Annotated in this window: 431 protein-coding genes, 5 tRNA genes and 8 pseudogenes (2 of these 444 running past the window's edge); 165 read left to right on the top strand and 279 right to left on the bottom strand. The window is 65.9% G+C overall.

All coding sequences use genetic code 11. The annotated features are described in order from the left end of the window. On the bottom strand, positions 1-1876 hold the 5' portion of the coding sequence (locus tag QFZ46_RS14025) for a beta-galactosidase (protein ID WP_307362555.1). 185 nt of this gene lie to the left of the window's left edge; 1876 of the gene's 2061 nt are visible here — the first part of the coding sequence; the start codon lies at positions 1874-1876; the stop codon falls past the left edge of the window. A gap of 63 nt (positions 1877-1939) precedes the next feature. On the opposite strand from QFZ46_RS14025, the gene QFZ46_RS14020 reads away from it, so the two are divergent. Genes QFZ46_RS14020 through QFZ46_RS14010 form a run of 3 tightly spaced genes read left to right on the top strand, consistent with a single transcriptional unit; the run spans position 1940 to position 5836 of the window. Further along, positions 1940-4270 (top strand): glycosyl hydrolase family 95 catalytic domain-containing protein, encoded by a 2331-nt coding sequence (locus tag QFZ46_RS14020; RefSeq protein ID WP_307362554.1) that lies wholly within the window; start codon positions 1940-1942, stop codon positions 4268-4270. Further along, on the top strand, positions 4267-5223 hold the full coding sequence (locus QFZ46_RS14015; RefSeq protein WP_307362553.1) for a LacI family DNA-binding transcriptional regulator: 957 nt from the start codon (positions 4267-4269) through the stop codon (positions 5221-5223). The genes QFZ46_RS14020 and QFZ46_RS14015 overlap by 4 nt, the downstream gene beginning before the upstream one ends. 4 nt (positions 5224-5227) lie before the next feature. Further along, on the top strand, positions 5228-5836 hold the full coding sequence (locus tag QFZ46_RS14010) for a YesL family protein (RefSeq protein WP_307362551.1): 609 nt from the start codon (positions 5228-5230) through the stop codon (positions 5834-5836). 54 nt (positions 5837-5890) lie between these two features. On the opposite strand, the gene QFZ46_RS14005 is transcribed toward QFZ46_RS14010, so the two are convergent. From QFZ46_RS14005 to QFZ46_RS13990, 4 genes are all read right to left on the bottom strand, one after another. Beyond that, a complete protein-coding gene (locus QFZ46_RS14005; RefSeq protein ID WP_307362550.1) occupies positions 5891-7648 on the bottom strand; it encodes an ABC transporter substrate-binding protein in 1758 nt (585 codons plus the stop codon). A gap of 53 nt (positions 7649-7701) precedes the next feature. Beyond that, positions 7702-8676, bottom strand: a complete 975-nt coding sequence (locus QFZ46_RS14000) for a carbohydrate ABC transporter permease (protein WP_307362549.1) — start codon at positions 8674-8676, stop codon at positions 7702-7704. A 13-nt stretch (positions 8677-8689) separates the two neighbouring features. Then, on the bottom strand, positions 8690-9688 hold the full coding sequence (locus tag QFZ46_RS13995) for an ABC transporter permease (protein WP_307362546.1): 999 nt from the start codon (positions 9686-9688) through the stop codon (positions 8690-8692). Between the two features lie 238 nt (positions 9689-9926). Continuing rightward, positions 9927-11444, bottom strand: coding sequence for a glycoside hydrolase family 43 protein (locus tag QFZ46_RS13990; protein WP_307362544.1), 1518 nt, complete (start codon positions 11442-11444; stop codon positions 9927-9929). A 150-nt stretch (positions 11445-11594) separates the two neighbouring features. Between QFZ46_RS13990 and QFZ46_RS13985 the strand changes: the two genes are divergently transcribed. After that, positions 11595-12569: an acetylxylan esterase gene (locus tag QFZ46_RS13985; protein ID WP_307364609.1), complete on the top strand. Its 975-nt coding sequence runs from the start codon at positions 11595-11597 to the stop codon at positions 12567-12569. Positions 12570-12627: 58 nt separating this feature from the next. Further along, positions 12628-13125 (top strand): VanZ family protein, encoded by a 498-nt coding sequence (locus QFZ46_RS13980; protein ID WP_307362542.1) that lies wholly within the window; start codon positions 12628-12630, stop codon positions 13123-13125. Between the two features lie 22 nt (positions 13126-13147). On the opposite strand, the gene QFZ46_RS13975 is transcribed toward QFZ46_RS13980, so the two are convergent. Next, the gene (locus QFZ46_RS13975; protein ID WP_307362540.1) at positions 13148-14239 is read right to left on the bottom strand and encodes a hypothetical protein; all 1092 of its coding nucleotides are present in this window, start codon (positions 14237-14239) and stop codon (positions 13148-13150) included. A 353-nt stretch (positions 14240-14592) separates the two neighbouring features. Here QFZ46_RS13975 and QFZ46_RS13970 point away from each other — a divergent pair, with 353 nt between their 5' ends. Beyond that, complete coding sequence (locus tag QFZ46_RS13970; RefSeq protein ID WP_307362538.1) at positions 14593-16056, top strand: sugar transferase; 1464 nt, start codon at positions 14593-14595, stop codon at positions 16054-16056. A 45-nt stretch (positions 16057-16101) separates the two neighbouring features. Further along, positions 16102-17961, top strand: a complete 1860-nt coding sequence (locus QFZ46_RS13965) for a DUF4012 domain-containing protein (protein WP_307362536.1) — start codon at positions 16102-16104, stop codon at positions 17959-17961. Between the two features lie 4 nt (positions 17962-17965). Here the strand turns inward: QFZ46_RS13965 and QFZ46_RS13960 are convergent, their stop codons facing one another. From QFZ46_RS13960 to QFZ46_RS13945, 4 genes are read right to left on the bottom strand one after another with little or no spacing between them, the layout of a single operon-like run. Beyond that, positions 17966-18994, bottom strand: a complete 1029-nt coding sequence (locus tag QFZ46_RS13960; protein ID WP_307362535.1) for a MauE/DoxX family redox-associated membrane protein — start codon at positions 18992-18994, stop codon at positions 17966-17968. Then, positions 18994-19260, bottom strand: a complete 267-nt coding sequence (locus QFZ46_RS13955) for a hypothetical protein (RefSeq protein WP_307362531.1) — start codon at positions 19258-19260, stop codon at positions 18994-18996. The genes QFZ46_RS13960 and QFZ46_RS13955 overlap by 1 nt, the downstream gene beginning before the upstream one ends. Further along, entirely contained in the window at positions 19257-20120 is an 864-nt protein-coding gene (locus QFZ46_RS13950) for a hypothetical protein (protein WP_307362529.1), read from the bottom strand. The genes QFZ46_RS13955 and QFZ46_RS13950 overlap by 4 nt, the downstream gene beginning before the upstream one ends. A 9-nt stretch (positions 20121-20129) precedes the next feature. Then, positions 20130-21332: a glycosyltransferase family 4 protein gene (locus tag QFZ46_RS13945; RefSeq protein WP_307362526.1), complete on the bottom strand. Its 1203-nt coding sequence runs from the start codon at positions 21330-21332 to the stop codon at positions 20130-20132. A 97-nt stretch (positions 21333-21429) separates the two neighbouring features. Here QFZ46_RS13945 and QFZ46_RS13940 point away from each other — a divergent pair, with 97 nt between their 5' ends. Genes QFZ46_RS13940 through QFZ46_RS13930 form a run of 3 tightly spaced genes read left to right on the top strand, consistent with a single transcriptional unit; the run spans position 21430 to position 25615 of the window. Next, a complete protein-coding gene (locus QFZ46_RS13940) occupies positions 21430-23475 on the top strand; it encodes a glycosyltransferase (RefSeq protein WP_307362524.1) in 2046 nt (681 codons plus the stop codon). Beyond that, a complete protein-coding gene (locus QFZ46_RS13935; protein ID WP_307362522.1) occupies positions 23472-24515 on the top strand; it encodes a glycosyltransferase in 1044 nt (347 codons plus the stop codon). Before QFZ46_RS13940 ends, QFZ46_RS13935 begins: the two co-directional genes overlap by 4 nt. Next, entirely contained in the window at positions 24512-25615 is a 1104-nt protein-coding gene (locus QFZ46_RS13930; protein ID WP_307362519.1) for a glycosyltransferase, read from the top strand. Before QFZ46_RS13935 ends, QFZ46_RS13930 begins: the two co-directional genes overlap by 4 nt. Positions 25616-25715: 100 nt before the next feature. Here QFZ46_RS13930 and QFZ46_RS13925 read toward each other — a convergent pair whose 3' ends face one another. Further along, on the bottom strand, positions 25716-26219 hold the full coding sequence (locus tag QFZ46_RS13925; RefSeq protein WP_307362517.1) for a hypothetical protein: 504 nt from the start codon (positions 26217-26219) through the stop codon (positions 25716-25718). Positions 26220-26362: 143 nt separating this feature from the next. Between QFZ46_RS13925 and QFZ46_RS13920 the strand changes: the two genes are divergently transcribed. Continuing rightward, positions 26363-28165 (top strand): ABC transporter ATP-binding protein, encoded by a 1803-nt coding sequence (locus QFZ46_RS13920; RefSeq protein ID WP_307362515.1) that lies wholly within the window; start codon positions 26363-26365, stop codon positions 28163-28165. Positions 28166-28180: 15 nt separating this feature from the next. On the opposite strand, the gene QFZ46_RS13915 is transcribed toward QFZ46_RS13920, so the two are convergent. Next, positions 28181-29065 (bottom strand): glycosyltransferase family 2 protein, encoded by an 885-nt coding sequence (locus QFZ46_RS13915; protein WP_307362513.1) that lies wholly within the window; start codon positions 29063-29065, stop codon positions 28181-28183. A gap of 67 nt (positions 29066-29132) precedes the next feature. Here QFZ46_RS13915 and QFZ46_RS13910 point away from each other — a divergent pair, with 67 nt between their 5' ends. Further along, complete coding sequence (locus QFZ46_RS13910) at positions 29133-29975, top strand: alpha-1,2-fucosyltransferase (protein WP_307362510.1); 843 nt, start codon at positions 29133-29135, stop codon at positions 29973-29975. A 23-nt stretch (positions 29976-29998) separates the two neighbouring features. Here QFZ46_RS13910 and QFZ46_RS13905 read toward each other — a convergent pair whose 3' ends face one another. Next, a complete protein-coding gene (locus QFZ46_RS13905; RefSeq protein WP_307362508.1) occupies positions 29999-30940 on the bottom strand; it encodes a glycosyltransferase family 2 protein in 942 nt (313 codons plus the stop codon). Further along, positions 30933-31922 carry a glycosyltransferase family 2 protein gene (locus tag QFZ46_RS13900; protein ID WP_307362505.1) on the bottom strand — a complete coding sequence of 330 codons (990 nt, stop codon included), beginning with the start codon at positions 31920-31922 and terminating at the stop codon, positions 30933-30935. The genes QFZ46_RS13905 and QFZ46_RS13900 overlap by 8 nt, the downstream gene beginning before the upstream one ends. 106 nt (positions 31923-32028) lie before the next feature. Between QFZ46_RS13900 and QFZ46_RS13895 the strand changes: the two genes are divergently transcribed. Further along, a complete protein-coding gene (locus QFZ46_RS13895; RefSeq protein WP_307362502.1) occupies positions 32029-33081 on the top strand; it encodes a glycosyltransferase family 4 protein in 1053 nt (350 codons plus the stop codon). Then, positions 33078-33737 carry a hypothetical protein gene (locus QFZ46_RS13890; protein WP_307362500.1) on the top strand — a complete coding sequence of 220 codons (660 nt, stop codon included), beginning with the start codon at positions 33078-33080 and terminating at the stop codon, positions 33735-33737. The genes QFZ46_RS13895 and QFZ46_RS13890 overlap by 4 nt, the downstream gene beginning before the upstream one ends. A gap of 211 nt (positions 33738-33948) precedes the next feature. Here QFZ46_RS13890 and QFZ46_RS13885 read toward each other — a convergent pair whose 3' ends face one another. The 4 genes from QFZ46_RS13885 to QFZ46_RS13870 are packed head-to-tail and all read right to left on the bottom strand — an operon-like array spanning position 33949 to position 38939. Continuing rightward, positions 33949-34845, bottom strand: a complete 897-nt coding sequence (locus tag QFZ46_RS13885; RefSeq protein ID WP_307362498.1) for a hypothetical protein — start codon at positions 34843-34845, stop codon at positions 33949-33951. Beyond that, complete coding sequence (locus tag QFZ46_RS13880; RefSeq protein ID WP_307362495.1) at positions 34842-36029, bottom strand: glycosyltransferase family 4 protein; 1188 nt, start codon at positions 36027-36029, stop codon at positions 34842-34844. The genes QFZ46_RS13885 and QFZ46_RS13880 overlap by 4 nt, the downstream gene beginning before the upstream one ends. Beyond that, on the bottom strand, positions 35983-37557 hold the full coding sequence (locus tag QFZ46_RS13875) for a polysaccharide biosynthesis tyrosine autokinase (protein WP_307362493.1): 1575 nt from the start codon (positions 37555-37557) through the stop codon (positions 35983-35985). The genes QFZ46_RS13880 and QFZ46_RS13875 overlap by 47 nt, the downstream gene beginning before the upstream one ends. Next, positions 37533-38939, bottom strand: coding sequence for an O-antigen ligase family protein (locus QFZ46_RS13870; protein WP_307362490.1), 1407 nt, complete (start codon positions 38937-38939; stop codon positions 37533-37535). The genes QFZ46_RS13875 and QFZ46_RS13870 overlap by 25 nt, the downstream gene beginning before the upstream one ends. Before the next feature lie 214 nt (positions 38940-39153). On the opposite strand from QFZ46_RS13870, the gene QFZ46_RS13865 reads away from it, so the two are divergent. From QFZ46_RS13865 to QFZ46_RS13855, 3 genes are all read left to right on the top strand, one after another. Further along, entirely contained in the window at positions 39154-40332 is a 1179-nt protein-coding gene (locus tag QFZ46_RS13865; protein ID WP_307362488.1) for a glycosyltransferase, read from the top strand. Between the two features lie 122 nt (positions 40333-40454). Next, the gene (locus QFZ46_RS13860; RefSeq protein WP_307362485.1) at positions 40455-41765 is read left to right on the top strand and encodes a UDP-glucose dehydrogenase family protein; all 1311 of its coding nucleotides are present in this window, start codon (positions 40455-40457) and stop codon (positions 41763-41765) included. A 31-nt stretch (positions 41766-41796) separates the two neighbouring features. Further along, positions 41797-42546, top strand: coding sequence for an arsenate reductase/protein-tyrosine-phosphatase family protein (locus tag QFZ46_RS13855; RefSeq protein WP_307362482.1), 750 nt, complete (start codon positions 41797-41799; stop codon positions 42544-42546). A gap of 39 nt (positions 42547-42585) precedes the next feature. On the opposite strand, the gene QFZ46_RS13850 is transcribed toward QFZ46_RS13855, so the two are convergent. The 4 genes from QFZ46_RS13850 to wecB (QFZ46_RS13835) form a co-directional block, all read right to left on the bottom strand. Beyond that, positions 42586-43683 carry a DegT/DnrJ/EryC1/StrS family aminotransferase gene (locus QFZ46_RS13850; RefSeq protein ID WP_307362478.1) on the bottom strand — a complete coding sequence of 366 codons (1098 nt, stop codon included), beginning with the start codon at positions 43681-43683 and terminating at the stop codon, positions 42586-42588. 78 nt (positions 43684-43761) lie between these two features. Beyond that, positions 43762-44757 (bottom strand): Gfo/Idh/MocA family protein, encoded by a 996-nt coding sequence (locus tag QFZ46_RS13845; protein ID WP_307362475.1) that lies wholly within the window; start codon positions 44755-44757, stop codon positions 43762-43764. Beyond that, on the bottom strand, positions 44757-46052 hold the full coding sequence (locus tag QFZ46_RS13840; RefSeq protein ID WP_307362472.1) for a nucleotide sugar dehydrogenase: 1296 nt from the start codon (positions 46050-46052) through the stop codon (positions 44757-44759). Before QFZ46_RS13840 ends, QFZ46_RS13845 begins: the two co-directional genes overlap by 1 nt. 65 nt (positions 46053-46117) lie before the next feature. Then, positions 46118-47182 (bottom strand): non-hydrolyzing UDP-N-acetylglucosamine 2-epimerase, encoded by a 1065-nt coding sequence (gene wecB / locus QFZ46_RS13835; RefSeq protein ID WP_307362470.1) that lies wholly within the window; start codon positions 47180-47182, stop codon positions 46118-46120. A 162-nt stretch (positions 47183-47344) separates the two neighbouring features. On the opposite strand from wecB (QFZ46_RS13835), the gene QFZ46_RS13830 reads away from it, so the two are divergent. From QFZ46_RS13830 to QFZ46_RS13815, 4 genes are all read left to right on the top strand, one after another. Then, positions 47345-48799 carry a polysaccharide biosynthesis tyrosine autokinase gene (locus QFZ46_RS13830; RefSeq protein WP_307362467.1) on the top strand — a complete coding sequence of 485 codons (1455 nt, stop codon included), beginning with the start codon at positions 47345-47347 and terminating at the stop codon, positions 48797-48799. 275 nt (positions 48800-49074) lie between these two features. Then, the gene (locus tag QFZ46_RS13825) at positions 49075-49857 is read left to right on the top strand and encodes an AraC family transcriptional regulator (protein WP_307362465.1); all 783 of its coding nucleotides are present in this window, start codon (positions 49075-49077) and stop codon (positions 49855-49857) included. 190 nt (positions 49858-50047) lie between these two features. Next, positions 50048-50683, top strand: coding sequence for a hypothetical protein (locus QFZ46_RS13820; protein ID WP_307362462.1), 636 nt, complete (start codon positions 50048-50050; stop codon positions 50681-50683). 15 nt (positions 50684-50698) lie between these two features. Further along, positions 50699-51724, top strand: coding sequence for a MauE/DoxX family redox-associated membrane protein (locus tag QFZ46_RS13815; RefSeq protein ID WP_307362459.1), 1026 nt, complete (start codon positions 50699-50701; stop codon positions 51722-51724). Positions 51725-52148: 424 nt separating this feature from the next. Here the strand turns inward: QFZ46_RS13815 and QFZ46_RS13810 are convergent, their stop codons facing one another. From QFZ46_RS13810 to QFZ46_RS13735, 16 genes are all read right to left on the bottom strand, one after another. Then, the gene (locus QFZ46_RS13810) at positions 52149-53297 is read right to left on the bottom strand and encodes a hypothetical protein (protein ID WP_307362457.1); all 1149 of its coding nucleotides are present in this window, start codon (positions 53295-53297) and stop codon (positions 52149-52151) included. Positions 53298-53378: 81 nt separating this feature from the next. Further along, complete coding sequence (locus tag QFZ46_RS13805; RefSeq protein WP_307362455.1) at positions 53379-54596, bottom strand: hypothetical protein; 1218 nt, start codon at positions 54594-54596, stop codon at positions 53379-53381. A 35-nt stretch (positions 54597-54631) separates the two neighbouring features. Further along, a complete protein-coding gene (locus QFZ46_RS13800) occupies positions 54632-55936 on the bottom strand; it encodes a lipopolysaccharide biosynthesis protein (RefSeq protein ID WP_307362453.1) in 1305 nt (434 codons plus the stop codon). Then, positions 55929-57293 carry an O-antigen ligase family protein gene (locus QFZ46_RS13795; RefSeq protein ID WP_307362451.1) on the bottom strand — a complete coding sequence of 455 codons (1365 nt, stop codon included), beginning with the start codon at positions 57291-57293 and terminating at the stop codon, positions 55929-55931. Before QFZ46_RS13795 ends, QFZ46_RS13800 begins: the two co-directional genes overlap by 8 nt. A 92-nt stretch (positions 57294-57385) precedes the next feature. Then, positions 57386-58204, bottom strand: a complete 819-nt coding sequence (locus QFZ46_RS13790; RefSeq protein WP_307362449.1) for a glycosyltransferase — start codon at positions 58202-58204, stop codon at positions 57386-57388. 423 nt (positions 58205-58627) lie between these two features. After that, entirely contained in the window at positions 58628-59755 is a 1128-nt protein-coding gene (wecB, locus tag QFZ46_RS13785; RefSeq protein WP_307362448.1) for a non-hydrolyzing UDP-N-acetylglucosamine 2-epimerase, read from the bottom strand. Position 59756: 1 nt separating this feature from the next. Continuing rightward, a complete protein-coding gene (locus tag QFZ46_RS13780; RefSeq protein WP_307362445.1) occupies positions 59757-60851 on the bottom strand; it encodes a polysaccharide biosynthesis C-terminal domain-containing protein in 1095 nt (364 codons plus the stop codon). Further along, positions 60848-61894 (bottom strand): polysaccharide biosynthesis protein, encoded by a 1047-nt coding sequence (locus QFZ46_RS13775; RefSeq protein ID WP_307362442.1) that lies wholly within the window; start codon positions 61892-61894, stop codon positions 60848-60850. Before QFZ46_RS13775 ends, QFZ46_RS13780 begins: the two co-directional genes overlap by 4 nt. After that, complete coding sequence (locus QFZ46_RS13770; protein ID WP_307362440.1) at positions 61891-63135, bottom strand: glycosyltransferase family 4 protein; 1245 nt, start codon at positions 63133-63135, stop codon at positions 61891-61893. The genes QFZ46_RS13775 and QFZ46_RS13770 overlap by 4 nt, the downstream gene beginning before the upstream one ends. Then, positions 63132-63815 carry a sugar transferase gene (locus tag QFZ46_RS13765; RefSeq protein WP_307362438.1) on the bottom strand — a complete coding sequence of 228 codons (684 nt, stop codon included), beginning with the start codon at positions 63813-63815 and terminating at the stop codon, positions 63132-63134. Before QFZ46_RS13765 ends, QFZ46_RS13770 begins: the two co-directional genes overlap by 4 nt. A 1-nt stretch (position 63816) precedes the next feature. Beyond that, positions 63817-65028: a polysaccharide pyruvyl transferase family protein gene (locus QFZ46_RS13760; RefSeq protein WP_307362435.1), complete on the bottom strand. Its 1212-nt coding sequence runs from the start codon at positions 65026-65028 to the stop codon at positions 63817-63819. After that, the gene (locus QFZ46_RS13755) at positions 65025-65735 is read right to left on the bottom strand and encodes an HAD family hydrolase (protein WP_307362432.1); all 711 of its coding nucleotides are present in this window, start codon (positions 65733-65735) and stop codon (positions 65025-65027) included. Before QFZ46_RS13755 ends, QFZ46_RS13760 begins: the two co-directional genes overlap by 4 nt. Beyond that, on the bottom strand, positions 65728-66717 hold the full coding sequence (locus tag QFZ46_RS13750) for an ATP-grasp domain-containing protein (protein WP_373457650.1): 990 nt from the start codon (positions 66715-66717) through the stop codon (positions 65728-65730). Before QFZ46_RS13750 ends, QFZ46_RS13755 begins: the two co-directional genes overlap by 8 nt. A 5-nt stretch (positions 66718-66722) precedes the next feature. After that, positions 66723-67838, bottom strand: coding sequence for a DegT/DnrJ/EryC1/StrS family aminotransferase (locus QFZ46_RS13745; RefSeq protein WP_307362428.1), 1116 nt, complete (start codon positions 67836-67838; stop codon positions 66723-66725). Positions 67839-67852: 14 nt separating this feature from the next. Beyond that, on the bottom strand, positions 67853-69724 hold the full coding sequence (locus QFZ46_RS13740; RefSeq protein ID WP_307362426.1) for a polysaccharide biosynthesis protein: 1872 nt from the start codon (positions 69722-69724) through the stop codon (positions 67853-67855). A 161-nt stretch (positions 69725-69885) separates the two neighbouring features. After that, complete coding sequence (locus tag QFZ46_RS13735) at positions 69886-71037, bottom strand: hypothetical protein (RefSeq protein WP_307362423.1); 1152 nt, start codon at positions 71035-71037, stop codon at positions 69886-69888. A gap of 108 nt (positions 71038-71145) precedes the next feature. On the opposite strand from QFZ46_RS13735, the gene QFZ46_RS13730 reads away from it, so the two are divergent. Both QFZ46_RS13730 and QFZ46_RS13725 read left to right on the top strand, forming a co-directional pair. Next, positions 71146-72501 carry a polysaccharide biosynthesis tyrosine autokinase gene (locus QFZ46_RS13730; RefSeq protein WP_307362421.1) on the top strand — a complete coding sequence of 452 codons (1356 nt, stop codon included), beginning with the start codon at positions 71146-71148 and terminating at the stop codon, positions 72499-72501. Between the two features lie 117 nt (positions 72502-72618). Next, the gene (locus tag QFZ46_RS13725) at positions 72619-74058 is read left to right on the top strand and encodes a polysaccharide biosynthesis tyrosine autokinase (RefSeq protein ID WP_307362419.1); all 1440 of its coding nucleotides are present in this window, start codon (positions 72619-72621) and stop codon (positions 74056-74058) included. A gap of 32 nt (positions 74059-74090) precedes the next feature. Here QFZ46_RS13725 and QFZ46_RS13720 read toward each other — a convergent pair whose 3' ends face one another. Both QFZ46_RS13720 and QFZ46_RS13715 read right to left on the bottom strand, forming a co-directional pair. Next, a complete protein-coding gene (locus tag QFZ46_RS13720; protein ID WP_307362417.1) occupies positions 74091-75140 on the bottom strand; it encodes an acyltransferase family protein in 1050 nt (349 codons plus the stop codon). A gap of 205 nt (positions 75141-75345) precedes the next feature. Beyond that, positions 75346-77157 (bottom strand): sigma-70 family RNA polymerase sigma factor, encoded by a 1812-nt coding sequence (locus QFZ46_RS13715; RefSeq protein ID WP_307362415.1) that lies wholly within the window; start codon positions 77155-77157, stop codon positions 75346-75348. Between the two features lie 326 nt (positions 77158-77483). On the opposite strand from QFZ46_RS13715, the gene QFZ46_RS13710 reads away from it, so the two are divergent. Beyond that, positions 77484-78218, top strand: coding sequence for a hypothetical protein (locus QFZ46_RS13710; protein WP_307362413.1), 735 nt, complete (start codon positions 77484-77486; stop codon positions 78216-78218). Positions 78219-78277: 59 nt separating this feature from the next. Here the strand turns inward: QFZ46_RS13710 and QFZ46_RS13705 are convergent, their stop codons facing one another. Continuing rightward, complete coding sequence (locus tag QFZ46_RS13705; protein ID WP_307362412.1) at positions 78278-78847, bottom strand: hypothetical protein; 570 nt, start codon at positions 78845-78847, stop codon at positions 78278-78280. A gap of 191 nt (positions 78848-79038) precedes the next feature. Beyond that, positions 79039-79749: a helix-turn-helix transcriptional regulator gene (locus tag QFZ46_RS13700; RefSeq protein ID WP_307362410.1), complete on the bottom strand. Its 711-nt coding sequence runs from the start codon at positions 79747-79749 to the stop codon at positions 79039-79041. Positions 79750-80218: 469 nt separating this feature from the next. Here QFZ46_RS13700 and QFZ46_RS13695 point away from each other — a divergent pair, with 469 nt between their 5' ends. Together QFZ46_RS13695 and QFZ46_RS13690 are read left to right on the top strand one after the other, a co-directional pair. After that, complete coding sequence (locus QFZ46_RS13695) at positions 80219-80449, top strand: hypothetical protein (protein ID WP_307362408.1); 231 nt, start codon at positions 80219-80221, stop codon at positions 80447-80449. Next, a complete protein-coding gene (locus QFZ46_RS13690; RefSeq protein ID WP_307362406.1) occupies positions 80446-81402 on the top strand; it encodes a helix-turn-helix domain-containing protein in 957 nt (318 codons plus the stop codon). Before QFZ46_RS13695 ends, QFZ46_RS13690 begins: the two co-directional genes overlap by 4 nt. A gap of 2 nt (positions 81403-81404) precedes the next feature. Here the strand turns inward: QFZ46_RS13690 and QFZ46_RS13685 are convergent, their stop codons facing one another. Beyond that, positions 81405-81848, bottom strand: a complete 444-nt coding sequence (locus tag QFZ46_RS13685; RefSeq protein ID WP_307362404.1) for a GtrA family protein — start codon at positions 81846-81848, stop codon at positions 81405-81407. Between the two features lie 57 nt (positions 81849-81905). Between QFZ46_RS13685 and QFZ46_RS13680 the strand changes: the two genes are divergently transcribed. The 4 genes from QFZ46_RS13680 (at position 81906) to QFZ46_RS13665 (ending at position 85610) form a co-directional block, all read left to right on the top strand. Next, complete coding sequence (locus QFZ46_RS13680) at positions 81906-82688, top strand: glycosyltransferase family 2 protein (protein ID WP_307362401.1); 783 nt, start codon at positions 81906-81908, stop codon at positions 82686-82688. A gap of 1 nt (position 82689) precedes the next feature. Then, entirely contained in the window at positions 82690-84201 is a 1512-nt protein-coding gene (locus QFZ46_RS13675; protein ID WP_307362400.1) for a hypothetical protein, read from the top strand. Positions 84202-84314: 113 nt separating this feature from the next. Then, positions 84315-85031 carry a signal peptidase I gene (gene lepB / locus QFZ46_RS13670; protein WP_307362398.1) on the top strand — a complete coding sequence of 239 codons (717 nt, stop codon included), beginning with the start codon at positions 84315-84317 and terminating at the stop codon, positions 85029-85031. An 87-nt stretch (positions 85032-85118) separates the two neighbouring features. Further along, positions 85119-85610, top strand: a complete 492-nt coding sequence (locus QFZ46_RS13665) for a hypothetical protein (protein ID WP_307362396.1) — start codon at positions 85119-85121, stop codon at positions 85608-85610. A gap of 134 nt (positions 85611-85744) precedes the next feature. On the opposite strand, the pseudogene glmM reads toward QFZ46_RS13665, so the two are convergent. The 3 genes and pseudogenes from glmM to rplM all read right to left on the bottom strand — a co-directional run bounded on the left by glmM (position 85745) and on the right by rplM (position 88080). Further along, a pseudogene (glmM, locus tag QFZ46_RS13660) lies at positions 85745-87104 on the bottom strand (phosphoglucosamine mutase). Positions 87105-87118: 14 nt separating this feature from the next. Further along, a complete protein-coding gene (gene rpsI / locus QFZ46_RS13655) occupies positions 87119-87604 on the bottom strand; it encodes a 30S ribosomal protein S9 (protein WP_307362395.1) in 486 nt (161 codons plus the stop codon). A gap of 29 nt (positions 87605-87633) precedes the next feature. Next, positions 87634-88080, bottom strand: a complete 447-nt coding sequence (gene rplM, locus QFZ46_RS13650; protein WP_307362394.1) for a 50S ribosomal protein L13 — start codon at positions 88078-88080, stop codon at positions 87634-87636. A gap of 246 nt (positions 88081-88326) precedes the next feature. Between rplM and truA the strand changes: the two genes are divergently transcribed. Together truA and QFZ46_RS13640 are read left to right on the top strand one after the other, a co-directional pair. Further along, a complete protein-coding gene (truA, locus tag QFZ46_RS13645) occupies positions 88327-89178 on the top strand; it encodes a tRNA pseudouridine(38-40) synthase TruA (protein WP_307362393.1) in 852 nt (283 codons plus the stop codon). A gap of 47 nt (positions 89179-89225) precedes the next feature. Next, positions 89226-89894, top strand: coding sequence for an endonuclease/exonuclease/phosphatase family protein (locus QFZ46_RS13640; protein ID WP_307362390.1), 669 nt, complete (start codon positions 89226-89228; stop codon positions 89892-89894). Between the two features lie 29 nt (positions 89895-89923). Here QFZ46_RS13640 and QFZ46_RS13635 read toward each other — a convergent pair whose 3' ends face one another. The 4 genes from QFZ46_RS13635 to QFZ46_RS13620 all read right to left on the bottom strand — a co-directional run bounded on the left by QFZ46_RS13635 (position 89924) and on the right by QFZ46_RS13620 (position 93499). Continuing rightward, positions 89924-90676, bottom strand: coding sequence for a hypothetical protein (locus tag QFZ46_RS13635; protein WP_307362387.1), 753 nt, complete (start codon positions 90674-90676; stop codon positions 89924-89926). Positions 90677-90830: 154 nt separating this feature from the next. After that, positions 90831-91508, bottom strand: a complete 678-nt coding sequence (locus tag QFZ46_RS13630) for a methionine ABC transporter permease (protein WP_307362384.1) — start codon at positions 91506-91508, stop codon at positions 90831-90833. Beyond that, a complete protein-coding gene (locus QFZ46_RS13625; protein WP_307362382.1) occupies positions 91505-92581 on the bottom strand; it encodes a methionine ABC transporter ATP-binding protein in 1077 nt (358 codons plus the stop codon). The genes QFZ46_RS13630 and QFZ46_RS13625 overlap by 4 nt, the downstream gene beginning before the upstream one ends. A 3-nt stretch (positions 92582-92584) precedes the next feature. Next, entirely contained in the window at positions 92585-93499 is a 915-nt protein-coding gene (locus tag QFZ46_RS13620; protein ID WP_307362381.1) for a MetQ/NlpA family ABC transporter substrate-binding protein, read from the bottom strand. A gap of 88 nt (positions 93500-93587) precedes the next feature. On the opposite strand from QFZ46_RS13620, the gene QFZ46_RS13615 reads away from it, so the two are divergent. Next, positions 93588-94901 (top strand): M20/M25/M40 family metallo-hydrolase, encoded by a 1314-nt coding sequence (locus tag QFZ46_RS13615; protein ID WP_307362378.1) that lies wholly within the window; start codon positions 93588-93590, stop codon positions 94899-94901. Positions 94902-94907: 6 nt separating this feature from the next. Here QFZ46_RS13615 and QFZ46_RS13610 read toward each other — a convergent pair whose 3' ends face one another. Genes QFZ46_RS13610 through QFZ46_RS13600 form a run of 3 tightly spaced genes read right to left on the bottom strand, consistent with a single transcriptional unit; the run spans position 94908 to position 98361 of the window. Further along, entirely contained in the window at positions 94908-96029 is a 1122-nt protein-coding gene (locus QFZ46_RS13610) for an aminopeptidase (protein ID WP_307362376.1), read from the bottom strand. Then, positions 96026-97570, bottom strand: a complete 1545-nt coding sequence (locus tag QFZ46_RS13605) for an FGGY-family carbohydrate kinase (RefSeq protein WP_307362373.1) — start codon at positions 97568-97570, stop codon at positions 96026-96028. The genes QFZ46_RS13610 and QFZ46_RS13605 overlap by 4 nt, the downstream gene beginning before the upstream one ends. Continuing rightward, positions 97567-98361, bottom strand: a complete 795-nt coding sequence (locus tag QFZ46_RS13600) for an inositol monophosphatase family protein (protein WP_307362370.1) — start codon at positions 98359-98361, stop codon at positions 97567-97569. The genes QFZ46_RS13605 and QFZ46_RS13600 overlap by 4 nt, the downstream gene beginning before the upstream one ends. 245 nt (positions 98362-98606) lie before the next feature. On the opposite strand from QFZ46_RS13600, the gene QFZ46_RS13595 reads away from it, so the two are divergent. Both QFZ46_RS13595 and QFZ46_RS13590 read left to right on the top strand, forming a co-directional pair. Next, entirely contained in the window at positions 98607-99407 is an 801-nt protein-coding gene (locus tag QFZ46_RS13595; RefSeq protein WP_307362368.1) for a DeoR/GlpR family DNA-binding transcription regulator, read from the top strand. A gap of 58 nt (positions 99408-99465) precedes the next feature. Further along, on the top strand, positions 99466-100281 hold the full coding sequence (locus tag QFZ46_RS13590) for a BtpA/SgcQ family protein (RefSeq protein ID WP_307362367.1): 816 nt from the start codon (positions 99466-99468) through the stop codon (positions 100279-100281). Positions 100282-100365: 84 nt separating this feature from the next. Here QFZ46_RS13590 and QFZ46_RS13585 read toward each other — a convergent pair whose 3' ends face one another. From QFZ46_RS13585 to QFZ46_RS13560, 6 genes are all read right to left on the bottom strand, one after another. Next, a complete protein-coding gene (locus tag QFZ46_RS13585) occupies positions 100366-100989 on the bottom strand; it encodes a DAK2 domain-containing protein (protein ID WP_307362364.1) in 624 nt (207 codons plus the stop codon). A gap of 2 nt (positions 100990-100991) precedes the next feature. Beyond that, entirely contained in the window at positions 100992-101993 is a 1002-nt protein-coding gene (locus QFZ46_RS13580) for a dihydroxyacetone kinase subunit DhaK (RefSeq protein ID WP_307362362.1), read from the bottom strand. Next, on the bottom strand, positions 101990-103105 hold the full coding sequence (locus QFZ46_RS13575) for an ABC transporter permease (protein ID WP_307362360.1): 1116 nt from the start codon (positions 103103-103105) through the stop codon (positions 101990-101992). The genes QFZ46_RS13580 and QFZ46_RS13575 overlap by 4 nt, the downstream gene beginning before the upstream one ends. Beyond that, on the bottom strand, positions 103102-104121 hold the full coding sequence (locus QFZ46_RS13570) for an ABC transporter permease (RefSeq protein ID WP_307362358.1): 1020 nt from the start codon (positions 104119-104121) through the stop codon (positions 103102-103104). The genes QFZ46_RS13575 and QFZ46_RS13570 overlap by 4 nt, the downstream gene beginning before the upstream one ends. Further along, a complete protein-coding gene (locus QFZ46_RS13565) occupies positions 104121-105617 on the bottom strand; it encodes a sugar ABC transporter ATP-binding protein (protein ID WP_307362356.1) in 1497 nt (498 codons plus the stop codon). Before QFZ46_RS13565 ends, QFZ46_RS13570 begins: the two co-directional genes overlap by 1 nt. A 79-nt stretch (positions 105618-105696) precedes the next feature. Further along, on the bottom strand, positions 105697-106737 hold the full coding sequence (locus QFZ46_RS13560) for a substrate-binding domain-containing protein (protein ID WP_307362354.1): 1041 nt from the start codon (positions 106735-106737) through the stop codon (positions 105697-105699). Between the two features lie 195 nt (positions 106738-106932). On the opposite strand from QFZ46_RS13560, the gene QFZ46_RS13555 reads away from it, so the two are divergent. After that, complete coding sequence (locus tag QFZ46_RS13555; RefSeq protein ID WP_307362352.1) at positions 106933-107670, top strand: DeoR/GlpR family DNA-binding transcription regulator; 738 nt, start codon at positions 106933-106935, stop codon at positions 107668-107670. Between the two features lie 102 nt (positions 107671-107772). Further along, positions 107773-109854 carry a DUF2156 domain-containing protein gene (locus tag QFZ46_RS13550; protein ID WP_307362350.1) on the top strand — a complete coding sequence of 694 codons (2082 nt, stop codon included), beginning with the start codon at positions 107773-107775 and terminating at the stop codon, positions 109852-109854. 14 nt (positions 109855-109868) lie between these two features. Here QFZ46_RS13550 and QFZ46_RS13545 read toward each other — a convergent pair whose 3' ends face one another. Further along, the gene (locus tag QFZ46_RS13545) at positions 109869-110240 is read right to left on the bottom strand and encodes a winged helix-turn-helix transcriptional regulator (protein ID WP_307362349.1); all 372 of its coding nucleotides are present in this window, start codon (positions 110238-110240) and stop codon (positions 109869-109871) included. A 93-nt stretch (positions 110241-110333) separates the two neighbouring features. On the opposite strand from QFZ46_RS13545, the gene QFZ46_RS13540 reads away from it, so the two are divergent. Next, positions 110334-111188: an SDR family oxidoreductase gene (locus tag QFZ46_RS13540; RefSeq protein ID WP_307362348.1), complete on the top strand. Its 855-nt coding sequence runs from the start codon at positions 110334-110336 to the stop codon at positions 111186-111188. A 59-nt stretch (positions 111189-111247) separates the two neighbouring features. On the opposite strand, the gene rraA is transcribed toward QFZ46_RS13540, so the two are convergent. Beyond that, positions 111248-111715, bottom strand: coding sequence for a ribonuclease E activity regulator RraA (rraA, locus tag QFZ46_RS13535; protein ID WP_307362346.1), 468 nt, complete (start codon positions 111713-111715; stop codon positions 111248-111250). Here rraA and QFZ46_RS13530 point away from each other — a divergent pair. The 3 genes and pseudogenes from QFZ46_RS13530 to QFZ46_RS13520 all read left to right on the top strand — a co-directional run bounded on the left by QFZ46_RS13530 (position 111702) and on the right by QFZ46_RS13520 (position 113295). Beyond that, a complete protein-coding gene (locus tag QFZ46_RS13530; protein WP_307362344.1) occupies positions 111702-111854 on the top strand; it encodes a hypothetical protein in 153 nt (50 codons plus the stop codon). The two genes, rraA and QFZ46_RS13530, sit on opposite strands and share 14 nt — an antisense overlap. Before the next feature lie 87 nt (positions 111855-111941). Continuing rightward, a pseudogene (locus tag QFZ46_RS13525) lies at positions 111942-112745 on the top strand (serine/threonine-protein kinase); the annotation flags it as partial. A gap of 250 nt (positions 112746-112995) precedes the next feature. After that, positions 112996-113295 (top strand): hypothetical protein, encoded by a 300-nt coding sequence (locus QFZ46_RS13520; protein ID WP_307364716.1) that lies wholly within the window; start codon positions 112996-112998, stop codon positions 113293-113295. Positions 113296-113313: 18 nt separating this feature from the next. Here the strand turns inward: QFZ46_RS13520 and QFZ46_RS13515 are convergent, their stop codons facing one another. The 5 genes from QFZ46_RS13515 to QFZ46_RS13495 all read right to left on the bottom strand — a co-directional run bounded on the left by QFZ46_RS13515 (position 113314) and on the right by QFZ46_RS13495 (position 117702). Further along, positions 113314-114024, bottom strand: a complete 711-nt coding sequence (locus tag QFZ46_RS13515) for a ThuA domain-containing protein (RefSeq protein WP_307362341.1) — start codon at positions 114022-114024, stop codon at positions 113314-113316. Between the two features lie 64 nt (positions 114025-114088). After that, the gene (locus tag QFZ46_RS13510; RefSeq protein ID WP_307362339.1) at positions 114089-115186 is read right to left on the bottom strand and encodes a Gfo/Idh/MocA family protein; all 1098 of its coding nucleotides are present in this window, start codon (positions 115184-115186) and stop codon (positions 114089-114091) included. Between the two features lie 202 nt (positions 115187-115388). After that, positions 115389-115562, bottom strand: a complete 174-nt coding sequence (locus QFZ46_RS13505) for a hypothetical protein (protein ID WP_307362336.1) — start codon at positions 115560-115562, stop codon at positions 115389-115391. Positions 115563-115750: 188 nt separating this feature from the next. Further along, positions 115751-116881 (bottom strand): Gfo/Idh/MocA family protein, encoded by a 1131-nt coding sequence (locus QFZ46_RS13500; protein WP_307362334.1) that lies wholly within the window; start codon positions 116879-116881, stop codon positions 115751-115753. Next, complete coding sequence (locus tag QFZ46_RS13495) at positions 116878-117702, bottom strand: sugar phosphate isomerase/epimerase family protein (RefSeq protein WP_307362333.1); 825 nt, start codon at positions 117700-117702, stop codon at positions 116878-116880. The genes QFZ46_RS13500 and QFZ46_RS13495 overlap by 4 nt, the downstream gene beginning before the upstream one ends. A 113-nt stretch (positions 117703-117815) precedes the next feature. Between QFZ46_RS13495 and QFZ46_RS13490 the strand changes: the two genes are divergently transcribed. Next, a complete protein-coding gene (locus QFZ46_RS13490; protein WP_307362330.1) occupies positions 117816-118412 on the top strand; it encodes a TetR/AcrR family transcriptional regulator in 597 nt (198 codons plus the stop codon). Positions 118413-118554: 142 nt separating this feature from the next. Here the strand turns inward: QFZ46_RS13490 and QFZ46_RS13485 are convergent, their stop codons facing one another. Next, positions 118555-119313 (bottom strand): SDR family oxidoreductase, encoded by a 759-nt coding sequence (locus tag QFZ46_RS13485; protein ID WP_307362327.1) that lies wholly within the window; start codon positions 119311-119313, stop codon positions 118555-118557. Further along, positions 119310-120332, bottom strand: coding sequence for a zinc-dependent alcohol dehydrogenase (locus tag QFZ46_RS13480; protein WP_307362325.1), 1023 nt, complete (start codon positions 120330-120332; stop codon positions 119310-119312). The genes QFZ46_RS13485 and QFZ46_RS13480 overlap by 4 nt, the downstream gene beginning before the upstream one ends. A gap of 152 nt (positions 120333-120484) precedes the next feature. Here QFZ46_RS13480 and QFZ46_RS13475 point away from each other — a divergent pair, with 152 nt between their 5' ends. From QFZ46_RS13475 to QFZ46_RS13465, 3 genes are read left to right on the top strand one after another with little or no spacing between them, the layout of a single operon-like run. After that, positions 120485-122839 carry a glycosyl hydrolase family 95 catalytic domain-containing protein gene (locus QFZ46_RS13475; protein WP_307362323.1) on the top strand — a complete coding sequence of 785 codons (2355 nt, stop codon included), beginning with the start codon at positions 120485-120487 and terminating at the stop codon, positions 122837-122839. Positions 122840-122855: 16 nt separating this feature from the next. Beyond that, positions 122856-123554, top strand: coding sequence for a ThuA domain-containing protein (locus tag QFZ46_RS13470; protein WP_307362321.1), 699 nt, complete (start codon positions 122856-122858; stop codon positions 123552-123554). Then, positions 123539-124645 (top strand): Gfo/Idh/MocA family protein, encoded by a 1107-nt coding sequence (locus QFZ46_RS13465; RefSeq protein ID WP_307362318.1) that lies wholly within the window; start codon positions 123539-123541, stop codon positions 124643-124645. The genes QFZ46_RS13470 and QFZ46_RS13465 overlap by 16 nt, the downstream gene beginning before the upstream one ends. An 18-nt stretch (positions 124646-124663) precedes the next feature. Here QFZ46_RS13465 and QFZ46_RS13460 read toward each other — a convergent pair whose 3' ends face one another. After that, a complete protein-coding gene (locus QFZ46_RS13460; RefSeq protein WP_307364607.1) occupies positions 124664-127018 on the bottom strand; it encodes a glycoside hydrolase family 2 TIM barrel-domain containing protein in 2355 nt (784 codons plus the stop codon). A 354-nt stretch (positions 127019-127372) separates the two neighbouring features. On the opposite strand from QFZ46_RS13460, the gene QFZ46_RS13455 reads away from it, so the two are divergent. Next, positions 127373-128698 (top strand): enolase C-terminal domain-like protein, encoded by a 1326-nt coding sequence (locus QFZ46_RS13455; protein WP_307362316.1) that lies wholly within the window; start codon positions 127373-127375, stop codon positions 128696-128698. Here QFZ46_RS13455 and QFZ46_RS13450 read toward each other — a convergent pair. Then, positions 128653-129459, bottom strand: a complete 807-nt coding sequence (locus QFZ46_RS13450) for a FadR/GntR family transcriptional regulator (RefSeq protein WP_307362313.1) — start codon at positions 129457-129459, stop codon at positions 128653-128655. The genes QFZ46_RS13455 and QFZ46_RS13450 overlap by 46 nt on opposite strands. Before the next feature lie 121 nt (positions 129460-129580). Between QFZ46_RS13450 and QFZ46_RS13445 the strand changes: the two genes are divergently transcribed. From QFZ46_RS13445 to QFZ46_RS13430, 4 genes are all read left to right on the top strand, one after another. Further along, a complete protein-coding gene (locus QFZ46_RS13445; protein WP_307362310.1) occupies positions 129581-130315 on the top strand; it encodes a ThuA domain-containing protein in 735 nt (244 codons plus the stop codon). A 392-nt stretch (positions 130316-130707) separates the two neighbouring features. Continuing rightward, a complete protein-coding gene (locus tag QFZ46_RS13440; protein WP_307362305.1) occupies positions 130708-131691 on the top strand; it encodes an ABC transporter permease in 984 nt (327 codons plus the stop codon). Positions 131692-131696: 5 nt separating this feature from the next. Then, positions 131697-132650 carry a carbohydrate ABC transporter permease gene (locus tag QFZ46_RS13435; protein ID WP_307362303.1) on the top strand — a complete coding sequence of 318 codons (954 nt, stop codon included), beginning with the start codon at positions 131697-131699 and terminating at the stop codon, positions 132648-132650. A 2-nt stretch (positions 132651-132652) separates the two neighbouring features. Then, positions 132653-134752 carry an alpha-galactosidase gene (locus QFZ46_RS13430; RefSeq protein WP_307362302.1) on the top strand — a complete coding sequence of 700 codons (2100 nt, stop codon included), beginning with the start codon at positions 132653-132655 and terminating at the stop codon, positions 134750-134752. 67 nt (positions 134753-134819) lie between these two features. Here the strand turns inward: QFZ46_RS13430 and QFZ46_RS13425 are convergent, their stop codons facing one another. Continuing rightward, the gene (locus QFZ46_RS13425) at positions 134820-138101 is read right to left on the bottom strand and encodes a glycoside hydrolase family 2 TIM barrel-domain containing protein (protein WP_307362300.1); all 3282 of its coding nucleotides are present in this window, start codon (positions 138099-138101) and stop codon (positions 134820-134822) included. A gap of 599 nt (positions 138102-138700) precedes the next feature. Between QFZ46_RS13425 and QFZ46_RS13420 the strand changes: the two genes are divergently transcribed. Further along, positions 138701-140212 (top strand): extracellular solute-binding protein, encoded by a 1512-nt coding sequence (locus QFZ46_RS13420; protein WP_307362297.1) that lies wholly within the window; start codon positions 138701-138703, stop codon positions 140210-140212. A 230-nt stretch (positions 140213-140442) separates the two neighbouring features. Here the strand turns inward: QFZ46_RS13420 and QFZ46_RS13415 are convergent. From QFZ46_RS13415 to QFZ46_RS13375, 9 genes are all read right to left on the bottom strand, one after another. After that, positions 140443-140516: transfer RNA gene (locus QFZ46_RS13415), tRNA-Met, on the bottom strand. A 34-nt stretch (positions 140517-140550) separates the two neighbouring features. Continuing rightward, positions 140551-140622, bottom strand: a tRNA-Thr gene (locus tag QFZ46_RS13410). A 66-nt stretch (positions 140623-140688) separates the two neighbouring features. Beyond that, positions 140689-141774, bottom strand: a complete 1086-nt coding sequence (locus tag QFZ46_RS13405; protein ID WP_307362294.1) for a peptidoglycan DD-metalloendopeptidase family protein — start codon at positions 141772-141774, stop codon at positions 140689-140691. 190 nt (positions 141775-141964) lie between these two features. Continuing rightward, the gene (locus tag QFZ46_RS13400) at positions 141965-142759 is read right to left on the bottom strand and encodes an inositol monophosphatase family protein (RefSeq protein ID WP_307362290.1); all 795 of its coding nucleotides are present in this window, start codon (positions 142757-142759) and stop codon (positions 141965-141967) included. Beyond that, positions 142756-143970 (bottom strand): hypothetical protein, encoded by a 1215-nt coding sequence (locus QFZ46_RS13395; protein ID WP_307362287.1) that lies wholly within the window; start codon positions 143968-143970, stop codon positions 142756-142758. The genes QFZ46_RS13400 and QFZ46_RS13395 overlap by 4 nt, the downstream gene beginning before the upstream one ends. 95 nt (positions 143971-144065) lie before the next feature. After that, on the bottom strand, positions 144066-144863 hold the full coding sequence (locus tag QFZ46_RS13390) for an enoyl-CoA hydratase/isomerase family protein (protein WP_307362286.1): 798 nt from the start codon (positions 144861-144863) through the stop codon (positions 144066-144068). Positions 144864-144912: 49 nt separating this feature from the next. Then, a complete protein-coding gene (locus QFZ46_RS13385) occupies positions 144913-145407 on the bottom strand; it encodes an FBP domain-containing protein (protein WP_307362284.1) in 495 nt (164 codons plus the stop codon). Positions 145408-145432: 25 nt separating this feature from the next. Then, on the bottom strand, positions 145433-146305 hold the full coding sequence (locus QFZ46_RS13380; RefSeq protein WP_307362282.1) for a bile acid:sodium symporter family protein: 873 nt from the start codon (positions 146303-146305) through the stop codon (positions 145433-145435). A 61-nt stretch (positions 146306-146366) separates the two neighbouring features. Next, entirely contained in the window at positions 146367-146966 is a 600-nt protein-coding gene (locus QFZ46_RS13375) for a hypothetical protein (protein ID WP_307362280.1), read from the bottom strand. A 145-nt stretch (positions 146967-147111) separates the two neighbouring features. On the opposite strand from QFZ46_RS13375, the gene QFZ46_RS13370 reads away from it, so the two are divergent. Next, positions 147112-147885, top strand: a complete 774-nt coding sequence (locus QFZ46_RS13370; protein ID WP_307362278.1) for a hypothetical protein — start codon at positions 147112-147114, stop codon at positions 147883-147885. 114 nt (positions 147886-147999) lie between these two features. On the opposite strand, the gene QFZ46_RS13365 is transcribed toward QFZ46_RS13370, so the two are convergent. The 8 genes and pseudogenes from QFZ46_RS13365 to QFZ46_RS13330 all read right to left on the bottom strand — a co-directional run bounded on the left by QFZ46_RS13365 (position 148000) and on the right by QFZ46_RS13330 (position 162238). After that, positions 148000-148081 (bottom strand) — tRNA-Tyr (locus QFZ46_RS13365). Between the two features lie 87 nt (positions 148082-148168). Then, complete coding sequence (locus QFZ46_RS13360; protein ID WP_307362276.1) at positions 148169-149089, bottom strand: PfkB family carbohydrate kinase; 921 nt, start codon at positions 149087-149089, stop codon at positions 148169-148171. 120 nt (positions 149090-149209) lie between these two features. Further along, a complete protein-coding gene (gene rpoC / locus QFZ46_RS13355) occupies positions 149210-153085 on the bottom strand; it encodes a DNA-directed RNA polymerase subunit beta' (RefSeq protein WP_307362274.1) in 3876 nt (1291 codons plus the stop codon). A gap of 41 nt (positions 153086-153126) precedes the next feature. Beyond that, a complete protein-coding gene (rpoB, locus tag QFZ46_RS13350; protein ID WP_307362273.1) occupies positions 153127-156621 on the bottom strand; it encodes a DNA-directed RNA polymerase subunit beta in 3495 nt (1164 codons plus the stop codon). A 220-nt stretch (positions 156622-156841) separates the two neighbouring features. After that, positions 156842-158534: pseudogene (locus QFZ46_RS13345) on the bottom strand (ABC transporter ATP-binding protein). 1 nt (position 158535) lies between these two features. Next, a complete protein-coding gene (locus QFZ46_RS13340) occupies positions 158536-159486 on the bottom strand; it encodes an ABC transporter permease (protein ID WP_307362271.1) in 951 nt (316 codons plus the stop codon). Next, entirely contained in the window at positions 159483-160487 is a 1005-nt protein-coding gene (locus QFZ46_RS13335) for an ABC transporter permease (RefSeq protein WP_307362269.1), read from the bottom strand. Before QFZ46_RS13335 ends, QFZ46_RS13340 begins: the two co-directional genes overlap by 4 nt. Before the next feature lie 77 nt (positions 160488-160564). Continuing rightward, a complete protein-coding gene (locus QFZ46_RS13330; protein WP_307362267.1) occupies positions 160565-162238 on the bottom strand; it encodes an ABC transporter substrate-binding protein in 1674 nt (557 codons plus the stop codon). Positions 162239-162419: 181 nt separating this feature from the next. On the opposite strand from QFZ46_RS13330, the gene QFZ46_RS13325 reads away from it, so the two are divergent. Further along, entirely contained in the window at positions 162420-163673 is a 1254-nt protein-coding gene (locus tag QFZ46_RS13325; RefSeq protein ID WP_307362265.1) for an LCP family protein, read from the top strand. A gap of 16 nt (positions 163674-163689) precedes the next feature. On the opposite strand, the gene QFZ46_RS13320 is transcribed toward QFZ46_RS13325, so the two are convergent. The 4 genes from QFZ46_RS13320 to QFZ46_RS13305 are packed head-to-tail and all read right to left on the bottom strand — an operon-like array spanning position 163690 to position 168327. Then, entirely contained in the window at positions 163690-165207 is a 1518-nt protein-coding gene (locus QFZ46_RS13320; RefSeq protein ID WP_307362263.1) for a glycoside hydrolase family 3 protein, read from the bottom strand. Beyond that, the gene (locus QFZ46_RS13315; RefSeq protein WP_307362260.1) at positions 165204-166040 is read right to left on the bottom strand and encodes a carbohydrate ABC transporter permease; all 837 of its coding nucleotides are present in this window, start codon (positions 166038-166040) and stop codon (positions 165204-165206) included. Before QFZ46_RS13315 ends, QFZ46_RS13320 begins: the two co-directional genes overlap by 4 nt. Next, on the bottom strand, positions 166037-167017 hold the full coding sequence (locus tag QFZ46_RS13310; protein ID WP_307362259.1) for a carbohydrate ABC transporter permease: 981 nt from the start codon (positions 167015-167017) through the stop codon (positions 166037-166039). Before QFZ46_RS13310 ends, QFZ46_RS13315 begins: the two co-directional genes overlap by 4 nt. Before the next feature lie 23 nt (positions 167018-167040). After that, positions 167041-168327: a sugar ABC transporter substrate-binding protein gene (locus QFZ46_RS13305; protein ID WP_307362256.1), complete on the bottom strand. Its 1287-nt coding sequence runs from the start codon at positions 168325-168327 to the stop codon at positions 167041-167043. Positions 168328-168475: 148 nt separating this feature from the next. Between QFZ46_RS13305 and QFZ46_RS13300 the strand changes: the two genes are divergently transcribed. The 3 genes from QFZ46_RS13300 (at position 168476) to QFZ46_RS13290 (ending at position 170492) form a co-directional block, all read left to right on the top strand. After that, complete coding sequence (locus tag QFZ46_RS13300) at positions 168476-169342, top strand: spermidine synthase (protein WP_307362254.1); 867 nt, start codon at positions 168476-168478, stop codon at positions 169340-169342. 82 nt (positions 169343-169424) lie between these two features. Then, positions 169425-169952 carry a hypothetical protein gene (locus QFZ46_RS13295; RefSeq protein ID WP_307362253.1) on the top strand — a complete coding sequence of 176 codons (528 nt, stop codon included), beginning with the start codon at positions 169425-169427 and terminating at the stop codon, positions 169950-169952. Positions 169953-169997: 45 nt separating this feature from the next. Continuing rightward, positions 169998-170492 carry a SprT-like domain-containing protein gene (locus QFZ46_RS13290; RefSeq protein WP_307362251.1) on the top strand — a complete coding sequence of 165 codons (495 nt, stop codon included), beginning with the start codon at positions 169998-170000 and terminating at the stop codon, positions 170490-170492. A 9-nt stretch (positions 170493-170501) separates the two neighbouring features. On the opposite strand, the gene QFZ46_RS13285 is transcribed toward QFZ46_RS13290, so the two are convergent. From QFZ46_RS13285 to QFZ46_RS13240, 10 genes are all read right to left on the bottom strand, one after another. Next, positions 170502-171158 (bottom strand): 2-phosphosulfolactate phosphatase, encoded by a 657-nt coding sequence (locus QFZ46_RS13285; RefSeq protein WP_307362249.1) that lies wholly within the window; start codon positions 171156-171158, stop codon positions 170502-170504. A 128-nt stretch (positions 171159-171286) separates the two neighbouring features. After that, positions 171287-172744 (bottom strand): ABC transporter permease, encoded by a 1458-nt coding sequence (locus QFZ46_RS13280; protein ID WP_307362246.1) that lies wholly within the window; start codon positions 172742-172744, stop codon positions 171287-171289. Continuing rightward, complete coding sequence (locus tag QFZ46_RS13275; protein WP_307362244.1) at positions 172741-173502, bottom strand: ABC transporter ATP-binding protein; 762 nt, start codon at positions 173500-173502, stop codon at positions 172741-172743. The genes QFZ46_RS13280 and QFZ46_RS13275 overlap by 4 nt, the downstream gene beginning before the upstream one ends. Before the next feature lie 95 nt (positions 173503-173597). After that, complete coding sequence (locus QFZ46_RS13270) at positions 173598-174233, bottom strand: response regulator (protein ID WP_307362242.1); 636 nt, start codon at positions 174231-174233, stop codon at positions 173598-173600. Continuing rightward, positions 174230-175444, bottom strand: a complete 1215-nt coding sequence (locus QFZ46_RS13265; RefSeq protein ID WP_307362239.1) for a sensor histidine kinase — start codon at positions 175442-175444, stop codon at positions 174230-174232. The genes QFZ46_RS13270 and QFZ46_RS13265 overlap by 4 nt, the downstream gene beginning before the upstream one ends. Before the next feature lie 60 nt (positions 175445-175504). Beyond that, on the bottom strand, positions 175505-176296 hold the full coding sequence (locus QFZ46_RS13260) for a class I SAM-dependent methyltransferase (RefSeq protein WP_307362236.1): 792 nt from the start codon (positions 176294-176296) through the stop codon (positions 175505-175507). A gap of 43 nt (positions 176297-176339) precedes the next feature. Then, entirely contained in the window at positions 176340-177500 is a 1161-nt protein-coding gene (locus tag QFZ46_RS13255) for an AMP-binding protein (protein WP_307362234.1), read from the bottom strand. 11 nt (positions 177501-177511) lie between these two features. Continuing rightward, a complete protein-coding gene (locus tag QFZ46_RS13250) occupies positions 177512-178423 on the bottom strand; it encodes a 1,4-dihydroxy-2-naphthoyl-CoA synthase (RefSeq protein WP_307362233.1) in 912 nt (303 codons plus the stop codon). A gap of 85 nt (positions 178424-178508) precedes the next feature. Continuing rightward, positions 178509-179474, bottom strand: coding sequence for a permease prefix domain 1-containing protein (locus tag QFZ46_RS13245; protein ID WP_307362231.1), 966 nt, complete (start codon positions 179472-179474; stop codon positions 178509-178511). Position 179475: 1 nt separating this feature from the next. Next, complete coding sequence (locus QFZ46_RS13240; RefSeq protein WP_307362229.1) at positions 179476-179808, bottom strand: PadR family transcriptional regulator; 333 nt, start codon at positions 179806-179808, stop codon at positions 179476-179478. 77 nt (positions 179809-179885) lie between these two features. On the opposite strand from QFZ46_RS13240, the gene QFZ46_RS13235 reads away from it, so the two are divergent. Together QFZ46_RS13235 and QFZ46_RS13230 are read left to right on the top strand one after the other, a co-directional pair. Beyond that, positions 179886-180902, top strand: coding sequence for a GNAT family N-acetyltransferase (locus tag QFZ46_RS13235; RefSeq protein ID WP_307362227.1), 1017 nt, complete (start codon positions 179886-179888; stop codon positions 180900-180902). 168 nt (positions 180903-181070) lie between these two features. Then, a complete protein-coding gene (locus QFZ46_RS13230) occupies positions 181071-182048 on the top strand; it encodes an o-succinylbenzoate synthase (RefSeq protein ID WP_307362226.1) in 978 nt (325 codons plus the stop codon). Positions 182049-182083: 35 nt separating this feature from the next. On the opposite strand, the gene QFZ46_RS13225 is transcribed toward QFZ46_RS13230, so the two are convergent. After that, a complete protein-coding gene (locus QFZ46_RS13225; RefSeq protein WP_307362224.1) occupies positions 182084-182716 on the bottom strand; it encodes a TetR/AcrR family transcriptional regulator in 633 nt (210 codons plus the stop codon). Positions 182717-182844: 128 nt separating this feature from the next. Between QFZ46_RS13225 and QFZ46_RS20010 the strand changes: the two are divergent. The 3 genes and pseudogenes from QFZ46_RS20010 (at position 182845) to QFZ46_RS13205 (ending at position 188423) form a co-directional block, all read left to right on the top strand. After that, positions 182845-185662: pseudogene (locus tag QFZ46_RS20010) on the top strand (efflux RND transporter permease subunit). After that, positions 185659-187755 (top strand): YhgE/Pip family protein, encoded by a 2097-nt coding sequence (locus QFZ46_RS13210; protein WP_307362222.1) that lies wholly within the window; start codon positions 185659-185661, stop codon positions 187753-187755. The pseudogene QFZ46_RS20010 and the gene QFZ46_RS13210 overlap by 4 nt, the downstream one beginning before the upstream one ends. 80 nt (positions 187756-187835) lie before the next feature. Then, positions 187836-188423 carry a 2'-5' RNA ligase family protein gene (locus QFZ46_RS13205; protein WP_307362221.1) on the top strand — a complete coding sequence of 196 codons (588 nt, stop codon included), beginning with the start codon at positions 187836-187838 and terminating at the stop codon, positions 188421-188423. Positions 188424-188438: 15 nt separating this feature from the next. On the opposite strand, the gene ccsB is transcribed toward QFZ46_RS13205, so the two are convergent. The 6 genes from ccsB to QFZ46_RS13175 form a co-directional block, all read right to left on the bottom strand. Then, a complete protein-coding gene (ccsB, locus tag QFZ46_RS13200; RefSeq protein WP_307362219.1) occupies positions 188439-189428 on the bottom strand; it encodes a c-type cytochrome biogenesis protein CcsB in 990 nt (329 codons plus the stop codon). A 9-nt stretch (positions 189429-189437) separates the two neighbouring features. Then, a complete protein-coding gene (gene resB / locus QFZ46_RS13195; protein ID WP_373457649.1) occupies positions 189438-191168 on the bottom strand; it encodes a cytochrome c biogenesis protein ResB in 1731 nt (576 codons plus the stop codon). Beyond that, positions 191149-191904 carry a cytochrome c biogenesis CcdA family protein gene (locus QFZ46_RS13190; RefSeq protein ID WP_307362213.1) on the bottom strand — a complete coding sequence of 252 codons (756 nt, stop codon included), beginning with the start codon at positions 191902-191904 and terminating at the stop codon, positions 191149-191151. The genes resB and QFZ46_RS13190 overlap by 20 nt, the downstream gene beginning before the upstream one ends. Beyond that, positions 191901-192551 (bottom strand): TlpA family protein disulfide reductase, encoded by a 651-nt coding sequence (locus QFZ46_RS13185; RefSeq protein ID WP_307362212.1) that lies wholly within the window; start codon positions 192549-192551, stop codon positions 191901-191903. Before QFZ46_RS13185 ends, QFZ46_RS13190 begins: the two co-directional genes overlap by 4 nt. A gap of 9 nt (positions 192552-192560) precedes the next feature. Then, on the bottom strand, positions 192561-193814 hold the full coding sequence (locus QFZ46_RS13180) for a glycosyltransferase (protein WP_307362211.1): 1254 nt from the start codon (positions 193812-193814) through the stop codon (positions 192561-192563). Positions 193815-193935: 121 nt separating this feature from the next. Continuing rightward, positions 193936-195036, bottom strand: coding sequence for a fatty acid desaturase family protein (locus QFZ46_RS13175; RefSeq protein WP_307362208.1), 1101 nt, complete (start codon positions 195034-195036; stop codon positions 193936-193938). Between the two features lie 164 nt (positions 195037-195200). Here QFZ46_RS13175 and QFZ46_RS13170 point away from each other — a divergent pair, with 164 nt between their 5' ends. Then, a complete protein-coding gene (locus QFZ46_RS13170) occupies positions 195201-195329 on the top strand; it encodes a hypothetical protein (RefSeq protein WP_307362204.1) in 129 nt (42 codons plus the stop codon). Between the two features lie 124 nt (positions 195330-195453). On the opposite strand, the gene QFZ46_RS13165 is transcribed toward QFZ46_RS13170, so the two are convergent. The 3 genes from QFZ46_RS13165 to QFZ46_RS13155 form a co-directional block, all read right to left on the bottom strand. Beyond that, complete coding sequence (locus tag QFZ46_RS13165) at positions 195454-196074, bottom strand: GrpB family protein (RefSeq protein WP_307362202.1); 621 nt, start codon at positions 196072-196074, stop codon at positions 195454-195456. Positions 196075-196229: 155 nt separating this feature from the next. Beyond that, complete coding sequence (locus QFZ46_RS13160) at positions 196230-196871, bottom strand: HAD family hydrolase (protein WP_307362200.1); 642 nt, start codon at positions 196869-196871, stop codon at positions 196230-196232. 206 nt (positions 196872-197077) lie between these two features. Continuing rightward, positions 197078-197707: a histidine phosphatase family protein gene (locus QFZ46_RS13155; RefSeq protein ID WP_307362198.1), complete on the bottom strand. Its 630-nt coding sequence runs from the start codon at positions 197705-197707 to the stop codon at positions 197078-197080. Positions 197708-197796: 89 nt separating this feature from the next. Here QFZ46_RS13155 and aspS point away from each other — a divergent pair. Continuing rightward, positions 197797-199579, top strand: a pseudogene (aspS, locus tag QFZ46_RS13150) (aspartate--tRNA ligase). A 102-nt stretch (positions 199580-199681) separates the two neighbouring features. Here aspS and QFZ46_RS13145 read toward each other — a convergent pair. Then, the gene (locus QFZ46_RS13145; protein WP_307362196.1) at positions 199682-200050 is read right to left on the bottom strand and encodes a DUF5684 domain-containing protein; all 369 of its coding nucleotides are present in this window, start codon (positions 200048-200050) and stop codon (positions 199682-199684) included. Positions 200051-200121: 71 nt separating this feature from the next. On the opposite strand from QFZ46_RS13145, the gene QFZ46_RS13140 reads away from it, so the two are divergent. The 7 genes from QFZ46_RS13140 (at position 200122) to QFZ46_RS13110 (ending at position 207884) form a co-directional block, all read left to right on the top strand. Then, entirely contained in the window at positions 200122-200628 is a 507-nt protein-coding gene (locus tag QFZ46_RS13140) for a GNAT family N-acetyltransferase (protein ID WP_307362194.1), read from the top strand. A gap of 147 nt (positions 200629-200775) precedes the next feature. Then, positions 200776-201927 (top strand): ABC transporter substrate-binding protein, encoded by a 1152-nt coding sequence (locus QFZ46_RS13135; RefSeq protein ID WP_307362191.1) that lies wholly within the window; start codon positions 200776-200778, stop codon positions 201925-201927. Then, positions 201906-202850, top strand: a complete 945-nt coding sequence (locus QFZ46_RS13130; protein WP_373457648.1) for an ABC transporter permease — start codon at positions 201906-201908, stop codon at positions 202848-202850. Before QFZ46_RS13135 ends, QFZ46_RS13130 begins: the two co-directional genes overlap by 22 nt. Next, positions 202847-203641, top strand: a complete 795-nt coding sequence (locus QFZ46_RS13125; protein WP_307362189.1) for an ABC transporter permease — start codon at positions 202847-202849, stop codon at positions 203639-203641. Before QFZ46_RS13130 ends, QFZ46_RS13125 begins: the two co-directional genes overlap by 4 nt. Then, entirely contained in the window at positions 203638-204720 is a 1083-nt protein-coding gene (locus QFZ46_RS13120; protein ID WP_307362188.1) for an ABC transporter ATP-binding protein, read from the top strand. Before QFZ46_RS13125 ends, QFZ46_RS13120 begins: the two co-directional genes overlap by 4 nt. Before the next feature lie 132 nt (positions 204721-204852). Further along, positions 204853-206871 carry an aldo/keto reductase gene (locus tag QFZ46_RS13115; RefSeq protein ID WP_307362185.1) on the top strand — a complete coding sequence of 673 codons (2019 nt, stop codon included), beginning with the start codon at positions 204853-204855 and terminating at the stop codon, positions 206869-206871. After that, entirely contained in the window at positions 206850-207884 is a 1035-nt protein-coding gene (locus QFZ46_RS13110; RefSeq protein ID WP_307362183.1) for a LacI family DNA-binding transcriptional regulator, read from the top strand. Before QFZ46_RS13115 ends, QFZ46_RS13110 begins: the two co-directional genes overlap by 22 nt. Before the next feature lie 13 nt (positions 207885-207897). On the opposite strand, the gene QFZ46_RS13105 is transcribed toward QFZ46_RS13110, so the two are convergent. The 9 genes from QFZ46_RS13105 to QFZ46_RS13065 all read right to left on the bottom strand — a co-directional run bounded on the left by QFZ46_RS13105 (position 207898) and on the right by QFZ46_RS13065 (position 212831). Then, a complete protein-coding gene (locus tag QFZ46_RS13105; RefSeq protein WP_307362180.1) occupies positions 207898-208653 on the bottom strand; it encodes an amino acid ABC transporter ATP-binding protein in 756 nt (251 codons plus the stop codon). Next, positions 208650-209435: an amino acid ABC transporter permease gene (locus QFZ46_RS13100; protein WP_307362178.1), complete on the bottom strand. Its 786-nt coding sequence runs from the start codon at positions 209433-209435 to the stop codon at positions 208650-208652. The genes QFZ46_RS13105 and QFZ46_RS13100 overlap by 4 nt, the downstream gene beginning before the upstream one ends. Positions 209436-209460: 25 nt before the next feature. Beyond that, positions 209461-210279: an ABC transporter substrate-binding protein gene (locus QFZ46_RS13095; protein ID WP_307362175.1), complete on the bottom strand. Its 819-nt coding sequence runs from the start codon at positions 210277-210279 to the stop codon at positions 209461-209463. Positions 210280-210394: 115 nt separating this feature from the next. Beyond that, positions 210395-210697, bottom strand: a complete 303-nt coding sequence (locus QFZ46_RS13090) for a Dabb family protein (protein WP_307362172.1) — start codon at positions 210695-210697, stop codon at positions 210395-210397. Beyond that, on the bottom strand, positions 210694-210951 hold the full coding sequence (locus QFZ46_RS13085; protein ID WP_307362170.1) for a glutaredoxin family protein: 258 nt from the start codon (positions 210949-210951) through the stop codon (positions 210694-210696). Before QFZ46_RS13085 ends, QFZ46_RS13090 begins: the two co-directional genes overlap by 4 nt. After that, on the bottom strand, positions 210948-211250 hold the full coding sequence (locus QFZ46_RS13080; protein WP_307362166.1) for a rhodanese-like domain-containing protein: 303 nt from the start codon (positions 211248-211250) through the stop codon (positions 210948-210950). The genes QFZ46_RS13085 and QFZ46_RS13080 overlap by 4 nt, the downstream gene beginning before the upstream one ends. 115 nt (positions 211251-211365) lie before the next feature. Continuing rightward, positions 211366-211464: a 30S ribosomal protein bS22 gene (locus QFZ46_RS13075; RefSeq protein ID WP_003792170.1), complete on the bottom strand. Its 99-nt coding sequence runs from the start codon at positions 211462-211464 to the stop codon at positions 211366-211368. A gap of 127 nt (positions 211465-211591) precedes the next feature. Then, positions 211592-211783 (bottom strand): helix-turn-helix domain-containing protein, encoded by a 192-nt coding sequence (locus QFZ46_RS13070; RefSeq protein ID WP_033105127.1) that lies wholly within the window; start codon positions 211781-211783, stop codon positions 211592-211594. Between the two features lie 115 nt (positions 211784-211898). After that, entirely contained in the window at positions 211899-212831 is a 933-nt protein-coding gene (locus QFZ46_RS13065) for a TetR/AcrR family transcriptional regulator (RefSeq protein ID WP_307362163.1), read from the bottom strand. Between the two features lie 101 nt (positions 212832-212932). Here QFZ46_RS13065 and QFZ46_RS13060 point away from each other — a divergent pair, with 101 nt between their 5' ends. Beyond that, the gene (locus QFZ46_RS13060; protein WP_307362160.1) at positions 212933-213823 is read left to right on the top strand and encodes an ATP-binding cassette domain-containing protein; all 891 of its coding nucleotides are present in this window, start codon (positions 212933-212935) and stop codon (positions 213821-213823) included. Beyond that, a complete protein-coding gene (locus tag QFZ46_RS13055) occupies positions 213820-214635 on the top strand; it encodes an ABC transporter permease (protein WP_307362159.1) in 816 nt (271 codons plus the stop codon). Before QFZ46_RS13060 ends, QFZ46_RS13055 begins: the two co-directional genes overlap by 4 nt. Positions 214636-214664: 29 nt before the next feature. Here the strand turns inward: QFZ46_RS13055 and QFZ46_RS13050 are convergent, their stop codons facing one another. Beyond that, entirely contained in the window at positions 214665-215081 is a 417-nt protein-coding gene (locus tag QFZ46_RS13050; RefSeq protein ID WP_307362158.1) for an ArsR/SmtB family transcription factor, read from the bottom strand. 97 nt (positions 215082-215178) lie between these two features. Between QFZ46_RS13050 and QFZ46_RS13045 the strand changes: the two genes are divergently transcribed. After that, a complete protein-coding gene (locus QFZ46_RS13045) occupies positions 215179-216609 on the top strand; it encodes a TrkH family potassium uptake protein (RefSeq protein ID WP_307362157.1) in 1431 nt (476 codons plus the stop codon). Further along, positions 216602-217273, top strand: coding sequence for a potassium channel family protein (locus tag QFZ46_RS13040; RefSeq protein ID WP_188437730.1), 672 nt, complete (start codon positions 216602-216604; stop codon positions 217271-217273). Before QFZ46_RS13045 ends, QFZ46_RS13040 begins: the two co-directional genes overlap by 8 nt. Before the next feature lie 31 nt (positions 217274-217304). Here the strand turns inward: QFZ46_RS13040 and proC are convergent, their stop codons facing one another. Next, on the bottom strand, positions 217305-218144 hold the full coding sequence (gene proC / locus QFZ46_RS13035; protein WP_307362152.1) for a pyrroline-5-carboxylate reductase: 840 nt from the start codon (positions 218142-218144) through the stop codon (positions 217305-217307). 78 nt (positions 218145-218222) lie between these two features. On the opposite strand from proC, the pseudogene QFZ46_RS13030 reads away from it, so the two are divergent. Then, positions 218223-219196: pseudogene (locus QFZ46_RS13030) on the top strand (cation diffusion facilitator family transporter). Between the two features lie 16 nt (positions 219197-219212). On the opposite strand, the gene tadA reads toward QFZ46_RS13030, so the two are convergent. Then, positions 219213-219668 carry a tRNA adenosine(34) deaminase TadA gene (gene tadA, locus QFZ46_RS13025; RefSeq protein WP_307362151.1) on the bottom strand — a complete coding sequence of 152 codons (456 nt, stop codon included), beginning with the start codon at positions 219666-219668 and terminating at the stop codon, positions 219213-219215. 109 nt (positions 219669-219777) lie between these two features. On the opposite strand from tadA, the gene upp reads away from it, so the two are divergent. After that, the gene (upp, locus tag QFZ46_RS13020) at positions 219778-220410 is read left to right on the top strand and encodes a uracil phosphoribosyltransferase (RefSeq protein ID WP_307362148.1); all 633 of its coding nucleotides are present in this window, start codon (positions 219778-219780) and stop codon (positions 220408-220410) included. Between the two features lie 15 nt (positions 220411-220425). On the opposite strand, the gene QFZ46_RS13015 is transcribed toward upp, so the two are convergent. The 3 genes from QFZ46_RS13015 to nadE all read right to left on the bottom strand — a co-directional run bounded on the left by QFZ46_RS13015 (position 220426) and on the right by nadE (position 225240). Further along, the gene (locus QFZ46_RS13015) at positions 220426-220794 is read right to left on the bottom strand and encodes a VOC family protein (protein WP_307362145.1); all 369 of its coding nucleotides are present in this window, start codon (positions 220792-220794) and stop codon (positions 220426-220428) included. Positions 220795-220854: 60 nt separating this feature from the next. Then, positions 220855-224334, bottom strand: coding sequence for a TM0106 family RecB-like putative nuclease (locus QFZ46_RS13010; RefSeq protein ID WP_307362143.1), 3480 nt, complete (start codon positions 224332-224334; stop codon positions 220855-220857). Positions 224335-224421: 87 nt separating this feature from the next. After that, a complete protein-coding gene (nadE, locus tag QFZ46_RS13005; RefSeq protein WP_307362142.1) occupies positions 224422-225240 on the bottom strand; it encodes an ammonia-dependent NAD(+) synthetase in 819 nt (272 codons plus the stop codon). A gap of 101 nt (positions 225241-225341) precedes the next feature. Here nadE and QFZ46_RS13000 point away from each other — a divergent pair, with 101 nt between their 5' ends. Beyond that, positions 225342-226295, top strand: a complete 954-nt coding sequence (locus QFZ46_RS13000) for an aldo/keto reductase (RefSeq protein WP_307362140.1) — start codon at positions 225342-225344, stop codon at positions 226293-226295. Between the two features lie 10 nt (positions 226296-226305). On the opposite strand, the gene QFZ46_RS12995 is transcribed toward QFZ46_RS13000, so the two are convergent. The 5 genes from QFZ46_RS12995 to QFZ46_RS12975 all read right to left on the bottom strand — a co-directional run bounded on the left by QFZ46_RS12995 (position 226306) and on the right by QFZ46_RS12975 (position 233162). Continuing rightward, positions 226306-229335 carry an AAA family ATPase gene (locus QFZ46_RS12995; RefSeq protein WP_307362137.1) on the bottom strand — a complete coding sequence of 1010 codons (3030 nt, stop codon included), beginning with the start codon at positions 229333-229335 and terminating at the stop codon, positions 226306-226308. After that, positions 229335-230489 (bottom strand): exonuclease SbcCD subunit D, encoded by a 1155-nt coding sequence (locus tag QFZ46_RS12990; RefSeq protein ID WP_307362135.1) that lies wholly within the window; start codon positions 230487-230489, stop codon positions 229335-229337. Before QFZ46_RS12990 ends, QFZ46_RS12995 begins: the two co-directional genes overlap by 1 nt. A gap of 57 nt (positions 230490-230546) precedes the next feature. Next, positions 230547-232004, bottom strand: a complete 1458-nt coding sequence (locus QFZ46_RS12985; protein WP_307362132.1) for an MFS transporter — start codon at positions 232002-232004, stop codon at positions 230547-230549. Positions 232005-232331: 327 nt separating this feature from the next. After that, positions 232332-232796, bottom strand: coding sequence for a DIP1984 family protein (locus tag QFZ46_RS12980; RefSeq protein ID WP_307362131.1), 465 nt, complete (start codon positions 232794-232796; stop codon positions 232332-232334). A 57-nt stretch (positions 232797-232853) separates the two neighbouring features. Next, positions 232854-233162, bottom strand: coding sequence for a GNAT family N-acetyltransferase (locus tag QFZ46_RS12975; RefSeq protein WP_307362130.1), 309 nt, complete (start codon positions 233160-233162; stop codon positions 232854-232856). 328 nt (positions 233163-233490) lie between these two features. Between QFZ46_RS12975 and QFZ46_RS12970 the strand changes: the two genes are divergently transcribed. Genes QFZ46_RS12970 through QFZ46_RS12950 form a run of 5 tightly spaced genes read left to right on the top strand, consistent with a single transcriptional unit; the run spans position 233491 to position 236472 of the window. Beyond that, the gene (locus QFZ46_RS12970) at positions 233491-234198 is read left to right on the top strand and encodes a winged helix-turn-helix domain-containing protein (protein WP_307362128.1); all 708 of its coding nucleotides are present in this window, start codon (positions 233491-233493) and stop codon (positions 234196-234198) included. A gap of 58 nt (positions 234199-234256) precedes the next feature. Beyond that, positions 234257-235228 (top strand): DNA-3-methyladenine glycosylase family protein, encoded by a 972-nt coding sequence (locus QFZ46_RS12965; RefSeq protein WP_307362126.1) that lies wholly within the window; start codon positions 234257-234259, stop codon positions 235226-235228. Positions 235229-235265: 37 nt separating this feature from the next. Then, on the top strand, positions 235266-235475 hold the full coding sequence (locus QFZ46_RS12960) for a hypothetical protein (RefSeq protein ID WP_307362124.1): 210 nt from the start codon (positions 235266-235268) through the stop codon (positions 235473-235475). 54 nt (positions 235476-235529) lie between these two features. Then, entirely contained in the window at positions 235530-236018 is a 489-nt protein-coding gene (locus QFZ46_RS12955) for a methylated-DNA--[protein]-cysteine S-methyltransferase (RefSeq protein WP_307362122.1), read from the top strand. A 43-nt stretch (positions 236019-236061) separates the two neighbouring features. After that, positions 236062-236472, top strand: coding sequence for a VOC family protein (locus QFZ46_RS12950; protein ID WP_307362119.1), 411 nt, complete (start codon positions 236062-236064; stop codon positions 236470-236472). 2 nt (positions 236473-236474) lie between these two features. Here QFZ46_RS12950 and QFZ46_RS12945 read toward each other — a convergent pair whose 3' ends face one another. From QFZ46_RS12945 to sigJ, 3 genes are all read right to left on the bottom strand, one after another. Next, on the bottom strand, positions 236475-237944 hold the full coding sequence (locus QFZ46_RS12945) for an MFS transporter (protein WP_307362117.1): 1470 nt from the start codon (positions 237942-237944) through the stop codon (positions 236475-236477). 71 nt (positions 237945-238015) lie between these two features. Beyond that, a complete protein-coding gene (locus QFZ46_RS12940; protein ID WP_307362115.1) occupies positions 238016-239350 on the bottom strand; it encodes a M20/M25/M40 family metallo-hydrolase in 1335 nt (444 codons plus the stop codon). Between the two features lie 48 nt (positions 239351-239398). Next, positions 239399-240280, bottom strand: a complete 882-nt coding sequence (gene sigJ, locus QFZ46_RS12935) for an RNA polymerase sigma factor SigJ (protein ID WP_307362113.1) — start codon at positions 240278-240280, stop codon at positions 239399-239401. Positions 240281-240466: 186 nt separating this feature from the next. On the opposite strand from sigJ, the gene QFZ46_RS12930 reads away from it, so the two are divergent. The 3 genes from QFZ46_RS12930 (at position 240467) to QFZ46_RS12920 (ending at position 243221) form a co-directional block, all read left to right on the top strand. Beyond that, positions 240467-241207 (top strand): SDR family oxidoreductase, encoded by a 741-nt coding sequence (locus QFZ46_RS12930; protein WP_307362111.1) that lies wholly within the window; start codon positions 240467-240469, stop codon positions 241205-241207. 216 nt (positions 241208-241423) lie between these two features. Then, positions 241424-242209, top strand: a complete 786-nt coding sequence (erm, locus tag QFZ46_RS12925) for a 23S ribosomal RNA methyltransferase Erm (RefSeq protein ID WP_307362108.1) — start codon at positions 241424-241426, stop codon at positions 242207-242209. A gap of 4 nt (positions 242210-242213) precedes the next feature. Beyond that, positions 242214-243221, top strand: a complete 1008-nt coding sequence (locus tag QFZ46_RS12920; RefSeq protein ID WP_307362107.1) for an FUSC family protein — start codon at positions 242214-242216, stop codon at positions 243219-243221. Between the two features lie 12 nt (positions 243222-243233). On the opposite strand, the gene QFZ46_RS12915 is transcribed toward QFZ46_RS12920, so the two are convergent. After that, the gene (locus QFZ46_RS12915) at positions 243234-243719 is read right to left on the bottom strand and encodes a MarR family winged helix-turn-helix transcriptional regulator (RefSeq protein ID WP_307362105.1); all 486 of its coding nucleotides are present in this window, start codon (positions 243717-243719) and stop codon (positions 243234-243236) included. A gap of 40 nt (positions 243720-243759) precedes the next feature. Between QFZ46_RS12915 and QFZ46_RS12910 the strand changes: the two genes are divergently transcribed. Continuing rightward, positions 243760-244686: a DMT family transporter gene (locus QFZ46_RS12910; protein WP_307362103.1), complete on the top strand. Its 927-nt coding sequence runs from the start codon at positions 243760-243762 to the stop codon at positions 244684-244686. Between the two features lie 4 nt (positions 244687-244690). Here the strand turns inward: QFZ46_RS12910 and QFZ46_RS12905 are convergent, their stop codons facing one another. Then, positions 244691-245635 (bottom strand): LysR family transcriptional regulator, encoded by a 945-nt coding sequence (locus QFZ46_RS12905; RefSeq protein ID WP_307362101.1) that lies wholly within the window; start codon positions 245633-245635, stop codon positions 244691-244693. Positions 245636-245723: 88 nt separating this feature from the next. On the opposite strand from QFZ46_RS12905, the gene QFZ46_RS12900 reads away from it, so the two are divergent. Together QFZ46_RS12900 and QFZ46_RS12895 are read left to right on the top strand one after the other, a co-directional pair. After that, complete coding sequence (locus tag QFZ46_RS12900) at positions 245724-246953, top strand: hypothetical protein (RefSeq protein ID WP_307362099.1); 1230 nt, start codon at positions 245724-245726, stop codon at positions 246951-246953. After that, the gene (locus tag QFZ46_RS12895; RefSeq protein ID WP_307362097.1) at positions 246950-247756 is read left to right on the top strand and encodes an alpha/beta fold hydrolase; all 807 of its coding nucleotides are present in this window, start codon (positions 246950-246952) and stop codon (positions 247754-247756) included. Before QFZ46_RS12900 ends, QFZ46_RS12895 begins: the two co-directional genes overlap by 4 nt. Here QFZ46_RS12895 and QFZ46_RS12890 read toward each other — a convergent pair. Then, the gene (locus QFZ46_RS12890) at positions 247746-248693 is read right to left on the bottom strand and encodes a LysR family transcriptional regulator (protein ID WP_307362091.1); all 948 of its coding nucleotides are present in this window, start codon (positions 248691-248693) and stop codon (positions 247746-247748) included. The two genes, QFZ46_RS12895 and QFZ46_RS12890, sit on opposite strands and share 11 nt — an antisense overlap. A 70-nt stretch (positions 248694-248763) precedes the next feature. Between QFZ46_RS12890 and QFZ46_RS12885 the strand changes: the two genes are divergently transcribed. Then, positions 248764-250494 carry an L-aspartate oxidase gene (locus QFZ46_RS12885; RefSeq protein ID WP_307362088.1) on the top strand — a complete coding sequence of 577 codons (1731 nt, stop codon included), beginning with the start codon at positions 248764-248766 and terminating at the stop codon, positions 250492-250494. 78 nt (positions 250495-250572) lie between these two features. Further along, complete coding sequence (locus QFZ46_RS12880; RefSeq protein WP_307362086.1) at positions 250573-251007, top strand: VOC family protein; 435 nt, start codon at positions 250573-250575, stop codon at positions 251005-251007. A gap of 21 nt (positions 251008-251028) precedes the next feature. On the opposite strand, the gene QFZ46_RS12875 is transcribed toward QFZ46_RS12880, so the two are convergent. The 6 genes from QFZ46_RS12875 to QFZ46_RS12850 form a co-directional block, all read right to left on the bottom strand. Further along, positions 251029-251412, bottom strand: a complete 384-nt coding sequence (locus tag QFZ46_RS12875) for a VOC family protein (protein ID WP_307362084.1) — start codon at positions 251410-251412, stop codon at positions 251029-251031. A 102-nt stretch (positions 251413-251514) separates the two neighbouring features. Beyond that, complete coding sequence (locus QFZ46_RS12870; RefSeq protein WP_307362083.1) at positions 251515-252129, bottom strand: hypothetical protein; 615 nt, start codon at positions 252127-252129, stop codon at positions 251515-251517. After that, positions 252126-253037 carry a carbohydrate ABC transporter permease gene (locus QFZ46_RS12865; protein WP_307362082.1) on the bottom strand — a complete coding sequence of 304 codons (912 nt, stop codon included), beginning with the start codon at positions 253035-253037 and terminating at the stop codon, positions 252126-252128. Before QFZ46_RS12865 ends, QFZ46_RS12870 begins: the two co-directional genes overlap by 4 nt. Next, positions 253034-253978: a carbohydrate ABC transporter permease gene (locus QFZ46_RS12860; RefSeq protein WP_307362081.1), complete on the bottom strand. Its 945-nt coding sequence runs from the start codon at positions 253976-253978 to the stop codon at positions 253034-253036. The genes QFZ46_RS12865 and QFZ46_RS12860 overlap by 4 nt, the downstream gene beginning before the upstream one ends. A 61-nt stretch (positions 253979-254039) precedes the next feature. Further along, positions 254040-255350, bottom strand: a complete 1311-nt coding sequence (locus tag QFZ46_RS12855; protein WP_307362079.1) for an ABC transporter substrate-binding protein — start codon at positions 255348-255350, stop codon at positions 254040-254042. 78 nt (positions 255351-255428) lie between these two features. Then, positions 255429-257279, bottom strand: coding sequence for a glycoside hydrolase family 2 protein (locus QFZ46_RS12850; RefSeq protein WP_307362077.1), 1851 nt, complete (start codon positions 257277-257279; stop codon positions 255429-255431). Positions 257280-257499: 220 nt separating this feature from the next. Between QFZ46_RS12850 and QFZ46_RS12845 the strand changes: the two genes are divergently transcribed. Continuing rightward, positions 257500-258492, top strand: a complete 993-nt coding sequence (locus tag QFZ46_RS12845) for a LacI family DNA-binding transcriptional regulator (protein WP_307362075.1) — start codon at positions 257500-257502, stop codon at positions 258490-258492. 116 nt (positions 258493-258608) lie between these two features. On the opposite strand, the gene QFZ46_RS12840 is transcribed toward QFZ46_RS12845, so the two are convergent. The 4 genes from QFZ46_RS12840 to QFZ46_RS12825 are packed head-to-tail and all read right to left on the bottom strand — an operon-like array spanning position 258609 to position 260896. After that, positions 258609-259373, bottom strand: coding sequence for an ABC transporter permease (locus tag QFZ46_RS12840; protein WP_307362073.1), 765 nt, complete (start codon positions 259371-259373; stop codon positions 258609-258611). Between the two features lies 1 nt (position 259374). Next, positions 259375-260166: an ABC transporter ATP-binding protein gene (locus QFZ46_RS12835; protein WP_307362071.1), complete on the bottom strand. Its 792-nt coding sequence runs from the start codon at positions 260164-260166 to the stop codon at positions 259375-259377. Then, a complete protein-coding gene (locus tag QFZ46_RS12830) occupies positions 260163-260534 on the bottom strand; it encodes a DUF1048 domain-containing protein (protein ID WP_307362070.1) in 372 nt (123 codons plus the stop codon). The genes QFZ46_RS12835 and QFZ46_RS12830 overlap by 4 nt, the downstream gene beginning before the upstream one ends. 2 nt (positions 260535-260536) lie before the next feature. Beyond that, positions 260537-260896: a PadR family transcriptional regulator gene (locus QFZ46_RS12825; RefSeq protein ID WP_307362069.1), complete on the bottom strand. Its 360-nt coding sequence runs from the start codon at positions 260894-260896 to the stop codon at positions 260537-260539. A 121-nt stretch (positions 260897-261017) separates the two neighbouring features. On the opposite strand from QFZ46_RS12825, the gene QFZ46_RS12820 reads away from it, so the two are divergent. Then, positions 261018-261911 carry a TrmH family RNA methyltransferase gene (locus QFZ46_RS12820; RefSeq protein WP_307362067.1) on the top strand — a complete coding sequence of 298 codons (894 nt, stop codon included), beginning with the start codon at positions 261018-261020 and terminating at the stop codon, positions 261909-261911. A 148-nt stretch (positions 261912-262059) separates the two neighbouring features. Beyond that, positions 262060-262872: a phospholipase gene (locus QFZ46_RS12815; RefSeq protein WP_307362065.1), complete on the top strand. Its 813-nt coding sequence runs from the start codon at positions 262060-262062 to the stop codon at positions 262870-262872. Positions 262873-262911: 39 nt separating this feature from the next. Here QFZ46_RS12815 and QFZ46_RS12810 read toward each other — a convergent pair whose 3' ends face one another. After that, entirely contained in the window at positions 262912-263796 is an 885-nt protein-coding gene (locus tag QFZ46_RS12810; protein WP_307362064.1) for a hypothetical protein, read from the bottom strand. Positions 263797-263890: 94 nt separating this feature from the next. Beyond that, a complete protein-coding gene (locus tag QFZ46_RS12805; protein ID WP_307362063.1) occupies positions 263891-264730 on the bottom strand; it encodes a helix-turn-helix transcriptional regulator in 840 nt (279 codons plus the stop codon). Between the two features lie 126 nt (positions 264731-264856). On the opposite strand from QFZ46_RS12805, the gene QFZ46_RS12800 reads away from it, so the two are divergent. Continuing rightward, entirely contained in the window at positions 264857-265795 is a 939-nt protein-coding gene (locus QFZ46_RS12800) for an SDR family oxidoreductase (protein ID WP_307362061.1), read from the top strand. Positions 265796-265803: 8 nt separating this feature from the next. Here the strand turns inward: QFZ46_RS12800 and QFZ46_RS12795 are convergent, their stop codons facing one another. Together QFZ46_RS12795 and QFZ46_RS12790 are read right to left on the bottom strand one after the other, a co-directional pair. Beyond that, a complete protein-coding gene (locus QFZ46_RS12795; protein WP_307362059.1) occupies positions 265804-266880 on the bottom strand; it encodes a DNA polymerase IV in 1077 nt (358 codons plus the stop codon). A 62-nt stretch (positions 266881-266942) separates the two neighbouring features. After that, on the bottom strand, positions 266943-267728 hold the full coding sequence (locus tag QFZ46_RS12790) for an NAD(P)H-dependent oxidoreductase (RefSeq protein WP_307362057.1): 786 nt from the start codon (positions 267726-267728) through the stop codon (positions 266943-266945). Between the two features lie 80 nt (positions 267729-267808). Between QFZ46_RS12790 and QFZ46_RS12785 the strand changes: the two genes are divergently transcribed. Next, positions 267809-268156 carry a winged helix-turn-helix transcriptional regulator gene (locus tag QFZ46_RS12785; RefSeq protein ID WP_307362055.1) on the top strand — a complete coding sequence of 116 codons (348 nt, stop codon included), beginning with the start codon at positions 267809-267811 and terminating at the stop codon, positions 268154-268156. Between the two features lie 215 nt (positions 268157-268371). Here the strand turns inward: QFZ46_RS12785 and QFZ46_RS12780 are convergent, their stop codons facing one another. Genes QFZ46_RS12780 through QFZ46_RS12765 form a run of 4 tightly spaced genes read right to left on the bottom strand, consistent with a single transcriptional unit; the run spans position 268372 to position 271048 of the window. Then, positions 268372-268992, bottom strand: coding sequence for a dihydrofolate reductase family protein (locus QFZ46_RS12780; protein WP_307362053.1), 621 nt, complete (start codon positions 268990-268992; stop codon positions 268372-268374). Further along, on the bottom strand, positions 268992-269498 hold the full coding sequence (locus QFZ46_RS12775; protein ID WP_307362051.1) for an SRPBCC family protein: 507 nt from the start codon (positions 269496-269498) through the stop codon (positions 268992-268994). Before QFZ46_RS12775 ends, QFZ46_RS12780 begins: the two co-directional genes overlap by 1 nt. Before the next feature lie 3 nt (positions 269499-269501). Then, positions 269502-269843: an ArsR/SmtB family transcription factor gene (locus QFZ46_RS12770; RefSeq protein ID WP_307362048.1), complete on the bottom strand. Its 342-nt coding sequence runs from the start codon at positions 269841-269843 to the stop codon at positions 269502-269504. A gap of 47 nt (positions 269844-269890) precedes the next feature. Continuing rightward, positions 269891-271048 (bottom strand): MFS transporter, encoded by a 1158-nt coding sequence (locus QFZ46_RS12765; RefSeq protein ID WP_307362045.1) that lies wholly within the window; start codon positions 271046-271048, stop codon positions 269891-269893. 192 nt (positions 271049-271240) lie between these two features. On the opposite strand from QFZ46_RS12765, the gene QFZ46_RS12760 reads away from it, so the two are divergent. Beyond that, entirely contained in the window at positions 271241-272038 is a 798-nt protein-coding gene (locus QFZ46_RS12760; RefSeq protein WP_307362042.1) for an alpha/beta hydrolase family esterase, read from the top strand. Positions 272039-272302: 264 nt separating this feature from the next. On the opposite strand, the gene QFZ46_RS12755 is transcribed toward QFZ46_RS12760, so the two are convergent. The 5 genes from QFZ46_RS12755 to QFZ46_RS12735 all read right to left on the bottom strand — a co-directional run bounded on the left by QFZ46_RS12755 (position 272303) and on the right by QFZ46_RS12735 (position 277901). After that, entirely contained in the window at positions 272303-272746 is a 444-nt protein-coding gene (locus tag QFZ46_RS12755) for an NUDIX hydrolase (RefSeq protein ID WP_307362040.1), read from the bottom strand. A 151-nt stretch (positions 272747-272897) separates the two neighbouring features. Further along, positions 272898-273830, bottom strand: coding sequence for a carbohydrate ABC transporter permease (locus QFZ46_RS12750; RefSeq protein ID WP_307362037.1), 933 nt, complete (start codon positions 273828-273830; stop codon positions 272898-272900). Beyond that, on the bottom strand, positions 273827-274849 hold the full coding sequence (locus QFZ46_RS12745; RefSeq protein WP_307362034.1) for a carbohydrate ABC transporter permease: 1023 nt from the start codon (positions 274847-274849) through the stop codon (positions 273827-273829). The genes QFZ46_RS12750 and QFZ46_RS12745 overlap by 4 nt, the downstream gene beginning before the upstream one ends. An 89-nt stretch (positions 274850-274938) precedes the next feature. Next, on the bottom strand, positions 274939-276231 hold the full coding sequence (locus tag QFZ46_RS12740) for an ABC transporter substrate-binding protein (protein WP_307362031.1): 1293 nt from the start codon (positions 276229-276231) through the stop codon (positions 274939-274941). 32 nt (positions 276232-276263) lie between these two features. After that, complete coding sequence (locus tag QFZ46_RS12735) at positions 276264-277901, bottom strand: GH39 family glycosyl hydrolase (protein WP_307362029.1); 1638 nt, start codon at positions 277899-277901, stop codon at positions 276264-276266. Positions 277902-278064: 163 nt separating this feature from the next. Between QFZ46_RS12735 and QFZ46_RS12730 the strand changes: the two genes are divergently transcribed. Together QFZ46_RS12730 and QFZ46_RS12725 are read left to right on the top strand one after the other, a co-directional pair. Further along, the gene (locus QFZ46_RS12730; protein WP_307362027.1) at positions 278065-279105 is read left to right on the top strand and encodes a LacI family DNA-binding transcriptional regulator; all 1041 of its coding nucleotides are present in this window, start codon (positions 278065-278067) and stop codon (positions 279103-279105) included. Between the two features lie 289 nt (positions 279106-279394). Then, a complete protein-coding gene (locus tag QFZ46_RS12725) occupies positions 279395-279694 on the top strand; it encodes an HNH endonuclease (RefSeq protein WP_307362024.1) in 300 nt (99 codons plus the stop codon). A gap of 67 nt (positions 279695-279761) precedes the next feature. Here the strand turns inward: QFZ46_RS12725 and QFZ46_RS12720 are convergent, their stop codons facing one another. Then, a complete protein-coding gene (locus QFZ46_RS12720) occupies positions 279762-280040 on the bottom strand; it encodes a hypothetical protein (protein ID WP_307362023.1) in 279 nt (92 codons plus the stop codon). A 78-nt stretch (positions 280041-280118) separates the two neighbouring features. On the opposite strand from QFZ46_RS12720, the gene QFZ46_RS12715 reads away from it, so the two are divergent. After that, positions 280119-280700: a helix-turn-helix domain-containing protein gene (locus QFZ46_RS12715; protein ID WP_307362022.1), complete on the top strand. Its 582-nt coding sequence runs from the start codon at positions 280119-280121 to the stop codon at positions 280698-280700. 64 nt (positions 280701-280764) lie between these two features. Here QFZ46_RS12715 and QFZ46_RS12710 read toward each other — a convergent pair whose 3' ends face one another. Then, positions 280765-281211, bottom strand: coding sequence for a GNAT family N-acetyltransferase (locus QFZ46_RS12710; protein ID WP_307362019.1), 447 nt, complete (start codon positions 281209-281211; stop codon positions 280765-280767). Positions 281212-281551: 340 nt separating this feature from the next. On the opposite strand from QFZ46_RS12710, the gene QFZ46_RS12705 reads away from it, so the two are divergent. Next, positions 281552-282361: an RNA polymerase sigma factor gene (locus QFZ46_RS12705; protein ID WP_307362018.1), complete on the top strand. Its 810-nt coding sequence runs from the start codon at positions 281552-281554 to the stop codon at positions 282359-282361. A 350-nt stretch (positions 282362-282711) separates the two neighbouring features. Then, entirely contained in the window at positions 282712-282918 is a 207-nt protein-coding gene (locus tag QFZ46_RS12700; protein WP_307362015.1) for an ABC transporter ATP-binding protein, read from the top strand. Between the two features lie 24 nt (positions 282919-282942). Here QFZ46_RS12700 and QFZ46_RS12695 read toward each other — a convergent pair whose 3' ends face one another. The 7 genes from QFZ46_RS12695 to QFZ46_RS12665 form a co-directional block, all read right to left on the bottom strand. After that, positions 282943-283098, bottom strand: coding sequence for a hypothetical protein (locus QFZ46_RS12695; RefSeq protein ID WP_307362013.1), 156 nt, complete (start codon positions 283096-283098; stop codon positions 282943-282945). Next, positions 283095-283769 carry an FAD-dependent oxidoreductase gene (locus tag QFZ46_RS12690; RefSeq protein WP_307362010.1) on the bottom strand — a complete coding sequence of 225 codons (675 nt, stop codon included), beginning with the start codon at positions 283767-283769 and terminating at the stop codon, positions 283095-283097. The genes QFZ46_RS12695 and QFZ46_RS12690 overlap by 4 nt, the downstream gene beginning before the upstream one ends. Then, positions 283736-284863 (bottom strand): glycosyltransferase, encoded by a 1128-nt coding sequence (locus tag QFZ46_RS12685; RefSeq protein WP_307362008.1) that lies wholly within the window; start codon positions 284861-284863, stop codon positions 283736-283738. The genes QFZ46_RS12690 and QFZ46_RS12685 overlap by 34 nt, the downstream gene beginning before the upstream one ends. A gap of 312 nt (positions 284864-285175) precedes the next feature. Further along, on the bottom strand, positions 285176-286096 hold the full coding sequence (locus QFZ46_RS12680) for a CPBP family intramembrane glutamic endopeptidase (RefSeq protein ID WP_307362006.1): 921 nt from the start codon (positions 286094-286096) through the stop codon (positions 285176-285178). Positions 286097-286295: 199 nt separating this feature from the next. Further along, positions 286296-286913, bottom strand: a complete 618-nt coding sequence (locus QFZ46_RS12675) for a response regulator transcription factor (RefSeq protein ID WP_307362004.1) — start codon at positions 286911-286913, stop codon at positions 286296-286298. After that, positions 286910-288037 (bottom strand): sensor histidine kinase, encoded by a 1128-nt coding sequence (locus QFZ46_RS12670; protein ID WP_307362002.1) that lies wholly within the window; start codon positions 288035-288037, stop codon positions 286910-286912. The genes QFZ46_RS12675 and QFZ46_RS12670 overlap by 4 nt, the downstream gene beginning before the upstream one ends. After that, positions 288037-288321 carry a hypothetical protein gene (locus tag QFZ46_RS12665; protein WP_307361999.1) on the bottom strand — a complete coding sequence of 95 codons (285 nt, stop codon included), beginning with the start codon at positions 288319-288321 and terminating at the stop codon, positions 288037-288039. Before QFZ46_RS12665 ends, QFZ46_RS12670 begins: the two co-directional genes overlap by 1 nt. Before the next feature lie 162 nt (positions 288322-288483). On the opposite strand from QFZ46_RS12665, the gene QFZ46_RS12660 reads away from it, so the two are divergent. From QFZ46_RS12660 to QFZ46_RS12640, 5 genes are all read left to right on the top strand, one after another. After that, positions 288484-290040: an alpha/beta hydrolase gene (locus QFZ46_RS12660; protein WP_307361997.1), complete on the top strand. Its 1557-nt coding sequence runs from the start codon at positions 288484-288486 to the stop codon at positions 290038-290040. Between the two features lie 44 nt (positions 290041-290084). Continuing rightward, on the top strand, positions 290085-290828 hold the full coding sequence (locus QFZ46_RS12655; protein ID WP_307361995.1) for a MerR family transcriptional regulator: 744 nt from the start codon (positions 290085-290087) through the stop codon (positions 290826-290828). A 190-nt stretch (positions 290829-291018) separates the two neighbouring features. Beyond that, positions 291019-291924 carry an NADP-dependent oxidoreductase gene (locus QFZ46_RS12650; protein ID WP_307361994.1) on the top strand — a complete coding sequence of 302 codons (906 nt, stop codon included), beginning with the start codon at positions 291019-291021 and terminating at the stop codon, positions 291922-291924. Between the two features lie 146 nt (positions 291925-292070). Next, on the top strand, positions 292071-292793 hold the full coding sequence (locus tag QFZ46_RS12645) for an alpha/beta fold hydrolase (RefSeq protein ID WP_307361992.1): 723 nt from the start codon (positions 292071-292073) through the stop codon (positions 292791-292793). A 165-nt stretch (positions 292794-292958) separates the two neighbouring features. Continuing rightward, positions 292959-294089, top strand: a complete 1131-nt coding sequence (locus tag QFZ46_RS12640; protein WP_307361990.1) for a Gfo/Idh/MocA family protein — start codon at positions 292959-292961, stop codon at positions 294087-294089. A gap of 72 nt (positions 294090-294161) precedes the next feature. On the opposite strand, the gene QFZ46_RS12635 is transcribed toward QFZ46_RS12640, so the two are convergent. The 4 genes from QFZ46_RS12635 to QFZ46_RS12620 form a co-directional block, all read right to left on the bottom strand. Then, positions 294162-294989 (bottom strand): alpha/beta fold hydrolase, encoded by an 828-nt coding sequence (locus tag QFZ46_RS12635; protein WP_307361988.1) that lies wholly within the window; start codon positions 294987-294989, stop codon positions 294162-294164. 184 nt (positions 294990-295173) lie between these two features. After that, a complete protein-coding gene (locus tag QFZ46_RS12630) occupies positions 295174-295785 on the bottom strand; it encodes a TetR/AcrR family transcriptional regulator (RefSeq protein WP_307361985.1) in 612 nt (203 codons plus the stop codon). A gap of 67 nt (positions 295786-295852) precedes the next feature. After that, complete coding sequence (locus tag QFZ46_RS12625) at positions 295853-296944, bottom strand: Gfo/Idh/MocA family protein (protein WP_307361984.1); 1092 nt, start codon at positions 296942-296944, stop codon at positions 295853-295855. Positions 296945-297045: 101 nt separating this feature from the next. Further along, the gene (locus QFZ46_RS12620) at positions 297046-298017 is read right to left on the bottom strand and encodes an aldo/keto reductase (RefSeq protein ID WP_307361982.1); all 972 of its coding nucleotides are present in this window, start codon (positions 298015-298017) and stop codon (positions 297046-297048) included. Positions 298018-298240: 223 nt separating this feature from the next. On the opposite strand from QFZ46_RS12620, the gene QFZ46_RS12615 reads away from it, so the two are divergent. The 5 genes from QFZ46_RS12615 to QFZ46_RS12595 all read left to right on the top strand — a co-directional run bounded on the left by QFZ46_RS12615 (position 298241) and on the right by QFZ46_RS12595 (position 302174). Next, positions 298241-298483 carry a hypothetical protein gene (locus QFZ46_RS12615; RefSeq protein WP_307361980.1) on the top strand — a complete coding sequence of 81 codons (243 nt, stop codon included), beginning with the start codon at positions 298241-298243 and terminating at the stop codon, positions 298481-298483. Then, positions 298483-299640, top strand: coding sequence for a sensor histidine kinase (locus tag QFZ46_RS12610; RefSeq protein ID WP_307361977.1), 1158 nt, complete (start codon positions 298483-298485; stop codon positions 299638-299640). Before QFZ46_RS12615 ends, QFZ46_RS12610 begins: the two co-directional genes overlap by 1 nt. After that, the gene (locus QFZ46_RS12605) at positions 299637-300254 is read left to right on the top strand and encodes a response regulator transcription factor (protein ID WP_307361976.1); all 618 of its coding nucleotides are present in this window, start codon (positions 299637-299639) and stop codon (positions 300252-300254) included. The genes QFZ46_RS12610 and QFZ46_RS12605 overlap by 4 nt, the downstream gene beginning before the upstream one ends. Before the next feature lie 445 nt (positions 300255-300699). Then, positions 300700-301620: a CPBP family intramembrane glutamic endopeptidase gene (locus QFZ46_RS12600; protein WP_307361973.1), complete on the top strand. Its 921-nt coding sequence runs from the start codon at positions 300700-300702 to the stop codon at positions 301618-301620. A 107-nt stretch (positions 301621-301727) separates the two neighbouring features. Continuing rightward, the gene (locus QFZ46_RS12595; protein WP_307361971.1) at positions 301728-302174 is read left to right on the top strand and encodes a hypothetical protein; all 447 of its coding nucleotides are present in this window, start codon (positions 301728-301730) and stop codon (positions 302172-302174) included. 57 nt (positions 302175-302231) lie between these two features. Here QFZ46_RS12595 and QFZ46_RS12590 read toward each other — a convergent pair whose 3' ends face one another. Next, positions 302232-302885 carry a TnsA-like heteromeric transposase endonuclease subunit gene (locus tag QFZ46_RS12590; protein WP_307361968.1) on the bottom strand — a complete coding sequence of 218 codons (654 nt, stop codon included), beginning with the start codon at positions 302883-302885 and terminating at the stop codon, positions 302232-302234. A gap of 530 nt (positions 302886-303415) precedes the next feature. Here QFZ46_RS12590 and QFZ46_RS12585 point away from each other — a divergent pair. Further along, positions 303416-303844, top strand: a complete 429-nt coding sequence (locus QFZ46_RS12585) for a MarR family winged helix-turn-helix transcriptional regulator (protein ID WP_307361967.1) — start codon at positions 303416-303418, stop codon at positions 303842-303844. A 91-nt stretch (positions 303845-303935) separates the two neighbouring features. Continuing rightward, positions 303936-305540, top strand: coding sequence for an SPFH domain-containing protein (locus QFZ46_RS12580; protein WP_307361964.1), 1605 nt, complete (start codon positions 303936-303938; stop codon positions 305538-305540). A gap of 48 nt (positions 305541-305588) precedes the next feature. Here the strand turns inward: QFZ46_RS12580 and QFZ46_RS12575 are convergent, their stop codons facing one another. After that, positions 305589-306350 (bottom strand): GntR family transcriptional regulator, encoded by a 762-nt coding sequence (locus QFZ46_RS12575; RefSeq protein ID WP_307361962.1) that lies wholly within the window; start codon positions 306348-306350, stop codon positions 305589-305591. Positions 306351-306475: 125 nt separating this feature from the next. Between QFZ46_RS12575 and QFZ46_RS12570 the strand changes: the two genes are divergently transcribed. Next, a complete protein-coding gene (locus QFZ46_RS12570; protein WP_307361960.1) occupies positions 306476-308311 on the top strand; it encodes a PTS transporter subunit IIC in 1836 nt (611 codons plus the stop codon). Then, positions 308311-309006: a sugar isomerase domain-containing protein gene (locus tag QFZ46_RS12565; protein ID WP_307361958.1), complete on the top strand. Its 696-nt coding sequence runs from the start codon at positions 308311-308313 to the stop codon at positions 309004-309006. Before QFZ46_RS12570 ends, QFZ46_RS12565 begins: the two co-directional genes overlap by 1 nt. A 62-nt stretch (positions 309007-309068) precedes the next feature. Here the strand turns inward: QFZ46_RS12565 and QFZ46_RS12560 are convergent, their stop codons facing one another. From QFZ46_RS12560 to QFZ46_RS12550, 3 genes are all read right to left on the bottom strand, one after another. Then, positions 309069-309803, bottom strand: coding sequence for an ABC transporter permease (locus QFZ46_RS12560; RefSeq protein ID WP_307361955.1), 735 nt, complete (start codon positions 309801-309803; stop codon positions 309069-309071). Continuing rightward, on the bottom strand, positions 309800-310561 hold the full coding sequence (locus tag QFZ46_RS12555) for an ABC transporter ATP-binding protein (RefSeq protein WP_373457676.1): 762 nt from the start codon (positions 310559-310561) through the stop codon (positions 309800-309802). The genes QFZ46_RS12560 and QFZ46_RS12555 overlap by 4 nt, the downstream gene beginning before the upstream one ends. Positions 310562-310646: 85 nt before the next feature. Further along, the gene (locus tag QFZ46_RS12550) at positions 310647-311234 is read right to left on the bottom strand and encodes a TetR/AcrR family transcriptional regulator (protein ID WP_307361949.1); all 588 of its coding nucleotides are present in this window, start codon (positions 311232-311234) and stop codon (positions 310647-310649) included. A gap of 85 nt (positions 311235-311319) precedes the next feature. On the opposite strand from QFZ46_RS12550, the gene hrpB reads away from it, so the two are divergent. After that, on the top strand, positions 311320-313893 hold the full coding sequence (gene hrpB / locus QFZ46_RS12545; protein WP_307364603.1) for an ATP-dependent helicase HrpB: 2574 nt from the start codon (positions 311320-311322) through the stop codon (positions 313891-313893). Between the two features lie 149 nt (positions 313894-314042). Here the strand turns inward: hrpB and QFZ46_RS12540 are convergent, their stop codons facing one another. Next, positions 314043-315530: an L-serine ammonia-lyase, iron-sulfur-dependent, subunit alpha gene (locus tag QFZ46_RS12540; RefSeq protein WP_307361946.1), complete on the bottom strand. Its 1488-nt coding sequence runs from the start codon at positions 315528-315530 to the stop codon at positions 314043-314045. A gap of 57 nt (positions 315531-315587) precedes the next feature. Between QFZ46_RS12540 and QFZ46_RS12535 the strand changes: the two genes are divergently transcribed. From QFZ46_RS12535 to QFZ46_RS12525, 3 genes are all read left to right on the top strand, one after another. After that, entirely contained in the window at positions 315588-316337 is a 750-nt protein-coding gene (locus QFZ46_RS12535; protein ID WP_307361943.1) for a GntR family transcriptional regulator, read from the top strand. Positions 316338-316490: 153 nt separating this feature from the next. Then, positions 316491-318701, top strand: a complete 2211-nt coding sequence (locus QFZ46_RS12530; RefSeq protein WP_307361941.1) for a metallophosphoesterase family protein — start codon at positions 316491-316493, stop codon at positions 318699-318701. Between the two features lie 63 nt (positions 318702-318764). Further along, complete coding sequence (locus QFZ46_RS12525) at positions 318765-319514, top strand: HAD family hydrolase (protein ID WP_307361938.1); 750 nt, start codon at positions 318765-318767, stop codon at positions 319512-319514. Here QFZ46_RS12525 and QFZ46_RS12520 read toward each other — a convergent pair. From QFZ46_RS12520 to QFZ46_RS12490, 7 genes and pseudogenes are all read right to left on the bottom strand, one after another. Further along, on the bottom strand, positions 319511-320758 hold the full coding sequence (locus tag QFZ46_RS12520) for an FAD-dependent oxidoreductase (protein ID WP_307361934.1): 1248 nt from the start codon (positions 320756-320758) through the stop codon (positions 319511-319513). The genes QFZ46_RS12525 and QFZ46_RS12520 overlap by 4 nt on opposite strands. Before the next feature lie 37 nt (positions 320759-320795). Further along, complete coding sequence (locus QFZ46_RS12515; protein WP_307361930.1) at positions 320796-321785, bottom strand: C-terminal binding protein; 990 nt, start codon at positions 321783-321785, stop codon at positions 320796-320798. Between the two features lies 1 nt (position 321786). Next, positions 321787-323071: pseudogene (eno, locus tag QFZ46_RS12510) on the bottom strand (phosphopyruvate hydratase). After that, positions 323064-324077, bottom strand: a complete 1014-nt coding sequence (locus QFZ46_RS12505) for a phosphotransferase family protein (protein ID WP_307361928.1) — start codon at positions 324075-324077, stop codon at positions 323064-323066. Before QFZ46_RS12505 ends, eno begins: the two are co-directional and overlap by 8 nt. Positions 324078-324164: 87 nt before the next feature. Then, positions 324165-325298 (bottom strand): FAD-dependent monooxygenase, encoded by a 1134-nt coding sequence (locus QFZ46_RS12500; RefSeq protein WP_307361925.1) that lies wholly within the window; start codon positions 325296-325298, stop codon positions 324165-324167. 72 nt (positions 325299-325370) lie between these two features. After that, positions 325371-326408 (bottom strand): VOC family protein, encoded by a 1038-nt coding sequence (locus QFZ46_RS12495; protein WP_307361923.1) that lies wholly within the window; start codon positions 326406-326408, stop codon positions 325371-325373. A 34-nt stretch (positions 326409-326442) separates the two neighbouring features. Next, on the bottom strand, positions 326443-327441 hold the full coding sequence (locus QFZ46_RS12490) for a fumarylacetoacetate hydrolase family protein (RefSeq protein WP_307361922.1): 999 nt from the start codon (positions 327439-327441) through the stop codon (positions 326443-326445). Positions 327442-327550: 109 nt separating this feature from the next. On the opposite strand from QFZ46_RS12490, the gene QFZ46_RS12485 reads away from it, so the two are divergent. Further along, positions 327551-328189: a TetR/AcrR family transcriptional regulator gene (locus tag QFZ46_RS12485; RefSeq protein ID WP_307361920.1), complete on the top strand. Its 639-nt coding sequence runs from the start codon at positions 327551-327553 to the stop codon at positions 328187-328189. Between the two features lie 120 nt (positions 328190-328309). Here QFZ46_RS12485 and QFZ46_RS12480 read toward each other — a convergent pair. After that, positions 328310-328382, bottom strand: a tRNA-Arg gene (locus tag QFZ46_RS12480). Between the two features lie 75 nt (positions 328383-328457). Continuing rightward, entirely contained in the window at positions 328458-329018 is a 561-nt protein-coding gene (locus QFZ46_RS12475; RefSeq protein WP_307361918.1) for an asparagine synthase, read from the bottom strand. 129 nt (positions 329019-329147) lie between these two features. Between QFZ46_RS12475 and QFZ46_RS12470 the strand changes: the two genes are divergently transcribed. Further along, positions 329148-329984, top strand: coding sequence for an SDR family NAD(P)-dependent oxidoreductase (locus QFZ46_RS12470; protein ID WP_307361915.1), 837 nt, complete (start codon positions 329148-329150; stop codon positions 329982-329984). Between the two features lie 62 nt (positions 329985-330046). On the opposite strand, the gene QFZ46_RS12465 is transcribed toward QFZ46_RS12470, so the two are convergent. From QFZ46_RS12465 to QFZ46_RS12430, 8 genes are all read right to left on the bottom strand, one after another. Further along, entirely contained in the window at positions 330047-330670 is a 624-nt protein-coding gene (locus QFZ46_RS12465) for a GntR family transcriptional regulator (RefSeq protein WP_307364600.1), read from the bottom strand. A 119-nt stretch (positions 330671-330789) separates the two neighbouring features. Continuing rightward, positions 330790-331431, bottom strand: a complete 642-nt coding sequence (locus QFZ46_RS12460) for an NADPH-dependent F420 reductase (protein ID WP_307361913.1) — start codon at positions 331429-331431, stop codon at positions 330790-330792. Positions 331432-331506: 75 nt separating this feature from the next. Then, positions 331507-331866, bottom strand: coding sequence for a sulfurtransferase (locus tag QFZ46_RS12455; protein WP_307361911.1), 360 nt, complete (start codon positions 331864-331866; stop codon positions 331507-331509). Further along, positions 331748-332377, bottom strand: a complete 630-nt coding sequence (locus tag QFZ46_RS12450) for a sulfurtransferase (RefSeq protein ID WP_307361909.1) — start codon at positions 332375-332377, stop codon at positions 331748-331750. The genes QFZ46_RS12455 and QFZ46_RS12450 overlap by 119 nt, the downstream gene beginning before the upstream one ends. A 111-nt stretch (positions 332378-332488) precedes the next feature. Beyond that, positions 332489-332932: a Fe-S cluster assembly sulfur transfer protein SufU gene (gene sufU, locus QFZ46_RS12445; RefSeq protein WP_307361906.1), complete on the bottom strand. Its 444-nt coding sequence runs from the start codon at positions 332930-332932 to the stop codon at positions 332489-332491. Next, positions 332929-334227 (bottom strand): cysteine desulfurase, encoded by a 1299-nt coding sequence (locus QFZ46_RS12440; protein WP_307361903.1) that lies wholly within the window; start codon positions 334225-334227, stop codon positions 332929-332931. The genes sufU and QFZ46_RS12440 overlap by 4 nt, the downstream gene beginning before the upstream one ends. Positions 334228-334270: 43 nt before the next feature. Beyond that, on the bottom strand, positions 334271-334447 hold the full coding sequence (locus QFZ46_RS12435; RefSeq protein ID WP_307361902.1) for a hypothetical protein: 177 nt from the start codon (positions 334445-334447) through the stop codon (positions 334271-334273). A gap of 60 nt (positions 334448-334507) precedes the next feature. Continuing rightward, positions 334508-334840, bottom strand: a complete 333-nt coding sequence (locus QFZ46_RS12430) for a DUF6804 family protein (protein WP_307361900.1) — start codon at positions 334838-334840, stop codon at positions 334508-334510. 126 nt (positions 334841-334966) lie between these two features. On the opposite strand from QFZ46_RS12430, the gene helR reads away from it, so the two are divergent. After that, positions 334967-337108, top strand: coding sequence for an RNA polymerase recycling motor ATPase HelR (helR, locus tag QFZ46_RS12425; RefSeq protein WP_307361899.1), 2142 nt, complete (start codon positions 334967-334969; stop codon positions 337106-337108). A gap of 5 nt (positions 337109-337113) precedes the next feature. Here helR and QFZ46_RS12420 read toward each other — a convergent pair whose 3' ends face one another. Together QFZ46_RS12420 and QFZ46_RS12415 are read right to left on the bottom strand one after the other, a co-directional pair. Then, complete coding sequence (locus QFZ46_RS12420; protein WP_307361898.1) at positions 337114-337425, bottom strand: hypothetical protein; 312 nt, start codon at positions 337423-337425, stop codon at positions 337114-337116. Further along, positions 337422-338300 carry an SDR family oxidoreductase gene (locus QFZ46_RS12415; protein ID WP_307361897.1) on the bottom strand — a complete coding sequence of 293 codons (879 nt, stop codon included), beginning with the start codon at positions 338298-338300 and terminating at the stop codon, positions 337422-337424. The genes QFZ46_RS12420 and QFZ46_RS12415 overlap by 4 nt, the downstream gene beginning before the upstream one ends. A gap of 169 nt (positions 338301-338469) precedes the next feature. Here QFZ46_RS12415 and QFZ46_RS12410 point away from each other — a divergent pair, with 169 nt between their 5' ends. Together QFZ46_RS12410 and surE are read left to right on the top strand one after the other, a co-directional pair. Further along, positions 338470-339468, top strand: coding sequence for a 1-phosphofructokinase family hexose kinase (locus QFZ46_RS12410; RefSeq protein ID WP_307361894.1), 999 nt, complete (start codon positions 338470-338472; stop codon positions 339466-339468). Next, positions 339465-340286: a 5'/3'-nucleotidase SurE gene (gene surE, locus QFZ46_RS12405; protein WP_307361893.1), complete on the top strand. Its 822-nt coding sequence runs from the start codon at positions 339465-339467 to the stop codon at positions 340284-340286. Before QFZ46_RS12410 ends, surE begins: the two co-directional genes overlap by 4 nt. Here the strand turns inward: surE and QFZ46_RS12400 are convergent. Beyond that, a complete protein-coding gene (locus QFZ46_RS12400; protein WP_307361890.1) occupies positions 340208-340558 on the bottom strand; it encodes a DUF7882 family protein in 351 nt (116 codons plus the stop codon). The two genes, surE and QFZ46_RS12400, sit on opposite strands and share 79 nt — an antisense overlap. 78 nt (positions 340559-340636) lie before the next feature. Between QFZ46_RS12400 and QFZ46_RS12395 the strand changes: the two genes are divergently transcribed. The 5 genes from QFZ46_RS12395 to QFZ46_RS12375 all read left to right on the top strand — a co-directional run bounded on the left by QFZ46_RS12395 (position 340637) and on the right by QFZ46_RS12375 (position 342922). Continuing rightward, entirely contained in the window at positions 340637-340951 is a 315-nt protein-coding gene (locus QFZ46_RS12395; RefSeq protein ID WP_307361889.1) for a DUF7882 family protein, read from the top strand. 87 nt (positions 340952-341038) lie between these two features. Continuing rightward, a complete protein-coding gene (locus tag QFZ46_RS12390) occupies positions 341039-341536 on the top strand; it encodes a hypothetical protein (protein WP_307361887.1) in 498 nt (165 codons plus the stop codon). Between the two features lie 88 nt (positions 341537-341624). After that, on the top strand, positions 341625-342038 hold the full coding sequence (locus QFZ46_RS12385) for a CBS domain-containing protein (RefSeq protein WP_307361883.1): 414 nt from the start codon (positions 341625-341627) through the stop codon (positions 342036-342038). 9 nt (positions 342039-342047) lie between these two features. Beyond that, complete coding sequence (locus QFZ46_RS12380; RefSeq protein WP_307361882.1) at positions 342048-342566, top strand: CinA family protein; 519 nt, start codon at positions 342048-342050, stop codon at positions 342564-342566. An 83-nt stretch (positions 342567-342649) separates the two neighbouring features. Then, on the top strand, positions 342650-342922 hold the full coding sequence (locus tag QFZ46_RS12375; RefSeq protein ID WP_307361879.1) for a DUF7218 family protein: 273 nt from the start codon (positions 342650-342652) through the stop codon (positions 342920-342922). On the opposite strand, the gene QFZ46_RS12370 is transcribed toward QFZ46_RS12375, so the two are convergent. Further along, on the bottom strand, positions 342900-344177 hold the full coding sequence (locus tag QFZ46_RS12370) for an FAD-binding protein (protein ID WP_307361878.1): 1278 nt from the start codon (positions 344175-344177) through the stop codon (positions 342900-342902). The genes QFZ46_RS12375 and QFZ46_RS12370 overlap by 23 nt on opposite strands. Positions 344178-344229: 52 nt before the next feature. Next, on the bottom strand, positions 344230-344796 hold the full coding sequence (locus tag QFZ46_RS12365) for an NADPH-dependent FMN reductase (protein WP_307361877.1): 567 nt from the start codon (positions 344794-344796) through the stop codon (positions 344230-344232). A 285-nt stretch (positions 344797-345081) separates the two neighbouring features. On the opposite strand from QFZ46_RS12365, the gene QFZ46_RS12360 reads away from it, so the two are divergent. Genes QFZ46_RS12360 through QFZ46_RS12350 form a run of 3 tightly spaced genes read left to right on the top strand, consistent with a single transcriptional unit; the run spans position 345082 to position 347236 of the window. Further along, positions 345082-345759 carry a DUF6766 family protein gene (locus QFZ46_RS12360; protein ID WP_307361874.1) on the top strand — a complete coding sequence of 226 codons (678 nt, stop codon included), beginning with the start codon at positions 345082-345084 and terminating at the stop codon, positions 345757-345759. Further along, on the top strand, positions 345756-346238 hold the full coding sequence (locus QFZ46_RS12355; RefSeq protein ID WP_307361871.1) for a transporter substrate-binding domain-containing protein: 483 nt from the start codon (positions 345756-345758) through the stop codon (positions 346236-346238). The genes QFZ46_RS12360 and QFZ46_RS12355 overlap by 4 nt, the downstream gene beginning before the upstream one ends. After that, positions 346235-347236: a cation transporter gene (locus QFZ46_RS12350; protein WP_307361869.1), complete on the top strand. Its 1002-nt coding sequence runs from the start codon at positions 346235-346237 to the stop codon at positions 347234-347236. Before QFZ46_RS12355 ends, QFZ46_RS12350 begins: the two co-directional genes overlap by 4 nt. A gap of 30 nt (positions 347237-347266) precedes the next feature. Here the strand turns inward: QFZ46_RS12350 and QFZ46_RS12345 are convergent, their stop codons facing one another. From QFZ46_RS12345 to QFZ46_RS12290, 12 genes and pseudogenes are all read right to left on the bottom strand, one after another. Continuing rightward, positions 347267-347404 carry a methionine/alanine import family NSS transporter small subunit gene (locus tag QFZ46_RS12345; protein ID WP_307361867.1) on the bottom strand — a complete coding sequence of 46 codons (138 nt, stop codon included), beginning with the start codon at positions 347402-347404 and terminating at the stop codon, positions 347267-347269. Next, positions 347401-349023, bottom strand: a complete 1623-nt coding sequence (locus QFZ46_RS12340) for a sodium-dependent transporter (RefSeq protein ID WP_307361864.1) — start codon at positions 349021-349023, stop codon at positions 347401-347403. The genes QFZ46_RS12345 and QFZ46_RS12340 overlap by 4 nt, the downstream gene beginning before the upstream one ends. Before the next feature lie 42 nt (positions 349024-349065). Further along, complete coding sequence (locus QFZ46_RS12335; RefSeq protein WP_307361862.1) at positions 349066-349881, bottom strand: DeoR/GlpR family DNA-binding transcription regulator; 816 nt, start codon at positions 349879-349881, stop codon at positions 349066-349068. A 16-nt stretch (positions 349882-349897) separates the two neighbouring features. Next, positions 349898-350695: a triose-phosphate isomerase family protein gene (locus QFZ46_RS12330; RefSeq protein WP_307361860.1), complete on the bottom strand. Its 798-nt coding sequence runs from the start codon at positions 350693-350695 to the stop codon at positions 349898-349900. After that, entirely contained in the window at positions 350688-351161 is a 474-nt protein-coding gene (locus QFZ46_RS12325) for a ribose-5-phosphate isomerase (protein ID WP_307361858.1), read from the bottom strand. Before QFZ46_RS12325 ends, QFZ46_RS12330 begins: the two co-directional genes overlap by 8 nt. Next, a complete protein-coding gene (locus tag QFZ46_RS12320) occupies positions 351158-352912 on the bottom strand; it encodes a dihydroxyacetone kinase family protein (RefSeq protein ID WP_307361857.1) in 1755 nt (584 codons plus the stop codon). Before QFZ46_RS12320 ends, QFZ46_RS12325 begins: the two co-directional genes overlap by 4 nt. 93 nt (positions 352913-353005) lie before the next feature. Continuing rightward, positions 353006-353995, bottom strand: coding sequence for a D-ribose ABC transporter substrate-binding protein (locus tag QFZ46_RS12315; protein ID WP_307361854.1), 990 nt, complete (start codon positions 353993-353995; stop codon positions 353006-353008). A 49-nt stretch (positions 353996-354044) separates the two neighbouring features. Then, positions 354045-354479, bottom strand: a complete 435-nt coding sequence (locus QFZ46_RS12310; protein WP_307364598.1) for an ABC transporter permease — start codon at positions 354477-354479, stop codon at positions 354045-354047. Further along, a pseudogene (locus QFZ46_RS12305) lies at positions 354424-354945 on the bottom strand (ABC transporter permease); the annotation flags it as partial. The gene QFZ46_RS12310 and the pseudogene QFZ46_RS12305, both read right to left, overlap by 56 nt. A 219-nt stretch (positions 354946-355164) precedes the next feature. Further along, complete coding sequence (locus QFZ46_RS12300) at positions 355165-356688, bottom strand: sugar ABC transporter ATP-binding protein (protein ID WP_307361853.1); 1524 nt, start codon at positions 356686-356688, stop codon at positions 355165-355167. Next, positions 356685-357356 (bottom strand): DUF2291 domain-containing protein, encoded by a 672-nt coding sequence (locus QFZ46_RS12295; RefSeq protein WP_307361851.1) that lies wholly within the window; start codon positions 357354-357356, stop codon positions 356685-356687. The genes QFZ46_RS12300 and QFZ46_RS12295 overlap by 4 nt, the downstream gene beginning before the upstream one ends. After that, entirely contained in the window at positions 357353-358387 is a 1035-nt protein-coding gene (locus QFZ46_RS12290; protein ID WP_307361849.1) for a zinc-dependent alcohol dehydrogenase family protein, read from the bottom strand. The genes QFZ46_RS12295 and QFZ46_RS12290 overlap by 4 nt, the downstream gene beginning before the upstream one ends. Positions 358388-358653: 266 nt before the next feature. On the opposite strand from QFZ46_RS12290, the gene QFZ46_RS12285 reads away from it, so the two are divergent. Next, the gene (locus QFZ46_RS12285) at positions 358654-359700 is read left to right on the top strand and encodes an NAD(P)-dependent alcohol dehydrogenase (protein WP_307361847.1); all 1047 of its coding nucleotides are present in this window, start codon (positions 358654-358656) and stop codon (positions 359698-359700) included. 1 nt (position 359701) lies between these two features. On the opposite strand, the gene QFZ46_RS12280 is transcribed toward QFZ46_RS12285, so the two are convergent. The 17 genes from QFZ46_RS12280 to QFZ46_RS12200 all read right to left on the bottom strand — a co-directional run bounded on the left by QFZ46_RS12280 (position 359702) and on the right by QFZ46_RS12200 (position 371317). Then, positions 359702-360340: a flavodoxin family protein gene (locus tag QFZ46_RS12280; RefSeq protein WP_307361845.1), complete on the bottom strand. Its 639-nt coding sequence runs from the start codon at positions 360338-360340 to the stop codon at positions 359702-359704. Further along, positions 360333-360497, bottom strand: coding sequence for a hypothetical protein (locus QFZ46_RS12275; protein ID WP_243228339.1), 165 nt, complete (start codon positions 360495-360497; stop codon positions 360333-360335). The genes QFZ46_RS12280 and QFZ46_RS12275 overlap by 8 nt, the downstream gene beginning before the upstream one ends. A gap of 171 nt (positions 360498-360668) precedes the next feature. Then, positions 360669-360851, bottom strand: coding sequence for a hypothetical protein (locus tag QFZ46_RS12270; protein WP_307361843.1), 183 nt, complete (start codon positions 360849-360851; stop codon positions 360669-360671). A 93-nt stretch (positions 360852-360944) separates the two neighbouring features. Beyond that, on the bottom strand, positions 360945-361427 hold the full coding sequence (locus QFZ46_RS12265) for a GNAT family N-acetyltransferase (RefSeq protein ID WP_307361840.1): 483 nt from the start codon (positions 361425-361427) through the stop codon (positions 360945-360947). Further along, positions 361417-362742 (bottom strand): APC family permease, encoded by a 1326-nt coding sequence (locus QFZ46_RS12260; RefSeq protein ID WP_307361838.1) that lies wholly within the window; start codon positions 362740-362742, stop codon positions 361417-361419. The genes QFZ46_RS12265 and QFZ46_RS12260 overlap by 11 nt, the downstream gene beginning before the upstream one ends. A gap of 58 nt (positions 362743-362800) precedes the next feature. Beyond that, positions 362801-363790, bottom strand: a complete 990-nt coding sequence (locus tag QFZ46_RS12255; RefSeq protein ID WP_307361836.1) for a YihY/virulence factor BrkB family protein — start codon at positions 363788-363790, stop codon at positions 362801-362803. 68 nt (positions 363791-363858) lie between these two features. Continuing rightward, on the bottom strand, positions 363859-364170 hold the full coding sequence (locus tag QFZ46_RS12250) for a DUF7882 family protein (RefSeq protein ID WP_307361834.1): 312 nt from the start codon (positions 364168-364170) through the stop codon (positions 363859-363861). A gap of 41 nt (positions 364171-364211) precedes the next feature. Continuing rightward, the gene (locus tag QFZ46_RS12245; RefSeq protein WP_307361832.1) at positions 364212-365321 is read right to left on the bottom strand and encodes an FUSC family protein; all 1110 of its coding nucleotides are present in this window, start codon (positions 365319-365321) and stop codon (positions 364212-364214) included. Positions 365322-365327: 6 nt separating this feature from the next. After that, positions 365328-365480 carry a hypothetical protein gene (locus QFZ46_RS12240; protein WP_307361831.1) on the bottom strand — a complete coding sequence of 51 codons (153 nt, stop codon included), beginning with the start codon at positions 365478-365480 and terminating at the stop codon, positions 365328-365330. Between the two features lie 121 nt (positions 365481-365601). Next, positions 365602-366405: an SDR family oxidoreductase gene (locus tag QFZ46_RS12235; protein WP_307361829.1), complete on the bottom strand. Its 804-nt coding sequence runs from the start codon at positions 366403-366405 to the stop codon at positions 365602-365604. Then, positions 366395-367540 carry a baeRF2 domain-containing protein gene (locus QFZ46_RS12230; protein WP_307361827.1) on the bottom strand — a complete coding sequence of 382 codons (1146 nt, stop codon included), beginning with the start codon at positions 367538-367540 and terminating at the stop codon, positions 366395-366397. Before QFZ46_RS12230 ends, QFZ46_RS12235 begins: the two co-directional genes overlap by 11 nt. Further along, positions 367533-367796, bottom strand: coding sequence for a hypothetical protein (locus QFZ46_RS12225; protein ID WP_307361826.1), 264 nt, complete (start codon positions 367794-367796; stop codon positions 367533-367535). Before QFZ46_RS12225 ends, QFZ46_RS12230 begins: the two co-directional genes overlap by 8 nt. A gap of 115 nt (positions 367797-367911) precedes the next feature. Continuing rightward, on the bottom strand, positions 367912-368214 hold the full coding sequence (locus tag QFZ46_RS12220) for a DUF2188 domain-containing protein (protein WP_307361823.1): 303 nt from the start codon (positions 368212-368214) through the stop codon (positions 367912-367914). Positions 368215-368379: 165 nt separating this feature from the next. Beyond that, on the bottom strand, positions 368380-368550 hold the full coding sequence (locus tag QFZ46_RS12215; RefSeq protein ID WP_307361821.1) for a hypothetical protein: 171 nt from the start codon (positions 368548-368550) through the stop codon (positions 368380-368382). Between the two features lie 82 nt (positions 368551-368632). Beyond that, a complete protein-coding gene (locus tag QFZ46_RS12210; protein WP_307361819.1) occupies positions 368633-368995 on the bottom strand; it encodes a hypothetical protein in 363 nt (120 codons plus the stop codon). A 220-nt stretch (positions 368996-369215) separates the two neighbouring features. After that, positions 369216-370163: an NADP-dependent oxidoreductase gene (locus QFZ46_RS12205; RefSeq protein WP_307361817.1), complete on the bottom strand. Its 948-nt coding sequence runs from the start codon at positions 370161-370163 to the stop codon at positions 369216-369218. Positions 370164-370174: 11 nt separating this feature from the next. Continuing rightward, entirely contained in the window at positions 370175-371317 is a 1143-nt protein-coding gene (locus tag QFZ46_RS12200) for an NADH:flavin oxidoreductase (protein ID WP_307361814.1), read from the bottom strand. Between the two features lie 90 nt (positions 371318-371407). Between QFZ46_RS12200 and QFZ46_RS12195 the strand changes: the two genes are divergently transcribed. Further along, on the top strand, positions 371408-372157 hold the full coding sequence (locus QFZ46_RS12195; RefSeq protein WP_307361812.1) for a class I SAM-dependent methyltransferase: 750 nt from the start codon (positions 371408-371410) through the stop codon (positions 372155-372157). A gap of 54 nt (positions 372158-372211) precedes the next feature. Here the strand turns inward: QFZ46_RS12195 and QFZ46_RS12190 are convergent, their stop codons facing one another. The 5 genes from QFZ46_RS12190 to QFZ46_RS12170 form a co-directional block, all read right to left on the bottom strand. Next, positions 372212-373198, bottom strand: coding sequence for an aldo/keto reductase (locus QFZ46_RS12190; protein WP_307361810.1), 987 nt, complete (start codon positions 373196-373198; stop codon positions 372212-372214). A gap of 100 nt (positions 373199-373298) precedes the next feature. Beyond that, positions 373299-374621, bottom strand: coding sequence for a phenylacetate--CoA ligase family protein (locus tag QFZ46_RS12185; protein WP_307361808.1), 1323 nt, complete (start codon positions 374619-374621; stop codon positions 373299-373301). Then, positions 374618-375460 (bottom strand): SDR family NAD(P)-dependent oxidoreductase, encoded by an 843-nt coding sequence (locus tag QFZ46_RS12180; RefSeq protein WP_307361806.1) that lies wholly within the window; start codon positions 375458-375460, stop codon positions 374618-374620. Before QFZ46_RS12180 ends, QFZ46_RS12185 begins: the two co-directional genes overlap by 4 nt. Positions 375461-375517: 57 nt before the next feature. Next, entirely contained in the window at positions 375518-376594 is a 1077-nt protein-coding gene (locus QFZ46_RS12175; RefSeq protein WP_307361804.1) for a hypothetical protein, read from the bottom strand. Beyond that, complete coding sequence (locus QFZ46_RS12170; protein WP_307361802.1) at positions 376591-377145, bottom strand: UGSC family (seleno)protein; 555 nt, start codon at positions 377143-377145, stop codon at positions 376591-376593. The genes QFZ46_RS12175 and QFZ46_RS12170 overlap by 4 nt, the downstream gene beginning before the upstream one ends. Positions 377146-377295: 150 nt before the next feature. Between QFZ46_RS12170 and QFZ46_RS12165 the strand changes: the two genes are divergently transcribed. Next, positions 377296-378372: a zinc-dependent alcohol dehydrogenase gene (locus tag QFZ46_RS12165; RefSeq protein ID WP_307361800.1), complete on the top strand. Its 1077-nt coding sequence runs from the start codon at positions 377296-377298 to the stop codon at positions 378370-378372. 69 nt (positions 378373-378441) lie between these two features. On the opposite strand, the gene QFZ46_RS12160 is transcribed toward QFZ46_RS12165, so the two are convergent. From QFZ46_RS12160 to QFZ46_RS12130, 7 genes are all read right to left on the bottom strand, one after another. Beyond that, complete coding sequence (locus QFZ46_RS12160; protein ID WP_307361799.1) at positions 378442-380049, bottom strand: ABC transporter substrate-binding protein; 1608 nt, start codon at positions 380047-380049, stop codon at positions 378442-378444. A 55-nt stretch (positions 380050-380104) separates the two neighbouring features. Beyond that, on the bottom strand, positions 380105-380887 hold the full coding sequence (locus tag QFZ46_RS12155; protein ID WP_307361796.1) for an ABC transporter ATP-binding protein: 783 nt from the start codon (positions 380885-380887) through the stop codon (positions 380105-380107). Continuing rightward, the gene (locus QFZ46_RS12150) at positions 380877-381824 is read right to left on the bottom strand and encodes an ABC transporter ATP-binding protein (protein ID WP_307361794.1); all 948 of its coding nucleotides are present in this window, start codon (positions 381822-381824) and stop codon (positions 380877-380879) included. The genes QFZ46_RS12155 and QFZ46_RS12150 overlap by 11 nt, the downstream gene beginning before the upstream one ends. Further along, positions 381824-382741 (bottom strand): ABC transporter permease, encoded by a 918-nt coding sequence (locus QFZ46_RS12145; protein ID WP_307361792.1) that lies wholly within the window; start codon positions 382739-382741, stop codon positions 381824-381826. Before QFZ46_RS12145 ends, QFZ46_RS12150 begins: the two co-directional genes overlap by 1 nt. Then, the gene (locus QFZ46_RS12140) at positions 382738-383736 is read right to left on the bottom strand and encodes an ABC transporter permease (RefSeq protein WP_307361789.1); all 999 of its coding nucleotides are present in this window, start codon (positions 383734-383736) and stop codon (positions 382738-382740) included. Before QFZ46_RS12140 ends, QFZ46_RS12145 begins: the two co-directional genes overlap by 4 nt. Positions 383737-383921: 185 nt before the next feature. Then, the gene (locus tag QFZ46_RS12135; RefSeq protein WP_307361787.1) at positions 383922-384749 is read right to left on the bottom strand and encodes an IclR family transcriptional regulator; all 828 of its coding nucleotides are present in this window, start codon (positions 384747-384749) and stop codon (positions 383922-383924) included. Positions 384750-384806: 57 nt separating this feature from the next. Further along, positions 384807-385790 (bottom strand): amidohydrolase family protein, encoded by a 984-nt coding sequence (locus tag QFZ46_RS12130; protein ID WP_307361786.1) that lies wholly within the window; start codon positions 385788-385790, stop codon positions 384807-384809. 196 nt (positions 385791-385986) lie between these two features. Here QFZ46_RS12130 and QFZ46_RS12125 point away from each other — a divergent pair, with 196 nt between their 5' ends. Further along, positions 385987-386784, top strand: a complete 798-nt coding sequence (locus QFZ46_RS12125) for an IclR family transcriptional regulator (RefSeq protein ID WP_307361785.1) — start codon at positions 385987-385989, stop codon at positions 386782-386784. 47 nt (positions 386785-386831) lie between these two features. Here the strand turns inward: QFZ46_RS12125 and QFZ46_RS12120 are convergent, their stop codons facing one another. The 5 genes from QFZ46_RS12120 to QFZ46_RS12100 are packed head-to-tail and all read right to left on the bottom strand — an operon-like array spanning position 386832 to position 391906. After that, a complete protein-coding gene (locus tag QFZ46_RS12120; protein ID WP_307361783.1) occupies positions 386832-388013 on the bottom strand; it encodes an acyl-CoA dehydrogenase family protein in 1182 nt (393 codons plus the stop codon). Then, entirely contained in the window at positions 388013-388891 is an 879-nt protein-coding gene (locus QFZ46_RS12115; RefSeq protein WP_307361780.1) for an amidohydrolase family protein, read from the bottom strand. The genes QFZ46_RS12120 and QFZ46_RS12115 overlap by 1 nt, the downstream gene beginning before the upstream one ends. After that, complete coding sequence (locus QFZ46_RS12110; protein WP_307361779.1) at positions 388888-390492, bottom strand: AMP-binding protein; 1605 nt, start codon at positions 390490-390492, stop codon at positions 388888-388890. The genes QFZ46_RS12115 and QFZ46_RS12110 overlap by 4 nt, the downstream gene beginning before the upstream one ends. After that, the gene (locus tag QFZ46_RS12105; RefSeq protein ID WP_307361777.1) at positions 390489-391424 is read right to left on the bottom strand and encodes an SDR family NAD(P)-dependent oxidoreductase; all 936 of its coding nucleotides are present in this window, start codon (positions 391422-391424) and stop codon (positions 390489-390491) included. The genes QFZ46_RS12110 and QFZ46_RS12105 overlap by 4 nt, the downstream gene beginning before the upstream one ends. Further along, positions 391421-391906, bottom strand: a complete 486-nt coding sequence (locus QFZ46_RS12100; protein WP_307361774.1) for a MaoC family dehydratase — start codon at positions 391904-391906, stop codon at positions 391421-391423. The genes QFZ46_RS12105 and QFZ46_RS12100 overlap by 4 nt, the downstream gene beginning before the upstream one ends. Positions 391907-392073: 167 nt before the next feature. Between QFZ46_RS12100 and QFZ46_RS12095 the strand changes: the two genes are divergently transcribed. From QFZ46_RS12095 to QFZ46_RS12065, 7 genes are all read left to right on the top strand, one after another. Next, positions 392074-393177, top strand: a complete 1104-nt coding sequence (locus QFZ46_RS12095; RefSeq protein ID WP_307361772.1) for a hypothetical protein — start codon at positions 392074-392076, stop codon at positions 393175-393177. Between the two features lie 32 nt (positions 393178-393209). Continuing rightward, positions 393210-394490, top strand: a complete 1281-nt coding sequence (locus QFZ46_RS12090) for an aconitase X catalytic domain-containing protein (RefSeq protein WP_307361770.1) — start codon at positions 393210-393212, stop codon at positions 394488-394490. Further along, the gene (locus QFZ46_RS12085; RefSeq protein ID WP_307361768.1) at positions 394487-394894 is read left to right on the top strand and encodes an aconitase X swivel domain-containing protein; all 408 of its coding nucleotides are present in this window, start codon (positions 394487-394489) and stop codon (positions 394892-394894) included. Before QFZ46_RS12090 ends, QFZ46_RS12085 begins: the two co-directional genes overlap by 4 nt. Before the next feature lie 133 nt (positions 394895-395027). After that, the gene (locus QFZ46_RS12080) at positions 395028-396125 is read left to right on the top strand and encodes an ABC transporter substrate-binding protein (protein WP_307361766.1); all 1098 of its coding nucleotides are present in this window, start codon (positions 395028-395030) and stop codon (positions 396123-396125) included. 82 nt (positions 396126-396207) lie between these two features. Next, complete coding sequence (locus tag QFZ46_RS12075) at positions 396208-397041, top strand: ABC transporter ATP-binding protein (RefSeq protein ID WP_307361764.1); 834 nt, start codon at positions 396208-396210, stop codon at positions 397039-397041. Next, entirely contained in the window at positions 397041-397838 is a 798-nt protein-coding gene (locus tag QFZ46_RS12070; RefSeq protein WP_307361763.1) for an ABC transporter permease, read from the top strand. The genes QFZ46_RS12075 and QFZ46_RS12070 overlap by 1 nt, the downstream gene beginning before the upstream one ends. Positions 397839-397871: 33 nt before the next feature. Beyond that, entirely contained in the window at positions 397872-398783 is a 912-nt protein-coding gene (locus QFZ46_RS12065) for an IclR family transcriptional regulator domain-containing protein (RefSeq protein WP_307361761.1), read from the top strand. A 17-nt stretch (positions 398784-398800) separates the two neighbouring features. On the opposite strand, the gene QFZ46_RS12060 is transcribed toward QFZ46_RS12065, so the two are convergent. Together QFZ46_RS12060 and QFZ46_RS12055 are read right to left on the bottom strand one after the other, a co-directional pair. Next, positions 398801-400207, bottom strand: a complete 1407-nt coding sequence (locus QFZ46_RS12060) for an FAD-dependent oxidoreductase (RefSeq protein WP_307361759.1) — start codon at positions 400205-400207, stop codon at positions 398801-398803. Next, positions 400204-401904: a dihydroxy-acid dehydratase gene (locus QFZ46_RS12055; protein ID WP_307361757.1), complete on the bottom strand. Its 1701-nt coding sequence runs from the start codon at positions 401902-401904 to the stop codon at positions 400204-400206. The genes QFZ46_RS12060 and QFZ46_RS12055 overlap by 4 nt, the downstream gene beginning before the upstream one ends. An 86-nt stretch (positions 401905-401990) precedes the next feature. Between QFZ46_RS12055 and QFZ46_RS12050 the strand changes: the two genes are divergently transcribed. The 5 genes from QFZ46_RS12050 to QFZ46_RS12030 all read left to right on the top strand — a co-directional run bounded on the left by QFZ46_RS12050 (position 401991) and on the right by QFZ46_RS12030 (position 406951). Next, positions 401991-403304 carry a Bcr/CflA family efflux MFS transporter gene (locus tag QFZ46_RS12050; RefSeq protein ID WP_307361754.1) on the top strand — a complete coding sequence of 438 codons (1314 nt, stop codon included), beginning with the start codon at positions 401991-401993 and terminating at the stop codon, positions 403302-403304. A gap of 46 nt (positions 403305-403350) precedes the next feature. After that, positions 403351-403902: a UGSC family (seleno)protein gene (locus tag QFZ46_RS12045; RefSeq protein WP_307361753.1), complete on the top strand. Its 552-nt coding sequence runs from the start codon at positions 403351-403353 to the stop codon at positions 403900-403902. 31 nt (positions 403903-403933) lie between these two features. Then, positions 403934-404176 (top strand): hypothetical protein, encoded by a 243-nt coding sequence (locus QFZ46_RS12040; RefSeq protein ID WP_307361750.1) that lies wholly within the window; start codon positions 403934-403936, stop codon positions 404174-404176. Between the two features lie 105 nt (positions 404177-404281). Beyond that, positions 404282-405427: a zinc-binding dehydrogenase gene (locus QFZ46_RS12035; RefSeq protein ID WP_307361748.1), complete on the top strand. Its 1146-nt coding sequence runs from the start codon at positions 404282-404284 to the stop codon at positions 405425-405427. A gap of 30 nt (positions 405428-405457) precedes the next feature. Next, complete coding sequence (locus QFZ46_RS12030; protein WP_307361747.1) at positions 405458-406951, top strand: CoA-acylating methylmalonate-semialdehyde dehydrogenase; 1494 nt, start codon at positions 405458-405460, stop codon at positions 406949-406951. A 69-nt stretch (positions 406952-407020) separates the two neighbouring features. Here the strand turns inward: QFZ46_RS12030 and QFZ46_RS12025 are convergent, their stop codons facing one another. The 6 genes from QFZ46_RS12025 to QFZ46_RS12000 form a co-directional block, all read right to left on the bottom strand. Beyond that, positions 407021-407809 carry an ABC transporter permease gene (locus QFZ46_RS12025; RefSeq protein WP_307361745.1) on the bottom strand — a complete coding sequence of 263 codons (789 nt, stop codon included), beginning with the start codon at positions 407807-407809 and terminating at the stop codon, positions 407021-407023. Beyond that, positions 407806-408588, bottom strand: coding sequence for an ABC transporter permease (locus tag QFZ46_RS12020; protein ID WP_307361744.1), 783 nt, complete (start codon positions 408586-408588; stop codon positions 407806-407808). The genes QFZ46_RS12025 and QFZ46_RS12020 overlap by 4 nt, the downstream gene beginning before the upstream one ends. Then, positions 408585-409409 carry an ABC transporter ATP-binding protein gene (locus QFZ46_RS12015; RefSeq protein WP_307361741.1) on the bottom strand — a complete coding sequence of 275 codons (825 nt, stop codon included), beginning with the start codon at positions 409407-409409 and terminating at the stop codon, positions 408585-408587. Before QFZ46_RS12015 ends, QFZ46_RS12020 begins: the two co-directional genes overlap by 4 nt. Continuing rightward, positions 409390-409734 carry a hypothetical protein gene (locus QFZ46_RS12010; RefSeq protein ID WP_307361738.1) on the bottom strand — a complete coding sequence of 115 codons (345 nt, stop codon included), beginning with the start codon at positions 409732-409734 and terminating at the stop codon, positions 409390-409392. Before QFZ46_RS12010 ends, QFZ46_RS12015 begins: the two co-directional genes overlap by 20 nt. 7 nt (positions 409735-409741) lie before the next feature. After that, the gene (locus QFZ46_RS12005; protein ID WP_307361735.1) at positions 409742-410446 is read right to left on the bottom strand and encodes an ABC transporter substrate-binding protein; all 705 of its coding nucleotides are present in this window, start codon (positions 410444-410446) and stop codon (positions 409742-409744) included. A 61-nt stretch (positions 410447-410507) separates the two neighbouring features. Then, on the bottom strand, positions 410508-412151 hold the full coding sequence (locus tag QFZ46_RS12000) for a thiamine pyrophosphate-binding protein (protein WP_307364596.1): 1644 nt from the start codon (positions 412149-412151) through the stop codon (positions 410508-410510). A gap of 125 nt (positions 412152-412276) precedes the next feature. On the opposite strand from QFZ46_RS12000, the gene QFZ46_RS11995 reads away from it, so the two are divergent. Beyond that, on the top strand, positions 412277-413200 hold the full coding sequence (locus tag QFZ46_RS11995) for a LysR family transcriptional regulator (RefSeq protein WP_307361732.1): 924 nt from the start codon (positions 412277-412279) through the stop codon (positions 413198-413200). Positions 413201-413299: 99 nt separating this feature from the next. On the opposite strand, the gene QFZ46_RS11990 is transcribed toward QFZ46_RS11995, so the two are convergent. From QFZ46_RS11990 to QFZ46_RS11965, 6 genes are all read right to left on the bottom strand, one after another. Continuing rightward, positions 413300-415753, bottom strand: coding sequence for a glycoside hydrolase family 3 N-terminal domain-containing protein (locus tag QFZ46_RS11990; protein WP_307361729.1), 2454 nt, complete (start codon positions 415751-415753; stop codon positions 413300-413302). 2 nt (positions 415754-415755) lie between these two features. After that, the gene (locus QFZ46_RS11985; RefSeq protein WP_307361727.1) at positions 415756-416592 is read right to left on the bottom strand and encodes an ABC transporter ATP-binding protein; all 837 of its coding nucleotides are present in this window, start codon (positions 416590-416592) and stop codon (positions 415756-415758) included. Beyond that, the gene (locus tag QFZ46_RS11980) at positions 416589-418367 is read right to left on the bottom strand and encodes a dipeptide/oligopeptide/nickel ABC transporter permease/ATP-binding protein (protein WP_307361725.1); all 1779 of its coding nucleotides are present in this window, start codon (positions 418365-418367) and stop codon (positions 416589-416591) included. Before QFZ46_RS11980 ends, QFZ46_RS11985 begins: the two co-directional genes overlap by 4 nt. After that, on the bottom strand, positions 418364-419302 hold the full coding sequence (locus QFZ46_RS11975; protein ID WP_307361722.1) for an ABC transporter permease: 939 nt from the start codon (positions 419300-419302) through the stop codon (positions 418364-418366). The genes QFZ46_RS11980 and QFZ46_RS11975 overlap by 4 nt, the downstream gene beginning before the upstream one ends. A gap of 53 nt (positions 419303-419355) precedes the next feature. Beyond that, positions 419356-420900 (bottom strand): ABC transporter substrate-binding protein, encoded by a 1545-nt coding sequence (locus QFZ46_RS11970; RefSeq protein WP_307361719.1) that lies wholly within the window; start codon positions 420898-420900, stop codon positions 419356-419358. Between the two features lie 96 nt (positions 420901-420996). After that, positions 420997-422583 (bottom strand): arylsulfatase, encoded by a 1587-nt coding sequence (locus tag QFZ46_RS11965; protein WP_307361716.1) that lies wholly within the window; start codon positions 422581-422583, stop codon positions 420997-420999. An 86-nt stretch (positions 422584-422669) separates the two neighbouring features. Here QFZ46_RS11965 and QFZ46_RS11960 point away from each other — a divergent pair, with 86 nt between their 5' ends. From QFZ46_RS11960 to QFZ46_RS11950, 3 genes are read left to right on the top strand one after another with little or no spacing between them, the layout of a single operon-like run. Further along, positions 422670-424307: a sulfatase family protein gene (locus QFZ46_RS11960; protein WP_307361713.1), complete on the top strand. Its 1638-nt coding sequence runs from the start codon at positions 422670-422672 to the stop codon at positions 424305-424307. Positions 424308-424309: 2 nt separating this feature from the next. After that, positions 424310-426061, top strand: coding sequence for a sulfatase (locus QFZ46_RS11955; protein ID WP_307361710.1), 1752 nt, complete (start codon positions 424310-424312; stop codon positions 426059-426061). Next, on the top strand, positions 426061-427521 hold the full coding sequence (locus QFZ46_RS11950; RefSeq protein WP_307361708.1) for a DUF1593 domain-containing protein: 1461 nt from the start codon (positions 426061-426063) through the stop codon (positions 427519-427521). The genes QFZ46_RS11955 and QFZ46_RS11950 overlap by 1 nt, the downstream gene beginning before the upstream one ends. 60 nt (positions 427522-427581) lie before the next feature. On the opposite strand, the gene QFZ46_RS11945 is transcribed toward QFZ46_RS11950, so the two are convergent. Both QFZ46_RS11945 and QFZ46_RS11940 read right to left on the bottom strand, forming a co-directional pair. Continuing rightward, positions 427582-429087, bottom strand: a complete 1506-nt coding sequence (locus tag QFZ46_RS11945) for a sulfatase family protein (RefSeq protein ID WP_307361705.1) — start codon at positions 429085-429087, stop codon at positions 427582-427584. Between the two features lie 51 nt (positions 429088-429138). Then, the gene (locus QFZ46_RS11940) at positions 429139-430176 is read right to left on the bottom strand and encodes a LacI family DNA-binding transcriptional regulator (RefSeq protein WP_307361703.1); all 1038 of its coding nucleotides are present in this window, start codon (positions 430174-430176) and stop codon (positions 429139-429141) included. A gap of 128 nt (positions 430177-430304) precedes the next feature. On the opposite strand from QFZ46_RS11940, the gene QFZ46_RS11935 reads away from it, so the two are divergent. Genes QFZ46_RS11935 through QFZ46_RS11925 form a run of 3 tightly spaced genes read left to right on the top strand, consistent with a single transcriptional unit; the run spans position 430305 to position 431999 of the window. Next, on the top strand, positions 430305-431273 hold the full coding sequence (locus tag QFZ46_RS11935; RefSeq protein ID WP_307361701.1) for a formylglycine-generating enzyme family protein: 969 nt from the start codon (positions 430305-430307) through the stop codon (positions 431271-431273). Continuing rightward, a complete protein-coding gene (locus QFZ46_RS11930; protein ID WP_307361700.1) occupies positions 431270-431647 on the top strand; it encodes a YidH family protein in 378 nt (125 codons plus the stop codon). The genes QFZ46_RS11935 and QFZ46_RS11930 overlap by 4 nt, the downstream gene beginning before the upstream one ends. A gap of 10 nt (positions 431648-431657) precedes the next feature. Continuing rightward, a complete protein-coding gene (locus tag QFZ46_RS11925) occupies positions 431658-431999 on the top strand; it encodes a DUF202 domain-containing protein (RefSeq protein WP_307361698.1) in 342 nt (113 codons plus the stop codon). 56 nt (positions 432000-432055) lie between these two features. On the opposite strand, the gene QFZ46_RS11920 is transcribed toward QFZ46_RS11925, so the two are convergent. The 11 genes from QFZ46_RS11920 to QFZ46_RS11870 form a co-directional block, all read right to left on the bottom strand. After that, a tRNA-Ser gene (locus QFZ46_RS11920) sits at positions 432056-432147 on the bottom strand. A 36-nt stretch (positions 432148-432183) separates the two neighbouring features. Continuing rightward, positions 432184-432744, bottom strand: a complete 561-nt coding sequence (locus QFZ46_RS11915) for a gluconokinase (RefSeq protein ID WP_307361696.1) — start codon at positions 432742-432744, stop codon at positions 432184-432186. Positions 432745-432751: 7 nt separating this feature from the next. Beyond that, positions 432752-433990: a D-mannonate dehydratase ManD gene (manD, locus tag QFZ46_RS11910; protein ID WP_307361692.1), complete on the bottom strand. Its 1239-nt coding sequence runs from the start codon at positions 433988-433990 to the stop codon at positions 432752-432754. Between the two features lie 25 nt (positions 433991-434015). Next, the gene (locus QFZ46_RS11905) at positions 434016-434783 is read right to left on the bottom strand and encodes a sugar phosphate isomerase/epimerase family protein (RefSeq protein ID WP_307361689.1); all 768 of its coding nucleotides are present in this window, start codon (positions 434781-434783) and stop codon (positions 434016-434018) included. Beyond that, positions 434780-435694, bottom strand: a complete 915-nt coding sequence (locus QFZ46_RS11900; RefSeq protein ID WP_307361687.1) for a carbohydrate ABC transporter permease — start codon at positions 435692-435694, stop codon at positions 434780-434782. The genes QFZ46_RS11905 and QFZ46_RS11900 overlap by 4 nt, the downstream gene beginning before the upstream one ends. Further along, the gene (locus tag QFZ46_RS11895; protein WP_307361685.1) at positions 435691-436677 is read right to left on the bottom strand and encodes a carbohydrate ABC transporter permease; all 987 of its coding nucleotides are present in this window, start codon (positions 436675-436677) and stop codon (positions 435691-435693) included. Before QFZ46_RS11895 ends, QFZ46_RS11900 begins: the two co-directional genes overlap by 4 nt. Positions 436678-436679: 2 nt before the next feature. Further along, positions 436680-437954 (bottom strand): ABC transporter substrate-binding protein, encoded by a 1275-nt coding sequence (locus tag QFZ46_RS11890; protein WP_307361682.1) that lies wholly within the window; start codon positions 437952-437954, stop codon positions 436680-436682. Between the two features lie 59 nt (positions 437955-438013). After that, on the bottom strand, positions 438014-438868 hold the full coding sequence (locus tag QFZ46_RS11885) for a sugar phosphate isomerase/epimerase family protein (protein WP_307361679.1): 855 nt from the start codon (positions 438866-438868) through the stop codon (positions 438014-438016). Between the two features lie 51 nt (positions 438869-438919). Beyond that, positions 438920-440203 carry a mannitol dehydrogenase family protein gene (locus tag QFZ46_RS11880; RefSeq protein WP_307361678.1) on the bottom strand — a complete coding sequence of 428 codons (1284 nt, stop codon included), beginning with the start codon at positions 440201-440203 and terminating at the stop codon, positions 438920-438922. Then, complete coding sequence (locus tag QFZ46_RS11875; RefSeq protein ID WP_307361677.1) at positions 440200-441363, bottom strand: Gfo/Idh/MocA family protein; 1164 nt, start codon at positions 441361-441363, stop codon at positions 440200-440202. The genes QFZ46_RS11880 and QFZ46_RS11875 overlap by 4 nt, the downstream gene beginning before the upstream one ends. Then, positions 441360-442214, bottom strand: coding sequence for a sugar phosphate isomerase/epimerase family protein (locus tag QFZ46_RS11870; protein ID WP_307361676.1), 855 nt, complete (start codon positions 442212-442214; stop codon positions 441360-441362). Before QFZ46_RS11870 ends, QFZ46_RS11875 begins: the two co-directional genes overlap by 4 nt. A 146-nt stretch (positions 442215-442360) precedes the next feature. On the opposite strand from QFZ46_RS11870, the gene QFZ46_RS11865 reads away from it, so the two are divergent. Continuing rightward, positions 442361-443392 (top strand): LacI family DNA-binding transcriptional regulator, encoded by a 1032-nt coding sequence (locus tag QFZ46_RS11865; RefSeq protein WP_307361675.1) that lies wholly within the window; start codon positions 442361-442363, stop codon positions 443390-443392. Between the two features lie 42 nt (positions 443393-443434). Further along, entirely contained in the window at positions 443435-444832 is a 1398-nt protein-coding gene (gene uxaC, locus QFZ46_RS11860) for a glucuronate isomerase (RefSeq protein ID WP_307361673.1), read from the top strand. A 23-nt stretch (positions 444833-444855) separates the two neighbouring features. On the opposite strand, the gene QFZ46_RS11855 is transcribed toward uxaC, so the two are convergent. Together QFZ46_RS11855 and QFZ46_RS11850 are read right to left on the bottom strand one after the other, a co-directional pair. Continuing rightward, positions 444856-445749, bottom strand: coding sequence for a nucleoside hydrolase (locus QFZ46_RS11855; protein ID WP_307361671.1), 894 nt, complete (start codon positions 445747-445749; stop codon positions 444856-444858). Then, entirely contained in the window at positions 445746-446507 is a 762-nt protein-coding gene (locus QFZ46_RS11850) for a FadR/GntR family transcriptional regulator (RefSeq protein ID WP_307361668.1), read from the bottom strand. The genes QFZ46_RS11855 and QFZ46_RS11850 overlap by 4 nt, the downstream gene beginning before the upstream one ends. Positions 446508-446633: 126 nt before the next feature. Here QFZ46_RS11850 and QFZ46_RS11845 point away from each other — a divergent pair, with 126 nt between their 5' ends. Both QFZ46_RS11845 and QFZ46_RS11840 read left to right on the top strand, forming a co-directional pair. Then, the gene (locus QFZ46_RS11845; RefSeq protein ID WP_307361666.1) at positions 446634-447599 is read left to right on the top strand and encodes a TIGR03885 family FMN-dependent LLM class oxidoreductase; all 966 of its coding nucleotides are present in this window, start codon (positions 446634-446636) and stop codon (positions 447597-447599) included. Continuing rightward, complete coding sequence (locus QFZ46_RS11840) at positions 447596-449260, top strand: alpha-amylase family protein (RefSeq protein WP_307361663.1); 1665 nt, start codon at positions 447596-447598, stop codon at positions 449258-449260. Before QFZ46_RS11845 ends, QFZ46_RS11840 begins: the two co-directional genes overlap by 4 nt. 76 nt (positions 449261-449336) lie before the next feature. On the opposite strand, the gene QFZ46_RS11835 is transcribed toward QFZ46_RS11840, so the two are convergent. Continuing rightward, positions 449337-449744, bottom strand: coding sequence for a RidA family protein (locus QFZ46_RS11835; protein WP_307361660.1), 408 nt, complete (start codon positions 449742-449744; stop codon positions 449337-449339). A 212-nt stretch (positions 449745-449956) separates the two neighbouring features. Between QFZ46_RS11835 and QFZ46_RS11830 the strand changes: the two genes are divergently transcribed. The 6 genes from QFZ46_RS11830 to QFZ46_RS11805 form a co-directional block, all read left to right on the top strand. Continuing rightward, on the top strand, positions 449957-451321 hold the full coding sequence (locus QFZ46_RS11830; RefSeq protein WP_307361658.1) for an MFS transporter: 1365 nt from the start codon (positions 449957-449959) through the stop codon (positions 451319-451321). After that, positions 451318-452112, top strand: a complete 795-nt coding sequence (locus QFZ46_RS11825; RefSeq protein ID WP_307361656.1) for a sugar phosphate isomerase/epimerase family protein — start codon at positions 451318-451320, stop codon at positions 452110-452112. Before QFZ46_RS11830 ends, QFZ46_RS11825 begins: the two co-directional genes overlap by 4 nt. Then, positions 452070-452963, top strand: coding sequence for a phosphogluconate dehydrogenase C-terminal domain-containing protein (locus tag QFZ46_RS11820; RefSeq protein WP_307361653.1), 894 nt, complete (start codon positions 452070-452072; stop codon positions 452961-452963). The genes QFZ46_RS11825 and QFZ46_RS11820 overlap by 43 nt, the downstream gene beginning before the upstream one ends. A gap of 1 nt (position 452964) precedes the next feature. Beyond that, a complete protein-coding gene (locus QFZ46_RS11815; RefSeq protein WP_307361650.1) occupies positions 452965-453720 on the top strand; it encodes an SDR family NAD(P)-dependent oxidoreductase in 756 nt (251 codons plus the stop codon). Positions 453721-453824: 104 nt separating this feature from the next. After that, positions 453825-454877 (top strand): LacI family DNA-binding transcriptional regulator, encoded by a 1053-nt coding sequence (locus tag QFZ46_RS11810; RefSeq protein WP_307361648.1) that lies wholly within the window; start codon positions 453825-453827, stop codon positions 454875-454877. 38 nt (positions 454878-454915) lie between these two features. After that, positions 454916-455225 carry the start of a hypothetical protein gene (locus QFZ46_RS11805; protein ID WP_307361645.1) on the top strand. 1442 nt of this gene lie beyond the right edge of the window, so the window shows 310 of its 1752 coding nt (coding positions 1-310); it begins with the start codon at positions 454916-454918; its stop codon lies off the right edge, out of view.

Here is a 455225-nt window from a genome sequence, read left to right as displayed (position 1 = left end):
GTTCGGCCGAGCCGCCGAGCACGCCCTCCACTCCGGTCGCGGCGAGTGCGCCGCCGATCACGAGCGACAGTGCGGAGTCGGACACGACCGTGCCGAGATACCAGGCCGCGCCCTCGCCGACGCGATTGCGCGTCACAGCGGGGAGGCCCGTCAGATCGCCGTCCGCATAGGAGAGCAGCACCTCTGCGCCCTCGGCGCGCAGCCGCTCCGCGAGGATGCCGGCGGTGTGCACTGATGCCGTGGCATCCGTCCACTCGCCCCCGGCAGTGCCGCTTCCGATGAGCGCGGTCGGCTCGTCCGGCATCCCGCCCCATTCCTCGCCGCTCACGCCGACCAGATCGCGCAGCAGGACGGGCGCGCGGCCCTGCAGCACCTGCGCGTTCTCGTCTGCGACCCCGCTGAACGGCCCCACGACGATGTGCGCACCGCGCTCGGCCGCACGGCGCAATGCCTCCGCTGTCTCCGGCCGGAGGATGTACGCATGCGGGACGAGCACGACGTCGTATCCATCGAGATCGGATGCCGCACCCACGACATCGGCAGCGACACCGCGACGCCATAGCTGGCGGTACCACCGGGTGGTCTGCTCCATCGTGTCGAGCCGCTCGGTCGGCCGTGCGGGTTCTTCCCCGGCCCACCACGACGCCCAATCGAACAGCACCGCCACGCTCGCGCCGACACGGGCACCGAGCACGCTGCTGAGCCGACGCAGCTCCTCTCCCTGCCGCATGACGCCGCGGAATACTTCGGAGTCCGCGCCGGCGTGCGGCAGCATCGCCGAGTGGAACCGCTCTGCGCCCGCCCTGGCCTGGCGCCACTGGAAGTAGCAGATGCCGTCAGCACCGCGAGCGACGGCCTGCAGAGAATCGCGGCGCGCACGCTGGGGCGTCTTGGGCAGATTGCGGGGGCGCCACGACGTCGCGCTGATCGCCTGTTCCATCAGCATCCAGCTGCGGCCGTCGCCGAGCGAGCGCATCAGGTCCTGGATGAGCGCCGTCTCGACCGGAGACTCCGCTGATGCCGGGTCCGGGTACTGGTCATCGGCGATGACATCCACGTCGTCGGCCCAGGATCGGTAGTCGACGTGGGCGAAGAACCCCATGAAGTTCGTCGTGATCGGCTGCAGGGCGCCTGCGTCGCGGATCGCGTCACGCAGCTCGCGGTAGCAGACGAGCATCTGATCGGATGTGAAGCGGCGGAAATCCAGCGATTGGGTGGGGTTCACGAGATACGGCATCCGACGAGGCGGAAGAATCTCCTCGAACTCGGCATATCGCTGCGACCAGAACGCCGTGCCCCACGCCGTGTTGAGCGCATCGATCGTGGCGTAGCGCGCACGCAGCCAGGCGCGGAACTCCCTCGCGGCCTCTTCGCCATGGTCGATCTGACCGTACTCGTTGCCGACGTGCCACATCCGCACCGCCGGATGCGCGGCGTATCGGGCGGCGAGGTCGCGGGTGATCGCGAGCGCATGCTCACGGTAGACCGTGGACGACGGCGAGAACTGGTTGCGGGAGCCGGCGACCAGGCGCACTCCGTCGCGATCGACGGGCAGCGTGTCGGGGTGACGGATGCCGAGCCACGGCGGCGGTGATGCCGTCGGGGTCGCGAGATCGACCGAGATACCGGCGTCGTGAAGCAGATCGAGCACCTCATCCAGCCACCCGAACTCACGAGCACCCGGGGTCGGCTCGATCAGCGCCCAGCTGAAGACGCCGACGGTCACGAAGTTCACCCCGGCCTGCTGCATGAGGGCGACGTCTTCGCGCCAGACCTCACGCTCCCACTGCTCCGGGTTGTAGTCGCCGCCGAAGAGGATGCCGCGGTCGGCGGTGAGTTCGTCGAAAGCGCGTCGCGCAGTAGTCGTCGATGACATGAATGCAGGTTCTCCGGATCGGATTGTCGAAGCGTTTCAACAACGAGAACATATACTAGCGACGTGCTGTTGTCCACGGAGACCCACGACGCTCTCCACGCTCTGCGATACCGGAGCCCGTCGCGCCTGTGGACCGACGCTTTGCCGGTCGGAAACGGTCTTCGTGGTGCGATGTCCGCCGGGCTGGTCGGTGGCGAGCGACTCTGGCTGAACGACGCGACGGCATGGTCGGGGGTGCCCGATTCCGACCCGATGAAGGGTATCGATGACCGTGGTCCGGACGCGCTGGATGCGGTTCGCGAGGCTGTGGATGCCGACGACATCGCCACCGCCGAGCAGCTCCTGCGCCGCCAGCAGAGCACGTGGGCGCAGGCCTATCTGCCGCTGGCGACTCTCGATCTCGAAGTCGACGCGGATGCTGCGGACGACGACGATCTGCTCCGCACGCTGGATCTGACCACCGGCATCGCCACGCACGCCTACGCCGCCGCTGCGGGCCGCGTGAGGCATGAGACCTGGGCGGATGCCGTCACCGGCGTGATCGTGCATCGAGTGATCGCCGACGCACCGGTGCGCGTGAGCGTGCGCATCGACAGCCTGTTGCGGCGGCGCAGCGGGCCGAGCGTACGGAACGGCGTGCTCAGCGCCGAGTGGTTCCTCCCCGTCGATGTGGCACCGGGTCACGAGCATCCGCCCGAGCCGATCCGCTACGACGTCGAACGCGGACGGATCGGTGCGGTCGCCATCCATTCCTCCGCTCCCAGCACGCTGGTCGACGGGATGCTGCGCACCGCCGCATCCGCAGAGCACACATTCACGATCGGGACGGCGACGTCTTCGGCGGATGGGACCGCTTCGGCGGATGCCGCCACGGCAGCGGCGAACGCCAGGGGCGATGCCGAGGCGCTGCGCGCGGCGCACATCTCCGCGCACCGAGAGCTGTACTCCCGCTGCATGCTCGAGCTGCCCTCCCCCACTGATGCCCTCGACCTCGACACCGACGAGCGCATCCGGCGTGCCGAGCAGCATCCTGACCCCGGCCTCGCCGCTCTCGCGTTCCACTACGGCCGGTACCTGCTGATGTCATCGTCCCGGCCCGGCGGACCTCCCGCGAACCTGCAGGGCATCTGGAACGCCGAACTGCCCGGCCCCTGGTCGAGCGCCTACACGACCAACATCAACCTTCAGATGGCGTACTGGCCGGCCGAGGTGACGAGCCTCGCCGAATGCCATCTGCCACTGCTGCAGTTCATCGGCGACGTCTCGCGCACGAGCGGGCACGCCGTAGCGCGAGAGCTGTACGGCGCAGACGGCTGGGTCATGCACCACAACTCCGACATCTGGGGCCATGCGGCCCCGGTCGGCGATGGTCACGGCGATCCGGCATGGGCGTTCTGGCCGCTCGGCGGGGTATGGCTGGTGCTGCACCTGTGGGAGCGCCATCGCTTCGGCGGCGACCTGCGCCGGCTCGCCGAGGACTGGCCGGTGTTCGAGCAGACCGCGCGCTTCGCGCTGAGTTGGGTCCGATCCGACGGCCGGCGCGCCTGGACATCACCGTCGACCTCGCCCGAGAATCAGTATCTCGATGCCGACGGCACGCCGCGGGGTGTCGGCGTCTCATCCACCATGGACGTGATGCTGCTGCGCGAGCTCGCCGACGCGTGCACGCGCATCTCGACGATCCTCGGGCACGACGACGCCTGGGTACGCGAACTGGCCTCACTGGCGGCGTTGCTGCCGGATCCGCGCGTCTCCGAGCGCGGGATGCTGCAGGAGTGGGCGGATCGCCGAGAGGACGCCGACCCGCATCACCGGCACCTCTCGCACCTGATCGGGCTGTTCCCGTTCATGCAGATCACGCCGGAGAGCGCGCCGGAGCTGGCCGCGGCCGCCGCCGCATCGATCATCGGTCGCGGAGCCGAGTCGACCGGCTGGGCTCTTGCGTGGCGGGCGGCGATGTGGGCACGGCTCGGCGATGGCGAGCGCGTGCATCAGCAGGTGCGCATGGCACTGCGCTCGGCGGCGGATGCCGGAAGCACAGAGCATCGTGGCGGCCTGTACCGCAACATGTTCAGCGCGCATCCGCCGTTCCAGATCGACGGCAACCTCGGTCTCACCGCTGCGATCGCCGAAGCGCTGGTGCAGTCGCAGGAAGACAGCATCCGCGTGCTGCCGTCGCTGCCGCCCGGATGGCCCGACGGATCGGTTCGCGGCATCCGCACGCGCGCGGGCGTCACTGTCGACGTGGCCTGGGCGTCGGGACTCGTCACTCGGATAGCATTGCGCAGCACTGAATCGCGTCGCATCCACCTGAGCGCACCCGGTATGCGCGAACAGCTCCACCGGGTCGCTCCCGGTGAGCCCACGATCATCGAGCCGAAGGAGCCCGGATGACCACGATCGCCGATGTCGCCAACGCGGCAGGAGTGTCCATCTCCACCGTGTCCTACGTGATGAGCGGCAAGCGCACCATCTCGCAGGACACGAAGGAGCGCGTCGAGCGCGCGATCGCCGAGCTGCGCTACAGCCCGCACGCCAGTGCACGCTCACTGGCGTCGCGTTCCACGAGCGTCATCGGGCTGCAGGCGCCGTTGCGCTCCGGCGTCGATGTGCACGTCGTCATGGAGATCGTCACCGGGGTGGTCCGAGAGGCACGCGAGCACGCCTACGACATCCTGCTGCTCACCGGGGATGACGCCGGTCTCACACTCGCTGCGAGGGCGTCGCGCGTCGACGCCCTGCTCGTGATGGACGTCGAGTCGGATGACCCGCGCCTCGGAACGCTCGCGCAGCTGGACATGCCGAGCGTCCTGATCGGTCTACCCGCCGGCGCGGAGTCGGTGTACTGCGTCGACTTCGACTTCGAGGCCGCGGGCCGGCTCGCCGTTGAGCGTCTCGTCGCTCTCGGCCACTCGCGCATCGCGCTGTTCGGCGCGCCGGCCGAGGTGCTGGCCCGCCACACCTCGTACGCCGACCGGTTGGTGCGCGGCTTCCTCACCGCCTGCGATGCGCACGGCGTCGACGGCACCGTGCATCCGGTCCCCAGCAACGCCGAGGCCACCGCGGTGGTCGACGGCGTGCTGGCCGAAGCGCCAGGCATCACCGGCATCCTGTTCCACAACGAGGGTGCGCTGCCGCATGTCGCAGCGCGACTCGTCGACGGACGCGACGTCATCGCCTTGTGCCCCGCCGATGTCGCGCAGTCAGTGGCAGGACTCGCCGACAGCATCGATGTGCCGGCCGAGGACATCGGCGTGGCGGCCACCCGCGCCGTGCTCGGGCTGCTCGGAGGCGAAGAGCAGGCGCACGTGCAGCTGCTCCCGCCGAAGCTGAACTCCCAGGCGTGACACCGTGAAGATCAACCCGGAGAACCGCAACCTCCAGGGGATGACGTCGTTTCTGGGCCTGATCGCCCTGAACGTGCTCTACCTGATCACGTGCCTGCCGATCGTGACCATCGGAGCCGCGACGAGTGCGCTGTACGAGGTGATGATCCGCTACTCGGACGACGAGAGCGGACGGCCGTTGAAGGACTACTTCCCTGCATTCGGACGCAATTTCCTGCGCGCGACCATGCTGTGGCTCGCCCTGCTCGTGCCGTTTCTGCTGCTCGTCGTCGGCGCCGTGTTCTGGTCGGGCCATCCGAGTGTCATCGCCGGCGCTGCCATGGTGCTGGCGATCATCGCCGCAGCATATGTGTTCGCGGCGTTCCTGTATGCGATGGCGCTCACCGCGACCTATGCGAACACGTTCCGCCAGACGTTGAAGAACGCTTTCCTGCTGCCCCTGGCCGAGCCGGTGCGCACGCTCGGAGTCGTGCTCATTCCGATCGCCGTCGTGTGCATCACGATCGCCGTTCCGGTGTTCGGCATCATCCTCGCCACCATCGGATGCTCCATCGGCGCCTACGTCTCAGCCTTCCTGTTCCGCAAGGTCTTCGAGCGCCGCCGGGCCGCGTGAAAGCGGGCCCCGAAACCGAAGTCCCGGGGCCCGCCGCATGACACGGTCAGCGGATCACTCGGCGAACTCCTCCGCCACTGCCTCGCGCTGCTTGTTCTGATCCTTCGCAGTGGCGAGGTCGACCTCGAGCACCTTGTCGTAGCCGAGGCCACTGGCCTTCTCCTGCAACTCGGCGAAGAGCGAGTCGAACTTCGCATCGCTCTCGGCGAAGACCGCCTGCCACGAGTACTGCACGATGATCGCCTTGACCTGGTTGCGCAGCGTCTCGATCTCGGAATCGTCCGTGGGGATCGTGTAGCTGGCACCCGGTGCCACGAGCAGCTGGTCGTTGTTCTCCAGATACTCCATGGTCGTCGTCGCGCCGCCCATGTGCGCGGACCAGTCATCGGTCAGCGGGTTCGCCGTCAGTTCCTTGTACGAGTCCCAGAGCTTGTAGCTGTAGGGGAATCCCGTGTCGGGGTCGGTCTCGATCGGCAGCACCACGCTGACGTTCAGAGTGGAGACGCCGTCGATGTAGCTGCCGCCACCCCACTCCTCCGGCACCGTCGCATCGCCGTTGAGGAAGACCTCCTTGCCGAAATCGGTCAGCTCGGGCTCGCCGGCGCTGTTCATGTCCCAGGTCAGTCCCTGCGGGCCGGCAGCCCCCATCGTCTGGCTGCTGTTGGCGAGCGATCCTTCGGCCGTGTACAGCCAGTCGATGAACGCCGCGATGCGCTCGGGGTCTTCCGCCTGCGAACCGATCGCGAGCACCTGCTTGCCGCCGTACGCCTCCGCGCCGTACGAGAAGATCTCCTGATCCTTGAGCGGGGCGATCATGAACCCCTTGCCCTGGGCCATGTTCTCCTCGGTGTTGTAGGCCGACTGGCCCAGCCACGGCCACCAGGTGAACAGCACCTGACCGTTCTGCATCTTCGAGAACAGCGTGTCGTAGTTCTGCGTCGTCGACTCGGGGTCGACGAGACCGAGCTCGTTCGCCTCGTGGAAGAAGTTCAGCACCCGCTCGTACTGACCCCCGTCATCGAGGATGCCCTCGTAATCGGAGCCGTCCGCCTTCGCCAGCGCGAACTGCACCTCGTCGTACCCGTAGTAGGTGATCGGCTGCTTGGCGTTGTTCATGAAGTTGCCGTCCCAGTCCTTGAACAGCGACAGGGCGTAGACCTTCTGGCCGTTCGGCGCAGTCGGCTCGAGGTCCTGCATCTGCTTCAGGATCGGCAGCAGGTCCTCAAGGGTGTCGATCTCCGGGTAGCCGAGTTCCGCGTAGAGATCCCAGCGCAGGAACGGCCCGAACGTCGAGTCGATCCCCTCCGACGGCTCCGTCGGAAGGAGGCTGGAGACCGAGGTCGGGAACGCGTACGTGCCATCCTTCTCCTCGTTGAGCTTCTCCACGGCAGCGTCGAAACGACCGGTGTTCTCCATCGCCGGGTAGTAGGCCGCAGAATCCGCGACGAGTCCGCCCTCGATGAGCTGGTCGAGCTTCTCACCCTTGTCGGTGATGATGAGGTCGCCGAGGTCACCGGCGGAGACCCTGGTGTTGTAGAGCGTGTCACCGCCACCGGCGACGTTCGGCGCGATGATGTTCAAGTTCATGTTGAACTTGTCCTTCACGATCTTGCCGAACCAGCCCTCCTGCATGCCCATGTAGTTGGCGAGCCCGTCGAACACGTCGATCGTGATCTCGTCCTCCCACTTCGTGGGGAACGAGTCGATGGCCTCGGTGTTCGTGTCGGTGTCTCCACCGCCGGTGCAGGACGTGAGCAGTCCGACCGTGAGCAGGGCGGCGACGCCCGCTGCGATTTTCCGCTTCAGCTTCATTGCTTTCCTTACTTTGTAGGTGCGCAGACGCACTTGATGAATGCGAAGGCGCGTCAGCCCTTGACGGCGCCCAGCATGATGCCCTTCACGAAGAAGCGCTGGAACAGGGGGTAGATGAAGATGATCGGCAGCACGACGACCACCGACACGGTCATGCGGATGGAGGTCGGCGTCTGCGATGTCGCCGCGCCCACGATCGCGCCGAGGTCACCGCCGGCGTTCTGCGCGGCTTGGGCGAGGCTCGATGCCTGGTTGATGAACATGTAGAGGAGGTACTGCAGCGTGTACAGGCTCTGATCGGTGATGTAGATCAGGGTGTCCTGGAAGCTGTTCCACTGCGCCACTGCCGAGAAGATCGCGACGGTCGCGAGGATCGGCGTCATGTTCGGCAGATATACGCGGAAGAAGATCTGCACGATGTTGGCACCGTCGAGCTCAGCGGCCTCCTGAAGAGATTCCGGCATCGACTCGACATAGGTCTTCACGAGGATGATGTAGAACGGCTGCACCATGAACGGCAGCACGTACACCCAGAAGTTGTTCGTCAGCCCCAGGTTCTTCATGACGATGAAAACCGGGATCAGCCCCGCACTGAAGTACATCGTCACGATCACGAAGCGATACCAGAACTGCCGCGCCCACATGCGGCTCTGCGTGAACATAAAACCGAGGAAGGCGGATGCCAGCACCGTGGCCACTGTGCCGATCACGGTGCGTGCGACGCTGACCACCGCGGCAGTGCCGAGGCCGTTCAGCTCGAAGACCTGCCGATAGTTCTCGAGCTGGAAGCCGATCGGCCACAGGCGAACATCGCCGAGCGCCGAGACGTCGTTCGCGCTGACCGAGTTGATCACCAGGAAGTAGAACGGGTACGCACAGATCACCACGAGGAGCGTGAAGACCGTGTAGTTGACGATCGCGAAGGCGTAGTCGCCGGGTGAGCGCTCTGTCTTGCGCACCGGGCGAGGCGCGGGCTTCGGGGGTCGCGGCGTGTGCAGCGGGGGACGAGAAGTGGAGATGGCAGTCATGTCGGATCCCCTCTCAGACGATCGATTCGCCGCGCACACGCTTGGCGATGCCGTTGACGGTGAACAGGAGGACGACCGAGATGATGCTCTTGAGCATGCCGATCGCGGTGGCCATCGACAGGCTGTTGCCCGTCATGCCGATGTTGTAGACGTACAGGTCGAGCACCTGGATCGACTCTTTGTTGAACGCGTTCTGGAACACGAAGTACTGCTCCATCCCGTTGTTCAGCAGGTTCGCGACAGACAGCAGCAGCAGCACGAGGTACGTGGGCATCAGCTGCGGCAGCGTGATGTACCACATGGTCTGAAAGCGGCCGGCTCCGTCCATGCGTGCCGACTCGTGCAGTGCGGGGTCGATGCCGCTGATCGCGGCGAGGTAGATGATCGCTCCCCAGCCGAGGCCTTTCCAGATGCTCCAGAGCGTCATGGTGATCCAGACGTTCTGGTCGCTGTCGAGGAACTTGATCGGCGCGGTGATCAGTCCGAAGTCGGCGAGCACGTTGTTGACGAGGCCAGAGCTCGAGAACAGCGAGAACGCGATCATGTAGACCAGCACCCACGAGATGAAGTTCGGCAGGGTCGTGAGCGTCTGCACCGCGTTGCGGAACCACGGCGTCTTCACCTCGTTGAGGAAGATCGCGAACGCGAGGGGAAGAACCGAGGTCGCGATGCCGAGGAAGCTGATCGCCAGGGTGTTCAACAGCACCTGGCCGATCTGGGCGAGCTGGGTCGGCGAACTGACCAGCAGCTCGAACCACTGCAGGCCGACGAACTCGCTGCCGCCGAGGCCGAGCGCGGGCTTGTAGTCGAAGAGCGCGTAGATCCAGCCGTAGAGCGGGAAGTACGAGAACAGGAACACGAGCACGAGGAAGGGCACGATGCACAGGAACATCCGGTACGACCGGCGCCCCTGCGCCTGCTTCTCGTGGCGGCGCTTGTCGCGCCTGCCCCCTTCTGTACGCTCTTCGATCTGATCGGCGACCGTTGCGGTCACCGAGGTCGCGATCACCACGCCGCACCTGCGTGCCGCGTCTGAGTCGTCCGAGCCGCCTCGTGCTCGGCGTCGTTTCGTCGCATCTCACTCCCTCGTGGTTCCGACGCGGTCCCGGGGATTCCAAAAGAAATCATCGAACCGCTTCGATAGCATAAATCATCCGTACACCCATCCGTCAAATGCGTCGCAGTGGCGCGGCGGTCCGGGTTGGGAGCGCTCCCAATCCTCCGTTCGGCATTCACTGCGACGGCCATGATCAGTGGGCGCTGTGCGCGGTCGGGGCGTATCGCACTTCTGCGAATCGCACGGGCGAGATCGTGGCGCGCAGACCAATCACGCGTCCGACGAATCCGCTCGCGACCTCCGTGGAGAGGTAGCGTCCATCGATCCGGACGAGCTCCTGCTCCCCGGCCGCATCCGCGACCGAGAACACAAGGTCATCGGGACCGCCGAACGTGCCATCCACTGCCTCGGTGCGCAACGTGACGGGAGCCGCCAAAGGCTGCGAGATGGCGAGCACCTGCCGCACTGGCCCGATGGCCAGCTCCACCTCGGCATGACCGTCGACGAGCCGCAGTTCCGCCCAGTGCCGATCGTCCATGCGCACGCGCAGCGCCGCACCGTCGAGACCGGAGGCATCGGCCTCGAAGCGCCAGGTGCGATCCCTGGCGCGCACCGCCAACAGTGACGGCGCAGCCTCCGCCTGCCCTGCATCCGTGATCGCATCGGGCCGGATCTCGATGCCGCCACCTGGCAGGGGAATCGCGATCGCGTCCGGCGCCGCGCCGGGTGAGACCCAGCGCACATCGAGATCGGGCTGGTCGAAGCGGTCGGTAAACGCAGTCTCCGGTGGCGGGATGCGGAACCGGTCAGGGACGACGACCGGCCAGTCGTCCTGCCAATCGACCCCGGCGAGGAAGGTCTCGCGTCCGTTCACGTGATACAGCGGCGTACCGCCGTGCGGGCGGACACCGAGATACACCATGGCCCAGGTGCCGTCAGCGCGCTCGACAAGGTCTCCGTGGCCCGCGTTCTGCACCGGGAACACCGTGCTGCGCCTCGTGAAGATCGGGTTGCCGTCGAACAGCTCGAACGGCCCGGTCGGCGAGGCGGAGCGGCCGACACTGACGCAGTGGCCGCGTTCGGTGCCGCCCTCGGCGTAGAGCAGGTACCACCAGTCGCCGCGTCGGAAGAGGTGCGGAGCCTCGGGGTGCGCCAGTCCGGTGCCGCGTGTGATCGGACGGGGGTCCTCCAGAGCGATGCCGCGTTCGGGATCGATCCGTACCTGGCCGATCCCGGTGACCCTCGGATCGTTCGAGCTGAACGTGACGTAGCAGTTGCCGCGATCGTCCCACGCGATGTCGGGGTCGATCCCGCGGATGCCTTCGATCAGCAGCGCGGGCCCCCACGGGCCTTCGATCGCCGGCGCGGTGGTGAGCAGCTGACCGGCATCGCCGGAGACATCGGTCGTGATCATCCAGAAGCGGCCGTCATGATGCCTCAGAGTCGGCGCGTACACGCCACCGCTGGCTCGGGCACGCCCGGCCGGGAAGAGCGGATCGCCGTCGAGTGCGTGTCCGACCTGGCGCCACTCCAGCAGATCACTGCTGTGCCACAGCGGTACGCCAGGCGAGTACTCGAACGACGACTGCGCGATGTAGTGGTCATCACCCACTCGGCAGATGGTGGGATCGGGGTAGAAGCCCGGGATGATCGGATGCCGAGCGGCATCGACGAGAGCGGTGGGGGCAGCGGGCTGGCGGTCGTTCGGCACTGTCGCTCCACTCATCATCGGGTCGGAATACGCGCGGCGACCTCGGGCACTGAGATCGCGTCGAAACGCTTCGATCACGATAGAGCCAATCAGCCGAAGGTGCAAGGCCAATCGGCGAAGCGTTTCGATGAGGTGCGCTACGGTGTTCCGGTGGCCCTTACCGACCTTCCTCTGGATGACCTCCGCACCTTCCGGCCCGACGTGGCGGAGCCTGACGATTTCGACGCATTCTGGCGTCGAACGATCGATGAGGCCCGTGCGCTCTCGAGCCCGCCGACGCTGACCCCGGCCGAGACGCCGATAGACCAGCTCGTGATCGAAGACCTGATCTTCAGCGGTTTCGGCGGAGAACCGATCCGCGCCTGGGTCACCCGTCCTCGCGATGCGGCTGATGCAGCGCCGCGCCCAGCCGTCGTCGAATTCATCGGCTACGGCGGGGGCCGGGGGATCGCCGGCGAGCGGCTGCAGTGGGCGGCAGCCGGATACGTGCATGTACTCATGGACACGCGCGGCCAGGGCTCGAACTGGGGCAGCGGCGGCGACACCCCCGACCCGCACGGCTCCGATTCCGCGTCGACGGGATTCATGACCAGGGGCATCTCACGCCCCGACGAGTACTACTACCGGCGCGTCTTCACCGACGCCGTGCGGGCGGTCGACACCGTGCGCGAGTTCGATTTCGTCGATGGCAATCGCGTGAGCGTCACGGGCTCCAGCCAGGGCGGCGGCATCTCGCTGGCGGCCGCGGCGCTGCACCCCGATGTGTTCGCGGTCATGCCTGACGTGCCGTTCCTCTGCCATTTCCGCTGGTCGGTGGATCGCACGCCCGATCATCCGTACCGCGAGATCGAACGATATCTGGCGGTGCACCGCAATCGGGTCGACGATGTCTTCCGCACCCTCTCGTACTTCGACGGTGTGAACTTCGCCAGGCGAATTCGCATGCCGGCCCTGTTCTCCGTCGCGCTGATGGACGGCATCGTGCTGCCCTCCAGCGTGTTCGCGGCATACAACCGACTGGCGTCGACGGATGCCGAGATCGAGGTGTACCCGTACAACGGGCACGAGAGCGGTCAGACCGAGCAGTGGTTGCGCCAGACGCGCTGGCTGGCTGAGCGCATCTGATCACGCCGACCCCGATGACACCGAGCCGACGCACAGCCCGCCTCGGTACGCTCTCCCTGTGCCCAAAGTGTCGATGCTCGCGGTGATCTCGCGCATCATCCTCATCCCCTACACGATCGCTCTGGCGTTGATCGTGTGGCTGCCCGGTGATCAGGCGAGCCGCGTGACGGGCATCGTCGGACGGCTCGCGCGATCGCTCGCCCACCGGCTGGACATATCTTTCCTTTACACCTACACGGTGCTGGAGTTCCTCGCGAACATCGCGCTGTTCATCCCGTTCGGACTGCTGCTCGCCCTTGGTTGGTCCCGGCTGAAGACCTGGCATCTGGCCCTGCTCGGTCTGGTGACCAGCGGCGCGATCGAGTTCGTGCAGCTCTTCCTGCCCACGCGCTTCTCGACGGTCTCCGACCTGGTCGCGAACACCGCGGGCGCGGTCGTCGGCTGCCTCTTCGTGCGCGTCATCGGGCGGCTCGCGACGACGCCCGCTTCCACCGCGCGGTACGAGCACGACACTCCCCCGCCCGACGTGAGCGAACAGCGGAATCGGGCGGCCTGACCGCACGGCGCGGTGGCTCGTGTTACGAGCGCGGCACCGGAATGACGGATGCCGACACGAGCCCAGCGTCGGCGAGCTCCACGAGAACTTCGCGCACCGCCCCGGATGCGTCTCCGCTGGGCGGCGTACCGTGACTGTCGAGCACGGCGCTCACCACTCGGTCGAAATCAGCGGACTCGTTCGCGGCGCGCAGCACTGCGGGAGCAATGCCCTCGAGCACACGCAGCGTGCTGTCGGAGAACGCCACCACGGCGTCGCCGTAGTCGACGGCGTCCGCTGTCGTCGACGCCCCATCGGCGTCGATCGGATGCATCCGCATCCGCGTCCAGTGCGCGGGCTCCGGCTCAGATGCGAGCAGCCGATCGATCATCGCGGGCACGTCGGCAGCCTCCGCATATCGCAGCAGACGCACGCCGCCGACACGATCGCAGAGCTCGGCGAGAGCGCACACCGTCCCGTCGTACTCGAGCAGGTAGCTGGACTGCGCGGCGAGCAGCGGCGCGGCATCGGCGAAGTGCAGATGCTCGACCACGGGCTCGATCGCGCTCGGATCACGGTCGAGCAGCACGATCGCCGCGAGTGTCAGCTCTGCGTCCGGAAGTTCACGCAGTCCCGCATCCGCAGGCGCGACCTGATCCTTCGGCGCGCCCGCGCGCACGACCGAGAGCGGCTTGCGGTACGGCAGCACACGGAGTTCGTGGTCGAAGGCGATCGTCTCGTCCGACACGTAGCCGAATCGCTGCGCGAGTGTGCGGCTGAGGGTGGTCTTGCCCCGGCCGGACGGCCCGACGAAAGCGATCACGCGTCCGTCGTCGAGCGCGATGCCCGCGGCGTGCAGCATCATCAGGCGGCCGCGGTTGTGGGCGAGCGCATCGAGAGTCACTCTGGTCGACAAGGACTCCAAGCGCCGTTCGACATCACCGCTCGTGTCGACGTCGATCCGCGCATCGGAGGCCGGGTCGGCAGCCGACGCAGCGGCAGCGGAACCGGGTTCGATCGCGGCGCCTGACCACGACCGCCGGATGCGGGCGACCACGTCCTCCGGAACCTCTTCGTCGAACGCCAGCTCGATGCGGGCACCCAGCGCTGACACGGCGAGCGTCGACCTCGTCACCACGGCACCCTCCCCCAGAATCACGCCCAACGGTACTACAGACAGGAGCACTGCTTCGGCGGGTGCGATCTGCGGGTATCGCAATCCCGGCTCCGGGGCTAGACTGCGGGTCTGGGCCTCCGGTGCGAACCGGGGGAAAGCGGCGTTTGCTGGGGCAACGCTGACATCGTCTCCTGTTCTGCAGGAGGCAGCTTCCGACGTTGTCGGGAGCAACTGGGGCGCGCATTCTCTGGGGAGGGATTGTGGCATTATCTGGGGAAGCCATTCTGACGCCGCGACTGCGGAGGCAGAACAGAAGCACAACTGGGGCATTGCCGACGGCGATCGCCGCGGCACCGCCTCTCACTCGAGCGGTGCCGACGACAGCGGAAAGCGCCGTCGTCGCGGCGCAGGCCGGGAGATGGCAGCGTGATTACGCATGGCGCCTGCTGCTGACGGACTCGCTGATCATCGTGGGGGTCGTGTTCGGTGCCCAGGCCCTGCGCTTCGGCCAGAGCAACGCCGACCTGTACATCCCAGGCGTCACTGGTGCGGGTTTCGACGTCGCATACACGGCTGTCTCTGCGGTGTTCGTGCTCGCGTGGATCTGCGGGCTGCGTCTGTATGACACCAGGGACGCCAAGGTCGTCGGCAGCGGCTGGGCGGAGTACCGCCGAGTCGTCGATGCCAGCATCCGCGTGTTCGGCCTGCTGGCGATCTTCGCCTTCCTGCTGCACATCGACGTCGCACGCGCGTACCTGCTACTGGCTCTGCCCGCAGGCGTGACGGCGCTCGTGGGCAGCCGCTGGCTGTGGCGGCGCTGGCTGGCCGCCCAGCGCGATGAGGGCCGATTCCTCTCTCACGCGGTGATCGTCGGCGAGCACGCCAAATCTCTGCACATCGCTCGGGAGATGCAGCGCGACAGCACCTCAGGACTCGTGATCACCGGTGCGCTCACCGAACGAGGACCGGGCGTGGAGCTGCTGCCGGGCATCCCCGTCGTCGGCAGCCTTGAGGATGCCATCGCCGGCACTGAACTCGTCGGCGTGGATGCCGTGGTCTACAGCGGTTCCGATCTGATCAGCCCGGCACAGCTACGACAGTTCGGCTGGGATCTGCAGTCGCGCAATGTCGACCTCATCGTCGCCGCCGCACTCACCGACATCGCCGGTCCCCGCATCCATGCCAGGCCTGTCGCAGGACTCTCGCTGATCCACGTCGACTACCCGGCCTTCACCGGTTCGCGGTACGCGGCCAAGCGCGCGTTCGACGTCGTCGTCTCCTCGCTGGCGCTGGTCGCGCTGAGCCCGCTGTTCCTGGTGCTCGCCGTGATGGTGCGGCGTGACGGCGGCCCGGCACTATTCCGTCAACGCAGGGTCGGGCTCGAGGGACGGCGCTTCACGATGCTCAAGTTCCGCACGATGGTGACCGATGCCGAGCAGCGCCTGCCCGATCTGCTCGCCGCATCCGAAGGCAACGGCGTGCTCTTCAAGATGCGCAGCGATCCGCGGGTGACCAGTCTCGGGCAGAAGCTCAGGCAGCTCAGCCTGGATGAGCTGCCTCAACTGGTCAACGTGCTGCGCGGCGACATGTCGCTGGTGGGGCCGCGCCCTCCGCTCATGAGCGAGGTAGACACGTACGAGAAGTGGGTGCAGCGGCGGCTGCTCGTCAAACCGGGGATCACTGGCCTGTGGCAGATCAGCGGCCGGTCCGATCTGTCGTGGGATGACAGCATCCGCCTCGACCTCTACTACGTCGAGAACCGGTCGCTGACAAGCGATGTGGCGATTCTGTGGCGGACCTTGCGCGTGGTGCTGCAGCGACGGGGGGCGTATTGAGCACTCCCGCAGGAACGACCTGCCTCGTGCTCGTACGATGAGTTCATGACGACCAGAGCAGCCGAGCGCGCCCGCCGCGCCGACCGACCGCGCCGCCCCCTGCTTCGCAGCTTCCGTCTGTGGGTTCCAGTGGGCATCGTTCTGCTGCTGATCGTGATCGCCGTCGTCGGTCTTCTCGTCGGCAATCGTCTCTATGACCGGGCGATGGCTGCCAAGGACTCGCTCGAGCAGGCGCTGCCGCTCGCATCGACCGCCAAGGACCAGATCCTCGCCGGCGATTCAGAAGGCGCGAGTGCGACCGCGGCAACGCTGTCGGCACTCACCGCGGATGCTCGGAAGCAGACCGATGACGAGATGTGGAAGAACCTCGAGTGGGTGCCGTTCGTCGGACCCAACCTCCACGCGGTGCGCACCGCGGCCGTCGTCACCGATGATCTGGTCAACGACGCCCTGACGCCGGCGACGAGCCTGAGCCTCAAGGCGCTCACCCCGGTGGACGGTGCCATCAACCTCGCGGCGATCACCGACATGCAGGCGGCCGTGACACAGGCGGCGGATGCCGTCGAGAAGGCCGCGACCGATCTCGACTCGGTCGATCGGGACGCGCTCATCCCCCAGGTGGGTGGCGCGCTCACGCAGCTGACCGATGCGGTCGACGAGATGCAGCCGCTGCTGGGACCGGCCAAGGACATCATCGGCATCCTGCCGACCGCACTCGGCGCAGAGGCACCGCGCAACTATCTGATGGTCTTCCAGAACAACGCCGAGTCACGCGGCACCGGCGGTAACCCGGCCGCGATCGTGATGATCACCGCCGACCAGGGCCGGATCAGTATCACCCAGCAGGCGTCAAGCGCCGATTTCGCCAACGGACGCCCAGAGCCGGTCACCGCGCTGAACCCCGAACTGGAAGCCCTGTACGGCGACAAGGTCGGCCGCTGGATCTCCGACACCACGATGAGCCCCGACTTCAGCGAGTCGGTCGAAGTCATCCGCGCGTACTGGGCCGAGGCCTTCGGCACGCCGGTGGATGCCGTCGTGTCGTTCGACCCGGTGGCCCTCAGCTACCTTCTGCAGGCCACAGGTCCCGCCGTTATCCCCGCGGAGCCGTTCGAGATCGACGGGGAGACCGTGCAGTTGCTCGACGAGCCGATCACCCTCACGAGCGAGAACGCTGTGCCGCTGCTACTGAATGAGGTGTACTGGATGTTCCCCGAGGGGTATCAGCAGGACGCCGTCTTCGCCGCGGCCGCACGATCGATCTTCGACATCATCACATCGGGCAGCGCGGATCCCAAGGCACTTGTGGACAGCCTCGCCCACGCGGTCGACGAGAACCGCCTGCTGTATTCCCCCGCCACAGAGGCTGAAGCCGCGCTCGTCGGCGAGTCGAAGCTGTCGGGCCGGCTGCCCAGTACCAACGAGGAGCGCACGCTGGTCGGCGTCTATGTGAACGACTTCACGCAGAGCAAGCTCGACTACTACATGCAGCTCGATGTCGCAGCGTCGTCGACCCAGTGCACCGCACCCGACAGCCCGACGTTCACCACGACGGCGACGCTGACGAACACCGTGACACCGGAGCAGGCGCCGGAACTTCCACGTCCGATCGCCCCAGGAAACTACTTCACCAAGGGCACCGTCGCCACGTATCTGGTGTTCTACGGGCCGGTGGGTTCGACGTTCACGGGTGCGACGGTCGACGGACAGCCGGTGGAGGTCGGCGGGGTTCAGCACCTCGGCCGCGGCGCGGTCAAGATCGCCGTCGAGAACCTGCCGGCTCAGACCCACACGGTCGAGGCGACCTTCACCGGCGCCGCCGGCGAGTACGGTCCGCTCGACATCCAGCACACCCCGATGGTGCGTACCGTAAGCGAGCAGCTCACCGCAGAAGGCTGCGGCTGACGCTTCAGTGCTGCGGCCGCACCCCGTGCAGGCTCTCGTAAATATCGCCGACGAACTCGGAGACCTCGTCGAACCCTGACACCGGCCCGCCTGCCAGGTAGCCGTCGGCACCGATGAGCACGGCCGTCGGCGTCGCCCAATCGGCGATCGAGCCCTGCACGTAGAAGTACGGATCGTGCAGAGACTGCGGCTCGGTGAGCTCGGTGAGTGCACTGTTCTCCGGAGCCGGCCACAGCAGGAACCTCACCGACACCTCCGGCAGCAGCTCGCGCCAGCCCGGCGTCGCCTCAATCACTGGGCGGCACGCCCCGCAGTCCTCCTTCACTGCGAGCAGCAGCATCGGGCCCCGCGCGGCGAGTTGGCGCAGATTCACCGTGCTGCCGTCGGCCAGCGTCACGGGCACAGCGGGCGTACGGGTGCGGATGTACTCCGCCGGGTCGGCATCGCTCCCCGCGGCGCCCTCAGCGCCTTGCGTGTTCCGGCCTCCGATCGTCGGCACTCCGGCGTCGAGGGCGCTGGCGACGGATGCCGGGTGCCACAACACGAGCGCGACTGTGAAAGCGCCCGCCGCGATGCCGACCAGCCACGACCACTGGTCTCCGAGTGCGGCGAGCGGCCCCCCGAGCAGCGGCGTGCTCCAGGTGACGGCGGTCGCGAAGACCGCCAGGAGCAGGAACCACGCATTGCGCACCACGGTGACAGCCGTGATCGGCTCGCGTGCGCCGAAGCAGGTGCATGAGGCGTCCGCGCCGGCGGCCAGACGGCGCGTCACGAGCAGTAGATACGCGCCGAACAGGATGACGGCGCATGCCGACGCGAGCGCGCCCAGCACCCCGCCGAGGGCCAGCAGCGCGGCGGCCAGCAGCCCCTCTCCCCACGGGTGCAGCCGGATCAGCCAGCCGCGGCGCAGAACGGCGGGAACACCGAGCTCCTCCCATGCGGCGGCGTCTTCCGGTTGCCGCAGCTTCGCCACCCCGCTGGCGACGAGCACGCCAGCGAGGATGAGCGGGGCTGCCATGAACTCCGGTTCCATCAGAATTCCTCCTCATGCAGCAGTTTCACGTCGATCAGCGCGTGCGTGAACAGCACTGCATCCGAGTGCGCGTCATCTTCCGTGCAGATTCCATCTTCGATCAGCCGTACCGCCAGGGCGTGCAGGTCCCGCCCCGGGGCAGCACGCCACACGGCCGCCGCGATATCGGCGAGCACGACGACCGGCCCGTCGGGAAGGGCCGCAGCGAACACGCGGATGCCATCGTCTATCACGCCGACATCCGGGGCCTGAGCGAAGCGCGTCATGATCGCCCCCGTGGTCGCGGTCGGATGCTCCGCAACGCCGCGTCGATTCGCCGTGCAAAGGCGAAGAGCACGTCGATGGGACGGGGTTCCCGGCCCAGTTCGTGCGCGAGCACTGCACGGTTGACCCGCGGCGCCTGCGCGGCCGTGCGCAGCGCGTCTCCGAAGGTGGGGGCCGCTTTGATCCGACCCCACCACTCCGCGAGCCGTCCACCGCCTTGCGACACCGTCTTCCAGAGCAGGTACTCCCGCCGATCGCGATATCGTTCCAGATCGCCGAGGCCGGCGCCGAACGCGACCTCGGCGTGCAGCATCCTCACCAGCCTCGACCGGCGGATCCGCGCCTCCTCGCCCTGAGCGGACCACAACGCGCGCGCCTCTTCTCCCAGCACGTCGAGATCGCGCGCGGCATTGAGCACGAACAGCACCGCCTGCGCATCCACCGATGGAACCGCGCATTCGATCCCTGCAGCGAAATGGGTGCCGTGCCCTGCCCACAGCACGTCGAACGCGTCCTGATCGGGCAGAGCGATCCCGGGAAATCGACGATGCAGGTCGACGTAGCCCCACTCCGCGTGATGATAGGTCTGCGCATGCCCGAACGGCGACCCCTCGGTGAAGGAACTGTAGAGCGTCCAGTCATGGCCGATCAGCGCATCGTGCATGGCCGGAACCGAGAGCGGATCGACGATCGCATCGACGTCGGTCCCGCTTCGTCTACGTCGGCGCAGAGTGCTGTCCAGAGTCGACCCCTTGATGTGCAGCACGCGGATGCCGAGGCGTCGTGCGATCACCTCGATCGCGGCACGGCTGAACTCGATCCGCACATCGAGTGAGATCGGGGTCGTCTCCATCGAGTCCACGGCGTCAGCTTATGCCCGACGACCCGGCCGCACGCGGCGCACGTCGTGGAACACCTCGGCGTGTGCCGCGGCGACGGCGGCATCGTCGAGCAGCCCCGGCGTCTGCGCAGCCGCAGCGCTCAGACGCTCGCACTGCGCGGGATCGTCGGCCAGCTCACGCAGCACCCTGGTCAGCTCGTCCACCCTGCGCGGCGGTACGGTTCGTCCGTTGACACCGTCGTCGACCCACTCCACAGGCCCGCCTTCGGCGGCGACCACGGTGACGGCGCCCGCGGCGAGGTACTGCAGCACGTTCTGCCCCATCGGCTCGGCGCGGGTGGAGTACTGCACCGCGATGTCCCAGCGCGCCAGCAGCGCGGCGGTGTCGTCGACGTGCCCGAGCAGGCGCACGCGGTCTGCCATTCCGAGTTCTGCAGCGCGCTCGCTGAGCCGCTCGGCGAACCCGGCCTGCTCGAACGGCGCTCCCCCGGCGAGTTCGAGTTGCGCCGTCCCGGTCGGGAACGCCGCAGCGAACGCCTCGAGCAGTTCGAGCTGTCCCTTCCAGGGATCGATGCGTGCCAGCATCCCGATCCGCAGCGGACCGGCCGGTCGCGCCTGCCGCGTCCGGCCGAGGGAGAGCGTCAGTCCGGATGCGCTGTGGATGACGACTGCCGCCACCCCTGGCCGCAGGAACGGAAGGGCCCCGGCGAGGGTGGTCCGGGAGTTTCCGATCACGGCATCCGCCCGCGGCAGCACGACCTTCGTCATCAGGCGATACCCGAGCGCACCGAGGCTCTCCTCGTCGATCATGTCGCGCAGCTGCACGACCAGCGGCGTGCGCGAGAGCTGAAGGGCCAGAGCCGCGTACGCCGCGGCCCTGGTGCTGTTCGCGATGACGACGTCGGCCGTTCGGACATTCGGGTGGGTTCGGGTGAGCACGGCCTGATACAGCAGACGTGCGGCGAGCGCGGCCAGCCGCAGGGGCGACGAGCCGCTGCCCCCTGCGCTCTGACGCACCCCGCGCGTGCGTCGGATGACTGACGATGGCAGCTCGGCGAACACGTCATCCTCGTCGATCGCCGGCACAAGCACCGCCGGAATCCATGCGTGTTCCGAGGCGGACTGCTCTGCGGCGAGCAGGCGCACGAGAGCGAGCTCGGCGCCGCCGCGCACGGTGGTGTGATCGAGATGCACGACGCGCAGAGTGCGCGCACTCGAGTACGAGTTCCCCACGTTTGCCTCCCCAGAAGGCTGCTATCCGTCCCGCACTCCCCAGCGCATGGATGGACGGATAGTGTTGCTCACACAGAGCATATCCTGGGGAGGCAATGTGCGGGTACTTCGGATTTCGCACAGCGCCGCGGTCGCCGCATGGCGGGGTCGGGAGCGGGCCCTCCGCCGGCGGGGCGATGATGTCGCGCTGATCACTGCACGGCGCTGGCATGCGGGCGGCGTCTGGGTCGAGCTGGATGCTGGCGCTGACGAGAACGTCATCCCCGCCCGCGCTTTCGGGACTCATCCGGCGCTGTTCGTCTATGACCCACGGCCGCTGTGGCGCGCTCTCGGCGAGAAATGGGACGTGATCGACATCCACGAGGAGCCGTTCGCCCTCAGCACCGCCGAAGTGCTCGTGGTGCGGATGCTGCGGCGAAACAGTGCTCCGGTCGTGCTCTACACCGCGCAGAACCTGCAGAAGCGCTACCCGGCGCCGTTCCGCTGGCTGGAGAGGTGGGCGCTCGGCCGCGCCGGCGGCATCTCGGCGTGCAACACCGAGGCGGCACGGATCGCAGAGGCCAAGGGCTTCGCCGGTCGCGCTCGAGTGATCCCGCTCGGAGTGGACACGGTCTCCGAAGCAGATCCGACTTCGGGAGTCGCTGCGGCCGGCGCTGACCCGGCAGATGGCCGAGACACCGACCGCATCACGGTCGGGATGCTCGGGCGCCTGGTGCCGGAGAAGGGCATCGCCACGCTTCTCGACGCCCTCGCGCTCGACCCTCGGCTGCACGCGCGGATCGGCGGATCCGGGCCACTCGAGAGCAGCCTGGACGACTGGACGGCACAGCGCGGGATCGCGGATCGCGTCGCCGTGATCGGGGCAGTCGATCCCGCACGGGTGGAAGATTTCTACCGTTCCATCGACGTGCTGGCGGTGCCGTCCGTGCCCCGGCCGGGGTGGACCGAGCAATTCGGCCGCGTCGCGGTCGAGGCCATGGCGATGGGGGTGCCGGTGGTTTCCAGCGACGCCGGCGCCCTGCCAGACGTCGTCGGCGGTGCGGGCATCGTCGTGCCGAGAGAGGATCCCACCGCTCTCGCCGCAGCGCTGGTCGAAGCCGCCGGTCCCCGACGCGCCGAGCTGGTGACCGCCGGGCGGGCGCGCGCCGCGGAGTGCAGTTGGGACAGCGTGGCCGGCGCGTACCAGGACCTGTACCGGTCGGTCGTACGCGGTGCCGCGAACGGTTCACCAGTGGCCGAGAACGCAGAAGTTCCTGGCCCCGTCGAGATCATCGTCGTGGCGTACGGGGCGCCGCAGATGCTGCGCAGAGCGCTCGAGCCCGTCGCCGGGCTCGCCGTGACCGTGATCGACAACTCCTCGCTGCCTGAGATCGCTGCGCTGTGCCGCGATCTCGGCGTGCGCTACCGCGATTCCGGAGCGAATCTCGGATTCGGTGCGGCGGTGAACCTCGCTCTGACCGACCGTCTGATCGCCGGCGCCGATCTACTGCTGCTGAACCCGGATGCCGAGATCGACCCGGCAGGCATCGAGCAGCTGCAGCGGGCGCTCCGCGCCGATCCGTCGCTCGCCAGCGTCGGGCCGGCCCAGGTCGACGGCGACGGCCGTCGTGCTCGAGTGGAGTGGCCGTTCCCCACCCCGCACCGGGCGGTCATGGATGCCGTGGGCCTCGGACGTTTCCAGCGCGGAGCGCACTTCGTGATCGGGTCGGTTCTGCTGCTGCGTGCCGAGGCGCTCGCGCAGGTGGGCGGCTTCGACGAGCGCTTCTTCCTCTACGCGGAGGAGACCGACTGGGCCTATCGTGCGCACCGACTCGGCTGGCGGCACCGCGTCGTCGACGAAGTGACCGCACGGCACATCGCCGGCGGCACGAGCACGGATCCGAGGCACCGCGAGGCATACTTCTTCGCGTCGCAGGAGCGCTACTTCCGCAAGCACTTCGGCACCGCCGGGTGGGCAGTCGCCCGCGTCTCCGGATGGGCCGGCGCGCTCGCACGGGCAGCCGTGCTGCGCGGAGAACGCCGCACCCAGGCGCGACGTCGCGCGGCGAACTACCGACTGGGTCCGATCCACGTCGAGGCGCGCTTCCGTCCGGATGCCGTCCACGAACGCCCGGTCGGAGAAGGGCAGGAGGCGACACGGTGACGCCGCTGCGCATCCTCCACACCATCGCATCCGACCGCTTCGCGGGTGTGGAGCAGTTCGTGAGGCGTCTCGCCGCCGCGCAAGCCGAGCACGGCCATCATGTGACAGTGGCCGGCGGTGCCCCCGGGCACATGAGCTCGACGCTGGAGCGGGCCGGCGTCCACGCGGTCCCCGCGCGCACCGCGCTCGACGTCATGAGAGCAGTGCGTCGCACTCCCGCCGATGTGGTGAATTCGCACATGACGGCGGCGGACGCGGCATCCGCCATCGCCCTGCTCGGCCGCCGGACCGCGCTCGTGTCGACCCGGCATTTCGCGGGACGACGCGCACACGCGGGTCCCCTTTCGATAGATCCGTTCCTCCGCCGAGTCGATGCCGAGATCGCGGTGAGCAGGGCCGTGGCCGCGGCAACGGGCATGGCGAGCACGGTGGTGCACCCTGGCCTGCCCGCCGCCACGAACACCTCGGACGATCAGCCTCGTCACCCCGTTGCGCGCCGCATTCTCATGGTGCAGCGGCTGCAGCCCGAGAAGCACACCGCGATCGGCGTACGGGCGTTCGCGACATCCGGTCTCGCTGCCGAGGACTGGGGGCTCCTCATCCTCGGTGAAGGACCCGACCGCGCCGAACTCGAAGCGCTCATCGCCGAGCTGGGCCTCCGCGATTCAGCCCTGCTGATCGGCTTCCGTGACGATGTGCCCGAACTCCTGAAGTCCTCTTCCCTGTTGCTGTCGACGTGCCCGGTCGAGGGGCTCGGGCTCGCCGTCCTCGAGGCCATGTCGTTCGGACTCGCCCCCATCGCCGCCGGTGCGGCCGGTCATCTCGACCTGCTGGAGGGACTCGACGAGCGCGCGCTGTTCCGTCCCGACGACGTGGCTGACGCCGCGACGGCGCTGCGTGCCTTCGCAGACGATCCGGATCGTCGCCGACGGCTGGCGGCCGCGGCGCGCGAGCGCGCGCTCTCGGAGTTCTCGATCGAGCGTCAGGTCGCCGGCACCGACGCCGTGTACCGCGACGCGATCGCCGGGAGGCTCGCATGAATGATCTCATCGTGCTCTCCCTCGAGCGTTGGGATGCCGTATGGCGCCGCAACCAGCACCTCATCGCCGGGCTCGTCGCCGCCGATCCGATGCTGCGAGTGCTGTTCGTGGAGCCGCCGGACGATCCGCTGCATGATCTGCGCGGGCGACGCGGGCCGCAGTTCGGTACCCCGCTGACGCCCATCGGCGAACGGCTCTGGACATTGCGGCCGGTGAAGTGGCTCCCCCGACGATGGGACGCGGGCGGCGATGACCGCAGGGCACGGGCGATCAGACGGGCGGCGGCGCAACTCGGCTTCACGACACCGCTGCTGTGGGTCAACGATCCGGCCGCTGCCGGAATCGTCGCGCTCACCGGTTGGCGTTCGCTCTACGACATCACTGACGACTGGCTGAGTGCTGCTCGTCCGGCAGCTGAGCTCGAGCGGATCGCCGCAGGCGAGGCTCTGCTGCTGAATCGTGCCGACGCGGTCGTCGCGTGCTCTCCCGAACTCGTGCGTCGAAAGAGCCCGCAGCGCGACGACATCCATCTGGTGCCCAACGGCGTCGATCTCGAGGCATATCGCGCGCAGGCCTCCCGGCCAGGCATCATGCCGCCGGCACCGGTCGCCCTCTACCTCGGCACCCTGCATGACGACCGTCTCGATGTGGAGCTGTGCGTGCGCGTCGCCGATGAGCTCGCAGACCGGGTACGGCTCGTTCTGGCGGGGCCCGATCTACTCAGCGCGGCCGACCGCGACCGGCTCGACGCCGCAGGCGTGCTGCGCCTCGGATCGGTCGCTCGCGACGATGTGCCGGCGTTCCTGCAGCATGCCGACGTGCTGATCGTGCCGCACCGGGTCACGACGTTCACCGACAGTCTCGATCCGATCAAGCTGTACGAGTACCGGGCTGCCGGACGTCCGGTCGTCTCGACCGCGGTCGCCGGGTTCCGCGATAGCGCGGACCCGCGCATCCGGATCGCCGGCGGGGATGACTTCGCTCACGCGGTGGGAACTGCGCTCGAGTCATCAGTGCCGGAGGGGTCAGCAAGCGCCGCCGACATCGACTGGAGCGCACGAGTGCGTCAGATGGGTCAGATCCTGACGTCGATCCGCTGAAGTCGTGGCAGATCGGCTGATCAGGCAACAGCAGCCGCGGTCAGGCAGGATCCAGCGAGGCCGCTGCCCGATCAGGCAGCCTGCCGAACAGCGGTGCTGGTTACTTGCAGCAGTCCGGCGGTGTGGCCGGAACCGTCACGGTGACCTGAATCGGTGCGTGCTCCATGTCGGAACCGTCGATCTCGTGGCCCCATGTGACGCTGAAGCCGAGCTGGAAGTCGAGGTTGGCGCTGTTGCCGCTCGTGGCGTTGAAGTTCACGTTGAGTGAGCCGCCGGCTGGAACCGTCCACGGCAGCGGCGGGATCGGGTTCAACCCGAACGCGATACCGCTGGTGTTGACGTTGATGACGATCGCCGTCACGTAGATGGTCTTGTCGCTCGGATTGTTCACCGTCGCGGGCACACTGTAGCCCTTGACGATCGGAGCGCAGCTGTTGCCCGGCGCCTTGCACGCGGCGCCTGGTGTGATGGTGGGCGTATCGCCGGATGCCGCGAATGCCGGCACCGGCGCGGCTATCGCGATCGCCGGTAGAGCCCAGGCCATCGCCTTGGTCACGGTTCGGCGGCTGATGCCCTCCGAAGTGGTCGCTACTTTGTCAACCATGAGGTTCCCCAATTGTCCCCGCCGCCACCCCGGGCTCTCCCACAGAGCACTGAATGAGTGACGACGCGCTAATCTTAGCCTAGTGTCGGCCTTTTGGAACAGGGTGTTCTGACGAGAAGATCCCCGCCATCGAAAGGTGAAGAATGAGCACCTCTCCAGGCATACCGACGATGCTGCGCCGTCTGCTCGTCGTGACCGGCGCCAACCCGATCGCCTGGATCGCCGGAACGGTGTTCGCCTCGCTCGCCCTGGCCGCGCTCGACACCATCGGCGTCGCAGCCATGGTCCCGCTCATGCAGCTGGTCACCGGCGAGACCGGCGACAGCTTCGTGATCGACGCGGCCGCAGACGTACTCGGCACGACCGACGTCAACACGCTGCTGCCCGCCGTCGCAGGCCTGGTCGCCGTGGCGTTCATCCTCAAGAGCATCGGAGCCCTGGTGTTCCGGTGGTGGCTGATAGGTCGCACCTCGCGGGTGTCGGCACGCGCCTCGTCCGAGCTCATGCGGCGCTTCGTGCTCTCGCCCTTCGCCAAGCACCGCTCCCGCGCGATCAGCGAGACGTACTGGAAGATCACCGACTGCACCTCGCAGGCCGCCAGTGTGCTTCTGGGCGTGGTGAGCCTGTTCAGCGACTTCCTCGTGCTCGCGGCGATCACCGTCGTGCTCGCTGTGAACTCGCCCGTGGCGACGCTGCTCACCGTCGTCGTGTTCGGACTGCTCATCGCGATCACGCAGCGCGTGCTGCGCCCGCGCCAGTTACGCATCGGCGAGCAGACCGCGCAGGCGAGCCTGGAGAGCTGGCAGTTCCTGATGCCCGCCCTCGACGGCTTCCGCGAGACCCGGCTCGCCTCAAGCGCTGGAACCCTGGTCGACGGCTTCCGCACGACGCAGCTGCACCGCGCCGACCTCAACCGCACGCGCTCGATCCTCGCCGAGATCCCCCGGTATTTCCTCGAAGTCGCGTTCATCCTCGCGATCATCGCAATCGCCTGGGTCCTCACCGCGATCGGACAGGGCGCACAGGTGCTGCCCGTGCTCGGCCTGTTCGCCGCCGCATCCATGCGCGCACTGCCGACAATGACACGGATCACGTCGAACTTCGCCACGGTGCGCAGCGGCCAGGCCGGCCTGCGCATTCTCACCGAGACTCTGGACGAGCTCAGCGCCGACGCCCCGCATGAGGAGCAGCGCCGCGACGAGCGCCGCTTCCTCGGCGACATCCAGTTGCAGAACGTCACGTTCCGCTACGAAGATGCGGATGCCCCGACGATCGATGACCTGAGCCTGAGAATCCCCGCCGACCAGACGACGGCGTTCGTCGGCTCGAGCGGTGCGGGCAAGAGCACGCTGCTCGATCTGGTGCTGGGATTGCTCACGCCGACGAGCGGAACCGTGACGAGCGGAGGCCGCCCGATCAACGAGGATCTCGCCGCCTGGTACGCGGAACTGGGCGTCGTCCCGCAGGACGTCTTCCTCACGAACGACACCCTGCGCGCGAACATAGCCTTCGGCGTCGCGCCGGAGAACGTCGACGACGAGCGCCTCCGGTCTGCATTGGAGATGGCGCAGCTGCGCGACCTGATCGACCAGCTCCCCGAAGGCCTCGGCACCGCCGTCGGCGACCGCGGCGTGCGACTCTCGGGCGGACAGCGCCAGCGCGTCGGTCTCGCCAGGGCGCTCTACCGTGAGCCGAGCGTGCTGGTGCTCGATGAGGCCACCTCGGCGCTCGACAACGCGACCGAGCACGAGATCGCGCAGACACTGAACACCCTGCGCGGCCGGATGACGATCATCGTGGTGGCGCATCGGCTGTCGACCGTGCGCGGCGCGGACGAGCTCATCTACCTCGACTCGGGCACTGTCGCCGCGGCCGGGACGTTCGACGAGGTCAAGGAGCAGAACCCTGACTTCGCGCGCCTCGTCGAACTCGGCAAGCTGGAGTGAACACGCGATGTTCCGTCACGAGCGGATGCGCCGCACCACGGCCTGAGCTGACGACCACGGCGTCAGCAGCACGTAGCCGACCAGGCGTGCGGCGTACGCGCCGTCGCGATGGCGTACAGCCGTGATCAGCTCACCGAGGTTCTCGTCCGCCGCTTCGTGGCGCATCTTCTGCAGACGCTCGTCCAGCGCTGCAACGATCGACTGCTGCCCGCGGTCACGCGCCTCTTCGCGAAGACGGCGCACCGAACGGGGCGCGCTCAGGCGTCCGTCGAGCATCCGCCTGCTGACGTTGCCGGAGTGACGGCGGTAGCCGACCAGCGCATCGTCAACGGCCACTGATTCGCCGTGCATCAGCAACCGGCGGATGAGCTCGTTGTCCTCGCCGATGCGGATGCCGGGGTGGAAGCCGCCGATCTCCTCGAAGATGTCATGGCGCACGAGCAGTGTGGTGATGCGCGGCAGCGGAACGGCACCGCGGAGCATGTCGAGTGCGGGCACCTGCCTGACCCGCCAGCCCGTCCCGAAGGCCGTGCCGTCGGCGTCGATGTACCAGCCCCCGGTGTGACTCGCGATCGCGTGCGGCGCGGCATCCAGAGCGGCACGCTGCGCCTCGATCCGACGCGGATGCCAGACGTCGTCGTCGTCGAGGAAGATCAGCCAGTCCCCCGAAGCCACCGCGGCCCCAGCGTTCCGCGCGGTGGAGACGCCCTTCCCCGGCGAGCGCAGATATCGCAGACCGTGCTCGCGGGCGAAGCGCTCCAGGGCGCCGTCCGGTGCGCCGTCGTCGACGAGGATGATCTCGTGAACGGCGGAGGTCTGCGCCTTCACGGAGTCCACGGTATCGGCGAGGTACGGACCGCCGCGGTTGGTCGCGATGATCACGCTGATCGTCTTCGACATGCACGCTCCCCTCGCTCGAACCATGAACCACTCGGGTCACGGGTCAACGACCCATAGGCTATCGAGCATGCCACGCACGACGCCGTCCACGTTCATGGAGCGGGCCTTCGCACACGCCCGCTGGCGCGTGCGTCGGGCGTTCACCGTGGCGGTCGATCGGGTGCGACGCGGCGACCGCACGGTCATCAGGACGCCGCCCGCCGGCCTCCGCTTCGGCAACTGGATGTACCTGTGGCTCGACGCGCACCAGAAGTCCGCTGCCGGCCACCCTACAGTCGTTCTGGCAGCACCGGGCATGCAGCCCTGGCTCGAGGCCTTCCCCCGGCTGCGCGCGCTGACGGTCGCGCACGAAGAGATGCGATTCCACGACCGTCGCGAGTGGAACGACCGTGACTGGCGACAGGTGTACGGCACCGACTTCACCCGCGAGTCGCTGCAACGGTTCGTGCGCGAGTGCATCGCCGACGGCATTCCCGAAGGCCCCGCCGAGCGCATCGTGATCAACGTGCGCCGCGGCGACTACTACGCACGCCCCGAGCTTCGTGAACTGTACGGGTTCGATCAGGTCGGTTACTTGCGCGCCGCGCTCGCGGAGTTCGAGAGCGTCGATGATGTGCTCGTCGTCTCGGATGACGCCGACTGGTGCCGCGCGAACGTCGCTCCGCTGGCACCCGCCACGGCGAGGTTCGAGTACGCCGAACCCGATCCGGTGGGCAACTTCCTGAGCGTGGCCGGCGCACGGCGCATCATCGGCACGAACTCCACGTTCACCTATTGGGCGGGGTACGTGGCAGACGCGATCCGCCCGGATGCCGAGATCGTGATGCCGCTGTTCCACAGCAGGCTCGAGGACCACACCGACGCGCACCAGCTCGATCCGCGGTGGACAGCGCTGCCCGGATTCCACTGAACAGCGCGCATGCCCGTTCGTCTTCAACTGCGGCGAGCGCGACCCGTGACCGTGCTGATCGCGCCGCCGAGGAATGCGAGCGGCGCCCGACGCAGCCCCCAGGCCGCGCTTCGGGCGGCATCGCCGAGGTCGCCTCGTCGCAGTTGCCTCGGTGCGTCGATGCCGGCGATCCTCGACTCCGAGCGACGGTAGCGCTCCAGCCGCTCGGTGAAGTACCCCGCGACCTCCGTGGCGCCGCGTCCGCGTGCTGCCCACCGTTGGCGATCGATCATGTCCTCCATCGCCAGTCTGCGCAGTCGCACGTTCGCGGGTGCCATCGAGGTCATGTTCGACGAGTGCCGTCTGTAGCGCACCAGCAGTTCGTCGATGTAGATGAGGTCGCCGCGCAGCGCCAGGCGCAGACCGAGTTCGAAGTCGACGAGGATCGGTATCTCGGGGCTGTGCCCGCCGATCGCCAGGAACTGGTCGCGCCTGATCATGAGCGTCGGCCCGAGCGGCGTAGGTGCCGTTCCTCTGAGGATGTCGGATGCCGGAGTCTGGCGCGATCGCCAGTCGGCCCCGAATGCGGCCCCTGCGGCGTCGATGTGCCGGTACCCCGAGAAGGATGCCGGTGCCGACGGCGTCTCCAGATGATGTGCCGCGTGCACCGCCAGGCGTTCCGGCATCCAGATGTCATCGTCATCGAGGAACGTGATCAGAGCCCCACGTGTGCGCTCGACGCCGATGTTGCGGGAGAGCCCGGCCGTGGCCGAATGCTCGATCGTGATCATCGACATGCGCGGATCGTCCTGGATCAACGCCTCGACGCGCTCGGGATGCGCGGCGCCGTTGTCGACGACGAGCAGTTCCCAGTCCTGGAACGTCTGATCGCGAACACCCTGCAGTGCGGCGGCGAGGTACTCGCTGTCGTGGCCGAGCGCCAGCACGATACTGACGAGCGGAGCGGGCGCACTCGTGTCACCCACCGTCCACACCCCTCCTGGCGCGAAGCGGTGCGTTGATCGTCGCCGCACGATCGACCGGTCGCACGGCCGCCCACAGTCCCGCCGCAGTGCCGGCCAGGTCCACCGCCGCGCGGATGACGCCTCCGCCGAGGCCGCGCACCCGCGCGCCCGTCGAGTCCTTCGACCCCCACTCGCGCACACCCGTGAAGGCTTCGCGCCCGGCGCCGGAGACGACCGAGCCGAGATAGCGCGTCAGGTGCGGATCCGACCACCCGAGCGTCGTGCGCAGCAGAAGCACGTGGTTGCGCGCACCGTAGAACCGGTACCGCCGATCGAAACGGCGCCCCTTGGCGTAGTCGCCGGCGACGTGCAGCACAGCGGCATCCGGGGCGAACACGATCCGGTGCCCGGCCTTGCGCACGCGCAGCGCAAGATCGCTGTCCTCGCGCAGGCAGGTGCCGGGGTAGTAGTCGTGGATGCCGCCGATCTCAGCGATCACGCGGGTACGCACCGACATGTTGGCGCCGAGCATGTGATCGGCATCCAGGATGCGTCCTGGGTCGGCACCGAAGTTCCCGGCCAGGCGGCCGTTCGGAAGGAACCTGCCGATGCGGTCGTGCCCCTCGAGCTCCTCACCGGCGCGACCGTTGCTCGCTCGCCCCCCGACCGCACCGACATCGTCAGGCTCGTAGGCCGCGAGAAGCTCGGCCAGCCACTGCGGTTCCGCGTACGCGTCGTCGTCGATGAAGGCGACGACGTCTTCGGTCGCATCGACCGAGCCGATCGCGCGCGATGCGGCGAGAGTACCGGCGCCGAGGTCGTTGCGGCGGTACTCGACCCCGGGGAAGTCGTCGACGACGGCACGGGTGTTCTCGTCCGGTGAGGCATCCACGACCACGATGCGCCGGGGTTCAACGGTCTGCCGCCCGAGATGCTCCAGGCACGTGCGAACGTGATCCGGGCGGCGATACGTCGCCACGACCACCACTGCATGACGCGCCATCGTCCACACTCCCCTGGTGCAACTGCCCTGATGCGCAGAACCTCCCCTGATCCCGCACTGCCTCGACTATAGCGACCGCGACCCGCCGGCACGCTAGATTCAGCCCATGCCCCAGCTCTCCATCACGACGATCGCGACGGATACGCCTATGGGTGCGCAGGCGTACCAGCGCCAGGTCACGTCGCGGGCGGCGGAGGCGCTGGCCGCGACGGGCGAGCCCTGGTCGGTGCGCGAGCACACGGTGCGTTCGCTGAGGTCGTCGCTGCCGGGTGATCGACGTCTGCCGCTGGGTCGGCTGGCGAGGGCATCCGCATCGACGAGGGCCGTAGTCGGGCGGTTGCTGTACCGGGGCGACGACGTCTCGCACCGTATGACGCTCGAGCTGCCGCCGTCCCCGCATGCCGACGTGGTGACCCTGCACGACGTGGTGGCATGGCGCTTTCCCGATGAGTCGGCGCCGGTCGCCGCGGCGGCCGAAGAGCTGCGGCGCAGCGCCGCCGTCATCTGCGTCTCGGCTTTCACCGCGGCCGAGGCTCAGGAGCTGCTGGGAATCACCGATCCGCACGTCGTGCCCAACGGCGTCGACCCTCGTTACTTCGATGCCGCTCCGCTCGCCGCTGCCCTGCTGAACGGGCTCGGACTCGACGGACGGTACGTGCTGCACGCCGGCGGCGCCGCCCGCCGCAAGAACCTGCACGCCCTCGCCGAGGCGTGGCCGCTCATCCGCCGTGAGCGGCCAGATCTGCGACTCGCTCTCGCGGGGCCAGAGCATCCCGAGCGCACCGCACTGTTCGAGGGCCAGCCCGGAGTGCACCTGCTGGGGCGACTGCCGGACGAGCTCATGCCTGGCCTCGTCGCCGCGGCGGCGGTCGTCGCCGTACCGTCGCTGTACGAGGGCTTCGGGCTGCCTGTGCTCGAGGCGATGGCCGCGAACGTCCCCGTGGTGGCGGCGGACACGAGCAGTCTGCCGGAGGTCGCCGGCGGCCACGCGATCCTCACCGGACCGGATGCCGCCGCGATCGCCAGCGGCATCATCGATGCGACTTCGGGCGACAGCACGCTGGCCTCGATGCTCGTGGCCGGCCGCGCGCACGCCGCCGAGTACACCTGGGAGCGCAGCGCCGCCGCTCACGCCCGCATCTGGAGCGCCGTGCGATGAGCACGCAGAACACCGTGCTCGCGTTCGTCACGAGTATGCGGCATCCGCACAACAGCACCGACTACCCGGCAGTCGAAGCCATGCTGCGGGAGTCGTTGACGGCGTGGCTGGGTCAGAGCGACCCGCGGTTCGTCATCGTCGTGGTCGCGAACAGGCTCGTCGATCTGCCACGCGATGATCGCGTTCACGAGGTGCAGGTGTCGTTTCCTCCCCCGTCGGATGCGCGTACTCCCCGCACGGGAATCGCTGCCGTGCTGCGAGACAAGGGCACGAAGAATGCGATCGGCCTGGCCCGCGCCAGAGACCTCGGCGCGGACTACGTGATGTTCGTGGATGCCGACGACTTCGTCTCGCGCCGCCTCACGGCGTTCGTCGCTGCGAAGATCGGTGCGCCGGGCTGGACGATCACGGACGGATGGCGCGTGCAGTTGCAGCGCCGCGCAGTCCGCCGCCACTCCGGTGACTTCCAGCTCCAGTGCGGGTCGTCGCACATCGTGCGTGCAGACCTGCTGCCGCCGACCACGGCCGGTGTGACGGCGACGCAGGAGGAGCTCTACGACGAGCAGGGCGACCTGCTCGAACGCTGGCTCGGGTCGCACATGCACATTCACGACGACCTGCCGCTGTCAGCGCTACCGTTTCCCGGCGCGCTCTAGAGGGTAGGCACGAGCCAGTCCCACTCCGGCAACGCGCTGGGCGGCGCCGGCAGGCCCATCACTCGCGGCATCGCCGAGGAGTTCGGTGTACCTGCGACGGGGTGGACGCCGTGGCGCGTGGCACGCGCGATGCTCCCGTCGTCGCGCGCCGTGCGCGAGCGGTTGCGGCTGCTGCCCAACCGCAACCACCGGTGACGTCGTTGCGCCGGCGTCAGCCCCGCAACGCCGACACGATGCCCACCGGGAATGCCCGTTGCCCGAGCGACAGCCCAGACGCACGTCCGATCGCCGCTTCCAATCCGTCGTTGAGTCGCGCGACCCGCTCTGCATCAGCGGCCCAGGCCGTCGCCGCCAGTTCCTCGAGCGGTTGCGACGCGTCGAACTCCCGGTACCGCGAGCGGCCGGGAGTGACTGCCGCCTCGTAATCGCGGAACTTGAATTCGCCGCCGTCGAGGGGCGGGTCCAACGTGGTCCAGATCGCGGGGAGGCCGTAGGAATCCGCGGTGATGAGCCCGTGAAGCGACGTCGTGATGACGGCCCGGCTCGCGGCGATCTCACCCACCGCCGCCCCCGCCCGTTGATGCACGTTCACGACTCGCGCCATATCGCCCGCCGCGCGCACGCGTTCGGCGAGCGCGACGTGCGGACGATGGTGTCCGTGCGGCACGACGGCGATCCGGCCGTCGCCGTCGGGGCGGGCCCGGTGACGGGAGACGAGCAGACCTGGATCCCCGTAGGCGGGTTCGTCCTGCAGGCCGATGCGCTCGGCGGTCATCGGGCCGCGCACGGCGAGGACGGATGCCGCGGGCAGAGGATGCCGCTGATCGCGCATGAGGCCCGACCCCCAGATCGCTCCGGAGAACTCGGGCGGCAGGAACTCGAGCAGGCTGCCCACACCGACCAGCCTGGCCGAGCGAGGTTCGCGATACTGCGGCACGAGCCCGTAGCGCGGCAGCAGCCACGGCGTCAGGTCGTCACCGAAGTTGGGGTGTCCGTCCCACCAGAACGTCGGCACGATGTGCCCGCCCCACGCGGCCCGTCGACCGAGTGCTGATCCGAAGCGCCCCAGTTGCCTGAGCCGCCGGCGCGCGGCGCCGTGATACTTCACGTCGCACGCTCCGCGCCGACGGTGCCACGGAACAACCGTGCGTACGACTCGGCGATGCGCGCCCATTCGAATTCCGGCAGCCGCGCCCGCCCGTTCGTAGCGAGTGTGCGACGAAGCGTCTCATCGCGCAGTATCCGCCTCATCGCCGATGCCAGACCCTGCCGATCGGTCGGGTCGACCAGAAGCCCGTCCTCAGCGTCGCGGACGAACTCCGCAGCCCCTCCGCGCGAGGTCATCACCAGCGGTGCACCACCACGCCAGGCTTCGAGTGCGACGATGCCGAACGCCTCTGAACGGCTCGGTACGACGACGGCTGTCGCCGCCGCCATGCGGGCTGCGACGACTTCTGCCGTCCCCTGTCCCGCCATCCGGACACGTCCGCCGACGTCTGCACGATCGATCTGCTCCTGCAGCACTGCGCGTTCCGGCCCGTCGCCGATGATCTCGAGTTCTGCATCGGGAAGATCGGCCTCGACGAAGGCATCGATGAGCAGGTCGAAGCCCTTCATGCGCCCGAGCCGTCCGACGGCCACGAACAGATTGTCACGTCGCTCCACGCGCCCGATGACCGGCGCGGAGCCGACCCCGTTAGGAATGACCACCCCACCGCGAAGCCCGAATCTCGCCCGCAGATCAGCGAGCACATACTCGCTCGGCGCGGTCACCGCAGAAGCGGCGACGACGGCATCCCGCAGCCCCCGTCTCAGCAGCGCCGAGCGGGCGTAGACGCCGTTGTCGTCACCGAGGGTCTCGCCGTGCGAGGTGACGACCAACGGCACCCCGTATCGCCGATGGAGGCCGAGCGCGTACAGCCCGTTGGGCCCGAAGCACTGCACCGACAGCACGTCAGGGTGGAATTCGCGCACCGCCCGCGCCCACTTCGACAGCGCTCCGGGCGCCCGCACCGCGAATCGCACCAGGTCGCGGGCGCTTCGCGCGGGCAAGGGCGTCGGCAGGTACCGCACGCCGAACGACCGTGCCGAACGCGTTCGCTCGCCACGATCGACCGTCCACACCTCGACCTCGTCACCGCGCGCCTGCAGCTGCTCGGCCACTCGCGCCACGTGCTCTTCCACGCCCCCGACGAAGGGGGCGAACGACGACGCGATCAGTGCGACACGGATGCCGGGCGGCGCATCACCTCTTCGGTGCACTGCGTCCGCCGGGACGTTTGGTCGGCGCATCGGTGTTCGCCGGGCGGAGGAGGTCTTCGATCGTCATCGCCTCGTCCGCCTGGTACGACTCCGCAGGGTCAGCTGGCGCACGCCGTGGCCCGGCTGCCTGTCTCCCGCTCCTGCGGGGACGCGGTGTCTTCTCGACCGCTTCGTCTTCGGGAGATCGCGCTTGATACCCGTAGCCGTAGCTCGCACCAGAGCTGGAGAGCGCGACGCGGTTGAGCACGACGCCGAGCACCCGCCCATGCACCTTCTCGATGGCATCCATCGCCTTGCCGACGATGTCGTAGGTGCTCGATCCCGCCGCGATGACGAGGATCGCGCCGTCGGCCTGGTGCGTCAGGATCGCGCCATCGGTGATGGGCACCAGGGGCGGCGCATCGATGATGACGGTGGCGTGGTCGGCGAGCTGGTCGAGCAGCGACTTCATTCGCTCCGACCCGAGCAGCTCGCTGGGGTTCGGTGGAGTGGTACCGGCGCCGAGCACGAGAAGCCCCGGCATCCCGGGCGCGCGCTGCAGCACATCGGACAGATCGGCCCGCCCGGCCAGCACATCGGTGAGTCCGGCGCCGTGGTCCAGGCCCATGGTGCGCGCGACCGTCGGGCGACGCAGGTCGCCGTCGACGAGTACGACGTGCTCGCCGTTCGCGGCCAGTGTCGCGGCCAAGTTCGCGGCGACGGTGGACTTTCCCTCACTGGGCAGCGCACTGGTGACGACGATCCGCCGGGGCGGGTGGTCGACGTCCATGAACTGCAGGTTCGTGCGCATCACGCGCAGCGACTCGGAGACCGCGAACGAACTCTTCGACGAGCCATCCTTGTCCGTGATGAGCCGCTGGTGCTTGTCGAGCCCCGAGATCGAGGGGATCGCACCGAGCACCGAGACGCCGAGCCGCTGTTCGACGTCGTCGGCGGCGCGGATCCGTCGATCGGAGTAGGCGCGCATGAAGGCGAAGGCGATACCGGCGGCGAGGCCGATGATGCCGCCGATAACGACGGCCGAGCGCGTGTCGGGGAACGCAGGAGCCTCGGGCAGCGCCGCGGACTCACCGAGGATGACTGTGACCGGCGATGACCCCTCGGTCCCGTCGCCATCGAACTCGTCGATCGTGGCGGTGAGCCCGCGCACCCACGCCGACGCGAGGTCGCGTGCGGCTTCGGGGCTCGATCCCTGTGCCGTGATGCGAAGGATCGCTGTGCGCGCGGGGTTCTCGACCGTGATGCGCCGGACGAGCTGCTCAGGGGTGGCGGCGAGGTCGAGTTCGGCGGCGGCGTGCTCGGCGACCGTGCGCCACAGCGCCATGTCGAGGTACGTGTCGACCTTGGCCTTGGCGATCGCGTCTTCCGCGCCGGGTGCGACGACCACACCGGCATCGGTTCCCATATCTCGCGACTTCACGAAGCCGCTGGCCGACGCCTCGTACACCGGCGTCTGCAGCTTCGCCCAGCCGTAGCTGACGCCGAGACCGATCGCCGCGAGCAGCACGATCGCCAGTGCGTGCCGCCGCAGCGCTATGAAATAGTCGCGGAGTTCCATGTGCCCCCCAGGGTCTTGGATTTGATCTTACGCACGCGTGTGAATGCGGCGGGTTCGGATTCTCGTGGTGCCTGTGCGGCCTCGAATGCCTGCGCCCCCAGGCAGATTCCGGCGATGAGGAACGGGATCGACACCTGCGCCGAGACCCAGAACAGGTCGAACTGCGCCTGCACGATGCGCGCGAGTACGGAGCCGAGCGCCAGCATCCCGAATCGCGGATCCACGCGCCAGAGCACGACGATGAATCCGACCCACATGATCGTGAAACCGACGAGGCCCACCACGCCGGCCGAGGCGATGACCTCGAGCTCGGCCTGCGGGGGCTGGAAGTTGGCGGTCGGATGCACGTACCAGTACCGCAGGCCGTGACCCACGAGAGGCTGATCGAGCCACAGGTGGTAGACCTCTTGCAGCCAGTTGAGACGCTGATACACGGAGTTGTACTTGTCCTGGGATTCGATCTGCTCGACGACGCTCTGGACGAGCAGCACCACGCCCGGCAGAGCGAGCAGGAAGGCGAGCACCCAGTGCTTCGCGCCCCCTTGGCGCAAAACGTAGATGAGCATCACGACGATGAATCCGATGATCGCCTGACGCGATTGCGTCAGCAGCAGGGCGACGACGCAGAGCCCGAACGTGATGCGAGCCCAGCGCTTCGGCACGCGCATCCAGTCCGGATTCAGCCAGGCCGCGAAGGCGACGAAGGCCAGCGCTCCCCCGGCGAAATTCTTGTGCATCGGCCATGGCCAGGCCGGGTAGACCGGCCCGAGGTCGCCCCTGGCGAAGTTCATGCCCGCGGTGAGGAGCGTGCCTGCGGCGATCACGGCGCCGACGATGAGGATGAGCCGCATCGCGATGGGTGCTTTCCCCGCCCGCCCGATCGCCCAGCCGAGGATCAGCGCGCCGGAGATGAGCAGCCACGCGTGCACCCACTCGATGAGGTTCTGCTGGAACGGGTTGATGATCACGGTGAACACCGTGCTGAACTGGTAGACGAGGTTCAGCCGGAGCATCGCCCGCATCGGCGGAGTGTGCTCATGGTGGCCGAGGAGCACGGCGACGCCGAAGCCGGTGGCGAGTGCCGCGTCAGACACGGTGAGGTCGCCGCCGCCGAGTCCGATCCGCTCGACGACGAAGATCGCAGGCGTCGCCATGAGCATCGTCGCGATCGGCATCGACCAAGTGATCACGGCGGCGATCATGAGCACGCCGATCACGATGGCGGTGATGGCTCCATTGGCGAGCCCGCGTTCGAGCACGAAGTACACCGCGCCGATGACGGCGATGGCGAACAGTGCCCATCGCCACGCGTCCGCCCACAATTCCGCCAGCCACCGGCGAATCCCCGATCGCCGGCGGGACGGATCCCCACCGATCCCCATTGAGTCAGTATGACACCGGCATCGTCGAGATGGTGGTCACGATTTCGCACCGTGCCTGCGATTTCGTTTCCGAACGTCGACGAGATGAGGCATGATTAGCACATCGATGCCCTGTGGGAGGGTCATCGATGACGATGCCCTGTGGGAGGGCTGTCGTTTTGTTCTCTGGGGAGAGGCAGTTCAGCATGCGCAGTTGTGATCTGGGGTGGCTGCGATGAGCGGCCTGCTCGTGACCGAATGGATCGAGCGATCGGGTGGCGCGGAGCGCGTGCTCGACGTGATGGGGAATGCCTTCCCCGATGCCGACATCCGCTGCCTGTGGAGTGATCCGCTGTCGGCGTTCCCGACACGGCAGCTCGATCAGTCGTGGCTCGCGCGCACACCGCTGCGCCGCCACAAGGCACTGGCTCTGCCGCTGATGCCGACGCTGTGGCGCCACGTCAATGCCGAATGGGCGTACGACTGGATGCTGGTGAGCTCCTACGTGTTCGCCCATCATGTGCGCCTGGTGGGGCAGGACATCCCCAAGTACGTCTACGCGCACACGCCGGCTCGGTACATCTGGAATCCCGAGCTCGACCGCCGCGGTGACAATCCGCTCGTACGTACAGTCGCGCCGATCTTCCGCAGCATCGATCGACGCCGTGCGCAGGAGGCGACGGCGATCGCGGCGAACAGTGAGTTCGTACGCGATCGCATCCGCCGGGCGTGGGATCGGGATGCGACGGTCATCCACCCTCCGGTCGCGGTCGAGCGCATCCTGTCGCGCGCCGACTGGCGCACCGGGGTGACCGATGATGAGGAGCGCCGGATCATCGATCGGCTGCCCGATTCATACGTGCTGGGCGCCTCGCGCTTCATCCCGTACAAGCGTCTCGATCTCGTGATCGAGTCCGCTGCACGTGTAGGCCTTCCCGCGGTGATCGCGGGCTCGGGGCCGGATGAGGAGCGACTGCGTGCAGTGGCCGCCAGGGTCGGGGTTCCGGTGCTCTTCGTGATCGCTCCCTCTGATGCGATGCTCTACGCGCTCATGCAGCGCGCAGCGGTGTTCGTCTTCCCGGCCGTCGAGGATTTCGGCATCGTGCCGGTCGAGGCGCAGGCGGCGGGCGTGCCCGTCGTCACCGGTCCGGTGGGCGGTCAGATCGAGACGTACGTCGACGGGGTGAGCGGTATCACCGCAGCGTCGACGGATGCTGCAGACCTCGCCGATGCGATCAGCGCAGCGATCTTCCTTCCGCGATTCAACGCCCGCACGGCGACGGCGCGCTTCCACGAAGACATCTTCACCACGAAGATCCGTCGCTTCGTGGGCATTGAACGCGAAGTGAGGCAGTTGCGCCCCTCGCACTCGTCGCAGTGGCCTTCTTCACGACGCTTCAGGCCAGCGGCCTGAGCAGCCGCCCGGTCTTCCAGAGGTAACGAAACAGACACCTCCCGGCCATCGAAACGTCCTGAATGCCGCGTGTGCGGACGGGATGATGAGGCCAATGTTCGTCCGAGAGAGGAACTATCATCATGCGACTTTCGGTCATCGGCTGCGGATACCTGGGGGCCGTGCATGCTGCGGCGATGGCGTCGATCGGGCATGAGGTCGTCGGCATCGACGTCGACTCCCGCAAGATCGACGCGCTGTCTGCGGGCACAGCGCCGTTCTTCGAACCGGGGCTGCCGGAGATCCTCGACGACGGCATCCGTTCCGGTCGCCTGTCGTTCTCGACAGACATCTCCGCGGCGGCCGGCGCGGCCGTGCACTTCATCGGCGTCGGCACCCCGCAGCAGGCCGGCGGCCACGCGGCAGATCTCACGCATGTGAACGCTGCGATCGACTCGCTGCTCCCCCACCTGGCGCAGGGCGACATCGTCGCCGGCAAGTCGACGGTTCCGGTGGGCACTGCTGCTGAGCTCGCTCCGAGGATCGCGGATGCCGGTGCCACGCTGGTGTGGAACCCGGAGTTCCTTCGCGAGGGCTGGGCAGTGCAGGACACGGTCGATCCCGATCGTCTTGTCGCCGGAGTTCCAGCCGGAGCGACGGGCGAGCGCGCGGCAGCCATCCTGCGCGAGGTGTATCACCCGGCCATCGCCAAGGGCACACCGTTCATCGTCACGGACTATGCGACTTCAGAGCTCGTGAAGGTCTCGGCGAATGCCTTCCTCGCCACGAAGATCTCCTTCATCAACGCGATGGCCGAGATCGCCGAGGTCACCGGCGCCGACGTCACCCAGCTCGCCGATGCGATCGGCTATGACGCGCGCATAGGACGCCGCTTTCTCGGCGCGGGAATCGGGTTCGGTGGCGGATGCCTGCCGAAGGACATCCGTGCGTTCGCCGCGCGCGCAGAAGAGCTCGGCCGCGGCGAATCGGTGAACTTCCTGCGAGAAGTCGACGCGATCAATCTGCGCCGTCGTGATCGCGCCGTGCAGCTGGTCGTCGACGGACTCGGCGGTCGCGTGTTCGGCAAGAAGGTGACGATGCTGGGCGCTGCGTTCAAGCCGTTCAGCGACGATGTGCGCGATTCGCCGGCGCTGGATGTCGCCGTGCGTTTGAACGGCCTCGGCGCGAAGGTAGTGGTGACCGATCCGCAGGCGATCGAGAACGCTCGGCGTCTTCACCCGCAACTGACGTACGTCGACGCCAGAGACGATGCGATCCGTGATGCGGATGCGGTCGTCATGGTGACGGAGTGGGACGAGTACCGGCGCGAATTGACGCCGGAGCACGCCTCGTCGCTCACGGCGGGCCGTGTGGTGGTGGATGCCCGCAACGGATTCGATGCCGCCGCCTGGCGCGCGGCCGGCTGGAAGTACTTCGGGATGGGGCGGCCGTGATGCCGCCGATCCGCGACGTTAGGCTGGAAGTGTGATTTCGCAACCTCCCAGTGAGCCTCCCGCAGGCATCAGCCGCCGTGAATGGCGCCGACGTACCGCGGGAGCTTCGACGCCGGCGAGCACGCCGTCGTCCGGCCCGCTGCCCGGGCTCTTCGCGTCGACCGAGAGCGCAGCTGCCCGCCCCCAGAACGCTCGCCCGACCATCCTGACCGTCTGCACCGGCAACATCTGCAGGTCGCCGATGGCGGAGATCCTGCTGCGGCGCAGTCTCGAGCCGCTCGGCGTGCACGTGCACAGCGCGGGGACCCACGCGCTGGTGGATCATGCGATGCCCGAGCCCGCTCAGCAGATGGCGATTGCGCTGGGCGCCGACGCAGGAATCGTGGATGCCCACCGCGGGCGTTATCTGGTCGAGCCCATGCTGCAAGACGCCGATCTGATTCTGACGATGAGCCGTGAACACCGCTCGCGTGCGGTGCAGATGATGCCGCGCAGCCTGCGCAGGGTGTTCACGATTCGCGAATTCGCTCGACTGGCGTCGACTCTCAGCACCGAAGATGCGCGCGCCGCAGCGGATGCCGCAGGCAGTGACCCTCGCGAACGCCTGCGCGCCGTCGCTCTCGCGGTCGCCGACCAGCGTGGCCTGTCGGAACCGATCGCTGACGAAGACGATGTGATCGACCCGTACCGGCGTTCACGCGAAATCTACGAGCAGTCGGCTGCGGAGCTGACTCCCGCGATCGCAGAGGTGGAGCGGATCGTCGGAGCAGCGCTCGGCTGACGCTGCGGGTCGGCCCCGCAGCGTCGGGAAGAGCAGCTTTCAGGCGCCTGCTCCGGCTACGGTGTTGACGGCGGTGACGATGCGTTCGAGATCGTCCTGGGACAGGGACGGGTGCACCGGGAGCGAGGCGACCTCGCGGGCCGCACGCTCCGTCTCGGGTAGATCCAGGCCCGGCGCGTATGGTGCCAGCGAGGGCAGACGGTGGTTCGGGATTGGGTAATACACACCCGCACCCACACTGTGCTCGCTCTTCAACGCAGCCACGAACCCGTCCCGATCCTCCGGAACACGGATCGTGTACTGGTGATACACATGCACCGCACCCTCCGCGACCGGTGGGGTCACCACGCCTTGCAGGTTCGCATCCAGGAACGCCGCATTCGCCTGACGCGTCTTCGTCCACGCATCGACCTTCGTCAACTGCACCCGACCGATCGCCGCATGAATATCCGTCATACGCGCGTTGAAGCCGATGATCTCGTTCTCGTACTGCCGCTCCATACCCTGATTACGCAGCAACCGCAGCCGGCGGGCGATCTGTTCGTTCGCCGCGGTGACCATGCCACCCTCACCACTGGTCATGTTCTTCGTCGGATACAGGCTGAACATCGCGAACTCACCGAACGAACCCACCGGGCGACCATCCAACGCCGCACCATGCGCCTGCGCCGCGTCCTCATACAACGCCACACCCCGTGCCGCCGCCAACACTTCCAGCTCCCGCATCCTGGCCGGGTGCCCATACAGGTGCACCGGAAGTATGCCCTTCGTCTTCGGGCCGATCGCCGCAGCAACCGCCTCCGGGTCCAGGCTGAACGTCTCCGGCTCAATATCCACGAACACCGGCGTCGCCCCCGTCAACGCGACCGAGTTCCCCGTCGCCGCGAACGTGAACGACGGCACGATGACCTCATCCCCCGCACCGACACCCGCGGCCAACAGGCCAAGGTGCAGGCCCGCCGTCCCGGAGTTCACCGCGACAGAGGGACGACCCGGCACGAAATGCGCCGAGAACTCCTCCTCGAACGCCGCCACCTCCGGCCCCTGCGCGACCATGCCGCTGCGCATGACACGATCAACCGCCTCCCGCTCCTCATCACCAATGATCGGCTTCGCCGGAGAAATGAACTCGCTCACACAGACTCCTTCATCAAAATTTCATCACTCTCAATGAACCGCGAGCCCGCCGAACGACGTGCTCCGTCCAACCAGGGCTCAGTTCGACCCGAGATTCACGGCGACACCGGTACGCGCAGCATCCAGCGCCGCCTCGACCACGACGAGCGTGCGCTGCCCTTGAGCCATCGTCACGACGTCGGTCTGCTTTCCGAGCACAGCGTCGCGGAACGCCTCGTGTTCGATGCGGAGCGGCTCACGCTTCGCGAACGAGTAGCGGGTTATGTCGCCCTCGGAGACCCCGCGGAAGCTCGATACAGAAGCCCATTCCGACGCGATGGTGCCGTTGGCATAGAAGGTCAGGTCGCCGACCGAGGTGTCTGCGACGAAGGCGCCCTTCTCCCCCGTGACGACGGTGAGACGCTCCTTCATCGGTGAGAGCCAGTTCACGATGTTGTTCACGATCACGCCCGACGTGGTGCGTCCCATGATCGTGATCATGTCTTCGTGCTCGCGTCCGCTCTTGAACGCGGTCTGCGCGTACACATGGTCGTAGTCGCTCTGCACGACCCACGCGGTCAGATCCACGTCGTGAGACGCGAGGTCTTTCGCCACACCGACGTCGGCGATACGAGCAGGGAAAGTGCCCTGGCGACGTGTCACGACCTGGTAGATAGCGCCCAGCTCATCGGCTTCGATGCGACGGCGCATCTCCTGCAGGGCGGGATTGAAACGCTCGATATGTCCGACAGCTCCGATGAGGCCTTTGGCTGCGAACGCGTCGACCATTCGCTGACCGGCCTCGAGCGTGTGCGCGATCGGTTTCTCGACGAGTGTGTGAACGCCCGCTTCAGCGAGTCGGAGCGCAGCATTCTCGTGGAACGCCGTGGGGACGGCGACAACAGCCAAATCGATGCCGGTGTCGATGAGCGCATCGATGTCAGGAAGAATCGGCAGATTTCCCGCGACACCGTGGGGATCACCACCAGGGTCGGCGATGGCAACGAGATCGACGCCTTCGAGTTCGCGAAGAACACGCGCGTGGTGTCGGCCCATCATGCCGACGCCGAGCAGGCCCGCACGCAGATTGGCCATCAGGCTGCCGTTCCGACGACGATGCGGGGTGTTCCGACCCAGCGGGCGGGATCGGTGGCATTGCGGCCGTCGACGAGGAGCTTCACGCCGGGAAGGCGTTCGGGTCCGAGGTCACGGTATTCGGCGTGGTCGGTCTGCAGAACAGCCACGTCGACATCACCACCGAGCGCATAGGGTTCGAAGCCGAGCGCACGCAGCTCGTCGTCGGTATAGATCGGGTCGTGCACGACAACATCCGCGCCCCGCTGCGTGAGTGCCTGCACGGTCGGGAAGACACCCGAGAACGCGGTCTCCTTCACACCACCCCGATACGCCGCCCCCAACACAACCGCCTTCAGCCCCGTAAGGTCCCCGAGAATGCCCTCCGCCTGAGCGACCAGGCGCTCCGGCATCGACGCATTCAACTGCCGGGCGACACGCACGATGTCCGCATCAGGGTCCGTGGACAGATACAACCGCGGATACACCGGGATGCAATGCCCACCCACCGCGATACCTGGACGGTGAATGTGACTGTACGGCTGCGAGTTGCACGCCTCGATCACCTTGTACACATCGATCCCGTTCGCCGCCGCGAACAACCCGAACTGATTCGCCAAACCGATGTTCACATCCCGGTACGTCGTCTCAGCAAGCTTCGCCATCTCCGACGCCTCCGTCGTGCCCAGATCCCACACCCCATTCGGACGCGGAAGATCCGGACGCTCATCGAACTGCAACACCGCCTCATAAAACGCCCGCGCCAACCGGTTGCCCTCATCAGAGAGCGCACCGATCAACTTGGGATACTTCCGCAGATCCGCGAACACACGACCAGTCAGCACCCGCTCCGGCGAATACGCCAAATGGAAGTCCTTACCCTCCACGAGACCGGAACCCTCCTCCAGCATCGGCTTCCACCGATTACGAGTAGTCCCCACCGGCAAAGTCGTCTCATACGACACCAGCGTCCCCGGCGTCAGATGCTCCGCCAACGACCTCGTCGCCGCATCCATGTACCTGAAATCCGGCTCCCACGTCTCATCATTCACAAACACCGGCGCAACCAACACCACCGCATCAGCCCCCGGGATCGCATCCGCATAATCAGAGGTCGCACGCAGCCGACCCGCAGGAATGAGTTCTGACAGCTTCTCCTGGAGGTGCGCCTCACCGGGGAACGGCTCGAGGCCTTCGTTGATGGTGTTCACGGCAGCCTGGTTCACGTCCACACCGATGACTTCATGACCGGAGTCGGCGAACTGGACGGCGAGAGGAAGCCCGATCTTTCCGAGGGCGACAACAGCTATGCGCATGATGTTCAGTCTAGGAGTTTGTATGACGTACTCAGGTTCACGCCAGCGGCAGGCGTCGTGCCCAGTCAGAAGGCTCTGGCGAGTACGGCTATGACGCGTTCGGCGGCGTGCCCGTCACCGTATGGTGTGGCATCCGTATTTGTCGGGCGATCACGAGTCACGGCCGTAGCGATCTCTCCTGCAGTGTTCGCAAGTACATTCCAACCAAGTTCGATCGTTTCGACCCACTCCGTCTCCGTCCGCACCGTGGTGCACGGTACTCCGAGCAGAAACGCCTCTTTCTGCAACCCACCCGAATCGGTCACGATCCCTGCCGATGACAACGCCGCCGCTATCAAGTCGGGATACGCCAACGGCGCATGCGCCACCAAGGATCCCTGCGTCAGCTCGATCCCATGAGACGCCGCCTTCGCGACCACCCGCGGATGAGCAAGAAGAATCACTGCCTTATCCAACGCGGCGAGACCAGCCGCGACCTCCGCCAACCGCTCGGGATCATCTGTGTTGTCCGCTCGATGGATCGTCGCCACGTAGTAATCGCCCGGCGTCAACCCCAGCTCATCCACCAACGCCGATTTCGCACCCGAGAGCTGATCGCGCACCTCGAAAAGCACATCCGTCATCACATCGCCCACCAGCACGGTCCGCGCGGACAGCCCCTCACTGGCCAAGTGATCGACTGCGACCTGTGTCGGAGCGAGCAGAAGGTCAGCAGCGTGATCAGTCATCACTCGGTTGTGTTCTTCCGGCATCCGCCGATTGAAGCTGCGCAACCCTGCCTCCAGATGCGCGACGGGAATGTGCATCTTCACCGCACTCAATGTCGCCGCGACCGTCGAGTTCGTGTCCCCGTAGACCAGAACCCAATCAGGACGGTGCTCATCGAGCACCCCGTCCAAAGCCGCGAGCATTGCTCCCGTCTGCACCCCGTGCGAGCCACTACCGACTCCCAGATGCACGTCCGGCACGCCTATACCCAGATCCTCGAAGAACACATCAGACAACATCGGGTCGTAATGCTGCCCCGTATGCACTATCACGTGCTCTACACCGGCGGCCCTCGCCGCCTGATGAATCGGCGCAAGCTTCACGAACTGAGGACGCGCACCCACGACGCTGAGAATCTTCACGACAGAATTCTACGGGTCACGGGGTCACGGAACTTCCGACGGAATCACGCGCGGGTGCTGTATTCAGAACCCTCCGCATGCGTACGACGCTCCGATCACCCGTATGCTCGTTCCAATGCACTCCCGCGCGTGATCCTGCGGGACACGTGAGGGGAACGACTGGTGGAACTGAGCGACTACATCCGCATTCTGCGCGCGCACTGGGTCGTGATCATCATCGCGACGATCGTCGGCGCCAGTGCGGCCTTCGGCTGGAGCGCACTTCAGCCGCGCGTCTATTCGGCGGACACGACTGGAATCGTCACCTCGACGTCGGGTGATGGCTCGAGCGGCAGCGCACTGGTCGGCAACCAACTGGCTCAGAGCCGGGTCAAGTCGTACCTCAACCTTGGCTCGTGGCGCGCGGTCGCCGAGCACGCCATCGATGATCTCGATCTGGATGCGACACCAGAGGCCCTCGTCTCTCGCGTCACCGTGACGAATCCCGTCGACACCACGGCGTTGATGGTCACGGCCAAAGGTCCCACTCCGGCATCCGCTCAGCAGCTCGCCGAGGCATGGATGCGGGGCATGGCGATCGAGATCGAGAAGCTCGAGGGCGGCACAGATACTGCTCCCGCAGCGGTAACCCTGATCGTCGGTGACTCCGCCCGGCTCCCCACCTCCCCGTCGTCTCCCAATACCCGCCTCAACATCGTCATCGGCGCGATCGCCGGGTTGGCGCTGGGACTCATCTACGCCTTCATACGGCACACCGTTGACCGCCGTGTGCGCCACCCTCGTGACATCGAGCGCGAAACGGGGGTGTCAGTGATCGGCACGCTCCCACTCGAGAAGACGATGTCGGAGGGTCGCCAGGTGATCGATTTTTCTCTCGACGCGCAGCACGGCGTCTCACACCACACCGTGGAATCGATGCGCGAGCTGCGCACCAATCTGCAGTTCATCGACGTCGACAACCCCCCGCGCGTCATCGTCGTGACGAGTTCCGTTCCCGGAGACGGGAAGTCCACCGTCGCTGTGAACCTCGCCTCAAGCCTTGCAGCCGCCGGGCAGTGGGCAATGCTCATCGACTGCGACCTTCGACGCCCCGTCGTCGCCGACATCTTCGGCATATCAAATGACGTCGGGCTGACCGACATCTTGGCAGGGCGGGCAGAGCTCAATGATGTCGCGCACCGGCCAGACAAGAACACACCGCTCGTCGTCATCGGCGCGGGCCGTATTCCACCGAACCCCAGTGAGTTGCTGGGGTCCGCCCGAATGCGCGAGTTCGTCACGGAGCTCAGCAAGACGGCTGTCGTCATCCTCGACTCGCCACCGGTACTTCCGGTCACGGACGCCGCCGTGCTCGCCGCGAGCGCGGATGGTGTGATCATCGTCGTCTCGTCCGGCAAGACGACGTTCGACATGCTTCAGCGCGCCATCAGCAGCATCACTCGAACGACAGGTCGGGTGCTCGGCGTCGTGCTGAACAAGGTGCCCCGCAAGGGCGCCGAGTCGGCCTACTACGGCCGTGAGTACTACGGTGCGTACGAGCGCTACGGCAGGGATGAGCCGAGCACGGAAGATGCGACGCTCCCCGAGCCAGGGGTGCGTCGCCGCAGTGCGTCGTAGCGCTAGTCGTCCGGGGAGGCACCGGGTCAGTGTTTGACCTGTCTGCCAATGGCCATCGTCCGGTCTGAGCACGTGCGTCCCCACCACGGTATGGCATAGCGATAATCTGTCGAGCATCAGGCGGGGGCCGCTGAGCCCTACGGATACGCAGAAAGGTGCCCATCGTCATGCCAGGAAAAGTGCGGGAGATCGGCCACCTTGCGTTCGCTGCGCATGGCTTCCGTAGCCTCTCCGGAAAACTGAATGTGAATGCGCGCGAGCGTATCTGTGGTGCCGTGTCCCTCTGGTCGATCTGGGGCGACGCGGCAGAGTTCATCGTGCATCCGGACCCGGAAGAGCACCATCTCTCGTTCGTCTTCGTCGAAACCGGTACTTTCACTTCACGATATGCAGACGAACCTTGGCTGGCTTTCGAGGCTGGTTTGATCGTCGCACCGCACGGCATCGCTCGCCAAGTGAGGTTCAACGAGTCGTGGCGGGTTCTCATCGCGCAGATGCCACGCGCAGCCCTCACAGCATTCGTACCGCAACTGCCCAACGCGGTGAGTGCTTTTCCGGACCGCAGGCTGCTTGATCAGGCCATGAAGTCGTTCCTCACCGAAGTGATCGATCGAAATGAGTCGACTTCAGCCATCGAGCGATACGCGATCGAACAGCTCGTCATGGAGATGGGCGGAGCTGTGCTGCTCGATCGCCTCGGCACAGGTGGAGTGCATGGGAGCCCGCGCGCTGTGCTTCGGGATCGTGCCCTCGCCGTGATAGCCCAGCAGGGTGCTGACCTCAGCTTGACTCCCAGTCGCGTCGCGCACGACGTCTCGTCATCTCTGCGCCATCTGCAGTCGATCTTCGCCGAGGCCGGAACGACCGTCGCCGGCGAGATACGCCGGCAGCGCGCTCGCCTCGCACGGTCGCTGCTGACGGACAGCCGTTACGACGTGTTGACGGTGGAGCAGGTGGCGCAGCGGTCGGGCTTCGGGAATGCGATGAGCCTCCGCCGTGCACTCCACGACGTCTACCGCGCGAGCCCGAGAACGCTGCGATCGGGGCGCGGACAATGACGATGATCGAACATTCCGCGCAGCTATAGAGCAAACAGCGCGCAGTTGTTTGGAAGTCTCGATTTGCGATGAGCCGTACCCCTAGGTTGATGGCTACGGGGAGGCTCCGGGGGATGTAGCACTATCGCGTCGCCTCACCGTTCACCCTGCGGCGACGCCGCACATCCACCAGTAACCAGGAGTAATCACAATGACTGAAGAGAACAAGGGCTTTTCTCGCCGTACCGTCGTCAAGGGCGCCGCATGGTCGGTTCCGGTTATCGCCGCAGCTGTTGCGACCCCGCTTGCCGCAGCGTCGGTCACGCCGACTTGGAACGGCACCGTCACTGGCAACTGCGCCGGTGACTACGACATTTCCGTGCTGACCGGCATCGTCGGCGCTGGTCTCGTCGGCGTCGTGCAGACGGCTCTTGGGGTGCTCGGACTTGAGCCGAACGCGACCCGCGAGTTCACCATCACCGCCACGACCGGAGACATTCCTGCGGGCACGGTCTATGAGCTGACCGACCCCAACGCCCTGCTCACTGTTGGTGGCCTGGAGTCTGTCATCGGTGCGGGTGTCGCTGGCATCGCCAGCACCACCGGCGGTTTCGTTCTTACCCTCGCTGCCCCGATCCCCCAGGGCACTTCAGTCACGGTTGACGTATACCGGGCGCTCGTGAATGTTGGTGTACTCAGCAGCTTCACGCTGACTCAGACTACGGCCGATGCCGTTCCTGGCGACAACACTTCCACCCTCAGCAGCCTCGCTGCGGTGGCCGTGAACCTCGGCGACCTCGGCATCCCGTTCGTGACTGGTTCTCTCGCAGTCCAGACTTGCGGCTAGCATTAAGCTGACATCGTGATAACGGATCCCGTCGAGTTCATTCTCATGTTCTCGACGGGATTCGTTGCTTTGGTGCTCCTGATCTCGGGAGCCGCAAAGATCGCGAACTCTGCGGATGTTCTCGCCAGCATGTCTGCACTGAGGGTGCCCGTTTTCGCACGGCGACGTTGGATTGCCGCGGCTGTACCTGCATGGGAGATCTGCCTCGGTCTTGCGTTACTCCTCGCCCCTGGCTGGATGCGAGTTACGGCTGCCGTCCTTGCGGCGTGCACATTCGTCGTGTTCACACTGTTCATTGCTGGCGTCCTCTCTCGCGGCGAAGAGGTCGACTGCGGGTGCTTCGGCCCTCTGGCCATAAACGACCGTGTCACAGCATGGACGATAGCTCGGAACATCCTGTTGATCATGCTGTCGGTAGCAATCGCAGTGACCGTCAGTAACGGATCTTCATTCGTTCTTGAGTTCTTTGGTGCGGACATTGTTTCGCTCCTCGCTGTCGCCCTAGCATGGGCGCTCGTAGTCGCTGTCCTGCTGCTGACGGCGCTGTTGCATGCGCGACGCTCCCAGCGCGACACAATAGCCAATGAGGATTCCCTCCCCCTGTCTGCTGTCGCTGAGGTCGGTGTCCGGATTCCCGACGCCGAGCTGGTGAGCTCAGAGAACGTCACAATTCCGCTCCATGCTCTGGGATCCGGCTCGCCGGTATTGCTCGTCTTCCTATCTGCTGAATGCAGTAGCTGCGCCGTCATTGCCCGACGGCTCGATGAATGGCAGAAAGCGATTCGACCTGTCACCTTGCGCGTCGCGACGTCGTCGCGGCCCGATGTCCTCAGAGAGCGGATGCCAGACGCGCTGCCGTTCGCGTACTTTGGGTCGCTTTCCGCCAAGCGCGCGCTCGGCGTTCAAGGTTCGGCTGCAGCAGTTCTGCTTGGTGGTTCAACCCACCCTCTAGTTGCGTCACCAGTCGTTCGCGGTGAGGCAGAGATCGACGCGCTGGTTAATGGCATCTTGGACGCGCAATCCGCATCGACTGCTTCCTGAGAGATACAGACCGCGATCGCATTGCAGCGCCGCCACAAGCACCTGAAAGGAACATCGCGCGCAGTGATGACGCGCAGTTCCTGCGAGGTCGTGGTTTTGCACCGAGCCGCGCTCCTCGATCTATGGGCACTCAGCGGCTTCGTGCGGATGCAGCGGTGCGGCATCGGCCCGCCCCTCCCCTGCGGCTATACCGCGCACCGACCAGCCTTCTCGTCCGCGCCGTTGCGACCGTGATCCAGACTCGACTACGCCGGTCGCCGGTGATCCGGGAGAGCACCCATTCAAAGAGTGCGGTTCCGACCAGGCACGACCAAGTCCAGCCGATGAGGCGCATCCCCATCATGAAGATTCTTGGCACAACGCGCTGCGCCGCGTCTGCACGAACGGGCTGCGCCGAAATTGCCATCACCATAGCGAACAAAGTTCAGCGTGAATCACGTCTCCGGGCCAAGCCCGCTATCAGGGCTCGGAGTCCGTGGTCCGCCCGCCTGATTCGCAAGTGCCAAATGTTCGTTAGGCCAGAATCGCGCGCTACGGGGCCAGCCAAAAGGCTCTCACGAGTCGGCCAGAAAATCCGACCCGCCGCCCTCAGCCTTCTACGTAGAGGCAGGGTGCGCAGCGCTGCAACATACCCGCGGAGCGCCGTCGGTTGCGTCCGCCAGGCCCAGTCAACTGGGACTCTCGCATTTGCATAGTCGATCACGCGTTCCGGAAACACCTTCATAAGTGGTTCCTTCAACGCGAACTCCGCGCCAGTGCTTACTGCGACGTTCACCGCTGGCTCCCCAGCCAGTGAGAGTATATGGGCAGCACGGTCAATCTGGTTGGAATCTGCTTCCCTACCGCCAACAGGCCTGATCTCATTCAACGCGCCGATGACGGCATGCATCGCTCGAGTTGGCGTCCGCCCCGTATAGCCGGCGAAAATTCTGGCTTCCGTGGAGTTCAGCAATTGAGCAAAGGCCTCCGAGGGCGCGACTGCCATCCCCGGGAACCAAGTGTGGACATCAACGGCGCAGCCCCACTCGGGTGCGCGCAACGTTAGTGAGTGGAGCACTGCAGTACCAGTGAAGGCTGAGAATGCCGGGCGCCACCCCCAGGGCTGCATCGCTCGCGCGAACCTCTCCTCGGCTCCTGGTTCAACCCAACAATCCACATCCCCTGAGTGCTCCCGAACACGCAATCCTTGAGAATGCAACGTCGGCCCCTTGATGAACACCAACTCAACACCGGCGCTCTCAGCGACTCGTCCAAGCAGTGAATAAGTAAGCTCGTGAAGGGGCGAAGACATCCAGGGAGTGCTGATCTGCCGGACGCGCGCCGGATGCTCAAGGTCGCGCGAGGCTATCCCCATACTCTCCAGCTCTTCTAAGATGAGCGCTTCATCAGGATCGATCTCGTCTGCGTCAACGGCCTGCACGACGAGCCTCTCCCACATCGCCGCGCCGCTTCCCCAAAGCATCACCGGAATGGCCGGTCGGGCTGGGGCAACCAGATAACGATACCTACTCCTCCAGAGCTCGGTGTCGCGAACATCGAGCGCACCGAAGCTTATGGCTACCCAGGAGGACATGTACTCACTCTTCCACAGTGCAAATGGGCGCTCGAAAGCCCTCCCTCATTGAATGCATCCTCGGACCAGCTCACGCTGCAATCACTCCGATCTAATCCAGTGGTGTTGGAGCATCGTCGCGCTCATGGCACCGTCGTGTACTACACCTACAAAGTGCTGGCCAGCGGCCGCGATCTCAGCCATTCGTTCATGGTCGCCTACAAGGTCCTTGAGAACCGTGTATATGGTCTCCGGCGTTGCTTCAAGAATCGGAAGTTCCAGGCCCGTGTGCTCGACGACGAAAGCCCGAACGCGTTCAGTAACATGCCCGAGCACAACCTTTCCGGCTGCCATTGACTCGCACGCAGCGACTCCGTAGGAACCGAGCCGAAACTGGTCCAGAACAATATCTGCTCGGAGAACTTCATCGCGGACCTGTGCGGACGGCACACCGGAGACTTCCTTGTATCTGATTACCCCCTCCTCAGCGAGCCGCTCAACAGCTCCGCGGATGAGATGGCTCCCTTTAATCGAGGACTTACTCGGCGTGTGGAGCACTAGAGGGCGTTCGACCTCGTCCACGCGAGAGCTGCTTTCCCTAATGGTAGGAGACCAATGTGTTGGATCGACAACTACCGGAACCCAGATCCCATGCGGATAATCCCCAACCAAATCGGGGGTCGAGACGAAAACCGGTGCAGCAGAACGTTCCAGTAGCGCAAAATTTCGATCGACGCGCCGTTGAATTCGATCGACGTACGTATCATTATCGAAAAATGGTGAGAACTCAGTCGTCTCCATATGATGTCTCGGCGAACGAATATCCGAGCCGTGACAAATGAAAGCAACTGAAAGACCATGAGAACGGAAGAAGTCCTTCTCGGCTTCGATGTCGTACCCGAAACGTAAACCGAAGATCGGCACCTCGGCCTCGACCAGAAGGTGCGTGAAGGAATCGAGGACGTGCGCGACTTCTCTGTCCTGCCAAACCCTGCTGTACCGATTGACGTCGTGTGGCACGGCACGATCCGTAGGAAACCTGAGCCCTCCGGGAAACTCGATCGTGAGGTTCACAGCCTCCGCATCGGCGATATGAGAGCTAATTGCCTGCGCCCAGGCGTGCCCCTGGCCAGCGTAATTTGTCGGTGCCACTAAAACACGTAGACGAGCTGATGGAACCGGGACAGGGAGCGGAATAGCCAACGGACGGCGCTGAATGATTAGGAGCCGAGTCCAGTCCGAAAACCGTTGCATCGCCGATCCGACGATGGAGTCAAACGCACCATTGAGCCAACTCGGCGCGTGATACAGCCGTTGCATCAACCACACCTTCAGCCAAGATCGCCCTGTCACCATCACCCCTTAAGGTTTGCGGCACCGGCAAGATACCGTCGATCATCGGCCCGTGCTGCGAAGAGCGCAAGCACGAGAAGTCCAACCAGCAACGCCGCCATAAGAATGCTGGTACACCAGACTGCGAAAAGGAGATCGTCACGTAGCATCGACAACATCAGAATCGGCGCAAGCGTGTACGCCACACCGAAAATCGCCTGTCGCCCCTGCGTACCTGTGACTACGAATACCGACGCGATCGGGGACGTTACCAAGTTTACGAAGAGCCAAGGCACCAATGCCTGCGCATAACGCCCCGCGTCCGCCCAGGACTCACCGAGCAGAATAGGCAGAAACCATGGGCATAGCAAAAAAATCACGATGAAGATCGGAAGAGTAAAAAGCGCCACACGAGTAGTCGTTGAGAGAACGATTGAGAAAAGCCGACCTCGATCTTGATGCGACATCCTTTGGAAATACACCTGGTTGAGCGCTGAGCCGACAAGACCTACTGGCGCCTGTACGCTACGCCAAGCCATGGAGTACTGGCCGAGCGCCTGCTGAGATTGGCCGCCAATAACTAGATTGATGCCCGTGTTCCTTATCCCATCGAGCAATGCCGTCGGGGCGTTCAGTAGCGGCATCTTCTTGTAACGCCTCAATGCAACTAGAACCCGTTGTCCGCTTATCCCCTTGCGTTCTATTGAACTAATCCCCTGCTGCGAGAGAAGGTAGACGAGGGCGATGAGCTGCGCGACGAGTAGTCCGATGATCAGCCCCCGAACATCTCGTAGCATCAGCCATCCAGCGACAGCCTGGAAGACAACTGTGGAAGCACTGAAGATAATACGGTATCTACCCAACGTCGAGAATCCGTTATGGCGCGTGTGCCACAAGCTGAGGATTGATATCTCACCGAGCAAAACAACGTGGAGCGGAAGCGTCAGTAGCCAGTATTTGTATTCTGTAGCGTCAAGAAAATGGGCAAACGAATCAAGGAAGACGAGCATGCTGATCTCGAGCAGGATTGCGACGAGCCAGAGAAGACGTCGTGCCAAACTTTTCAGCGCGAGCGCATTGTTCCGCGACTTTGGGAGCAATATTGCATACTCGTATCGGCCAGTGGCGACGAGCGACACCAGCGTCGCCGCCGATACGTAGATCGCCAGAAACCCGAAGGCGGTCGGACCATAAACGCGACTAAGAATGGGGATCCCCAGGATAGTGATGACCTGGGCGATGAGGTTGCTCGAGCTCAACGTCAGGAGATGCCTGGCAGATGGGCTCCTCAGCGACTTGCGAAAAGCCCGGGTGATGCGCTCACGCATAATACCGACGCACGCCCGCTCTGGCCCGAGCCGCACGAGATCGCGGCTTGGCTCTCAGGGCCGGATCTGTCTCGCTGACCGAAGCCATTCGTCCTAGCGCCACCAATGCGCAAATATAGATCCACGCGGCTGGCGCACCCAGGAATGTGCTATGCAAAGTTGCAGCGAACGGCAGGAATACGATCAAGAGAAGTTGAGCGAGCCCCAACACGTAATCCCGATCCCGCACCGACTGAGCAGACCGCATCAACTTCCACCCATAAATACCCGATTGGATAAGTAGGAGAGCAAACAGGAAGAAAACAATCACGCCGTACTGGCTCAGTATCTCGATTAATCCGTTGTGCGGGTTAATGATCGAGTTTGTTGGAAAAATGTCCCGGCGCGTCTGCATCAAGGACTCATACACATCCGGCCCGATACCAATGAGCGGACTCTCAGCGGTGAAGATCAACCCATTCCGCACAAGATTGAACCTCAACAAGAATGACCCGTCGTCGGAGTCCGTAAAAATACTACTCTCACGCAGTCCATTGACGACTGTATTTCCGTCTGGCGTGAGCATTTGGGCAATTATAAGTGCAGCAGCCACAAGTAGCAGCAACAATCGACCAACGTGTTGATTCTGCAACAGCTTCCACAACGTAATTGTGATCACAATCAATAGGCATGTCAGCCCAGTACGACTATTGGTCTCGAGCATGAAGTAAAGTGTCGACGCCTGGAGCAAGCAGTATAAGAACCGCACTGAGCGCTTATTTGCAGAGAGAGCGTATGGCATGAAAACGATGCTGCTCGCCAATAGGAACAGTCCGAATCCGTTTGGGTTACCGAAAAGACTCGATAAGCCTACATCTTCAAGCGCGTATCCCCTGGTGATCAAGAAGTTATTCTGAGGCACATACCCAAAGAACTTCTCCAGTATCGCTACTGCTGCAGATAGCAGGTACGCGGCAGTCCACCCAACAATCACCGCATCAAAAGTACGGTAGCTCGCTCGAATTGTGGCCACACCGAGTAATATCACGATTCCCGAAAGAGAAATGGCGACTTCAGTCCCGAGCGGAACACCGCGAAGCAAAAGATGAACAAGAGTTACCGTAACCCAAGCCAGCACCAATAGAATGGTCGTTCGCGCCAGTTGGCTTATCTTTCGATGAGGTCGAAGAATAACAAACACACCGACAATCGCGAAAAGCGCACTTGTCACCACGTGTGGCGTAACGCCGCTGATGGAAACGGCGCCGGCCATGACAGCGGTAATAGGAAATATGAACAGCAGTAGTGCCATTCCTCGGGATATCTTCTGCTCCGCCGCCTTATTGGTCTCATCGGCAATTGAGTTCGTCGTTATCATGTGGCGGGCTCAGTCCGCTCTCGACGATGTGGCAATGGAAGCTCGCTCTTCATCAGAACCTTGCCTCAGAACTAGCGTGCGAAGCGACACAGTCAGTCATTATTGGCGCCAGTAATATTGTGCGTCAGCGCTAGCGCATCTCGAACGCGCGAGAAGTCGGACTCCCATGTGAGGCTGGTGTTCCCGAGATTTCGGCAACGACGACTCATCTCCTCGATATCAGCGTTCTCATGAATGTGCATAAGCGCGTCCGCGATCGCTTCGGCGGTGACTGAAGTAAGCCAACCCACCTCATTCTCTGTAACGAAAGCACGATTTTCAGGTAAATCACCTGCGAGGACGGGCCTGCCCGATGAGACGCATTCTAGAATCTTGTTCGACAGGCCGTCGTTTCCGGGGTCATCAGGTTCGTAGAGGACGATCCCGACATGTGCGTCCATATATGTCTTCGAAACTCTGTCGCTGTCAACTGCTTCTCTCCAGGTGATCACGTCGCCTGCACCAGAACGACGCGTAAGTTCCTGTAGCTCCGCAAGATACGACTGCTCTCCCGGGCCTACGATCTCAAGTTTGATTCTTGCGCCGCGTGCAGAGCAAATCGCAAGCGCTTGAATGAGAATCTCATACGCCCGCCCTCGAAATATTGAGCCGATGACGACGCAGCGAAGCTCATGAGCTTCGACAGGGTCCGCGTACGGCGCCCGCCAAGAAGACAGCGGTGCATTCCTCAGAGGAATCACTGCTCCGAAACCCCATTCACGGAGACGATTTGCGTCACTCGGAACTGCGACGGTCGCGATCGCTCCACGACGCGCCAACGCTCGAAGAGAGAACGGTTCAAACTTGCTGAACACCGACGCGAGCGAGTCAGTTGCGGTCACTAGTCCAGGCCGCTCTGCGATATCGATCATGACACGAGAGCCGTACCGCCATCTATGTGTCAAAGCGATTAGGGCCAGTGCGGGATTGGTGACGATGACCACTTCCGCTGGAGTCCTGAGCGCTATCCAAAAGAGGCGGACGAAAGCCGGGAGATACGCTAAGAAAATGTTGGCAATCTTCGAAGCAGCTGTCCCAGACGCCCGCCTTGGTCGAACTCGAACCTGATGTACAGCCACTCCGTCTGATTCGAATGTTCCGGCGCGATCGACACGACCAACGCGACCTGCGCTCTGTAGCGCCAAGTATCGGACGCGAAGAGAGCGGGCGAGCTCACGTGCCGTCTTTCGCGGGCGGGTTGCGAAGCGAATACTCCCGAGAGACACCACCAACACGGTGTCAGAGCCGTTCTGTTCTTCGACACCGTTCACGTGTGTGATCCCTCTTTTCTGATCCTACGCATGTAAGCCCAATCGGGCGCGGTGTGAGTGGGTGTTCGAAAGGATGAACGCCGTCGCCCGCCACGCAGTATTGCTGACCTCGTAACCAGCCGGCATCGAGGCTACATCAGCTGACGCAGACAAGCGAGCTGCGACAGATTGCACAATGTTTCCAGGTGCGAGTCCGGTAGTGATGATGGCGCCAGCATCAAGCGCTTCCGGCCGCTCGATGAAATCACGTACTGTTACGGCTGGGAAGTGGAGGATGCTTGATTCCTCGCTGATCGTGCCGCTGTCTGAAAGGACAAGCTTCGCCTCCTGCTGCAGTTTGTTGTAGTCGTGGAAACCGAACGGCGGATGGAAGACGATCCCTTCAACCGCCGCTGAGTCATCGAGTTCCTCGATGCGCTTGCGGGTTCGGGGGTGTGTCGATACCAGGATCGGCAGACCGAACTCCGCGCGGAGCGCCTGTAGCGCGTTGATGGCCGACCGCAATCGATCGGGATTGTCTACGTTCTCCTCTCGGTGCAGACTGACGAGGAAGTACTCCCCAGCCGCCAGGCCCATACGTTCGACGGCATCGCTTTGATCGATCTGCACGCGGTTCTGATCCAGCACCTCGCGCATCGGCGATCCGGTGAGGAGAATCCTCGAAGGGTGCAGGCCCTCTGCGAGCAGATTTCTGCGAGCATGCTCGGTGTAGACCAGGTTGTAGTCGGCGACGTGATCGACGAGACGCCGGTTCGTCTCCTCTGGCACGTTCTCATCGAAAGAACGGTTGCCCGCTTCCATATGGAACACCGGAATCTTCATGCGTTTGGCAATGACCGCAGAGATACAGCTGTTGGTGTCACCGAGTACAAGAAATGCATCGGGACGCTCTTCGAGCAGGACCTGCTCAGTCTTCGCGAGAATCGATCCCAACGCAGCGCCGAGCGACGATGTGTCCGCTTCGAGGAAATGGTCGGGCCGGCGCAGACCGAGGTCTTCGAAGAAGACCTCGTTGAGTTCGTAGTCGTAGTTCTGTCCCGTATGGACGAGAACCTGATCGGTGTGCTGATCCAGTAGCTTGATCGTCGCGGATAGTCGGATGATCTCTGGTCGCGTTCCGACCACAGTCATCACCTTGAGCTTGTCAGCCATGTCACACTACCTCGGGAATCGTGTCAGGGTTCTGGGGGTCGAAGATGTCGTTCGTCCAGAACGACGTGTACAGGGTGTCGTTCCCCACGTTCGTGATGTTGTGAGCCCACATCGTCGGCATGTCGACCGCACCCGGAGCATCTCCAGAGACTTCGAACGACACGACATCGTCGGAGAAAAGACGTCGCAGCGAAATTCGTGCCCTCCCCTGCAACACGGTGAATCGCTCGATCTTGCGCCGATGGAAATGGTCGCCTCGGGTCACTCCCGGCACGGTCGTCGAGAATGAAGACTGACCAGGGCCACCGTGCGAGCGGATGATCTCAAAGAACGATCCACGCGCGTCAGCATGCCGGGTCAGTGAGATCGGAGCCTGCGCGGGGAATGTGAACGAACGATAGGTGTTGAAGAGATCCCGGTCGAAGTCGCTGTCGACGTCGGGAATCTCACCGTCGTTGTACAACGCTGCGTAGCGCTGCAACCGTCCGAGCAGTCCGGTCACCGTCTCTGTTTCCTCGAGATCAGACTGAGCCTCGGGTCGAGCGGCGCCGGTCAGCAGATCCGCGGCGTTCTGTGCGTGCAGAAGGGTCAGTTCCTTGTCGTTCTCGACCGTCGGATTCTCGCCGTTCGCGATCAGGTGGCAGAACGTTGCGGTCACCGCGTTATAAAACGGGCGACCGTGCTCCCCGAACAGGTTCGGGAGTGACACATTCACGAACTCTGCTCCGATGTCCGAAGCAGCCGCGGCGAGCGTCTCCGCGGCACGCGCCTTCGCCTCGCCGTAGACGGATCCGTTGCCGACCTGCGTCGAATTCGCGTACGCCACCACAGGTGGTGGGTTGTCCGCAGCGCGAAGAGCGGCGGCGAACTGCTCTGCGAACGCGACGTTTCCTGCAAGTACCTCATCGTCGTTCGCGCGATTCACGCCGGCGATATGGATGGCACGCGCACTGCCGTCGACTGCGGCTACAGCTCTCTGAGCGTCGAACTCGTCGCCGAGAGAAACAGCATCTACGGTCACGCCCGTCTCATGAAGCGCCGCCTTGGTGTGCCAACCGAGAAAACCACCAGACCCGGAAACGGCGAAATGAGTCATCCGCTGGTCTCTTCCACCGCGATGCCGGCAAGACGCAGCTCCTGGCGCACCTCGGGCAGGGTGAGCAGAAGTTGCTCCACCTCTTCGACGGACATCTGCGCCACAGTGTGAGAATCGTAATCCTCGAACTTGGCCTGCGTTGTGTCGCCTTCTTCGAAGTAGGCACTGTAGTTGAGATCACGCTTGTCCGCCTCGACGCGGAAGTAGTCGCCCATGTCTCGCGCACGCGCGAGCTCTTCGCGCGTGGCCAGCGCTTCCGAGAGTTTCTCCGCGTGCCGAGTGCCGATCACCTCGAGCTTCGCGTTCGACTGGAACAGATTGAGAACTGCTTGAGCGAGCGTGCCGATCGAGCATGCTTTCGCCTTGCGAACGAACAGGTCGCCCTGCTGAGCGTTCTGGAACGCGAACTCGACGAGATCGACCGAGTGCGCGAGCGACATCATGAAGCGCGTCATGTCGGGGTTGGTGACTGTGATGTTCTTGCCGGACTTGAGCTGCCGGATGAACAGCGGGATTACAGAACCACGCGAATACATAACATTCCCGTAGCGCACGCAGGAGACTGTCGTCACCGCGTTCGGGTTGTTCAGCCCGTGCGACTGAGCGACCTTCTCCATGAGGGCCTTGGACATTCCCATGGCGTTCACCGGATAGACGGCCTTGTCAGTGCTGAGGCACACGAGCGACTTGACACCGCTCCGGTCCGCTGCACGGACCACGTTCTCACTTCCCGTCACGTTCGTTCGAACTGCCTCCATCGGGAAGAACTCGCAAGAGGGCACCTGTTTCAGGGCAGCCGCATGGAAGACGAAGTCCACATCGCGGCTGGCACGCTCGACGCTGTCATAGTCGCGGATGTCACCCACGTAGAACCGCAGGCGACTGTCTTTGATCTCGTGGCGCATGAGATCTTGCTTGGCTTCATCACGGCTGAAGACTCGGATCTCTGCCACGTCTCGATCGAGGAGCTTTCGCGCCACTGTGTGCCCGAATGAACCGGTTCCACCAGTGACGAGTATTTTCGTGCCAGCGTACGTCGTCATTCTTCTATTCTCCCGTGGTCTTCTGGGGCGTCGCGCTTGGCGATCGCGGCCAGGATGGTTTCGATCGAGGTCACCGCGCGTTCCTTGGTCAAGTACGCGTCGTAGAATTCCCGAGCGCGTTCTCGGAATGCTTGTCTCTCTTCAGATGTCGTCGCGTAGGCCAGGCGGAATGCGTCCGCGAGCGATTCGACGTTCTCCGGCTCAGCAGCCATCCCGAGTCGGTTCTCGACGACCAGGCGCGACACATCCCCCGGTACGGTGGTGATGACCGGAACCTGATGAGCGAGTCCGGCCTGGAACTTCGATGGGATCGTGCCTGCGAAGATGTCCAGATTCTTGAGCGGAACTACCTGAAAATCGGCCTGCTCGTAGATATCGACGATGTCATCTGGAGGTACTTTCCCCAGGAACTCGACCCTGTCCTGCAAGCCCAGCTCATTGGCGAGTTCCTTCAGGCGAGTATCCAGAACGCCGGCCCCCGCGACGAGAAGCCGGACGTCCTCGAGATCCTTCAGACGTGCCGTTGCCTTCAGCACCGTCTCCAAGTCCTGCAGGGCACCGAGGTTGCCTGCGTACAGCAGAACGAGCCCCGACCGGGTCTTGTGCGGCGCCGAAGCGGTGCGCTTCGAGTCCCGCGCCCAGTTGTAGACCAGGTGGACGCGATCGGCGGATGCGCCCCGTTCCACGAAGAGCTTCTGTGCGCTTGGGGCGATAGCGACCACGGCCGCCGCAGACGCATAGACCGTACGCAGCCATCGGCTGATGGCACGGTCCGCGAAATTGCCGACGGGCCCCGGAAGGAAACCCGACCCGGTAACCGACTCCGGCCAGATGTCCTGTACGTGGTAAAGGTACGGAATGCCGAACTTCTTCGACCAGAGATAGGCGACATGTGCGGCCGTCGCCGGAGTGCCATGGACATAGATGACGTCGGCATCTTTCACGAACGACGATGCGAACCGCGCGGACAACGGGAAGCTCAGATAGTTCGCGATCCTGCCGATGGCGTTCCGGGAGTGACTCGCGAAGATCGGCACTCGCCGGACTCGCACCGGACCTCGTGACTCGACGTGTCTCAACTGCTGACGGTACTCGCGAGGGACTTTGCCGGTGTCGTAGTGCGGAAACGCCGTCAGGACTCGAACGGAGTGCCCCCGTCGTGCGAGTTCTTGCGAAAGCTCATCTGCGATTCGCCCTGGCTTGTCCGGTGGAAAGTACTGCGAGACGATGGCGATCTTCATGCGTCGTCCTTCTTCTCGCCGATGTGCCGCCGAAGGTCGCCATTGTGGGCGCTCAACTCGTCGTGCTTCTCGAATCGAATACCCGCCCCGGATACGACGACGTTGAGAGTCTTAGCCATGATCTTCACGTCGAGACCGAGGCTCACGTTTCGAACATACGCCAGGTCCATCGCGATCTTCTGATCCCAAGTCAGCGAATTACGACCCTTCACCTGCGCAAGCCCGGTCATACCCGGTCGGACGTCCATCCGTTTGCGCTGATCCGCGTCGTAACGCTCAACCTGATATTGCAATGCCGGTCTGGGCCCGACGAGCGACATGTGTCCGAAGAAGACATTGAACAGTTGCGGCAACTCGTCGATGCTCGTGCGCCTCAGAATCGCGCCTACGCGTGTCACGCGCTCGTCGTTGGTGAGCTCGTTTCCCTCCGCGTCGTAGCTGTCCTCGAAGGTCAGCATGCTGCGGAACTTGATGATGCGGAAAGTTCGTCCGTGGAGGCCCGGACGGTCTTGAAAGAAGAAAGCAGGCCCCCGCGACGTCGTCTTCACCAGAACCGCGCTGACAAGAATGACGGGCGACAACAGGATGATGGCGATTGCGCTCCCGAAAAGATCGAGAAGCCGCTTACCGAAACGAGCGTAGAAACCCGTCTCGGCCGTCCGCGTCGAAGAAGTACTCATGTCAGTTGGCTCCCTTGAGGTATGTCTCACGTGCCGCGCGCAACTTCGTACCTGTACGAGGGAAGGCAGCGGAATGATTTTCGCGCTGGCGTCGTGTGATCCCTTCGAAGTCGTCGACGACGGCGTTCAGTCCCTCGACATAATCCATGAAGAAGTAATCTCGTAGATCGTGAGGCTGTCCCTCCAGGACGCCCTCGAGCGCGCCCACGTTCTTGCCGTAGTAATACTGCTTGTCCCCAAGCACGTCCTTGAGCACGCTGACGAACGGCGTCCCCACGGAGAGCGCGAGTATCACCGCGTGGTATCTGCTGGAAATGACCAGCTCCGCGTCGCGTACGAGCGCGACGGCGTCTTCGATCGGCAGATAGCCGCGTTCAGTGATGTCGAACATTTCGACGCCGTCGAGGCGCTCCGCAAGGAGTCGTCCCTGGTCGACCCCGCCGTGGCCCACGTTGAACGGGACGAAAACGACCCGAAGCTCATGGTCATTCGCCATCCGCTGCACGAACCGCTCAAAATGGGCGAGGTTGTCTGCGATGAAATCAGTCGGAAGATAGGTCTCAATCACGACGTATCTGTCGGTCTGCGGTTCCCGCGTCGGCGCGAGTCTTTCGTCGATGAAGAGCAGATCATCAGGCAGCGTATGGATCTGTTCGGGGTGAACGCCAGCCTGGTTCAACCAATGCGGTGAGAGAATCGTGTCCCGTGCGCCGAATCGGGCATTCGGCAACGATCCGAAGAAGCTCGCAAAGAACTCCGTGTCGCCGCGGAAGGGCCCATAACCGTTTGCAGTGAATACGACCGGAACGTTCATCGTTGCCGCAACGAGTGCTGGCGCGATGATCTGGACCAACCGCTCAATACGATGTGGCTGCGTCCATAGCGAATTGAAGTAGCCACCGCCGTTGACGTACAACGTGTCCATGCCTGCGACTGCGGCAGTGACTTCATCGATGTTCTCGATCTCGCGCAGGATCTCCATCGGGGTCAGAAAGCGAGTATCTCGTCCGCTGGAGAATGCACCTCGACGCAATTTGACCTCAACGAGCCGGACCTGGCGGTCCTCGAAGTAGTCGTCACGAATCTTCTCGACGAACGGCCTGTCATATACGAAGATCGTGGTGTCCTGCGCATCGAGCGCGTACACATTGTTGACGAGCATCGCGTAGTCGCCGAAGTTGACGTCCGAGTACGGGCCTGTGAATCCGATCACTGCGGCAGTGTTCCTTTCTCTCGACGGGGCTGATTGCCCGCCGCATGTCGTGCTGTCGCACCGGTCGTGGGGAAGGCCGAAATCGTCTCGTCTACGACGACCGCGTCATCGACGACGTAGTGCAGACCGAGCGGCCTGCGAACGCGGACAGTTCGCCAACCCAGCTGATGAGGCGCGTTGAAGTCCTTCATCGGATTGTCGCCGAAATAAACGAACTCGATACCCGGACCAGGGAACCTGGATTCGATGAGACGGAACGCGTTCTCACTGGGTTTCGTCCACCCCTGGCCGTGCTCGCCGGTCACAACGATGTTGTCGAGAACGTCGTCGATTCCCAGAGCGTGGAGTTTTCGCCACTGCCCCTCGGCATGCCCGTCCGTGATCACACCGGTTCCGACTGCGTCGTCGGGAAGATTCTGCAGATAGGACAGCGCATCGGGCTGGAGTTCGATCGCAGGATCATGGTTGCGGTACTCCTCGATGAAGACTCGAGTCGCGTCGGTGGGCAGCGCGAAGTGCGCGGCCACTAGGTCGAAGGTGTTTCCGCGCGTACCCCGCTCGAACAGCGACCAGGCATGCTCGCCGATACCGTCAATCCCGTAGCGGTCTCGAGAAACATCGCCGATGTGCATGAACCCGCTGCGAACATAGTCCCGCTCGAGGTAAAGCGTGTCATCGAGATCGAAAACATAGACCCGATCACCCATCGATGCTCCGCACATCGAATCCCGACACGATCACCTCGGTGTCGTAGCGCAGAAGCAGCGTGCCCGCTTCCCATTTCAGCTCCTCGACGTGCTCGCCTCGTCCGTCTCGGAGGAGAGCATCGAAGAAGTTCGCACCCGCAAGGTGGGCGAGCGGGTAACCGCCACCGAATCGCGGGTTTATCTCGATGATGTTGATTTCACCACCCGCTGGGTCGTAGAACACCTGCACGTTGAGCGCACCATATGCGCCCGGTAGCTGGTTTGCGACCTTGCGTGCCACGTCGATCACCGCCGGATAGTCGACGGTGACTCCCTTCGAGACCTCGCCGCCGCGTACCTCAATGCGTCGACGCGGAACGATGGCGAGCACACGCCCACTCAGTCCGACCGCGAAGTCGACGGTCACCTCGAACCCGGGGGCCTTCGACTGCACGATGTAGCTCTCATCGAGGCCCTCTAGGTCCAGCAACTCGATCGAGTCCGCGATCACGACGCCGATACCGGAGGAGCCCGAGCGCGGCTTCGCGACCACGGGGCCTGTAAGCGATCCCTCTGGCAGATCGGTCACCTCGAAGGTGTCGACCGTGGGAAGGCCGCGTTCCCTCAGCCACCTGTACAAGGACCATTTGTCCCAGCCCAGGCGAGTCACCTCAGGAGACGACACCCAGATGTCGATGCCCTGCTGCGAAAACACGTCGCGATGGTTCGCGTAAACCTCGATCTCGGGATCGATCGTCGGAATGATCACGCCGACGTTGTGTTCCACGGCGATCGCCAAAGTCCGCGATATGAACTCAGGATCTCTGACGGGCGGAACCTGCTCGAACTCATCAGCCAAGCGTCCTGCTGCGGAAAGCAGCGACACGTCGGTCGCGACCACTCGAGACCGCTCAACATGCAAGGGCTGCTGCTGCAGGAGCGTCACCAACGATCCTCGGCGCCCAGCACTCGACAGCAGCCAGGCTGACTTATCGTTGTCCACTCTCGTCACCGGCCCGACAGGAAGCCGCGGATCGTCGTGAGCACACGCTCACGTTGTTCACCGCTGAGCGCCGAGCCGCTGGGCAGCGTCAGGCCCCGCTCGAAAAGCGACTCCGACGTGCCATCTATCTCCCCGCGGGATGATTCGAACACAGGCTGTTTGTGCATCGGCTTCCACAGGGGGCGGCTCTCGATGTTCGACGCAGAGAGAACCTCGGTCAGGTCGTGCGGTGTCCAGCCCGTGGTCGACTCATCGACGACGATCGACGTCAGCCAGACATTGTCGTCTTCGTCGCCCGCGGCTCCAAAGACCTCGACCCCGTCGACGTTGGCAAACAGTTGCTTGTAGAGCTCGCGCATCTCACGACGCTTCGCGATCATCTCGTCGAGACGAGACAGCTGTGCGCGTCCGAGCGCCGCCAGCAGATTGCTCATGCGGTAGTTGTACCCGATGTCCGTGTGCTCATAGTGAACGACAGGTTGCCGAGCCTGAGTCGCCAGGTAACGCACATGCTTCGCGAACGATTCGTCGTCGGTGAGCAGCATCCCTCCGCCCGACGTGGTCATGATCTTGTTGCCGTTGAACGAGACGATCGATGCGCGACCGAAGCTGCCCGCAGCCTTGCTGGCGTGCGTAGCCCCGAGCGACTCGGCAGCATCCGAGAGCACCGGTACATCGAACTCGTCAGCAATCGCAAGAATCGATGTGTAGTCGACGGCTTTGCCCAGCAGGTCTACGGGAACGATCGCGGCAACGGTCTCGTTCGCCGCTCGCAGCGAGACGAGCGCTTCGCGCAGCAGCGCGGGATCCATGTTTCCGGTCGACGGATCGGCGTCGATGAAATAAGGTTCAGCGCCCGTGTAGACGATGGCATTGGTCGTGGCCGCGAACGTCATGGTCGATGTCACCACGACGTCGCCGGGCTTGACGCCCAACGTCAATAGCCCGAGGTGCAGAGCAGCAGTACCGGAGCTGAGTGCGACACCGTGCGCTACCCCGACTCGCGCGGCGAGTTCGCGTTCGAACGCGTCGACGTCGGGGCCGAGCGGAGCGATCCACCCGGAGCGCATGGCGGCGAGGACCGCGTCTTCCTCGAGCTGCCCGACGTCGGGGGAAGACATGTAGATTCGTTCGCTCACTTCGGGTTCTCCGTGTTGGTCAAGCGCACTGGCTCGATGATGGCGGTGTCGTTGTTTCGTGGCTCCGAGACCATGCGTGCTTCCCAGCCCGCCTTGTCCAGCCGCTCGGGCGAGATCGGGTCAGCCGTCGTATGCGAGACCTTGGGATGGAACGGCCTCTCGAGATCTTCGCGGGTACCCACCAGTACCTCATGCAGTTTCTCACCGTGACGAAGGCCGGTGAACACGATCTCGATGCTCTTGCCCGACATCGCGATCATGCGCTTGGCGACTTCGAGGATCGATACCGGCTCGCCCATGTCGAGGATGAGAACCTCTCCCGTGCGCCCGATGCCGCCGGCCTGGATCACGAGCTGGCAGGCTTCAGGGATCGTCATGAAGTACCGCGTCACATCCGGGTGCGTGACTGTCAACGGCCCCCCGGCCTCGATCAACGCCTTGAACGTCGGAAGCATGGATCCGCGGCTGCCGATCACGTTGCCGAAGCGCACCGACAGGTAACGCATTCCGGTCTGCTCCCCCGCCCAGGCCGTGAGCTTCTCCGCGACGCGCTTGGAATGCCCCAGCACGCTGGTCGGGTTCGCCGCCTTATCGGTCGAGATGTTGACGAATGTGTCAACGCCGACTGCCTGAGCGGCCTGAAGCACGTTGAGCGTGCCGAGCACATTGGTCTTCCAGGCCTCATCCGGATACTGCTCGAGCATCGGCAGATGCTTCAGCGCCGCGGCGTGGAACACGACCTCGGGGCGACGGGCAGCGAAGATCTCGTTGAGAGTCTCGCTCTCCCGAATATCTGCAAGTACGACATCCTTGGTATCGAGAAGCCCATGGCCGGACGTGCCCAACTGCGCCAGCTGCAGACCGGTCTCGTCGCGATCGAGCATGATGAGTTCGCTCGGGCCGTACTTCGCCAACTGCCGGCACAGTTCAGAGCCGATTGAACCCCCGGCGCCGGTGATGAGCACACGTCGACCGGTGACGTACCCCGCGATGAGCTCCACGTTGGTGTCGACGGGGTGACGGCCGATGAGGTCTTCGATGCTGATGTCGCGCACGTCGGCGGCCGACTCTTCCCCGCTCACCAGATTCGAAAGTGTGGGGGTCACCGAGACGGTCAGTCCCGCTGACGCTGCGGCATCAGTGAGGCGCCGAAGAAGCGCACTGTCGGCACGGCCGATCGCGATGACGGCCGCTTTTGCGCCCGTGCGCTCGGCTGCTTCGGCGATCTGGCTCGTGCGACCGATCACGGGCACGCCGCGCAGCCGCAGGTTCTTCTTCGCCGGGTCGTCATCGAGGATGCCGACAGCGCGGATAGGAGAGGTGGGATCGGTCGTGATGTTGTGGAGAAGGGTGTCGCCCAGATAACCGGCGCCGATGATCAGAGCCGGCGCGGCAGCGTCACCTGGCTTGCGGTTGCGTTCGAGCATTAGCCGGGCCAGGTAGCGCACGCCGAACATCATCAGCAGCACGAAGGGGAACGCGAGGATGACCGTACCGCGGGGGACGTTGACCAGAGGGCCGATTGTCATGACGATCACGGCCAAGACGAACGCCTGCGCCGTAACGGCCAACCCGAGAGTGCGCACCTCTTCGAAAGACCCGTACGTGAAGCGGCCACGGTAGAAGGCGAGGAAGTAGCCCACGCCGACCTGCAGTCCGGCGGCGATGACCGCCAGCACGAGCGTCGCGATCCAGCCAGTAGCTGACGGCTCGAATTCGAAACGCAACACGACTGCGGCCAGGATGCCGACGACCCAGGCCAGACTGTCAACAATGGCCGCGGCCATGCGCCGCCGACGCTGCGCGACAGACACGATCGTGATCGATCCGGTGTCCGTGTGCACGATGCTGTTCTCTGCTGACTTCACTCTTTATTGCCCTCCGACGAATGCAGCAGTCACTGCGGCGCAAACAGCTAGTCCCCCGGGTACGTTCAGCTGATTGCTAATTCGATTCCATCGTGGCACAGAACCCGGCCCCGTCGTTGCACGCTTCCCTGCATTACACGCGCCATCTTTGTACGCGCCGATCAACCGTCGACCAGCCCGCCTCCTCCAAGCGGATCTGTGCCAGGCTCCGTCGCGGGATCGGTCGGTGCCGGCTCCGGTTCCGGTTCTGGCTCCACGGGATCCGGCACAGGTGCCGGTGTCACCGGTCGCTGATTGTTCTGCGAGCGTTCGCGTTCTCGTTGCTCGAGCTCACGCACACGCAGGTCGTCTTCACGCAAAGCGACCACCGCGTCACGGAAGGCTGTCAGGGCCGCAGCGCCGGAGGCTCCGCTCAGCGGAGTCGCGTTCGCGGTCGCCGCCGCCGCGGTGACGGCATCCCGCAGTTCCTGGCCAGCTACCGGATGCGCTTCGTTCTCGGCCGCGGCATACGCGGTGAGGCTCGTCGCGAATGTCGTGAGCTGATTGGCGTAGGTAGTGTTCAGATTGTCCACTGCAGTCCGGGCGGTGCGAATTGCGTCGGACACTTCGTCCACCGCGGTCGAGGCCCCCTGCACCTCATTGATCGCATCGGCAACGCTCGCGAGCGACTTCTCATCGACATTGCCACGTTCATACGGCGCCGGCGCAGGCGGAACCACGGCCTGCTCAAGCGCTGCACGATAGCCGTCGACCGCCTGAACTGCGGTCGCAAGAGCCGCCGGGTCGGCAGTCTCCCTACGCTCGTCGCTCGCTGCCAGCTCTGTCAGTGCGGTGCGGATCAGGGCAGAGTCCGAGAGCCCCGTCACGATGCTCTCTTCGAGGCGCGTCGCCGACGTCGCGACCGAGTTCTCCGCCGCGGCAAGTACCTCTTCATCTGCCGCGAGCACCTCAACCGCATCAGCTGACGGGTCGGCACTCGCCATCTGCACGCCCGTGAACACAGCGGTCGCGGCGACCACCACGACAGCGGCACTCGCCGCGACCGTGTTGACCCAGTCGATGCGACGATGCCGGCGCGGCTTCTTGAGCTTCGCGCTCTTCGGGGCATCGACGTACATGGCGGTCGGAGAGCTGTTCACCACCGCCGAGTCGACCAGATTCACAAGCTTCACGGCATCCGCGCCGGCGCTGCGGGTTCGCGTCTCTTCACGAGGGCGACCGACCAGCGCCTCCAGCAGGGGGTCAGCACGTGCCGAATCATCCGCCGCGCGGGCGGGCAGATCGAGATCGGGGATCTCGTTGCTCGGAGACATGGACTCACCGTTCTGGAATGCGTGTGCGCGCCGGTGGCGGCGGCGACGTGGACTAACCTCTGAAAGGATACCCGGCGGCCGCCGACAACGTATGGAGAGTGGAGCGCGATGACCGTGCAGGACTATGTGCGCCTTCTGCGGCGCAATCTCGTCCTCATCATCTCGCTGACCCTCATTGGTCTCTGCATCGGAGTGCTCGTCGCGCTCACGACGCCGACCAGATACAGCACGTCGGCGCAGCTGCTCGTCTCGGCCCAGACCGCCGACGGCGCGACCCCGGCCGACCTGAATCTCGCACGCGGCTACGCGCAGCAGGCGGTCACGAGCTACATCGACATCATCCCGAGCTCGCTCGTGCTGCAGCCGGTGATCGATGACCTCGGGCTCGATACCACCGTCGCGCAGCTGTCGTCGCGCGTGAGCGTCTCGGCGGCCACGGCCAGCACGGCGATCACTCTCACTGTCACGCATCCGAACCCCGGTCAGGCCGCGCGCCTCGCCAACGCGATCGGCGAGAGCTTCGCCACCGTCGTCGCCGAGGATCTGGAACGCCCCGTCGACACTAGGCCCAGCATCGTCCGCATCGACACGCTCGAAGCAGCATCCGTGCCGGTGTCGCCCTCTGCGCCGAATATTCCGCTCACGGTGACCCTCGGTGCGCTGCTCGGGCTCGCTGTCGGTGTTGGCGCCGCTGTGCTGCGCTCGGTGCTCGACACCCGCGTGCGCACGATCGACGACGTCGAACGTGCCGTGTCAGCTCCGATACTGGGCGGCATCGCACTCGACCCGTTGGCGAAGAGCCGCCCCCTATTGGTCGCCGCCGCGGGGCGCGACCCTCGCGCCGAGGCATTCCGGTCGCTGCGCACGAACGTCAAATTCCTCGCCCTCGACGGCGACCCGATGGCACTGGTGATCACGAGCGCCGGCCCCGGCGAGGGAAAGTCGACCACCGCAGCCAACCTGGCGATCGCATTCGCCGAGTCCGGTTCACGGGTCGCACTCATCGACGCCGACCTGCGACTGCCGCGCATCGCCGACTACTTCGCGATCGAGGGCGGTGTCGGGCTGACCGAGGTGCTCATCGGACGGCTCACCGCCAGTGATGCGCTTCAGCACTGGGGTCGCGGCGCGCTGTTCGTGCTGCCTGCCGGCACCATCCCGCCGAACCCGGCAGAACTTCTCGGGTCGTCGGCAATGACCTCGCTGCTCAATGATCTGAAGGCCGCCTTCGACGTCATCATCCTCGACGCGCCGCCGGTGGGACTCGTCACGGATGCTGCGGTGCTGGCCCGGTTGACGCAAGGAGCCATCCTCGTCGCAGCATCCGGAAAGACGCGCAGCAACCGCCTCAGCGAGGCGGAGGCCACCATCGAGAAGGTCGGGGCGCAGGTCGTCGGTACCGTGGCGACGATGCTGCCCACCAAGGGTGCGGACCGCACGGCGTATGGAGTGTACGGCGCGTAGCGCGCCGGTGCGGGGAGCAACACCCACGTCGTGGAGCCGTGACGCCGCAGAGGCCTGTGGAACAATGACTGAAGCTTTCGTAAGAACCTGACAATCAACGCAAGGGAACCAGACCGCGTGGAACTTCGCGATTACGTACGCATCCTGCACAAGAACTGGATCATCATTCTCGTGCTGCTGCTCGTCGGCCTCGCCGGTGGTGCCGCGTACGCCTTCACCCAGGCGCCGAAGTACGTGGCGTCGACACAGCTCTATGTGTCCGTGCGCACCGAGGGCGCCGCGACCGGCGACCTCGTGCAGGGAACGACCTTCGCGCGTCAGATGGTCACCAGCTACGTCGATGTCATCGGCACGGCGATCGTGCTCGACCCAGTCATCGACGAACTCGGGCTCGACACCTCGGCGTCCGCGCTCGCATCGCGCATCACGGCGACCACTGCGCTCAACACAGTGCTGATCGACATCACCGTCACCGACACGGATCCTGAACTCGCCGCGAAGATCGCCGATCAGACGGCGGCGAGCTTCGCCGACGTGGTGCAGACCGACCTGGAACGCCCGGATGCCGAGGGCGGCGCCAGCCCCGTGCAGATCACCATCACCGACCCCGCTGCTGTGCCCACCAATCCGTCCAGCCCGAACATTCCCCTGTTCATCGTGCTGGGTGGGCTGCTAGGCCTCGCCGCAGGTATCTCATTCGCGGTACTGCGCACTGTGCTAGACACACGCATCCATACGCTGCACGATCTCGAGCTCATCACCGACAAACCCATGCTCGGCGGGATCGCCTACGACCCCGACGCGCAGAAGCGCCCGCTTATCGTGCACGTCGATCCTCGCAGCCCACGGGCCGAATCGTTCCGCTCGCTGCGCACGAATCTGCAGTTCCTCGACATCGACAACGCCTCGCGCACGTTCGTCATCTCGAGCGCCGGCCCTGGCGAGGGAAAGTCGACCACGACCGCGAACCTCGCGATCGCTCTCGCCGAGACGGGTGCGCGCGTGGCCTTGATCGACGGTGACCTCAGGCTCCCCCGTGTCGCCGACTACATGGGCGTCGAAGGCGGCGTGGGCCTCACCAACGTGCTCATCGGCCAGGTCGAGATCTCAGACGCACTTCAGAAGTGGGGAACGAACGAGCTCTACGTGCTCGCCAGCGGTCCAGTGCCGCCCAACCCGAGCGAGATGCTCGGGTCGACGGCCATGGACCGCCTGCTGGGGCCGTTGGAAGAGTACTTCGACTACATCCTCATCGACGCTCCCCCGCTGCTGCTCGTCACCGACGCGGCGGTCATCGGCAAGAAGACACGTGGCGTCATCCTCACGGCGGCATCGGGCAAGACCAAGAAGCCCGAGCTCTCCGGAGCGATCCGCACGCTCGAGACCGCCGGCGTGAACCTGCTCGGAGTCGTCGTGACCATGCTGCCGACCAAGGGCCCGGACAGCTATGGCTACGGCTCATACACGTACGGTGCGAAGACCGATCACGGTCAGGATCCCATCCAGCTGACGCAGGCGGAAGCGAAGCCGAAGAGACGCGCTCGGGTCAAGGCCTGAGGTCAGCCTTTCGAACTCTCTGACGGCGCTGCTCAGCGCGACCGGCGACGTTTGGGGCGGCCGGTCACCCATCCCAGTACCCATTCCACGGGGCCTGGGCCGACGAACCGCCACCACAGCCAGCCGACGATCAACGGCAGCACGACGACGCTGAGCCAGCCGAGCGGTGAGTTCTGCTCGGGTCGCCCGTTGAGAGCGTGCGCCCACCAGGCGATGATTCCGACGTGCAGCAGGTACAGGCTCAGTGCCACCTGGCCCCACGCGCTCAGCGGTGCGAACACGGCATCTCTGATTCGGGCCGCGCCTTTGAGGCGCATCTCGGCGATGAGGACGACCACGACATACGTCGCGAAGACGAGCCCGACGTCGCGCAGCGTGTCGAGGTAGTCCCCCGACTTCACATCCGCCACGAGAAATCGTCCGCCGACCATGCTGGCCAGGTAGGCGATCGGCGCGACGATCGCCATGGTCCAGAGCACTCGATCACAACGGATGCCGTGGCGCAGCAGGATCGCGCCCAGCAGGAAGAACGGCAGCAGGTTGACGAGCCGATACGACGGACCGAGCGCCACCCAGTTCGCCACTTCGATCACCGGTGTCGGCTGCGAGTAGATCCACGCCGCGCCCCGCGCCCACTCGAGGACCGGCTGACTGGCGACAGCGATCACAGCGGTGACGATGATCAGCGCGCGGGTGCCGAGAAGCAGCAGCGGCGCACCGACGAGCAGGAGCAGACCGAGGTACTGGAGAACGACCGCGACCCAGCTTCCCCACGTCATCATCCACACGCCGAGCGCGATCAGTGCGACACCGCGCAGCGACTGCTGCAAGATGGTGCGCCCGACACCGCCCTTGCGGTTCCACACGATCTGCGCGGCCATGCCCATCACCAGCGCGAACAGCGGCGAGGCGAGAGCGTTGATGTTGCCCATCACGAACGCCAGCGCGCGCGGCACATCCGGGATCATCGGCACCGCGTGCGCGATCAGCATCGCGACAATAGCCACTCCGCGAAGAACATCGGGGACGACGAGCCGCTTGACGCGTGAGCGGAGTGGGGCGTCGCGGGTCTCAAGATGCATGCTCGCCATTATGCCGAAGGCGCGACCTGGTCTGCTGTTGTTCGGTGCAACTCCCTACTCGCCCCCCGGCTTCATCGTCGAAGCGGAGCGGCCGCTTCGACGATGGCGTAGAGAGTTGCACCGATGGGTGCGCCAGCCGGGGAGAACGACTTAGCGACATACCCATCTAGAAGGAGAACGAAAGACGCGAGAGGTGACGTCTCTGCTACGGGTCGGTGAGGTCAAAACTCATATCTTCGGGGTCGGGACCCCACGGACCCCAGATGACGTCCGGGTCATACACGTCAACGACGTCTTCGAATGCCGGACCCCAGAAGCCGTCGGCATCGTACGCGCTGAACGAGAAGTAGTACCAGCCCGGTGCGTGCATCCGCAGGCGCTTCACGGTGTAGCCGGTCGCGTCGAGCTCGACCATCGCGAAGTCACCGGTCATCGAGGAGACCTGGACGACACCGTTCGGCGGTCCGGTGATGGCGATCACGATCCCTGTGGTCGATGCTTCGTCCACATGCATGTCTTCTTCGCCAGTGGTGTTCTCGAGCCCCTCGACCACGATGGGCAGGATAGTGAAGGTGCCTGTCACCGCGGGCGACTGCGAGGTCTCATCGAACGCCCAGACTCTGTACTCGTGCGGTCCCGTGCCAGACACCAGGTCGCGAGGATCGAAACTCCACGACCCGTCCTCGGTCGAAGCAGCGGTGTACTGACGGCCGCCGTACTCGACGGCGACTGTCGATCCTGGTTTCGCCGTGCCCGTGATCACCGGGGCGTAGTACCCGGTGTACTGCCGAGGCGTGGCGATCTCGGGGGTCAGTGAGTTCGCTGGATCATCGGGGCCCGGCGGAGGAACCTCCGACGGCTTCGGCGTCGCCGGCTGCACCGGGAACTCGAACGTCGGGTCGGAAGTCAAGTCGATCGACTCGATCGTCGGATCCGTGTTCCACCGCCCCAGCACGGGCGGAGCAGGGATGATCGTCGGATCTTCGGGCACCCTCGTCGGATCATCGAGTACCAATGCACTTTCGCGAAGCAGTTCGAGGATGTTCTCCGGAGAAGGGTCGCTACTGACCGAACTCGAGGATGCCGGGGCGGCAACGACCTCGGCCGGTGGCCCCGTGAGCCATGTGCTGAAGATGACCCCACTGATCGTCAGCGCGCTGAGACCCGTCACTATGACGCCGGCGCCGATCGCCGCCGTGGACCCGCCCAGGAATGCGAAAGTCGCCACCGCAGAACTCGTTGGCACCAACGCCGCAGCCGCCGGCAGAGCCGTCCCCAACGCACCGAACCCGGCCGCCGCCAAGGTGGTGTTCTCCAGGCGCACGGCCGCACCGCGCATTCCATGAAGCAGATCGCTGCACACATCGCACGACGCAACATGGGCAAGAACCTCGGCACTCACGACTTCATCGGCAGGGTTCGAGAGATGCGCGGGGAGCAGCCGCGCGACATGGCTCTCATCCTCGCGCAGTGCAAGAGGTATCTGTCGTGTGAGCCAGTTCGTCTTCAGCCCGGCTCTGGCACGTCGCTGGAGCGCGGATACCGCGTTCGGTTTGATCCCCAGCTCCTCAGCGATCTGCGGCCGGCCGACCTCCGCGACCTCGGCGAGCCACAGTACGCGCTGCCACCGTTCGGGCAGTTCTTGAAAAGCCGAAAGCAACTCTGACGCAGCGGATGCCGTCTCGACGACACTGAGCGCGTCACGATGATCGATCTGCTCGACATCGACCGCGTCCACGACCTGGCTCGCATCCTTCGACCAGCGGATCGCCGTGTTCCGCATCACAGCTTTCAGATAGGAGCGGAACGCGAACTGCGGCCCCTTGGGAGTCGTCGTCACCTGCTGATAGATCGCCAGGAACGACTCCGACACGAGGTCCTCGGCGCGCGAAGGGGACAGCCGCCCCGCATATCGGAGCGCTGCGTTCACATGCCGGGTCCACAACGCCACATACGCGTCGCGCTCACCGCCCCGCAACGCGCTGAGCAGCTCGGCATCACTACGAACATCATCCACGAATCTCCCCCAGAAACGTGTCTGCGCCCATCGAGGACGGGCGATCGCAACACCCCGTCAGCTCGCCGCGAGCAGCAAACGTTGACTCTAGAAAGAAGTCTGCCCTGAATCAGTGGTGACGGGAAACCTCAGAAAAAATCTTGCGCGGAATGTGCGCAATGGCGTCACCTCCTATGAGCTCCCGACTCCTTACGAGTGTTGGTTGTATTTCATCTATCAAATGGGAGAGAACTATGCAGGACACTCAATCGGCTTCCGGGCCGGGACACCTCGCGTCCGCCAGCGACGTCGGAACGCCGGAGAAGCGCGGAATACCAAGGCGGACGGTGGTGAAGGGAGCCGCCTGGTCGCTTCCTGTCATCGCTGCCGCGATCTCGACGCCGCTGGCCGCAGCCTCCACGGCAGCCTGCTCCGCCAGCCTCACCACGAGCACGGCCACCTACGCGCGCCTCAGTACGACTGCCTCCGTGTTCACCTGGACCGACGTCTTCGGGGACGGCAAGGATCTGACACTCACGCTTGCCGCTGTCCATAACGGCGTGTCGAACATGACGATCAATTCGACGAACAACCTCACCCTGGATAGTTCCCTGCGCGGAGGAGAGACAGAGCCCAGCGTGTGGTTGGCGCTCGACACGGCCGATCTTCGCAATATCGGCGGAGGTGAACGGGTGACGTTCAGTTTCGCACTCGATGGCGCACCGGTGACGGTCAATGACCTGACCTACAAGATCAAAGACGTGGACGGCATGCTCGCCCAGGATGGTCGTGGAGGCGCGGAGCGCGTCTCGGTCTCCAGCGGCACTGGCGCCTACAATTCCGCGTGGATTCAGGGTGCGGGAACCGGAGTCGACCCGTGGAGGCTGAACACCAGCGTGCCGACCGTCGAGGTCGCGAACGGCAGCTCCGATGGAAATGTCAGCGTCACCGCCACCGCGATCAGCGCTTTCGATCTCACCTTCATCGCCAACAACTCCGGCCGTGCCATAGGAGAAAGGCCGCCCCAGAACATCTGGATCGGACCGCTCGTGTTCACCGCGGTGAATCCGGCCTGCATCTGATGACGGCAACGGCCTGGTCCCGGTGGGATACCGGAACCAGGCCGTTGCGAACCTGCTCGTCAGGCCGGATAGCTCGCTGACGCCGCCACAGCGAGATTGTCGTTGATGTTCGCTGCCGACACCGCCACTGTGCCCTGAATCGGATTGCGGGGCGTCGGCACACCCTGAACGAAGGTGCCGGAGTACTTCGCAGGAGGCATCGCTATGACCGTGTCGGACTTCACCGTGACCGAGTCGCTGGTGAACCTGACCTCCCAGGTGCCGGACGAGTCGACATCGACGAATGCGACGGTCCAGACCGCGCCACCGTAGGCGATGACCTCGCCCTGTGCGAACGCCGTACCGTCTGGCTTCACTATCGCACCGGTCGACCAGGGGCCGGTCAGCCGATACGAAGCCGTCAACGCGCCGGTCGACCATTCACCAACGACGTTCGAGATCTGGATACCCGACGTCGAGAACTGTCCTGAAGCGGTGCCCGAGGCGCCGTCAGCACTGATGCCGCCGCCCACAAGCGCTGCAATGGTCGCCTGCGACGCGCTGGCGGCCGCCAGCGGTGCCGCGACAGCTGCAGCGATGACCGGTACTGACCAGGCTGCGGCCTTGACGGTCGTACGACGGCTGATCATCGGCGTTACTTTCTGCGGGACGTCCGATTCTTGGGATGACGATGTCATCTGTGTTCCTTCCCAGGCTTGATACCGCAGTTGCGGTCGATTCAATCCAATCGATCGGGCGGGAGCCCTAAGGACTTGGCGCCTGCAGACGTCGTTCTGGGTATGGAGGATGTCGTTTCAGGTATGAGCGAGGTCGTCGACGCTCATGCAGCCCGCTCAGGCTTCAGCAGCTCTGGATCGTTCCTGTTCCCGCTCCCAAGAGATCGTGCCGCACGCGTCGGCGAGACATGGCCTTCCGCCGCCATCGCCCGCGCAAGGCTCGAGCCGCTGCTGAAGCCCACCATTTCGGCGACCCGATCGATGCTCAGCACGTCGCGCTTCTGGTCGCGCAGAACGGCGATTGCCTGTTCAACGCGCGCTCGGCGGAGCTCACGCCCGATCGTCGTTCCGCGTTCGCGGAAGACCCGCTGCAGCTGCCGCAACGACAACCTCACGTCCTGTGCGACGGCGGCAGGAGTCAATAGGGGATCAGAACACCGTACGACGATCACAGCGAGTGCATCGGTGAACGGCTGCGGATGACCTAGGGCCAGCGCCGGACGGTTGGTCTCGATCAGCAATCCGACGAACATCTCCTGCAACAGGTGCTCGAAATGATAGGCGCTGAATCCATTGAGGTCGGGGTCGACTGCATCTCCCGCACGCACGATGAAGTCGACGACCGGCGCCAGCAACGGACTTTCGGTCAGTCGCCATGCAGCGCTCGCAGGCAGCGGAAGGCCCCGCGCTGCCGCAGCAGGAATCACCAGAGTCGTCACCGTCGTACGGCTTTGCGCGACAGCATCCGCCGGTTGCTGCGTCACGAATACCGAACCAGCGGTGAGGAGTATGGATCCGGTCGTCGCTGCTTTCACGACCAGTTCGCCCGAACGCACGAGGTGCAGACCCAGAACCGGTTCCCGAGTGAAGGCTTCTGAGTGCAGCTTCGCTGCGGAGCCACGCGCGATGTCCCTTTTCAGTATGCGTACCGACCCGAAAACTGCGGCGCGCGTGAGTTGGCGCGCAGGTGCGATCCCCAAAACTGTCCCCAATCAATGTCCCCGATCCACATGCACAGCGGATCGATCAGCACCCCCGTGCCGACTTCGAGCGTTCAAGAGCATCGACCGCGGCGCATGGGTTCCCGACCTTCCCCACGGGCGACTCGACGTGGCCTGAACGGCCTTCAGGAAGAAGGAGTCGAAATGCAGACAGAAGTGTCGTGGGAGCAGTGAGGCGGATCGGAAGCAGGTCGGCATCACTTATGACGATCAATCGACTCCTTCTCTTATAGACGTCTGCCGCTCAACTGTCAGCCGTCCGATCGCACATCGGGAGAGACGAATGGATCGCCAGGTACAAGACCGTCAGACCTTTCGGGGCGGGCTGCACGCCTCTCCCCCGCCCGGCACGTCCAAAGCCGATCGCCGTCGGCGACGTCGACAGGAACGCCGGCTGGCGCGCCATTACCGAAGCGAGAGCCGCTTCGTGACCCGACTCAAACAGCTCGCAGTCGGGGTGATCCTCACCGCGGGGTCTCTTCTGCTGGTCTACGCGTTCTTCATCTACAAGTGAGCGGGACGAGAAGCCAGACCGCAACGCGGGCACTGAGCCCCGAAGGTCACGGCACCGCAGTTCTGCACCTTGACTCGGCGCGCGACATCAACGTTCGAGACCTTGTGCCGCACGGCATCCGCGTCGATGGGATGAATACGTTGCGGATTCGAAAGCATGCGATCGACGACATCGTGCTCCTTTCGCTAAGAGGCACCGCGAGCACTGAGTTGTCGATCGAAACGCACTCCAAGCATCCCGATGACGCGCTCTTCCTGTTCGTCACGAGCAGGGGATTCAGCCGTCGGCCCTGGCAAGAGGTCGAACCGCAGAGCACTCTCATACTCGCGCCGAGCGGGGCGAACGTGAAGCTGACTTGCGGCGGGCGCTGGGACGTGATCGTCGCCCTGTCACCGCGTGCATCAATCGAGACCATGGTCGAGTCGCTACCGACGAAACCGCGAACGTATCCTGATCGACGAGTACTCGATCGAAGCATGCAACGGTTTGTCGAAGAGCTGCTGGATGCCGATACGGCGCCGACGAGCATAGAAAGGTACGCGATCGCACAGCTGTTGGCCGAGATGAGCGGTGCCATCCTGCTCGACCGATTCGGCTTGGCCGGGCAGGAGCATCGAGATACTCCAGTCACCCGCGCGATCGCGCTGATCTCGCAGCAGTGCACCGACCCTGACCTCACTCCTGCCGTTGTGGCGCACGCTGTCCACACCTCTCTGCGGCTGCTTCAGATTGGATTCGCCGAGGAGGGCAAGACGATCGCGAGCGAGATCCGGTGGCAGAGAGCCCGGGTGGCCCGCGCCCTGCTCACGGACAGTCGGCACTCCCACCTCAGCGTGACCGAGATCATGGAACGCGCCGGGTTCCGCACAGCCATGAGCATGCGACGCGCCCTCGACCAGGAGTACGGGGCGACGCCGCGAACGCTGCGGCGGCAACCGTCGATGAACGGGTGAGGTCAGCTCGTCGGAGCAACCCGGAAAACCACCTTGTGGTAGAGCACGAACCGGATCAGCACCACGATCACGATGCTGATGAGGTTCACGACGTTGAGCGCGAGCGCGCCGGTCGCGTGACCCACGATGGCCTCCAGTGCCACGACGCCCAGCCAGACGAGGGCGGCACCCAGCAGCGTGCACGCCAGGTTCACTCCCACGAACAGCACCAGCTCCGAGACGCGTCCGCGCCGATCGCGGTGACGGAACGCCCACTCCCGGTTGCCGATGTATGCGTTCACGAGTGCGACGAGCGAAGCGACGATCTTCGAGAGCACCGGGTCCCAGCCCCAGACGAACACGAGCAGGTTGAACACCGCGATCTCGATGACCGTGCTGAGCGCACCGACCACGAGGAAACGGCTTCCCACGCCCACAAGGCGGCGCAGACGGGCAGGGATCTTCACTCGACTAGGCTACTTCGTGCGCGTACTCTCGCCGCACACGCCCGCCGAGGAACCTCTTTGACCTTCTCCCATCTCGCCATCGTCATGCCGGCATACAACGAAGCCGAAGGCATCCGGGGCTTCGTCGACGAGATCCGCGAGCACGTCTCACCGCTCGCCGCCCATGTCTCGTTCGTCATCGCCGACGACCGCTCGACCGACGACACCGCGCACGTCTTCGACGATGTGGCAGACGTGGACGTGCAGACCCAGTCGGCCAACCGCGGCCACGGCCCCACTGCTCTGGCTGCATACCGCGCAGGGCTGGCATCCGATCCTGATCTGCTCGTGCACGTCGACGGCGACGGCCAGTTCCTCGGCGCCGACTTCGTGCGTCTCATCGCAGCCGCGGAGTCCACCGGAGCCGATGTCGTGCACGGCGTGCGCGACGGCCGCACCGATCCTTGGTACCGGCAGGTGCTCACCGGCGCCGTCGGACTGCTCATCGCCGCAGCATCCGGTCGCCGCATTCCCGACGTCAACACTCCCCTGCGCGCCTACCGCCCCGCCGCACTGAGCGCCTTGGTGGATGCCGTGCCCGCCGACGCGAGCGTGCCGCACGTGCACTTCTCGCTCGCCGAAGCCCGCGGCGGCTTCACCGTTCGCTACGTGCGTGTGGCCAGCATCCCGCGCCGTGGCGAATCGACCAGCGGCACCATGTGGGGTCGCGCGGCCGGGGTTCGGCTGCCTCCCAAGCGCCTGCGGCAGTTCGCCGTCGCGGCCCTGCAGGAGGTCTGGACTCTGTCCCTGCGTCCATCGGCGCCGCTGCGCAGCATCCGACGACCAGGATCCGCCGACTGATATGACCAGGGCGCGTTCCGTCGTCTTCTGGGTGCTGGCCGCAGCCCTGCTGGTCGGGCACGTGCTCGTCGCCTGGCAGAGCCTCACCGTTTGGCGGTTCTGGGAAGACGAGGCCTTCAACCTCACGGTGCCGCGCAATCTGCTCGCCGGTCTCGGCTATGCCAGCGACGGCGCCCTCTCCGGATCGATCATCACCCTGTTCGACGCGCGCATATCGACCGGCCCTGCCGTGCTGCTGCCGGTCGCCGCTCTGCTCGCCACCGGAATCGACCCGGTGCTCGCGGCACGCCTGGTGCCTCTTGCCTACTGGATACTGCTGCTCGCCGGTCTCTGGGTGCTCGGACGCCGCATCGGCGGACGCTGGGCAGCCCTCGTCGCGGTCGCAACGCCCCTCGCATTCACGACATCGGCCGGCGTATCGCCCATCCAGGGGCCGGCCGACCTGCTCGGTGAGATTCCCGCGGCGGCGCTGCTCGTCTGGGCGCTCGTCGTGCTGCCACGACGTGCGTGGCTCGCGGGGCTGCTGGTCGGACTCGCCGTGCAGGCGAAACTCATCGTTCTGCTCGCGCTACCCGCATTCGCCGTCGCGCTCTTCCTGCTCTCTCCCGGCTCTGGTTGGGCGCGCGTAGGCGCTTTCGTACGCCGCTCTTGGGTGCCGCTGCTCTTCGTGGCGCTGCCGACGTTCCTGTTCGAGCTCGCCGCGCTGCTGACGTTCGGCTTCGGCGGATTCATCGAGCACCTGCGCGCGCTGCGCGACTTCGTACGCAGCGGTGGACAGCTCGGCGAACCGACCACGATCGCGCAGAAGCTCACGACGCTCGCGGAGTCGTGGTCGGTACCGGTGTGGGTTGCGGTGATCGTCGCGGCGGTCTCTGTCGTGCTGATCGTCGGAGGGCTGTGGATTTCGCGCAGGGTGCCGGATGCCGTGTCGGATGCGGGGTCGGTGTCGGATACGGGTGGTTCAGCCTCGCCAGGCGCGAGCTCGCGTTCGTCCAGCGCCGTGCTGTACATCGCGACGGCCGCCGTCGGCGGACTCGCCTTCGTCGCGTGGTGGGCAACCGCATCGCACCTGCCGCTGTGGGTACGGCATCCGGCTCCTGGCGTGTTCGCGTTCTTCCCTATCCTCGCGGCCGGCGCGGTGTGGGGAGCTCAGCAGATGCTGCGCGTGCAGCACCTTCGCATCGTGTCTGTGGTCGCTGCATCCGTCATCGCGCTCGGCGTGGGTGCGGGAGCTGCCGTGCACGCGGTCGCTGCGACTCAGCCGCCGTGGCTCACGCTCGAGACACAGCGCGCCGCCGTCGCGCCACTGAAGGAATGGGTCGAGGAGAACGACGTCGAATGGCTCGCCGCGGAGCCGTGGGGTGCGGCAGTCGCTCCGATCGTGCTCATCGGCGCGCACGTGGGTCTGTTCGACGCCGCGTCCATGACGGACGTGCCGCGCCTCACCGGGATGGAGTGCGCCACCGAGGTCTTCGTAGACGGCGGCATGTTCCAGATCTGCGCTGCACCGTAGCGCAGACGTACGCTATCGCCGGGCGAGGCGTGCCCGGCTCGCAGAGTCCGTGAAAGCGCGCCGCGGCATCCGTTCGTCAGCGCGACGCAGCATGCGCCCGGTAACGTGGGGCTGTGACGACCGACGCTCCCGCCGCTTCCGCACCCCGGCCGATCTGGCGACGAATCGTCGGCAGCACCTGGTTTCACCTGATCGCCGCGTTCGTCGTCGCAGGGCTGCTGCTGACCTTCGTCGCGAAACCGTATCTGGTGCCTTCCGCGTCGATGGAGTCGACCCTGCAGCCCGGCGATCGGCTCATGGTCAATCGGCTCGCCTACGTCGGATCAGAGCCGGCGACAGGCGACATCATCGTCTTCGATGCCGACGAGACCTGGGGCACGCACGCCACTGAGTCCGAACCCTGGTGGAAGGCTGCGGCCCGATGGGTCGGTGAGGTCACCGGCTTCGGCCCGTCCGGTCCCCACACGCTCGTGAAGCGGGTGATAGCCGGGCCAGGACAGGTCGTGGAGTGCTGCACCGCATCCGGCGCTATCACCGTCGACGGCGTCGCACTCGACGAGACGTATCTGGGGTCAGATTTCCCTTTCGAGGCCGGAACACTCGACTGTACGACGGAGCCGGCATCGCTGCGCTGTTTCGACGCGGTGACGGTACCCCCCGGGTCGTATCTCGTGCTCGGCGACAACCGTGCCAATTCTTCGGACTCGGCGGCTCATTGCCGCGGTGCGCCGGATGCGGACGATTCGTGCTGGCGTTGGGCGACGCGCGACGACGTCGTGGGCAAGGTCAGCCTGATCCTCTGGCCGATCGGGCGCTGGGGCGCACTGTAGGGGCAACCGCTCAGGCTCGGTGCCACCGCCGGCCGCTTCCGTTTCACGTCTCTACCCGCGGGTCGCACGCGCGAGTACTCTGAGCGCATGACCGACGCGCTGGCGGGTTGGAGCGATTTCAACGTCGCGATGGCGGGCGCGAGCGCAGCCCTCGCGGGCCTCGTGATCGTCGCCGCGAGCGTGAACATCGACAAGATCATCAAGGCCGGCACGCTCACAGCGCGGCTGGGCGCTGCGATCGCTTCACTCGTGCTGGCTCTCGTCGCATCCGCCGTCGGGCTCGTCCCACGAGTCGACCCGACCTGGTATGGAATCGTCGTTCTCGTCGGTGCCCTCACCGCCGGTGTGTTCCAATTCCACGCGACCCGCGTGATCATGGTCGACTCGGAATCGCAACAGCACGGGCGCGTCGCGAAGGCGGTGCTCGGGTGGCTACCGGTCGCCGGGTACATCGCGGCGGGAGTCGCGTTGGCGCTGGGGAGTTCGAGCGGACTCGTCCTCGCCGCAGCCGGGTGCCTGCTGGCGATCGTCACGGCGATCGTGGTGTCGTGGGTCGTCCTCGTCGAAGTACTGCGGTGAGTTCTCGACAGAGTCGCGACGGAGTCCTCCGCCGAGCCGTCAGAGGCTGAAAGAAGAGTTTCCGGGCATTCCGGAAGCTCGGGAGCCCGGAAACTCTTCTTCGCAGGCCTCGAGCAGTTCGGGACCGCCGGCACTCAGAGCGCCAAACGCTCCTTGACCACATCCGCGAGGCGCTGTGCGTAGGACTGAGCGGATTCAGCATCCGCCGCCTCGACCATCACTCGAACCAGCTGCTCGGTGCCGGACTTGCGCAGCAGCACTCGCCCGGTGTCTCCGAGTTCCGCCTCGACAGCGGCGACAGCATCCTGCACGCCCTCGTCGTCGGCGCAGCGATCCTTGTCGACGTCGCGCACGTTGATGAGCACCTGCGGGAAGACGGTCATGATCGACGCGAGCTCGGCGAGCGTCTTCTTCTGGCGTGCCATCTCGGCGACCAGATGCAGGCCCGACAGCACGCCGTCGCCGGTGGTGGCGAACTCGCTCATGATGACGTGGCCGGACTGCTCGCCACCGAGCGCATAGCCGCCGGCGTTCATGTCTTCGAGCACATAGCGGTCGCCGACAGCCGTCTGGCGCACGGTGATGCCGTTCGCCTTCATCGCCTTGTGCAGGCCGAGGTTGCTCATCACTGTCGCGACGAGCGTGTCGTCTGTGAGGTGTCCCCGCTCCTTCATCGCCACCGCGAGGATGGCCATGATCTGGTCGCCGTCGACGACGTTGCCGTCGGCATCCACCGCGAGGCAGCGATCAGCGTCGCCCGTCGTGCGCGATGCCGACGTCGGCGCCGAGACGCACGACCGCTTCTGCGAGATTGTCGAGGTGCGTCGAACCGACACCGTCGTTGATGTTGATGCCGTCGGGTTCGGCGCCGATGACGGTCACGTTCGCGCCGGCGTCGGTGAAAGTCTCAGGTGAGACGCCGGACGCTGCGCCATTCGCGCAGTCGAGAACGACGTGGATGCCGTCGAGCCGGTGCGGCAGCGAAGCAAGCAGGTGCAGCGCGTAGCGGTCTTCCGCGTCGGAGAACCGCTCGATACGGCCGACGGAGACACCGGTGGGCTGAAGCTTCTTCCCCGCCATCGCGGCTTCGATGCGCTGCTCGACCTCATCGGGGAGCTTCACGCCGCCGCGGGCGAAGATCTTGATCCCGTTGTCGGGCGCGGGGTTGTGCGACGCGGACACCATGACGCCGAAGTCGGCATCGTGGTCCGCGACGAGGAACGCCAGGGCCGGAGTGGGGATGACACCGGCGTCGAGAACGTCGACGCCGGATGCTGCGAGGCCTGCAGAGACTGCGGCCACGAGGAATTCACCGGAAATGCGCGGGTCGCGGGCCACGACTGCGGACAGTCGCTTTCCCTCTGACTTGCGTGCCTCCGCGGTGCGGCCCTGGCCCAGGACGACAGCTGTCGCCTGGGCCAGGGTGAGCGCGAGGTCGGCGGTGAGGATGCCATTGGCAAGTCCTCGAACGCCGTCCGTGCCGAAAAGCGGCATCGGGGCTCTCGTGCTTAACGCTTCGAGTACTGAGGCGCCTTGCGGGCCTTCTTGAGACCAGCCTTCTTGCGCTCGATGACGCGGGCGTCACGAGAGAGGAAGCCGGCCTTCTTGAGGGTCGCGCGGTTGTTCTCCTCGTCGATGCCGTTCAGCGAACGGGCGATGCCGAGACGCAGTGCGCCGGCCTGGCCCGAGTCGCCGCCACCGGAGATGCGCGCGATGACGTCGTACGCACCGACGAGGTTCAGCACCGTGAACGGGTCGTTGATCAGCTGCTGGTGCAGCTTGTTCGGGAAGTAGTCCTCGAGCGTACGGCCGTTGACCGTGATGACGCCCGAGCCGGGGACCAGACGCACGCGGGCGATGGCCTGCTTGCGACGGCCGACAGCTGCGCCGGGAACGTTGAGAACCGGACGGGGAGCCGCCTCGGTCTCAACGGTCTCCGGGCTGGAGGTCGAGTAGTTCTGAGGGGTTTCGGTGGTGTCCTGAGTATCAGCCACGAGAATGTCCTTAGTAGTCTTAGCGGCGCTTACTGGGCGACCTGGTCGAGGGTGTACGTCTTGGGCTGCTGAGCGGCGTGCGGGTGCTCTGCACCGACGTACACCTTGAGCTTCGTCAGCTGCTGACGACCGAGGCTGTTCTTGGGGAGCATGCCGCGGACGGCCTTCTCGACAGCGCGGATCGGGTTCTTGGCCAGGAGCTCCTCGTAGGAGACCTTCGTGAGGCCGCCCGGGTAACCCGAGTGGCGGTAGGCCATCTTCTTCTGGAGCTTCTGACCCGTCATCGCGACCTTGTCGGCGTTGATGATGATGACGAAGTCACCCGAGTCGAGGTGGTTGGCGAAGGTGGCCTTGTGCTTGCCGCGCAGGAGCGCTGCGGCGTGCGAGGCGAGGCGACCGAGAACGACGTCGTTAGCGTCGATGACGACCCAGTCACGCTGGATCTGCCCGGCCTTCGGGGTGTATGTGCGCGTCACAATAGTGCTGCTTTCTTGTTTCGAACGGAGAGGTTCGTGAATCCCACTCCGGGGTGGTTTTTCCCTAAGGGGTCAAACACGCCAGTGGAGGGCTCACGTTCGCGGCACTCTGCAGTCGAGTACCAAAGGGATAGCTTACGGCATCCGAGCCCCAAACGGGAATCGGCCGTGCACAGGTTCGGCCGTGGGAACCCGCCCAGCGCCGGCAGCCACTCGGGGCCGACACTTCCCGTCTAGGCTGGTTCCGTGCGAATCCGGCTCGACATCGCCTACGACGGCACCCACTTCCGCGGTTGGGCGAAGCAGCCGCAGCTGCGCACGGTGCAGGGCACGCTCGAAGCTGCGCTCGCACGCATCGTCGGCTCTGACGTGCAGTTCGTCGTCGCCGGGCGGACGGATGCCGGAGTGCACGCCGCCGGCCAGGTCGCGCACGTCGATCTCGATGACGAGCAATGGTCGCGCATCGAAGCGCGGCACGGTCGAGCGGCCCGTGATCCCGCAGGCTCCGTCGCCGGACGCATCCGCGGGGTGCTCGGCGCCTATTCCGATGTCACCGTCCACCACTCCTCCATCGCACCCGAGGGGTTCGACGCCCGCTTCTCCGCCGTGTGGCGGCGGTACCGGTACCGCATCGCCGATGACGTCGCCGGTTACGACCCCGCGCGCCGGTTCGACACCACCAGCGTCCGCGGGGAACTCGAGATCCAGGCGATGGATGCTGCGGCGCAGAGCCTCATCGGCCTGCATGACTTCGCCGCCTACTGCAAGCCTCGCGAGGGCGCGACGACGATCCGCACGCTGCTCGACTATCGCTGGCGACGCGACGCCGATGGGGTGCTCGTCGCCGAGGTGAAGGCCGACGCGTTCTGCCACAGCATGGTGCGCGCACTGGTCGGAGGATGCGTCGCGGTCGGCGAGCAGCGCCTCGACGTGAGCGATCTCGTGCTGCTGCGCGACGCGCTCGAACGCACCAGTGAGTTCAAGGTGCTCGCGGCCCGTGGTCTGACACTCACCGAAGTCGGCTACCCCGCCGACGACCTGCTCGCCGCGCGCGCCGAGCAGACACGCGCCCGGCGCGACGGCGACAGACCCGACTGAATAATCGGGCAGACCACCCCCAGCCGAACGCAGTAGCGTGGACAGCGATGAAGGTCATCTCTTACAACCTGCGCAAGCATCGTGCGGCGACCGAGCTCAAGGAGCTCGTCACCGAGCACGAGCCCGACATCCTGTGCCTGCAGGAATGCGACGTGCAGGCGCTGCCCGACGAGATCTCCGGGCTCGCGTTGGCGGATGCCACGCAGGGCAACCGGCTCGGGCTGGCCCTCTACTACCGGATGAACACCTTCCGTCTGCAGGAGATGCGTACGTTCGAGCTGAAGAAGTCGCTGCATGATCGCGTCCTGAAGCCGGCGCACGAACGTGTGCTGGGTGCGCGTCTGCAGGACATCGACGACGGTCGGGAACTGATCGTCGCATCGTTCCACGCGGCGCCGCTCACCGCGCTGAACTCGTTACGGCGCAACCAGATCCGCGCAGCACTCACCGAGCTCGAGTCGATGGGGCGCGGCATGCCGGTGCTCATGGTCGGCGACTATAACTACCCCGTGTTCAAGGAGAACCTCGGACAGACTGTCCGTGACCACGGGTACACGCTGACGCTCAGCGACGAGCGGACGTACACCCGCTACCGGGTGTTCAAGGGCCACTACGACTTCGCGACGTCGAACGGCTTCACGATCGACAGCATCCAGACCCTGCCGCAACGTTCGAGCGACCACCGCCCGATCCTGATCACGGCCGCCGTCGACTAGCGCCGCGGCGGCCGTGACCAGGCCTTCACTCACGGGTAGTTCGGGGACGGCGTCGCCCAGCCGTCGTACGGGGCGAACCTGAACGTGGGTTGCGTGGTGACTCCGACGGTCGCGTCCGCGATGACCCCGGTCGTCTCCATCGCCACAAGAGAGCGGTTGATTGCGGTCCCGGTTGGCGAGCAGGGATTCGTGAACCGGGTGCGGGTGATCGCGTACGGCGCCGACCCCCCAGAACTACCGGTCACATTCAATTCCCAGGTGATGGTGATGACGGCTCCCGGAGGAAGCGGCGCGGTCGTCACGTACCGTACGCTCGCAGTCTGATTCTGACCGGAGTTGATCGGCCCTGTCGAGCTCTGGTCGTACGTGGGCGCCCCGAGATACACGCCGCCCGTGACCGGCGTTGCGTTGCTGACGGTCCACGTCCTTGTGTTGTCGAGCGACAAAGCAAGCGTGATCTGCCCTCCCGCCGGCAGGGGTTCCGTGCCCGCGTAGGTGACCGTCGACTGCATGAACATCGTGGTGTTCGTCGCGAAGTTGCGCGCCGGCAACCCAGAGGCTGTGGTCGTGCGGTAGGGCGGCATCGAGACGACTTCGGTCTTCACGGTCAGCGGCGAGAATGCCCCTGCCGCAAGTCTGTCATCGCACGTCAGGCTCGCCGCATGTGCCGGCACCGCAGTCGCCACGGCGATGATGGGCAGAGACCATGCCGCGCCCTTGACGACTGTGCGGCGGCTCACCGCTCGCGGTTGCACCGACTGCTCGTTACTGTTCTCGTTCAACGCATTCTCCCCTTTGATTACAGCCGTCGGGCGAGGTAGCCCCCGCACGTACAACAGCTCCTGAGAAGAAGGAGGCGGTTGGGTATCAGAAGTGACGCGGCGGCGGCAAATTAGGCGACGGCGGGGATGAACCGTCCGCTGTACAGGCCCGCGCCTACCGGCGCAGCACGCGCTGCGCGAGCCAGTTGCCGAAGATCTGGCCCACCTGCACGATCACGATGATGATCGCCACGGTGACCCAGGTCGCCTGCTGGTCGAACTGGTTGTAGCCATAGATGATCGCGAAGTTTCCGAGTCCGCCGCCACCGATGTAACCGGCCATCGCCGACATGTCGACGACTGCGATGAACATGAACGTGTACCCGAGGATCAGCGGCGCCAGCGCCTCGGGGATCACGACGCCGAACAGGATCGACAGTCGCTTCGCACCGATCGCGAGCGCAGCTTCGACGACGCCAGGGTCGACGGCGACGAGGTTCTGCTCGACGACCCGCCCGATCACGACCGCAGCCATGATCGTCATGGGCACGATCGCCGCTTCGGTGCCGAGCGTCGTCCCCGCGACGAGTTTGGTGACGGGGCCCACGGCCGTCAGGAAGATGATGAACGGGATCGGCCGGATGACGTTGATCACCAGGTTCATCACGTTGAAGACGACTTTGTTGCCGAACAGGTTCCCCGGCCGCGTCGCGTACAGCACCGCGCCGATCAGAAGCCCGGCGACGCCGCCGATCACAAGGGTGACGGCGACCATGTAGATGGTCTCCTGGATCGACTGCAGCAGCACCGGCGTCAGCGAATCCCAGTTCGCGAGCGGGTGGATGCCGGTCATGCGACGCCCTCCGATCCGGATGATGATGAACCGGATGAGGGCACCGCTGCATCAGCGCGCAGCACCGACACCTTCGTGCGCCCCGAGAGTTCCCCGACGGCTTCGGCGACAGCATCCGCCCCCGCCTGCAGACGATAGGTGAGCGTGCCGAGCTGTCGCCCACGGATGTCGGTGACGCCTCCGAACACGACCGCGCGGCGCACGCCGTGCTTCTCGAACACCTCGTCGATGTTCTCGCTGGTGAACTCGTTGACGTCGACGCTCACGAGTGTGCCTCCGCCGATGATGAGGGAATCCAGGGTGTCGCCCGTCGGCACCCCCTGAGTGACAGCGGCGACGAAGCGCTCGGTGAGCTCTGCACGAGGATGCGCGAACACGCGATACGTGTCACCGCTGTCGACCACGCGACCGCCGTCCATCACGACGACCTGATCGCACAGCTCATGCACGACCGAGATCTGGTGCGTGATGACGACGATGGTGATGCCGAGGCTGCGGTTGATCTCCTTGAGCAGCGCCAGCACCTCGCCGGTCGTCTGCGGGTCAAGGGCGCTGGTGGCCTCGTCCGCGAGCAGCAGCTCGGGGTTCGCGGCGATCGCACGGGCGATGCCGACGCGCTGCTTCTGCCCGCCCGACAGCGCGCGCGGATACCGACTCGCCTTGTCGCCGATGCCGACGAAGTCGAGCAGTTCGGTGACGCGCGGTCCGATGTCGGCGCGCTTCCAGCCTGCGACCTTCAAGGGGTACGCGACATTGCCGCGGACCGTGCGCGAGTTGAAAAGGTTGAACTGCTGGAAGATCATGCCGATGCGTGCGCGGAGCCCCCGCAGCTCGGTCTCGGACGCGCGTCCGACGTCGACGCCGAGCACGTTCACCGTGCCGGCGGTGGGCTTCTCCAGCCCGTTGATCAACCGGACGAGCGTGGACTTTCCGGCCCCGGAGTATCCGATGACACCGACGATGGAGCCGCGCTCGACGCCGAGGTCGACGTCTTCGAGGGCATCGACGACGGGCCCCCGCCGCGTTCCGGGGAACGCTTTGGAGACCCGATCGAACGAGATGATGTCTGTCACTGGTTACTTCGCCGCGCGCAACTTGTCTTCGAGGCCGGTGAGCTCTTTCTGCAGGTCGGCTGCGGTCCAGTCGCCCTTGAACTGCAGGTTGCCCTGGTTCAGTTCGGTGACGGCTTCTTCGACCTCGGGCGAGTGGTACGCCTCGATGAGCTTCTCCCAGCGCGGGTCGTCCTTGTTCTCTTCCTTCACGACGAAGGCGTTGATGTACGGCGCGAGCTCGGGGTTGTCGAGGTCTTCCTTGAAGATGATCAGGTCGTCGCCGAGCCCGCCCTTCTGGGCCTGGGTGTTGTTGACGATGGCGGCCTGGGCGCTGCCGTCCTTGAGAGCGGTGACCGTCTGGTTCGAATCGACGGGCAGGATCTCGATCTTCTTGGAGGTGATGTCTGCCTCGGTCGAGAAGGCATCACCGCCGTCCTCGAGCTCGAGCAGCCCTGCGCGCTGCAGGTTCAGCAGGGCACGGGCCAGGTTGGTGGGGTTGTTCGGCAGCGCGACGGTCGCGCCCTCGGGGATCTCCTCGACGCTCTTGTACTGCTCGGAGTACAGCGCCAGCGGATACACGGCGGTCGCACCGACCGGCACGAGCGTGCCGCCGCTGTTGACGTTGAAGTCGGAGAGGAAGATCAGGTGCTGGAACAGGTTCACATCCAGCTCGCCGTCCTGAACGCCCTGGTTCAGCTGCACGGCGTCGGTGATGGTGCGCACCTCGAGCTCGATGCCCTCTTCTGCAAGCTTGTCCTTGAGGATCGTCCAGTGCTCTTCGGTACCGTCATCCGCACCGAGCACGATCTTCGTCTCATCTGCGCCGGTGTCGGCAGGCTCTTCGCTTCCCGCGCACGCTGCCATCGACAGGGTCAGCGCGCCGGCTGCCAGCACGCCGATGGCGGAAAGGATCTTGTTCTTCGCACGGGAGTTGTTCACGAGAGAGAGTGAATCACGCGCTCAGCGCATCTCCGATTCGGACGGTAATGGCGCGTAACGCGCCCGGTCCGCCCCATACGCTGGGCACGTGACCCTGAGCCGGCTGGAGGAGGAAGCGCTCGGTTTCGTGCGCGACCTCATCCGTATAGACAGCATCAACACCGGCGACCTCTCGACGATCGGCGACGGCGAGACGCGTGCTGCGCGGTTCGTGCAGGCCAGCCTGGAGGAAGCGGGGATCGAGACCTCTTTCGTCGAACCCGTTCCGGGGCGCGGGAGCGTGATCGCCCGCCTTCGCGGGACGGATCCGGATGCCGGCGCGCTGATCGTGCACGCCCACCTCGATGTGGTACCGGTGAACGCAGATGCTTGGACCCATCCGCCGTTCAGCGCGGAGATCGAGGACGGACTTCTCTACGGCCGCGGTGCCGTCGACATGAAGAACTTCGCTGGCGTGATCCTGGCGGTGGCGCGGCACTTCGCACGTTCCGGCATCCGCCACCGGCGCGATCTGATCTTCGCGTTCCTCGCCGACGAGGAGAGCGGCGGAGTATGGGGCGCGTCGTGGCTGGTCGACAACAGACCGGACCTCTTCACGGGCGCGACCGAGGCGATCAGCGAGGTCGGCGGATTCTCCGTGCCGCTCGTCGATGATCGCCGCGCCTACCTGTTCGCGACGGCGGAGAAGGGCGTCGGCGGATTGCGCCTGATCGCGCGCGGCGAGGCGGGGCATGCGTCCAGACCGCTGCCGAGCGATCCCGTGCCTCAGCTCGCCGGAGCCGTCGCCCGGATCGGCGCGCACCGCTTCCCCGTCGTGCGCACGCCGGCACTGTCGCGGTTTCTCGCCGTGTTCGGCGAGGCGCGGGGCGTGACGTTCACAGACGAGAATCTGGATGCCGAACTGGAGGATCTCGGATTCGTCGGGCGGGTGATCGCTGCGGCAGCGCGGAACACGGCAGCGCCGACGGTGCTGCGCGCCGGAGACAAGAGCAACATCATCCCCGGAAGCGCAGAGGCGCTCGTCGACTACAGGGCGCTGCCCGACGGCGAGGACGACCTGCTCGCCGAGGTCGAGCGTCTCGCCGGCGAGACCGTCGAAGTGGAACGTCTTCGGTCCATGAAACCGGTCGCGTCTCCCGTCGACGGCCCGTTCGTCGAAGTGATCTCCGCTGCTCTGACAGCGGAAGACCCCGATGGGGTCGTGGTGCCCTATCTGCTGCCGGCATCCACAGACAACAAGCACTTCGCGCGTCTCGGCGTGAACGGCTACGGCTTCGTGCCGCTTCGCGTTCCCGACGACTTCGACGTCTATGGACAGTTCCATTCCGCGGATGAGTGCGTGCCGGTGGAGAGCCTGTACTTCTGCGCGCGAGTGACCGCGGGGATCCTCGCGACGGCGTAGCGAGCGCTAACCTGCCAGCCCCGGCCAGACGACGCGTCCTGCATCGACGATCGGGCGGCCGTCGATCGCCAGTGTCCCTGGTCCGCCGACCGCATCGACGCGAAGATCCTTGACGATGTCCCAGTGCAGCGTCGACTCGTTGATACCGCCGCACTGCGGGTACGCGCGCCCCATGGCGATGTGCACGGTGCCGAGGATCTTCTCGTCGATGAACAGATCCCCCGTCCATTGCTGAACAGTGCTGCTCAACCCGATGCCCAGCTCTCCGACGCGGTGAGATCCCTCGTCGGTGTCGATGAGAGCGCGAGCGACCTCGGCGCCTCGATCCGCGCGCACCTCGACCACGCGTCCCGCCTCGAATCGCAGGTACAGGTTCTCGAACACCTCGCCGGCGAAGACAGTGGCCCCGGGAAAGGTGATGTGACCATCCACCTGGTCGTCGACGGGTGCCGTGGCGACCTCACCGTCCGGAAGATTGGCTTCTCCAGCGAACAGGGCCGCCGTGCGCCCTTCGATCCCCAGGCGCAGTTCGGTGTCGGTCGACGTGATGGTGACAGTGGTGCCGGCGTCGATCGCATCGCACACCGATTGCCAGCGGGTCTTGGCTGCATCCCAATCGTCCAGAGCTCCGGCGAAGAAATCATCGAGCAGCGCCGTGGGCGCCACTCCGATCTGCTCCGCCCAGGCCGGGGTGGGTATGCGCACGATCGCCCATCGTGTGTTCTGCCAGCGCAGCGTCGAGATCGCGCCCTTAGCCCGCCGTTGCGCGGCCAGGCGCTCCGGGAAGTCTGCGGGTCGTGCCGCTTTCGACGGCTCTGGCCACAGCATGGAGCGGAACGAGACGTGCACGGTCGACCACTTCATCGCCGCGGCTTCCACGGCCGGCGGCTCCGCGATCTGCTCGAGTGCGGAGTGGGCGAGTTCCTCGATATCGGCCAGCTCCGGCTGGTACACGGTCTGCACCATCGCACCGCGGCGCATCGCCACTCGGATCAGCGCATGCGCCGCCGGCAGCGCCGAGTCGTCGTTGACGAAGATGCTCACGCGATCCCCCGAAGCGACTGCCAGACGCTCGGCGAGGTGCTCGCCCAGATCGGCCCAGCGAGGGTCTGATGAAGCGTCGGTCATTTCTGGGTCTCCGTTTCGTCGGCTGTGCGGGGATCGGACAACACGGAGACGATCTCGCGCGTCGCGGTGTCGAGAAGCTCGAAGGCCGCGGCCTGGCGGGCGTAGAGATCGGCGAACTCCGCGCGCGGGGCCACCGTCCGCTGCACGCTCACCCAAGCGGAGATGCTCTGGACGTCATCGAGGATGCCCACGGCCATCGCCGCGAGCATCGCGTCCCCGAAAGAGGCGCCGAGCCCGGGCACGGCTTCCTGCGTGAGTCCGGAGACGTCGCTGACCGCCTGCAGCCAGACGGCGTTCTTCGTGCCACCGCCGACAGCGCGCACGCGCCGTGGTTCGAGGCCGTCATCACCGAACCTGCGCAGCACCCGGCTCACGCCCTGGGCGATCGACTCGACGACGGCGCGCGCCATGTCGCCCCTCGTGTGCTGCATCGTCAGACCGATGAAGCCGCCCCTGGCCTGCGGGTCGCCGCTAAGGTATGGCAGGGCAACCAGGCCGCGGGCACCCTGAGGAGATGATTCCGCCGCGACGGTGAGTGCGGAGTAGAGCTCATCGCTGCCGCCGGAGTGCGGGTCGAGCAGGTTCGCGAACCACCGGGTGAAGCTGCCGGCAGTGGGGAGGCTCGCCGCCACCAGATGACTTCCAGGGAAGAGGAACGGCGCAGGCCAGAGAGTGTTCGAGCTGTGCGCGTGGTCGAGCACCTCGATGATGAAGTGCGACGACCCGTACATGATCATCATGTCGCCCGGTTCGGCGACTCCCGCGCTGAACGCTTCGGCGACCGCATCCGGCGCGCCGACCAGCACCGGTGTTCCGATCGCCAACCCGGTCGCCGCCGCGGCATCGGAATGGATGCGGCCTGCGATCTCGCTGGACCATGCGGGCTCGGGCAGCTGCTCTCGCCGCAGCATCGTCGGCGCACCGTCAAGGTTCCACGTCATGACGCGACGATCGTAGAACGGGTGGAAGTACGCGGCAGTGGCGTGATCCACACGCCACTGCCCCGTCAGCCGACCGACCACGAATGTCTGGCAGGTGACGAAGCGATGTGCACGCGCGAAGATCTCCGGCTCGTTCTGCTCGATCCAGAGGATCTTCGGTCCGGCCGACTGCGAGCTGAGCGGTGTGCCTGAGCGCGCGAGGATCTCCTCCCGCCCGAACGAGCGATTCAACTGGTCGATCTGATCCTGCGCCCTCGAGTCGACGGCATACAGCATGGCGTTGCGCAACGGCTCCCCCGCCGCATCGATCGGAAGCACGCAAGGACCGATGCCGCTGACGGCGACGGCGCGGACGGCTGCCGCGTCGACGCCAGAGCTCGAGAGCAGCGCTCGGGCGATCTCGACGAAACCGTCCCACCACACGCTGCGCGGATCGTGTTCGACCCGCCCCTGACCTGGAGTCAGCACCGAATGCGGCCTGCGGTGCTGAGCGACGATGCGGCCGTCAGCTGCCACCAGGACACCCTTCGCCTCATATGTGCCGATGTCGACGCCCATGACGACGGCGGATGCCGAGTCTTCAGCCGCTTCGGAATTCACGCACTTCCTCCGTCCGTCATGGCGCGCGGTGGCCGACCGTGCGCGATGATCGCGCCGCGCCCCAGGCCCTCGGGCCGTGCGACCTCCGCACCGGCTTCCTCTGCGATCAGCGCGCCTGCGGCCCAGTCGTACACGAACAGGTCCGTCTCGACGAATGAGGCGAAGACCCCCTCCGCGACGAGGCACAGTGCGTATGCCGCCGTTCCCAGGCTGCGCATGTCATCGTAGTCGCGCATGCGCTCGCGGATGTCATCGAGTTGGCGGATCCGCGCCTCGGGGTCGTACGACAGCCCGACTCCGAGCAATCGCGGCGCCCCGGGTGCGGGGGTCGCTGTCAGCTCGACCGCCGTCCCGTCTGCGAAGAGTTTCTGTGCGCCGGCGCCGACAGCCGCCGCATATGTGGTGGCGCTCGCAGACAAATGGATCGCCCCGGCGAGCCATTTCTCGCTAGTGGAGTCGTATACCGCCACCGACGTGCAGTGCAGCGACAGACCGTGGACGAAGTTGCTGGTGCCGTCGATGGGATCGATGAACCACTCGAGCCCGGTACTGCCGGTTCCCGAATCCGGCAGTTCCTCACCGACGATGCGGTCATCCGGGCGGGCAGCGGAGAGGTGCTCACGGATGCGCAGTTCGACAGCGCGGTCCACTTCGGTCACCACGTCGCCGGGGATCTCCTTCGCGATGGCGGTTCGCGGAACAGATGCGTGCGTCAGCGCCTCACCGCCAAGCTGCGCGGCGGTGGTCGCAAGCGTGCGGAGCTCCTGCAGTGTCGGAGTGCTCGTTGCCATGCTGACTCCCCACCCTCTGTTAGATATTCACGCGAACGATGCGTGACCGCTGTTAGCCAATCTCATCATACGTCGTTGCCCGACGAGCACAAGGAACGGTCCCAGTTCGCTGTGAACGAGAGGAAGCACCTCCTCTCAGGTCATCGATCACCGCCACGCCGAAGACTGGACGCGAGGGAGCATTGCGTGCAAGACTGTTGAATCGTGTGAGATATTCACACTCAACGGATCGAGGAGGATGCCACGTGGTCAAACCTGGTAACAGCCGAACTCAGCAGATCCGTGAGCGGCTCCTCGCCGACGGCGAGATCGAGTTCAGCGTCCTGGCCGCCGAGTTCGGCGTCTCCGAGATGACCGTACGACGCGATATCGATCTGCTCGAAGCCGAAGGGCTCGTTCGCAAGGTGATCGGCGGCGCGATCGCCCTCAGCAAGATCTCTGAGCCGACCTTCGAAGCCCGCTCGCATCTCGATGTCGCGAGCAAGCAGCACATCGCCGAATACGCGGTCGCCCAGCTCTCCCCGCATGAGACCGTCGTCCTCGACAGCGGAAGCAGCGCCCTGGCCGTGGCACGCGCAGTGCGCGGACGGGAACTGGGGCTCACCATCGTGACGCCGAGCCTGCTCGTCGCGACCGAGCTCCGATCCGAACCCGATACGACGATCCTCCTCACCGGAGGGCTGTTGCGGCCCGGGGAACTCAGCCTGATCGGTGCTGAAGCGGTCGAGAGTTTTCGCCGCTACAACTGCGACACCTTCATCATGGGGGTCGCGGGGATCCACCCTCGTCGAGGATTCACGGACTATCACCGAGATGAGAGCGCGGTGAAGCGCGCAGCGATCGAGGCGTCAGACAGATTGATCGTGCTCGCTGACCAATCGAAGATCGGACGCGCTCAGCTCAGCAGCATCGCCCCGCTGTCTGCTGCCGAGCTGATCGTGACGGATGCGGCATCCGACTCCCCCGCGCTCAGCGCGGCCACCGCCGCCGGCGTCTCCGTCGTCAGCGTGACGGCGGCGCCCGGAGGCGCCGTCACGACCACGTGATGATGGCGCATCCGATCTCCTGCTCTCCACCCACCACTCCAACGAAGAAGGAACACTCATGACCACCTGGCTCGATGATGTCTTCACCGCCCCCAAGCCGATCATCGCCATGCTGCACCTCGAAGCGCTGCCGGGCGACCCGGGGTACGACTCGAAAGCCGGCATCCGCGCCATCGTCGACCGTGCGCGGGAAGAACTCGAGGCGCTCCAGACCGGCGGCGTCGACGGCATCATGATCTCCAACGAGTTCAGCCTTCCCTACCTCACCAAGACCGAGCCGATCACTGCGATCTCGATGGCGCGCATCATCGGCGAGCTGCTCCCCGAGCTTTCGACCCCATACGGGGTGAACGTCCTGTGGGACGGCCAGGCATCGATCGATCTCGCCCTGGCGACCGGCGCACAGTGGGTGCGCGAGATCTTCACCGGGGTCTATGCCTCCGACTTCGGACTGTGGAACACCAACGTCGGCGAGATCGCGCGCTACCGTCAGCGAATCGGCGCGGGAGACGTGAAGATGCTGTTCAACATCGTTCCGGAATCGGCGGCGTACCTCGCCGAACGTGATCTGCGCTCCATCGCGCAGAGCACCGTGTTCGTCGCATCCCCTGACGCGCTGTGCGTCTCGGGTCTGACCGCAGGAGCCCCGACCGACACGCAGGCGCTGCGCGTCGTCAAGGATGTCGCCGGTGACACTCCCGTGTTCGTGAACACCGGAGTGCGCCCGTCGAACGTCGCCGAGCAGCTCTCCGTCGCCGACGGCGCCGTCATGGGCACGTTCTTCAAGGAGGACGGCAAGTTCGAGAACCGCGCCAAGGTCGAGCGTGTCCAGGAGCTCATGAGCGCCGTGAAGGACTTCAGGAACACCCTCTGATGCGGAACGAGATGAGGGCCGAAGCGGTCATCGCCTCGGCCCTCATCTCGGCCGACGAACGTCGACAACGGATACTGACAGCGCCTATTTCACGTCGACGCCAGCGATCTTCCACGACTCGACGAACCGCTGCAGTGCCGTGGCACCAGGATCTGCCATGCCGATGCTGCGCTCCTGCAGCCACGAAGCGCGTCCGCGGCGCGACTGGAGGTGCTTGGTGTTCTCCACCGCTGCTGCGGCGGCGGTGATCGCAGCATCCAGCGCCTCGTCGGCATCGGTCTGATCGACGAGGGCGTCCGCGACCGCTGCGAGGCCGTCGAGGATCGTCTTGTCGCCGATCTGCGTCTTGCCGCGCTGAGCGATGCTGGTCGCGGCGGCTGCGGCGAAGGCCTGCGCGTCGGCGATCGTCACATCCGCGACGTCTGCCCACACTCGTGATCCGGCAAGCAGCGCACCGGCCACCAATGCGGCCATGGTCGATGGGTTCGCATTGGCGAAGGCCTTTGCGCTCGCCCTCGCGATATCGACAGGAGTCGCTTCGGCTGGGAGCTGTTCCAGTGCGGCGATCACTGCGGCAGAGCCCGCCGAGATCGTGATGCCGAGATCGCCATCGCCCAGGGCCTGGTCCAGATCTCGCAACTCGTCCGCCGAGTCGATCAGCACCGCGAGGCTGCCGCGGATGCGGTCGTTCAGTTGTTCGGCTTCCATGTTCAACCCTCCTGGAAGAACGGCGACTTCGCGGGCGCTTCGAGCAGCGCAAGTCGCTCATCGTTCAGTTCGAGCAGCGAGATCGAGGCGCCGGCCATCTCGAGGCTCGTCGCGTACTCGCCGACGTAGTTCTTGGCGATCTCGATGCCGGACTCCGCGAGGATCTGGTGGGTTCGGCGGTACAGCACGTAGAGCTCTTCCAGCGGAGTCGCTCCGAGACCGTTGACCATGACAGCCACGCGAGCGCCGGACTTCAGATCGAGGTCGGCGACGAGCGCCTCGACCACGTGATCTGCTATCTCATCCGCGGTCTCAAGCGGCCCGCGACGGCTGCCGGGTTCCCCATGGATGCCGATACCGATCTCCATCTCACCCTCTTCGAGTTCGAAACTCGGCCGGCCGGTGGTCGGAAGGATCGTGGGCGCGAGTCCGATCCCCATGGTCGCGGTGTGCTCGATGACGTCCTCGGTGATCGCTGCGACCTCGTCGAGGGAATCGCCACGCTCGGCGGCGGCGCCCGCTGCCTTGTAGGCGAAGATGATTCCCGCCACGCCACGCCTGTCGAGCTTGCGCTCCCTGGGCTGGCTGGCCACGTCATCACGACCGAGGACCGTGCGCGTCGAGATGTCCTCGAGCTCGGCGAGATCGGCCGCCAGATCGAAGTTGAGCACGTCGCCGCCGTAGTTGCCGTACAAGTACAGAACTCCGGCGCCACCGTCGACTGCCTTCGTGGCTTCGAAGATCTGATCCGAGCTCGGCGAGCTGAAGACGTTTCCGATGGCGACGGCTGAGCAGAGTCCGGTCCCGACGTACCCCTTGAAGAGAGGCAGATGGCCGGAGCCGCCGCCGGTCACGATTCCGACGTGCCCCTGGCGCGGGGCATCCGCACGTGCAAGCACTCGCAGATCGTCACCGGGCGTCTTCACGAGGTCGGGGTGTGCGAGGAGGATTCCTTCGACGAACTCGTCGACGAACGACTCCGGTGCATTGATGATCTTCTTCACGGCCGTGTGCCGTCCTTTCCTCGTTTCGCGGTGGCGATCGCCACCGTCTCGCTGGACGACCCTGGCGAGGCCCGCCGTCGGCGACGGAATCTGAGCTGGTCGAAGACCATCACCGCGATCAGCAGCACGCCTTGAGCGATGGCGTACTCGTATGCCGACAGTCGCAGGGCCGTGAACCCGCTGGAGACGACCTGCAGGGTGAGAGTCGCCAGCACGACGCCGGTCACTGTGGCGAAACCGCCGTTCGGGTTGGTCCCGCCCAGAACCGCGATGACGATGGCCAGCAGCACATAGCTCGAGCCGTAGTCGGCGCTGGCCGACGGGTTCCGCGAGAGGAAGACCAATCCGGCGATCCCCCCGAGCAGCCCGCTGATGATGTACGTGAGCATCAACGTGCGGCGCGCGCTGATGCCGGAGTATCGCGCGGCGACCGGGTTGGCGCCTTGCAACTGAATCTTCCGTCCGATCGGAGTCCGATCGACCACGATGGCCAGCAGCACCGCGACGATCAGCAGGATCAGGAACAGCACGGGGATCCCGATGACCGTCGCCTTGCCGACCATCTGCAGCGCCGAAGGCGCTCCCGAGATAGTCAGTCCGCCCGTCCACACCAGCGCAAGCCCGTTGAACAACTGCATGGTGCCGAGTGTGGTCAGGATCGGCGTGATTCCGACCACGCTGATCAGCACGCCGTTCACCGCGCCGAGAAGCGCTCCCATCACCACGCCGGCGAGGATGATGAGCCCCGAAAGCGACTCTGCCGTCTGTGCACCAGCGCCGACCGAGATCGCCGTGTACAGCGATGACACCGTGATCGCGGACACGTTCGCGATCGCCACGATCGACAGATCGATCCCGCCAGTGAGCATGGCGAGCATCATGGCCAGGCCGATCAGGCCGATCTCGGGAGCCGCGACCCCGATGTTCTGAAGGTTCACCGGGTTGAGGAACACCCGCGGATTCATGATCGCGAAGAACGCGAACGTGATCACCAGAAGCAGCACCATGCGACCGGCGCCGCGCGGCACCTGGATTCGGGAGACGATGCCGGCGAAGCCGGCATCGAGTTTCTGATTGGCGTCACGCAGGCCGTTCAGGTCGTTGCCGCTCATGCCTTGCTCACCTCCTCCTCGACCAGGACGGGTTGCCGCCTGGATCGCATCGCCGCCAGTGCCTGGATCGAGACGCCGACGATCAGCAGCATGCCGACTGCGGCACGCTGCCAGGTGCTCGGCACACCGATCAGCACCAGGTTGTTGTTGATGAGCTGAACCAGTACGACGCCCAGCACCGTGCCGAACACCGATCCACGACCGCCGAAGATCGACGCGCCACCGAGGACCACGGCCGCGATGATGTCCAGTTCCGTGCCCACCAATGTCTGCGGGTTGGCGTTCTTGCCGAGGATCACGAAGATCACGCCTCCGAACGCCGCGAGCGCACCCACGAGCACGTACAGGATGACCTGAGTGCGAACGACCTTGATGCCGACGCGTCGCGCCGCCTCAGCGTCTCCGCCGATCGCGAAGATGCTTCGGCCGAACGTCGTGTACTTCAGCATCCACCAGATCACGACGACGATCATGACGACGGGAACGAGCATCCCGTGCAGGTAGCCGGCCCCCGGAACGTCGAGGAGATGCGTATCTCCCGCCTCGGCGACACTGTCGGGCAGTTTTGCGGCCGAGATGTAGGTGGATCCGATGTACGTCAGCAGAATGCCCTTGATGATGCCCTGGGTACCCAGTGTCACGATCAGCGTCGGCAGCCGGAACCGCGCGATCACCACGCCGTTGAGCAGGCCCCAGAGCGCTCCGATCACGATGGCGATGGCGAAGACGCCGACGATGGAGGGGTCGAAGCTGGCCTCGGAAGACCACGCGACGGTCGTATAGGCCGCGAAGATGGCGATCGCGGGGAAGGAGACGTCGATACCGCCCGAGATCATGATCAGCAGAACTCCCAGCGCGAACACCAGGGGAACCAGGGAGCTGCGCGCGAGGCTGAAGAACGTGCCCGGGGTGAAGAACGCCGGGCTGGCGATCGACATGAGCACGATCACCACGATGATCACGGCGAGGAGCACGCCCTCGTTGTTCGCGCCGCGCAGGCGTCGCAATATCTGCATCAGGCGGTCATCCTCATCTGAATGTTGTCGACGTCGATCTCGTCGCCGGCGATCTCTGCAACGATGCGACCGGCGCGAACGATCAGCACACGGTGGCAGCTCGTGACCAGCTCGGGGATGTCATCCGAGATCACGATGATTCCCATCCCCTCGGCCGCCTGTTCGCGAAGAATCGCGAAGATCTCTTCCTTGGAGCCGATGTCGACCCCGACGGTGGGACCGTTCAGCATCAGAACCGACGGCTTGCGATCGAGCCATTTCGCGATCACGACGCGTTGCGCGTTTCCTCCAGAGAGACTTCGCACCGGCGCCTGGACATTGGGAGCCTTGATCCGCAGACGAGCGAACAGGTCGGCCATGGAGCGTGCGATGCGCCTGCGATCGAGCACCAGCGCTCTGCTGCGGTACTTGTCGAGCGACGAGGCCACCATGTTGTCGGCGATCGACTTCTCCAGAAACAGGCCCTGCGTGAGGCGATCCTCCGGGACATACCCGATGCCCGCCTTCACGGCATCCGCAATCGAGCGGATGCGCCCCTCGCGTCCGTTGATGACGATGGTGCCCGTGTCGGCCGGGGCGACGCCGAACAGAGCTTCAGCGATCTCGCTGCGCCCAGATCCGAGCAGACCTGTGATGCCCAGGATCTCGCCGGAGGCGAGACTGAAGCTCGCGTCGCTGAATGCCCCCTCCCGTCCGAGACCCTCGACCACGAGCAGCGGCTTCCGGTCTGGAGCGAGATCATCCACGAGACGCTCTTCGCTGACCTCGCGTCCGGTCATCGCCTTCGCGATGGAACGCGCGGTGAAATCGACGGCTGCGCCGGATTCCACCACAGCGCCGTTGCGCACGACGGTGACGTGCTGAGAGATGGCGAGCACTTCATCGAGCTTGTGGCTCACGAACACGACGGCCACGCCGCGCTCCTGCAAACGCCTGACGATCGTGAAGAGTCGCTGAACCTCCGAGTGGGTGAGGGCCGTGGTCGGCTCATCCATGATCAGCACGCGAGCCTCACCGACCAGCGCGCGGCAGATCGCGATCAGCTGCCGGTCGGCGACGGACAGATCTGCGACGTCGGCGTCGAGGTCGATGCGCAGCCCCAGGTCGGTGACGATCGCCTCAGCCGCGGCACGGATGCGCTTGCGCGACGAGATCTTGCGCCGGTCGGCCAATTCACTCAGCATGGCGATGTTCTCGGCCGCCGTCAGATTGGGGAAGAGCGAGAAGTCCTGGTAGATCACCTGGATGCCGGCACGGATCGCGCTGCTCGGCGTCGTGTGCGGGTGGGACTCGCCATCGATGACGATCTCTCCGGAATCCGGGCGCTCGACACCGCTGATGATCTTGATGAGAGTGGACTTGCCGCTGCCGTTCTCACCGGCGAGGCAGTGGACTTCGCCGGACACGAGCGACAGCGAGACGCCGTCGAGCGCGCGGACGCCACCGTAGGTCTTGATGATGTTGCGAACCTGCAGCACTGGTTCGGAGGATGTCATGAGATCAATTGCTCCTTCGTGGCGCTGCGCGGGAGCGTGCAGTCAGCACACCCCCGCGCAGTGATCGGGATCCTCCGGATCAGAAGTCGTACTCGTCCACGTTGGACGAGTCGACAGCCAGGCCGGCATCGCCGGCGAACACGTTGTCATAGCCTTCGAGCTTGACGAGCGACTCGTATCCGGGAACGCCGAGGTCAGTGCCTTCCTCGATGGTCCCGCCCTCGACGAGGATCTGAGCGATCGCCAGCTGCGCCTTTCCAGCCATGGCCGGATCCCAGAAGAAGATCTTGTCGATCGCACCGGATTCGAAGTAGCTGCTGGCCACTGACGGAATCGAAGTTCCCATGACGCAGACGCTGTCGGCCTTGCCGGCTTCTTCGACAGCGCGGGCGATGCCGACGACGTCAGTGCCGGCCGAGCCCTGGAAGCCCTTGATGTCCGGGTACTTGGCGAGCAGCTCCTTGGCCTTGTTGTAGGCGACCTCCTCGTTCTCCTCGGACTCGATGGGGTCCTCGAGACGCTTCATGTCGGCGAAGTTGGTCGTCTGGTTCTCCAGCGCGCCGTCGACCCACTCACTGTGCGAACCGTTGGTCAAGCGGCCGACGAACTGCACGTAGCCGCCTTCCTCGGACATGCACTCGGCGAGGTTGTCCATGATCTGGGCGCCATAGGCACGGTTCTCGAAGCCCTCGATGTCGATGTCGACGTTCTCGATCCCGGCAGCCTCATGCGCGACGACGACGATGCCGGCCTCCTTGGCGTCCGCCAGCACGCTGGCAACGCCTGCGACGTCGTTGGGGACGACCGTGATGGCAGCCGGCTCCTGAGCGATCAGGTTCTGGATGATGTCGACCTGACCTTCGTTGGTCGCCTCGGCCGGGCCCTCCTGACGAGCATCGACACCGGTCTCCTCGGCCCACTCGTCGACGCCGACCTCCATGCGGTCGAACCACCCGATGCCCGTGGCCTTGACCACAGTGACGTACGCGCCTTCGGCCGCGGTGCCACCATCAGAGGTTCCTCCGTCGCCCGAATCGGTGCCAGCGGTGGTTCCGCAACCTGCGAGCGCCAATACAGCGGCTCCCGCGAGTAGGGCGAATGCAGGACGATTGCGCTTCATGCTCACTCCTTCGTGACGGCTCGGGTCTGTGTGGTGCAAGGTTCCGAGCTCTCGGGTTTTTCTTGAACTTAGCGCGGCCCCGCGCACGCGTCAATCGATATCGCGCAATTCGTGCGCGATATCGCGCATGAGTACTGGCACAAGCGCGCAGTACGCGCGCTAGACTCGTGCGAAAGGCAGGGAGAGGACCTCGCAATGTCGCGTCAGGCTCGGATCGTGGAATTACTGGTCGAGCAGGGTTTCCAATCGGTCACCACGATGTCCGACGCATTCGGCGTCACTAGCTCAACGATCCGTCGAGACCTTCAGATCCTTGAGGATCGTGATCTGGTCCAGCGCACGCACGGCGGCGCTGTGCCGGTCCGCCAGACCGTGACGCCCAACGATCTGAAGGGCACACTGCACCGACGCGAGAAGGTCGCGATAGGAAAGGCCATGGCCGACCGCATCCTCGACGGTCAGACGGTGTTGCTCGACAGCGGGACCACGACGCTGGAGGTGGCGAAGAACCTGTCCAGTGCTCGCAACACCATCGTCACGAACGACCTGAAGATCGGCATGGTCATCGCCGAACGCCAGAGCGCTCATCTGATATTCATCGGCGGAGAACTGCTCCCGACGGATATTTCGATGTGGGGACCGACCTCGGTGCAGCAGGTGCAGAATCTACGCGTCAACGTCGCGATCTTCGGATCCGACACGGTCATGGAGGACGGGCTTTACAACACGTCCAGTTACGAGATCGAGCTGAAGCGAGCGATGCTGTCGATCGCCTCCGAAGCGTTCTTCGTCGCCGACAGCTCGAAGTTCGGACGCGAGGGAGTGTTCAAGTGCTTCGACCTCGAGCCGTTCACCGCCGGCATCACTGATTCGCGCCTTGACCCCATGCGTGCAGCCCACTTTCCGCTGCCACTGATCCGCGCCGAGATCTAGTTCGCACCCAGCAACGCTCTCGCTCTCCGCGACCCGATCCGGCATCCGCTGTTCTTGCCTCGACCGTTGCCCCGGGCCGTGGGACGTCGATACGTTTGCAGCATGAGCAACGCCGAGGCACCGACGAAATCTCCCGCGATCCTCGGCCTCGCCCGTCGGATTCCGGCGACTCTCATCTTCGTGGCGGTGATCCTCATCGTCGGCGTCGCCGGTCAGGGACTCTGGCGGCCGCTCGCCGGCACTCCCCTGTTCGACGCGGTGGCCTACGGGCTGCCTGCCCTCGAGCAGGGCAGGTGGTGGACGCCGATCACCGGCACATTCTTCGTGATCCAGCCGTGGGTGTACATCCCCACCATCCTCGGATTCTGGGGCATGGCGTACCTCGAGCATCGCCGCGGCTGGCGGGTCGCGCTGCTGTACTACTGGTTCGGCCAGCTGTTCGCGATCCTCGGATCAGCGCTGCTGCTCGCCGGCGGACGCGCGCTGCCGTGGCCGTGGGCGCAGCAGCTCGCCCAGACGCTCGACGTCGGTGCCTCAGGCGGCACCATGGCCTGCATCGCTGCAGCGATCGGGCTGTTCGCCGCACCATGGCGGCAGCGGGCGTGGTTCGTCGTGCTCGGGTTCGCGGCGATCAGCCTGCTGTACCTCGGAAGCCTCGCCGACTTGGAACACGCGCTGGCCATCCTTCTCGTGTTGTCCGTCGACCGGTCGTTGCGGGTGCAGCGCACGACAGTCCACGAACAGCGGATGCTCGCCGTGAGCATCGTCGTCGCACTCGGCGTCATCCAGCTGATCGTGATGCTCGTCCCGACCAACGGCCCCTTCGGGGAGACCGATCTCTGGCTCGAGACGGCGCTGCCGGACGTGCTGTTCGACACCGCAGTGATCCTCCTGATCGCGATGGGTCTGTGGCGCGGACGCCGCTGGGCCTGGATCATCGCGATCATCCTCGCCGCGATCAACATCCTGATCGGAGCCTTCGCGATCCTGGCGCGCGTGCTGCTGCTGTTGGTCGACGACGGCTCGGTGCAATCGATGCAGGGAGACCTGGATGTCACGGTCTCCGCCGGGTTCCTCTGGTTCGCCTATCTCATCTTCCTCATCGTCACTCGCGCCGCGTTCCGCGTATGGCGGCGCGCCCGCAGCCTCGGCGGAGCCCCGGTGAGCGTCGACGAGGTCAAGCAGATCATCCGGCAGGACGGCGGCGGCACGCTGTCGTGGATGACCACGTGGGACAACATGGAGTACCTGCGCACGTCGTCGGGCGGGATCGTGCCGTTCCAGTTGCGCTCCGGAGCGGCCATCGCGCTCGCCGACCCGCTCGGCCCGCCAGAAGGGCATGCGGATTCGGTGCGGGAGTTCATCGCCGCGGCCGAGGAGCACGCCGTCACACCCTGCTTCTTCAGCGCATCCGAACGCACGCGCGAGCAGCTTCCCGAAGGCTGGCAGGCGCTCACCGTCGCGGATGACACGATCATCGACCTCGCGGGGCTCACCTTCCAGGGCAAGGCGTGGGCCCGCGTGCGCCAGTCATTCAGCCGAGCCGAGCGCGAGGAGATGACGTTCCGTCTGACCACGCTCGCCGAGGTGAGCTGGGGCACCAGGCAGCAGCTCAGGGCGATCTCGGAATCATGGGTCGGCGACAAGGGCCTTCCCGAGATGCGCTTCACGCTCGGCACGCTGCACGAAGCCGAGGATCCTGAGGTACGCCTGGCCCTGGCGATCTCGCCCGAGGGCGACGTCGACGGCCTGCTCAGCTGGCTCCCCGTCTACGGTGCGGGCGGACGGATCACCGGGTGGACGCTCGACCTCATGCGACGGCGCGACGGCGGCTTCGGCGCGGTGATGGAGTTCCTGATCGGGTCGTCTGCGAAGGCGTTCTCGGAGGAGGGCGCGGAGATCCTGTCATTGTCGGGCGCACCGCTCGCGCACGAGTCACCGGTGGACGAGGGCGCGATCGCATCACTGCTGTCGAGGATGGGCGGGATGCTGGAGCCGGTGTACGGATTCCGCTCGCTGCACCAGTTCAAGAAGAAGTTCAATCCTCGCTACGAGCCGATCTACCTGCTCTACCGCGACGAAGGCGACCTCGCACGAATCGGCAGCGGCCTGACCAGGGCGTTCCTGCCGGATGCGACGCTGCGTCAGCTGACCGCGGCCGGCGTCGATCTGATCCGCAGTTGACCCGCCGGGCCTGCTCAGGCGCCTTCGCGGCCCAGCATCCCGTCTGAGTTGTCGGCGACCCAGGCGACCAGCGGGAGCATGCGCTCCATGAGATCGACTCCGAGCGGAGTCAGGCTGTACTCGACGTGCGGCGGCACCGAAGGGAACGACTCGCGGTGCACGAGCCCGTCGGCGGCGAGCGTGCGCAGGGTCGAGGCGAGCATCTTCTCGCTGATGCCGTCGACCTCGCGCCGCAGCTCTCCCCAGCGGCGGGTGCCGTCGGACAGGCTGGACAGCACGAGCACTCCCCATTTGCTCATGATGTGGTCGAGAACCACTCGCGTGCTGCAGCCGTCTTCGAAGACGTTCGGAATGGATTCCTTTATCTGCGCAAAACTGACGTTCATGTGGGTACCTTACTTCAAAGTGGGTACCCTCTGATCGGAATGCTGTGGATCGTGACCGGTTGTCATCGAGGACCGTTCATCGAAAGGAACCTCATGACCATTCTCATCACCGGTGCCACCGGACAGCTCGGCCGCCTCACCATCGACAGCCTCCTCACGCGCGGCGCCGACCCGCAGACGCTCGTCGCCGGCGCACGCGACCTGTCGAAGGCTGCGGATCTCGCCGAGCGCGGCATCCGCGTCGTGACGTTGGACTACGACGATGCAGAATCCGTCAGCGCCGCGCTCGACGGCGTCGACTCCGTGCTCCTCGTCTCGGGCTCCGAGGTCGGCAAGCGCACCGCGCAGCACAAGGCCGTCATCGACGCGGCGAAGGCCGCCGGCGTCACCAAACTCGTCTACACGAGCGCACCCAAAGCGACGACGAGCGACCTCGTTCTCGCCCCGGAGCACAAGGCGACCGAGGAACTGATCGCCGACTCCGGCGTCCCCGCCGTCATCCTGCGCAACAACTGGTACACAGAGAACTACGCCGGCAACGTGGCGCAGGCTGCGACATCGGGCGTGCTCGCCGCGAGTGTCGGAGACGGCAGAGTCGCATCGGCGAGTCGACGCGACTACGCGGATGCGGCGGCCGTCGTACTCCTCGAAGAGGGCCACATCGGCGAGGTGTACGAGCTCGCCGGCGACGTCGCCTGGAACTTCGACGAGCTCGCCGCCACGATCGCCGAGGTCGTCGGGCGCCCGGTCGAGTACCAGGCGCTGTCGTCCGAAGAGCACGCCGCGACACTCGCCGCTGCGGGGCTGGATGAGGGCACCATCGGCTTCGTGACGGCTCTGGATGCGGGCATCCGCGGCGGTGCGCTCGCCGACACGGACGGCACCCTCGCTCGTCTCATCGGACGCCCGACGACACCGCTCGTAGAGGGTCTGCGCGCCGCGGCCTGAACCTCGGTCCCCCGGGCCGGGGCCGGTCGCCCGGGCCCGGGCCGGTGAGGTGGGGGCGCTCAGCGCTCGACGAGGATGCCGTCCGCATCGCTGTGGAGATGCGCACCGACGTGGAAGACCACTCCCCCGAACGACACGTCGACGTCGACCTCGCCGGCGCCGAGCTTGGCGCTCTTACGGGGGTTCGTGCCGAGCGCCTTCACCCCGAGATCCAGACCGTTGATCGCGACGCTGTCGCGGATCGCTCCGTTGATGACGACACCGGCCCAGCCGTTCGCGACGGCGGACTCGGCGATCATGTCGCCCATCAACGCGGTCTGCAGCGAACCACCGCCATCGACGACCAGCACCGCACCATCGCCCGGAGTCGCGAGTATCGTCTTCACGAGCGCGTTGTCCTCGACGCAACGGATCGTGCGGATGGGGCCGTCGAAAGCGGTTCGCCTGCCGAAGCTGAGGAACTGGACCGGGAGGGACTGGAGTTCGTCTCCGAACTCGTCGTAGAGATCAGCCGTGGCTTTGGTCATGGCGTCATTGTGGCATGGCGATGCTCTTCGATTGAACCCGATGCTCGCGGGTGCGGCCGTGACGCGGTCGCACGGGCTCGTCGTCGGCAACAGCCTGCGACTGCGGGCGTTCCGGCTCACGTCGAAGCACGTCCGATGAGCCGTGTCAAGGCAGAAGACGACGCGGCGCGGACTTCCTAGAGTCGGCGGAAGTGCGGTACCCGAGCCGCGCGACATGGAGTGAGCCATGGATGCGATAGATGAGCATGCGACCGAGATTCTGCTCGACGGACGTTACCGTCTGGGACCCTGCCTCGGTCGGGGCGGGATGGCCGCGGTGTACCGCGCCGAGGACACGCTTCTCGGACGCACTGTGGCCATCAAGCTGCTCGGCGAGGCGGATGAGGGAACATCAGCCGACGAACGGGTGCACAGCGAGACCACGGTCCTCGCATCGCTGAACCACCCTTCGCTCGTCACGCTCTATGACGCGAGACTGGATCCTGGGCACGCTCGATACCTGGCGATCGAGTACGTCGACGGGCCGACGCTCGCGTCGCGCCTCTCTGATGGGCCGCTGTCTGATTCGGAGGCCGCTTCGCTCGCCGGAGATCTGTCGGAGGCATTGCAGGTCGTCCATGAGTCCGACATCATCCACCGCGATCTGAAACCGTCGAACGTGATGCTGGCGCGGGATCCGCGACACGGACCGGGCTGGACGGCGAAGCTCATGGACTTCGGCATCGCGTACAGCCTCGCGGATCCGCGGGTGACTTCACCGGGCATCGTCGTGGGTACGGCCGCCTACATGGCACCAGAACAGGTCAGAGGGGCAGAGCTCACACCCGCGGTGGACATCTACTCGCTCGGGCTGGTCCTGATCGAAGCGCTGACCGGTGAGCCCGCATTCCCGGTGATGGGGAAGGTGCAGACGGCGCTTCGCCGGCTTGAGGAGACTCCCACCGTGCCGGATTCGCTCGGCCCGCGGTGGGTGGCGCTTCTCACCCGGATGACCCGCGTCGATCCCGAGCTCCGCCCCTCCGCGCGGGAGGTGGCGCAGGCGGCGGCCTTCCTGAGCGATGACCCGTCGCCTCTGGGACTGCGCACGGTGCCGCCCACGATCCCGTCGACTCTCTTGCCGATCACGACCGTGGCGCCAGTCACCGGTCCCACGGGAGGAGATCGTCGGGCCGCTCACCGACCCCCGACGCCACGACGTTCACATGGCCCGGGGCCGCAGCGCACTCCCCACGGCCCGGCGCCGCGCCAGTCGCAGGTCGCGCGCGGGAGCGATCACCACGATGTCCGCCGTCGCGGCGGCGATGATCGCCTTCTCAGGGTTCTGGGCGTTCTCCCTTCCGGACGAATCACCCGAGCGGATCGCTTCTCGAATGTCGGCGGACGACGTTTTCACATCCCCCGCCCCCGCGACCGATCAGCCGCCAGCGCAGGATCAGCCCGATACCGATTCCGACACCACGGACGCGCCCGCGAACGAGGTCACCGAGGGCGAGGGGGAGGAAGACGCGAATCCGAACAAGGGTCCGGGGAACAACTCGGGCGACCGGAAGGATCAGGACGACGACAAGAAGGGGAAGTGACCCGATCGGTGCTGAACCTCAGCGCGCCGTCGTCGTTCTGCTGGCCCAGAGCATCCCGCGTTCGACGATCGTGCGCACGTTGGCGTCCTCGAGCACATCCACGCTGTGGCCCGGTGTGGCCACGAAGATCCGGCCCGCGCCCCACTGCCGCGTCCAGACCGCCGGTGACGTGATCGGACGATGCCACGGATGGTACGGCTGAACAGGGTGCGTCGTCGTCGCGAGAACGTCGATGAGGTCATCGTGCAGCACCCAGTACTGCTCGGTCGTCAGTTCGAAATCTGCGATGCCCGCCGTGATCTCGTGCGTGCGCCCGAGATCGGTCATCTCGACCGTGTACGACAGGTAGTTGTCGGTCTCATCGCCAGGGCGCTCTGCCGGCGGCCTGCCGGGATGGGTGGCGAACTGCCCGCCGATGAGGTGCAGGTAGTTCGAGTTGGCGCGGTACGAATCGGCGATGCCGCCGTGCCACCCGGCCAGGCCTGTTCCCGCTTCGACGGCGGAGCGAAGCCCGGCGAACGCATCCTTCGAGATCTCCGACATCGTCACGGACTGGACGATAAGGTCGATGCTCCCCATCGTGTCGGCATCCGCATAGACCTCGTTCGACTCCTCGATGCGCACCTCGAATCCCGACTTCTCCAGGAACGGGATGAACAGCTCCGTCGTCTCAACGGGGTGATGGCCCTCCCATCCGCCACGGACGACAAGCGCACGTCGATCGGTCATGAGGTCATTCCTTTCACTGCCGAGAATCGGCTGTCAGAGCGGGCGGTCTCCACCACGGTCAGGGCTACCATCGGTCGGGGGATGACCCCGCGGGCACGGATTCCGGCCGCTCGGTCGTGCTCGTCAGCTCCACGACCCGACGCTCGCGTCCGGCGACGAGCACGGCCTCCATGATCTCCAGTACATGGAAGGCGAGCTGCCCGGAAGCCCGATGCGGCCGCCCGGTCTCGATCGCCCTGGCCATGTCGGCGAGCCCGACGCCTCGCCCGGCGTCGGCGTAGCCACCGGAGACCGGAGCCACCGTCCACTCCGGAGCCTCGGCGGTCCACACTTCAGTCGGGTCGGAGAATCTGTTCGGATCCGCCACTGAGATCGTGCCGGCGGTCCCGTAGATCTCGATCTTGGGAGCCCTCGACTGCCAGACATCGAAGCTCACCGTGATCGTCGAGCTGACGCCGCTCTCGTGGAAGAGGATCGCGGAGACGTGAGTGTCGATCGACACGTCGAGCGGAGTGCCCTGCAGCGGTCCGGTGCCGACGGAGCGGCTGCGATCTGAAGTGCTCACTGACCCCGCCACCGAGATCACCGGCCCGAACATTGTGACGAGCGTCGTCAGATAGTACGGTCCCATGTCGAAAAGCGGTCCCCCGCCCGGCTGGTAATAGAACTGCGGCGACGGATGCCATGACTCGTGTCCTGGCGATGTCCACTGGGCGGCCGCACCGACCGGGGTGCCGATCTTCCCGTCATCGAGCAGGTTCCGTGCCGTCTGCACGCCGGTTCCGAGGACGGTGTCGGGTGCGGATCCGACCCGTAGACCCGCGGCGTCCGCAGCCTGCAGCAGTTGCGCCGCCTCCTTGATACCGAGACCGAGGGGCTTCTCGGCGAACACGTGCTTGCCTGCGGCGATCGCACGCAGACCGACCTCCACGTGCGCGGCGGGGATCGTCAGATTCAGTACGGCATCGATCCTGTCGTCCGTGAGCAGAGCGTCGACACTCAGCTGCTCCACGCCCTGTTCGCGCGCGACTTCACCCGCGCGCGCGGCGTTGAGGTCCGCAACCGCGACGAGCACCAGGTTCGACAGCTTCGGCAACTCTGCGAAATACTGCTCTGCGATCTTGCCGACGCCGATGACGCCGATCCTCATCGGATTGGGCATGGATGTTCCTTCGGATCGGCGCGCGACGGCCGTCCTTCAGTTCGCGGCGCGGCTGATGCCGTCGCGAACGACGAGCGACGTCGCAAGATTCAGTGGACGCCCTGCAGGTTGTCGATGCACCGATTTGTTGTCGGCTCCGACATTGCTGGGCGAGACCAATGTACCGAACTTCGAACGGTGAGGTCCATCCGGGAATCTCCTGTCACGGCAGATCGGACAGATCGACATCCTCGTCGTCGTCATCGTCATCGTCATCGTCGTCGTCATCAGCGGCGCGGTCGCTGTCCGGACCGAGATCGGGGTCGACGTCTTGGCCTGGGAGGACGCCGTCCTCGTCGGGCAGGGCGCCTTCTTCATCGGGGAGCGAGTTGGACATGGCTTTCTCCATTCTGGTCGGAATCAGTTCCGCACCAGACTCGCGCTGCCCGACGGTTTCGGCAGCCCCATTGACATGCGCCGCGCGTCGTGACCGCACACGAGGAAGGTTGAAAGGAGGAAAGTGCCGGTCATCGTGCTGCGTGACCGACACTTTCCTCCTTTCAACGCCCGCAGAGGGAGCGATCCCTATCCCAGCGTCACCGCGAACGGATCGAAGTCGACCGGCATCGCCGGCACTTCGCCGACAGTGCTCTCGATCTCGAGGTACTGGCCGGTGGCCGCGGAAGCCTCCGCCGACAGCAGCACGTCGAGGACGTGATAGCCGAGCTCGCCCGTCGCGATGTGCGGACGCTCGGCAGCGATGGCGCGCGCCATGTCGAGCACGCCGAGGCCTCGCCCGACGACGGTGCCCTGCTGCTCGATGTCGGTCCACTCCTGCACCGTCGACATGCCGTCGCGCAGCACTCCGAGCGGCTTGACGTACGCGGTCCGGCCCGAGAAGGTGTTCGGGTCGGGCATGACGAGCGTGCCCTCGCTGCCGTGGATCTCGATCACGCCGTGGCGCTCGAGTGCCGAATCGAAGCTCAGCAGATGCGTGCCCTGCTGGCCGCCTTCGAAGGTGGAGAGCACCTGAACGGTCGACGGCACCTCGACGGGGAAGCTCTCCCCCGCGCGTGGTCCGGTGTGGATCTGCCGTTCGGTGCGCCACCGTGAACCGCGCGCAGCGACGCCGGCGATCGGGCCGAGCAGACTGACCAGGGCCGAGAAGTAGTACGGCCCCATATCGAGGAGCGGGCCCGCCCCTGCGGCGAACAGGAACGCCGGTTCCGGATGCCACAGGTCGGGGCCCTGCGTCTGGAACGCGGTGTTCACGAACTGCGGAGTCCCGATGATGCCCTCGGCGATCGCACGCTTGGCGGTCTGGAAGCCCGGCCCGAGGATCGTGTCCGGCGCCGACCCGATGCGCACGCCCGCGGCATCGGCGGCGCGCAGCAGCTCACGCGTGCTCTCACGGTCGAGCCCGAGGGGCTTCTCCGTCCACACGTGCTTGCCCGCGGCGACCGCGCGCGAGGAGATCTCGATGTGCGTGGCGGGGATGGTGAGGTTCACGACGAGCTCGACGTCGGGGTTCGAGAGCACGGCATCCGCGTCTCCCCACGTCGGCACGCCATGCTCCTCCGCCTTCGCGCGTGCACGCTCCGGCATCAGGTCGCCGACCGCGACGACGCGCACGTCGGGGAACGAGGTGAGGTTCTCGAGGTAAGTCTGGCTGATGACGCCCGTGCCGATGATGCCGACGCCCAGAGGAGCACTCATGCGACGAATCCGCCTTCACGCAGGAAGGTGAAACCGGCGGCGATGTCTTCGAAGACGTCGCCGGGCGCGTGGTCGTACTCGATGACGGCGAACTTGATGTTCTCGTTCGCACGCAGGGCGTCGGCGAGGGGCACGTCGCCCGTTCCCGGATGCCGCTGGTCGAGGCTGTCCGACGAGAACTTGGCGCCTTCCGGGCCCCACGGGTTCACCGCAGGGATGATGCCGTCCTTCACGTGGACCGCGTTCAGGCGGCTGCCGAGTTTTGCGGCCAGTGCCGTCACATCCTGCCCGCCGGTCTGCGCCCAGAAGAGGTCGAGTTCGATCTGGACCCGCTCATCCGTGAGTTCGACGAAGCGCTCATATGCGGTCTGGCCGCCGAACGAGGCGACGAACTCCTGCGCGTGGTTGTGGTACCCGACCGACAGACCGAAGGTCGCTGCGACCTCTGCGGCGTGGTTGAGCCGTTCGGCGATGTCGGCGACGCCGTCTTCCGTGACCCACCGCTCCGGTGCGACGAACGGGTCGAAAACGGTCGTCATCCCGATGGTGGCGGCGGCTTCGAAGACGATCTCCGGCTTGGGCGTCGGGATGGAACCGTCCGGCGTCCACAGCTCGTCAGAGAGCAGCGGCGCGTGTCCGGTCGAGGCGACGATGCCGGTCGCGTCGAAGGCCGCGCGGATCTCCGCAGGACGCCCGACGAAGTCGTACGCCTCCACCGTCGTGAAGCCGATCGCGGCGAGTCGTTCGAGTGAGCCGTGCATGTCGGTCGAGAACTCGCTGGCAAGCGAATACAGCTGCACTGAGGCGAGAGGCAGAGCCATGATTCTTCCTTTTGTACGTCGTTGTGAGGATGCCGCGTTGGCGGTGCGATGAGATTATCACAAAACCTCCACGTGGAGGTTAATTTCTTCGAGTCTCGGATATGTTGTGACGTATGGACTCAGAGCCGGTGATCGGACGGCGCGGTGCGCATGCCAAGGGCGTCGCTCGGCGGCAGGAGATCTTGGATCGCGCCATCGAGGTGTTCCGCGAGCGCGGTGCCGACGGCACCTCTCTGCGACGGATCGCCGAGGCCATCGGAGTGTCGCACGCGGCGTTGCTGCACTACTTCGATTCGCGGGAACAGCTGCTCGTCGCGGTCTATGCGCACGCCGAGGCACAGCGTGCGGCGGGCAACACGTCACCAGTCACCCCCGGGGTCGATTCGATGGTGGTTGCCGCCGTCCAGAACGTCGAGGTCCCCGGTCTCGTTCAGCTCTACTCGACGCTCGTCGCGGCAGCCCTCGAGAGCGGCAGCGAGGTGGCTCGGGAGTACTTCTCCACCCGATTCGAGCGCCTGCGCGCTGAACTGACGACGAGTTTTCGCGAGCAGCAGGCATCCGGCGCGATCCGCGACGACGTGCCCGCTGAGCACCTCGCCGCGCTCGTCATCGCCGCATCAGACGGACTGCAGATCCAGTGGCTGCTGGAATCGTCGGTCGAGTTGGAGGCAACGCTGAGGTCGATAGCAACGCTTTTACAGCCGCTGTGAAGCGGCGGAGCCGCGCCCGGATGACTTGAGCTACGCACGCTTCCGCGAGTCCTCACGGCCGTCGCCCAACAGCGGCTGCATGCCATCCTCGCGTTCCTTGCCTCGCCGACACTCACTCAGCCCGAGGGGCTAGTCGGTCATATCAACGCCCGAGCCATCCGCCGTCGACGGGCAGGGTCACTCCCGAGACATAGGCGGACGCCGGTGCGGCGAGGAACACTGCGGCTCCGCCGATGTCCGATGCCGCACCCCACCGCCCCGCGGGGATGCGATCGAGGATCGCTCGCGAGCGCGCCGGGTCGTCTTGCAACGCGCGAGTGTTGTCGGTCGCGATATAGCCCGGGGCGATCGCGTTGACGGTGACGCCTCGAGCCGCCCACTCGTTCGACAGTGCTTTCGTGAGGCCTGCGATCGCTGACTTCGCCGCCGCGTAGCCCGGCACGTTGATGCCACCCTGGAACGCGAGCAGGGAGGCCGTGAAGATGATCCTGCCCCGCCGGCGATCGAGCATGCCCTGCGCGAGGGCCTGGGTGAAGGCGAACTGACTCGACAGGTCGACCTGGATGACCTCGTCCCACCATTCGCTCGGATGCTCGGCAGCAGGAGCACGGCGGATCGTGCCCGCGTTGTTGACGAGGATGTCCACGGGCCGGTCCCGGAGTTCGGCACCGAGCGCCGCGACCGCCGCAGGGTCAGCGAAGTCGCAGGCGAATGCCTCGAACGCTCGTCCGCGAGCGGCCACGGCGTCCCCCACCGAGCTTCGCGCCGGATCGATGGACGCGCTCACGGCGATGATGTCCGCCCCCGCTTCGGCAAGGGATTCGGCGATCGCGTAGCCGATGCCGCGCGAAGCGCCCGTGACGACGGCGAGACGTCCCGTGAGGTCGAACGCCCCGGTCACTCGCCTGCTCCGACGTCGACGAGGATCTTGAGCGCATTCCCCTGCTCAAGATCGTCGAAGGCGGACTGGACCTGCGAGAGAGGGACGACCTTCGTGATCAGCAGCTGTGTCGGGATCACTCCGTCCGCGAGAAGCTCGACCGCCGTGTCGAAGTCGCGTCGCTCGTAGACGCGGGCACCGAGCAGACGCAGTTCACGCCAGAACACCCGCTGCAGGTCGATCGGGCGCGGAGTCGGATGGATCGCGACGACCACGATCGTGCCGCGGACTTTGGCCAGCGACGTCGCCCCCAGCACGGCGGCGGCCGCACCGGAGACCTCGAAGACGACATCCGCCCCCGCACCCCCGGTCCACCGATCCACCCAGGCGTTCTGATTCGTCACACGCGGATCGAGCGTCTCGAAGCCCAGCGCGGCGATCTGCGCGCGCCGAGCCGACACGAGTTCGATCACCGCGACGTCGGCGCCGAGGTGGCGGGCGACGCTCGCGATGAGCAGTCCGATCGGCCCGCCGCCGATCACGACGACCTTGTCGCCGGGACGGAGCTCAGAACGGCGCACGTCGTGCACGGCGACCGCAGTCGGCTCGGCGAGGGCCGCGATATCCAGGGGCATGTCATCCGGCAGACGGATCAGCCACTCGGCTCGGACGTTCCACTGCTGCTGCAAAGAGCCGGGAGAATCGATTCCGACGAATTCGAGATTCTGACAGATGTGCCGGTGTCCGGCAAGGCACGCGGGGCAGCTGCCGTCCCATTGCAGAGGCATGACCGTGATCCGGTCGCCGACCGACCATCCGTCGACGTCCGCCCCGATCCTCTCGACGGTGCCGCTCATCTCGTGCCCGAAGACCAGAGGCGTCGTCACCCGCCCGTCCATGGATCCGTGGATGATGTGCATATCAGTGCCGCAGAGGCCCGTGAACGCAACGGCGACCTGCACCTCTCCGGCGGCGGGGGCGCCGATCGACTCCTCTGCAACCTCGACACGACCTGATCCGATGTACGACACGCTACGCATAGCAACTCCTGCAACATTGAAAGATTCGATGAATTCATCATATCGCGAAGAGGAAATCACGAGAGTGTCCCTTCTTCCAAGAATTCATTGGATGACTTCCTGTAGGGTGGGATCACGCAATCGTGCAATGTCCGCAAGGAAGGAATCGCGCCGTGCCCATCAGAACCGGATTCTGGAGCTCATCCACTGCTCTGGATTGGGAGCACGGTCTCGTCGCAGGCACGGGCTCACTCGGCGCCGTGCTGTCTGGTGCACCCGCGCGTCACATCGTCCACATCTGCCATGAGGAGTTCTTCCTACCGGTGAACTCGGCGATCGCCGCGCCGCGCATCGCCTATCGGATCGATGAGGTCCGTGCGGCCGTCCTCTCCGAGGACTCGGATACCGCAGCCCGGATCACGTCCCTCGCCGCCGCGAAGGACGGATACGACGGGCGGATGATCTGGACCGACCCGTTCGTCCCTGTGGCCGCGCTTTCGTGGACCCCTGACGGGCCGACTGAGGAGTCGACCTACCGTCGGGTCGGAGACTTCACGACGGGTCGCGTCGAAGTTGAATGGGTCACCACTGCCGGCGAATGGAGCAGCATCGCGCTGATCCCCGACCGTGCCGATGGCACCTTGACTCTCGAACTCTTCTCCACCCGTGAGGTGGACGGCGTGCTGTCCCTCGACTTCGGCCCCGACGAGCCGGGGCTCGGCGATTACCCGTCGACGGACTACGGCATCTTCCTGACACCGTCCGAGCCTCTGTTCGAAGGCGGCCGACTGATGGTCGACGTCGAGGTCGACGCGGAGACCCTGCCCCCATTCGTCCGCGAGCATCCACCAAGCCTGTCGCAGCCCACCGGCGCGCGGGTCGAGGTCGACGTTTCCGTTGATCTCGACCCCCGCCCCGTGGACGGCGGTGTGCGGGTGCGGGTCCCGGCGGGCGCGACCGTGAGCCTGCCGATCCGGGTCGAGCTGTCCGGCGGACTGGTCGGGTCGACACCATCGTCGACGGCCTCGCATGCCTCGCTGTTCGCGGCGTCCTCGCTCGATCTGCACAGCGGCGTGGAGGACTCGGTCTCGTACGACGCCGTGCTGGAAAGCGCGCGCGCAGGAGACGCAGGCTCCGTGCTCGCGGCGCTCGAGCTCGCCTTTGCTGCAGGGCGCCACACGATCATCTCCTCGACCGGGGTGCTGCCTCCTACGCTGGTCGGCATCTGGCAGGGAACCCGACGGCCGGCCTGGTCGGGAGATTGGACGCAGAACGGCAACGTGCAGCACGGCGGAGTGGCTTCCCTGGTCGCATCAGGCACCCCGGAGCTGTTCACGTCCTACCTACGGGCGATCTTCCGCCACGTCGAGGACTACGCCGAGAACGCAGAACGGGTGTTCGGCGGCGAGGGCTGGCTGCTCCCCGCGCGCTTCGATTCGCACGGGCGCAGCAATCATTTCGCCGCGGCGCATCCCCATCTCTACTGGATGGCCGGGGGCGCGTGGGTGCTGCGCCTCGCGTGGGATCAGTTCTCCGCGACCGGGGACCTCGAGACGTTACGCGAGTATGCGTGGCCGCTTGCCCGCAACGTCATGGCGTTCGCGACATCGGTCGTGTTCGCGGACGACACGGGAACCCTCCACCTTGCACCGTCGTACTCTCCGGAGAACACTCCGGCCAACCGCACCAATCCCCTCGCGGTCGACGCGACGATGGATGTCGCTGCATTCCGCGACGCCGTGCGCCTCGGCATCCGGATCGCCGACCTGTTGGGTGAGGACGTCGACCGCGCAGCATGGGAATCGTTCGCCGATCACCTTCCGCCGTACCGCGTCGCGGACGGCGGGACGTTCGCCGAATGGCTTGATCCGGCGTTCGACGAGCAGCTTGCGCACCGTCACGTCTCACAGCTGTACCCGTTCTGGTACGAGGAGGATCCCGCGGCCCAGACGCCAGAGCTCCGCGCGGCGGCGCTCGAGACGATCCGCCGGAAGCTGGGATGGCGGGATGAGCGACCCTGGGCCGGACGGGACGGCCGCCAGGAGATGGCGTTCGGTCTGGTCGGACTGGGTCTCGCGGCAGCTCGGCTCGGCGATGCGGAGGCAGCGGTGCGGTGCGTCGAATCCCTCGCCCGCGATTTCTGGCGTCCCAACGCCGTGTCCACGCACGACGGCGATTCGATCTTCAATGTCGACGCGAGCGGGGGGCTGCCCGCCGTCGTGATCGAGATGCTGGTCCAGTCGCAGCCCGGATCGCTGACGCTTCTGCCGGCGCTGCCCGCGTCATGGCCTTCCGGCTCTATCCGGGGCGTGCGTGCGCGTGGTGGCGTCGTGATCGACGAGCTGACCTGGGACGCCGACGGCGCGACGGTCTCCCTCGAGCTCGTGCCCGGCTCTGATGCGACCCGCCACGGTGACATCGTCACGGTGAGCGGTCTGGGCACCGCCCTATCGGTAGACCTGTCGCACGGACCACGCACCGTCAGACTCGAGCGCACTCCCGAAGCCCAGCCGCCTGCTGGTCACTGAACCGAAAGCCAACAACATGCAGCAGAACAAACAGGCCCTCATCGTACGCGGAGGATGGGACGGACACGAGCCCGTACAGACCACCGACTCGGTGATCCCGTTCCTCGAAGGACAGGGATTCGAGGTCCGGGTCGAAGAGGGGACGGCCGTCTACGCCGACGCCGAGATCATGGCCCCCATCGACCTCGTCGTGCAGGTAAACACAATGAACACCATCGCCGATGCGGAGCTCTCCGGGCTGATCGCGGCCGTTGTCGCGGGCACCGGACTCGCCGGATGGCACGGCGGCATCGCGGATTCATATCGCAACAGCGCCGACTACCTGCAGCTGATCGGCGGGCAGTTCGCCCATCACGCGGCGGTGCCGAAGGAGGAGCGGACGGGTGATCAGGCCGACAATTATCTCGACTTCACCGTGAACATCGTGCCTGAGCGGCGCGATCACCCGATCGTGTCGGGCATCGAAGACTTCAGGCTGCACACGGAGCAGTACTGGGTGCTCTCCGACGCCTACAACGACGTCCTGGCGACGACCGAGATCGTGCACCGCGACTTCGACGCCTGGCATCACCCGTTCACGACTCCGGTGGTGTGGACGCGGCTGTGGGGTGCGGGACGGATCTTCGTCTGCACCGGCGGTCACAAGCTCGAAGTGCTGGATGAGCCGCCTGTGCGGACGATCGTGGAAAGGGGACTGCTGTGGGCAAGTCGTTGAACGGGGACGCTGTCGCTCCGCTGAGAGTCGGAGTTGTCGGCGTCGGCTTCATCTCGGGGATGTACTTCGAGACGCTGCGGCGGATCCGAGACGAAGTGCGCCTCGTCCGTGTCGCCGATCTGGACATCGAGCGCGCCACGACCGTCGGCGCCGCCGAGGGAGTACCCGGCGGCAGCGTCGACGATCTCCTCGCGGATCCGGAGGTGGACATCGTGCTCAACCTCACGATCCCCGCGGCGCACGCGGACATCTCTCTGCGTGCCCTTGAGGCCGGAAAACACGTCTACGGCGAGAAGCCGCTCACGGTGACGCTCGCGGAGGGACGCACCGTGCTCGAGCTCGCACAGCAGCGAGGGCTCTGGGTGGGCTGCGCTCCGGACACGGTTCTCGGAACCGGCATCCAGACCGCCCGTCGTGCAGTGGATGACGGGCTCATCGGACGACCGATCGCGGCGACGGCGACCATGGCGATCCCAGGTCACGAGGCGTGGCATCCGAATCCCGACTTCTACTACGCGCCCGGAGGTGGGCCGCTCTACGACATGGGCCCGTATTACCTGCACGCACTGATCACACTTCTCGGCCCGGTCGCGCGGGTGTCGGCTGCCGCATCGCATCCACGTGACGAACGGGTCATCGCCACGGGCCCGCGCGCCGGCGAGCGCGTTCCCGTGCTCACCGAGACGCACATCACCGGCCTGCTCGAGCACGTCGGAGGCGCGACGACGACTCTCACGATGAGCTTCGACACCGTGGGTACCCGAGCGGTCCCGATCGAAGTACATGGTCTCGAGGGATCGCTGATCGTGCCAGACCCGAACGAATTCAACGGGACTACGCTGCTCAAGGTCCGAGGCAAGGACTGGGAACCCCTTCCTGTGTCGGCGGGTTACGAGGACAGCGCCCGCGGTTTCGGTTTGCTCGATTTCCACCGCACCGCGGCCGGAGACATGCCGCGCGCGGACGCCGGCATCGCGTTCCACGCTCTCGAGATCATGGAGACCATGATGACCGCCTCCGTCGAGGGACGGCGGCTGGATCTCGGTCCTGCGGCGGATCGGCCGACGGCGGTGCCCTTGACCTCTCTCTGAGGGGTGCAGGCCGGCGCGTCAGACCGCCTGCACCTCGACGGAAGCGGATGGCAGTCCCGGCGCGGAGGCGATCACCACGATGCGACCCGCCCCCGTCGGGCGGACGACAGCGAGCGCGCGCCCGTCGTAGAGGCGATGGCGGGAGCCGCTGAACGATTCCTCGGTCTCGGGTCGTGCGCTGCCGAACCCCTGGAGCTCACCCGGACCATCGATGTCGACCTCGACCTCCAGGTCGCCGTCGGTCGCCCGTACTCCGACGTCGTCCACGAGCTCGACGACGACGAACGCGAGGCGCTGTCCGCCCGTATCCGGCGTTGAGAGCTTTGCCCTCAGCGCGAGTCGACGGTCGGTCCCGGCGGTCTGCAGCGCCGCCCGCTCGGCCGGTAGTCCGTCGCGCAGGGCGACAGCCTCCAGCCTGCCCGGCGCGTACGGAACTGCGAACAGCGCGCGGTAGCCGTGTGAGGCGCCCGCGGGCTGTCGCCCGAGCGACGATCCGGCGACGAACAGCTCCACCTCCGCCGCGTCGCAGTAGATCTCGACCTCGAGAGGATCCGTTCCGGCATCCGGCCACGTCCAGGACTGAATGCTGTCCGTCCACGACCATGGAGCAGCCTTCATCTCACGCCCGCGGGTGTGCGGCCGCCGCACAGCGATGAAGGGCTCGGCGCGCAAGCCGAAGACGATTTCGCGATAGTAGGACGCGGGGCGCCGTTCACCCGTGATGTCGATGTCGCCGGCGAGCGAGATGAGGAAGGGGTACGCGCCGAGCGCCCCGCTGCCAGGTTGGTCGTCCCTGTAGTGCATGCGCCCGAGGCCGGGCTCACCGAGATAGTCCCACCCGGTCCACGTGAAGTCGCCGATGACATGAGGGTTCGCCAGGACGAGCCCCCACAGGCGGTCGATCCGGGTCGGGAAGGTCTCCGACCCGACGATGACGCGGTGCGGGTACCGCTCATGATCGAGCACGTAGCGGGCGTCCTGGTAGTTCATCCCGGCGATGTCGAGCGCGCCGTAGGCTTCTTCCGTCAGTTCGGCGACGGCATCCGTGAGGGCCAGAGAACTCATACGGTCCTCGAGACTCATCGAGCGGGCGTTGATCTCGGCCACGGGGTCCAGTGATGCCCCGCCCAGCCGTTCCGGATCGATGTCGATCGCGCCGTCCATCACGAACAGCGCGCCGTTGACGGCCGCAGTCACATAGCGGGTCGGGTCCAGCGCACGCGTCGCCGCCGCCAGCGCCCTGGTCAGTTCGCTGCCCGATCGCGTCGCCGCCTCGGGAATCTCGTTGCCAATCGAGTAGATGATGACGCAAGGATGGTTACGGTCCTTGCGGACCATCGCCTCGAGGTCGGACCGCCAGCGCTCGAGAAAGACGTCGGAGCCGTCCTCGGGCGACTTCGCCCTCGTCCAGACATCGGTGAGCTCGTCCATCACGAGCATCCCGAGCCGGTCGCAGGCGTCCAGCATCGCCCTGCTCATCGGTTGGTGGGCACTGCGGATCGCATTGAAGCCGGCAGATTTGAGGATCGCGACCCGACGCTCCTCCGCGGCATCGAACGTCGCCCCTCCTATGACCCCGTTGTCGGCGTGCACGCAGGCCCCGCGGAGCTTCACTGGCTGCCCGTTCACCCGCAGGCCGCGGCGAGCGTCCAGATGAAGTGACCGGACTCCGAAGAGCACGTCTCCGTGGTCCGTCTGCCCCTCGCCCCCGGCACCCGAGGTGAGACGCGATGTCACGCGGTACAGGTCGGGGCTATCAACGGACCAGCGCAGCGGCGCTTCCACCAGCATTCGCTGACTGACTTCCGCCTCGCCGCCGGCGGGCACGCTGACCCTGGTCCGGTCCACGCCGACCAGGTCATCCGAAGGGCTCGTGATGCTCGTCTCCAGCCACCTCACGACTGGGACGGATTCGAGGTTGCGCACCGTCGTGATGATCTGCACGAGCGACGCCTCCGCATCGTGCTCCGGGGTGGTCACGACGACGCCGTCCAGCGGAACGTGCACCCGCGGACCCACGGCGAGGTGCACGGGTCGGATGATCCCGCCTCCCGTATACCACCGAGCATCGCGGTCGGCACGAGCCTCGACAACGATCTCGTTCTCGACGCCGTAGCGCAGGAACGCGTCGAGCTCCACCACGAGAGAGGTGCTTCCGGACGGCTGCCGGATGGCGAGGTCTCCGTTCACGAAAACCGCGGCCGAGCGGTGGATGGCCTCGAATTCGAGGACGACGTGGCGATCCCTCCAGTGCGCGGGAGCGAAGATGCGTGTGCGGTACTCCCACTTTCCGCCGGGGAAGTATCCCGAGGCCATCTGGTGGGCGTCCGGGACGCGCGCCATTGCAAGCACCGCGTCGTGAGGGATGACCACTGGCCAGGGATCCCTCGAGGTCCCGTCGGTGACATCCCGGTACTCCCACGGCTGTGAATACGCCTCCCGTTGCACCCTGCTCTCCTCCTCGTCGATGAAACGTCACGCTAACATCGCGGATAGCATGTGTAAACATCTGATCTTTAACGTGGGGAGTGGCGGTAGCATTAGAAGGGTCGCGAGCGCCGTGACGCAGAGAAAGAAGACCCCAAGGCGCCGAGATAGCAATAAACTCAACGGAAAAGCGACGCGAGCACTCGAGTAGCGCGACGATCAAGGTAGAGAGAACCCCTCTACAAGAACGGTGATAGATCGAATGATGCTCGATCTATCACGAGCAAGAAGGGACGATTAATGGCGATCATCACCGGGGTGCGCGTGCACGACATACGCTTCCCCACCTCGCTTGAGGCCGACGGCTCCGATGCGATGAACAAGGACGGCGACTACTCCGCCGCCTACGTCATCCTGGAGACCGACGGCGACCTGCGCGGCCACGGCTTCACCTTCACGATCGGGCGCGGGAACGACCTGTGCACCGAGGCAGCCCGGCAGCGCGCCCAGCCACTGATCGGCCGCGATGTCGACGCACTCCTCGACGACCTCGGCGGGATATACCGCGAGCTCGCATCCGACTCGCAGCTGCGCTGGCTGGGTCCGGAGAAGGGCGTCGTCCATCTTGCGATGGCGGCGGTGATGAACGCCCTCTGGGACATGGCCGCCCGGCGTGCCGGGGTGCCGTTGTGGCGGCTCCTCGTCGAGATGACCCCGGAACAGCTCGTGGATGCCGCGGATCTGAGGTATCTGTCGGACGCCTTGACCCGACAAGAGGCCCTCGATCTCCTCCGCGCATCGGCGCCTCTTCGCCAGCAGCGCATCGCAGAACTGGCATCCCGTGGCGGCTACCCCTGCTACACGACCAGCGCCGGTTGGCTCGGCTACTCCGACGACAAGCTGCGCACGCTCCTGCAGGAGGCGGTGGACGACGGATACCGCCACTTCAAGCTGAAGGTCGGCGCCGACCTAGAGGAGGACCGTCGGCGACTGCGTGTGGCCCGCGAGATCGTCGGGTGGGACGCCGAGATCATGATCGACGCCAATCAGGTCTGGGACGTTCCCCAGGCGATCGACTGGATCAAAGAGCTGGCAGAATTCCGGCCGCTGTGGATCGAGGAGCCGACGAGCCCCGACGACGTGCTCGGGCACGCCGCCATCCGCAGGGCGGTCAGCCCGATCGGCGTCGCGAGCGGTGAGCACGGCATGAATCGCGTTCTCTTCAAGCAGATGTTCCAAGCCGAGGCGATCGACTTCTGTCAGCTGGACTCTGCCCGCCTGGCCAGCGTGAACGAGATCCTCTCCGTCTATCTCATGGCCCACAAATTCGGAGTCCCGGTGTGCCCGCACGCGGGTGGCGTCGGGCTGTGCGAGCTCGTGCAACATCTTTCCATCTTCGACTTCGTCGCCGTCTCAGGATCGCTGGACAAGCGCCTCACCGAGTACGTTGATCACCTGCACGAGCACTTCACCGATCCCGCCGTCGTCGCCGGCGGACACTACGTGCTTCCTTCGAAGCCGGGATACAGCGCAGAACTGCACGAGGAGAGCATCCAGCGGTACGAGTTCCCGACCGGCAGCTACTGGTTGGAGTCGGAGGCCGAAGAGGTGCTCGTCGTCTCGTGACCGCCTGGGCTCTGATGCGCTGGAGGCACGTCGTCCTTCACGGGGTGGTCGGCTGCGAAGACTTCGACGCCCAGCAGATGCGCGGCCATACGGATGCGTGCACGCTCGGCATCGCGCGTGCGAAGGGCAGCCAGAATGGCCCGGTGATCGGCGTGCGCCTCACCGAGGGAGTCCCGTTCCGTGATCGCGCGCCAGAGGCGCCCGCGCAATGTGCGTGTCATGAGGCTGTCGATCAGCGCCGACAGGGCCGCGTTGCCGCTCGCGACTGCGATCCGGTGGTGAAACGCGGCATCAGCATCGATGAAGGACTCCGGCTCGAGTTCACCCGTGATCAGTCCGGCATCGATTTCGGCGAGGATCTTCTCCAGTTCCTCGAACTCGTCCTCAGTGAGCCGTACCGCGGCCAGACCTGCCGACTCGGTCTCGAGCACGCGACGGACCGCGAGGAGGTCGACCGACTGGTTGGCCTCCTGCAGCCCCGCCCAGAACTCGAGGTGCCGCAGGAGCGAGCTCGCGTCGAGCTGCGTCACATACGTGCCATCGCCCTGTCTCGTCTCGAGCACACCGAGCGTGGCCAGCGAGCGCACGGCTTCACGAAGCGAGCCACGGGAGACCCCCAGCTGCGCGGCGAGTTCCTTCTCGATTGGGAGTCGGTCCCCCGCTCGCAGCTCACCCGAGGCGATCATCCGCTTCACATGGTCGATGACGTGATCCGATCTCGAAAGCGAACCCGTCGGAAAGTCTTCTGTCTCAGCTGCCACGTTCTCAGTGTACGCGGCGAGACGGAAATAGGTTCGATCAAAGTCGGACGCGCGAGCAGATCGGTACGGATCGCTTTGGCTGACGCAGAACTGCGCATTCGCGGTGGAGTAGCGTGGTTGCATGGTCACTGAAGCCCTCACAGTCCTCATCTGGAACGAGTACATTCACGAGACTCGCGATGAGAACGTCATACGAATCTACCCTGACGGCATGCACCACACGATCGGAGCAGCGCTGACGCGCCTGCTTCCCGGGGTCAACGTACGCACGGCCACCCTCCCGGAGCCGGAGCACGGACTCACCGAGGAGGCGCTCGCAGGGACGGACGTGCTGCTGTGGTGGGGTCATGCCGCGCATGACGCCGTCGAGGACACTGTCGTCGAGCGGGTGAAGCAGCACGTGCTCGGTGGGATGGGGCTGATCGTGCTGCACTCCGGTCACTGGTCGAAGGTCTTCACAAGCCTGCTCGGGACGACCGCGACGCTGCAGTGGCGGAGCGCGGGCGACCGCGAACTGGTCTGGACGATCGCGCCCTCGCATCCGATCGCGGAAGGTGTTCCGAATCCCATAGTCATCGCGGAACAAGAGATGTACGGCGAGCCTTTCGACATCCCTGTGCCCGAGGAGATCGTGTTCATCAGCTCATTCAGCGGCGGCGAGGTCTTCCGCTCGGGTGTGACCTTCACGCGCGGGCGCGGGCGGATCTTCTACTTCAGCCCTGGCGACCAGGACTATCCGGTCTACCATCACCCCGACGTGCAGCGCGTGATTGCGAATGCCGCCCGATGGGCTTCGCCCCGCTCACGCGAACGTCGAGTGCCGTCACTCCGCGGCCCCGTGGCTCCCGTCGTCTAGACGCCCCGCTCGACGCTTCCCTGAATCAGACCTCGCGCGCGAGTGCGGCCACGTTGAAAGATTGAATCAATCTGCATCTTTGGCGACTCGAACCAACGGCGTGGGCGCAGTGATGTCTTCGAGAAACTGGGATGTCGAACGACAGGGAGTGTGCCCGGAATGCCGGAATAACCGGGCATCTCAGGCTCACAGACCGGATCTATGCAGCCTCGGCCCGGGCGCATAGCGACCTAATCGAGACGCGAGCGTCGGGAGCGATTGACAGACATTGATCTGACGTTTATCGTAAAGTGTGCTGCATCGACTCAGAGAGGAGACCTGATGAACATCCGACTGAGGTCGCTCGCCCGTTCCACTTCCCCGAACTCGCCCCTCAAACTCGTGAGGTCCGCATGGTGAGCCCGCCGGGCGTCGGCCTGGACGTCGGCGGTGTCACCCGCAAACTCCGCGACCGGGGCAACTCCCGCGGATTGCGCGGTTTCAAGCGCAGCTGGCGTCGGCATTGGCAGCTCTATCTGCTGATCCTGATTCCGATCGCCTACTTCGTCATCTTCAAGTACGTGCCGATGGCGAATGCCATCATTGCTTTCAAAGATTACAACGTTATAGACGGCGTCTGGGGAAGCGACTGGGCTGGGATCAAGCACTTCGAGCGCTTCTTCAACAATCCGATGTTCTGGCCGGTGCTGCGCAACACCTTCCTGCTCTCGGCCTACGTCGTCCTGGCAAGCTTCCCGATCCCGATCATCCTCGCGCTCGCGCTGAACGAAGTTCGCTTGCGGTTCTTCAAGAACACCGTGCAGATGGTCACATACGCGCCCTACTTCATCTCGACGGTCGTGGTCGTATCGATGACCATCCTCTTCCTCTCGCCGCGGTTGGGCATCGCCGGACACGTGACGCAGTTCTTCGGCCTGGGATCCATCGACTTTCTGAGCGATCCGGACTTCTTCCGGCACATCTACGTCTTCAGTGACATCTGGCAGACGATGGGATACTCGGCCGTCATCTACCTGGCCGCGCTCGCGGGGATCGATCCCACTCTGTACGAAGCCGCGCGAGTCGACGGCGCGAGCCGCTGGCAGAAGATCCTCAACGTCGATCTGCCGGGCATCATGCCCACCGCGATGATCGTCCTCGTCCTCGGGGTCGGAAACGTCATGGCGATCGGCTTCGAGAAGGCATACCTGCTGCAGAACAGTCTCAACATCTCGCAGTCCGAGATCATCGCGACATACACCTACAAGGTCGGCTTGCTCAGCGCCGACTTCAGCCAGGCGGCGGCGATCGGACTGTTCAACGGAGTCATCAACCTCGTGCTGCTGCTCGGAGTGAACGCGATCGTGAAACGACTGACGGGAAACGGACTGTGGTGAACACGATGCTGAAAGAAGCCCCCGACAAGGCCAGCAAGAAGTCCCGACTCTCGAAGTCGCGTAACGACTTCAGGCCGACGCGCATCAAGGAGCCTGTGGTCGACCGGTGGTTCATGGCCGGCGTGTACATCCTGCTCACCACTTTCCTGCTCGTGGTGCTGCTGCCGCTCATCTACATCGTCGCCAGCTCCTTCAGCGATCCGCTCGCGGTGTCGTCGGGCCAGGTCACGTTCTGGCCGATCGACTTCACCCTTGAGGGGTACCAGCGCGCGCTCAGCGACAGCTCGATCCTCACCGGATTCGGCAACTCGCTGTTCTACACCATCGTGGGTACCGCGATCAGCCTCGTGCTCACGGTCGCGATCGCCTATCCCCTGTCCCGACAGGATTTCTGGGGTCGCCGCGGCATCACGGTTTTCGTGGTGTTCACGATGCTCTTCGCCGGCGGCATCATCCCGATGTACCTCGTCGTCCAGAACCTCGGTCTCCTCGACACCCGATGGGCGATCATTCTCCCGCAGGCGGTCGGCGTCTGGCAGGTGATCATCGCCGTCGCGTTCTTCCGGTCATCGATCCCCGACGAACTGTATGAGGCGGCCCAGCTGGATGGCGCGAGTGATCTGCGCTTCCTCTTCTCGACCGTCCTGCCGCTGTCCAAGCCGCTGCTCGCGGTGATCGCACTCATGTACGCCATTTTCCAGTGGAACTCTTATTTCGACGCGTTGCTCTACCTGCGCGACCCGGATCTCTTCCCGCTCCAACTGGTGCTCCGCAACGTGCTGATCCTCAACCAGGCCGCCCCCGGTCTGGACGCGGCCGCCGCCATGGAGCGGCAGCAGCTCGCCGACCTGATGAAGTACTCGCTCATCGTCATCTCGACGGTGCCAGTGATGCTCGTCTACCCGTTCGTCGCCCGCTTCTTCAACAAGGGCATTCTGATCGGAGCGGTCAAGGGGTGACCGTGGACCAACACACCATCACCTGGCGACCCGGCGCGATCGAGCTCGATATCTCGTCATCGGCTGATGAGCCGCCGATGGTCCAGCGGTTCACGCGCTCCGGCGACGAGAGCGCCTCCGACCCGGCATCCGCTCTGCCGATCGCCGAGGTCCACCTCGGCGGCGAGGGCTCGGGCATCCTGTCGTCGGAACGCCTCATGGGCAGCGCCGTGGGGCGCAGACTGCGCTTCGTCGACCACCGGGAATGGCACGAGGCCGGGATGGCGCATCTCGAGGTGACCGCGCAGGACCCCGTGACGCGCGTCAGCGTGATCTCACGGTGGTCCGCTTGGCCGGACCTGCCCGTCGTCCGATGCGAGACCGAGATCGTCGCAGGCTCGAAGGCCGTCGAGCTCCGCGCGGTCTCGTCCGTCGCGCTCGGCGGTATCTCGTCACCGGGAGCGCACTGGTGGCTCGACTACGAGGTCGGGTTCGCGCACAACACGTGGTTCCGTGAGATGGTCTGGCAGCGTCGCACCCCGGCTGAACTCGGACTCGACGACTCAGGGCTGGACCAGTGGGGCATCACCGGCTCCCGCGCGTCGTTCGCCATCGGGCAGCGCGGAAGCTGGTCGACCGGCGGTCACCTGCCGATGGGCGTCCTGCGAGCGCGGGATCAGTCACGATCTGTGCTGTGGCAGGTCGAGCACAACGGAGCCTGGCGCTGGGAGCTCGGAGACCAAGGCGGCGCGCTGTACCTCGTGGCGAGCGGACCGACCGACCAGAGCTCGGCATGGATGCGCCGCCTCGCGCCCGGAGAGCGGTTCCGCTCCGTTCCGACGACCCTCGTCCTCGCAGTTGATGACGACGAGCTGTTCGGCTCCCTCACCCGCGCGCGGCGCCGCGTACGTCGTCCGCACCCGGACAACGAGGCGCTGCCGGTGATCGTGAACGACTACATGAACGCCCTCATGGGCGATCCCACGAGCGAGAACATGCCGCCGTTCATCGACGCCGCGCGGCGCGCGGGCGCGGAGATCTACTGCATGGACTCGGGCTGGTACACCGACGGGGCGACGTGGTGGAACGATCTCGGCTCGTGGGAGCCATCGCTGCGCCGATTCCCCGACGGCCTGCAGGCGATGACGAGTCGGATGCGTGCGGCCGGCATGGTGCCGGGGCTGTGGCTCGAGCCTGAGGTCGTCTCGGTCTCGAGCCCCGTCGCCGACACTCTGCCGCTGGAGGCCTTCTTCCAGCGGGACGGGCAGCGGGTCATCGAGTCCGGTCGGCTGCAGCTGGACTTCCGGCATCCGGCCGCTCTCGCCCACATCGACGGCGCGGTCGAGCGACTCATCGTGGACCTGGGTCTCGGCTACCTGAAGTTCGACTACAACATGGACGTCACGCAGGGCACCGACGTGGATGCCGACAGTCCCGGTGACGGGCAGTTCGGTCACCAGCGCGTGCTGCTTGACTGGGTGCGGAACCTCATGGACCGGCATCCCGGACTCGTCATCGAGAGCTGCGCGAGCGGCGGACAGCGGATGGATGCTGCAACCCTCGCGGTGCACCCCATCCAGTCGACGAGCGACAACCAGGACCCGCTGTTCACCGCGGCGATCGCCGCGTCCGCGCCCACCGCCGTCACTCCCGAACAGGGGGCCGTGTGGGCCTACCCCGACCCGTCGTGGTCCGACGAGCGGATCGCGTTCTCGCTCGCGAACACGCTGCTGGGGCGCGTGCACCTCGGCGGTCGGCTTGATCTTCTCTCGCCGCCGCAGATGGAGCTGGTCCGGGAGGGGCTCGCCGCGTACCGAGAGACGCGTGACCGACTCACGACGGCTCTGCCGTTCTGGCCCCTGGGCCTGCCCGGCTGGCACGACCCCGTCGTCGCCCTCGGCATGCGAGACGACGAGCGTGAACTGCTCACCGTCTGGCGCCGATCGGGGCCCACCACCGTCCGGGTCCCGCTCGCGGCTCACGCCGGACGTGAGATCGAGGTGGAGATCGTGTTCCCGAAGGGCCTTCCGACGCGGGCGACCTGGGATGGCCCTGCCGGCGAGCTCGTGATCGAGCTGCCGGACGAGCCCGCGGCGCGCACGCTTAGCCTACGGCGCATATAGCCGTCGAAACCGGCGTCCCGCCTGGTGGATCCCCTCCGACGAGGCGATCCACCAGAGGCTTATGCGGTCACACCGACACGCTGCTTTCCGGGCTCGGCTGCGGGGCGACAGCGGGCGAATAGGACAGCTCGGTCTCTACGAACTCCCTGGCCGCCTCTGCGGGGTCATCCCCTGCGCGGAGCGGCAGCATCCGGTAGAGATGCTGATACGGGCCCTTGGCGGGCGTGTTGCTGTACCTGTCGGGGCGCGTCATGACATCCCAATTGCCGCCCTGCATACCTTCCTGCGCAGCATCGACACGCACCACGGTACGGTTCGACGGAGCAACCTCGTGCCAGTGCCGGCGGTCCGCGAGCTCATCCGGACTGTTGGGTTGGGCGTTGAAGAACATGCTCCCGCCGGCGACGAACAGCACACCGGTGCCGTCATGGTCCACGACCGCCACCCAGCGGGTGTCCGCCTTGTTCCCGGAGTCCTGAGGGCGGCTGTAGCGGGTGACCTGCTCCGTGACGGTGCCGGAGTACCGCCCGAAGAATGCGGAGGAGCGTCGGTCGGCAGTCGACTCGAGCGGTCCGCGGCCGTACCAGTGAATGGTGTCGAACTCCTTGCGGAGTCCGAGCGTGGTGCCGATCACCTGTGGATTAGGCGTGCCCGTCACCGGCGCGAGTCTCGACAAGACGTCGACCTGTCCGTTGCCGTGGATCGTGTAGACGATCGACTGCGGTGAAGTGGTGATCTCATCGTTCGGACGGAAGGGCACTTTCGTGGTGACGGTGCCGCGGACGGTGATCCGTGCCGCCCCCGGCATCGGCCTCACCTCGATATCGTCGACGGCCCATTCCTCGCCGACGCCGCGCCACGGCTGCGACGGCTCCGGACGCTTGACTCGAATGTCGGGGATTGCCAGCTCCGGGTCGTTCGGCGTCCGCCAGAAGTTCGGCATCAGGTCGCTCGCGAGCAGCTCCCGCTCGTCGTAGCGCAGCGACGTGAGACGTCCTGTGTCTCGGGAGACCACAGCTTCGAACCGGTCGCCGCTGACGCGGATCGAGCCGGCGTCATCGACCACGTGGACGGGCGAAAGATCTTCGGCGGCGACGCGGGTCGCATCAGGAGTCGCAACCGGGACGTCGAACTGTGCGCGGGCGACGACGTGCCCGCGCTCGGTCCAAGGGGTGACCTCTGCGAGAGTGAGCGAGATGTCCAGCCGGTACTCCGCCTCGGGGCGCGGGCTCTCGGGAATCACGAGCGGAAGCGTGATCTCGGAGCTCTCGCCTGGCCCGATGGCCAGCTCCGCACCTGGAACGGTTCCCTCCTGAAGCGGAATTCCGTCCTCGGTCAACGACCATTCGAGCGTGTGCCCCTCAAGGCCCGTGAACAGGTGCTCGTTGGAGATCGTGATGGTCGGGGTCGGCAAAGCGGGGGCGGTGACGGTGACCGGCTGGTATGCGAGCTTCGCTTCCGCGAGCTTCGCCGTGGGCGTGAGATCGGCGAGCGCCAGCCCGCTCATATGCGCGCTCTCCTCATTCGGGTCGTCGCCCCAATCACCGCCGTAAGCGATGAACTCCGCCCCGGGAGTCCCCGGCATCGGCCACCACAACCCTTTGTCGGCCCAATCCCAGAGGAAACCGCCGAGCACCAGCCCCGGATGCTCCCGAATGGCGGCCCAGTACTCGTCGAGGTAGCCGGACGTGTTCCCCTGGCCGAATGCGTATTCGATCAGTAAATACGGCCTGGGGTCGCGCTGTGCTCGGGTGATCAGTTGGGAGACGGGCGGGTAGAAGTCGCCGTCGAAGTCGGAGAGCTCCGTCGGGACGATGATCGACCCTGAGCCAGTGGGGTCTTGGTAGCTGACCGGGCGGGTCGGGTCGTGCTCTTTGGCCCAGTCGTACATGGCTCGGAGGTTGGATCCGACGCCGGACTCATTGCCGATCGACCAGGCGATGACGCACGCGTGATTCTTGTCACGATCGACCACATTCTTCATCCGCCACAGCAGCGGGTCCCGTAGTTCCGGACGGTCACCGGGGATGTTGGGCTTGCCTGCTGCGTCGACGCTGTTGATGTGGGTCTCGTTGTTGGCTTCGTCGAAGATGTACAGCCCGTACGCGTCGGCATATTCGTACCAACGGGGATCGTTCGGGTAATGCGAGGTGCGTACGGCGTTGATGTTGGACTGTTTCATGAGCCGGATGTCGGCGATCATATCCGCGCTGGAGAGCGTGCGTCCGGTCCGCGGGTTCCACTCGTGACGGTTGACACCTCTGATCGACAGCGGCTGCCCGTTGAGGAGAAGCACACCGTCAGCGATCTCGACCCGCCGGAAGCCGACGCGTGTGGAGATGCGCTCGACGACCGCCCCGGTCTCGTCGCAAAGTTCGAGGACCAGTGTGTAGAGCTCAGGGTGCTCGGCCGACCACAGACGCGGCTGCCGAACCGGCGCCGCCAGAGCCACGGTGGAATCGACCCCGACACCAGCGAGCTGTACGCGGGCGGCCTCTACCCATACTTCGGCCGCCGACACCTCGATGCCGTCGAAGAGCCGCCCCCGGACGTTGTATTCGAGCCCGGCGCTTTCACCGGAGTAGTCGCGGATGTCCGCGGAGATGTCGAGCACGGCGTCGGCGAATGCATCGTCCAGCTCGGTGCGGACAGTGAAGTCGCGGATCAGCACCGGAGATCGGGAGATCAGAGAGACGCTGCGGAAGATGCCGGAGAGCCGCACGCTGTCCTGATTCTCCAGGTAGGAACCGGTGCACCACCGATAGACCTCCACCGCGATCAGGTTGCGTCCCGGACGGAGATGGGCGGTGATCTCGAATTCGCCGGGCGTGTAGCTGTCTTCGCGGTACCCGATCTTCTCGCCGTTGATCCATACGTAGTAGGCGGATTCCACACCGTCGAACCGAAGGAAGGTGCGACGCGGCGCCCATTCCTCCGGAAGTTCGAAGGTCGTGCGGTACTGACCGACAGGGTTGTACGAGGTCGGGGCGTGCGGGTAGTCGCCGTGCGGATCGGGCTGCTCGCCGTTGCCGTTGGCCCCGGTCCACGGCAGGACGGTGTTCGTCCCGATGGGGAAGTCGTATCCGTGCAGCTGCCATGAGGAAGGCACCGGGATCGTGTCCCAATCCGCGTCGTCGACACGGTCATCAGTGAAGTCGAGCTTCCTCGACCCCGGGTTCTCCGACCAGCGGAACTTCCACTCGCCATCGAGGCTCAAGCGATACGGCGAGCCGAGCCGATCAGCGCGCATGGCCTGCTCGTGCGTCTCGTATGGCATGAGCGAGGCATGAGCAGGCTCGGTCCCCCATTCGTAGACGGCAGGGTCGTTCCACTCCGGTGTGTTCGTCATCTTGTGTCCTCTGCTGGTGTCATCGAGTCGGGTCACGTGGACGGCGTTTCGATGATGCCCATTCCCTCGCGCGTCTGCGCGAGACGGAGTCATCAGATGTTTAGCTTAGCGCAATTCCGGCGCGTGGGCGGGAACAGATACGACTTCTTGTCCCTCTCCTGCACCGGTTCCCGTGCGGCGGGACCGTCAACTCTCTCTGCACTAGATGCGGTCGCTGCTTTTCGCGAGATCCCGGAAAGTGAATATTGACAGCGAATGATCAGACGTTTACCGTGAAGTGCATACCTGCAACGCCGCAGAGCGGAACGTCCGGATGATGTGCCACTGGCGGCCGCCTGCGACTTCCGATCAAGAGCAGACGGATGCGGGTTCGGCTCGAGTCTCTACCCGTTCAGGATCACTCCCTGCAACGTTCCCACCCTCAATCAGGAGGCAAGACATTGTCCAGACATCACATATCCGACACGATGCGATACAGCCGTCGCTCAGTCGCAGGCATCGCCGCAGTAGGGGTGTTGGCCGCCGCACTGGTCGGCTGTTCGCCAAGTGAAGAAGACGACCAGAAGGTCATCACCATCTTCGGCGAGCAGGGTGGCCAGATGGATCTCAACACCAACTCGTTCACCCTCCTCATGGAGGAGAAGTTCGACGTCGATATCCAGTTTGAGACAACCGGCTACGAATCGGGGGCAGCAAACGAGGCTCGCCAGGTCTCCTTGGCGGGCGGCGACCTGCCCGAGGCATACATGCTCGTCCCCTGGGCTTCGCAGTTCAACAAGGCAGAACTGCAGCGCTACGGCGATCAGGGCGTACTCCTGCCCCTGAACGACCTCATCGACGAGTATGCGCCGAATATCGCTGATGCCCTCGCCGCTGAGCCCGGTTTCGAGACGCTCGCCACAGCGCCCGACGGCAAAATCTGGGGTCTTCCGCAGTGGAATGACTGCTACCACTGCTCGTACCCGTACAAGTTCTGGATCAACACAGAGTGGCTGACCACGCTCGGACTCGATGCGCCGACAACGCCTGACGAGTTCTTCGACGTCATGATGGCCTTCAAGACGGGCGACCCCAACGGCAATGGTGTTGCGGATGAGATCCCGATCACCGGCAGTGCCCAGTGGTCGGTCGTGCCGTACATCATGAACGCGTTCATCTCCAACTCCTTCAACACCGGAGCCGGCGCGAACGGGCAGCCCGTCTCGCTGGGGCTCGACGGCGACACCGTGCAGATGCAGCCGATGCAGGACGGATGGCGGGAGGGCCTGAAATTCCTCAACAAGCTTTGGGAGGCAGGGCTCATCGACCCCGCGGCATTCTCGCAGGGCGACGACACCATGCAGGGCTTGGGCAACAACGCCGAAGCGGTGATCCTCGGCGGTGCCACAGCCATCCATTCCGGAATCTTCGTGAGCGTCGGGCAGGAAGACGGTCGCGACAATCAGTACTTCCCGATTCCGCCGCTCGAAGGCCCAGCGGGGCCGCACGCGACGTATCAGCTACCGAGCATCCCCGGTGCCACGTTCGTCGTCACGAAGGCCGCCGATGAGACGGAGCAGAAGGTGATCATGGAGATGATGGACTATCTCTTCACCGAGGAAGGGCACATGCGAGGCGAGTTCGGCGAAGAGGACATCGGCTGGCGAGCTGCTGACGAGGGCGAGGTCGCCCTCGACGCAGAACTCGAAGCGACCTTCTTCGACATTCTGGTGGATGAGGAGAACGAAGCCGACTACAACGGCAGCTGGGGTCCGATGGCCCAGGTGTTCGAGACGACGGAATTCCGAAACGCGCAGGTGGCGCCACTCGACATCAACACGCAGCCGGGCTATGAGCGTCGACTCTTCGAAGCGACCAAGCTCTACGAAGGAAAAGACTCCGACGCGATCTTCCCGTACTGGGACCTTTGGGTCCCCGTCGAAGAAGGCAACGAACTGTCCACGCTGACAGCCAACATCGAGAGCAACGTGGCGACTTCGACCGCCGAGTTCGTCACCGGAGTGCGTGACCCGAACAGCGACGGCGATTGGAATGGGTACCTGGACGGCCTCCAGGGCCTCGGCATCGACCGCTACCTCGAGATATGGCAGGCCGCATACGACGCGAGCTGACCGCGAGCAACGATCGGGGGGCGAGGTGCATGCTTCGCCCCCCGATTCTCTGGTTGCGCTGGCTGCTGCTGATCGGACTCGTGCTGGTACCTTCCCCCGTTCAGCGCGTCGGGCGTTCAGCTTCTTGGGCGCCATGGCCGATGACGGACCAGCGGCCCCGTCCTCGCCGCTATCCCTGCGAGCACTCCAGATACGCAAAAACCCCCGGATTTCCCGGGGGTTTTCATCTGTAGCAGGAGCGGGGCTTGAACCCGCGACCTCACGATTATGAGTCGTGCGCTCTCACCAACTGAGCTACCCTGCCGCATGGCATCCAACTCGCGAAAGCGAATGCTGCGAGCCCCGAGTCAGGATTGAACTGACGACCCCTTCCTTACCATGGAAGTGCTCTACCACTGAGCTATCGGGGCATTGTCACCCGCGAGGGCAACCACACGAGAATACCATTTCTTCGGCGTTCTCAAAAACTGAGGCGGTCAGTAAGACTTGCGTCCTGCGTTCGCCTGCAGCCACGGAAGCGGATCGATCGTCGAGTCGTTGACGATGAGCTCGAAGTGCATGTGCGCACCGTATGAGCGACCGGTGTTCCCGACCAGCCCGATGATGTCCCCGACCTTGACCGTCTCACCCGCGGCGACCCGCAGAGAGCCGTACTGCATGTGCGAATAGTGGCTCGTGATGAGCGCGCCATCGATGACATGATCGATGTACACGGTGACTCCGTAATTGCCGCCGGACTCCGTCGCGATGCGCACCGTTCCGTCGGCTATCGCCTGCACGGGGGCCCCAGCACCGGGCACGAGGTCGATACCCTCATGCAGGCGCCCGTCGCGCATGCCGTATCCGTAACTCATGCCCACACCGACGATGAACGGCCACTGGATGGCAGCACTCGGGTCGTTCGTGTAGACGGTGTTCGAATAGGCGATGCCCTGCTCCGCAGCGAGGTCGACGCGCGACAGCGTCGAGTAGTCCTCGGTGCGCTGGATCGCTTCGTTGCGCACATCGGACGACGCGACATACGCCTGGATCTCATCGTCGGATACCTCGGATGCTGCGCCAGCAGTCGCTGCGACGAGAGAGGTCGTCGACTGCATCGGGATGCCCTGGGCTGCTGCGACGGCTTCGGCGGGCAGTGTCATCGACACGGCGAGCAGACCCGCGATCCCCATGATGCCCACCGTGGCGCCGGCCGCGAGGATCTTGCGACGCGAGCGGGGCTTGCGGGGTGCGACGTGCACGGCGGTCGCTTCGGCCGGAAGCACCGTCGCCGTGGGGCTGGGCGCCTGACCGGGTGCCGGCTGCTCACCTGCCAGAGCACGGAATGCACGGGATGCTGCGATGAACGCATCCTCGGCGGACTCGGCATTCTCAGCGGACGCAGTGGAGTCTTCGACGATTGGTGCCGGCGGCGTCGCGACGACAGCTTCATCGACGTTCTCAGAAGCGACGATCTTCGTCTCGCCCGTCGCTGCGCGCTGACGGTCACGAATGGCCCGCCGGGAAAGAACCGGAATGACGACCTCGACCTGAGTCGTCTCTTGAACGCCTGTCAGGGTCACGTGATCCGCTGCCTGACGTCGACTGGAACGGCGCGAGGGCGCAGGCTCAGCCATAGGTGTGTCAATGGGCAAAACGGTTCTCTCGGGATTCGTCACGCTGGGGGGCTAATGACCTTCGATGTTCGGGCAACGAAGGTAACGATCGGGTAAACACTACCGTGCTCGCGCTGAGAATGCCATGTGCGGATCCTCAAATCCCCTTGTCGAGAATGCCGGAGATCCGGGCGTGCAGCGGCGCCCCGGCCGCGATCAGCATAGGACGAGCGGATGCCGTGTCGAAGCGGGTGACCACGCCACCGGCTTCCGAAACCAGAAGCGCTCCTGCCGCGAAGTCCCACGGCTTCAGTCCTCGCTCGAAGTAGCCGTCGAGGCGACCCGCCGCAACGTAGCTCAGGTCCAGCGCCGCCGATCCGCTCCGACGCAGGTCGCGCGCAAGCGGCATGATCTGGCGCACCGTCACCAGATCTCCGTCGTGCGTTGCCGGGTCGTATCCGAATCCCGTCGCGAGCAACGCGCCCGCTGGAGTCTCGTCAGTCACAGCGAGCCGCACATCGCCGAGCCACGCACCCTCACCGCGTGCAGCAGTGAAGAGTTCTCCCATCACCGGTGCGTACACGGCTGCGGCGATCGGCCGCCAGCTGTTCGGATCAGCACCACCCTCGACTGCCGCGACGCTCACGCTGTACGCGGGCATGCCGTACGCGTAATTGACCGTGCCGTCGATCGGGTCGACCACCCAGGTCACACCGCTCGTGCCCTCGCCGCCGCCGGACTCCTCACCGAGGAACCCGTCATCGGGACGCTCGGCGTCCAGTCGCGCGCGGATCAGTGCCTCGACCTCGCGATCAGCCTCTGTGACGATGTCGGCGAGAGTCGACTTCGTGGCGGCGAGCAGGAAGCCGTCGGCCCGTCTGAGCCGTGCGAGCTCTCCCGCCTCACGCGCGATATCGGCCGCGAGTTCTTGAAGGCTCAGCACCGGGGTCACTGCGGCGGCGCAGGAGGCGGCGGCGGGAAGGCGCCCGGTGACGCTGGAGGCTGCTGCTCCGCCGGAGGCGGCGTCGTCGGGGGCAGGTCGGGAACCGGCGGAACGTCCGGCATCGGGGGCACGTTCAGAACAGATGTGTCTCCGGCGATGCCGTCGGGAGCGGCGGGCGCGCCTGCGGGCGGGACCGGCAGGCCATCCGGACCGATCGGAGCGTCAGGAGACGAGACGAAGGCCGGCTGTGTGGGCGACGGCGCGTACGGCTGCGGGGTTGCCGCGGGGCCGGTTTCAAACGTCTGGGATGCCGCCTGCTGTGCGTGGCCGTCTGGCTGCGCCGGGTACTGATTCGGATCCTGGTACTGGCCGAAGTACTGGTTCGGTTCGGGGAACTGGCTCTGCTGAGCGGTCGGGTATCCGGTGTAGTAGGCGTTCCAGTCCGGCGAGCCGTCCTGCAGCACAGGGAGCGGGGTCGCACCGTCGGCATACGTCGGCCACTGCTGCTGTGCCGGCTGCTGAACCGGTGCCGCGATGGCAGGAGCAGAAGCGTAGGCCTGCGGCGCATAGCCTGCCGGCACCGCCGGCGTCTTCTTCGGCGCGAAGAGCGCGTTGAGCAGCGGGATGAGCGTCGTGCCCACCGCGGCGAGAATGGCCAGGGCGACGACGATGCGCCAGTAGAGGTCGCCGTACTCGAACGTGTCCGGAAGGGTGAGGTAGATCACGAGCATCGCGACGAGCAGCACCAGAACCGCGATCGTCGTGTAGTAGATGATCGTGGTGAACGTCGTGACGTAGCGCTTCGCTGCAGGAGTGAACAGTCGCACGTGCAGCAGGGCGAGCTGCAATATGCCGACGACGAGCAGCAGTTGGAAGAAGCGTGCGATACCGCCGGCGTACTCCCCCGGCTCCTCAGGCAGCCAGATCTTGATGGCGCCGACCAGAAGCGCGACGATCCAGGTGATCATGCTGGCGAGCGCCAGCCAGTCCGGCCGCTTGGGTGCGAGTCCCGCCTCGAGGATCGCGACGCCGGCGAACCCCGCAAGCAGCAGGATCGTCAAGAACGCGCGACCGATGATGCCGTCCTGATCGCCGATCAGCACCCACACCACGCAGACGAGAGCGGCCGCGATGAGCGCACCGATGGCGATCCAGATCGCCCCTCTGATCAATAGGGAGGCGTTCGCCTTCCCCTTGGTTTCTGTGCTGACCTCTGACATGGCGTTCCCCTCTTCGGCCGAATGCTCTCATCCTGCCACGCCGCACGTCGCGAGCGCAGTGCTCGCGTGCGTCTGTGCGAAACTCGCGTCTGACCTCAGCGCGCCTTCTTCATGGATGCCGCGGCGAATGCCGCAACACGAGCCTTGGCATCCGGGGTGTCGAAGGATGCGCCGATGGAACGCGCTTCTTCTTCAAGCTGCTCGACGAACGAGCGCTCCGGGCGCGAGCGCACCAGGCGCTTCGCCTGCCCGTAGGCGCCGGCTGCGCCGGCAAGCCAGAATCCTGCGATCTCCTCTGCCCGCTCGCGCACACGGTCGGCCTCGTCCGCAGCATCCACGCCGCTCACGACCTCGGCGACCAGCCCCCATTCCTTCGCCTCCTCGGCGGTGAGGAGGCGATCCTGCAGCACCAACTGCAGCGCACGCCGCTGACCGACGGCTGCGGAGAGCTGTGCAGACACCGACAGGTCGGGAGTGAGACCGATGTTCGCGTAGAGGCTGCCGATCTTGGATCGCGCACCGACGACGGCGTAGTCAGAGCAGAGCAGGATGCCGAGGCCACCCCCTGCCGTGGTCCCATGGGCTGCGGCGACCACGGGGATGGCCGACTCGGTGAGCGCGCGTATGCCGGCATTGATCACGCCGGCAAGATCAGCGATATCCGAGCCTGCCCCCATCGTGGTCGCCATGTCGAGCACGTCGCCGCCCGCGCAGAACGCAGGACCCGATGCATCCAGAAGGATCGCCTTGACGTCGTCCCGCGAGGTGGCCTCGGTCGTGACATCGCGCCACGCTCGAGCGAGGTCGGCGTTGAACGCGTTGAGCCGCGTGGGACGATTCAGCGTCAGTCGCGCCAATCCCCCATCGACCGAGAACAGTATGGGATCGCTCATGGCATCTCCTTCGAAGCACGGGATGGAACAGTCGCGCCCAGCGTATCCGTCAGCTCTGACCGTCCAGAACTCTGTTGGCGAAACCCTCCATACGCCGCCGGGTGCCGTCGAGACGGGTGTCGATCTGACCCGGGACGCGGATCTCGTTCGGCGCGAGCGGGTGCGCGAGGCGCACGTTCTCATGACACGAGAGGTCGGCGCAGATGTATGTTCCGACGCTGTCGCCTCGACGTCCGGCATCCCCCGCCCGGCGCGCGGAGAACAGGGCGACCTGGCCTCCGGGCTGCATCGTGTGACATATGTTGCACATGCCAGTGCGGCTGCGACCCGGATCGGTCGATTGCAGCACGACGCCGATCAGACGCCCGTCGGTCTCGACGAGCACACAGCCGAGTTTACTGGATGCCGGATCACGCCAAGCGAGGAAATCATGGAAGTCCCAGTCAACGAGCAGGAAGTCGTGCGGCATCTCGATGAGCCGCAGCTCCTCCGGTGAAGCGTTGACGAACGACGCGCGGACATCGGATTCGGTGAGCGCTCGCATCGCTCCAGTCTAGGAAGTCCCAGCGCTATGAGGCCATCGCGGCCTGCGGTTCACGCCCCCGGATGAGGAAACCGAACCCGAAGGCGACGAAGAACATCAGCACACCGTAGACAGCGGCCGGCAGGCTGAGCTCGGTCGATCCCAGCACGCTCTGCGCGATGACGATCGCCAGCGTCGCGTTGTGGATGCCGATCTCGAACGAGGTCGCGATGGACTCCCTCTTGCCGATCTTCAGCATCCGCGGCACCCAGAACCCGATGGAGAGACTGATGAGGCAGAACAGGATCGTGATCAGGGCGAGCTGTGCGAAGTTCGCCGCAAGGAGCGCCCAGTTGGATGCCACCGCTCCCGCGATCACGACGATGAGAATCACGACGCTGGCGATGCGCACCGGTTTGTCCATGGCTTCGGCGAACTTCGGCCAGAACCTGCGCACCAGCATCCCGAGCGCCACCGGCAGCAGCACGATCGCGAACACCTCGAGCGCCTTCGCCCACTGCAGACCCAACTGATCGTCGAACGGCTGGAAGTAGATGATCGCGAAGTTCGTGATCAGCGGGAGCGTGATCACGGCGACCACTGAGTTCACCGCTGTCAGCGAGATGTTCAACGCGATGTCGCCACGGAACAGGTGGCTGTAGAGGTTCGCCGTGGTGCCGCCGGGCGATGCGGCGAGCATCATCATTCCCACCGCGAGCACGGGTGGCAGTTGAAACAGGAGTACGAGCCCGAAGCACACCGCGGGCAGGATGAGCAGCTGGCAGGCCAGCGCCGTGAGCACGGCCTTGGGCTGTTTCAGCACGCGCGTGAAGTCGCCGATGGTGAGGCTGAGCCCGAGGCCCAGCATGATGATGCCGAGGGCAACCGGCAGTCCGATGGTGGTCAACGCTGATCCCATGGGACTCAGTATGGCGGCTATCGGTGCTCAGTGCCGCTCGATCTCGACAACGTCTTCACCTTCATTGCACAACGCTCGGGTCGAGCGCTTCCACGATGATGGGCGCTTCGGCATCCGGCATCCCGACGGCCCAGATTCGCACCTTGGATCCGATGGCGGGAATCTGCGTCTGCAGAAGCGTCTCGCCCTGGTTGTCGGGATTGCTGCGGTGCCAGCGTGCATGGACCTGCACTCCCGCGGCGTCCGTGACCATGAGCGCGAAGGATGACGCGCCGCCATTGTCGAGCAGAGAAACGGCGCGGTCTGTGACGCGGCCTTCTGTCAGCGTGGCATGCTGCCTGATCTGCGCCCATCGCTGAGTCAGAAGAGACTCCATGCGTGACAGTCGACCCGACTCCACCACTGCCACAGCACAGCCGATGATGAAGAGTGCGGGCATGAGGGTGAAGATCACGTTGAACCACCACGGCGAGTCGCTCGTCCACAGGTTGATCAGCAGGATCGCTGTGCCGATCGACGCGAGCGCGAGGAGCGCCCAGATCACCCATCGGCCGACCGCGGGCGTCCGCTTCCCGAAGCCGATCGTCTCCGGCGCTCCCGTGTCGACGTCGAACGACCTGAGCAGGTGCACGACGTGCCCGACCGGTGCCTCGAGTTCCACGATTCGCCTCCACTGCGCTCGATGTGCTTCACATCGTAGAGTGCGCAGGTTGCACGGAGGATTCGACGAGTGAGGCCCGATGTCGAAGGCCCATGTCAGACTCCTCCCGAGCCGGCAAACCTGCACGGCGTGAGGGGGGAACAACGTGGAGTGGCTGAAGACCGGTGTGGAGCTTTTCGAAACGCTGAAGAAGCGCGTCGACGGGCCGTACTTCGTCGCGTGTGCGGGTGTCGCAGCCCTCACCCTCGAGTCGATCGACTCGCACAGGCGTCCCACCGACGTCCTCATTCAGGTCGCGGACTGGTTGGGGCTCGACACTGTGGCCGCGTGGCTACGGAACGCACCTCCGATTCTTGCGGGTCAGGACGATCGAGTGTTCTGGGCCGCCACCATCGTTCTCTGTGCAGCATTCGTCGTGCAGGTGTGTCGTCCCCTGTTCCACGCGAGATTCGATGTCGACGGGGTCAATAGGGCGGCATGGCACCAGTCAGGCACGAAGCTGACCGCAACTCTCTGGGTGGTGGCGGCCATCGGCGCACAGAACGGGTCTTTCTCCCGCCTGGTCCCGTTCCTTACGGCGGTCACGTGGTGGGCGGCCGTCGTCGTCGGGATCATTCTGGGAATCGGAGTGATCGTGTACGTGTTCACGCGTCTCCTACGCCTCGACCCGGGCGTCGTGTCGCGCCCGATCTGGAAGTTCATCGCGAGAACAGTAGGAAGCCTTCTCTTCTCCGTGTTCTACGCTCTGGCCTCGCTGGCGTGGGTGTTGATGTACCCGTTGGTCGTGATTGTGCGCTGGGCCTTCTCGCTCACTCACGACGATGACAACGACAGCGCAGAACTGGAAGAGCGCGTACCGACGGGCGCGGTTCGTCTTCCTGCACACGCTCAGGCGGCTTTCGCTGCGCGACCGGCGTGATAAGTCGTGCGAACCGATCCGTGATGGCGGGCGAGGGACTCCGGTGCTCGCTCCCGCCTCGTCTGATGAACGACTGAAGGCCCCCGCTGTGCGGAGGCCTTCAGTTCTGTTCGGTGGCGAGTGAGGGATTCGAACCCCCGAATGCGATGCAGTCTGATTTACAGTCAGATCCCTTTGGCCGCTTGGGTAACTCGCCAAGTGCACACCCGTCCAGCTTGTACAGCCAACCGGGGGCGCGAGAATCAAGCATACCCGCCAGAAGCGGGTGTAAGAAATCGGCAGGTCAGCTCCCCTGAACCCCGCGTTCGCCGCCCTCGAGCGACTCGGGCGTGCGCAGCAGACCGCCTTCCGCACGGCATGTGGCAGCGGCGACATCCATGGCGCGATCGAGCAGCCTCTGCCATTCTTCCGCGGCCTTCGGACGCGCCCCGATGAGCCCCTCTGCCACCGCGGAGAGCGTGGCGTCTCCCGCCCCGACCGTGTCGACTACGGGGCCTGGTAGGTCGGCGATCGGAGCGGTGAGGATGCCGGCGTCCGCCTCGAGCACTGCGCCGTCCTTGCCTGCCGTCGCCAGTACGGCGTCGGCGCCCAATGCGCGCAGACGGGCGCGCAGCGCATCGAGATCTCCGTCATAGAGCAGCGCGGCGTCGTCCGCGCCGACCTTCACGATCGCGGCATCCGCGACAAGGCGCTCGAAGCCGCGCACGAACTCGTCGCGATCGCTGAGCATGCCGGAACGCGGGTTCGGGTCGATCGCCACCCTTACGCCCGCGAGGGCATCCGCGACAGCATCCACCTCTGCGGGCGCATCGAACGGGAAGCAGCTGATCACCGCGAGGTCGGCGTCGGCAAGCGCCGTGCGCGCCTCATCACCGTAACGGATGCTGCGTTGCTGAGCCGCCTCGTTGAAGACGTAGGTCGGCTCGCCGTTTCGATCGCGCTGCACGATCGCCCTCGACGAGCCGAGCGGAGCATGGCTGGAGATCAGAGCCACATCATGATCAGCGAGATACTCGCGAATATGGGCGCCTGCCTCGTCATCGCCGACCATCGCGATGAGCGTCGTCGGCACGCCGAGCCGGCGGAGTCCGACGGCGACGTTCAGGGCCGCGCCGCCCACCAGCTCGCGCACACCGCCGCGGTCATGGATCTCGTCGATGAGAGCGTCGCCGATCACGACGGCACTCTGAGTGTTCTGCTGCATCCTGCAATTCTGGCCTAGGACTGGCATCGGCCGACGCCGTCGACGCGCCACCGCCTGGCCCGTGTGCACGAAGAAGGCCCCAGGGCGAACCCTGGGGCCTTCTTCAGTGGATCAGAACGCTCAGTTGTAAGTACCGGGCGTCACGTCATCCGTCGAGAACGCGTCGAAGTCGACGTAACCGAAGTCGCCCTCGGCGTACGCACCGTCGGATGCGAAGATCCGGTTCGGGTAGCGCTCGCTCTTGGCTTCCTCCGTCGCCTCGACCGTGACATCGCGGTACTTCGCGAGGCCCGTTCCGGCGGGGATGAGCTTACCGATGATGACGTTCTCCTTGAGACCGACCAGCGGGTCGCGCTTGCCCTGCATGGCAGCCTCGGTGAGCACGCGAGTCGTCTCCTGGAACGACGCAGCCGACAGCCACGACTCGGTCGCAAGCGACGCCTTCGTGATACCCATCAGCTCCGAACGGCCGGATGCCGGACGCTTGCCCTCTGCGACAGCCTCGCGGTTGATCGCCTGGTAGCGCTTGAGGTCGACCATCTCACCCGGAAGCAGGGTCGTGTCGGCGTGATCGACGACGGTGACCTTGCGGAGCATCTGACGGACGATGACCTCGATGTGCTTGTCGTGGATCGGCACACCCTGCGAGCGGTAGACGCCCTGGACGCCACCGACGAGGTAACGCTGCACCTCGCGGGCACCCATGACACGCATGACCTCCTTGGGGTCCAGCGTGCCAACCAGGATCGGCTGACCGACCGTGACGTGCTGGCCGTCCTCGACGAGAAGCGTCGCACGCTTCAGCACCGGGTAGACAACCTCTTCGTCACCGTTGTCGGGCGTGAGGATGACCTTCTTCGCCTTGTCGGTCTCGTCGATCGTGATGCGGCCATCGGCCTCTGCGATCGGCGATGCGCCCTTCGGCGTACGAGCCTCGAAGAGCTCCTGCACACGGGGCAGACCCTGGGTGATGTCATCCGCCGAAGCCGAACCACCGGTGTGGAACGTACGCATCGTCAGCTGGGTACCGGGCTCACCGATCGACTGAGCGGCGATGATGCCGACAGCCTCGCCGATGTCGACGGTCTTACCCGTCGCGAGCGAACGGCCGTAGCACTGCGCGCAGACACCGACAGCAGAATCGCAGGTCAGCACCGAACGCACCTTGATGGTGTCGACGCCGAGCTCGACGAGCTTGTCGATCAGGACGTCTCCGACGTCATCTCCGGCAGAAGCGAGAACCTCGCGCTTGCTGTCGATCACGTCAGCGGCCAGCGTGCGAGCGAACACCGAGTTCTCGACGTTCGCATCGCGCACGAGCTCACCCTGCGAGTTCGGAGCGGCGATCGGGAGCTCGAGGCCCTTCGACGTGCCGCAGTCCTCTTCGCGGATGATGACGTCCTGCGAGACATCCACCAGACGACGGGTCAGGTAACCCGAGTCGGCAGTACGCAGAGCGGTGTCAGCCAGACCCTTACGAGTACCGTGCGTCGCGATGAAGTACTCCGCCACCGACAGACCCTCGCGGTACGAGGAGATGATCGGACGCGGGATGATCTCACCCTTGGGGTTGTTCACCAGACCACGCATACCCGCGATGTTGCGGATCTGCAGCCAGTTACCACGAGCACCGGAGGACACCATGCGGTTGATGGTGTTGTCCTCGGGGAAGTTCTCGCGCATCGCGACCTGAACCTCGTCGGTTGCCTCGGTCCAGATCTTGATGAGCTCCTGACGACGCTCGGCGTCGGTCGTGAGGCCCTTCTCGTACTGGGACTGAACCTTCGCAGCCAGCTTCTCGTGCTTGGCGACGATCTCCTTCTTGTTCGGCGGCGTGAGCACATCGCTCAGCGCAACCGTCACACCGGAGCGTGTTGCCCAGTAGAAGCCGGCATCCTTGATGCGGTCCAGCGTCGCCGCCGTCTCGACCTTCGGGTACTCCTCGGCCAGCTTGTTGACGATCTGCGACAGCTTGCCCTTGTCGGCAGGCTCGCGCACGAAGGGGTAGCCCTTCGGGAGCGTGGCGTTGAAGATCGCCTGACCCAGCGAAGCGTCGACGAGGCCGTGGCGCTCGTATCCCTCAGGCGCCTGTCCTTCGAGGAAGGTCAGGCCGTGGATACGGATGCGGACCTTCGCCTGCAGGTCGAGGGTGCCCTCGTCCTTGGCGAGGATCGCCTCGGAGACAGAGCCGAATGCACGGCCCTCACCGGCTGCGCCCGCCTTCACCACGGTGAGGTGGTGCAGGCCGATGATCATGTCCTGCGAAGGCAGGGTGACCGGGCGACCGTCGGACGGCTTCAGGATGTTGTTCGACGCGAGCATCAGCACGCGGGCCTCGGCCTGAGCCTCGACCGACAGCGGCAGGTGCACAGCCATCTGGTCGCCATCGAAGTCGGCGTTGAACGCCGCACACACGAGCGGGTGGAGCTGGATGGCCTTGCCCTCGACGAGCTGAGGCTCGAAGGCCTGGATGCCCAGGCGGTGCAGGGTTGGTGCACGGTTCAGCAGCACCGGACGCTCGCGGATGATCTCCTCGAGCACGTCCCAGACCTCGGGACGGGTGCGCTCGACGGCACGCTTGGCTGCCTTGATGTTCTGCGAGTGACCGAGGTCGATCAGGCGCTTGATCACGAACGGCTTGAACAGCTCGAGAGCCATCTGCTTGGGCAGACCGCACTGGTGCAGCTGCAGCTGCGGGCCGACGACGATGACCGAACGGCCCGAGTAGTCGACGCGCTTTCCGAGCAGGTTCTGGCGGAAACGACCCTGCTTGCCCTTCAGCATGTCGCTGAGGGACTTGAGGGCGCGGTTGCCGGTACCGGTGACGGGGCGACCACGGCGACCGTTGTCGAACAGTGCGTCGACGGCCTCCTGCAGCATCCGCTTCTCGTTGTTGACGATGATCTCGGGGGCACCGAGGTCGATCAGACGACGAAGACGGTTGTTGCGGTTGATCACACGACGGTAGAGGTCGTTGAGGTCGCTGGTGGCGAAGCGGCCACCGTCGAGCTGCACCATCGGGCGCAGCTCCGGCGGGATGACCGGAACGACATCGAGAACCATGGATGCCGGGCTCATGCCCGTCTCCAGGAACGAGCTGACGACCTTCAGGCGCTTGATCGCGCGGATCTTGCGCTGGCCCTTGCCCTCGGAGATCTGCAGGCGCAGGTTCTCTGCTTCGGTCTTCAGATCGAAAGCAGCCAGGCGACGCTGGATCGACTCCGCACCCATGTGGGCCTCGAAGTACTGACCGAAACGGTCCTGCAGCTCGTGGAAGACGTCGTCCTCTGGACGAAGAGCGCCGACCTGGAGCGTGCGGAAGTCTTCCCACACGCGCTCGAGCTTGGCGATCTGCTCGTCTGCACCCTTGCGGGTGAGAGTCATCTCCTTCTCGGCGGCGTCCTTGACCTTCTTCTTGGCGTCGGCCTTGGCACCCTCAGCCTCAAGAGATGCGAGCTCCTCCTCCAGCTTGGTGAGGCGCTCGGCGATCTTCGCGTCGCGACGATCCCCCAGCGTCTTCAGCTCGAGGCGGATGTTGTTCTCCTGCGTGGCCAGGTCGCGGTGACGAGCATCCTCATCGACCGAGATGACCATGTAGGCAGCGAAGTAGATGACCTTCTCGAGGTCCTTCGGAGCCATGTCCAGCAGGTATCCGAGGCGTGACGGGACGCCCTTGAAGTACCAGATGTGGGTGACGGGCGCGGCGAGCTCGATGTGACCCATGCGCTCACGACGGACGGAGCTCTTGGTGACCTCCACGCCGCAGCGCTCGCAGACGATGCCCTTGAAGCGGACGCGCTTGTACTTGCCGCAGGCGCACTCCCAGTCGCGGCTGGGTCCGAAGATCTGCTCTCCGAAGAGGCCGTCCTTCTCGGGCTTGAGCGTGCGGTAGTTGATGGTTTCCGGCTTCTTGACCTCACCGTATGACCATCCGCGGATGTCGTCAGCGGTGGCCAGGCCGATGCGAAGCTCATCGAAAGTGTTTGACTCGAGCACTAGTTCTCCTGTGTCTCAATAAGAATTCGTTATCGGCCGGATCAGATCTCGTCGATCGAGGCGGACTCGAATCGGCTGGAGATGTTGATACCGAGCTCCTCCGCTGCGCGGAATGCTTCGTCGTCGGTGTCGCGGAGGTTGACCGTCGTGCCGTCGGCCGAGAGGACCTCGACGTTCAGGCAGAGCGACTGCATCTCCTTCATGAGCACCTTGAACGACTCGGGGATGCCGGGCTCCTGGATGTTCTCGCCCTTGACGATCGCCTCGTACACCTTGACGCGGCCGAGGATGTCGTCGGACTTGATCGTGAGGAGCTCCTGGAGTGCGTAAGCCGCACCGTAGGCCTCGAGGGCCCACACTTCCATCTCACCGAAGCGCTGGCCACCGAACTGCGCCTTACCACCGAGCGGCTGCTGGGTGATCATCGAGTACGGGCCAGTGGAGCGGGCGTGGATCTTGTCGTCGACCAGGTGGTGCAGCTTCAAGATGTACATGTAGCCCACCGAGATCGGAGCCGGGAACGGCTCGCCGGAGCGGCCGTCGAACAGCTGCGTCTTACCGGTCGAGTCGATCAGGCGGTCACCGTCACGCGTCGGCAGCGTCGAGTCGAGAAGACCTGCGATCTCCTGCTCCTCTGCACCGTCGAACACCGGGGTCGCGACCTTAGTGCCGGGGGCTGCCTCGAAGGCGTCCTTCGGCAGGTTCGTCGCCCAGTCGGGGTTGCCCTCGACCTTCCAGCCCTGCTTGGCGATCCACCCGAGGTGGGTCTCCAGCACCTGACCGAAGTTCATTCGACCGGGGATGCCGAGCGGGTTCAGAACGATGTCGACCGGGGTGCCGTCCGGAAGGAACGGCATGTCCTCGATCGGCAGGATCTTGGCGATGACACCCTTGTTGCCGTGGCGGCCGGCGAGCTTGTCGCCCTCGGTGATCTTGCGCTTCTGGGCGATGTAGACCACGACGCGGCGGTTGACGCCGGAGCCGAGCTCGTCGTCGCCGTCTTCGGCGTTGAACTCCTTGACAGCGATGATCGTGCCCTGCTCACCGTGGGGAACCTTCAGCGAGGTGTCACGGACTTCGCGGCTCTTCTCGTTGAAGATCGCGCGGAGCAGACGCTCCTCGGCCGACAGCTCGGTCTCGCCCTTCGGCGTGACCTTGCCGACGAGGATGTCGCCGGGGCGGACCTCGGCGCCGATGCGGATGATGCCGCGCTCGTCGAGGTCCTTCAGCAGCTCAGGGCTGACGTTGGGGAGGTCACGGGTGATCTCCTCCTTGCCGAGCTTCGTGTCGCGGGAATCGACCTCGTACTCTTCGATGTGAATCGAGGAGAGGGTGTCGTCCTTCACGAGGTCCTGGCTGAGGATGATCGCATCCTCGAAGTTGTAGCCCTCCCAGGTCATGAACGCGACCAGCAGGTTCTTGCCGAGCGCGAGCTCACCGTTCTGAGTGGCGGGGCCATCAGCGATGACCTCGTTGACCTCGACACGCTCACCGGCCGAGACGAGCACCTTCTGGTTGTAAGAGGTGCCCTGGTTGGAGCGGTCGAACTTGCGGAGGTAGTACTCCTTGGTGCCACCCTCATCGAGCTGGAGCACGACGCGGTCTGCGGAGACCTCGGTGACCACACCTGCCTTCTCGGCGCTGATGACGTCGCCGGCGTCGATGGCTGCGTAGCCCTCCATACCGGTTCCGACGAGCGGCGAGTCGCTGCGCAGCAGCGGCACAGCCTGACGCTGCATGTTGGCGCCCATGAGCGCGCGCTGAGCGTCATCGTGCTCGAGGAACGGCACGAGCGAGGTCGCGACCGACACCATCTGGCGCGGCGAGACGTCCATGTAGCCGATCTCCGTCGGCGCGAACAGGTCGACCTCGCCGCCGGGGCGGCGGGCCAGGACGCGCTCTTCGCGGAAGCGACCGTCGGCCTTGAGGGGCGCGTTGGCCTGAGCGACGATGAAGTCGTTCTCCTCGGAGGCAGTCAGGTAGTCGATGTCATCCGTGACCTGACCGTCGACGACGCGACGGTACGGGGTCTCGATGAAACCGAAGGAGTTGATGCGCGCGAACGTGGCGAGCGAGCCGATCAGACCGATGTTCGGGCCTTCAGGGGTCTCGATCGGGCACATGCGGCCGTAGTGCGACGGGTGGACGTCACGAACTTCGACGCCTGCGCGGTCACGGGACAGACCACCGGGGCCCAGAGCCGAGAGGCGACGCTTGTGGGTCAGACCCGCGAGCGGGTTGTTCTGGTCCATGAACTGCGACAACTGCGACGTTCCGAAGAACTCCTTGATCGCGGCGACGACGGGGCGCACGTTGATCAGGGTCTGCGGCGTGATCGCTTCGATGTCCTGCGTGGTCATACGCTCACGGACGACGCGCTCCATACGGCTCAGGCCCGTGCGGACCTGGTTCTGGATGAGCTCGCCGACGGCACGGATGCGACGGTTGCCGAAGTTGTCGATGTCATCGGTCGACATCCGGATCTCGGTCTTCTTGCCGGCGCGGAGACCCTCGAAGGTCTCGTCGCCCCGGTGCAGACGCACGAGGTACTTGATGGTTCCGACGATGTCCTCGACGGTCAGCACCGACGAGTCCAGCGGCTGGTTCAGGCCCAGCTTCTGGTTGATCTTGTAGCGGCCGACCTTCGCGAGGTCGTACCGCTTCGAGTTGAAGTAGAAGTTGTCCAGCAGCGCGCGGGCAGCCTCAGCGGCGACCTGCTCGCCCGGACGGAGCTTGCGGTAGATGTCGCGCAGCGCGTCTTCCTTGGTGAGGATCGTGTCCTTCGCCAGGGTCTCCTCGATGGAGGGGTACCCGGCGAACTCGACGAGGATCTCCTCGCTGGTCATGCCCAGCGCCTTGAGGAACACCGTGACGGACTGCTTGCGCTTGCGGTCGATGCGCACGCCGACCTGGTCGCGCTTGTCGATCTCGAACTCGAGCCATGCACCACGGCTCGGGATGACGCGAGCGGAGACGATGTCCTTGTCGGAGGTCTTGTCGGGGGTCTTGTCGAAGTAGACACCCGGCGAGCGCACCAGCTGCGACACGACGACACGCTCGGTGCCGTTGATGATGAAGGTTCCGCGGCTGGTCTGCAGCGGGAAGTCACCCATGAAGACGGTCTGAGTCTTGATCTCACCGGTCTGGTGGTTCATGAACTCGGCCTCGACGTAGAGCGGAGCGGCGTAGGTCTTGCCGCGCTCCTTGCACTCGTCGATCGAGTACTTCTCAGGCTCGAGGTACGGGTTGGTGAAGCTCAGCTGCATCGTCTCGCTGAGATCTTCGATCGGAGAGATCTCCTCGAAGATCTCCTCCAGACCGCTGAACTCGTTGAGATCCTTGCGACCGGCCTTCTTGCCCTCTGCGACTCGAGCCTTCCAGGCGTCGTTGCCGACGAGCCAGTCGAAGGACTCCGTCTGCAGCGCGAGAAGGTCAGGGACCGTCAGCGTGTCGGAGATCTTGGCGAACGAAAGACGGGAAGCTCCGCGTCCGTTCTTGTTGGTGGTGGATGTGGATGCGTTGCGAGCAGCAGCCAAGGGAATAACCTCCGTGAGCCCCGCAGGGCTTCTCGATTCCTTTGTCGTCAGGTGGAGTGCGCACTCGTATGCTCAACATCTGCCGACCACCATATGAGGGCAGGGAGAACCGAGGCGCAAAGAACAACTATACGTCCGATTTCACGACATGGCAAGTGGAGTCCTTGACCAATTCCGGATGCTGCGGTAAAAGGCCCCGGACGCGCCCTGTTCGGTCCGGTCAGGCGATGTTGAGTTCGTTGCCGGGGATCGACGCCAGCAGGCGGCGCGTGTACGGATCGCGAGGGTTGGTGAAGATCTCCTCCGACGTCGCCGCCTCCACGAGAGACCCGTCCTTCATCACGCAGACGTAGTCGCTGATCAACCGCACGACGGCGAGGTCGTGCGAGATGAACAGATAACTGAGCCCGTACTCGCGCTGCAAGTCGCCGAGCAGACGCAGGATCTGGTCCTGCACCAACACGTCCAGCGCCGAGACCGGCTCGTCGCACACGATCAGGTCAGGAGAGAGCGCCAGCGCCCTGGCGATCGCGACTCGTTGCCGTTGGCCGCCCGACAACTCGGACGGGTACCGCCGCAGCATCGACTGCGGCAACGCGACATCGTCCAGCAGCTGCCGCACCCGCTTCCGCCGATCGGAACCGCTCCCCCGCTTGTAGAACTCCAGCGGCTCGGCGATCAGCCTCTCGATCGTGAACATCGGGTTCAGGCTCGAGTACGGATCCTGGAAGATCGGCTGCACCCGCTGACGGAAGTCACGAGTCTCGGCGCGGCTGAGAGTGGAGACATCCTTTCCCTCGAACTTGATCAGTCCGCTGGTCGGATCGATCACCTTGAGCAGCATCCGTGCCGTGGTGGTCTTCCCTGAACCGGACTCCCCCACGATCGCGACGGTCTCGCCGCGCGGGATCACGAGCGACACATCGTTCACCGCGATGAAGTCCTCACTTCGGCCCCGCACCGGGTAGACCTTCGTGAGGTTCTCGATCTCGACGATATTGTCCGTGGGTGCGGCGTCGTCCACACTGGGAGCCTCCTTCGAGGCGGTGAACGCCTCAGGTCGCAGGCGGGCGATCGCAACCGACGGGGCGGCCTTCACCAGTGACTGCGTGTACGGATGCTGCGGATCTTCGAGGATCTGCTTCGCATCGCCCTGCTCCACGACCTTGCCGCGATGCATCACGATGACGCGCTCTGCACGCTCTGCGGCGAGACCGAGATCGTGGGTGATCAGCAGCACCGCCGTGCCCGAGCTCGCGGGTCATCGTCCCGATCTGGTCGAGGATCGTCTGCTGCACTGTGACGTCCAGCGCACTGGTCGGCTCATCCGCGATCAGCAGTCGCGGTTTGCACGCGAGCCCGATCGCGATCAACGCACGCTGACGCATACCGCCGGAGAACTCGTGCGGATATTGCTTGGCGCGTTTCGCCGCGTCGGGCAGTCCCGCGGCTTCGAGCGCCTCGACCACCTTCGCCGAGACGTTCTGCCTGTTCGCGAGGCCGTGCGCGAGCAGGGTCTCGGCGACCTGAGTGCCGACCTTGGCGACCGGGTTGAGGTTCGACATCGGGTCCTGCGGCACGAGGCCGATATGGCGTCCGCGGATCGTGCGCATCTCGTGCTCGGGGGCCTTCGATATCTCCCGACCGTCGAGGCGGATGCTGCCGGCGGCGATGCGTCCGCCGCCGGCGAGGAGGCCGATGATGGCCATCGCCGTCGTGGACTTCCCTGAACCGGACTCCCCCACGATCGCGACGGTCTCGCCCTCGGAGATCTCGAGGTCCACGCCCTCGACGGCGTGCACGACGCCATCGGTGGTGTTGAAGTCGACCGCGAGGCGTTCGACCGACAGCAGCGGAGTGCTCATGCCCTGTTCCTCAGATCTCTGTTCCTTGGTCTTGTCAGCGGGGGTCATGTCAGCGCGCCCTCGTCCTCGGGTCCATGGATTCTCGCAACGCCTCACCGAACAACGTGAAGCCGAGTGCGGTGACGGCGATGCAGATGCCGGGGAAGAATGCCAACCAAGGCGCGATCGCCAGCTCGCTCTGCGCGTAGGTCAGCATCCGCCCCCATTCTGCGGTCTCGGGGCGTCCGCCGCCGAGGCCGAGGAAGGAGAGCGCTGCCGCGTCGATCACGGCGGTGGCCAGCGTCAACGTTCCCTGCACGATGACCGGCCCGATCGCGTTCGGCAGCACATGCGACATCGTGATGCGCCCCCGGCCGAGGCCGAGCGTCTGCGCCGAGAGCACGTAGTCGCTCGAGCGCTGCTGCAGCATCGACGCCCGGAGCAGACGAGCGAAGATCGGCACCTGTGACGCACCGATCGCGATCATCACCGCGTACGGAGTCTGGCCGAGGATCGCTGCGATCGAGACCGCGAGCAGCAGGTTCGGCACCGACAGGATGATGTCGACGACGCGCATGATGACCGTGTCGACCCAGCCGCCGAACGTACCGGCGACGAGACCGAGGATCATGCCGCCGACCAGACCCATCGCCGTGGAGATGACACCGACCAGGAGAGACGCCTGGGCGCCCCAGATGAGCTTGGAGAGCACATCCCCGCCGAAGCGGTCGAGCCCGAGGGGGAACTCCGGGAGTTCACCGGGACCAGGAATGTGCGTCGGCGTGATGAACTTCGCCCCGGGCAGCGCTGTCTCGGGGTACGGCGCGAGGATCGGAGCGAACGCCGCGACGAGCAGGAACAGCAGCACGATCACCGCGCCTATCCACGCGGTCGGGCTGTGGCGCAGGCGCCGGAAGACGTCCTGCCAGAAGCCGCCGCCGGAATCCTTCAGTTCAGTCTGGGCGAGCGAGACCGTGTCGATGATCTCGCCACCCTGCGCGGGGGGAAGCGGAATGCTCATTGGACCCTCACTCTCGGGTCGATCAGGCTGTAGGACACGTCCACCGCGAGGTTGATCAGCGCATACGCGATCGCGATGAAGATGATGAAGCCCTGCAGCACGGGGAAGTCACGTGTGAAGATCGCCCTCGCCAGGAACGATCCGATACCGGGATAGGCGAACACGGTCTCGGTCAGCACCGCACCCGAGATCAGCAGACCGGTCTGAAGGCCGATCGTCGTGATCACGGGGAGCATGGAGTTGCGCAGGATGAATCTGCTGCGCAAGGTCGCTTTGGCGACGCCCTTCGCGCGGCCGGTGCGCACATAGTCCGCGTTCTGCACCTCGAGGACGCTCGCCCTCGTGATGCGCACGATGATCGCAAGCGGGATCGTGCCGAGCGCGAGCGCAGGAAGGATCAGATGCAGGATCGCATCCCACGACGCGTCGAACTCTCCCGTGATGATGCCGTCCCACACGTAGAAGCCGGTCGGGTGGGTGGCATCTATTCGCGGGCTCTGCCTGCCGTCGGCCGGGAGCCAGCCGAGCTGCACGGCGAAGATGTACTTCAGGATGAACGCCAGGAAGAACACCGGAATCGTGATGCCGACGAGGCTCAGCACGACGGCGGCGTGATCACTGAACTTGCCGTGCCGGCGCGCGGCCCAGTAGCCGAGCGGCACGCCGACGCCGATCGCGAAGATGAGTGCGGCGATCGACAGCTCGATGGTGGCGGGAAAGCGCCGGAAGAACTCTTCCAGCACCGGTCGATTCGTCTGGATAGACGTGCCGAAGTCGCCCTGGAGCAACCGGCCGATCCAGATGAAGTACTGCTCGATGAGGGGCTTGTCGAATCCGTAGAGTTTGTTGACCCGTTCGATCGCGTCCGGGGTGGCCTTCTCTCCGAGAAGAGCCACGGCAGGCCCGCCCGGAAGAGCTCTGACCCAGGCGAAGAGCAGAATGCTCAGACCGAAGAGAGTGGGGATGAGGAACAGCAGTCGCCTGCCGATGGTGCGCAGCAAGTAGTACTCCCAGCTTTTCAGGTGCGGACCGTCACCCCTCTGACCTTTCGATCAGAGGGGTGACGCCGCGTGAACCCTTACTTGGTGAGGACGATGTCCGTGAAGACCTCGTCGTTCACCGGGCTGGCAGGGTAGCTCTCGACCCGGGAGTCGAAGGCCAGGGTGGGAGCCGGGTGCGCGAGCGGGACGCCGGGGATGAACTCGGCGACCATCTCGTTGATGTCCTGATACAGACCGGTCTGCTCATCGAGGTCGGCGACCCCACGCGCCTCGGTCAGAGCTGCGAATAGCTCGGGGTTGTCGAAGCCCCACTCCGAGCTCTGCGCACCGAAGAACACGCCGACGAAGTTGTCGGTGTCGTTGTAGTCGCCGGTCCAGCCGAGCAGGTGGATGCCGTGGTCGGCGGTGCCGGTGGTGCGGTCGAGGTACTCGACCCACTCCTCCGAGACCGGAGTCGTCTCCACGCCCGCCTCAGCGAGCTGCGAGGAGAGCACCGTGAAGATCTGCTCGGGGTCCGGCATGTAGGGGCGCGAGACGTTGACCGGGTAGTTGAAGGTCAGCTTCAGCGGGTTGGCCTCGTCGTAGCCGGCCTCCGCCAGGAGCGTCTTCGCCTTGTCGACGTCGTACTCGTAGGTCGTGACGTCGTCGTTGTAGCCGTTGACGACCTCGGGGATGAACTGCGTCGCCTTCTGCGTGCCCTCGGGCAGCACCTGGCTGATCAATGCATCCTTATCGATCGCATATGACAGCGCCTCGCGTACCTTCGGGTCCTGAAGCTCAGGGATCTGCTGGTTGAACGCGAGGTAGAGGATCGTGAACGGAGGACGCGACACCATGGTGAAGCCGTCTTCTTCGAGAGCTGCCGTGTCGGCGGGGCCGACCAGGTCGTAGCCGTCGATATCGCCCGCCTCGAGAGACTGGCGACGTGCGGTCGGGTCGTCGATCGTGCGGAAGATGATCTCCTCGATCTGACCCTTCTCGCCCCAGTAGTCGGGGTAGGACTTCAGCGTGACCTGCTCGCCGGGTGCCCACTCGTCGAACTGGAACGGACCGGTGCCGACCGGATGTCCCATGGCGTACTCGGACAGAGCAGGTGCCTCCGCGGAGCCGCCGACCTCGTCGGCGGAGAACTCCTGCATGGCTGCGGGGCTCTGCATGGCGAATGCCGGCAGCGAGAGCGCCGGGATGAATCCGGCGAACGGCTTGTTCAGCTCGATCGTGACGGTGTTGTCGCCGTCGGGCGTGCAGGACTTGTAGACCGCGTCAGCCGGGTTGTCGGCATAGCCGTGGAACAGCTTGTTGTAGTAGTAGCCGAACGCCTCGGAGGCGGCGAGGCCGGTCCAGTTGTACCAGCGGTCGAAGTTGACGCAGACGGCCTCCGCGTTGAACGGGGTGCCGTCGTGGAACGTGACGCCCTCCTTCAACGTGAAGGTGTACGACAGGTTGTCCTCGGACGGCTCCCACGATTCGGCGAGCAGCGGCGCGGGGTCTGCCGTGCCGGGTTCGGTGCCGACGAGGCCCTCGAAGATCTGGCGCGAGACGCGGAAGGTCTCGCCGTCCTGAGCGAACGCCGGGTCGAGGCTGGCCGGGTCGGAGGACGCCGCGAAGACGAACGTGCTGTCGACGTCGCCTTCTGCATCTCCTGAGTCGTCGCCGCGATCGCTGGCGACGCAGCCCGCGAGCAGCATCGCTGCGATCGCGGTGCCGGTGACGGCGATGAGACCTCGCCGACGCATGGATGTGTGGTGCATGCTGTGTACCTTCCCTGTTGGGGCGCTTCATTGCGCGTGCCGGGGCGTCATCGCTCCGCTACACGGTGATGCAATGACGTTACCCAGCACGCTCCTGGAATCCAAACGCATCCGTGTTGCGATCCGGTATCAGCTACGTAACGGCTCCGTGTTAGCGTCGGGCAGGATCGGAGGACAACGAATGAAGAAGCTGCCCGACGCGCTCCGCCGCTCGACCGTCGCTCGGCATGCGACGCTGCCGTCGCCGACACGCACATCGACGGGACTGAAGCTGCTGGGCGCCGCACTCGGCGCTGTGCTGGTCGCCGCGATCGGCGTAGGCACATTCGTCGTCGTCGACCTCGCGACGCGCGCGACAGCAGATTCCGTCGCGCTCGAGGGCGCGCCGGACATCGCCCCGCCTGCGCTCGGCGAGTACCCCGGCGCCTTCGATGTCCTCGTGCTCGGCACCGACGAGTGCGGTCCGATATCGCAGCAGTGGCTCGGCGAGCGATGCGAGGACAGCGATGCGGGCATCCTGAACGACGCGAATCTGCTGGTGCACGTGTCGGAGAACCCACGAAAGGTGACGGTCGTGTCATTCCCTCGCGACCTGATGGTCGAGGTGCCCGAGTGCACGCGCGAGGACGGATCCGAAGCATCCGCGCAGGGAACGCAATCACTCAACAGCGTGTACGCCCACGCCGGATTGTCCTGCGTGGCGCAGACCATCACCGAGCTCACGGGAGTACCCATCGGCTTCGCAGCCAAACTCAGCTTCGACGGCGTGATCCAGATGACCGATGCGATCGGCGGCGTCGAGGTGTGCATCGCAGAACCCGGGATCAGCGACACCGAGACGGGGATCGACTGGCCGGCAGGCACCCGCAATGTGCAGGGCCTCGAGGCGCTGCAGTTCCTGCGCACGCGTCACGGTGTGGGCGATGGGAGCGACCTCGCGCGCATCTCGAACCAGCAGCAGTACATGTCACGCCTCGCGAAGAAGATCCTCAGCGATGAAGTTCTCAGCGACCCGTCGAAGGTGCTGCGCCTGGCGAACACCGTGGCGGACAACATCGTGCCCAGCGACACGCTCTCCAACCCGCTGACTCTGGGCCAACTCGCCCTCGCTGTGAAGGATGTGCCCTTCAACGACTTCGTGTTCGTGCAGTATCCGAGCTACACCGATCCGGATGACCCGAACAAGGTCATTCCCAATTACGACTCCGCTGCGGCGCTATGGGATGCACTCGCCGCGAACCAGTCTCTGGAGCTCACCGGCGGGGCGAGCCCCAACGGAGGCGTCGAGGAGATCATCCCCCCGACAGAGCCCGCACCCGAAGACACCGCAGCCCCCGAGGACACTCCGGTACCCGAAGAGCGGGCGACGCTGCCACCCGAGCTCTCTGGCACGAACGTCGGGCAGGACACCTGTTCAGCCGGCAACCTGAACTGAGCGTCCAGCCGGCCGGTCAGCGTCCGAGCAGGAGGGCCCGGGCGGCCTCGGCGCCGACGCGACTCGCCGCCGCGACCTCGACGACCGGAAGGGGCAGCGGATGCTGCGCCGGCAGCCCCACGTTCACGACGACGGCGTTCGGGTCAAGCTCGGCCGTGATGTCCACGAGCGCCCGCTGCGCGTCGGCGACGTCGGGCCGATCGATCAGCAGGACGAGGCGGCCTTCGGCGGCGATCGCGGCGTTCAGCGCCGTTTCCCGTTCCTCATCAGTCGCGCGGTCGACGTCCAACCGCACGCGGAAGCCGACCTCGGCGAGCCCGTCCGCGACATATGACGCGGCGCTGTCGACCGCGAGAGTCGAACGCCGGCGAGCGTCGACGACGGAAAGAGCGGATGCTGCGGCATCCGTCGCGCCCTTCACGCGCAGAGCACGCCGCACGATCTCCGCAGCGTCGTATGCCGTCCTGTCAGCGGCATCCGCCTGCGCGACCTCGACCGGCGCAGCAGTCGTCTGCGCTCCACGGGCTGCACCAGCGACCTTCGCCGCCAGCATCCGCACCCGATCGCGCGCCTGTTCGACGCGCTCGCGCGGCAGCGTGCCGTCGCGAAGCGCGGCGACGATCGCCTCACGCGCGGTGAGGTAGTCGATCTCGTCCTGGTCGGCCAGTGCCGCGGCGCCCGGGTTAGTCGGATTGCCGATGCACAGCAGATCCGCCCCCGCGGCCAGCGCCTGCACCGCCCCACCACCGATGCCGACCGACTCGCGGATCGCGGCCATGTCGAGCGCGTCGGTGATGATGACGCCGTCGAAACCCATCGCCCGCAGGCGGTTCAGCACGTCAGGGTTCAGCGTCGCCGGCCGCTCGCCCCAGGCGGGGACGACGATATGCGCCGTCATGATCGAATCGACGCCGGCAGCGACTGCGGCGCGGAACGGCGCGAGATGCACTTCCTCGATCTCGGCAGGGTCCAGAGCGATCACGGGCAGTGCATGGTGCGAGTCGAGATGGGTGTCGCCGTGGCCGGGGAAGTGCTTCACGCACGCTGCCACTCCCCCGCCTTGCAGGCCGTCGACAGTCGCGACGACGTGCCGGGAGACGAGCGCGGCATCCGCCCCGAACGAGCGCACACCGATCACCGGATTGCGCGGGTCGGTGTTCACATCGGCGACGGGGCCGAGCACGACGTTGATGCCGGCCGCGTGCGCACGACGGGCGAGCTCAGCGCCGGTGGCCTCGCTCGCAGCGACGTCGTCGACGATTCCCAGCTGCGCGGCTCCGGGCAGGGTCGAACCGGTGCCGACCTCGAGGCGGGTGACGCTGCCGCCCTCCTCGTCGATGCCGATCAGCGCATGCGGATTCGCCACCCGGATCTGAGCGCTGAGCGCCGGCAGCTCAGCGGAGATGTTCTGCCCGAAGTACACGACCCCTGCGAGGTCGTCCTCGAGCGCCGCGGTCAGCCATGCCGGGGCCTCGGTTCCGAAGAACCCCGGCCACAGCACACTGTTGGCGAGACGTGTGAGCTCGTCCGTCATCCCTTCACTGCTCCCGCGACCATGCCGCTGGCGAGCCTGCGCTGCACGATGACGAAGAAGATCATGACGGGGATCGTGATGATCGTCGAGGCGGCCATGATGCTGCCCCAGTCGTTCGAGTGCAGACCGAAGAACGACTTCAGGCCGATGGCGACCGTGTACTGGTCCTCTGCACCGCCGAGCATCGTCATCGCGAAGATGAACTCGTTCCATGCCGTGATGAAGCTGAAGATGCTCGTGGCGACGAGGCCGGGCATGACCAACGGCAGCAGCACCGAGCGGAACATGCGCCACCAGCTCGCGCCATCGATGTACGCGGCCTCTTCGAGCTCGACCGGCACGGCGGCGACGAAGCCGCGCAGCATCCAGATGCCGAACGCGAGTGAGAGCGCGACGTAGACGATCATCAGGCCGATGATGCTGTTGAGCAGCCCCAGGCTCTTCACCTGCAGGAACAGCGGGATGACGAGCGCCTCGAGCGGCACCATCTGCACCACGAGGATCAGCATGAGGATCGTGGTGCGGAACTTGAACTTGAACCGCGCCACCGCGACTGCGGCGAGCAGACAGACGAGCGCGCTCACCAGCACCGTCACAAGAGCGACGATCGCGGAGTTGCGCAGGAAGACGCCGAAGCCGCCCTCGGTGAAGACGAAGGTGAAGTGGTCGAACGTGAGCTCTTCAGGGAAGAACGAGCGACCACCGCTGGAGGCGTTCTTGTCGAAGGCGCTGGAGATCATCCAGTACACCGGGAAGAGCGTGAAGATCAGGACCGCGGCGACACCGACGCCGATACCGACCTTCGACAGGACGGACTTGTTGTTCGGGTTCACAGTTCGTCCTCCTTCATGAGCGAGCGGATGTACACGATCGTGATGCCGATCAGCGCCAGAGTCAGCAGCACCGCGAGTGCGGCACCGAATCCATAGCGGTTCTGGCCGAACGACTCGACGTACGACCAGACGCCGAGGTTGAGCACGGAGCGATTCGATCCGGAACCGCCCGGCATGAGATAGACCTGCGCGAACACCTTGAAGTCCCAGATGGTCGACAGGATGATCACGACCGAGAAGACCGGACGCAGAGTCGGGAAGATGATGCCCCAGAACCGGCGCCACGCGCCGGCACCGTCGAGCGCTGCAGCCTCGAGCATCTCCTTGGAGACGCCCAGGAGACCTGCGAGCACCGTGATGGCGACGAACGGGAAGCCGTGGTGCACGACGTTCAGCAGCACGATCGCATAGAAGGACCACTGGTTCGTGAACCAATTCACCGAGCCGTCGATCAGGCCCAGGCTCTGCAGCATGTCGTTGAAGATGCCGCGGTCGGCATCGAAGATGAAGGTCCAGACGTAGGTGCCGGTGACGGCGGGCATCGCCCACGCGATCATGATGCAGCTGGAGACGATCACTCGCCAGGTCGTACCGAGTCGCTGCAGCAGCAGTGCGACGAGCGTACCGACAGCCACAGTGGCGAACACCGCGACGGCGGCGAAGCCGACGGTGTTGGGGAGGACGACCGTCCACAGCGTGGGGTTGGTGAGTGCCTCGACGTAGTTGTCGAAGCCGATGAAGTTGGTCTCTCCGGTGTTGATCTCTCGCAGTCCGTAGTCCTGCAGCGAGTAGATGAAGACCTGCACCAGCGGCCAGAGCATGAGCACCGCGAGGATGGCGAGCCCGGGGGCGAGGAGCAGCCAAGGGCGAGCCTTGGCGATGGAGAGGACCCGATTGGATCGGCGGCCGCCGGCCACGGAGGCGGGGGTGTTCCCCGCCTCCGTGGGTGTCGGCAGCGGTGCGTGCACCGTCGACATAGAGGGTATTGCCTAACTGGTTGTTACTGGTTGAGCAGCTCGGTCATCTCGGCTGCGGCATCCTTCGTCGCCGTCGCGACGTCCTTCTGCCCGCTGAGGATCGACTGGATCATCGCGTTGGTGGTCTTCTTCGCCTGGACGGCGCCGAAGTTCGGAGTCACCGGCACGGATGCGCCGCCGTCGACCATCTGCTCCGCGAACGGGGCGACCAGCGGGTCGGTCGAGGCAAGGGCCTCTTCCATCGCCGAGGCGACGCCCGGGAAGTAACCGGTCTGCTCAGCCCACTGCTCGGCGTACTCGCCCGTGGTCATGAACTGGACGAACTCCCACGCGAGGTCGGCGTTCTTCGTGGTGTTGAAGATCGACAGGTGCGATCCACCGAGCACGGACGGGGCGATGCCGCCGTCCTGGCCGGGGATGACGGCCGCGCCGAGCTTGCCCTCGAGGTCCGGGTTGGTCTCGATGAGAGCGTTCGGGGTCCACGAGCCGGAGAGCATCATCGCGACGTTGCCCTGCGTGAAAGCATCACGGATGTCGGTCTCCTTCCAGGTGGTGGCACCCGCGGAGGAGAAGCCGTGCTTGGTGGCCAGGTCGGTGTAGAACTGGATGCCGGCCTGCGACTCCTTGCTGTCGAGCTCGCTCGTCCACTCGCCGCCATCTTCAGTGGCGATCTCGCCATCGGCGCCCCAGACCCAGGGGTAGACGAAGAACTCGGAGTCTCCGGCGACGGGGAACGCGAGCATCTCGGGGTGTGCGGCCTTGATGGCCTCACCCGCGGCGACGATGTCATCCCAGGTCTTCGGAGCCTCGAGTCCCAGCTCTTCGAAGATGTCGGCGCGGTAGACGATCGAGCGGACACCGGCGTACCACGGCATGCCGTAGAGCTCTTCTTCGTAGGTGCCTGCGACCTCGAGGCCCTCGACCAGGTCGTCACGGAGTCCGTCTTCGGCGTCGACGTACTCGTCGATCGGCACAAGCGCGCCGGCGTCGGCGAACTCGGCGGTCCAGGTCGTGCCCGTCTCGGCGATGTCGGGGGTGGTGCCACCCGCGATCGAGGTCACGAAGCGGTCGTGGGCGTCCGCCCACTGCACCTCTTCGAACTCGACCGTCGCACCGGTCTCCTCCTTGAACGACGCGGAGACCTCGTCGAGGAAGGCGGTGGCGTCGGGGTTCGTGCCCTGCATGATCCAGACGCTCAGCGTCTGATCCTCACCGTCGGCCGAACCATTGCCCGTGTCGCCGGAACATGCGGCGAGGCCCAGTGCTGCCGTGACGCCCAGCGCCACGATGGGAAGAATGCGCTTCTTCATCTGGTGAATCTCCTCATTGAAAGTGCCTCGGCGCGCAACGGTTGCATGCCGATCAGGAAAAAGTATTCATCACTAACAAAATACCTGCAACTTCTGCGGATGATCGTCATACACCTGTAACACGCGCCCGAAGCATAGGCTCAGGGGCATGGGACGGACGCGCGCGAAAGACACCGAGCATCCGCGCGCGAAGCTGGATCACGGCGGATTCGCGCTGATCACGCCCTCGGAGTTCACCAGCGGCTACGAGTTGATCGTCGATGACACCCCGCAATCGCACGTCGACCTCGAAGACCCGACACATCTGCATTTCGAGTACGTGATGCGCATGGGCGCGGTGATCGATCAGCTCACTTCCGCCGGTGCACCGCTGACCGCTGTGCACCTCGGCGCCGGAGCACTGACCGTCCCCCGGTACATCGAGGCGACGCGCCCCGGCTCCCGGCAGCAGGTGATCGAGTGGGAGGCGCCGCTCGCCGCGCTCGTGCGCGAGCACCTTCCGCTACCGCGCGGAGCGGCGATCCGGATAAGGATCGGAGACGCGCGCGCGGGGGTGCAGAAGCTGCCCCCTGCACTCACCGGCGCGTGCGATCTAGTCGTCTCGGACGTCTACTCCGGCGCCCAGACGCCGGCGCACCTGACCAGCGTGGAGTTCTACCGGGAGTTGTCCGACCTCCTCGCCCCGACCGGGGTGCTGCTCGTCAACGTCGCCGACGGCCCAGGGCTCGCATTCGCGAGACGCCAGGTCGCCACGATCGCCCATGTGCTTCCCGAGGTCGCACTGCTGGCAGACACCCAGGTGCTGAAGGGCCGTCGTTTCGGGAATCTGGTGATCGCGGCATCCACCTCTCCCCTGCCGTCGGAATGGCTGCCACGCATGCTGGCGGCAGGTCCCCACCCCGCGAAGATCGCACAGGGTGCAGAGGTCACCGCGTTCGCGAAAGGCGCGCGCATCGTGACGGATGCGGATGCTGTGGCGTCTCCGAAGCCGGACGCGTCGATCTTCCTGCGCTGAAAGTCCGCCTCCGGGGCGTGCCGCCCGCTCGTCTGCGGATCAGACAGGCAGACTGGAGAGAGGCGCCGCGGAAGGAGAGCACATGGGTTACATCAAGGGTTACGACTCACAGACTCTTCGTGAGCAGGTCGATCAGGTCGAATGCGCGGAACGACTGGTCGAGATCGAATCGCAGCGCAGCCTGCCTGCACTGCTCGAGCGGGTCTGGCTGCTCAAGGTGCTCGACCAGCTCGACGACGCGTTGAAGCTCTCCGACGAATCGGTGCGCGTGGCACGGATGGCCGGCACTCGTAAAGACGTCCTGAGGGCGCGGGTACTGCACGCCACGATCCTGCAGTACCGCGGTGCACACGCCGCCGCCGAGCAGGAGCTGGCGACCTGCGCATCCGAGGCCGAAGGACAGGGATGGACCTCGATCGCGGCGTTCGCGTACCAGCACCACGGCAAGAACGCCTACGACGCCGGCGACTTCGAGGACGCGCGCACAAGCCTCAAGCAGGCGCTTTTCCTGCGACGCGAGGCCGGCGCGGCCGATGCTGAACTCGAGGTCGCGCTACTCGCGATCGAAGCGGCGGAGAAGCGCCGCAGCGGACAGCTCGTCGGAAGTTGACCCGCACGCTCCCCTAATGTCCGCGGGATGATTTAGCCTTGGCGCATGGCGGAACTTGACCGTGTGCGCATCTGGGGCGAGGCGTTGATCCGGTTGCATCTCGACGACTCCTGGTCGTTCGGCTTCGACCACGCGAAGCGTCGCGCGGGGCAATGCGATTTCCGCGCGAAGCGGATCACAGTGTCGCGCTATCTCGCGGCACGGTTCGACGACGATGAGATCCATCAGGTGCTGCTTCACGAGGTCGCGCATGCTCTGGCCGGGCACCGCGCCGCGCACGGAGCGAAATGGAAGATCATCGCCCGCGACCTCGGCTACGTCGGCGGAACGACCCACCACGGAGAGACAGCGGAAGAGCTCGCACCGTGGATCGGAACATGCCCCGCGGGTCACGTGACGTACCGGCACCGGCGTCCGAGCAGGTCCACCTCGTGCGTCAAGTGCTCGCGCACCTTCGACCCGCGCTTCGAGTTCTCCTGGACTCGTCGCGAGATCACCGCCGACGTGCGCCTCGCCGCCCAGATGCCGCGCGAGCAGTAGTCGCGGCTGTCAGGAGAACGCGACGAAGGCCCCGTCGCTGAGCACGGGTACGACATCCGTCGCGTCGACCTCGGCAGCGGCCGCGGTCTCGGTCGGTACGAGACCCGCCGCGCTGATGCGTGCGGTCGCGGCGACGCCGTCGGCGAGTTCCTTGCCTGATCCGGATGCTGTGAGCAGATGCCGCATCGCCCGCCGCAGCCCGCGCGCCGATTCGCAGACGGCCGCCGCCTCAGGGGAGGTGTGGTCGGCGCCCAGGTCACTGAGCGCCGCGATGATCGTGCCCGCGCCGAGCTGATCCTCGACGGCGAAGCGGAGGTCTCCGGCATCCGTCATCTCGCCCGCCGCGATCACGGCGACCGAGGTGCGCTGCTGCCTGCGGGTCTGGAGTTCGAGGACGGTCTTCGCCACCGCCGAGGCGTTGCGCAACGATCCGAGGAGCACCGTCGAATCGCCTGCCGCCGCGGCCACTGCCGCGCCGTTGCGTGACCAGCCTTCGGCGTCCGCCAGTGCGACCGTGCGGCCGGAGGCCACGGCATCCGTCACGGTCGACGAGAAGCGCAGCACGTCCACCACGACGACCACATCGGCCGGTGCGAGCCGGCGGAGGCCGGCGACACCCCACTCGAAGCGGACCTGGTACGCGGACTGATCGAACGGCTGCGGCATTCTTCTAGCCTACGAGACCCCTCCCCTCATCCCCGCCGCCGAGACCCCGCGTTACTGCCGAGACCCCGTCGAAATCGCGCGAACAGCGTGGGGTCTCGGCATCAAGATGGGGTCTCGGCGAAATGGACTCAGTCCACTGCCAGCGCCTCGACCGGAGCCACCCTGGTCGCGAGCCGCGTGGGGGTCGCTGCGGCCACGAGCGTCAGTACCGCGGTGGCGACGACGATCACGACCACCGGGATCCACGGCACGGCCGGCGCGACGAGCCCTGCGGTGTCGAAGTTCGGCGGCATCCGCACCGATCCGAGAAGCGACTGCGCTGCGATCCAGCCGTAGAGCACGCCGAGCGCGAGTCCGGTCACGGTAGCAGCGATCGTGATGTGCAGCGCCTCGAGCAGGATCATCCGCCGCACCTGACCGTTCGACAGGCCGATCGCCCGCAGCAGCCCGAGTTCCCGACGGCGCTGCACCACTCCGATCGTGAGCAGGTTGACAAGTCCGACCGCGGCGATGACCGCCGAGATGCCGACCAGCACCATCATCACTGCCGCGAAACTGTCCATGATGAGCGCGAACTCGGAATCGAGTTCGCCCCCAGCAGCCTTGGCCAGCAGCGCCTTGACCGATTCGAGTGCCACGGCGAACATCGTTACGAGTGTCACACCCATGACGACGCCGATCGTCATCCGGCTGGAGCGCTCCGGGTACCGCAGGGCGTTCTCCGCCGCGAGGCGCGCCGTCGCCGAACGGCCGAAGAGCTTCCCGACCACGCGCAGCACCGGCGGCATCACCAGCACGGCACCGAGCGACAGACCGGTGAATGACAGCAGCCCGCCGAAGAACGCCACGACCACGCCCAGCGGCGTGACCAGGCCGACGATCACCCCGAACACCAGCAGCGCTGCACCGGCGATCAGCAGAAGCAGCGCGCCGACGTGACGCGTGGGGCGCCGAGCCGCATCCTCGTGCGAGCGCTCCACCGAGCCGGAGATCGCCTGCAGAGGCGTCACTGTGAGCACGCGCCTCGATCCGACCCAGGCCGCGACCCACGTCGTCAACGCGACACCGAGCGCCGGGATCAGGACCGTCGGCTGCATCAGTGTGAACCCTGGCACCTGACCCAGCATCCGATCGGCGACCGTGACCCCGGCCCAGGCGACGAGCAATCCCGCAACGAGGCCGATGATCGTGCCCAACGCACCCACGATCAGCCCTTGACGCGCGACCTCGGCGCGCTGGGAGCGCGCGCTGCCGCCGATCAATCGAACCAGGGCGATGTGCCGAGTCCGCCCGGCGATGACGGTCGAGAATGTATTGGCAGTGACGATCGCCGCGACGTAGAGTGCGACGCCGATCAGCAGCACCGACAGCATGGCGACCACGACAGCAAGCGTTCCGCTGTCTCCGATGTACGGGTCCGCCCGCAGCATCGCACCGATGTACACGGTCGCCTCGACGAGCACCACGCCGAACGCCGACGAGAGTGCGGCGACCAGGATGCTGGCGTCCATGCCGCGGTCGCGCAGCCAGGTGAGGCGAGGGCCCGTCGCGGCCGTGTCGGAGACGACGGCGGTCACGGCGCTCATGCGGCCACCTCGGCTGCGAGCATGTAGGCTGCGATCTGCTCGGCGCTCTGACGGGGGTGGTCGGCGACGATGCGGCCGTCGCCCAGGTACAGCACCCGATCGGCGTGGCTGGCGGCGATCGCGTCGTGCGTGACCATGGCGATGGACTGACCGTGCTCACTGCTCGCGGTGGACAGCAGCTGCAGCACCTCGCGCCCGCTGGCGGAGTCGAGATTGCCGGTGGGCTCATCCGCGAAGACGAGGTCGGGGGCTGTGGCGAGCGCGCGTGCGATCGCCACTCGCTGCTGCTGTCCGCCGGAGAGCTCGTGCGGGCGGTGGCGCAGTCGCGCACCGAGACCGAGCGTGTCGACGAGACCGTCGATCCTGGCGCGTTCGATCGCGCTGGGCCGACGACCGTCGAGTTCGAACGGCAGCAGGATGTTGCCGATCGCGTCGAGCGTGGGCACCAGGTTGAACGACTGGAAGATGAACCCGACCCGGCGACGCCGCAGGATCGTGAGATCGAGGTCGCCGAGACCCGTGATCTCGGTGTCGCCGATCCAGGCGCGGCCCTCCGTCGGGGCATCGAGGCCGGCCATGATGTGCATGAGCGTCGACTTGCCTGAGCCGCTCGGCCCCATGATCGCGGTGAACTGTCCGCGACGGATGCCGACACTGATGTCGTCGAGCGCCGTGACGGCGCTCTCTCCGGTGCCGTAGGCCTTCGTGAGGTGCTGCACACGGGCTGCGAGCCCGAGGTCTGTGGTCGTGATCTCCATACCTACGACGTTATGAAGATCGGATGCCGCGCCGCATCGCCCGCCCGGAGCATCCGCCTACATCGCAAGGATGATCCTGCCGCGAGCGATGGGGCTCAGTTCAGCCCGTGCTCGAACGCGAACACCACGAGCTGGACCCTGTCGCGCAGTGCGAGCTTGGTGAGGATGCGGCTGATGTGCGTCTTCACGGTCGCCTCGCTGAGGAACTCCCGCCCTGCGATCTCCGAGTTGGAAAGTCCGCGTGCTGCGAGCGCGAAGATCTCCCTCTCGCGGTCGGTCAGCGAGGTGTACGCGGCGGGCACCGGCTTCGCCGCCTCAGTGAAGTGCGCGAACAGCTCGCGGGTGGCGGATGCTGCGATCACGTTCGACCCGGAATGCACGGTACGGATCGCCGCGAGCAGGAACTCCGGCTCGGCATCCTTCAGCAGGAACCCGCTCGCTCCCTGTCGGATCGCACGCGCCGCGGCTTCGTCGAGGTCGAACGTCGTGAGCATCACGACCTTCGGTGCGTCCGGCGTCTTCAGCAGCTCCGCCGTTGCAGTCAGCCCGTCCATCACCGGCATCCGAATGTCCATCAGCACGACGTCAGGCGCAGCCTGCGCGACCGCGGCGAGCGCTTCCTGACCGTTGCCCGCCTCCGCGACGACGTCCATATCGGGTTGTGATGACACCAGCATCCGAATGCCGGCGCGGAACAGCGCCTGGTCATCGACCAACAGCACGCGGATCATGCATCTCCTCCAGTTGCGACCGGCATCTCCTGCGCGGCTCCGATCGGCAGCGTCGCAGTGACGACGAACTCCTCGCCGTCCCGCCCTGTGGTGAGCGAGCCGCCGACGAGCTGGGCACGCTCTCGCATTCCGACCAGGCCGTGCCCGCCGGATGCACCCAGCACCGGTGCCGGAGCGATCTCGTTGCGCACCTCTACCTCGACCCGATCAGCCAACCATGCCAGGCGGATGTCGACGACCCGGCCCGCACCGTGCCGGATGGCGTTGGTCAGTGCCTCCTGCAGGATGCGGTAAACGGCGAGCTGAATCGCTCCAGGGGGCTCACCCGGCGGCATGGGGTCGACCGTCACCCGGGGCTCGACGCCCGCCTGCCGCACCTGCGCGAACAGCTGCTCGAGGTCGGCGATGGTGGGCTGAGGTCCGTCTCCCTGGCGGTGACGCAGCTGGGTGAGCAGCATCCGCACATCGGAAAGCGCGGAGCGGGCGGTCTGCGAGATCGTGCCCAACGCCTCGGTCGCCACCTGCGGATCGGAGGCCGCGGCGTAGCGCGCCCCATCGGACTGCGCCACGATCACGGCAAGTGAATGCGCGACGACATCATGCATGTCGCGGGCGATGCGCACGCGCTCCTGCTCTTCTGCCGTGGCGATCTCGGCCAGAGCCTGAGCGGCGCGGCTGACACGCCAGCGCAGCACCATCCGCCACCCGAAACCTCCCAGCCACGGCGAGCCGAGGGCGAGGATGCTCATGAACGCGAGCAGCACGAAGGTGGCGACCGTGCTGGGGATTCCGGCCGAGAAGAACTGGCCGTTGGTGAAGCTGATGTACGTCGCGGAGACGATGCCGCCGACGAACGCTGAGACGAGACCGGCCCAGAAGACGCGCGTCGTGCCCCAGGCGGCGGTCGCGTACAGCACGCCGAGAATCGCGACGTTGATCGGAAGAGGACCGAGGCCGGCGGCCATCTGCACGATAGCGCCGAGCCAGGCGACGGCCAGCGCTATGCCCGGCGCGAGCCGCCCGATCGCGACCGCGCCGCACTGCAGCACCGCAGCGACGACGAGCCCGCCGATGCCCACGGCCTCAGGAACCGTGGAACTGAGGTTTCCTGGTGCATAGAACACCACGGATGTCGGTGTGAACACCGCGAACAGCACGAACGCCCCGATGATGTCGAGGATGAGCGAAGTGCGGGACAGCGGACGGATCACCCTCTCACGCTACGCGAGGCGACCGCTCGTGAGCATCCGCCCAGCGATGTATCCGCGGTGTCAGGCGCGCGCCAGTATCTCGCCGTGCGGCACGAGATACCATCCGTCGGCGGCGTCCGACCAGGTGCGCCAGGCTCGGCTGATGCGCTGCAGATCAGCCGTCGTCGCGAAGCCGTCGTCGACGAGCTGGCGCGCGAGCGCCGATTCGACGATGCGGTCCGCCCACATGCCGCCCCACCATGCACGCTCGTCTGGCGTCGCGTAGCACCACGTGGACGCAGTCGTTGCGACATCCTCGAACCCGGCGGCCCGAGCCCACGAGAGCAGTCGGCGTCCGGCATCCGGTTCTCCACCGTTCGCACGCGCTGCGGCTCGGTACAGCTGCAGCCACTCGTCGAGTTCCGGTGCCAGCGGGAACCAGATGAATCCGGCGTAATCCGCATCGCGCGCGGCGACCAGTCCGCCCGGCTTCGTGACCCTCCGCATCTCGCGAAGCGCGAGCACCGGGTCGGCGACGTGCTGCAGCACCTGGTGGGTGTGCACGATGTCGAAGCTGTCGTCTGCGAAGCTCAGCGCGTGCGCATCCTCGACAGAGAAAGCGATGTTCGACACGCCCTGCACTGTCGCGAGCTGCTGGGACAGCGCGAGCTCCGGCTCGCCGATCTCGGTCGCGGTGACGTGGGCGACGTGCTGCGCGAAATCCATCGTGATCGTGCCGGGTCCCGCGCCGACATCGAGCAGTCGCGCATCGGGGTGCAGGTGAGGGCGCAGGTACTCCGCAGAGTTCGCGATGGTGCGGTTGCTGTGCGAGCGCAGCACCGATTCGTGATGCCCGTGTGTGTAGGTGGCCATGGTCTCCCTCTCGTGTGCTCTCAACGCAGCTCGGCGTGTGTGCTCAACGCAGCTCGGCGGCCAGGCGTCGGATCGCCTCGCGGTCGGGCTTTCCTGAGCTCAGCGTCGCGATCTCGTCGACGATGATCATGCGCGCAGGACGGGCGGGCTTGCCCAGTTCTTCCGCGACCACCTCGCGCGCATGTTCGAGCTGCTCGGGCTCACTGCGTCTGAGCACCTCACCTCGCTCGGCGACGATGACGGATGCTTCGCCCCACCGCTCGTCCTCGACACCGACAACGACTGCGCTCGTGAGACCCGGGATGCCGCGGACGATTCGCTCGACCCTGTCGAGTGAGATGTTGACGCCACCGGAGACGATCACGTTGTCGGCGCGGCCGTGCACTCTCACGACGCCGTCTTCGATGATGCCGAGGTCGCCGGTTCGATACCAGCGGATGCCGTGCTCGTCGCGCACGAATGTGGTGTCGGTGAGCACCGGATCCCCGAGGTATCCGTCGGCGAGCATGGGCCCGGCGATGCGCAGCTCGCCGTCCACGGTCTTCACCGCGACCGTCTCGAGCGGCACGCCGTCGTACACGCACCCACCACTCGTCTCGGTCGAGCCGTATGTGCGCACGAGGTGCACGCCGAGCTCTGCGGCGCGTTCCCGCACCGGCTCCGGGAGCGCCTGACCTCCGACGAGGATCGCGGAGTACGCCTGAAGCGCCGCGTGGACGGTCGTGTCCTCGATCGCCGCGTCGAGGAGGGTGGCGACCTGCGCGGGTACGAGCGACGTGAACAGCTGCTCGCCGCGACCTCGCAGCATCGGCAGCGTCGCCTCGGCGAAACTCCGGGCCGAGAACCCTGTCTCCAGCACCACCGGCGTGGTTCCCGAGAGGATCGAGCGAGCGAGCACCTGGAGACCCGCGACGTATCCGGCCGGCAGCGCGAGCAGCCAGTTGCCGGAGCCGATGCGACTGGCCGTGGCTTCGGCTCCCGCCCGCAGCGCCTCTGCGCTCAGCACGACGCGCTTCGGGATGCCACTCGATCCGGAGGTCCCGATCACGACGGCGGTGCCTTCGTCGACGGTCTCCGCCTCGTCGTCGGACATCCCGAGGGCCAGCATCCCGAGCCCCAGCGCCGGGCCGCCGTCAAGCGCCCGAGCGAGATCCTGCTGCAGCTGAGCCGCGTCGTCGGCCGAAGTGGCGATGAGTCGTGTCATCCGTCAGTCCTTCAGAAGTGCCAAGGAAATGACGTCCAGTCGGGGTCGCGTTTCTCGAGGAATGAATCGCGTCCCTCCACGGCCTCATCCGTGCCGTACGCCAGTCGAGTCGCCTCGCCGGCGAACACCTGCTGGCCGACCAGGCCGTCATCCACCGCGTTGAACGCGAACTTGAGCATCCGGATCGCCGTGGGCGACTTCGTCAGCACCGTTCGCGCCATCTGCAGCGCCTCGCGCTCGAGCTCGGCATGCGGCACCACGCGGTTCACCGCACCCATTTCGTAGGCGCGCTGCGCGGAGTACTCCTCCGCGAGGAAGAACACCTCGCGGGCGATCTTCTGCCCGGTCTGCCTGGCCATGTACGCCGAGCCGTAGCCGGCGTCGAAGCTGCCGACGTCGGCATCCGTCTGCTTGAACCTGCCATGCTCTGCACTGGCCACGGTCAGGTCGCACACCACGTGCAGCGAATGCCCGCCGCCTGCCGCCCATCCCGGGACCACAGCGATGACGACCTTGGGCATGAATCGGATCAGTCTTTGCACCTCGAGGATGTGCAGGCGTCCGGCTCGCGCGGGATCCGCGACGGTGGTCTCGTCCTCGGAGTACTTGTAGCCGTCGCGGCCACGGATGCGCTGGTCACCCCCGGAGCAGAACGCCCATCCGCCGTCCTTCGCGCTCGGCCCGTTGCCTGTGAGCAGCACGGCGCCGATCTTCGGATCCTGGCGCGCGATGTCCAGTGCCCGATACAACTCGTCCACGGTGTGCGGCCGGAAGGCGTTGCGCACCTCGGGCCGGTCGAACGCGATCCGGGCGACGCCGCCGTCGTGCGTGACGTGCGCGGTGATGTCGGTGTAATCCTCGGCGCCGGGCGCTGGCACCCATTCGGCGGGATCGAACAGGTCGGAGACGGATGCAGTGGCCACGGCATCCAGCCTATTCCTCGAGGTGCGCACCTCACGCAGGAAGCGCCGCCTCCGCGGAGACGGCGCTTCCTGCATCCGATCCAGCTCAGGCGCGGCTCGCCCGCGCCGTCTTGGTCCAGCCGTCCACAATGTCCCACACCGGGAAGGCGGCGAGGCAGAAGCCGGTGACGACTGTGAGGACCTGCATGGTGTCCCCCTTGACCCCGTTGTCGGTGAACACGAAGCTCAGGAACTCAGGGTTGATCAGTTCGCCGCGAACGAGAAGCGTGAGCGACCAGACGGCGAAGCCCACCGCCAGCAGAGTGTTGATCACGGCTGCGCCGACCGTCCACCGCCGCTTCGCGTAGACGGCGACGGACAACAGCGCCTCGGCGACGATCAGCGCGAAGAAGACCGCGATCCCCCACGGCCACAGCCCCGGGTTCAGCAGCGGGATGTGTTCGCCGCCCGTCGGGAAGAACCCGATGAAGGCGTCCCAGAACACCGCGCCCACACCGATCACCAGGAACACGAGCGACGCGATGGCATCCTGCCGTCCGGCACCGTTCTGCATCGGCTCAGGCAGCTGGTCGACGTCCCACTTCAGCCCGGTGTCGGCGCCCACGCGCTCGAGCACGAAGAAGATCAGAGTCACCCAGAAGCAGATATGGACGATGACCGAGAGCGCGACGGCGATCGAGGCGCCGATGATCTCGCCGACCGATGCCCCATTCACCGCCTGCGCGATCGCCACACCCACCACCGCGCAGACGGGCACGATGATCAGCAGGAGCTTCAGCAGACGCCACCACGCGAGGTAATACCGCGGGCCGATGAGGTGCAGCGGACGGTCGGCGTATCCGGCGGCGAGGATTCCGGGGTCGCCGAGGCCGGTGAGCACCGCGCGCTCGGCGTCTTCCGGAGAATCGCCCTGGTCGAGCCGCGCGTCGATCGCATCCTCGATCGACGCCTCGAGCTCCGCCCGGACGTCCGACTGCGCCTCTGGCCTGAGGCTGCGGATCGTGGCGCTGATGTAGCGCTCGGTGAGCGAGGAGGTCGTGGGCGTTGTCATGTCAGTTGTCCTCTTCTGTGAGCGTGGCGATCGCAGTGGTGAGCGCGAGCCACTCCTGGGTGAGTGTGTCGGCGAGCCGGGTGCCGGCGTCCGAGGTGCGGTAGAACTTGCGAGGACGAGCCTCGTCGGTGTTCCACTCGCTGGTCAGGTACTCCTGCTTCTCCAGACGACGAAGCAGCGGGTACAGCGTGTTCGCGTCGGTGGCGAATCCGCGGCGCTCGAGTTCTTCGAGCAGCGCGTACCCGTATCCCGCCGTGCGCAGCAGTTGCAGACAGGCGAGCACGACCGTGCCGCGCCGCAGCTCCTGCAGGTGCGTGTCGAGGGTTTCGTTCATGACCATCACATTACTGTGCCTCACACACTATTGTCAACGACGCATTGATGGACGAATGATCAGGTTACGTTTGCAGGATGCTCGAACTCATCCAGATCGACCCGTTCGACGGTTCCGCGGTGAATCTGTGGTGGGACATCTACGCCAGCGCCGAGCGCGCAGACCGCGGCGCTGCGACTGCGGTGTGGACGCGCAACGAATCGCAGCATGAACTGCAGCAGGCCACCGAGACGATCGACCGCCGTGCCTACCTGGCTCGAATCGACGGTGAGATCGTCGCGGGCGGTCGACTCGCACTCCCCCTGCGCGACAACACCCGGGTGGCGACGCTCGGCGTGCACGTCGCGCCCGACCTCCGGCGCCAAGGCATCGGCACGGCCGTGCTCACGGCGCTCGAAGCCGAGGCTCGCAGCGCAGGTCGAGACGTCCTCAAGGCGAGCGCATCCTGGCCCTGGAGCGCAGGCGACGACGGCGCGGGCGTTCCAGGTCGCGAGTTCGCGCGGCGCCACGGCTATGCACTGGCACTCGGGGATGTGCAGAGCCGCCTGCGGCTGCCGGTCTCAGCCGCGCATCTCGCCGCACTCAGCGCAGAAGCATCCGCCCATTCAGGGGAATTCACGCTGCGATCCTGGATCGGCAGCGTGCCCCAACAGGTCGTCAGCGGATGGGCCGAGCTCGACGCCGCCGTCGACACCGAGGCGCCTGTCGGCGATCTCGAGATCGAGCAGGCCACGGTCGACGTCGGCGAGATCCGCAGGAGCGAAACGCTGCTCGCGCGGCAGAACCGGCGCAGCTTCGGCACCGTCGCCTGCGACCGCACCGGCCGTGTCGTCGCGTTCACGCAGCTGGTCGTGTCCGGCGACGACGGGAACGCGTACCAATGGGGCACTCTCGTGCGGCGGGAGGCCCGCGGCCATCGACTGGGCATGGCCGTCAAGATCGCCAATCTGCGGACCCTGCAAGAGCACGCCTCCGGCGTACGCGCGGTCTACACGTACAACGCCGGCGTCAACGAGCACATGCTCGCCATCAACCGCAGTCTGGGCTTCGCCCCTTCCGAATTTATGGCCGAGCTGCAGAAGCGACTGGCCTGAACGTTCGCCCGCGCCGTCGGCACACTTGGCGGTTCAGAATCACGGATGGCTGCTGAAACACCTCTTTTCCACAGCCATCCGTACCTTTGGCCAGCCATGTGTACCGCTGCGCGACTGATTCGGCACGGCGGGCGGGCCGCGGCGAGCGCGGAAGGGCATGATGGTGACATGATCCCGTCGCTTGCAGAGCTGCTCGACACGGCCCGTGTGGTCGCCCTTCCCATGACGACCCGCTTCCGAGGCGTCGATGTGCGCGAGGCGCTGCTTTTCGAGGGACCGGAGGGCTGGGCGGAGTTCTCGCCGTTCGTCGAGTACGCGGATGCCGAGGCATCCGTCTGGCTCGCCTCGGCGATCGACTACGCCTGGAGCACGCAGCCCGTTCCGCTGCGGCAGTCCATCGGCGTGAACGCGACAGTGCCGGCCGTCGCCGCTGCCGACGTTTCCCGCGTGCTGGCACGATTCCCTGGATGCCGTACCGCCAAGGTCAAGGTCGCAGAACCCGGCCAGTCGCTGAGCGACGACATCGCGAGGGTGCGCGCAGCACGCGACGCGCTGGGTCCGGAAGGCCGTGTGCGCATCGATGCGAACGGCGCGTGGAACGTCGATGAGGCAGAGCACGCCATCCACGCCCTCGCGGAGTTCGACCTCGAGTACGCCGAGCAGCCCTGCGCGAGCGTCGAGGAGCTCGCCGAGCTGCGTTCACGCGTGAAGTACATGGGCATCCCGATCGCAGCAGACGAGAGCATCCGCAAGGCCGATGATCCCCTCGCAGTCGCCAGGGCAGGCGCCGCCGACCTGATCGTGATCAAGGCGCAGCCACTCGGCGGCCTCACGCGCGCGCTGCAGATCGTCGTCGCCGCTGGGCTCCCGGCCGTAGTCTCCAGCGCGCTCGACACCGCGGTGGGACTGTCGCAGGGCGCGGCTCTCGCCGCCGCGCTCCCCCACCTCGACTACGACTGCGGTCTGGGCACCGGCGCACTGTTCGTCGAGGACGTCGCAGATCTCTCCCCGACAAAGGGCTCCATCCCCGTCGGCCGCGTCACCCCCGACACGGCGCGACTCGACAAGCTCGCGGCATCCGCCGAGCGTCGCGACTGGTGGCTCGAGCGTCTCGAACGCTGCCACACGCTGCTCGCCGCCGAGTAGGCCCTACCCCACACTGCGGTCGCCGCAGCGCCGCCTCAGCCTGCGGCAGGGGCGATGAGCAGTTCGACGAGATGCCCGAGCGCCTCGGCACCGGCACGATGCAGCTTCTCGCCGTCCCAGCCGGACACCGCCGCACGCGCCATGCAGCCCTCCCACTGGACCATGAGCATCTGTGCAGCGGTGGGCACATCGATCCGCAGCGCGAACAGGCCGGAGTCGACGATGCCCTGGATGATCTCCTCGATGCTCGCGGTCATCGCCCGATCCTGCGCGAGATACGCCTTGCCGAAGCCTTCATCGCGCAGCGCGCGGATGCGGATCTCGCTCATCATGAGGACGCTCAGTCGATCGTCCAGCCCGGAATCCATCACCTTCTGCACGAGCTCGATGGGATCGGCATCGCCGTTCAGCACGCCTGCGGCGACGAACTCCTCGATGCGCCCGCGCACTGATGCCAGACGCTGCTCGGCCACCGAGGATGCGAGCTCGAGGAAGAGCTCGTCCTTCGACTCGAAGTTCGAGTAGAACGCCCCGCGCGTGAAGCCGGCGCGGTCGCAGATCGCCTCGACGCTGGCACCTTCGAGCCCGACCTCGGCGAACACCTCTGCCGCGGCATCCAGCAGGCGCGCACGCGTGTTCTCTCGCCGTCTCGTCACGGGAATCGTCATCGAAGCCTCCTCCCTCCACACTTTCACATCCGGCGCACAGATTCGCGCGCACGACCCACCGTAGGATACACATGTGTATCGGATACATCACTGTATCCAGTCTCTCGTCCGCCGTCCCGGAGGAATCTGTGTCCACTCTCCTGTCGTCACTCGGACGCTGGTCGTTCCGCCACCCCTGGCGAGTGCTCGTCGCCTGGCTCATCGTCCTCGGCGTCGCCGGCGGCGGTGCGCTCGCACTCAACCAGGGCACGGACAACTCGTTCAGCATTCCCGGCACCGAGTCGCAGGACGGCCTCGAGCAGCTCTCGCGTTCGTTCCCCCAGGTGAGCGGCACGAACGCGCAGTTCATCGTCGTCGCCGCCGACGGCGACTCGATCACCGACGACGAGTACCGCGAACCGATCGAGGATGCTGTCGACGAACTGAGCGACCTCGATGGCGTACTGGCGGTCACCTCCCCCTACGACGAGACGATCGAGGGGATGGTCAACGAGGGCGAGACCGCGGCGATCGTCCAGTTGCAGTTCGACGGTCAGGCCACCGACGTGTCTGCTGAGACGAAGGACGCGCTGACCGCGGACGTCGATGAGCTCGCGAGTGCGCTGCCCGACGGTTCGCAGACCAAGCTCGGTGGAGATCTGTTTGCCATCTCGATCCCTGGCGTGACCCTCACCGAAGCCGTCGGCCTCATCATCGCGCTGCTGGTGCTGATCGTCACCTTCCGCTCCTTCGTCATCGCCGGCCTTCCGCTTCTCACCGCAATGCTCGGCGTCGGCATCTCGATGGCCGGTATCTTCGCCGCCACCGCGTTCGCGAGCGTCTCCTCGACCACACCGCTGCTCGCCTTGATGCTGGGACTCGCGGTCGGCATCGACTATGCACTGTTCATCATGGCCCGGCATCAGGATCAGGTGCGCGAAGGCGTCGATCCGGAGGAGTCGGCCGCCCGCGCTGTCGGAACCGCCGGGTCCGCGGTGGTGTTCGCCGGTATCACCGTGCTGATCGCACTGATCGGTCTCGGCTTCGCCGGAATCCCGTTCCTGACGACCATGGGAATCGCCGCCTCCGTCGCCGTCGCGTTCGCCGTGGCGATCGCCGTGACGCTCACCCCCGCAGTACTCGGCTTCCTGAAGGGCCGTATCGTCGGCCGCCCGAAGAAGATCAAGGCGCCCAAGAAGGGCAAGGAGGCCAAACCCCGCCTCGGATTCAGCGACCGCTGGGTCGGCGGCGTGACGAAGCATCCGATCCTCACGTCCCTCGCCGTCGTCATCGGCCTCGGCGTCGTCGCCGTCCCCGCTCTCAGCCTGAACCTCGCCCTGCCCAATGCCGGCGTGCTCGCGCCCGACGACGAGGCTCGGCAGAGTTACGACCTCGTCGCGGAGGAGTTCGGTGCCGGATTCAACGGCCCTCTCATCCTCACCGGCACGATCGTCACGTCGACCGATCCCCTCACCCTGATGGAAGACCTCGGGGATGCCGTCGCCGAGATCGACGGCGTGAAAGAGGTCGCACTCGCCACCCCGAACGAGACCGCGGACACCGGCATCGTGCAGGTGATCCCCGAGACCGCACCGGATGACCCCGCCACGAGTGATCTCGTGCGCGAACTGCGCTCGCACCACGACGAGTGGCTCGACGACTTCGGCATCGACGCTGAAGGTCACAGGCTTCACCGCGGTCGCGATCGACATCTCCGACCAGCTCGGAAACGCGCTGCTGCCCTTCGGTGTCTTCGTGATCGGTCTGTCACTGATCCTGCTGACGATCGTGTTCCGCTCGCTCTGGGTGCCCATCACTGCGGCCCTCGGTTACCTGCTCTCGATCGTCGCGGCATTCGGTGTCGTCGGAGCAGTTTTCGAGTGGGGCTGGTTCGCGGATCTGCTGCACGTCGCCAAGGTCGGTCCGATCATCAGCTTCATGCCGATCATCCTCATGGGCGTGCTGTTCGGTCTCGCGATGGACTATCAGGTGTTCCTGGTCTCCCGGATGCGCGAAGACTTCGTGCACGACCCCGACGGCCGCTCACCCGACCGGAGCGTGCGCCGCGCGGCCGCGCTCCGTGCAGTGCGCAGTGGATTCACCGGATCCGCGAAGGTCGTCACCGCGGCGGGACTCATCATGTTCGCGGTGTTCGTCGCATTCGTCCCCGAGGGCGACTCCTCGCTCAAGCCGATCGCCCTCGGTCTCGCCGCCGGCATCGCGATCGATGCATTCCTGGTGCGCATGACGCTGATCCCGGCACTCATGGCGATCCTCGGCGAGCGCGCCTGGCAGATCCCCGCGTGGCTGGAGAAGATCCTGCCGAGCGTCGACATCGAGGGCGAAGCCGTCGAACGTGAACGACACCTCGAGGCGTGGCCTGGCGACGGCTCGGTCGTCGCGGCGGACGAACTCGTGCTGAGTGCGGATGCACCGATCCTCGAGGACGTCACGCTGCGGGTCGCCCCCGGCACGGCGCTCATCGCCACCGGACACGACGGCCGCGTACGCCGTGCCCTCGCGCTGGCCGTTGCCGGCAGGCTGACGCCGGATGCAGGCAAACTGCGGGTCGCCGGGCATCTGCTGCCCGGCCGGGCGGCCTGGGTACGCAGTCACGTCGGCTGCGTGCTGGTCGACGATGCGGATGCTGCACTCGCAGACCTTCGCGAAGCTCTGCGTGGGGCGCCCACTCTCGTCGTCATCGACGGCATCGACCGTTTCACCGGCGGGCAGCGCGATCAGGCGACCGCGATGCTGCAGGATGCTGCGGCGGCAGCGTCCGCACGGGCTGCCGCGGGGACCTCGAGTCCGCTCGCGGTGTTCGCGACAGCATCCGACGCGGGCCTCGCCCGCACGATCCTCGCGGAGGCCGCGTGGACGGATGCCGAGCTGCTCGACCTCGCGATGCCAACGCCTTCCGCGCACCTGACCACCTCCGACACCGACTCCCATGAGGTGAACGCATGACCCTCTCGATCGAGCGCGCCCGCTCGCGCAAGCCCATCACCTGGCTGACGATTCTCGGCATCCTGCTGCTGCCGGCAGCGGTCGGCGGCGTCCTTGTCGCTGCTCTGCAGAACCCGACTGAGCGGCTGGACACCATGACGGCCGCCATCGTGAACCTCGATGAGCCCGTCACGATCGACGACCAGTACACGCCGCTCGGGCGGCAGCTGGCGTCGGGACTCGTCGAGGGTTCGGACGACCTGGACTCCAACCTCACATGGGTCATCTCGAATAAGGACGACGCCGCTGAGGGGCTCGCCGACGGCAGCTACCAGGCGGTCATCACGATTCCGGCGGAGTTCTCCGCAGCAGCCACCTCTTCAGGCCAGGCGATCTCCGACGGCGGCGGCACCGCCGAACAGGCGACGATCAAGGTCACCACACCGGATGACGGACTCGTCGCCGATGACCTCATCACGGGCCAGATCGCGTCGGTCGCGGCATCCACCATGGGCACCATGCTGTCTGAGGCGACCATGGAGAACGTATTGGTCGGCTTCACGACGATCGGCGACCAGATCGGCGAAGCCTCCTCGGGCGCCCTCGAACTCGCGACCGGTGCGCGAACCGCCGCGGACGGCGCTGCTGCGCTTCCGGACGGGGCGACGAAGCTCGCGGACGGCGCCGCGCAGCTGGGAACCGGCGCGTCAGAACTCGCCGGCGGACTCGGCACCATCGGCTCGGGCACGAGGGATGCGGCGAACGGTGCGAGTGCGTTGGGCGCGGGGTTGACCTCCGGTGCGACTGCGCTGGAGGCTCCGGACAGCGATCTGAACAAGCTGGCCGGTGCGGCTTCGACCGGCGCCGGATATGCACAGACGGCGGCGGACAGCACTGTCGCGGTTGCGCAGTCGCTCGGCGGCAACGCACAGAGCCTCGGCACGAACGCAGGTGCGCTCGGCGCTCTCGTCACCGAGTGCTACACCTCGAACCCCGACACGGCGTTCTGCGACCAACTCGCCGAGGTCGCCCAGAGCGTCGGTACGGATGCCGAGAACATCGGTGCCGACGCTCAGTCCGCCGGCTCCGCTGCTGAAGCTGCCGGCTACGCGAACGGGTACGCCGGGAACGTCTCGACCGGCGTGAGTGCGCTGCCGAGCGCGCTCGCAGGTCAGCTGCGCACCGCCGGTGACGGCGCTCTCTCCCTCGCCGACGGTCTGTATCAGCTTACGAGCGGCGTCGACCAGTCCGCGACGGGCGCGACCGCCCTGAGCACGGGTGCGGTCGCTCTGAGTGATGGCGCGACGCAGCTTTCGGATGGCGCAGCCGAGCTGGCCACCGGCGTCGACAAGCTCGCGACCGGGACCGGCGATCTCGCGGGCGGGTTGAAGACGGCGTCCGAGTCACTCCCCTCGTTCGACGATCAGGAATCGTCGTCACTCGCATCCGTCATCGCCGACCCTGTGTCGTCGAACTCGTCCGACTCGTCGATGAACACGATCTTCGGACCGACCGCCATCCCGCTGCTCGCGGCCGTGGTGCTGTGGTTCGGTGGCCTGGCATCATTCATCGTCATGCGCGCGCACACCGCGCGCACGCTGACATCGCGCCGTTCATCGGCGGGGCTCACACTGCGCGCCTTCGCACCCGCAGCCGCGATCGGAGCCGGACAGGGCGTTCTCGTCGCACTGATCGTCCAGTTCGTGGCGTCGTACGACGCCGCAGCGTGTGTGGGCCTTCGCCGGCACAGCAGTCGTGGCCGGTGTCGCGTTCGCCGCGGTGAACCAGGCGCTCGTGGCTCTGTTCGGCGGCATCGGACGCTGGATCAGCGCTCTCATCGGCGTCGTGGCCGTGGCCACCGGACTCATCTCGACGGTTCCCGATTGGCTCGCATCGATAGGCGGTGCGCTTCCGACGGCGCCGGCCTTCACGGGACTGATCGCTGCGAACGGCAGCGCCCTCGCGGGCCTCGTGGTGTGGGGCGTGCTGTCGCTCATCGCCACGACACTGATCGTCGCCGTGCGCCGGACGACTTCAGCGAAGGCCGTGCTCGCCACCGCGTGACGTCTCGGCGCCCTTCGAAGGAGGAAAGTGTCGGTCAAACTCGAGTTTGACCGACACTTTTCTCCTTTCGACGCGGCATCGTGAGGCGGTGGGGCGTAATCAACGACGACCGGGACCGTAGGCTCGATCCATGCGCCGGCCGTTCATGAACCACCCCGATCAACTCGCGTCCCTGGAGGGTCAGCAGTACCTGGTGCTGCGACCGACCGGAGCAGTGGCCGACGATTACCGGGAGGTTCAGGATGCTGTCCTCCGGGCCCTGCCCGTCGCCGTGAAGCACCCTCACACCGCGCATGTCACGCTTCGCGGGTTCTACGAGCCCGACCGCCTGGACGACGTACGCGCACTCGTTCGCGCATGGGGCGCGGCCCAGCATCCGATCGAGATCACGACCGAAGCGATCGACACGTTTCCTGCACCGTGGCAGATCGTCATCGCGCGGCTCGCGCGCACGGCATCCGTCATCACCGCGTACGCGTCGCTCACCGACGCCCTCGCCGACACCGACTTCCGCCGCCTGGATGAGCGAGCGCTCGACGACTGGACGTTCCATATGTCGGTCATCTACGGCAAGACTCTCGACGCGGACGAGTGGCGCGCGATCGCGGAATCGGTGACGAACGAATACGACGAGCACCCCACCGAGGTCGTCAACGAGGCGGAGCTGGTCTGGTACTCCGGCGGAGCCGAGCACCACGAGGTCATTCCGCTGGGGTGAACGCCTCAGCTCAACTCAACTCAGGCCGGAGTACGCGTGCAGGCCTTTGAAGAAGACGTTGACGATCGTGAAATTGAAGATCACGGCACTGAAGCCGATGATGGCCAGCCATGCCGAACGGCTGCCACGCCAACCCCGGGTCGCTCGCGCGTGGATGTACCCGGCGAACAGCACCCAGATGATGAAGGTCCAGGTCTCCTTGACGTCGAAGCCCCAATAGCGACCCCAGGCGTCCTGCGCCCAGATCGATCCCGCGATGAGCGTGAACGTCCAGAGGATGAAGCCGACGATCGCGAAGCGGAACGACAGCCCCTCCAGTCGCTCAGAGCCCGGGAGCGTCGCGAGGAAGGACGGACCGGTCTTGTCCGCGTTCTCAGCGATGCGGCGTTCGCGACGGTGCTGCATCAACTGCAGCACCGACAACGCCGCCGTCAAAGCGAAGAAGGCGGTGCCGAGCGACGCCACGAACACGTGGATCACGAGCCAGATGCTCTTGAGCGGGTCCATCAGCGGCACGACGCCGACGTAGAAGCTGAGCGCGGCCGAGCCCATCAGCACGACGATGAGGCCGGTGATGAAGGTGCCGAGGAAGCGCAGATCGATACGCGTGAGCACCAGCAGATAGACGAAGACGACCAGAAGCGTGCCGATCATCGCGAATTCGTAGAGGTTCGCCCACGGCACACGCTCGGCGGCGATCCCTCGCAGCACCGTCGCGGCCAGGTGGAACACGAAAGCGAGCCAGGTGAGCGTGGTGCCGATGCGCGCCATCACATAACGGGGCTTCGCAGGCTCAGCGGATGCCGCGTCCTCGGATGCTGCATCCCCGGTTGCCACGGCAGAGCCGGCACCGGCACCGACCAGTGCGGCCTCGCGCTCGAGCCGGGCGTCGGCGGTGACCTCTGATCGACGCGCGAGATCGAACGTGTAGGCGACGAAGGCCGCGGCGTAGATCGCGATCGCCGTCCAGATGAACAGGATCGAGAGGGAATCGAGGTCGGGCATGGTCCCAGTCTACTTTCGGGGCTTCGCAGGAGTGGAGGAGGTGGAACGGCGGGGGTCATCGAGCAGACGTGCGTGACCTGCCACCAGGTCGTCGACGGCCGCCGCGAGCGTCGGATCTTCGCCGCGCGCGAGCCCCGCGTATTCGAGGGTGACCGTGTCGTCGGAGGTCGTCGCCTTCACCCACATGCGACGACGCGGCACGAACAGCGCGAGCATGAGGCCACCGAGGGCGAGCAGGGCGAACACGAGCACCCAGACGGCCGAATCGTCGTGATGGATCTGCAGGGACACGAATCGCTTCACCGACTGCGTGTAGTCGGTCGCACCGGCGGGCGATTCATCCTCGAACGTGACCGTTCCGAGCCCATTGGGCAGATCGGCGGTCTCGCCCGGCTGCAGCTCGATCGAGTCGACGTCGGTCGTGCGCCCGGTGAGCTTCGTGAGCTCCTCGGTGTCGAGCACGTACACCGAGCGCGGGGTTCCCTCGTTGATGCCGAGGTCTCCCTCGTAGACGTCGAGAGTGAGCAGCGGGGCCAGCAGATCTCCGTGCGCCGACGCGAACGCACCGGTGTCGAGTCTGGCAGCGCTCGGATAGAAGAAGGCGGCGATGCCGAGCTGCTCCGGCATCCCATCGGTCACCTTGACGACGCCGAGCGAGGTCAGGTTGTTGTCCTGCGGAAGGAACGGCACGGAGTTGCTGTAGACGACGTCGCCGTCGGCGTTGCGCACAGTGAGGGTGGGTGCGTAACCGTTGCCGAGCAGGTAGATCTTGTCGCCGGCGACGCCCAGCGGGTGGTTCACGCGCACGGACTCCTTGCGCGTCTCACCGTTCTCGCGCACCGAGACGTTCGCCGAGAAGTCGCCTGCCTGACCGGAGGCGGCGGAGCCGTATTCCTGATACGTGACGTCGAACGAGTCGAGCGTCATCGCGTAGGGCGTGAGCGCGTCGTCGCTGACGAAGCGTCCGCGGTTCATCGACTCGTAGTCGAGCAGCGTGTTGACGAACGTCTGCCCCTCGACGACCACGCGCTGCCCCGTGTACGCGAAACTGCCGCCGATGCCGACCACGAGGAGCACGCCGACGAGCGCGAGATGGAAGACGAGGTTGCCCGTCTCCCGCCAGTACCCCCGTTCGGCGGACACCGAGTACGTGCGGCCCTTGTCGTATCGCTCTACGCGGTATCCGAGTGCCTTGAGCTGCTTCTGGGCGATGTCGATCGATCGCGCTGCTTCTGCTCCGGCATCCGTCGCGTCGCGTGTCACTTCACGGTGATCCTCGAGCCGGCCCAGCCGTGCCGGCGTGCGGGGCGGGCGTGCGCGCAGCGCCTTGAGATGATGCTTGATCCGCGGGATGACGCATCCGACGAGAGAGATGAACAGCAGCAGGTAGATCGCGGAGAACCACGGCGACAGGTACACGTCGAACATGTTCATGGCGTCGAGCACCGGGAACAGATCGGGATTGTCGGTCTGCCACTGCGTGACGCCGTTGGGGTCGGCCATCCGCTGCGGGAAGATCGAGCCGGGGATCGCCGCGATAGCGAGCACCAGCAGCAGGATGATCGCCGTGCGCATCGATGTGAGCTGGCGCCACCCCCATCGCAGCCAGCCGACGAAGCCGAGTCGCGGCTGAGTGATCGCGGAGTCGTCGCCGTCGATGTGGTCGGACGGACGAAGCGGATCGGAAGACGTCACGGCATCCTTCTGGTCGGTTCGGGGATCAGAGCGGGAGGATGACACTGCCCATCACCGCCGTCAGCTGCGACATGATGTCCGTCCAGATCCCGGTGACCATGAGCACGCCGAGCAGGATCAGCAGCACTCCCCCGATGATGTTCACGACGCGGATGTGGCGGCGCAGGAACCCGATCGCCCGTGTCGCCCAGCCGAACCCGAGAGCCACGAGCAGGAACGGGATGCCGAGGCCGAGGCTGTACGCCAGCCCGAGGAAGGAGGCGCGCCACGGGTCGCCGACGTTCCAGGACAGAGACACGATGGTGGTGAGCGTCGGGCCCATGCACGGGGCCCAGCCGATTCCGAGAGCGAGCCCGAGCAACGGAGCACCGATGATTCCGGCCTTCGAGTCGACCTGGAAGCGGAATTCCCGCTGCGCGAACCCGAACAAGCCGAGGAAGACGAGTCCCATGAGGATGATCACGACGCCCAGGATGCGGGTGATCAGTTCGCCCCACTGCACGAAGAAGTGTCCGGTCACTCCGCCGAGCACCGTCCAGGCGACGAAGACCACGGTGAAGCCGAGGATGAAAAGCAGAACGCCCAGAACGAGGCGTCCTCGGCCGGCTTGTGCGGCCGATCCGTTCGACGAGCGAGGCGCCACCGCTCCCCCGAGGAACCCGAGATAGCCGGGCACGAGCGGAAGCACACAGGGCGAAAGGAAGGACACGAGCCCCGCGAGCATCGCAACCGGGATCGCGAGCCAGAGAGCGCCGGAGCCGATCAGTTCCTGAGTGTTCACGCGCTCTCCGCGAGCGCGTCCTTGACGAGCGTGGAGAGGATCGAGGGGCCGTCAAGGGGGCCGACGATGCGGGCCGCGACGCGCCCCTGCTTGTCGAGCACGAGCGTGGACGGCGTTCCCTGCAGCGGTGCGTCGCTGGCGAAGGCGAGTTTCGCTTCACCGCTGTCGACGTCGATGAGACTCGGGTAGGTCACGCCGTACGTCTCTGCGAACGCCTTCGCGGTGTCCGCCTGGTCGTAGATGTTGACGCCGACGAAGGAGACGTCCTCATCTTCATTCGCCTGCCAGACCGATTCGAGATCCTTCGCCTCGACGCGGCACGGAGCGCAGCCCGCGTACCAGAAGTTCACGACAGTGACATCGCCGGCGATGTCCGCGCTGCTGAACTCTTCACCGTCCTCAGTCACTCCACCGAAGACGATCGGCTCGCCGCGATCTTCCGGTGCGATCTCCACGACGGCGCCGTCCGCCGAGATGTAACCCTTGTCGTCGCCGGAGAGATACTGCTCGGCGACCGGATCCGGCGCGCAGGCGGTCAGAGCGACGGCGAACAGCGCGGCGAGCGCGGCTCCGACCACACGACCGGAACGTCGAGTACGGGAGGAGCGGCCGCTGCGAATCGGTCGAATCGTCGAGGCGAGTGGCACATTCCCAGTCTAGACGCGGGAATCTATGCGGCCCCTGTACTCTGTGCGCGCGGACTCCGTGCGCGCGAAGCGTCGGGTTCCGGCGCCTCGGTAGAGATCCTCATATCGACGGACGATCGTCGTGGCGTCGTGCTGAACGGCCCGCTGCACGGCATGCGCGCTCATCGTCAGGTAATCGTTCTCGGGGAGGGTCAGGATCTTGACGATCTGCCTGGCGAACTCCTCGGCGCTGTAGGTCGGGACGAGGTATCCCTCGACACCGTTGTGAACGAGGTGCGGGAGAGCCATCGCGTCGGCCAGGACGACAGGAGTCCCTGATGCCAGCGCCTCAAGGGTCGCAATGCTCTGCAGCTCGGCGGGCGAAGGCATCACGAAGACGGTCGCCTCATGATGCAGCGCCACAAGCTGCTCGTCCGTCACCCGTCCGTGGAATCGCACGCGAGTCGACACTCCGAGCTGTTCGGCGAGTTGCTCCAAGACAGCACGCTCGGAGCCACCGCCGACGATGTCGAGGTGCGCGTCGACGTCGTGGTCGAGTAAAGCGATGGCTCGCAGCAGCGTCGGAAGGTTCTTCTCGGGATCCAGACGCCCGACGAAGAGGATGCTGCGCTGTCCGGGCTTCGCCTGCTTCGGCGTGAAGCGGTGCAGATCGACGCCGCACGAGATCGGAGTGACGGATGCGAGACCGATGCTGCGCTCCAGGTAGTCGGCCGCTATCGGAGTCGGGCTTGTGACGATGTCCGCACGGGAGTACACGGCGGCAGCCAGATTCCAGCCGCGTCGCGTCACTGCGGGGACGATGCGCCCCGGAAGCCCGCCGACAGAGGCGAGGTTGTCCGGCATCACATGATTCGTCGCCACGATCGGGATGCTGCGGAGGTGTGCTTCGTACGCGACCCCTCGACCGATACCGATGAACGATTGCACGTGCACGACATCGGGGCGGACCTCGTCGAGGATACGACCGACACGTCGGCGTACCTCCCACGGCGGAGCGATCCGCAGCCATTCATGCGCCGGCCATTTCACGCTGCGCAGTCGATGCGTCCGGATCAGTTGGTCGTCGATCATCGTCACCCCGGAGTGTCCGGAGAAGGTGGGCGAGGGCGCGATCACATGAACGTCGTGCCCGCGGCGGGAGAGGCGCACGGCGTGATCTCTGGCGAACCTGGCCGCGCCGTTGATGTCCGGGGGGAACGTGTCTGTCGCGATGAGGACCCGCAGCGGTTCCGTCGGATGCTCGGGTGACGCCGTACCGGTCATCGTCCACGTCCTTTTCATAGTGTTCAACTTCTTGACTCGACATTAGGACGACCACCGGCTCCTGCGCGTCCATCGGAGGTGCCGTTTCCTCGCGGTTTCGGAGGTACTGGGGATGCAGACGTCATGTCCGCCGATATTGCACGACCGCCGGGCATTCGAACGGGTCCCTGGCGGCGAGACCTACGCGATTGAGGTACGCGATCACGATCCCGTACGAGCGCCGCAGCGTCGTCTCGGTGTACGGAACGTCGTTGGCCGCACAGTACTCCCGGACGATCTCGCGTGCCGCAGCGAGGTGCGGACGAGGCATGGAGGGGAAGAGATGATGCTCGATCTGGTAGTTCAGACCACCCATCAGCCAGGTCGCCCGCCAGCCTCCTGAGATGTTCCGCGAGGTGCGCACCTGCTTGGTGAAGAAGTCGAGTCTCGCTTCCGGCGCCACCACCGGCATGCCCTTGTGGTTCGGTGCGAATGATGCCCCCATGTAGAGGCCGAAGACGGCCAACTGCACGCCGATGAATGCGAACGCCACACCGACAGGCAGCATCCAGAACACGGCACCGAGCACGATCGCGTGTCGGACCAGGAGGAATGCGAGCTCCGGTGCGCGATTCTTGACGGGCCCGCGTGAGACGAGGTGCCGCAGGCTGAGGTAATGCAGGTTGATGCCCTCGAGCGTCAGCAAGGGGAAGAACAGCCATCCTTGCCTGCGGGTGATCCAGCGACGCAGGCCACGCGCCTCTGCGGCATCGGTGTCGAGGAACGAGATCGTGTCGACCTCGATGTCAGGATCACGACCGACACGGTTCGGGTTGGCATGGTGGCGGCTGTGCTTGGAATCCCACCAGGAATAGCTCAACCCGACGAGCCCGGCGAGGACGCGTGCGAGCCGATCGTTTGCGGGACCTGTCTCCAGGATCGTGCGATGCGCAGCCTCGTGCGCAAGGAACGCGACCTGGGTGGCGACGATGCCCATCGCGGCCGCGATCAGCAATTGGAACCAGCTGTCGCCGAGCAGAAGAGACCCGGCGACGAGCCCTGCGAACGCGAACGCCAGGCTGGCGCCTACCAGCAGGTAGAACCGCGGAGTGCGGCGCAGCAGTCCGGCGTCGCGCACGCGTTGCGAGATCTGCGTATAAGCGCGGGCGACGGGCGGGAACTCGTCACTGCGCGCATAGGTCTGCCGGACAGGACCGAGCCGGGAATCGGCGACGATGGTCATGAGAATCTCCTCTGGCCGGATACGCAGGCGGCCTGCGCTTCCGGCCGTGTCAGGAGACTACGAGCACCATTCGGGGTTCCACATCACACGTGGGTATCGAGTCGAGTGCCTCCCTGGTAGGGGGCGCCTAGCCGTGACGCCTTATCCATGGGACGATCTGTTGCATGAGCACGCCGATTCTCGCCATCTTCTGCGCTCTCGGGATCATCGTGCCGCTGGTCCTCGAGTTCCTGCCGAGCCAGCGCAAGCGGCGCGCCGCCGCCGCTGATCCCGCACCGACTCGCCTGCCCTAAACGATCGTTTTCGGCGCGGTCAAGCTGCACGCTTGCCAGGTACCGCCGCAAAGGCTCCCCAGAACAGCCTTCCGGCAAACAGTTTCGGTGCCCGTACTGGGAATCCCCGAAACCGACAGAGCGATTAGGCCAGGTCTCTCGGGTGCGGGTCGTGGTCGTGCGATGGGTCAGCGATGAAGGCTCGCTCATAGATGTCGTACACGACGGCTGCTTTCAGATCGTTGTAGCGCGCAGTTCCGTCAGCTGTTGACGCGGCGGCCTTCGCAGCGTTGTATCGCTCCCGGTCGCGTGAGTTCGTCCTGAGCCAGTCCGTGAAGACCAGGTGCCGTTGCGGCTCGATTGCGCCCGGGCTCCAGACGTGAAGGTTGGTATTGGGTATCGCGAACGTGAGTTGTCGGTGAGGGTCGCCGCTCATCACATCACGGAAGATGAGGCGAAACCCTGCGGCCTCTAACTGCGGCATGTAGCTGTGTTCTAACTCGACGTCTCGGACGGTCAAGTCGACATCGATGACAGGTTTCGCCGCGAGGCCAGGCACCGCCGTCGAGCCGACATGGCGGATCGACAGAGCGAGATCTCCGATTGACTCCGTGAGCACACGGTTGATCTCCTCGAACCGCTCGCGCCAGCTTTCGTCGTGCGCCCGCACGGCACCGGGCGTTGTCTGACGTGATGCAACTCGCTCTCCCTGCCGGGCGGCATTCGCGCCAGGGTTGAAGGGTCGCCACAGAGGGTGCGTCGTCATGTCGCAACCATCGCACAAGCAGTGAGGGTGCCGGCAATCCCGCCACTAACGATCGTTCCAGCGAGGGCCAGGTATGGGCTGGGAACGGCTGCCGCAAACGATCGTCGTAACTGGCAGAAAGCGGAGGATCGCGGCCGGGTCGCGGATCCACGTGGCTAAATCGTGAGGATTGCTCCTACGGCCTCAGCGACGCTCGTTTGACGAATATCGAACCGTGCGCTTCCGGCTGGGACGGGCGCGTTGAGTGGAGCGATCCAGGCTGTTTGCAGCCCAGCTGCCATCCCACCCATGACGTCATGCTCGAGGCTGTCGCCGACCATCCAGCCGTCGAGCGCACAACAGAGGCGCTGTGCCAAGACGCCGAAGATCCGCGGGTCCGGCTTACGGATTCCTACTTCTCCCGAAATGACCCATCCATCGATCAGTTCTGCGAGTCCGGTTGCGCGAATCTTGCCCTCTTGATTGTCGGGCATTCCGTTGGTTGCGATGCCCACGCTCCAGCCAGCAGCTCGAAGCTCGGTAAGCGCCTCCTTGTCTTCGGAGGCGCATTGCACGAGCTGCGGCATACGGGTCCTATACGCTGCCCAAATCTCCGCCCCGGATAACGGAAGCGACCACTCTTCGACGATGCGGTCGAAGACCAGTTGCTTCGAAACACGCTCAGTCAGTGCGGCGGCGACGAGGTCCGAGGCTTTGACTGGCAGACCCCACCGCGCGACAAATTCACCGGCCCACGACCGTGCCGCGCTCGCCTGATCGACGAGCGTTCCGTCCAGGTCAAAGACAGCAAGGGGCACGCGGCGAGCTTAGTCAACTGTGTACCGCGCACTACCCCGGTGATGTGAGTCACCGGAAACGATCGTTATAGGCAGCTCAACGATTTCGACTCGAGGCCCGTCCGACACGCGAGTAGGTGGCTGCCGAACACCCCACCGGAGCCTAACGCGCCGGTACTGGCCGTGCGACGTGTCCGGCAGACAAGTCGAGCGAGAAGGAACAGTGCTCAGACGGCCCCGACGTCGACCGCATCTCCGGTCGCTGCCGGCTCCGCGTAGTCGACCTCGCGCCAGACGTCACCGACATGCTCGAACGACGTCACGCTCGACAACGCGCAGCGGCGCGTGCGAGGGTCATGCCGAAGCGGCAGGCCCGCGACGCGCAGGTGCGCGATCCAGATCGGCGCCTGATGCGACACGATTACGGCATCGCCGTCGTCGGCCTCACGCCAGGCGCTGTTCATGGCCTCTTCCATTCGAGCGGCGATCGATGCGTATGGCTCGCCCCAGCTCGGCACGGATGGGCGGCGCAGATGCCACCAGTTGCGCGGATCGCGCAGCGACCGGCTCATGCGCGTGCCCTCGAACACGTTCGTGGGTTCGATCACCCGTTCGTCGATGATCGGATCCAGCCCGAAGATCGCGGCGAACGGCTCAGCCGACTCCCTGGCGCGCTGCAGCGGAGAACAGTGCAACGAGGTCACCGTGCGGCCGAGCCCGGCGACGTACTCGGCGGCATCCTGCGCCATGCGCCGTCCGTCATCGCTCAGCCGATAGTGCGGCAGCCGGCCGTAGAGCACCCGTTGGGGGTTGTGCACTTCGCCGTGGCGGACCAGATGGAGACGTTCGGCGGGCATGCCCACAGTCTAGGGAAGCCGGCCGCGAGCGTCCGCGAGCACCCACGTAGAATGGCGGAGTTCCCTTTTCTGAACTGGAGGAATCTTCCGTGCTTCGCACTCACACGACCGGCTCTTTGCGAGCCGAGAACATCGGTCAGACCGTCACCCTCACGGGTTGGGTCGATCGTCGTCGTGATCACGGAGGCGTCGCGTTCATCGATCTCCGCGATGCGTCAGGCATCGCCCAGGTGGTCATCCGCGACGAGGAGACTGCGCACCCGCTGCGCAGCGAGTTCGTATTGAAGGTGACGGGTACGGTTTCCGCCCGACCGACCGGCAACGAGAACCCGAACCTGCCCACCGGCGACATCGAGGTCATCGCGACCGAGGTCGAGGTGCTCAACGAGTCCGCTCCCCTCCCCTTCCAGGTGTCCACCGGTCTCGGCGACAGCGACACGATCGGTGAGGATGTGCGATTCAAGCACCGTTACCTCGACCTGCGGCGTCCGTCCTCGGCATCCGCTCTTCGCCTGCGTTCCGACGTGAACAAGGCGATCCGCGATGTGCTGCACACGCGTGACTTCCTCGAAGTCGAGACGCCGACGCTGACGCGCTCCACTCCGGAGGGCGCCCGCGACTTCGTCGTGCCTGCACGCCTGCACCCCGGCAGCTGGTACGCCCTTTCCGCAGAGCCCGCAGCTGTTCAAGCAGCTACTCATGGTCGGCGGCGTGGAGAAGTACTACCAGATGGCCCGCTGCTACCGCGATGAGGACTTCCGGGCCGACCGGCAGCCGGAGTTCACGCAGCTCGACATCGAGATGAGCTTCGTCGACCAGGAAGACGTCATCGAGCTGATGGAAGCGCTCATCCCGGCGATGTGGGCGACCATCGGCGTCGAGGTGCAGACTCCGCTGCCCCGCATCACCTACGCCGACGCGATGGCGAAGTACGGCTCGGACAAGCCCGATCTGCGCTTCGGTCTCGAGCTCGTCGAGGCGACAGACTACTTCAAGGACACCACGTTCCGCGTGTTCCAGTCCGACTACGTCGGTGCTGTACTCATGCCCGGCGGTGCATCGCAGCCGCGCAAGCAGCTCGACGCCTGGCAGGACTGGGCGAAGCAGCGCGGTGCTCGCGGTCTCGCGTACGTGCTCTTCAACGAGGACGGCTCGCTCGGCGGCCCCGTCGCCAAGAACCTGTCGGATGCCGAGAAGGCCGGCCTCGCCGACCTCGTGGGCGCTGCCGCGGGCGACTGCGTGTTCTTCGCCGCCGGATCCGCAAAGGACGGCCGCGCCCTGCTGGGAGCTGCCCGCGTGGAGATCGGACGCCGGCTCGGCCTGCTCGACCCTGACGTCTTCGCATTCACCTGGGTGGTCGACGCCCCGATGTTCGAGCCTGCGGCGGATGCCGTGGCATCCGGAGACGTCGCTGTCGGAGCCGGTGCGTGGACGGCTGTGCACCACGCCTTCACCGGCCCGAAGCCGGAGTTCGCCGACACGTTCGACACCGACCCAGGCTCGGCGCTCGCCTACGCGTACGACATCGTCTGCAACGGCTCGGAGCTCGGTGGCGGGTCGATCCGCATCCACCGCGAAGACGTGCAGAAGCGCGTGTTCGAGGTAATGGGCATCAGCGACGAGGTCGCTGATGAGCAGTTCGGCTTCCTGCTCGACGCGTTCAAGTTCGGCGCCCCGCCGCACGGCGGAATCGCACTGGGCATGGATCGCGTGCTGCAGCACCTCACCAAGACCGAGTCGATCCGCGAGGTCATCGCATTCCCGAAGACCGGCAACGGCTTCGACCCGCTGACCTCGGCCCCCGCGCCGATCACCGATGCGCAGCGCGCAGAGGCCGGCGTCGACTTCGTCCCGGAGGACGACGAAGCCTGACGTCCGCTCGGATCGTCGAGACCCCGCCTTATCGCCGAGACCCCCTGCTGTTCACGTCTACAGCAGGGGGTCTCGGTGCTACCCAGGGGTCTCAGCGACCGGTCAGGTGACCTTGTTGTACTGCGCCGATCCGAAGCCGATGATGAGGTGCCCGATGAACGGGAACAGCCAGAGCAGGAAGAACGAGAACACGCCGCCCTTGCCGAAGTTCCGCCCCTCCTTGATCGCGACGACGATCGCGAAGATGATGTTCACGATCGGGATCAGGTAGAGCAGCGCGAACCATCCCGACATGCCCGCGATCTTCACCAGGAACACCCAGTTCACGATCGGGATCAGCGCGAGGATGCCGGGGTAGCCCGCCTTGACGAACACCTTCCACATCGTGACCGCGTAGATGACGTAGTAGATGATGCTGAGAACGACGGAACTCGTCGAGAAGATCTGCTCAGACAGAAGATTCGAATCCATGACACTCACCATGGCCGTGGGGTCAGGAGCTTGTCAACACCGCTATATCCGCAACCTGACAAAATGGACGCATGCTCGCCGCACTGCCCCTGCCCCACCCGTTCGCCTCCCGCGCTGGTCTCGCGCTTCTGCGCAGGGCGACACCGGCGGACACCGACGCGTTGATCGCGCTGCTCGCGGATGACCCGATCAGCGCAGCACGAGGTGACGTGGCATCCGAAGCAGACCGCCCGTCCTATGCCGTGGCGCTGGCCGAGATCCTCTCCGAGCCATCGAATGATCTGCTCGTCGCCGAGCTCGATGGCACGGTCGTCGGCACGCTGCAGCTCACTTCGATCCCGGGGATGGCACGCCGCGGCTCGCGGCGACTACTGGTCGAGGCCGTCCGAGTGCGCAGCGACCTGCGCTCGTCCGGAATCGGATCGGCGGTGATGCACTGGGTGGCAGAGGTCGCAGCACCGGCGCTGAGCGCGTCGATGATCCAACTCACCTCGGACGCCGCCCGCACCGACGCGCACCGCTTCTACGAGCGCCTCGGATACACCGCCTCGCACGTCGGCTTCAAGTACAAGGTCTGACCCGGGGCTCGACGGCTGACGGAAGCCTGCCACGGCCCGGTCACCTCTCGTTCACCGGAGCCGCGCCGGTACGTCATCCGCGCCCAATACGTTCTTCTCGCAACCCGATTCCGGCCGTTCCCGTGGCCGGGCACCGAGAGGATACCCATGGCCACCATTCCCCGCCGCACGCGACTCGTCGCCGGCATCGCCCTTGCCGCGACCGCGGCGCTTGCTCTCACTTCGTGCGCCGCCGACACCGCCACCGGAGACGGCTCGGGCGACGGATCCGACACCGGTGCGGATGCCGCGACCGCGACGTCGGTCGAGGATTTCGGCTCGTTCGAGGATCTCGAGGCGGCGGCCAAGGCCGAAGGCCAGCTGAACGTCATCGCCCTCCCCCGTGACTGGGCGAACTACGGCGAGATCCTCGACCTTTTCGCCGAGACGTATCCCGAGATCACGATCAACGAGCAATCGCCCGACATCTCCAGCGCCGAGGAGATCACCGCCGCTGAGACGAACGAAGGCCTCGACACCGCCCCGGACGTCTTCGACCTCGGCCTCGCGGTCGCGCTCTCCAGCACCGACCAGTTCGCGCCCTACCAGGTGCAGACCTGGGACGAGATCCCCGACGCACTCAAGGAATCGACCGGACTGTTCGTCGGCGACTACGGCGGATACATGTCGATCGGCTACGACTCCTCGAAGTTCGACGAGCCCGGCTCGCTCGATGACCTGCTCGGCGCCGACTACAAGGGTGCCGTAGCGATCAACGGCGACCCGACGCAGGCCGGCGCTGCGTTCGCTGCGGTCGGTCTCGCGGCCGTGCAGTCCGATGGAACGCTCGACGACTTCCAGCCAGGCATCGACTTCTTCGGTGAGCTGCAGAAGGCAGGCAACTTCCTCAAGGTCGACGTCACGCCCGCGACCATCACCAGTGGCGAAACCCCTGTCGTCTTCGACTGGGACTACCTGAACGCGGCGGCCGGCGCTGACAACCCCGACTGGAAGGTCGCCGTGCTCGATGGTGTCGGCTATGCCGGCTACTACAACCAGGCCATCAACAAGGATGCCCCGAACCCGGCGGCGGCCCGTCTGTGGCAGGAGTTCCTCTACAGCGACGACGTGCAGAACCTGTGGCTCAAGGGCGGCGCGCGTCCGGCCCGCATGGAGGCCATGACCGAGGCCGGCACGATCGACGCCGACCTCGCGGCAGCCCTGCCCGAGGTTCCTGAGGAGACTGTCGTCCCGACCGAGGAGCAGTCGACGAACGCCGGCACGCTGCTCGGCGAGAAGTGGGCAGCGGCGGTCCAGTGACCACCGTCCTTCTGGGGGCGGATGCTGCGGCATCCGCCCCCACGATCGCCGGGCCGTCTCGCACGGTCCGGCGATCGGGCATGTCCGTGGCGTGGCTGGGGCTCGTACCGTTCGCCGCGTACGTGCTGCTGTTCCTCGCCGTGCCGACCGTTCTCGCCATCGGCTCCGGTTTCTTCACCGACGACGGCGCGTTCACCTGGGCCAATGTCGCCGCCCTCGCCGACCCGGTCGTGCTGAACACCTTCGCGAACTCCGCAGGGCTCTCGCTGCTCACTGCCGTCGTCGGCGCAATCGTCGGAGCGCTCGCCTGTTATGCCCTGCTCGGCATGGATCCGCAGGGTGCAGTGCGCTCGAGCGTGGATGCGGCAGCCGGCGTGCTCGCCCAGTTCGGCGGTGTCATGCTCGCGTTCGCATTCATCGCCACGGTCGGCGCGCAGGGCGTCATGACACTGTTCATGAAGGACGCTCTCGGCATCAACATCTACGAGGGCGGCATGTGGCTCTACGAGGTGCCCGGCCTGATCATGCCCTACATCTACTTCCAGGTGCCGCTCATGGTGATCACATTCATGCCGGCTCTCGCCGCGCTGAAGCCGCAGTGGTCGGAGGCGAACCTGACCCTCGGCGGCACCCGCGCGAGTTTCTGGCTGCGCATCGGCATCCCGGTGCTCGCTCCATCGTTCTTCGCCAGCCTGTTGCTGCTGTTCGCGAACGCGTTCTCGTCGTACGCCACCGCCGCTGCCCTCGCCAGCCAGGGTTCGCAGATCGTTCCGCTGCAGATCCGCGCTGCACTCACCAGCGAGACCGTGCTCGGGCGAGAGAACCTCGCCGGGGCTCTGGCCCTGGGGATGATCGTCGTGGTCGGCGTCGTGATGGCGCTGTACTCGCTCGTGCAGCGCCGAGCAGCGAGGTGGCAGTCATGAATCGACTCGGCCCCTCGGTCGCAACCCGCTGGATCATCGGCGTCCTCGTCGGCGCGTTCTTCGCCATTCCACTGATCTCGACGCTGCTCTACACGCTGCGCGGCACAGACGGCGGCCTGTCGCTCGAGCGCTGGGCCGCACTGTTCGATCCCGCAGCATCCGCGGCGATCAAGCCGATCTGGACGGGCCTCGGCAACTCGCTCGTGCTCGCCGTCATCACCGTGCTGATCGTGCTCCTGCTGCTCGCGCCGACCATGATCCTGGTGAATCTGCGGTTCCCGAAGCTGAAGCCGTTCTTCGAGTTCGCCGTGCTGCTGCCGATCTCGATCCCGGCGATCGTGCTCGTCGTCGGGCTCGCGCCGATCTACCTGCAGATCGGACGCACGCTGGGGACAGGCACTTGGACGCTGGCCTTCGCCTACGGCGTCACGGTTCTGCCGTTCGCGTTCCGCTCGATCCAGGCATCGATCGACGCCGCCGACCTTCGCACCCTGTCGGAGGCTGCCCGCTCCCTCGGCGCGAGCTGGCCCGTCGTGGTCATGAAGGTGCTCGCCCCGAACATCCGTCAGGGTCTGCTCGCCGCATCCCTCATCTCCATCGCCGTCGTGCTCGGCGAGTTCACCATCGCGTCGCTGCTCAACCGGCAGGTGTTCCAGACCGCGATGGTCGTGGTCCAGAAGCAGGACGCCTACGCACCGGCGATCTTCACGCTGCTCGCGCTGCTGTTCTGCTTCCTGCTGCTGCTCATCATCGGCCGCGCCGCACGCGGCAATCGAAAGGCCCGTTCATGACCGCTCTTCCCGCCACCGCCGACAATGTGCTGCTCGCCGAGGCCGGTGAGGGCACCCGCGTGCAGTTCCAGGGCATCGAGAAGAGCTACGGCGCCAACCGTGTGCTGCACGGTGTCGACCTCGACATCGCACCTGGCGAGTTCGTCTCACTGCTAGGGCCGTCCGGATGCGGCAAGACCACTGCGCTGCGGGTGCTGGCCGGCCTCGAGAACGCTGACGGCGGCGTCGTGCTGCTCGGCGGGAAGGACGTCTCGCGCATTCCCACCAACAAGCGCGACATCGGCATGGTGTTCCAGTCGTACTCGCTGTTCCCGCACCTGGGTGTGGCCGACAACACGGCGTTCGGGTTGCGCCGTCGGGGCGTCGGCAAGGCTGCCGCGGGCCGACGTGCTCTCGACGCCCTGGCTCTGGTCGGACTCGAGGGGTTGGCCGATCGGTTCCCTCACCAGCTCTCGGGCGGCCAGCAGCAGCGCGTCGCCCTGGCCCGCGCACTGGTCACCGAGCCGCGCGTGCTGCTGCTCGACGAGCCGCTGTCGGCGCTCGACGCCAAGGTGCGCGTGCAACTTCGCGACGAGATCCGCCGCATCCAGCTCCGCCTCGGCATCACGACGGTGTTCGTCACGCACGATCAGGAGGAGGCGCTGGCCGTCTCCGATCGGATCGCGGTGATGGATGCTGGACGCATCGACCAGATCGACACTCCGGAGGAGCTCTACCTGCGGCCGGCGACAGCACACGTCGCCGCCTTCGTGGGGCTCTCCAGCGTCGTCCCGGGTGACGCCGTGGGCGATCACGTCATGGTCTGGGGTCAGAGGCTGCCGCTCCGTTCGCCCGCCGACGGCCCCGTAGATGTCTACCTGCGGCCGGAAAACGTGTTCTTCGCCTCCGAGGCGGATGCGGCCACGGAGGCACTCGTCCAGGAGAGCACGTTCCTCGGCAGCGTGCGGCGCACGCTCGTGCGCACCGAGTCGGGCGAGCTCGTGCGGGTGCAGCACTCTCCGCGCTTCCACCCCGCCTTCGGCGATCGGGTACGCATCGCGGTGACCCCGGAGCCGGTGGCGGTGCGCACGCGCGGTTGAGGCCGGTCACCGGGTTCGTCCGCTCGCGACACATCCGCCGTGATCGTTCACGGAACCTCTTGCCTGGTTCGTCGCTGAGGACTATCGTGGCAGTTTCGTGAACGTTCACGGATCTGGCTCGAAAGGACGATGGTGACCCCTCAGCTCGCAGTCGAAGAGACACACACCCGCACCGGCGGATGGGCCGTGCTCGGCCCTGGGAACATCGCGCGCAGATTCCTCGCAGGCCTCGCCTCGAGCACGGGAGAGCTGGTCGCGGTCGGCAGCTCGGATGCTGCGCGGGCCCAGTCGTTCGCCGACGAGGCCAGGCAGCAGGGCGCCGCCGACGTGACGGCGGGAGATTATGCGCACGCGCTGGCCGACCCTCGGGTCGATGCGGTCTATGTGTCCAGCGTGCACACGGCCCACCCCGCTCTCACGATCGCCGCGCTCGAAGCAGGAAAGGCCGTCCTCTGCGAGAAGCCCCTCGCGGTCAACCACGGCACGGCGATGGCTCTGGTCGACGCCGCCCGGCAGGCGGGCGTGCCGCTCGTCGAGGCGTACATGTACCGCTTCCACCCGCAGACCCGCGCCGTGCTCGATCTCGTCCGCGACGGGGCCATCGGCCGGGTTCTCCACATCGATGCCTCCTTCGCCTTCCGCGTCGGCACACGGCAGGGGCGCCTGTTCGACTCCGCTGTCGCGGGTGGCGGCATCCTCGATGTCGGAGGGTACACCGTCACGATGGCATCGGCCGTCGTCGACGCGGCTGACGGCGTGCACGCATCCGAGCCGGTGGATCTGACCGCAAGCGGTGTCATCGGCCCGACCGGCGTCGATGAGTGGACGGTCGCCAGAGCGACGTACCGCAGCGGCATCACCGCGACGCTGACGACCGGCGTCATGGCGCCGGCAGCCAACACCGTGTCCATCCTCGGCGAGAGGGGCAGCATCCGCGTGGCGGAACCCTGGGTTCCCACCGGCGATGCCGAGATCGAGCTCGCCACCATCGACGGCGTGCGGACGATCGTGATCGACGCCACCGATGCCTATGCGCTCGAGGCGGACGCCACGATCGCCGCGCTGCGCGAGGGCCGTTCCGATGCTCCGGATATGACCTCGGCGGAGACGCTCGCGACTGCACGCACCCTCGATCGCTGGCGCGCGGCCATCGGACTCCGCTACCCGTTCGAGACCGAGGAATCGGACATCCCGCCGGTGCGCGGCGCTTTCGGAGGTGTCGGAACCGGCGGCGGCATGCCGTACGGCGATATCCCGGGCGTCGGCAAGCGCGTCTCCCGCCTCGTGATGGGCGTCGACAACCAGCCCGACCTGGCGCACGCGTCCGCGATCTTCGATGTCTACGCCGAGCAGGGCGGCAATGTCTTCGACACTGCGTACATCTACGCCGACGGCGACCTGGAGAAGCGGCTGGGCCGCTGGATCGCGAACCGCGGCGTCCGCGAGGAGGTCGTGGTCATCACGAAGGGCGGACACACCCCGCACTGCGATCCGGAGTCTGTTTCTCGCCAGCTCCTCGAGAGTCTCGAGCGCCAGGGAACCGACTATGCGGACATCTATATGCTCCATCGCGACAACCCCGAGGTCCCTGTGGGCGAGTTCATCGATGTTCTCGACGAGCACGCGCGCGCAGGGCGCATCCGGGTGTTCGGCGGATCGAACTGGACACCGGAGCGCATCGACGAGGCCAACGCCTATGCGCTGGCCAACGGGCGGCAGGGTTTCGGCGTCGTGAGCGATCATTTCGGGCTCGCTGAGGCGTACGACGTGCCATGGGAGGGCTGCGTGCAATTGACCGACGCCGCTTCCAAGCGCTGGCTCGAGGAGCGGCAGATTCCGCTCCTGCCGTGGTCGTCTCAGGCACGGGGGTTCTTCGCAGGTCGCGCCCGCCCGGACGACCGCAGCGATCCTGAACTCGTGCGCTGCTATTACAGCGACGAGAACTTCGAGCGACTGCGTCGCGCCGAGGTCATGGGCGCCGAACGCGGCGTACCGGCGACCGGGATCGCGCTCGCCTATGTGCTCGCTCAGCCCTTCCCGACATTCCCTCTCTTCGGACCGCGTACGATCGAGGAGACCCGCTCATCGATGCGGGGCCTCACTGTCGATCTCACATCCGAAGAGGTGGCGTGGCTGGATCTTCGCGACTGACCGGCGCTGGCGACCCCGAAGCGACGGGGTCGCCAGCCACGCGGCGGCGTGCGACCATCCTCGATGTCGCCGCCGCTGCCGGTGTCTCACGCCAGACGGTCACTCGCGCGATCAATGACATGCCAGGGATCAGCGTCGAGACCAAGCGTCGCGTCCTCGACGCTGCGAGCACGCTCGCGTACCGCCCGTCTCGTTTCGGCCGGGGGCTCGTGACCGGCGGCGACAGCCAACTCGGCCTCGTCGTCAGCGACCTGACCAATCCATACTCTCCCGAGTTGGCCGCAGCGGTCGTCCGCCGTGCGGCCGCCGAGGGGTGGAGCGTCTCCCTCGTCGACATCGGGCTCGCAGGCTCTGCTGATCGACTTCTGCATTCGTTGCACGCGCAGGTGGACGTCATCGTCGGCTACCTCGGAGAGTGGGCGCTGGGGTGGGAGAGCCGGTTCGGCGCGACGCCCCTCATCCTGCTCGATGCCGGTGCGGATTCCCCGCACGCCGGAATCAATCTGAACCCGGCCGCGGCGATCGAGGATCTCGCGGCTCACTTCGTCGCGGTCGGCACGCGCCGGCCGGTCGTGCTGGATGCGTCCGAGCCGCATGCGACGAGCGGTCGCGGGAGCGCCATGATGGGGGCACTGGAGCGGAGAGGTCTCTCGCCCGAACTCGTGCACGCGTCCGCTTCGACACCGGAGCACGCGTCCGCGGTCACGGCACAGGTCATCCGCCGGGCCACTCCCCCGGATGCCATCTTCGCGTTCAACGATCTGATGGCTCTCGGAGTGCTCTCGGCATGCCGTCATGCCGGTCTCGATGTGCCCCGCGACATCCGAGTGGCAGGGGTCGACGGTCTCACGATCGGCGGTCTCGTCGCCCCGACGCTCACCACTCTCGCTGTGGACTTCGACGAGGTTGCGCGCCACACTCTCGAACTGGCCGTCGCTCTAGGCGACCGGCGTCCCGACATCGACCTGCATCGCGTCGTGAGTCACCGGCTCGTGCTGCGCGAATCGGCGTAGAGCTTCCCCTCGACTACAGCACCCGCGAGAGGAAGTCCTGCGTGCGTGGATGCTGCGGGTTCGCGAGCACTTCGCGGGGGTCGCCCTCTTCGACGATCACGCCGCCGTCCATGAAGATCAGTCGCGAGCCGACTTCGCGCGCGAAGCCCATCTCGTGCGTGACGACGAGCATCGTCATCCCCTCGTCGGCGAGCGTGCGCATCACCTGCAGCACCTCACCGACCAGCTCGGGGTCGAGGGCAGAAGTCGGCTCATCGAAGAGCATCATGTCGGGGTTCATGCACAACGCCCTGGCGATGGCCACGCGCTGCTGCTGGCCGCCGGACAGGTGTCCTGGGTAGGCACCGGCCTTCTCGCTCAGGCCCACTCGCTCCAGCATCGCGTGCGCGACCTTGTCAGCTTCGGTCTTCGAGCGCTTCAGCACGCGGCGCTGCGCGATGGTGAGGTTCGCGAGCACATCGAGGTGCGGGAAGAGGTTGAAGCTCTGGAACACCATGCCGATGCGCGTACGCACGCGGTCGATGTCGATATCGGGGTCGGTGACGTCGATCCCCTCGATGAAGACGCTGCCCCCAGTGGGCTCCTCGAGCAGGTTTACCGAACGCAGCAGCGTCGACTTTCCCGAACCGGACGGTCCGATCACGCAGACCACTTCGCCGGGGGTGACCGTGAGGTCGATCCCCTTGAGGACTTCGTTGTCGCCGAAGCTCTTGACCAGACCACGAATCTCGATCGCGGGGGCATGGGTGTCGATCAGGTCGGTGCTCATCGCTGCTTCGCCATCTTTCGCTCGAGCCATGCGACCGCCCGCGTGAGCGGAATGGTCACCACCAGATAAAGCAGGGCCGCCATGATCAGCGGCGTGGAGTTCGCGTCGACAGACTGCGCATCACGGGCGAAGGTGGTGAGCTCCTTCGTCGCCAGGGTCGATCCGACGACGAACAGCAGCGAGGTGTCCTTCAGCAGGAGCACGAACTCATTCGTCATCGGAGGGATGATGATGCGGAACCCCTGCGGGAGCACCACCCAGAACATGGTCTTCATCGGAGACATACCGAGCGACCGCGAAGCCTCGGTCTGCCCCTTGGGCACGGCCTGGATGCCGGAACGAACGACCTCCGCGATGTACGCGGATGACACCAGGATGAGGCCGAGGAGTCCCGAGACGATCGGGCCGCCCGGCATCTTGAACCCCAGGCCGATAGGAAGGCCGTACGCGATGATGAACAACGTCAGGATCGCAGGCATGCCGCGGAACAGCTCGATCCATGCCGTGGCGAACCACCGGTACGGTCCGACGCTCGACAGCTTCATGACGGCGAACAGCACCCCGAGGATCGCACCGCCGACGAACGCGATCAGCGTGAACAGCACCGTATTGCGCAACGCGATGACGATGATGTTGGGGAACTGCTTTATCGCGACCTCTACGTTGAAGAAGACCGAGCCGATCTTCACCCAGTCAGTGGCCAGCACCACCCACACGACGACGGCGATGAAGATCGCGTACATCGTGACCCGATAGAGCCTGGTGCGGGTCGTGCGCCTCATCGCCATCGTCTGCAGCCGGCTCGGCTTACTCGGCCGCGAAGTAGGAGTCGTAGATCGTCTGGTAGGTGCCGTCGTCGCGCAGTTCCTGCAGCGCGGTGTTGATCGCTTCGATCAGCGCGTCGCGCTCGCCCTTCGCGAAGGCCCACCCATAGGACTCATCAGTGTCGTACTCTTCGACGATCTTGTAGGCCGAGTCCGCCTTCTCGTGCTCGATGTTCACCGGCTGGTCCTGCAGGATCGCATCGATGTTGCCTGCCTGAAGTGCCGGCCAGAGTTCACCGTCAGAGGGGAACGTGATGATCTCGGCGCCGTCGGCGTTCTCATTCGCGTACGCCTCGCCCGTCGTGCCCTGCTGAACACCGACGGTGACGCCGTCGAGATCGTCGATGGACTTGATGCCGGAGTCCGTACGCACGAGCAGCGACTGCAGCGAGTCGTAGTAGGGGTCGGAGAAGTCGAGGTTCGCCTCGCGCTCTTCGGTGATGGTCATCGCCGACGCGCCGATATCGCACTGGTCGGCCGCGAGAGTGGTCCCGGACTGCAGTGCATCGAAGCCGACATCCTGCACCGCGAGCTTGAGATCGAGCTTCTCTGCGACGGCGCTGAGCAGATCGATGTCGAAGCCTGAGTATCCGGTCTCCGTGCTGGGATCCTCGAACTCGAAGGGCGCGTAGGGGATGTCGGAGCAGACCGTGAGCGTACCCGCTTCGATCAGACCGTAGTCATCGCCGGCGGGGGCTTCGTCGCCACCCGCATCGTTTCCGCCGCTGGCGCAGCCGGAGAGAGCGAGGACGGCGGTCGCGGCGAGCGCGATGCTGAAGGTGAGATTACGACGACGGGGCATGACCGCTCCAGGATGACTGGGGCGAGAACGCCCACGGACGGGTATGCAGATCATCTAAACACGGCGCGACACAATGGCCCCGATCAGGAACATTACGTTTGCGTTTCGAGTCCGCTCAGACTTCGAAGTCGACGGCGACCCGCGAGGCGACGACGGACCGGATATACACCGCGGCCTCCTCATGAGCGGGGTGGATCACATACTGCTCCAGAGCCTCGATCGAATCGAAGTCGGCGATCAGCGTCACATCCCAATTGGCCTCCGGGTACACGGAGTTGGCGCCTGCTGAGATCGAGCGCAGCTGGGGCACGACGCCGTCCAGGGCGTTCAGGCGACGCGCGACTTCTGCAGCCTGCTCCTCGCGTTCGACAGCATCCTCGCTCGCGAGCTTCCAGGTGACCACGTGCCGAATCGTCATGATTCCTCCAGCCTCTGGCGCAGCCGGTCGGGTGATACCCGCCAGTGCGCGTGCAGTTCATCGTCGATGAGCACGACGGGGATCTTCTCCCACCACAGTTCGTACAGGGCGGGGTCGTCTTCTATCGAGCGCTCGACGATCTCGATGCCGTCCCCGATCTCGTCCGGCAGATCGGCGACGACCGTCTCGACGATCGCGAGCGCGGTGGGGCACAGATGGCACCCCGCCTTGCCGATGACCGTGATGGTCGTCACGCCGAGGGCACCTCGACCGGGTGGCCGGCGGCGATCCATTCGCCTGTGCCACCCTCGACGTTCGTGGCATCGTGACCCTGCGCTTCCAACGCCTGCACCACCCGTGCCGAGCGGCCGCCTGCCTGGCAGATGACGTCGAACGCCTCAGTGGGGAGCTCTTCGAGCCGGTTCCCCAGTTCAGACATCGGGATGTTGACGGCGCCGGGCACATGTCCCCCGGCGAACTCATCCTTCTCGCGAACATCGATGAGCGGCGTGCTCTCGCGGGATGCAAGATCTGCGATGGTGATCGACTTCATGAACTCTCCCCTGGTGCGGAATCTCGAGGTGTTATTGAGCTCGAGGCCTGGAGCGGAACTCGGGCCCACAGACACAAAGCGCCCGTCCGAAGACAGGCGCTCGTGTCTAGGCCGCTTACTTCTTGTTGCGGCGCTGGTGGCGAGTCTTGCGAAGCAGCTTGCGATGCTTCTTCTTCGCCATGCGCTTGCGGCGCTTCTTGATGACAGAACCCACGGAAACCTCACTAAGTCAGTGGCTGGGCGTCGCACTAAGGCGGACGCCCGGGTACGGGCATGGAAAAAATGCCTCGGATCAGTCTAGCAAACCAGCGGGCACTCGCTGATCACCGAGGCGAACGGGGTCAACCGACGTCAGCGATGGGTCGCTGCAGCGCATCGGTCACTGCCGATTCGGGCACGCGGTAACTGCGCCCGAAGCGAATGGCGGGCAGCTCTCCCGCGTGCACGAGGCGATAGACGGTCATCTTCGACACGCGCATGATCTCGGCGACTTCGGCAACCGTAAGGAACCGGACGTCTGGAACTTCGGGCATCCCCTGTACCCCTTTCTGCTGAGCACACTCTATGGCGAACGTGCGACGAGTGTAAACCCGTGTGGCCAATGTGAACTGTGGGGTCACTGTGCATCCTCGATGCGCGCAGGAACCTTCAGTCGCGTTTCCGAGCCCTGCCGACGCGCTCGTGAGCGTCTCGCAGCGCGACGCGCTCGATCTTCCGAGCATCCCGGAGGGCCTTCTCCGCTGCACGGACCTCCTTGCGCGCTTCCCTGAGCTTCTTGTCCCCAGCGACCTCGGCGGGCTCGACCCCGATCCACTCGACGTCGGAGACGTGCGCCTCGCCGCGATCCAACCCGGCGATGTAGGCCTCGACGCCGTCGAAGATCCGCTCCATCGCGAACCGGAACGGGTCGTCTTCCGCCGTGAACACTCCCGCATCGATCGCGTGGCGCAGCGCCGGGTACTCGTCGGCCGAGATGACCCGATCGAAGAGCGCAGCCTCTTGCGCCGAGACCTCTGCCGCAGTCAGCCCGCTCGAACGCGACTGCTCGGTGTAGCCGGCCGATACCAGGCCGTACCAGCGGGCCTCCCCTGTCACGGAGAGCGCGACGGCTACGCGTTCCGCGTCGGTCAGAGGCGTCTCGCCGAGGGAGGCCAACCCCGCATCGAGCCACGCCGAGCTGTTCGGCGTGATCGGCGACCCTGAGATCGGAAGCGACAGCATCCAGGGGTGGCTGAGGTAGACGACCACCTGGGCCTCGAACAGGGTGCGCAGCTTCGCCCGCCAACCATCCTCGACGCGGTACTCGTCCGGGGGCAGCCCCGTCGCCTGTTCCTGCATGAGCAGAAGGAGATCATCCTTCGCCGTGACGTAGCGGTACAGCGACATCGGCGTGAATCCGAGCTTGGCCGCCACAGCAGCCATCGACACCGCGCCGATTCCCTCAGCATCCGCCAGCTCCACAGCGGCGTCGACGATCTTCTCGACGCTCATCTCGCGCTTGGGGCCGCGCTGCGGGTTCGCCGCCACGCCCCATGCGAGCGCAATTCCTCGCGGCAGTTCAGGTGGTTCGACGTCGCTCATGTCGCCATCCTACTTCTGTTTATTAAATAAACAGTGTGTTATGGTCATACGCAGTAGTATCTCACGTACACAGTTTTCGCCTTACACAGAAAGGATCACTCATGACGACAGCAGCAATCGAAGTGCGTGGCCTGCGCAAGAGCTTCGGGAAGCAGGCAGTGCTCGAGGACCTCGACATCACCGTCGCGGCCGGCGAGGTTTTCGCTCTCCTCGGCCCGAACGGCGCAGGCAAGACGACGATCATCAACATCCTCACCACACTCGTGCACGCCGACGCCGGAACAGCCACCGTCAGCGGCTTCGATGTGGCGACCCACCCGGTGCAGGTGCAGCGACGGATCAGCCTCACCGGACAGTCCGCCGCGGTCGACGATGCCCTGAACGCGACCGAGAACGTCGTGATGTTCGCCAGATTGGCGGGACTCGGACGCTCGGCGGCGCGCCGTCGGGCATCCGAACTCATCGCGCAGTTCGGCCTGGCGGATGCCGCTTCCCGGTTGGTCCGCACATTCTCCGGAGGCATGCGGCGTCGTCTCGATCTGGCGTTGAGTTTCGTCGTCACCCCGGAGGTACTCTTCCTCGACGAGCCGACCACCGGTCTCGACACCCGCAGCCGCCGAGATCTCTGGGACATGATCCGCACGCTCGCGAACGCGGGGACCACGGTGTTCCTCACGACGCAGTATCTCGAGGAGGCGGACCAATTGGCCGATCGCATCGCCGTCCTGCACGACGGACGCATCGCCGCACTCGGTACAGCCGCCGAGCTGAAAGCACGCGTCGGAGGTGACACCGTCGAGCTCCATGACGAACGCGGCGATCTGCTCCGAGAGATTCCCACAGACGGGACCGTCACCGATCTGCGGCGCGCGCTGGACGCATTGGACGAGCAAGGGGCGGATGGCGTCGTGACGCTGCGGCGCCCGACGCTCGACGATGTCTTCCTCGCCCTCACCTCGACCGACTCACGCCCCGTGAAGGAGAACGCATGACCACCGCACTCGCCGCCGTCGCGGCATCCGCTCCTCCGTCCGTGCGACCGCGTCTGCGTGGATTCACGGCGGAGGCCGTGTTCGTCGAACGGAGCCTCCGTCAATCGATGCGCGACGGCGAATCGCTGCTCATGGCGGTCATGCTTCCCGTGATGCTCATGCTGATGTTCACCTGGGTCTTCGGCGGGGCCATCGACCCCAGCGGCGCATACGTCGACTACGTCGTTCCGGGAATCATCCTCACCTGCGCGGGCTTCGGTGCCTCGTCGACCGCCGTGTACGTCGCCAACGACATGCGCACCGGGATCATCGACCGGTTCCGCACGATGCCCCTTCGCGCGGGCGCCATCCTCACCGGACACGTCGTCGCCAGCCTGATGCGCAATCTCGTCGCCACCGGGATCGTCATCGGCGTCGGGGTGCTCCTCGGATTCCGCCCTACTGCGAATCTCGCCGAGTGGATCGCGATGGCCGCGGTGATCGCGCTCTACATCCTGGCGATCACGTATCTCTTCGCCGCGATCGGCCTCGCCGCCGGCTCACCTGAAGGGGCGAACGGCTACGGCTTCATCCTGCTGTTCCTGCCGTACCTCTCCAGCGCGTTCGTGCCGATCGCGAGCATGCCCGGCTGGCTGCAACCCGTGGCCGCGAACCTGCCGATCACGCCGATAGTGGAGACGATCCGCGGTCTGCTGATGGGTACACCGCTCCAGGCGGAACCGTGCTGGGCGATCGGCTGGTGCCTCGTCATCCTCGCCCTCGCCGCCATGTGGGGCGCGTGGTTGTTCCGGCGCAAGGCCGGACGTCGGTGAAGCCGCGCTGACCGGGGATAGCCCCGGGTTCAGGCGCCCAGCCGCTTGATCGCCGTGGCGACCACGTGCTTCGCGGATGCCGCGGCGCGGCCGAACACCTCGGCCGCGTGCGCGGCTCCGTCGGGCAGGGGCGCGAACGACAGGTCGATGTCGGGCGCGTCGTCGCCGAACGCGTCGACCAGGAACGGCACGAGCCAGTCGTCCACGACTTCGAGCGGCTCCACCTCGATGCTGTACAGCCGGCGCTGACCGTCTTCGCGAACGCTGACAAGCTCGGACTCGCGCAGCACCTTCAAGTGCTTCGAGACCGTCGGCTGACTGATGCCGAGCTCGCTGACTATCTGCGAGACGCTGGTGCCGGCATCCCCGTCTGCCGCTCGTCGCAGGAGGAGCTGGAGGATGTCTCGCCTCGTGCCGTCTGCGATCACGTCGAAGATGTCGGTCATGAGATCAGGGTAGTCGTCCCACGCGCGGAGTACCATGACGAAGGCTCGCCGGAATGTCGCCGGCGGGAGATCATGGAACGGAATCAGGAGGACGTCGATGTCGAGCATCGGGTCATCGGCATCCCCCCGCACGCGCGCCCGCGATTTCTGGCGTTTCGCACGCCACCTCATCTCCTCATCGCCCTCGCGCTTCGCGATCCTCATCTTCTCGGCGCTGATCATCCTCTTCACCGCTTTGCTGGCACTGCCGATCGCTTCGGCGAGCGGCACCGTGACACCGATCAGCGACGCTCTCTTCACCGCGGTCTCCACGATCTGCGTCACGGGCCTCGCGACAGTCGACATGGCGGCGCACTGGTCACCATTCGGGCATGTGGTCATCTTCCTCGGAGTGAACATCGGCGGCATGGGCGTGCTGACCCTGGCCTCCGTGCTCGGACTCGTCATCTCGAAGAAGCTCGGCTTGCGCGCCAAGCTGCTCGCCGCAGGAGACAGCAACCCGCTGCGTGCGCACGGCGGTGTGGTGAATGAGGGGCAGACCGTGAGGCTCGGCGAGGTCGGGCAGCTGCTGAAGACCGTCGCGCTGTCCCTGCTGCTCATCGAGCTCATCGTCGCCCTGCTGCTGTACCCGGGGCTCCTGATGGCCGGTATCCCCCCGCTCGCGGCCCTGTGGGAAGCCCCGTATTACGCGGCCATGTCCTTCACGAACACCGGATTCGCCCCGAACGCGAACGGGGTGGCCGAGTTCGCCGATGACTACTTCGTGCTGACGGTCCTCATGATCAGCGTGTTCCTCGGCAGCATCGGATTTCCGGTGATCTACACCCTCGCCAAGCATTATTGGCATGTGAAGCGGTGGTCGCTGCACAGCAAGCTCACGCTCATCACCACCGCGATCCTGTTCGTCCTCGGCGCTGCGGTGTTCCTCATCCTCGAGTACAACAACCCGCTGACCTTCGGATCGATGGATGCCGGCGATACAACCTTCCAGGCGTTCTTCCTCTCCGCCATGACGCGCTCAGGCGGATTCAGCGTCATCGAGATCTCCGATCTCAACGGCTCCTCGATGCTCGCCGCGTCCATGCTGATGTTCGTCGGTGGCGGATCGGCGTCCACCGCAGGCGGCATCAAGGTCACGACCCTCGCCGTGCTCGCCATCGCCGTATGGTCAGAGGCCAGAGGTCGGCAGTCCGTGGAGGCGTTCGGACGTCGCATTCCCAGCGACGTGCAACGTGTCGCGCTCTCGGTCGTCGCCTGGGGCGCGACGATCGTCGCACTGTCGACGATCGTCATCGCGCAGATCACCAAGGCGCCCATCAGCGACGTGCTCTTCGACGTCATCTCGGCATTCGGCACTGTCGGTCTCTCCTCCGGCCTCACTGCCGAGCTGCCCGATTCGGCGGTGTACGTGATGGCGGCCACCATCTTCATGGGGCGAATTGGTACAGTGACTCTCGCCGCGGCGGTCGCCGCGACATCGCGTTCGCAGCTCTACTCGCTGCCCGTGGAAAGGCCGATCGTTGGTTGAAGTCCTCCGGGGCGACGCCCCCGTACTCGTGATCGGGCTCGGTCGCTTCGGCGCCGCATGCGCAGGAGAGCTCGACCGACTCGATCGCGAAGTGCTCGCGATGGACGAGAACCTCGAGCTCGTGCAGAAGTGGTCGGATCGCGTCACGCACACAGTGCAGGGCGACGCCCGCAACATCGATGCGCTCAAGCAGATCGGCGCGCAGGATTTCCAGGTCGCCGTCGTCGCTGTCGGCTCGCTCATCGAAGCATCCGTGCTGATCACGGCCAACCTGGTCGATCTGAAGGTGCCGCAGATCTGGGCGAAGGCCGTCTCTCAGTCGCACGGCAAGATCCTCGCCCGCGTCGGCGCGAACCACGTCATCTACCCGGAGCGCGAGGCCGGCGAGCGTGTCGCCCACCTCGTGAGCGGACGGATGCTGGACTTCATCCGCTTCGACGACGACTTCGTGCTGGCCAAGATGTACCCGCCGAAGTTCATCCGCGGCGTGGGACTGAACGAGTCCGGTGTGCGGTCGAAGTACAAGGTCACGGTCGTCGGAGTGAAGAGCCCAGGCAAACCGTTCCGCTACGCCGAGGCGAACACCGTCGTGACCAACCACGACCTCATCATCGTGTCCGGCACCAACAGTGACATCGAGCGGTTCGCCAGCCTCGACCGCTGACCTGTCGGCCGTTCCGTCGGCTGACGGGCACTCACGCTCCGGCGGCGAGCTCCCTCGAGCGTGCCAGCGCCGCATCCGTCGCCTCGGTGAAGACGTTGTCGAGGTGCGCATCCTGCAACACGGCGATCGCGCGCTCGGTGGTGCCCTTCGGACTCGTCACCCTACGACGCAGTTCGGCGGGGTTCTCACCGGACGCATCGAGCAGCGCCGTCGCGCCGATGAAGGTCTGCTCGGCCATCAGACGCGCGTCCGCCTCGTCGAATCCCTTGCCGATCGCGGCCTTGGTCAGCTCCTCGATCAGGAGGAAGACGTACGCGGGACCGGAACCCGAGATCGTCCCGAGCGCATCGATCATGTCTTCTGGTACCTCGACCACGGAGCCGACGAGCTCGAAAAGGCGACGGACCACCGCGACATCGTCGGCGGAGGCGGCTGCGCCGGCCGCGAGCCCGGTGACGGCCTTCCCCACCGTCGCCGGGGTGTTCGGCATGGCACGGATGACGCGGGCCTCCGCGCCCAGCCCTTCGGCGAATGTCGCGAGCGTGACGCCGGCGGCGACGCTGACAACGATGGCATCCGTCCGCAGATCGGGAGCGATTTCGCGGAGCAGATCCGGGACCATCGCCGGCTTCACGCCGACGATGATGATGCGGGCCGAAGCCGCAGCATCCTTGTTTCCCGCCGGCTGTTCCTCGAGCGCCACCGAGGTGACGCCTTCAAGCCCGACGAGAGCCGATGCCTTCTCTGCTGTGCGATTGGTGGCCGTGATGCCGCCCTCGACATCGATACCTGAGGCGATGACGCCCTGAAGGATCGCGCCTCCCATAGAACCGGCACCGAGGAACGCGAGGGACGGGAGTGAATCAGCCATGTCGCCATCCTATTCGCGGCATCCGACAGCGCCGAGGGCGCTCATCCGTATCGCGGACGACGGAACTAGAATCGCGACATGAGTGCATCCGGTGGCAGCAAGGCGATCGTCGCGGCGTTCCTGGCGAACCTGGGGATCGCGATCGCGAAGTTCGTGGCGTGGGCCCTGTCGGGTTCCGCATCGATGCTCGCTGAGGCCATCCACTCCGTCGCGGATTCCGGCAACCAGCTGCTGCTCATGCTCGGCGGGCGCAAGGCCAAGCGCTCCGCTGACCGAGAGCATCCGTTCGGATACGGGCGTGAACGCTACGTCTATGCATTCGTCGTGTCGATCATCCTCTTCTCCGTCGGTGGCCTGTTCGCGATCTATGAAGGCATCGACAAGCTGACCCACCCGCACGCGCTCGACCCGGTGTGGTGGTGGCTCCCGCTCGTGGTGCTGGTCATCGCGATCGGTCTGGAGTCGTTCTCGCTGCGTACTGCAGTCAAGGAGAGCAACCTCGTGCGGACGAAGGGTCAGTCGTGGGTGTCATTCGTGCGCCGCGCGAAGGCCCCAGAGCTCCCGGTCGTGCTGCTGGAAGACATCGGCGCGCTGACGGGTCTCACCTTCGCGCTGCTCGGCGTCGGCCTGACGATCATCACCGGCAACAGCGTGTTCGATGCGATCGGAACGCTCGCGATCGGCATACTCCTCGTACTGATCGCCGTGATCCTCGGCATCGAGACGAAGAGAGCCTGCTCGTCGGCGAAGGCGCGAACCAGGCCGATCTCGACCTGATCATGGATGCCATCACCTCCGGTCCCGACGTGGAGAAGCTCATCCACCTGAAGACGCTCTACCTCGGACCCGACGAGCTGCTCGTCGCGGCGAAGATCGCGCTGACGTCGGACAAGACCGTGCGCGAGGCTGCCGCCGACATCGACGAGATCGAGAAGCGGATTCGGGATGCCGTGCCCATCGCCCGTGCGATCTACATCGAGCCCGACATCTACCGCCCGGCGATCGACCCGACGCCGCCGACGGATGTGTTCGTGCTGAAGTCCTCGGACTGAGTGTCCGCGACCTGACTCAGCGGCGTCGTTCGAAGAAGTCGCGGAGCAGCACTGTCGCGGCGTCTTCCGCCACGCCGCCGATGACCTCGGCTCGGTAGGGCAGCCGCCGATCGCGCAGGACGTCGTACATCGAGCCCGCCGCTCCCGCCTTGTCGTCCCAGGCGCCGAAGACCACTCGACCGATCCGCGATTGCAGAATCGCCCCGGCGCACATCACGCATGGCTCGAGAGTGACGACCAGCGTGTGGCCCTCGAGATTCCAGGAACCGACGGTTGCCGCGGCCCGCCGCAGCGCGACGATCTCCGCGTGCCCGGTGGGGTCATGCGTCTGCTCGCGGGTGTTGCGCCCCTCCGCGAGGACGTGCCCAGCGCTGTCGAGCACGACGGCACCGACGGGAACTTCGCCTGCGGCAGCCGCCTCCGCGGCGAGCGCGAGGGCGCGTCGCATCCCGTCATCGTCCGCCTCACGCATGATCTGAGCCTATTCCGGCATCGGCGACTTCGGTGCTACGACCTCATCCGCCACGCGCACCTGATCATCCACATCGTTCAGACGACGTTCAGCGCATTACTCTGTAGTCATGCGTGTTCACGTCGCCGACCACCCTCTCGTCACCCACAAGCTCTCGGTGCTGCGCGATGTGCGCACCCCGTCGCCGGTCTTCCGCCAACTGACGGAGGAGCTCGTGACGCTGCTCGCCTACGAGGCGACGCGCAATGTCAAGGTGACCCCCGTCGAGATCACGACACCGGTCACGACCACCATGGGTGTGAAGATCTCCGAGCCGCGCCCGATCGTCGTCCCGATCCTGCGCGCGGGGCTCGGCATGCTGGAAGGCATGGTCAAGCTCCTGCCCACGGCCGAGGTCGGATTCCTCGGCATGGTGCGCGATGAGACGACGTTCGAGCCGACGACTTACGCCGAGCGTCTGCCCGACGATCTCAGCGACCGTCAGTGCTTCGCGATCGACCCGATGCTCGCCACGGGCGGATCTCTCGGCGCGGCGATCGAGTTCCTCTTCAAGCGCGGCGCGCAGGATGTCACCGCCATCTGCCTCCTCGGCACGCCGGAGGGCGTCGAGGCGATCGAGAAGATGGTCGGCGACCGGGATGTGACGCTCGTGCTGGGCGCCCTTGATGAGCGACTGAACGAGAAGGGCTACATCGTTCCCGGCCTCGGCGACGCCGGCGACCGGTTGTACGGCACGGTCTGAGGCGGACGCTCTCCGTTACTGCGACGCCCACACCCCGAGCTCGTTTCCGCTGGGGTCGGAGAAGTGCAGTCGACGCCCGCCGGGGAAGGCGTACGCCTCCTGCACGATCGTGCCACCGGCGCTGACGATCCCGCTCGCGGTCGTGTCGAGGTCAGCCGAGTAGAGCAGCACGAATGGCCCTCCGTTCGGACGGGCCTGAAGCGCGAGCAGAAGACCACCGACCTCTTGGCCTTCATCAGTCGCCGAAACGATGCCGGCATACTCAGGGCCGTAGTCGACGAATCGCCAGCCGAAAGCATCTGCGTAGAACGCCTTGGCCGCGGCGAGGTCGGTGACGGTCAGCTCGACGTAATTGAGCGAGTGGTGAGTCGGTTCGGATGTCATGGCGACAACGTAACAGCAGGCGGGGACATCGCAGCCGGTCTGACTGGCCGCCTTCATCCACTACCCGGCGCCGACCAGGCGTGCGAAGGCGCTGAGCCGAGCGACGCCCTCGGGGGTGCGGGGCAGGTCATCGAGCAGCGCAGGCGAGTACACCAGGTATGCCGCCACTTGGGCCCGCGAGATCGCGACATTGAGGCGGTTCTGCAGCAGCAGGAACTCGGGTCCGCGCGGGGCATCCCGCCCGCTGGAAGCAGCGAGCGTCGTGATCGATACGACTGATTCCTTGCCCTGGAAGTTGTCGACCGTGCCGACTGGTACTCCGGCGAGTCCCGCGGCGGCAAGGGCATCGATCACGAGCTGCTTCTGCGCGTTGTAAGGCGCGACGACGATGAAGTCCGACTCTGTCAGAGGCCGAGGAGATGCGCCCGGTTCGATGAGCTCGCGGCCGAGCAGATCGCGCACGATCCGCACGACCTCAGCCGCCTCCTCCGGTGACTGCGTCGCATTGCGACGGTGACGCAGCGAGACGACGTGCAATCCGGGTTCGACACCCGCGACCGCTCGCTGATCGGTGCCGGGTGCTGAGGCCAGTTGGCCGGCATACGAAAGGCGTGAGACCGGTGCGGCGACGGCAGGATGCATCCGCCAGCTGCGGTCGAGGAAGTACCCGTACTCGGGGCTGATGACGGCATCGCCGTCCATGACCCAGCCGAGCGCCGATGTGTCCACCGGCTCCGGGTGTGCGCCCTGGCTCACCTGCGGCAGCTGCTGGGGGTCGCCGAGCAGCAGCAGGCTCTTCGCTCCCGCCGCGACGGCGATCGTGGAGGCGAGCGAGAACTGCCCGGCCTCGTCGATCACGAGCAGGTCGAGCCCCTGCCGTTCCACGCGGCCCGTGTTGCTGAAGTCCCACGCTGTGCCTCCGACGACGACACCCTGGCCGGAACGCTCGGCGAGGAACGCCGCCATCCCGCTCTTCGGAATCGCCGTGTACGCGGGGTCGCTGTCTTTGTCCTTCGGGGCCTTCGCGACCTGCCCTGGGGGCACGCCGTCCGCGACAACGCGCTCGAGCAGCGTCTCGATGATCGCGTGCGACTGCGCCACGACGCCGATGCGGAAACCGTGCTCGTTCACGAGCCGAGCGATGACCCGCGAACCTGTGTAGGTCTTGCCCGTGCCGGGAGGGCCCTGCACCGCGAGATAACTGCGGTCGAGGTCGAGCACGCCCTTCACGATCGCGCCGATCGTGCGTTCCCCCCATGCAGCACCGGCGCCTGCCGCGGGCAGCCCCCCTCGCGACCGAGTACGGGGTGGGATGCGGCGCAGGATGTCGGTCGCCGCATCTGCAGGAAAAGCCGGCGCCGCCTCGTGCACGGCATCAGCCCACTCATCGATCGCCCCTTGGAGCGACACGACGCGCGGCGGTGCTGCCGGGGTCAGCGCGAGCGGGAACTCGTCCCACGTCTGGCCGCCGACGGCGGTCTCGGTGATGACGTAGCCATCGTCGAGTACCTCGACCACCGTGACCGCGCGAGGTACGTGCACTGCGCGAGACGGCGCCTCGGCGTCGAAAGGTGCAGGGAACGGATACAGCGCGAACGGGTTGGCCCCCAGCCCCAGCGTGGTGCCCGGTGAGACCTCGCCTCGGATCTCGATGTCACGCGAGGAGACACGACGGCCCTCTTCGACACCCCAGTCGCGCCTGAGCGTGCTCTGCGCGGCGTCCACCTTCACGACGTCGCGCGTCTGATCCCACATCGACACCGGCTCGCGCAGTCGCTGGAAATGCGACACCCAGAAGCTCTTGGCCTCTCGCGGGTAGTAATCGATCGCCGCGGCCGCAACGCGGTGCACCTCGCCGTCGCCACCGGCCTCGACGTCGCGCTCGGCATCGGCGAGCAGTGCGACCGAGCGGTGCGAAGGCTCGTACACGAGCTCTTCGGCCTCGTCTGGCGGTGCAGGGCTCACGCCCTTCTCCTTGGCGATCTCGATCAGCCAATTGCGCAGTCGTCGGGTGGAGACGCAGTCGTAGCGGTTGTAGTCGGCGAGATCGTCGAGAACCGATTCTGCCTCGGCGCTCTCCCCTGCCTCCGCGAGAGCACGCGCGGCCACGTACTGCACGATCGAGTCATCGCCCTTCTGCACGTCGCTGGTGCGCACCTCTTCGCCCATGTACAGCGGTTCGAGCTTCTTGATCGAGTACGAGCGGGACCCGACCCGCACAGTGCGCAGCACGAGCGGGTACAGGTCGACGAACACGCCCTCGCGCAGCAGCCTGTCGACGTCGGACTCGCGGATGCCGTAGCGCGCGGCCATCGCGACGAGATGCGAGGTCTCGTACGGTGCGTAGTGGTAGATGTGCATGTCGGGATGGGCGGCGCGGCGGACGTCGACGAAGTCGAGGAACTGCCCGAGCGCGACCTTCTCGTCCGCGAACGTGTGGGCCCACAGGGGCGTGTACTGATCGTCGTTGTCGACCCAGCCGAACAGATAGTCGATCCCCCACTGTGCGTGGCCGTCGGCTGCATGCTCGGTGTAGAGCGGGTCGCCTTCGAAGTCGAAGAAGATGTCTCCCCGGCTCGGCCGGGGCAGCGTGTGGATGGCGCCGGGGTGGTAGACGTCGAATGTCGGCGCGTCGTCGGCGTCGGCACGCAACTGCAGTCGTGCCTGCGCGCGGAGCGACTCGAAGGTGTCGACGTTCATCCCGTCGGGGGCGGACGCCGCAGCTGCGAGGTCGTCGATCGTCTCGATGCCGGCGGCTCGCAGGCGGGCACGCTGCACAGGACGCATCCGCGCGACCATGAGCAGATCACGATGAGCATCCACCTGCTCGGTGCAGGTCGCGCAGCGTCCGCAGGCGACGATCTCGAGGTCGCCGCGGTCATCGCCCCACGCGAGCGGCTCCCCTGCGGCCCCGGTCTCGACCCGCCGGTCGGCGATCAGGGCTCGCAGGCGTGCGCGGCGCACGTGGAAAAGCGGCAGCAGGTCGTCGACGGCGTGAGTGCTGATGGTTCCGTCGCCCAGGATGAGATCCACCAGGTCGGAGCGCGGGATGCCGAGACCATCGAGCTGATCGACATATGCCGCCAGCTGCATGAGAGCGGTGACCCGCGCCGTTCGGGCGAGCTTGGAGTCCTGGACGCGCCAGGATCCGTCGTCTTCTCGCAGCAGGAAATCGGCGAAGCCGACGAACTCATCGGTCGAGAACGCCGCCTGGAACAGCACCTTCGCGTCGGACCGCAGAGCCGCGCCGGTCTCGGCGACAACGGCGGCGAGAGATGACGCGTCAGCGGACGACGCCTTGGCGACTTCGTGCACGGCATCCGCGCCGAAGCGCTCCCGGTATGCCTCGAGGACCTTCACCTCGTGCAGGTCACCGAGCTTCGCCGCACGCGCGAGCGTGGCATCCTCAGGCTCGACGACGGCGGGGACCCGACCCAGCTTCGCGTCGATCGCGCGAGACCACGCGAACTCGCACTCGGCGGCCGCCTTCAGATCGCTGGCACTGAAGATGACGCGCTGTGCCTGTGTGTCGATCCGCATGCTTCGAGCGTAGCCGGGGCGTCAGACAGCGCCTGCGAGACGGTAGGCGGCCCAGCGCCGAGCACTACCCGGGGAGGCAGACCGCTCTCAGCGCCACCAGTCGTCGTCCGGGCCTACCGGGAGGTGGCGCTTGTGCTGGCTGGCGAGGTACTTCCCCTCCAGGCGTGCGGCGGCCTCAGCATCCACCGGCTTGCCCTCGAGGTAGTCGTCGATCTGCTCGTACGTGAGACCGAGCTCGTCCTCGTCGGCGCGCCCTGGTTGGTCGTCGAGCAGGTCGGCGGTGGGAACCTTCATCCAGAGCCTCTCCGGAGCGTCGAGCGTGCGCAGCAGCGCCTTGCCCTGACGCTTGGTGAGTCCGGAAAGCGGGAGGATGTCGGCGGCTCCGTCGCCGAACTTCGTGAAGAAGCCCGTGATCGCCTCGGCGGCGTGGTCGGTGCCGATGACGAGACGGCCGTCGTGCCCGGCGAGCGCATACTGGGTGACCATGCGGATGCGGGCCTTGATGTTGCCGCGGTTGAAGTCGGAGATATCGGCGCCTGCGGCCTGCTCGATGTCCTTCTCGACGCCGTCGACGCCGTTCTGGATGTTCACCTCGACCATGCGATCCGGTGCGATGAAGGCGAGTGCGGCCGTCGCGTCGTCCGCATCGTGCTGCACCTTGTACGGCAGCCGCACGGCGATGAAGGTCGCCTCGCCACCGTCGGAGCGCACGCGCTCGACCGCGAGCTGCGCGAGTCGACCGGCGAGCGTCGAGTCCTGCCCGCCCGAGATTCCGAGCACGTAGCCCTTCGCGCCGGCTGTGATCAGATAGTCGACGAGGAACTGCACGCGTCGTTCGATCTCGGCGGCTGGGTCGATCTCTGCGTGGACTCCGAGTGTCTGAGCGATCTCCTGCTGAAGCGTCATGCGTCCAGTATCCCCCTTGACTGTTACGTCGTTGTGACACGGATGGAATATGTCCGGCGCGCATCGACTTGACTGGGTAAGACGACAGAAAGCGGGCAACAATGACTCTTCTCGGCAACAGCGATCTCGAGGTGCTCCCCCTCGCTCTCGGCGGCAATGTGTTCGGCTGGACCGCCGACCGCGATGCGTCGTTCGAGATCCTCGATGCGTTCACCGCCGGAGGTGGGGACTTCATCGACACCGCCGACGGATACAGCGCCTGGGTCCCTGGCAACCGCGGTGGCGAGAGCGAGACGATCATCGGCGAGTGGATCGCCTCGCGCAAGCCGACCGGACTCACGATCGCGACGAAGGTCAGCTCCCACCCTGAGTTCAAGGGTCTGTCTGCGAAGAACATCCGCGCGGCGGCAGAGGCATCCCTCAAGCGGCTCGGCGTCGAGACGATCGACCTGTACTACGCGCACTTCGATGACGCGGAGACGCCGCTCGAGGAGACGGTCGACGCGTTCGGGCAGCTGGTCACCGACGGGCTGGTGCGCCACACTGCGGTCTCGAACTACTCCCCTGACAGGATCCGCTCCTGGATCTCACTCGCGCAGGATGCCGGCACGGCCCTCCCGGTGGCCGTGCAGCCGCACTACAGCCTCGTGCATCGCAACGACGTCGAGGAGGGCCTCATCCCCGTCGCTGAGGAGTTCGGGCTGAGCCTCGTGCCGTACTACGCGCTGGCGAGCGGCTTCCTCACCGGGAAGTACCGTTCGACGGATGCCTCCGCAGTGGTATCAGCCAGGGCCGGTGGCGCCGCGAAGTACGCAACACCGCACGGACTCGCGATCATCGATGAGCTGGAGCGAATCGCCGCAGTGCATGGAGCATCGATCACATCGGTGTCGCTTGCCTGGCTGCGCTCGCAGCCGACCGTCGCCGCGCCCATCGCGAGCGCGTCGCGGGTTGAGCAGGTGGCTGATCTGCTCGCCAGCGCGACGTTGGAATTGTCGGCGGAAGATTTGCGTGCGCTCGACGACGTCTCGGCGTGGAGCCCGGCGAACGCCTGAATCTCCCCGCTCAGGTGCGGATGCGGCTCGGGCCGTTCTCGGTCTGCTCGACCACGAGCTGCGCCGGGATCTGCTCCTGCATCGACTCGACGTGGCTGATGATACCGACGGTTCGTCCGCCGGAGCGCAGCTCGTCGAGCGTGCGCATCGCGATGTCGAGGGTGTCGGCGTCGAGCGATCCGAACCCTTCGTCGATGAAGAGGGTGTCGAGTTGGATGCCGCCGGCCCGCGCCGTCACCACTTCGGCGAGGCCGAGTGCGAGTGCCAGCGAGCTGAGGAACGTCTCCCCGCCTGACAGCGACTGCGCCGGCCTGGTCTGGCCGGTGAAGGCGTCGAAGACGACGATGCCGAGACCGGATGCCGCGCCCCGGGCCGCGAGCGCATCGGAGTGCTGCAACTGGTATCGACCTGTTGACATATCGCTGAGACGACGGTTCGCGGCGTGGACGATCTCTTCGAGCTCAGCGGCGAGCACGAACGTCTCGAGAGTCATCTTGTGGGTGTTGCCGGCACGGCCGGCGATCGTGTCGGCGAGCCCCCGGATGATCTCGTACTCTGCCTGCTGATCGGCGCTGCGCGCATGCTCGGATGCTGCGGACTCGATGAGTCCGGCCAACCGCTCGGCCGTGCTCTGCGCGCGATTCGCGATGTCGACAGCCGCCTTCCACGCCGCACGGGCTTCAGCTGCTGACTGCTCAGCCGGCGTCAGGTCGATGGCGTCTTCGGGAAGCGTGCGCAACTCGAGCTCGAGAAGCGTGGCGCGCTCCTTCGCCCGCTGCACGGAGTGCGCCGTGATGCGTTCGTCGAGCGCGGCTTGCTCTGCCGACGAGCGCAGCGCCTGCTGCACGGCGGTGGCATCGTCGAAGTCCGACGCGGCGAGGGCGGAACGCTGCTCCGCCGTCGCTTCGTTGAGCGCGGCTGCACGTCGGGCGTGCTCAGCGAGCGCACTCGCGAGTGCCAGCGCCGCCGCGATCTGCGCCGCCATGGAAGCCAATCGCTCCGCGACGGTCTCGAATGATCCGCGGGCATCGGAGATAGCCGCCTGGACGTCGCTGCTGCGCTGCTGGATCAGTGCGAGCGCTTCGCGTGCGGCGGCGAGGGCGGCCTCAGATTCGGTGCGCTCCTTGTCGAGTTGCGCGGTGCGCGCGTTCGCCGCTGAAAGCTGAGATTCGAGGGCGGCGAGCGCGTCGGCGGCCGCGACAGCTTCGGCGTGAGCGGCTGCTGTCGCGGCGACCTCGGCCTCGGCGGCCTCTGTCGAGCTCTCCTCCGCCCTGGCTCTCGCTGCGGCGAGCGCGGTGCGCACCGCGGCGACGAGTTCGCCGGCTTCATGTTCTGCCAGGGCCGCGGCATCCCTGACCGCCTCGGCGGCCTCGACGTCGTCTGCCGAAACCGCGTCGGTGTGCGATGCGGGCGCGGGGTGCGACGTCGATCCGCAGACCGCGCACGGTTCGCCGTCGATGAGCGCCGTCGCGAGTTCACCCGCAATGCCGTCGAGACGCCGCTTGCGCAGCACGGCGAGCTCGTTCTGCGCAGCGGCCAGCACTGTGGTGGCATCGGAGAGCCGGCGGTCTGCGGTGTCGAGTTCTCCTCGGAGCCGATCGCCCTCGACCGCGGCATCCCGCTTCGCCTTCGCCGCGTGGTGCGCACGCGCGAATTCGTCGGCACGATCAGCGTTGCGCCGGGTGTCATCGCGCTGCGCGGTCAGTTCGGCGATCAGGGCGGGCAGCGCCGCACGCTCCGTCTCTCCGACGTCTACGCGCTCGGATGCCGCGACCACCTGCGTCTGCGCTGCGGCGAGTTCGGCGGCCAGGGCCGGAGCCGCGGCCTCCTGTTCGGCGGCGCGTGCCCAGGCACCGCTCTCCCGCGTGCGCTCGGCAGCCCACGCCTCCAGCGCGGCGACGCTCCCTGACACGTCGGCACCCGATGCGACAGCATCAACAGCAAGGTCGGCAGCGGTGGCGAGCCACGCCGAACGTGCCGTCTCCTCTGCGACAGCAGCGTTCGCGAGCGCCTCTTCCGCTCTTGACGTGGCGGTGATCGTGGTTCGCAGTGCCTCAGCGGCACGCGCGCGCGCAAGTGCGCGTCGCGCCTCGACGATCTGCGCTTCCTCTGCGTCAAGAGCGTCGAGCGCTGCACGTGCGCGGTCGCGCTCCTGCTGGGCCTTCTGCTCTTCGCGTGCGGCGACCAGCGCGGCATCCACCGCAGCGAGCGTCTTCTCGGCGTCTTCCTGCTCCGCCACTCGACGCTCGGCCTGGTACTCAGCGCGTCTGAGGGCCAGACGCAGTGCCTCCAGTCGCGCGTCGATCGTGCCTGCTCCGGGCTCCGGCGATGCGGATTCCTCGTCGGCGGCGCGGTCACCCCACAGCGCCGCCGACGTGGCGACGCGCTCCGCTTCTTCGACCCGCGCCGTCACCGTCGCGAGACGACCCGCGAGCGCGTTCTCGGTGGCGCGGCGACGATCGTCGAATCGTGACTGCACATCGTCGAATCGCTCGGTGCCGAACAACCGTCGCAGGAGCGCCTGCCGTTCCTTGCTGTCGGCGAGCAGGAACCGCGCGAAGCGGTTCTGCGCGAGCAGGATCACCTGCAGGAACTGCTCTTTACTCAATTGGAGGATCTCATCGAGTTCGTTGCCGACATCGACCGCACGCGCCGCGCGGCCGATCCAGGCGTCGTCGATCCACTCGTCGAGTGAGACCGCAGAGGCCTGTTTCGTGAGCCCACCGCCCCGCTTCGCCGGACGCTGGTACTCCGGCGAACGGGTCACGCGGAAGCGGCCGGCCGTGGTGCTGAACTCGACGACGACCTCGCTGAGATCTTCAGGAGCGCAGTAGTCGCTGCGAAGCCGCTTGTCACCGCTCTCGTACCGTGGCACTCCGCCGTACAAGCCGAAGCACACCGCATCCAGAATGCTCGATTTTCCGGCTCCGGTACGACCGGCGATCAGAAAGATCCCGTCATCTGCGAAGCCATCGAAATCGACGACCTGGCGATCGAGGAACGGTCCGAAGCCCTCGATCTCGAGACGGTGGAGGCGCACTAGACGAAGGCCTCAGCGGCCACGCGCTCGTCGAGCACTTCGCGGATGAGTTCACTCTCGCGCGCACTCGCCCCTTGCCCCGCGCGCACGTGCTCGAGGAACGCGTCGATGCGCTCGATGTCGGTGACCGCAGACTTCAGGCGCTCGGCATAAGAGTGCTCTGCGCGCTCGGCGCCACCGATCGGAGTGTGCTGCACCATCGCGCAGTGCGGGAAGCTCTCTTTCAGCCGACGCATCGGCTCGGTCTGCGGAAGCACGTCGGTGTAGATCGCGCACACCCAGTCGTCGGCGTGCGCCTCGACGTTCGCAGCCGAGAGGATCTCGTCGAGCGTGCCGGTCAGAGTGACGAGCCGGCGCGGGACAGGCAGCGCCAGCCATTCCACGCAGGCGAGACCGGACGCATCGAGATCGATCAGCCAGGAGCCGCGCTCTTTGTGCTGCTCGCCGAAGCTGTAGTGCAGCGGTGCCCCGGCGTAGCGGACTCGGTCGCTGAGCTGCTGCCGCCCGTGGATGTGTCCCAGCGCCACGTAGTCAGGACCGTCGAACACGGCGAGCGGCACGACGTCGAGCCCTCCTTGACGCACCTCGCGCTCAAGTCCGGCCGTCGCATCGACGCCCGCCGCGAAGCAGTGGGCGATCGCGACCGAACGGCCACCGTGCGCGGTCATTCCGGCACGGACGAGGTCCATCGCGTGCGCCATGGTCTGCGCCTGCGTGCGTAGACCAGCGTCTGGCCAGTGCTGGCGCACGAGCGCAGGCTCAAGATACGGGATGCCGTAGAAATGCACCGGGCCATCCGAGTCGTCGATCGTGACCGGGGTGCCGACCGCACGGGGATCGGTGACCACGTGGATGCCGTCGCGCAGCAATCTCGCCTGGAACCCCAGCCGTGCGGCGGAATCATGATTGCCGCTCGTGACGATGACCTTGGCGCCCGTGTCATGCAGGGCGGCGAGCGTGTCGCCGAGCAGCGTGTACGCGGGCCCGGCGGGAGTCGCGGAGTCGAAAACGTCACCCGCAACGATCACGACATCCACCGCGTCGTCCCGAACCTGCTGCACAAGCGCGCCCAGCACCTCGGCCAGCGCATCCATGGTCGAGGTGCCATGGAAGGTGCGGCCGATATGCCAGTCGGAGGTGTGCAGGATTCGCATATTCATACCGTACGGAGGGCCCCAGACATTCTCGCTGAGGCCCGCCGTGGCATCCGATCAGTGCACGAGAACCGGAGTGTTCTCCGACTCCACTCCGCCTTGCGGAAGCAGATCCTCCTTGCGTCCGCGCACCATCGCGAGGGCGATTACCGATGCCATGACCATGCCGACCGCCGCTGCGATGAAGACTCCGCTGTAGCCGCCCGTGAGCGTGCCGAGCCCGACCTCGCCCTGTGCGTCACCGCCGACGACCACCGCATACACCGCGGTGAACACCGACAGTCCGATCGATCCGCCGATCTGCATGGCGGAGTTCGTGACCGCCGAGGCGACGCCGGCGTCATGCGGTGCGACTCCCGTCAGTGCGACGTTCTGCAGCGGGATGAAGACGAACGCCATGCCCATCCCCATGACCAGCAGGGCCGGGGCGACCTGAACGAAGTAATCGCCGCCCGGTGTGATGAACGAAAGGTAGATCAGCGCGGCGGCGACCACGAGCGGCCCGCCGATGAGCATCGGGCGCGGACCGATCCTGCCGAGCATCTTGGTCGCGATCCCCGCGAGCACCATCGTGCCCAGCGGCAGCGGCAGACTCGCGAGACCAGCTTCCATCGCGCCCATGCCGAGCACGATCTGCAGGTGGAAGGTGAGGTACAGCGTCGCGCCGATCATGACGCTGCCCGCGACCGCCTGGATGAGGAACGCGCCACCACGCACCCTGTGTGTGACCACGCGCAGCGGCAGCAGCGGGTTGCTCACCTTCATCTCGACCCACACGAATGCGGCGAGCAGAACGACGCCGAGGGCGATGAACGTGATGGTGAGCGGGTTGCCCCAACCGGTCTCGGCGAGGCTGAAGCCGTACACGAGCACCCCCAGACCCGAGGTCACGAGAAGTGCACCCCACAGGTCGTAACGGTTGTCGCCCTCGGCCTTGCTCTCGGTGAGGAACAGCGCACCGCCGATGAGACCGACCGCCACGAAGAACAGGTTGACGAGCAGGCACCAGCGCCAGTCGAGGAACTCGGTGAGGAATCCTCCGAGCACCATGCCGACCGCGGCGCCCGCCCCGGCGACCGTGCCGAACACGGCGAAGGCCGTGTTGCGCTCTTTCCCCGAGGGGAACAGCGTGGTGAGCAGCGCGAGAGCCGCGGGAGCGAGCATCGCCGCGAATACGCCCTGAAGAGCGCGTCCCAGGATGAGTTCCCACCCCGCCATCGCGAGACCGGCGTACAGCGAGGCCAGACCGAAGCCGATCATGCCGACCATGAAGGTGCGCTTACGACCCCAGTAGTCGGCGATGCGCCCGCCGAGGAGCAGCAGCGCGCCGAACGAGAGCGCGTACGCGGTGACGACCCATTGGCGCAGGTGGTCGTCCATCTGCAGCGCGATCTGCGCCTGTGGCAGAGCGATGTTGACGATCGTGCCGTCGAGGACGACGACGAGCTGCGTCAGAGAGATGACGAACAGAGCCCACCATCTTGCTGTGGGGTGAGCGCGCAGGGGTGAAGACATGGAAAAACCTCCGGTGTCTGGTGAGGATGCCGGAGGTTTCAAGCCTCGGACCAGCGTCCGTTCTCGGCGCTGACCGCCTCAGCGAACGGTGCTGAGCAGAGTTCCATCGTATCGGATGAGAACCTGTGGATTCGAGCCGGAAGGTCCCCTGACCCACCCTCACCACGACGATCGACACGCGGTCATGCAGTGTGCGAGATGCACTTTCACCTGTGCGGCGTGCAGGGCTGCGCGATGCGAGATCTGGGCTGCCCTCCGCCCTGCAGGGCCGGATTTGACCCTCCGGCAGGGCTTGTGTCCGCCTCGTCTTGGCTACCGACTTCCGCTCTACTCCTCCAGGTCGTACGTCCAGTTCGCCTGCTGGATCCTGTTGTCCAGCTCGCGCAGCTCCTGTGCGATGCCGTCGGCAGCCGCGCGCAGTTCTGCGACCGGCAACGCGGCGATCTGCCGAAGCTCGGATCGCATCTGCCGCATCCCCGTGTTGGTTCCGGATGCTGCGGCTGCAGCATCCGCCAACAGAGAATGCTGCAGCCGCAGCACATCGCGCGCGGCGAGCGCATCGGTCATGGTCCCGTCCGCGCCGAGAACGAGACGGGAGTTGGTCGCGTTGATCCGGCGGATGAGATCGCGCAGTTGACCGAGGGAAGCCTCGGCCTCACCCAACAGGGCTGCGGCGTCTTCTGCCGGCTCCTCGCCCTCCTGATAACGGGCATTCGCGGTGATGCGGGCGCGCAACTGTTCGATGCGGCGCTGCAGGTCTGCTCTGGCGGTCAGCGCCTCAGCGAGTTTCATGTCCTCATCCTTGCAGGACGCTGTACCTGACGTAACAGTGCGTCACACTTCGTGGCATCAGCGACGACGCAGCAGCCCGGCGTGTTCAGGGTTCGCGTCGAACCATTCTGCGACGTACCAGCACACGGGGTCGACCTTGCGATCACCACGACTCTCGATGTCGGACACTGCGCCGTGAACTACTCGCGCCGCATGCCCGCTTCCGCGGAAAGTCGGGATCGTGAAAGCCCTGGTCAGGGCGATCGTGCTGCCGTCGTCGCGATAGTCGAGAACACTCACCAGCACCCCGTCACGAGTGAGGGTGTATCGCGACGCATCCTTCTCATCGGTGAGTATGAAGCCGTCGACGATGTGAGAACCAGTCATCATTCCACGGTAAGCCCACCCGGTCGCACAAGGTTACGTTTTGACACAGCACGACTTTCTCAGTAATAATCCCCCCATGACCACCAACGCGCGCCCCTCGTCCGCCCAGGAGGCGAACAGGACTGCCGGGATGATGATGCCCGGCTGCGTTGGCATGTGTTGCCGAATGTGTAGCTGACCCCAGCCGCCCCGCGCCCGCTCTGCTTATTCGCGATCTGCGAAGACGGAGCCCCGAGCACCCACCTGCGTGCTCGCTCCCGGCCCTCCCGGTCATTCATGCAACACATCAGAGCCGTATCGGCTCACCCTTCGCAAGGAACCCATCATCATGTCGAACATCGCAACCCTTGAGCGTTCTGCCACCCGTGCCCCTCATCTGCGTGCTGTTCCGCCGCTCGTCGAGCAGGCACCCGCCGTTGCCGCCGACCTCCCCGCGACCCGCTCCCCGCGTGGCTTCGCCCTCTACGTCGGCCTCGACGAGATCAAGGCCGCCGAAGCCGGTGTGAGCCTGCCGCTGCTCGTCGACGCGCTCCGCCGCACGCTCGCTGAACTCGCACCTGGCGCTGAGACCCACGCGACCGTGGCCCTCGCCCCACATGGTTCGGGCGGCCGCGACCTCGACGTCGTACGCCTGGCCCTGCAGGAGCCGGGTGCGATCGCCCGCACCAAGGCCGCCGAAGACGAAGAGCAGGACGAGGACTACGGCGTCACGGTCGACATCTCCCGCAAGCGCGTGCTGATCGACGGAGACTCCGCGGCGTTCACCTATAAGGAGTTCGAGCTGCTGCAGTACCTCGTGCTCCGCGAGGGACGCACGATCGAGCGCACCGAGCTGGTCGGCGCGCTGTGGCAGTCGCCGGATGACGAGACTCCCGGTGAGCGCACGATCGACGTGCACGTGCGTCGACTGCGCGCCAAGCTCGGACGTTACGAAGACATCGTGCGCACGGTGCGCGGCGTCGGGTACCGCTTCGACCGGCACGCAGACGTCGTGATCCGCTACGGCCACGGCACGCCTTCACCCGACCGCTTCTGAGAATCTCGGGCTCGCTTCGATGCGGACCGGTGTCAGCGGCGCGACGTAGTGTGTTCGCATGACGAAGACAGCGGATGCCACGACCGCGGCAGCCGCGACGGAACCGCCGCGCAGCACGACATACCGACCGGCGCACCCGCTGCATCTCTACCGCACGGTCGGGGTGCTCATGCGCGGGCCCAAGGACCCGACCATGCTGGTCGACGGCACGACGCTGTGGCGCGCGAGCCGCACGCCGGAAGGTGTCGCGACGCTGGCGCTGAGGCAGAGCAGCGACGGGATCCACGCAACTGCGTGGGGCCCCGGGGCGGACTGGGCTCTCACCCAGTTGCCCGCCCTCTGCGGTGCAGACGACGATGCGAACGGTTTCGATGCGTCGACTCTCATAGATGCGGGGCATCCGTTCCTTGCCGACGTCGCTCGCCGCACGGTCGGCACACGCCTGACCCGCACCGATCTGGTCTTCGACTCGCTCGCGAGCGCCGTGATCGAGCAGAAGGTCACCTCGTTCCAGGCGTTCGGGGCGTGGCGCGCCCTCATCACCCGCTTCGGTGAACGCGCGCCCGGGCCGACTCCGCGACCGATGTTCGCTCCGCCGACGATCGAGGGTTGGCGTCTGATCCCCTCGTGGGCCTGGCACCGCGCCGGCGTCGAGCCCCCTCAGTCCCGCGCGATCGTGCGCGCCGCCGAGCGGGGCCAGCGGATCAGCGACGTCGTGCTCGCGGCGCGCACCGGCGCAGAGCGGGACCGCATCCTCACCAGCCTTCCCGGCATCGGCGCGTGGACATCCTCGGAGACCCGCATCCGCGCGCTCGGGGACCCGGATGCCGTGAGCGTCGGCGACTACCATCTCGCACACGAGGTCGGCTTCGCGCTTACCGGCTCACGCGTCGACGACGACGGGATGCTGGCACTCCTCGCGCCCTGGGCCGGCCACCGGCACCGCGTCATCCGCCTCATCCTGGCCAGCGGCGTACGCGAGGATCGCCGGGGTCCACGACTGGCGCCGGAAGATCATCGCCGACGTTGACGAGCAGCACCGACGGACATCGACCTATGCTGGGGCCATGGCGGCATCGAAGAAGCAGCGCTGGAGTTGGCTCGGCGGCACGGTCGTGCTCGTCGTACTCGGGGTGGTGATCGGACTCGTCCTGCAGAATGTATGGCTCGGGCTGCTGCTCGCTGCGATCGTCTCGCTGGTCTGGCTGTTCGCCGTCGAATCCCGCAAGGGCGACAACGCCGGCGTCAACGACGAGTCCAACGGGATCGAACTCTGACGGCGCCGCGCCCCAGACGTTTCGATGTCCGCGGCGACGGCTAGGGTCATGGTCATGTCGTCGTCCGGCACACTCTCATCGCCCGTAGGCCAGCTCACCGTGATCAGCGACGGTCAGTCGATCACAGGCGTGGCCTGGCGATCCGCACCCCCGCCGCCTGCGCAGGATGACCCGCTGCTCACCGAGGCGCTGCGGCAACTACGTGCCTACTTCGACGGCCGGCTGACCCGCTTCGACCTTCCCTTCGACCTCGGAGCTCAGACCGAGGTCACGCACGCGGTTCTGACCGCCTTGGCGGAGACCGTCGATCACGGGCAGTCGATCACCTACGGTGAGCTTGCGGCGAGGAGCGGCACGAGCATCCCCGCCCGTGGCGTCGGTGCCGTCATGGGCGCGAACCCGATCCCGATCATCGTCCCGTGTCATCGTGTCGTCGCGAGCGACGGGCTTGGCGGCTACTCAGGCGGCGACAGCGGACAGGGCCTGCTGACGAAACGCTGGTTGCTCGAGTTCGAGGGCGCACTTCCGACCGCGTTGTTCTGAGCGCACACTCGACGATCTCGGAGGCATGGGCAAGACTGGCAGGATGCCTCTTCTCGATCATCTGGGTATCACCGTCGAAGACCTGCCTCACGCGATCTCGCAGTTCCATCCTGTGATGGACGCCCTTGGCTTCACCCGCGACGACGCCGAGAACTCGGTCGCCTGGCAGCGCGACGGTGAGACGGAGCTGATCATCTTCCCCGCCCGCGAAGCGGGCACCGGTCCGCACCGGCATGGCGAGGTGGGATGGCAGCACCTCGCCTTCGCCGTCGAATCACGCGCGGAGGTCGACCGCCTCCATGCGATCGCACTCGACGCGGGCTGGACCGCCGTCCGCGACCCCAAGCTCTATCCGCGATTCAACGACCGGTACTACGCGTCGTTCGTCGAGGATGACAGCGGCATCCGGATCGAGTTCATGCACAACCCGCCGCGTGTGAACCCGGCAGGCTGAGCTCACGGTAGAACGGGCAGCTCTTCCGCCGCATCCACTGCGTGATCGGTGAACGAGTTCTTCGGCACGAACAGCAACAGCACTGCCGCGGCGAGCGCGGTCGCGCCGCAGACGATCCACACGATCATGTAGCCCTCGAGCGAACCCGCCGTTCCTTCCGCCCCGGACGCCGTCGCGGCGAACCCGTGCAGGAGCGCGATGCCGAAGATGCACGAGGCGATCGCCCCGCCGACGGTCTTGACGGAGTTGGTGAGTCCGGTTGCGACACCGGTCTGGGTTGCGGGCGCAGCGGATGCTGCAGCCGCGGGCAGCGCGGCGACGAGTGCACCGGACCCGAGACCGACGATCACCATGTTCGTGATCACCTGCGCATACGAGTCGTGGAAGGGCAGGAACATCGAGAATCCGATGCCGACCAGAAGTGCGGCGCCGATCAGCGTGAGTCGCGGCGTGGTGAGTCGCGCGATCTTCGAGTACAGCAGCGCGCCCGTGATCATGCCGATCAGGTAGATGCCGATGATGAGCGATGTCGCGAAGCCGGTGGTTCCGAGCCCATAGCCGTACACAGACGGATCGGTGCGGGCGAAGGTCGACAGCGGAGCCTGGGCACCGAGCACGCTCACCCCGAACAGACCTGCGGTGACGAACACCGGCCAGAGCGCGGGTGAGCGGAACATCCGCACGTCGATGAGCGGGTCATCGTGCCGAAGCTCCCACAGTGCGAACGGCACGACGAGCAGCAGCCCGAGGGCGACGACGATCCACGACCATGGATTCACGAGGCCCCCGTCTAGACGCAGCATGCTCAGCCCGCCGGTGAAGCAGATGAGCGCGATCGAGATGAGCACGAGGCCGACCATGTCGAGCACACCGCCCGTCGAGTCCGGCGACTCCTTCACCCCGAACAGGATGACGAAGAAGCAGACGATCACGAGCAGCGCAGGGATCAGCAGCACGATGGTCAGCGGCAGCACGTCGATGAGCGCACCCCCGATCAGCGCACCGCCGATGGCTCCGGCCTCGAGCGCCGCGACGAGCAGACCCGCCGCCCGTGCGGTCAGGATCGAGCGGCCCTCCATCTTCCGCGATCGCGACCAGATCAGCGCGATCTCCAGCGGCAGCCAGACGACGTAGAAGCCCATCAGCGTCCACGCCACGAGGAACACCCAGAACGAGTCCGTGAAGGGCAGCGCAAGAGCGGCCACCGCTGTCAGTGCGGTGGAGATCAGCAGCATCCGCTTGTGGCCGACCATGTCGCCGAGCTTCGCGAAGGCCGGAACGACCAGCGCCGAGAGCATGAGCTGCGTGCCCTCGAACCAGTTCACGTCGGCGTCGTGGATCTGCAGATGCCGCGCGATGTCGGAGAGCATCGGCGTGTAGTAGCCCTGCAGCACGCCGCTGGTGAACTCCACGAAGGCGAGGAAACCGACGACCGCGGCGAGCGCGCTCAGGCTGACAGAACGGGGCACCATTGCTCCTTCTTGAGATTTCGGGTGAGGTCACTCTACGGCACACCGGGTACCGCGGATGCCGGTACTCAGGTTCAACGGAGACGTTCGAGCAGCGCCCGGTGGAACGCCTCGCCCCGTTCGAGCGTGGCGATCTCCACACTCTCGTCGACCCCATGGATCGACGCGCGCTGCGCGTTCGACATCTCCAGAGGAGCGAACCGGTACACCGCCGGCGCGTAGCGATGGAAGTGGCGCGAGTCAGTGGCTGCCATCATCACGTACGGGACGGGGCGGACGCCGGGGAACGACTCGTCCAATGCTTCGCCGAGAAGCGCGAACTGCGCGTTGTCGGTCGGTGACTCCGGCGAGGGCTCGCTGCCTTCGAGTACTTCGATCTCGACGAGCGGGTCGCGAACTCGACGGCGTACGCGCACGACAGCGCTGTCGACGCTCTCCCCGAGCGCGATGCGCAGGTTCACCGTCGCGGATGCCTGCGAGGGGATGACATTCGCCGCTGTACCGCCTGTCTGCATGGTGGCGGCGACCGTGGTGCGCACCATGGCGGCTGGTTCCCCGCCCAGCGCCGCGAACACGCGCGCCGTGAGGAACGGCACGCGTGCGAGCATCTTGAGCAGCAGTCGGGAGGGCCCGCTGGCCTGCTCGGAGAACTGTGACAGCATCCGGGAGATCGCCTTCGGCGTCCGAGGGCGGAATGTGGACGGCGCGAGTCGGTTCACGGCGCGGGCGATGCGTCGCACGGCGGTGAGCGTCGGTGGCGCGGACGCGTGCCCGCCCTCGCCGCGCGCACTGAGCTTCAGCGTCAGCACGCCCTTCTCTCCGACGCCGATCATCGCGGCACGGCCCTGAACGAAGGACAGCGGCGCATCGACGACCGCGCCGCCCTCGTCGAGCACGAGCCAGGGGACGATCCCGCGCTCCTTCATGACGCGCGCGATCTCCACGGCAGCCGCACCGAAGGTCTCTTCGTTGCCGCCGAACGAGAGGTACACGTCGCGTGCGGGCACGAAGCCGTTCGCCAGCAGGTTCTCGACCGCCTCGAGCACGACGATGAGTGGGCCCTTGTCATCCAGGGCGCCGCGTCCGTGGACCCGGCCGTCGGCGATCGTGCCCGCGAACGGCGGATACGTCCAGTCATCGCTCTCGCCGACGGGCACGACGTCGTAGTGCGCCATCAGAACCAGCGGGTCGGCACTCGATGCCCCATCCCAGTGGAAGAGCAGCCCGAACTCGGTGTGACGCTCGAGCGACAACCGTTCATGGGTGAGCGGGTACAGCTCGGCGATGAGCGCCACGAACTTCTCGAACGGCTCGTGCCCGCGTACTTCGAGCTCAGCCGACACCGTCGGCAGCTGAATCATCCTCGAAAGCCGCTCGGCGATGCCGGGGCGGGCGGTCACTGTGGTCACGACGTCATCGTACCGATGAGAGATCAGGGACGATCCCTCTGAGGGAGATCACCGCCAGAGTGTGAGTTTGTCGGGATTGCGGACGATGTAGACGTCCGTGATGCGCTCGCCCGCCACATCCACCGAGATGACCGAATCCGTACGACCATCGATCGTGACGAGGAACGCGAGCCCCTCGGGACCGAGCCGCGGTTCGATCCTGGCGGTCGGCTCAAGATGAGGGAGCCCGAGCAGGAATCGCGCCACACGATCGGCGCCGACCACGGGCCGACGAGCCGCAGAGACCTTCCCCCCGCCGTCCGAGCGCAGCACCACGTCGGGGTCCAGCAGCGAGATCAGCGTCGAGAGTTGTCCGGTCGCCGTCGCCTCGGCAAAGGCACGAGCGACCGCGTCATGCTGTTCCCTGGAAGCGGCACCGGCGCGGCGCTCCCGAACACGTCGTCGTGCCTGGGAGGCGAGCCGCCTGGTGGCGTCCGGCGTTCGTCCGACCGTCTCGGCGATCTCAGCGAACGGCACGGCGAAGATGTCGTGCAGCACGAAGGCGACCCGCCCGGCGGGGGTGAGCGATTCCAGCACGACCATAAGCGCGAGGCTCACGGACTCGTCGAGGGTGACACGGTCGAGCGGATCGACTGGCACGGCCGCAGCTATCGCAGACTCCCCCGGAAGCGGCTCGGGTAACCACTCGCCGACGTAGCGCTCGCGACGAGCGCGGGCAGAGCCCAGCATGTCGAGGCAGATCCGGCTCGCGACCCTGGTGAGCCAGGCGGCGGGGTTCTCGATCCGCGCGCGTTCGACATCCGGCAGCCGATACCACCGCACGTAGGTCTCCTGCACGGCATCCTCGGCGTCGGCGACCGTGCCGAGCATTCGATACGCGAGCGCGAGCAGCGTCCGTCGCTCCCTCTGGAGCTCGTCGATCTGGTCCATCCCATCTCACCCTTCCTCAATGTCGACGATGCAGCGCTGGGAAATGTGAGCCACGTCCTCACATTGTCGATGGCTATGTCGTCGAATGAGTATGAGCATGACTGTACGACGCGTGCTCATGCTTCCCGGACCGCGCGCGGAACGGCCGAGTCCAGAGAAAACCGACAAGACGAAGGAGAACATCTGATGAGGATCGCGATCGCAGGAGGAACAGGCGTCGTCGGAGGTCCCACGGTCGAGGCCGTGCGCAATGCCGGGCATGAGGCTGTCGTCCTCAGCCGCTCGCAGGGCGTGGACCTCGTCAGGGGAAACGGGCTGGCGGCGGCGCTCGTCGGCGTCGACGCCGTGATCGACACCGCGAACGTGTCGACGCTGAAGGCCGCAGCGGCCATCGAGTTCTTCACCGCGGCGACTGGGAATCTCATCGATGCCGCGGCAGATGCGGGCGTCGGGCACATCGTGCTGCTGTCGATCGTCGGGATCGATCGGATGCCGTACGACTACTACGCGGGCAAGGTCGCACAGGAGAAGATCGTCGAGGCTTCGCCGGTGCCGTGGACGATTCAGCGTGCGACACAGTTCCACGAGTTCGCCGGTCAGATGTTCGCGCAGGCGAAGGTCGGCCCGCTGCACCTCGCGCCTCGAGCGCGCACGCAGCCGATCGCCGCTCGTGACGTCGGCGAGCGTCTCGTCACCCTTGCCGTCGGCGACGCCCGAGGTCGGGCGCAGGACATCGCCGGCCCGCGCGAGGAAGCACTCGATGAGATGGTCAGGGCGTACGCTCGAGCGACAGGGCATCGCGGGTGGACCCCCTCCATCAGCATTCCCACCAGGCAGATGAAGGGAATGCGCGCTGGTCTCGCGCTGCCGGACCCGGATGCTCTGCTCACCGACCAGACGTTCGCCGAGTGGCTCGCGGCACGCTGAGTCGGCCCGTAGACTGTCGGCCATGGGTTCGATAATAAAGAGCGCGCAGTTCGACGCGCGTTGCTTCACGTTCCGCGACCGCCGCGCCTGACGGCGCGTTGATGGTCGCATAACGCCACTGCGCGTCGTTCCGGATGTCCTGCACCCGGAGGCGCGTTCGCTGTGCCCTCGCACGCCCGCAGCCGGGTGCTCCTTTCCTCATGACTGGAGCGCATCTTGCGACCTCGATCCCATACCGGTGGCCGACACGAACTCGGCCAGAACTTTCTCATCCACCGCCCGACGCTGCAGCGCATCACGACGCTGACCGCAGCCACCGACGGTCCGATCCTCGAGATCGGTGCCGGCGACGGTGCTCTCACGCGGCACCTCGCCCGATTGGGGCGGGACCTCCGCGCCATCGACATCGATGTGCGACGTGTGGACCGGCTGCGCAGCCGCGTCCACGGGGCCAGCATCCATCACGCCGATGCCATGCACGAGCCGCTGACCCGACCGGTGATCGTCGGGAACATCCCGTTCCACCTGACGACACCGCTGCTGCGCAGGTTGATGGACGCGGAGGGATGGCAGCACGCGATCCTCCTCACCCAGTGGGAGGTCGCACGCAAGCGCGCCGGCGTCGGAGGTGCGACCATGATGACAGCTCAGGCCGGCCCCTGGTACACCTTCCGTCTGCACGACCGCGTTCCGGCGCGCCACTTCCGCCCGATGCCGGCGGTGGACGGCGGCATACTCTCGATCGAGCGCCGCGCATCTCCACTCATCGACCATCGTGAGCGGCGCCGTTTCGAACGATTCGTCGGCGCCGTCTTCCGAAGTCCTGGCAACGGCATCCGGCAGATCCTCCGCGGGATCGGACATCCGCCGCAGGGCATAGTTCGGGCGCTCGGTGAAGCCGGTGTCGCACGAGCGGCACTGCCGAGAGATCTCTCGCCCGCACAGTGGGCATGTCTGTGGCGACTCCTCGACGAGGGCGTCCGGAGGAAGGGAGGACAATAGTTCTGTGAGTCTCTTCGCCTTCGGCCCGTCGCCCGGTCCTCGTTGGCAGCTGGGACTTCAGGCGGCGCTCGGGCTCGCCGTGCCGATCACGGTCATGACGCTGGTCGGGCTGCCGGTCCTCGGCTTCATCGCCGCTTCCGGCGCCTTCACGGTGCTGTTCGCGGGGTTCTCACCCGTTGTCGAGCGCGCGAAGGTACTGCCGTTCGTCGGTGCGGGGCTGATCGCCAGCGCTGTGCTCGGCGTTCTCGTGGCGGGCGATCCGTGGCTCGTGAGCGTCGGCGTCGTGGTCGTCGCGATCGTCAGTGCAGCTCTGGCGTTCGGGTTCAGGCTGGGTCCGCCGGGACCGCTGTTCTTCGTGCTGGTGTTCGGGTTGTCCGCCCATGTGATCGCCGGCTCGAAGATCTCACCGCTTGCATACATCGCGGCGTTCGCAGCCGGTTGCGTGTTCTCGTACCTCGTGACTCTGACACCTCTGCTGCTGCCGACGGTGCGGGCGAAACGGGCGCGTCCGCTGCGCGACCTGCTGCCGGGTCCGGCGCTGGATGCGGGCGCTCGCACTCTGCTGGTTCGCGTCGCCATCGTCTCCGTGCTCGGAGTGCTTCTCGGCCTGATCGTCGACCCGGGCCGGAGTTACTGGATCGTCGGCGCGGCCGTCGCAGTGATCGGTGTGGCCGCGGCCCGCAGAGCGGCATTCCAACGCGGTCTGCACCGGATGCTGGGCACAGTGGTCGGCGTCGGCGCATACGCTCTGCTCTCGCTGCTGCATCCGTCCGGGCTGTGGCTTGCGCTCCTGCTCGGCACGCTGCAATTCACGATCGAGCTCGTCGTCATCCGCAACTACGCCCTCGCGCTGGTGTTCATCACGCCGCTCGTGCTGCTGCTCACCGGAGCGGCGACCGGGGAGATCGGGTCGATGGAGGTCGCGTGGGAGCGGATCGTGGACACTCTCGTCGGAGCGGCGCTCGGCGCAGCATCCGGTGTTCTGCATCCGCGGGCGTCGAAGCAGAACTGACTTGAGTCTACGTCAGCCGATGGCGAGCTTGACCAGCAGCGCTTCGAGCTGAGCGCGTTCAGTCGCGTCCAGCGGCGCGAGCAACGCCTCTTCGGTCGCCAGGTGGATGGGATACATCTCGTCGATCAAGGCACGTCCACGCCCCGTCAATGTCACGACACGACCACGTCCGTCGACGGCGAGCGGCTGCCGTGAGACCAGGCCGCCGGCCATCAGGCGGTCCACCCGCTTCGATGTCGCCCCTGCGGTCACCATGGTGTGCTCCGCGATCTCACCCTGCGGCAGGGCGAACGGGTCGCCCGCGCGACGCAGCGCGCACAGCACGTCGAACTCCCCCTCGCCGATCCCGAACCGGCGATAGTTCTCGATGAGCGAGGCGGTGAAGTCATCCGAGACCCGCCGCATCCGTCCGATGATCGCCATCGGGCTCGGATCGAGATCGGGACGCTGCTCGCGCCATTGCTCGACGAAACGCGCGACTCGATCGATCTCAAGCATGGGATCGATCTTACTTTCCGCGGAACGTATACTTGTTTCCATGGAAACTAATTCGCGTCGACTGCTCCACCTCTGGAGTGCGGCACGGTGGCCGCTCATCGCCGCGATCGGACCGATCGTCTTCGGTTCCACCTATTGGGTCACACGTGAGTTCCTGCCGGCCGACTCGCCGCTCTGGGGGTCGGCCATTCGCGCACTGCCGGCCGGGCTCGTCCTGCTGCTCGTCGTCAGGCGACTCCCCCGCGGTGCCTGGTGGTGGCGATCCATCGTGCTCGGCACGTTGAACATGGGGCTGTTCTTCTGCCTGGTCTACGTGGCCGCTCAGCTGCTTCCCTCCAGCGTCGCGGCCTCCATCACCTCGGTGGCGCCACTGATGATCGCGGCGTTCGCCTGGCTGATCCTGCATGAGCGTCCGAGCCCGCGTGTCCTGATCGGCGCCGGCGTCGGCGCCGCAGGCGTGCTGCTCATCGTCGGCACCGCCACAGGACGGCTCGACATCTGGGGCATCGCAGCGTCGTTCGCGTCCATGGCGATGTCGGCCCTCGGGGCGATCCTCATGAAGCGTTGGAACGACGGCACGCCCGTCCTCACCGTCACGGCGTGGCAGCTGCTCGTCGGCGGCATCGAACTGACGATCGTCGCCGCACTGTTCGAGGGACCGCCGCCAGCCGTCTCCCCCAGTGAGCTCACTGCGTTCGCATACGTCAGCCTGATCGCGACCGCTCTCGGCTTCTTCTGCTGGTTCAGCGGCTTCCGGCATCTGCCCGCCGGTGTCGTCGGCGTGATCGGGCTGCTCAACCCCGTGACGGGTGTCGCACTCGGTGTGCTGATCAGCGGCGAGACGCTCAGCGCACTGCAGATGCTGGGCATCGGCCTCGTACTGGGCAGCATCGCGCTGGTCAATGCCAGGCGCAGCCGAACGACGCCGGCGGCGACGGCGACCGATGCTCGGAACGCGCGAGTGTGACCATTCAGCGGAGAATCGTCCTGTTCCCGGGCTCGAGGAGCCAGGCGCCGTCCGGAATGTCCAGCCACCCTCGAGATGCCGCGAGCTCCGCTGCGGCTTCGCGCAACGCACGAACACCCTCGTGCTCCACGTCGGCACGCCACGTCATCGTCCACGGGTAGAGCGGGATCGGATCGACGATCGGACGCAGCACCGCATCGGCCACCGGCGGTTGCGACATCAGGGCGAGAATCGGAGCCTGCCTGACCCGCAGATGCTGGGCGAGTTCGTCGCCGCCGGGAACCGGCGGGTGCCCGATCGTCGGATCGATGCCGAACGGCGCGAGAAGCTGACTCGTCGCCTCCACCCATCCCGCCGTCACATGGTCTCCCGCTCTCGAGCACACCCGCGTGTCCCGCAGCATCTCGAGGGGGACCTCGTCGAGCGCGGCAAGGCCATGGGTCTCGGGGATCAGCACTGCGAGACGCTCGTATCTGACCGACTGCGACCGCAGGTCCGATCCGGGGCGTCGCAACCACCCGAATGACACATCGGCACGACGCGCATCGGGGATCACGTCTGCGAGGCTGTTGGCACTGCCGTACAGCGCGAAGAACTCGAGTTCAGGTGCCCGCCGCCGTGCTGCGTCCAGGACTCGGGCCGGCGCGAAGACGGAATTCACGACGTCGACGACCAGCGGAACCTCTTCCCGAAGCTCCCGCATGGCAAGGTCGTGCAACCCGAGAAGCTCCTTGGCTCGCGGCAGCAGACGGCGTCCTGCCTGCGTCAACGCCACGCGTCGGGTCGACCGGTCGAACAGCGGCGTTCCCACCCGCTCCTCAAGACGCCGGATGTCGCGGCTGAGTGCCTGCTGCGCGATGAAGAGTCGCTCGGCGGCGCGGCTGAAGTGCAGTTCCTCCGCCACGACGATGAAGTGCCGCAGCAGCCGCAGCTCCAGTTCATCCGACATCTCGGCCCCTTGATTCACAACAGATGTGGGTGAATCCTACGCCGATGGGTGTTGGAGTTCGACCGCCGCTCCAGACGAGTGTGGACGTATGGACAGCATCAGGACTGAGCGGACGATGGTGACGGCACTTCACGGGTTCACCGGTCTGCTGACCGCGTTGTGGGGCGCCGGCCTCCCCTCGCTCGACGCGCGACTGAGTCTCGGTCCGGGCGGACTCGCGATCGTCCTGCTGGTGCTGGCCGCCGGTGCATCCGTTGCGATGCCGGTCGCTGGGCGGCTGGCCGGCCGGGTGACACACGTCACCATCGTGCGTTCGGCGTTTCCCGCGGCCGCGGTCTCGCTCGGCGCTGCCGGTGCCATGCCTTCCTTCGGGGCGTTGATCGCCGCGACAGCTCTGTTCGGAGTCGCCAGCGGAACACTGAACGTAGGGCTCAGCGCATCGGCGATGTCTGTCGAACGAGCCGCGGGGCGACCGGTGATCGCGCGCATGCACGGATACTGGACCCTTGGCGCCGCAGGCGGTGGCCTCGTCGTCTCAGGACTCCTGCACATCGGGCTCGATGCTCGCGTGGTGACGGCGGCGGGTGCGGTGGCGATCGCGGCCGTCGCTTCGTTGCTCGGGCGCGCTCTGGCGAGCACGCACGACCTGACCTCGCCGGCGCAGGTCGCAACGGTCCCTCAGACTCGGATGCGACGCGAGATGTGGGGATGGACCGCCGCTCTCGGAGCGCTCGGCACGGCCGCCTTCATCGCAGAGGGCGCGGCCGTGGACTGGGCGGGCGTGCATGCGACGCACGAGCTGGGAGCGACCCCCGCGACCGGCTCCCTGATGTACGCACTGTTCTTCGGCGCGATGACGATCATGCGGTTCACCGGCGATCGTCTCCGTTCGACGCTCGGGGCGCGACGCACGTTGCGTCTGACCGGGGTCATCGGCGCCTGCGGGTATTTTCTCGTCATACTCTCCCCGTCACTGCCATCGGGCGGGTCGACACTCTGCGCTGCCACCGGATGGTTCCTCACCGGCGCAGGAGCAGCACTGGTCTGGCCGATCACCATAGGCACTCTCGCCGCTGCAGGCGTCACACCTGGCGTGCTCTCGATCGTCGCGACGATCAGCTATGGCGGCGGGCTCATCGGCCCCGCCCTGATCGGCGTCGTCGCCGAGTTCAGCTCCCTGACCGCCGCGCTGGCCATCCCCCTGGCGCTCGCACTCGCCGTGTCGGCGTGCGCGCCCGCGATCATCGACCGCTTCCAATCGAACGCACGCCCGATCCCGTCCCCTGCATCATCCACCCAACAAGGAGAATCACAATGAAGATCACGACAGCCACCCTCGACGTCGCCGACGCGCGACTCCACTACGAGGTCCGCGGCGATGGGCCGCTCATCGCGCTGATCGGCGCCCCGATGGACGCCGAGCCCTTCAACGGCCTCGCGGACGCCCTGGCCTCCGATCACACCGTTCTGACAGCCGATCCGCGCGGGATTCGCCGGAGCACCCTCCTCGACAGCACCGCTGATTCGACGGCGGAGCAACGTGCGAATGACCTCGCGGCCCTGGTCCGTCATGTCGACGCCGGCGCCGCGATCGTGCTGGGGTCGAGTGGCGGAGCAGTCACCGCGCTCGCCTTCGCCCAGGACCACCCCGAACTCACGGCAACCGTCATCGCCCACGAGCCACCGCTCATCACGCTGCTCGACGATGCTGCAGGTCAGCGGAGGATGACGGAGGAGATGATCGCGGTGTACGGATCCGGCGATGTCGTCGGTGCCTGGGAACGGTTCTTCCGCCAGGCGACGATCGACGTTCCTCCTGGCATGCTCCAGGAGATCTTCGGCGGCGACCGTGATCCGCAGACCGTCGCCGATGAGGCGTACTGGTTCTTCCACGAGTACCGCGCGAGCGTGTACTGGGCGCCTCGCGTCGATCTGCTGCGGGCCGGCGCTCCGATCATCGTCGGCATCGGAGCGGAATCTGCGGGTCAACTGTGCGAGCGGACGGCGACGGCCTTGGCTGATCTCCTCGACATCGCGCCCGAGCGATTCCCCGGCGACCACACCGGCTTCGTCGAGCATCCCGCCGAGTTCGCTGAACGGCTTCGCCGCGTCACGGCCTGACGGCGGCAGCCACCAGTGCCATCGTGTCCGGGTCGCGCTCGACGAGCTCGCGGGCCGTGCGCACGATCACGCGGCGCATGGCCGCAGCGGCTCGCGTCGGATTGACGTCGGAGCGGTGGGCGAGACCGATGGTGCGGGCGAGACGCGGATCGACGAGGCGCACCGACCGGAGCTCCGGACGATCGAGCAGAACCATGGCGGGTACGACCGCGACGCCCAGGCCGCGCTCGACGAAGCGCAGCACAGCATCCATCTCCGCCCCCTCCACCACCGGCGTCGGAGCGAGACCGGCTGCACGGAATGCAGCATCCGTCGTGGCGCGCAGGTCATAGGTGTTCGCGAAGAACACGAGCGGCAGCCGAGCGAGCTCGTCGAGGTCGATGCCCACGCCGGTCGTCACGGGGGGCTGCGCCGCCGATGAGACGACCACGAGCTCCTCGGTCAGCAACGGCGTGCGCACCAGGGCCGACCCAGTGACGGGCAACCGGTCGGACAACGTGATGAGCGCCATGTCGAGCGCGCCGGCAGAGAGCTGCTCGATGAGCACGTGCGAGCCGGCCTCTGTGAGCAGCAGCTCCACTCCTGGATGCGCCGCATGGAACACCCCCATCGCCTCGGCGACCAGACTGATGCAGAGCGTCGGGCTGGCGCCGAGGCGCACGCGCCCGCGCTGGAGCCCGGCGAGCTCCGCCATCTCGGAGCGGATGGCGTCGGCATCCGCGAGCATCCGCCGTGCGCGTGGCAGGAGGGTCTCCCCCGCTGACGTGAGCGAGATGTTACCGCGCGCGCGATGGAACAATTCGGCGCCCAGTTCCTGCTCGAGCGAGGAGATCTGGCGACTCAGCGACGGTTGCGCCAGATGCAGGCTCTCGGCGGCACGCGTGAAATGCCCGAGATCCGCCACTTCGACGAAACCACGCAACTGCTCCAGGTTCATGTGTTTACGCTATCAGGACCAGTGAAACTATGCATTGGAGTTATCGCAGAGATGTTCTTAGCGTTGGAGCATGAGCACACGCGAACGACAGATCTCCACCACCGTCCTGGTCATCGGCACCGGAGGGTCGGGCCTGCGCGCTGCGATCGAAGTCGCCGAGCGCGGCGTGGATGTGCTGGCTGTCGGCAAGCGCCCTCGTAACGACGCACACACTTCTCTCGCAGCCGGCGGCATCAATGCCGCCCTCGGCACGATGGATGCCGACGACAGCTGGCAGCAGCACGCTGCCGACACCATCAAGGAGAGCTATCTGCTCGCCAACCCGCATACGGTCGAGGTCGTGACGCAGGGGGCCGAGCGAGGCATCCGCGATCTCGAACGCTGGGGCATGGACTTCGCGCGCGAGGACGACGGGCGCATTTCGCAGCGCTTCTTCGGCGCGCACACCTTCCGCCGCACCGCGTTCGCCGGTGACTACACCGGGCTGGAGATCCAGCGCACACTGGTACGCCGAGCCGAGCAGCTCGACGTACCGATCCTCGACAACGTCTACATCACTCGCATCCTCGTGCGCGACAACGTCGTGTTCGGTGCGTACGGATTCGATCAGAATGACGGCACCCGCTATCTCATCCATGCGGATTCCGTGATCCTCGCGGCCGGCGGCCACACCCGCATCTGGCGCCGCACGTCGTCGCGCCGCGACGAGAACACCGGCGACTCGTTCCGTCTGGCCGTAGATGCGGGCGCGCGCCTGCGGGACCCCGAACTCGTGCAGTTCCATCCGTCCGGCATCATCGAACCGGAGAGCGCGGCGGGCACCCTGATCTCCGAAGCCGCGCGCGGGGAGGGCGGGATCCTGCGCAACGCACTCGGCGAGCGCTTCATGGAGAAGTACGACCCGGAGCGGATGGAGCTCTCCACCCGCGACCGCGTCGCCCTGGCCGCTTACACCGAGATCAAAGAGGGCCGCGGCACAGAGAACGGTGGCGTCTGGCTCGACGTATCGCAGCTGCCTCGCGAGACGATCATGACCCGTCTCCCCCGCGTCTACCAGACCATGATGGAACTGCAGATGCTCGACATCACCACGGACCCGATCGAGATCGCGCCGACCGCCCACTACTCGATGGGCGGCGTATGGGTGCGCCCAGAGGACCACGGCACAGACGTCGACGGCCTCTACGCGATCGGCGAGGCGTCCAGTGGGCTGCACGGCGCGAACCGCCTCGGCGGCAACTCGCTGATCGAACTTCTCGTCTACGGCCGGATCGTCGGTCAGGCGGCGATAGAGCACGCCGCGGCACTCGATGCACAGCGCCGATCTCCCGAGGCGATCGCGCAGGCGCGCGCCGAGATCGACGATCTTCTCTCTGCAGACGGTCGGGAGAACGTCCGCGGCCTTCAGCGCGCTATCCGCAACACGTTGACCGATCACGCCGGCGTCGTGCGGTCAGAAGTAGGGCTGCGCACGGGTCTCGCCGAGCTCGATCAGATCGAGGCACGGATGAACGACATCGGCATCCATCCCGACATCGCCGGTTATCAGGATCTCGCACACGCCTTCGATCTGAAGGCGTCGGCGCTGGCTGCGCGCGCGACCCTCGAAGCCGCTCTCGAGCGTCGCGAGACCCGCGGATGCCACAACCGCAGCGACTTCCCTGATGAGGACCCGGCCCTGCGCGTCAACCTGGTGTGGTCACCGACCACTGGCGCGACTCGCGAGGAGATCCCACCCGTGCCCGACGAGATCCAGGCGCTCATGCGGGAGGTGTCGTCCGAGGGCAAGCTCGTGGAATGAGCGATCGCTGAACACCGTTGAGTATCGCCAGCGCACGGCGCACACTGGTTGCATCCGCACCCAGACGAAGGAGCGATCATGCCGAACCTCAACCCGTACCTGTCTTTCCGTGACACCGCCCGCGAGGCGATGGAGTTCTACCAGGGCGTCCTCGGCGGAGACCTCGCCGTCAGCGCCTTCGGCGATATGCCCGGTAGCGGGTCTGCCGAGGGCGAGGAGAACCTCGTGATGCACGCGCAACTGAACGCTCCCGGCGGGCTCGTGCTCATGGCATCCGACACTCCCGCCGGCATGGAGTACGAGAAGCCTCAGGGAATTTCAGTATCGCTGAGCGGAGGCTCCGTCGATACCGACTACCTGCACGGCGCCTGGGACGGCCTCGTCGATGGCGGAACGGCCATCGTGCCCCTGGGCGAAGCGCCCTGGGGCGGCGAGTTCGGCATGCTCGTCGACCGTTTCGGCATCTCCTGGATGGTCGCGATCGAGGATTCGTTCTCGTCGCAGTCCGATTGAGGCGATCAGCTATGGGCGGCGTCAGCTCGACAGGACGGAGAGGATGTTGCCTGCCGGGTCCTTGAACCACGCGATGTCGGGACCGCGGTCGGCGGCCTTGCCGCGCATGATCCCCTTCTCGTCCTGACCCATGCCCTCGTACCGCTCCATGGTCACGCCTTTGGCGGCGAGTTCGTCGACGACAGCGTCGATGTCTTCGACGGGGAAGTTGAGGATGGTGAACGTCGCAGGCTGGTGATCTTCCTTCGGATAGATCAGCACGGCGCCGCCCTTCGGGAGCTGGACGGAGATCAGCCCACCCATACCCTCCTCAACCGTGAGGCCGAGCACGCCTTCGTAGAAGCTGCGCGAGGCCGCGATGTCGCCTGACGACATGCCGCTGAATGCATCGGAATTCTCGAACATCTCTGCTCCCTCTCTGTTCCCGCTGTGTTCCCGCGTACGAGGTCCAGATTTCCACTGCGCAGTCTCACTGTCCATAGGTTCTCCTGACAGTCGCGGGTCCGGTCAGACTCGCTCTGCCCGTGACACCGCCCGTCGCCGCCGCTCCGCGGCGACGATCGAGACGGCGAGCAGACCCGGTGCGATGACGATCAGAGGCGGCAGCATCCACACCACTGTCACGCTCACGAGGATCCCGAGAAGCACGAAGAAACTGCCGATCGGATCATCGATCGCGAGCGTCCGGCCCGATCTCCACAGGTCCGCCCAACGTCGGCCAGGAGACCAGAGTGACGCGACCCGACAGACCACCACAGCGACGACGACGGCGAGCACTCCGCTGACGACGGCGAGAGCAGCACCACCGGGTACCAGCCCCTGCAATCCGAGAGCGACGTTGATGAGCAGCAGGGCGAGCACCGCGAGGGATGCCAGCCCGAACAGCCACCCGGCGCGGATCGCCTGCCAGCCCAGCCGGAACAGGTCACGTAGCGAATCGCCCCGATGCTCGAGATGCTCATCGAGATGACGCGTCCCCGCGGCGAGCGCCGGAACCAGGGTGACGAGCGGCAGCGCAAGCGCTGTGATCCCGAGTCCGATCACGAGCATCTCCGCAAAAGCGGAGATGCCACCGCCCCCGAACCTCCGCATCGTCTCGGGCGAATGGCGCTCGCGGCTCATCCCTTCAGTCCCTCGGTCGCGACCCCCGAGACGAGATAGCGCTGGAACGCCATGAAGAACAGCACCACCGGCAGCAGCGCGAGGATCGCCATCGCCATCTGTGCACCGTAGTCGCTCGTCGAGGTCTGATCGACGTACAGTCGCAACGCCAGCGGCATCGTGTACATGCCTGGGTCTTTGAGATACAACAGCGGCCCGAAGAAGTCGTTCCACGACCAGATGAACGCGAAGATCGAGCTCGTGACGAGAGCGGGCTTCATGAGCGGCAGGATCACTGCGGAGAAGATCCGCACGTGCCCTGCACCGTCGATGCGCGCAGCCTCGTCCAGCTCCCTCGGGAGTCCACGGATGAACTGGATCATCAGGAAGACGAAGAAGGCGTCCGCCGCCAGGAACTTACCCAGCAGCAGCGGCCAGTACGTATTGATCATGCCGAGCTGGTTGAACACGATGTACTGCGGGATGATCACGACGTGGAACGGCAGCAGCATCGTGGCGATCATGCATACGAAGAAGATCCGACTGCCGCGGAAGTTGATCCGCGCGAACGCGTAGGCCGTGATCGAGCATGAGAGGAGGATGCCGACCACGGAGCCCACGGCCAGGATCAGCGAGTTGACCACGAAGGTCCAGAACGAGACCCCTCCGATGCCATTCAACGCTTTGGCGTAGTTGTCGAAGCTGCCGTTCTCGGGGATCAGACTCACGGACCCGATGATCTCGTTGCCCGGCTTGAACGACGACATCAGCATCCACACCGCGGGGTACAGGATGACGACGAGGACGGCGATGGCGAACACGTGGAAGACCAGTGTCTTTCCGCCGGAACGCCAGCGGGTTCCGGCAGATCTGCGTCGCGGCCCTCCTGGACCGGCCGTGATCAGTTCGGTCTCTGTGGTGACGGTCATCGCTCATCTCCCGCGTAGTGAACCCATGCTTTCGATGTGCGAAAGAGCATGAAGGTGACGATTCCGACGACGATCACGAGCACCCACGCCATCGCCGAGGCGTACCCCATCTGGAAATCGCGGAAGCCGCGCAGATACAGGTACAGCGTGTAGAACAGCGTGGATCCGGCTGGGCCTCCGCTGCCGTTGGAGATGATGTACGCCGAGTTGAAGACCTGGAAGGCGTGGATCGTCTCAAGCAGCAGGTTGAAGAAGAGCACCGGTGAGAGCATCGGGATCGTGATCGAGAAGAATCGACGCACGGCGCCGGCGCCATCGACGGACGCGGCCTCGTAGAGCTCCGCAGGGACCTGCTTGAGCCCCGCGAGGAAGATCACCATGGGAGCACCGAACTGCCACACCGTGAGCAGGATGAGCAGCGGCAGCGTGCGCGCAGGATCGCCGACCCAGCCCGCCTCGGAAGCCGGTGGTCCACCGAAGAACGAAGTGATCTGCGCCACTATCCCGTCGTCGATGAACATGGCCTTCCACACGATCGCGATGGAAACGCTGCCGCCGATCAACGAGGGCAGATAGAACGCCGAGCGGTAGAAGCCCTGGCCGCGGCGAGGCGCGTTGAGGAGCATGGCGACGGCGAGCGCCGCGAGAAGCTTCAGCGGAGTGCCGACGAGAACGTAGATCCCGGTGACCTTGACCGCCTGCAGGAAGTTCGGGTCGTTGAACATGCGCGTGTAGTTGTCGAAACCGATGAACTCGGGAGCCGCGAAGAGGTTGTAGTCGGTGAACGACAGGAACAGCGAGGCGAGCATCGGCCCTGCCGTCAAGACGAAGAATCCGATGAGCCATGGACTCAGAAACGCGTATCCGGCGCGGGTCTCCTGTCTCGCCCGCGCGCTGCCGCCGCGCACCCGCGGTCGGACGATGGTTGCCGTCGCAGTCATATGTGCATCCTTTCCTCCTGCTGCCGGGCGTCTCAGCCCGGCAGCAGGTATGCGTATGAGGTCAGGAACCGAGGACCATGGAGATCTCGGAGAAGAGCTCCGTCGCGAACTGTTCGGTGGTGATGTCGCCGTAACGCAGCTGCTCGTGCAGCTCGCCCCACTTCGCCTCGATGGTGCCGTAGCCGGCCGGAAGGATCGGGTAGCTCGCGGTCAGCTCTTCCTCGGCCGAAGTGAGGTAGTCGAGATTGACGACGTCTGCCGGCGTCTGTTCGATAGCTGCTCGCCCTTCCTCGGTGGGAGGGGTGCCGAGGGTCGTGCCGAAGATCTCGGCCACCCCTGGATTCGTCGTGAGGAAGTTCACGAATGCCGCGGCGGCCTGCTGCTGGTCGGAGTTCGCCGCAATGCTCAGCAGCATGCTGGGCTTCGGAGCGAGAACGTGCGCGTCCTGACCCTTATCAAGCGGCGGCTGCACCATCCCGATGTTCTCGGTGCCGGCGTCACTCATCGCCTGCTGCACGGTGGTCGAGAAGTTGAACCAGATCGCCGTCTCGCCCGCGAGGAATCCGCCGGCGGGCTCGAGGGCCACGCTGCGCTCCACCGGGTAGAACTCGGCATCCTCGCGCAGATCGGCGACGCTGTCGAGATAGTCGATCACGTCATCTTCGTCGAACGCCGGAGTGCCGTCTTCGTTGAAGACCGGGTTCTCGTCCTGCATCAGGTCGTAGATGAAGTTGGGGAAGCCGGCGGTGTAGTCCTCGGCGCCGTAGATGCGCGGATCGATGGAACCGCCCGCTTCATTGACCTCGAGGATGAGGTCGTTCAGCTCGTCCCAGGTCATATCGTCGGTCGGGTAGTCGATGCCGTACTCGTCGAGGATGTCCTTGTTGTACATCATCGACCAGGCGTTGGTACCGAGCGGAACGCTGAGCAGTTTGTCATCCACGGTTCCTGAGCCGAGGACGGTGTCGGGTATGCCGTCCAGAGGAAGCAGGTTGTCGCGGTAGGGCGAAAGGTCCTGCAGCAGCTGCTTGTCGGCGTATTCGCCAAGGTATCCGGCATCCATCATCACGACGTCCGGGAGCGCTTTGCCCGCGGCCTCGGTGTTCCTGGCGGTCCAGTAGTCGCCCCACGCGTTGAAGTTGCGCTTGACGTCGACGTTCGGATACTCCTCGTTGAACAACGCGATGGCCTGCTCAAAGCGAGCAGCCCGATCCTCGTTGCCCCACCATGAGAAGCTGATCTCAGCCGAGGTGTCGTTGTCGAATGTCACGTCGACGGACTCGGGCGTTCCTCCCCCACCGCCGCTGCATCCGGCGAGGATGAGTGCAGCTGCGCCACCGAGCGCGATGACCGCTGGAATTCTTCTGGACATGTGATTCTCCTCTTTGAGTCGGGCGGCATCGCCCGGTGCCAGGCGAGAGCAGGACGTTCTCGCGATGATGGTGCTAGGTCAGTGGGTCGACGGTCCCTCGATGAGCGCGCGCAGCTGCGCGATCGGGAGCTTCGGTTCGCGGTTCTCCGTCAGCAACCCGTTGCGTTCCTGCAGCGTGTCGGTGAGCTGCGTCCAGCACCAGCCGGACATCCCATCGGCACGCCCGCGGTGACCTCGGGTGCCCGACCGAACCGCGTCGAGAATCGTGCCGACGCGCTGTGCGAAGTCCTCTGCCCCATCGGCTTCGGAGTAGCCCCAGGAATCCGCAGGACTCTCGTCCACCGACCACTTCACGCCGCCGAATTCGGTGAGCATGATCGGCTCGCCGTTGTCGGTCGTTCCAGGCAGGCGAATCTGCCGGCCGGCCGGGCCGATGCCCGCGATATACCGACGCAGTTGCGCCTCATCGACGTCGTAGCGCCGGCTGAGCACCTCGTCGTCCGAGTCGTAGTCATGCAGAGTCCACAGATCGGACGTTCCGAGCTCCCAGCCGTCGTTGGAGATGACCGGCCTGGTCGGGTCGATGGCCTTCGTCAACTGGTACATCGCCTCGGCGAATGCCCGCTGATCGGCGCGCTCTGCGATGTGCTGCACTCCCCAGCTCTCGTTCAACGGCACCCACGTGATGATGGAAGGATGGCTCCGGTCGCGGACGACCGCCTCGATCCACTCAGCGGTGGTGCGCTGTACGGAACGACGCGTGAACGAGTATGTGGCAGGCATCTCGCCCCACACCATCAACCCGAGGCGGTCCGCCCAGTAGAGGAAGCGGTCATCCTCGATCTTCTGATGCACGCGAACGGCGTTGAAGCCGAGTTCGAGCGTCAGCTCGGCCTCGCGGCGCAACGCGTCTGCCGACGGTGCGGCGAGGTGAGACTCCGGCCAATAGCCCTGGCTGAGCACAGAGCGCAGCACGATCGGACGGCCGTTCATCAGCAACGCACCATCGGAGGTTCGCACCGAACGCAGTCCGAGATAGCTGGCGACGACGTCCTGCTCCTCGCCATCGACATCGACGTGCACCCACGCATCCAGCAGAGTCGGTGCCTCTGGGCGCCACAGCAGGTGCTCATACACCTGACCGTTGTCCTGCCCCTCGAGCGACAGCGTCAGCGTCGCACTCGTGCCGCTCGTCGTGGCGTACGCGGTGCCGACCGTGCGGTCAGCGTGAGCAACGACGACGCGGATGCCGCTCTCCACTCGCCTGCTCAACTCGACCTCGACGGTGACAGTGCCGTGCGCCAGGTCGCTCGTCCACGTGAGACCGACCACGTGCTGCGGACGCACCGACTCGAGCCACACCGGCTGCCAGATACCGGTCGTTCGGTGGTACCAGATCGCGTGCGGATGCTCTTCCCAATCCTGCTTGCCCCTGGGCTGAGCGACGTCGTGCGGGTCGTCTTCCGCGCGCACCACGAGCACATGCGTCGCGGTGTCTGCGAGCGCGTCGGTCACGTCGAGCACGAAAGGAGTGTGTCCGCCTTCGTGCTCACCGACGACGTGGCCGTCGAGCCAGACGCGTGCACGGTAGTCGACGGCACCGAAGTGCACCAGCAATCGCTGACCCTGCACGTGCCCGACCTGCTCCAGGTCGGCCGCCGTGAGCTCTCGTCGGTACCAGACCACGGGGTGATATCCGGTGTCTGCTATTCCGGATGCCTTCGACTCAGGGGGGAAAGGAACGCGGATGCTGCGCGGCAGCGCCCGCCCGTCGAACCATACTTCGGAGACTCCCGCATTCTGGTCATCGTGGGCGAAGCCCCACTCGCCGTCGATCTCGAGGAAGGAGGAACGAACGAGCTGCGGCCTGGGTCGAGCAGTCTCGAGACCACTGGCCCGCAGAGCGGAGGTTCCTGATTCGGCGGCCATCCGTGACACCTGTGTGACTCCTTCATCCGGCGAGCTGCGCGCCGAGTATTCATCGTTGAACGGGGGATTCCGGGCACCACTGGAGAACCGGATGGGGAGCAGACTCGAAGGGTCTAGTTCCACGTTGAACTACACCATAGTTCCACGATGAACTAGAGTCAACTGAAACGACCCCGCGCCTCGCAATCAGCACCGCGGCCACCGGAATGAGGAGGGCCAGATGGCGCGAGTAACGCTCGCCGATGTGGCCGCACGCGTCGGCGTGAGCGCGAAGTCCGTGTCAAATGTCGTCAACGGCACCGGATGGGTGAGCAATGAAGTCCGGGACCGGATCCTCGAGGCGATAGACGACCTCGGTTATCGACCGAACCTCGCTGCGCGGCAGCTTCGCAATGGCCGCAGCGGACTGATCGCACTGGTCATTCCCGATCTGCGAGAACCCTACTTCGCGGAGTTCGCCGCGCGCTTCGTCACGACGGCTCAGCATCGCTCGCTGACGGTACTCGTGGCGCAGACCGGCGGAGATCGGGCAGCCGAACTCGCGATGATGGCAGGAGAGGGGTTCCCCGCACTCGACGGGATCGTGATGAGTCCGCTTCGCCTCACCCCCGACGACCTGACCGGACGGAGCACCACGCCACCCCTCATCGTCATCGGCGAGCAGGCCGAGGCGCTCATAGGGCCGAGCGTGCACCACGTCGGAATCGACAACGTCTCCGCCGCAGCTGCAGCCACCGAACATCTCATAGGTCAGGGTTGCCGGCGTATCGCGGTCGTCGGCCTGCAGGACTCCGGCCCTTCGGCGACCTCGCAACTGCGCTTCGACGGATACCGACAGGCGTTGACGAATGCCGGGATCGAGATCGACACAACGTTGCTCGCCTCCGTCGGGCATTTCAATCGAGCCGAAGGATCTGTCGCTGTCCAGCGTCTGCTCGATGCGGGCGTTGATTTCGACGGACTGCTCTGCTTCAGCGACAGTCTCGCGCTCGGCGCCCTCTATACGCTCGGCAGTGCGCGCATTCCGGTGCCCGCATCGGTCAGGGTCATGGGCTTCGACGGGATCGAAGAGGGCCGATTCCACATCCCGACCTTCTCCACCGTCGACCACGGTGTCGAACAGGCCTCTGACACGATCCTGGACATCCTGGCCGCGCCGAACCCCTCACCGGGAACCCAGCACAGAGTTCCCTATCGGATTCTGGCGCGCTGATCTTCGCGCCGATCGCGTACGCGATTCGTAACCAGCGCACCGAAAGGGCAGTTCGGTGCAGTCGTCGGAATCCGACGGCCGCACCGAACTGCCCTTTCGGCTCTCGCCGTGAACGATCAGCTGATCTTCTTGCGGTAGATGGCGATCGCGAAGCCATAGGCAACCACCAGGATGCCGACGAGCCATGCGAGTGCGACCCAGATCTCCGAGCCCACAGGCTGCTCGGCGAACAGCGAGCGGATGCTGTTGACGATCGAGGTCACCGGCTGGTGCTCGGCGAACCAGGCAACCGGGCCGGGCATCGAGGTGGTCGGCACGAACGCCGAGCTGATGAACGGGAGGAAGATCAGCGGGTAGCTGAATGCACTCGCTCCATCGACGGTCTTCGCCGAGAGACCTGCGATCACCGCAAGCCAGGTGAGGGCGAGGGTGAACAGGATCAGGATGCCGACGACAGCAAGCCAGGCACCGAAGGATGCTCCGGTGCGGAACCCCATGAGCAACGCCACCCCGATGACGATCGCGACCGAGATCATGTTCGACACCAACGAGGTGAGCACGTGCGCCCAGAGCACGCTCGACCGAGCGATCGGCATGGACTGGAAGCGCTCGAAGATGCCGCCCTGCATATCCAGGAACAGCCGGTAGGCGGTGTATGCGATGCCGGATGCGATCGTGATCAGCAGAATGCCGGGGAGCATGTAGTTGATGTATGACTCGTCGGAACCGGTGTTGATCGCGCCGCCCAGAACGTAGACGAACAGCAGCATCAGCGCGATCGGTGTGACCGCCGTGGTGATGATGGTGTCCGGGCTGCGGAGGATGTGGGTCAGCGACCGGCCCGTGAGGACGCGGGTGTCGCTGAGAACGTGGGAAGTCATGTCAGAGGTCCTTTCCTGTGGGTGCCGCGGTTTCGGTCTCGCCCGTCTCGCCGACGAGGGCGAGGAAGACGTCCTCGAGTGACGGCTGCTTCTCGACGTACTCGACCTTCGCCGATGGGAGAAGCGCCTTGAGCTCGGCGAGCGTGCCGTTCTGGATGATGGTGCCCTTGTGCAGGATCGCGATCCGGTCGGCAAGCTGCTCCGCCTCATCGAGGTACTGCGTGGTGAGAAGCACGGTGGTGCCGTTCTTCGCCAGTTCCTTGATGGTCTGCCAGACCTCGATCCGCGCCTGCGGGTCAAGACCCGTGGTGGGCTCGTCGAGGAAGATCACCGGCGGATTGCCGATCAGGCTCATCGCGATGTCGAGCCGGCGACGCATCCCACCCGAGTACGTCGCCGCCCTGCGGGCGCCGGCATCCGTGAGCGAGAAGCGAGCGAGCAATTCGTCCGCGATCTCACCCGGGTTCTTCAGATGACGCAGCTTCGCGACGAGGATGAGGTTCTCCCGTCCTGAGAGCACCTCGTCCACTGCGGCGAACTGACCGGTCAGACTGATCGACTGGCGCACTTCGTTCGGCGCCTTCGCAACGTCGAAGCCCTGAACGGTGGCATTGCCGCCGTCGGCCTTGAGCAGTGTCGACAGGATCCGCACGACCGTGGTCTTGCCTGCGCCGTTCGAGCCGAGAAGCGCGAAGATGCTCCCTGCCTGAACGTCGAAGTCGACGCCGCGCAGCACCTCGAGGTCCTTGAACGATTTCCGGATGCCGCGCACCTGGATGGCTGCGGTGGTCATGAGCGGGTCTCCTTTCCGATTGCACCGTCGATCGCCTTGGTGAGGCGGGCGCGTTCCTTGTCGATCCATTCCTTGCCCTGGTAGGACTTTGCGAACGTCTCGGTGAAGTCCACCGGGTCGTCGCCGACGATGTCCCGCACCGGGGTGCCGTCGACGGCTGCCCTCTCCCACAGGTCGACAAGATCCGTGAACATCTGGGTGATGGTGTCGCCGTTGGTGATGCCGCCGTAGTACATGAAGTACCGGTGCATCGCTGTTGCGACGGTGCGGTAAGGCTCGGAGAGAGCCTCCATGCGGGCCTTGTCATGCTTGTACTGCTTCTTCTGCTCGAGCGATCCGGTGACCGCTTCGATCCACTTGCTTGCCATGCTCAGTTCCCTTCGGTGGTCGTGCTGTCGGTGATGTTGTCGGTGTGTCGTAGGTGTTCGATGCGTTCCACGAGGAAACTCCACGTCCCCCAGAACTCGACGAGCTGTTCCCGTCCCTGCGGGTTGATGGAGTAGACCTTGCGCGGCGGCCCCTTCTCGGACGGGACTTTCTCCACGTCCACGAGGCCTCTCTGCTCGATTCTGACGAGCAGTGCGTACACGGTGCCCTCAGCGATCTCGGCGAAGCCCTCGTCGCGCAGCCGCGCCGTGATCTCGTACCCGTACGCCGGCTGGACGGACAGGATCGCGAGAACGATGCCCTCGAGCGTGCCCTTGAGCATCTCGGTCATCTGGTTGCCCATCGGATCACTTCCTTCATCTACTCAGTGTTGTTGACTACCAGTAGACGGTAACACTAAGTACCGGTAGTTAGCAACAGTGAGTACTGATTTTTTTCGCACGCCTCCGGGTACGCTCGTCTCCATGCCTTCGGAACCCCGCCAGCACCGCACCAAGCCGGTCTCGAACACCAAGGCGGTCTCCACGCGCAACGCGACGTTCCAGTACTGGGAGACCCTTCTCGGCAATCGCACGAAACGCAATCGCGCCGGCGAGATGATCGTGCAGGGCGTACGCCCCATCAACCTCGTCCTGGAGTCCGACCTCGAGGTACGGGCAGTGCTGATCACGCACGTGAACGGTCGCTCTCGGTGGGCTTCCGAGACCATCGCAACCGTGGAGTCCGCCGGTGCGACCTCATGGCTCGTCGCACCGGACCTCATGGCTGAGCTCGGTGAGAAAGACGAGGAGGAGGCACCGGAGCTGCTGCTGATCGTGGCGATTCCCGCAGACGACCTCTCCCGGATCCCGACACCGGCCGATGCACTCTACGTCGCCCTCGATCGCCCCGCTTCTCCCGGCAACATCGGTTCGATCGTGCGTTCGGTCGATGCTCTCGGCGGACACGGCGTCATCGTGACCGGGCACGCCGCCGACCCCTACGACCCGAGGGCGCTGCGCGCCTCGACGGGCTCGGCGATCATGACGCCGACGGTTCGACTGCCCAGCATCCGCCCCGCTCTCGAATGGATCGAGCAGTTGCGCGCCGACGGCGTCGACATTCAGATCGTGGGAACGGATGAGGACGGTACGCACGACGTGTGGGATGTCGACCTCACGAAGCCGACGCTGCTTGTGACCGGCAACGAGCACTCCGGCATGTCGGCGGCATGGAAGGACGCATGCGACGTGCTGACCCGCATCCCGATGACGGGTCACGCGACCTCATTGAACGCCGCGAACGCGACCGCCGCGATCCTCTACGAGGCGACGAGGCAGCGGCGAACTGCAGGTCGGAACGCAGCCGCGACCCGCTGACACCGGCCAGGGCTCACACCTGGCATTCAGGCTACGCGGAGGTTCCGCACAGAAGTAGTGATGCACAATCGTTACTTTGCGTGCCTGACCCGAGGTGCGCGCGCTGTCCCGAAACGGCGCAGATACCCTAAGGACCGTTACGTTCGTCATGCTCAAGAACCAGTTGCACTCCCCTGCCCGTCGACGCAAAGTCGGTATCACGCTCGCCATCGGTGTTCTCGTCGCCACCGGAATCGCGGTGGCCGCCCCGGCCGTCGCGGCCATGACCGCACAGTCGTCCGTCGTCGATGCAAAGGCGTCGGCCATCGAGGCGGCCGCAGCATCCGAGGCCGTCGTCGCCGGGCGCACGGCGCTGACGGACGCCGCATCTGCTGTCTCCGCGGCGGAGAGCAGCGGCCTCGACCTCGGCGAGGCGAGTACCGCGGTCGACACATCCGGCCTCCTCGAGGCCATGGCTGATCTCGATGACGTCGACTCCCTCACCTCATTGGAGCTGCCCATCGTGCGAGTCAAGGCAGGCGCCGAGATCGCTTCCGTCACCACACAGACGGCTGCCCTGCGCGAACGTCAGGCAGCGGCAGCAGCCGCAGCCGAAGCTGCCCAGCAGGCTGCGGCTGCGGAAGCCGCAGCTGCTGCCCTCGCGAACGCGAACACTCCCGACGGCGCCAAGGCGACCGCCGCAGCCATCGCCGCTGACCAGTACGGCTGGGGCAGCGGTGAATTCGAATGCCTCAACTCGCTGTGGGAGAAGGAATCGGGCTGGAACTACGAGGCCTACAACGAGGACGGCGGTGCCACCGGCATCCCTCAGTCACTCCCTGGAGACAAGATGGCCAGTTTCGGCGCCGACTGGGCGACCAACGCGACCACGCAGATCCGTTGGGGCCTGGACTACATCCAGCGCGCGTACGGCAGCCCCTGCTCGGCGTGGGGTCACTCGCAGGCGATGAACTGGTACTGACCTGCGACAGCACTTCTCGGGTGGCCGCCGACTCGGCGGTCACCAGGGGAGGTCAAGAGCGAGGTACGCCTCGAACTCTGCGTCCTTCGGGAACTCGGTGAACTCCGCGAACTCGGCCTGAGAATCGGCCGACACAGCCTCCAGGTAGCAACCGGACGTGAAGCCCGCATTCGAGGGGATGTCGGGCATGTCGGAACAGACCCCGAACAGCTTGCCGTCGACGTAGCCCGCGATGTAGACATCCGGGTACTCGGGCACCTGACTCAACGTCGAGACGAGTGTGGCTTCCACGTAGCCTTCCCCGCCGAGCATCTTGTCGGTCGTGACCTCTCCCGTCATGATCGGCTCCGCGAACTCGCCCATGGTCTGCTCGACCCTTATCGAGACCGCATCGGTGATGTCGGAGGAGAACACACCCTGGAACATCGACACCTGACCGGGCAGGATGTACACACTCGTCGGCCCTCGGTCCAGGATGCTGCCATCTTCCGCATAGGCCGTGACGTCGAAGTAGAGCTCAGCGGCCCGCTCCGGATCCTCGTTGGTCACGGTCGCGTAGAGGCCGACGTAGTCATCCGGCGTGATCTTCGACATCGCGAAGGATCCGAATACGAGGTCGGACACCGTGGAGACCTCGATGCCCTGCACGATCTGCGGCTCGTCGGCGGCGGTTGCCGAGGTGGACGTGGGAGTGGGGGGCGGCTGCGGCGCGGCGACGGCCGATCGATCGAACCAGAGCCATGCGGCGACTCCACCGAAGCCGATGGTGGTGATCAGAAGCACCGCGCACACGATGGCGAGGGCCAGCACCAGGCCGTTGCGCGAGTCACGAGGGGCGACGGCGATCGATGGCGCGTCGGCGACCGGTGGCGCAGGAATGCGCGGATCGACCCAGGCGTCGTCGGAGGGCTGGGGCAGCGTCATCGTCCTCCTCCTCCGCGGAACCCGCGCACAGTGGCACGGGTTCCTGTCGATGCTACACAGACGCACTCGATGGGCGAATGGGCACATCTCTCCGTCAGCGCACGGAACTCGGCGCCAGCACTGCGAGCAGCCTCAGCTTCTCGTAGCTGTCCGTCCCAGGGGACGCCGTGTAGACCAGCAGAGCGTGGGAACTCGCCGGATCGATCAGGTTCTGGCAGGCGAGGTCGAGCGGGCCCACTTCCGGATGGATGAAGCGCTTCGTCTCCTTGGGGCGCACGCCGATCTCCTGCCGATCCCAGACCGATCGGAACTCTTCGCTGCTCTCGAGGAGGAGGCCTGCGAGATGCGCCGCGCGCGATTCGGGACCGCGCACCGACGCGACCTGGCGCAGACCCGATGCCCACAGGCGCGCGAGGAACTCGTGCTCGGCCGGATCGTAGAGCTCCCGCGACCGAGGGTCGGTGAACCACCGGAATCCGATGCTGCGCTGAGGCCCGGACAGGTGGGCCAGGTCTCCGGTGAGCGCGACGCCGAGAGGCGTCTGGCGCAGCGTCTCACCCAGCTCGGTCACGATCTCGGCAGGGGTGTCCTGCAGCCGGTCGAAGATCCGCAGCATGCCGGGGCTGATGTGATCGCTCGACGCGCCACGCGACGGCGGTCGATGGCCGGCGAGGCGGAAGAGGTGGTCGCGTTCGTCGGTCGAGAGATGCAGGCCCTGCGCGATCGAGGCGATCATCTGCTCCGACGGCAGCGGTCCGGTGCCCCGTTCGAGCCGCGCGTAGTAATCGGAGGACATATGGCACAGCGCAGCCACTTCCTCTCTTCGTAGCCCGTCGGTGCGTCTTCGCTGTCCACGCGGAAGACCGACGTCCTCCGGCTGCAGCACGTCACGACGTCGACGCAGGAACTCAGCCAGACCGGCTCTGTCTATCACGTGCATGTCCTCCGTTGATCTTCAACGATCCTGACACTCATGCGACTCCGCATCCACTGATCGATGAGTCCTGGATGCGGATCCGCGTGCCACTGAGAGTGGAAGCACGACGAAGGAGCATTCCACATGGCACGCAGAAACATCGACATCACCATCTCCCCACTCGCCGGAAGCCGCGCGGTCGTCACGGGCGGGAGCGACGGCATCGGGTTGCGGATCGTCACCCGCCTCGCACTGGCCGGGGCCGAACTCGTCCTCCCGGTGCGCAACACGCGCAAGGCGGAGGCAGCGGTCACCGGCATCCTCGAGAAGGCGCCCGACGCGCAGATCACGATCCTGCCGCTGGATCTCTCATCGCTCGAATCCGTCGCACGCTTCGGCGAAGACATGGCGCGCGACGGACGCCCGGTCCATCTGCTCATCAACAACGCCGGTGTCATGACCCCGCCGACGCGGCAGACGACGCGTGACGGCTTCGAACTGCAGTTCGGCACCAATCACCTCGGGCATTTCGCGCTCGCTTCCCACCTTCTGCCGCTTCTGCGGGCCGGACGAGCGCGCGTGACGTCGCAGATCAGCATCGCCGCGAACCAGGGCGCGATCAACTGGGCCGACGTCAACTGGGAGCGCTCGTACGACGGCATGCGCGCGTACAGTCAGTCCAAGATCGCCTTCGGACTCTTCGGACTCGAACTCGAACGCCGCAGCCAGGCACACGGGTGGGGCATCACGAGCAACCTGTCGCATCCTGGCATCGCTCCCACAAGTCTGCTCTCGGCCCGCGACGAGATCGGACGCACCGAGGACACCCTCGGTGTGCGTGTGATCCGCTGGGCCTCGAAACGGGGGATCGTCGCCGGCACGCCGGAGACGGCCGCGCTCCCCGCCCTCTACGCATCGACCTCTCCGGATGCCGTCGCCGGTCGTCTGTACGGACCGCGGGGTATCGGCCACCTCGGTGGAGGCCCTGCCGAGCAGAAACTCTACTCGCGTCTGCGCAGCGAACAGGATGCAGAGCGGATGTGGCAGGTGTCGGAGAAGCTGACAGGAGTGTCGTTCCCGTAAGGGTCCGCTCAGATCCGCCCTCGGACCGGCGTCCGTTCAACCGCGTCGCCGGTCTCAGGCATCGCCATCTCGGCCCTGACACCCAGCAGTCTCACCTCGCGATCGGCATCGAGCGTGGCTGCAAGCGCCGCGGCGGCAGCCATAACCGCCTCCCGATCCGTCGCCGGCTCCGGGAGCTTGCGTCCGAACGTCTTCGTCTCGAACGGGGCGTATCGCACCTTCAGATGCACGCGGATGACCGGTCGCCCCTCAGCCGCACAATCGTCGAAGGCATGACCGGCGAGTTCCCGCACAGCCGCTTCCACCTCGGACGGCGTCGTGAGGTTCTGCTGGTAGGTCGTCTCCCGGCTATGGCTGCGCGCAACCCAGGGCGTGTCATCGACGACACTGGGCCCGAGACCGGAGCCTAGACCGTGATACCAGACGCCCATCTTCGGGCCGAACTCGCGGATGAGCTCCTCGGCATCGGAGTCGGCCAACTCACGCACCGTGCCGATCCCGTGCGCAGCCAGGCGCTTGTGCACCTTCGGCCCGACACCCCACAGGTCGCGAGTGGACTTCTCCCCCATCACCTCGAACCAGTTCGCCTCGGTGAGCCGGAAGATCCCACGAGGCTTGCCGAACTCCGTCGCGATCTTGGCACGGATCTTGTTGTCCCCGATGCCGACTGAGCAGTGCAGGTCCGTGGCCGAGAGAACGGCCGCCTGAGCTTCACGGGCAGTGGCCTCCGGATCGTCGGTCTCGATGCCGAGGAAGCACTCGTCCCAGCCAATGACCTCCAGCACGACGCCGGGAAGCGCACGCAGGGCCGTCATGACGTCCTCGGATGCCTGCTCGTACGCCGCGTGGTCGACCGGGAGGAACACGGCATCCGGCGGTGCCTTGCGCGCGGCGATCTTCAACGGCATCCCTGATCCGATGCCGAACGCGCGTGCCTCATAGGATGCCGTCGACACCACCGCGCGCTCCGTCGGGTCGCCTCGCCCGCCGACGATCACCGGCAGACCGGCGAGTTCCGGACGACGCAGTACCTCCACCGCGGCGATGAACTGATCCATATCGACGTGCAGCACCCATGCAGCCATCACACGAGTCTGACGCGCGCAGGTCCAGATGTCATCCATCCGGCAGAACCCTTATGCGAGAGTCAGTGGCCGATGCGATGGATGCCGAGGTCTGTGCGACCGGGCGCGAACTCCTCCCGAAGAGCTCGACCGGGCCGGTAGTCGCCGCTCGACATCGTTCGGTACGGAGTCGGCGTCTCCTCCGCCAGACCGGCGATGCGATCGGTGAATCGCCTGATCTCGCGATCGACTTCGGCAGTACCGAGGTCGTCGGCGTCTGCGATCACGTGGAGTGGTAGCGGTTCGATCCCGGCGTAGAACAACGTGCCGTGAGTGACACCGAAGAGCAGGGAATCGAGATCGCCCGAGATCCCTCGCGGCGCGATCGACCTCATGCCCTCACCCAGCGACACCGAGATCAGCGCTCGCTTGCCGACGAGCACGCCATCGCCGTACTTGCGCGGCAATCCGGTCACGGGATCGATCACGTCGAACCCGAACCCGGATGCGAAGACACGATCGAACCAGCCCTTGAGCATCGCCGGCACCGAATACCACCAGAGCGGAAACTGGAAGACCACGAGGTCCGCATCCAGGAGTTTCTGCTGTTCCATGCGGACATCCGCCGGAAGCTGGCCTTCGGCGTAGGCGCGCGACCAGCGTGTCAGGAATGGATCCTCCGCTGGCGCAAAGTCACCGAGGTCGGCACGGGTCAGCGCAGGGTTGAACCCCATGCCGTAGAGGTCGCTCGTGACGACGTCGTGTGTGCGTTCGAGTGCCGCCCGGCCGGCGTCGAACAGTTGCCGATTGAACGACCGCTCATCGGGATGGACAAAGACGTACAGCGCTTGTGGCCTTCTCGTGGACATGCGACGATCGAATCACGTACTCCAAGCTTTGTGAAGTATGCACTTTGCTGTCCTATACCGACTGATTGGATAGTGTCACGATGAGAGCAGCTACTGAGCATGCCGCTTCCGTGTGCCCCGTCGAGGTGACGGTGAGCATCGTCGGAGGATCCTGGAAACTGACGATTGTGCAGAAGCTGCTCGCCGGCACGCGCAGGTTCGGAGAACTCCGGCGAGACGTGGGCGGCGTCACTGACCGCGTGCTGACACGTCAGCTGCGCGAGTTGGAGTCTGACGGCCTCGTGCACCGCGAAGTGTTCGCGCAGGTGCCACCTCGTGTCGAGTACTCCCTCACCGCTGAAGGCGAGTCATTGCGGCCGCTCGTCGAGATGATGGACGAGTGGGGGCGACAGTGGACTTCCGAACATGTCGGCGGCGTCCCGGCCTGATGCCGACTATGAGATCCGCGCCTAGGGCTTGGGATCAGACCGCTTGCGACTAGCGATCTCGTCAGGCGGGGGTTGCTGTTGACCTCCCGCCAGTCGACGAGAACACCCAACGCAAGCACGCCCGTACGCAGCTCCGCATTGCGCTTCAGGGCATCACCGCTCATGTGCGGGTTCGGGGCGACTCCGTGGCGTCGGCTCGCCGGTAGGTGCCGTTCTCACCTCGCGCGCACGATGTAACTGAGATGGGTCGTGCTCGGCGAAGGCTCTGCGCTGACCAGGTCGAGAGCCACCCGGCCGGCGCCCACTCCATCGAACAAGCGCACTCCGGTACCGAAGAGCACGGGAGAGACCGCGACATGGAACTCATCGACCAAGCCCGCATTGAGATACTGCACGATCGTGTCTGCACCGCCAGCGATGCGGATGTCTCGCTCGCCGGCAGCCTCGCGCGCCTGTTCGAGCGCTGACTCGATGCCGTCGTTCACGAACGTGAAGGTGGTGCCACCCGGCCTCTCCCAGGGGTCGCGCTTCTCGTGCGTCACGACGAAGACCGGCGTGTGGAACGGCGCCTCCTCCGGCCACATCTGTTCACCGGCGTCGAACATGCGTTTGCCCATGACGCTCGCGCCGGTGCGCTCGAACGTCTCTCGCACGATGTCGTTGTCACGCCCCTCATCGCCGCCCTTTCCGAGCTTGAGGTTCTCGCGGAAGTGCCGCTGCCTGAAGACCCAGCGCTGCAGTTCCATCCACTGCTGCCCCATCAACTCCTCCGAGGATTCGGGGGCGATGAACCCGTCCAGCGACATCGAAACGCTGAAGAACACCTTCCCGGCCATCAGCGCCCCGCCCCCTTCCGAACCAATCCCGCGACGTATTCAGCCAGGTTGCCCAGCGTCTGCTGACCCCCCTCGAGCGCACCGAACTTCTCGACCGCCTCGTCACGCAGTTCTTTGGTGGGGAACACCGTGAGCATCTCGATTCGCGTCGCCTCTCCGGCGGATGCGAACGTGAGGACCGATTCGAACGAGTTCGGGTCGTCGCGGTACTCGCCATGGAGCATCGCGATCCGCTCCGGCGGAACGATCTCGGTCCACGTGATCCATTCCTGATAGTCCGTTCCGTCCGGCCCACGCATCACGAAGTCCCATGACCCGCCGACGTGGAACTCGAATGCCCGCGTGGTCGTGGTGAACCCGTTCGGCCCCCACCACTGCGACAGGTGGCGCACCTCGGTGAATGCTTCGAATACCAGCTCCCGTGGGGCGTCGATCACTCGCGTGATCACGATCTCGCGGTCGGCCGTCGTCGACTGCACCGGCGCTTCTCGTCCACTCATGTTCATCAGCTACTCCTTTTGCCTCTCCTGCTTGAGTTCTTGCACATATGCATCCAGTCGGTCGAAGCTCTCGTTCCAGAACTGCTCGAACCCGCCGGTCCACTCGTGGACGTGCTGCAGCCCGCGGGCGTCAAGAGCGTAAAGTCGCTGCTTGCCCGCTCGATGGTCTTGCACCAAGCCGACTTCGCGGAGCACTCGCAGATGCTTGGATGCCCCCGGCTGCGTCATTCCCAGTGCTTCGGCGACCTCCGTGACCGGTCGCTCCCCTGCCCGCAGCAGTGTCAGAATGCTGCGGCGCTGCGGCTCGGCGATGGCGTTGAATACGTCGGAGGTCGTCGCTGCTCGTGCCATGAGAGTTAACATATACCCATATCGGCAAGTGTTTCAAGCCTCTTGAGTCACGCGTGCCTCACCGGTCGGCGGCGTCCGATCCACAGCAACGGGACAAGCGCAGTTCCGCACGCGGCCGTCGCTGCCGCGACCCAGGCGACACCCGCGCCACCCGACATCGCATATGCCGCACCGGCACCGATCGGACCGAGGAACGCACCCACGTTGAGTGCCGCCGTGGCGTACGAGCCACCGAGAAGCGGCGCGCCATGCGCCTCCCGCACGATGCGCGAGATGAGCGCGGACCCGACGGCGAAGGAGAGCGCGCCGACGAGAAACGACAGCACGAACAGCATGGGAGCAAAACCGGCGCACAACGCCATGAGCGCCCACCCCACGCTGGCCAAGGCCCCATCCATTCCGATCCAACGTTTTTCCCGGCCGGCGGCCCACCGCCCGGTTGCCGCGACCCCGAGGAAGGAGCCGATCCCGAATGCGGCGAGCAGCAATGGAATGAGAGCATCCGGAATGCCGGCGTCGACCCCGAGCAGCCCGAGGAAGGTGAATACGCCGAACGTGCCGGCGTTGAACAGCGCAGCGAGCAGCACCGAGCCGATCACCGGCCAGCGACGCAGCTCGTTCAGTTCTGAGCGAATGCCGGAACGCGGACCGTTTCCCCGCGTCATCGGCGAGCGGTTGAAGAACAGGATCACCAGTGCGGGCAAGGTGAGCACGCAGACCGCCCAGAAAGTCCCTCGCCAGCCGCCGAGTTGCGCGAGCGCAGCACCGGCGGGTACTCCCACGATGGTGGCGAGGGTGGTTCCGGCGAGCAGCACGGCGATCGCGCGGTTGATTCGATCCTCCGGAACCAGGCTCCTGGTTGCGGACAACGCCACCGCGAGGAACCCGGCGTAGGCGAATGCCGCGACGACACGTGTCACGAGCAGCGTGGGGAACGACTCGGTCAACGCCCCGAGCACGTGGGCGGCGAGGAAGACCAGCAGGAAGCCGATCAACGAGATCCTCGCCGGCAACCGTGCGACGAGCACGGCCATCGTCGGCGCACCGACGACCATCCCGGCCGCGAAGGCAGAAGTCAGCGTGCCGACTGTTTCGGCGGAGACGGAGAAATCGTGGGCGATGTCAGTGAGCAGGCCCGCGAGCATGAACTCGCTGGTGCCTTGGGCGAAGATCGCGACAGTGAGGACATAGATGAGCAAAGGCATGGTTGCATCCAGATGAGCGCGCAGCGACTGCTGGCATGGCAGCAGTCACAGCAAAGTGAAAATGAGGTCACCAAGAGACGCGGGGAGCTTCGGCTCAACCCGCGGCGTCATCTAGATGCTTCAGGACTCACGACGAACACTATAGACCGATTTCACGCCCAGCCGATCGGCGCGATCTGCCAGCCTGGCATCATGAGGATTCAACGCAATGAGTTCATCGATGTCGCCGGCCGCCGACGCAGTTACGTCCATGTCGCCCCTTCCTCGCCCCGGCCCGACGCTCCCCTGCTGATCGCGCTGCACGGCTCGTCGCAGCAGGGCCGGACGATGCAGCGTTTCAGCGGGCGCACGCTCGATGCTCTGGCCGAGCGCATCGGCGCCGACCTCGTCTATCTGAACGGCCACGGCCGAGCCTGGAACGACGCCCGTCTGCAGAAGTTGTCGCGGGCGCAGAAAGACGGCGTCGACGACGTCGGGTTCGTGAGCGCCGTCGTCGGGCGCTTCCACCGCCCCACGATCGCGGTCGGATACTCGAACGGAGGGCAGCTCCTGCACCGCATCCTGCGAGAACAACCCACTCTCCTCGCCGGCGCGACGATCATCGCGGCCGGCGTACCCGTGGACGACGATTTCATGCTCGTCGGCGTCGAACCAGGCGCTGTCCCCGTGCTCCTCGTGCATGGAACCGCCGACCCGATCATGCCGTTCGACGGTGGGTCACCCAAGATGCTCGGCCGTGCCACCCGCGGAATGGTGAAGTCCGCCGAGGCAACCGCCCGCGGCTATGCGCCGACCGGTGAACCCGAGATCCGGCGCGATGGTGACGTCGAGCGGGCAGATTGGGACGGCGTGCGGCTGCTCACGCAGATCGGGACCGGGCATGTGATCCCGAATCGCACGACCTCGCCCGGCCCGCTGGTCGTCGGCCCGTCACACCACGACATCGATATGGGCGAGGAGATCGAGAACTTCTTCGGCCTCACCTCGTAGCGGCGAGATGCGAGTGGGAGATCGGCGGGCAACGGATCCCCGATGCGGTTCTGGCGCAAGTCGCTGCAGTCGATGCTTGAGGCTTTCGCATCAGCCGGGTTCCGTGTCGCCGGCATCACTGAGCCTCAGCCCCTGCCAGACGCGCGCGGTTCACCCGGAGGGCTTCGCGCGTTTGTCGACGGCGCCTGGTTTCCTCTTCTTTTCGCTCGAAGCAGCCTAGGCGCCGCGTGACCGGCCGGCGGGCCTCGCAGTCGGAGTCGCGGGTCAGACGGTATCGAGCAGCCGCATGACTTCGGCGGGATAAACGGGGAGTTGCTCTCTCGCGTCATCGAACGGACGCCAGACGACGGGCACGACAGTCCCGTCGCTCTCGATGAGTGTCGCGCCCGTGGCCGCCGGCTCGGGGTCGAGGCGCCCCGTGTACACGAAGACGATCTCGTGGCCGACCTCACCATCGATCCGGAAGATGTTCTCCACCACGCCGAGATAGCGCAGATCGCGGATCGTCGCCGCCAGCTCTTCGCTCACCTCACGTTCGACCGCGGCACTGTGAGTCTCGCCGACCTCGACACCGCCACCGATCAGCCGGTGATATCCATTCGGATTCTCCGCAGTCGGAGCGTTGAGACTGACCGCATGCGCAGTTCCCGCTGCGTTCGGCGCGACGAGCATGGCCTTGACGCGGATGCGGCTTCGATCGATCGACACCAGATCACGCTATCGCGCGAGTTTCGGACGTTGGCACGAGCAGCGGCATGGACCGCGCTGCACAGGACAAGAGCGACTTCACCCAACGCGGACTCGAACTCGAACTCGAGGGCAGGGCTGTACGAGCGTGGCGCAGGCCCATCCGGTTGGATCAGCCTTTCACTGCACCGGCCATGACGCCTGCCACCAGCTGCTTGCCAAGGAAGACGAATGCGACCAGTAGCGGCAGCGCGATGAGGAACACTCCGGACATGATCAGGGCGTGATCCGCGGTGAACGCTCCGCTCAGCTGCGGGATCACCAATGGAAGCGTCTTCTGGCTGCGCAGCACCACCGACGGCCAGAAGAACTCGTTCCACGAGCCGACGAACGTGAACAGCGCCAGCGTGGCCGCCGCGGGCCTCGCCGCGGGAAGCGCGATCGACCAGAAGGTGCGCAGCACGCTCGCGCCGTCGACGCGTGCGGCCTCGATCAGCTCGTAGGGCAGCGCCTCTTTAAGGTACTGCGTCATCCAGAACACACCGAAGGCGCCGACGAGGCTGGGCACGATGAGGGCGGCGAGCGAGTCGATCCAGCCGAACTCGTTCATCATGATGAACATCGGCACGGTGCCCAATTGCATGGGGATCACCAGGGTCGCGATCACGAAGACGTACAAGCCGTTCTTGCCCCGGAATCCGAGCTTGGCGAACGAGAAGCCTGCGAGCGTCGAGAAGAACACGGTCGCAGCGGAAACCACGACTGCGACGATTATGGAGTTCAGCGCCGACATCCAGAAGTCGATCTGGTGGTTCGAGACGATCGCGATGATGTTGTCCAGCAGGTTGGGCCCTGGGAAGAGTCGGGGCAGCGCGCTCTGCGCAATCTCGGTCCGGGTGGACGAGCCGAGGATCGCCGTGTAGTACAACGGGAACACCGATGCGATGAGGACGATCGACAGCAGAGCGTAGGTCACCCATCCAGGACGAGGACCGACCGAGTCCTCACGTGGCTTGAACCTGATCGGCTTGCCCTTGGCAGCCCTTCGCTGCGCGTACTTCTTCGCAGCAGGTCCGGAGATGTTCTCGATCAGCGGAGTGCTCATCGCGTGCGGCCTTTCTCGCTGAGGCGCTTCGCGGCGAGGCGGGAGGCGCGGGTCGGCTTGGACGTGCTGGTGGATATCGCTCGCGTGACGAAGAAGTTCAGAAGTGTGAAGAAGATGATCACTGCTGCGAAGAGCCAGGCGACGGCTGCGGCCTGACCCATGCGGTCCTGCCAGTCGCCGAAGCCGAGATTGAACAGGTAGAGCACAGTGGTCAGCCACTGATTGTCGGCGCCGCCCTGGCCAGTCCCTCCGGTTCCTGCACCGTCGAAGACCCTTGCCTCGTCGAACACCTGCAGACCGCCGATCGTCATCGTGAGCACGACGAAGATCATGGTCGGACGAATGCTGGGGATCGTGATGGAGAAGAACTGACGCGCCCGTCCCGCCCCATCGATCGTCGCAGCCTCGTACATGTCGCGAGGGACCGTCTGCATGGCGGCGAGGAAGATCAGGGCGTTGTAGCCGGTCCACCGGAAGATGATCATCGTCGCGATCGCGACGTGCGAGAGGAACCGGTTGTGGAAGAACGGAGAATCGACGTCACTGAACCAGCCGAGCTCGTGCATGAGCGGCGTGACCAGACCGAATTGGCCGAACACCTGCGAGAAGATCATCGCCGAGGCGACGGGCATGACGACGAAAGGCACCAGCACGCCCATTCGCCAGAACGTCTTGGTCCTCAGGTTCTGATCGAGGATCGCCGCGATGATCAGCGCGAGAATGAGCTGCGGCACGAGTGACAGCACGAAGATCGAGAAGGTGTTCTGCAGCGCCGTCCAGAACGCCGGCTGGTTCAACACCCACGTGAAGTTGTCGAGCCCGACGAAGTCGCCCTGACCGAGACGGCGGTCCCAGTCGTGCAGCGCCACCCAGATGTTGAACACGATCGGGAACAGCCCGAAGATCGCGAAGCTCAGGAAGAACGGCGAGATGTAGAGGTACGGCGAGACTTTGATGTCCCACCTGGAAAGGTTTCTGGAGAACCCGATCCGGCGCGTAGCAGCGGTCTGCGATGTCATGTCTCTGCCTGTTTCACCTTCGTTGTGAACGCGTGTGCGCCGTGGCCCGTCCCGGACTGAACGGGCCACGGCACTGCATGCTCAGTCGATCAGTCGGTCAGTCCGAGCGCGTCGAACTCGGCGACCGATGAGGCCCATGCCGCCGCGGCATCCTCGCTTCCCGATTCGATGCGTCGGATGCCGTCCATCACGAGCGTCTGGATCCCGGCGAAGTTCACGCCGCGGTATCCGCCGGCGGCTTTGTCGCCGGCGGACTCGGCCAGGCCCGCGTAGATGGCTCCGGTCTCCTGGCCGCCGAAGAACTCGTTCGCGGTCTCCGAAACGGCAGGATCCTGCATCGCGTCGAGCTGCGACGGGAACTGACCGTTCAGCAGGAACATCGACACGGCAGCTTCCGGTGAAGTGAGGAAGTCCGCGAGCTCGACGGCTGCGTCGGTGTGCTCGCCCGCGGCCGGAACGGCGAAGAACGAGCCGCCCCAGTTTCCGCCGCCGTCAGGGAAGGCATTCGCGATCCGCCATCCCTCGAGACCCGCGGCGTTCTCTGCAATGATGCCTGTCGCCCATGCCGGTGTGATGACGGTCGCCCACCGGCGCGCCTGGAATCCGGCGCCCCAGTCGGCATGACCGATTCCCACTCCTGCGGAGACGCCTTCCTCGGCCGCATCTCCGAACATGGTGAACAACTCTTCCACATCGTCGTTCTCCGCCAGCGGAAGCGCATCGCCGGTGTCCGGATCCTCGAATGCGGCGGGAAGCTGGTTGATCGCCGCCTGGATCGCGGTGCTGGTCGAGTCGATCCACGCGGCATCCGATGCCTCGCTGAACTGCCGGCCGGCGTCGAGGAACGACTCCCATGTGGCGTCCTCGCCGCCGATGAACTCGGTGAATCCCTCCGGGTCTGAGGGGAGGCCGGCGGCTTCCATCAGCGTGGAGTCGTAGGCGATCGCGAGCGGGCCGATATCCATGCCGTAGCCCTTGATCTCGTCACCGACGGATCCCTGAGTGACCTTCCAGTCGACCCATCGGTCCTCGACGGCGGGCAGGGTGACCCAGTCTTCGGGCAACGCCATCATCTCGGTCCACCAGTCGAGCTCGACGAGGTGAAGGTCCGACAACCCAGCGCCGTCGGAGGCGAGCCCGTTGCGCAGCACCGTCTGCGCGGACGCACCGTCGGCGAAGGAATTGACCTCGACCTTGATGCCGGTCTCATCGGTGAACTGTTCGAGCAGCTCCGGCGGGATGTCCACCCAAGTCGCGACCGTGAGCGTTTCCGGCGTCTCGCCTCCACCGCCCTCAGCGCCGCCTCCGCTGCAGCCGGAGAGAATGAGTGCGGTCGATGCGGCGATGGCCGTGAACGCGATGGCTTTCCTCTTGGTCCTCATCTTCGAGTCCTTTCGTGTGTGGGTTCGTGTATCTAGTGGGTCTGTGGAGCGATCGAGGCGACCGCCCACGCGGAGAGTGCGAAGTCGATGTGCAGTGCGCCGTCGTCACTGACGGTGAGAGTCCTCCGGTCCAGGCGGTCCGCGGTCTCGCGGAGTTCCGCAGTCTGCTCGCGGCTGAGATTGAGTGGGGACCCCATCCGATGCCATGCCTCGGCGACGTTTCCGTGCTCCCAATCGAGGATCTCAAGAGTGAACATGGCCCCCGGAGTCAGCCCCTCGAGCGTGTGCCGAATACCGCGCGGTGAACCGATGAGTGCCAGCTCACGGGTACTGCGATAGTTGGAACGCGACTCCAGGCCCGCGCCACCCATCTCATCCGGATAGTTGTAGAAGATCGCCGAGATGTCCCCAGTTCCCGAGGACCGCGTGATCGCACCGTAAGGCAGATCGTGGACGATCCGATCACCCAGCCTGTTGAGCATCGCCATGGCGTGGAAGGTCGGCTTGTGCAGTCCCTGCTCGTTCACGAACCCGAAGCCGCCATGGAAGGGGCCGATGCCGCCGCCGCCCTCTTCGAAGACGTCGGTGAAGGTCCAGTACGAGATCGATTCGGCCATGGATTCGCTTTTGAGGAACGCGCGCACGATGTACGGCGCCGCGAACAGCGTGTCATGAATCGCGTCGCGACTGGACGGTGAAGTCGACCATTCGGTGATGTGCAGTTCAACGTCCGGGTACGGGCTGTCCTCGATGATCGCCCGCATGAGCTCGAGGTCCTGACGGGTCGCATCCGCGTGGCGGGTGATCGCCTTGCCCCGTCCCGTCGAATCAGCGGCGTAATCGGTCGGGTACAGGTGCGTGGAGAGGAAATCGAGGGGCACGTCGCGCTCGGCGCAGTAGGCGAGGAACTCATGGATCCACACCGGCTGCCATTCCAGGCTGTCGGGGTCGGCTGTCTCGGCGGTCTCGACTTCCAGAGCCGGGTCGTGATACTCGCCGGCGTATCGCGCGTCGGGGACGAAGACGCTCGTGGACGGACCGCCCACTCTGATACCGGGGTCGATCGCCTTGACCGCCCTCGCGCTGGCCTCGTAGAGCTCGAAGTACTCCGTACGTGTGCCGGTCCAGAAGTGCGGTACGAGATTCGGCTCGTTCCACACTTCGAACGGCCACTGCCTGACCTCATCGATGCCGTAGCGGTCGATCCAGTGCCGGATCGTGGTCGTGACGAGTTCGACCCAGCGATTCATGTCGTTGGGAGGGCTGCAGTGCGCCTTCCACCAGAACAGAGTCTCGGTCTGCGTAGCCAGTGCACGCGGCATGAATCCGAGTTCGACGAACGGTCGCGCCCCCGCATCGAGGATCCCGTCGAACACCTTGTCGACGTAGGCGAAGGTGTACACCGGCTCGGGCAGCGGGGAGTACGGACCGAAACCGCCGCCGTTCTCGGTGCGATACACGAACATGTCATCGTGGAAGAGCCCGTGGAAGCGTACGTGCCTGACGCCCAGCACGTCGACGGCTTCGCGGAAGTGCGCCTGCCAGTCTGCCCGAAGCGCCTCATTGGCCCTGCCTGCGCCGACGCATTCGTTCCAGACGTGCCGCAGCACCCGCTCGGTCGCGGGTTCCCTGTCTGCCAGTACGGTAGACACCGACACATCAAGAACCATCGAGAATCTCCTTTGATCGAGCAAACAGCCTGAAATTACGAAACTGTTTCGCTAGGATTGAGTGCAGGTTCACGGTAGCGTGACCAGCCATTCAGTGTCGAGTTGGCAATATCACGGTTTGATAACGGCATAAGTTTACCGAAACAGTTTCGGAAGGATGAAGATGAGTTCCAGCTCGGCCATGCCGCGCAAGGCGACACTCTCCGATGTGGCCACCGCATCAGGAGTGTCGAAGGCGACGGTGTCCAAGGCGCTCAACGGTCGCGACGATGTGTCGGCGGAGACCAGGGAGCGCGTGCTCGCTGCAGTGGCCGAACTCGACTACCGGCCCACGACGTCACCGGCCGCCGACGGGCGGCGCGCGATCGCCGTCGCCTTCGACATCCCCGCATCGCCGTACATCCTGAACGTCCTCCAGGGTGTTCTCGCCTCGGCCACAGACAATCGTCTCGACCTGTTGACCCGACTGGCCCCCGATCGCACGGTGCGCACCCAGCGGGCTGTCGCGCACGCGTGGATCGCCGACCAGCGTGCCGCCGGCGTCATCGGCGTCGTCGGGTTGACCCTGTCCAGGCCTGATGCGCTGCTCGACGCCGCCGCCGAGGCGAAATTGCCCTTCGTGATGGTCGACCCTGTCGACACTGCGCATCGACGGCTGGTGAGCATCGCGTCCAGCAACTGGGCGGGCGCAAGGGCGGCGGTCGACTACCTGATCTCACTCGGTCACCGCCGGATCGCGTGGATCGGCGGCCCTGAGTCATCGGTCGCCGCCCGAGATCGTCTGTACGGCTACCGCGCCGCGCTCGATGCTGCGGACCTGGAAGCCGATCCCACCATGGCCGTGTCCGATCAGTTCGACGTGGCTGCCGGCGCGCGGCACGCCCGTGAGATGCTGACGACATCACGCCCCCCGACGGCGATCATGGCTGCAGACGACGAGATCGCCGTCGGTGTGCTCGCGACCGCGCGCGAGCTCGGAGTACGGGTGCCGGAAGACCTCAGTGTCATCGGGTTCGACGACACGCCGCAAGCTCCCTGGACGACGCCGCCGCTGACCACCGTGCGGCAGCACCTCGAAGATATGGGCCGCATGGCAGTGCAGACCGTCGAGTCTCTCGCAGCAGGGCAGCCGCCGGTCTCACGTCATGTCGAGTTGGCGACGACCCTCACGATCCGCGAGACGGTGGCGCCTCCGGCGGAGTGAGCGGCTTCGCTACCCGTTGAGGGAGAGCGTCGAACGACTTGGAGCGGTCGGACTCGGATCGTGGGGAGTGACCGTCGGGGATGACGCGACTGCGGTCGAGAAGCGCATGCGAGCCGATCCCCGAGACGTGTGCGGCCAGGACCTCGCCACATGGCAGCATCGATCTTGCCGCAAGCTACCCGCGCGGTACGGTGAACCTGTGCCTCCTGGTCGAAAGTTTCCTGCCGCTACGAGGTCGACTGCGGCTCGCGCAAGGTATGCCAAGCGTAGAAAGCAGCGACTGGCACGCGTGGACAACGACCTCACACCCGCGCAATGGGCGGATGTCCGCGAGGCGTGGGGCGGTTGCGCGTACTGCCAGGCGGTGGATGCTGCCGTGCAGCGGGATTGCATCATGCCAATTTCGCGGGGTGGCCGCTACACCTTGGAGAACGTGGTTCCGGCCTGCGCGTCATGCAACGCGAGCAAACACAACGGCGAGGTCACCGCGTGGCTTCGCCGAAAGAAGCTGGACGAGCGAACCTTCCTCATCCGCCACGCAACGATCCTGAACGAACTCCTCTCCAGGCACGACCAGGACGGCGCGTGAACACGCCAACCTGTCGGCTGGGTGTGCAGTAGTACCAAGACGTCAGCGCGACGGCATCGGGGACGAGTTACCGTGCGCGTCGCATATAGAAGGCGCGACGAACACGGTGGAGCTGGGGCATGACGGCGTAGATGACGATGGGCACCGCGATCGTGACGAGAATCAGCGTGCGCCAGACCATCGGGATACCGCCGAGCAGTTCGCCGAGAAAGAGATTGAGGATGGTGAGAGTGGGGAAGACCGCGATCCAGATCATGAGCGCGAGCTGGTGCTTCGACGGAGGCGGAATCGGTACCGGAGCAGTGGGGATCTGGCCGGCAGCGGGCGGGGTGTCGAACTTGTTCATGGGATGAGACTCTCGCCTCTATACCTCTAATGGCAATTTAAGTTGCCGAAACTGGGAAACTCCGTTCATACTTGGGTCGTGGACGGGACCGGGATACACGCGGCGCTGGACGCCGTCGGGCCCCGATTGAAGTGGTTGCGGGTGCAGCGAGGGATGACGTTGACCGCGCTCGCGGATGCGACGGGAATCTCCAAGAGCACGCTCTCCCGCTTGGAGACCGGGCAGCGCAAGCCGAACCTGGAACTGCTGCTTCCCCTGGCGCAGACGTACCGGGTGCCACTGGACGAACTTGTCGGAGCGCCCGAGGTGGGTGATCCGCGGGTCCGGTTGAAGCCGCGCCGTGTCCACGGCCGCGTGGTCATCCCGCTGACGCCGCAGCCGGGTTCGGTACAGGCGTGGAAGATCCTGATACCGGGCAGCCAGGTCGAACCCCGACCGCGTACGCACGAGGGATACGAATGGCTCTACGTGCTGAGCGGAACGATGCGCCTCCTCCTCGGCAGCCATGACCTGAGGTTGAGCGCGGGCGAGGTAGCCGAATTCGACACCCATGTGCCCCACTGGTTCGGAAGCGCCGACGATAGACCAGCTGAGGTGCTCAGCCTATTCGGACGTCAAGGCGAACGCGCACACGTTCGCACTGGCACCGAACACGACTAGTCCGATTGCAGCGAATGTCCGAGTCGCGGTCGGGGACGTTGAGGTTCCAGATCGAGTACCGCCCCTACGGGAATACTGTCGGCGTGAATCGAAGCACGTTCGTTTCCCGCGGCACGAACCCAACGGATTCATACAGTCGCAGCGCAGACTCGCGCGACGGCCTCGACGTGAGATCGAGGGTGCGGAGTCCGCGATCGGCTGCAAGCTCCGTCATCCGCACGAGCAGCGCTCGTGCAATGCCCCTCCCCCGCATCGCCTCATCGACGACTACGTCGTCCACGTGGCCTCGCCATCCCGACGGGAGCGGGAATGTGACGAGCGTTGCCGCACCGACTATTCGGCCGGCGTCCCGCACCACAAGCACCTCAGTTGCATCATGGGTGATGATCGTCGCGAGGCGGGATCGATCGAATGTCGCCGTCGTCGACAGCTGCCCGAGCAGATGCTCGATGTCGGTCGCGTCGGCATCGGTCATGGACGAAAGGACCTCGACATTGGGCAGCACGCTCATCTCGACAACATAGCGACACAGCTCCTGTCCGATCTCACGAAAGTTGTCAGCCACTGAGACATGACATTCCCGAAATGCCGCGTGACTGATGCGCTGCCGGGAGTCCAGGTTGTCTCACGAAAGCTGTCGCTAATCGCGTTTCATTCAGACCTGCCTGAACGTTGAGCGGTTTCGACGTAGCGGGTTGGAGCACGGGGGTCGGAATACGCGCGGTCGGCGCGTTGCGAGGTCAGCTGGCAACATCAGCACTTTTCTTGCGAGCGGCAAGGGGAAGCCCGCGATGTCGGACATATGAGGGATCGTGGTGACTATGAGCTGATCAGGATCGCGAGGGAATGCTATGACCGGTAACGACGAGCCCGAAGGGCATTCGTCCTCCGATGGCGTTCCTACTCTCAGCGCGTGGGCAACGGATCAGGCCTGGCTTGCGGAGGCGGACCGCGATCGCGCCGAGGAACGATTCGACCGGCTCGCTGGAGACCGCGACCTCGCGACCGCACTTCAGGCCAGCGGATACCGTGGCCGGAACTATGAGTTATTCGCGAACGAGATCGCAAAGTACGGGTGGGCTGTCATCCGCGGATGGATCTACAAAGGGCAGATTCGTGGCGAGGTGAAGCGGAAAGGTTTTGGCGCACTGGAGCCAGAGCCCCGCCCGGGTTCGATGATCGAAGAGGCCGAGAGCCTGGCGGATGAGACGATCGTTCTTGCCCTCACCGCGTTTCGAGACAGGGTGCTCGTTCCGGGTAATTGGGACCCCGCCAAGGGTGCTTCCTTGCGTACGTTCTTCGTGGGCCAGTGCCTGCTGCAGTTCAGCAACGTCTACAAGCGTTGGCGTCGGGAAGAGCTGCGTTCGTATACGGAGCCGCAGGCTCCGCCGCCCGCGACGGCCTGGGCTGACGACTTCGAGGAGGGGCCGTCGACGCCTGCGGCTCCCGATGCGAGCGAGGCGGCGCACATCAAGGACGAGCTGCGTCGTGCATTCGGAAGCATCAAGGACGAGCGTGCCCGCTCAGCGTTTTATCTGAACGTGACGCACGGTTTCACGCACGCCGAGATCGGCGAGAAGCTCGGCATGACCGCGAAAGCGGTGGAGTCTGCGATCGCGCGCGCACGTCAGCAAGTACGAGAGAACCGGGAGTCCGCATGAGCAATGAATTTCGGGGCAAGATTGAACGCTCGTCGTTCGGGACGCAGAGCGCGAAGGCGGCACGCCGAACCGTTCCCGCCAGTAAGGCGCAGTCGCTCGTCTCGCGATCGATGACGGGCAAAATTCAATCGAGGCAGTTGAAGGGCCGCGAGGGGAAGTGACCAGCGGCGGACATATACCGAAACGTCGGGATCACAACTGAAAAGAGCCGCCCCGCGGCAACGGGACGGCTCACAAGCCCTGAGAAGGTCAGGTCTCATCCAGAGCACTGACTTTACAGGAGTTGGCAGCCGCAGACTAGCGGCGCTCCATCTCATGGCACCCCGGCACCAATCAGTGAAGGAGTTCCCATGGGAACTGTTCGTCGCTCTGCATCCACCGGTCGTTTCGTCTCCAAGGCCGCTGCGGCCCGCTGGCCCGGAAAGACCACCACCGAACGTGTCGGTTCCGGCACGAGCAACTCGACGACGGTGCACCGTTCCGCGTCGTCGGGCCGGTTTGTCACCGAATCGACTGCCAACCGAAACCCGAGCGGCACGATCAGCCAGCGCGTCTGATCGAATTTGAGGGCCTGCACGTGTTCACACGTGCAGGCCCTCGTCGTCTTGGTCGACGGGTCGTAGCGGGTAGCTCACGGCCGTCATCGAACGCGCGTCGTGCTCCCATGCCTGGGTTGCCATCTGCGCGGCGTCCCACGGGAACCGAGCGGAGGCGTACGACAGGTCACGGTCACTCATCGCAGCGACGTCATGCGGTGATGCACAGAGGTCGGGTAGGTGTCGACGCGCTTGGAGATCTCTGCGCCGCGGGTGCCGACGAGTTGCGCGCCGAGCAAACCGCCGCCCTGGGTGTCGCCTGTGACCTGGATGCTGATGGGCGTCGCGCCTGGGTAGTAGCGCTTGTGGTCGTCCGCGATCGCCGTGTGGCTGTGCGGTGTGAAGCCAGCCGCAGCAGCTTCATGATCGAGGAGGCCTGTTCGAGCTGCCACGACGTCGAATACCTTGACCACCTGTGTGCCGAGGCTTCCGGCGGACTGCGCGTCGCTGCCGATCGCGTTCTCTCCGGCGACGCGGCCCTGCTTGTGGGCTGTGGTGCCGAGCGGGAGGTAGGTGACCCCCAGGAGGCGGTGATGGGTGACAACCCCGTCGCCGGCCGCCCAGACGTGCGGCAAACCGGTGCGCATCCGCTCGTCCACGACCACAGCGCCACCCGCGCCCGTGGACGCGCCGGCCGCGGAGAGAAGACTGGTGTTGGGGCGCACGCCGACGACGACGAGCACCACGTCAGCGGTGCGAGAGAACGCTTCACCATCGCGGGTATCCACAGCAGCGATTCGTCCTGCGTCGCGTGCGACGGCTTCGACTCGACGTGATGTCAGACGTCGGACGCGTCGGGCTGCGGGATCCACGAGCGCAGCTGCACGAGCACATCGGTGGCGGTGGGCAGCGTGCGAATCTCTCTCTGCAGTTCACGGGCGCTCGAGCGGTAGCGATCGTCGGCGAGCACCGAACGCACCGCGTTCTCTGCATCGCGCACCTCGTCGATGGTGACGGCGACCCCGCGCTCCTGGAGGCGTCGGGCGTTCCAGGGCTGATCGGCGAGGAGCGGATGGATGACGACGGGCACTCCCGCCGAGAGCGCGGCGAGCACGGTGCCGGTACCGCCGGCACTGATGATCGCGTCCACGTGCGGCAGGAGCTCGCTCAGCGGCGCGAAGCCCACCCATCTCTCGTGCGCACGGTCTCCCGCGGGGGTGGGGACATCGCGCGGCGTCGTGACTATCGCCTCGGCTCCGGCTCGCACGGCGGCGCCGGCGAGCGGTCGGATGACATCGAGATCGGTGACGACCGTCCCCATGCTCACGAGCACGCGCGGACGCCCCTCCGCTCTGGGCGAGAAGAGTGAGGCTTCGCTCTGCTCCGCGTGGACGGCGGGCCGAATCGGCAATCGATCGGCCGCATCCGATCGTTCGGCGTCGGCGAGGAGCGTCTCGGGGTAGGGGTCGACGAGTGCCGTGCGCGGTGCGCGCACGGCACCGGCGCAGGCGATGACGACATCCGCCCTGGCCGCAATCGCTGCCAGCATCTCCGGCGGCACCGGCCCCGTCAGCGCGTGGGCGACGTGCGGCACCCCGAGCACGCTCGCGATGAACGGGCCCACCTCGTCGAATGCCTCGGCCACGATGAGATCCGGCGCGAAGGAACGGGCCGCGTCGAGGGCACCGTCCGCTGCGGCACCCTCGACACGGATGCCCCCGAAGAGTTCGATCGTCGCCGCGCCGGGCTGCGTGCCGTCCTCCCCCGGGAACTTCTCCGCCGCCTGGGCGAGAGCTTCCGCCATCGATGGGCCGTGCTCCAACACGGTCCATCCGGGCACGAAGGCGGCTCCGCCGCGTCCGGTGAGGATGGCCACGTCGTCCCCGGCGTCCACGGCGGCGTCGGCCAGGGGGAGTATCGGAAACAGATGACCGCCAGCGGGTGCGGCACAGAACAGGATACGCATTCGGACAGTCCACATCGTGTTGTCGGAACAAGGTCAAGTGCGACCGCGGGCGCGCCGCTCCCGCGGTCGCTGACGGGCGCCTCAGCTGCTGCAGACAAAGCGTCTGGGTTCATGCTGCGGCGACCACCGCTACTGAAGGACAGGCTTCCCAAGACTCCGGTCCGAGCGACCCGTGCACCCGAGAGGGGAGCCGCTACTCGAGCTGGAGCGACCTCTGGAGGTCGTCGCGCATACTGTTCCTCACCGATCATCGTGATGAGATCGCCACAGCGCTCGGCGCCTGCTGCCACGGCATGGCGACTCCTTGACAGGTCAGCGGGGACGACGTTCTGCGATGCCGTGCAAGCTCTGCCAGTCGTCGGGCCGCCAGTCCGCGGGTGGGGTCGTGATCGGTCCGGTGCGCCGGGTCCGGAACCACACCACGATGGTGGCTGCGATGAAGATGAGGGCCGGAAGAATAAAGCTGACGGCGATCATCGAGTTGCTCCCCGAGCGGTCGCTGGCGCCGCTCAGGTCGCCGCTCGTGCCGACGGCGAAGACGTAGTTGAGGGTGTTGAAAGCCACGTGGAGCACGATGGCGATCTCGATACCCCCCGAGCGCCAGGTGATCAGGCACGTCGTGATTGCGAGCAGGAAGTACCATACCCACAGCCACGGGTCCATCGCCAGATGAAGCGCGGCGAAGGCGAAGCCCGTGACGGCGATGCCGAGAACGAGCGACGTGCGCGGTCCACGCCCCCAGCTGCTCGCTACTCGGAACACGAGCCCTCGCAGCCCGAACTCCTCGGCCGTGGCCTGTAACGGCACCAGGAGCAGCGTTCCGGCGAGCATCCAGAGCGCCTCGCTCTGGACCCACACCACCGACTCGGTTGGAAGCAGGAAGCTGCCGACCACGTTCATGACGATAAAGACCGGCACGACGATGAAGAGAGCGCGGGTGAAGAGGCTGAATCGGAAGCGTGAGAAGACGGAGTAGAAGGACGCGAAGGGCACGCCGTAGAGCCAGCGCTGGATGAGCGCGCTCAACGGAATCAGCAGGGCGTTCGCGAACATGCCCAGGATGTGCATCGACGGGGTGAGTCCCCCTCGGCCCTCAGCCGTCGGGGGGATGCCCACAGCCTGGTCGAACATTCGCGCCAGGAGAACGGATCCGAGGATGCCCGCCCACATGCCGCCGAGGAGCAGCACAATCGCGAGGATCCCCCGGCCGACGCGGCGCTTCTCGCCGGCCAAGGTGCGGTGATACTCGACGCCAGGCGGGACGGCCCGTCCGCGTTGAGAGGTCTTATCTGGACGGAAAAGCCTGCCCCTGTCGATGACAGGATGCGGGTTGTCTCGATGCATAAACCCAGCCTCGGCAGCCGCGCGCCGCGACAGTAGTGTCAGATGTCATCAGACCATCCGGCACGCGCGAGCGGATCGGTCGCCGAAGTCAGAGCCAGCCACGATCGGCGGCGAGGTGAGCCGCACGGTAGCGCGTCGAAGTGCCCGTCTTCTGCATCGCGCTCGACAGGTAGTTCCGGACCGTTCCCGGCGCGAGATGCAGGGTGCGCGCGATCTCTTTGACCGAATAGCCGCCGTAAGCGGCGCGCAGGACGTCCGTCTCGCGATCGGTGAGGGGCGAATCGTCTACGACAGAGACCTCTAGCACGTCACGACCGATCCAACGCCCGCCCGCTGATATCTCGCGGATCACGACAGCGATCTCCTCCGGCTCGGTGTTCTTGCTGAGGAAGCCGCGCACGCCGAGTCCGAGCGCCCGCCGAAGCACCCCCGGGCGGGCATGCCGCGTGAGCATCAGAACAGGTTGGTCGGGTATGTGCTCTTTGATCCGTGCGACAGCCTCGAGCCCGTCCATCTCCGGCATCTCCAGGTCGATGACGACGACGTCGGGGGTGAATCGAAGCGTGGCCGCCACGGCTGCGGCGCCGTCCGCAGCCTCGGCGACAATTTCGATCGTTCCGTCCGACGGGAGCAAGATCGCGAGAGCCGAGCGCAACAGGTGCTCGTCGTCGACGAGCACCACCCGGATGACATCATCGGCCGTCATGACCTCACCTCGTCGAGACGGTCGGGGGAGAAATCTGCACGAACGACGAACAGGTTCGGCTCGCGCGTCACTGTCATCCTGCCCCCCGCGGCCCCCACTCGCTCTCGCAGTCGCGCGAGTCCATGCTCCGGACCAGTTGAAGCCTCGGCAACGCCGTCGTTCGCCACTTCCACTATCAGCGCGGATGCTGTGATGGTAACCATGGTGGGTTGCGCATGGCGCAGCAGGTTGGTCGTCGCCTCGCGCAGCACATGAGCGAGAATCGGCGGGGCTGAGGCCCCCTCGGCCAAATCGACGTGTGTGTCCACGGCGATGCCGGCCGACTGGCAGAGGCGCTTCGCGTTCTCGAGTTCCACAGCGAGGTTGAGCTCGTATCGGTTGACGGTCATGGCGCGCGTCTCCGAGATGGTTTCGCGAGCCAGGCGCTGGATCTCGAGCATCTCGGATTCTGCGCGCTCCGGATCGTCACGCACCATCTGGCGCGCAACCGCGGATTTCAGTTTGATCACGTGAAGAGACTGCCCCTGAATGTCGTGCAGATCGTTGACGAACCTGGCCCGCTCCCGTGCGACCGCCAGCTGGGTCTCCATCTCTCTCATGCGCTCGAATCGTTGCGCGATCGACCAGGCCCGTTCGCTAATGACGATCACCGCGGCGACGAAGAGAACACCGAGAGACGGCAGCAGAAGATAGGTCGCCGCCCGCTGTGTGGTGAACGGGTGGAAGACGAACGCCGCCGTGCCCATCGAGGCCACTGCAAGCGCGAAGAGCCCGATCCACAGGAATCGTCGGCGAACGCGCGCGAGCATCAGAGCGCCGACGAGGGCGAGCGGGAAGAACCCCAACGGGCTCGTCGTTAACGCAGCGCCGGCGACCCACGCCATGGCTGTCACGACAACCGCGAACACCGATCGGGGCGGGTAACCATCGAGATTCCACTCGCGCAGCACACCGAGCACAAGCAAGAGGCACAGGGCGGTAACGAGACCTTCCCCCCAGCTTCTGGTCGTCAGAGCCACTCCGAGCAAGGTCAGCGGCGCGATGGTTAGTACGGCAGTGACCATCGCATGCCGTCGCATTCGCGACGCCATCGGATCCTCGCTGGAGATCGACTCCTCGATCATCACGTCTCGCTTCGCACCCGTCTCCTCATCGCACCCCGGACCGCGATCTTCCCGATCACGGCTGCGACCAGAACCGCCAGCACCACCCACTGGATCACGCCGTTATCCAGGAAGAAGTCCCCCACTCCCCCGGGAAGCGAAGCGAACAGCCCGATCCCGTAATAGTAAAAGGCGACGTAGGAAGAGAACACCACAATCGCCAACACCATGACCACGTTCAACAAGACATCCAGTATTTTCACCATTCCAGCCTCGCGGGCCGGCCGCTCACGCGACAGTGGCAAGCATCATCACTTCTTGTGACAAGCGTCACTACCACTCTGCCCGTGCCCGTCCGACGCTCTCCGGATCGACGTCGCCTCAGATGTGCTCGACCCGTCAAGACGTCGGAAGGACCGGAGGCTCCGCTTGACCCTGTTGCGAGAACAGGGTGTGGTCTGGACGTCATGAAGAAACATTCCCCTCGGCGACCGCTCCAGCGTCGCCTGTACGCAGCACTCGCCGCGGCGGTATCCGTCGTCTTCGCCGCCACGGCGTGCACCCCCGCAACCTCGACGCCTGAAGCCTCGTCAGATGCAGAGCTTGGGCGATTCTACGAGCAGCAGCTGACTCTGGAACCATGCGAGCTGCCGGGCTTCCTCCCTGAGAAGGTCATCGCGGGGGAATGCGGACATGTGCAGGTACCACTGGACTATGAGGATGCTGACGGGGAGTCGGCGCAGATCGCGGTGTTCCGGGTGCCGGCGCGCGACGACGAACCGATCGGCTCCCTCATAGTCAACCCGGGAGGACCGGGGTTCCCCGGGGTTGGATACGCGGCACAACTCGCCGATATCTGGGGAGACAATGCCCTGACCGAGCAGTTCGACATCGTCGGCTTCGATCCGCGCGGCACGGGAGCCACCGTGCCCGCGATCGATTGCTATAGCGACGCGGAACGTGACGCGGGGGCCGGAAGTGCGAGCCAGCTGTCGTACACGGGAGTGCGCCCTCTTGTGGAGGCGTGTGCCGAGAGCGTCGGGGGTGAACACGCGCTGGCCCACCTCGGTACCCGCGATGTGGCGCGCGACATGGACGTCATCCGCGCGGTGCTCGGCGATTCCGCCCTCTCATTCGCAGGCTCGAGTTACGGCACGCGACTGGGCGCCGTTTACGCGGAGATGTTCCCCGACAATGTGCGAGCTCTCGTTCTGGACGGTGCGATGGATCCGCACGCGACCACTTTCGAGCGTCGCGAGCAGCAGTGGGCAGGCTTCCAGGCGGCCTTCGAACAGTTCGCTACCTTCTGCGCCCAGCAAGAAGAGTGCGCGATCGGCGACGATCCGGCCGTGGCCACCGCGGAGTACCAGCGACTGACTCGCCCGCTCGTCGACTCGCCGATCATGACCGCCTCCGGACGCGAACTCACCTTCGCCGATGTGAGCGACGCGATGGTGACGGGGTTCTACAGCTCCGAGACCTGGCCCGTGATGACCCAGGGCCTCTCCGCACTCGCGCAGGGAGACGGAACCATCATGCTCGGCATGCGGGACTTCTACCTCGGTCGCACCCCAGAAGGCACGTACGACAACGGCACCGAAGCGACCCTGGCGATCAACTGCCTGGACGAGGACCGCTTCACCCCGGCCGACCTCGCTGAGTTGGAGCGAACGGCGCTCGATGCGGCACCGTTCCTCGACCCCGGAACCCCCGTCCGCGGAACAACAGACCTCTGCGAGGGATGGCCCGTCGAGCCGACGCTGGGCTTCCCATACGCCGATAGCATCCAGGGGCTGCCGCCGACCCTCACGGTGTCGGTGACCGGCGACCCTGCAACACCGCACGCTGGCGGCATCCGACTCGCGGAGACTCTCGGAGGATCGCTGCTGACGGTCGTGGGAGACCAGCACGGCGCGCTGCTGTCCGGCAACGACTGTGTCGAAGAGGCGGTCGCGACCTATCTGATCGACCTCGAGGTGCCGGCCCGCGATGCCGAATGCGCACTGGCACCTGTAGGCGGATGAGCGGGATCGCGCCCCGCGGGCGAGGCACCCGCGATAATCGGGTCATGCCTTGGAGCACGAGCGAACTCGCCGCGCTCGCGGGGACGACCGTCAACGCCATCCGCCACTACCACCGCGTAGGGCTGCTAGATCAACCCGAGCGTCGCTCCAACGGTTACAAGAGCTACGGAGCGACGCATCTGCTGCGACTGCTGCAGATTCGTCGGCTGCGCGAGATCGGCGTACCCCTCGACCGGATCGAAGAGGTGGCGTCGTCTGAGCGACCGCAGGAACCCCTCAGAGCGATCGACGCAGAGCTCGACATCGAGATCAAACGATTGAAGCAAATGCGCGCTGATATCGGCGCAATCCTCGACGGTGGCTTCTCGGCGTGGCTCCCCGTCGAGTTCAAAGACGTCGCCGACCGACTCTCTTCGGCCGAGAAGGCGGCGCTCCTCCTGTCGACGCGGCTGTATGACGATCGGGCCTTGGCGGATATGCGCCAGATGCTGCTCGATGAGGCAGGCCGGTCGGATGAGGCCGCCCAGGAGTTCGACGCCCTCCCGCCGGATGCAGGCGAGGACGTCCGCGGCCGCCTTGCCCAACGCTTCGCCCCCGAGCTGGCCCTGGTGTTCAGCAGATACCCGTGGCTCACGGATCCTTCTGGGCACATGAGCGTGCCACGCGGCGCCGCACAGGCTGCGTTGGCCGAGACGATGAGCACGCTGTACAACCCCGCGCAGCGCGATGTCATGGCGCGGGCGATCGAGCTCGCGCGGGCCGAAGGCGGCGCGAACGCGCAGGCCTGAGGCCCGTGCCAGACGCCTGCCCGAACAGTTGAGGCCTTGCGAATAAATCTGTGCCCGTCCATGTTAGATGTGTACTGAACGGTCCTGAAGTCTGAAGACAGATGGGAATCGGCCTCACTTGCGGGCGTCCGCGAGCGAGCACGCCGCAGCGGAAGTGCCGCCGGCTTCGCAATGAAGGAGAAGGATAATCATGAAAGCTGCTGTCATCACCTCGTTCGGGAATCCCTCGGTACTCCGGGTCTCGGATGCTCCGCGACCAGATCCCGGTCGAGGTCAGGTACTGGCTCGGGTTCACGCTGCCGGGGTGAACCCCGCGGAGATCCTCGCGCGTGCCGGCGCCTTCCACCTTCAGGCACCTGCCATCATCGGATTCGAGTTCGCCGGCGTCGTCGAGGCGGTCGGCCCAGGCGTCGACGAGGACCTGGTCGGCAAACGCGTTGCTGGGTGGCCGGATTCCGCTACCCAAGGCTCCTACGCCGAATACACGGTCAGCAGCAACTACACGACGATCCCCGACGGCGTTTCCTTCGAGGACGCCGCAGCCACCGTCATCGGCGCCGACAATGCGGCACGAGCACTGGGGCTCCTACATCTGCGCGCGGGTGAGACGCTCGTGGTCACCGGCGCAAGCGGCGCATTGGGCAGTGCCGCCGTACAGTTCGCGCGACATCAGGATGTGACGGTGATCGGCGTCGCGAGCGAGGCCAACGCCGACTTCGTCAGGAGCATCGGTGCCACCCCCGTCGCCCACGGTCCTGGCCTGGTCGGTCGCATCCGCGCCGCAGCGCCCAGCGGGGTCGACGCCGCACTCGACACCGCGGGCAAAGGTCTGCTTCCCGACCTCGTCGAGGTCCTCGGCAGTCCCGACCGGATGGTGACGCTCGCCGACCGCGACGCGGCCCGACACGGCGTTGAGTTCAGCGCGGGACACAGTGGCAACCGGGACCACCGCCCCGTCCGAAAGGCCCTCGAACTGATCGCCGCGGGCGAATGGACCACGCGCATCGGCCGAAGCTTCCCGCTCGCCGACGCCGCGGAAGCCCATCGCCTCGTCGCCACCGGCCACACCGGCGGCAAAGTCATCCTCATTCCCTGACTCTTCACGCCATCAGGGTCCGCCGAGCCACACCCGCGTGTGGGGGCAGGGTCCCCCACACGGCAACACCGGGACGCCTCAACAGCGACCCCGCAACATCCGAGCGCTAGTGCCTTCCCAACAACAATCGAAATGGAGAATCCGAAATGCCTGCAGTTCTCGTCCACGGTGTACCCGATACCCACCGGCTTTGGGACACCGTTCGTTCTCATCTTCACCGCGAAGATATTGTGACGATCGATCTCCCGGGGTTCGGAACGCCCCTGCCAGCGGGATTCACGTCGACGAAAGAGGAGTATCTCGACTGGCTCATTCAGCGCATCGCAGAGATCGGCGAACCCGTGGACCTCGTCGGTCATGACTGGGGATCTCTGCTCACGGGCCGTCTCGCGTCTGTCCGACCGGACCTGGTGCGAACCTGGACGGGCATCAGCGGGCCCATCGATCCGGAGTATCCGTGGCACTACCTCGCCAAGATCTGGCAGACGCCAGGCGAGGGCGAGCAATGGATGGCGGACCTCGACCTCGACGAGTTCGCAGCAAGCCTCATCGAGGCGCAGATGCCGCGCGACGCGGCACACGAATCAGTGCACCATCTCGATGCCACCATGCGAGCAAGCATCCTCGCCCTCTACCGCTCCGCGATCGAGGTCGGGGCGGAATGGAAGCCGGGCTTGAGCAACGTCACCGCGCCAGCGCTCGTGATCTGGGGCCTGGACGACCCCTTCCTTCCCCACCGCTTCGCCGACGAACTCGGCAATGCCACACGGGCACGTGCAGTCTTCAAGCTGCGCAGCTCACACTGGCCGATGATCGAGCGTCCGGCCGACGTCGCGCGCGAACTCGAGGCCCACTGGGCTCACGCGTAACACCTGCGCCACTCGGGCTCATCCGCTCGCGGCCGCTACGCGAACGACATCGATTGCTCGCTCGCGATGGTGAGCCCGAGTGGCCGCGCAGGTGCCTGTACAGCGAACCGTCCGTGACGCAACAGGGCAACCTTGCCCCGCCACACAAGGCAGGAGAGAACACACATGACAGATTCAGAGAACGGGCGGATCGGCGTCGGCATCATTGGCGCGAGCGCCGATGGGGGCTGGGGCGGAATCGCTCACGTCCCGGCGCTGCGGGCGCTCGATGCGTTCCAGATCCGCGCCGTCAGCACTACTCGTATGGAGAGCGCGAACGAGACCGCTCGCCGGGTCGGCGCCGACCTCGCCTTCGACACACATCAGGCTCTGGTCGCGCGGCCGGAGGTCGATCTGGTGGTCGTCGCAGTCAAGGTGCCCGATCACAAGCAGATCGTCACCGACGCGCTGACCGCAGGCAAGATGGTCTATTCCGAATGGCCGCTCGCACGAGACCTGGCGGAAGCCGAAGAGCTGGAGGGGTTGGCCCGCGAGCGAGGGCTGCGGACGGTTGTCGGGCTGCAGGGCGGCCTGCACCCGCCGATCCGCTTCCTCCGCGACATCATCGCGCAAGGCGTCATCGGCACACCGCTCAGCACAAGCATCCGAGCGCACCTGACCGACGACATGTGGGTGGGGCGATATGACACATCGGTTGAGTACATGGCTCGCGCCGAGAACGGCGCCACCCTGCTGAGCATCATTCTCGGCCACTCGCTCGAACCGCTCGCCCACGTGCTCGGCACCTTCCAGAGCGTGTCCGCCGTCGTCGCTAATCAACGCGGCGACGGCATCCGCCTCACCGACGGCGCGCCGCTGCCGAAAGACTCCCCCGACGAGATCGTCGTCGCCGGCGTTCTTGAAGGCGGGATCATCGCTTCACTGCACTACAGCGCCGGGCAGCCCGCCGGCGCGACGACGGTATGGGAGATACAGGGCACCGAAGGCAGCCTGCACATCGAGTCAGCATCGGGCTACATCCACTTCACCGACTTCACCATCGCACTGCGCCGCGGAAGCGAGCCGGTCGAAGCGCTACAGGTTCCCTCCGCCTATGCAGTGCCGGACCTGCACCTCGACGCACCCGCGGCAGGGGTCGCCCGCGTCTACGCCCAACTCGCCGCCGATCTCCGCAACGGAACCGACGGTGCGCCGGACTTCACCGTCGCGCTCGAGCGCCACCGAGTGCTCGACGCGATCACACGAGCCGCTGAAACGGGTCAACGCCAGCACCTGTCCCGCCCTCCATTGCAGTGAACTCCGCTCTCGGCAACCTCAGGAGTGGTCTGGCTAGACGACCTCGAGCGATACCCGCCGTGTCGCCGCCCCTCAGTCGGGACGCAGCCATGCCTCGATCGGATCGACAATGCGGCCAGGGTCGCGGCGAGCCCACAAGAAGTGGTCCGAGGCGCCGCCGACGACGTGCATCCTCGTCGTCGTGGTCGGTGGTAAGCGGTGGGCTAGAGCGTCGACAGCCTGGGCGGGGATCATGCGGTCGCCGTGTATCGACACGAGTGCGGTACGCGATCCCAGGGCGGGTAGGAGCGACTCGTAATCCGTCGGGTCGCCATGCAGGAGGTATCGCCCGGTCCGCGCTTCGTGCGCCCAATCGCGCATGAGAAAGCCCGGCTGACGGCCCGCGAAGCCGAACCGATCTCCCGGCCAATATCCGAACGACCGTGTGGCGAAGAGAACGAATGCCGCCTGGGCTGCGCGCTGCCACCGAGCGAGACGGGGCCCGTTCCGGTGAGCGGCACTCGAACCGCTCGCGATGGTCACGATAGCCCGAGGAGTTACGTGTCCCGCCGCCGTGGCAAGAACAGCGATCTGCCCGCCGAGCGAATGGCCCACGACGATCGGGGGTCCGTAGGAGTTCGCGAGTGCGAATACGGCGGGGAGGTCGTGGCGGATGAGAGTGCTGTACCCGAATGCAGATTCACGAAGCGTCCGTGCCGCGGCGTTCGGCGTTCCGCGCCATTCGAGGGCGAAGATCCGGCGAGAGCGCGACCAGGTCGACAGCAGCGGCTGATAGTAGGCGAGGGGGACGCCGAGGGCTGGTAGAAAGACGAGAGGAGCTCCACTTTCAGTTGCGTCGCCATATTCCTCCACCGTGAGCTGCTCACCGCCCATGGACAGGATGACGTGATGTCGCGGCACCAGGACCCTTCGAGAATGGGGCTCGTATATCGTCTGGCACCGGGGCGCGGAGCCTGCCGAAAGGTGTCGATCCCGACAAGCGTTGACCCGCCGCGGGGGTGCGCATGAGCAGACACTCAACAAACGACAGAGGCCGCTGTTGAGCGGTTCGCATCCGCGGGGATCGACGACGAACCGGTACCTCTCAGTTGTCGGACCAGTCCACGCCGTCCAGTGCCTGATCGGCGACGCGAAGGAGTTCTGCCTCTTCCTTGCCTGTCGCCGCCTGCACCGCGATACCGTACGCGACCGTCATGATATACGTCGCCAGCACGCGTGGATCCACGCTCTCCGGCAGGTCGCCCTCGGCGCTCGCGCGCAAGAAACGCGACTCGAGACGCACGCCGGCATCCTTTCGCCAGTCGACGAGCACCTGCCGCGCGGTGAGCGCGCCGTCGCCGACGGACAGAGCGCCTTGCACGCCGAGGCAACCGTGGGGCGTCTCGGGGCGTGTGCTCGCCACAGCCGCACCGCGAAGGATCGACTCGGCCACTCCGCGCGCGGTCGGCTCCGACAACGCGCGGAAGCCGTAGGAAGCGGGGCCCTCGGTATAGCGATCGACGACCTTGCGGAACAGGTCTTCCTTGCTCCCGAATGCCGCGTACATGCTGCTGCGCGTGATCCCCATCGCGTCCGTCAGGTCTGTCAGCGACGCGCCCTCGTACCCCTTGGCCCAGAACACGCGCATCGCCCGCTCCAGCGCAAGGTCCACATCGAACTCACGGGGTCGGCCGAGCTTGGCCTGTGATGTTGACATGCCACGATTATCCTCCTCTCCAGACCGACCGGTCCAAATATCGCCTGCGGGTCGGCGGGCCGCGCCGTTATTGGCGGCGACCGCTCCGAGCGGCCCCGTCGACACGCGCTACAAGCCGGCTGTTATGCAGCGCGTGCTCGAAGCCCGGCGTGAGGAACGTGTTCTGGTCGATGTCTCGCGCGAGACTGGCATACACCTCCCCCACATTGATCGACGCTCCCTCCCAGAACTCTGCGGCGGTCGGCCCGACCCCGGAGGCCACCGGCGCGTCGGGCGCGTCGAAGTCGACACTCGCTGTCAACGCGAGGTCGCCCACCTGAACACCGCCGGGGTGATCGCCCTCGAGCGTAAGCCACCCCTCCGCGCCGCGCACCTCCAACGCGAACCGAGAGTCCTCGATCGGTACGCCGGCGAGAATCTGCACCGACACGGGAGCACCCGAGCTCGTCTTGGCGATCAGATCGATGTGGTCGTCGATCTCCCGTTCTGACATCTCGCCGGAATCCGTGAGCGTGACCTGCGGCCAGAGCCTCTCCGCACGCGCGTCGACCTCGGTGATCCGTCCCAGCACGGTTTCGATCACGTCGAGGACGTGCGCCGTTGTGATCGTGAGGAAACTCGCCCCCGCGTCCTGTTTGTTGAAGTAGTCGTACGCCGTTATCGACTCCGGGCCGTACCCGAACGTCGTCGCGTGCACGCGCGCCGAGAGAACACGTCCGATGCGTCCCTCACTGATGATCTGGGCGGCGCGGCGCACGGAGGGGTTCATGCTTCCCTGCAGACCGATCGCGGTGTGCAGAGAAGCTGCCGTGGAGGCCATCTCCTCGGTCTGGGCAAGGTTGGCGCCCAGGGGGGACTCGGAGTACACCGCCTTCCCAGCAGCGAGCGCCGCCATCACGAGATCCCGATGCGCCGGGACCCTCACCGCGACCGTGACGAGGTCGACATCTGGGTCGGAGATGAGCGCGTAAGGGTCGGCGAACCACCGCCGCGCCCCGAACACCTCTGCGGCCCGCTTGGCCGATTCCTCGCGGCGGGTCGCCACAGCCTCCAACACGAACCGGGGCTGGGCCGCGAGTGCGGGAATGTGGGACGCCCCGGCCCAGCTCGCGGCGGTATCTGCGCCGATGATTCCGACACGAATGGGGGTGTCGCTCATAGTCATCCAATCGTTGAGTGGTCTTTAAGAGAGGGATCGTTCAGTGGGAAGGAGGGAGGAGAAGTCGGAGATCGTCTGAGGCCCAGATGCCAGCACTGGACTCAGTGCTCGATCGCCGCCATGTCGGCCGGCGCATGACGTTCGCCCGAGGGTCGCGGCAGTGCATCGAGTCGAGCCAGCTGACCGGTGGTGAGCTCGAGAGCATCGGCGGCGAGATTCTCTTCAAGTCGGGCGATTCGGGTGGTTCCCGGGATCGGCGCGATCATGCGCCCGCGGGCGAGCAGCCACGCCAGCGCCACCTGGGCCGCAGTTGCATCCGACTCACGTGCGACGTCTCGCACTTCATCGACGATCGCGAGATTCCTCTGCAGGTTGTCACCGACGAAGCGGGGATTGCTTCTGCGCCAATCGTCCGCTGCGAGACCGTCGAGCGTGCGGATACCGCCCGTGAGAAAGCCATGCCCCAACGGCGAATACGGCACGAGCCCGATACCCAGTTCGGTCAGGGTAGGCAGCAGCAGATCCTCCGGCTCCCTCGACCACAGCGAGTACTCGGTCTGCACGGCGGTCACCGGGTGGACGGTGTGGGCACGTCGGATCGTGGCCGGGCTGGCCTCCGAGAGACCGGCATAGCGCACTTTGCCTTCAGCCACGAGTTCCGCCAGAGCGCCGAACGTCTCCTCGATCGGGGTTCGCGGGTCGACCCGATGCTGGTAATACAGGTCGATGACATCGGTTCCCAGGCGCCGCAGCGAGCCCTCCACAGCGATGCGTATGTTCCTCGGAGAGCTGTCAGGCCCCGGGCGCCCGGTATGAGATATCAATCCGAATTTGGTCGCGACAACGGCGCGGTCGCGGCGCCCTCGCAGAGCCTTTCCGATGAGCTCCTCGTTGAGGTAAGGCCCATACACCTCGGCGGTGTCGAACATCAACACGCCCAGCTCCAACGCCCGGTGAATCGTCCGCACATGCTCGGCGTCGGACCTTCCGGCGCCGGTGTAGAAACCCGACATCCCCATGACTCCGAAACCCAACCTAGGGATCTCGAGCGAGCCGAGGTGTGCTGACTTCATCTGTTCGTCCGTTCATCGCCGCGGCCCAAAGCCGACCTTCTTGTATATTATAGATCGAATGGTACACAATTCCGCCGAACTCGACCCGTCTCTTCCCCACAAGACGGACCGAGGGTTGCGACGTCACGGCTGGCGCCGGGAATCCCCCCGTAGTGGACGATGTCCGGCGATGGGTGACACGCTGTCACTACCGGGTGGAGGGATGGGCCCGGAAGCTCGATGAATGAAAGCTCTCGACCTAGTGCTCAACGCAATCATCATCCTGTCCGCGACCGTGTTCCTCGCGTACCTCGGCCTGCTCTACGACTTCGGACTCTTCACCACGCTTCCGCAACCAATCACGCGCCCCTTCCTGGACCACCCGATCTTGCAATACGTCGCCCTGGCCGTATTCGTCGGCGCGATGGTCGCGAAAATCCTTGTCAGACGCGCGATCCGGCGACAGCATCCCCGGGAGGAGCCCTGATGATCGGAAGCGCAAAAGCGCCCGACACGCACGCGATCCCCCGTATGCGCCGCATGGTGGTCGGTTCCGCCATCCTGGCAATCGCGCCGCTGTCCATCATCGGCGTCGTGCTCACCAGCACGACGTGGGGAGAGGCGCTGTTCGTCGCGCTCACCCTGGCGTTCGCGACGACACTCCTGAACGAGTGGCGTCTCGATGGCTACCATCCGCGCGCCGTCTTTCTGTTCGCCTTCACCGGAGTGGGCTATCTCTACGGCGCGTTCATGGCAAACAGCCCCATCAGCTTCATGCCCTTCGCTCTGGTGGGCGCTCTGCTCGTCATGAAGTTCAGAACTCGCCGCGCGCTCGCGTCGCTCGCCCTGACGATCGTCGTGATGGGATTCGGTGCGGTCACCCTCCTCACGCATGCGCCGACACCCAACCTGGTCCTCCACTTCGTCGTCGTACCCGCCGCGGGAACGCTCTACATCATCGCCGTCGTCTTCGTCGGTGAACTCGCCTGGCAGCTCGTGCGCGAGGTCGAGCGCGCCCGAGAGGTCGAGTCGGCACTCGCCGTCGCGGAGGAACGGGTGCGCTTCGCGGGCGACCTGCACGACATCCAGGGCCAGTCCCTGCACGTCATCAAGCTCAAGGCCACGCTCGCCCGCCGACTCCTGGAGGACGATCCGCAACGCGCGACAGGAGAGCTCGACGACATCCGCCGGCTGATCGACGACACGGTCGCGAAGACCCGCGAACTCACCTACGCGCGGTACGAGATCGACCTCGTCGCCGAGCTCGAGAACACTCGAGCACTCGCCGAGGCATCCGGCATGACGGTGACGATCCACACGGAACTGGACGGGCACGCCGCTCCGCATCCCCTCCTGGCACACACCCTCCGCGAGGCCACGACCAACCTGCTGCGTCACGCCGAACCGTCATGGGTGACCATCACGGCCAGCGCCATCGACGTCGAGATCTCGAACGACGGCGCTCACTCCTCCGGCGAGATCCAACCCCGCGGACTCGCCCGACTCGAAGGGCGGATCGAAGCTGCCGGCGGCGTGCTCGAGGTCGCGCGACGCGGGGACGTCTTCACCGTCCACGCACGGATCCCCGCGCACGACAGCGCCGCATCGGACGCACCGGCGAAGCAGGGCAGCGAGAGACGATGATTCACGCCGACAGCATCCGTATCGTCCTCGCCGACGACGAGCAACTCCTGCGCTACACCCTTGGGGCCCTTCTTACGCTCGACGGGGCGATCATCATCGTCGGCCAGGCATCGGACGGTGCGGAAGCAGTGACGGTCGCCCTACAAGAGAAGCCGGACGTGCTGGTGATCGATCTCGAGATGCCCGGAACGGACGGTCTGCACGCCGTCGAGTCGATCCTGCGCCAGATGCCCGACCAGAAGATCCTCATGCTGACACGGCACGCGCGCCCCGGCGTCCTCCGACGAGCACTGAAAGCAGGGGTGCGCGGATTCATGAGCAAATCCGCCGATCCTGAGCTCATCAGCAACGTCATCCGCCGAGTGCACGAGGGGGGCCGGTGGATCGATCACGACATCCTCGAGGCATCCGTGATCGATGACCCGCCCCTCACCGACCGGGAGCTCGATGTGCTACGGGAGACACAGGACGGGTTGTCGGTGAAGGAGATCGCCACGCGGCTGTATCTGGCTCCCGGCACCGTGCGGAACTACCTATCCAGCGCTATGCAGAAGACCCACACGACATCGCGGCAGGACGCTGCACGTCACGCCCGGTCGCGCGGCTGGCTCTGAAGCTGATGTAGCGTCCGGCGCGGAGCTCTGAATCACAAGTCGCCGGGTTCCCCACACCCAGGACCCTCGAAGACTTCGGCTGGAACGCCTAACCGACAACTTGTCACATGATTGCCCTCGAGTCCGGCGGGTTCCTCTGGAAGCGCAAGACGTCCTGCTCGGCCCACCAGGAACCTGGAAGACACGGCCCGCTACCGCTCTCTGCTTACCCGTCCTCGACTCCGGGTACATCGTGACCCACCTGACCGCCGCCGCTCGGTGGAAGGACCACGCACGTCGTCGTGCGCTTCGCCACGCTCGGCCCGGAGGCTCCGAGCGTCACGTCCCAGGACGAGGCCGGTGTCGTGACGTGACCTCGACGCACACGCGGCAGTGACGCCGTGTCACATTCTTCGGTGACACGCACGCACTACGCACGCCGCGCGCGAACCGCTGCAATGGAGGCATGACAAACCACGACAACACCGCGCTGCCCGGCACCCTCCCCGAGCGACCGTTCGGTGTGCACTTCCGGATGCCGCGCTGGAAGTCGCTCATCGTCCTAATCGCGATCCCCGTGACCCTTCTGCTCGTGCAGCTCATCGTCTTCCAGGGCGTTGTCGCGATCGAGGGCCCCGCCGACCCGAACAACCCCGTGCTCACACCGCTGACGGTCGCCGCAACAGGCATCAGCACCGCCCTCACCGCACTGCTGATGACGATGCTCGTCGCCGGGATGGCGAAGGTGTCCTGGCGCGCCGTCTTCCGCCACACCCGCCGCTTCGACTGGCGTCGCGTGGGCATCTACCTACTCGGATCCGCGGTGCTCGTGGGCTTCAGTGTCGGCGCGACCGCGATCATCGCACCGGGCTCGACCGGCTGGGGAGCGTTCGGCATCGGGACAACCACCGTGATCGCCATCCTCGTGTCGCTCGTGGCGACTCCGCTGCAGTCCGCGGGTGAGGAGATCACCTTCCGCGGCGTGCTCATCCCGGCCGCGGGCTCCTGGTTCCGCAACGTCCGCCTCGCTCTCGGGTTCGGAATCATCCTCTCCGGACTGCTGTTCGCGGTCGCACACGTGTCGTTCGCCCCGTGGTTCATCGCCTACATGCTCGTGTTCTCCGCGTGCACCACGCTCATGGGAGTAATCAGCGGCGGGCTCGAAGCGGCCATGGCCTTCCACGTCGCCAATAACCTGCTCGTCGGAATCGCCAACGCCCTGTTCGCCGGGGACAGCTCCACCGCGCTGGACCGCGGCGCCGGCTCGGGCCCCGGTGCAAGCCTGATCATCCTGATGGTGATGAACATCGCCGTCACGGTCATGGTCTGGCTCATCGAACGCGCCAAGCGCACGCGAGCCCTGACCCGCTCCGCCGCCGCGGCCTGAGAACCCACGCAACGGGCTCGTGCGCTCCGCCTGCGGGCGGGGGCGCCGAGCCAATTAGCAACGGCGAACGTCGGCATTCATGCTGGGGAGGCCGAGACGATGGATCCATGGGGTCGCAGCGCCAGGAGAACGGCATCCCCGACCCCGGTCACGGAGAGACAATCTGGCATGACGGCAAGAAACTGTTGACCCTCGAGGGCCTCCACCGAATCTGCCAGCACGTCGTACGCCAGTATGTCGAGCGGGCTCCAAGGGGTGTAGATCTGGAGTTCAAGTCCTTCTACCGCAGCGCCATTCCGGGCATCGTGCGTGTGCGCATGGGGCCGGAGTATTGGATCACCGAGTTCGACAACTTCGGCCCGTCTGAGGCACCGCAAGTCTTTTCTGTGCTGGTGGAATCACTACGGAGCACGGGCGCGGGAGAATCCGCGGGCGTCATCGACATGCGAATCCCTATACGCCGGCTTGGAGAGCTTCATGTCGAAGCTCGTCGAGAGCGACTTCGACCTCACTTCCGTCCTCATCTCGGAGCATCGCCGAATCCTTCTCAATGAACAAGACCGAGAACTTGCGTTTACGCCACGTGAGCGACCCGCCAACTACAACGCGCATCACACACTCCTTTGCCACACGATCGTTCTGATGTTGAGGGCTTGATCGACATCTGCCTCGAGCGCCCCTGACCAGAGGTGCGCGTAGCAGTGTGCGAAGCCCTCGGATCCGACGCCGAGCAGCGCAGCTACCTCAGCCAGGGGCAGCCCATCTTCTGGGAGCATTGGCAGTTCTTCGCTGCTCGCCCAGTCTCGGAACGGGCCCAGGAATCGGAGGTTGGCCTCGCGGACTACCGATTCCGCGTCATAGACGACGTACCGCCAGCCGCGCTCAGCGGCGAACACCGCTGTCATGTCGAACTGTCTTCTGACGTCGTCCTTCATCTGAGTCGCCGGCTTGACGTCCATCAGCACGGCGTGCCCGTCGTCCAGACGCACGAAGTAGTCCGGGCAGTGCTCGCGCGGGCCGTCGGGCGTGGTCCATCGGATCCACATGGGCTGGCTGGCGATCGCAACCACGCCCGGGGTGCGGTCCAATTCGATGAGGCAGCCCCGCTCCGTCAGCGACTCGAATCCGACAGACGCGCCAAGCGCTCCCATCCAGTGGTAGCCGTCGTAATGCCGCTTGAGCCGCCAACTGGGAAAGTTCCGAACGGGATCGCCTCGTTCGAAGGGCACGCTGTCGCAGTCGACGGCGTCAAGCTCTAGTTGCACGCCATCGAGACGGTACTCAACGCGAGCTCGCGTCCGGTTCGCTTCAGTGGTAGGAGGAACAGGCCACTGCTGAGTCAGGTCCATAGGGATCCAATCGACATCGACGGATACTTCCTATTCGGCAGTCAGCCTCTCTCCTGGGGAGCGGTACTGGTTTATGTCCTGAGCCCTGACAAAGATGCCCCGACTGGGGATCTGCTCACCGGCAGACTATGTCCGGCACCCAACGAGGCTGGTCGACACGCCGCCTTCCGACACGTCTAGTGAGACTCCGACACTTTCGTGAGACTCTCCGACAGCCTTCGTGAGACTCCGACACTTTTCGTGAGATCGGACAGCTCCACCCGCGATCTGAAATTTCCGTGACCAAACCGTTGCATTCGTTACCGCCCCGTTATACAGTGATCACACGGTGAATGTTTGCTGTGGCATCCACCGCATGTGATTGCAGGACACTCTTGGTGCAAGGGACAAGGGCCGGTCGGGAGCCTCTCCGACCGGCCCTTCACTGTTCCTACTAATCTGGATTCATGACGGATCGCAAGCTCGCGCTCGAGACATGGGAGAGCCTGTTTCGCGCCCAGCATGAGCTCTTCGCGGCGATGGCCGCTGACTTCGATGGCACCGCGATCACCCAGGCGGAGTACGACGTCCTGCTCACCGTCGTCCGCTCCCCCGAGATGACTGCTCGGCTTCGTGACGTGACGACGAACATGCTCATCAGCCAGCCGAGTGTCTCTCGACTCGTCGACCGGATGGTCGCACGTGGTCTGATTCAGAAGTGCCCCGATCCGGACGATGGCCGCGGTGCGCTGATCCGGGCGACCGACGACGGCGCCCGAGCCTTCCGCGCACTCGCCACGGTTCACGGTCGATCGATCGCGGAGCGGATGTCAACGCTCGACGACGACGAGCTGCGTGCATTGCTCGAGCTCACTCAGAAGCTCCGCGGAGCCTGACGGGCACTCCTCCCCATCGGCCACGCGCCGATCTCTGGCATAGTCGATTGCGTGCAGTCTCCGCGGATGCGGGGGCAGGGAGGGTACATTCATGGAGATCGCCGGAATCGCCGGAATTCTGATTCTCGTCGGCATCGGCGTCGTCGTCCTGATCGTGGTCGCGTTGATCGTGCTGCTGTTCGCGCGCAGCTGGATCAAGGTCGCCCGCGCGGATGAGGCGCTCGTCATCTCGGGTCGCAAGCAGAAGATTCAGCGCGCCATCCTCGCCGCTGACGGCACGAGCAGCTCCGAGAGCGTCGACTCGCCCGTCACCGTGATCGTGAACGGCAAGTCGCTCGTCAACCCCATCACGCAGCGCCACGAGATCATCTCGCTGCGCTCGCGCCAGGTATCGCTGAACGCCGAAGCCCAGTCGCTGGACAGCGTGACCCTGAATGTCGACGGCGTCGCGATCGTGAAGATCGGCTCCGATCCGCTCTATGTGCGTCGCGCCGCTGAGCGATTCGCATCGCAGGACGCTGCGATCGAGCAATTCACCACCGAGCAGCTCGAAGGTGCGCTCCGCGGTATCGTCGCGACCCTTTCAGTCGTCGAGCTGATGCGCGAGCGGAAGAAGTTCTCCGACCAGATCGCCGTCGAAGTCTCGCAGGAGCTCGCCGAGCAGGGCCTGATCCTCGACTCCTTCCAGATCAAGGGCATCACCGACAAGGTCGGCTACATCCAGTCGCTCGGCGCCCCCGAGATCCAGGCCAAGCGTCAGTCCGCCGAGATCTCGCAGACGAACGCCGACCGCGCGATCAACCAGAAGAACATCGCCAACCAGGAAGCCAACCTGATCGAGCAGACCGCGCTCGACACGAACACGGCGAACTCGAACGCCGGCATCGGCCGCGCCCGCGCAGAGGCGGAGCAAGCCGAGAACCTCGCCCGCGAACAGGCCCAGCAGGCCGTGCTGCAGCAGCAGGCCGAGAACCGCCAGGCGCAGCTGGATGCCGACGTCAAGCGTGTCGCCGACGCCCAGCGCTACGAGGCCGAGACACGCGCGCAGGCCGAGCTCTACACACGTGAACGCGCCGCAGAAGCCGGTGCCATCGAGCAGGTCAAGCAGGCAGAGGCTCGCACCCGCATCGCCGAGCAGCAGGCCGAGGCCGACAAGGCCCGCGCGGCTGGTGAAGCCACGGCCGCCGAGGCGAAGGCGACCGGTGAGGCAAATGCGCTCCGCGCCCTCGCGGAGGCAGAGTCCGAAGCACGCCGTCTCCGCGCCAACGCAGAAGCCGACGCCATCCGTGCCGAAGGTGAAGCACGCGCGGCCGCTCTCGAGGCCGAGGCGAAGGCCATCGCCTCGAACCAGGAGGCATTCCTGTCACAGCGCGTGCTCGACGTACTGCCGACGATCATGGCGGAGTTCTCGAAGGGCTACGCGACGATCGGCAACGTGTCGATCATCGGCAGCTCCGGCGAGGACGGCGCCTCTGGTGTCGTCGGCGCCGACAGTGCCAAGGCGCTGAAGTCGGTGTTCGACAGTGTGAGTTCTGCCACCGGCCTCGACCTCGCCGCGATCATCCAGGGCCAGGCCGTCGGCCGCGGCATCGGAGAGAGCATCGCGAATGCTCAGACGCCCGCTCCGGCGACGTCAAAGCCGAAGGCCGCCGAGTCGGCTGCCGCTCCTCCGCCCCCACCCGCGTCGGCCGAGTAGGCCGCCCGAAGACGCATGGCGACCGGATGACCTGTTCAATCCGGTCGCCTACGTCGGCGCCTGACCGAATGGCGCGATGCGCAGGGCGCCGACTGCACTACCGCTGCCAGTGGAAGGCGCGATCCGTGCGGAGAGTTCGAAACGCGAGGCGGGGTAGGTCGACGTCGTCCACTCGACCACCTCGCCCCCGAACACCGACGTGCGCACCAGCTCGAGAACGGGATCGCCCGCCGTCAGCTGCAGCGCCTGAGCATCGACATCGTTGAGCAGTCCCGCGCGGATCACCTGCTCGCCGGCTTCGAAGCGGATGCCGAAATCGTCGACGAGCACCTGATACAGCGACTCGGTCGAGAAGTCGTGTTCGAGAAGCCGCGGCACACTGCTCTCTCGCAGATGCGTACGCTCGATCGCGAGCGGAATCTCGTCGGCGAAACGCAGCCGACGCAATACGACCATCGGTTCGCCGATATCGACCCCGAAGATATCGGCGAGGCGGGCATCCGCAGAGACGCGCTCCTGCTGCAGCACCCGACTGGACGGAACATGCCCACGTGCGCGCATGTCATCACTGAAGCTGGTGAGTTGCAGGGGAACGGTGACCGCCGGCCGGGCCACGAAGGTGCCACGGCCCACCTCGCGTACGAGCATCCCCTCGCGTACGAGTTCATCGATCGCCCGACGAGCGGTCATGCGCGAGACCCCGGACTCTTCGGCGAGCTGACGTTCGCTGGACACCGATGCGCCGACAGGCAGGGCAGCGATCTTCGATCGCAGAGATCCGGCGAGCGAGGCGTACTTCGGTGAATCCACGTCTCGTATCCTTCCACCCCGTAGCCCGCATCCGATCATCGCACTCGCTACATAGTTGCATAAATTGGGCTATACCATCATGATGGGCTATACCACTTCTCCAATGAACTCGTAAAGGAGCGTCCATGGACGTGCTGTTGAACGTGATCGAGCTGATCACCAACAACCTGTTCAGCCAGGTCGCCGTTCTCATCGGCGTGATCGCGATCGTCGGCCTCGCGCTGCAACGCAAACCCTTCGAAGAAGTCGTCGCCGGCGGCATCCGTGCCACGATCGGCGTCGTCGTACTCAACATCGGCGTCGAGATCTTCACTGGCGGGCTGTCGACGTTCCAAGCGATCGTCTCCAGCGCGATGGGGCTGGAGGCCCCCGCCGCAGAGTCATCGCTCTCCGAGTTCACCGCCGGCATCGGCTCGGTCGTGCCGCTCATCATCGCGGGTGGCTTCATCGTTCACCTCATCCTCGTGCGCATATTCCCGGCCGCGCGCTACGTGTACCTCACCGGACACCTGATGTACTGGATGAGCGTGGTGCTCGCCGCGTGCCTCGTCGAAGTCTTCACCGACATCAACCGCTGGCTGCTGGCATTGGTCGGTTCCCTCATCGCGGGTTCGTACTGGGTGCTGCAGCCCCTGTGGATCGGGCCGCTCATGCGCAAGGTGATGAAAGATGACACCGTCGGTCTCGCCCACACCGATTCCACGATCGCTCTCGCCGCAGGCTACGGCGCCAAGGCGCTGCGCCTGGGAGACCCGGAGAAGCACGACTCCGAGCAGCTGAAGCTGCCGCGCGCGATCTCGTTCTTCAAGGACATCAACGTCTCCACCGCCTTCATCACCGGCACGATCCTGCTGATCGCCGTACTGTTCGCCTCCTCCGACGTCGTCGAAGAGCAGATGGCCGGAGCCACCGTCCTGCCATGGGTCTGGGCACTGCTGCAGGCGCTGCGCTTCGCCGCAGGCATCGCGATCCTGCTGTTCGGCGTACGAATGTTCCTCGCTGAGATCGTGCCCGCCTTCCAGGGCCTCTCCGACCGCGCCCTGCCCGGCACCAAGCCCGCACTCGACCTCCCGGTGACGTTCACGAAGTCGCCCACCTCGGTCATGATCGGCTTCATCTCCTCGATGGTGGTGTTCCTGCTCCTGATGGCGCTCTTCGCGGCTCTTGGCTGGTTCGTGCTGGTTCCACCGATGATCATGCTGTTCTTCGGTGGCGCTGCCGGCGGTGTCTTCGGCAACGCCGTCGCCGGCTGGCGGGGCGCTGTCTTCGGCGGTGTGCTCAACGGTGTCGTCCTCGCCTTCGGGCAGTGGATCGGCTGGGGCCTGTGGTCGGACACGGCCCCAGAGCTGGCAACGCTCGCTGATTCCGACTGGTTCGTCGTCGGCTGGATCGTGATGGGCGCGAGTACGCTGCTGTCTCCGCTGGGCGAGTGGGGAGCGCTGGTACTCGGCGTTGTGATCGTCGCCGTCACCGCCGTCATCCTGGGGGTGCTGAGTAGGCGTATGCGCCGCAAGGGCATCGACGTACGAACGGATGCCGCCGCCGACGAGCCGACCACGCTCACTGGCGTTGTGCCCGCGACTGCGCCGGCCGCAAGCGCGGACGCCACTGCCCCGACCCCGGCCCCGGCCCCGGCGGTAGTCACGACGTCCACTGCGCATCTCTCGCGTCCCGAGACTCTTGACGTGCTCGCTGTGTGCGGCGCCGGCATGGGAACGAGCCTCATGCTCAGCACGACGGCACGCAAGGCACTGGCGCAACTGGGCGTTCCCGCGGAGGTGAGCTACGCCGATCTCGGTTCTGCGCGAAGCCGCACTCCCGATGTTGTGATCGCCCAGCAGACCTATCTGGACGAGGTCGGCGGGATCGCTCCGCTCGCGGTGCGGATCGACCGTTTCGTCGATGTCGAGCACGTCCGCACGCAGCTGCGTGAAGGACTCGAGTCGAAGGGATGGTTGTGATGACGCACGACCTCGCGGAGTACGTTCGCAGCACGATCGAACTCAACACCGAAAGCTGCGAGGCGGCAGCCGCCGCCATCGTTTCAACCGCAAGATCAGGCGGTCTCGTACGCCCGGCCGGCGCAGGACATTCGCTCGCCGCGGTGCTGGAGACATTCTTCCGCGCCGGTGGCCTCGCCTTCGTCGATCCGCTGTGGAGCACTGAGATTCTGCCGTTCGCCGGAGCCCGCAGGGCGACGGCTGCGGAGCGGAGGCCCGGCCTCGGCCGTGAGATCGCCGAGGCGGCTGGTATCACTGCCGATGACACGATCGCGGTGTTCTCGAACAGCGGGGTGAACCCGTACCCGGTCGAGATCGCCGAGGTAGCCAAAGCCCGGGGTGCGACGGTCATCGGATTCACGTCACTCGCCTCGAACGCCGCGGCCCCCCGTCGTTCGGACGCGTCGCTCGCCGAGCTCAGCGACATCGTGATCGACACGGCTGTTCCTCCGGGGGACGCGACCTGGCCACCAGAGGCTCCGGTCACCTGTCCGGTGTCGAGCCTGGCGACGACCGCACTATGGGCGACCGTGCTGCGTCGGGTGTACGACCTCGAACCAGACCTGCCCCGTTGGCGCAGCGCCAACATGCCGGGCAACGACGGCCACAACGACGAGGTACTCGCGCAGTTCGACACGCGCATCTCCGCGCTCTGAACGACGCCGGCCGCAGCGGTGGACGACCAGAGGCTCAGGCTGCCCGGATAAGCAGCGTCGACTCACGCGGTCCGACGACGCAGCGTGAGGGAGGCCAGCACGAGCGCACCCACCATGAACGCGACGACGATCAGCAGCGGACCGAACACGTCCCACCCCTCTTCACCGGCGGAGACGGCGTTGATCGTGTCGATCGCGTAGCTCAGCGGCAACCAGTCCGAGATCGCGTGCAGCACCTCGGGCATCTGATCCCGTGGCATGAACAGTCCGCCGAGGATGATCTGCGGGAAAACGAGCAACGGCATGAATTGCACGGCCTGGAACTCGGTCTGCGCGAATGCGCTGGCCAGCAGACCGAGCGCCGTGCCCAGCAAAGCGTCGACGATGGCCACGAGTCCGAGCTGCCAGAGCGGCCCTTCGGTCTCCAGCCCGCAGACCCACACCGCGAACGAGACGGTGATCACGGCCTGCAGCAGCGCCATCAATCCGAACGCCACCGCATACCCGAGGATGAAGTCCGCCTTCGCGAGCGGCGTGGTCATCAACCGTTCCAGCGTTCCCGACTTCCGCTCGCGCAGCGTCGTGATCGAGGTGATGAGGAACATCACGATGAACGGGAACAGCGCGAGGATCGGTCCCCCGAACCGGTCGAACACGCCGTCCTGGTCGCTGAACAGCCAGGCGAACAGCCCGACCAGAAGACTCGGCGCGATGAGCATGAGTGCAATCGACCGCGGGTCGTGACGCAGCTGGCTGAGCACGCGACCTGCGGTGGCGAAGAGGCGACGACCGTTCATTCGCCCGTCTCCCCTCGTCGGGTTCTGCGAGAGAGCGGATGCTGTTGCTGATCCCGTTCTATGAGGGCGAGGAACGCGGCATCCGGATCATCCGCTTCAGTGTCGGCCAGGAGTCCATCCGGCGTCGTATCGGCGATGATGCGACCGGCGCGCATGAGCAGAAGCCGGTCGCACCGCAGAGCCTCGTCCATGACGTGGCTCGACACCAGCAGGGTCACGCCGCCTTCGGCCAGGCCCCGGAACTGAGCCCATAACTCGGCGCGCAGCACGGGGTCGAGGCCGACCGTCGGCTCGTCCAGTACGACGAGTTCCGGGGAGCCGACCAGCGCCAGGGCCAGGGAGACCCGGCTGCCTTCGCCGCCGCTGAGGGAGCCGACCAACTGATCGGCCTGTGGGGTGAGCCCGACGTCGGCGATCACACGATCGACGGCGTCGCGGGGTGCGCCGAGCAGCGTCGCGACGTAGCGCAGATTCTGCCTGATGGTCAGGTCGTCGTACGCGGATGCGTCCTGTGTGCCGTAGGCCACGCGGTGGCGCAGTGCACGCGAGCCCGCCGGTTCGCCCAGGACTGTCACGACGCCGGAATCCACACGCTGCACGCCGACTATCGAGCGCATCAGCGTGGTCTTGCCGCAACCCGACGGACCGAGCAGCCCGGTGATCTGCCCGCGCGGGATCGACACGTCGACGCCGTCGAAGACCTGCGTCTTCCCGCGTCGCACCCGCAGTTGCGACACCTCCACGCTCGGGTTATTCATCATGTGATGAATTGTGCGCCTCGGATGCTGCGGCGTCAAGCCCTGCGCGGTGGAAACCCCGCGCGGTCCAGCCCTGCGGGTGCGATCAGTCGAACAGGTAACGCTGCACGGTCGGGCCGATCCGTGCGACGAGATCGTCGATTCCGGTGTCCGCGATCGGCGCCAGCTTGAGCACGTAGCGCGCCATGAGCAGCCCCGCGATCTGGGAAGCAGCGAGCGTGGCGCGCAACGGTGCGTCATCCGCGTCGATCCCGCGTGCGATGCGGCCGAGAAGCTCACGTGACAGGAACCCCGCCAGGACAGGAGTGGTGAGCTTGCTGCCGACCGCCGCGCGCATGAGAGCGACACCGCGGCGGCGGACCTCCGGCTGTTCGAACGCCTCGAGCACGAAGCGCACGATCCGCTCCCCGACCTCCCCACGGGGCCCAGCCAGAATCTCGGGGATGGCGATGTCCGGCCGTATCGGCATGCCCATCGCGGCTGCGAACAGGTCGGCTTTCGTGCCGAAATAATGGTGCACCAGTGCGCTGTCCACCCCGGCCCTGGTCGCGATCGCGCGGATCGTCGCACCGTCGTAGCCGTGTTCGCCGAATTCGTCGACAGCCGCGGAGATGATCCGTTCGCGGGAATCCGTCTCTCCGCGCGGACGCCCGCGTCGTCTCACCGTGGCCATGCCGCTCAGCCTACGCGCCGGTTCGCAGGCCGGGTGCTCGCCCGCTGCACATCGCACGCTCCGAACGCGAGAGACTGAGGGGGTGATGCGCACGCCGTTCGACCTGTCGATGATCGGTCGCGAGCTCGCGTTCGCGTCGGCGGTCGACGATCTGGGGGCGGCGCTCGACCGAAGCGCCTCCGTCGTCGTCAGCGCCCCGCCGGGAACCGGCAAGACGACGCTGGTCCCGCCGCTCATCGCGAACCGCGTTCCCGGCCGCGTGATCGTGACGCAACCACGCCGGGTCGCCGCCCGAGCGGCCGCGCGACGACTCGCGCAGTTGGACGAGTCGCTCCTCGGCTCCCGGGTCGGGTTCACGGTCCGCGGCGAGCGCCAGGTCGAGCGCTCCGCTGTGATCGAGTTCGTCACCGCAGGGGTGCTGCTGCGTCGCCTGCTCGATGACCCTGGTCTCGAGGGGATCGACGCGGTCGTCATCGACGAAGTGCACGAACGCGCACTGGAGACGGATCTGCTGATCGGCCTGCTCGGCGAGGTGCGCGAACTGCGCGACGACCTCGTCGTGGTCGCCATGTCCGCCACTCTCGACGCAGAGAGGTTCGCGACCGTTCTCGGCACTGATGCCGATCCTGCCCCGATCGTGACCCAGACGGTTCCGGCGCATCCGCTCGAGGTGCGCTGGTTGCCGAGTCCCACACCCCGCCTCGACGAACGAGGTGTGACGTGGGCGTTTCTCGACCATGTCGCGAGCACGGCGGTCGACGCTCACCGCGGCCTGGTGCACACCGATCCGACCGCTGACGCTCTCGTCTTCGCGCCTGGCGCGCGCGAGGTCTCCGAGATCGCGGGGCGCATCCGCGGTCTCGGCACGGAGTTCGACGTCCGCGAGCTGCACGGCCAGATCCCCGCGGCAGAGCAGGATGCCGTGATCAGCGGACGGAGTCCGAATCAGCCCGCGCGCATCATCGTCACGACTTCTCTCGCCGAGTCATCGCTGACCGTTCCGGGCGTGCGCCTCGTCGTCGACACGTGCCTGTCGCGTGCACCGCAGCGGGATGCTGCACGGGGCATGAGCGGTCTTGTCACGGGTCCGACATCCCGTGCTTCTGCGATCCAGCGCGCCGGTCGCGCGACGAGACAGGGACCGGGCATCGTCGTCCGTTGCGTCGACGAGCGGACCTTCGCTGCGGCCCCCGCGCGTCCTGCCCCCGAGATCGCGACCACGGATCTCACCGACGCCGCCCTGCTTCTCGCCTGTTGGGGAGCGCCGGGCGGCGCGGGGCTCCGACTGGTCGATCCGCTCCCCTCCGACAGCGTGCGAGATGCCCTGGCTGTGCTGCACGGACTCGGTGCGATCGATGCCGATGGACGAGCGACCGCCGAAGGCCGACAGCTTGCCCGGATCCCGACCGATCCTCGCCTCGCTCGCGCACTTCGCGACGGAAGCGCCCTGGTCGGCGCGCGCACGGCCGCCGAGGTGGTCGCTCTGATCGGCGGCGAGATCCGTGTCGCTGATGGGGATGCTGCGGCCACGCTCACCGCATTGCGCACTGGGCGAAGCCGTGACGCCCGTCGCTGGGAGCAGGAGGTCCGGCGGCTCGCACGCTTCGCCTCCCCTGCCGATGGGGCCCGCACGACGAGTGCAGAGCGCGGGGGCACCGATCAGGTCGGGCTCGTCATCGCCCTCGCATTCCCCGAGCGGATCGCCCGCCGCGTCGATCACTCGCCGAACGGAGCGGCCTTCCTCCTCGCCTCCGGCACCCGCGCCGGCATCACCGGTCCGCTCGCAAGTGCCGAGTGGTTGGCGGTGGCGGACGTCACCAGGGCGCAGGGACGAGCGGCCGCAGGAACCGGGGCGATCATCCGCTCTGCCGCCGTCATCTCCGAGGCCGACGCAGAGCAGGCGGCGACGCACCTGACCACCGACCGCGTCGAGGCGCAGTTCGTGAACGGGCGCGTCGTCGCGCGCCGCGAACGTCGAATCGGAGCGATCGTCCGCTCATCCGTCCCCGTGCGCGTCCACGCCGATGACGGCGGGCGAGATGCCGCACGCCGCGCGGTCGAGGAGCAGGGCCTCGGGGTGTTCACCTGGTCGGAGGCTGCGGACGGTCTGCGCCGTCGCCTCGCGCTGCTGCATCACGAACTCGGATCCCCCTGGCCCGACGTCTCGGACGCCGCGCTCCTGGACACCCTCGATTCCTGGTTGGGTCCTGAGCTGCCGAACCTCGCCACGGGCATGCCGGCCGCGCGCATCGATCTGGCGACGGCACTCCGGCGGATCCTGCCGTGGCCGGCCGCGGTCGACCTCGATGCGCTGGTTCCGGAACGACTCGAGGTGCCCAGCGGATCACATGTCCGCATCACCTATCCGCCCGTCGATGATCCGACGGCCCGCCCCGTCGTGGCCGTGAAGCTGCAGGAGTGCTTCGGGTGGGCAGAGACTCCGCGTCTCGTCGGAGGCCGGGTTCGGGTGCTGTTCCACCTGCTCTCCCCCGCACGTCAACCTCTCGCCGTGACCGACGACCTCGCGTCGTTCTGGGCAGGTCCGTACTCGCAAGTGCGCGCAGAGATGCGCGGCCGGTATCCGAAGCATCCGTGGCCCGAGGACCCCTGGTCGACAGCTCCCACCCGGCACACGACCCGCCGCGCCGCCCAGAAGTAGGGGGATCCCGTCGACGCGAGCCGTCCGGCCGCGAGCACAACTTCGGACGTGGCAGCGGACGCGCCGCGGATCTCGCGGCACGTGCGGCGTGTTGCATCAGTGGTCCGAAGTTGTGCACGCGTTCTGGAGTCATGAACGCCGACAGGGTCTCAGCACTCGATGACGTTGACCGCGAGGCCGCCCTCGCTCGTCTCCTTGTACTTCGTCGACATGTCGAGCCCGGTCTGCCGCATCGTCTCGACGACGGCATCCAGCGAGACATAGTGCTGTCCGTCGCCGCGCAGTGCGAGTCGTGCGGCCGTGACCGCGGTGGACGCCGCGATCGCGTTGCGTTCGATGCACGGGATCTGCACGAGCCCGCCGATCGGGTCGCACGTGAGGCCGAGGTGGTGCTCCATGGCGATCTCGGCGGCGTTCTCGATCTGCCGATTGGTGCCGCCCATCACGGCGGTCAGCCCGCCGGCTGCCATGGCGCAGGCGGATCCGACTTCGGCCTGGCATCCGCCTTCGGCTCCGGAGATCGACGCGTTCGCCTTGAACAGCGACCCGAGAGCCGTCGCTGTGAGCAGGAAACGGCGGATGCCGCGGCGACGGTTCGCCTCGGTGAGAGCGGTGTCGTCAGCGTCCGCGATGCTCGTGGGTTCTCCACCGAAGCCCAGCAGGGCACTGCCGACGAGTTCGCCGTAGGGCGTGACGGCGTTGCCCGAACCCAACCCGGAGTCGGCGAGGAACCGCCACCAGTACATCGCCACGGCGGGAAGGATGCCGGCGGCGCCGTTGGTCGGAGCAGTGACGACCCGCCCGCCCGCGGCGTTCTCCTCGTTGACTGCGAGCGCGAAGGCACCGAGCCACTCCCCCGGGATCTCGCGCCCACCCTCGGCTTCCACGCTCTCCAGTTGCGTACGGATCGCGCCTGCGCGGCGTTTCACCTTGAGGATGCCGGGGAGCACGCCGTTCGCGTGCAAGCCGGCATCCACGCATTCGGCCATCGCATCCCAGATGGCGTCGAGGCCGGCGGCGACCTCCTCCTCCGAGCGCATCGCCATCTCGTTGTGCCGCGCGACATCGGCTATCGACAGGCCGTGCTCATCGCAGAGCGCGAGCAGCGAGGCCGCGTCGGAGTATGCGAACGGCAGGGATCCGGTGCTGACCTTTGCGTCCTCGCCTTCGCGCCGGATGAATCCGCCGCCGACGGAGTAATAGGTCTCCTCGGCGATCGCGGCGCCGTCTGCGCCGAGCGCGACGATCGCCATGGCGTTCGGATGCCCCGGCAACCGGGTGCGCGGCGCGAACTGGATGTCGTTCTTCTCGAACGAGACCGCGTGTGCTCCGTCGACAAGCAGCGTCTCCCCGGCGCGGAAGTCGGTCCATGCGGAGCGCACCTCGGCCGGATCGCAGGTCTCGGGCGCGAGTCCGCGGAGTCCCGAGACCACGGCATCCGGGGTGCCGTGCCCGATGCCGGTTGCGCCGAGCGAGCCGTAGAGCGTGCACGTCACTCGGGTCACCTGGGTGAGCGTGCCGGTCGCCCTCAACCGTCGGGCGAAGTCCAGCGCGGCGCGCATCGGACCCACGGTATGGGAGCTGGAAGGACCCACTCCGATGGAGAAGAAGTCGAAAGCCGAGACGTACGCTGTCACACCTCAAGGCTACGCGTGTGGAGCGTCCCGACGCCGCGACTGCGCCAGACTGATGACATGACCTCCGACGCGCCGCTGTACCGCCGCGTCGCCGAGCGGATCGCACGACGGATCGCCGATGGGGAGTTCCCGGTCGGCACTCTGCTACCAGGAGAACAGACGCTCGCCACGGAGCATGGTGTCGCGCGCGGTACCGTGCGCAGCGCATTGGCGCTGCTCGCACGTCGCGGAGTCGTCGCGCCGCGATCCGGCGCCGGGTGGATCGTGCAGTCGTCGTCGCACACGCAGGCACTCGCCGCGTTCGGATCGTTCGCCCAGTGGGCGCACAATCGCGGCCTCACACCCGGCGGCCACGTCATCCGGGAGACGGAAGGCGCGGCGACGGCCGATGAGGCCCGCCTGCTGCGGATCGCACAGGACTCCCCCGTGCTGCGGTTCACACGCCTGCGCAGTCTCGACGCGCACGTGGTGATGGTCGAACGCGCCGTGTACCCGGGGTGGCTCGCGCACGTGCTCCGAGGGCTGCCCGTCGACACGCCGTCGCACGCCGCGGTGCTCGACGCGGCCGGGTACGGCGAGTCGTTCGGATCGCACCGGATCGACGCGGTGGCCGCGTCCAGCGAGGATGCACGACTTCTCGGCATCCGACGATCGAGCCCTCTGCTGCGGGTGCGGCGGCAGGCCTTCGCTCGCGACGGGCGCCCGATCGATCTCACCGAGGACCGCTACCTGCCCGACTCCGTGTCCTTCGAGGCGTCATCGACCTCCGACGCGCGACCCGGAGGGTGGACCCGCGCCCTCTCCTGACGGTGGGAGTTGGACAGCTGTGCACAGTCGTCCCTGTTATCCGGGCGTTCGGGCGCCCGGTTCGCGCCCCGTTGGCGGCGTGTTCATCGCGCGTTCGAAAACGGTGCCGAGACTCGAGCCAGCGTCAACCCGGCGCACACCGAAAGGATCACGATGTCTTCCCTTCACCGTTCCCGCCCCCGCCTGCGGCGCGCGATCATCGCGGCCGCGACAGTCGGCCTCATCGCCATTCCCTCCGCCCCCGCGATCGCATCCGACAGCTTCGGCCTCACCGTCGCGCCGGCAGCCACGGCTCAGGCCGGATCGACCCTGACCACCGAGAGCCCTGACCTCGTCGAAGGCGACGCCGTAGAACTGGCGTGGACCACCGACGCACCCCACGCCACGAACTGGGTCGGCGTCTACCCGCAGGGCGTCACGCCCGGATCGACCGCCTCGACGCAGTGGGCGTACACCGCGGCAGAATCGGGCACCGTCAGCTTCTCCGGTCTCAACGCCGGGGTGTGGGATGTCTACCTGCTCGCGCAGGACGGATACGACGTGCTGTCCGGGCCCGTCACCGTCACCATCGCGAGCGACCCCGACCGGCCGCAGCCCGGCGACCCTGACGCGGCCGTCGAGATCGACCCGATCGTGACGAGCAACGACACCGACGAGATCATCGCCCGCGAGGCCTTCGGCGCCGAGGGCGCCGAAGGATGGTCGGTGAGCTTCGACGACTCGATGACCGGCGAAGGGTCCGACGCCTACCGCGGCTGGCAGTTCACCACCCGCGACGAATGGACCGGCGAGGTCGACGAGATGCGCAAGCGCTTCGGCCGCTCGCAGGACACGATCGTCGTGGCCGACGCCCAGCAGTTCGGTGATCAGCCGTTCGACTCGACGCTCACCGGATCCGCCGTGCCCGTGGAGGGACTCGGCGCAGTGCGCCTCACGTTCGACAGCCACTACCGCGGCGCTGCAGGCCAGGCTGGCACGGTCGCCGTGAGCTTCGACGGCGGGGAACCGACGGAGATCCTGCGCCTCGACTCGGAGTCCGTCGCCGACGACTACGACGCCCGGCAGATGAACTACGCGCAGGATGTCACGATCGAAGTTCCCGCCGGAGCCGAGAACGCGGTCTTCAGCTGGAACCTCTCCGGCGATGCCGATGCCCGGTACTGGGCGATCGACTCGGTCACCGTGCACGAGTCGCTCGCCGCTCCAACCGGCGACGCCACCCGCGCGTGGGTCATGAGCGACATCCAGGGCCACCCGCAGGATCTCCAGCACGCCCTCAACGACTATGCAGAGCTCCTCCCCGGTGCGGACGGCATGCTGATGGTCGGCGACATCGTCAACAGCGGTTCGGACGCGGAATGGACCGAGATCTACGATGTGATGGACGCCACAGCCGACATCCGTCCGCGTCAGACCATCGCGTCGATGGGCAACCATGAGCGCTACGCCGCCGGCGGCTTCGACTCCAACCGCGACCGATTCCTCGCCTTCGCCGACCGCGACAGGGTGTGGGACGAGTACGTCATCGAAGGCCCGGCCGGCGACCTGCCGGTGATCGTCCTCGGCCAGGAGTTCGCCGGTCCGACCGACGTGGCTATGAGCGATGCGCAGGTCGAGTTCCTCGAGGAGCGGCTCGCACACTGGACCGCGCTCGACAAGCAGGTCGCCGTGATGACGCACTTCCCGCTCGGCGACACGGTCTCCGCGTCGTGGATCCCCGGATACCACGGCCACCACCAGATGAACGATCGGCTGACGAGCATACTGGGCAACTACCCCAACGCGATCGTGTTCTCGGGCCACACGCACTACCCCGCCGAGCTCGGCGACTGGGCGGTCCAGCGCCGCACGGCCGACGGCCACCCGGACGGCTTCTGGGCGGTCAACACGGTCGCGATGCACGTGGAGTGGGACGCGCGCGGAGAGAACACCGCCGGCATCAGTGAGATCGTGACCCGCGACATCAACCAGGGGCTCACGCTCGAGGCATACGGCGACCGCGTCGTGGTGAAGGCGTACGACTTCGCCGGCGACACCTGGCTGCGAGAGGTCGTGATCCCGAACCCGCTCGTCGCGAGCGAGACGGAGGCGGGCATCATCGCCGGCACACCGGAGATCGTCTCGACGCACCACCTCGGCATCAAGCCCGGCGCAAAGCTCACGGTCGAAGAGGGCGAGTGGACCGAGGGCACCGCGTTCTCGTACCAGTGGCTGGCCGACGGCGAGCCGATCGACGGCGCGACGACCGAGGGATTCCACCTGACGGGCGCCTGGAAGGGCCACGACATCACCGTGCAGGTGACCGGCACCGCTGAGGGACTCGCCCCGGCGACCGTAGAGTCCGAGCCGATCCGAATCGACTGACTGCACCGACTGTGCCCCGCCTTCTCGAGGGCGGGGCACAGTCGTGCCTGCTGAGGAGAACGAATGAGCAATCCCCGTGCGCACGCCCGTCGCCTGCCCGCCGCAGTGCTGTGGGACATGGACGGCACGATCGTCGACACCGAACGTCATTGGATCGCGGCGGCGGAACGGATGCTAGCAGAGACCGGCCTCGCGGCACCGGAGAACGCACTCGGCCGACTGGTCGGACTCGCCCTGCCAGATGGGGCGCGCGTCATCCACGAGCTCGGTGGAACAGGGTCCGGTGACGCGCTCCTCGACCGCTGGATCGAGCTGGCGACCGCGCGCACACGAACGGAGGGAATCACCTGGCGGCCGGGCGCTCGAAGCCTGCTGCGTACGCTCAGCAATGCGCGTGTGCCGCTCGCGCTGGTCACGATGTCGTACCGCGATTATGCGGACGAGATCCTCGCGGCGCTGCCGTCAGGAACGTTCGACGTCACGGTCACCGGCGACGAGGTCGCACACGGCAAGCCGTCTCCCGACGCGTATCTGCGCGCCGCCGAGCTGCTGGGGGTCGACCCGGCGGACTGCGTCGCGATCGAGGATTCTCCGGTCGGCCTGGCTGCAGCCCGTGCCGCCGGTGCGGCCACGGTCGGCGTGCCGCATGACGTGCCGCTCGCCGAAGACGCCGCCGATCTGCTCTGGCCGTCGCTACGAGGACGCGGACTGCACGACCTCCGGATTCCGTTGGGCGAAGAGGGCGCCGGCAACGAAGAATCCCCCACCGCTTTCGCGACGGGGGATTCACACAATGTGCGCCCGAAGGCCTAACGTGCCGCGCGGGCGACCGCAGCGGGCGTGTGGAGGTCAGAGCCCATGATGTCGAGCTGCGCGCTGATCTCGGCCGGGTTGGAGTCGCCGACCATCTTCTGCAGGAACTTGGTGTGGTCGAAGATGGCATCGCGCAGGGGTCGCATGAGTGTCGGGACGTGGTGGAAGTTGCGCCCCAGCATGTACGCCTGCTTCACCTGAGCAGCGGTGTGCTCCACCCGCAGTTCCTCGTAGCGCGCGAGCGTCTTCTTGAGGGCGGCCGAATCGCCCAGGTCGACGCCGTTGAGCGTCTGTCCTAGGAAGTAGCCGTCGACGATCGACATGCCGGCTCCGTACGCGGCGTACGGGCTGGTCGCGTGCACGGCGTCACCGGCGAAGGTGACCCGTCCCTTGCTCCAGACCTTCGGCACGTCACCGCGGTCCCGGATCGGCCACCGGAAGATGTGCTCTTCGGACGTGTTCGCGATGAGCTCCGCCACCTCAGGGGGGAACTCCTTCGCGAGGAACAGTGCGTGCGCCTTGAGATCGACCGGGGCGGGATTCTGCGGGTCCCATGCCTGAAGCACCCACCATTCAGCGCCGTCGCGGCCTTTGCTGCGGATGCCGGTGTGGCTCGCCTGCACCGTGCGGGAGTGGCGGAGGATCGCCTCTCGCGGGTTGACGGCGGCAGGCAGGTCGAAGGTGAAGCCGCCGATGACGTGCAGATTGTGCTCGCGGATCGGCGGAAGTCCCCAGACCGTCTCGCGGACGACCGAGTTGATCCCGTCGGCGCCCACGACAAGGGGCGTCGTGATACTCGTATCGTCCTGGAAACGGACCACGACGTGATCGCCCTCGTCCTCGAGGCCGGCGACCTGCTTGTTTCCGACGAAGATTCCTGGCGGGAGCGCATCGACCATGCGCTCGTAGAGGTCGGGGCGGGTGAGGCCGATGAAGCCGCCGTTGCCGTACTTGTCGACGACCGACTGCGGGAACTTCACGCGCGCGCGTACCTTGTCTCGGGAGTTGCGGAACTCCGTCTCGCAGAACGCGCCGATGTCCTCGACGTCCACGCCGATGTGCTCGAGCGCCTGGACTGCGGGTGGCCAGAGGTTCACGATGTTGCCGGCCGGACTCGGTTCCGCGTAGCGCTCGTACAGTTTCACGGGGATGCCCACGGCGTGCAGGGCCAGGGCGGTCGCGATGCCGGCTGGACCGGCGCCGATGACCGCGACGGCTTCTGGTTCGGTGCGGGTGGTGCTCATGAGTGACCTGCTCTCTTCGTCGAGTGCGGAGTGGTGGTTACTGCGGGATGGATCGAAGGACATGCGACGTGAGGACGTCCGGATTCACGATGGACGGCGGGCACCCGCCCGCGAGGACAGCGAGGACGTTGGACATCGCTTTCGTGGCGAGCTCGATGAGGGAGCCGTCCGAGGCGAACGCGACGTGGGGCGTGATGAGCGCCGCCGGGCTTGAGCGGAGCCAGTGGTCAGCAGGGAGTGGCTCGGGGTCGATGACGTCGAGCGCTGCCCGTAGCCGGCCGCGGTCGAGCTCGGGCCGCAATGCCTCGGTGTCGACCAGGCCGCCCCGACCGACATTGATGAGCAGGGTGCCGTCCTTCATCATCCCGAGCTCGCGGGCGCTGACCAGGTAACGTGTCTCGGCGTTGAGCGGAACGTGAAGCGACACGACGTCTGCGAGACCGAACAGTTCATCGCGCTCGACCACGCGGGTCACCGATGGCGGCGCGGCGCTGGGATCGGCCGCGAGCGCGCGAGATGAGACCACCACCTCGAATCCGAAGGCAGCGGCGCGCTCGGCCACAGCCCGGCCGGTCGAGCCGAAACCCACCACACCGAACACGAGGCCGCGCAGGCGTCGTGAGGGGTGCGCAGCCTCGGGCGTCCAGCCCCCGCTGCGTATCGCATCGGTCGCGGGGATGAGGTTGCGCAGCGTCGCGAGAGCGAGAGCGAGAGCATGGTCGGCGACCTCCTCAGTGCAGAACTCCGGCACGTTACTCACGAGGATGCCGAGATCGGTCGCGCAGTCGACATCGATGTTGTCGACGCCCACCCCGTAGCGCGCGACCGTGAGGCAGCGCTCGGCGGCATCGAGGACCGGCGCGGTGACGCGACGGAAACAGGTGAGGATGGCATCCGCCTGCGGGGCGAGAGTGAGCAGATGTTCGTCGGACTCCGCCAGGAGGATCTCATGGCCGGCGGCGTGCGCCAGTTCGGTCTCGATCGCGGCACTCGGCCACGCGATGTCCGTGATGACGATTGTCGCCATGTCAGGACCCTCTCCCGAATCTTGGATGGGCCAGCGCGATGTCGTCGCCGAGTTCGCGCTCGATCTCGAGCACTCGGTTCCATTTTCGCCGTACGCTCGGAGCGCATCGTCGACCCGATCTTGAGCTGACCGGTGTTCCATCCGATGGCCAGGTCGGCCAGCCAGTGGTCCTCGGTCTCCCCGGAGCGCGCCGAGAGCACCGTGGCGTAGCCGGCGACGTGCGCGATCTCGACGACCTCGCGGGCCTCGCTCAGGGTGCCGATCTGGTTGGGCTTCACGAGCACGGCGTTTGCCACTGCGTCGTCGATTCCTCGGCGGAGCCGGTCAGGCGACGTCACGAAGAGATCGTCGCCGAGCAGTTGGATGCCGCCGAGGCGGTCCGTTGCCGTGCGCCAGCCGTCCCAGTCGTCTTCAGCCAGCGCGTCCTCGATGGAGACGATCGGGAAGTCGGCCGACCAGGCTGCAAGTTCCTCGACGAGCTCGTCGGCCTGCATCCGGCGATTCTCGGTCTCCCAGACGTAGGTGCCTTCGGACGGGGAGTGGAACTGCGTCGCGGCCACATCGATGGCGATGGCGATGTCATCGCCCGGGATGAGGCCGGCGCGTTCGAATGCGACCGAGAGCACTTCCAGCGCTTCACGGTTCGACGACAGCTGCGGGCCGTAGCCGCCTTCGTCGGCGACGAGCGCCCACGTCGCGCCGCGATCGCGCAGCACTTCGCCCGTTGCCGCGCGCACACGGGCGACGGTCTCGATGGCCTCGGCGAACGTCGTGGCGCCGACCGGCACAACCAGGAAATCCTGCACGTCGAGGGCACGGGCGGCATGCGCACCGCCTGAGATGATGTTGATCATCGGCATCGGGAGCGTCCGAGGGCCATCGCCGACCGCGGCGTAGAGCGGGAGACCGCGGCCCGCCGCGGCTGCCTGAGCGGTGGCGACGGAGATCGCGAGGATCGCGTTGGCGCCGAGCCGTCCGCCGTCCTGGGTGCCGTCAGCCTTCCGCAGCGCGCGATCGACGGCTTCCTGGTCGGTCACGTCGATCCCGCGCACTGCCCGGAGCAGCTCGCCCTCGACGTTGGCGACCGCTCGCCGCACCCCGTACCCGCCGTAACGCTCGCCACCGTCACGCAGCTCCCGCGCCTCATGAGACCCGGTCGAGGCGCCGGAAGGGACGATGGCACGACCGCGGGCACCTCCTCGGGTCACGACGGTGCAGCCCACTGTGGGACGGCCCCGCGAGTCCAGCGCCTCGAACGCCGTGATCGTCTCGATCGGGTCAGACATTCGTCATCCTCCAGAGTTCAGCGAGTCCGGTGGGGGTCTCGCGCAGCATTTTGAGCGCGAGCGCACGAGCCTCATCGCGCTGCGCCGTTGAAAAATAGTCGACCGGCGACTTGCCGTCGACCCTCGCCAGCACGAGCACTCCTGTGTGTGCGAGCAGGTGCCGGCCGTCCGGGGCGCCGAGCGACGCCCGCGTGCGGTCGGAGTAGGTCTGCAGGAAGTTCTCTGCCGTGGCGATGAGTTCGTCTCGGCGGTCGGGCCGGGCGATGATCTTGCAGATCAGATGATGCAGGAGGAACGCGACGTCGAAGGTCGGGTCGCCGACGTGCGCGACCTCCCAGTCGATCACCCACAGGCCGCCGCCGACGAGCGGCTCGGCGAGGATGTTCTTGGGCGAGAAGTCGCCGTGCACGATGCTGACGCGGGTGCTCGCCATTCGCTCGACGAGCTCCGCGATGACCGGTGCGGCGTCGGGGTTCCGCTCTGCCGCGACCGTATAGAACGGTTGCACGCGCAGCTGCCCGAACGTCTCCTGGTCGTCGAAGTCCGCGAGGACGCGGGGATCGGATGCCGAGGCGAGATGCCAGTCGGCGAGGAGGGCACCCAGCCGGGTGCCGACATCCGGCCGCACATCACCGGCCAGCAGCTGCTGCTTCCAGTCGCCGTAACCGGCGGGTGCGAGTTCGATGACGAGCACATTGTTCTCGCGGTCGACAGCGACGACTCCGGGTACGGCATCGGGCGCCACGCCGTGAGCCCACCGCAGCGCCGCGGCCTCGGTGTAGGAGCGCTCCGCCGACGCTTCCCACACCTCCACGACCCGCAGCCGCGGCAGAGCCCGCTTCACGACGAACGCGCTCTGCGCCGTCCGCACCACGAGGACGTCGTTCGAGACTCCGCCAGCCAGCGGTTGGACCGTGTGCTCGTCGTGGAGCAATCCGGCGTGCCGCAGTGCGCCCAGCGCGACCTCGCGAAGGTCGTCCCCCGCGGATGCCTCTGCTGTCGTCATTGTCATCTCCTCGTGGTCACCGTTGGATGGTTTCGCGGGACCGCCCGCCGCCGGCCGGTCCCGCGAATCTTGTAGAGCTCAGGCGGCTTACGCCGGTACCGCCATCTTCTGCGCGACCGCGTAGACGAGGCCGCCGATGTCGGCGTGCTGGTCACCATCGATCTGCCACTGCCCGACCTGCACCGAGGACTCGACCACCGTGGCCGCACGCGGCAGACGACGGGCGTGGAACTCATCCCACAGGCCCTGCTCCAGCTGGTCGTGCGACTCGAGGAGTTCGGTGAGGACGAGTGCGTCCTCGAGGGCTTGGGCCGCCCCCTGCGCGATCGTCGGGGGGCAGCTGTGCGCCGCATCGCCGATGATCACGACTCGCCCCCGGTTCCAGGCATCCGGGACGAGGTGCGCCGTGAACCACGTGTAATTCACCTGCGGCGACTTGAGCAGATCGGCCCGGATCGCATTCCACGGCCCGTCGTACGCGAGGGATGTCTCGTACATGAGGCGTGCGTGCTCCTCGTCCGAGAGCGCAGAACGATCCTGGGCCGGCTCGACGAGGAACGCGTACATCGCGTCTTCGCTTGTCGGCGTGTAGCCGGCGATGTAGACCGGTCCGCCGTAGATCACCTCAGAGGACACGACCTCGGAGGGTCGCGACACGAAAGCCCGCCACGCGCCCATGCCGGTCCGCTGGGGCCGGACGTCGATGCCGATGAGTTCGCGCACCGTGGAATGGAGGCCATCGGCGCCGATCAGCAGGTCGAACGAGCCGACCGGCTCCCCGTTGACCGTCAGCTCGACCTGCTTTTCCTGCTCCGTGAGCCCGGTGAGCTCCGCGTCGAACCGAAAGACCACGCCCTGCGCGACGGCGGCGGCATGAAGAATGCGGGTCAGATCCGGCCGATACATCCCCAACGAAGCCGGATAGTCCGGGCCTCCGGTCTTCGCTTCCGGCAGGGACATGACGACCGGAGCGCCGGGTCCGGGGGCCCTGATGACCAGGCCGTCGGACGGATATCCTTGCTCAAGCACGTCGTTCCAGACACCGAGTTGATCCAAGACCCGCAAGGCGTTTCCCTGCAATGTGATACCCGAGCCCAGCGGGGTCAGGTCGGGTTTCTTCTCGAAGACCTCCACATCGACCCCGCGCTTGGCAAGCTGAATCGCCGCCGCCATCGCGGCGACGCCACTGCCGGCGATCGCAACCTTCTTCACTGCAGTCATTACCGTCTTCCTTCCTTGAGATCTCCATCGATCTCGGTTGACCTTTCAGCAGCACGGGTCTCGCGCCGTGGGTCAGACGCCCTGAGGCTTCTGCTGGAAGAAGTCGGCCAGCTGCTCGGAGTTGACCGCTTCCTGCTCCTTCTCGGCAGCTTCCTTGGGGGGCAGCGGCCAGGCTTCGTAGAACGACTCCGGCATCGCGACGTTGCGATAGATCGACTGGCCGGGGTTTCCGCCGGCTGCTTGATACGTCTTCGGCTCCCAATCCGGCATGCTGTTCACCCAGCCGCCCGAGTTGACCTCCATCCGGAAGCCGCCTGGCTCCCGAAGGTAGAGGTAAGTGATCTCATCGATGCCGTGCACCCCTGGGCCCAGCTCGATCGGGGTGCCGTGCGAGACCGCGATCTCAGCCATGCGCTCGACGTCGACGCGCTGGTCGACGCGGAAGGCGATGTGGTGGGCGCGACCAGTCACGCCGCTGAAGTCGGGGACGAGCGCGATGTCATGGGTGGAGCGGATACCGTTGCACGTGAGGGTCGAGAAGACGGAGAAACCCGGCTCGACCTCGGTGGCGGCGGTGTGGCGCGCGCCGAGCTTCTTGTAGAACTCGATGTCACCCTTCATGTTCGCGCTCGGCATCGTGACGTGGTCGAGGTACCGCACCGCGGACCCCCCGTTGGTCGGGATCTTCTGCGGACGATTGGGGACCGCGTGGTCCTTCTTGTCTTCCGGCGCCTCGTAGAGGTCCACGTCCCAGAACACCTCGTGAAGGTGGCGGCCGAATGCAGAGCGGTACTGGTACGTGCGCCCGTGACCGGTCCAGTCATCCACCCAGCCGACGTGCTCCTCGGAGTCCTGAAGGCGCTTGGCGATCGTCTCGGGGTCTTCGGCCCCGTACGTGCGCCAGCCGATGCGGCCGACACCGGACTCCTTCGCCTCAGTGACGATGAGGCTCGAGTGAAGCCACTCAGCCCAGCCACGGAGGTAGACGGACTGACCTTCGCGCGTGGTCTCTTCCAGACCGAAGATGTCCTTCAGCCAGGCGACGGTCTCTTCGGGCTTCGGACTGAACAGCTCTACGTGCGCGAGCTGCGAGAGCAGGATCTCTGACATTGCTTATGACTCCTTCGTCAATGGTGGGTCTTATTCAGCGTGGCGGGGCGACACAGCGGGTGACCTGGGTGCCCAGGCCCGTGATGCTCGCCTCCATGACGTCGCCGGGCCGAAGCCAGCGATTGCCATGCTTGCCGGCATTCCCGGCAGGCGATCCCGTCAGGATCATGTCTCCGGCGGACAGAACCGTCGAGTGCGAGGCGTAACTGACGCACTTCTCGACACCGTGGATGATGTCCTCTACCAGTTCGTCCTGCATCGTTTCGCCGTTGAGTTTCAGCGTGATCCTCAGGCGGCGATAGTCAGGAACGAACCGGGCGGGCAGGATGATCGGCCCCGTGGGGAAGTAGGTCGGCCGGTTCTTCGACGTGACGAAGTCCGTGAGCGGCACGTTCGAGCGCGCCATGACGTCTCGAACCGTGATGTCGTTGCTCATCACGTAGCCCGCGATGTGATCGAACGACTCTTCGGGCGAGATCCGATGCGCCGCCGACTTGAGGATGACGCCGAGCTCGAGTTCCCAGTCATGCTGATCGCCGGGCGTCCAGAGGATGACGTCGTCGCGGGCGCCGGAGACCGCGGATGGGAGCCCCACGAACATGAACGGGTCCGACTGCGCCTGTCGCTCGACAGTCTCGAGCGCGAAGGCGTGCAGTTCTTCGTCGCTGCGCTTGTCGCCCGAATTGCGGAGCGTGCTCTGCACTATCTGCTCCACGTGCACGCGGTAGTTCGCGCCAGCGCACAAGATCTGGCCGACGGGCTGCACCGGCGGGAGCACCTCCAGTGCATCGGCGGAGATCCCGCCCGTCATCGACGGAGCGACCTCGACGAGCGTGTCGATCGCGGCATCCCAATCCTGCAGCAGGCTGCGGATCGTCGCGTCTGGTCCGAGAAACGGTCTGGTGTCGTATACGAGGCCATCCCGCATCGCACCCACGAACGTCTGACCGGACGCGGTGAAACTTCCCAGACCGAAGGCGTCGGGGACCACGGGTGAGTCGGTGGTAAAGAGCACGGAATCCTCGTTCTTCATTGAACTAGAACACGAATCTGTGTTCTAGTTAGATTGTGGCCGCCGACACCGATGCTGTCAAGAGTGAATCGGTCGAACACCCTGAGGACTCACGCCTACGATGAAACTGATGTCTGAGATCAACTCCGAGATTCGCCAACCGCTGCAGAAGCGCAGCCAGGAGGCGTTCGCGCGCGTACTCCAGGCGGGGCGGGAGATCCTCGAGGAGGAAGGCTTCCCCGGATTCACCGTCCAGGCAGTGAGCAAGCGCGCCGAGGTCTCGGTCGGATCGATCTACCTTCGCGCCCCCAGCCGTGAGGCACTGCTGCTCGCGATCCACGCTCAGGAGATGGAGCGCATGGACGCGGAGGAGATCTGGCTCACGCCCGCCGCCGTCGCGCCTGGCGGAGCGCGCGCACACATCGAGCATGTCGCCACGAAGACCTCCGCGCAGATGCTCGACAACGCCGGGATTCTCCGCGCCTTCATGCGGCGAGGCCCGGAGGACCCGGAGATCTTCGAGCGTGGCCGGACAGGATCACAGCGTGTCGCCGAGCAGTTCGAGGCGGCTCTACTCGTCTGCCGAGACCACTTCCGCCATCCGGATCCCGAGACGGCAGCCGACTTCGCCTTCCGGATGCTCTATTCGATGACGGCTCGGCGCATCACCCACGGCTCGGACTTCGAGTCGACTCGACCGCTCTCCGACGAGGTCTTCCTCCAAGAGCTGGGGCGCGCAGTCGCCGACTACCTCCTCGGCCCGAGCTGAGCGGCTGCTGGCGAGAATCCGGTTGCGCCCGCGACCTCGACTCTCGGGCGCAACCGTCAGAGCCAGCGACTCTGACGCAGAAACGGCCCCCACCGAAGTGGAGACCGTTTCAGATGAATGTGCGCCCGAAGGGACTCGAACCCCTAACCTTCTGATCCGTAGTCAGATGCTCTATCCATTGAGCTACGGGCGCATATCTCGGCCCACATCTCTCGAAGTGGGCCTCAGCAAGAATACATGACGAAGCACCCCAACGCGAAACCGAGCGTCACGCGTCCTGCTCGCGCTTGCGCCGTGCGCGTCGTTCGGATGAGAGTGCCTGCAGATCGACGAGGCGCAGCGCCTGCATCCGCGCCTCACGCATGACGGCGTAGTCGGGATCCTGATCGGGGCGCATGCCCTCGACGTGGAGCCGGCGATCCAGATTGCCACGCACATCCGCCCACGCCGCTTCGCGTGCGCCTTCGACGAGCGCGCCGAGCTGTTCGGGGTCTTCGGCGATCGCCCTCAGCTTCTCGGCGACGCCGGCCGACTGCTTGGCGCGGCGGCGGAGGTTGCGCACGTCGCGGTCGCGGTAGTCATGTGTACTCGACGGGTCGGAGTGACGACCCCGGGCGCGCTTGCGCCACGTGGTCACGCGTTCGGCCGCCTGCGCGGACTCATCGGCCATAGCGAGCAGCGCTTCACGAGCGTCGGCGAGGTAACGAGCGGCGTCGAACACTCCGCCCTGGGCGATCGTGCCGACGAGGATGCGATTCTTCACCGTCAGGCGCGCCGCAGCGGTACCGATGGCGACGCCTTCGGCCACAGCATCCGCAGTTCGTCCCACCACAACCTCCTCTGGAAATCGTACCGTTACCAACCGACGTCAGTGTCGGCCAGAATGGAACCCGACAGGTTCTCCCCACCTGCGATGAAGCGACTGGCGCGCACCCGAAGCCTGCCAGGAGGAGGATGCATGAGACGGCTGACCCTTGCCGGGAACACCACCGTGATCACCGGCGCCGCCAGCGGCATGGGCGCGGAACTCGCCCGCCGGCTGGCTGCCACAGGAGTGAATCTCGCGCTGCTCGACCACAACGCGCAGGCGCTGGCATCAGTCGCGGCGGACCTGCCTGGCACCGTAACCACCCACATCGTCGATCTTCGCGACGACGAGGCGGTCGTCGCCGCCGCCGCCGAAGTGACAGCCGCGCACCCGCGGATCAACGCGCTGATCACCTGTGCCGGATCGTCGATGCTCGGCAGCCTCGACCAGCTCACGATGGAGGAGATGCGCTGGCTGGTCGACGTCAACCTCTGGGGCACCGTCTCGATCACGAAGGCGCTTCTGCCGGCATTGCACGCCAGGCCGGCCGCGCATATCACGCATCTCGCCAGCGTCTATGCGCTCGCAGCTCCTGCAGGACGCATCCCCTACTCGATGAGCAAGTTCGCCGTCCGGGGATTCTCGGAAGCGCTGCGGCACGAACTGGAAGGCAGCACCGTCACCGTCGGCGCCGTCTATCCGGCGGGAGTACGGACGGGCATCATCCTGCACGGTCGATACGCCGCCTCGATCGACCCCGCCGTCGCCGCACGCGCTGCCTCAGCGCAAGCGGCGATGTACCACACCGAACCCACAGACGCCGCGGCACGCATCATCCGTGCCACTGAGCGGCGAAGCATCCGCACGATGGTCGGACGCGAAGCGCGCCTGATCGACGTGCTGACGCGCGTGGCTCCGAACCGATACTGGCGGGTGATGCGCGGAGCACTGCGACAGGCGACCGACACGACGACGCCGGTGAGCTGACGCCAAGGGGCCGCCGCAGACCAGACCGGACCGGACCAGCGGAAGCCCGAACCTGCAGCGATCTACTCCTCGGTCGCCCTCGTCGGCGAGGCGACATCGCTGAGCTTCTTCGCTGCGGCGGCAGCGCCCTGCTCGAGATGGCGAACCACCAGGGTCTTCACCAGCTCCACATCGCGGGCAAGAATCGCCTCGTACAGCCGCCGATGCTCGGCGGCCATCGCCTCCAGATCGCCATGCTGACCGAACACCCATTTCAGACGAGTGGCGTAGATGCTGGCGAGTTCGCTGAGCATGTCATTGCCCGCCAGCACCACCATGTGCTCATGGAACGCACCCGACAGCCCCCTGGCCACGTCACCATCGCCAGCGCTCGCGGCACGCTCTTCACGCTCCACGAGTAGACGCAACTGTTCGATTCCCTCGTGGTCATGGCGTTCCGTCGCGAGAATGAACACCTCCGTCTCGATCGCCGCACGGACCTCTGCGAAATCCCGCACGTCCCGCAGCGTGAACTCGCGCACGATCGCCCAGCTGCGAGGCCGCGCGACCACGATGCCCTCGTTCACCAGAGCACGGATCGCCTCGCGGACGGGCAGACGTGAGACGCGCAGCTCCGTCGCGAGGTCTCGCTCCACCAGCCTCGATCCGGGCGGCCGCCGACCCAGCACGATGTCATCGCGCAGCATTCGCGTCACGCGTACAGATTCAAGCTCCCCGTTTTCCGCCCCCATGGGCGCATTCTCGCACTCATTCGACGTTCACACCAGATTTGGTATCCCAGATGCGGCTCCGCGGACCCTCCGCTTCAGGGCACGCGGTCGGCCTTGGCGAGGTTCGCCCGAAGCTCCGCCGCAGTCTGGCGTACGACGTACGCCGGACGGTCGCGCTCGACGCGCCACGACTCACTCAACGGGCTGACATCCACCGTGTCGAAGCCGATCTGGTCGTAGAGCGTCGTGACGAAATCGGCCGCCTCGGGGAAGTCGCTCGAAGTCGCCAGTGCACGACGGTTCGGCTCCCCCGCCGGCGCCACGTCGACAGTGATGTCGCCGGACCCGATGTGGTTGAACGCCTTCGCGACCTTCGACGTGGGCAGGTGCTCCTGCAACAGCTGTGAGACGGTCGTCTCACCCTTGTCGAGAGCGTCGATGTGACCATCCCGCTCGAAATAGTAGTTGTTGGTGTCGAGCACGATCTTGCCGGCCAGCGGCTCCACCGGAATCTGCGAGAGCGCGTGCAGCGGCACCGTCACCACGACGACGTCGCCGGCAGCGCCCGCGTCGGCAGCCGTCGCCGCCTTCGCCTTCGGCCCGAGCTCGGCGACGAGGTCCGAGAGCGTTTCCGGGCCGCGCGAGTTCGAGATCACGACGTCGTATCCGGCCGTGATGGCCGCACGTGCGACCTGGCTGCCGATGTGTCCTGCACCGATGATTCCAAGAGTTGTCATGTCAGTGGCAACAGGGGCGATCCGGCGCTATTCCCTCGTGTCGGAAGATGACGCCGCACTCACGCCATGCCGCCATCAGACCGTGGTCAGCCTGCCCTGGGGAAAGATGCCGACCGCGACGGGCTGCCCTCGGGTGTTCGACCACTGGCTCCACGAGCCCGGGTACACGAGGGCACGGATGCCTGACTGCTCAAGCGCCAACGCGGTGTGCATCGCAGCCACTCCTGAACCGCAGTACACGGCGACCTGGGTGGTGGCATCCACTCCCGCGGTCGCGAAGATGCGGCGCAGCGCATCCGGGTGCTGCAACCGGCCATCACCGGCGACGGTCGCCATCGCAGGAAGGTTGACCGCACCGGGGATGTGCCCGCCGACCGGGTCTGTCGCCGTGTGCGCGCCGCTGTACTGCTCGGGCGTGCGAACGTCGAGCAGCACTCCCGCTGTCACGGAACGCCTCGATCTCGTCGAGGACGATCACTCCCCCGCTGTCGCCCTCGAACGTGATTCCGCCGGCCTGAGGCAGCACATCACCGCGTTCGAGGGGCATCCCCTCGGCTGCCCAGGCACGGATGCCGCCGTCGAGCACTCGCACATCGACTCCGAGCCGACGCAGCAGCCACCACAGGCGCGCCGCCGGCACGCTCCGGTTGTCGTCGTACGCGACGGCGATGTCGCCGTCGTCGAGCCCCCACCCGCGCGCCGCCCGTTGCAGATCATCCGTGTCGGGAAGCGGATGCCGGCCCTCCGCCGGCTCGCCGCGACGAGCGAGCTCATTCTCCAGGTCGACGTACACCGCCCCCGGCAGATGCGCTCGCAGATATTCTGGTCGCCCCTCAGGGCGATCAAGCCGCCAGCGCACGTCGAGCAGCCGCACGGCAGGCCCGGTGTCGTGCTCTTCGGCGCGCTGCAGATGAATCAGCTGCGCCACGCTGACCAGGTGGCTCATCCCCCCAGCATCCGCACCCGACGCAACGTCGGCACCCACCGGCGACACGGTCGTTCACGAAGCGACACACTGCGTCACATGCAGCCTGCGACGAGGAGAGCTTCGGGCGGATCAGACGAGCTTGCGCAGGGCATCCTCTGCGGCCACCCATGCGAGCATCGCGCACTTCACACGGGCGACGTAGCGGGAGACGCTGCCGAGCGCCGCAGCATCGCCGAGCAATTCCTCGTCCGGCTCGATCTTGCCGCGCGAGCGCATCGCCTCGCGGAACGCGTCGATGCGCGTCTCGATCTCCGGCACCGTCATGCCCTCGACCAGCTCGGCGAACAGCGAGGCGGACGCCTGCGAGATGGCGCAGCCGTGCCCTTCCCACGCGATGGCTTCGATCGTGCCGTCGGATGCCGCATGCACCTGCAGCGTGATCTCATCACCGCAGGTCGGATTCAGCTGATGCGACTGCGCCTTGACCTCGTCGCGCAGGCCGAATCCGTGCGGCGTGCGGGAGTGATCGAGGATCAGCTCCTGGTACAGGTTCTGCAGATCACTGGAGCTCATGAGCGCACTCCGAAGAACTCGATCGTCGCCGCGACACCCTCGAGGAAGGCATCGACCTCGGCCTCGGTCGAGTAGACATAGGTGCTCGCACGGGTCGATGAGGTCACGCCGAGCCTGCGGTGCAACGGCTGCGCGCAGTGATGCCCCACACGCACGGCGATGCCCTGGTCGTCGAGGAACTGTCCGACGTCGTGCGAGTGGATGCCGGGAATGTCGAAGCTCGCAAGTCCCACCCGCGGCAGGTCGATGCCCGCGCCGAGCACGCGCACGCCGTCGATCGCGGAGAGTCCCTCGACGAGGCGGCGACCGAGCAGCGCCTCGTGGGCGGCGATCTGCGGCATTCCGACCGCCGACAGATAGTCGACCGCCGCGGCGAGCGCGACAGCCTGCGACACCCGCTGGGTGCCGGCCTCGAAACGCTGCGGCGGCGGCAGGTACTCGGCCGCGGTCGTGGTGACCGTCGTGATCATCGATCCGCCGGTGAGGAAGGGCGGCATCACCTCGAGCAGCTCACGACGGCCGTAGAGCGCACCGATGCCGGTCGGCCCGAGCATCTTGTGTCCGGAGAACACCGCGAAGTCGACATCCAGGACCTTCACGTCGAGCGGCAGGTGCGGCGCCGACTGGCAGGCGTCGAGCAGCACGAGCGCACCGACCTCGTGGGCGGCGGCGATCAACTGCTCGACAGGGTTGACGACTCCGAGCACGTTGGAGACGTGTGTGACGGCGACGATCCTGGTGCGAGGGCCGATCATTCTGGTTGCTTCATCGAGACGCAACGCGCCGTCGTCATCGACGGGGATGACCCGCAGCGTCGCACCGGTGCGCGCGGCGAGCTCCTGCCACGGGATGAGATTGGCGTGGTGCTCCATCTCGGTCGTGACGATCTCGTCACCCTCGCCCAGTCCGAACTTCTCGGCCGCCGCGCCGCCGCGCCCGAGCGATGCGTTCGAGAACGCGTAGGCGACGAGGTTGATCGCCTCGGTCGCGTTCGATGTCCAGACGATCTCGTCTTCATCAGCGCCGACGAACCTGGCGAGAGTGGCGCGGGCGCCTTCGAAGACCTCGGTCGCCTCAGCGGCGAGTGTGTGCGCACCACGGTGCACCGCAGCGTTGAGCGTGGTCAGGAACTCGCGTTCCGCGTCGAGCACCGCAAGGGGGCGCTGAGAAGTCGCGCCGGAGTCGAGATAGACGAGCGGATGCCCGTTCACCTGCGTCTGCAGGATCGGAAAGTCCTCGCGGAGGCGCTGGATCTCGGCATCCGTCAGCGAGGTGGCATCGAGGGAAGTGCTCATCCTTCAAGTTTCTCACCCATGGGCGCCACCTGGGCCCCGGAGCTCAGGCAGGTGCGTCGTCCGGGTTGAGCGCCTTCAGCGCATCTTCCTCGACTTCGTTGTCGGCCTCGAGTTGCTCCTCGGTGGTTTCGTCGCCGCCCAAGGGCGCGCCAGCGTCGTCGTGTGCAGCCGGGTGCTCGGGGCGACGTTCTTCAGCGGGGTCGGGTATGCGGTCTTCCATACCGGGCACGCTACGCCTGATCGGTCGGCGGCACCACGATGTCGTGCCTCGGGACGGCGCCTACGGCGTCGTCCGCTCGTTCTTGACCAGTGCTCCCGCGGTGATGAACGCGAGCGCAGCCACGAAATGCGCGACCACCCACACCCAGCCGCTGAAGCCGAACGGGAAGATCGGATTCCAGACCACCGCGATCGCGATGAAGACGATGCTCCACCACCACTGCCCCGCCTGGAATGCGAACCAGGCGACGATGACGGCGAGGATGGCGACCAGGTACAGGATCACTGTCGCGACTGCACCATCAGGGAACAGCGGTGCGAGGAAGAGGGCGATCGCCGCGAGCAGGCCGGGTGCGAGTACGTTGCGCTGCATCTGCGAGGCGGAGGAGGTCATGTCATCCATCTTCCCGCACTTCCAGTCTACCGGTGAGGCGGGGGCTTGCGGCAAGGGCACCCCAGGGGCGCATACTGGTCGATCGTGTGCACGATTCCGGGCGCGCATGATCGATTCGGAGACGTCATGATCCTCCCCACCACCAGCGCTTTCCAGCTCGCCGACCGCCTTGTCGCCAAGGCAGATCCCTCCCTCATCTCATCCGACGAAGAGCAGTTCGCGGCGATCGCCGAGACCGTCCGTGGCAGCATCGCCGATGCATCCGCCCGCCTCGATCGCGCGCTCGGTGCATCCAGCGGCGTCGGCGGCGCGGCAGTGGAACGCGATCTGGAGATCCACCGCCTGAACGCACGCCTCGCCATGTTCCGCCGCTACGGGATCGACATGTGCCTCGGGCGCATGGTCACAGCCGACGGCACCCGCATCTACATCGGCCGGCTCGGCCTCACCGGCTCGGATGGACGCCAACTGCTCGTCGACTGGCGTGCACCTGCCGCAGAGCCCTTCTTCGGCGCGACGCTCGCCGACCCGATGGGTCTGATCAGTCGCCGCCGCTACCGCTGGACCGGTGGCCGCATCAGCGACTACTGGGATGAGGCGTTCACCGCCGAAGCGCTGGCGGCCGGCGGCGCGCTCGATGACCAGTCCGCCTTCATCGCGAGCCTCGGCAGTTCGCGCTCAGCGCGTATGCGCGATGTGCTGGCGACGATCCAGGCCGACCAGGATGCCATCATCCGCGCAGGTTCCAGTGGGACTCTCGTCGTGGACGGCGGCCCGGGCACGGGCAAGACCGTCGTCGCCCTTCATCGTGCCGCCTACCTGCTCTACTCCGACGCGCGCATCTCTCGCGGCAGCGGCGGCGGCGTGCTCGTCGTCGGCCCGCATCAGCCGTATCTCTCCTATGTCGATGACGTGCTGCCCAGCCTCGGCGAAGACCGTGTGCAGACATGCACACTGCGTGATCTCGTTCCGGATGGAGCAGACGCCCCGCTCGAAGCCGATCCTGCCGTCGCCCGGGTGAAAGCCGATGGCCGCCTGGTCGACGCGGTCGGGAGAGCCGTGCGTCTCTACGAGCAACCGCCGCAGCGGTCGACAACGGTCGAGACGCCCTGGACAGACCTGCGGGTGCGGGCCCTCGACTGGGAGGAAGCATTCGACACGGATACCGATGCACCGCACAATGAGGCCCGCGACGAGGTGTGGGATGCGCTGCTGGACATCGTGCTCGACCGGTTCGAAGAGCAGATTCCCCGCGCACAGCTGAAGCGCTCTCTCGCGCAGGATGAGGCCCTCACCCAGACGTTCGGGCGCGCGTGGCCTCTGCTCGACCCGCTCGGCCTCGTCGCTGCTCTGTGGACCAGTCCAGGGTTCCTGAAGAGGTGCGCGCCGTGGTTGACGGACGAGGAAGTGCGACTGCTGCAGCGCGAGGACGGTCGAGCGTGGACGGCTTCTGATCTCCCCCTGCTCGACGCCGCGAGGCGCCAGGTGGGCGATCCGGGTGCCGGGAAGATGCGCCGCGAACGAGAGCGGCTGAAAGCGGCAGAGCGGGAGTACCGCGCGAGCGTGGCCGATTACCTGATGGAATCCTCAGACGACGATCTGGGTCTGATGTCGATGTTGCGCGGAGAAGATGTGCAGAACAGCCTCGACGATGACGATGCGCTCCCGCAGAGGGGCACCGACCTGCTCGCCGGACCCTTCGCGCACATCATCGTCGACGAGGCGCAGGAGCTGACGGATGCCGAGTGGCGGATGCTGCTGAGCCGATGCCCGTCACGGAGCTTCACGGTCGTCGGCGATCGCGCCCAGGCGCGGCACGGATTCACCGAGTCGTGGGAGGAACGGCTCTCGCACGCCGGCCTCAAGGACGTTCACGTGGCATCGCTCACGGTCAACTACCGCACGCCCGAAGAGATCATGGTCGAGGCCGAACCGGTGATCCGCGCCGCGCTCCCCGACGCGAACGTGCCGACCTCGGTGCGCGCGAGCGGCATCCCCGTGCATCGTGCAGCGATTAAGGAACGCGACACCATCATCGATGCATGGCTCGTCGAGAACGAGGAGGGCACGGCCTGCGTCATCGGCGATGAGACGTTCACCGCGAGCGAGCGGGTGTGGTCGTTGACGCCCGAGCTCTCGAAGGGCCTCGAGTTCGACCTGGTGGTACTGGTCGAACCCGAGAAGTTCGGCACAGGCATCGAAGGGGCGGTCGATCGGTATGTGTCGATGACACGTTCGACGCGCGAGCTCGTGATGCTGACCGCCTGATCAGATCACGCGGGCGGGAAATGCGGAATCTCGTTCGGCCTCGTCCCCCGGGAGGGGTTCACACCCGCTGCCACGGCGGTGTCGAGATCGGCCAGGAGCTCCTCGAGATTGCGGTACCTGGAGCGGGTCGGGCAGGGGCTGCGCAACCAGAGCACCTCGAGGGTGCCCGTCTCATTGCGATCGACGTACGCCACGAGGCGTCCCGGATCCGTCTGCTTTCTCGAGCCGTCGCTGATCCGCCACGCACCGCGTCCGAGAGGGATGACCTCCCAGGTCGCCGCGTTGGATCTCGGGGGCTCAGGGGCTGCGATCGTCATAGCGACTTTCCTCCAGTCACCGGCAGAACAGCGCCGGATACATAAGATGACTCGCCTGAAGCGAGGTATACATAGGCGCCGGCCAGTTCTGCGGGCTGCCCTGCCCGTCCCAGCGGCGTGTCCGCACCGAAGTTGCGGATCTTGTCGTCGTCCCATCCGGTGCCGGGGATCAGCGGCGTCCATATCGGACCGGGAGCCACCGCGTTCACGCGCACGCCCCGAGGCCCCGCTTCTTCGGCGAGCGCCTTCACGAACGCGACCTGAGCCGCCTTCGTCATCGCGTAGTCGATCAGTCCCGGTGACGGTTCGAAAGACTGGATGGAAGCGGTGACGATGATGCTGGAGCCGGGCTGGAGATTGGGGAAGGCTGCCCGGGCGGAGAAGATCATCCCGGCGAGGTTGGTGTCGAACACCCGACGCATGGCCTCGGTGTCCAGATGCGCGAGGCCGGGGACATCGTGCTGATAGCCGGCGTTCAGGACGAGGATGTCGAGGTCGCCGAGCGCTCGTCGAGACTCGAGCACGCACTCGGTGGCGAATTCCTCGTCGCGCACGTCACCGGCGATGCTGAGGCCGGTGCGGCCCGCTTCTCGAACAAGACGCAGCGTCTCGTCAGCATCCTCCTGCTCCTCCGGCATATGGACGATCGCGACGTCCGCGCCTTCACGGGCGAAGGCGATGGCGACCGCACGACCGATTCCGGAGTCGCCGCCGGTGATCAGCGCGTGCCTTCCGGTCAATCGCCCGTGCCCCTCATAGCTGTCCTCACCGTGATCGGGTGTCGGTCGCATCAGCTCGGTCTGACCCGGCTGGTCCTGCTGCTGGGCAGGGAAACCCTCGTTCGGGTGTGCATAGCGGGGGTCTTCGGTGTGCATCTGATCTCCTCTCTCGGTCGAGTGTGATTCGACACTCCTTCACTTCTGCACCCCTGCCAAGGGGGTTGACACACCGGCGGGCTAGTGCGATTGCGCGCCCATGTCAACGGGGCGGCTTTGCGCCTGCCTCGGCGAGAGGATGCGAGAGCAGCGAAAGAAGGGAACGACCATGAGCGACGTGACGATCCTCGCCCCGTCCCCGACACTGACGGTGACCGTCGAAGATCACCCACAGGGTTCCGAGATCCACGTGCACGCCGGTGGACAGGGAGTCTGGCAGGCCCGGATGCTGCGCAGGCTCGGTGTCTCGGTGACGATGTGCTGCGTGCTGAGCGGCGAGATCGGCCGGACGCTGAGGCACCTGCTGGAGGACGAGGAGATCACCGTCGTCGCCGTCGAGCGAGAGGGACGCGGATCCGCATACGTGCACGATCGCCGTGAGGGACAGCGGAACGTGATCGCCGAGGAGGAGGGCGATGCCATCGGCCGCCACGAACAGGACGATCTCTACGGTGCGGTACTGCGCAGCAGCGCCGAATCGACAGCCGTGCTGCTGAGCGGCCCGGCGGGTGATGCGACGGTGCCGGCGGACATCTACCGCCGCCTCGCGATCGACCTGCGTGGTGAAGGGCGCTCCGTCATCGCCGATCTCGCTGGCGAACGACTGCGGGCGGTCGTCGAGGGCGGCATCGATGTGCTCAAGGTCAGCCATGAGGAGTTGCGCTCCGATGGACTCGTGCGCGAGCCGTCTGTGCCGGAGATCACCCACGCCATGCAACATCTCCGCGAGCAGGGGGCAGGCGCAGTCATCGTGACGCGGGCATCCGAACCGCTGCTGCTGCTTGATGAGCACGGCGTCATCGAGGTGTCCCTGCCGCGTTTCGAGGAGAACGAGACCCGCGGCGCCGGAGACTCGCTCACGGCGGGAGTGGTCGCGGCACTCATCCGCGGTGAGAGTCTGCGTGATGCCGTCAGCCTCGGTGCGGCCGCTGGCGCGCTCAACGTCACCCGTCACGGACTCGGCACGGGCGATGCAGAGGCGATAGTGCAACTGCGTGAAAGTGTCCAGGTGCGGGAGCTTCCCCAGTTCGATGCGGATGCGGAGATGCCGCAGGGACGAGTCAGCCCGGATGGGTTGGCGGCGCTGGCCGAGACGGAGGAACCATGACGCACCGCGCTCTGATCACGAACGACGACGGAATCGACGCCGCTGGCCTCGTGGCGCTGGCGGATGCTGCAGCACAGGCCGGCCTCGACGTCACCATCGCGGCGCCCGCGGCCCAGTCGAGCGGGTCGAGCGCATCGATCATGGCGAGTGAGTCCGACGGACGCATAGCGGTCGATCGACGCACTCTGGATGCGCTGCCTGACGTGCCCGCGTTCGCCGTGCACGGAGGACCGGGGTTGATCGCCATGATCGCCGCGCGGGGAGCGTTCGGGACTGCGCCGGACGTGGTGCTGTCCGGCGTGAACCACGGCGCCAACGTCGGACGGGCGATCCTGCACTCCGGCACGGTCGGCGCCGCTCTCACCGGCGCCTTGAACGGGGCCTGGGCCATGGCGGTGTCACTTGACGTCGGCATGAACCCGCACTCGTTCCACTGGGATGTCGCCGCCCGGGCAGCCATCGAGCTGCTTCCCCTGTTGACAGCGCAACCGCGCGGTACGGCCTTGAACGTCAACGCCCCGAACCGGCCCGATCCCCTCGGCATCCGCCAGTGCACGCTGGCTCCGTTCGGCATCGTGCAGACGACCGTGGCAGAGAGCGACGAGAGCTATGTGCGCCTGGCTGTCGAAGAGCTTCCGAACGTCCCGACAGCAGACAGCGACGCCGCATGCCTTTCCGAGGGATGGGTCACCATGACGAGCGTCGACTCGGTCACAGAGCGCCGCATCGATGTCGGGGATCAGCTGATCGGAGGGACCGTCGACATCTCTGCGGTGCCAGGGGCTTCTCCGTTGTCGGCAGGCTCCGGGACGAGATAGAGGCCAGACGGAGAGTTCGCAGTGAAAGCGAGCGCTTCGACCCATGCACGATTCACCGAAGGCTGTCGCCCGCCGTAGTACTTGTAGACGATCGAGCTACCCGGATGCACCCACACCGTGGTGCGGCCACCGCCCACGCTGGCATCTTCGCGCCAGCTGAATGCGAAAGGCTCGCCTCGTCGCAGCTTCGCACTGATCACGAGCTGCATGTGCAGCAGTGCGCGGTCTTCGATCTCGACCTTGACGCCGCCCTCGTAGATGAACTTGCCCATGCGATCACGACCTCCTGTGTGAGATATCCAGCAGCTCATGAGCTGTCTAATCCGATGTCCTGTCGCTAGCGTAGTCGTATGGGCATGCTCTACTACGGCGGCTCCGCCGACCCGATCCCTGTGGAAGACCGTGCCCTCGCGCACCTCAAGGTCGTCATCGCCACGAAGCTGCGTCGCAATGAGAGCTTCACGCTCTCGTGGAGGCACCCGGAGACCGAGCATCCCGGTCGCTCCACGATCTGGCTGCATCCCTCGATCCCGCTGCGCTTCGTATTCGATGAACCGGAACCCCCGGCGCTGAGTGCCGAATGGATCACGACGATGGCGAACTCTGCGAACTCGAGCGGAGGCATCACGCTGGTGCCGGAAGACGTTCAGAAATCAGACGTCTAGTCCCGAGTACGTCTATGGTCAAGGCCCTCGTCGTCGATTTCGCGACGACATAGCCTTACGGTTCCAGTGAGTTCGAAGGGACCGGACATGACCGACCAGACTGCGCCCGGGTACAAGCCGACCACGACACACGCCGAGTGGGGCGCCGGAGACCCGCGACTGCTCATCTCGCGCGAGGACGACCGCTCCGTGCACCACATCACCACCGATACGGTGCGCATCGGTGGTGCCGAAGGCAACGAACTCCGTCTTGCCGACACCGACCCGGTGCATGCGACGATCACGCACGACGAGCGGGACGAGTACGTGCTCACGCTGCACGGCATGGGAGAGATGAACGCGAATCCATTGTCTGCCGAGACCGACGGCGGCGATCGCTCGGAGATCCTCCGTACCGGCGCACGGTTCACGGCGGGTCCCTGGACGCTGGTGTTCGCCAGGGAGGAGTTCGCCGACCATGGCCGACCCTTCGGCGGACGCGAGGGCGGAGAGCTCGATGATCAGCCGCCGCAGCCGGCCCGACCCGACTACACCGACGACACACATGACGCGTCGGACGCCGGACTCGAGGTGAAAGACGGCTGACGCGGAACTGTCAACCCCCTCCGCTGCCACGTCGACCACGATCTATCGTGACGGCGAACTGAGTTCATACGACGAGAGGAACAAGAGCATGACGCTGACGCGGGACATCATGACCCCTGCACCACGGTGCATCGGCGAGAACGACTCACTCAGCATCGCGGCATCCCTGATGTCCGAGTTGAACGTCGGCGCACTGCCGATCTGCGGCGAGGACAGGAAGCTCAAGGGAATGCTCACCGACCGTGACATCGTCGTCAGAGCCGTCGCCGAAGGCCTCGACCCCGAGAGCACCCCCTCAAGAGCGCTCGCACAGGGCAAGCCGATCACCGTCGACGCATCGGATGACATCCGCATCGCCCTCGAGAAGATGCAGGAGCATCAGATCCGCCGCCTGCCCGTGATCGAAGACCACCTGCTTGTCGGCATCATCAGTCAGGCCGACGTCGCGCGGTCTCTGACCGCCGAGACGACCGGCGTGACTGTCGAGAGCATCTCTCGCTAGGGGCCAGCAGTGCCCGATAATCAATCCACAGACATCGACCATCTCAGTGAGCTGGCTCGCGCCCATGGTCTTCGCATCGCGGTCGTCGAGTCACTCACTTCCGGCGGCCTCGCGCACGCGATCGGTGCCGGCGAGGAGGCCAGCAGATGGTTCGCCGGAGGCATCGTCGCGTATATGACCGATGTCAAGCAGCACCTGCTCCACGTGGCACCGGGAGTCGACCCGTGCTCCGCGGAATGCGCAGAGCAGCTGGCTGTCGGCGGCCTCGATCTTTTCGCCGCTGACGTCTGCGTCGCGACAACCGGTGTGGGAGGGCCGGATCCCGAAGACGGTCACGCTCCAGGAACGGTGTATCTGGGTTGGGCAGTCCAGCATCAAAGCGGGCACGAACACCTCCGACTCCAGGGCGACCCGGATGCTGTGCTAACCGCGACGATCGCTGCAGGCGTCCGCCTGTTACGTGCGCACGCAGAGGGCTTCACCCGCCAGCTCGATCACGTCGGTGCCCGTTTCCACCGCTCCACTTGACGCGCGACTCGACACCGACACCGACTCGACACCGACACCGACACCGACACCGACACCGACACCGACACCGAAGGAGGAGAACCATGCCACGTGGCGCGAATTCACGACTCAAGGACCCGGAACTCTATGAGGAGCTTCGCGACGATGGCGCCTCGAAGGAGAAGGCCGCGCGCATCTCGAACGCCACGGGAGGAACGAAACGTGGGCGGTCAGAGGTCGGCCGCCGCGGCGGTGAGGCCGGCGACTACGAGGACTGGACGGTCGACAGGTTGCGAAAACGATCGAAGGAACTCGGCCTCTCCGGCTACTCGAAGAAGCGGAAGTCCGAACTGATCAAGGCGCTTCGGAACCACTGATCGTCAGCACGCGGTCGAGGTGGTGGTTGCGGAACTTCCCCTCGGGGTCGACTCGTGCGGCCAGCGCTGCGAAGTCACTGAGGCGATGGAAGCCGGCGGCCTGGTCGAACCCGTCCGAGTACACCTTGCCCCAATGCGACCGTGGTGTGAACGGTCTCAGCGCTGCCTCGATCTCCGGCAGAATGGCGGCGACCTCCGCCGGACGTTGCTTCCAGGTGAAGTGGATGGCGACGCGTCCGCCGCCTTCCCCACCGCTGAGCCACAGGTCATCCCCCGCGAAGGTGCGGAACTCGCTCACGTGCAGCAGCGGGTCGATCCGCTCACCGAGCGGGCGGATCGCCTGCAGAGCGTCGACCGCAACCGCCCGCGGCACGAAGAACTCGGACTGGATCTCGTCGCCGCCGGCGCTCGGGGCACGGTCGTAACGGAAATGCGCGAGCCTCGTCGACCATGCACCGCGCGTGCCGAGCGGCGTCATGTTGTCATCCGGTGCGTCGCCGGTGATGATGGCGTGCACTTCGGCCGTGACTCGATCACCGCCGAAGAGCTGCGGCGCAGCATCCGCGGTCTCGGCCTGAGGCGTGAGGGCGCGGTTCTTGAGCCAGAGAGTCGAGAGAGTCGGCCCGCCCCATCGGCCGAGCACGCTGACGCTGTATGCGGCACCCATGATCTCGTCGAACTCGTCGAGGAAGGTGTCCCACCGCAGGCCGGTGTAGACCTGCTGCGTCATGTCATACGTGGGTTCGATCGCGAGGGTGATGCGCGTGATGACACCGAGTGCCCCGAGAGCGACGACGCTGCCGTTGAAATCGGGCTCTCCGGCACGCACCCATGTCAGTTCTCCATCAGCGCCGATCCGTTCGATTCCCCGCACGGCGGTCGACAGCACGCCGTTACGGTCTCCGGAACCGTGCGTCGCCGTGGCGGTGGCTCCCGCGACCGAGATGTGCGGCAACGAGCCGAGGTTGTGCAGCGCCCAGCCGTGCTCCTGCAGGAATGCTGCGACCGCGCCGTACGGGGCGGCACCAGGTACGGTGACGGTGCGCGCCGTCTCATCCAGCTCGAACGGTGACGCGACATCCTGGAGCGAGATGAGTTGCGGAGCGTCGGCGATGTCGTTGAAGGAATGACCGGTGCCCAGCGCTCTGATCCGAGGGGCATTCGCGACGAGCTGCTGCGCCTCGGCGATATCTCGGGCGCGCAGCACGTCCGTCGGGGTGAAGACGACGTTGCCCGCCCAGTTGCTGATTGCCATCCGACCATCATGCCGTGGCGATCAGCTGTCCAGGTTCAGATGACGCTGCGCGTCACTGCCGGGGCAGTACCGTCAGCACGCGTTGGATGTGCTCTCGGAACTCCGTCATGTACGCACGCAGGAATTCCTCGGTGTCGGGCTTCGTGATGGTGCCGTCGTCTCGGAAGACGTCCTTGGTGAAGTGGATGTACGCCTCGGGCGCGGTCATCTGACGCGCGTTGCAGAATGCCAGCACGGCACGCAGGCTCTGCTGCGCGACCGCGGTGCCGATGACGCCGATCGATGCGCCGATCACCGCGGTCGGCATGTGATCGAAGGAGTTCTGCCCCCATGGCCGCGATGCCCAGTCGATCGCATTCTTGAGCGCCCCGGGGATGGAGCGGTTGTACTCGGGCGTGATGAAGAGGATCGCGTCACTCGCGCTGATCGCTTCTTTCAGAGCGCGTGCTTCTGGCGGGTAATCGGCATCATGATCCGGGCTGTACAGCGGCAGGGCGCCGACGGGGATCTCCGTGAACTCCAGCTCATCCGGTGCGACCTTGATCAGCGCCTTCGACAGCACGCGATTGATCGACGTCGACGACAGGATTCCGACGAAATAGCCGACTTTGTACGACATGACTTCTCCTCACGACTGGCTGGCACACACCAGTGTGCGCCCCGAGCAAGGAGAGCGGAACCCCCCTCCGCCGCGCTGAGATGCCCATCTGATGCATCGTTGTCAAGGGTGCTCCCCTGCGTCGCCTCGTCGACGAGGATCGTGTCATGCACGGAGAGGAGCCGATATGCCTGATACCCGAATACCACGAGCCGCGATGCGCGCAGCATTCTGGTCCTGGACGGTGATCATCGTCGCCGGACTGGCGGTCATGATCGCTCTGCCCCTGGCAGGGCGGTGATCGGCGTGCGTCGATTCCTTCGCAGCAGCAGCCTCAGCATCGCCTTCCTCGTCATCTTCGTGCTCGCACTCGTCGGTCAGGCGATCGCGGGGCACGCCTACAACAATGAACAGCTCTCCCAGCACGGGCAGCCACCGGTGTCCTTCATCGACTTCGTCACGTCATCCGAGTTCGTCATCGACGTCGCGGAGAACTGGCAATCCGAGTTCCTGCAGTTCTTCCTGTTCATCCTCGCGACGATCTGGCTCATCCAGCGCGGTTCCCCCGAGTCGAAGAAGCCCGGCGATGAAGGCACGGGAAGCGACGAGGAGCAGCGCGTGGGCGAGCACGCCGGAGCGGATTCGCCGCGCTGGGCGAAGGTGCGCGGCATCCGGCTGTGGATCTACTCCAACTCGCTGCTGATGGCGATGGGAACGGTGTTCCTGCTCTCGTGGCTGGCGCAATCGCTCGCCGGCCACATCGTGACCGATCAGGAGAACGCGCAGCACGGGCTGCCACCCGAGACGTGGGGGGACTACGTCATGTCCGCCGACTTCTGGAACCGCACCCTGCAGAACTGGCAGTCGGAGTTCCTCGCCGTCGGCGCGATGGTGGCGTTGTCGATCTATCTCCGCCAGCGGGGATCGAGCGAGTCCAAACCCGTCGGCGTTCCGCACCACATCAGCAGCGTGGAGTCGGAATGAAAATGAAGATGAGCGCTCGACGGGGAGGCGCCCTGCTTGCGCTGGCCATGATCGCGTCTCTGGCGGGGTGCGGCATCTCGGTGCCCGTGGATCCCGACGGCACGCTGCAGAGCGTCACCGGTGGAGACCTGCGGGTGGGTGTCTCCTCGGACGAAGGCCTCGCAGAAGTATCCGCGGACACCCCCACCGGACCGCTCATCGATCTCGTGGACGCGTTCGCCGAATCGCTCGATGCGGAAGTCGAATGGACGATCGGCAGCGAGGAGACGCTTGTGGTGATGCTGGAGGAAGGCGACTTGGATCTCGTGGTCGGCGGACTCACCGACCAGACGCCGTGGGCCGACCGCGTGGGAGTCACGCGCGGATACAGCGGAATCGACGGTGCAGACGGGCGCTCCATCGTGATGTTCGTGCCCCTCGGCGAGAACGCATTCCTCACTGAGTTGGAACGGTTCCTCGACGCGGAGGTCGGTCCGTGAGCGCCAATCACCCGTTCGGACGCACTGATCTGCCGAACGAGCAGCAGCAGGCGCTGAAGAAGGCGGTGCGGTGGGAGTATGCCACGATCGCGTACACCATCGTCACGATCACCCTCGTCGCATTCGTCGTCGGGAACTCGCAGGCGATGCGAACCGCGTGGATCGAGGACATGCTGTCCCTCATCCCCCAAATCGCCTTCCTCATCGCGTTGATCTTCGTGCGACGCCGGCCGACTGTGCGCCACCCCTATGGAATGCACCGTGCGATGGGGGTCGGTCACATGGTGGCAGGAGTGGCCCTTCTCGCTGTCGGCCTGAATCTCGCCTACGAAGCGGTCTCCGGACTGATCGCAGCGGAGCATCCAACGATCGGAACGGTCGTTCTCTTCGGCCAGACCATCTGGCTGGGCTGGCTGATGGTGAGCGTGATGACCATCATCGTGATCGGCCCCCTGATCTACGGCCGAGCCAAGGCGAAGCTCGCTCCTGTGCTGCACAACAAACTGCTCTACGCCGACTCCGACATGGCGAAGGCCGATTGGCAGACCAATGCCGCGTCGGTCGTCGGCGTTCTCGGTGTCGGCCTGGGCGTCTGGTGGCTCGATGGTGTCGCGGCGCTGTTCATCTCACTCGGCATCATCTGGGACGGCGTGCGCAACACCAAGGGCGCTGTCATCGACCTCATGGATCAGCGCGCACGCACCCACGACGACGCGCACCCGCACCCGCTCGGGCGCGACATCGTCGAGCACCTTCGCGCACAGAGGTGGGTCAGGGATGCCGCCGTGCGCGTGCGCGACCAGGGTCAGGTGTTCCACGTCGAGGCTTTCGTGGTCCCTCGGCGGCGGCGGGTCTCGATCGCCCAGATCGACCAGGTCTCCGAGAGCATCGCCGAGTTGGACTGGAAGGTTCAGGACGTCGTCGTCATCGTGTGCAGCGTCCTTCCGGATGAAGCGGACACCGGCGAGCCGAGGGAGCTCGACGAAGCGGGTGCGTGATCGATCGCTGCGGCCGGAAGCCGACCGCATTCACAGTTCGACGCGCAACGTCTCCGGCTCGGACTCCGCGACTTCGGGGTGGCGTGCGAGGTTCACGATCGCGGCGATCAGACCGCCCCATACCGTGACCATCGCGACGATCATCATGACGATTGCTGTCGTGGTCATGCTGCCGACCCCTTCTCGTGCGACGTCGCAGTTCGGATGGTGCCTGTTTCCGGATCCGGGTCGTATTGCTCCTCGACAAGGAATTCGTCGTAATCAGGGTCATCCTTGGCCTGCGAGTGCCCGCTCCACGGCATGAGCGAGAGCAGAACGCCGATCACGACCAGCGCGATCACCATTCCCCAGCCGAAGATGCTAAGGAACCAGGCGGGGTAGCCACCGTATGGTTCCGAGATCTTGGTGATGAGCTCGCTGACGAGGAGGTAGCCGAGCACGACGGGCGCGAGCACGCCGACCAGCACCATCCAGATCCGGCCCACGCGGAAGCTGGAGCGTCGGTTCAGGTGCTCCTTCAGCACCGGCAGCTTGTAGAACACCCATGCGACGACGATGACTGCGACGAGAGCGACGGCCATGATGCCGAAGGCGTTGACGAAGGCATCGGCCGTGTCGAGCACCGTCAGGGCAGTCGTGGTCGAGAAGAGCGCCATCGAGATCACCGCGAGCGGGATCGAAACCGTGAGAGTCGTGCGTACGCGTCCCCAATTGAGCTTGTCCTGAAGGGCGGCGACGATGACCTCGAGGATCGAGATGAGCGAGGTGACACCGGCGAAGACCAGCGCACCGAAGAAGAGGACGCCGATGATCGAGCCGCCTGTCGCCTGCGAGACGATCGTCGGGAACGCCACGAAGGCCAGCCCGATCCCGGACGAGGCGACCCCGGAGACGTCTGTCCCCTGCGCCTGCGCCATGAAACCGAGGGCGGCGAACACACCGATGCCGGCGAGGATCTCGAACCCGGAGTTCGCGAACGCGACGACGAGACCGGAGCCCGTCAGATCGGTCTTGCGCTTGAGGTACGACGAATAGGTCACCATGATGCCGAACGCGACCGAGAGCGAGAAGAAGATGTGCCCGTATGCCGATGCCCACACCCCGGGGTCGGCCAGAGCCGCCCAATCCGGCGTGAAGAAGGCGTTGAGGCCCTCCATGGCTCCGGGCAGGAACAGCGACTGCACGACGAGGATCGCGAACATGACCGTGAGGAGCGGCATCAGGATCATGTTCGCCCTGCCGATGCCGCGCTTGACTCCGAGGGCCATGATCACGATCACGACGAGCCAGACCACGACCAGCGGGATACCGACCTGCGGCACGAAGTCCGTGGAGATTCCGCTTTCCGCGACGTCTGCGGACTGCAGGAAGTCAGTGAAGAAGAAGTCGTTCTCGTTGCCAGCTCCCCAGGTGAGCTGCGCCGAGAACCATGTGTACATGGCTGCCCACGCGATGATGACCGCGTAGTAGACGGCGATCACGACGCAGATGAGCACCTGCCACCAGCCGAGCGGCTCGGCTGCACGGTGGATGCGTCGGAAGGCGAGCGGCGCGGACCCGCGGAACCGGTGCCCGATCGCGTAGTCGAAGAACAGCAGCGGGATGCCGGCGGTCAGCAGCGCACAAAGGTAGGGGATGAGGAACGCCCCACCGCCGCCCTCGTAGGCGACATAAGGGAATCGCCAGATGTTTCCGAGGCCGACGGCCGAGCCGATCGCCGAGAGGATGAACACATTCCGTGAGCCGAACGCCTCACGTTTACGGGTCTGCGTCGTTGCGGTGGCCATGCCCGAGACGTTACCTCAGACTCGGGAGCTCCGTCGGGAAACTCAGCGGACGGCGGCAGGACGACGTGCGATGTGCACGTTGACTCCGGCATCCTGCATCCGCTCGATGTGCCGCCGCTCGGTGGCGGCGTCGACGACGACCACGTCGAAGTCGGCCAGCGGCAGCATCGCATGCAGAGCGCGCTTGTCGAACTTCGTCCGGTCCGCCAGCAGCACGCGCTTGCTCGCGGACTCGAACATGGCCCGCTTCACATCGACGGTCTCAAGTGTCTGGTGGAAGGTGATGTCGTCCACGATCGCCGACGTCGACATGACGAAGAGATCGGCACGCAACTCGGCGATCTCGCGCACGGTGATGCGTCCCATGAACGCGCTGCACCAGTTGTAGTACTCGCCGCCCAGACCGATCATCTCGATGCCGCGCATGCCGCGCAGATCGTTCATGATCGTCAGCGTGTTGGTGATGACCGTCAACGGCGTCTTGGTATGCAGATGCGGAAGCAGGTGCATCGTCGACGTCGAGTCATCGAGAATGATCGCCTGCCCTGGCTCGATGAACTCCATGGCGGCGATCGCCATGGCTTCCTTCTCGGCTTGTTGACGACCGACACGGTACACGTCACTGGATTCGACCAGCGCCGTGGAACTGGCGGTGGCAACTCCCCTGCTCTTGCGCAGCAGCCCGCGATCTTCGAGTTCGTCGAGATCGCGATGGACCGTCATGACGCTGATGTCGAATCGCTCGGCGATCTGCTCGATGCGCATGGATCCCGCTGCCATCACCGCTTCGCTGATGGCCAGCTGGCGTGACTGCTGCCGGTCAGCCCGCGACGGTACGGCGGAGGAACTGCTGCTCATCTCGGATCTCTCCCTCTCAACGTATCCCGGCGGCCTCATCGATGATGCTCGCGAAAGCATGCGGGTCATGGGCGAATCTACCGAGGAACAGTCCATCGACGCTCGACCCGAGCGTACTCAGCAGTCCGGGCTTCGCGCTGCCTCCGTAGATCACTGACGCGTCTTCCAGCCCCCGCTGCGCGAGGTGAGAGCGCACCAGTGCGACCACCTCGGTCACGTGTGCGGATGACGCCGGCTCGGCCTGTCCTATCGCCCACTCCGGCTCATAGGCGACGACGAGATCACTGAGGTCACCGGCATCCGCAGTCGCCGATTCGATCTGGGCGATGCAGGTCGACGCCGCGAGGGCAGCATTGCCACGTTCCTCCTCACCGACGCACAGCACAGGTGTGAGTCCGGTGCGCACCGCCGCGGCGAGCTTTCGCCGGATGATCTCGTCGTCCTCGCCGAAGACGTGCCGTCGTTCCGCATGGCCGACCTCGACGTACCTGCATCCGAGGCGTGCAAGGTCGACGCCGCTGACGGCGCCGGTGTACGCACCGCGGTCGCTCCAGAACAGGTCCTGCGCCCCCACGGCGATCGGCGCGTCGGCGACCGCCGCGATCACACGATCCAGCGCCGGAAGCGACGGCAGGATGAACAGCCGCACTTCTCCTGCGAGGACGGCGGCGTGCGCGCGCGCGATTTCAGCAAGCGAACGAGCCCACGCCACGCTCGCGTCGACGTCGAGATACAGCTTGAGGCTCGCTCCGAGCGTGATCGGGCGCGCCGAGGTCGCCGGTGGACCGTGAGACGGCTCGCGGTCGTCAGCCACAGGTCCCCGTGGCCTCGTAATCGTTGATCACCGCGACCTTCTGCGCGGATGCGGAGGACTCGTCGAACTCGTAGCCGAGCCATTCACGTGCGAGTCGGCGAGCCAGTTCCAGTCCCACCACTCGCTGACCGAATGTGAGCACCTGCGCGTTGTTGCTGAGCACGCTCCGCTCGACGCTGTAACTGTCGTGCGCCGTGACCGCGCGGATGCCCGGCACCTTGTTCGCCGCGATCGCGACGCCGAGTCCCGTGCCGCACACGAGGAGAGCCCGATCGGCTTCGCCGTCACGCACCTTCTCCGCCGCGGCGATCGCGACCACCGGGTACGCGGTCCCCCCGCTGGAGTCGACGCCGACATCGATGACCTCTGATACTCGCGGATCGTTCTGCAGATCCTTCTTGAGCGCTTCCTTGTATTCGAAGCCTGCGTCGTCCGATCCGATGACGATTCGCCATTCGCGTGTCATTTTCCGTCCTTTTCTGTGGTGCTGCGGTCTGCGAGCACTCGGCCCGCAACGGTCATCGCCCGCGCGAGTGAGATCGCACCGGGGTCGGGTGTGCCCAGACTCTTCTCCATGTGCGGACGTGCACGCCCGAGACGAGGGAGAAGAGCGGATGTCGCCTCTGCTGCGTCCGTGGCGTCGACTGCCGCGGCCACCCATGCCGGCGCCAGCGCTTCGCCCGCCGCGACGCGTGCGCTCAGCCCTTGGGCGAACGGAACCAGTGCGTCGACCATGGTCTTGTCGCCGACGGCGGCCTTGCCGTACCCCTGAATCGCCGCGCGTGCCGCATCGACGGCGGATGCGACATCCGCCGCCTGCGGGCGAAGCTCGTCGCCGAGGCGTTCTCCCGCTGCGCGAAGCGCGGCGCCCCAGAGCGCACCGGATGTGCCTCCGGCCTTGTCGGCCCAGGCATCACCCGCGCGGCTGAGCACTGTGCCGACCCCGGCGCCGGCGGCGACCGCGTCGCTGGCTGCTGCAGCGCCGGCACGTGCACCGCGCTGCATGCCGATGCCGTGATCTCCGTCACCCGCGATCGCATCGAGCCGACCGAGTTCGTCGGCGTCGCGATCGATCATGTCGCGGATGGACTCCACGATCGCGAGGGCCACAGCACCGATCTCGACGGATTCCTGCGACGCCGCGGGAACGGCTTCGGCTTCGGACGCCGAGTCCTGCGCGACGACCGCTGCCCCCGGATCGGCCGCCGAGACGGCGCCCTTGCGATACGCCGGAGTGTAGGTGGGTGAGGCCCAGGCCGCTTCGAGTTCATCGTCCAGCCAGAACAGCGTCAGCGAGACGCCGGCCATCTCGAAGCTCGTCGCGTACTCGCCGACCTCCGGCTCGACGATGGTCACTCCGGCCTCAGCGAGAAGCTCCGTGACCGTGGCGTAGATGACGAACAGCTCTTCGGACTTGACCGCGCCGAGGCCGTTCAGGATGACGGCCGCGCGCGCACCTTCAGCGCCGGTGATGTCGTCAGGCAGTTCGCCGAGCAGTCCCTTGACGAGGAGTGCCGCGATCTCGCGTGCCGAGGGAAGCGGCACGACATCGATCCCAGGCTCGCCGTGGATGCCCATTCCGACGGCCATCTGACCAGCCGGCACAGTGAAGAGCGGCTCCGACGCGCCGGGAAGGGTGCAGCCGGAGAACGCCACGCCGATCGACCGGGTGCGCTCGTTGGCACGGGATGCGACCTCTGCGACGTCGTCGAGAGCCATCCCCTGCTCGGCGGCCCACGAGGCGGCGCGGAACACTGCGAGGTCTCCGGCGATGCCGCGCCGCTTGGCTTTCTCCGTCGGCGAAGCGCTGTAGATGTCGTCTGTCACGCGCACCGTGCGGCAGGGGATGCCCTCGTCGCGCAGGCGCTTCTCGGCCTGATCGAAGTTGAGCACGTCGCCGGCGTAGTTCCCGTAGCTGAGGAGCACGCCGGCCTCGGTGGCGACGGACTTGGCGACCGAGTAGATCTGCTGCGCGCTCGGCGAGGCGAACACGTTGCCCATCGCTGCGCCATGCGCGAGCCCGGCACCGACCAGTCCCGCGAACGCGGGATAGTGCCCCGATCCGCCGCCGATGACGACGGCGACCTGTCCAGGCGGCGTGGCCTGTGCGCGGGCGACACCGCCGGCGACCCGCCGCACGAGTGCGCTGTGGACGGCGACGAACCCGATCACGGATTCATCCGCGAAGTCGGCGGGATCGTTCAGAACGTAACTCATGTTGCCTCTCGTCATCCGGACGAAGTATGTGGGCGGGGGCGGATGCTGATGGGCATCCGCCCCCGCGTTCACCGCATGGGAGCGCGGTGGGGCTTACTCGGTGTAGGTGAAGGGTTCCGTCATCTTGTCGGCGTTGTCCTTCGTGATGAGGATGCAGTCGAACGACTGCTTCTCGGTCTCCGGTGCGGTGCCGGTACGGATGTATTCGTCGGCGAGCTCGACGGCTTCCTTCGAGAACACGGCGACAGGCTGGAGAACCGTGTACGCCATCTCACCCGAGATCACGGCGGAGACGGCATCCGGTGCGCCGTCGAAGCCGCCGACGACGACGCCTTCGAGCTTGCCCGCTTCCTTGAGCGCGGCGATCGCGCCGAGCGCCATCTCGTCGTTGCCCGACATGACACCGGCCAAGGACGGGTTGGACTGCAGCAGCGACTGCATCTTGTCGTGACCCTTGGTGCGATCCCAGTCCGCAACCTCTTCGCCGACCTCGACCAGACCGGGGTACTGGCTGATGACGGTCTGGAAGCCGTTGGAACGGGTCTGCGCGTTGTTGTCGGACGGGGCGCCGAACAGCTCGACGTAGTCGCCTGCTTCACCCATCTGAGCCACCCACTCCTGGGCACCGAGCGCGGCACCCTGAGCGTTGTTCGAGACGAGCTGCGCCTTCGCGATACCGGCCTCATTGATCTCCGCGTTCACGAGGAACACGGGAATCCCGGCGGCCTCGGCCTTCTTGACCGCGGCGATCGAGCCATCGGCGTTCGCAGGGTCGAGGATGATCGCGACCGACTTGTTCGAGATCGCCGTGTCGATCAGCGTGTTCTCGGTGTTGGTGTCGCCCTTGTGCGCGCCGACACTCGAGGTGTAGCCGAGCTCCTCGGCCGTTGCGGCGGCGACGTCGCCCTCCGTCTTCCAGTACGGGTTCGCCGGGTCGTTCACGATGATGGTGATGAGGCCGCCGGCGTCTCCGCCTTCGGCATCCGTCGGAGGCGCGTCCGTGCTGCCTCCGGCGCATCCGGCGAGCGAGATGATCAGCGCGCCTGCGGCGATGATCGAGGCGATTGCCTTCTTGCGCATCATTTGATGCGTCCTTTCTCTTGGTGGGTATTACAGGTTCTGTGAGTGATGATCAATTCGTGCCGGCCGGCTCCGGCGTCTTGTCAGCGGACTTCGCCGGCTGTGCCACCGATGCGGCAGGACGGCGACGCCGTCCGTACTGCAGGCTGTTCAGCAGCACGGCGACGACGATCACCGCACCGATGAAGACCATCTGCCAGTACGCGGAGACGCCCACGATGACGAGCCCGTCGGACAGGAAGCCGATGACGAACGCCCCCAGCAGCGTGCCGCGCACGTTTCCGCGCCCGCCCATCAGAGATGCTCCACCGATCACGACCGCGGCGATCGCCGTCAGCTCGTACGTGTTTCCTGCGGTGGGGCTGGCGCTGGTGAGGGGTCGAGGCGAGGATGAGGCCCGCGACCGCCGCGCAGACGCCGGAGATGACGTAGACCCAGATCTTGACGGAGCGCACCGGCACACCGGAGAGCTCAGCCGCACGCTCATTGCCGCCCGATGCGTACAGCCAGCGCCCGAATCGGGTGCGTCCGAGCACGAAGCCGAGCACGATCGCGATCAGGATCATGATGATGACACCGATCGGGATGTTCAGGACCCGGTTGAAGCCGAGCCATTCGAAGCCGGTGTTGCCCAGTGCCTCGTCCCCCGACAGGTCGTTGATCGTCAGACCGTTCGTCATGAGGAGTGCGAGGCCGCGCACCACATAGAGCATGCCAAGGGTCGCCACGAACGGCGCGACCTTGAACCTGGACACCAGGATTCCGTTGACGAGCCCGACGCCTGCACCGACGGCGCACGAGATCACCACGACGACGGGGATGCTCGGGTACAGGACCACGCCGAAGATGTTGATCGGCACGCCCTGCATGAGGAAGCCGGCGATCACCGCGGAGAAGCCCAGCGTCGAGCCGACCGAGAGGTCGATGCCGCCGTTGAGCACGACCAGCAGCATCCCGAGTCCGAGGATCGCGTAGATCGCCACGTGCGACGACATGATCAGGATGTTGTCGAACGTGAGGTAGTTCGGTGACATCAGGGAGAACACCACGATGATCAGGATCAGGGCGAGGAATGCTCTGCCTTCGATGAGCACTCGTGCGATCGAGAACTTCTTCTTGTTCTCGATGATGGCGGTCGTTGTCGTCGTCATTGTCGATCCGTTCTCAAATTCCTAAGCGGCCACGGCTTCGCCGGAGGCGGCCATGATCATTTCCTTCGTGGCGTCCGGACCGAACTCTGCGGAGATCTGCCCGCGTCGCAGGACGATGATGCGGTGGGCGATGCTGAGGCACTCGCCGACCTCTGATGTCGAGTAAACGACGGCGAGGCCCTCGCGGGCGCGCTCGGCGAGGAGTCGGAACACCTCGCCCTTCGCGCCGATGTCGATGCCGCGGCTCGGCTCATCGAGCAGCATCACGCGCGGTTCGGTCGCGACGACCTTTCCGATGACCACCTTCTGCTGATTACCTCCGGAGAGAGAGCCGATCGGCAGTTCGGGTCCCGGTGTCTTCACGGTCACGGTGCGGATGAGGTCCTGGGCGATCTTCTTCTCGGTGCGCCGCGAGAGCACGCCGTTGACCAGCGAGTTCCCGAGGCTGGCGAGCGTGAGGTTCGTGCCGACGTCGAAGGTCTGCACGAGCCCATCGCGCTGCCGGTCCTCCGGCACGAGCCCGATGCCGAGGGCGATGCGCTGTGCGATCGTGTCATCGCCGAGAGCGGTGCCGTCCAGCAGGATCTCGCCGCCGTCGATCCGATCCCGCCCGGCGACCGCCTCGAGCAGTTCGGTGCGTCCGGCTCCCATCAGCCCATAGAGGCAGACGATCTCACCGGCTTTGACGTCCAGGCTGAGGCCGTTCACGATCGACCGCTCCGAGTTCTCCGGGTCGAGGACGCGGAGGTCTCGGATGCTGAGGATCGTGTCTCCGAACTCGTAGCCTGTGGGCGGCGAGCCGAGATCGAAGTTGTCACCGACCATGTTCCGCACGATCCACTCGAGATCGATGTTGGCTCGTTCGTCCTTCGCCGTCATGGATCCGTCGCGCAGGACGACAGCATGATCTGTGACCTCCAGCGCCTCTTCGAGGTGGTGCGAGATGTAGACGATGGCCACACCACGCGCGGTGAGATCGTGGATGATCCCGAAGAGGATCTCGACCTCGGCGGCAGCGAGCGCGGACGTCGGCTCATCCATGATGAGGATGCGCGAGTTCACCGAGAGCGCGCGAGCGATCTCGATGATCTGCTGCTGGCCGACGCGCAGATCGTTGACGTGCGTGTCCGGTTCGACACCGGGAAGGAGGTCGGCGAGCAGCTCGCGCGTCTGTCGCGCCTCTTCGGCGAAGTCGATCCCGAAGGGCCCCGTGATCTCGCGCCCCATGAAAATGTTGTCGCGCACCGAGAGGTTGGGAGCAAGACTGAGCTCCTGGTGGATGATCGAGATCCCGCGGTCGCGCGCGTCGTTCGTGGAGTGGAACACGACCGGTTCGCCGTCGAGCACGATCTCGCCCGAGGTCGGCTGTTCGACCCCGGACAGGATCTTCATCAACGTCGACTTGCCGGCGCCGTTCTCTCCGAACAGAGTCGTGACAGTGCCGCGACGGATCTCGAAGTTCACGCCTTTCAGCGCCCTCGTGCCGCCGTATGTCTTGACGACGTTGCGGGCCTCGAGGACGACATCGTCGAAGTCGTCGCTCATTGCACACTCAGCTCGACGGGCGTGATGAGCCAGGAAGCCGGATTGATCAGGGTGAACGCTCCGGTGACCTCGATCGTCTTCCCGGTCAGAGCGGCGGTGTCGATGTCGGCAAGGACCTGCGTCTTCAACTCCTCGTTCAATGCAGCAGCAGCGTTCTGGAAGTCGATCTGATTGATGAACTGCCCGAACTCGATCTCGCCGGTCGCGTCGCGCAGCTCGGTGCCGTTGATGGCTGGTCCGGTCTGCACGCGGATCAGGAGGCCCTCGGGAAGACCCTCGACCGCCACCTCATAGATGCCGGACTGCCCCTCGCCCACCACGCCGGTGAACGTCGTGCTGTAGACGGGACCGCCCGAGCTCTGCACTGCGTGCTCCTCGGCGGCAGCTGCAGCGTCGGCCGCGATGTCTGCTGCGAGTACGTCGGCCTCGACGGCACGGTCGACGACTGCCGACTGCACCGTGGGGAAGTTCTCGGCGCCGTAGGTGACCGGGTCGAATTTCTCCGTGCCCTGTGCGAGCGGGTCGTCGGCGGGAACCACCCGTGTCCCCAGCACCAGGCCGAGGATCACGACGACGATCACACCGATCCAGATCCCACGCTTGGCATTGGGCGACAGCGATCGCTGCGGCTTCTTGACGGGCGGGCTCACCGTGGTCGACGCACTCACGGGATCAGCACCCTGGACTCGGTGTCGTTCGGTCGGATCTGGAGCTTGCGCCCCGAGCCGCGACGGAACAGTTCCAGCGCCTCTTCGTAGTCGTCGAGCACGAAGGAGTGGCTGATCATGGCCTTGGCATTGATCGCACCGGCCTCGAACATCTCGACCGCGCGTCCGAAGGAGTTCAGCACCGCCATCGTGCCGACGATCGAGATCTCGTCGCGGTAGACGCGGAACGGTGAGAACTTGGCCGTGCCGTCGGCAGGAGCGACGCCGAAGTCCTGGAAGAATCCGGCCGGCTTGACGCGGGTCAGCGCGTCTTCGATGGCGCGAAGGTTTCCGGTGCAGTCGATGACGACGTCCCACTTCTCGCGGTCGGCGTCATCGGCGGAGGTGTACCGCAGCTCGATGCCGCATTCCTCTGCGACGGTGAGGCGATCCTGATTCAGGTCGACGATGCTGACGGTCGCCGCGCCGGCGCGGGTCGCGAGCTGCGCCATCAGCAGCCCCATCGTGCCGGCTCCGTAGACGAGTACGTGGTCGCCGATGCGGCGAGGCAGCACGTCCCAGCCGCGGATCGCGCAGGCGAGGGGCTCGATGAGCGCGGCCTCGTAGAGGTCGGTCTCGGGCTGGAGCTTGTACACGTTGCCGGCAGGAGCGGTGAAGAACTCCTGGGATGCGCCGTCGGAGGCGACGACGCCGAGTCCGTTCCAGAACCGGCAGAGGTTCTGATGTCCGTTGAGGCAGAACTCGCACTCGCCGCAGGTGGTGCTGGGGTTGATCGCGACGTGGTCGCCGACCTTGAAGTCGAACACACCGCTGTTGACGCCTTCGCCGAGTGCGACGATCGTTCCCGTCGCCTCGTGGCCGGGCACGAGCGGGAAGACGGTGCCTTCGAACTCGCCGTCGAAGACGTGCGTGTCGGTGCCGCAGATACCGACCGCTGCCGTCTCGATCAGGATCTCTTTGAAACCGGGCGTGGGCGTGGGGCGCTCTTCGAGGGACAGCTGCCCCTCGGCCGTGAATACAACTGCTCGCATCTTTGCTCCCGTTTGCGTCTCCACCGACGCGAACACCGTCTCGCCGTTGGGATGTGTGATGTAACTGCGGGACCAGCGGCAGTGCCGTTCGGCCCCTCGGAGAGGTTCGACTCTCGTGTTACGTTCCTGTGATCAGGTAACATGACCACGTTACATTCACCATACGTCGCGGTATCATCGGGTGTCAAGACGCCCACCGATGGCTCGCTCAGGTCGGTTCATCGGCGAAGCGCGACAGTGAAGACCCGCATCGAGGAGATCGCATCATGACTGCAACGACGCACGTTCCCGAGCACATGTTCGCCAATGTGCTGACCCGCCCCGGCCACGTCGAACTGCAGGAGCGTCGTGTGCCGACACCGGCAGCGGACGAGGTTCTCGTGAAGGTCACCGCCGTGGGCGTGTGCGGCTCCGATGTGCACTTCTTCCACGATGGGCGACTCGGTGACTGGGTTGTGGACGAGCCGCTCGTGCTCGGCCACGAGTCCGGCGGAGTGATCGTGGCCGTGGGAGCAGACGTCTCGCCGAAGCGTGTCGGTGAGCGGGTCTCGATCGAGCCGCAGCACCCCTCCACCACGTCGGCCGAGACGCTGCGCGGGGACTACAACCTCGACCCGCACATGCGCTTCTATGCGGTGCCGGGCACGGATGGCGCGTTCCAGGAGTACGTCACGATCCAGAGCCATTTCGCGTTCGCGATTCCGGACTCCGTGAGCGATTGGGCGGCCGCCCTGCTCGAGCCGCTGTCCGTAGCCGTGGCGACAGGGCGCAAGGCCGCCTTCTCGGTCGGTGACCGCGTGCTGATCACCGGCGCAGGTCCGGTCGGTCTCGCCGTCGCGCAGGTCGCCAGAGCGTCAGGCGCCTCGGAGGTGCTCGTCTCCGACATCAGCGAAGCGCGTCGCCACGCCGCGCTGCGATTCGGCGCGACCGCGGCTCTCGATCCTGTGGCCGACGCGGATGTGATCCGCACGGTCGGGGCCGACTCGTTCGTGGATGCATCGGGGGCTGCGGCGGCCGTGCGGAGCGGAATCGATGCCCTTCGTCCCGGTGGACGCGCCGTTCTCGTCGGAATGGGGCTGCCGGAGCTGGCGTTGCCGATCACTCAGATCCAGAACAAGGAACTCGTGCTGACGGGAGTGTTCCGTTATGCGAACACATGGCCGGCCGCGATTGCCCTCGTCGCATCAGGGCAGGTCGACCTCGATGCGATGGTGACCGGCACATTCTCGTTGGATCGGGTCAAGGACGCGCTCGAGTCCACGACGGATCCGGACACGATCAAGTCGGTTGTGGAACCGCACCGCCGGGGCTAGATCAGTTGGATGCCGGATAACCCGACTCGCGCAGAAGCCGTGCAAGGTGGACGGCGTTCGTCAGCGAGGTGCTGATCGACGCGCTCACCTTCTCGGGGGTCTGCTCCAGATCCTTGTAGTCGGTGGCGTGCATCGCCTCGCCGTTCCAGTAGACGCATCCCTGCGCTGGAACCGTGAACCCGACATCGTTGAGCGCCTGGAACAGCACGGCGGTGATGTGGTGGGCGCCGTCCTCGTTTCCGACGACACCGGCGACGGCGACCTTGTCGAACAGGATCGGCCGCCCGTCAGCATCCGTCTCGCTCAGCTCGGCGTCTAGGCGTTCGAGTACCCGCTGTGCGACGCTCGAATGCTGTCCGAGCCATGTCGGCGTGACGAACACGAGAATGTCGGCGCTGAGCACCTTCTCGCGCAGCGTCGGCCATTCATCGCCTTCTCCCATGTCCTTCTGCACACCGGGAAGGATGACGTGGTCGACGACCCTGACGCTCTCGCACTGCACGCCGCGTTCGGCGAGGAATGTCGAGAGCTGGCCGCCCATCACCTCTGAGCTCGACTCAGCAGGTGATGGCTTGAGCGTGCAGTTGACGACGAGTGCCGTCAACTGCACGCTCGAGACATCCGGATGGATGTCAGACACGGTTGCGGCCGCCTATGACCCGGAACAGGAAGGCGATCAGGGCGATCACGCCCACGATGAGAGCAACCCAGAGCAGCCAGTTGAGTGCTGCGTTGAGTCCTCCGACAATGGCCAAGACGATCGCGATGACAATGATGACGACAAGTGCGATATTCATGCTGGTACTCCTGACCTCGTGTTGAAGGGCGGCGGTGGCCGTCCCTCATGTGACTACGAGCGTGGCAGGTTCGTAGTGTTGCGTCGTGGGGGTTGACGCCCAAATCGCGCGATGGTAGTTGCGCGTTGCTCGCCACGCTGCTGCGGATCACGGGCTCCGACGCCCGGTCCGTCATTCAGCCCGGCCCGCGCCGTCGGCCTCCTCTTCGCTCGCGAGGCGGTCGGCTTCTGCACTGTCGACGAGACTTGCGTCGATGTCCGGATCGAGAACGGCGTCTCCGTCCACCTCCATCGCCGCCTGGTCGTCACGGTCATCATCCGGCAGTGGGATAGGCATGATATTCGGGTTCGACATGATGGCATCCTTTCCTCTGATGCCACTCACGCTAGACCGGCTGGTGGCCGCACCCGAGCGGGTTGACCGCCGACTTCTTCGAGCGTATAAAGCTCAGCTCGCTCCCGTGTCGAGCTGCTTGCGCATGAAGAGCTGAGTCGTGCCATCTCCCTGATCCACCCGTTCGCTGATCCGATAGCCGCAGCTCTCGTACAGTCGCACGTTGGCCTCGCTCAGGCTGCCCGTGAACAGCTCGGCCTTCGGCGCCTTCGAATCCTCTTCAGCGGCCTGAAGCAGCGCTCTGCCGATCCCCGTGCCCTGCATGTCCGGCGCGATCGCTATCCGACCGATGAGCAGCATGTCATCGGTCTCCCTGACATGGATCGCTCCGACCAGACGCCCATCGACTCGGGCAACCCAGCCGTTCGCCTGCGCAAGCTCGGCTCGCACTTCATCCAGCGTCTGCGTCAGCGGCGGCATATCGGCCGTGCCGTAGATCTGTGCTTCTGACACGAAGGCAGCGCGCTGGATCGTCAGCACTTCACCCGCGTCGGCAGGTGATATTCGCGACAACACGATCTCGGGGTCACTGGTCATGCGACACTCCCCCTCGGCGTCGCGCCCACTGAGCGAGCGCGTAGAGTCCGAGGCCGACGACGAGAAGGCCCGCACCGAACAACCAGACGATTCCGCGCTGCTGGGTCAGAAGCAGGATGCACGAGGCGATGCCGAGCACAGGCACGAATGTCCACACCCGGAAGTGGTCGTGCTCGACCCGATCCCGGCGCAGCACCAGGACGGACACGTTGGCGCTGAGGAAGACGAACAGCAACAGGAGCACCACCGTCTCGGCCAGCGTCGCGAGATCGCCGATGAGCGTCAGCAGCATCGCTACGATCGTCGTGGTCACGATCGCCACCCACGGTGTCTTCCGCCGCGGCAGCACCCGCCCGAGTGCGCTGGGCAGCAGACCCTGCTCTGCCATCCCGTACGCGAGCCTGCTCGCCATGATCATCGTGAGCAGAGCGCCGTTAGCGACGGCTACCAGGGCGATCAGGCTGAACAACCACGACGGCACACCGATACCCGTCGCCTCGACGACGGCGAGAAGCGGCCCGCTGGACTGCTGCAGCTCATCGGCGGGCAGCGCCACCGCACTGGCGAGACCCACCAGCACATAGACAGCACCGGCTGTGAGGAGAGCGGCGAACAGCGCCTTCGGGTACGACTTGGACGGATCCTTGACCTCCTCGATCACGTTCGCCGACGTCTCGAAGCCGACGAACGAGTAGTAGGCGATGATCGCGCCTCCCAGCACCGCGAACCCGGTGCCGGTGCCGTCGGGCGCTTCCATGATGCGCGATGCATCGCCGCCCCCGCCCGCAACGAAGAAGCCGACGACGGCTATGACGATCACGAGTCCACTCAGCTCGATCGCCGTCATCACGAGATTCGCTCCCATGGACTCACGGATGCCGCGGGCGTTGAGCGCGGCGATGACGACGAGGAACACCATGGCCGCGAGTATCGGCGGCACCGGGATGAACGTCTGGAGGTAGTCCCCCGCGAACGCGATCGCGAGGCCCGCTGCACTCACGACACCCGCGGCGAGCATGCTGAATCCGACCAGGAACGACACGATGCGGCTGCGGAAGGCGCGCTCGGCGAAGACGGCCGCGCCGCCTGCGCGCGGATACTTCGTGACGAGTTCCGCGTATGACCCGGCCGTCAGCAGTGCGAGCAGCAATGCCAGCAGCAACGGCGCCCACAGCATCCCGCCGACCTGCTCGGAGAGCACGCCCATGAGAGCGTAGATCCCGGCGCCCAGAACGTCTCCCAGGATGAACGCGAAGAGCATCGGGCCGCTGATCGCGCGGCGCAGTCGCGAGGGTGCTTCAGTCTCTTTCGTCATCGCCCCAACGTAGAGCGCGACGGGGAAGGTCTCACAGCCCTTGACAACGGCCCGGTGTTCATGGGCCTGTGTCGGCTGCGTCGGATCGTGCTCGGCGCCGTATCCGTCGAGCGTCTGCCGCATCCGCTCTGTCCTTGCGCACCACCTTGGCGATCCGGCCGGCGTCGCGCAATGGCAGCTGCACTTGGGTCTCCGCCGGTACGCCGGCGCGGAGTTCACGGATCCGCTCCAGCTCGGTGTCGAACTCCACGCCGACCAGCAAGGCCATGTTCGCGATCCACATCCAGAGCGCGAAGACGATGACGCCCGCGAACGAACCGTAGACGCGGTCGTAGTTCGAGAAGTTGGCGATGTACAGACCGAATCCGGCGGACGCGATCGCCAGCACCAGGATCGCCACCGCCGCACCGAGGCTCATCCACCGGAACCGCGGCGGACGGACGTTCGGGGTGAAGTAATACAGCAACGCGACGACGAACAGGACGATCAGGATGAGTAGCGGCCACCTCGCGATACGCCAGACGACCAGCACTGCCTCGCCGAGCCCCAACGAAGTTCCTATGGCTTCTGCGACGGGGCCGGAGCCGACGATGAGCAGCACGGCGATCGCCGCGCAGAATATGGTGACCACGGCGATGGCGAGCTGATTCAGCTTGAGCGTCCAGAGGCGACGCCCCTCCTCCACGCCATAGATCCGGTTCATCCCGCGCCCGAGCACTCCGACGTAGCGCGCCACCGACCAGATCGACAGCAGCACGCCGAACACGAGCAGAAGGCCCGACATCCGCAGGTCGGCGAGTTCCCCGAGGAAGTCGCCGACCCCCGTCGCCGCTTCCTCCGGCGCAACCGCACGCACGACCTCGAGAAGAATCTGTGCCGTCTCGTCATCACGTCCGAGCACACTGAGGATCGAGAATCCGACCATCGAAGCCGGCAGCAGAGCGAGAATCGCGTAGAAGGCGAGGCTCGCGGCGATGTCGGCGCAGCCGTCCGCAGCGAAAGCACGGAAGATCCGCCTGATCGCGAAGGTCCATGAACGCTTGGTCATCGCAACACTCTCGCGGTACTTCCGCTCAGCATGATGCCCCTTGACACGGCCGCCGGCGGCGGCCGTGGTCAGCTTTGGACTTCGAGCACCTCATCGACCAGGGAGATACCACCTGTCGAGTTCGCCGAGTGCATGAGCCGTTCGATCCATTGCGCGTTCAGAGACGCAGCATCCGGATCGTCGAAGACGAAACGCAACGGGATCGAAGGGTGAACCCAGATCGTGGAGCGGCCGACGGTGTCGCCGTCGGCGTGCTTCCACGAGAGGGTGAAGGACTCCTGACGGCGCAGCTTGGTGGCGATGACGACCTTGAGATGCGCGAGTGCGCGGTCCTCGATATGGATGGGGGCATCGGACCCGCCGTACTGAATCGATCCCATACGCCGACGGTAGCGCATGACGGATGCCGTCTCGAATTCGATCAGCCGCGGGATCGCAGAAGCAACAGTATCCGACGAAGATGCATGCAGATGAGCACTCCGGGGCCGATCGCCTGTCCTGAGCTGACAGACACCTGGTCCACCGCTTCCAGCAGGATGCGAACCGCCCTTGCGGCACCTTCGCGGGAGCGATGCGCTTCTGCGCTGTCGTCTTCGTCATGGTCGATGCAGTCCGCGACTCGATGGCACGCTTCGCTCAGCGGTTCGGCCAGCTGGGGATTCAGCCCCAGTCCACCGGCTCGTTGCCAGACGGCATCGGCGAGCGCGTCCGAGATGTCGCGAATGCGCACTGCGATCAGCTCGAGCGCCTCCAGCCGGTCATGGACATCGGAAGTGTCGTGACGGCCGCGCATCGCCCTGGGGTTGCCCTTGCGGCTCGTGTCGGCCTCGTCGAGGGCCCGCCGCACCTCTCGTGATGTATCGGCGAGGGCTGCGGCATCCCGTGCCCATCCGTCACGCTCCGGCGGCCAAGGCTCGGACACCGCGTCACCGATCTCGTGCAGGTGTCGAGCGAGCTGCCGGCGAAAGGTGCTGACTCGAGCCGCGGCGGCGCCGGTGAGCACGCTGGGGGCGATCAGCAGGTTGACGGCGAGGCCCACCGCGACGCCGACCGCCATCTGGCTGAGATAGCCCAGCGAGTAATCGTCCGAGTCCTGGCCACCGATGATCAGCACGAACAGGGCTGCGATCGGCACGTACTCCTGGCCTGCACCGAACCAGCCTGTACCCGACAGCAGCACGCCGATACCAGCGACCAGAGGGATGGTCCACCAATTCGGTCCGACGGTCACAACCACCGCGAGCGCAAGCGCGATACCCACCACGAGCCCCAACAGGGTCTGCAGCCCCGACTTGGCCGACTCCATCAGAGTCGGATACATGCTCAGCAGTGCGCCCAGCGGAGCGTAGTACGGGTACTCATCCGTCACCCCTGGCATATGCGGGGCGACTGCCCACGCGATCCCGACCGCGAGGGCCGCCTTCGCTGCCAGCAGCAGGCGCGCTGAGCGAAAGGCGTTTCTCAGCGACTCAAACCCTCGGCGAGTCGTACCGGATGACGTTGTCATCCGCCCGTCGTCCTGCCGTGTCATCGCTCGTCATTCGTCGCGATCCGCGGCGCCCGCGACGCCTTCGGCAGCCTCCTCGTCGGTCTCGGGGGCGGCGTCGAAGTCGGTGCTCTCCTTCGCCGGGATCTCCTCCTCGGGGATGAACGGTCGTTCCTCATCTGGAATCGCGCGCGGGTCGGACATGACGGCTCCTCTGCTCGTTGTGAAACCTCAGTGTGGCGTTCGCCGAGCAATGGCGGTCGGGGGTTGACATCGCGGGGCCGATCGGCGGCATGGAGATACAGACCGGCAGAGGCCGGGCGTCTCAGACTGTTCGCCAGCCGTGCTCTGCCAGGGCTGCGCCGGCCTGCGGTCCCATCTGCAGCATGCCGCCGTCGATCACCAGCGATGTGCCGGAGATGTACGCGGCCTCCGGTGACGCCAGGAATGCGATGAGCGCGGCGACCTCGCGGGCGTCGCCGGGCCGGCCCAGCGGAATACCGGAGCGATCCTTGTGCCTCGGATCGCTGTCGGCCTGGTCCGTCATCGATGTTGCGATCTCGCCCGGGGCCACGCTGACCGCGCTGATGCCATGTGCACCGAGCTCGAGAGCCAGGTTCTTCATGAGACCGCTGAGGCCATGCTTCGCCGCGTCATATGCGCTCGATCCGACCATGGGCTGGTGCGCGTGCACACTTGTCACCGCGATGAGCCTTCCGCCTCGGCCTGCGGCGACCATCGAGCGCGCTGCGCGTTGCAGGCACACGAATGCGCCTGTCAGGTCGGTGTCGAAGACGCGGTTCCATTCGTCGAGCGACATCTCAAGGAACGGCGTCTTCGTGCCGATTCCGGAGTTGTTCACGAAGACGTCGAGACCACCGAGCTCGTCGATCATCGCGTCGATGACGTCACCGCAGCCCGGAATATCGGTCACGTCGAGCTGAGCGACGATGACCCTGGCACCATGGCTGCGCGCCTCGGCGGCGGTCTGCTCCGCCCCTTCCCGATCTGTGTGCCAGGTGACGCCGACTTCGAGACCCGCTGCAGCGAGAGCGACCGCAGTGGCGCGGCCGATGCCGGAGTCCGATCCCGTGACGATCGCGCGACGGGGTACGTGATCAGTTTCCATCGCCCGCGTCCGCTTCATCCGCCCATCGCAGCACCGCCAGCGGATCCCGTACAGGTCGGCTCTCCCGTGGCGCATCCTCCTCCGCAGGCTCATCCTCGTCGATCAGGACGCGCGCGTCCGTGAGAATGGCCGCGCGTGCCAGTGCTTCGGCTGCGGGAATGCTGTCGACAACGACGGCTCCGAGGCTCTCCGATTCGTCGGCGGCGACCCATGGGGCGGGGTCGAGCGCCAGCAGCGTGCGACCATCATCGAGCATCCGGCTGTCCAGCAGTAGCGTCTCCACGCGGGCCTGCTGCAGCGCCGCCGTGACTTCGCCGATGCCCTCGGCTCCGCCGCTGCCGTTGTCGGTTGCCGCGCGATCGCGCACTTCGGTGACGGTGATGCGCATCCGCTCGGCGATCGATTCGGCGATCGCCGAGTCGAGTTCGGTCGAGTCGGCGCCGTCGGCGCGCGTGTGCACGTCCACTTCGACGATGAGCTCGCGTTCCGCGTCGGTCAGCGATTCGATGAGCAGCTGCCGCGCGCGTACATCACCGGAGATCGCCACGAAAGTCGGATGCTGTTCCCTGATGAGACCGCTGACCGCGGCTGCGACCTCGGACTGATTGTGCTTCCACACGTTCTCGGCGTACCGGTGGTAAGCGGCGTGAGCCATTCCACCCGCCTGTACCTTCGTGAGGTTGCCGGTGCCTCCCTCGACCTCGGATTCCGCATCGCTGCCTCTGCGGCCCGACGTCTCCAGCCGGATGTCTGCGCCGTCGCGGCTCGTCTCGACCACGATGTAGCGCGTGGCAGCACTGAGATGCCGCAGCAACGGGAGGATCGTCGGAACCGGGCCGTAGCTCAGACGTTCCGGCCCTGTTCTGGCCCCGACGAAGCCCTGATCGAATTCCACACGACCGGCGGATGCCAGCACGACGCGGGCGGACGGGCTGGGCATTCCGTTGCGTGATTCGAGGGCCGATTCGATCGCCGATGCGTCCTCTGCGGGCGCGCCGATCTCTTCGAGACGCTCGCGTACGGAACGACGAAGCGCTTCTTCCTCCACCTGCGGCAGCATGCCGGGGCCGTCGACGTAGGCACATGTCCAGGGGCCGGGGCGTGTGAGCAGTCCCATCAGACGGGAGTCACTCATGGCCGCTGCCCTGGCGGTCGGCTGCCCGAGCGTCGGCGGCGTTCTCGTCGGCCTCGGTGGCGTGCTCGCCCGTCTCAGCGTTGCGGAAGGCTCGCTCGGTCGACTGATCGTCCGTGTCATCGGGCAGCGGTTCGCTCTCGCGGAACGGCTCGGCGTGAGGGCTGCCGTGCCCCTGCACCATTCCTCGCGTCTCCTGCTCCATCTGATCGTCCAGGTGGGGACCGTGCTTGGTGTTACCCCGCTCAGATTCAGACATGTTCGTCTCCTTCCTCGCTTGTAGCTCCTCAGTGTCATCCCGATCGGCCGGATCGTCATCGGGGGTTGACATCGACCCGTCCGCACTCAAGGCCCGGTGTATCGAGGATCTGACCTCAGCCCGACGGATTATCGAGTGGCATACCGTTCTCGTCTGTCGTCTCCGGTAACCCATCCGATCTCGGAGATCGCTCGCCGGTGACGACCACACCGTCGTCCGGTGCGCCGCCATCCGTGATCACGCCGCGCGGAACAGCATCTTCGACCAGGTGCCGAGAACCATGCTGCTCGGCGAAGTCGCGACCTGCGGTCACTGCTTCCTCTCGGCTGCTGAAACTGCGAGAGAGCTCGTTCGCTCCCTCCACCTCGTTCACCCATTGGCCCTGGTTGTCCTTGGTGACAACATCCAGATGCGACAAGTCGGCACCTCCCGGTATGGCGTCGTTTTCGGTTCCTGAACTGCTGCAACGCTAAGCCGGTTGGTCGGAGTCTTCGAGACCCTTGACAGCACGGCGGAGCAAGATCGGGGTTCGGGGATGCACCTACCGCCGGTTCCGGCTGACTGGCCGGAACCGGCGGCGAAGTCAGAGTCGGCGCGGAGGAGGATTCTGAGAGTCCTTGGGATCAGCCACTGCGGGTTTTCCCTCCTCGACGCCGTCGGGCGTTATCGGATCGAAGCCGGCGTCATCCTCTCGGGTGTCTTCGAGAGGCACATCAGCCAGCTGCTCCTCGCGTGGATCTTTCGCATCAGACATATTCGATTCCCTTCCTCGGTCAGCACAGCGTGCCCCGCACACCGTGCCGGGTGCCAGGGCCTTGACTCGCGCTCGCGAGGGGTTAACCGTCGAGTTGTGCCTTACGGTCGATCGCGTCGAGAAGGTCCTTGAGCGACTTCTCGATCTCCGCGTGCTTGTACTGACCCGCGCGGCTCTCCCCCGAGATCACCGCGCATCGGTGAAGCGTGCGGAAGTCGCCGTATGGAAAGTGATAGCGGCCCTTCGTGTCTTCTCGCTTGTCGGTGTCCTCGCCCAGATGCCATTTCGCGAACTCGACGAGACCGTTCTCTTCGATGAAGTCGTTCTCCTGGTCGGTCGTCGGAGCGTGCTCGCTCCAATCATCACGGTCGTCGTCGATGAACTCCCCCCGTCGCAGCAGCCCGCGCGCGTGGGTGAGTGCGGCATCATTCAGTTGCATCGCCATTTCAGGCTCCTCTTCCTGCGAACGTCCAGTCCGCAACGGCCGAGTAGTCGGACACGACGGCGCCTCTGCACGCTACGGACTCTCAGTGTCATCCCGGTACCCGGTACATGCTCGGGGGTTGACATCCCGCTCAGTCGTCACACCGAAGAAGGTGACGGCTGGAGCCAGTGATTGCCCGGCAGGAAACCGACGAGCCCAATCGCCGTGGTCGCCGTCGCGGTCACGGCCGCAGCATCTCTGTTGCCGGGGCGGGCTGGATTATGAGCACGATCTTGCCCCTGGCGTGCCCTTCCATCAGTTGAACGTATGCGGCGGCTGCATCCTCGAGCGGGTGGACCGTGTCTATCGGCAAGTCGACCGCACCCGCGGCGATCAGACCGGCGATGTGAGCGAGTTCCTTCACACCGGCGGTTGCGCCGCCGACGCCCCGCACCCCATATGCCGCGATGGCCGGGTAGTCCGCGATCGTGTTGATACGTGCCGGCGGCACGCCCAGGTCGATGGCCGCGTCGATGGTGCCGTGTCCGACGTTGTCGAGCACGGCAGTCAGTCCTTCGGGCGCGAGACGACGCACGTCGTCCACGAGGTTCGGGCCGTAGGAGACCGGTTCGATGCCGATGCTTCGCAGGTAGTCGTGATTGCGTGGACTCGCCGTGCCGAGCACTCGCGCCCCTGCCTCGCGGGCCAGTTGCGCCGCCAGAACGCCGACACCACCGGCAGCCGCGCTCACGAGGACGCTCTCCCCCGGCCGCAACTGCTGGGACGCGACGCTGGCGACGGCTGTTCGTCCGACGACGTTCAGTGCTCCGGCCGTCACCATGGAGAGTCCGTCGGGGACACGCACCAGTGATGTCTCCGCAGTCACCAGATAGTCGGCCTGCGCATGGAACCGCAGACCGCCGAACACCCGGTCTCCGGGGGCGAAGGCTGTTGCTCCCGAGCCGTTCTCCGCGACGAACCCTGAGAAGTCGTAGCCGTTCCCCGACGGGAGAGAGCGCTCATAGGGCTCGAACGTCGGCTTCCCGCTGAACAGCTTGTAGTCCACCGGGTTCAGTCCGGCGGCTGCGACACGGACGAGCACCTCCCCCTCACCCGGTGACGGGCGCGGGGCCTCTTCTAGGTGAAGCACTTCGGGGCCGCCGTACTGGCGGAACACGATTCTTCGCATGGGCGCCATTGCTAGAACAGTTGCGACTCGTGGCTCTTGTCGTAGGTCCGGATCTCGTCTACTCGTCCGTCGCGGACCTTGGTCGGCCACCCCGGCTCGGAGAGCACCGCCCTGCCGAGCGCCACGAGATCGAACTCGTCCCGCTCGAACAGATCCAGAAGCGGCGCGAGGCTCAGCGGCGACGTGGATGCTTCGCTCTCCAGGAACGGGGCCGCGACGCCGACCGACCCGAGGGCGATCGTGGGCAATCCGGTGATCTTCTTCGTCCATCCTGCGAGCGTGCGCCGGTCGCCGTCGAACCCCGGGAGCCAGTAGCGGCGCGTAGAAACATGGAAACCACTGACACCCGCGTCCACCAGCGGTGCCAGCACCGACTCGAGCTCGACTGGCGTGTCGGCGATGCGGGCCTCGAAGGCGCCGCCCTTCCACTGCGAATAGCGGAACATCACCGGGAAGGCCGGCCCGACGGCGTCGCGCACCGCAGCTACGACCTCTGCACCCACCCGTGCCCTGGCGGCCGGGTTCCCGCCGTAACGATCCGAGCGACGGTTCGTCGCCGACCACAGGAATTGATCGAGCAGATATCCGTGCGCGCCGTGGAGCTCGACGCCGTCGAACCCGATCCGTTGAGCATCCGCCGCCGCACGGGCGAACGACGCGATGACGGCATCGATCTCGGCGGTGCTCGCCGGCGCGCCCACGGCAGCTCCGTCCGGCTTCACGCCCGACGGACTGAGCACGGGCGCCGCGGGGTGAGGACCCGAACCCTCACGGCGGGAAAGTCCGAGGTGCCAGAGCTGAGGGAAGATCCGCCCGCCCTCGGCATGCACCGCGTCGACCACTCGTCGCCAACCGGCCAGCGATTCTTCGCCATAGAGCCGCGGCACACGAGTGCTCGTCCCCGCGGACGGATGGTCGATGTACGTGCCCTCCGTGATGATCAGACCGAGGTGCGCAGCGCGCCGACGGTAGTACTCCACGACGTCATCAGAGGCGATGCCGCCGGGCGAGAAGCTCCGGGTCATCGGAGCCATCACGAACCGGTTCGAAAGCTCGACGCCCGCGAGGTCGAATGCTGTGTACAACGGCGCGGGGTCCACCCCACCGAGGAGGGTCGCTGAATCGGTGGAAGTCGGCTGCGGGGAAGAACTCATGCCTCTGGCAACCTCTCGAAGCGATGCCGTGTTCCCTGATGACGCCGATAGCGGCGATGTTCGTCGAACGGCGCGCGATAAAGTGACGTGATGGTAGACGGAGCTGACGCCGGCGGGTGGTCGCACGTCGCCGCCGGGTGGGCCGCTCTCTGGGGTTCATTCGCCGATCCGGCCCGCGTCGCGATCATGAACGCGACGGGCATCGAGCCCGGGACTCGTGTTCTGGATGCCGGGTGCGGAAGCGGTGAGTTTCTTCAGAGCCTCCAGGAGCGGGGCGCTCTGGCCGTGGGCGCCGATCCGGCCGCAGAGATGGTTGCCCTTGCGCGCTCCGTCGGGGTCGAGGTCGTCATGGCCGGCATCGAGGACCTGCCCCTCGCGGATGACGCTTTCGACGTGGCAACCGCAGTGAATGCACTGCAGTTCGCCGATGACACGACCGTCGCGCTGCGCGAACTCGGTCGTGTCGTGCGGACCGACGGATACATCGCGATCGCGAACTGGGCCGAGGGATCGCTCAACGACATCGACGTCGTGGAACGGGCCATCGCGGATGCCCTCGACGAAGAGCACGCGTCTGATGGCCCGCTTCGCACGGCGGGCGGAATCGAAGCTGCGTTCGCGGACGCAGGGCTCGAGGTCGTCGAAGCGGGCGTGGTCAAGACCCCGTGGAGTGTGCGGGATGAGGAGATGCTCGTCCAGGGCATCCTCCTCGGCGAGGACCCTGACACGATCGCGGAGCTGCGCTCGATCGTGATCGCCGCGGCTGCGCCTTTTCGCGATGACCATGAAGGATTCACCCTGCGGAATTCCTTCCGGTGGGCGGTTGCGCGGGTCTCATGACAGCGCATCAGTCGTCGCCGTCCAACAGGCCTCCGTCGAGGAGCCGCCACCCGGTCAGAGCCCCACAGCTGCCATCCCCGCTTCGTCATAGCGATTGCCCGAGACTCCGATACGCGCGACCAACCCGTTCAGATCGGCGATCTGATCCGCCGAGAGCGGCAGCGACGTCGCGCCCGCGTTCTCGTCGATGCGCTCACGCCGCCGAGTCCCGGGGATGGGGACGATGAACGGATGCTGCGCGAGCAGCCAGCCGAGCGCCACCTGGCCGGGAGTCGCTCCCTGTCGGGCGGCGATGCCACGGACGTGGTCGACGAGCGCCTGGTTCGCTCGGAGGTTCTCTTCCGCGAAACGCGGCACACGAGCACGGATCTCGTTCGCCGCGAAGGTCGCGTCCGGCGCGACTGTCCCCGTGAGGAACCCCTTACCGAGTGGGCTGAACGGAACGAAGCCGATTCCCAATTCGGCGCACGTCGGCAGCACCTCGGGCTCCGGGTCGCGCGTCCACAGGGAGTACTCGCTCTGCACCGCAGTGACGGGAAGAACCGCATGGGCACGACGAATCGTTCCCGCCCCAGCCTCCGACAGGCCGAAGTGCTTCACCTTGCCTTCGCGGACCAGCTCTCCGACAGTGCCGGCGACGTCTTCGATAGGCACGGTCGGATCCACACGGTGCTGATAGAACAGGTCGATCGTGTCAACACCCAGTCGCTTGAGAGACCCTTCCGCAGCACGTCGGATCCGCTCGGGCCGCGAAGTGACCCCCTGCGACTTCCCATCCACGATGTCGAAGCCGAACTTCGTGGCGACCACGACATCGTCACGGACCGGGGCGATCGCCTCGCCGACGAGCTCTTCGTTATCGTGCGGCCCGTAGACCTCGGCGGTGTCGATGAATGTGACGCCCTGCTCGACGGCGTACCGCAGCACTCCGATCATGTCGTCGCGATCACCGGGGTTCGGTCCATAACTCATGGACATCCCCATGGCGCCGAGTCCGACTGCTGAGACCTCGAGCCCCTGGCCGAGCTTCCTGATGTGCATGATGGGTGCTCCTTCGCGTTCGGTGACACAGGCGTGCTTTTCGCTGCACCCTCCACGCTAGGCAGTCGAACCCGAGGCTGACAGGCCCTGTCAGGGCCTGTCAGCTCGACCCTGGCGCGTACACCAGCGCATTCTTGTAGTCGCTGACAGGAATGACGCCGACGGGCACGGGCTCGATCGCCACTCGGACACGCAACCGCTCTCGCACCAGCGCGGATGCCGCGCGCAATGCTGCATCCGCTGCCCCGGTATCGAGATCGTCACGCAGCTCGACTTCGAGCGGAATGTCGTCGTCGAAGCGCACCTGGGCCTCGAAGTCCTTGCGAATCCGCATGGTGCCCGAGAGGACGCCGGATGCGGCTTCCAGTACAACCTCGCGTACAGCCGAGGGGAACACGTTCATCGCCTTGTAGATGAGCATGTCATCGGTACGTCCGACGCAGCGCATCGTCGGCGTCGCGAGCCCGCAGGCGCACTCCACCGAGGTGATCTGCAGCTGGTCGCGGGACCGGAAGCGAAGTACCGGCGACGCTTCGCGAAGGAGGGTCGTGTAGATCGCCTCGCCCGTGGCACCCAGCTCCCACGGCACGTGCTCGAGAGTGACCGGATCGATGAGCTCGACGAAGACGTCTGGGGCGGCGGTGAAATGCATCCCCTGTCCGACTTCGCACTCCGCCCACATCGCGGGGAGGATGTCTCCCAGGCCCATGAACTCACTGACGCGCGTTGCGCCCCAGGCATCGAGGATCGCACGGCGGATGTGAGGAACGCCCGCGCCGGGTTCCCCGCCCGCGATGACGGTACGCACCGAGAGCTCCCTGGCAGGTACCCCGAGCTCCTGCTCGCACCGTTCAGCAAAATGCGCCGCGAACGATGCGGTCGCCACGAGCACGTCGATACCGAGGCGCTGCATTCCCAGCGCCATGCGCCCGGTGGTCTGGCCGCCGATCCACGCGAGCGTGCCGCCGGCGTGACGGATCCCGTCGGCGTACGGCAGCCCGCCGGCCACGATGGCCATTCCCGTCGTCAGCGCGGCGACCGATCCTGGCGCAACACCGGCGACGCGATACGCGTCGCCGATACGAGCACCCCAGCGCCGCACATCGGACTGCGTCAAACCGAAATAGGTGGGGGCACCTGTGGTGCCCGACGAGCTCGTCACTTGCGACAGCTCGCGCGTATCGACCAGCTGGAACGCACCCAGCGGATGCTCGGAGGAGCGCTCGGCCTGCGCCGCGCGCAGATCTTCCTTCGTCGTGAACGGGAAAGCGAGCAGGTCGTCGAGGTGCGTGGGTTCAGCGACCTCGTCGATCCGCGCAGCCCATACTTCATGACGCCTCAGCCGCTCGAGTAAGGGGCCGAACTCTTTCAGCTGCTCGCGCTGCGTCGACTCCCAGGTCCTGGTCTGCGCGAGCGCGGTCACTTCTTCGCGCTCCCGGCCTGGCCCATGTTCTTCATCGCGAATCCTCCGCCGTCCACCGAGACCACCTGACCGGTGATCCAGCGAGCCTGCTCTGTCACGAGGAAGAAGGCGGCGGATGCGATGTCCCAGTTGTTGCCCTCGGTCTTGAGCGCGACGTTGTCGGCGCGCAGCCGTCTCTGCTCCTCCGTGAGACCGCGGGCGGCGAAGGCGCCCCAGATCATGCCGACGCGGACGCAGTTCACGCGTATCCCGCGGGGAGCCAGACTCGCCGCCGCACCGATCGACATCTTCTCGAGAGCCGTTTTCGCGAACGAGTACGGCATACCAGGACCGCGCCCCTCCGCGGCCCCCGATGAGATGGTCACCACCGCTCCCCCGCGTTCCATGTGCCGCTGGGCGTGCCGGATCACGAACCACACCGCGGTGAAGTTGAGCATCATCCCCCGCTCGAACTCGTCCGGCGTGGCGTCGAACATCGGCTGCGTGCCACCTCCCCCGATCGAGTCCGCGACGACGTCGATGCGACCGAAATGCGCGGCCGCAGCATCCACTGCCGACTTCACCGACGCATCATCGGTGACATCGACTTCGAAGAACTTCGCCGTTCCGCCGATATCGCGAAGGGCGGCGACTGTGCGCTCGCCTGCGAGTGGGTCGCGGTCGAGAACGGCGACCCGCGCACCGCTGCGCGCGCACAGCCAAGCGAAGGCGAAGCCGACGCCGCCCTCTGGCCCGCTCAGGCCGCCACCGGCGACCAGAGCCACCTTGCCCTCGAGCCACGGCGCCGCGGCCGTGGCCAACGAGTCGCCGACGGGAACCGGCCAGGTCTCTTCGCTCATGTCTCTACCTCACTGCGGGAATGGAAGTCGGTTCGATCTGTGGGGATGGAAGTCAGTTCACCGCACGGGGAACCCGAGGCCCGACCAGGCGCCGAGCACGCGGAACACCAGCGACATCGCTGCGTTCGACGAGCCTGCCACGATGATCGGGAACTGCGCCACCGACGATCCGGCGATTGTACGGTGGAAGTGATCCGGCTCGAATTCTCTGTCGCCGCGCCCGTTCAGGCCCTTTCCGACAGCCGCGAGCTGGCGCTCGGTCTTGCCCGCGCGCGACGTGATCCACTCGCGCACGTCTTGCTTGCTCATGCCTGCGGAAGCGAAGAGCCGCGCATGCTCCGGGTTCAGCAGCAGGCCCGTGGGGCTGTGCGGACCGATGAGCGCGCCGGAGCGCTGCACCGTGTCCACGAGATCGCCCAGTACGTCTTCGGCCGAGCTGAAACTGCGATTGTCTACGAGCTCCACACCGCGGATGAGCGTTGCCGAGACGACGTCATCGCCGCGCGCATGACCGAGTTCGACGGACAACGGCTCCCAGGGGCTCTCTTCCTCGTTCTCTCCGAGGCAGAGATTCCAACGGCCGGGGACGCCGAGCGTCGCCTGCTCGAGCTCGCTCGGCCGGATGCCGAAGCCGTTGCGGACAGTGAGGCCGATCGCGCGAGGCACGCTCATGTTGGCGCGGTGGCCCGGACCGAGCGCGCCGCTGGACGAGGCTATGCCGAGACGCTCCCGAATCGAGCCGTTGACGATCAGCAGAGGGCCAGGACCGCTCGTACTCTGCCACCCGCCTCCGAGAGCAGCACGCTCGGAGGACAGGGCATCCCATGATGCGAGGACGAGCGGCAGATACTCCGGCAGGCACCCGGCCATGACCGCGTTGATCGCGACGTCACGGACAGTCACCTCACGTTCGAGCTGGGGATGCCGGCCCACGATGTCATCAGGGTCACGGCCGCTCTCGGAGATGAAGAGAGCCACCCTCTCCTCGGTCGCGGCGACAGCCGGAAGACCGTCTGTCCATCCCCTGCGGTGAAGGTACTCGATGACCTCGCGGGCCCCGTCCGGGTCGAACTCTTCGGTCAAGGCGTCGATGGACTCGGCCGGCTCGTCGAAGGCGGTCACCACGTGGGTCACGATGCGAGGGCCGGATCGCGGTGTCCGAGCAGGCGGGCCTCGACCGCAGCGGCCAGCGAGCGCCCGCGCTCGCCGATGCCCTCGTCGCTGAGGTTCGAGATCGGATGCGATGTTCGCAGGAACGGGAAGTCGGGAGCGCCCTTCAACCCCGCCATCGCCTCGGACGGCGCGACGAAGGAGTCGGTGCAGATGACGGCAGTCGGAATCCCCATGCGTTCGAGCGCGATCCCGTCGGCGACGGCAGAGGCACTGCATGACCCGCAGTCGCCCACCCCCACCACGACCACGTCGCATTCGTTGATGAGCTCTTCGACGAGATCTACGGGCAGCGGCATGGCGAAGACCGGCTTGGTGAGATGCACCAGCGAGTCGACCTCGTTGCGTGCAGCCAGCTCCTCCCCGAGCGCCGCAAGAATACGGTCGGCATTGCGCTTGGTGTTCTCGAGCAGGCCGATGCGCAGCCCTGCAAGACTCTTCGGCCGCGGAGCCTCAGCAGCCGCCGCAGATGCGCCGACCTGATGCCTCGCCGTCGGATCGATGATAGCGACCATGTGGAGTACCTCCTCGTAGACCTGGCCACCACTATTGCGCGAGTGCGACTCCCTCCGGGCGCCGCTTCCGCACCGTGGAATGGCGGATCACCCACCGCCTCCGGCCTCATAGCGTCGAGGTGTCAACGACGACCGACGGAGGGAACACCCATGACGACAGCACGCGCCGCTTTCCTGAGCGGACCGAGCCGATTCGAGATCGAGGAGGTGCCGCTGCCGGAGATCTCTGCCGACGACGCGCTTCTGCGCGTCGAGGTCAACGGTCTCTGCGGGAGCGACATCGAACAGGCCACGACGGGCGGAAGATTCGGCCGTCTGGTTCCCGGCCACGAGCCGGTGGGAGTCATAGACCGCATCGGCGACGACGCCGCACGCCGATGGGGAGTCTCCGAGGGCGACCGCGTCGCAGTGGAGGTGGTCGTGCCCTGCCACAGATGTAGGCAATGCGCGGCCGGCATCTACAGCTCGTGCGAAGACTCGGTCGGTGCGTACGGCTACCGTCCCGTGCCGGGGAGCACCCTCACGGGTGGCTTCGGCGAGTACATGTATCTGCATCCGAACTCCGTCATGCACCGCATCTCCAACGACGTCCCCCTCGTGGAGGCCGCCATGTACAACCCGCTCGCCGCCGGGTTCCGCTGGGCGAACCACCTCGGCGGGGTGAAGGAGGGCGACACTGTGGTCATATTCGGGGCGGGTCAGAGGGGTATTGCCGCTGCCATCGCCGCCCTCTCAGTGGGAGCCGCGCACGTCATCGCGACAGGCCTCACCCGAGATGCGCACAAGCTGGCGCGTGCGCGCGAGTTCGGAGTGAAGACCACGATCGATGTCGAGCAAGAGGACGCGGTCGAGCGCATCGACGAGGTCACGGGCGGCCGGGGAGCCGATGTCGTCCTCGATCTGACGCCCAACGCAGCGCAACCGGTGCGGGATGCCCTCGACGTCGCCCGCATGGGCGGAACCGTCGTGCTCGCGGGACTGAAACACGGTGCGTCCATCGAACTGGTCAGCGACCGTATCGTGCAGAAGGGCCTGCGCGTGATCGGCGCTCGAGGCGTCGAAGGTCGCGCGATCGGCGAGGCGATCGCACTCATCGAGTCAGGCAAGTATCCGCTCGCCTCGCTCAGCACCCACACGTTCGGACTCGAAGATGCCGCGCGCGCCATCGATGTCCTCGCCGGCCGCGTCGACGACGAGCCGAGCGTGCATGTCAGCATGATTCCCTGATCCGCGCACGAGTAACGCCCGCCCCGGGAATGGCCGTTCCCTGGGCGGGCGTTACTCGTGCGCGGGAAGTCAGTCCTTCAACGTCATGGTGGTCCACGGAGTGAGATTCGTCGCCGGCATGGGCTCGTCGAGGCCTTCCCACCGGGAGTCGTTCAGCATCGGCAGCCAGCCGGTGTACCACGCGACCGGCGCGTAGATCATGAGTTCTCGCGCCCGATCCTGCAGATCGCGGAACGCCTCTCCTCGAACCTCCCGGTCGGTCGAGGCGAGGGCGGCCGAGGCCGCGGCCATGATCTCGTCGTCGCAGATCCCGGAGGGGTTGGACGCCGCCAGCTTGTCCGGATTGCAGGCGTACCAGCGCACGATGCCGTTGCTCGGATCGGATCCCAGCGTCGAGCGGAGGAAGGCGACGTCGAAATCGCCCTCGGTGTACACCTTCTCGGTGAAGACCGCTGATGCCGACCCGACGAGGTTCAACGTGATTCCGACCTCTTCGAGTTGTGCCGCCGCCATCTCGGCCGTCGATTCGACCTCGCTGAGCTCGGTGATGTACCGGACGTTCAATGTGAAGCGGGAACCGTCGGAGCCGACCGGGTATCCGGCGTCGTCGAGGGCATCGTTGATGGCATCGACGTCATGCGGGAAGTCGGTCGCGAAGTCGATGTCATCGTTGACGGCCCAGGCGAGGTCCGGCGGGAAGAAGGTCTGGGCCGGTGTGCCTCTTCCTCCGAGCGCGACATCGGTGATCTCGGTGCGATCCAGAGCAGCGTAGACGAGCTTGCGCAGCTCAGGGTCGTCGAGCTTACCTCCGACGCCGTTGAACATCATCGTGATGACCTGGGGGAACGCCCCGCCGCTCATCTGGCTGATCTCCGTGCGCCCGTCGGCCTGCGACAACTGTGCGGGGTCGAGAGCGGCCTGGTCTACCTCACCGGCGAAGAGGGCGATCGCGCGACTGTTGGGATCGCTCATGACCGGGTAGACGGCCCGATCGACGAGCACCTCGCCGTCCCAGTAGTCGGGATTCTTCTCGAGGATGACCTCTGAGCCGGACTGGAATGAGCCGAACTTCATCGGTCCGGTGCCGATCGGTGCCATGTTCGCGGGGTTCGTGACGTAATCGGTGCCCTCGTAGATGTGCGCGGGCAGCATGTACTGCACGGCCAGCGTCTCGAGAATCGGGCCGTAGGTCTCGGACAGGCGCACCTCGACGGTGCGGTCGTCGACGATGTCCACCGACTCGAACCGCGCGGCGAGTGCGGCGCCGAACGTCTGCAGTTCGACGATCTCGTCGAGGTTGAACTTCACATCCTCGGCGGTGAAGGGCTCGCCGTCATGCCAGGTCACACCCTCGCGGAGCGTGAGAGTGAGAAGCTTCCCGTCCTCGCTCAGTTCCCACTCCTCAGCGAGTCCAGGAGACAGCTCATAGGTGTCGGAGATCCGGATGAGTGTGTCGAGCATCTGCGCGCTGAACGCCGTCGGCGATGCGCCATTGGTGAGCTGCGCGTTGAAGCTCTGCGGGTCGGCGCCGAGCGCCTGCACGTAGACGCGTTCCTGCGATCCCGATCCGGATTCGCCCCCGTCTGCGCCTTCGGCGCTGCCGAAGCACGCGGTCAGCGCAAGACTGAGCGTGGCGATCGTGGCGACCCCCATGGTGCGGTTGCGTTTATTGAGCACGTTCACTGCCTCTCTGCAGGTGTCTGGGACACGGTGTGTTCTTACGGAAAGTGGTTCAGCCGGCGGATGCGAGCTCGGGTGCTGCGGCGAGCAGCGTCCGGGTGTACGGATGCTGGGGATCGGCGAACAGACGGTCTTTCGGGCCCTCCTCGACGACCTCGCCGGACTTCATCACGTAGACGTGATCGGCGACCTTGCGGACGACGGGGAGGTCGTGGGTGATGAAGACGTAGCCGACGCCGATCGTCTCGGTCAGATCTGCCATCACCTTGAGCACCCCCGCCTTCACCGACGCATCCAGCGCCGAGACCGCCTCGTCGGCGACGATGATCTCCGGTCCGAGAGCGATCGCCCTGGCGATGAGCACGCGCTGTCGCTGGCCACCGCTGAGCTCATGGGGAAAACGATCGAGAAAGCGTTCGGCAGGTTCCATGCCCACTAGTTCGAGAGCATCGATCACTCTCGCGCGCACGGCCGATCGGCCGGTGGCGATCCGGTGCAGCCGCACGACTTCGCTGATGGCCTGCTCCACCCGCTTGCGTGGATTCAGCGATCCGGCCGGGTCCTGCAGCACCGCTTGCACACGGCGACGGTACGCTCGCCGGTCGCCTCCGCGCAGCTGTGCGATGTCCTGACCATCGAGCTCGACGGAGCCGTCGGTGGCGGGAACGAGATCGAGCAGCATGCGCGCGAGCGTGCTCTTCCCGCTTCCGCTCTCGCCGACGATCGCGACGAATCGACCGGGCTCGGCGCGGATCGACGCATTGCGTACCGCGACGACCGGTGCTCCGCCGCGACGGCGAAAGGTCTTGGTCACGGATTTCGCTTCAAGAAGCACGGGAAGCCACCTCTTTCGAAAGCTCACGACGTAGCTCCCACGGGATCGAATACAGCTCGAGGTGATCGTCGGAAAGGCTGCGGACACTGCGCAGCAGCGCCTGCGTGTATCGGTGTCGCGGCCGGGCGAGCACCTCAGCGGTGCCGCCCTCCTCCACGACGTGGCCGTTGTACATGACGTAGATCCGGTCGGTCATGCTCGCGACGACGGCGATGTCGTGAGAGATCAGGATGAGTGAATTCCCCAGTTCCGACACCGTGTCGTCGAGAGTGCGGAGCACCCGGGCTTGAACCGTCGCGTCGAGCGCCGTCGTCGGCTCGTCCGCGATGATCAGGTCGGGCAGCTTGGCGATCGCGATCGCGATCAGCACGCGCTGCCGCATCCCCCCGCTCAGCTCATGCGGAAAGCACATCGCGACCTGCTCCGCATCCTCGAGTCCCGCGAGCCGCAGAAAGCGAGCGACCTCGGTCGTACGTGCGGCGCGCCCTCGCCGAGACGCCGGCTCGAGGGATTCCGCCACCTGCGCGCCCACTTTCATCGTGGGATTCAGGAACGTCAGGGGGTCCTGGAAGATCATTCCGATCCGACGGGCGCGCACCTCGTTCCATTCCTGTGTCGCAGCGCCGTTCATCTCTCGTCCTGCGAAGTGGATCGATCCCTCGACCCGCACCCTCGGTGAGGTGGGCAGAAGCCCCGAGATCGCGCGTCCCGTGATGGACTTTCCCGATCCCGACTCGCCGACGATGCCCACCCGCTCGCCGTCGTGCACGGTGATGCTGACATCGCTGACTGCCTCGACCTCGGTACGATCGCCGGTCGGCAACTGCACCTTGAGATTGCGCACCCGAAGGATCGGTTCGCGTCCAGCCGCGCGCGACTCGCGCTCGGCCGTACGCGACTCCCTGTCGACGGTGCTCTGGTTCGTCGCCACAGACATCACTTGACCCTCCCGATCGTCGGATTCAGCGCGTCGTTCAGTCCGTCGCCGAGCATGTTGACAGCCAGCACCACCAGGAAGATGCACATGCCGGGGAACAGAGCGAGCCACCAGGCCTGCTGCATATAGGCCTGCGCCGAGTTGAGCAGGGCGCCCCAGCTCGGCCGGCTGGTGTCGCCGATGCCGAGGTACGCCAATCCGGACTCCACGAGGATCGCGCGGCCCACCGTCATGCTGGTGGCCACGAGCACGGGGGGCATCGCGTTGGGGACGACGTCGGACCAGAGGATGCGGATTCCGCCGAACCCCGCGGCCTTCGCGGACTCGATATAGCCGAGCTTGGAGATGCGCATCGCCTCCGCGCGCACGATCCTGGCGCAGCTCGGCCACATCGTGATCGCAAGTATTGCGACGATGATGAACACGTTCGATCCGAGCAGAGCGGCCGCCACCAGGGCCAGGATGAGCCCCGGCAGCACCTGGAAGAACTCGGCCACCTTCACGAGCGCGCTGTCCATGAATCCGCCGTAGTACCCGGCGAGCCCGCCCACGACCACGCCGATCGTCATGCACAGGAGTGCGACGGTGAAGCCGACGAGCAACGAGATCTGACCGCCGTACACGACGCGGGCAAGGTAGTCACGGCCAAGATCGTCAGTCCCGAGAGGGAACGCCCCGCCCGGCGGGAGCAGGGTGGGGTTGCCCGTCGCACTCGGGCTTCCGACGAAGAACGGCCCGACGAACGAGATGAGCGCGAAGATCAGCAGGAGGGGCAGGAAGATCAGGGTGGACGGTTTTCGGAGGAAGATCTTCCACGTCGACGGGCGGGATTCGATGCGTCCCTCCGTGGGAGCGTCCTGCTCCGGTTCCGTGGGATGCTCGGCGTCGATGACGATCGTGCCATCTGTCGTGGTCATGCGGGCACCTCGGTCTTCCGTGTAGTGGTGCTTCTGCGGACGAGTTGCGACCGCAGCCGCGGGTCGACGATGCCGTAGACGACATCCGTCAGGATGTTGACGATGATGATCGTCACCGTCAGGACGATCACGACCCCCAGGACCACCTGGTTGTCCTGCCGGCCGATGGCATCGATGAAGAGCAGTCCCATACCCGGCCAGCCGAAGACGCGCTCCACCAGTACCGAGCCCGCCAGGATGAACCCGAGGCTGTACCCCGAGACGGTGACCATCGGCAGCAGCGCGTTCGGCAGCGCATGGCGCCACAGCGCGCGCCGCGACGAGACGCCCTTGGAACGCGCGGTATCGATGAAGTCCTGGCTCAGAGATTCGATCATCGATGCGCGCATGATTCGTGCCTTGTACGCCAGCTCGCTCGTGGCCATCGTGATTATCGGCAGCACCATGTACTGCACCGCGATGCCCTCCTGGCCGTACGGTGCTTTGCCCTGGGTGGGCAACCACCCGAGGCCGAGCGAGAAGACCATGATGAGCATCATCCCGAGCCAGAAGTTCGGAACCGAGAAGAGACCGACCGCGACGCCCGAGATGCTGCTGTCGAGCCACCGGCGGCGGGTGCGGGCGGCGATCGAACCGAGCACGATGCCGAGCGTGGTCGAGATGATGAACGACGGTACAGCCAGCGCGAGAGTGTTGCCGGCCCGGCTCAGGATGAGCTCGAGCACCGGCTGATTCGTGCCGAACGAGATACCGAGGTTCCCGGAGAAGACATTCCCGAGGTAGATGAGGTACCTCTCCCAGAGCGGCTTGTCCAGCCCATACGCTGCGGTGATCTGCGCCTCGAAGGCGGGAGAGATCGGCACGTCGCCGACGAGACTCTGGATCGGATCGCCCGGCGCCAGCTCGAGCAGCAGGAACAGCACCGTGATGACCGCGACGAACAGCAGCAGCGACGAGACCAGCAGCCGGCCATAACGAATCGCTATCGCCCTCACGGTCGCACCTCGCACCGGTGAGGGTCAGCGGGGCTGCCCGAACGGGTTATGGACGATTCGAGCATCGGATCTCCTTCGATTCACGCTCGTGAAGTGTGGTCTCACCTTCACTCAGCCTGTGACGATGTCCCTATGCCCGGTTCCGCCGGGCGGAAGGTCGGTCGCAGATGGCGGCCCGACGGGTTTCAGAAGAACCCGGCGCTGCGCCGGTTGAAGTCGACCGTGCGCGGGTGAGGCCGGGTACGGCGCTCGGCGAGCGCATGCCCGACGCGGGTGGCCGCTGCACGCACCGGATCGATGAGTTTGGCCGGGTCGTCACGCCCGATGAGGTGCACGACGCCGACCACGGTCTCCACGCTCCCGTCCTCGCCGAACACCGGAGCGGCCACTGCCCCCGCACCCAGCGAGATCGTCTGGCTCACCAGGGCGAACCTGTTGCGCCTCGCGGTCTCCAGCGCCGCACGGACGGAGTCCGGATCCGCGAGCGTATGCGGGGTGAATCTCTTCAGCGGACGACTGAGGTACTCATCCACGAACGCCGGTTCGGCGTAAGCGAGCAGCGCGAGCCCCGTGGCCGTCACATGCAACGGCATCCGTCCGCCCATGCGGTTCTCCCCGGAGTAGTTGGAGTGCGGGCGCAGCGCCTCGAGGTACATCACGTCGCCGCCGTCACGCACCCCGAGATGCACGGTCAGACCGGTCAGCCGATGCAGGTCGGAAATGTGCGGGAGCGCGCTTTCGCGCAGGCGCAGCGCCCGAGTCGAGGACGAGGCGAGATCCAGGATCTTCCGGCTGAGACGGTAGCGCCCCTCATCGTCCAGTTCGAGACCGCCCCACTCGAGCACTTCGTGCGCGAGCCGATGCGCTGTCGTCAACGACAGATCGGCGTATCTGCTGATCTCCGTCAGAGTGAGCGCGCCTCCGCCCTGCGAGAAGGCTCCCAGCACCGCGAGGGCCCGCGCGGCCGCGGTGCGCTTCCCGTTCTCGTGCTCCATCTCTGCCTCCAGAACCATGCGGGCTCACCCTTCTCTCGTGCCAGTGCGGTCCTCACCGAGTCTTCGCCGGTGTCGTCATGCCGCGTCGGCCAGCGCCTCAGCAAGATCGAGGAACGCCAGCGCGTTGACGGACTCGATGCGCCTGGCGTCGTGGTCCGACAGTTCAAGACCCTCCAGGGTCGAGCCGAGCACGCCGGGTCGAGCCATGGCGGGGAAGTCGGTGCCGAGCACCATGCGGTCTGCGCCGAGGTAGTCGATGCAGAAGCGGAGCCCCTTCGAGTCGAAGAGCATCGAATCGTAGAAGAAGCGCCGTGCCACCGTGCTGGGCGCCGCTGCAGGTCGGGAGTCGACGTGCTGCTGTGACCAGAAGTAGTCGGCACGCGCCAGCATGAGTGGAAGCCCGCCGGCCGCGTGACTGAAGAGCACACGCTCGAGCCGGCAACTGTCTGCCATGCCTCCGAAGAGCAACGAGGACGCGGCGCGCGCTCCTTCGATGCCGACGCCGATCGACGCTCGAAGGTGCGGGGGCAGCTCCGGCTCGTCGGCGCGGGGCAACGCGTGAATGAACACCGAGAGCCCGAGCCGGTCGATCTCCCGGAAGAACTCGGCGAACCGGGCGTCGCCGATCGCGACCCCTCGCACATTCGACGGCACTTCGACTCCGCGGAGCCCGAGTTCTCTGACGGTGTCGAGCTCCGCAGCGGCGGAATCGGGATCCTGGAGCGCCACCATTCCGAGTCCGTGGATGCGGCCGCCGCCGGCGGCGACGATCTCGGCCATCGATTCGTTGACGTAGCGCGAGATCTCCCGTCCGAGAGACGCCTCGATTCCGGTGTTCAGGAGTGGCGGCATCGGCGAGACGATCTCTTGATCGACCCCCGAGGCGTCCATCGCGTCGATGCGGCTCTCGGCATCGAAGAACGTTGCTCGGGCTCGGAACCGGGTGGTGCCGAACACGAGCGTCCTCGCGGTGTCGGCATCGATCGACTCCATCGCGGGAAACCCGTCCCGCGGAGGAAAGGTCCCCGGAATTGCATGGGCATGGGCATCGATGATCATGCGTCCTCCTCGTTGAGACCTATCCGACTGGTTGAGACCTGTCCGTCGGCCGGCGCCTCCACTCTCCGACTGCGCCGAGGTCGAAGCATCCGACCCTTCCACCTGGTGGAAGACGATCCGAAGCTATCTCGCATGAAAATGAACGCTCAGCGTACTGATAGGTGTCAAAGCGTACAAACGGGAGTATCCTGTTGTGATGACGATGGCGCCAGTGAAGGTCCTCGATCCCGAAGCCGGGTCTCGCTCCGTCGTGGATCGGGCGCTGTCCATCCTCGGCACTTTCCAGGGCCATCGCGCGCGTCAGGCACTGTCAGACATCAGCCGGAACAGTGGATTGCCGATTGCCACGTGCTATCGCATCGTGCAGCGCCTCACCGAATGGGGTGCGCTCGAGCGTGATGCAGACAGCCGCTACCGCGTAGGCCTCCGGCTGTGGGAAGTGGCGTCCCGTGCACCGCGCTCAGTCGGCCTGCAGCGGTATGCGCGTCCCTATCTCCTCGACCTTTACGAGACGACGGGCTTCGCGACGCACCTCGCCATCCGCGAGGGCACCGAACTGGTCTCGATCGAGCGGTTTCACAACCCCCGCACCACGCCGCGTCGACCCGTCGTCGGCGACCGCTACGACCTGCACATCACTGCGATCGGGCAGGTGCTGCTCGCCTACGCACCGCGGCACATCCGGGAGGAGGTGCTCGCGGGCGAGCTGGTCGCGTTCACCCCGTACACATACACCGACCGGACGGAGCTCGAGCGGGTACTCCTCGACATCCAGCGCGCCGGCTATGCAGTGAGCGATCGGCAGGTCGACCTCGAGAGTATCGCCGTGTCGGCACCTGTCCGGGGAGTCGATGGCTCTGTCATCGCCGCAGTCTCGCTTTCGTACCCCGTGGGCACGGGCGATCTGCGCGGCATGGTGCACCTGATCCGTCTGACAGCGACGTCGATCTCGCGCTCGCTCGCCGCCGCCGGCTTCGGTGACCTCGCTGAATGAGCAGGGCCAGGCTTCATGGCACCCTCCTCAGCAGCTCCGAGTGCTGATCACCTTGTGAAAGCCGATAGACCGGTGATCGCGCGACCGACGATGAGCGAGTTCATCTCATGCGTGCCCTCGTAGGTGTATACCGCTTCAGCATCGGTGAAGTACCGGGCGAGGTCGTGGTCGACGCGGATGCCCTCGGCACCCGCGATCTCCCTACCCAGCGCGACGGTCTCGCGCACGCGATCGGCTGCCCAGGTCTTCGCCAGCGCAGCAACGGATTCGGTGAGTTCGCCGCGCGTCTTCAGGTCGGTCAGTCGTACCGCGAAAGCGAGAGTCGAAGTCGCGTTGCCCAGCATTCGCGTGAGTTTCTCTTGAATGAGTTGGAAGCCTGCGATCGGTCGCCCGAACTGGTGCCGAGCGAGCGCATAGCGAAGGGCTGCTTCGTAGGCGCCGATCTGCATGCCTGCCGCATTCCAGCCGATCACGTACCGCAGTTGGGCGAGGATGGCGGAGACGTCACTGAACGAATTGATGCGCTGCAGTCGATCCGACTCGGGCACCTGCACGTCGTCGATAGTGATGTCGCCGCTTCGCACCATGCGCAGCGCGATCTTGCCGCGGATGTCGGTGATGGTCACTCCGGGAGACTCCCTCGGCACGAGAAAAGCCTTCGCAGCGCCGTCTGCGGCGTCCTTCGCCACCACGAGCAGAACATCGGAGAGCGCGGCGTTGCCGATCCATCGCTTGCGCCCGGTGAGGTGCCAGGTTTCGCCGTCCCTCGTCGCTGTCGTCTCCATGCCGTTCGCGACATCCGACCCGTGGTCGGGTTCGGTGAGCGCGAAGCATCCGGTGAGTTCGAACGAGGGGATGCGCGGATCAAGACGCGCCACCTGCTCGGCTGATCCCCCCTCGCGCACGACGGTGCGGAACATGCCGACCTGTCCCCCGTACAGCGTCGCGATCGACGCGTCGAATCGCTGGAACTCGAAGTGTTTGAATCCCACGTATGCGGGACTCAGGCGACCGTCGGCGTCGAGCAGTGCGGGGTCGTCCTCCAGGTGCAGCGCGGCGAGTTCGCCCCGAAGGTGCGCAGGAGACTCACCTGCTTCCCACCAGTCGGCAAGGTGCGGACGCGCGCGCTTCTCGAGGAGGTCGCGCAACGCCTGGAGCTTCGCGCGCTCTGACAGCGTCAGCAGTTCATCGACGTAACCGAGCAGATCCGTCGGCGGGGCGACGGACATCAGCGCAGCCCGAGGAGGCGCACGGCATTGTCCTTGACGATGGCTTGGACTGCGGTATCCGGGAATTCGAGCTTCGCGAAATCGTCGAGCCAGCGATCGGGCGTCAGCGCGGGGAGATCCGAGCCGAACAGAGTCTTCCCGTTGAGATAGGTGCGCGCGGCGCGCACGAGGGACGGCGCGAAGTACTTCGCGGACCAGCCCGAGAGCTCGATCCACACGTTGCCCTTGTGCGTTGCCACGGAAAGCTGCTCATCCTGCCACGGAACGCTCGGGTGAGCCATGACGATCTGCATCTCGGGATGCCGCGCCGCAAGGTCATCGAGCAGCATCGGATTCGACAGGCCGAGACGGAAGCCCCACCCGCCGGCCAGCTGAGCGCCGGCACCGGTCTGCCCGGTGTGCACGATGATCGGCAGGCCCAGTTCTTCGATGGCGCCGAACAGCGGCGTGTACGCGGGGTCGGACGGATCGAACGCCTGCACGGTCGGGTGGAACTTGAAACCCCGCACACCGATCGCCGCCTGACGGCGTGCCTCCTCCACTGCGGCTTCGCCCTGCAGCGGGTCGACGCTGCCGAACGGGATGAGCACGTCGGAGTTGCGCGCGGCACCCTCCACGATCTCGTCGACGCTGTTCGGGGCATGGCCGAGGTTCGTCGTCGCATCGACCGTGAACACCACCGCACCCATCCGGCGCTCACGGTAGTACGCCGCGGTCGCATCGACATCGCGCGGCTTCTCGGTGCTCTTGAAGTACTTCGCGAGTGCCTCGGTGAGCGCGGGAGGTGATGCCGTGCGGCCGGTGGAGTCGACGGACACATGCACGTGCACATCGATCGCAGTCAACTTGTCCGGGTCGAATCCGGGGGTCGGGCTCATGCGTCCAGCTCCTGCAGTTCACGCATCGCGTCCTCTTTCACTCTGGCGAGTTCGATCTTGCCCGTGAGGGATCGGTCGAGGCTCGCGCGCACGAACAGGTGCCGCGGCTTCTTGAAACCGGCGAGACGCTCGCCGACGAACTCGAGCAGATCGGCGGGCTCGATCTCGGCTCCCTCAGCGGGTGAGACCATGGCACTCACAGCTTCGCCGAAACGCGGATGCGGCAACCCGAAGACGATCGCGTCGCCGACACTCGGATGGTCGAGCAGAACCTGCTCGACCTCGGTGGGGAACACCTTCTCGCCGCCCGTGTTCACCACCGCGGAGAGACGGCCGAGAAGATCGATCGTTCCGTCGCCGTTCGAGCGTGCCCAGTCTCCGGGAACGACGTAGCGCTGGCCACGGATCTGCAGGAACGTCTTCGCAGTCTTGACCGGGTCTCCGTAATAACCTTTCGGCAGCACTCCTCGAAAACCGAGGATGCCGAGGGCCCCCGCCTCGAGCGGGACTTCGTTGTGCTGCTCGTCGAGCAGCACCGCACCGGGGGTGAGCGCGAGACGCGCTGGCAGGTCATCGATGCTCTTCGTGATGCCGAACGCGAACGGGCCGCCTTCGCTTGATGCGAGCAGGTCGATGATCTCGAGGTCACCCAGGGAGTGCAGGCGGTGCTTCACGTCGTCGCTGAACCGCATGCCTGACGAGAAGATCCACCGAACGTGCGGGAGTCCGCCGTTCAGCTCCGCGATTTCAGAGAGCGGCAGCGCGAGCGCGTCACCAGCAACGATGAGCCGCGTCGCGCGGTGCTCGCTCATGAGGCGATAGGCCTCTGCGACGTCCATGCTCGGACGGGCGTGCAGCACGACCGTGCCGCCCAGAGCGAGGGTACCCATCGTCATCGATTGCGCGGTTCCATGCAGCATCGGACTCATCGGCAGAGTCACGACCTTCGGGGTTTCGGGATCGACGGCTATGGCGATCGCGTCTTCGAGAGTCTTCGGAGGTTCGATCCCGGTGACGCCCCAGGTGGATTGTCGCCGCGCTTCCAGCAGCGTGTCGAGATCCCACACCACTGCCTTCGGGGTGCCCGTCGTACCGCCGGTGTACAGCCGCAGGTCGGCGCCCGCTGGGGCCTCGGCGGGCATCGAGCCTCCGCCGGCGACGATGTCTTCGTAACGCACGGCGCCGGGTATCGTGGCGTCGTCGTTGTCGTCGATGACGACGATCGGGATGCCGAGCCCGGCAGTCGCCTCGATCGCGATCGCGGCGAACGATGCCGGGGCGACGAGCACCTTCGAGTCGGAGTCGATGAGGAGGGCACGCACCTCGCCGGCCGTGTAGCGGTAGTTCAGCGCGACGGGGGCGACACCGGTGGCCAGGCACGCCCAGGTGAAGGTCAGGAACTCCGGGCGGTTGTACAGGAGAGTCGCCGCGGCGTCGCCTGTCTGCAGCCCGCATTCCTCGATGAAGTAACGGGCCAGCGCGCTGGATTCGGTGCTGAACTGCGACCAGGTCATCTCGCTGTCCCGAGTGATGATCGCCGTGCGCTCTGGCAGCTCGCGTGCGATGCCCTGCCAGAGGTCCGAGTAGTGGATACGGGTCACTGGGCTTCCTCCGTACGGGATCGCGGGCCGGATGGTTGCGCCTGCGCGGCGAAGCGCTCGTGCCACGCCCTGTCGATGCCGGCGGCGCTCCACCCACCGTCGGAATACTCTTCGTCGAGCACCGTGGGGTGCGAGTACAGCGAAATCCTGTCTCCGCCGATGCCGATCGCCTGGCCGGTCACCGACTGCGACCTGTCCGAGGCGAGCCAGACGATGAGCGGCGCGACATCCTCGGGACTGCCCAGCCCCTTTTCGCGTCGGATCTCTCTCGGAATCGGCTCACCCGCGAGGTAGCGCTCGTACAGCTCGGAATACGCGGGGATCGTGCCGGTCATAGGTGACATGGCGACCGGAATGACGGCGTTGGCTGTGATGCCGGCGCGGGCGAGCTCGAGCGACCAGGTTCGTGCCATCGCCACCAGACCCGACTTCACGGCCGCGTAGTTGGTCTGACCGAACGATCCGAGTTGCCCGGCGGGCGAGCCGATCACGATCAGACGCCCTCCCTCGCCTTGTTCGCGCATCCGGATGGCGGCGGCGCGACCTGTGGTGAACGTGCCACGCAGGTGGGTCGCGACCACCGCGTCGAAGTCGTCGTCGGACATCTTCCACAGCACGCGGTCGCGCAGCACGCCCGCGTTGGCGACGAGCACATCCAGCCGTCCGAACGCCGTGACGGCGTCCTCAACCAGCTGCTCAGCGGTCTCGGCCGACCCGACGGGGCCGATCGATACGACCGCGGTGCCGCCGCGGTCTGTGATCTCGGCCACGGCATCGGCCGCGGATGCTGCGTCGACGTCGTTGACGACAACAGCTGCGCCCGCTTCGGCGAGAGCTATCGCATAGGCACGCCCGAGGCTCCGGCCCGCGCCCGTCACGATCGCGACCCGGCCGTCGAGCCGGATATCGGCGGCGGCGTTCACGCGGCTCACCGGTAGTGCCTGAGCACTAGTTCGGCAACCACTGCCGGCTTGGACGCGCCCTCCACCTCGAAGGCGAGGGCGAGGGTCACCTGCCAGCCCCCCGGTACCTCTTCAACCTGTGCGACCGTGCCGCGCACGCGGATGTTCGCGCCCGACGGTACGGCGGTGGGGAATCTGATCTTGTTGAAACCGTAGACGATGCCAGTCGTCGTTCCCGTGACCCGGTAGATCTCCCGCAGGTGCGGAACCACCATCGTCAGAGTCAGCATCCCGTGAGCGATGCGTCCGCCGAACTGCGATCTCGCTGCGACTTCAGCATCGACGTGAATCGGGTTGTCATCGCCGGACAGCTGCGCGTAGAGATCGATGTCCTCCTGCGGGATGGCGCGCCACGTCGAGGGACCGAATTCGCGCCCGGTGACGTCGCCGACCTCATCGATCGTGGTGAACACGCGCGTCATCTCTGCGGCCGTGGAGGAGTTGTCTGTCATTTCCGGCTTCCTTACCTGAGGGGACTCTGGCCATCCTGCCGTGTCGGAGACGTCGCGACACGAAGCTTTTCGACCAGTGAAACCGGGACCGACGCCCCGACCGGGCGTATGCGAGATTGCTTGCACCCCGCAGGGTGGGTCCCCGCGGATACGAAGGAGTTGCACGCATGTCTGTCACGGTATCCAGCACGCACGAAGTCGATTCGGACGAGATCCGCACGGCGCTCGACTATTACTGGGACAACGAGTGGACCGATGGGCTGCCTGTCGTGCCGGTGACGGAGTCCTACCTCGCGGAGTTCCTCGCAACCGTCACGCGCGACCCGAACGAGGTGCTGTTCACCGTCGCCCACCTCAACCGCAGCATCACAGTGCGGCTCGCAGCGCTCAACGCTGCGCTCGCCGGATGCAGACCGGAGTACCTGCCTGTCGTGATCGCCGCGTGGGAGTCCGTCGCGAAAGAGCCGCACCCCGCCCGCGGCATCTGGCAGTCGACGACCGGTACCGCACCGTTCCTCGTCGTCAACGGTCCTGTCCGAGGCGAAATCGACATCAACAGCCGCGGCAACATCTTCGGCTCAGGGTTCCGATCGAACGCCACGATCGGGCGTGCCGTTCGCCTCGGCCTCATCAACGTATTCGGTCTCAACCCGCACGGACTCGACCAGGCCACGCAGGGAAACCCCTCCAAATACACCGCAGTCATAGGTGAGAACGAAGAACAGAGTCCGTGGCCGTCGTTCGCGCTCGAGCATGGGTTCGATGCTGACGACAGCGTTGCGACGATGTTCGTCATCCGCTCCGTCGTGCACATCGAGGCACGCCACACGATGGTTCCCGAGCAACTCGCCCTCGACTTCGTCGACACGATCTGTCGTACCGGCGCACTCATCCACGAGTACACGTCGACGTTGCTCGTGCTCGTGCCCGAGCACGCCGCGATGTTCGCGAACGCGGGCTGGAGCAAGGATGATCTGCGTGCATTCATCTTCGAGAACGCCGTCCGCGATCGCGAAGACCTGGCACGGGTGGGTAAAGAAGCACTGTCCAACAAGACTCGTTGGCGGCTGCCTGCCAACCACCCGGACTCGACGTCGGACACGGCGAGCAGCACCGATACGCCGGATCGGGTGCGGTTGCTCAGCCACCCCACGAACGTGCAGATCATCGTCGCGGGTGCCGACAATGCCGGAGTCTCGGCCGTCGTCGAGGTCTTCACGCTCAACCCGCCTCGCGCGATCCCGTTCTCGTCCACCAAGATCGAGGCGTAACAGGACCTCGCGACACGGCCCGAGGAGGAGCGATGAAGCTCACGGATGAAGAGAGCTCGATGCGCGACGGCGTGGAGGGCGACGCCGTCGCGGCCGCGATGGACCTGCTCATCCGCTACGGTGACGCCCTCGGAGCAGAGCGTCTCGTGGATACGCGCAATGTGGCGGGAACGATGACCCAGCCGTCGCCGGCGAAGGCCCAGCTGGTGCGCGAGAAGGGCTGGGCCAAGGCATACGCCGTCATCAATCTCGACAGCGACGACGACTTCGAGATCCCTCGCATGAAAGTGCCCACGTGCCAGCTGCAGCACGGTTTCTCGGACGACGCGGACGGGCTGACGAGCTATTCGAAGCAGTCGATCGAACTGCAGGCCGACGCGGAGTCCTACTACTCGGAGCGCGGCGTCAACGTTCTGGCCACGTGCACTCCCTACCAGGTGGGCAACCTCCCCGTGCGTGGCGAACACGTCGCGTGGATGGAGTCCTCGGCCGTCGTATACGCGAATTCGGTTCTCGGTGCGCGGACCAACTGCGAAGGCGGCGCCTCCACCGGGGCCGCGGCACTCACGGGCAAGATTCCGTACTGGGGCAATCACCTCACCGAGAATCGCTATGCGACACATCTTCTCCAGGCCGACACGAGCATAGACACCTTCCAGGAGTGGGGGCTCCTGGGCTACTACGTCGGCGAAGTCGTGCAAGAAGCGCGGCCGGCGATCGTCGGGTCCTTGGCTCAGCCCGACCTCGCCGACCTCAAGCACTTCGGAGCCGCAACCGCGACATCCGGCGGAGTCGAGATCTACCACATCCCAGGAATCACCCCTGAAGCTCCCACACTCGAGGCCGCGTTCGGTGGAGGAACGGTGCCGGAGGCGATCCGCTACGGCGATGCCGAGCGACGCTGGGCGTACGAGACGCTGAACGCGCAAGGCGACAGTGATGACGTCGATTTCATTCTGCTCGGCTGCCCGCATGCCTCACTCGACCAGGTCGCGCAGGTCGCCCATCTGCTCGAGGGACGGCGGCTTCACGAAGGAACCGAACTCTGGGTCATGACACCGCGGGCCCTGCGCACGATGGCAGACCGCAACGGATACACGCAGACGATCATGCGCGCCGGCGGCAAGGTGCTGACCGACTCCTGCCCGGCGATGTCGCGTGCGGCACCTCCTGGCACGCGCGTGTTCGCAACAGACTCAGCCAAGCAGGCCCACTACCTGCCGGCGATTCTCGGCATCGAAGCCTGGTTCGGCACACTCGACGAGTGCGTGGATGCCGCCATCACCGGCCGGTGGCGTGGGGAGCTCGCATGACGGTGGAACTGCGCGGCCGCGGAATCGTGCCCGGTGTCGTCGAGGCGGAAGCGCTCGTCACACACGACCCGATCTCAGGATTCGGCGGGATCGATGTGGCGACCGGCACGGTGATCGAACCGCGGCACGAGCTGTTCGGCGTGTGCTTCACGGGCAAGGTCCTCGTGTTCCCTGGGGCGAAGGGCTCATCGGGTTGGTCGGGCTTCTTCCAGTCGACGCGGCTCATGGGCACCGCCCCTGCCGCGATGGTCTTCAACGTCGTCACGACCAAGGCCGTACTGGGGGCGATCGTCACCCGGGTGCCCACGGTCGTCGAGGCTGCACCGAATCCGCTTGACGTGGTTCGCACCGGGGACCTGCTGCGTGTCGACGGGAACACCGGTGTCGTAACAGTGCTTCAATGATCTGCGCGGTCATCAGTTTCGCCGACTGATTTCATCCAGTAAAAAGACGTGTTTCCTTCGCGAAGCATGGTCGGCAGACTGATCCGACCGACCGCAGAGTTGCGGACAGGACGATCCGACACAGGAGTCGAAAATGCCCATAGCAGCGCAGAAACACAGCCCCTGGTCCTCCCGCTCGCGCCTTCGGGCAGCGGCAGCCGTGCTTATCGCGGCATCGCTCGCGCTGACCGGGTGCGCGGGTGCAGACAGCGCACCCGCGACAGAGGGAGGGGAAGCCCCGGCGCAACTCGACAAGATCGTGGTGGTGTCGTTCCTCCCGCTCCAGTCGTTCACGTTCACACCCGAGATGTACGCATACTCCGCCGGAATATTCGAAGAGCACGGTCTCGACGTTCAACTGCAACCGGTGCAGGGCACCTCTGCGGCGATCCAGACCTTGCTCGGCGGTGCCACACCGATCACCCGGGTGAGTACCGTCGACGTCCTGCCCGGAATGGAATCGGGTCAGCCCATCGTGGGCGTCGGCACGATGGCATACCGCAGCAATCTGCGCGTCATTTCAACCAAGGAGAACCCGATCGAGTCCGCAGAGGACATGGAAGGCAAAGTGATCGGCCTCGGTTCGGTCGGCGGTACGAGCGAGAAGATGCTCAACTTCGCCCTCGACGACGCCGACGTACCGCGTGATTCGGTCACCCGACAGGCGGTGCCGGTGACGGCGGCCACATACGAGCTGGTGAAGCAGGGGCAGCTCGACGGCTACGTCGTCAGCCTCGACACATCGATCGGCATCGTCGAGCAGAATGAGGATGCCGTCTCCAGCCCCGCGGGTCTGGTCGACGCTCCAGAGCGCCAGGTCTGGATCACGACGAAGTCGAATCTTGAAGACCCCGGCCAGGTCGAAGACATCGAACGCTTCCTCGCTGCGATCAAGGAAGCGACACAGGAGCTCATCGACGATCGGGAGAATGACTTCGCGAATGTGCTGGCCACCCTGCGCGACAGCGGTGACTGGGACTTCGCAGCCTTGAAAGACGACGCGATCGCGGTTCAGGCTCTCGAGACCTACACGACCGAGACGTGGATCGACTCGACGGGAACCGTCGGCCTGCTCGAGAACGATGACGACTACTGGACGGACATCTACGACGCGTACGTCGACGGCGGCCTGCTCGAGGGCGGTGGTGATCCGTCGGCCTGGATCACGAGCGACCTGCTTCCGGCCAACTGACCTCGACCCATCCCGGGTGTGGCCCCGCGCATGCGGTGGGGCCACACCTTCTCCCTGACAACGAGAGGCGACGATGCCCATCATGAGCACACAGACTCCGACACCGCCTGCACCCACCACGGGCGCAACGGACGCTGTTCCCCGACTGCACATCCAAGGCCTCGGACGCGACTTCGCCACCAGGTCCGGTACCACCCACGCTGTCTCGGGCGTTGATCTGAGCATTCAGCGCGGTGAGTTCGTCGCACTGATCGGGCGGTCGGGGTGCGGCAAGACGACACTGCTGCGAATGATCGGTGGCCTGCTCGCACCCAGTGCTGGAACGATCGAGGTCGACGGCAACAACCTGTGGCGGGGATCGACGGTGGACGAGTCGGCCATCACGAAGCTCGGCTTCGTCTTCCAGGAGAGCAACCTGTTCCCTTGGCTCTCGGTACTCGACAACATCGCTCTCCCGATGAAGCTGCGAGGCGCTGGCAAGCAGGATCGTCGGGCACGCGCCTCCGAGCTTGCAGAGCTCGTCGGCCTCGGTGGATTCGAGAAGTCGTACCCACGCGAACTCTCCGGCGGGATGCGCCAGCGAGCCGCGATCGCGCGCTCGCTGTCGACCGAACCAGATCTCCTCCTCATGGACGAGCCGTTCGGCGCATTGGACGCGCTCACCCGCGAGCGTATGAACCTCGAACTGCAGCGCATCGTGCTCGAGACCAAGTCGACAGTCGTCTTCGTCACCCATGACATCCCGGAGGCGGTGTTCCTCGCCGATCGAGTTGTGCACATGACGCCGCGACCGGGTCGAGTGCGCCAAGTGCTGCCGGTCGTCGAGCCGAAACCGCGCACGGTCGACTCCACGACGACACCGGAATTCAACGAGATCGTGCGGAACCTCCGCCACGACATTGACGAGGAGAACTGATGAGCCGCCAGAAGGTCATGCGTGTCCTGCCCTGGGTCGTGACGCCCGTGCTCGTCGTGGTCATAGTCGTCATCTGGCAGCTCGTCGTCTCCATCGGGCAGGTGAACCCGTTCCTGTTCCCGCCTCCGGGTGCAGTCGGCGAAAAATTCATGGGGTTGTTCTCGGCCCCCGACATCTGGTCCCACACCCTCACCACACTCTCCGAGATCCTCATCGGCTTCGCGATCGCGGTGGTCACGGGTGTCGTCGTCGGCGTTCTGCTCGGCAAGCTGCCATGGCTCGAGGCGAGCGTCCGCCCCCTCATCGTGATCACCCAGGTGGCGCCGAAGGTCGCGTTCATCCCGCTGTTCGTGATCTGGTTCGGATTCGGAATCACCTCGAAGATCTGGCTTTCCGCGCTTCTGGCGTTCTTTCCCATCATGCTCAACATGCTTCTGGGCGTGCGTTCGGTCGAGCAGGGACAGCGCGAGGTGATGAAGAGCCTGAACGCGACGCGATGGCAGACGCTTCTGCAGCTCGAGATGCGAAGCGTTCAGCCTTATCTGTTCGCCGGCATGGAGGTGGGCATCGTGCTCGCAACAACGGGTGCGATCGTCGGCGAGTACATCGCAGGTAGTCAGGGACTCGGTTTCCTCGTCGTTTCGAGCATGAACCAACTCGATGCGGCGCTCACATTCGCGCTCATCCTCTGGCTGTCGCTTCTCGGTCTCGTTCTTTACCTCATCGTCAATGAGCTGAAACGATTCTTCATCCCCTGGCACGAGTCCGTTTACGGACTGCGCGACACGATGGCGTGACCGGACCTCGCCTCACAGCTCGAGAGGTCGTTCATGGATGAACCTGTGGCAGCGCGTCCCCCATCGTCGCGTCGCGCGGGCTGGGCACCGCATGTCTCTAGAATGGTCCCGCTGGACGCAGAGCGTCCGCCAGAGGACGGGTGGGACATGCCGGACGACAGATCACGTGATCGGATTCAGAGCATTGAGCGCGGAGTGGAGGTCTTGCGGGCCTTCAACGGCCGGCAGGGTTCACTGAGTATCGCCGAGATCGCGGTGCGCGTCGATCTCGCACGACCGGTCGTGCGCCGCATCATGTTGACCTTCGCCCACCTCGGCTACGCAGAGTCGGCAGGCGGACTCTGGAGCCTCACCCCGCGCATTCTCGAGCTCGGTTCGGGCTACTTCGCGTCGTCGTCGTTGCCTGAGATCTCGTATGGCTACATGCTCGACGTCGTCGAGCGCACCGGGGAAACGTGCAGCATCGGCGTGCTCGACGGCATGGACGTCATCCACATCGCTCGAGTCGAAGACCGCCGGCCCCTGCCTGATTCGGTGCGCATCGGTCAACGACTCCCCGCGCACGCGACGGCGATCGGCAAGGTGCTGCTCGCCCAGCTTCCGGATGCCGAGCTCGACATGATTCTCGCCACGCACCCGCTCGAGAGACTCACCCCCGCAACAGTGACGGATGCGGACGGATTGCGTGCGCGCATAGACCTCGTACGCGGGCGCGGCTACGACATCTCGATCGAAGAACTGCATCCCGGCCGGGTTGCCGTCGCTGTGCCGATTCTCGTCGGCGATCGCGCCGTCGGCGGACTCGGCGTGTCGTCGACGACGGTGCGCGAGACCCCAGAGAGCCTGCGCGACATCGTGCTGCCGCGCCTGCTCTCGGCGGCAATCGAGATCGCGAGCGCGTACCGGAATGCCAACCCGCAACTGTTCCGGGCGAGCGAGCGGTGAACCGCCACCGCCGGCGCTCAGGCGACGGCGACGGTGATCCCCTCGGGGAGCCGGGTCCCCAAGTACGCACCCTCGGTCACGAGACGCTTCTGCAGCGCCGGAACGTCGACACCCGAACCCGTGCCGTCCCCCGCGAGTGCGAGGTCGGCCGCGGTGCCCGCTGCCTGACCCATGACGAAGCACGGGCCGGTGACCCGACCGGATGATTGGCCGCCCTGTGTCATCGAAGCTGCGCGTCCGGCGACGAGGAGGTTGCCGACGACCTGTGGCACCAGCATCCGATAGGGAAGCTGGTTGAACCCGCGCGAGTCAACCGGCGCGAACTTGAACGCGACGTCACCGACGACGTGCGCCTCGACGGGCCACCCGTTGACACCGATCGTGTCATCGAAGTCACGGCACTCCAGCACATCCTCTTGCGTGAGCTGATAGGAGCCGACGAGGCGCCGGGTCTCTCGGATGCCGATCGACGGGGCGATGTCGACGACGTACGAGTCCTGGAAGCCCGGAGTGACCTGTTTGATGAAGGCGAAGGTGTCCTTCACCTGCTGACGGCCCTGGAGCTCTCCTCGTGTCAACTGGTGCACGTTGGTGCCATCGACGGCTGAGCCGTCTTCGTTGGAGAGCTGCGTGAGGTTCGACCGCCACTCGAGAGGATTGCGCTGCGGGCGCACGATCGGTTTCTTACGTGGGAACGAGTGCGTACCGGTGGCTTCGGCTTCTTCCATGAGACGACGGACGGTCTTCCACGCTTCCCCCGCCTCGGCGGGGTGCACTCCGTTGATGCGGAACATGAGTGAGGGGTACATGAGGTGTTCACTCACTTCGAACGGCGCACCCGACCAGGCAGCGATGTCCGCATCGCCGGAGCCGTCGATGAAGAACCGGCCGCGCACCGCACCGCGTCCCGACTTCGATTCGATGATGACGGCGTCGATCGTGCTGTCGTCACGCATCGACACGTCGACGACGGAGGTGTGGAACAGGAGCTCGGTGCCCCCCGCCACAACGAGTTCGTCGGCAGCGATCTTGAGCGCGGAGATGTCGTACGAGAGGGCCTGGATCCGATCGTCGACCGATAGGTGCACATCGTTCAGGCCATCCATGACCCGCATCCGATCGAGCAGCTCATCGGCGTAGCCGTGCACCGACTGGAAGTCGGTGCCGTACGCGCGAGCGTGCATGCCGCAGAAGGTCGCGAGACCACCCATAGTGCCGGCACCGCCGAGAAAGCCGTACTTCTCGATGAGCAGGGTCGAGCGTCCGGCGCGCGAGGCGGCGGTCGCTGCCATGAGGCCGGCGGGGCCGCCGCCGATGACGACCACGTCGTACTCGCCGATGATGGGGATGTCGCGAGCGGGTTCGCGAAGGGTCCGCGGCTGCTCGGTGGCGCGGTTCGGGCCGGCTGTGTCGTTGCTGGTCATGCGATCTCCTTCGAAGGACACGGTCGGGCGCAGAGGACGGCGCCGCAGGACAGGGGCTGCACGAGCGCCTCGTACTGTTCGAGATACCCGCCACCCGTGTCACGATCTGCGGGCGGGACGTAATCAGGGCGGGCCGCGAGTTCGGCATCGTCGACCAGCAGATCGACAGCTCCTCGCTTGACGTCGATCTCGATCAGGTCGTCATCGCGCACACGACCGAGCGGTGAACCGGGACTCGCTGCTTCAGGAGAGACCTCGCCGACTGTCATGCCTTGGTTCACGAGGCCGGAGAACTGACCGTCAGTCACGAGCGCGACGCTCTGAGCGAGCCCGCGCGCGTGGAGCGCGAAGATGAACGCCGACGTCAGCCCGAGACCGGGTGCGCCGGTCACGCCGATGCCGCGGATGACCGCGACATCGCCTTCGCGTAGGCGTCCGCTGGAGATGCCTGCGATCGCCTCTTCACGGGTGCCGAAGACGCGAGCCGGGCCCCGGAAGACATGCGGCCCCGGATCGGGAACCGGTCGCTTGGCGACGGCGCCTCCTGGCGCCAGCGTGCCTTTGAGCACGCTGATCGCCGGATCAGTGCCGAACGGATCGTCGATCGACCGGATGACATCGCCGTCGGCAGGCTTGGCGAGCGCGGAGTTCTCGGCGATGGTCGCCCCCGAAACGGTGAGCTGAGCGCCGTCGAGCAGCGGTAGCAGCTCGCGGATGATCGTGGCGCCGCCTCCGGCGTCCTCGAACTCCTCCGTGAGTCGGGGGCCATTGGGTCGCACCGAACACAGCAGCGGGGTCTCACGGCCGAGCGACCGGTACATCTCCCATACGTCGACGTCGAGGCCGGATTCGATGGCGATCGCCTGCAGATGCTTGATGGTGTTCATTGAGCCGCCGATCGCGAGCATCGCGCGGGCGGCGTTGCGCACCGAGCCCTCGGTGATGATCTGCCGCGGGCGCACATCGTTGTCGATCAGCGCGGCGAGCGCCTGAGCGGAGCGCCGCACCGTGTCCCACATCGGAGCGCTCAAGGCTCGCACGGGAGCAGAGCGGGGCATCGCCATGCCGAGCGCCTCAGCAAGGATGTGCATCGAGTTGGCGGTTGCGAGACCCGCGCACACGCCGGGGCCGAGGATCGCGTCTTCGGCGAGCACCTCGAGCGCATCGGTCGACTCTCCCGTGACTGCAGCCTTCGAAGCGTGCAGGAAGATCTCTTCGATGTCGGCCTCACGGCCTTCGGCGAGACCGGAATGCTGGTAGCCGCAGGGGATGATGATCGTGGGGATGTCGAGGCGCCCCGCGGCCATGAGATGCGCGGGCGTCGTCTTGTCGCAGGAGGACAGACAGATCATCGCGTCGAGCTTCGCACCTTCGACAGCGGCTTCGATGTCATCGACTATCAGGTCGCGGCTCGGCAGGATGTAGCGGCCGGCACGGCCTGCGCTCGTCACGAAGTCGCTCGGCGCGGTCGTGCGGATCTCGAACGGAAGCAGTCCGGCGTCACGCAGCTCGACCTTGAGCCGCGCGGCGACGTCGTCGAGGTGCGAGAAACACGCGGCGAGCTCTGACGATGTGTTGACGATCGCGACCTTGGGCTTCTCCCAATCGGCTTTCGGAATACCGAGCGCCGTGTAGTGCGCGCGTCGCGCGATCGCGAGCGCCGACGTCGGCGGAAGGTTGCTGCGGAGCGTGGGCATCGTCGTCCTCTCGTCGCACCGATTAATCCGAAAGAGCAAGATCGATGCGAGGATGCCAGTGTACGCATTGCGGGCGCAAAGTCGCAATGCGTACATCTGACCAGGCCGAGGAGGTGCAGGTGCGATCACGCGGACAGTTCGATGGAGCAGGAGCCCCTCGACTCACGCATGGACTACTCGCCGTGCTCTGCGCGCTGATGACCCTCAACCCGATCGTCGCGAGCATGTATCTCCCAGCGCTCGGCATCATGGCCGACGACCTTGGTACGAGCATCGTCGGCGTTCAGATCAGCCTCACCGCGTTCTTCGCCGGCGTCGCGGTCGGCCAGCTCATCGTCGGGGCTCTCTCCGACAGCCTGGGTAGACGCCGCGTCCTGCTGCTTGCTTTCGCCGTGCTCACGGCAGCAAGCGTCTTCGTTGCTCTCGCTCCGACCCTCGAGCTGTTGATCGCGAGCCGCGTGCTGCAGGGCCTCGGGGCTGCGGCTGGCGTCGTTGTGGTGCGCGCGATCGTCGCCGATATCGGTGTCGGGCCGCAGATATCGCGCGCCTACAGCCTGCTCATGGGCACACTCGCGGCAGGGCCGCTGATCGCCTCGTTCTCGGGCACCGTATTGCTGCAGGTCTCGGGCTGGCGCTCGATCCTCGTCGGCACGGTCATCGCGAGCACGGCCTTTCTGGTGCTGGCGATCGTCGGTGTTCCAGAGAGTCTTCCACTGCACCGACGTGCCGCGTTCAGCGCCATCGGCATGGGCGCCATGTACGGGCGCTTGCTGCGCGACCCCGTCTACGTCGGGTTCCTTCTGACGATGGCTTTCATCTTCGCCGGTCTCACGATCTACGTGAACGCCTCGTCGTTCGTCGCGCAGGATGTGCTCGGCGTCGATGTGTGGGGCTTCTGGCTCATGTTCATGGCATACGGGCTCGCTGTCTTCGCGGGAGGGTGGATGAATGCCCCGCTCTCGACGCGGTACGGCCCGCGACGAATGCTGCTGATCGATCTTGCGGTGGCGATGGCGGCGTCCGCGCTGCTCGTCGTCGTGACGATCGTTGACGCCCTCAACGTGCCCGTCTACGTGTCGCTGATCGCTATCGGCTGTGCGGGAGTCGCCGGCGTGATGGCGAATGCGACGACGCTCGCCCTGGGCCGCACGCCGTTCGCCGCAGGATCGGGTGCTGCGTTGATGGGGTGCATCCAGTTCGCGTTCGGTGCGTTCGCGGGCCCGATCGGAGGGTTCGCGGGACCGCATACGGCGCTGCCGATGACGGTCGGGATGCTCGCGTGCTTCGTGCTGAGCTTCGCTGCGAGCCGGTTCGCGCGGTTTCATGAAGGTCGTGCTCCGCGCAGTCTTCCGGCAGATGAAAACCCTCCTGCGGCACCCCTCGGCGGTGGGGCACTGTAGAAGTCGGCGGTCCACGACGGGTCGCGGCGATACACGGAGGAACCGGATGACCACCTCGATGCGCGAAGCACTTCTCGACCCGACCGGCGCAGCCGAGGGCGCGAACGACAGCACGCTTTCTCCGCGCCCGGTGACGCTGAAGGGGCTCACCGTCGGGCTACTCGACAACACGAAGCCGAACTCGACATTGCTGCTCGACGAGATCGCAGCCGACCTCAAGCGCGACTACGGCATCGGCGAGATCAAGCACTACGTCAAGGACTACTTCGGCACGCCGGTCAAGGACGAACTCTTCCGGCAGATCGTCTCCGAGGTCGATATCGTCATCACCGCGGTCGGCGACTGCGGCTCATGCAGTGCGGCGACCGTGGCAGACGGCATCCTGTTCGAGCGCGCCGGCATCCCCACCGTGAGCATCACGTCCGACTCTTTCGCCATGTCAGGTCAGGCGATGGCCGATGTGCAGGGCTTCCCAGGGTTCCAGTTCGTCATGGTGCAGCACCCCGTCGCGAGCCTGGACGTGGAGCACATCCGCGGACGGGCCGACCAAGCCGTGCCGGATGCTCTGCGCATCCTCGGCGTCACCGAAATCGTCTGACTACCGACATTCGAGAACCAAGGAGATCATCATGAGTACGACCGTATCCGTAGACCACGCCCTCGCTTCGTTTCGCGAGATGATGGCGACGGATGGCTACCTGCTCACTTGGTCGGAGGTCGGGGGCGACAAGGTCGTCGTCAAGATCGATGCGAGCGACGGCGCGTGCGAGGACTGCCTCGTGCCCCTGCCGGTCATGACCAGCATCATGGCGAAAGCGCTCGACCCGACCGGCTACGAACTCGACCACGTCGAACTCCCCGGGAGCCATTGAGCGCCAAGAGCTCACCAAGACGACTGGGCGCTGACCGGCCTCGCGCGACTGCACCCGATGCACACCTCAGGCTGACCGTGGCCCACCGATAGGAGACGTGCTGACGTGCACACGGACGAGACGACTGCGTTGCCCACGACGATGAAGGCCGCAGTTCTAAGAACTGATCGCCCCGAACTCGAGATCGTGCGGATCGCAGTACCGACGCCACAGGCAGGCGAGGCACTTGTGAAGGTCACCGCCTGCGGCGTATGTCACACCGACCTTCACGTCATCAAGGGCGAAGTCGCCTTTCCGCGTCCAGCGGTCCTGGGCCACGAGATCAGCGGCACCGTGGTGTCGTTCGGCGGGGGCACCGCTGACACCAATGGACTGAGCGCGGGCGATGCAGTCGTGGGCGCCTTCATCATGCCCTGTACCGAATGCGATGACTGCGCGCGCGGTCGCGATGACCTCTGTGCGAACTTCTTCGGCCAGAATCGCCTGCGCGGAACCCTCTACGACGGCACCAGCCGGCTCGCCCTTCCCGACGGCTCGTTCCTGGCCATGTACTCCATGGGCGGCCTGGCTGAATACTCCGTGGTTCCCATCTCCGCACTCACCAGACTCGCCGACGGACTTGACCCGGTGTCATCCGCGATCCTCGGCTGCGCCGCATTCACGTCCTACGGCGCCGTCCACCGTGCCGGGCACGTCGAGCGGGGCGAGTCCGTTGCGATCACCGCCGTCGGCGGCGTCGGCAGCGGGGTGTTGCAGATCGCCAAGGCCGCCGGAGCCAACCCGATCATCGCTATCGACGTATCGGACGAGAAGCTCGAAGCGGCCCTCCGACTCGGCGCGACCCATACCGTGAACTCGCGCAGCGTCGACGTGAGAACAGAGGTCCGCACCCTGACCGACGGACGCGGTGTCGACGTCTCGTTCGAAGCCCTCGGGCACCCGGCAACCTTCCGTCAAGCGATCGACATCCTCGCCGACGGCGGCCGCATGGTCGCGATCGGCATCGCCGCCGGCACCGCGACCGCCGAGATCGAGATCACACCGCTGGTGCGGCGCGGCTACACGGTGACCGGATCGTTCGGTGCACGCACCCGCGTGGACCTGCCTGCGGTGGTCCAGTTGGCCGTCGATGGGCACTTCGATGCCGAGGGGGTCGTCACGCGGCACTACACACTCGATGACGCCGACGCCGCTTACCGGGCTCTCGCGCTCGGCGAGATCACGGGCCGCGCCGTCGTTGTCATGGACTGATCACATCATCACCGAGAAGCAGAGGTTCCGATGACCAACCGCATTCCCCACTGGATCGATGGTGCACGCGTCGACACGCCCGACCGCCGTACGAGCGCGGTGTTCGATCCCGCCACCGGCGTACAGAGCGGATCCGTCGTGCTGGCCGAGACCGCCGACGTCGACGCGGCCGTCCGTGCGGCAGCCCTGGCATTCCCCGCCTGGCGCGATCTTTCGATCGCGGGACGGCAGACGATCCTGTTCCGGTTTCGTGAGCTGCTGGATGCACGCAAAGGCGAGCTTGCCGAGATCATCACCGCCGAGCACGGCAAGGTGGTCTCGGATGCTCTCGGTGAGATCGCCCGCGGCCAGGAAGTCGTTGAGTTCGCACTCGGCTTCCCCGAAGCGCTCAAGGGCGACTACTCGCTGAATGCCTCGACAGGCGTCGACGTCTACTCTTTCCGCCAGCCGATCGGCATCGCGGCGATCATCAGCCCGTTCAACTTCCCGGCAATGGTGCCGATGTGGTTCTTCCCCGTGGCCCTCGCGTCCGGCAACACCGTCATCCTCAAACCGAGCGAGAAGGACCCCTCCGCCGCACTCTGGCTCGCCGCGCTGCTGCACGAGGCCGGCCTGCCAGCCGGCGTCTTCAACGTGGTGCAGGGCGACAAGGTGGCCGTAGATGCTCTGCTCGAGCATCCCGAAGTCGCATCGATCTCGTTCGTCGGCTCCACGCCGATCGCGCGCTACATCTACGAGACCGCAGCCGGCCACGGCAAGCGTGTTCAAGCCCTGGGCGGAGCGAAGAACCACATGCTGGTGCTCCCCGATGCCGACCTCGACCAGGTCGCCGACGCAGCGGTCAACGCCGGCTTCGGATCGGCGGGAGAGCGCTGCATGGCAATCTCGGTCGCCGTCGTTGTCGAAGCGGTCGCAGACGACCTCATCGAGAAGGTGACCTCGCGGATGCGTCCTCTGCGCATCGGCGACGGCCGTCGCGACTGCGACATGGGACCGCTGGTGACGCGGGAACATCGCGACCGGGTGGCGTCATACATCGACATCGCTGCAGCGGACGGCGCCGAGGTGGTCGTGGACGGCCGCGAGGTCGAACCCGATGGAGACCCGAACGGATTCTGGCTCGGCCCCACGTTGCTCGATCGTGTGCCCACGACCTCTCGCGCATACACAGATGAAATCTTCGGTCCGGTGCTCTCGATCGTGCGCGTCGACAGTTATGAGACAGGCGTCGAGCTGATCAACGCCAGCGCCTTCGGCAACGGCGCAGCGATCTTCACGAACGACGGCGGTGCCGCTCGTCGGTTCCAGTACGAGATCGAGGCCGGCATGATCGGGGTGAACGTGCCCATCCCCGTGCCGGTGGCCTACCATTCCTTCGGCGGTTGGAAGGCATCCGCCTTCGGCGACACGAAGGCGTATGGTCGCGAGGGTTTCCGCTTCTTCACCCGAGAGAAGGCCGTCACCACGCGTTGGCCCGATCCGAGCCACGGCGGCATCAACCTCGGCTTCCCGCAGAACGCCTAGATCCACATCGCCATCGTCCTCGGCGGTTCGACGCTTGAGTGCTTCGTCGTCACGTTCTGATCACGGCCGTCACCCGCGCCGGCCGACGGCCGCGGGCTGAACACGGCGCTGCCACGGCAGCACCAAAGGTGTGACCAGGCGGAACGCCAGGTTGATCAGCAGGCCGAGCAGCCCCACGATCAGGATGCCCGCATAGACCTCCTCGACGGCGAACTGTTGACCCGCCCTGCGAATCGCGGCGCCCATCCCGAATTCGGCGCCGACGAACTCGGCGGCGATCAGCGTGATCAGGCAAGTCGCCATCCCGAGGCGCAACCCGTTCAGCAATCCCGGCGCGATCGCGGGGAACAAGAGACGCGTGAAGAAGCGGACACCTGTGGCGCCGAAGTTTCGCCCCGCCGCGATGAGATCTGTCGGCACGTCCCTGACCGTCCCGCGCGTGCTGATGATGATCTGGAAGAACGCGGTCGCGAATGCAGTGATGATGTAGGCCACCTCACCTCGCCCCACGATGATGATGAAAAGCGGAAGAAGCGCGATCTTCGGCAGCGGGTAGAGCGTATCCGTGATGGGACGGATGAGCATCTCAACGGTCCGCCACCTACCGGACGCGACACCGATTGCAACGCCGAGTACCGCCGCGAGGACGAAAGCCACCATGAGTCGCTGGATCGTCAGCACGAGGTCGAGACCGAGCCTCCCGTTCACGAGTTCGCCTGCCGCCGTCATGATGATCTCGCTCAGCGGGGGGAAGAATCGCGGGTCGAGCAGGCCTGCGCGTGTCACTGCCTCCCACAGCACGAGCAAGATGACGGGGATGGCCCAGGACTGCGCCCAGCGCCGAACTGCAGGGTTCATATCTGTGCTCCCTGCACGTCGCGACGCCATGGCAGCAACCGGTCGGCGACCGCATCGAACCCGACGGAACTGAGCAGTCCGATGACGGCGATGATCAGCAGCGCCACGTACATGTCGGTGACGCGGAGGATCTGCCAGTTCGACCAGAGGAACTGACCCAGCCCGTTCGGGGCACCGACCATCTCGATCGCGATCACGGCGATCAGCGTGAACCCGAGCGACACCCGAATGCCCGTGACGATCGAGGGCAGCGAGCCGGGTACGAGGATGCCGAAGAACTGCCGCACTCCGCGAGAGCCGTAGTTCTCCGCCACCTCGAGCAGCGTGCGATCGATGCTGCGCACGCCCGAGACCGTGTAGAGGATCATCACGATGAGGGGAGTCACGAGCGCGGTCAGGATGATCGCCATCTCGGTGCGGCCGAGCAGGAAGGTCAGGAACGGAAAGAACAGCACACCTGGGATGGGATAGAGGAACGCAAGCACCGTGTGAGTGCCGCGCTCCATCCACTGCGACGCGGTGATCACGATCCCGACGCCGACGCCCAGGACCACGGCGAGGACGATCGTGACGACGACGCGCAGAATCGTGGCGATGACGTCGCCCCCGAGCCCCGAATCGGGCTCGAATACGATCACGCTGCGCGCGATGATCTGCGTCGGAGGTGGGAAGAAGGTGGCCCGGATGATGCCGGCCTGACTCAGGAACTCCCACCCGATCAGGATGACGATCGGGCCGACGAACAGTGCCCACTTGTCGCGAAGGCCGCGCCAACTCACTTGTCATCCACCGCCATGGCCGCTTGCACTTCGTCGCGCAGGTGATTCCAGATGTCCTGGGACAGCGCCGCGAACTCCGGTGTGCCGCGCAGCTCGGGTGTGCGATCGGGACCGAAGTCGAGTTCTACGATGTCGCGGATCCGCCCAGGGCGTGCGGACATCAGCACCACACGGTCTGAGAGGAAGACTGCCTCGTCGATCGCGTGGGTGATGTAGAGCACGGTCGGCTTCGTCTGCTGGCGGAGCTCCAGGATCTGCTCCTGCAGCAGCGTCCGAGTCTGTGCGTCCAGAGCCCCCAGCGGCTCGTCCATGAGGAGCACTTCGGCGTCCTGAGCGAGCGCCCGAGCGATGCCGACGCGCTGCTTCATTCCTCCGGAGAGCTGATGCGGGAAGAAGTCGCCGAAGCGTGCCAGGCCGAGCCGCCCCAGCTGCTCATCGGCGATCTCGGCCGCCTCCTTCTTGGGCACGTTGCGGTTGCGGGGTCCGAACATGACGTTCTCGCGAACAGACATCCACGGGAAAAGAGCGTGCTCCTGGAACACCATCGCCGTCTTCGGGCGGTCGGGTTTGGTGCTTCGGATCTCGACATTTCCAGACGAGGGCTCGTGCAGGCCCGCCACGAGCCGCAGCAACGTCGACTTGCCGCAGCCCGAAGGACCAACGATCGAGACGAACTCGGCTTCCGCGATATCGAGCGAGACGCCCTCCAACGCGGTCACCTGCTCCTTCCCGGGGAACCGCTTGCTCACATCGGTGAGCCGGACTTTCGGTCGGGCCTGCACGGTCATCGACTCGCCCGCATCAGTTCTCGAGGGCTGCATCGCGCCAACTGAAGTCCCAGATGTCTTCCTCCGGGATGATCTCGTCGTAGTTCAACGACCCCTGCGCCATGAAGAACTCCTGGTAGCGCAGCAGGACGTCGAAGTCCACGTCGAGGTCAGCGGAGATGTGGTGCTGACGCGACGCGGCGACGGTCGCAGGATCCGCCCCCGTGTACTGCTCGACGAGGTCGAGCATCTCCGGCGTGTCCCAGCCGTTCGTGTCGAGGTCTTCGGCGGCCATCGCGTATGCGCGCATGAAGTCCTCAGCCACCTGTGGATTCTCTTCCGCCCAGTCGGTGTTGTAGATGATGCCGGTGAAGGGCAACGGATCTTCATCCGTGGGCGTCTCCCACGGGCGGTAGCCCGCTCCGTTCTCCTCGGCCTGCGTGGGGAACGGCTCCGACAGGATGCCCGCTGCAATGCCACCGTTGGCGAGTGCGGGCACCTGATCGGGAAAGGGGGATGTACTCGAGTGCGACATCGTCCATGGACAGCCCGCCGCGCTCCAGCGCGAAACCGAGCAGCGCCTCGGTGACGACGCCGGGCGCGTTCACGGCGAACGTCTGCCCCGCGAGCTGCGACATGTCATCTGCGACCGTGGCCGCCTCGTCCGAAGAGCTTGCCAGTTGAGACGAGACGATGAAGTAGTCCTCGATATAGCCCGAATGCATCGGGGCCACGTACCGCACAGGCAGGCCCTCGTCCACGGCGTTGTATGCGGCCGATCCGATGCCGGCGAACCCGGCGTCGTACTGGGCGGTCGCGACCCCGGTGATCGACTCGTTGCCGCTCGCGACCTCGACCAGCTCGACGTCGATACCGACCTCTTCCGCATACTTCTCGGCGGTCACGAAGAGCGGCAGCGACGATCCTGTCGCCAGATAGGCCACCCGGATCGTGCCGCCCTCGCCTCCGGCATCGTCGTTCTCGGATGCAGCGCCCTCCGGATCTGCTGCGCATCCCACGAGAACGAGTACGGCGGCAACACCCGTGACTACGAGCGCCCGGCGGGTACGGGTTGCTGTGCTGTGCATCATGATGAAACTCCCTTGTTTCGGTTGCGTACGTCTACTGGTGCCGTCGTTCCGGTGACCGTGACTAGTGCCCGTGCTCTCGGGCCATGAGCCAGGAAGCACGGCCGGTGATCTTCGCGTCGATCACCAGAGGGCGATCGCGATCCGACTCGAGCCAGGCCGATACGCCGCCGAGGTCATCGAGAGAGCGCACGGTGATCGCGTCGCAGCCATAGCCCCGTGCGATCGCCGCGATGTCGGTGTCAGGAAAACGCACGATCTCCTGCTCCTCTGGCGTGGAGTCCGGGAAGAGGTGGATCTCGGCACCGTAGGCGCTGTCGTTGAAAGCGATGATGACCACGCCGAGCCGCAGCCGAACGGCGGTTTCCAACTCCACAGCCCCCATCAGCAGAGACCCGTCACCAGTGCCGAGCACGGCCATCCGATCCGGACGCGCGACGGCAGCGCCGATGACACTCGCCAGGCCGAGGCCGATGGACTGGAAAGAGAGCGGGAGGACGTAACCCTCGTCGTCCGGCACTCGCAGATGCGCGCCCGGGTACGCGTTGACGTTTCCCCCGTCTACGACGACGACGCGTTCGTCCGGAAGGATCGCATCGAGTGCGTTGGTCAGCGCGGCCGGGTCGATGAACCCTGGTTCGTCGACCACCTCGACATCCTGGTCCGCCCAATAGCGCGCTGTGCGAATCCGATCGGCGACCTCGGGAGTGCGGTATCCGGCCTGTGTCGTCCCGGACGCCGCCAGCGCCGCGATCACGGCACGCGCGACGGCCCGGGTATCGCCGACGATGCCGAGGTCGACCAGACGGTGCTTGCCGATGGCGCCGACACGGTCGTCGACCTGGACGAGCGTCGCCTTCTCGAGCAAGGTTCCGCCGCGCGTTGTCCAGTCATTGAGCGCGACACCAAAGCCGACTATGAGGTCGGCATCGCGAACGAGCTCCGCTGCGCTGTCCGTCGCGAAGCCTCCGACGACATCGAGCGCCCACTCATCACCCTCGAAAACCCCGCGCGCGCCGCCCGACGCGATCAGCAGTGCGCCGGTCACCGCCGCAAGCTCACGCAGGTCGCGCTTCGCAATCCGGGACCCGCGACCTCCGATGATGACCGGACGGTGCGCACGTGCCATCATCTCGCCGAGTTCCGTCGCGTCACCGGTCAAGACGGTCGGCGTCGGAACTCGGAGATTCGACGCCGGCCGCGGACCCGGATACGCGATCTCCCGATCCTGGATGTCGATGGGCAACGAGAGCACGACAGTGGTGCGCTCGACCTGAGCGACCCGGAATGCTCGGGCCGCATCCGCGAGCGCGGTCTCGGCGGAGTGGATGCGCATGGGCGTGGCGCCGACGGCACGCACGGCGGCGTCCTGGTCGATGTGGAAGTTCGACGTGACATCGCCCACGGCCGTGTCGGCGGCGAGCACCAGGAGCGGCGTGTGGCACTTCGCGGCCTCGGTGATACCCGTCAATGCGTTCGTGAGCCCGCATCCCTGATGCAGGCTCAGCGCGCTGACATCGCCGGTGATGCGGGAGTACGCATCGGCCATGGACGCTGCACCGGCTTCGTGCCGGGCCGCGACATAGGTCGCACCGGAAGCGACGAGCGCGTTCGTCACCCGGTAGTTGCCGCTTCCGACCACTCCGAATACCTGCGATACACCCAACTCGGCGAGCATGCGGCCGAGAGAGTCGGCGACCTTCATCATCTGCGTCACTGCACTGATTCCGTTCCTCAGGTCATCGGCGACCTGACTCCACGGTAAATCTCTCGCAAAGGTGCGTCCAATGAATAATAGGTATCTGAATTATTCTCGGCGTGAATAATAGAGAGATGCTCGCGAACATCGACCTCAACCTCCTTCGGACATTCGTGGTGATCTATCGGGCTAAGAACCTGACGGCCGCCGCAGAGACCCTTCGGGTCTCGCAACCCGCTGTCAGCCACGCTCTCCGGCGACTGCGAACGCACTTCGGTGACCCGCTCTTCATCCGCACGGGCACGGGGGTCCGGCCCACCCGCCTCGCCACAGATCTGTACACCGAGATCAGCAGTCCGCTCTCGCGCATAGTCGCAATTTCCGAAGACGGCAATCGCTTCGATCCGGCGACGTCGCAGCGCCGGTTTCGCATCGCCCTCACCGACCTCGGCGAAGCGGGGCTCCTGCCGCGCATTCTGCTGGCCACGGGGCACGACGGCCCAGGAATCTCGATCGAAGTCGTCCCACTCGACATCGACACGGTCGCAGCGGAGGTGCTGTCGGGCGATATCGATGCAGCGATCACCAGTTCCCCGGTTGCGGGGCCGGTGAATCAGGAAGTCCTGTTTCAGGACCGGTACGCCTGCCTGGTGCCGTCTGACCTCGAGGACGACAACGGTCGGATTCGTGTCGATGATCTGCGCCGTCTGCCTGAGGCACGGGTCGGATCGTCGGCAGGCCACCGAGCGATCACCGAGGCGGTCACGACGCTGGGCGCAGGCGTTCTCTCGCGGACTCCGCACGTGGAGGTGCCCCGCTTCACCTCCCTGCCGTGGATCGTCGCGCGTTGCGGGTTCGTCGCGATCGTTCCGATCGATGCGTTCGCAGCGCTCGCTCTTCCCTCTGGCACGAAGCTGCTCGAACTGCCGTTCCCATCACCTACGACATCCATTCATCTCGTCTCGCACCGCGACTCGGATACGAACACGGCAACGGCCTGGTTCCTGAGCATCGTGCGCGCGACGCTTTCGGCGCAGCCACCGGCCTCGAGCGGATAGACGCGGGCCGTCCGTGACATCAAGCCGTCGAGTTCGCCTCGGAGTCGGCATAGAGCTGCTCGAGTTCAGGCGAGTCGACGCGCCCGTCCATCGCCTGCATCACTCCCCTTTCCTCTCGGCGAACTGCGCCCAGAGCCACTCGATCGTTCCCACGAGATCCACCTCGGGATTGATGCCCCATTGAGCCTGCAACCCGTCGGAGAGAGCGAGGAACACCCGAGCCATCATCGAGGCATCGACGTCACGTGCAACCGTGCCTGCCTGCTGGCGGGCTTCGATGTCGCGCCGCATGCTCGCCAGCACCTCGTTCTCACGACGGAGGAAGAACTCATGAGCAGGATGCTCCCCGTCCGCCGCCGCAGCCTCGAGATTGACGTAGAGATGCACCAATGCCGGCACCGATTCGTTGTGACGCGCCACCCGGATCGTCATCGGATCGTCCCCGCCCTGCGCTGCGACGATGCGCCGGTTGACGACATCGCGCTGTCGCAGCACCTCGACCAGCAGGTTCTCCTTCGTCCCGAAGTGGTGCAGCAGACCCGCCTGCGTCATGCCGACCGCTTCCGCGATATCGCGCAGTGACGTCGCGCCGTATCCCTTGCGCTCGATGATCTCCAGCGCAGTCTCGAGGATCAGCTCCTGACTCTCCCGTCCCTGAGCGTAGGTCCGACGCGGCGCCCTGCGCCGGATGGGAGCGCTGGGCTGACCGGCCGGAAAAAGCGGGCTCGCGTAGTCCCCCGGAACGTCGACGCGGGACGTGCGCACCGCTTCGACGGAGCGCGGGATGTCGAACGGCAGACGCCCCTCGGCGCGCGTACGGCCCGTCAGCACTTCGAGGACGGCGTCGTCGGAGGCGCCGAACTCGACGAGAAATGCCGCGCAGCTCGGGAAGAGCGGTTCGAGGATCGCCGGTCGCTCCAGGTGTACGACAAGAATCACTGGTGCGTGAGCGGCGAGCGTCTGCAGCCGTTCCGCGATCGCCGGCGCGAATTCGAGCGAACCGGCATGAAAGCTCGCCTCCAGTGCGAACCCGTCCCGGGCGTCGTAGGGGGCGACGATCCGAACGATGTTCGCCTCGGCCTCCGCCGGATCACTCACCGGGACCAGGCCCGCCTCCTTGAGCGATGCGTCCGAGAGCTCCTCTGCGAACACCTTCGCCCCCCGACGCAACGGAAGGGCCGGGCTGGATGATGATAGCCCGTTGGTCAGCACGACCATCGATCGCGCCTGGGCGGCATGCCCGGCTGCGCGATACTCCACCGTGCCGACGGAGTCGATCGCGGCTTCCTCGTCGACATAGGGATGCTCGAACAGGCCGAGTGCGAACTTCACCCGAAGCAGTCGCCGAACCGATTCATCGATGCGGGCTTCATCGACTGCACCGGACTCGACGAGTTCGACGATGTAGCCCGGTTCCTCCTCACCACCGAGCTGATCGCACCCCGCCTCGAGAATCTTCTGCACGCGTTCGACCTCGGTGAGGTGCTCCACACCCCATGCCCGCGGCGGCAGAACCTTGCCCCCGATGCGTGACTCGGTGACCAGACCCCAGTCGGTGCAGACCACGCCGTCGAAGCCGAGCTTCTCACGCAGCAGGCCGGTGATGATCTGGCGGTTGAACCCGAAGCCGACTTCCTCAACGGGCTCGCCGTCGAGAGTCAGCCCGATCGGGATGCCGTATGAGGGCATGATCGCGGGTACGCCACGGGCTATGACACGGCGGAACGGCTCGAGGTGGTACTCGAACATGCCGCCAGTGTAGTCCTGCTCCTTGCCGTAGTTGAAGTGCGGGTCCTCGCCGTCCCGTTGCGGTCCGCCTCCGGGGAAGTGCTTCGCCATGCACGAGACACTCTGCGCCCCGAGACCATCGCCGCCCTCGAAACCGTCGACGTACGCGACGCCCAGCTTCGCCACGGTCTCGGCGTCTTGGCCGAAAGTACTGTACTGGCGCGCCCAGCGCGGCTCCGTAGCGACGTCGAGCGTGGGGTGCAATGCAAGCCGGATGCCGATGGCCGTGTACTCACGGCGCGCGATGTCGGCGAAATCGCGGACGGTCGCCTCGTCGCCGATCGCACCGAGGCCGAGAGGCTCGGGCCACGCGGACAGGTGCTCGGCGCTGAAGGACGCTCCCCAGTTCTCCGTGAACGAGTGCCTGGGGTCGGTCGAGATCGTCACCGGGATGCCGTGCGGCGCCCGCTCGGCGACGCGCTGCACCTCGTTGTTCCACCGCGCCATCGCCCGGGGGTCGGGGATTCGGTGCACGTTCAGATGTGTCACGTGTCGTTCTTCGATCATCCGGCGTGCGCTGAGCTCACGTGGCGCGATCTCGTCTCCGTCGATAGCGCCATCGCTCGTGACGCTCACCACCGACTGCACCATGAGCCCCGCTTTCTCGGCGAGCGACAGTCGTGAGAGCAGATCCTCGACTCGCTCTTCGATGGGCAACCGCGGATCCTCGTAGGGGTCCATCACCCCATTGCCATTGAGGTCGCGGTAGGGCGTGCCGTCCGTGTGTCGCGCCGAAGGTCCGGCGGTACTGGTCGTGTTTTCCATCCTCATCTTTCTGAACCGGTCGCCAAGAGGCGCCGTTCTTGGCGACGCTCGCGCTGGAGCGCGACGTCCGCGACGGGTGCCGACATGAACAAGCGTTGCGTGTACGCGTGCTCAGGCCGTGCGGTGACCTGATCGACATCGCCCGCTTCGACGATCTCTCCTCGGTACAGCACCGTCACACGATGGCTGATGTGTCGTACGACGCCGAGGTCGTGCGACACGAACAAGTATGCGACACCCGTTGCCTCTTGAATCTCGATGAGAAGCTCGAGCACGCGCGCCTGAGTCGTCAGGTCCAGTGCCGAGACGGGCTCGTCACAGATGATCAGGCGCGGGTGGAGCGCGATCGCACGAGCGATGGCCACGCGCTGGCGCTGTCCACCAGAGAACTCGCTGGGTAGGCGCCGATCGGCATCCGCCGGCAGGTGCACGCGATCGAGAAGCTCGCGGATCCGCGCGTAGGCGTCCTTACGCGTCCATCCCTGAATCAAGAGCGGTTCGGCAAGAATGTCGGCCACTGTCATGGACGGATTGAGCGACGTGTACGGATCCTGGAAGACGACCTGCATCTCGCGTGCGAGCGAGCGACGCTCACTCGCAGGGACGTTCGTGATGTCGCGCCCGTCGAAGGTGATCGTGCCCTTGGACACGGGAGCGAGCCCCAGCACGGCACGGCCGATCGTCGTCTTACCGGATCCGGACTCGCCGACCAGTCCCAGCGTCTCGCCGGGACGGATGTCCAGTGAGACCCCTTTGAGAGCGGTGAACACCTTTCGCCCTCGCCCGCGGTACACGACCTCAAGATCGTTTACACTCAGCAGCTTGTCGGATGCGTTCATCCTCTGCTCCCCTCTGACGAGGCGGCATCGACGGTTGTCGGAGCCACGTAGGTACGGACCGGTCCTTCGTCCAGCATGGAGGCGAGGAGGGTCTGGGTATAAGGATCACTCGGTTTCCGCAGGATCGTGTCGACCTCATTGGTCTCGACGATCCGGCCCGCCTTCATGACAGCGACGCGATCGCAGATGTCAGCGACGACCCCGAAGTTGTGCGTCACGAGCAGCACGGCCATTCCGGTCTCGCGCTGCAGGTCACGCAGGAGATCGAGCACCTCGGCCTGCACCGTCACATCGAGCGCCGTGGTCGGCTCGTCGGCGATCAGGAGCTTCGGCTCCCCCGCGACAGCACCCGCGATCAGGACGCGCTGTGCCATGCCGCCCGAGATCTCGTGCGGGTAGGCGCGGAAGGTCGCTTCCGGATCAGGGATGCCGACCTTGGCGAGCAGGCTGAGGGCACGTTCCTTCGCTTGCGTCCTCGACAGACCGAGCCGCGTGCGCAGCGGCTCGGTCAGCTGCTGCCCGATCCGGAAACTCGGATCCAGGTTGCTGAGTGGCTCCTGAGGCACATATGCGATGTCCGTGCCGCGGAGCTTGCGCCGTTCAGTCGCGCTGAGGGCGGCGAGTTCCGTGCCGTCGAAACGGATGGACCCGCGCGAGACCCAGCCGCCCTCGGGCAGAAGCCCGAGCACCGAGAACGCAGTCTGCGTCTTACCGGATCCCGATTCACCGACGAGGCCGAGCACCTCACCGGGTTCGATATCCAGCGAGACATGATGCACGACGGTGTTCTTCGAGTCACCGACGCCGTAGCTGACCTCGAGGTCGCGAACCGACAGCAGCGATGCGTCGGAGCGGTCGGCCAACGAGGCCACGTCGGCCGGCTCCGGCCGGCCCACCTTCGAGCTGTCTCCGGCATCCCTGTCTTCGAGGGCATCGCGCATCGCGTTTCCGAGGAGGATGAGAGCCATGGTCGTGAGCCCGATCGCCAGGCTCGGCCAGAAGATAAGCGATGGGTTGACGAAGATTCGACGGAACCCCTCATTGAGCATCCCGCCCCACGACGGCACCGAGCTGTCGGCGATGCCGAGGAACTCGAGCCCCGCCTGCACAGCGATGGCGATGCTGGCAAGGCGTGCGGACTGGATGATGACGGGTGCACGCACGACCGTCAGCACGTGACGACCGATGATGCGGGCGTCACCGAGTCCGGACACCCGAGCCGCGTCAATGTAGAGCTCGCCACGCACAGCCTGAACCGCGGCACGCACGATGCGGAAGACCCCCGGCGCGAGCAGGACGCCGAACACACCCATCGAGATCCAGATCGACGGACCCGCCACAGCACGCACCGCGAGCAGCAGCACGATCCCTGGCAGCGCCATATTGAGGTTGTTCACCCAGTTGGCGACGGCGTCGAACGGGCCACCATAGTAGCCGGCGATCAGACCGGTCGGCAGGCCCACCACGAGCGCGACGACGAGCGCGAGAGCCGCGCCCGCGAGGCTGACCTGGGCACCGAACAACAGCCGGCTCAACACGTCGCGACCCGAGGCATCCGTCCCGAGCAGGTGCGCGGCACTGGGCGCCTGCATCGCGTCGCTGAGCACGACCAGGTCGGGCGAGGGCAGCGGAAGGAACGGGGCGACAAGCGCCCCGAGCACGATGACGAGCAGCACGATGGAGGATATGAGCCCGAGGGGGTTGCGCAGGAAACGTCGGAACGCCCCCTGTTTGGCGGCGCGTGCCGCCGTGACGAGAGTGGTTGTCTGACTCATGAGAGACGCACCTTGGGGTTCAGCCAGGCGACGGCCAGGTCGACCAGCAGATTGACGATGACGACGATCACGACGTAGGCGAGTACAGCCCCGAGCACCAGCGGCGCGTCGGTGCGCACGGCGGCCTCGATCGCGAGGCTGCCGAGGCCTGGGAGCGCGAAGATCTGCTCGATCACGACCGCGCCGCCGAGAATTCCGACGACCTGCACGGCGAGGGCCGTCAGACCGGTTGTCGATGAGTTGCGCAGCACGTGGACGAGCACGACCCGTGTCTCCGAGAGGCCGCGGCTGCGAAGCGTGCGAACGTAGTCCTGCCGCATCATCGAAAGCATCGAGCTACGGACCTGCTGAGCGATTCCGGCGATTGCCGGGATGGTGAGAGCGGCGACGGGCATGACCAGACTGAGCGCCCAGGCGCTCGGATCGGCGCGGAAGTCGGTGTAGCCGGTGGCGGGAAGCCAACCGAGCTGGATCGCGAAGACCGTGACGAGGAACAGCGCGATGATGAACGCCGGGAGCGCATCTCCCAGCGTGGCGAAGAACTGCAGCGTCTTGTCGACCCACCCACGCCTGACTGCTGAGATGATTCCCACCGCGAAGCCGATGATGCCGCTCAGGAGCGTCACGAGGACGACCAGTGCGACGGTCACAGGCATGCGTACGCTTATCGCCGCCCACACAGGCTGCGACGTGAACAACGAGGTGCCGAGGTCTCCCTGCAGCGCGCCGACCAGCCAATCGAAGTACTGGACGAACACGGGGCGGTCGAATCCGAGCTCGGAGTTCAGTTGCGAGACCTGCTCCGCACTGGCGTTCTCGCCTAGTACATTGCGCGCGATGTCGCCGAAGGCAGGCGAAATGAGGAGGAAGACGATGAGCGAGGTCGCGAAGATCAGCGACACCGCCGAGATGAGGCGTTTCAGAAGGAAGGGCATGAGGATTCTCCGGTGAGAGGGAGGGGCCCCGCGGGAACGGGGCCCCTTCGTGATCACATTCCGGTCGGCGTGTAGCTCCAGATCGACGGAATGGCCTGCTGCACCTGCGGCACGATCTCGATGCTGTCACCGTAGAAGTTGAACGTGTCGGGGCGCATGATCGGCGCGAACCACACGTTGTCGATGACCCACTCGTTGACCTCACGGGCGATCTCGGCCTTACCCGCCTCGTCGGCGCTCGGGTACCCGGCCATGAGCGCTTCGAGTTCGGGATCGGTCGACCCCAGGGGGTTCCATGTGGCCTCCGGAGAAAGCAGGAAGTTCATCGTTCCCCAGTCCGAACGCGACGCGAGTGTCATGAACGCGATCGGGAACTCACCACGCTGCATGGACGGGATGGCCTCGCCCGGACCCCACTGGTGGCGGGTGACAGTGACTCCGATGTCTTCCCAGTTCTGGATGATCGCGTCGTAGATGACCGGCTCGAACACGCCGCTCACGGGGAGGGTCAGCGACAGGTCGCTGGCGCCGGCTTCGGCGAGCAGCTCCTTGGCACGCTTCGGGTCGTACGCGTACGCGTCATCGAGGTCCTTCTCGTAGGCCTCGGTATCGGGACCGAAGACCTGCGATGTCTGAGTGCCGAGGCCTTCCCAGCCGACCTGCACGATCGCATCCGCGTCGATCGCGATGGCAAGCGCCTCACGCACGCGGACGTCGGCGAGCTCCGGCAGGAGAGCGCCGTCGCGGTCGAAGAAGAGGAGTCCGCCCCAGTTGACCGAGAACGGCTCGGGGGCGTTGAGGCCGGCTGCCTGCGCCTGCAGTGCCGACGCGGCACGGTTGAGCGACGCGAAATCGATCTGTCCCGACGTGAGCGCATTCAGGCGCGCCGTCTCGTCGGTGAGGATCTTGAATTCGACCTCGTCGAACGGAAGCTCCTCGCCCCAGTAGTCCTCGTTGCGCGTGAACATGATGGTCGATCCGACGACGGAACGGCTCGTGTCGAGGACGTAGGGGCCGGAACCGACCGGGACAGTGGTGATCTCGGGGGTGGCCAGAGCAGCCGGGCTCGCCATGTAGCCACCTGAGTTCGCCAGGTTGTTCGGCAGATCAGGATCGGGCGCACTCAACTGGATATTGACCGTGTCAGCATCCACGACCTCGACGCTCTCGATGGCCGCCAGGTTCCCCTGCTGAGGCCCGTTGGCGGTCTTGAAGTGCTCGATGTTCGCCTTGACCGCTTCGCCGTCGAAGACGGATCCGTCCGTGAACGTGACGTCGGTGCGGAGTTCGAGCGAAAGCGACATGCTGTCGTCGCTCATGGTCCATTCCGTGGCCAGCATCGGGCTGAGGGTGCCATCCGGTTCACGCTTGAGCAGCGTGTCGTACACGGACTGGTAGATGGGGGCGAAGTGGCCCTCGTTCGACTGAGCCGGGTCCCAGCTCGTGGGCTCGGTCAGTGACCCGATCGTGAGCAGCGGTGCAGTGGCGGCGCCGCCGCTCGATGCGGCAGGTTCGGGGGCACCCGCGCTGCACGAAGTGAGCGCTAGCGCGGCGACGGCTGCTACCGCCGCCAGGCGGATGAGAGGGGCGGATCGCATGTGATCTCCTACGACGTCATTGGTTTCGGGAAGATGCCGGGCGACCTTGCTCGGCAAAGTAATACTAAATACTGTTCAGTGGTTTGACAAGGTCGACTATCCACCCAACGCGGTCGGTGCGTAAAGGGGCTCCCAGATTTCGCGAGGTACGACCTCCACGCGACCGCTCCACTCGGCGAAGGCGTCCGAGAGTTCTCGTACTATCGGACGCTCGTCGAGGGCGAGGTTCGTCCGTTCACCGCGGTCGGCATCAATGTCATACAGCTCCCAGGGTGCGGGGTATTTGCGCACGAGCTTCCATCGCCCTCGTCTCACCGCGGCGTTGCCCTCGTGCTCCCAGAACAGTGTCCGCTCACCCTCTTCTGGTTCGCCGCGCCACGTCGGAAGCATGCTGACACCTTCCATGCGGAGAACCGGCTGCCCATCGCGCTCGCCAGGGTAGGTCGCACCGACCATCTCCACGAACGTCGCCATGACGTCAGTGAGCTGATGAGGGTGATTCTGAATCGCAACGTCTGCAGACACCGACGCCGGCCATCGCACGATGAAGGGCGTTGAGATTCCCCCCTCGTGCACCCAGTGTTTGTACTCGCGGAACGGAGCGTTCGAGACGTTCGCCCATGCGCGCCCGTAGCTCGCGAAGGTGTCGACGGCACCCGGCCACACGTCACTCGTGTTCCCGAACGCGATCGGGTCGCCGTTCGTCATCGTCCGAGCAAACGGCAGTCGCCCTCCTCCCGGCAGGATCTCTTCCGCGCAGCCGCCGTTGTCGGAGAGGAAGATCACACAGGTGTTCTCAGCGACCCCACTCTCTTCGAGGACCCGCAAGATCCGACCGATCCCCTCATCCATGAGCGCCACCTGTGCCGCATAGACCTCCATACGTCGCGCCTGCCAATTCTGATCGTCCTCCTCGCTCCAATCGGGCACGCGGGGGTCCGCGTCGCTCTCAAGAAAATCGCTCTCGCCGAACAGTCCGAGCGCGCGCTGGCGATCGACTCTCGCCTCACGAGCGAACGCCCAACCCTGGTCATACCGTCCGGCATGCTGCTCGATCGCGGACTCCGGCGCGTGCAAGGGCCAGTGCGGTGCCGTGAAGGCGACATAGGAGAAGAACGGCTGATCGGGCCGTTCCTCCACATGCTCGCGGATCGCGTCGGCAGCGAAGCCCGCGACGGCGTCGGTGTAGTAGAAGTCGGCCGGGGCATCCACGAGCACTTCGCCGTCCATGAGCGTGGGAGGTGCGAAGTAACTGCCGCCCCCATCGAGGGTGCCGTAGAACTTGTCGAACCCGCGCCGAGTCGGCCACGTGCCGTTCGGCGCGCCGATGCGGCCGCTGACATGCCACTTCCCTGCCATGTGCGTCGCGTACCCGGCATCGCCGAGCACCTCAGCAATCGTCGCGCACTGGTCGTTCAGAGTTCCGGAATAGCCGGCGGGCCGATCGTCGCGCGTGAGGATTCCCACGCCGGTCTGATGCGGATGCAGACCCGTGAGCAGCGATGCCCGGGAAGGCGAGCACCGCGCGGTGTTGTAGAACTGCGTGAGCCGAACGCCGTCGGCCGCGAGCGCATCGAGGTTGGGGGTCGGGATCTCACCCCCGAAACAGCCGATATCTGAGAAGCCCAGATCATCCGCCAGGATCAGCACTATGTTCGGGCGATCGCCGGGTGATACAGGCATTTGTTCTCCTCGTTCGCGTTCGTGGTGTAATACTAAATAGTGTTCAGTAGTTGACGCAATGATGCGTGGGCGTATCGAGGAGGATCATGAATCAGCCGAACATCTTGTGGATCTCGACCCATGACATCAACCCTCACATCGGCCCGTACGCCGGCCTCTGGCCCGATGCCGACCAGTCCCCCACTCCCCATCTCGATGCGTTGGCGCAATCGGGGATGCGGTTCGATCAGGCATTCGCTGCGGCACCCGTCTGCGCGCCTTCGCGCTCGGCGATCATGACGGGGTGCTACCCCACGGCCATCGGCACGATGCACATGCGCACGAAAGCCGTGCCACCTGCGTCCGTCCGGTTGGTGAGCGAGTACTTCCGCGAGGCGGGCTATTACACGTCGAACAACTGGTTCACGGACTTCCAGGTGAAGACCCCACCGACCGCGTTCGACGACTGCTCCCCCCACGCGCATTGGCGCGACCGGCCGGAGGGCGCACCGTTCTTCGCGTCGTTCCACAGCCTCCTCACCCACGAATCGCGCATCTACGGCGACGACGCATACGAAGCCGCCACTCGCACGCTCGGCGACGAACAGCGACACGATCCAGCAACGGTGCCGTTGCCGCCGTACCATCCAGACACTCCCACGTTCCGCCAGGCGTGGGCCCGCTACTTCGATCTCGTCGCCGCGATGGATGAGTGGGTCGGCGGCATCCTCGACCAGCTCGACGAGGACGGGCTCGCCGAGGATACGCTCGTCGTCTTCTGGAGCGATCACGGGGCGAGCTTTCCGCGCGCGAAACGCTGGGCGAACGAGGCCGGGGTGCGTGTGCCGCTCATCGCCCGTTGGCCGGGACGTATCCAACCGGGCACCTCACGCGCTGAGGTCGTCCAGATGCTCGATCTGGCGCCGACGATCCTCGAAGTCGCCGGCATCGAGGTGCCGGAGCACATGCACGGACGCCCCCTGCTGTCGCCGACCGGAGAGGCGTTGCCTGCGGCGCCCTATGCCTACGCGGGACGCGACCGAATGGACGCCACCGACGACACGGTCCGGACCATTCGCGACGAGCGATACCGGTACATCCTCAACCTGCATCCCGACCGGCCTGGTATGCAGTACAACTACTATCCGGACCACCTGGGCACGTGGAGCGACCTGCGGCGCCTGCGGCACGAAGAGGGCGACATGCTCACCCAGGGGCAGAACCCCGACATCCTCACAGAGCTGCAGCGCTCCATGATGAGCGTGCCGCGTCCGGCGGAGGAGCTCTACGACATCGTCGAGGATCCGCACGAGACGCGCAATCTGGCGGACGATCCCGTGCACGAGGCGACGAAGCAGCGACTGAGTCGAGCGCTGCAGGACTGGCGCGACGAGTACGGCGATCTGGGCGCCATCCCGGAGAGCGAGCTGATCGAACGCTGGCGCCCCGGCGGCGTCAGTCCGCAGACGGATGCTCCTGTTGTCACGATCGATTCGGGAGCCTTCGTCGCGACGGCCACCACCGAGGGCGCGTCCATCGCGTGGACTATCGATCCTCCCGGACCGCTCGGGGATCTGTCGGACATCGAACTGGCATCCGGTTCGCCGGTTCCGGACGGTCGACGCTGGCATCTGTACACCGGGCCGGTGACGGTCGCGGAGAACGAATCCGCCTGGTTCGGCGCGTGGCGTCTGGGCTACGCACCCAGCGATCACGTCCTCGTCACCCGAGAAGGAATCCGTTGAGCATGCGCGCGATCAATCTGATGTTCGACAGCCTCAACCGCCACATGGTGGCTCCGTATGTGGATGCCACCCCTCACCTGCCGAATTTTGCGCGACTCGCTGCGCGCACCGTCACCTTCGACAAGTTCTATGCCGGGTCGATGCCGTGCATGCCCGCTCGCCGCGAACTGCACACGGGGCGCCAGAACTTCCTGCACCGCAGCTGGGGGCCACTCGAGCCGTTCGACGATTCCGTCCCCTCCCTGCTGTCAGAGAACGGAATCCATACGCATCTCGCATCGGATCACACGCACTACTGGGAGGACGGCGGCGCGACCTATCACACGCGTTATACGACGTGGGAGTTCGCGCGTGGACAGGAAGGCGATCCCTGGAAGGGCATCGTCGGCGCAACCGACACCCGTACCTCCCCCGTCGTGCGCATGCGTGCCCAGGATGCCGTGAACCGCAGGTACATGCAGACCGAGCAGAAGCACTCGCAGACCCGCACTGTCGATGCCGGCATCGACTTCATCACGACCAACGCGGGCGCCGATGACTGGATGCTGCAGATCGAGCTGTTCGATCCGCACGAGCCCTTCTTCGCTCCGGAACGCTTCCGCGGAGGTCGCGGACTCCAGGATGAGGCGACGAACGACTGGCCCGCATATCGCCGTGTCCTCGAAAGCGAGGACGAGGTGGACCGCGTGCGCGACGAGTACCTCGCTCTGCTCGACATGTGCGATCACTCCCTCGGCCGCGTTCTCGATGCCATGGATGAGTACGGGCTCTGGGACGACACCATGCTGATCGTGAACACGGATCACGGGTTCCTGCTCGGTGAGCACGGATGGTGGGCCAAGGGCATCACTCCTTGGTTCAATGAGCTCGTACATGTGCCGATGTTCCTGTGGGATCCCCGCACCGGCGCCCGCGGCATCCGCGACGAACGCCTGGCGCAGACAGTCGACATCCCGCTCACCATCCTCGAATTCTTCGGCATCGAGGCCACTCCCGACATGATCGGTCAGCCGCTCACCGCGCACTCGGATGGACATGACGGCGCGCTGTTCGGCGTCTACGGGGGGCATGTGAACGTGACGGACGGACGATACGTGTACATGCGGGCGGCGGATGACGTGAGCAACTCGCCGCTCGAGGAATTCACACTCATGCCCACCCATATGAGAGCACGCTTCTCGGTCGCCGAACTCGGCGATTGGGTCCCGGCGGAGCCGTTCACCTTCACGAAGGGTCTTCGGACGATGCGCACCGAGACCTCCGCCGTATGGTTCAACTCGTGGCAGCATGGCACGTTGCTCTTCGATCTGGATTCCGACCCCCGCCAGCTGCACCCCATCGTCGACGACGAGGTCGAGTTGCGGATGACCGAGCTGCTGGTCGATCTCATGCGACGTGGCGACGCTCCGGATAGTCAGTACGTGCGGCTCGGACTACCCGCTGAAGGCCCTGTCGATGCAGCGCACCTGCGTGCGCGAGCGCACCGAGACCGTGCGGAACGCAATCTCGTACCGCTGCCCCATGAGCACGAGCTGACAGCGCTGGATCTGCTCGAGCTTCCCCTCGATGATCTGCTGCTCGAGCCGCGGTTCCGGTCGGTCGTGGAGCGACATGCACCCGACATCGCCCATACCGAGATCCTCGGCCTCGCTCCCGACTCGAGCCTCATCTCGATCGCGACGAGGGCCGGGGTGCCGGCGGACGCGTTGAAAGCGCTGGACGCGGACCTCGCCGTCGCGCGGGCCGGCAGCTGATGGCGGCCTTCGGGCTCCCTCGCACGATCGTCACGACCGATCCCGAGATCGACGACGCGAACTCGCTCGTGCGCCTGCTTCTCTACGCGAACGAGATCGAGATTCAAGGATTGGTCTACGCAGGATCTCAGTTCCATTGGCGGGGTGACGGTCGCGGCACGCGCTTCTTCCACCCTGACCGCGAGTACACCGAACCGCAGACGTCGTGGCGCTGGGGTGCAGACGACATCTTCATCCATGAAGTCATCGATCGTTATGCCGAGATCGACGACAACCTGCGAGTCCACGACGCGCGCTACCCGACCGCAGGTCATCTGCGTTCGCTGATACGCACCGGCAACGTCACCTTCGAGGGCGATGATCGAACACCGTCGGCCGGCGCGGACCTGATCGTCGAGAAGATCCTCGACGACGACCCACGCCCCCTGTTCGTGCAGTTGTGGGCCGGGCCGGCCACCCTGGCGAGAGCGCTGAGGACTCTGGAAGAGCGGTTCGGATCGTCGCCCGACTGGCCCGCAGTGCGAGAACGGCTCAGCCGGCGGGTCATCGTGACCAAGTTCGCATCACAGGATGACACGTACGAGGAGTACATCGCGCCGAGCTGGCCTGAGGTCGAAGTCCGCGAGGTGGCGACACGGATGTGGGGGTATGCGGCACGAACTGTGGCGACCGCGGAAGGTGCGCACTTCCTGTCGTCGTCCTGGCACGAGGCGAACATCATCTGCGCCGGTCCGCTGGGTGGTCACTACCGCGTCTGGGGCGACGACCGCACGATGCCCGGCGATCACAACGACTACTTCGGAACACGCAGGAGCGAGGCGGAGCTCCGCGCCGACGGATACCACGTCTTCACTCCTGTCGAAGAGCCCGGTTCGTGGGTCTCCGAGGGCGACACGACCAACTTCCTGAATCTGATCGGCAATGGCCTGCGCGCTTTCGAGGCGCCTCACTGGGGCGGCTGGGGCGGCCGTCAGAAGCGCAACAGACGCCGAGCCAATGAGTTCCTCGCGAGCCTCGCGACCGACCGGGACGAGTCGGACGAACCATCCACTTCGTACGCCGCGGCCCGATGGTTCCCGGACGCCCAGCGGGACTTCGCCGCGCGCCTGCGGTGGTCGACGACACCGGAATTCGCGGCGGCGAACCATGCTCCCGACATCCGCCTGGTCACTCCTGCAACGCTCAGTGCCCGCCCCGGCGCATCCGTGGCCGTGGAGGCCGACGTGTCGGACCCGGACGGAGACGAGACCCGACTTCTGTGGCGCGAGGACACGAACGCGGCTGACGGCGCTGCGTCCGGCGCCTTCAGCCACACCGGTTCGGCGAGCACGGAGTTCACCCTCGCGGCCGCGCTCGAGCCAGGACGCGAAGTGCATCTCATCCTCGAGGCACGCGATATCCGCGCCGACGACCAGCCATCGCTGGCCCGTTACGCTCGCGTCGTCATCACGATCGCCTAGGTGCGCATCGTCGCGCGAAAGGATGCTTGGACAGCAGCGCCTTCCTCGCGACGTCGAGCCTCACCGCTCCGCGCGGATGCGTGCGAACAGGGCGCCGACGCGCTCGACGGCGGCGGCGTCATGAGGGCCCCATGCAGGTCGAGGCGTCTCGGGACCCGCGTACGGCTCGTCAGCGTACCTCTTCTGATATTCGGCGAGCTTCGCCTCGAGCGCGGAGCGCACCTCGGCGTACGCGGGGTCGTCGGCCACGTTCCGGCACTCCTCAGGGTCGGCCCGCAGGTCGTAGAGCTCCCACTCCGGGTCGAAGACGGCACCGGATGCCCCCGGCACTCCGAGACCCGCACCGTAGTAGTAGATCAGCTTGTGATCGGCAGTGCGGATGCCGTAGTGCGCCGGCGCACTGTGGATGGGGTCGTCGTGCTCCCAGTAGCGATAGTAAGCGGCATCCGCCCAGTCCTCGATGGTCTCGCCGCGCAGGATCGGTCGAAAACTACGCCCCTGCGACGTCGGCAGCTCGTCGGCCGCATCGATGCCGCAGATGTCCAGGAAGGTCGCGGCGAAGTCGACGTTGGTGATGATCGCCTCGCTGCGGCTGCCGGGCTCGATCTCGGCCGGCCAGCGCACCAGCATGGGCATCTGCAGGGACTGATCGAACATCAGCCGTTTGTCGAACCAGCCATGGTCTCCGAGGAAGAAGCCCTGATCCGAGGTGTAGACGACGAGAGTGTTCTCGGTCAGGCCACGTTCGTCCAGATGGTCGAGCAGACGACCCACGTTGTCATCGATCGATTGGATGCACTGCAGGTAGTCCCGCATGTAGATCTGATACTTCCAGCTCATCCGCGCCGCCCGGTTCTCGTCGCCCCGCAGGTGCTCTGGAATCTCGGTCTTCAGATCGTCGGCGCCCATGTCGTCGGCGATGGTCATGTGCACGCCTCGAACCGCCTTGCTGCGGGACGCGTTGTCGTCGAAGAACGTCGCCGGTTCCGGAATCTCTCCATCGGCGTAGAGGTGGCTGTGCTTCTCGTCGGGAACCCACGGACGGTGCGGAGCCTTGTGATGGACCATCAGACAGAACGGCTCGCCGTCGACGCTGTCGATCCAGTCCATCGAGAGGTCGGTGATGACGTCTGTGGCGTAGCCCGGCATGATCTCCGTGCCGCTCTCGTCGATCATGGGCGGATCGACGTACTCGCCCTGGCCGGGAAAGATCTTCCACGCGTCGAAACCGCGCGGCAGTGACGTGCCATGCTCACCCAGGTGCCACTTGCCGAACATTGCGGTCCTGTATCCGGCACGCCCGAGCACCTCGGTGAACGTGGGAACCCGATAGTCCATCTCGGTCCAGATCGATGAAACTCCGTTGACGTGACTGTACGTCCCCGTCAAGATCGACGCCCGGGATGGACTGCAGATGGAGTTGGTGCAATAGACCGCGTCGAGCCGCATGCCCTCGTCTGCAATGCGGTCGAGGTGAGGCGTCACATTGACACGACTGCCATAGGCCGAGATGGCCTGTGCCGCGTGGTCGTCGGACATGATGAAGATGATGTTGGGTCGGGACATCGTGCGGAGCTCTCGTTCGTCGATCGTCGTGGTGGGGTGTCGGGATGCTCGTCAGCGCTCGTGCTGCAGGGAAGGGGCGAGCATGAGGTGTGCGCGTGCGTCCGCGCCGTCTTCTCCGCGGGCCACGGCCACGATGAGTCGTGCAGCCGACCTCCCGCCTTCTTCGAGCGGGAGGCGCGAGTAGACGAGCCCCGGCCAGAGTCCGGGTGAGAGCGCGCCTGCCGCGAGCGCGACGACCTGGGTGCCCGGTGCGTGCATCGACGCGGTCCGGTACGCCGCCTCCGCATCGGCGCCCCACGCGCACAGGACGGCGCTTCGAGCCGGCACACCGGCCCAACTCGCAAGAATTTCGCCGAGCTGCCGGATGAGGGTGTGATGGTGCGATCTGTCCGCGTCACCGGCGTCGAATCGTGCGATCGTCTCGAGGGTGACATCCGTCGTGAGCGTGTGCACCTCGAGCGCAGAAGCTCCCGCCGCTTCCTCGATCGCCCGCGCACGCGCCTCCTCGGCGTACGAATCGATACCGGGTCGGATGTAGACGAGTCTCTCGACACCCGCCAGAAAGGCGAGACTCTGGCGCACCCCCTCGCCGTAGTCGAAATCGACAGTCGGGTAGCGCTCCTGCTCAGCTCCGGAGCCGCAATCGACGGCGACGAATGCGATGTGGAACTCCGCGATCGCGTCACGCAGCGCACTCGGCACTCCCTGGTCGTCGTGACCGATGAAGATGAGCCCGTCCAGCGTGCCGGCGCGCACATCGTCGACACCGCGGAGCGCGTCCGCTTCCTCGAGCAGCGAGATCCGGAAGCCCTCGGTCCTCAGGCCACGCGCCAGCCCGTCCACGATCGAGGCGTAGCGCGCGAGCGTCAACGCCTTGCCGAGGATCACACCGAACGTCCGGCTCGCGCGCGCCTGCAGCGACCGCGCCACTCCGTTCGGGACATACCCGAGTTCACGGGCCGCCTGACGCACGCGTTGCTTGGTCGCCTCCGCGAGGCGAACGGTGCTGGCGTCGTTGAGCGCGTACGAGACGGCCGATGCCGACACCCCGGCTCGCGCGGCGACGTCTCTCAGCGTGGGTCGACCCATGATGCTGAGATTAGGGTGTTCAATCGATTGAGTCAAGCAGTCGGCGGATCGATCTAGGCCATTGGCATCGGGACCGCGGACTCGGGATAGGCTGGCGGGCGACCACCGAACTGGAGTGGAGGAGTGTCATGACATCCGATGCGGAGTGCGGTCCCGGTTGCACATGCGGGGCACCAGGACGCGATCAGTTCGTCGCGCTCGGGATGCCGTCACGCGAGACCCTGCGCGCATCGACCGCGGGCCGGCATGACCTGGAGCAGGCTGTGATCCCCGCCGGCACGTTCACGATGGGGGATTCCTCCGGAGACCTCAACCCGGTGGACGGGGAGGTGCCGCGGCATCCTGTGACGCTTCCGGGGTTCTCGATCGACACGACCGCCGTCACCAACGATGCATTCGCCCGATTCGTCGATGCCACGGGTTACACCACCGAGGCGGAGGCGTTCGGCTACTCCGCGGTGTTCCATCTCGCGCTGACGGCGCCCGAGGAGGACATCGTCGGGGTGCCGTCCGGCACACCGTGGTGGCTCGGGGTGCGCGGGGCGGACTGGCGCCACCCGGGCGGGGGCGACTCCTCGATCGATGGGCGAGGAGACCATCCCGTGGTGCACGTGAGCTGGAACGACGCGGTCGCATACGCCGGATGGGTGGGGAGGCGTCTGCCCAGCGAGGCCGAGTGGGAGTACGCGGCCCGCGGCGGCATCGAGGGCGCGAAGTATCCGTGGGGGGATGACGAGGTGGACGCCGGAGGCTGGCGCGCGAACATCTGGCAGGGCGAGTTCCCGCGGGTGAACACGGTGGAGGACGGGTTCCTGAGCACGGCTCCTGTGCGGACCTTCGAGCCGAACGGATACGGCCTGTGGCAGTCGGTGGGCAACGTATGGGAGTGGTGCCAGGACTGGTTCGATCCGAACTATTACGGCCGTTCGCCCGCAGCCTCTCCAACGGGGCCGGATCGAGGCCAGGCTCGGGTGCTGCGCGGCGGGAGCTACCTCTGCCACATCTCGTACTGCAACAGGTACCGCAATTCGGCGCGTTCGCAGAACACTCCGGACTCGTCGATGAGCAACAGCGGTTTCCGGACAGTCGCACTGTGAGCACGCCCGGAGGCAACGGCCGCCGCTTCCCGCCGGTCGTGTACAGGCACGGCGGTGAGCCGGATGCCCGTTTCACCCTGGCGAACGAGCGGACCTTCCTCGCGTGGATCCGAACCTCGCTCGCGCTCATCGCGGGCGGTGTCGCCCTCGAGGTACTCGGTCTCGACCTGCAACCCGAGCTGCGTCTGGCAGCGTCCCTCGTGCTCGCCATAGCCGGCATTCTCGTCCCCTCGCTCGCCTGGGTCGAGTGGGCGCGCACCGAACGAGCCCTACGCCGCGCACAGCCCCTGCCGGGTTCGCTGCTCGGCGCGATACTCGGCACCGCGGTCACGGTCGCCGGCGTGTTCGTCGTCCTCGCGATCCTGCTGCGCTGACGAGACCACGATGACGTCGCTGTTCGACCCCGGCCTGCAGCCTGAGCGCACCGAACTCGGGTGGCGCCGCACTTGCCTCGCCCTCAGTGTCGGCTCGCTGGTCGCGATGCGGATCCTGCCAGAGGCGTTCGGGAGCGGATGGTGGGCTCTCGGTGGCGTTGCCGGCATCATCGCATCCGCCGGCCTGTGGGCCGCCGCGCGCCGACGCTACCGGAGCACTACCCGCGCACTCGAGCGGGACGGCCACAGAGCTCCGATGCCCGACTCGCGCCTCCCCTTCGCACTCACCGTGTTCACGGTCGTGATCGGCGGGACGAGTGTCGCCATCGTCATCTGCATGGCGGCATCCTGAGACGCTTCGCGCCGGGATCGCAGCGGCTTCGGGCTGACTGTTGAACAGGTACTTCTTGGCGGAGACGAGGGGATTTGAACCCCTGGACCCCTTGCGAGGTCTCCACCTTAGCAGGGTGGTGCACTAGGCCGGACTATGCGACGTCTCCAGGCATCCGGCTCGAAAGCGCGGATGCGCTCTGTAATCATAACGGGTCGAGCGGCGAGGATCGAACCGGCAGTGGCTTGGCTTCAGGAACGTCTCCCCCATCCAGCCATGCCTCGACCTGTCCGACAGCCTCGGCGACGGAGAGGTCGATGTCCACGAGCATGCCGCCCTCATCCGATTCCAACGATTCCAGAGTCGCCAGCTGCGAATCCAGCAGAGCGGGCGGCATGAAGTGGTCGCGCCGCTGTCCTGCGCGTCGCATCAGCGTCTCTCTGTCACCGTCAAGCTGCAGGAACAGGACTCCCGGCGCCGCGGCGCGAAGCCGATCACGGTAGGCGCGCTTCAACGCAGAACAGGCGACGATGACACTGCGCCCGCTCTCGTCCGCGGCGAGGCGCGCACCGACGATGTCGAGCCACGGCATCCGATCCGCGTCGTCGAGCGGCGTGCCGGCTGACATCTTCCGGACGTTCGCCTCGGGATGCAGATCATCGGCGTCCACGAACATCGCGCCACGCGCTTCGGCGAGCGCTGCAGCCAGCGTCGATTTGCCCGATGCCGAGACGCCCATCACGACGAGGGGCGGGTCCCCGATCATGGACGTCTCACCAGTCGTGGACAGTACCGTCGGCGAGGCGATTGTACGGCAGGTACGCCTGCTCGTACGGGTACTTGCCCGCTTCGTCGATGTTCAGCTCGACACCGAGACCAGGGTTGGCGCCCGGGTGCAGCAGTCCGTCCCGCCAGGTGAAGGACTGCTCGAACACCTGATCGGTCTTCGATCCGTGCTGCATGTACTCCTGGATGCCGAAGTTGTGGATGCTGAGCCCGAGGTGCATCTGCGCGGCCATGCCCACCGGGGAGATATCCGTCGGACCGTGGAAGCCGGACTTGATCTGATACTGCGCCGCATAGTCGATCGTCTTCTTCAACGCCGTGATCCCGCCCATATGCGTCACCGCACCACGGACATAGTCGATGAGCTGATCCCGGATCAGATCTTTGAAGTCCCACACCGTATTGAAGATCTCACCGATCGCCAACGGCGTCGTCGTGTGCTGACGCACCAGCCGCAACGCCTCCTGATTCTCCGCCGGCGTGCAGTCCTCGAGCCAGAACAGGTCATACGGCTCGAGGTCCTTGCCCAGGCGCGCCGCCTGGATCGGCGTCATCCGATGATGCCCGTCATGCAACAACGGCAGTTCAGGCCCGAACTCATTACGCACCGCCTCGAACACACCCGGCAGGTGCCGCATGTACGAGCGGGTGTCCCAGTCCTCCTCCGTCGGGAACGCACCGCGCCGCGCCGGCTCATGATCGTACCGGATGCTGCCATCTGCCGTGTCCGCGGCCTGCGACGCGATGCCATAGATCGCCTTCAGGCCAGGCACACCCGTCTGGATCCGGATCGCCCGGTACCCCTGGTCGAGGTGCGCACGCACACTGTCGAACAACTCCGGCAACTCCTTGCCCGACGCATGCCCATACGCCAACAACCCCGTACGGCTCGCACCACCGAGCAACTGGTACAGCGGCATTCCGGCCGCCTTCGCCTTGATGTCCCACAGCGCCATGTCCACCGCAGCGATCGCGGCCATCGTGACTGGACCCCGCCGCCAATACGCAGAGCGGTACAGGAACTGCCAGGTGTCCTCGACGCGGTGCGCGTCGCGACCGATCAGCAACGGCACCACGTGATCCTGCAGATATGCGACGACAGCCAGCTCGCGCCCGTTCAGCGTGGCATCGCCGAGACCGGTATGCCCCTCATTCGTGGTCAGCTTCAGAGTGACGAAATTGCGATCCGGACTGGTGACAATGACCTCTGCCTTGTCGATGATCATGGGATTCTCCTCAAGGATCCGGAGCTCAGGGAAGCTCGCGCAGCGCAGCGATGGATGCCGCAACCTCGGCCTGGACGTCGTCGCCCCAGTTGCATTCCAGCGACACCGGCCCCGTGAACCCCGCCGCGCGAAGCGTCGCGACGAACTCCCGCCACGATCCGTCACCAGAGCCCAACCACAGTCGTCCGGCATCCGCGATGTGCGCGTGACCGATCCGATCGATGTGCTCGGTGACGGTCGACAGCGATTCGCCTTCGACCTCGATGTGGAACAGGTCCGCCACGAGAGGCACTTCCTCGATCCCGTGCGCATCGAGGAAGGCGGCTGCCTCCCCGAGCGTGTGGATCAGGTTCGTCTCCCCCTGATGCAACGGCTCGAGCATCACCCGAAACCCGTGCACGGCTGCGGCATCCCGCGCCTCCACGAGCGACTCGGCGAACCGCCGCTCCGCGGCATCCCGGTCCACGCCTTCGGGAATGCGCCTCGCACCGCCAGAACCGAACACGATCTTCGCACCGGGCTCCGCCACGCCGGCAAGCACAGCGAACACCTGCGTGAAGTAGTCCCGCACGCGCTCGAAGTCGAACGTCGGGTCAGACACCCTGACATCCCCCGGCAGCAGGATCGCGAACGATGGGTACCGCTCCCCCTCGAATTCGGGATTCAGGCGCAGTACGCCATCCTCTCCGATCAGCACGACGTTGCCCACGATGGTCGGTTCGACATAGTCGACGCCGTGCCCTTGGGCGATCTGGGCGACTGCTCGAGGGGCGATGATTCCGACAGTGGTCATTTGAGGCTTCCTGAGACGAGGTCGAGACGCCAGTAGCGCTGGAGCACCAGCACGAACGCGACGACCGGGATGATGGCGATCGCAGCACCCGCGATGGCCAGGGTGTAGAGGATCGGCTCGCTGCCGCCTCGGTTGAGCATCATGTACATCGCGACGGTGATCGGGAAGAGATCCGTCTTCGTGAGCATGATGTACGGCAGCAGGAAGTTGTTCCAGGCGCCGATGAACTGCAGCAGGAAGATCGTCACGAGTCCGGGGAACAGCAGCGGCAGGCCGACCGACCGGAATGTGCGCCATTCGCTCGATCCGTCGACGCGTGCCGCTTCCAACAACTCGACGGGCACCGATGCCCGCGCGAACACGTAGGCGAGGTAGATCCCGAACGGTGTGATCATCGTCGGGATGAGCACCGCCCAATAGGTGTTCGCCAATCCGATCTGCGCGAACAGCAGATACTGCGGGATCGCCAGGGTGATCGTCGGAAGCAGCACGCCACCGAGCAGACCGACCATGATCGCCCGCTTGCCTCGGAATTCGTACATCGCAAGCGCGTATCCGGCCCCCGCGGAGAACAGCGTCGAAGCGAGTGCGCCGACGATGCTGTACAGGAAGCTGTTGCCCAGCCACTTGGCGAAGCTGCCGTTCTCGTAGGCGAACAGCTCGACGATGTTGTCCCACAGCGCAGTGCCGAACGTGAAGGACGGCGTCGTGAACAGCTCTGCAGACGACTTCGTCGCCGAGAAGAACACCCACACGACCGGCAGCAGGAAGTACACCGCCGCGAGGAGCAATACCGTCGTCGGCAGGATGGCCGTGATCGATATTCCTCGACGGGCTCCAGCGGGCCGGTCGTAAGCGGGTGGCTGATTCTCTTTCTTCGCGCGCTTCTGGCGCGTCTCGACCGCGGTCATCGCGTCACCTTCCTGGTCACGAGCTGTCGGCCACCCAGCACCAGCAGAGACAGCAGGACCGTCCCGATGGCGAGGACGATGGATGCCGCGGCCGCGGAGTTGAGATCGTCATGCGCGAACGCATCACGGTAGACGCGCATCAACGGGAAGAACGTCGAGTCGATGGCATTCGTGAGCGTGGAGAGCATCGCCGGTTCGCTGTAGATCTGCAGCGCACCGATCACGGAGAAGAGCCCGGTGACGATGGTCGCCGGCACCACGTGCGGCAGCTTGATGTACCAGGCGATCCGCCCCTCACCGCATCCGTCGATGCGGGCGGCGTCGATCTGAGAGCGGTCAAGTGACTGCAGCGCCGTATAGATGATCACGGTGTTGAATCCGATCCCACCCCAGAGCACGACGTTGATGATGCCGACGTACACCCAGTCGCCGCTCAGCAGGTTGGGCAGCTCCACACCGAGCCCGCTCGCCAGCTGATACACCGGGCTGATGTCCGGCACGTAGAGGAAGCCCCACATGAGTGCGGCGATGACGCTCGGCACGCCGTACGGCAGGAAGATCGCCGTACGGCTGAACGACTTCGCCTTCGCCCGCGGCAGATCCAACAGCAGCGCGAACAGGATCGAGGTTCCCATGAGCAGCGGAACCATGATCGCCGAGTAGATGCCGAGGTTCCCGAGGCTCACCCAGAAGGTGTCGTCCTCGAAGACCGAGACGTAGTTCGCCAGACCGACGAATGTCTCCTCACGCGGCCCGAAGGCACCGCCGCTCGATTCACCTCTCCCCCGCATGCTGAGCCAGCCGGAGTAGATGATCGGAATGATGAAGACGACGACGAACATCACGAGTGCCGGCGCCATCAAGCCGTAGGCGAAGAGAGTGTGCCGCTGCAGATGCGGCTTTCGCGCCCGCTTGGGCGGGAGGACGACGGTTCTCGTCGCCTCCCCGCCCGCGCGTTCGCTCTCCTGAAGGAGTGCGCTCATGATCAGCCCAGGTCATCCTCGACGGTGCTCTGCACGGTGGGCAGCACCTTCGCCCATTCGCCCGCCTCGATGGCTGCTCCCAGCGCATCGCTCAGAGCCGTGAATGCGACCTGTGTGTTCGGTCCCCACTGCACGTTCACCAGTCCGGAAGCCGATTCGACCGCCGACGGCCAATACGTGTCATCTTCGGGGATCAGATCCGGCGCTGGGCGATCGATCTCCTGACCGTGCTTGGCACCGGTGAACTTGTTGATGGCGACGAGACCCTCGGCGCCTTCATCCGAGGCGTTCAACCATGAGAGGAACTTCACCGAGGCGTCGTAGTGCTCGGAGTCGGCGAGGACGATGTTCGCCGATCCGCCGCGGGCGAAGGTGCGCAGCTCGCCGCTCTCCCACTGCGGGATCTGCGCTGCGGTCCACAGTCCGACCGTGTCGGGGTACTGGTTCAGCAACGGCCCTGGGGCCCATGCGCCGGCGATCTGGCCGAGGATCTTGCCCGACGCGACGGCTTCGATGTACTCCGGACTGCTCGTGAGGTAGGTGCTCACGAGGTCGTCTTCGACGAGCCCCTGCCAGTACTCCAGGACCTCTGCGCTGGCCTCGTCATCGATGTTGACCTGCCACTCGTCATCAGCGAATTCCCACCACTGGGCGCCGTTCTGCAGGGCGAGCCCCATGAAGAGGTCGGCGTCCAACGAGCTGAAGTTCGCGAGGTAGTGGTCCCCGGGCATTGCACGAACCTGTTCGGCGAGAGCGCGGAAGTCGTCCCACGTCTCTGCCGGCTCAACGCCGAGCTCGGTGAACAGATCGGTCCGGTAGACGAACAACGCGGGCCCGAGATCCTGCGGAATGCCGAAGATCGTGTCGTCGAAGGTCACGGTATCGAGCACGTTCTCCGCGAACGCATCCTCGAGCTCTCCGCGGATCGACTCGACATCCGCGACCACGCCGGCCGACACGTAGGTCGGCATCTGGGTGTACTCGGCCTGCACCATGTCCGGCCCTTCGCCGGCGCGCACTGCAGCGAGCACCTTCACCGGCATGTCCACACCACCGGCGGGCGCCGAGATGTTGACCTGGATATCGGGATTGGCTTCGTTCCACTCGGCGACGCGCTTGTCGACGTTCGAGCCCCATGCCCAGAACTCGAGAGTCACCGGTCCCGATTCTTCCTGCGGTGCCGCCTCATCCGATTCCGGCGTTCCGGAGCAGCCGGCGAGCACGAGTGCTGCGGCCGCGAACCCGGCGATTGCGGTCAATGTCCTGCGTTGTCCCATGAGATCCTCCTTGATTTTGGGTACTGCGCTTGCGTGCAACGTGATGTCGCGGGTGTGTGTCAGAACAGGTCGGCATATCCCAGCGAGACGAGATGCCGACGTGATGTCTCCAATGCCTCCCAGACGGTGCGCCCGTAGAGTTCGTCCTGCTCGACGAGCAGGTAGTCGGCACCTGCCGCGATGCTGTGCTCGACGATGTTCGCCCAGTCGAGGTTTCCTTCGCCTACCTCGGCGAACTGCACGAGGCCGTTCCATGCGGCGGCCCACGCGGCGTGGTCGCCCTGCTCGTGCGCGTCGAGGGCAGCGGCATCCGGCAGCGCGATCCGGTAGTCCTTCAGATGCACCATCCGCACGCGCCCGGCGTACTGATCGATCACACGGACCGGATCCAGTCCGCCGCGCGCGATCCAGTGCGCGTCGAGTTCGATGCCAACGTGCGGCGATGTCTCGGCGATGATGTCGAGCAGGTAGCGCCCGTCCACCTTCGCGAACTCGACATGGTGGTTGTGGTAGTACAGCGCGATGCCCTCGTCTGCGAGGCGAATAGCGGCTGCATCCGCACGCGCGCAGAAATCGAGCACTGCCTCCTGAGAGCGAAGCGCGGAGATCGGCAGCATCCCGATGCGCACCAGATCGGCGTCGAGCGCGCGGCAGTCCTGGACGATCTTGTCGAACTCGTCCTCCAAGGAGTCATTGATTCCGCCGGCGGTGAGCGCTGCCGACAGCGAGCAGTACTCGGTGCCGAGCTCGTCCTTTGCTCGTTGCAGTTCGATCACCGTCTCCGCGGTCAACGGGATCTGTGAGAGCTCCGTGACGCGGTAACCGAGGTCAGCCGCGCGGCTAAACGTTTCAAACGCGCCTATCTCGGCGACGGAGTTCTTCAGCATCATCGCCTGAACACCGATGCGGGCCATGGTCGATACCTTTCGTTCGGAATGGGTCATGAGTGGCGGCTCTTCAGATCGTCACACCGGGGCGCCTTTCAGCGCGTCGGCTGCAACGCGCAGAAGCGCGCGCACTGATTCGTCCGCAGCAAGCGACGGAGCGAGCAGCGCGAGCCCGGCAACTGCAGTGTCTTCATCGGGAAGATCGGGGCCTGCGACGAGACCGGCCGACACGGCAGTCGTCCACGCGGCGACGGCAGCGAGTTCACCGGCGCCGGCATCCTTTCCCCCACGCAGACGCTCCTCGATCACCGGGATCACTCGCACCCGGAGCTTGACGTCGCTGTCTCCTGCGATCTGCGCGAGCGCGTGCCTGATACGTGCGTTCTCGAAGCGCTGCGTGACGATGTCCCGCTGGCGATCGATCTCCCCCTGCTCGAACGGGAGAACGGCGGCGGCGTCATCCCAGAGCTTCTCGAGGGCATGACGGCACACCGGATCGGCCATCGCCTCAGCGACCGTGGTGTGTCCACGCAGAATCCCGAGATTCGCCAGCAGAGTGTGCCCGGCGTTCAGAAGCCACAGCTTGCGCTTCTCGAACGGCGTGACGTCGTCGACGAGCTGCGCCCCCGCGAGCTCCCAGTTCGGTCGCCCGGCGGGAAATTCGCCTGCGAGCACCCAGGCTGACGCCGGTTCAGTGACCACAGCGCAGGGATCGTCGGTCGCCTCGATCGGGAGAGCGTCGACCGCTGCCGGGGTGATGCGATCGACCATCGACGACACGAACGAGACCTGGTCGTCGATCCACGCCGTCAAGTCCGGGTCGACGAGAGCGGCGAGAGCGAGCACCTCGTGCCGCAACAGCTCACCGTTGCCGTCGAGATTGTCGCAGCTGACGATCGCCAGCGGGCCGCCTCCTGCCTCGTGCCGCGCCCGGAGTCCGTCGACGATGCGACCCATCGCGGACTCGGGGAGGTCTCCGGATGCCAGGCTCACGGCATCCGCCGATCGCTGCTCGTCATCCCGATGATAGGCAGGCTCGGTGATCGTCACCGTCACGACGGCGACAGTGCGCAGAGCATCTCGCCAGGCGGTAGCATCCCCTCCGTCATGCGCCTCGACGATCGCTGCGATCTGCTCGACGGTGTCGCCTTCAGCACCGCGCACGACCAGGTCGTAGCGGCAGTCCTGGGCTGCGAGCGCGAGAGCGGCATCGGGGCGGCGTCCGGTGAACGCGCTGATCCCCCATCGCTCACCACCTGCACGGTTGGCGACCTCGGTGTACCAGGCCTGATGGGCACGATGGAACGCCCCGACTCCCAGGTGCGCGATGCGGACCGGAGCCCGCTCGGCTGCTTCGGTCACACCGGCACCTCTGTGACGGGGACCTCGAGGGTGAGCTCGTCGTATTCGCCGGCGATCACGTCATCGATGCGTACTCTGCGTCCGAGGATCGCGGAGATGTACACGGCGCGAACCGTCGCGAGCGCGAGGACGGCAGAGTCGACTGTCAGCAGGGGCTCTCGGCCCTCGGTGATCGCTGCGAGGAGATCGTCGTACTGGCGGACGTGTCCGAGCGTGAATCGCGTGGCGTCGACGCCGTCCGCGGTTTCGGTGTCGCCATAGCGATCGGCCTGGTTGCCGCCGCCCTGCAGCCCCATATCGGCAGACCCGGTCTCGTCCGCGATGTGGATGTACTCCAGCTTGTCGGCATCGATGACCGCCGAACCACGTGAGCCGAGGACCTGCAACCGAACGGTGAGTCCTGGATAGCCTGCGGTCGTCGCGTGCAGAACGGCGAGTGCGCCGCTGTCGAAAGCCACCGTGGCCACAGCGGTGTCTTCGACCTCGACGCCCTCGTGCGCCAGCAGCGCGATCTCGGCGGCGACCGTGACGGGCCGGCCGAGGAACCACAGCAGCAGGTCGACAGTGTGCACTCCCTGGTTCATCAGCGCGCCGCCACCGTCGAGCGCCCAGGTGCCGCGCCAGTCGCCGGAGTCGTAGTAGTCCTGCGAACGCCACCACGGCACGGTCGCGACGCCCGACGTCACGCGGCCGAACGAGCCGTTCTCGACCGCGGCATGAACGATCTGGCTCGACGGATCGAAGCGATGCTGACTGATGATGCTGCAGACCTGGCCCCTGGCTGCTGCGACCTTCGCGGCCTCGGCCAGGCGACGGGCACGAACGAGATCGACGTCGAGCGGCTTCTCGATGAGGACGTGCGCGCCGGCCTCCAGGGCGACGACGGCCTGCTCGACATGCAGACCGCTGGGGGTGGCTACGACCACCAGCTGCGGGGCATCGGCCGCCACGAGGTCGTGCACGCTGGCGAATATCGCCGGACGGACACCGGTGCGCTCCTCGACGACGGCGGCGAGCGCTTCGGCACGATCGGTGCTCACGTCGACGAGGGCAGTCAGCGTGAGCTGCTCCTTGAGGTGGAGGACGGCATCGACGTGGGTGCGACCGATGACACCGCATCCGATGATGGCGGTGGTGAGGGGAAGAGCGGAAGAGGTCATGCGAGTGTCACTCCAGCGTGATCGGTGAGGGTTCGGAAGGCGCGGGCCGCGCGTCCGTATCCCGCTGGGCCGGTGAAACCGCCCAGCGGATTGGCATTGGTGAGGTGGGGTTCGAGGGAGGCGAAGCCGCGGAATCCGCGATCGCGAAGAGCGGTGATCGTCTGCAGAAGTTCCCCATCGCCTTCGCCGGCCGGCACGACATCGCCTGTGGCGACGGTCGCATCCTTCACCTGCAGATAGTCGACGTAAGGAGCGAGAGCGGCGAAGCCATCGGTGAAGGGCCTGACGCCCACCTGCACGAAGTTCGCGTTGTCCCATGCCAGTCGAAGGGCGGGCGAATCGACGGATTGCACGATGTCGAGCACTCGCTCCGGGATGTCGCCGTAGATGTCCTTCTCGTTCTCATGCAGCAGGACGACACCGCCCTGCTCCGCACGATCGGCGAGACGGCGCATCCGAGTGATCACCTCGTCGCGGATGTCTTCGACCGGCGCGCCATCGATCTGCCAGAACGAGAAGATCCGGATGTAGTTCGCGCCGAGGATGCCGGCGGCCACGATCGCACGATCCAGACGTCCGAGCTCGAACTCGATCGGCTGAGCGAGATCGCTCTTGCCGATCGGTGAAGCGACGGCCGAGACACCGAGGCCCGAAGCGCGAATGATCCCGTCGAGTTCGGCGAGCCGGGCATCGTCGAGTTCGACGATGTTGATGTCCCAGGCGGACCTGACCTCGATGTGGCTGGCACCGAGAGCGAGCAGGACTGCGCACTGCAGTCGCGGATCCGGGTCGACTTCGTCGCCGAATCCTGAAAGTTCCCAGGTGACGGTGTCGGTGGAAGCAGGCGTCATCGCATTCCTTATCTGGTGACCGGGTCGTTCCGGTGGTGACCACGGTAGCGATGTGGCAAACAAATGACAACCGTTTGCCGAAGATTGCCACGAGTTGCGAAATGCGGATAGGCTCGCTCCGAAACAGCCCGAGAGCAGGCCGCACCATGACCGACACCGAAGTCGCATCTCCCGGCGATGAGCGTCCACGAGAACGAGCCGCCACGATCACCGATGTGGCACGCCTCGCCGGCGTCGCCGCGTCGACGGTTTCCCGTGCGCTCAGCAACCCGGGCAGGGTGAACGTCGTCACGCGGGAGCGCATCGAGGAGGCCGCGGCCTCTCTCTCGTACGTGCCGAGTGCGCACGCGCAGTCACTCACTTCCGGCCGCACCGGATCAGTCGCACTCCTCGTGCCGGACATCGCGAATCCGTTCTACTTCGACCTGATCCGTGGCGCTCAGCGGCAACTCCGCGCCGCCGGATACACGCAGCTGCTGGTCGACACCGAAGAGTCGCACGACGTCGAAGAAGAGACGCTCGACGCGATGCTGAAGGCGGCGGACGGCGTGATCCTCGCCGCGTCGCGCCTGGATGATGCCCAGCTCATCAGCGCAGCAGGACGCCAGCCGCTGGTCACAGTGAACCGCGACATCCCCGGTGTTCCCAGCGTGATCATCGACACGCCGACCGGAGTCCGCCAGGCGCTCACCCATCTGCACTCCCTCGGTCACCGTCGAGTCGCCTTCGTCGGCGGGCCCACCGACTCGTGGTCGAGTGCTCGACGCTGGGAAGCGCTGCAAACCGCCGCTGAGGATCTCGGTGTCGATCTGAGCTTCATCGGACCCTGGGCACCGAACGCCGCGGCCGGCGGAGCGGCGGCCGACGCGGTCGCCGCGAGCTCGGTCACCGCCTGCGTCGTGTTCAACGACCTGCTGGCGATCGGAATGCTCACCCGCCTCACCGAGCGCGGGATCAGGGTGCCGGACGACGTCTCCATCGTCGGCACCGACGACATCTTCGGCGCCGAGTTCTGCCATCCACCGCTCACGACGGTTGCCGCTCCCATCGAAGAAGCCGGCCGCGTCGCGGTCACCATGCTGCTCACTCAGCTCGAGACGCGCGGCACCCCGCGGATGCGCACCGTGCTGCCCACCTACCTCCGGACCCGCCAGAGCAGCGGCCAGGCACCGGACTGAAACATCACTGTCGCTGATCCATCACCGTCGACTGGAGCACCTGTGCGTCTCTCCCCCTCCCCCGACCGCCTGTTTCCGGCCGACCCCGCGACGCGGGGCTTGGCCCGCGGCTTCTACGATGCGGTGAAGAACGCCCCGATCCTCTCCCCTCACGGACACGTCGACCCCTCGATCCTCAGCGATGACGTGCCGTTCTCCGATCCAGCCGACCTGCTGATCGTGCCGGACCACTATGTTCTCCGTCTGCTGCACGCGCACGGCATCGGCCTCGATCGGCTCGGACGTGGTGACAGCGATGCCGGTGCACGAGAGATCTGGCGGGAGTTCGCGGCGAGCTGGCATCTGTTCGCCGGTACCCCTGTGCGGTTCTGGTTCGAGGACACTCTGCACTCCGTGTTCGGGTTGACGGAGCATCCGAGCTCGGCGAACGCCGATGAGCAGTTCGACCAGATCTCGGCCTGGATCGCTCAGCCCTCGTCCCGTCCCCGCGCGCTCTTCGATCGCTTCGGCATCGAGGTGCTCGCGACCACAGACGATCCGGCAGACACTCTGACAGCGCATCGCGCACTTCGCGACGACGCAGCATTCACCGGTCGAGTCGTGCCGACCTTCCGGCCAGACCGGTACATGGACCCGGGGAATCCGAACTGGACCGCAGCTCTCGAAGCACTCCATGCCGCGAGCGGCATCGAATGCAGCACAGCCAGCGGACTCGTTCACGCATTGGAAGACCGCCGGGCGTTCTTCCAATCCCTAGGTGCGACAGCTACCGACACCGGAGTCGTCGATGCCTGGGCGACGCGATTGAGTTCCGCGGAGCTCGAGCGGATCCATCGAGCGGGCCTCGACGGATCCGTGTCACCCCGGGAAGCGCGCGCGTACCGTGCGCACATGCTGTGGGAACTGGCCAGGATGTCGAGCGAAGACGGTCTGGTGATGCAGTTGCACCCCGGGGTGCTGCGCAGCCACCATCGGCCGACGCTGGACCGGTTCGGTCCAGACTCCGGTCACGACCTGCCGTTGACGACTCACTACACAGAGCCGCTACGCGAAGTACTGAACGACTTCGGCACCAATGAGACCTTCCGGCTCGTGCTGTTCACGGTCGATGAGACCTCGTTCTCTCGAGACCTCGCGCCGCTCGCCGGCTTCTACCCATCTGTGTTCGTCGGGGCACCGTGGTGGTTCCTGGACAGCCCGGACGGCATCCGACGCTTCCGCGAAGCTGTGACCGATTCCGCCGGGTTCTACAAGACCAGCGGCTTCATCGACGACACCCGCGCCTATCTGTCGATACCCGCACGTCACGACGTGTCTCGGCGGATGGATGCCGGGTGGTTGGCGACGCTCGTCGTGACAGGTCGACTGGGCGAGGAAGAAGCGGCGACGATCGCCCGCGACCTCGTCGACGGCATCCCCCGGCACGTCTTCCGGCTCTGATCTGAGATCGACCAGCGCGGCGGTCAGCCGCGCTGGTGCTTCGCGATCTTCGCGAAGATGTCCTCCAGCAGGAAGCGCACGTCGATGTTCTCCACGACGAGAATCTCGCGTGTCGGATCCGCCAACTCGTAGTGCCCATCTGCGGTGAACCGCACGCCGCCCTGGCGGCGCATCACGCCGCTGAATGGCTCCAGCATGAGTCCGATCGCCGGAGAATCCCCCAGCGATCGTGACTCGATGGCCACGCGGTGATACTCGGTGTTGAAGTCGACCACCTGCTGTGCGAGGTATCGCCCGAGCTCTCCATGCGGCTCGACCCGCGCCTCCAGCTCCGCGTAGCCCACGTTGACGAGTCGGTAGATGTTGGACGGCACCTGCCACAGGCGGATGCCGGAGTCGAAGACCACGTTCGCCGATGCGATGTCGTTCTTGAGATTGAACTCGGGCCAGGAGCCCATCGAGACCAGGTCACCGTAGGGCGGACCGCCGATCCAGATCACCGTCGTATCGGTCTCGGCGATGTCCGGCGCGAGCAGCAGTGCCGATGCCATGTCGGTGAGCGGTCCGAGGAACGCGATGAACAGCGGACCGGCGTCAGGTCGCCTGGCCTCTTCGATGATCAGCCGCGCACCGGCACTGTCGATCGGCGTCTGCTCATCGACCAGGGCATGCGGCGCACCGTCCGCCGTGGGCACCTCGTGTTCGAGGTCGAGCAGACGCAGCAGCAGATCGAGCTCCTCCCGCGACGCTGTCGATGAATCCGCGATGCGATGCGTACCGAAATGCGCGGGGATGATTCCGCGAACATCGAGCGTCGGAGACAGCAGCGCATGCACGACGGCGAACTGGTCGTCTGCCTCGTTCTTCACGTCGGAATTGATGATGACGCGGCGGGTGCGGCGATCGTCGTTGATCATTTCTCTCCTTCTGCGGTTCGTCCGGCCTGCGAGTCGGTCAACAGACGCGCAGTGGCGGTGGACATATGAACGGCCATGGCCGACGCCGCGGCATCGCCATCGCCGGCGCGGACCCCGGCCAGCACGGCTTCGTGCTCGACGACCGCCCGTTCCGCTTCAGTGGGATCGTGGACGGCGCGGTCTGCGTACACCTGCAGGAGCGAACGGATGACATGCACGTGATCGGTCAACGTCTCGTTACCGGCCGCCTCGGCGAGCGCGTGATGGAAGTCGAGGTCGGCCTTGGCGAAGGCGGGGAGGTCGGCGACGGTCTCCCGCATGCGCTTCACGTCCTTGTCGAGACGGGCGATGACGCCCGCATCCGCCCGCGCGGCGGCGAGACGGGCGACGTAGATCTCCAGCCCCTCGCGCAGCTCCAGCAACTGGGCTGTGTTGCGTTCACCGATGAGCAATCCCCATCGCAGCGTCTGCGGCAGGAGCTCGCTCGCCAGGCCCCTCAGATACGTGCCCGACCCCGGCCGGACATCGACGATCCCGAGGATCTCGAGAGCAGCGAGAGCCTCGCGCACGGCGGAGCGCCCGACGCCGAGAGTCGCCGAGAGCTGGCGCTCCGGCGGCAGTCGAGTGCCTGCGGCGACCGAGCCGCTCGTGAAGAGATCGAGCAGACGACGTGCAACCTCGGACACCGGCGTACCGGAGGGCAGCGCGCTCAGAGCGGCGGTGATGTTGTCAACCGGTTCACCGGGGAAAGCGGGCATGCGTTCAACATACCCGGGCTCGGACCGCAAGCTGTCACAGTCCACGCGCGGTGGTGCATCATCCCAGAACCGCTGTCGGGTGTCCACCTCTCGCCAAGGTCCTCGTTCCCTTGAAAGACTCCGTGCATGGTGTTCATCGGTTTTCATGCATCGCACGAGCAGATCGCACCGAGCGCGCTCCTGGACGCCGTCATCGGAGCCGAGCGCGCAGGATTCGATGGAGCAATGTGCTCCGATCACCTCGCGCCGTGGACCCCGGCCCAAGGCCATTCAGGTTTCGCGCTGAGCTGGGTCGCCGCTGCGCTCGCCCGCACCCGCTTCTCGATCGGCATGGTCAATGCTCCGGGGCAGCGCTATCACCCGGTGGTGATAGCTCAGGCGTTCTCCACCCTGGCGGAGATGTTCCCCGGGCGCTTCTGGGCGGCGATGGGAAGCGGCGAAGCGATCAACGAGCACGTCACCGGCGACGGCTGGCCCGCCAAACCCATCCGCAACGAACGACTGCGCGAGAGCGTCGACGTGATCCACCGCCTGATGAACGGTGAAGAGGTCGACCACGACGGTCTGGTGCGTGTTCACCGTGCCAGAGTGTGGAGCTTGCCGGCGGAACCACCGCCGCTGTTCGCGACCGCCGTGAGCACCGAGACTGCGGCTTGGGCCGCATCGTGGGCGCAGGGCCTTGCGACCGTCGCTCAGGAACCGGCCGCGTTGCGTCGAGTCGTCGACGGTTACCGTGACGCGGGAGGCACGGGTCCCTGCATCCTGCAGGTGCATGTCAGCTTGGCGGAGAGCGACGAACTGGCGTTCACCATCGCCCGCGAGCAATGGAGCAACGGTCTGTTGTCGCCCCCGATCACCTGGGATCTCGAGCAGCCGGAGGACTTCGAGGCAGCGGTGGCCGGGCTCGACGAGGAGCAACTGCGAACAGCCGTCCTGGTCGACCACGACGCTGTCTCGTTGGCCGACCGCATCGCGGATCTGGCGGAGATCGGGTTCGATCGCGTGTACCTGCACCACGTCGGCACCGAGCAATCAAGATTCCTGGATGTCTCAGCAACCGAGCTGATCCCTGCGCTGAAGGAGCGACTGTGAAGATCACCGACACCAGCGACCTCTGGTGGAAGACCGCAGTGGTCTACTGCCTCGATGTCGAGACCTTCCTCGATTCGAACGGCGACGGCGTCGGCGACCTGCGAGGGCTCGCCCAGCGGATCGACTACCTCTCGCAGTTGGGTGTCACCTGCCTGTGGCTGATGCCCTTCTACCCGACCCCGGATCGTGACGACGGCTACGACGTCAGCGACTTCTACGGTGTCGATTCCCGACTGGGGAACCATGGCGACCTCGTCGAGGTCATCCGCACCGCACGCGATCGCGGGATGAGGGTGATCGTCGACCTGGTCATCAATCACACATCCGATCGGCATCCATGGTTCCTCGCTGCCAAGCGCAGCATCAACTCCCCCTTCAGGGACTACTACGTATGGCGCGACGATCCGCCTCCGAAAGGCCAGAAGAATGCCGTGTTCCCCGGTCAGGCGGATGGCATCTGGGGCGAGGACGAGAAATCCGGACAGTGGTATCAGCACAGTTTCTACGAGCACCAACCCGACCTGAACATCGCCAACCCGCGCGTGCGCGATGAGATCGCAAAAGTCATCGGGTTCTGGTTGCAGCTGGGTATCTCCGGCTTCCGCGTCGACGCCGTGCCGTTCCTCCTCGAGATCCCCGAGGGATCCGGCATCCCGGAGCCGCACGATCTGCTGCGCGACATCCGTCGGTTCCTGCAGCGTCGCTCGAGCGAGGCGATCCTGCTCGGCGAAGTGAACCTGCCGTACGAGAAGCAGGTGCAGTACTTCGGTGGCGACGACGGCGACGAGCTCACCATGCAGTTCGATTTCGTCGGGATGCAGGCACTGTACTTGTCGTTCGCGCGCAAGGATCCCGCCCCTCTGATCGCCGCCCTGCGTGCCCGCCCCGTGCTCGGATCAGAGGCGCAGTGGGCGAACTTCCTGCGCAACCACGACGAACTGACCCTCGACAAGCTCAGCGACAGCGAACGGCAAGAGGTTTTCGAGGCGTTCGCGCCAGACGAACGGCAGCGCGTGTTCGGGCGAGGGATCACGCGGCGCCTCCCTCCGATGCTCGACGGCGATCCGCGCCGGATCCGCATGGCCTACAGCCTGCTCTTCACTCTGCCTGGCACCCCGGTGCTGTTCTACGGCGAAGAGATCGGCATGGGAGAGAACGTCGAGGTCTCCGGACGCGAAGCCGTGCGGACCCCGATGCAGTGGTCCGCGGACCGCAACGGAGGATTCTCGGATGCCGCGCCGGGCAGACTCGTGGCCGGGCCGCCGTCCGACGGGTACGCCCCGGAGCACGTCAACGTCGCCGCCCAGTTGGAGGACAAGGAGTCGCTGCTGTACTTCTTCCGCGATCTCACGTCGCGCTACCGCATCTCGCCGGAACTCGGGTGGGGCAGTCTCGAGGTGGTGGACCAGCCTGCCGAATCGCTGCTCGTGCACTCGCTCTCCGCTGACGTCGGCCGTGTCATCGCCCTCCACAACTTCGCGGAGGTGCCTGTGACCACCACTTTCCGCGTGACTGGTGAGCCGGAGGGTACGACCCTCCTCGACTTGCTCGAACCGTCGCACACTGCACTCGGTTCCGGTGGGACGGTCGACCTGGAGGTCCCGGCCTACGGGTATCGCTGGCTTCGGGTCTCGCGGCCCGGCGATGGTCGTGTGATCTGAGCGATGTCGGCGCCGGGCGCCGACTGCGAACGCTCGCGCCGCATGACTGGACGTGGTTCGAGTTGCCCTCGTCTACTCAATCTCGAACGGCGGCGATCGCCTCGATCTCTACGAGCTGGTCGTCATACCCGAGAACGGTGACGCCAAGGAGCGTGCTCGGCACGTCGTGATCACCGAACGCATCGCGCACGACGTCCCAAGCAGCGACGAGGTCTGATTGTCGCGTCGACGCAACAAGAACACGAGTGCTGATGACATCGTTGATGTCGGCGCCGGATTCAGCAAGCGCGATGTTCATGTTCTCGATGCACTTTGCCGCCTGAACTGCGAAGTCTCCGACCCCTGCCGTGGATCCGTCCTCATTCAAAGGGCAAGAGCCAGCGAGGAAGATCAACCGTGCCTCCGCCGAAGCCGTCGCAGCATACGCGTACTCGGCGGCATCGGACAGAGAAGACGAACGGATCAGGGTTACTGCTTTGGACAAGATGCACCTTCCTCGTGGCAGACCGTTGCCTCAGCCTCTCACGCGGATTGCGAGTTCCCAGAACTCGCCAAGGCGCGAGTTCGTCCTGATCCCACCACCACCTCATCCTGCTACACCGGGCCCTTCGGACTTGCAATTGGTCAACCGGTTTGCCAACATGTGCTGAGCAGGTTCGTACATCAACCGCGATCATCGTCGATTCAGGAGTCACCGTGGACAACACCCAGGCCGAGAGCCCGGTCGCGAAATCTGCGATCCGCAAGGTCGCCATCCGGCTCGTGCCTTTCGTGGCACTGATGTTCTTCATCAACTACCTCGATCGCACCGCCATCGGCTTCGCCTCACCCAACGGGATGAACGACGATCTCGCGCTGAGCGCTGCGCAGTTCGGCTTCGCCTCCGGCGTCTTCTTCATCGGATACATCCTGCTCGAGGTGCCGTCGAACCTGGCCCTGCACAAGTTCGGTGCGCGCCGCTGGCTGGCTCGCATCATGGTCAGCTGGGGCATCGTCGCGCTCCTGTTCACCTGGGTCCAGAACTTCGAGCAGCTCGTCGTTCTGAGGTTCCTGCTCGGTGTCGCCGAAGCGGGCTTCTTCCCCGGGGCGATCCTCTTCCTCAGCCTCTGGGTCCCCGCTCGCTACCGCGGCCGCATCCTGATGCTCTTCTACCTGGCACAGCCCCTGACGACGGTCATCGGCGCTCCATTGGCCGGCGCGCTCATCCAGCAGCACGGCGTCTTCTTCGGCCTCGAGGGCTGGCGCTTCATGTTCATGGGCGTGGCTCTCCCCGCGATCATCGTCGGCGTCATCGCCTGGTTCTATCTGAAGGACAAGCCGGCCGACGCGAAGTGGCTGACCCCGGAGGAGCAGACCTGGCTCACCGGCGCGCTGGAAGCAGAGCGCAGGACCACCGAAGCCTCCGAGAAGCATGTGTCCGCACGATTCGCATTCGCGAGCGGACGTGTCTGGATGCTGTCATTCATCTACTTCGGCTTCATCTACGGTCTCTACGCGTTGGCATTCTTCCTTCCCACGATCATCGAAGGGTTCCAGACGGAGACCGGCGGCACGTTCGATGTGTTCCAGAAGGGGCTCATCACGGCGATCCCGTATCTGCCCGCAGCCATCGTGATGTACTTCTGGTCACGGGATGCCGGCAGACGCGGCCTCAAGACCTGGCACATCGCCGTTCCCGCGCTCGCGGGTGCGGTATCCATCCCACTCGCACTGTTCATGGGATCCCCGGTCGCGACGATGGCCGTCATCACCGTCACGGCGTGCGCGATCTTCGCGGCACTGCCGAACTTCTGGACCCTGCCGACGCAGTTCCTCACCGGTGTCGCGGCCGCAGCCGGAGTCGCACTGATCAACACGATCGGAAACCTCGCGGGCTTCACGGCGCCGTACATCACCGGCGCCGTACACGACTGGACCGGCGGTTACGAGGTGCCGATGTTCATCGTCGGCGGGTTCATGCTGGTCTCGGCCGTGCTGATGGTGCTGCTCTCCCGTCAGCGACGCACAACATCGAACCCCGCCGCCGCCGAGACCGAGGCCGCTCCGGAGCCATCCCGGTGATCGGCCTCGGCACTTACGCCTACTTCTGGCAGCACTCCGACCGTGTTCCGGAGCCGCTGAGCCTCATCGACGCATTCGAAGACACCCGCGCCCAGGACGTCGATCTCTTCCAGATCTGCGACTACGCGCCGCTGGAGCGGATGAGCGGTTCCGAGCTGCGCAACGCGGCTGGAGCCGCCCGCGACCTCGGCCTCACGATCGAGTTGGGCACGAAGGGCATCGTCCCCGAGCACTTGACCCGTTTCCTCGAGATCGCCGAGGTCTTCGATGCGCGTCTCGTGCGCAGCATGGTCTACGGCCCGGACTCCCACCCTTCTCTCGCCGAAGCCGAAACATGGCTGCGTCACGCCGTTCACGCATACGAGTCCGCAGGTGTCACTCTCGCTCTCGAGACCTACGAGCAGCTCGCGACGGCGGATCTCGTCGGTCTCATCGAGCGCGTGGGCAGCGAGAATCTCGGCATCTGCCTGGATCCTGCCAACGTGGTCGCTCGCCTCGAATCGCCTCGGGCCTGCATCGAACTGACGGCCGCACTCACGAAGAACGTGCATGTGAAGGACTTCGCCTTCGCCCGCCAGCCGGGCTGGGTCGGCTTCACCTACAGCGGCACCTCGATGGGAGCCGGTCTGCACGACTACGACCATCTTCTGGCGACTGTCCACCCGCGCGAGCGCGGCATCAACGAGGTCGTAGAGCACTGGCTGCCGTGGCAGGACGACGCCACGACCACCATCCGAACCGAGCGGGAATGGACCCGCGCCACCCTGGAACACCTGAGGAGCACACTGTGAGCGAGAACTACAAGATCGCCGTCATCGGCGCGGGCGGCAAGATGGGCATGCGAGTGTCCAACAACCTGACCAAGACCGGTCACACCGTCTGGTACGTGGAGAACTCCCCCGCCGGCCAGCAGCGCACGCTCGAGGCCGGACGAGAGCTGACGGAGGCATCCGTGGCCGTCGCCGACGCCGACATCGTCGTGCTCGCCGTCCCGGACCTCGCCCTCGGCCCGGTCACGGCGGATCTGGTCCCCCAGCTGCGCGCAGGCGCGATCGTGCTGACGCTCGACCCCGCGGCGGCGTACGCCGGGCTCCTCACCACTCGCGACGACGTCATCCAGGCTGTCGCGCACCCGTGCCACCCGTCGATCTTCCTCCAGCGCGAGACGCCGGAACAATGGGCCGACACCTTCGGCGGCATCGCCGCGCCGCAGGACGCCATCGCGGCGATCGAGAGTGAGGATGAGGCGAAGAAGGCGATCGTCGAGGCCACCGTCCGCGCGATCTACGCCCCCGTCATCGACGTGCACTGGGTCACGATCAAGCAACTCGCCCAGCTCGAGCCGACGCTGGTCGAGACCGTCGCCTGCATGATCGGCGAGCTCCTCAACGAGGCACTTCAGGAGACGGTGAACACGATGGGCGTTCCGGAGGCCGCGGCGCGCAGCATCCTTTACGGGCACACCCAGGTGGCGCTCGCGAACGGCCTTCGCGGCGACAATCCGTTCTCCGACGCCTGCCTCATCGCGATGGACTACGGCCGGGAGAGCATCATCAAGGACGACTGGAAGAAGATCTTCCGCGACGACGAGCTCGACAAGAACCTCGCCAAGATGCTCCACCTCGACAAGATCGAACGCTGAGATGGCCCGCCTCGAAGGGAAGACGGCGCTCGTCACCGGCGCCGGCGCCGGAATCGGTCGCTCGGTGGCCGAGCGTTTCGCCCGTGAGGGCGCACGCGTCGTCATCGCCGACAGAGATGCGGATGCCGCGGCATCCGTCGCCGCGGATATCGGCGATGCTGCGCGTGCGGCCGTCGTCGACATCTCGGATGAGGCCTCCGTCGAGGCGGCGTACGCCGAGCTCATCGCCGCGGGCTGGAGTCCCGATGTCGTGGTGGCGAATGCCGGGGTGCAGCTGTTCGGGCAGGACGCCAAAGCTGCGGATCTCGACCTCGACGTGTGGCGTCGCACCATGGACATCAATCTGACCGGCACCTTCCTCACGGTGAAGCACTCGGTCCGTGCGATGCTCGCCTCCGGCGGCGGCTCGATCATCCTCACCGGAAGCCCCACCGGCATCAACGGCGAAGGGCAGGACTTCACCGCGTACTCCACCTCGAAGGCCGGCATCCACGGCCTCACCCGCACGGTCGCGGCGGCGTATGCCCACGACGGCATCCGGGTGAACACGGTTGTCCCTGCCTACACCGAGACCGGGCTCGTCTCGACGATCTCCGACGACCCCGAGTCGCGCGCGGCGATCATCGGGCGCATCCCGCTCGGCCGCGCCGGCAGCCCGGCCGATGTGGAGGGCATCATGGTGTTCCTCGCCAGTGCCGACGCCGAGTTCGCGACCGGCGCGCTCTTCGCGGTCGATGGGGGCATGACGACGCTCTGAATCACGGTCGCAATGGCCGCTGCATCCTGATCATGGAGGCAGCGGCCATTGCACGTTCACGCACGCCGTACGATGACGTGAACGCGCATGCCGGGAGGAACACGATGTCGGCGCCCACGAATCGAGCCAATCCCACCATCCACGCCGTTGCGCGGGCGGCCGGCGTCTCCAGCGGCACCGTCTCGAACGCCCTGAACCATCCCGCAAGACTCGCCCCGGAGACACTGGAACGCGTCCACGACGCCATCATCGACCTGGGCTACATCCGCAGTGCCGCCGGACGCACGCTGATCCGCAACCGCTCGGACAGCCTCGGCCTCGTGATGCCCGACCTCGTCAACGTGCTCTTCGTCGAGATCGCCCGCGGAGCGCAGCGCAGTGCCTCGGACCAGGGCAAGCGCCTCGTCACTGCCAACAGCGGATTCAACGCCCATGAACTCGCAGCCGGAGCGTCGCAGGTGGATGATCAGGACGAGTACCTCGAGTACTTCGCCGAGGCACGCGCCGACGGCGTGCTCGTGGCGTCGATGCGCGACCCCAGTCGCGGCATCGACCGTATCCGCAATCACGTGCGTCCGGTCGTGGTCATCAACTACGACGTGCCGAACGCGGACTGGTGCACCGTTCTGATGGACAACGAGCAGGTCGGACGCGCGGCGATCGAGCACATCGCCGATCTCGGCATCCGCCGCGCATATTTCGTCTCGATCCCCGATATCGTCCAGCCGATCGCGGAGCGCCGGCGCGGAGTGCGCGCAGCGGCCGCGGCCCGTGGCATCCACCTCACCGAGATCGAAACCGCCGGGCTCTTCCCCGAAGACAGCACGGCCGCACTCGCCGGCGTCCTCCCCGAACCCGGCGGAGAGCGCCTCGCGATCCTCGGCGCGAATGATCGACTCGCGATCGGTGCCTTGCAGCTGCTGCGCAATCGCCCCGACCTGCGCGTACCGGAAGATGTCGCCGTCCTCGGCATGGACGGCGACCATCGCGACGACGGGGCCGACTGGATCACGCTGACGTCCGTCGTACTGCCAGGCCAGGCGATGGGTGCAGAGGCGATCCGACTGATCGACGCGGAGGCGCAACCGGGACACGTGCACGAGCGCTCCGTGCTGCCGGTCCGGATCCGCCAGGGAGCCAGCACGATCGGCCGTTGATCCGCCGCCCGCATTGGTCAACCGGTTAGGCTCGACGGGTGACATCGACGACGACATCATGGTGGCGGAGCGACGCGGAGACGTGGCAGGCGGACGGCTGGTCGTTGGAGCTGCGAGGCGATGAGCTCGCAGACATCCGGCGGGGCGGCAGCGTGATCCTGCGCGCGGTGCGAGCGGTCATGCGCGACCACGGCTGGAACACCGTGCCGGCCGTCGTGACCGGTGTGAAATCCGACCACGAGTCACTAAGCCTCGGCCTTCGCCACGAAGGACTCGGCGCCGAGCTGGTGTCGACGCTCACGATCGAGACGAGTGGGGGCGATCTCCGCATCGCCTGGGACGCGGAGA

This window comes from Microbacterium murale, assembly GCF_030815955.1.
GTDB classification, from domain to species: domain Bacteria; phylum Actinomycetota; class Actinomycetes; order Actinomycetales; family Microbacteriaceae; genus Microbacterium; species Microbacterium murale_A.
Note: the sequence above shows the minus strand (reverse complement) of the source record. Positions and strands in the feature narration are given on the sequence as shown.

What these genes read in the sequence shown, in the direction of transcription:
- QFZ46_RS11875 (WP_307361677.1), bottom strand. Translation starts at nt 441,363, where the DNA reads ATGACCTCTTCCGCTCTTCCCCTCACCACCGCCATCATCGGATGCGGT.
- QFZ46_RS12585 (WP_307361967.1), top strand. Translation starts at nt 303,416, where the DNA reads ATGACGGATCGCAAGCTCGCGCTCGAGACATGGGAGAGCCTGTTTCGC.
- QFZ46_RS13505 (WP_307362336.1), bottom strand. Translation starts at nt 115,562, where the DNA reads ATGTCCAACTCGCTCCCCGATGAAGAAGGCGCCCTGCCCGACGAGGAC.
- QFZ46_RS13105 (WP_307362180.1), bottom strand. Translation starts at nt 208,653, where the DNA reads ATGAGCACCGACCTGATCGACACCCATGCCCCCGCGATCGAGATTCGT.
- QFZ46_RS13875 (WP_307362493.1), bottom strand. Translation starts at nt 37,557, where the DNA reads ATGGAACTCCGCGACTATTTCATAGCGCTGCGGCGGCACGCACTGGCG.
- QFZ46_RS12960 (WP_307362124.1), top strand. Translation starts at nt 235,266, where the DNA reads ATGGCGGCATCGAAGAAGCAGCGCTGGAGTTGGCTCGGCGGCACGGTC.
- QFZ46_RS12410 (WP_307361894.1), top strand. Translation starts at nt 338,470, where the DNA reads ATGAGCGACGTGACGATCCTCGCCCCGTCCCCGACACTGACGGTGACC.
- QFZ46_RS13055 (WP_307362159.1), top strand. Translation starts at nt 213,820, where the DNA reads ATGACCACCGCACTCGCCGCCGTCGCGGCATCCGCTCCTCCGTCCGTG.
- QFZ46_RS13820 (WP_307362462.1), top strand. Translation starts at nt 50,048, where the DNA reads ATGACTGAAGAGAACAAGGGCTTTTCTCGCCGTACCGTCGTCAAGGGC.
- QFZ46_RS13145 (WP_307362196.1), bottom strand. Translation starts at nt 200,050, where the DNA reads ATGGATTCGAATCTTCTGTCTGAGCAGATCTTCTCGACGAGTTCCGTC.
- QFZ46_RS13330 (WP_307362267.1), bottom strand. Translation starts at nt 162,238, where the DNA reads ATGCACCACACATCCATGCGTCGGCGAGGTCTCATCGCCGTCACCGGC.
- QFZ46_RS13915 (WP_307362513.1), bottom strand. Translation starts at nt 29,065, where the DNA reads ATGTCGAAGACGATCAGCGTGATCATCGCGACCAACCGCGGCGGTCCG.
- QFZ46_RS11855 (WP_307361671.1), bottom strand. Translation starts at nt 445,749, where the DNA reads ATGATCAACGACGATCGCCGCACCCGCCGCGTCATCATCAATTCCGAC.
- QFZ46_RS12320 (WP_307361857.1), bottom strand. Translation starts at nt 352,912, where the DNA reads ATGAGTTACGTTCTGAACGATCCCGCCGACTTCGCGGATGAATCCGTG.
- QFZ46_RS12300 (WP_307361853.1), bottom strand. Translation starts at nt 356,688, where the DNA reads ATGAGCGACGACTTCGACGATGTCGTCCTCGAGGCCCGCAACGTCGTC.
- QFZ46_RS11990 (WP_307361729.1), bottom strand. Translation starts at nt 415,753, where the DNA reads ATGGAAAACACGACCAGTACCGCCGGACCTTCGGCGCGACACACGGAC.
- QFZ46_RS11980 (WP_307361725.1), bottom strand. Translation starts at nt 418,367, where the DNA reads ATGAGTCAGACAACCACTCTCGTCACGGCGGCACGCGCCGCCAAACAG.
- QFZ46_RS12065 (WP_307361761.1), top strand. Translation starts at nt 397,872, where the DNA reads ATGGATGAACCTGTGGCAGCGCGTCCCCCATCGTCGCGTCGCGCGGGC.
- QFZ46_RS12460 (WP_307361913.1), bottom strand. Translation starts at nt 331,431, where the DNA reads ATGACAACTCTTGGAATCATCGGTGCAGGACACATCGGCAGCCAGGTC.
- QFZ46_RS13395 (WP_307362287.1), bottom strand. Translation starts at nt 143,970, where the DNA reads ATGTCAGAGGTCAGCACAGAAACCAAGGGGAAGGCGAACGCCTCCCTA.
- QFZ46_RS13930 (WP_307362519.1), top strand. Translation starts at nt 24,512, where the DNA reads ATGAATGATCTCATCGTGCTCTCCCTCGAGCGTTGGGATGCCGTATGG.
- QFZ46_RS13065 (WP_307362163.1), bottom strand. Translation starts at nt 212,831, where the DNA reads ATGAGCGACGTCGAACCACCTGAACTGCCGCGAGGAATTGCGCTCGCA.
- QFZ46_RS13920 (WP_307362515.1), top strand. Translation starts at nt 26,363, where the DNA reads ATGAGCACCTCTCCAGGCATACCGACGATGCTGCGCCGTCTGCTCGTC.
- QFZ46_RS12685 (WP_307362008.1), bottom strand. Translation starts at nt 284,863, where the DNA reads ATGCGTATCCTGTTCTGTGCCGCACCCGCTGGCGGTCATCTGTTTCCG.
- upp (WP_307362148.1), top strand. Translation starts at nt 219,778, where the DNA reads ATGCGTGTTCACGTCGCCGACCACCCTCTCGTCACCCACAAGCTCTCG.
- QFZ46_RS13575 (WP_307362360.1), bottom strand. Translation starts at nt 103,105, where the DNA reads ATGAGCGGCAACGACCTGAACGGCCTGCGTGACGCCAATCAGAAACTC.
- QFZ46_RS13795 (WP_307362451.1), bottom strand. Translation starts at nt 57,293, where the DNA reads ATGATAACGACGAACTCAATTGCCGATGAGACCAATAAGGCGGCGGAG.
- QFZ46_RS12620 (WP_307361982.1), bottom strand. Translation starts at nt 298,017, where the DNA reads ATGAAGTCAGCACACCTCGGCTCGCTCGAGATCCCTAGGTTGGGTTTC.
- QFZ46_RS12630 (WP_307361985.1), bottom strand. Translation starts at nt 295,785, where the DNA reads ATGTCAACATCACAGGCCAAGCTCGGCCGACCCCGTGAGTTCGATGTG.
- QFZ46_RS13275 (WP_307362244.1), bottom strand. Translation starts at nt 173,502, where the DNA reads ATGGAGATCACGACCACAGACCTCGGGCTCGCAGCCCGTGTGCAGCAC.
- QFZ46_RS12270 (WP_307361843.1), bottom strand. Translation starts at nt 360,851, where the DNA reads ATGTCGAACCCGAATATCATGCCTATCCCACTGCCGGATGATGACCGT.
- QFZ46_RS12780 (WP_307362053.1), bottom strand. Translation starts at nt 268,992, where the DNA reads ATGGCCGGGAAGGTGTTCTTCAGCGTTTCGATGTCGCTGGACGGGTTC.
- QFZ46_RS12800 (WP_307362061.1), top strand. Translation starts at nt 264,857, where the DNA reads ATGGCACGCAGAAACATCGACATCACCATCTCCCCACTCGCCGGAAGC.
- QFZ46_RS12785 (WP_307362055.1), top strand. Translation starts at nt 267,809, where the DNA reads ATGAGAGCAGCTACTGAGCATGCCGCTTCCGTGTGCCCCGTCGAGGTG.
- QFZ46_RS12470 (WP_307361915.1), top strand. Translation starts at nt 329,148, where the DNA reads ATGAGACGGCTGACCCTTGCCGGGAACACCACCGTGATCACCGGCGCC.
- QFZ46_RS12905 (WP_307362101.1), bottom strand. Translation starts at nt 245,635, where the DNA reads ATGTCGGATGAACTGGAGCTGCGGCTGCTGCGGCACTTCATCGTCGTG.
- QFZ46_RS12315 (WP_307361854.1), bottom strand. Translation starts at nt 353,995, where the DNA reads ATGATGCGCAAGAAGGCAATCGCCTCGATCATCGCCGCAGGCGCGCTG.
- QFZ46_RS13155 (WP_307362198.1), bottom strand. Translation starts at nt 197,707, where the DNA reads ATGCCCGCCGAACGTCTCCATCTGGTCCGCCACGGCGAAGTGCACAAC.
- QFZ46_RS12130 (WP_307361786.1), bottom strand. Translation starts at nt 385,790, where the DNA reads ATGATCATCGATGCCCATGCCCATGCAATTCCGGGGACCTTTCCTCCG.
- QFZ46_RS12930 (WP_307362111.1), top strand. Translation starts at nt 240,467, where the DNA reads ATGAGGATCGCGATCGCAGGAGGAACAGGCGTCGTCGGAGGTCCCACG.
- QFZ46_RS13800 (WP_307362453.1), bottom strand. Translation starts at nt 55,936, where the DNA reads ATGCGTGAGCGCATCACCCGGGCTTTTCGCAAGTCGCTGAGGAGCCCA.
- QFZ46_RS11845 (WP_307361666.1), top strand. Translation starts at nt 446,634, where the DNA reads ATGGTGTTCATCGGTTTTCATGCATCGCACGAGCAGATCGCACCGAGC.
- QFZ46_RS12810 (WP_307362064.1), bottom strand. Translation starts at nt 263,796, where the DNA reads ATGACGCTGCCCCAGCCCTCCGACGACGCCTGGGTCGATCCGCGCATT.
- QFZ46_RS12745 (WP_307362034.1), bottom strand. Translation starts at nt 274,849, where the DNA reads ATGACATCGCAGACCGCTGCTACGCGCCGGATCGGGTTCTCCAGAAAC.
- QFZ46_RS13675 (WP_307362400.1), top strand. Translation starts at nt 82,690, where the DNA reads ATGACCAGGGCGCGTTCCGTCGTCTTCTGGGTGCTGGCCGCAGCCCTG.
- QFZ46_RS12795 (WP_307362059.1), bottom strand. Translation starts at nt 266,880, where the DNA reads ATGGCTGCATGGGTGCTGCACGTCGATATGGATCAGTTCATCGCCGCG.
- QFZ46_RS13520 (WP_307364716.1), top strand. Translation starts at nt 112,996, where the DNA reads ATGTCCGCCGTCGCGGCGGCGATGATCGCCTTCTCAGGGTTCTGGGCG.
- QFZ46_RS13910 (WP_307362510.1), top strand. Translation starts at nt 29,133, where the DNA reads ATGCCACGCACGACGCCGTCCACGTTCATGGAGCGGGCCTTCGCACAC.
- QFZ46_RS13705 (WP_307362412.1), bottom strand. Translation starts at nt 78,847, where the DNA reads ATGATCAGCCGTCGTACGACCGTCAAGGCCGCAGCCTGGTCAGTACCG.
- hrpB (WP_307364603.1), top strand. Translation starts at nt 311,320, where the DNA reads ATGCGCACGCCGTTCGACCTGTCGATGATCGGTCGCGAGCTCGCGTTC.
- QFZ46_RS12120 (WP_307361783.1), bottom strand. Translation starts at nt 388,013, where the DNA reads ATGTCCGTCGCCCCGCCGACGGATCTGCTCGGTTACGTCGATGAACTG.
- QFZ46_RS13290 (WP_307362251.1), top strand. Translation starts at nt 169,998, where the DNA reads ATGGCGGAACTTGACCGTGTGCGCATCTGGGGCGAGGCGTTGATCCGG.
- QFZ46_RS12580 (WP_307361964.1), top strand. Translation starts at nt 303,936, where the DNA reads ATGGAGATCGCCGGAATCGCCGGAATTCTGATTCTCGTCGGCATCGGC.
- QFZ46_RS13070 (WP_033105127.1), bottom strand. Translation starts at nt 211,783, where the DNA reads ATGCCCGAAGTTCCAGACGTCCGGTTCCTTACGGTTGCCGAAGTCGCC.
- QFZ46_RS12260 (WP_307361838.1), bottom strand. Translation starts at nt 362,742, where the DNA reads ATGACGAAAGAGACTGAAGCACCCTCGCGACTGCGCCGCGCGATCAGC.
- QFZ46_RS13780 (WP_307362445.1), bottom strand. Translation starts at nt 60,851, where the DNA reads ATGACTCATTTCGCCGTTTCCGGGTCTGGTGGTTTTCTCGGTTGGCAC.
- QFZ46_RS13895 (WP_307362502.1), top strand. Translation starts at nt 32,029, where the DNA reads ATGCCCCAGCTCTCCATCACGACGATCGCGACGGATACGCCTATGGGT.
- QFZ46_RS13720 (WP_307362417.1), bottom strand. Translation starts at nt 75,140, where the DNA reads ATGCATCTTGAGACCCGCGACGCCCCACTCCGCTCACGCGTCAAGCGG.
- QFZ46_RS13490 (WP_307362330.1), top strand. Translation starts at nt 117,816, where the DNA reads ATGGACTCAGAGCCGGTGATCGGACGGCGCGGTGCGCATGCCAAGGGC.
- QFZ46_RS13000 (WP_307362140.1), top strand. Translation starts at nt 225,342, where the DNA reads ATGACTCTTCTCGGCAACAGCGATCTCGAGGTGCTCCCCCTCGCTCTC.
- QFZ46_RS11890 (WP_307361682.1), bottom strand. Translation starts at nt 437,954, where the DNA reads ATGGGACAACGCAGGACATTGACCGCAATCGCCGGGTTCGCGGCCGCA.
- QFZ46_RS13125 (WP_307362189.1), top strand. Translation starts at nt 202,847, where the DNA reads ATGAATCGACTCGGCCCCTCGGTCGCAACCCGCTGGATCATCGGCGTC.
- QFZ46_RS12820 (WP_307362067.1), top strand. Translation starts at nt 261,018, where the DNA reads ATGCCTTCGGAACCCCGCCAGCACCGCACCAAGCCGGTCTCGAACACC.
- QFZ46_RS12640 (WP_307361990.1), top strand. Translation starts at nt 292,959, where the DNA reads ATGACAGATTCAGAGAACGGGCGGATCGGCGTCGGCATCATTGGCGCG.
- QFZ46_RS12385 (WP_307361883.1), top strand. Translation starts at nt 341,625, where the DNA reads ATGACGCTGACGCGGGACATCATGACCCCTGCACCACGGTGCATCGGC.
- QFZ46_RS12825 (WP_307362069.1), bottom strand. Translation starts at nt 260,896, where the DNA reads ATGGGCAACCAGATGACCGAGATGCTCAAGGGCACGCTCGAGGGCATC.
- QFZ46_RS12860 (WP_307362081.1), bottom strand. Translation starts at nt 253,978, where the DNA reads ATGACTGCGACGGCAACCATCGTCCGACCGCGGGTGCGCGGCGGCAGC.
- QFZ46_RS13390 (WP_307362286.1), bottom strand. Translation starts at nt 144,863, where the DNA reads ATGAGCGATCCCATACTGTTCTCGGTCGATGGGGGATTGGCGCGACTG.
- QFZ46_RS13240 (WP_307362229.1), bottom strand. Translation starts at nt 179,808, where the DNA reads ATGAACGAAACCCTCGACACGCACCTGCAGGAGCTGCGGCGCGGCACG.
- QFZ46_RS13135 (WP_307362191.1), top strand. Translation starts at nt 200,776, where the DNA reads ATGGCCACCATTCCCCGCCGCACGCGACTCGTCGCCGGCATCGCCCTT.
- QFZ46_RS13280 (WP_307362246.1), bottom strand. Translation starts at nt 172,744, where the DNA reads ATGAGCGCCGTGACCGCCGTCGTCTCCGACACGGCCGCGACGGGCCCT.
- QFZ46_RS13560 (WP_307362354.1), bottom strand. Translation starts at nt 106,737, where the DNA reads ATGAAGCGCAATCGTCCTGCATTCGCCCTACTCGCGGGAGCCGCTGTA.
- QFZ46_RS13900 (WP_307362505.1), bottom strand. Translation starts at nt 31,922, where the DNA reads ATGGCGCGTCATGCAGTGGTGGTCGTGGCGACGTATCGCCGCCCGGAT.
- QFZ46_RS12850 (WP_307362077.1), bottom strand. Translation starts at nt 257,279, where the DNA reads ATGGCCGCCGAATCAGGAACCTCCGCTCTGCGGGCCAGTGGTCTCGAG.
- QFZ46_RS12845 (WP_307362075.1), top strand. Translation starts at nt 257,500, where the DNA reads ATGGCGCGAGTAACGCTCGCCGATGTGGCCGCACGCGTCGGCGTGAGC.
- QFZ46_RS12765 (WP_307362045.1), bottom strand. Translation starts at nt 271,048, where the DNA reads ATGCCTTTGCTCATCTATGTCCTCACTGTCGCGATCTTCGCCCAAGGC.
- QFZ46_RS12890 (WP_307362091.1), bottom strand. Translation starts at nt 248,693, where the DNA reads ATGAACCTGGAGCAGTTGCGTGGTTTCGTCGAAGTGGCGGATCTCGGG.
- QFZ46_RS11905 (WP_307361689.1), bottom strand. Translation starts at nt 434,783, where the DNA reads ATGACCACTGTCGGAATCATCGCCCCTCGAGCAGTCGCCCAGATCGCC.
- QFZ46_RS12050 (WP_307361754.1), top strand. Translation starts at nt 401,991, where the DNA reads ATGCGTACATCTGACCAGGCCGAGGAGGTGCAGGTGCGATCACGCGGA.
- QFZ46_RS12265 (WP_307361840.1), bottom strand. Translation starts at nt 361,427, where the DNA reads ATGACCAGTGACCCCGAGATCGTGTTGTCGCGAATATCACCTGCCGAC.
- QFZ46_RS13175 (WP_307362208.1), bottom strand. Translation starts at nt 195,036, where the DNA reads ATGACCATCGTCGCCGATTCCCGGCTCGGTCCTGTCCGGCAGACCTAT.
- QFZ46_RS12595 (WP_307361971.1), top strand. Translation starts at nt 301,728, where the DNA reads ATGGGGTCGCAGCGCCAGGAGAACGGCATCCCCGACCCCGGTCACGGA.
- QFZ46_RS13665 (WP_307362396.1), top strand. Translation starts at nt 85,119, where the DNA reads ATGACCGACGCGCTGGCGGGTTGGAGCGATTTCAACGTCGCGATGGCG.
- QFZ46_RS13180 (WP_307362211.1), bottom strand. Translation starts at nt 193,814, where the DNA reads ATGACCGGTACGGCGTCACCCGAGCATCCGACGGAACCGCTGCGGGTC.
- QFZ46_RS13925 (WP_307362517.1), bottom strand. Translation starts at nt 26,219, where the DNA reads ATGGTTGACAAAGTAGCGACCACTTCGGAGGGCATCAGCCGCCGAACC.
- QFZ46_RS12740 (WP_307362031.1), bottom strand. Translation starts at nt 276,231, where the DNA reads ATGAGGACCAAGAGGAAAGCCATCGCGTTCACGGCCATCGCCGCATCG.
- QFZ46_RS13255 (WP_307362234.1), bottom strand. Translation starts at nt 177,500, where the DNA reads ATGACACGACTCATCGCCACTTCGGCCGACGACGCGGCTCAGCTGCAG.
- QFZ46_RS12415 (WP_307361897.1), bottom strand. Translation starts at nt 338,300, where the DNA reads ATGCACACCGAAGACCCCCGCTATGCACACCCGAACGAGGGTTTCCCT.
- QFZ46_RS13120 (WP_307362188.1), top strand. Translation starts at nt 203,638, where the DNA reads ATGACCGCTCTTCCCGCCACCGCCGACAATGTGCTGCTCGCCGAGGCC.
- QFZ46_RS13325 (WP_307362265.1), top strand. Translation starts at nt 162,420, where the DNA reads ATGAAGAAGCTGCCCGACGCGCTCCGCCGCTCGACCGTCGCTCGGCAT.
- QFZ46_RS12505 (WP_307361928.1), bottom strand. Translation starts at nt 324,077, where the DNA reads ATGACGACAGCAGAGGCATCCGCGGGGGACGACCTTCGCGAGGTCGCG.
- QFZ46_RS12730 (WP_307362027.1), top strand. Translation starts at nt 278,065, where the DNA reads ATGAGTTCCAGCTCGGCCATGCCGCGCAAGGCGACACTCTCCGATGTG.
- QFZ46_RS11820 (WP_307361653.1), top strand. Translation starts at nt 452,070, where the DNA reads ATGGACCCGCGCCACCCTGGAACACCTGAGGAGCACACTGTGAGCGAG.
- QFZ46_RS13880 (WP_307362495.1), bottom strand. Translation starts at nt 36,029, where the DNA reads ATGCGCCGACCAAACGTCCCGGCGGACGCAGTGCACCGAAGAGGTGAT.
- QFZ46_RS12180 (WP_307361806.1), bottom strand. Translation starts at nt 375,460, where the DNA reads ATGAGCGAAGAGACCTGGCCGGTTCCCGTCGGCGACTCGTTGGCCACG.
- QFZ46_RS11935 (WP_307361701.1), top strand. Translation starts at nt 430,305, where the DNA reads ATGACATCCGATGCGGAGTGCGGTCCCGGTTGCACATGCGGGGCACCA.
- QFZ46_RS13810 (WP_307362457.1), bottom strand. Translation starts at nt 53,297, where the DNA reads ATGTCCTCCTGGGTAGCCATAAGCTTCGGTGCGCTCGATGTTCGCGAC.
- QFZ46_RS12885 (WP_307362088.1), top strand. Translation starts at nt 248,764, where the DNA reads ATGAGCACACGCGAACGACAGATCTCCACCACCGTCCTGGTCATCGGC.
- QFZ46_RS13570 (WP_307362358.1), bottom strand. Translation starts at nt 104,121, where the DNA reads ATGCAGATATTGCGACGCCTGCGCGGCGCGAACAACGAGGGCGTGCTC.
- QFZ46_RS13455 (WP_307362316.1), top strand. Translation starts at nt 127,373, where the DNA reads ATGGCGATCATCACCGGGGTGCGCGTGCACGACATACGCTTCCCCACC.
- QFZ46_RS12210 (WP_307361819.1), bottom strand. Translation starts at nt 368,995, where the DNA reads ATGGCGATGCAACTGAATGATGCCGCACTCACCCACGCGCGCGGGCTG.
- QFZ46_RS13235 (WP_307362227.1), top strand. Translation starts at nt 179,886, where the DNA reads ATGCTCGAACTCATCCAGATCGACCCGTTCGACGGTTCCGCGGTGAAT.
- QFZ46_RS14005 (WP_307362550.1), bottom strand. Translation starts at nt 7,648, where the DNA reads ATGAAGCTGAAGCGGAAAATCGCAGCGGGCGTCGCCGCCCTGCTCACG.
- QFZ46_RS12085 (WP_307361768.1), top strand. Translation starts at nt 394,487, where the DNA reads ATGACGGTGGAACTGCGCGGCCGCGGAATCGTGCCCGGTGTCGTCGAG.
- QFZ46_RS12560 (WP_307361955.1), bottom strand. Translation starts at nt 309,803, where the DNA reads ATGAACGGTCGTCGCCTCTTCGCCACCGCAGGTCGCGTGCTCAGCCAG.
- ccsB (WP_307362219.1), bottom strand. Translation starts at nt 189,428, where the DNA reads ATGCCCGACCTCGATTCCCTCTCGATCCTGTTCATCTGGACGGCGATC.
- QFZ46_RS13865 (WP_307362488.1), top strand. Translation starts at nt 39,154, where the DNA reads ATGAGCGGCCTGCTCGTGACCGAATGGATCGAGCGATCGGGTGGCGCG.
- nadE (WP_307362142.1), bottom strand. Translation starts at nt 225,240, where the DNA reads ATGACGCTTCAGCAGGAGATCGCTCAGACACTCGGAGTCCACGCAGAG.
- QFZ46_RS13955 (WP_307362531.1), bottom strand. Translation starts at nt 19,260, where the DNA reads ATGACGCGCTTCGCTCAGGCCCCGGATGTCGGCGTGATAGACGATGGC.
- QFZ46_RS13310 (WP_307362259.1), bottom strand. Translation starts at nt 167,017, where the DNA reads ATGTCGACGGTGCACGCACCGCTGCCGACACCCACGGAGGCGGGGAAC.
- QFZ46_RS12095 (WP_307361772.1), top strand. Translation starts at nt 392,074, where the DNA reads ATGTCTGTCACGGTATCCAGCACGCACGAAGTCGATTCGGACGAGATC.
- QFZ46_RS12080 (WP_307361766.1), top strand. Translation starts at nt 395,028, where the DNA reads ATGCCCATAGCAGCGCAGAAACACAGCCCCTGGTCCTCCCGCTCGCGC.
- QFZ46_RS12610 (WP_307361977.1), top strand. Translation starts at nt 298,483, where the DNA reads ATGATCGGAAGCGCAAAAGCGCCCGACACGCACGCGATCCCCCGTATG.
- QFZ46_RS13845 (WP_307362475.1), bottom strand. Translation starts at nt 44,757, where the DNA reads ATGGCCAATCTGCGTGCGGGCCTGCTCGGCGTCGGCATGATGGGCCGA.
- QFZ46_RS11925 (WP_307361698.1), top strand. Translation starts at nt 431,658, where the DNA reads ATGACGTCGCTGTTCGACCCCGGCCTGCAGCCTGAGCGCACCGAACTC.
- QFZ46_RS12000 (WP_307364596.1), bottom strand. Translation starts at nt 412,151, where the DNA reads ATGATGAAGGTCGCCGACTCTCTCGGCCGCATGCTCGCCGAGTTGGGT.
- QFZ46_RS12450 (WP_307361909.1), bottom strand. Translation starts at nt 332,377, where the DNA reads ATGAGCCACCTGGTCAGCGTGGCGCAGCTGATTCATCTGCAGCGCGCC.
- QFZ46_RS12355 (WP_307361871.1), top strand. Translation starts at nt 345,756, where the DNA reads ATGAAAATGAAGATGAGCGCTCGACGGGGAGGCGCCCTGCTTGCGCTG.
- QFZ46_RS12835 (WP_307362071.1), bottom strand. Translation starts at nt 260,166, where the DNA reads ATGACCACCGCAGCCATCCAGGTGCGCGGCATCCGGAAATCGTTCAAG.
- QFZ46_RS13425 (WP_307362300.1), bottom strand. Translation starts at nt 138,101, where the DNA reads ATGACGAACACACCGGAGTGGAACGACCCTGCCGTCTACGAATGGGGG.
- QFZ46_RS12650 (WP_307361994.1), top strand. Translation starts at nt 291,019, where the DNA reads ATGAAAGCTGCTGTCATCACCTCGTTCGGGAATCCCTCGGTACTCCGG.
- QFZ46_RS13860 (WP_307362485.1), top strand. Translation starts at nt 40,455, where the DNA reads ATGCGACTTTCGGTCATCGGCTGCGGATACCTGGGGGCCGTGCATGCT.
- QFZ46_RS12910 (WP_307362103.1), top strand. Translation starts at nt 243,760, where the DNA reads ATGGAAACTAATTCGCGTCGACTGCTCCACCTCTGGAGTGCGGCACGG.
- QFZ46_RS13640 (WP_307362390.1), top strand. Translation starts at nt 89,226, where the DNA reads ATGAAGGTCATCTCTTACAACCTGCGCAAGCATCGTGCGGCGACCGAG.
- QFZ46_RS12150 (WP_307361794.1), bottom strand. Translation starts at nt 381,824, where the DNA reads ATGTCTGTGGCGACGAACCAGAGCACCGTCGACAGGGAGTCGCGTACG.
- surE (WP_307361893.1), top strand. Translation starts at nt 339,465, where the DNA reads ATGACGCACCGCGCTCTGATCACGAACGACGACGGAATCGACGCCGCT.
- QFZ46_RS12760 (WP_307362042.1), top strand. Translation starts at nt 271,241, where the DNA reads ATGAGGATTCAACGCAATGAGTTCATCGATGTCGCCGGCCGCCGACGC.
- QFZ46_RS11955 (WP_307361710.1), top strand. Translation starts at nt 424,310, where the DNA reads ATGCGCGCGATCAATCTGATGTTCGACAGCCTCAACCGCCACATGGTG.
- QFZ46_RS13045 (WP_307362157.1), top strand. Translation starts at nt 215,179, where the DNA reads ATGTCGAGCATCGGGTCATCGGCATCCCCCCGCACGCGCGCCCGCGAT.
- tadA (WP_307362151.1), bottom strand. Translation starts at nt 219,668, where the DNA reads ATGCGTGAGGCGGACGATGACGGGATGCGACGCGCCCTCGCGCTCGCC.
- QFZ46_RS12520 (WP_307361934.1), bottom strand. Translation starts at nt 320,758, where the DNA reads ATGAGCACCACCCGCACCGAACCAGAAGCCGTCGCGGTCATCGGCGCC.
- QFZ46_RS12710 (WP_307362019.1), bottom strand. Translation starts at nt 281,211, where the DNA reads ATGAGCGTGCTGCCCAATGTCGAGGTCCTTTCGTCCATGACCGATGCC.
- QFZ46_RS14000 (WP_307362549.1), bottom strand. Translation starts at nt 8,676, where the DNA reads ATGACTGCCATCTCCACTTCTCGTCCCCCGCTGCACACGCCGCGACCC.
- QFZ46_RS13435 (WP_307362303.1), top strand. Translation starts at nt 131,697, where the DNA reads ATGCTGAAAGAAGCCCCCGACAAGGCCAGCAAGAAGTCCCGACTCTCG.
- QFZ46_RS13805 (WP_307362455.1), bottom strand. Translation starts at nt 54,596, where the DNA reads ATGCAACGGCTGTATCACGCGCCGAGTTGGCTCAATGGTGCGTTTGAC.
- QFZ46_RS13385 (WP_307362284.1), bottom strand. Translation starts at nt 145,407, where the DNA reads ATGCGAGCGCTCACCGAATCCGATGTCCGCGCGTCGTTCGTCAACGCT.
- QFZ46_RS13100 (WP_307362178.1), bottom strand. Translation starts at nt 209,435, where the DNA reads ATGAGGCGCACGACCCGCACCAGGCTCTATCGGGTCACGATGTACGCG.
- QFZ46_RS11885 (WP_307361679.1), bottom strand. Translation starts at nt 438,868, where the DNA reads ATGGCCCGCATCGGTGTTCAGGCGATGATGCTGAAGAACTCCGTCGCC.
- QFZ46_RS13205 (WP_307362221.1), top strand. Translation starts at nt 187,836, where the DNA reads ATGCGCCGGCCGTTCATGAACCACCCCGATCAACTCGCGTCCCTGGAG.
- QFZ46_RS13080 (WP_307362166.1), bottom strand. Translation starts at nt 211,250, where the DNA reads ATGAAGTCGATCACCATCGCAGATCTTGCATCCCGCGAGAGCACGCCG.
- QFZ46_RS12365 (WP_307361877.1), bottom strand. Translation starts at nt 344,796, where the DNA reads ATGTCGTACAAAGTCGGCTATTTCGTCGGAATCCTGTCGTCGACGTCG.
- QFZ46_RS12705 (WP_307362018.1), top strand. Translation starts at nt 281,552, where the DNA reads ATGACCGGTAACGACGAGCCCGAAGGGCATTCGTCCTCCGATGGCGTT.
- QFZ46_RS13765 (WP_307362438.1), bottom strand. Translation starts at nt 63,815, where the DNA reads ATGAGTACTTCTTCGACGCGGACGGCCGAGACGGGTTTCTACGCTCGT.
- QFZ46_RS11870 (WP_307361676.1), bottom strand. Translation starts at nt 442,214, where the DNA reads ATGACGCCTGCTTCCACCGACACCGTCACCTGGGAACTTTCAGGATTC.
- QFZ46_RS13260 (WP_307362236.1), bottom strand. Translation starts at nt 176,296, where the DNA reads ATGGCCACCTACACACACGGGCATCACGAATCGGTGCTGCGCTCGCAC.
- QFZ46_RS13960 (WP_307362535.1), bottom strand. Translation starts at nt 18,994, where the DNA reads ATGGAACCGGAGTTCATGGCAGCCCCGCTCATCCTCGCTGGCGTGCTC.
- QFZ46_RS12030 (WP_307361747.1), top strand. Translation starts at nt 405,458, where the DNA reads ATGACCAACCGCATTCCCCACTGGATCGATGGTGCACGCGTCGACACG.
- QFZ46_RS13495 (WP_307362333.1), bottom strand. Translation starts at nt 117,702, where the DNA reads ATGGCTCTGCCTCTCGCCTCAGTGCAGCTGTATTCGCTTGCCAGCGAG.
- QFZ46_RS13630 (WP_307362384.1), bottom strand. Translation starts at nt 91,508, where the DNA reads ATGACCGGCATCCACCCGCTCGCGAACTGGGATTCGCTGACGCCGGTG.
- QFZ46_RS13500 (WP_307362334.1), bottom strand. Translation starts at nt 116,881, where the DNA reads ATGAGTGCTCCTCTGGGCGTCGGCATCATCGGCACGGGCGTCATCAGC.
- QFZ46_RS12190 (WP_307361810.1), bottom strand. Translation starts at nt 373,198, where the DNA reads ATGCACATCAGGAAGCTCGGCCAGGGGCTCGAGGTCTCAGCAGTCGGA.
- QFZ46_RS12950 (WP_307362119.1), top strand. Translation starts at nt 236,062, where the DNA reads ATGCCTCTTCTCGATCATCTGGGTATCACCGTCGAAGACCTGCCTCAC.
- QFZ46_RS13440 (WP_307362305.1), top strand. Translation starts at nt 130,708, where the DNA reads ATGGTGAGCCCGCCGGGCGTCGGCCTGGACGTCGGCGGTGTCACCCGC.
- QFZ46_RS13870 (WP_307362490.1), bottom strand. Translation starts at nt 38,939, where the DNA reads ATGGGGATCGGTGGGGATCCGTCCCGCCGGCGATCGGGGATTCGCCGG.
- QFZ46_RS12750 (WP_307362037.1), bottom strand. Translation starts at nt 273,830, where the DNA reads ATGAGCACTCCGCTGATCGAGAACATCTCCGGACCTGCTGCGAAGAAG.
- QFZ46_RS13555 (WP_307362352.1), top strand. Translation starts at nt 106,933, where the DNA reads ATGTCGCGTCAGGCTCGGATCGTGGAATTACTGGTCGAGCAGGGTTTC.
- QFZ46_RS12145 (WP_307361792.1), bottom strand. Translation starts at nt 382,741, where the DNA reads ATGACCACGACAGATGGCACGATCGTCATCGACGCCGAGCATCCCACG.
- QFZ46_RS12240 (WP_307361831.1), bottom strand. Translation starts at nt 365,480, where the DNA reads ATGTCCGACCCGCGCGCGATTCCAGATGAGGAACGACCGTTCATCCCC.
- QFZ46_RS12775 (WP_307362051.1), bottom strand. Translation starts at nt 269,498, where the DNA reads ATGAACATGAGTGGACGAGAAGCGCCGGTGCAGTCGACGACGGCCGAC.
- QFZ46_RS12015 (WP_307361741.1), bottom strand. Translation starts at nt 409,409, where the DNA reads ATGCAGCCCTCGAGAACTGATGCGGGCGAGTCGATGACCGTGCAGGCC.
- QFZ46_RS12205 (WP_307361817.1), bottom strand. Translation starts at nt 370,163, where the DNA reads ATGCGAAGAATCGTGTTCCGCCAGTACGGCGGCCCCGAAGTGCTTCAC.
- QFZ46_RS12815 (WP_307362065.1), top strand. Translation starts at nt 262,060, where the DNA reads ATGCTCAAGAACCAGTTGCACTCCCCTGCCCGTCGACGCAAAGTCGGT.
- QFZ46_RS13230 (WP_307362226.1), top strand. Translation starts at nt 181,071, where the DNA reads ATGATCCCGTCGCTTGCAGAGCTGCTCGACACGGCCCGTGTGGTCGCC.
- QFZ46_RS13840 (WP_307362472.1), bottom strand. Translation starts at nt 46,052, where the DNA reads ATGCGCATAGCTGTTGTCGCCCTCGGAAAGATCGGGCTTCCTCTCGCC.
- QFZ46_RS12955 (WP_307362122.1), top strand. Translation starts at nt 235,530, where the DNA reads ATGTCGTCGTCCGGCACACTCTCATCGCCCGTAGGCCAGCTCACCGTG.
- QFZ46_RS12895 (WP_307362097.1), top strand. Translation starts at nt 246,950, where the DNA reads ATGAAGATCACGACAGCCACCCTCGACGTCGCCGACGCGCGACTCCAC.
- QFZ46_RS12720 (WP_307362023.1), bottom strand. Translation starts at nt 280,040, where the DNA reads ATGAACAAGTTCGACACCCCGCCCGCTGCCGGCCAGATCCCCACTGCT.
- QFZ46_RS12395 (WP_307361889.1), top strand. Translation starts at nt 340,637, where the DNA reads ATGGGCATGCTCTACTACGGCGGCTCCGCCGACCCGATCCCTGTGGAA.
- QFZ46_RS13360 (WP_307362276.1), bottom strand. Translation starts at nt 149,089, where the DNA reads ATGCAGCAGAACACTCAGAGTGCCGTCGTGATCGGCGACGCTCTCATC.
- QFZ46_RS12870 (WP_307362083.1), bottom strand. Translation starts at nt 252,129, where the DNA reads ATGAGCCGCGAGCGCCATTCGCCCGAGACGATGCGGAGGTTCGGGGGC.
- QFZ46_RS12075 (WP_307361764.1), top strand. Translation starts at nt 396,208, where the DNA reads ATGAGCACACAGACTCCGACACCGCCTGCACCCACCACGGGCGCAACG.
- QFZ46_RS13790 (WP_307362449.1), bottom strand. Translation starts at nt 58,204, where the DNA reads ATGATCGATATCGCAGAGCGGCCTGGACTAGTGACCGCAACTGACTCG.
- QFZ46_RS12435 (WP_307361902.1), bottom strand. Translation starts at nt 334,447, where the DNA reads ATGGAAGACCGCATACCCGACCCCGCTGAAGAACGTCGCCCCGAGCAC.
- QFZ46_RS12125 (WP_307361785.1), top strand. Translation starts at nt 385,987, where the DNA reads ATGACGATGGCGCCAGTGAAGGTCCTCGATCCCGAAGCCGGGTCTCGC.
- QFZ46_RS12660 (WP_307361997.1), top strand. Translation starts at nt 288,484, where the DNA reads ATGAAGAAACATTCCCCTCGGCGACCGCTCCAGCGTCGCCTGTACGCA.
- QFZ46_RS12525 (WP_307361938.1), top strand. Translation starts at nt 318,765, where the DNA reads ATGAGCAATCCCCGTGCGCACGCCCGTCGCCTGCCCGCCGCAGTGCTG.
- QFZ46_RS12550 (WP_307361949.1), bottom strand. Translation starts at nt 311,234, where the DNA reads ATGGCCACGGTGAGACGACGCGGGCGTCCGCGCGGAGAGACGGATTCC.
- QFZ46_RS12465 (WP_307364600.1), bottom strand. Translation starts at nt 330,670, where the DNA reads ATGCTGCGCGATGACATCGTGCTGGGTCGGCGGCCGCCCGGATCGAGG.
- QFZ46_RS13060 (WP_307362160.1), top strand. Translation starts at nt 212,933, where the DNA reads ATGACGACAGCAGCAATCGAAGTGCGTGGCCTGCGCAAGAGCTTCGGG.
- QFZ46_RS12645 (WP_307361992.1), top strand. Translation starts at nt 292,071, where the DNA reads ATGCCTGCAGTTCTCGTCCACGGTGTACCCGATACCCACCGGCTTTGG.
- QFZ46_RS12235 (WP_307361829.1), bottom strand. Translation starts at nt 366,405, where the DNA reads ATGGAAACTGATCACGTACCCCGTCGCGCGATCGTCACGGGATCGGAC.
- QFZ46_RS13295 (WP_307362253.1), top strand. Translation starts at nt 169,425, where the DNA reads ATGGGTTACATCAAGGGTTACGACTCACAGACTCTTCGTGAGCAGGTC.
- QFZ46_RS12965 (WP_307362126.1), top strand. Translation starts at nt 234,257, where the DNA reads ATGACGAAGACAGCGGATGCCACGACCGCGGCAGCCGCGACGGAACCG.
- QFZ46_RS12440 (WP_307361903.1), bottom strand. Translation starts at nt 334,227, where the DNA reads ATGAGCACTTCCCTCGATGCCACCTCGCTGACGGATGCCGAGATCCAG.
- QFZ46_RS12310 (WP_307364598.1), bottom strand. Translation starts at nt 354,479, where the DNA reads ATGAGCGTGCGGCTGAGCTCTCCGGTGTGCCGGTGCGCTCCGTCAAGA.
- QFZ46_RS13165 (WP_307362202.1), bottom strand. Translation starts at nt 196,074, where the DNA reads ATGACGACGCACCCTCTGTGGCGACCCTTCAACCCTGGCGCGAATGCC.
- QFZ46_RS12250 (WP_307361834.1), bottom strand. Translation starts at nt 364,170, where the DNA reads ATGGGATCGATTCAGTACGGCGGGTCCGATGCCCCCATCCATATCGAG.
- QFZ46_RS12975 (WP_307362130.1), bottom strand. Translation starts at nt 233,162, where the DNA reads ATGACTGGTTCTCACATCGTCGACGGCTTCATACTCACCGATGAGAAG.
- QFZ46_RS12135 (WP_307361787.1), bottom strand. Translation starts at nt 384,749, where the DNA reads ATGGTTCTGGAGGCAGAGATGGAGCACGAGAACGGGAAGCGCACCGCG.
- QFZ46_RS12990 (WP_307362135.1), bottom strand. Translation starts at nt 230,489, where the DNA reads ATGCGAATCCTGCACACCTCCGACTGGCATATCGGCCGCACCTTCCAT.
- QFZ46_RS11950 (WP_307361708.1), top strand. Translation starts at nt 426,061, where the DNA reads ATGGCGGCCTTCGGGCTCCCTCGCACGATCGTCACGACCGATCCCGAG.
- QFZ46_RS12370 (WP_307361878.1), bottom strand. Translation starts at nt 344,177, where the DNA reads ATGGCAATCAGCAACTGGGCGGGCAACGTCGTCTTCACCCCGACGGAC.
- QFZ46_RS13300 (WP_307362254.1), top strand. Translation starts at nt 168,476, where the DNA reads ATGGGACGGACGCGCGCGAAAGACACCGAGCATCCGCGCGCGAAGCTG.
- QFZ46_RS12255 (WP_307361836.1), bottom strand. Translation starts at nt 363,790, where the DNA reads ATGACCAAGCGTTCATGGACCTTCGCGATCAGGCGGATCTTCCGTGCT.
- QFZ46_RS12880 (WP_307362086.1), top strand. Translation starts at nt 250,573, where the DNA reads ATGCCGAACCTCAACCCGTACCTGTCTTTCCGTGACACCGCCCGCGAG.
- QFZ46_RS13755 (WP_307362432.1), bottom strand. Translation starts at nt 65,735, where the DNA reads ATGGGTGATCGGGTCTATGTTTTCGATCTCGATGACACGCTTTACCTC.
- QFZ46_RS13420 (WP_307362297.1), top strand. Translation starts at nt 138,701, where the DNA reads ATGGATCTCAACACCAACTCGTTCACCCTCCTCATGGAGGAGAAGTTC.
- QFZ46_RS12605 (WP_307361976.1), top strand. Translation starts at nt 299,637, where the DNA reads ATGATTCACGCCGACAGCATCCGTATCGTCCTCGCCGACGACGAGCAA.
- QFZ46_RS13050 (WP_307362158.1), bottom strand. Translation starts at nt 215,081, where the DNA reads ATGACCGACATCTTCGACGTGATCGCAGACGGCACGAGGCGAGACATC.
- QFZ46_RS12970 (WP_307362128.1), top strand. Translation starts at nt 233,491, where the DNA reads ATGTCGAACATCGCAACCCTTGAGCGTTCTGCCACCCGTGCCCCTCAT.
- QFZ46_RS11940 (WP_307361703.1), bottom strand. Translation starts at nt 430,176, where the DNA reads ATGGGTCGACCCACGCTGAGAGACGTCGCCGCGCGAGCCGGGGTGTCG.
- QFZ46_RS12100 (WP_307361774.1), bottom strand. Translation starts at nt 391,906, where the DNA reads ATGACAGACAACTCCTCCACGGCCGCAGAGATGACGCGCGTGTTCACC.
- QFZ46_RS12430 (WP_307361900.1), bottom strand. Translation starts at nt 334,840, where the DNA reads ATGACCTCCTCCGCCTCGCAGATGCAGCGCAACGTACTCGCACCCGGC.
- QFZ46_RS13210 (WP_307362222.1), top strand. Translation starts at nt 185,659, where the DNA reads ATGACCCTCTCGATCGAGCGCGCCCGCTCGCGCAAGCCCATCACCTGG.
- QFZ46_RS11900 (WP_307361687.1), bottom strand. Translation starts at nt 435,694, where the DNA reads ATGACCGCGGTCGAGACGCGCCAGAAGCGCGCGAAGAAAGAGAATCAG.
- QFZ46_RS12675 (WP_307362004.1), bottom strand. Translation starts at nt 286,913, where the DNA reads ATGACGGCCGATGATGTCATCCGGGTGGTGCTCGTCGACGACGAGCAC.
- QFZ46_RS12390 (WP_307361887.1), top strand. Translation starts at nt 341,039, where the DNA reads ATGACCGACCAGACTGCGCCCGGGTACAAGCCGACCACGACACACGCC.
- QFZ46_RS12375 (WP_307361879.1), top strand. Translation starts at nt 342,650, where the DNA reads ATGCCACGTGGCGCGAATTCACGACTCAAGGACCCGGAACTCTATGAG.
- QFZ46_RS12855 (WP_307362079.1), bottom strand. Translation starts at nt 255,350, where the DNA reads ATGTCCAGAAGAATTCCAGCGGTCATCGCGCTCGGTGGCGCAGCTGCA.
- QFZ46_RS13340 (WP_307362271.1), bottom strand. Translation starts at nt 159,486, where the DNA reads ATGAGCATTCCGCTTCCCCCCGCGCAGGGTGGCGAGATCATCGACACG.
- QFZ46_RS13695 (WP_307362408.1), top strand. Translation starts at nt 80,219, where the DNA reads ATGGATCGCCAGGTACAAGACCGTCAGACCTTTCGGGGCGGGCTGCAC.
- QFZ46_RS12025 (WP_307361745.1), bottom strand. Translation starts at nt 407,809, where the DNA reads ATGAACCCTGCAGTTCGGCGCTGGGCGCAGTCCTGGGCCATCCCCGTC.
- QFZ46_RS11945 (WP_307361705.1), bottom strand. Translation starts at nt 429,087, where the DNA reads ATGTCCCGACCCAACATCATCTTCATCATGTCCGACGACCACGCGGCA.
- QFZ46_RS12655 (WP_307361995.1), top strand. Translation starts at nt 290,085, where the DNA reads ATGCCTTGGAGCACGAGCGAACTCGCCGCGCTCGCGGGGACGACCGTC.
- QFZ46_RS12230 (WP_307361827.1), bottom strand. Translation starts at nt 367,540, where the DNA reads ATGAGTGACTCCCGTCTGATGGGACTGCTCACACGCCCCGGCCCCTGG.
- sigJ (WP_307362113.1), bottom strand. Translation starts at nt 240,280, where the DNA reads ATGGACCAGATCGACGAGCTCCAGAGGGAGCGACGGACGCTGCTCGCG.
- QFZ46_RS11865 (WP_307361675.1), top strand. Translation starts at nt 442,361, where the DNA reads ATGACCGACACCGAAGTCGCATCTCCCGGCGATGAGCGTCCACGAGAA.
- QFZ46_RS13540 (WP_307362348.1), top strand. Translation starts at nt 110,334, where the DNA reads ATGACCATTCTCATCACCGGTGCCACCGGACAGCTCGGCCGCCTCACC.
- QFZ46_RS12090 (WP_307361770.1), top strand. Translation starts at nt 393,210, where the DNA reads ATGAAGCTCACGGATGAAGAGAGCTCGATGCGCGACGGCGTGGAGGGC.
- QFZ46_RS13480 (WP_307362325.1), bottom strand. Translation starts at nt 120,332, where the DNA reads ATGCGTAGCGTGTCGTACATCGGATCAGGTCGTGTCGAGGTTGCAGAG.
- QFZ46_RS12565 (WP_307361958.1), top strand. Translation starts at nt 308,311, where the DNA reads ATGACGCACGACCTCGCGGAGTACGTTCGCAGCACGATCGAACTCAAC.
- QFZ46_RS12325 (WP_307361858.1), bottom strand. Translation starts at nt 351,161, where the DNA reads ATGACACGCGAATGGCGAATCGTCATCGGATCGGACGACGCAGGCTTC.
- QFZ46_RS12055 (WP_307361757.1), bottom strand. Translation starts at nt 401,904, where the DNA reads ATGCCCACGCTCCGCAGCAACCTTCCGCCGACGTCGGCGCTCGCGATC.
- QFZ46_RS12200 (WP_307361814.1), bottom strand. Translation starts at nt 371,317, where the DNA reads ATGAGTTCTTCCCCGCAGCCGACTTCCACCGATTCAGCGACCCTCCTC.
- QFZ46_RS12555 (WP_373457676.1), bottom strand. Translation starts at nt 310,561, where the DNA reads ATGAATAACCCGAGCGTGGAGGTGTCGCAACTGCGGGTGCGACGCGGG.
- QFZ46_RS12700 (WP_307362015.1), top strand. Translation starts at nt 282,712, where the DNA reads ATGGGAACTGTTCGTCGCTCTGCATCCACCGGTCGTTTCGTCTCCAAG.
- rraA (WP_307362346.1), bottom strand. Translation starts at nt 111,715, where the DNA reads ATGACCAAAGCCACGGCTGATCTCTACGACGAGTTCGGAGACGAACTC.
- QFZ46_RS11965 (WP_307361716.1), bottom strand. Translation starts at nt 422,583, where the DNA reads ATGCCTGTATCACCCGGCGATCGCCCGAACATAGTGCTGATCCTGGCG.
- QFZ46_RS13245 (WP_307362231.1), bottom strand. Translation starts at nt 179,474, where the DNA reads ATGACAACGCCCACGACCTCCTCGCTCACCGAGCGCTACATCAGCGCC.
- QFZ46_RS13305 (WP_307362256.1), bottom strand. Translation starts at nt 168,327, where the DNA reads ATGAAGAAGCGCATTCTTCCCATCGTGGCGCTGGGCGTCACGGCAGCA.
- QFZ46_RS12115 (WP_307361780.1), bottom strand. Translation starts at nt 388,891, where the DNA reads ATGAGCCCGACCCCCGGATTCGACCCGGACAAGTTGACTGCGATCGAT.
- QFZ46_RS12875 (WP_307362084.1), bottom strand. Translation starts at nt 251,412, where the DNA reads ATGTTCGAGAATTCCGATGCATTCAGCGGCATGTCGTCAGGCGACATC.
- QFZ46_RS12530 (WP_307361941.1), top strand. Translation starts at nt 316,491, where the DNA reads ATGTCTTCCCTTCACCGTTCCCGCCCCCGCCTGCGGCGCGCGATCATC.
- manD (WP_307361692.1), bottom strand. Translation starts at nt 433,990, where the DNA reads ATGATCATCGACAAGGCAGAGGTCATTGTCACCAGTCCGGATCGCAAT.
- QFZ46_RS13600 (WP_307362370.1), bottom strand. Translation starts at nt 98,361, where the DNA reads ATGGCAACGAGCACTCCGACACTGCAGGAGCTCCGCACGCTTGCGACC.
- QFZ46_RS13730 (WP_307362421.1), top strand. Translation starts at nt 71,146, where the DNA reads ATGACCGTGCAGGACTATGTGCGCCTTCTGCGGCGCAATCTCGTCCTC.
- QFZ46_RS12915 (WP_307362105.1), bottom strand. Translation starts at nt 243,719, where the DNA reads ATGCTTGAGATCGATCGAGTCGCGCGTTTCGTCGAGCAATGGCGCGAG.
- QFZ46_RS12770 (WP_307362048.1), bottom strand. Translation starts at nt 269,843, where the DNA reads ATGGCACGAGCAGCGACGACCTCCGACGTATTCAACGCCATCGCCGAG.
- QFZ46_RS12535 (WP_307361943.1), top strand. Translation starts at nt 315,588, where the DNA reads ATGACCTCCGACGCGCCGCTGTACCGCCGCGTCGCCGAGCGGATCGCA.
- QFZ46_RS11895 (WP_307361685.1), bottom strand. Translation starts at nt 436,677, where the DNA reads ATGAGCGCACTCCTTCAGGAGAGCGAACGCGCGGGCGGGGAGGCGACG.
- QFZ46_RS11970 (WP_307361719.1), bottom strand. Translation starts at nt 420,900, where the DNA reads ATGCGATCCGCCCCTCTCATCCGCCTGGCGGCGGTAGCAGCCGTCGCC.
- QFZ46_RS12420 (WP_307361898.1), bottom strand. Translation starts at nt 337,425, where the DNA reads ATGACGATCGCAGCCCCTGAGCCCCCGAGATCCAACGCGGCGACCTGG.
- QFZ46_RS11915 (WP_307361696.1), bottom strand. Translation starts at nt 432,744, where the DNA reads ATGATCGGGGACCCGCCCCTCGTCGTGATGGGCGTCTCGGCATCGGGC.
- QFZ46_RS11810 (WP_307361648.1), top strand. Translation starts at nt 453,825, where the DNA reads ATGTCGGCGCCCACGAATCGAGCCAATCCCACCATCCACGCCGTTGCG.
- QFZ46_RS11995 (WP_307361732.1), top strand. Translation starts at nt 412,277, where the DNA reads ATGCTCGCGAACATCGACCTCAACCTCCTTCGGACATTCGTGGTGATC.
- QFZ46_RS12500 (WP_307361925.1), bottom strand. Translation starts at nt 325,298, where the DNA reads ATGACTGCAGTGAAGAAGGTTGCGATCGCCGGCAGTGGCGTCGCCGCG.
- QFZ46_RS11975 (WP_307361722.1), bottom strand. Translation starts at nt 419,302, where the DNA reads ATGCCCTTCCTTCTGAAACGCCTCATCTCGGCGGTGTCGCTGATCTTC.
- QFZ46_RS12865 (WP_307362082.1), bottom strand. Translation starts at nt 253,037, where the DNA reads ATGACCGTCACCACAGAGACCGAACTGATCACGGCCGGTCCAGGAGGG.
- QFZ46_RS13890 (WP_307362500.1), top strand. Translation starts at nt 33,078, where the DNA reads ATGAGCACGCAGAACACCGTGCTCGCGTTCGTCACGAGTATGCGGCAT.
- QFZ46_RS11985 (WP_307361727.1), bottom strand. Translation starts at nt 416,592, where the DNA reads ATGAACGCATCCGACAAGCTGCTGAGTGTAAACGATCTTGAGGTCGTG.
- QFZ46_RS13590 (WP_307362367.1), top strand. Translation starts at nt 99,466, where the DNA reads ATGACCACCTGGCTCGATGATGTCTTCACCGCCCCCAAGCCGATCATC.
- QFZ46_RS12735 (WP_307362029.1), bottom strand. Translation starts at nt 277,901, where the DNA reads ATGGTTCTTGATGTGTCGGTGTCTACCGTACTGGCAGACAGGGAACCC.
- QFZ46_RS12515 (WP_307361930.1), bottom strand. Translation starts at nt 321,785, where the DNA reads ATGGCGACAATCGTCATCACGGACATCGCGTGGCCGAGTGCCGCGATC.
- QFZ46_RS12275 (WP_243228339.1), bottom strand. Translation starts at nt 360,497, where the DNA reads ATGAATATCGCACTTGTCGTCATCATTGTCATCGCGATCGTCTTGGCC.
- QFZ46_RS12215 (WP_307361821.1), bottom strand. Translation starts at nt 368,550, where the DNA reads ATGTCTGATGCGAAAGATCCACGCGAGGAGCAGCTGGCTGATGTGCCT.
- QFZ46_RS12980 (WP_307362131.1), bottom strand. Translation starts at nt 232,796, where the DNA reads ATGAAACTCGCTGAGGCGCTGACCGCCAGAGCAGACCTGCAGCGCCGC.
- QFZ46_RS12070 (WP_307361763.1), top strand. Translation starts at nt 397,041, where the DNA reads ATGAGCCGCCAGAAGGTCATGCGTGTCCTGCCCTGGGTCGTGACGCCC.
- QFZ46_RS13285 (WP_307362249.1), bottom strand. Translation starts at nt 171,158, where the DNA reads ATGCCGCAGCCGTTCGATCAGTCCGCGTACCAGGTCCGCTTCGAGTGG.
- QFZ46_RS13090 (WP_307362172.1), bottom strand. Translation starts at nt 210,697, where the DNA reads ATGACGATTCGGCACGTGGTCACCTGGAAGCTCGCGAGCGAGGATGCT.
- QFZ46_RS12060 (WP_307361759.1), bottom strand. Translation starts at nt 400,207, where the DNA reads ATGACCAGCAACGACACAGCCGGCCCGAACCGCGCCACCGAGCAGCCG.
- QFZ46_RS12570 (WP_307361960.1), top strand. Translation starts at nt 306,476, where the DNA reads ATGGACGTGCTGTTGAACGTGATCGAGCTGATCACCAACAACCTGTTC.
- QFZ46_RS13270 (WP_307362242.1), bottom strand. Translation starts at nt 174,233, where the DNA reads ATGATCCGCGTGCTGTTGGTCGATGACCAGGCGCTGTTCCGCGCCGGC.
- QFZ46_RS13745 (WP_307362428.1), bottom strand. Translation starts at nt 67,838, where the DNA reads ATGTCTTCCCCCGACGTCGGGCAGCTCGAGGAAGACGCGGTCCTCGCC.
- QFZ46_RS12625 (WP_307361984.1), bottom strand. Translation starts at nt 296,944, where the DNA reads ATGAGCGACACCCCCATTCGTGTCGGAATCATCGGCGCAGATACCGCC.
- QFZ46_RS12195 (WP_307361812.1), top strand. Translation starts at nt 371,408, where the DNA reads ATGGTAGACGGAGCTGACGCCGGCGGGTGGTCGCACGTCGCCGCCGGG.
- helR (WP_307361899.1), top strand. Translation starts at nt 334,967, where the DNA reads ATGATCCTCCCCACCACCAGCGCTTTCCAGCTCGCCGACCGCCTTGTC.
- QFZ46_RS11960 (WP_307361713.1), top strand. Translation starts at nt 422,670, where the DNA reads ATGAATCAGCCGAACATCTTGTGGATCTCGACCCATGACATCAACCCT.
- QFZ46_RS12285 (WP_307361847.1), top strand. Translation starts at nt 358,654, where the DNA reads ATGACTGCAACGACGCACGTTCCCGAGCACATGTTCGCCAATGTGCTG.
- QFZ46_RS12005 (WP_307361735.1), bottom strand. Translation starts at nt 410,446, where the DNA reads ATGATGCACAGCACAGCAACCCGTACCCGCCGGGCGCTCGTAGTCACG.
- QFZ46_RS12615 (WP_307361980.1), top strand. Translation starts at nt 298,241, where the DNA reads ATGAAAGCTCTCGACCTAGTGCTCAACGCAATCATCATCCTGTCCGCG.
- QFZ46_RS12170 (WP_307361802.1), bottom strand. Translation starts at nt 377,145, where the DNA reads ATGGTCGCTATCATCGATCCGACGGCGAGGCATCAGGTCGGCGCATCT.
- QFZ46_RS12985 (WP_307362132.1), bottom strand. Translation starts at nt 232,004, where the DNA reads ATGTCTTCACCCCTGCGCGCTCACCCCACAGCAAGATGGTGGGCTCTG.
- QFZ46_RS12830 (WP_307362070.1), bottom strand. Translation starts at nt 260,534, where the DNA reads ATGGCAAGCAAGTGGATCGAAGCGGTCACCGGATCGCTCGAGCAGAAG.
- QFZ46_RS12695 (WP_307362013.1), bottom strand. Translation starts at nt 283,098, where the DNA reads ATGAGTGACCGTGACCTGTCGTACGCCTCCGCTCGGTTCCCGTGGGAC.
- QFZ46_RS13550 (WP_307362350.1), top strand. Translation starts at nt 107,773, where the DNA reads ATGAGCAACGCCGAGGCACCGACGAAATCTCCCGCGATCCTCGGCCTC.
- QFZ46_RS12345 (WP_307361867.1), bottom strand. Translation starts at nt 347,404, where the DNA reads ATGACCACGACAGCAATCGTCATGATGATCGTCGCGATGGTCACGGTA.
- QFZ46_RS13965 (WP_307362536.1), top strand. Translation starts at nt 16,102, where the DNA reads ATGACGACCAGAGCAGCCGAGCGCGCCCGCCGCGCCGACCGACCGCGC.
- QFZ46_RS13015 (WP_307362145.1), bottom strand. Translation starts at nt 220,794, where the DNA reads ATGACATCCGAACCGACTCACCACTCGCTCAATTACGTCGAGCTGACC.
- QFZ46_RS12335 (WP_307361862.1), bottom strand. Translation starts at nt 349,881, where the DNA reads ATGAGCAGCAGTTCCTCCGCCGTACCGTCGCGGGCTGACCGGCAGCAG.
- QFZ46_RS12670 (WP_307362002.1), bottom strand. Translation starts at nt 288,037, where the DNA reads ATGATCGAGGAGTCGATCTCCAGCGAGGATCCGATGGCGTCGCGAATG.
- QFZ46_RS12600 (WP_307361973.1), top strand. Translation starts at nt 300,700, where the DNA reads ATGACAAACCACGACAACACCGCGCTGCCCGGCACCCTCCCCGAGCGA.
- QFZ46_RS13775 (WP_307362442.1), bottom strand. Translation starts at nt 61,894, where the DNA reads ATGACGACGTACGCTGGCACGAAAATACTCGTCACTGGTGGAACCGGT.
- QFZ46_RS12490 (WP_307361922.1), bottom strand. Translation starts at nt 327,441, where the DNA reads ATGAAGAACGAGGATTCCGTGCTCTTTACCACCGACTCACCCGTGGTC.
- QFZ46_RS13445 (WP_307362310.1), top strand. Translation starts at nt 129,581, where the DNA reads ATGGTCACTGAAGCCCTCACAGTCCTCATCTGGAACGAGTACATTCAC.
- QFZ46_RS12495 (WP_307361923.1), bottom strand. Translation starts at nt 326,408, where the DNA reads ATGTCAGAGATCCTGCTCTCGCAGCTCGCGCACGTAGAGCTGTTCAGT.
- QFZ46_RS12290 (WP_307361849.1), bottom strand. Translation starts at nt 358,387, where the DNA reads ATGCGAGCAGTTGTATTCACGGCCGAGGGGCAGCTGTCCCTCGAAGAG.
- QFZ46_RS13095 (WP_307362175.1), bottom strand. Translation starts at nt 210,279, where the DNA reads ATGCCCCGTCGTCGTAATCTCACCTTCAGCATCGCGCTCGCCGCGACC.
- QFZ46_RS13515 (WP_307362341.1), bottom strand. Translation starts at nt 114,024, where the DNA reads ATGACCGATCGACGTGCGCTTGTCGTCCGTGGCGGATGGGAGGGCCAT.
- QFZ46_RS13585 (WP_307362364.1), bottom strand. Translation starts at nt 100,989, where the DNA reads ATGGAAGCCGAACAACTGAACGACCGCATCCGCGGCAGCCTCGCGGTG.
- QFZ46_RS12400 (WP_307361890.1), bottom strand. Translation starts at nt 340,558, where the DNA reads ATGGGCAAGTTCATCTACGAGGGCGGCGTCAAGGTCGAGATCGAAGAC.
- sufU (WP_307361906.1), bottom strand. Translation starts at nt 332,932, where the DNA reads ATGAGCTCCAGTGATCTGCAGAACCTGTACCAGGAGCTGATCCTCGAT.
- QFZ46_RS13610 (WP_307362376.1), bottom strand. Translation starts at nt 96,029, where the DNA reads ATGACCGACGCTTCATCAGACCCTCGCTGGGCCGATCTGGGCGAGCAC.
- QFZ46_RS13010 (WP_307362143.1), bottom strand. Translation starts at nt 224,334, where the DNA reads ATGCGGATCGACACACAGGCACAGCGCGTCATCTTCAGTGCCAGCGAT.
- QFZ46_RS12225 (WP_307361826.1), bottom strand. Translation starts at nt 367,796, where the DNA reads ATGTCTGAATCTGAGCGGGGTAACACCAAGCACGGTCCCCACCTGGAC.
- wecB (WP_307362448.1), bottom strand. Translation starts at nt 59,755, where the DNA reads ATGGCTGACAAGCTCAAGGTGATGACTGTGGTCGGAACGCGACCAGAG.
- QFZ46_RS12900 (WP_307362099.1), top strand. Translation starts at nt 245,724, where the DNA reads ATGGACAGCATCAGGACTGAGCGGACGATGGTGACGGCACTTCACGGG.
- QFZ46_RS12245 (WP_307361832.1), bottom strand. Translation starts at nt 365,321, where the DNA reads ATGACACGGCAGGACGACGGGCGGATGACAACGTCATCCGGTACGACT.
- proC (WP_307362152.1), bottom strand. Translation starts at nt 218,144, where the DNA reads ATGGCTGATTCACTCCCGTCCCTCGCGTTCCTCGGTGCCGGTTCTATG.
- QFZ46_RS11850 (WP_307361668.1), bottom strand. Translation starts at nt 446,507, where the DNA reads ATGCCCGCTTTCCCCGGTGAACCGGTTGACAACATCACCGCCGCTCTG.
- QFZ46_RS13225 (WP_307362224.1), bottom strand. Translation starts at nt 182,716, where the DNA reads ATGACGATTCCCGTGACGAGACGGCGAGAGAACACGCGTGCGCGCCTG.
- QFZ46_RS12040 (WP_307361750.1), top strand. Translation starts at nt 403,934, where the DNA reads ATGAGTACGACCGTATCCGTAGACCACGCCCTCGCTTCGTTTCGCGAG.
- QFZ46_RS12340 (WP_307361864.1), bottom strand. Translation starts at nt 349,023, where the DNA reads ATGGCCACCGCAACGACGCAGACCCGTAAACGTGAGGCGTTCGGCTCA.
- QFZ46_RS12945 (WP_307362117.1), bottom strand. Translation starts at nt 237,944, where the DNA reads ATGGTGCCCCGTTCTGTCAGCCTGAGCGCGCTCGCCGCGGTCGTCGGT.
- QFZ46_RS12165 (WP_307361800.1), top strand. Translation starts at nt 377,296, where the DNA reads ATGACGACAGCACGCGCCGCTTTCCTGAGCGGACCGAGCCGATTCGAG.
- QFZ46_RS13170 (WP_307362204.1), top strand. Translation starts at nt 195,201, where the DNA reads ATGAGCACGCCGATTCTCGCCATCTTCTGCGCTCTCGGGATCATCGTG.
- QFZ46_RS13470 (WP_307362321.1), top strand. Translation starts at nt 122,856, where the DNA reads ATGCAGCAGAACAAACAGGCCCTCATCGTACGCGGAGGATGGGACGGA.
- QFZ46_RS14015 (WP_307362553.1), top strand. Translation starts at nt 4,267, where the DNA reads ATGACCACGATCGCCGATGTCGCCAACGCGGCAGGAGTGTCCATCTCC.
- QFZ46_RS12790 (WP_307362057.1), bottom strand. Translation starts at nt 267,728, where the DNA reads ATGTCCACGAGAAGGCCACAAGCGCTGTACGTCTTTGTCCATCCCGAT.
- QFZ46_RS12840 (WP_307362073.1), bottom strand. Translation starts at nt 259,373, where the DNA reads ATGACTTCCCACGTTCTCAGCGACACCCGCGTCCTCACGGGCCGGTCG.
- QFZ46_RS13510 (WP_307362339.1), bottom strand. Translation starts at nt 115,186, where the DNA reads ATGCCCAATCCGATGAGGATCGGCGTCATCGGCGTCGGCAAGATCGCA.
- QFZ46_RS13320 (WP_307362263.1), bottom strand. Translation starts at nt 165,207, where the DNA reads ATGACGGACGAGCTCACACGTCTCGCCAACAGTGTGCTGTGGCCGGGG.
- QFZ46_RS13380 (WP_307362282.1), bottom strand. Translation starts at nt 146,305, where the DNA reads ATGGGATCAGCGTTGACCACCATCGGACTGCCGGTTGCCCTCGGCATC.
- QFZ46_RS11815 (WP_307361650.1), top strand. Translation starts at nt 452,965, where the DNA reads ATGGCCCGCCTCGAAGGGAAGACGGCGCTCGTCACCGGCGCCGGCGCC.
- QFZ46_RS13545 (WP_307362349.1), bottom strand. Translation starts at nt 110,240, where the DNA reads ATGAACGTCAGTTTTGCGCAGATAAAGGAATCCATTCCGAACGTCTTC.
- QFZ46_RS12045 (WP_307361753.1), top strand. Translation starts at nt 403,351, where the DNA reads ATGACCACCTCGATGCGCGAAGCACTTCTCGACCCGACCGGCGCAGCC.
- QFZ46_RS13140 (WP_307362194.1), top strand. Translation starts at nt 200,122, where the DNA reads ATGCTCGCCGCACTGCCCCTGCCCCACCCGTTCGCCTCCCGCGCTGGT.
- QFZ46_RS12485 (WP_307361920.1), top strand. Translation starts at nt 327,551, where the DNA reads ATGTCTGAGATCAACTCCGAGATTCGCCAACCGCTGCAGAAGCGCAGC.
- QFZ46_RS13565 (WP_307362356.1), bottom strand. Translation starts at nt 105,617, where the DNA reads ATGACATCCTCCGAACCAGTGCTGCAGGTTCGCAACATCATCAAGACC.
- QFZ46_RS13770 (WP_307362440.1), bottom strand. Translation starts at nt 63,135, where the DNA reads ATGAAGATCGCCATCGTCTCGCAGTACTTTCCACCGGACAAGCCAGGG.
- QFZ46_RS13735 (WP_307362423.1), bottom strand. Translation starts at nt 71,037, where the DNA reads ATGTCTCCGAGCAACGAGATCCCCGATCTCGATCTGCCCGCCCGCGCG.